This is a genomic window from Paenibacillus paeoniae, assembly GCF_003388735.1.
GTDB classification, from domain to species: domain Bacteria; phylum Bacillota; class Bacilli; order Paenibacillales; family Paenibacillaceae; genus Pristimantibacillus; species Pristimantibacillus paeoniae.
Window position 1 is genome coordinate 1,958,653 of sequence record NZ_QUBQ01000001.1, and the last position, 461,373, is coordinate 2,420,025.

Below are 461,373 nucleotides of genomic sequence, written 5' to 3' on the forward strand. Positions count from 1 at the left end.
GTGCGTTGCGAATCATATCCGCCAACCCTTGCAAATCAGTTGCGCTTCCATCAATATCCATGGTCCGATCCACAGGCTGGATATGTCGCAGGAATATAGGCTCCTCCCGATGAACAGCCTCTAGCGCTTCCGCTTGCTCCAGCGCGCAATTCATCAGGAACACTTCTCCTGCTGCAAGCAGCGTAAAGCTTGCTCCCGGAATAATTCTTCGCAGCTCCTCCATTGCATAAGGAGCATAAGTTTGATTCGCTGTTCCGATCCATTGACTCACGATGGCTAAGCCTCTTTCATTATGATGTAATAGTATGCCGAATTAAGGTCATGATCGGCGTGATGCCGCCAACACTTCGTCCAGCAGCTGCTGAGGCATAGGCCCCCCGTACAACAGGACATCTTCCGGCAAATACTCCGCCAAATGATGATACATTTGCTGTTTTCCCGGTGCGCTGGACGTGTGCAAGTAGATACGGCGAGGGAATTTTCGATTCTCAATCAGATGGCGTACGACTTCGTAGCCTGTAGGCTGTCCCCAACCCAGATCATAGTCCAGCGACAAAATATCAATGGCCTCGTCGTCTATAAGCAGCTTGCATTCTTCCGCTGTTTTGGCAAGTACGAATCCGTGCGGACAATTGCGGAAGTCATCCAAATAAACATGAATCATCGGGGACCCTCCATCCGTTGTTCTCTCCAATGTGCTGTTACTCGCAGTTTTCCTGACAGGCCGTGCACGCGAATGATTTTCGGTTGCCGGCTGTTATTTTCTGAATGGTACCGCCGCAGCGAGAGCATGCTTCACCATCACGTCTATAAACCTGGAGGCGCTCCGCAAAGCCGCCCGTCAAAATATCTCCCTCAAAAAACGGCTTATCCCCTGCCCCGCCATGCGAGATGGAGTCGCGCAATACGCTGCCCATCGCATGATACAGACTCTCCCAAGCATCATCGTCCAATGAAGCAAGCTTCGCATCTGGCCTGATGCGGGCGGCAAAGGCGATCTCATCCGCATAGACGACGCCAATACCGGACAACAGTCCTTCATCCATTAATGCTGTTTTGAGCGTACTTCTTTTCTTGGCGAACCGGTTCACAAAGCGGGCTAACGTCAGTCTTTTATCCAGCGGATCGATGCCGCGTCCCTTCATGTAAGCCTCCAGGCCTTTCACCGACATCAGCTTCAGATCGTCCCTTTGCAAGCCATAGAACGTCAAATAACGTTCCCCAAAACGAAACGTTACAGATGCCGTGGCATCGGGCTCTTCTTCCCCATATCCGCAATAAGCATGAGCTTCGTTCGGTACGTATGCAAGCAGCCGCTTCCCGTTGTCCAGATGGAATACGAGATGCTGTGCTCTGCGTTCGACGAACCAAATGGTTGTTCCAACTACATGTTCGCCAAGTTCAATTTTAACGGCTTCATCCATCTCTTGCTGATGAATGGTCATTGCTGTAATAAGGGCTCCCGCATAGCGTTCAGCTAACATAGCCCGGTAAATGTCCAACTCCGGCAATTCCTGCATCTAGGCTCTAATCCTCCCTGCACATGCTGTTTACAATTCAAGACTGCTATAAATGGCTTGCCATTTCATCTCTTAAGTCTTCCAACGTGACGCATATCCGATCCGGCTTGCAGCCGGCCGTATTCGTGTAATGATCCAGATTATCCGCATTAGTAAGTCCTGTCAATACAAGCACAGTCTCGCAACCCGCAGCTTTGCCTGCCGCAATATCTGTTGCGATATTATCTCCGACGACCCATGTTTCTTCAGAGGGCACGCCGAGTCGCTGGAGCGAATAATTCATAAGTATAGATGACGGTTTGCCTATAATAATCGGCTCCCGTCCGCTCGCTGCTTGCAGCATCGCGCCAATGGAACCCGCGCCTGGAATGAAACCTTCCGTTGTGGGGAGCAGCAAATCTGGATTCGTCATGATATAAACGGCACCAGCCCTTATGTAGCGGACAGCCTTGGCCATTCGTTCATAGGTCATGGAACGGTCTATTCCTTGAACAACAAACGCCGGTTGTTCATCCTCTGTTAATTGACAGCCAGCCTCCTGCATAGCGACTCGCAAGCCACTCTCGCCAATCACATAGACCGAGGCGCCCGGAGCAAGCTCAGCGACATAGCTGGCAGCGGCCTGTGCTGACGTACACACATCCGAAGCCTTTGCAGGTATGCCCATCCCCGTTAGTCGCTCGGCTACTTCCTCTGCTGTCGATGTCGAGTTATTCGTCACGTATTGATAAGGCAATTTCATTTCATTCACATATGCGATAAGGCGATCCGCCCCATCTATTCGACTGGAGCCGTGATACAGCGTTCCGTCCAGATCGATAAGCAATCCGCCTAAGCGAATTCGCGTTTCGGTCATCGTACCATCCCTCTTCTGTCTAGCTTGCGCCGCAGCCTGGACACGCGATTACGAATGCTGTCCTGCTCCGCCCTATGCTTGTGATCACGACCTCCATAGAGATTCAATTGCTCTATGCAAGCCATAGCTTGGAGTGCAAATGCGAGCGCAGATTCCACTTGTTTTGTACGATGCTCATGATACATAGCAAGCTCAATACAAGCCTCCAGCTTATCCTTATGGGAGCGCTCTCCAGCTTGCACAATGGCTTTCTGCCACAATAACACAGCCCGCTCCCAATTTCCAGCTTTCTTATCGCTAGCCGCCAGCTTAAGCAAAGATGACGAAGCGGCATGATTGTTGTTCATGGCACGGTTGAACAGCACCTCCGGAAGGACGCTTCCGCCCATACGATTCAGCCATAAGCCGGTTCGCACAAGCTCCTCCGCTTCCTCCGGATAAGGAATGCGCTCAAAGATTTGCTCCTGCAGCAGCCAGCCGAACCGGATAGACAAGCAAGCGAGCGACAAGAGATCACTTTCATTATGACGAAATACCCCTTCCAGAGGAGCTGGGTCCCCTTCTGCCAAGTATTGAAAATAGAGCTGAGGAGCAAGAGAACCCGGCACATCATCCAATCTAGTAATGCCTAGCCGCTCTTCTTCAATATGGCTCAGCTTGCAGGAAGTCAGCGTATTTCTCCAAACCGAACGTGACGGATGCAAGAAATCAAGATGAAGCGGCGTCCATTCCGCAAGCCTTAGCGCATTCATGATCATGCGGTTCTGCACAAGCGGCCAATCGAATGTCTTACCATTATATGTAGCCAGATACGTATAATTGCGAAGCTTTTTCTGTAAATCATATAGCATGGCGAACTCTTCGGCGGGATGCCGGATCAGCGTCTGCTCCACAACAAAGGAATTCCCGCTCATATACCCTATCCCGATCATAAAAGGTACGTTCCCAGTGCCGACGCCAAGACCGGTCGTCTCCAGATCGAGGTACAAGATGGATTCAGGCGTCGGCTCTCCGGCTTCCGGATGGAAAGCGGACAGTCCTGACGACGCTCCGATTAATTCCCCGACTGCATGTGTGCCATGGCGATGATCCAGCGGATAAACGCTTCTCCTCACAAGATACGAGCCCGATTCATTGCGCCGAAGCTCTACGCCAAACGTTGACCATCCAGGATGAAGAGACTCATCGCCATCCGAATCTTCCATTGTGACCGGATGGACGGCTTGACGGCCCTCCTTTTCCTTATCTGGATCTGGAGGATGCACTTCTCCTGTTGTTGCCCTTAACCGGTTCATTCTGTCACGCAAGCCGCTCATCGAGCACCCGCTTCCTGCAGCAGCTCTAACGCCTGCTGCTTGCCAAGCAGCCCTACCTCTTCGATTGGGCCGACACATGCAGGGCAGCCGCTTAGGCAGCTGCAAGATGTAATCATCGACTTCGCATGAGCAATCAACTCGTCATGGACTTCGAACAATCGCTCGCTTAAGCCGACCCCGCCGGGATAACGGTCATAGAAATAAATCGTTGGTCGCTGCGTATGTACGGCTTTGACCTGCGGCACGACTCGAATATCGAAGGGATCGCACATCAGATAGAGCGGCGCGATATGTACGAGTACATTGGCAATGCCAAGCAAGGCGAATTGCATTTCGTTTTTGCTCTTGCGAGCTGCCGCTTCCTCGCTGAACGAGAACCAATAGCCGCAAGTATGCAGCTCTTCCTCCGGCAGATGGATTGGACCGGAGCCGATATTTTCATGAGAGCGCAGGCGGATTTTTTTGAAAATAGTGGCCTTCGCATTCACCGTAACCTCGCCGTATTGCCTGAGCAGATCGCCAGTTAGCTTCTCCTTGTCGACATGCAGCACCTTCAGTTCCACTGCCAGGTTGGCATCCGTATAGTAATCGACATCCACTTGCCTCACATAAGCTTTTTTCTCGGGGTAATCCAGCTTCTCTACCTGAAACTGGATCCCTTCATGGATATAAATGGCCTCTTCGTGAATCAGCGTCGGTGCGCTGAAACGATCCACTTCACCAAGAACACGATTATCATGAGTCATATCGACGATAATGAAATTTTCTTGAGCGGCGGAGCGCAGCGAGATATTGTGTGCCGGGAACGATTGCTCCATCCAGAACCAGCGGTCGCCCGCTTTGTGAAGCACCTTCTCCTCCACCAAAAACTCCATCATATCCTCAAGCGACTCCGAGCCGAACCTCTCTCCCGCCCGAAAAGGAAGCTCGTATGCCGCACACTTCACATGATCAATGAGGACGAGCAAATTGTCCGGATGAATAAGGGCTCGTTCAGGCGGATGGCCGAAGAAAAAGTCCGGATTCTGGATCATATATTGGTCCAGCGGGTTGCTGCTCGCTACGAGAAATGTAACCGAGCTCTCCATCCGTCGACCGGCTCTTCCCGATTGCTGCCAGGTGCTGGCGATTGTACCCGGATAGCCATTCAGTACACAGGCTTGAAGCTGACCGATATCGATGCCAAGCTCCAGCGCATTCGTACTGACTACACCACGAATCTCACCGGTGCGAAGTCCCTTCTCAATCTCGCGGCGCAGCTTCGGCAAGTATCCGCCCCGGTAGCCTCTTATCGTCTTGCCATCCAGCTTGTCCCGGATCAACTCCTGCAAATAAGTGAGCAGCAGCTCGACACGCACACGGCTCCTCGCGAACACAATCGTCTGCACGCCTTGCTTCAGCAGCATTGCGGCCAGCTTCTGCGTCTCCAGCACGCTGCTGCGGCGAATGCCAAGCTGCTTGTTAACGACAGGCGGGTTGTATAGCACAAAATGTTTTTCGCCCATCGGTGCGCCATTGTTGTCAACAAGCTCTACCTTCTCGCCGATCAGACGTTCCGCGTGCTCTCTGGGATTATCAATCGTTGCGGATGCGCATATGAACTGCGGATTAGAACCGTAAAACCGGCAAATTCGCTTCAGGCGCCGAATGACGTTTGCGACGTGGCTGCCGAATATCCCCCGATAGGCATGCACTTCATCTATGACAATGTATTTTATATTTTCGAACAGCTTAACCCACTTTGTATGATGAGGAAGAATAGCGGAATGCAGCATGTCCGGGTTCGTCACAACGATATGACCGCTATTGCGGATAGCGTTTCGCACCGTTGGCGGCGTATCGCCGTCATAGGTATGAGTCTTGATGCCGCTGTCCATCAAATCGGCCAGCACTTGCAATTCCGCCACCTGATCCTGAGCCAGCGCTTTGGTAGGGAACAAGTAGAGTGCCCGCCCCTCCTCTTGAAGAAGCATGCTTTGAACGACCGGCAGGTTGTAGCATAATGTCTTCCCTGAAGCGGTTGGTGTCACAGCTACAACATGACTGCCTCTCCTTACAGCTTCATACGCAGCAGCTTGGTGCGAATAGAGCTTTTCAATTCCACGTTTGCGAAGAGCATCGCGCCAAGCGGGATGAAGATCCTTCGGCAACGGAGCAAAACTGGCCTCGCGCGGAGGCAAAGTACGCCAATGCGTAACATTTTCCATAACCGACTCATTCGCCTTCAATTGGCCGAGCCATTCCTCCAGATTCTCCGCTCTCCCCGTCCAGCGATTCATTGCGCTCACTCCTCCCCCTAGCCTAGCTGTACTACTATGTAAAAATAAGCTTATATCTAATGAATCACAGATTCGATCTTTATTGTACAGAATACATGTTCGCTCGGCAATGTCATTTTCAGGAGCTTATTTCGTCCTGTCCCGCCCTGCGCTCATGCACTCGATCAATTTTCACCATACTCAAATCCGTTGCGGCGATTGCATGGGGGAATACGGCAGTCGCTTCAGCCACTAGCTGCGACAGCTCATCGTTGCTGTATCTTCCACTAAAGTGTGTCAGTGCAACTTGCTTCGCTCCAGCTAGCTGCGCGGTACGAGCTGCTTCTATGGTTGTACTATGACCAAATTCATGCGCCTTCTCTTCCAGTCCTGCCGCAAAGGTGGCCTCATGAACGATGAGATCTGCGTTTTTGCCAAGAAGCACCGCCATCTCGCACGGGCTGGTATCGCCAAGTACAGTTACGATCCGCCCTCTAAGCACGCCATCTGTCACGGATTCAGGCGTAATGACCGTTCCGTCCTCCAGCGTAACCGCTTCCCCGGCCTTGAGCTTGCCGAACAAAGGGCCTGATCGTACACCGAGCGCGCGTGCCTTATCCGCCAGTAGCGGTCCCGTTGTATCGCTTTCCTCCACTCGATAGCCAAAGCAAGGCACCCGATGTACAAGCGGACCCGCTTCCACTCGAAGTCGCCCATCTTCATAGATGATACCTTGTTTTTCTTCTTCCAGCTCATGAATGACGATCTCGTAATCCAAAGCCGTTTCGGTTAGGGAGAATACAGTATCTATATAGGCTTTCAGTCCAATGGGGCCATACACGGCTAGCGGTGTTACGCCGCCATCAAACGATCTGCTGCTTAGCAATCCCGGCAATCCGTATAGATGGTCGCCGTGAAGATGGGTAATGAAGATCTTCTCCAGCTTGCTCAGCTTCAGCGGCACATACATCAGTTGATGCTGCGTTGCTTCCCCGCAATCGAACAGCCACCATCCCGTCTCCGGCTCCGGCAGTTGAAGGGCGATAGCCGTCACATTGCGATGTTTATTCGGCCGTCCTGCTCCCGTACCCAAAAACCACATTTTCATAGTCAGCACCTCGCTCTTTATAACTTCCTAGCACAGCCATCTCGAATGAGAAAGGAGCCCTTCGTATTCGGCATATGAGATCCAAATACGAAAGGCTCTTACACAATGGGATTATACTTTCTCGACGTTGAAGTATTGCGCTTCCGGATGGGCGAATACCATCGCTGATACGGATGCCTCCGGCTCCATCATAAAACCGTCAGTCAGCTCAACGCCAATATCTTCAGGATTCAACAGCTCGAACAATGGGCCCTGATCCTCCAGATTCGGACAAGCCGGGTAGCCGAAGGAAACACGGATGCCTTGATAGCGAGCTCCAAGACGCTGCTTCATCGTCATCTCTGCCGGATCAGGGTAGCCGCACAAGTCGCGCATCCGATGGTGAACGCGCTCTGCGAGCCCTTCCGCAACTTCCAGCGCCACCGATTGAAGGGCGTGGGACCGCAAGTAGTCGCCCCTGTCCTTCCAATCATTAGCCAGATCACGAATGCCTTGCCCCGCCGTTACGACAAGGAAACCGACATAGTCCATCACTCCGCTGTCCACCGATTTCAGGAAGTCTGCCAAACAGAGATACGGCTCTACTTGCTGACGCGGAAACGTGAATCGCTTGATTTCCTTGCCTGGCTGCTCAGGGTCATAAATGATGACGTCATTGCCCGATGATTGAGCCGGGAAGAAGCGATACATCGCGTTAGCTCTCAAATATCCCTCCGCCGTGCCTTCCTTCAATATCTCTTCTACCGTTTCCTTTAGTTGAATCGCCTTTTCGTTGCCTTCAGCAAGCAGCTTCTCGACCGTCCCTTTCAGACCGAGATGATGACCGAGCAGCATCTGCATATTGACGTATGGCACGATATGCGGGACAGGCACATCTCTCAAAATGTGGCGTTCCACATCTGGCGGAGCAAATACAGGAGCATTAGGATCAATCTTGGACCGGACAGCGCGCGTAAGCTGCGGCATCGGCTTTGCTTCCTCTTCCAGGCCCGCTCCAGCGGCTTTGTACGCTGCAAGCTCTTCCTCCAGCCTTACACGATGCTCTTGATCCATCAGCTTATTGGCAATGTCCAGACCGTCCATCGCATCCTTTGCATAGAGGACCAGACCGTCATACTCCGGACCAATTCTTGTTTTCGTGAACTTCCGGGTAAGCGCGGCGCCGCCAACCATAATAGGGGCATCAATGCCCGCATTGCGCAAGTCTTGTGCTGTTATGACCATCTGCTGAGCCGACTTTACAAGCAAGCCAGACAAGCCGATGGCATCCGCCTTTTCGTTGCGGTATGCTTCGATCAATTGCTCAGGCGGTACTTTAATCCCGAGATTAATAATTTTATATCCGTTGTTGGAGAGGATAATCTCCACCAGGTTTTTGCCGATATCATGCACGTCGCCTTTGACGGTTGCAAGTATGATCTTGCCCTTGACCGACGATTCTGACTTCTCCATGAATTGTTCCAGATGGGTAACGGATGCCTTCATGACCTCCGCGCTTTGCAGCACCTCTGCTACGATCAGCTCGTTGTTGTTAAACAAGCGGCCGACCTCTTCCATCCCTCTCATCAGCGGGCCGTTAATAATCTCAAGCGGGGCATACTTCTTACGCGCCTCATCCAAGTCAGGAACCAGGCCTTCCTTCGTACCTTCCACGACATAAGAAGCTAGCCGCTCCTCCAGCGTAAGGTTCGAAATCTTTTCCTTCTTCTCAACCTTCTTGTTGCGGAATGCTGCGACAAATGCTGCAAGCGTATCGTCATTCGTATTGTAGATCAGCTCTTCCGCCAGCCTGCGCTCTTCCTCTGGAATAGAAGCGTATCTCTCCAGCTTCTCCGTATTGACGATTGCGTAATCCAATCCCGCTTTTGTAGCGTGGTACAAGTAGACGGAATTGAGTACCTCGCGGCCTGCATCCGGCAAGCCAAAGGAAATATTACTGAGGCCAAGAATCGTCTTTGTTCTCGGATACTTTTCCTTAATCATGCGAATGCCTTCCAGCGTCTCCACCGCCGACCCGATATACTGCGGATCGCCGGAGCCCACCGGGAACATATTAGGGTCAAATATAATATCTGACGGATTAAGGCCGTACTTCTCCACGAGAAGCTTGTACGAGCGGTCGGCGACTTCCAGCTTCGCCTCACGAGACACAGCTTGTCCACGTTCATCTATAAGAATCATGACGACCGCAGCGCCATAGCGGTGGATCAGCGGCACGATTTGTTCGAATTTGGATTCTCCATCCTCCAAGTTGATGGAGTTGATAATCGCTTTTCCTTGCGAATATTTGAGTCCCAGCTCAATAATATGATCGTAAGTGGAATCGAGCATGATGGGCGCTTTAATCTTCTTTACGACCTGTGGAAGGAAGCTGTGAACGGCGAATGCCTCGTCAATATCGGTATCTTGGAGGTTAATGTCAATGACATGAGCCCCGCCCTTTACCTGAGATCTGGCAATCTCTGACGCTTCGTCGAACTTCTCTTCCTTAATAAGCCGCTTGAACTTGCGCGAGCCGGAGATATTCGTTCTCTCGCCAATCATAATGGGACGATTCTCCGCTTCAATAAATACCGTATCAATGCCGGATACCGCGTCTGGATGTTCGCCAAGCTTTGTTCTTGGTGGAAACTTCGCCATGGTCTCCGCCATAGCGCGAATGTGTTCCGGCGTTGTTCCGCAGCAGCCGCCAGCAATGTTCAGCCATCCTTGCTCTGCAAACGCGGACATCTTCAGCGCAAGCGATTCCGGAGACTCATGATAGTTGCCGTTCTCATCCGGCAAGCCTGCGTTCGGATAGCAGCTAACCGCGGAATTCGCGATCTCGCTAAGCGTACGAATGTGGTCGCGCATAAATTCCGGGCCAGTCGCACAGTTAAGACCGATAGATATAGGCTTCAAGTGCTCCAGCGAAATATAAAAAGATTCGATCGTTTGGCCGGCTAGCGTCGTGCCCATCGGCTCAATCGTGCCGGAAATCATAATCGGCAGCTCTTTGCCCAGCGTATCGAATGCGTTGCGAATGCCAATGCTTCCAGCTTTCACGTTCAGCGTATCTTGGGATGTCTCCAGGAGGAGGGCGTCTACATCCGCTTCAATAAGAGCCAGCGCCTGCTCATAATAGCTCTCAACCAGTTCGTCGAACGTTACGCCGCCAGTTACAGATAACGTCTTGGTCGTTGGCCCTAGCGCACCCGCTACGAATCTTGGCCTATCGGGCGTACTGAATTTGTCCGCTGCTTCGCGTGCAAGCCGTGCAGCCGCGAGATTAATCTCACGCGCCTTCTCCGGAATATCATAGTCGGCCAGAACGACACTGGTAGCACCGAACGTATTAGTCTCCAAAATATCGGCCCCTGCTTCCAGGTATTGCTCATGTATCAATGAAATAACGTCGGGTCTCGTCAGCACAAGCATCTCGTTGCAGCCATCCAGCTCTGCGCCTCCAAAGTCCTCTTCCGTCAAATTGGCTTGCTGAATCATCGTGCCCATCGCGCCATCCAGGATGAGGATTCGCTCCTTGAGCAATTGTTCTAAGTTCTGTCTCGACAATGTGCTACACCCTTCCCAAAATCATTACCAAATAGTTTAACAGAATCGCCTAATACTGAAAAGGAACTTCCATCGACAATCCCACCGATTTGAATTATAATCATTATATCATTTAATTTCTATTGGAAAAGAGGGAATGGAATGGCTGAAATTCGCATTCGCAATACTGAGGAACGCATTAAAGGTGAAGAAAACGTCCGCGCTTTTCTGGAGGGCCAAGAGGTGCTATACGAGCATTGGGATCCTAGCAAGCTATCCGAGGAGCTACAAAATAAATTTGTGCTTTCCGATGAGGAAAAAGCTGAAATATTAAAAACGTATGAAGATGATATCAACGACTTGGCTGCTCGCCGCGGTTATAAAACATGGGACATCATCTCATTGTCCGATGCAACTCCGAATCTTGACGAGCTGCTGAAAAAATTCGAAAACGTCCATACACATACGGAAGATGAAGTCCGTGCCATTACAGCAGGACGAGGCATCTTTATTATAAAAGGAACAGACGATGTCGGTTACTTCGACGTTGAACTGGAAGCTGGCGACGTCATCTCCGTACCGGAGCATAAAGCGCATTTCTTCACACTTATGGAAAATCGTCAAATCGTAGCAGTCCGACTCTTCATCGAGACAGAAGGCTGGATCGCCCATCCGTTCGCAGACGCTACGTTCTCTAAGTAAGATCATAGGAGAAAGATACAAGCCCCTTCCGGCCGCCGTCTAAGCCGAGCAAGGGGCTTTCTATATGTTCCGCTAATGATTATTGCTCCAAAATCTGAAGCAGTTCTTCCAGGTTAGTTATTTCATAGGTCGGTACAATTTCATCATTACGCACCATGCCATGACGATTGACCCAGACAGATGTCATGCCAATCGTATTCGCACCTAATATGTCAGTCGTCAGCTTATCTCCCACCATGATGCCATGGTCGGCTTCCATACCGAGCTTCGTCAGCGCGTGTTTGAAAATCGAAGCAGCCGGCTTTCCTTCGCCGAATTGCCCCGAGATGATAATATGATCGAAGTAAGGAATAAGTGCAGGCACACCATCCAGCTTCTCCTTCTGCAGATCGGGAGAACCGTTCGTTAGCAGCAGAAGCTTGTATTTGCCCTTTAGCTTGTCAAGCACAGCGAAGGTCTCGTTGTACACAATCGGCCGTTTGCGTCTTTCTGCCGGGAATTGCTCTGCCAGCTTAGCCCCCAGCTCTGAATCATCAATGCCCAACGCTTTAAGCCCGCGTGTCCATGCTTCTCTCCGATAGCCCGGCGCAAGCTGCTGAAGCTTGCGGAACTCCTCTTGCTCGCCTTCTGCAAAGTTCGCCCACAATCCTTCAAAAGGGTTGATGCCGATCATTTTCGTGAACGGGAACGTCTCGTACGATTCGTACAATTCCCGAGCTTCCTTGCGAACGGCTGCTTCCAGCTCCACCTTGTCTACGCCTGCCGCTTCCGCGCCTGCTATGCAAGTCGCTTCGAAAGCTTCCTTTACGCTGCGGTCATCCCACAATAGCGTGTCATCCAAATCGAATAATACCGCCTGTTTGGCCATGATGGTCTCTACTCCCCAATGCTTGTATTATTTTTCGTCAAACGAAATGCCATGCGTACTTGCGAACGTTCTAAGCTTTGCCGCCATTTCATCCGTCTTGAACCGATTCAGCAGTCGCGAATACGTCCAGCTGGCCCCTTTTTGTGGCATAATCGTCACGTAACCGTCTTGAACGCGGATTCCTTTAATATTGGCAACTTCCAGACGCTTGTCCCCTGTGAAGCGGCGCGATTGCACATAGTCCTTACCAACCGTCAAATAAGGCTTGCGGAAGAAGAACAAGGTCGCTAGCACGATATAACAGCCTACCGTCACCCAATACATCGTACTGGTCTCGAACGCGGGATCACCCTGCATCACAAAGCTGTACAAACCTACAAAAATAAGCAGCAAGATCGGAAATACATAGTTCCTACCCGAATAACGATCCTTCTTCTCAGCGTTAAATACGACCGGCGATCCGCCACTCTTTTTGCGAACCTGATTAATCTTGCTCATGTTTTTTCGTACTTTGCGTTCCCATGACCGTGACAAGGCTTGTTCCCCCTAGTGCTTGATATTATTTTCTTCGTCTTCGACGTACTTGATTGTATCGAGCTGTTGTTTGAAGTTACTCTTGAAATTGTTCAAATAACGCTGTCTCAGCTCGTCACGCTCTTTCGTTTCCTCGTCCGTCAAACCGACTGTTTTGTTTTTACGGGAAAGCTCATTAATACGTGCGATCAATTTATCGATATCCACTTTCGTTTCAACTCCCCTCTAGCTGCAAACCTAACACCCACTACTTTGACATTACGTTACATTCGTTGTCAAGATAACGGGATTTGCTGTTTTGTACTCAACTCTACTAGTATAGCAGAAAATCCAACAAAAAAAGAGCGGTACAACCCCATAGGTTGCACCGCATATTGTATAATTTCAGGATCATTCAATTAAAAGTCCGGAATAATCAACTGCTGCCCCGGAACAATCAAGGTATCATTCAAATTGTTGCGATTCTTAATGGTATGTACAACATAGCGCACGTCGTCTCTCGGAGAAGCATAACGCCTTGCGATCGACCATAACGAATCGCCGCTCCCCACTATTACAACTTGCTCGTGTTCCGTTGGTTCCGCCGTACCCGATGCCTTGATCCCCATTAGCATAAAACTAGTAAAGAGCAGTAGAGCGAGCAGTAAAGTAACCGTAATACGCAGAACGTTCGACTTGGACCAATTCGCAATCGCCGTCATATATGTGATATTCCCTGATGTGTTAGGCTCCGAATGGATGGAACGGTATGAAGCAGGATTCATTATCATCATTTATCAGCACCCCAAACACTTGTTCTGTTTTGAGGTTAACACGAACAAACGTTCCAGTCAATACAAAAATGCGAACATTCGATCCTATACAATCAAGAAGTGATCCGCAATAACTAGCCACCTGAATAGGGGGTGCACAGGACGTACTCGGGGTTTGCTGAAAGGGCTCACTATCCCCTTTGCTCAGGAGTTTAGTTCCACTTTTAATTCAAAAGCTGCAAAGATCCTAAATCTCCGTTACTCGAAAGGCAGGTTAATTCTGAGCTGAGGGGATAGTGAGCCCAGCAGAAAGAAAAATAATTGTTCTACGATTATGACCGATAATTTCATTTTTTTCAATTTCTTGGATAATCTCTTGGAATAGTTAAACTAACTACAATTAAAAAGAGATCTATTGCGCCAGCATCAGCTGGACGTTATCCCAAAAATACGAACCTCTGTGCTTGAGAACTTATGTTTGTACGAACTGCGGTTCTGTGTTATAATTTGACACATTAATACGAATGGAGATGATGTACGTGTCGAAGCTGTCCAAACGGCAACATTCGATCCTTGAATTTATTAAGCAAGAAGTTCGGGAGAAGGGGTACCCGCCCTCCGTTCGGGAGATCGCAGAAGCTGTTGGCCTGCTGTCCAGTTCTACCGTTCACGGTCATCTGGATCGCCTGGAGAAGAAGGGCTTCATTCGCCGCGACCCTACCAAACCTCGCGCAATCGAGATTCTGAATCAAGACGACAATGACAACGTCATTCCGTTCCCAGTCGCGCAAGTGCCGATCGTAGGCAAGGTTACGGCAGGCATTCCGATTACGGCTACGGAGAACATAGAGGATTACTTCCCCCTTCCTTCCCATTATGTAGGGGATAGCAATGTTTTTATCCTTAACGTTATCGGCGAGAGCATGATCGAAGCAGGCATACATAATGGCGACTACGTCATCGTGCGCCAGCAGCAGACGGCGAATAACGGCGAGATTGTTGTTGCGATGACAGAGGATGACGAGGCAACTGTCAAAACGTTCTACAAGGAGAAGGATCATATCCGACTTCAACCGGAGAACGCGACAATGGAGCCGATCCGTCTGAAGAACGTAACGATTCTCGGCAAGGTTATCGGATTGTTCCGCGATATTCACTAATTGAAGCAAATCGAAGGCTGCTAACATGACATCGTCACGGGAGCAGCCTTTTTCATGGAAAAGCCATATGTCTAAACGATATATTCATCATTTCCCCTTACCTACCGATATAGCTTCTAGGAGGTGTACAACTTGGATATTGGCGCTTTATCGATTGCCTTAAGCCGATCAAAGCTGTCCCAATCCGTAGGCATCAAGATGCTAAGCATCGCCAAGGGACAAGCGGAGCAGCAAGGACAGCAATTAACAGAAATGATAAGCAAAAGTCTCGACCCTAATCTAGGTCAAAACCTTGATCTGCGTGCGTAATGACTCAACCCGCGATTTTTGCGGGTTTTTATTTTGTGTTGCTTCGATTTCTAAGCTTCCCTTACGGATCTGCAAATTTCGACATCCACCACATTGTCCGTAATGAAGATACGCAAAGCCTCTGCCAAGTAGCAATAAGCTTTGAACTGTTTGCCTTTCACCGAAATAACCCGTACATCACGAATCGTTACGTTTTTCTTCCTGTCGATATAGATCAATTGCACAATCTTGCCCATATAGATCTCCATGACAATCACCGCCTGAACGAATGTATGTTCTTATTATATACCAAACAAACGTTCGTGTTATACGGCGTTTTTAACCATTTTCAGCAGCGCAATACGTCTTGCTCTCGTGGCAAAAAAGAATCCTGCCAGCGGCTAAACGCCAAGCACCTGCTCCTCCCATTCTTTCGTATACCAGCCCGCTTGCTTACGAAACATGGCGGCATATTCACCATTCCGTAGCATTAATTCATCGTGACTTCCCTCTTCCGCCAGACGGCCATCCTTTAATACCAAAATACGATCTGCGAACCGACAGCTGCCTAAACGATGAGTAATAAACACCGATGTTTTGCCGCTTGTTAGCTTCATCAAATTCTCAAAGATCGACGCCTCGGTCATGGGATCCAGCGAAGCAGTAGGCTCGTCCAATACGATAAGCTCAAACTCCCGGTAAAACGCTCGATTCAACGCAATACGCTGCCATTGACCGTAGGACAGCTCATGTCCGCCATCGAATTGAACGCCAAGCACAGTATCCCAGCCTTGCGGCAGCTTTTGAATGAAAGAAGCGGTATTGGCTTCCTCACTGGATTTCTGAAGCTTGTCTCGGTTGCCTAGCTCGGAGATCCCCCCTAAACCGATGTTCTCCCATACCGGAAAGGGAAACTGGACAAAATCTTGGAAAATCGCACTCATGCGGCTCCTTAGACTGTCTGAGGAAAGGTGTGCATAATCTACGCCATCTACCGCAATGGTGCCTTCATTCGGCGCATACAACCCAAGCAGACATTTCGCCAGCGTACTCTTGCCTGCTCCATTATCTCCGACAATGGCGATCGTCTCACCCGCCCCAATTGTAAAACTAATGCCGTCGAGTGCGGGACCTGGAGCACCGTCATAATGAAAGGATAAATGCTCTACCTTTATGCCTTGCTTCATTGGTGACGGAAAAGCCTGGTCGCCTTCTTCCCCGTTCCCTTCAGGCAGATTCACAAATAAAATCATTTCATTTGCATGCAGCAAGCCTTGATGAATGTTGGAATAACCTTGCGCCAGGCCCTGAACAAGCGCTTGTGAGCTGAATAACGCCTGTGCCAAAGCAACATATTGACCGATCACCAGCCCGCCATTCGCTCCTGCATGCAAAGCGAACAACAGCATACCGCTCAGCAACGTCAACGTTAATAACTGTACGCCATAGGTAAGGGCAATCGTTTTTCGTTCCACAGCAAGCAGCCTTCCCACATTCCTCCATGCGATCTGCTTCCACTTGGCGATCAAATAGGAAGCCAACTCAAATACGCGAATTTCCTTCGCGCCCTCTCGGCTTTTGAGCAAATTGCTAATGTAGGAAGACATTCGCTCATCCGGCGTTTGATGAATGATCAGCTTGAAGACCGCTTTACTTTCGTACAAGTAAGACCACAGCATGGGCAACACAAGAAGCAGCATCCCAAGCGATAACAACCAATGAAATTGATAGAGCACAACGATAAAGCCAACCACTGTAATCATGTTCTGCAACATCGTCAGCAATGTAAAAATAACGCCCATACCTTGAAGCTGCATGCTAAAGGAGGTCCGTTGCAACCGGTCATAATTCAAATGGTTGTCAAAATACGATAGAGGAAGCCGGTTCACTTTCGTCGACAATAACTCATCGAAGTAGAGCGTGGCGCGCTGATTAAAGTATTGCTGCGTATATTTGAACACGCCGCCCATCACTGCCCCCGACAGGAGCAAAGCAAGCTGCAGCCCTACAAGCAGCTGCACATCACGCATGCCATTGTCGCTATTCCCTTGAAACAGCGACGCCGCTTCCTCCACCAGCCTGCTCGTAAGCGCAAGCTGTGCGATTGGTATTAACGCTTGAGCTAATGTAAGGGCAATGAGAATGACAAGCGCAGTCCCTGAAATTTTCCATAAAATAGGAATTAATAAAGCAAAGGTTCGCAGCTTCCCGAACGATTCGTTCATGCTCGCTCCGTGCGGGCTATATACAGAGGGTAATGCGCCAAAGTTTTACCATCGGCATCCGACATCACAAAGTGAAATACTCCCTCATCATGCACGACAAAGCGCGGCTGGAAAGCCATATCCATGCCGGACGGAGCTGGGGATATACGTTTATTGACTAAACCCTCACACTTTTTCTCCCACACGATCTGATCATCTTCATCATAAACCTTAATCCAGACTATCCCATGATCTATGCCATGAAAAAGCACCTTTACCCACAAATAAAAAAGCGTAACCGAAGGAAACGTATGCAAGTGTATGACATTGCGCACATTCTGTATGCAGTGGGCTCTCGCTTCATAATTGTCGGTCACTCGATCCGCGATAATAAGTTGACCGCTAATAGCTGTGTGCATATCAAATCTCCCCCTTTCGTATGGAATGATTACAACCTAGGTTCTGTTTTTTTGAATCCCGCTCTGCTCGTACAGATGACCGATATGCTGAATCGTAAAGCGCTGCGTCATTAAGCCCTTCTCCAGTAAGATGGCTGCCGGAGTTGCCTCCAGCCCAAATTTCGCTTTATAGATATTCTCCTCCATCGTATGGACGGCAAATGGATAGTCGTAATAACGAGCAAGCTCCTCATTCTCCTCCTGCAGCCCGCTGCTGACTAGCACTAGCAGACCGTCAAAGCGATCCGAAAATGAGCCTAGCTCGGGAAGCAGATCAATACAGCTGCTACAGGTTAAAGAAACGAAAAGAATGACAGCCTGCTCGGAATCCGCTAGCCTGGAATCCAATTCAAAGTCAGGGAACGGATCGCCAGGAATAAAGGGCTGCTCGCGGATATCGTCAGGCCGAGGAGCACTCACTTGCTCCCTCTCCAGCGTTTCCCGCTTAAACAAATCTCGAAAGCTAAGCTTGCTCATCGTAACTCCTCCTTCATCGCAAATGCTGCCTGCGGCTCCAAGAACCTTTTGAATGGAAACAGGAGCTTTTCCAAATACTCCATGCTTCCGGCATGTTCAATCGTAATGATTTGTCCTTCCGCATTTAAACCAAATGCCCACGGATAACCGCGAGTCTTCAATTCGCCGAACATCACGTCATCTGATGCGTGGTAGAGCCGGGCCGATGGGTGGAAAACCTGTGTTGCTTGCTCGAATGTTTCTTCCTCTGTATCAATAAAAATAATCAGATTCATCGTTGGATAACGCTCAATTAAAGCGTCAATGGCCTCCATAGCAGGAAGACAAGGTGCGCAGGTCGTGCTAATCGTAGCCACCAGAAGGTAATCTGTAATCAAGTCATATAATTGTAAGGAATCATAATTAGGAATACGTATATTGGGCATATAATCACCGATTTGCAATCCTTCTTCTACCTTCAGAAATGACGGTAACTGTTTATCCATTCCATTCATCTCTATTCCCCCTTTTTCCATAACCGAATAACAGAAAGAGAATCTCTCAAGCAAACGGAGAGATTCTCTTTTAAACTTAAGTTTTACCAGCAATCACAAGGCCCGTTAACGCTACAGTTCTCGGAAGGGCATACAAGTACTCTTCTTCTTGTGTGACTATTCGCCCCAGGACAATAAGTAGTGCAATACGTAACCCATACTGTGGATCTACATCCGTTTGGACATGCCATTATGTTTCACCTCCTTTCGTTAGGTGGGTTATCGGCCAAGATTATGTATGATCTCAAGTTTGATTATGATATTTTTTGGTATCAGATTCTTCTATAGTTAACAATATATAACCTCATTCTATTAATGTAAACGGTTTCAACTTTATCTAACAAAACCTTACAATATTCGACAAAATAGACTGAAACAATCTTATCTTCATCCGATTGGAATGTTGTTTCGATAAAGTATTGACATAAGTACAGCGAGAACCTCATTAGCGAGTAGGAGAAGGCGACTAGCCTCCGTCTGCTAAATCCACCATAGATGAGTGTCACACTACGTAAGAAGACAGGAATAAGCTTACTAGGAAAAATGGAGATGCTAGGATAACATCCTGAGCATCTCCATTTCTAATGTTGAGACTTTATTAATCAGTAGAACTACTTTTCACCGTGTTTCGCTCTCCAAATCGAGAACAAATTTATTACCGCAATAATTTTCAGTAAAGCCTCTGGAGATTCCATTAATTCAATCCAAAAACTATAATTCGTTATCTCTCGATCTATAAAAAACGTAGCTATATCGACTAAAAATAACTGCATGACAATTCCATAAAGAACACTGAAAATGAATAACACAAGAGAAATTTTTAGCTTATTTAGAAATTTCGACTTTGATTTATTTAATGTAATTAATAAATAAATTAATAGAATAACAAAGATACAATTAAAGACTATGGTCATGTTGATCTCCTTTAATTGCTAATGATATTTTGTACCGAAATGTGATTAGTAGACCTGGATCGTCCCCCACTTTGCTCCGCCTTCTCCTGCACCCGACCTCGCGCTTCCTTTAAAAGCATCTGCAAATGCTTTCAGCATTGTGGTATGAGTACGAAATGCAATCATAGGAACATTAGTAAATGTTACTGTTGTTGAATCTAACTGAACAGAATCTACGCCCAACCCAAGTGAACATACGGCTGAAGCAATGGTTTCACTTCTTAATAATTGATTTGTAACTGAAACGTAGATAATGGCTTCAAGACTATAAGAATTATAAGAGGTATCACCAGTACAAGTTACACCTGCATTGACCGATACTTCATTAAACTTAAAAGTAGCCATCTGATTTACTACTGGTAACACTTGAACTCCATTCTCTGCCGATGCTGAACCTGTAAACAATAAAGGTTGCGCGAACACAAATGCTCGATTAGCTCTATGTCCATGACTATATGAAGAAGTCATTCCTGCTGTTAAACCTGTAGTCGAATTTGTTCCGTAATCACTGATTGTCCATGTTTTATTGATGGTGAGATCTTAACTATACAGATCATTTGACCTCTCAAACTTTTGGTTTGCAGTTACTTCCGGATTTAATTCTGATTTATCTTCTGTGTAACGTAATTTCAGTAGACTTTCTGTTTTTTGTTTTAATACTACTAAACGATGATCTAGCTCTTTTTCAATAACAGTTCTTGATGTATTCTCTATATTTTTATTCGTGTATAGCTTTTCTAAGGATATATAATGTTTATCTTGTTCTATATACTGTTGGAGCAAGTCTCCAAAATCTTTCTTATAGTCAGCATTGAGATTAAGCTCCCGAACTTCAACGTTGCTAAGATCAACAATTATTTCATTATTTTTTCTAGATATTCTCCTGAAGTTATTTGTTCTGATCCATAAACAGACACACTTAATGTAAAAAGAAGAATAACACTAATCATTTTAATAAATACTTTTTCCTATATAATCCCTCCAAAATGTTTTTTTCACTCAACCTCCTTATTTATTCATAGTACTAATAAAATTTACCACAGATAATTATGGTCCTCAATGAAAATCAGACTAATTAGGACCACCATCATCATCTTTAATACTATTGCACCAACCTGCATACAAAATTCGACAGGAGTGAATCGTTTAGAATGAACGAAATGTATATCATCTACTTCCAAATGTAAGAGTTTCAACAAATTCAGAGCACAACTATACGGTATGGTTGAGGAAGCAATTAAGGTTAGAAAAAAATAAACCTTAGCCCTGAGAAGTAGGGAACTAAGGTTTAACAGTTGGAACATGATCCGAGATACGAATTACATCTATACAAAGCAGTGGGGATCTAATCTGAGAGCAAGGTATTCCTTGACCTCAGATTGATCCCCCCGACTTCCCCTATTACAGCACTTCGCCGCTTAGTAATGCGTCAAATACTGATCGCGTTCCCATTGGTGAACTTGGGTGCGGTACATGTCCCATTCGATTTCCTTCAGCTCGAAGAAGTGAGCCAAAGCGTGGTCGCCGAGCGCTTCGCAGACGATATCGCTCTTCAGCATTTCGTCCAGCGCCTCTCTCAGGTTGACCGGAAGGCTTGGTATACCTTCGTCCACCCGCTCTTCTTCCGTCATGATGTAGATGTTGCGATCAATTGGCGCTGGGAGCTGCGTTTTGTTGCGAATGCCGTCCAGACCGGCTTTCAGCATAACGGCAAGCGCCAAGTATGGATTAGCTGCCGGGTCCGGGTTGCGCACTTCGACGCGAGTCGAGAGGCCGCGCGATGCCGGAATACGGATCATCGGCGAGCGGTTGCTTGCCGACCAAGCAACGTAACAAGGTGCTTCATAACCAGGTACCAGACGTTTGTAGGAGTTGACCGTCGGATTCGTAATCGCTGCCATAGCCCGAGCATGCTTCAGTACGCCTGCCATGTAATAACGGGCCGTCTCGCTAAGACCAAGCTTGTCCTTCTCGTCATAGAAAGCATTCGTATTGCCTTGGAATAACGACTGGTGACAGTGCATGCCCGAGCCGTTAACACCGAATAGCGGCTTCGGCATAAATGTCGCATGCAGGCCGTGAACACGAGCAATCGTTTTAACAACGAGCTTAAAGGTTTGGATTTGATCCGCCGCTTTGATTGCGTCGGCATATTTGAAGTCGATCTCATGCTGCCCTGGAGCCACTTCATGGTGGGAAGCCTCGATCTCGAAGCCCATCTCCTCAAGCGTAAGCACGATCTCGCGGCGACAGTTCTCGCCCAGATCCATTGGAGCAAGGTCGAAGTAGCCGCCTTGGTCGTTAAGCTCCGTTGTCGGTTCACCGCGCTCGTCGGTCTTGAACAGGAAGAATTCCGGCTCTGGACCCACGTTCATCGCTGTATAGCCCATCTCTTCCGCTTCGATCAGAGCGCGCTTCAGAATACCGCGCGGATCTCCAGCGAAAGGTGTGCCGTCCGGCATGTAGATGTCGCAAATCAGTCTTGCAACACGATCTTGCGCGACCCATGGGAAGACAACCCAAGTATCCAGATCAGGGTATAAGTACATGTCAGATTCTTCAATACGAACATAGCCTTCGATGGAAGAACCGTCGAACATCATTTTATTGTCAAGAGCCTTGTCCAGTTGGCTTACCGGTATTTCGACGTTTTTAATCGTGCCGAGCAAATCGGTAAATTGAAGTCGGATAAACCGTACGTTCTGCTCTTCTGCGATACGCTTAATATCTTCTTTCGTGTAGCTCACTAGATCATCTCCTCTTGTCGATTTCACTAACGTTTATTCAAGAATCGGGTCAGCTGTCCCTGAATCATGGAAGCTTGCCCCGGTCTCTTCTCAAGAAGCTGCTGCTTCAGCAGGCGATGCAGCTGCTGGTCCGACAGCTCGCGGCGCTTCACCTCGGACTGCTCGCTGACAATCGTCACATCTTCCGATTCCTTGGATACCGGATTCATGACCTGCTTAATGCCTGCAATATTAACGCCCTTCTCGATTAGAGATTTGATTTCAAGCAGCCGTTCTACGTCATTGAACGAGAATAGCCGCTGATTGCCGGCCGTGCGCGCTGGCACGATCAGCTCATGCTGCTCATAATAACGGATTTGCCTGGCCGTTAGATCCGTCAGCTTCATAACGATGCCTATTGGAAATAAGGCCATATTTCTGCGAATTTCATCAGCCATGTCGCATCAACCTTCCAGTCGCTCATTTATAGCTTCATTGTATCGTTGAGCCACAAATGTGTCAAGTTGTGTGAGGTTTAATCACAACCAGACCCTTCTGGACCAGCTTAGTTAACGCAATTAATACACCGTATTTCGCATGGGCATAGGTCAGGCCGCCTTGCATATATGCAATGTAAGGATCGCGAATCGGAGCATCGGCCGACAGTTCCAGACTGCCGCCTTGTATGAAGGTGCCTGCTGCCATAATGACAGGACTCTCGTAGCCGGGCATGTCCCACGGTTCGGGAACGACATGAGCATCTACAGCTGCCGCTTGCTGAATCCCTTGTACGAACGCGATAAGGTGATCGGCTTGACCGAAGCGGACAGCCTGGATCAAGTCGGTTCGCGGCTCCTTCCAATGAGGCTTGCTCTCGAAGCCTAGACGCTCGAACATGGCCGCAGCGAAGACACTGCCCTTCAAGGCTTGTCCCACAAGATGCGGAGAGAGGAAGAAACCCTGATACATAGAGCGTACCGTTCCCAGCATGGCGCCTACTTCCCCGCCAATCCCAGGAGCGGTCAGGCGGTAGGAAGCCGCCTCCACCGCCTTCTGCGTTCCTGCGACATAGCCGCCAGTCTCTGCAAGGCCGCCACCCGGATTTTTAATCAATGAACCTGCAATAAGGTCCGCTCCGACCTGAGTCGGCTCCAGCAGCTCCGTAAACTCGCCATAACAATTGTCCACAAATACTTGAACATCGGGCTTCAACGCTTTGACACGCTGAATCATCTCTCCTATCTGTTGTACAGTAAAGCTGGACCGCCAATCATACCCGCGGGAGCGTTGAATGCCTATCACTTTAGTCTTCTCGGTAATAGATGATTCGATGCCGTCCCAATCCAGGCCTCCGTCCGCAAGCAGCGCGACTTCCTGATAACCCACTCCCCAATCCTGAAGGGAGCCTTTGCCGTCTCCAGGCTTGCCAATCACCTTATGCAGCGTATCGTACGGTTTCCCTGTAATATAGAGCAGCTCGTCTCCAGGACGAAGCAGACCGAACAGGGCACAGCTAATCGTATGCGTACCGGATGCAAAATGCGGTCTGACCAACGCCGCTTCCGCCCCGAATACATCGGCATAGACCAGATCCAATATTTCACGGCCCCTGTCGTTATAGCCATAACCCGTCGAACCTGCAAAATGATAATCGCTTACCTGATGACGCTTGAACGCCTCAATGACCTTCCACTGATTGCGCTCTGCTGTTCGTTCAATGCTGCGGAAAGCCTCGTGTACACGATCTTCCTCTTCTTCTGCCATAAGGAGCAGGTTCTCCCACAGCTCCTCGTTCTCTTGTTGAATCGTACTCATGCTTCTGTTTCTCCCTTATTCAATCTTCAGCCGAATGTCATTTATATTTTCAAATCTTCTGGTCGGATCGACATCAGTTCGCCTTTGCCGGGCACGGAGTTGGAATACTGTCCAATCAATCGGACAGCTTGATGCCGGATCGACTTCTCGATCGTGTTGCGCACGAATCTCGCATTGCTGAACGAGAACATATCGTTTTGTTTCTCCTGCATCAACAGCTGTCTAAGCTTGAAGACCGTCTGCGGCATCAACACATAATCCCGTTCCTTCACCATCAGATCTCCGATTTGGAGCAGTTGATCTACGGAATAATCGGGAAACTCGATCTGGATCGGGAAGCGTGAAGGCAAGCCGGGATTCGTCAGCAGAAACTGGTCGATCTCCAGCGGATAACCCGCCAAGATCAACACAAATTGACTCCGATGATCCTCCATTGCCTTTACCAGCGTATCGATTGCCTCCTTGCCAAAATCCTTTTCTCCGCCTCTTGCAAGACTGTACGCCTCATCCACAAACAAGACACCGCCAAGTGCCTTACGCACCAGCTCTCTTGTCTTCTGTGCCGTATGTCCAATATATTCGCCGACCAGGTCGGCCCTTTCCACTTCAATGAGATGGCCTTTTGTCAGAACGCCCATCTTCTGAAAAAGCTTCGCGACAATTCTTGCGATCGTCGTTTTCCCCGTGCCGGGATTGCCCTTGAATATCATATGATAAACTTGAGAGCCGCCGTACAGGCCTGCCTCTGTCCGCATTCGGCTAATATAGAGCAGCGCATAAATCTCGTAGACCAGCGCCTTTACATTATCCATACCGACCATGGGCTCCAGTTCCTTCTGAATCTCGGCAAAATGGTCCACCGCAGGCAACGGCTTTACAGCCGGCAGCGGCTCCGCTTCCAGCGCATGGGCTGATGCACTGCTGCCGATTGTCTCATGGCTGCGCAATACGACATTAATCTGGCGGGAAGGTCTACTTGTTCCGTTGCCTGGTCCCGATATGACGTGTCCGCTCATCTGACGCATCACCTATCCTTTTCAGAAGCTGCTCGCAATACAAGAGGTTGTTCAAAAAGTCCACTTTTGATCACGAAGGGGATCAGGAAGCCTACTCGGCATCGAACATTGAATTCAGCCGCAACTTCCGGTGCTCACGTAGTTTCCACTACGATCCGCTCCTTATTTCCTAGCTTCATCCCATCTTCTGCGGCGTTTTGAAAAAACGCATCTTCGGAAGCATAAGCTCATGTGCTGAAAACCGGACTTTTTGAACACGCACTACAAGTGTATTCTATCTCGCAACAGCATATTAGCAGATTCAAAGCATGGATTCAGGCGAGCGAATACCGGCGGACAACATAAGCCAGTCCAGCTTCCACTTCGTAAAGGCCAGAACTTCTCTGGAGTTATTATAGAACTCGTTCAGGACGCGCGACTTCACGCCTCCTACACCAACGGAATCTATCCTCGCGTATTTCGCAATTTCACCTGCGCGCGCTGCATGGTAATCATGGGTAATGACCAGAAATGTGTCATAGCCCTTCTCTTCACCCAACATACTGCTAAACACCAAATTTTGATAGGTGCTCCTTGACTCCGTCTCTAGCAACAGCTTGTCTTCTGGAACGCCCTTCTCCACCAAATAGTTCCTCATGCCCTCAGCCTCAGACAGCGTCGATGCTCGTCCCCCGTGACCGCCGGAGAGAATTAAGGTCTTCACCGTTCCGTTCTCCAGCAGCGTTCGCGCATATTCCAGCCTCTCTCTAAGAGCAGGGCTTGGACGGTCATTCCATAGGGCTGCGCCCAGTACGATGCCCGCATCGGCCTTCGGGTACGTTTCCTTGGAGCTGTAACCGTTAATCAGCCATAGCATATAACCGCTCCATAGCACACCTACCGCTATTCCCCACATGATGAAACGAAACAAGAGCAGCCACGGGCGAAATGAACGCTTCCGTCTCCGCGGTCTGCTCTTCTTTTGAACTGCTACCTTCATGATTCGCTTAATTCCCCCGTCCGCTCCGCCAGCGTCTTGCGATGCTTGAGACTTAGCGTAAAATAACGGAACCTGCCATTGCGAATGCTGGACAAAAGCCTTCCAGCCGTCTTGCGAGCCAACGCGGCATCTCTTCCGCTTACGTCGCCTTGCCGCAATGCGTCCTCGAGCTCATCCTCATCCATCAAATAAACTTCGCCGCTAGGCAGTACCACAACATCCAAATACAAATCATCAAACCAGGGCACCTGCTGATCCGTTAATCCTTGCGTCTTGCATACGTCAATATACCATTGCACCACACGGCCTTTATCATCGAACATCGTCGTCACGACAAAATGCTCGCCCTTCGGAAAGTGCTGCATCCACATATAACCACGATCGGCCAGACAGAGTCTCCGTCCGTCATATTCCTTCCATAGCGGCTCCCTCAACTCATGAATCCGATAAAAGGTAACCAGACCACGGAACTCGTCGCCGTCAAGCGCCAGGCAGGAGTAGCTTCTCCGCAAGATGCGGCGCCAATTCGCCCGGTCAGAAAATTTTCTCTTCATACGGAACGTACCTTTCCGTTCATATTGGTGACCCTATAGAGAAAGATTACCATATCTTAACGTCCATCTCCAGCCGACGGAGAAAATAAACAACTATCGCCTGTCCCAGCGGGGTTTTGAAGCTTACGCCTCATGAGCAAAAAAAGCGCCCCGCCGACTATACGTTCAGTCGACGGAAGCGCTCTCTGGCTATGCCGCCTCGATTGTAATCGATTCGATCACAATATCCTCGATCGGCGATCCATTCTGAACCTCGCTCGATGCAATGTGCCGGACAGTATCCAATCCGCTTACAACCTTGCCGAAAATCGTATAGTTCGGCTGCCGATTCAGATTGGATGCCTCCGGGCCCGTGCAAATAAAAAATTGGCTGCTGCCGGAGTTCGGCGAGCCCGTATTGAACATCGCTACCGTACCTTCCTCATAGATGAACTCCGAATTCAATTCATCGGGAATCCGATAACCGGCGTTGCCTGTGCCGTTTCCCTTCGGATCGCCCGTCTGGATCATAAAGGATTCGATCACAGAATGAAACTTCAGCCCCTCGTAGAAGCCTTCATTCGAAAGAAAGACAAAGTTGTTCACCGTCACCGGAGCTGCTTTTGCGTGCAGCTCCACGACGAACTCGCCTTTGTTTGTTTTGATGTTCGCCTTGTACTGCTTGTCCAGGTCAATCGACATTTGCGGCATTCGGTCCCAGCTTATCGTCTTGTCCGGGTCAGAGTCTGGCTTGCCGCCAGGCACCGACACCGCACTGTCCTTAGAACCGCAACCGGCAATCAAAAGCATCAAAGCTATGAGTACAAGTACGTGACGATATGTTCTCGAGCTTCGTATCGACATGTCCAATCACCTATCCCTGCTATATGCTTAGAATCCGCCTACAGATACTCCGTCCGTTGAATTACCGGCCGAAGGCGGAGGCGGATCTATCAGACCGCTTTCTCCCTCTCCTCCAGGAACACCTGTATCACCTGGCGTCTCCGGTGTACCAGGATCGGTGCCTTCTCCGTCTCCGCCGTTCTCGCCACCCTCATTGCCATCGCCAGGTGGGGTTACAGGAGGCGTAGGAGTGTCTGTCTCTCCTGGAACTTCCGGAATACCGATATCAATCTCCGGTATGACGACCGATATGACATTCGAAGGCGTGCTGCGCTGATTGCTGGCAGCATCATAGGCCACGACATAATAGTCGTAAGTCATGCCCGGGAATACGCTCATATCTTCAATTTGCGGATTTAACGTATCCACGAAGCGAATATAGTCGCTTGCACCGCTTTCCTTGCGGTACACCTCATACGTTATTTCTTTTTCGTCCAATGGATCCCAGCTTAAAAACACTCTTCCTTCCACTTCCGAGAACTGCGCCTTGAAGTTCTTAATCGTAATCGGCGGCTTGTCTTCCTTCACGTTGCTCGGACGTTTGAAACTGTCCTTCGCAACACCTTTCAGCGCAGGACGCATCACCTTGGCGAACAAAGCAGCCGACTGGCCCCCGCCTTTCGTAAGCAAATGATTCACGTCCGTCTTATCGTAGCCCATCCAGACAGCGGCTGTCCATTCCGGCGTGTAGCCGACGAACCAGGCATCCTTGATACCATTGCCCCTGTAGCCTGGAATTCCGGCTTGCGTTGTGCCTGTCTTGCCTGCTACCGGACGATCGATCGCGGCTCTCGCGCCTGTACCGCCCTTCTCGACGACCGATTGCATCATTTCCGTCAAATACCATGCCGTATCCGGGGACATGAGCTGCTGGGATGGCGGCTCTTTATATTCCCAATTCTTCCTCCCGGAAATCTTAGTAATCGTATGCGGATCGACCGACTTGCCGCCATTCGCCATGACACTGTAGGCCGTCGCCATCTGCAGCGGAGAAGCTCCGCGCGTCAGACCGCCAAGCGCCATCGCCAAGTTACGGTCGTCCGGCTCCAGCGTGAGACCAAGCTTCTCGGCAAAGGCCGCCCCCTGCTTGACGCCGACTTCATTCAGCATCCAGACCGCAGCGAGGTTTCGCGAATCCTTAATCGCTTGCGTCATCGAGACGGCAACAGCGCCCCATCTGTCTTGCGGACAATAATTGGAGAAGCACTTCTGGTCATTCTTCAGCGTCGACCACGGGAAATACTTGCCCGACTCAAGCGCAGGACCGTATGCCACAATCGGCTTGATCGCCGAGCCTGGCTGGCGCTTCTTGTCCACGCGGTTCCAGCCGCGCGACGAGTAATCGCGTCCGCCGGCGATTGCCTTAATCTGGCCGTTCCGGTGGTCAATGATAATCATCGAGCCTTGTACAATTTGATCGTCCTTGCTTTCCTCGAAGTTGGAGGCATCGGCGAACTCCTTGTCCACCGCATCCTGGGCTTGCGGGTCAAGCGATGTATAGATATGCAGGCCGCCGACACGCAGCTCTTCCTCGGACAAGCCGGTAACCTTCATCGCCTCATTCAGCACGAAGTCGGCATATGCATGGTACTTGCCGGTCTTCATATCATTCTGATTCGGCGGAACCTCGTAGACAACCGCTTGGGCTTCCTTCATCTCCGTTTCCGTAATGTAGTTCTGTTCATACATAAGACGCAGCACGACAGCTCTGCGGTTCATGGACTCATCCGGATTGATTAGCGGATTGAACCGGTTAGGCGCCTTCGGCATAGCAGCCAGCGTCGCGGCTTGCCATAGCTTCATGTCTTCCAGCTCGACACCAAAATAATACTCGGCTGCCGCTTTCACGCCATGAATGCCTTTTCCGAAGTAAATCCGGTTCAGGTACATCGTCAATATCTCATCCTTTGTCAGCTCCTGCTCAAGCGCAACGGCTATGGAAGCCTCCGTCGCTTTGCGGAAAAAGGTTTTGTCTGCCGACAGGAAGACGTTTTTGGCGAGCTGTTGCGTAATCGTACTGCCGCCCTCGACTGCGCTTCGCGCAATGACGTCCTTCACGAGCGCACGTCCGATTGCCCAGAAATCCAAGCCGGAGTGCTCACGGAAGCGCTGGTCTTCCGTAGCGACAATCGCATTTCTCATAAACTCCGGAATTTCGGAAAACTCCGCAACTTCGCGATGGTCCAATACATCGTATAATCTGGATATTTCATTGCCATTCACATCATAAATAATGGAAGCCTCTCCGAATTCCAGCTTGCTCCCATGCTCCTGAAGCAGCCGTTCACCGTTAAGAACAATTAATAAATAACCAATGATGCCGCACACGATTCCGATTACGATCGTAAAAAATATACCGTAGAACCATCCCTTGCCCGACATCCACTTCTTTTTCTTTTTCTTTGTTTTTGGTTTCGTAGTAGTAGTGGTTCTTCTCCTAGGTTGCTCAGTCATGATGACTCCCCTCCTGCTCCTTGCTTCGTTTTATCTAGCATTGCCGCAAATAGGCAAGGGCAACCCAGCTCAGAGCGGGTTGCCCTTGCATGCCGCTATCTAGTTAAACGAATCCCTCTATAAGAAAGTTTCACAATGATCGCTAAACTAGCCCTCAGACGGGTTTTGTTCCTGCTGCATCAAAGAAACGTTCCGTTGCGGTACGAAGGTGGAGATTGCGTGCTTGTACACCATCTGCTGACGGCCCTCGCTGTCAATGATAATCGTGAAATTATCAAAGGCTTTAATTACGCCCCGAATTTGAAAACCATTCATCAAAAAAACGGTAACCGGAATGTTATCCTTTCGCAACTGGTTCAGGAACGTATCTTGAATATTGATTGATTTGTTCATTGGACGTTACCCCCGTCTAAAAAAGATTGATTAGAAGTATATTCAAGATGATCTTGAAACTTTCCTGCTATTATAGCATGAATCGAACGCAAATTGTTGTGAAAATTTTCCCCCATATCGAACCAGTGAATATCTCCCATATGCCGGAACCACGACAATTGCCGCTTGGCAAATCTTCTGGTATCCCGCTTCAGCAGCTCAACAGCCGCTTCATAGCTGCATTCCCCCCGCAAGTAACGGGCCAATTCCTTATATCCCAGCGCCTGCATAGGCACAGCATGGGGCGGCAAGTTTCGGGCGAGCAGCCGCTCCACTTCCTCGACCAGTCCATCCCTCAGCATCTCATCGATCCGATGCTCAATACGGCGGTACAGCTCCGCGCGATCCATCGTCAGACCGATCAGAATCAAGTTGTAAGGCGATTCTTTCTTCTGCCCCGCTTGCTGTTCGGTGAATGACTGTCCCGTCGTATGCTGCACTTCAAGCGCGCGGATCACGCGACGGATATCGTTGGGATGCAGCCGCTCGGCGGCCGCCGGGTCCACTTCCGCCAGCTTCCGATGGAGCGCCTCCGCCCCTTGACGCTCGGCATAGGCTTCCATCTCGGCGCGAAAGGCATCGTCCGAGCCTTTATCAGCAAATTGATAATTATAGCAAAGCGATTCAACATACAGCCCTGTTCCGCCTACCACGAATGGCAGCTTTCCTCTAGAGGCGATGTCAGAGATTGCGCCGGCAGCCTCCGCTTGAAAGTCGGCAGCGGAATAAGCCTCCTCCGGCTCCCGTATATCGATAAGATGATGAGGTACGCCTTGACGCTCATCCTCTATAATTTTCGCAGTTCCAATATCCATCGTTCGGTACACTTGCATGGAATCGCCCGATATAATTTCCGCGTTCCATGTCTTGGCTATGCTCAGACTAAGCGCTGTCTTGCCAACAGCTGTCGGGCCGATCAGGACGAGCAGCGGCTGCTTGCCCGCAGCGGTGTCTCCCGCTCGGTCCCCCGTTACTCCCGTTTGATCAATCAATGGTAATCACTCCGTATGCAATTTTCGATGAGTTGAACTGGGTGCGTGTAAAGCCGAGACGCAAAAATTCGTCACTCACGCCGGTTTCCTTCATGATGACCGTTTTCCTCGCGACGCGTTTCGCATGCTCGACGACTTCATGGCTAAGCTCGTCCATATTGGCGAGCGAACGGAACGCGCCTATGGCCGTCGATTCCATAATCGGCTGCCGAAACATCGGGTCGAAGTAGACGATATCCACGCTATTGTCCGGCTGGGAGGCCAGGTAGTCGGCATGATTGCCGTCAAACATCCGAATCCGCCGCATCGCCTCGTTTACTTCCGGCAGGCCGGTATCGTAATGCTGGAGCCCTTGTTTCACTAACGAACATAGGACCGGCTCACTCTCTATGGCGACGACCTCGCCCGTCTCTCCTGCCGCATAGGAGAATACCAAGGCGTCCGCCGCCATACCGGCTGTACAATCGATAATGCGGTCGCCAGGTTCGCAGCGCGACAGCGCAATTAACGGATCGCTCTCTCCCTTGCGCAGACGCTTCACCCGTATAAAAGCCATGCTGGGATGGAAGAACAGCGGCGGCTCTTCCGCATGATCATAATATCTCGTCTCCGTATCCGTAACGATGATCACACGATTGTCACCGCTAAGCTCCAACAGCTTGCGCACAGACATCCTTCTGCGCGGTTTCACAGCTGCCCGAAGCTCTTCAGCCAGCCGACTTGCCTGCTGCATCGATTTTGGCGTCGGCTTAGGGGCCGTTGTAATAATCATGACATCACCCGTTTAAACATTTTTTCGAGCTGATAGGTGGACAAATGAACGATAATCGGCCGGCCGTGCGGACAAGTATAAGGCTGCAAGCAACGAGATAGACGTGCCAGAAGCGCGTCGCCTTCTTCTCTTGTCATTCGGTCGTTGGCTTTGATGGACGCTTTGCAAGCGCACATAATCGCTGCCTTCTCCCTCAGCTTAGTTACATTGATCGATTTGCGTTCCTCGATCAGAAGCTCCGCCATCTCCTCAATAAGCGATTGTTCTTCCCCTTGCGGCATCCACTCCGGATACGCACGGACCAGGAAAGTTTGCGCCCCGAATGGTTCGATCTCGACGCCCGCTTCGCGGAATAGATCCATCATATCCCGCAGCTGCGTCGCATCGCCCGGTGTAAACTCCAAAGTCAGTGGAACAAGCAGACCTTGGCTTGCAGCAACAGGATTCCCAAATTTATGAAGGTAATACTCATAATTGATCCTCTCATGCGCGGCATGCTGGTCAATCAGATAAAGCCCGTCATCCGCCTGAGCAACAATATAGGTACCATGATGCTGACCGATCCAATGCAGCTCAGGAAAGCTTGGGCCCGCATTCGGCGGCTGGTCGGTTGAGCTAACGCCGGATTTGGCGTCGGCATTCTCCAGTGTTGACGCCGGCCCTTCCTCTATCGAGCTCGATGAATCGATAGCCCCTCCTGCCTTATCAGAAGCCGACGGCTCATTATCGATGCGAGCGGAATCCGGCGGCATTGGCCGAGACGATCCCGCACCCTCTACAGTTCCTCCGTTATTACTCTCGCTCCCATATGACTCCTGTGCCGGTTCCCGCCATGCCCAGTCGCCTTCGCGCGGATCAGACGACGATCCGGACGGTGCGTATAGTCTCTCTGTAGCATCCCGCGGCACCTGCTCCCGGTAGAGGGACTCTGTCACCCGGGATGATCGATCAGAGCGGCCACCTTGTGGGGCTGAACTGCCTCCTTGCTGGACTGAACGACGCTCATCTTTGCCGTTTGCTGACCAGTCCTCACTTCTGGCAGAGGTTGAATCAGGCGCTGCCGCTCCTCCACTTGGCGAGCGAACCGCACCATCAAAGCGCGAAGACCCTCTCGACTCTTCCTGAAGAGGAGCTGACGATCGCTCGATACGGGGATGGGCATCGGTTCGATCGGCGCCTCTATGAACGGTCGCTTCCGAAGCAGCTGCCGCTTCGGAACGAGCCGAAGGCAGAGAGACGGCATCAACTGCTCCAGATGCCGCCGGATCTGCAGATGCGCTTCCTTGTACAGATTCACCTATGCGGTCCGCGATATGGAATGAAATAGCATCCTGCACATATTGCAGCTTAGAACGGCTGCTCCCCGTCGATGCTCCAGGTATGTAACGATGGGCACCAAGCGCCGCCTTCACCGTTCGCTCGATCAATGCTCGCAGTTCCATCTCTTTGCTGAATCGCACCTCCATCTTCGAAGGATGTACGTTCACATCCAGCAGTCCGGGATGCATGCCTAACTCCAGTACCACAAGCGGGAACCGGTTGATAGGGAGCAGCGTGTGATAGGCTTGCAGCAGCGATTGGTTGATAGCATGGCTGCGGATATATCGACCGTTCACGACAGCCGTAATACCGTTGCGATTAGCCCGAGTCAGATCCGGCTTCGACAGGAATCCGGTCAATTCATAATCGGCATCCGAGCCGTCTACGGGAAGCATGGCTTTGGCTGCGCTTGTCCCGTAGATGGCGGCAATGACCTGCAGTCGATCACCGGTACCCATCGTGCGGAGCAATACGTTGCTGTTATGTTTGAGCGTAAAAGCAATACCGGGATGAGCTAGCGCCAGCCGATTAATATAATCGGAGATGTGGCCCAGCTCCGTCTGGATCGATTTCATATATTTGAGCCTTGCAGGCGTATTGTAGAATAGGTCGCGCACACTCATATTCGTGCCTCGCGGGGCATTGGCCGGCTCGTCGGCTGTCACCTTCCCGGCTTCGATCACCAGCTTGCGCGCAAGTCCGCTGTCCGTATTGGAGGAGATGCATGTCAGTCTTGAGACCGCCGCGATACTCGGCAGCGCCTCGCCTCTGAAGCCCAAGCTCGCGATCCGGAACAGATCGCTGCTTGTCGAGATTTTGCTCGTCGCATGACGCTGGAAGGCGGTGGCAATATCTTCAGGATCGATACCGCCTCCGTTATCGGACACCCGGATCAACGTCAGACCGCCCTCTTCAATGACGATATCAACCTCCGTACTGCCAGCGTCAATCGCATTTTCGACAAGTTCCTTGACGACAGAGGAGGGCCTCTCCACCACTTCGCCGGCCGCAATCTGATTCGCCAGCTGCTCATCCAACACTTTAATTTTCGACATCTCGTCACGCTCCTTCCGTAATGGACGGCTTTACTCTCTCAATTTTGCTTTATTGTCATTCAGCCACTGCATCGCCATCATTGGCGTCATATTAAACAGATCCAGATTGCGAAGCTCTTCCGCCAGCTGCTCCGCTTTTGGCGACGCTTTGCGCGCCTTCGGCAACTCAGCAGCCGCCGCCGCTTCCCCGAACATGGACAGTTGAACGACAGGTCCTGCCTTGCTAGTATCAGACTCTGCTACGATTGCCGGTTCCTTGGTCGCAGGGAGACTGTAAGGGGCAGAAGCCCTGTTCTCCACTTGAGGAGTCGAATTTGCGTCTTGAGTTGTCTGCCGCCCAGTTATGCCACTATCCGTCTCATCCAGCAGCTCATATGCCCTGCTGATAATCGAATTCGGCAGTCCAGCCAACTGAGCGCAATAGATGCCATAGCTGGTGCTTGCCGCGCCTGGTATCAGCTTACGCAGGAACGTCACGTCATCTCCACTTTCCTCTACAGCCATACGGACGTTCGAGAGCGAAGCCAGTGAATCTTCCAGATGCGCGAGCTCATGGAAATGCGTCGATACAAGCGCTTTACAGCCAATGTGGTGATGGACATATTCGATGACGGCCTGAGCAATCGCCATGCCTTCGCCTGTTGAGGTGCCTCTGCCAAGTTCATCAATAATGACCAGGCTCGCGGATGTCGCTTTCTCGGTCATCGTTTGAATATCCTTCATCTCGACCATGAATGTGCTCTGGCCGCCGATCAGATCATCTGCTGCGCCGATCCGTGTGAAAATCCTATCAACAAGTGGAAGCACTGCCGACTTCGCAGGAACGAAGCAGCCGATCTGCGCCATAACGCTTATAAGCGCCGCTTGTCGCATATAGGTGCTTTTGCCCGCCATGTTCGGGCCCGTAATGAGCAGAATACGCTGTTCCTCCGCGCTTAATCGTGTATCGTTGGCGATGAATGATTCTCCGTCCATCATCGCTTCCACAACGGGATGTCGTCCCTCGGCAACGGCAACCTCGAACCCTTCCGTCATACTAGGTCTTATATATCTGCGCTCGGCGCTGACCGTTGCGAACGACTGGTACACATCCAGTTCCGCAATCATCGTCGCTGCCTGCTGCAAGCGATGAAGATGCAGGGCGATATGGTCGCGCAGCTCCAGGAATCTCGCATGCTCCAAATCAACCATCTTGTCCTCTGCTTCGAGGATGAGGCGTTCCTTCTCCTTCAGTTCCGGCGTGACGAATCGCTCGGCATTGGCCAGCGTCTGCTTCCGCTCGTAACGGCCTTCCGGCAGCATCGACAGATTGGTCTTGGACACTTCGAGGTAGTAACCGAACACTTTGTTGTAGCCGATCTTCAGCGATTTAATGCCCGTCGACTCGCGCTCCGTTCTCTCCAGCTCGGCCAGCCACTTCTTGCCGTTTGTGCTCGCTTCGCGTAGCTGGTCCAGATAGTCGTCATAGCCTGCACGAATCAGTCCGCCTTCCCGGATGGATACGGGAGGTTCTTCGACGATAACCGTCTCAATCATATCTGCCAAGTCGGCGCAATCGTCCGCGTCCCGCACCAGTTCTTGCAGCACGGCAGATCCCGATGCAGCGCATAAGGCCGTTAGTGACGGGATACGGCGCAGCGAGCTCTTGAGCGCGTTCAGATCACGTCCGTTCGCATTGCCGAACGCGACCCGGCCTACAAGCCGCTCCAAGTCGTAAATCGGAGACAGCTCGGCGCGAACATCCTCCCGCAGAATGAGATCGCGGTACAGCGTCTCTACCGCATCAAGGCGGCGATCGATCGCGCTGCGGCTGAGCAACGGCTTGTCGATCCAGCGACGCAGCAGCCTGGCTCCCATAGAGGTGCCTGTCCGGTCCAGCAGCCAGAGCAACGAGCCCTTTTTGCTGCGGTCCCGTACGGTCTCGGTCAGCTCCAGATTGCGCCTTGTATAGTGATCCAGAATCATAAATTGATTCGGTTCATAGGATTTGATCGTCGTCACATGGCCAAGGGAGCGCTTCTGCGTCTCCTCCAAGTAACCCGTCAGGACGCTGACCGCCTTAAATCTGGCCTCCGGCAAGCCTGCGAGCTGCTCCTCCCCGAATTGCGCAGCCACGCGCTCACGAGATACGGCGCTGCGCTCTGTCAGCGGAATCTGGCGGCTCCACGCTGCGTTGCCGGACAGTACCTGAATGAGTCCGTCGTCCCCAACAACCTCAGATGGAGCATACACGTTCAGCTCATCCATCATTGAAGCCGCAGAATCCGGGAATGAGGTAACATAAAGCTCTCCCGTCGACAAATCACAAGCAGCAACGCCCAGCATCCCGCCTGCCGATGCAACCGAAGCGATAAAGTTGTTCGACTTGCCCTCCAGTGACTTGGCCTCCATAACCGTGCCCGGTGTCACGATGCGGACAATTTCCCGGCGCACGACGCCCTTAGCGACTGATGGATCTTCCACCTGCTCGCAGATCGCCACTTTATAGCCCTTCTCAATCAGGCGGTTAATATAGTTTTCCGCGGAATGATAGGGAACTCCGCACATCGGAATTTTGCCGTTGCCGCCGCCCTCCCTGCCCGTAAGCGTAATCTCCAGCTCGCGCGAAGCGTTAATGGCATCATCAAAAAACATTTCATAGAAATCGCCCAATCGGAAAAACAGGAATGCGTCCTTCGCTTCCTCCTTCACGGACAAATATTGCTGAATCATCGGAGTATAACCGGCCATTTCTTCGTTCCTCCCGATATGTACTTGATCATAACTAACGTGTATGCATGAAGAACCGCCGCTCTACTATTGAAGCGGCTTGTCCTATAAAGCGGTCTGATCAGATAGGGCTGTCCGAACGGCGCAGCATCCAGCCCTGGCGCATCTCTGCGCAGTAGCTGAATCTCCCGTTCAGTATCAAGCCATCTCTTCATTATACCAACCGAAAGGAGTCTAGGCTATAACCTGAACAGAGGATATCGGGATTAACGGCGATGCTCTGTTGTATCCATAAGCTTAATCTGTCGGAAAAGGAATACGCCATTTCGTCCGTATATCCTTGCTTTCGTCCCATGTCTTTCCTTGCCGCGCCGACTCGAACAGGGGCTCGATGTAGCGAGCCAGCGGCGCGTAGCTATCAGTCGCGGAGACGGCCTCGGCGACCGCATCCAGACAGCCGGCCAGTTCCCTGCGGTCGCCGGTGTAGTAAGCTTCCGCGAAGCGCTCCTCCTGCGCCGGCATGCGCGGCATGCGCAGCGCCTCCCGCGCGCAGAGCAGCGCAAGCGCGAACGCGGCCTTCGCCGCTGCCGGCGACACGAGCCAGCTCGGCAGCGTGCGATACTCGAACCCGCCATGCGGCTGCGGGCGGAAGTCCCCGAGCGCGCCATAGCGGGGACGGCGCCCCCGCCCGGCGGGGTCCTCCACCAGCGCGAGCGGATATGCCGCGCAGCAGTCCAGCAGGCGGAGCAATCGGCCGGTAAGCGGCGCTCCGCTAATATGGATGTGCCCGCCGAGCGCCAGCCCCGGCAAGGGCATCGCCCCGGCGACCCAGCGCAGCTCAGGGTCGCCGATCCGGGCAGCGGCGCGCGCGAGCAGCCGCCGCACATTCGCGGCAAGCGCGGCGGGCGTCTCCGCCGGCTCGGGCCGCAGCTCGGCGACGGGATAGAGCAGCCGTCGCCCGATATACATCGCGTCGGCGCCGGCTGCGCCCCTGGCGCCCTCGCCGAAAAACCGCGACGCCGGGACCAGCTTGCCCGCCGGCGTCAACAGCGCGAACTCGGGATCAGCGCCAATGAGCAGCCGCCTCCCCTGCATCCCTGCTATAGCGGCGGCATACCTCGCCGCAAACAGCCGCGCCAGCTCCGCGCCTTGCAGCGTATCCGCCGCAAGCGGCCACGCCGCCACAATGGCGGCGCGCCCCTCGTCGCTCAGCGCTACCTCGGCTTCGCCGATCTCCAGCCCGAGTGCATACAACGCCCGCACTGCAACTCTGGCCACCCGACGCAGCGGCGGGGCATCCGGCCATCCCTCAGCGGCGAGCGACAGTGAGCGGCCGCCTGCAAGCCGGTGGATCGCGTACGGCTCCAGATTGACGACCGTCACTCGATATACCCTTGCGTCCGTTCCTGCATCTTCCTTGCAGCTAAGTCCTGCCCGCTTCCATATCCGGTATCGCTGCTCCGCATTCATGCTTGCAGCTTGGGGAGCGCCAGCGTTCACAACCCACATTCCGTCGAAAGCGTCGACCGCAATCGCGGTTCGCAGCGACGAGACGATAACCGCATCTCCCGTCTGTGCCTTTGCTCCTGTCGCTACAGTACCACTGTCCGCAGAATGCTTCTCTTGAGGCTCTGCAGGCAATACGAAGGCCAGATCCCTGTCATCCCCTCGCCAAAGCCAAGTCGATGCCATCGCCAACCGCCTCTTTCCCGTCAAACTACTTGTGATGCCTTCCATTTGCATTCGCAATTGTTGCTCCATCGCACTCTGCCTGCCAGGTCATCCGCCTAAATAGGGCAATGGTCAAAAAAAAGGAGGGCTTTCGCCCTCGAATTTGCCGAACAATCGGCATATACTGCGTTATCCGCTCCAATCGCGGAAGAGTTCATTCCCTTACAGCTCGTCGTCCAGCAGGTCGGCGTCCAGATCCTCATAGTCACCGTCGTCATCGCCGAGACTGAAATCCAGATCCTTGTCGTCCAGGTCGTCGCAACCGCCTGGAATTACCGCTACGCATACCTTCGTCTCGGCGATCATCTCCACCGCGAACTCGCGCTCCACCCGAACGATGACGCTTGCTCCGTTAGAAGAGATATTCGCTTCGATACAGTTAGGCTCCTGGAGCACTTCCGCAGACACTTCCTCCGTGGAAACCCTATGTTTAGGATCTACATACGAGAGCGGCACATTTTCGACGAATTGTACGGATTCTTTGGCTACATCTGTTTGCGAGTTTTTGTTGTACGAATACCAAATGTTGATATCGTAAGTACCGATCACCTCAATACCGTCGCCCGAACGAACCGCTTCATACTGATGGTTGATGATCCATGCGCCCAGTATACTGGTCGGATGGTGAGGCGGTGTAACGGTATGGGTTACAGTGGAAAACTTACGACCTTTGCCGCAGACAGCTTTAGTAATAATTTCTCTGCACTGTAGCTGTTTATCTGCAATAGTCATTGATTTAACCTCCTCCATACAATCATTCAATTAAAGTGTATGCAGGTCATAGGCGTTTGTTGATTAAACGAGTCTAATCAACGAAATTTATTTTACATGCCTCCTGCGGCAAAGCGCCATTCCCCGCAGGAAACGAATGCAAGGCCGTCGGTAACATTCTTTCTGTACATATATATTCATACGCAGCCGAAAATATGAAATAAAGCAGCTCAAATTGCGCCGCTGCTCCTTCTTTCCGCTCCAGCACGATCGTTTTTCTTCTTCATGCGCTTCGCCACCGCCAAATAACGGTCCACCTCATGAAGCAGCGTAAGCAGCGCCGCGCGAATCTCGAACTCTTCCCGCGTCTTCGGCAGCTCCATCGCCCGGAAAGAACGCATGAGCTCGAATACCATGCCCTCCGCTTTTCCTTGATAGACTTCCGATTTGACGTCACCAGCAAGCCTCTCCAGAAGCTCGGCGATCAGCTCACCCTGCGGCCACTTTTCGTAGACGAGCGAAAGCTCCGCCAGCATTTGCTGAATCGAATAGAGCTGCTGTCTGCGCATCTCGAAGTAGCCGGACCAATAGGAGGAAGATTCCTGATACCATAAACGGTTCTCCGAATTGCGGATAGATCGTTTCGTTCCCTCGTCTATAATACGGTGCGCATCCAACAGCTCCGAGCCGTTCCACAGACGGGACGGATCACGCAGCGTTGCAGCCATCTCGCAAAAGATCGTGCTAAGCGAGTTCTCCAGTTGTGAGCGCACAGCCAGCAATTCCTTCCCGTCTTTGGGCATATAGATAAAGTTAATCGCCGTCGCCCAGCCCAGACCTACGAACAGAAGCAGGATCTCATTGCCCAAAAAAGAAGGCGTAACTTGTCCGTGCGTAAACAAATGAAAGACGATAACGGCGCTCGTAATAATGCCGTCCTTCAGATGAAACCTGGAGAGAATCGGGAACGAAACCATGATGTAGATGGCCACCGCCCAATAGTGGAATCCGAATACCGTAAAAATAAGCGAAGCGAAAAAAAGACCCAGCACCGAGGCGACGAAACGGGCAAAAGCGCTCTTCAGCCCCTTCATCCGCGTCACCTCAACGCCGAGTATGGCCAGCATGCCAGCCGACAATGCCGGCTCCAATCCCAAATAATATGCCGTATAAATCGCAGCAATAGCCGCAATGGCTGTCTTAATTACCCGTATACCCATCCTGATGCCCTCAAATCCGGTAGAATATTGTACTTCCATCATCCTACCGCTCCCGCCAGCCCTCCGTCAACCGCTTCTCCAGCGCCGCGACCAACTGATACATGATCGTGGCCACCATTCCGATAACGACAAGGCTGGAGAGGACAAGCGTAAAGTTGAATACTTGAAAGCCATATATAATTTGATAACCAAGACCCACTCTTGCCACAAGAAACTCCCCTACAATGACGCCGACCCAAGCGAGTCCCACATTCACCTTCAATGTCGCAATAATGACGGGAAACGAACCGGGCAAAATGACAAGCCGGAATAACTGCAACCGCGTCGCGCCAAATAAACGTACGACCTTTATAAAGCCGGAATCAATCTCCCTGAACCGATTGTAAATATTGATCGTCGTAATAATAACCGTAACCGACAGCGTGATCGCTACAATCGACATGAACCCCGGACCCAAACCTACAATGAATATAGGACCCAACGCGACTTTGGGCATGCTGTTCAAAACGACCAGATAGGGGTCCAGCACGCGTGACAGGAAGGGGAACCACCAAAGAAGCGCGGCAATGACCGTTCCCAGAATGGTGCCAAGCGCGAAGCCCACTACCGTCTCCGAAACCGTCGCTCCCACATGCGGCCATATCGAGCCATTCGCAGCTGTCCTGACAATCTGCTCAAGCAGCTTGCTGGGGTAGCTGAACAACAGCGGATCGATCCACTTATTCCGACCTGCCGCTTCCCACAAACCTAAGAACAAAACGAGCAGTGCAAGCTGCGTCGTGCCAACCGCCCAGGACAGCGATCTGGATTTGCGTTTATGCGTCATGTACAGAGAATCCATTAAGGCTGCACGATCATCCTTAATTCCGGACAATCTTAACCGATGATCCGCTTCCTCATGGTTCGGTATTTCTTTATTCGAATCTCCATTATTTATCGCTCTCACCTCCGCCTGCGTCGACTGTATCGAGCTCCGACCACAGCTCCTCGAATAGCAATTGGAAGCCCGTCAGCTTGCGAGCTGTCATAGGGTCCGCATCTCTGATCTCAGCCGGAACTACGATTTCCTTGCGAATATGCCCCGGGTTGCGGCCCAGCACAATGACCCGATCACTCATCGCTGCGGCCTCCGCAAGGTCATGGGTGACGAGAACGGCGGTTTTGCCCAGCTTTCTGAGCGTTTGCACGACCAAGTCCTCAAGCTGGAGCTTAATGTGTAGATCTAGCGCCGAAAATGGCTCATCCAGCAACAGCACATTCGGTTCCGTAACCAGCGTCCTAGCAAGTGCCACTCTCTGACGCATGCCGCCAGACAGCTCATGCGGATATCGGTGTCCGGACTCGCCAAGTCCCAGCTCCGCCAGCCACCAGTCCACCGCTTCCATCGTCTTCCGATTTTTCAATCGGTTAATTTCCAGTCCGATTGCTGCATTATCTCTGATGGTACGCCACGGAAACAGAAAATCTTGCTGCAGCATATACCCAACCTTAGGTGTTGGCCCGCTTACCGCTTCCCCGCCAAGCAGCACCTTTCCCTTCGTGGGCGGGAATAGTCCCGCCAGTAAGCTGAGCAGCGTTGTCTTGCCGCAGCCGCTGGGTCCGACAAGGCTGACGAACTCCCCTTGCGCCACAGAGAGATCAATATCCTCGACGGCCAGCGACGCTCCTTTGTCATTCACATACACATGAGAGAGCCGCTGCAGCGCCAGCGCCGGAGTATCCTTCATTCCATCGCCCCCTCGCATTTGGAATCCGCTATTGCTTTACCGCAGCGATAGCTTCCTTAGCAAACTCGGTATTTACCAAGACACCATGCTCCGGCCGCTTATCGAGCTCCCCTGCGGACGTGATGACATCAATCAGATTGTTCCATTCCGCTTCATCCACAATCGGATCCGTTGCGAATGAACCTTGCTGCTTGTAGCGGTCTATGGAGCTGACAAGAATGTCGCGGTCGACGTTCTCGAAGTACGGCAGCACAACATCGGCAATCTCATCTGCGCTATGGGCCGCAACCCAGTTCTGCGCTTTATAGACGGCATTGGTGAACGCCTGAACGTCTTTCTTATTCTTCTTGATAAAGCTTTCTTTCGTCATAAATACGGTATAGGGCAGATGTCCGCTCTCTGTACCGAAAGACGCAACGACATGTCCTCTGCCTTCCTTCTCGAAGATCGAGGCTGTCGGCTCGAACAATTGCACGTAATCGCCCGTCCCTGACGAGAACGCTGCCGGAATATTGGCGAAGTCAACATTCTGGATCAATTCCAGATCATGATGCGGATCGATGCCATTTTTCTTCATGGCAAATTCTCCGGCCATCTGCGGCATGCCGCCCACTCTTTGACCCAGGAAGACGCTGCCCTTAAGCGAGTTCCAATCGAAGTTGTCGATCTTCTCTCTTGCAACAAGGAATGTGCCGTCCGTTTGCGTCAGCTGCGCAAAATTAATGACCGGATCATCTGCGCCTTGCTGATACACATAGATCGATGTCTCCGAACCAACAAGCGCCACATCGATGACATTCGAGAGTAGCGCCGTCATCGTCTTGTCGCCGCCGGGCGTTGTCGTCAATTCAATCTTCAGCCCTTCTTCTTCAAAGAAGCCTTTCTCAATCGCTACGTATTGCGGCGCGTAGAACAACGACCGCGTCACCTCTCCGATCCGGATGAGCTTCTTGTCCGAATCTCCCCCTCCGCAGCCTGCAAGGGCCGCGGTTGCCGCCAGCATAAACGCAAGCAGCAGCGTGCCATATGCACGTTTGCTCATAACCATACCTCCCGCCAATAGGCAAAAATAGATGTACCACAGCCTATGCGGGATCCCTTGACACGGTGATAGCAAGGTTGACATGATCACAAAAACTGGCTGACCTTCTAATAGGAAAGGCCAACCAGATAGAATATGCTGGCTGGCCTTTCCTAAAAAAAGCCGGTTCGCGCTCGTCTCTCGACGGCTGCGAACCGGCTTTCTTCTATTATATGCAAACCGTTACAGCTTATAGATATCCGTATATTTCTTCGTCAAGTAATCGACCAGATATTGGGGATCCAGCGCCTTGCCCGTAACGGATTGCACCAGCTCGGATGGCGTACGGAGTTTGCCGTACTTGTAGATACGCTCAGCCAGCCAATCCTTGATCGGATGCAGATCACCATTGCCGACCAACGACCACATACCAGCAAGCTCCCGCTCCATCGTGTCTGCGAACTGAGCGGCATACATATTGCCAAGCGAATAGGATGGGAAGTAGCCGAATGCGCCGCCCGACCAATGAACGTCCTGGAGTACGCCCTCTGCGTCATTAGGAGGCGTGATGCCGAGGTATTCCTTATACTTGTCGTTCCACAAGGCAGGCAGATCAGCCGCTCTCGCTCCGCCATTGAAGATCAGCTTCTCCATCTCATAACGGATAATGATATGAAGGTTATACGTCAGCTCATCGGCTTCAATACGGATCAGCGACGGCTGAACGATATTGTTGCCTCGATAGAACTGATCCACAGATACGTCTAGCTGACCGGGGAATTGCTTCTGCAAATTGCCAAAGTAACGTTCCCAGAACGGACGGCTGCGGCCAATCACATTTTCCCAGAAGCGTGACTGCGATTCGTGTATGCCCATCGAAGTACCTGTGCACAACGTCGTATTCGTCAGCTCCGGCATAATATTCTGCTCATAGAGCGCGTGACCGCCTTCATGAATGGTGCCGAACAATGCGCTCGTCACGTCATTCTCCAAGTACCTGGTCGTAATGCGCACATCACCCGGGTTAAGGCCCGTCGCGAATGGATGCGCACTTTCGTCAAGACGACCCGCCTCGAAGTTGTAGCCCATCTGCTGAAGAATAAATAGACTGAATTCCTTCTGGGCGGACTTATCGAACGATTGACGCAGGAAAGCGGTATCTGGCTGGTGCGGCGAAGCTGCGATTGCAGCGGATAGCGGCACCAGCTTGTCGCGCAAGCCGCCGAATATGCTGTCTAGCTGCGCTACCGTCATGCCGGGCTCATATTGGTCGAGCAGCACATCATAACGGGTATCCTTCACGCCCCAGAGATCAATGAATTGGTTCGTAGAAGTTATCACTTTGTCCAGGTAGGGCTGGAAGCCGGCGTAGTCGTTATTCTCCTTCGCTTCCTCCCACTTGTTCTCCGTCTGCGCAGTCAGCACAACATATTCCTGGTACAGCTTCGGCGGGATCTTCACGCTGCGGTCGTAATCCTTGCGCGTCTCGGTGACAAGACGGCGATCAATCTCCGACAACTCTTCATTCGCGCCCTTCTCTTCCAGCGCGGACAGCAGCTCGCCAAGTTCCGGCGATGTCGATACTTTAAACATATCTGCTGATAGAATGCCGATAGATTCCGATCGCGTATCCATTCCCTTGCGCGGCGCCCCTGTGCGCAAATCCCAGTAGAGCAAGCCTAGCGCTTCCTCATAGCTTTTAATTTTATGTACGGTATCTCTGAATTGGCTCAATACGGTTCCGTTTGCTTCCGTCATTTGTCCTATCCGCCTCTCTAACCGGCAATTCAATCGCTCGGTATGCTTGATCTTGGAGTATTCACTCCTTATAATCATCTTAAACCTGCATGGTCGGCATTCGCAACATGAGAAGGAGAGATTTTTGATGCATATTACATTTTCCCAGTCAGCTGCAAGCCGATTGGCTCCATTATTGGAAGACGGTTCGGCAAAGCTTAAGCTGCTTCACGATACGGAAGGCTGCGGCTGCGTCATGAGCGGCGTTCCGGCACTTCAGCTCGTACGCGAAGCAACGGTTGACGATAAGGAAGCGACGGGCGATCCGTTCCCTTTCCTCTACGAACCACGGCATGAGGTGTTCTACGAACCGCAATTGAAGGTCGACTTCAATCCGGCAACCAACAGCTTCTCCTTGCGCAGCGACAATCAGACCTATACGACGCAGCTGCGTTTAATTTCTTTGTCATCATCCAATCACTAGGAGGAGTACCACGTGGGCAAGATCGACGATATTCTGACCTATAATGAACAGTTTGTCTCCACCAAAGCCTATGAACAATACGCCACAAGCAAATTTCCCGACAAACGAATGGTCATCCTCACCTGCATGGACACCAGGCTAACCGAGCTGCTGCCCAAGTCGATGAACCTCAAAAACGGTGATGCCAAAATTATTAAAACAGCGGGAGGCATCATTACCCAGCCCTTCGGAAGCGTTATGCGAAGCGTGCTGGTTGCCCTCTACGAGCTTCAAGCCGACGAAGTATTCGTCGTGGGCCATCACAATTGCGGCATGACGGGACTTAATCCACAAGAAATCATTCAGCATATGACAGAGCGCGGCGTGCCGGAATCCACCATCGAGACATTAAAGAATTCCGGTGTCAATCTGCTCCGCTGGCTGAGAGGCTTCGACAACGTGCGGGACAGCGTCGTGAACAGCGTCAGCATCATTCGCAATCATCCCCTGCTTCCCGCGGACATTCTCGTTCACGGCTTGATCATTGATCCCGATACGGGCGAGTTGGAGTTGGTTGACAAGGGCGAATAAAAGCGCCATGCAAGATCGGTTGTCCAAGAAGAGGGTGCTAGCCAATGGCTGCTCCCTCTTCTTCTGGCTATCTGGCAGTTCTCATCAGTCAGCTTCCTAAACCCTTTACCGTTTACGATTCAACCGTTCGTTATCCAGTTGCTTAAGCAGGTTTGTTTTCGTACTGGGAGGTGAGCACAGGCGTCAGAATAAACAAGGCATCTCTAGGCTCCTGAATCGGAATGATCACAACGGGACACCGGCTTCCCGTAAGCTGAAGACTGACGTGCTCAGTTCCAATACATCGTATAATTTCCGTTAAAAACAACCCATTCAGCGCTATCGCAAAATGCTCACCATGCGCATATTGCAGCTCTACCTCGTCTACGACCTCTCCGATCTCTGCCGTCTTCGAAAACAGCTTCAAACGGTCATTCTCTAAGGTCAGCCTGATGATCGAGCTATTCGCTAATACGGATACACGTTCCACAGCTCTTAACAAAGCTTCGCTTTTCAGCCGAATTTCCGTTTGGAACGAAGCTGGCACCAGCTTAGTCATGACTGGCATACTGCCCTCCAGCAGAGCGGATAACAGTTGCAGTCTCCCATTTCTAAAAAGAATAGATTTGGCATTCGCTTCAATATGTATCCGTTCATCCTCTTCCCCGATCAACTTATAAAGTTCAGATAACGTTTTGCTCGGAATGACGATACTTTCGCTCGATACCCTCCCCGACAACGGAATAACGCGATGGGCCAGTTGAACGCCGTCTGTCGCCATAAGCTCAAGCGAATGGTCACGAAATGTCGCAGAAACGCCAGTGAATACAGACCTTGTCTCCGATGCCGACGTTGCAATCAGAACTTGCCGGATAGCGGCTCGGAAGGGGACAGCGGGAACATCAAAGCTTGTGCTGCCTGAATCCCGGATCGACGGGATAATCGGGAATGAACCGGGATCAACTCCCTGAAGCCGGAATCGGGAATGTCCAGACGTAATGACGATTCTATTGTGATCATCACTTTCCATCGTCAACCAACCCGGATCCAACCGTTGAATAATATTTTGCAATATTTTCGCCGGTACAACTAAAGCTCCAGTCTGCCCCACAGCAAGATCGGACTGTGGATCATTCTGAATGCTAACCTCAATCGTCATTGCCATATTGCTTGCCGTCAGCCTTACCTCCTCAGCTTGCACACTTATATGTAGGCCTGTGAGCAATGGAATTACAGGATGGGCTGATACAGCCTTCCCCGTCTGCCTCAGCGCTTGAAGCATCGCTTCTCTTGTTATTCGGATCCACATTCCGATTCACCCCAATCTCCGCTTAATGGGAATCAGCATAATAGGTTTCGATTATAAGCCGCATCATCTCCGAACGAGATAGCCGATTCTCCTCTCGATCATTCTCCAACCGATCCCATAGCTCCTGAGGCAGTGTCACCGATACCTTCTTTGTCACGCCTATAGCCTTGCGGCCCGCCCCTTCCCGAAGACCGCCTCTCGTAAACGAAAAACCGAGCTGCCCTTCTTTGTTGGATAAGACGACCTTTACTTCTTTATCGCTCATGGTATCAATCGCCTCTCTTATGATTAAGGTTACTTTAATCATTATTCACTAGTTAAAGTGTATCATACCGAAGATATTCTTACAATAGTTGGCGGATAATCGGTGGTATGTTAGACGACAGCAGACGGTGAATCTTTAAAGAAAAGCAAAAAAAGACAGATCCGAAGATCTGTCCCCAGAGTGTCGATAAAGTCCTTTGGACTATTCGGCTATTTTTATGCGGTGGCTCGGCTCATAGGAGAAAAATTGATTCAAATCGCTCCAAGAACTAAGATTATTACTCATTTTGTTTTTCTGTCATTTGTTTTAGAAGCAACGGATATCTCATCTGACTGAAGGCGTTGAGACCGACTTAAGGCTGACTCGGAGTGGCCATCATGGCATTAGGGCGGTGAAACCGACTTAAAGCGGACTCGAAGCGGCCATCATGGACATTAGGGCGGTGAAACCGACTTAAAGCGGACTCGAAGCGGCCTTCGTGGACATTAGGGCGGTGAGAACGTCTTAGAGCGGACTCGGAGCGATCTTCATGGACATTAGCCGACTAAAACATCTATGATCAGCATCAGCGCCCACCTTCTATGGGCGGCAGTGACAATGTGTAGCTGCCAGACAGCTTTCAACTCTTAGAGGGGGTTACTTATAGGTATTCTCAGCCTGTTGAGACTTTCTCAACAGGCTGAAGACAGATCCGAAGATCTGTCCCGCTGTTGTGTAATTGTGAATAGTTGACAACTGGCCATCCACGGACCCGCCCGTTCATGCCATCCCCATTGTTCTGTTACGAGAGCCTGTCAGCGCGCTTCTGCCGCAAAGCTTCCTCCCGTGCGGCAACGACCATCGATCGGTCACGAAGAAGATGACGATCAATAATCTCTTGATCCCCCATCGGACTGGCACTCCCCCACACCAACCCGCGTGCTTGGCAAGCCTGCCTGCATAATCGAGCCAGTTCTTCGTCCTGCAGCTTGAACTCTATATCTCGGAACATTGTTCCGTTTTCAACTGCCAGTCGTCGCTCTGCAAGCTGTACTAGAAGCTCCCCGCTATCCAAGCCTAACTGCTCTAGTTGATCGACTGCAAGCTTTCGTTCCGCGCTTTCATACATTTTGGCAGCGCCCCGCCTATTGCCGCGCCGTTCATGATATTGCCCCACCGCAATCTGGATCAGTCCGACCCATGTGTCGGCCAGCCCGTCATGTGGATGCTCCTTCCAATATTCCTCCAATTGCTCATGACACTCGAAGTAGTCGCGCGTTGCATGAAATTCTACCAGATACGCAATATAAGCATCAGGGTATTTGCCCATAAAGAGCTGCCTCCTGTCTATTTCAAAAAAATTTTAAAAAAATGAAACCTTCGTTCATCTTATCCGTATTTCAGGATGATAGCAATATATGCACATCACCAAGCAGGAGGAGAAAGATCATAATGAAAAAAGGAATTCTCGTAATGCTGGCTCTTACTTTGTTCTTGAGCTTCGGTTTCGGACAAGTAGCAGACGCCAAACGCGGCGGCGGCATGAAATCGCCGAAACAAAGCTTCACCCAAACGCCTAAGAAAACGGACAACGTCAATCAGTCCAATCCAGGCACAAAAGCAGGTGCAACACCAGGCGCAACGGCGGGTGCTGCCAAATCCGGCGGTTTGTTCGGCGGCAGCGGCTTGATGAAGGGTCTTATGCTCGGCGGTCTAGCCGGCATGTTGTTCGGAGGATTGTTCGGCGGCATGGGCGCATTTGGCGAGATTTTGGGACTATTGATCAACGTGATGGCAATCTTTGCGGTCATTCTGCTTATTCGCGTTGCTTGGGTCTACCTTCGCAACAACAAGAATAAGAACAACAACGGTACGCCTGATCAACGGAGACCTTACTAATCGTGAGAATCTATACCGATGAGATTATAAATGCGGTGTGCCTTAACTATGCCGAGCGCAGAGGTGTGCAGCCTTCCGAGATTGAGGTGCAGCTCTCCTGGGATGAGGAATACGGCTACACCGCAGAGCTTTGGGTTTCCGGCCGCAGTCAATATTTGATCGAATCCAACTTGCTGGAATCGATCGAGCAATACATGCATTCTCATTACAATCGAAGAGTTTTCCGCTCTGATATCAAGCTGGATATTGACGAGGATGCAGGGGAATTTTTTGCAGATATTGCAGATCAATAGCTATCAAGCTTTAAAGGAAGAAGCAGTGCTTTCGGGCGTTGCTTCTTTTCTTTGCCCTCCCCTGTTCACTTCGTCATGCCGGCTCTAAGATTGCCACTATTTTCATCTCGTTGTTATAGCAACTCCCTCCCCCTATCTTGCGTCTAATAGAGTAGATTGCGAGAGGAGAGTGGTACTAATACGTAACACAAAACGAATAAGCATGGTGGTGGCGCTCATGTTGCTGCTTCAGTCGTTCATGACGCCTGGGGCGAATATAGCAGATGCGGCGCAAGCTACCAAGTTTCGGGTCTACCAGTATGACAAGGCACTCAAGGAATTTGCGAAGGAAGCCGATGCCATCCGGTATGCTCAAAGCTTCAACTACAGTCATGTCGAGCAGATTGCGGACCGCAAGTGGCTATGGAACAATTTCCCGAGGTATAAAGTGTACCAGCGCGGCGAATCCAACACTAGGCTGGAATTCCGTACGTATCAGGAAGCGTTGAATGTAGCCAAAACCTTGAAGGATGTACATATCCGTGATTTGCAAAATGTTGGCTGGGTGTACGACTCCTACCCACGATACCAACTTTACCAGGGTGATAAAACATTGCCGAATTGGTCCTTCCAAACGCTGGATGATGCCAAAAAAGAAGCTGTAAAATGGGGCAATGCGCATATTATCGATCTGTCCACGAACAAATGGATTTGGGATAATCTGACCGCTGCTCAGGTGAGCGCGCAAAGCGCAGGAACAGCCCTCTACCAACTGGTGGTGGACGGCGAACCTGTTGCGGACAGCAAGCTGTATTCCTTCCTGAAAAACGCGATAGCAGATTCTGCCGCCATCGCAAACAGTCAGGTTGTTCATACCGCTCGGAATGAAGTCGTGCATTCCAACGTTCCATCCTTTGAGGTAAGACAGAACAGCAAGCTCATCAGAACGTATATCGGTCTTGACGATGCGGTCAAATACGCCAAGACGCTGGCGAATGCGGAAGTATTGCAAAGCGGTAAGGCACTCTGGTCCAGCTATCCGTATCTGGAAGTGTTCCAGGGCGACCAGAAGATCAAGACGTTCCATCTCTTGGATTCTGCGCTGTCATACGCTAAGGATTATGCCAATACCACCATCCGTACGTTGGATGGACGCATATTGTGGAGCAATATCAAGACGCTTCAGATTTTGGGATGGAACGGCAGCAGCGCAAGCTCTACCATTCTGAGCCATGTTGCCAACACGCAAGGCTTGTCGATTGACTCGCCTACTTGGTTCGAGCTGACAGCGGCCGACGGCACATTAAAAGATTCTTCGGATGGGGCTGTAGTAAAGGCGCTCAAGGAGAAGGGCATACTAGTAACGCCACTCATCCACAACGGCTTTAATCGGAAGATGACAACGGAGTTTTTGAAAAGTGCTGCTGCACAGCAAAAATTCATTGACGCACTTGTGAAGCGTTCCGCCGAGCTTGGCGTTCATGGCATCAACCTCGACTTCGAAGAAGTGGCCGGCGCCGATCGTGCGGCTTACACCGCTTTCGTGAAGCAACTGACAGCTGCGGCGCATGCCAAAGGGCTGAAAGTATCCATCGACCTGCCGCGCGGCAGCGTTAGCTGGAATCATCTTACCGCTTACGATCACGCGGCAATCGGCGCTATTGTAGACACCGTCATCATCATGGCTTATGACGAGCATTGGAAAGGCAGCGACAAACCCGGCTCCGTCGCCGGGCTGAAGTGGGTCGAAGATGGCGTCAAGCAATATCTCGACTACGGCATTCCCCGCAGCAAGCTCATGCTTGGCATGCCATTCTATGTCAGAGAGTGGCGGATCGCGCCTGACGGCAAGCTCGTTGACAATCGCGCCATCTTCATGAAGGAGATTCCTAAGCTCATCGTCGACACAGGAGCCAAAGGCGAATTCGACGCTGTCTCCGGCCAGTGGAAGTATACGTACAGCAAAGACGGCTTTACGCATGTCTTCTGGGCTGAGACGCATGATACGGTCCTCGCCAGAATTGCCATTGCCAAGAAATACGATCTCGCTGGCGTAGCTGCATGGCGACTTGGCTACGAGGATGCTGAGCTCTGGACGAAAATTCTAAGAGCGAAATAATTAAACGCAAGAAACTATATGCTGATGCAAAAAGTAAGGGGCCGTCTCAAACGTATATTCATTTACGTGAAAGATGGTTCAGCTGAGCGATATAGTTGCAATTATGATTAATGGCGATGCACAGGATCTCATTCCTGTCATCGCCATTTTTTGCTTTCAGTCGGTTGCCGTCCCATAAGTTGCGCGCCATTTCTCCAATGATCCCAATTGTTCTCACTTCAAGTAGGCGCAGTTTTCTCCCCGTCATTTCCTGCATCACGAAGACGATTACGAGCAACTTTTCGAGAAGCTGCTTCGACTTTCCCCAAATGTCGTTTAGCCTAATTAGCTGTGTGAGACCATCCGTTTTCGCTGTCTGCTGGGCAAATTATTTAATAGTGGCGACTAGCTCTAACGATTTCATGGCTATTCTGGATGGGCAAGCTTGGCCATATCGAGATTATCCACGATTTTCTTCTCGTATCCCTTCTGGACAATATGAATCATGGACAATCCCAATTCCTTCAGCGTTGTGACATGACGCGGGATCAGCTTGCGCAGCATCGGATACAGCAAACCCAGCACCTTGTAGTAGGCATGCGAATGGCTAAGTCCCTCCGTTGGATGAATATAGCCGGGACGAAACATATAGGCATCCTTGAACGGGAGGCGAAGCAAAGCATTTTCCGTTCTGCCCTTAACCCTGGCCCACATGCTCCTGCCTTGCTCGCTACTGTCGGTACCTCCACCAGTGACATAGCAGAATACCATCTCCGGGTTTTGATCGGCTAAGATTCCGGCTACATGAAGCGTCAAATCATAGGTTACTCTCGTATATTCCGCTTCGCTCTTGCCGATTGAAGATACGCCGAGGCAGAAGAAACAGGCATCGTATCCCGCAAGCTCCCCCGCAAATGTCTCCAGATGCAGAAGATCATCATGAATTACTTCTTTAATCTTGTCGTGAACGACACCGCTCGGCCTCCTGCTTAGAAGCAGAATCTCCTTCACATCCGGATGAAGAAGGCATTCATGCATGACCCCTTCTCCGACCATGCCGGTTGCCCCTGTAATGATTACTTTCATCGTCCGCACCGCCCTATCCCTTTAATTGAATCATAGGTTTTCATTGAGCTCTGATATGAGTATAATCTTATCTATTCCTATGCTTCAACCAAGGAGGAACAACAACATGGATTCGGCACTTCAGCCTATAAAACAAGATTCGTATTATGCGGTCATTTTCACCAGTACCCGTACAGATGGAGATAACGGCTATGGGCTTATGGCAGATCGAATGGCTGAGCTTGCTTCCCGTCAGCCCGGGTATATCGGAGTGGACAGCGCAAGAGACACCTCCGGTGTCGGCATTACGGTCTCTTATTGGGAAAGCCTTGAAGCCATTCGCAACTGGAAGGCGAATGAGGCTCATTTAATCGCACAAGAGAAGGGTAAGCAGGACTGGTATAAGCAATATTCGGTCAAAATCTGCAAAGTTGAGCGGGAGTATGGTTCAGTCGAACGATAGTCCTGCCTTCCAATACGAGTTGAGAATTTATGCATGGAATGAACAAAAAAACCGTCCTGTCGGAAATGGTGCATCAGGGGCCGTCCCTCTCGCTTCCATTTGACTTAGGGACGGTTTCTTTTCCCTCCACAACCTTATTTCATGATCGCAACAAACTCGCCCTCTTCCGCTCCAATATTGACATTATCCTGCGCTGGCACACTCTGCGAGCCTCCCCCAAAAACAATATTCCTTGACAGGAATATTCCTATCGAGGTATATTGTAATCACAAATAGATCACGCTAGTTCTGGTAGAGAGGTGAGTGAAGTCGGACTATGGATACGACGACGTTCAGCGCACTGGCCGAGCCGAACCGCCTGCAGATTGTAGAGCTGTTGATGGGCGGCCCTCTGTCCGTGGGCGATATAGCGGAGCAATTATCGCTTAAGCAGCCGCAAGCATCCAAGCATCTGCGAGTATTGCTGGAGGCGGGTCTCGTCGAGGTGCAGGCGGAAGCTAATCGCAGACATTATGGACTGCGGATGGAACCGCTTCGCGAGATGGATGAATGGCTCGATTCTTACCGCCGGATATGGAATGAGCGTTACGACAACTTGGACCGATACTTGGCATTTCTTCAATCTGATCCAAAAGACAACCATTAACTAGGAGGCCTTGCACATGGCAAACAAAATGACAACAAAAGTTGACGGTAATGTATTAACGGTCGAGCGCGAGTTCAATGCACCGCGCAGTCTCGTATTCCAAGTCTACTCCGACGCGGAGCATCTAAAGCAATGGTGGGGTCCTCGCGGCTGGGAAGTGACCGTATGCAAGATAGATTTCCGTCCGGGCGGCGTATGGCATTATTGCATGAAGTGCAACGACCGCAACCAAGGCGACTTCTACGGCATGGAATCATGGGGAAAAGGCATTTACAACCATATTGTACAAAACGAGAAAATCGAATATACAGATTACTTCTCCGATGCGGAAGGCAATGTGCCGGAGGATATGCCCGCTTCGGATATTACACTGATCTTCGAGGAGCATGACGGACGCACGAAGCTGACCAATATTGCGCGTTATGTCTCCGCTGAGGCGCTGCAAGCCGTGCTGGATATGGGTATGGAGCAAGGCTTCTCCGAAACGCTGGACCGTCTGGAAGAGCATCTGGAGAAAGTCAAAGCCTAGTCACAAATATGAAAGCCGTTCGCAGAGTGCGAACGGCTTTTTGTCTGTATAGGGACTACTCCCCATAGATGGTATGAATGTTGCCCTCCGGATCGGAGAAAAAGGCCGTTGTATGCCCCCAAGGCATAATAGCAGGGTCTTTGACCGCGCCGGCGCCGCAGGACAGGAGATGGTCGTAAGCAGCCCGGACCAATTCTGCCGATTCCAGCCTGAAGCATAGCTCCACCGCTTGACCGGAGAGTGGAACGGAGTAAGACGGATATCCTCCGCTCTGCTTCGCCATCAGCTCTCTTGAGCTTAAAGAAAACCTCGTCCCTTCGTTTTCCAGCTCGGCATAATGCTCGGTATCGACCGCTAGGTGGAATCCCAGCGCCTCGCGGTAGAATCGAGCCATGCCCGCTACATCGCTAGTGATCAGTGTCACCACAGTTAGCTGTGCCTTCATACGGCCTCTCCTCTTGCCGTCTTCGGTGCATTGTCGGCTGCGTGGAGAAGCGCGACCCCGCCGACGATTAGCGCAAAACCGGACAAGGTAAGCAAATTGAATGGATCATTCCATACGATAACACCAATCAGCGCCGTCAAAGCCGTACCCACTCCTGACCAAATCGCGTACGCCATACTAAGCGGAATCGTTCTTAGACAAATCGACAGACTGTAGAATGCGACGCCAAAGCCAATCACAACGCCAATAGCGGGCAACAGCTCAGTGAAACCATGCGACAGCTTCAGCATCGTCGTTCCGAACACTTCAAATAAAATCGATACGGATAATGCCCAGTAACCTTTATTCATTACATATCCCTCCCTAGCCCATATCCGCAGACAGCTTCATCACGATTACGCCACCAATAATCAACACAATAGCCAGCGCCTTCTTCACATTTATCGTTTCCTTCCATAACACAACGCCTACAACTGCCGTCAAGGCCGTACCAACGCCAGACCATATAGCATAAGCAATGCCAAGGGGCAGTTCCTTAAGCGTTTGAGACAAAAAGAAAAAGGCGGAGCCCATCCCCAGCACCACCCCGATACTAGGCAGCCACTTCGAAAATCCTTTGGACAACTTAAGCATTGAGCTCCCGAATACCTCGCTCAAGATTGCGAACATTAGCAGCATGTATGGATTCATAGGTCTTCTCCCTTGTCTGTCAGCTTCAAAAGTCTGTCGAATACGGCATCCAACGCCGCATCGTCCAACGGTTCAATCTTGTACATAGCGGAATAATACAATCCGTCAATGGCAAGACGAATCAAGTTCACGCTAACGGGATCAAGACCATCTTCATTCATTTTCCTGAACCAGTAATTGTAGCTATTGTTAATGCTATCAACAAATGCCTGCTCCAGCAGCGCCGATGACATGACCCCTGTGCTCAGGGTGCCGTTATGCTTCAAATCATGCTTGGAAGCTTGTATATAAGCTCTGCACCACTTGCCCTGATTGCGGGTTTCCTGCTCCGCATAGGAATGGAACAATTCGGTAAACTGATCAAAGCTATACACCGTCATCCCTTGCAGAAGCGCATCTTTGCTTGGAAAATGATACAACAGGCCGCCCTTGCTGACGCCCGCTTCCTTCGCTACGGCATCCAGTGTCAACGCTCTGAAGTCTACTGTTAAAATAAGCCCCATCGCGGATTTCAATATATGTTCCCGTTTGGAATTGGCCTTGGCGCTCATCCTATCCCTCCCTGTTTGGTATGTACATTTGAACCGATCAGCGATGATTACTATACCGTCCGGACGGTTTTTTGTCAAGAAAACCGATTCCCCTCTTCATTATGATAGAATAGGAAATTGGAGGGGAATTCACTATGATAACGACGGACAACTCATTAACGTCCTTTATGAAAGCATATACGGAGCAATATCCATTCAGCGGCAATATTCTTGTCGCGTTGCACGGCAAACCTGTATACAGCCAATCCTTTGGCTATGCAAGCGTGGAGCATGACGTACCTATACAAGAAGATACGAAATTCGGAATTTGGTCGATTACCAAATCGTTCACTGCCATGGCGGTCGCCATGCTGGTCGAAGATGGTCAGCTGCGGTTTGATGATCCCGTCAGCGATTACATCCCTTCATTCAAGGCTTACGAACAGATGACCATTCGTTACTTGCTGCAGCACCGTTCTGGACTGCCTAACTTTACCCATGTGGCCGAATATAATGGGAACATGAACAAATGGCCGCTCCAATTGGACCAGATGTTGGCTTTACTGAAGGACAAGCCGCTTGACTTCACGCCAGGCGATTCATTCTCCTATAACAACACAGGTTATTTCGTGCTTGGTCTTATTATCGAAAAGGTGTCGGGTCTATCCTTCGAATCCTTTATCGCAGCGCGTATACTGAAGCCTCTTGGCTTGAACGACACAGGCGTAAACAACGGACGAAGCGTTATTCCGAACTTGGCTTCAGCCTATTCCTCCAGCGGAAGAGAGCTCGCACCGGCGGAATATATCGATATGAGCACCGTTACTACGGCCGGGGGCATGTATGCCACCGCCGCTGATTTGCTCCAGTGGGATCAATCGTTGTACAACAATAGACTGATTAGCCCGGAATTGGCTGCTCAACTATTCGACTTTTCGGAAGACGGATATGAGCTGGGCTGGTTTTTGGACAAAAAACAAGGTCGAAGAAGAATTTCACATAGCGGAGCTTACCGCGGCTACAGAAGCGAGCTGCATCGTTACCCGGATGATGGAGTGACGGTTATTTTGCTCACCAATTACGAGTTTGTGCCGTCGACGAAGCTAGCTCAATCCTTGGCGGATCTGATGCTGGGAGAAGAAGCGTCTGTGTCTGAACAGCCTCCTCGCTATTCCATGAAGCCGGAAGAGTTTAATGTGCTGAAAGGTGTGTATGAAGGTTTCGGCTGCGTGGCCGAGATAGGTCTGGATACGGATGGTTACTATCTGATCTGGAACAAGCGGGAGAAGCACGAGCTGTATCCGGTGTCGCAGACGGAGTTCCGGCATAGCTGGCATGATCAGTCCTATTCCTTCAAGCAAAAGGAATCCGGTGACTGGAGCTTCCTTGGCATGAAGAAACACAGCCTATAATCACCTCCATACCCGGGTCATAGATTGTTCACAAGTGCCCGGTTTAGGCCCGATTCAATCTTGCTATAATAAGGCCATACGACAGTACGGGAGAGAACCATCATGAACGTCACGAGCATACAGCAACAACTTTTGGAGCAAGCGTCGGCTTTTATCCGGCAATGCTACGCGGAGCTAGGCAAGTCTGAACCAGACATTAGGCAACGTCTGGATGAGATCTCATCCCAGGTTCAGCAGCACGGTCACTACACACATACTGCGGAGGAGTTAACACACGGCGCCAAGCTGGCATGGCGCAATAGCAATCGATGCATCGGACGATTGTTCTGGGACAATCTGTCTGTCCTTGACGCCCGGCATGTCGAGACGACCGATGCGATGGCCGAGACGATCTGGCAGCATATCGACGCCGCGACGAACGGCGGGAAGATCAGACCGTTCATTACCGTCTTCCCTGCTTCAAACGGCCATACGGCGCATTCTCCGCGTATCTGGAACCATCAGCTGATTCGATATGCAGGATATGAATCGAATGATGGCACGATAATCGGAGACCCTGCGTCTGTCTCCTTCACGAGGCTCTGCCAGGAGCTCGGATGGCAAGGCGCGGGTACGTCCCACGACATCCTTCCGCTTGTACTAAGCATAGGCAGCAGTGAGAAAAAATGGTATGCTATACCGAAAGAGCTTGCGCTTGAAGTCCCACTTGCTCATCCTGATTTTCCAACTTTCGAAGAGCTTGGATTGCGCTGGTATGCCGTTCCTTTCGTATCGGACATGCTGTTGGAGATTGGCGGCATTCGTTACACTGCAGCTCCCTTTAACGGCTGGTATATGGGCACGGAGATCGGCGCGCGCAATCTTGCCGACAAGGATCGCTATAACAAGCTACCCGAAGTAGCCCGTGTAATGGGCCTTGATACATCCAGCAATGCCTCTCTATGGAAGGACAAGGCACTGGTCGAGCTGAACGTAGCTGTCCTGCATTCCTATAAAATACACGGCGTAACGATCGTCGACCATCATACTGCGGCCCAGCAGTTCATGCGCTTCGAGCGCAATGAACGAGAAAGCAGCCGGGATGTGACAGGCCGCTGGTCATGGCTTGTTCCTCCGCTATCCCCTGCCACAACGCACATTTTCCATCAACGTTACGACGATCGTGTCGTTTCACCGCAATTTATGTACCAGAATAACTCATAAGGCCCGCTGCTGGGCCTCTCTTTTTGGACAAGTCTTGATACAAATATTAGTAAATTTACACATTTTGCAAGAAATACTCGTATTATTGAAATTAAACCTCATTAAAAATGCTGCAATAGGGGGAAAATTTGATTAAAATAATAATTCCCCTCCACAATCTCCGATTATTCCCCTATACTAGACACATCTTCAACAATTCCTTTACGTTTACCCGATGTACCGCTCCAAGTCCAATCATATGATTGCAAAAGCGTTTGCAATTCCTTCCATCTGAAATTGTTTCATTTCACTGCGCACCACAGGCAACTTCTATTGGCATCCCAACCCTTATTCCCCTCACCCTAGATTAACTAGCGGCTTCTTCACTTGCGTGTATAAGCTCTTCTTTGAGTTTATATAAAATGACGAGAGAAAGGAGATCACTCTATACATTCTCGTAATTTTTAGGTTATTTAGGTTTCCCTAAGTTTTACTGCTTTACCTTCAATGTCATCAACCAGAACCGCATAATTGGTCTAACCGCACTATTCTAACACTATTAGGAGGTTATCTACCAATGACACTGCTCCAAAACCCGCGTCAACTGTTCGTAAAAGCTTTGCTCGCTAGCGGCTTCGCTCTTGTCCTGCTGGCTATCATGACGGTCATGGCTGACAGAGTATCCGCACACGGTTATGTTGAATCACCTGCAAGCCGGGCTATACTTTGCAAAGACGGAGTAAATACGGATTGTGGCTCAATCATTTACGAACCACAAAGCTTGGAAGCGCCAAAAGGCTTCCCGGCGGCAGGTCCTGCCGATGGCAAAATCGCTAGCGCAGGCGGCGCATTCCCTAAGCTTGACGAGCAATCCAGCACACGTTGGAGCAAAGTAGCCCTCTCCGGCGGTCAACAAACATTCACTTGGAAATTTACGGCGAACCATGCGACTACAAGCTTCCGTTATTTCATTACCAAAGCAAACTGGAATCCAAATACCCCGCTGACTCGCGCTCAATTCGAGTCCACTCCGTTCTGTACGGTCAACTACGGTGGCGCTCAGCCTCCAATGAGCTATTCCCATACTTGTAACGTTCCGACTGACCGCTCCGGCTACCATGTCATTCTGGCCGTTTGGGATATTGACAATACCGTAAACGCTTTCTACAATGCGATTGACGTTCAATTGAGCGGAACAAGCAACGGTGACCAAACACCGCCTACTGTTCCAGGCAATCTTAACGTAACGAATGTAACAGCGACTAGCGCTGCTGTGTCCTGGTCTGCATCGACCGACAACGTTGGAGTAGCAGGCTACCGCATTTTCAATGGCGCGACTCAAATCGGATCCACGACGGGAGCGCTCTCGTATAACTTATCGAGTCTCTCCGCCAATACAACCTATAATATTACCGTTAGAGCTTACGATGCCGCAGGCAATGTTTCCGGTGCAAGCAGTATCGTGTCATTCACAACCTCTAATATCTCTGGGCCGGATACCATTGCGCCTACTGCTCCAGGCGGACTGCATGTCATGGGCAGCGCAACACAAAATTCCGTGCCACTGATGTGGAGCGCGTCAACAGATAATGTTGGCGTAACCGGCTATCAAATATTCCGCGGCACAACGCTCGTTACAACAGTATCTGGATCTTCTCTTGAATATCTGGTAACTGGCCTGTCCGCTAACACAACGTATACATTCACGGTCAGAGCAATCGACGCTGCCGGCAACGTATCCGCTGCCAGCAACGCAATCACCGTAACAACTCCTTCCGCTCCTACAACATACCCGGCTTGGAGCTCCACTCAAGTCTATTTTGGCGGCAACAAAGTAACCTATAACGGCGTCAACTATGAAGCAAAATGGTGGACGCTTGGCAACATCCCTGGAACTCCTGCAGGCGATGTATGGAAAGTCATTCCTTAAGCCCCGCAATAACGTAATAACTAGTTCGCAAAGCTCACAACAAGCTGGTGCCGATGACTATCGGTATCAGCTTGTTTTTTGTCGTCCGCCCCATTACCCTACCTATTAAGCAGACTATAGTCCCAAAAAATCGTTTACAATTGCCAAAATGTACAGTAAAATTCTTAATAGAGAACAATCGCATTCTCTATATTGATCTAAGGGGTGGCACTAGTTGAAAACCTTACAGCGGATCATCGCATGCGTCACGCTCCTCACCTTGCTTGCATTCCCGACTGCCGCATTTGCCTCTGGCAAATCATCCAACTACGAAGAAGATCGAAAAAAAGGATTGCTTGCAACCATCTCCTCCCTCTTCTCGACCCTTGGCAGCTCCTCTGGCAAGGACAAGAAGGAAGATAAATACGATTACAACAAGCATTACAATGACAAGAAGGGTAGCATATGGGACTGGCTGAACGGCCACGGCTGGTGGAAGGACTTCAATTGGTGGAAAGAACACGAAGGTGATTCAAGGAAAATTTGGGAGAAGTACTATTGCTATTGAACCACAAGGGCTGGCCTGCGATTCATCGCAAGCCAGCCCTTGTCCATTTTATTTGGCGTTAGACGCCAGCAACGGTACCGGCAATCACTTTTGTAACGTTGTACATCTTCACACTGGAGTCTAGGATATAGCTGGGAGGAGCATCATTGCGCTTCTCGCGATGTCCGGCAAGATGGACGGGACTCTTCTCCCAGTTTTTCCAAGCTTCCTCGGATTCCCAGCGGATCATGGAGATGACTTCTTCCGACTCCCTATTTTTCCGGCTGACCATAACCGTTCGGTCGATCAGACCCGGCATCTCATCAATTACTCCGGCAACAGCGTAGCTCTCCGCTAATTGCTCCGCATGACCAGACTCCACAACAATCGTTCTCAATTGGATGAACATAGACTCACCTTCGTTAAAGTTTTTTTTGAAGAAAAAACACATACGAATTATCCTGTCCGCATAGAAATCGTTCAGGAAAACCTGTTATTCTTTACCATCATATCGATAACGATTATCAATGTCAACCTCTTATTCGTAGCTCTTAAGTCTATAGCGGTAACCGCAAAACGAACATTTGAACATTAGGCTGTCCTCTCCAATTATAAAGCTGAAGCGATCATCATCCTCAAGCTCGATAAACTCCCTGCCATGCTCGTCCCGATCACCCGTTGCGAACAAATTGGTACGATTGCCGCACTCGCACTCCAAATGCATCATAAGTTAAACCCCTCTCTTCTGCCGCAAAGCCCCCGCCAGCAGCATGATTCCCGAAATAATGACCAGTCCCGCGCTGTAACCGGCGAGTACGTCCGATATGTAATGAACATGAAAATAAATCCGGCTTGCGCCAATTAGCAGGATGAACAAGGACGGTATAACGACAATGACTGATTTGATCCCGACGCTCCACTTGCCCTCCTTTAGCAGAATGATCATCAGCATGCCGAACATGACTATACTAAGCATGGAATGACCGCTCGGAAAGCTCAAGCCGTCGGCCGTTATGCTCCACACTGTGTCGGGACGCACTCGATCGAAAGTCATTTTCAATAATAGATTTGAGGAAATTGCGATCAGTACACTGCCAATCATCATTCCCGAATACCGCCATCCGTAGCGGTAGCCAAACCAGCCAGCCGAAATCAACGTTATCCCAATAATCCAAATGGTAGATCCAAGCATTGTCATGAGTTTAAAAGCAATTGTAAGTCCCTCGCTGCGCCAATCAGTCAAGACTTGATGCGCCCACTTATCAAAGGAGTGTCCTCCGTTCTCCGGCAATGTAATGGCTGCAATAACAAATCCTATCATGCCAATCGCAAGCATGTATATCCAAAAGCTCCGTTCCTTGCGAATAAATACCGCCTCCATAGGTAAGATTCATTGCTTAGTTTTCCCTGCTTCGTTATAATAAGCGATGATATAATATGTGACAAGACTAGAGTCAAGGAAGGAAAGACGAACGATGTATGTAGCAGATAAATGGACCGACTATGAAGTCATTGATACAGGAGACGGAGATAAGCTGGAGAGATGGGGAGCCTACGTTCTCCGCCGACCTGACCCGCAGATCATCTGGCCGATCGCGGACGAATCAGGCCCTTGGGAGAAAATGGACGGGCATTACCACCGAAGCTCTTCAGGAGGCGGCCAATGGCAGATGTCCTCGACCCTTCCGGAGAGATGGACGATCTCTTATGGAGAACTTTCCTTTCATATAAAGCCTACCAACTTCAAGCATACCGGATTGTTTCCCGAGCAAGCTGTCAATTGGAGCTGGATGATGGACAAGATCCGTCAGGCCGATCGTCCGATTCGCGTGCTGAACCTGTTCGCCTACTCGGGCGGCGCTACAGTAGCCGCAGCCAAAGCCGGCGCTGAAGTATGCCATGTCGATGCTGCCAAAGGAATGGTGCAATGGGCCAAGGAAAATGCTCAACTGTCAGGACTTGAATCAGCGCCGATCCGCTATATTACGGACGATGTATTCAAGTTCGTACAGCGCGAGCAGCGTCGTGGACGCCAGTATGACGCCATCATAATGGATCCGCCTTCTTATGGACGCGGACCGAACGGCGAAACCTGGAAGCTGGAGGAGAATCTCTATCCGTTTCTTCAATCTTGCACGACGATTCTATCAGACAATCCATTGTTCATGCTTATCAATTCCTACACAACAGGATTATCCCCATCCGTCCTTCATAACATGCTTCATATGACGATGAAGCCCAAGTATGGCGGGACAATCAACTGTGGCGAAATTGGTTTGCCCATTACGAGATCCGGCCTTAATCTGCCTTGCGGCATTCTAGGGCGCTGGGAATCCAACTAATGCGTATTCCCGTATTATATGAAGACAATCATCTTCTCGCGGTCGTGAAGCCTCCGGGTGTGCCCTCCCAAGAGGACGAAACCGGTGATCCGGATATGCTCACGCTGCTGAAAACGGATTTGAAGGAGAGACATGGCAAGCCCGGCAATGTGTTTCTTGGCTTGGTCCATCGTCTGGACCGCCCCGTCGGCGGCGCCATGATCTTCGCCAAGACGTCCAAGGCTGCCTCCAGGCTGTCCGAAGCTGTTCGCAGCCGTTCCTTCGGCAAAACCTATATGTGCGTCGTACAAGGCGCTCCAGCGTCTTCTAATGGCACATTGAAGCATTACCTGTGGAAGGATCAGAAGCGCAATCAGGTTACAGTATTCAATAAGCCTGAGTCGGACGCCAAAGAAGCGATACTGGAGTATAGAGTTGCGGCGGCGCATGAACGATTCAGTCTGGTTGCAGTCCGGCTCCATACTGGCCGTTCCCATCAAATTCGCGCACAGATGGCCCATATCGGCTGTCCGATAGTCGGAGATTTGAAGTACGGCGCAGCTCGGCAGCCCCATATATCCAATCTTGCATTATGGTCTACCTCCGTATCCCTTCCACATCCGATCTCCAAGGAAGAGGTCGCTTTTTACTCCTTGCCTGAGGTCGCAGCTCCTTGGAGCTGGTGGGAAGCGGATCAGTTGGAATACGCAGCCAAACTTTATATCTAGTTCATCAATGGGAAGTGCAGGCTCAGCCGGCTTCCCATTGATTATGAGAGGACGAGTATAAACCTTATGCGTCGAAAGATCGTCTTAATTCCCACAGTCATTCTTTTAAGCCTGATTGCAATTATGATCCTTTTTCTGTTCGCCCAAACCATATGGGACAAAAGCGGCGCAAATTCACTAGGACAGCATGATCTGATATCTGCCGCTCCTTCGGAAGCAGCCGTGACTCCCCCTCCTCCGTCTCCAACGCCAGAGCCCACTCCTGTCGAGCCGGTGTTCACAGAGGCGGTCTGGGTAGGCGTCGGCGACATTATGAGCCATTCTCCTCAGCTGCCCGGCGCTTACGATGCCAATACGGGCGTATACGATTTCAATCCTTTCTTCGAGGAAGTGAAGGATATATTAGGCCAAGGGGATTGGATCATGGCGAATCTGGAGACCCCGATAGGCGGCGCGAACTTCGGCTATACTGGCTATCCGAGCTTCAATGCGCCTTTTGAGCTTGCAGAGGCGTTGAAAAATGCCGGCTTCAACCTCCTGTCTACAGCGAACAATCATTCCCTTGACAAAGGCGAGCGTGGTTTATTGAAGACACTTGAGCATCTAAAGGAACTGGATCTGCAAGCCATCGGCACCGCATCCTCGCAGGAAGAAGCCGATGCGCTGATCATCGCGGAGCAACATGGCATCCGAATGGGTCTTCTCGCTTACACCTACGGCACCAACGGCATACCGATCCCGACAGGCAAGCCCTATCTGGTTAATCTGATCGACGAAGAAAAGATCAGGGCTGATATTGCCCGATTGAAGCAAAATGGAGCGGATCTCGTCACCGTTGCCCTTCACTTCGGCAACGAATACCAGACGACGCCTTCAGAGAGCCAGAAGACGCTCGCTCGGGCACTTGTGGCGGCAGGAGCGGACATCATTGCAGGCTCGCACCCCCACGTCATTCAACCTTACGAGGTCATTGAGGGCTATGATGACATGGGCAATGAAAAACGATCGTTAATTATTTATTCCATGGGCAACTTCATCTCCAACCAACGGGGAGATTCCAAGGATTATGGGGTTATCTTTAAAGTGGGCGTCCGCAAAAACGTAACCGAAAACCTGACTACGCTGACCGACATCGAAGCGATACCGACCTGGGTTCATCGCTACAAGCCCGACCGCTCCTTCCGCTACCGTATCCTTCCGGTGGAAGAAACACTTGCTGCAAAGGACGACAGCCTGCTGAAAGCCGGCGATTATCATCAGCTTCAAAAGGATTTCGATATGCTTATCCAGCGTCTTGACTCCATGAAATAACGAATAGGGCCGCTTCCCGTCCAGGAAGCGGCCCTATCTGTTATGAATTGGCGACCTTGCCTAACAAATAGACAAGAAGCTGCTGATTATGCGCGGAGATGCGATCAAGCGAATGCTCGATCATACCATTGCGTATGCCCCGCCCCCGCTCGGCTTCCGAAAGCCCTTTCTCCGTCACCGATATCCATACGATGCGACGGTCGTTCTCATCTCTGGTTCGAGCGATAAGTCCGCCTCGCTCCATACGGTCCAGCAATGTGGTAATGGCAGCAGGCGTTGTAGACAAGTATTGAATAAGATCAGACGGTTTCATCGGCTGAGACTCCAGCAGCAGCTCCAGTACATTCAGCTGACCTTCTGTGAGCGGAGCAAGTGTCTGCTCCAGATTGATCTTCCACTCGCGTGACAGTTTTGTCCATACCCGAGTAAAATCTTCAGAAATCAAACTTCCCACCCGCTTTCTGTCCTATTAACCTCTTATATGTCTATTATACCAATTGCTCATGTCGAATAAAAGGTTAACCCAATTAATAGTTTGCGCCATTAATCGCTATAATAGTGAACCGTTTGACAGCAGATGACATATAATGTGGCGACCGCCCAGCTGTACGGGCGAAATTCCTCTATCGCTGACGACAATGAAGGAGCGTGATTGCATTGAACACCAGAAAGGCAGAAGTCATGGAGCGCATACGCGCATACGGCATCATAAAAGACCCGCATTGGCTTAATCGCCCGGATGAGCTTGTGCCAATGTGGGTCATGCTTGAAGCCCTCCTGGAAATCATAGAACGGCTAGATCCGCCTAATCGGCCTTTTGATTAATCTCCAGCACATTGCGTACAAAAGCTGTGACGATGCTGTCATTCTTCTCCACTGGCAGCAATCCTTTGCCAACTGACTTCCGTTCATCAATCGGCGCCTTTTCGGAATCGAGCGTCAGCTTCGCGCCTCCGGATGTAAGCGCCACAATTTCGATCCGCTGCCTGCAATAGTAAGCAGCTGCAAGCTTATCGCCATTGGAACGTACGCGCTTCCCTTCCTTGAATTCGAACGTCTGAACACCGCGTCCGCCTCTTCCCTGGATAGGGTAGTCGAGGAGCAGCGTACGTTTTGCATACCCGATATCGGATATTACGAGGATCTCTCCTTCATCGTCCGACACCCACAGAGCCGAAACCAGTTCATCGTCATCCTTCAACTGCATGCCTCTTACGCCGGCCGCCACGCGGCCCATTGAGTTGACTTCCGTCTCCAGGAAACGAATGCTCATACCGTTGCGGGAGACGAGCAATAGCTGCTTCTGGCTGTCGCTGACAGATACGCTGATAATCTCATCGCCCTCAGCGACTTTGCAAGCTGCAACGGCCGTTGAACGCGTCGTCGCATACTCCTTCAATTCCGTTCGCTTCACCTGTCCGCGCTTCGTCACAAATACGAGCGACAAGCCCGCTTCTCCAATATCCTTGACCGGAATAACACTTATAATGGAATCGTCCTTGGGCAGCGGTATGATATTGACGACAGCCGTGCCGGTATCCTTCCATTTGAAATCCGGAATTTGATGAACAGGCAGCAAGTAGTATTGTCCCTTGCGTGTGAACAGCAGCAAGTTGTCAATCGTGTTTACTTGCAGCAAGTCTCGAATGACGTCGCCATCCTTCACTCCAGCGCTGTCAAGCTCGCCGCCCGAACGGGTAAAGGACAACATGCTTGTCCGCTTCATATAGCCGTCTTGGCTAAGCGTCACCAGAACATCCTCAGGCGTAACCAGAACTTCCAAGTTCACCTTCAGCTCTTCCACTTCGCCTTGAATATCCGATCTGCGGTCAATGCCGTATTTGTCGCGGATTTCAATCAATTCATCTTTGATAACCCCGATCAGCTTCTTCTCGCTGTCCAGTATCGATCGCAGGTAAGCAATCTTCTTCTGCGCTTCCTTAAGCTCCTTTTCCAGAGACGTAATCTCCAGATTCGTTAGCCGGTAGAGCTGCAAGGTTAGTATGGCGTCCGCCTGGCGCTCCGTAAAGCCGAATTTCGCGATCAGGTTATCCTGAGCGTCCCCGCGGTTTTTGGACGCTTTGATCGTATCGATGACCTCATCCAAAATATTAAGCGCTTTGACAAGCCCCTCGACGACATGCGCACGGTCTTCCGCCTTCTCCAGCTCATACTTCGTGCGATGAGTAACCACTTCTTTTTGATGATCCACATAAGCGGCAAGCATCGGCAGCAGTCCAAGCTGTTGCGGAGCTTTATTGACAATCGCCACCATATTAAAGTTATAGGTGACCTGAAGATCCGTTTTCTTGAGCAAATAAGCCAATATGCCGTTCGCATCTGCTTCTTTCTTCAGCTCTACGACAATACGAAGGCCATTGCGTCCGCTCTCGTCGCGCACCTCTGCGATGCCTTCGACCTTCTTCTCCAGACGAATCGTCTCCATAGCAGTAACAAGGCGGGACTTCACGACCTGATACGGGATTTCCGTAATCACGATCTGCTGCTTGCCGCCTCTCATATCTTCAATGGCGGTTTTCGACCGAAGATAGATTCGTCCTTTGCCCGTAGAATACGCTTCGCGGATGCCTTCTTCGCCCATGATGAGGCCGCCCGTCGGGAAGTCCGGTCCCTTCACAATCGTCATCAGCTCTTCCAGCGTCGAGCCCGGCTTGTTCATATACATGATGCAAGCATCAATAACCTCGCGCAGATTGTGAGGCGGAATTTCGGTTGCGAAGCCTGAGGAGATGCCGCTTACGCCGTTGACCAGCAAGTTCGGATAACGGGATGGCAGCACCACAGGCTCCTTTGTTGTATTATCGAAGTTATCTTTGAACTGGACCGTACGCTTATCGATATCGCGAAGAAGCTCCATCGCGATCTTGGACAAGCGCGCTTCCGTATAACGCATAGCTGCTGCCGGATCGTCATCCTGCGAGCCCCAGTTGCCATGGCCGTCCACAAGCGGATGACCCATCTTCCAAGGCTGTGCCATTCTGACCATGCCCTCATAAATCGAGGAGTCGCCGTGCGGGTGGTAGTTGCCCATCACATCGCCGACCGTTTTTGCCGATTTGCGGTATGGCTTGTCCGGCGTATTGCCCGCATCGTACATCGCGTACAGAATTCGGCGCTGCACCGGCTTTAGGCCGTCTCGTACATCGGGGATCGCTCGATCCTGTATGATATATTTCGAATAGCGTCCGAAGCGGTCACCTACAACCTCCTCGAGAAACGCCGGCAGGAATTGTTCCAGGATACTCATGCTTGCTCCCCCCTATTCTTCATATTCCGTAAAGTCTACATTTTCAATAATCCAGCGTTTGCGCGGGTCTACCTTATCCCCCATAAGCGTGGATACGCGTCGCTCTGCTTTGGCGGCATCTTCAATCTGAACCTGCAGCAGCGTTCTGGATTCCGGATTCATCGTCGTCTCCCATAGCTGATCCGGATTCATCTCGCCAAGACCCTTGTACCGCTGAAGCTCGTAGCCTTTGCCGTATTCCTTCAAATAATTTTGCAGCTGCTCATCCGTCCAGGCATAGCGTATCGTCTCCAGCTTGCCCGATTTTCTTGTAATCTTATAAAGAGGAGGCTGAGCGATATAAATTCTTCCGGTGTCGATGAGCGGTTTCATATAGCGGTAGAAGAACGTCAGGAGCAATACTTGAATATGCGCACCGTCCGTATCCGCATCCGTCATAATAATAATTTTATTGTAATTGCTTTCCTCGGCTTCGAATTCCGGTCCTACGCCCGCTCCAATCGCCGCAATGATCGCTTTATACTCATCATTTTTCAAAATATCGACCAGCTTCGCCTTCTCCGGGTTCATTGGCTTGCCCTTAAGCGGCAAAATCGCCTGATGCTTGGAGTCGCGGCCTTGCTTCGCGGAGCCGCCGGCGGAATCGCCTTCGACGATGAACAGCTCGTTGCGCGTGTAATCCTTCGACTGCGCAGGCGTCAGCTTGCCGCCAAGATTAGAGCTTTCGCTCTTCTTCTTGCCGCTGCGAATTTCCTCACGCGCCTTGCGGGCCGCTTCGCGTGCCCTGGACGCCTGCACGGCTTTCTTAAGCAGTGATTGTGCGATCTGCGGATTCTCTTCCAGGAAGACTTGCATCTTCTCGGTTACGACTGCGTCAACTGCGCTTCTTGCTGAAGCGCTTCCGAGTTGATCTTTGGTCTGGCCGACAAATTCCACTTCGGACATCTTAATATTGATGACCGCCATCATGCCTTCGCGGAGATCATTGCCCTCCAGATTTTTGTCCTTTTCCTTCAGCAGCGCAGCTTTACGAGCGTAATCGTTCATGACGCGCGTATAAGCGGTCTTGAAGCCCGTCTCGTGGGTGCCGCCGCCTCTGGTTGGTATAGAGTTAACGAACGAAGCGATCGTCTCTGTATAGCCGTCATTGTATTGCAACGCAACCTCAACCTCGATTTCATCGCGCTCGCCTGCAAAATGAACGACCTCATGCAGCACATTTTTGTTTTCGTTCAAAAATTGAACGAACTGGCTCGCACCGCCCTCGTAATGAAAGGCGTCAACTTTACCGCTGCGGTCATCCTTAATGGTGACCCTAAGCCCTGAATTCAGAAACGCGATCTCCTGCAGTCTCTCGGCAAGCGTATCGTAGTTGAAGGAAGTTCCATTCTGGAACACCCGTCCGTCTGGCTTAAACGTAACTTTCGTTCCCGTCCGGTTCGTATTGCCAATAACGTCAAGTCCTGTTACCGGTTCTCCGACATGCTCCTTGCCCTTGTCGTCAACCCAATATTCAAATCGCATTTTATGTATTTTGCCATCACGGTAAATCTCCACTTCAAGCCATTCCGACAACGCATTCGTCACGGAAGCGCCCACGCCATGTAGACCACCGGACTTCTTGTATCCTCCGCCGCCGAACTTTCCGCCCGCATGCAAAATGGTATAGACGACTTGCGGCGTAGGAATGCCGGTCTTATGCATGCCGGTCGGAATCCCGCGCCCGTTGTCGTGGACAGTGATGGAGCCGTTCTTGTGCAGCGTTACTTCGATCGCCGAGCAGTATCTGGCCAAATGCTCGTCCACCGCATTATCGACGATCTCCCATACTAGATGATGCAGGCCGGAAGTGCTGGTGCTGCCGATGTACATGCCCGGCCGCTTGCGTACAGCAGTCAAGCCTTCTAATACCTGTATATCATCGGCCTCATAATTTCGGTTTGCGGCCGCTGTGCCTGCGAATGTATTTATTTGCTCAGCCATGAGCTTCCCCCAATCCGTATCTGCTTTAACACTCGTACTCATATCTTCAAGCTATTTTAATTCAAGATGTCCCCTTTCGTAAAGACGCGAAACGAAACGAACAGCCCTGCCGCTCCCCACATCGCCAAGATGATCAACGAAAAAGGAAGCGTCATTCCCTCAATTGGCGGCGGTGTTCCTTCCAAATATCCGGTCAACCCCAGATTGACTGAAAATAAATATTTCGCGCTCCTCCACGAGGAGGACATGGAGGACAAAATCGTGCCGGCAATGATTGCCGACATCATCGTCACAAGGCTGGCCGCCGTGCTGCGAATCAGCACGCTGACCATAAGTCCCAGCACCGCAACGATCATGGCGGAAAACCAGCAAAGTCCAGCCTGCATGAGCAGAAATCGCCACTGCGGGACTGTGTGGACCGACGAGCTGTCAATGACAGCTCCCTCCATTCGGAATCCGGTCAAAACCGGAGTGATCCAGCCTCCGTATCCAAAAACAAAGCCGGATATAAGGTAACACAATATAACCGTTACCGCAATGGTTAATGAGACATAAAGCGTGAGGGCGCACAGTTTGCTCAATAGGATCTTCCACCGTTTGACCGGTCTGGTAAGCAGCATCTTGATCGTACCGGTCGTTCTCTCACCCGAGACGATATCCGATCCCATAGCCAGTACAAGCATCGGAATAAAGAGCGTAATCGAGTTGCTTAGAAATTCTCTCGAAAATTGTACGCCGCTCGGCTCGCTGGGATTGATATCATGATTCAAGTAGTATTGAAGCTGCTGGACCGCGACACGCCTGCTGCGCTTCCATTCCTCCGGTATCCGGTCGCTTGAGAGCGTATTCTCCAAATCGGCAATTTGCTGCAGGATCTGATTGCGCCAATCCGCGAAGTGCTCCCTGTGATTGCTTACCACTTTATGCTCGGCATAAGTGAAGATCGGAATGAGAATGAACAGAATAAGGACGATAACGACAAAACGTTTCTTCAGCCACAGCTTAAGCACCTCATTCTGGACTAGTGCCGGCAGCTTACGCATGTACTTCACTTCCCGTCAGCGTCAGAAACAGCTCCTCCAGCGTTGGCTCCGCCTGACAAACGGCCAGGATGCCGATTCCTCTGGACGATAGCCGCGCAATTGTATCTGCGATAATAGCCTCCGGCATAGCGACCACAATGGTATCCGTGGGCAAGATATCGCGGGCAGGTCCGTTTCGCAGTATGATCCGCGGGTCCCTGCACAGCTCAGCAACGCCTTTATCCATTTCCTGAAACCGCCAATTCACGTAACCGGCTGCCTCTTTCATCAGATCTTCGATTTTGCCGATTGCGATGATTTTGCCGCGGTCCATAATGGCGACCCTTCCGCACAGCATCTGAACCTCGCTTAACATATGACTGGAGATCAGAAGGCTTATTCCTTCGTCCGCAAGGCTATGCACAAATGCCCGCAGCTCCTTCATTCCTTTCGGATCCAATCCATTCGTTGGTTCATCGAGGATAAGCAGCTTGGGCTTGCCGAGCAGAGCTTGAGCAATACCAAGCCGCTGACGCATGCCCAGCGAATACGTCTTCACCTTGTCATGAATCCGATCCTCCAGTTTGACGATCTCCGTTACTTCACGAATACGCTCTTCATCCACCCCGTCCATCATACGAGCGAATTGTTCAAGGTTTTGCCAGCCGCTCATGTAGTTGTAGACTTCCGGATTTTCAACTATACAGCCAACATGCTTAAGCGCCCGCTCCGGATTGCGCTGAACGTTATGACCGCATATTTCGACGGTGCCGCCAGTAGGCTTAATCAGATCGACGAGCATCCGAATGGTCGTTGTTTTCCCGGCTCCATTAGGGCCGAGAAACCCGAATATTTCCCCGCTATGGATGTCAAAGCTCAATTTATCTACGATCATATGGCGCTGAATGGATTTGTGAAGGTCTTTTACGCGAAGAACAGGTGCATGGCTTGCTTTCATCTCAAATGATCTCCTTTCGTCAATCCAGCGCTTCCAGCATGCGGCCAGCAATCCGCTTATAACCTTCATGGTTGGGATGAAAATGATCTGAGGATAAGTACTCCCCGATACGCCCTTCGAACAAATCAAAGGTTGGCACCATCATCATGTTGGGATAGGGATGAATCACTGCATAGGCTTCTTTATTCCATTGTTGCATGTTTAAACTGGCTATTCGCAAGTTGTCCAGATCATAGAAGGGATTATAGAGCCCCATATACACGATCTTCGCAGAAGGGTTAAGCTCATACAATTGATCTATGATGCTGCGAAAGCGGCCAAGCGTCTCCTCCATATCTTGTTCAAGCTCGTCCATGCCAAGCATCGCCCATTCCTTCTTCTCCATTCTGGCGCGAGCAGATAGGAAGAGATCATTGCCGCCAATGCTGAACAGAATCAAATTAGCGCTCTTGACGGCATATTGGTATCCTGAATCGTTGGACAAACGCTCTCCAAGCTGGGATGTCTGCATGCCGTTCAGTGCCAAATTGTTCAAGAGCTGAACCGGCTTATCGAATTCTTTTTTCAACCCATCGACTACTTGCCGGACGTATCCCTTGCCTGTAGCATCGCCAGTACCTTTCGTCAACGAATCGCCCAATGCGACGATCCTTATCTCCTTGAAGTTCCCGAGGGAGACTCTCTCCTCAGAGGTTGTCTCTGAAGGCGCAGACGGCGACGGCTTAGTCTCCGAGACGGCGGGCACAGCCTTCAAGTCGTTCAGTACCATGCCTAGTCCGGTAAGAAGTACAACTGTTGATAAAAGAGAGCAGGCGGCCAGCCAATACCACAGCCATCGAGTCGTTTTCATGTTGGCCCCCTTCCCCTTTCTCTGCTGGACTTTCGTCAGACACGGTACTTTGGAAATATCGTGTCAGATGTTACCATGGTTTGCATTTCTGCCGCGCCTTATGCCGCCGAACGAAAAAAAAGATGCGCTATGCGCATCCGAGACGAACCAATAAACTTGAAAAGAGAAGCCGCGAACTGCACCCCTTATTGAGTGATGGCTACTACTATGATGCTGGATGCTGCGTCATAAATTCGACCGTATTGGTCAAGAGGGAGCGGATTAACGCCTTGGCCCAGCTCGATCGTAAAGCCTGGCCTGCGCCAATCCTGAATGAACCAGTCCTTGTAGCCTGCCGTGCTGTCCGCATTGCGGACAGCTTCATATCCGCTCGCCTCCGCAAATGCCGTCGCCAAAGATTCTGATTCTGGCGGTTCCAATCCTTCAAAACCCCAGAACAACACTTCTCCTTGCGTATGAAAGGCCAATACGCGCTGGAACGAACGACTGCGGGTCAGTTCCGCAAGCGCCTGGGCTTCGGGTTCTGTCAGCGGCGCTACACCCGAGTAGTCGCGCGGAGCCGGCGCTTGCGGTCCAGCAACCGCATCCCGCTCCCATAAGGCCGGAAATTGTTTGTTTAGATCGACTCCCCGAATATTAGCCTTCCAGCCGCTAAAGTCCATGCTGCCGCCATTGATTGCTGCAACATCACTGTGGAATGGCTCTCCCGTCGGCGGACCGTCGATCACCAGATCGACACCGTCTGGATTCATCATTGGAACCACAGACAAGGTTACAGCCAGATAGGGGCCATACGCGGATGTACCGCGCAAGTCCGAGCTGTTCGTTACAGCCATCGCGTATTCATTCAAAAACTGGATCAGCACAGGGGTCGTAATCCATTCGTTCGCGTGTATCGAGCCGTTCGCATGTATGATTCGGTCGCCGCTGCCAATTCGTATTTCCGTTATCGGCTTGCCCATGACGCTATTGCCGATAGAGGAGCGCCTCAGGAACGGGTAGGCAGCAACCAGCCGGCCGATGTCCTCTTCCAGCGCCGCAACATTATAGTTGCGCTGCGGATTCGTCACCAGCTCTGTGATGCGTCTCGGGATGCGTATCTTTTCACCCACCTGCAAATTATTGCTGTGCAGTCCCGGATTAGTCTGCAGCAGCAGCTCTGCCGATATGCCGTTGCGCGATGCGATGCGCCATAGCGAATCTCCGCTGACGATAAGGTGCTCCGTCCACTGGAATCCCGGAACTTGAACGGTCTGACCGATATACAATGCTTCCGGTACAATCCCAGGATTGGAATCCACGATTAGACGATAGGGTACACCGAAGAGGATACTATACTTCCAGAACGAATCTCCGTTTCTTACCGTCACCTGCATGCGGTCTATTCCTCCTTTAACCCTTCCAGCCATCTTTAGAATAAAGTATGGGCTGCTGCCCGGATTGGTGCCTGCCTTGACCGTATCGCGATATTTATCTCCAAATAAAACAAAGCCTCCCGGCTATAATCCGGAAGGCTATCGATCTTATTTATATTTGCTCCAGTTGTTGTCGCTGTTCTCCAGCAAATAAGAGAAATCATTTTCCAATCGCTTCTTCTCTTGCTTCTTTGCCTCTTCCTCCTGCAAGCGCTGCTTCTCCTTGCGATCAGCCTCTGCACTCTTCAGCTCATCTGCTTGCGCCTTCAGCTTCTGCAGCGTATCCGCGCCCAGCAGTTCCTTCAGCGTAGCGCCAGTCGCCGTTTGCTCCTGCTCACTGCTGCGCTTCGGCTGTGATTGCCTTTGTTTCCCCTTCTTCGCCATATGTGTATCACCTACTCATTATCGTATTGAATATGCAGCGATTCTGCCGCTCTGCGTGCCAGCGCTCGTGCCGACTCCGTATCGGATGCCGTGCTGAGAGCTACTGCCATACGCCGGCCAGCCTTTGTCTCCGGTTTGCCGAATAGACGAACTTGCGTGTTCGGTACGGCAAGCGCATCCTCCAGTCCGCCAATGCGGAATGATTGCGACTCACGATCCGCCTTGAGCGTATGCGAAGCGCCTGGCGACAGAAGCCGTATCGCCGGGATCGGATAGCCCAGGATCGCCCGGATATGCAGGGCGAACTCCGAGGAATCTTGCGTCGCCATCGTGACCATTCCCGTATCATGCGGACGCGGCGACACCTCGCTGAAGAGAACCCCGTCCTTCGTCAGAAACAGCTCAACACCGTACAGCCCGTAGCCGCCCAGCTCTTCCGTAATGCGATAAGCGATCTCTTCCGCTTGGCGAATCTGTACATCTGTCATCTCGTGAGGTTGCCAAGATTCGATATAGTCTCCATCCTTCTGTACATGTCCGATCGGCGCACAGTAGCTTGTGCCATTCACCGAACGGATCGTCAGAAGCGTAATTTCCGACTCAAAGGTAACAAAGCCTTCCACAATAATACGGCTCTTCTTGGCACGGCCGCCCTCCATCGCATAGTTCCAGCAGCTCTCCAGCTCAGCTTCGGATCGGCAAACGCTTTGACCTTTGCCTGAGGAGCTCATAATCGGCTTGATCACACAAGGATAACCAAGCACGTCAGCCGCTTCTCTCAGTTCATCCAGTGTATCGGCAAATTGGTACGGCGCTGTAGGCAGGCCCAGTGTTTCAGCTGCCAGTCTGCGGATGCCCTCGCGGTCCATCGTCAGGCGAGCAGCTCGCGCCGTCGGAATGACGCGATGTCCCTCGCTCTCCAGCTCAAGCAGCGTCTCCGTCGCAATCGCCTCAATTTCCGGTATGATAAAATCCGGCTTCTCCTCCTCAATAATTCGGCGGATGCCTTCTCCATCCAGCATATCAACCACATAGCTGCGATGTGCAACCTGCATCGCAGGCGCATTCGCGTAGCGGTCCACTGCTATTGTTTCAACACCAAGCCGCTGAGCTTCAAGAACAACTTCCTTACCCAATTCTCCCGATCCTAATAAAAGCACTTTACGAGCATTCGAAGTTAAAGGCGAGCCATACATATAAAAAAGAACCTCCTGGAACATGTTCGTCCGCTTCTCTCGTTCATGCGAAAGAGAGAGCAGACAAAAATGGTTTTCTTCCATTGTGGAGGTTCTTTCGCGAAAAATCAATATAAAGGAGAAGATAAGTGCTCAATCGTTCGGATTTTGGAGCTATAAATAGCGATATTGCGCTTCAATCAAGCCATGATATACGCCTTTTGTCGACATTAGCGTCTCATGATTGCCTTGCTCCACAATTTTACCGTGATCCAGTACGATAATATCGTCTGCATGGCGAATGGTGGACAAGCGATGGGCAATCATGAAGGAGGTGCGTCCAGCAAGCAGTATCTTCAATGCTTCCTGAATCTTCAGCTCGGTCTCCGTATCGATGCTTGCCGTCGCTTCGTCGAGAATCAATATTTGCGGATTGGCCAGCAATGCTCTAGCGAACGACAGCAGCTGACGCTGTCCCATCGACAGCACGTTGCCCCGTTCCTCCACCTCTGTCTCATAACCGTCAGGCAGCGACATGATGAAATCATGGGCATGAACCGCTTTGGCCGCATCCTCCGTCTCCGCATCAGTCGCATCCAATCGGCCGTACCGGATATTGTCGCGAATCGTACCCGCGAAGATAAAGGTATCCTGCAGCACGATGCCGACTTGTGAACGAAGACTCTCGATGGAGACATCACGAATGTCCGTACCGTCGATAAGCACTCGGCCTTGAACGGGATCATAGAATCGGCATAGCAGATTGATAATCGTACTTTTGCCTGAACCGGTATGTCCGACTAGAGCAATCGACTGCCCCGCCTTTACATCGATACTGATGCCTTTCAGAGCAGGCCGATCTTTCTCATATTCGAAAATAATGTTATCGAATTTGACATCGCCCTTGATCGCAGGAAGCGGCTTTGCGTCCTTGCGCTCGCCTACCGTCGTCTCTTCATCGATAAATTCGAAGATTCGCTCGGAGGAAGCCATGGCGATCAGCAACTGCGAATACATTTGGCCCAACCGGTTGATTGGCTCCCAGAAGTTGCCGATGTAGTTAGCGAAAGCGAACAAAAGACCAATCGTAATGACCTGGGTCTGGATAAGGTGAGTACCATACCAGAACAGAATACATGTACCAATCGCAGCCGTAACTTCTATTACGGGCCCAAAGCCTTGGTTCAGCGCAGATGCTTTGTTCCATGACTTGATGTTGTCCGTGTTCATATGATTGAAGAAAGCCATGTTGTCCTTCTCTTGAACGTATGCTTGCGTTACTTTCATCCCTTGAATGCTTTCGTTCAAATGGGCGTTAATTCGCGATTGCTTCATCCGAACATCCTGCCAGGCGAAACGGATACGTTTGCGTAGTGAAGTCGATACGATGAACATAATCGGAACGGTAATCATAACAGCCAGACCCAGCTTGACGTTCAGCGCCAGCAAAATAATGACGATGCCCACAAGTTGGATGCAGTCCATCAGCAGGTTGACAACACCGTTCGTGAACAAGTCTTGTAGGGCGTTGACATCATTCGTGACACGAACGAGGACCGAACCCGCAGGACGCTTATCGTAAAAGCGGAAGGACAACTTCTGAATATGTTGGAATAGATGATTCCTCAAGTCGTAAATAACCTTTTGCCCGATAATGCTCGTATACTTGATGCGGTACCGGTTGGACGCCCATTGTATAATGTAGAGCGCCAGCATCATCCCGCCGATTGCCGCCAGCATACCTGTGCTTTGGGAACCTTTGTCGGCATCCAATATGCTGTCGATCACATAGAGCATAAGGAAAGGAATCGCAAGTCTGGTCAGCGTGCCGATGATCATCATGACGATGACTGGCATCAGCTCTCGCTTGTAAGGCATCATATACGTATATAGACGGCGCAGTTGCTCCCAGTTAAACGGCTTTTCAATCGCCTCGTCGTCCTGGTAGACGAAACGCTCGTTACGGCTTCGCCCTTTGGCGGATGCTTTTGCACTCATTTGGCGTTGCTCCTTCTCCGGTCATGAATATCAATCACGGCATAATCGTTTTCGTCGTCGCTGACATAATCCGCGTATTGAATCTTGTACGTATCGCGGTAAGGCCCCTTTTGCGCGATTAGATCAGCATGCTTGCCGCGCTGCACAATATGCCCTTTGTCCAGCACGATGATCTCATCAGCATGACGCAGGGAAGAGATACGATGCGCGATAATGAACGTGGTGCGTCCCGCCATCAGCTCCTTGAAGCCTGCTTGTATCTCATGCTCGGTCTCCATGTCTACCGCGCTTGTCGCATCGTCCAGAATAAGGATGCGCGGATTTTTGATCAGGGCGCGCGCAATGGCGATACGCTGCTTCTGCCCGCCGGACAGACCCATGCCCCGCTCTCCGACAATTGTATCGTAGCCAAGCGGCAGCTCCATAATGAAATCATGCGCCTTGGACAGCTTCGCCGCATGTTCGATTTGCTCCTGCGTTACATCACGAATGCCGTACGCGATATTGTCGCGAATAGAAGCCGAGAACAGGAAGGTCTCCTGGAAGACAGGCGCAATCTGGCGTCTAAGCGATTCTACGTCCACATTTTTAATATCCATGCCATCCAGCATAATTCGCCCGTTCTTCACGTTATAGGCACGCATTAGAAGCTGAATAATGGTAGATTTACCCGAGCCTGTGCCGCCCAGGAAGCCGATCACCGAACCCGCTGGCGCATCAATGTCGATCGCCGTTAATGCAGCGGATTTATCCGGATAATTGAACGTAACGTTTTCGAAGCGTACATGTCCTCTTACGTTGCTGGAGTCAAGCTCCACAGCATCCTTCACATTTTTCACATGCACATGCTCGTTCAGCAGACCCAATACACGCTCGCCAGATGCTTTGAACTGCGTATAGTTGTTAATATGGAAGCCCAGTCCCCACATCGGACCGATAATGTACCAGATCAAGCTGAAGAAAGCTACGAATTCACCAAGCAGCAGCGAACCGTTGATGACCATGATCCCGCCTGCAATCAACAGAATTACGGCACTGAAGTTGGCGACAAGCTCCATGACCGGGAAGTATTTCGCCCATATTTTCGCCGCACCAATCTGGTTCGTCTGGTAGGCTTCGCTGCGTACAGAGAACTTCGTCACTTCATGCTTCTCGCGAGCGAACGACTTGACCGTACGAACGCCGGTAATGTTCTCCTGAACAGCCGTCGTCAGATTGCTCATCGCTTGACGCATTTCGCGGAATGCCGGGTGGATCAGCTTCTCGAACCGTAGCGCCAGAATCGCCAAGATCGGGATGGGAACCAGCGTGATTAGCGTCAGCTGCCAATTCAAGTACAGCATCATGGCTCCGCCAAAGACGATCATAAGCACCATATTCAGAATTTGTGCGAAGCCAAATCCGATAAAGTTGCGGATGGCCTCCAAGTCGGCCGTAAGCCGCGACATGAGGTCGCCTGTCTTTGCTTTGTCGTAATATTGAAAGGATAAGGTCTGAAGCTTATCGTACAAGGCGTTGCGCAAACGAAATGCAACTCTGTTGCCCAGTCTTCCGCCGAAAAAGCCATGCAGAAATTGATTGAGCGCTTTCAAAGAAATGACAACCACTACAATAAGCGCGAGCCATGGAACAAGCTCGAATTTTTGGGGTGCAATCACATCATCGATCAGATAGCGCAATAGATTCGGGTAGATAAGCCCCAAGGCTGTTGCAACCATCAAAAAAAAGATCGATGCAATTAAATACTTTCTCTCCGGCATATAGAACGCCTTTAATTGCCTCAGTACGTCCAACGAAATTCATCTCCCCATCTCTATTATGTAAGCATGAATGAATCTTATCAGCATCGCTTTAGAGGAGCAAATTCGATAATTTTGCGAATTTTTATGTAGAAGCGCTTAAACTCCCGCTAGCTGAATTGGAAACGGTTAAACCTCCCAAATCGTCCCGAATCGATACCATAATGTGCGTATTACTCCGTTTTTGCATAATTTCACACAACATAGCCTAATTTTTTTTCCAGTTTAAATCACGATTCGAGAAAAAAACCATGCTTCCCCGGAAACGAATTTCCGAGAAAGCATGGTTAAATGGGATGAATGGTTGCTGACAGCCTTTAAGCCTGAAGCGAGACAAGCTCGGCGTGCAGCTGCTTTAATTCCTCCAGCTTGCCGCTGTCCGTAAGCGTTGCTTGCTTACCGTCGGCAAAGGCGGTCATATCTTGCTTCAAGTATCGCCCTGCCTCATCGATCGATGCTTGCCAGACACGCTCGTAATGAACGGTCCAATCAGCTATAACGTCCTCCATCCAGCGCTGGAGCTCTGGAGCGATTCGTGTCTCCAATTCTTTGCGCAGATGGGTCTTTCCGTCTCCCTCGAAAAACTGGCGAGGCGACTTGAAACGACTCCACAGCCACTTCGCGTCCATGCCATCCGCTTCCCAGTCCTTTGCCTGCTCGGGAGCCTGCACGCTCTCAGCGGGATAAGGAGCCGGTGGGTAATCGGCAAGCGATGCGGCCAGTTCTTCGCTGCAGCGGTCATATTGCTTCTTGAGCGCGACATGAAGGGCACGCTCCATTCGAAGCGTTGTCGCCAGCAGCTCTTGCGATAGCTCGCGTTGCATAAGTCTCTGCAGCTCCAGCCATGATGTCCATACCATGCGGCGCAAATCTCGGCCATCATCCTGCAGTGATGCCGGATTGAACGCCAGATGATAGAACTCTCCGAATCGGTATTGAAGTCTTTGGATGACGTAATAAAGCAGTTCGTTAATCTCTTGCTTCAATCCAAGCGGAATTTCGCTTGCGGCCATCGTATCGATTAGCGCGGCAGATTGTTGGCCCGCTTGGGACAAGCGACGCAGCTCGGCTTCACGTTGCGATGCGTCGCCTTCGGCCCCCCTTACCCAGCCGCCAACCGTACCAGCGGTACGAGCCAGCTCCTGATAAGCGGATTCCACGGCAAGTCGGCCAAGATCATTCGTTATAAAGGACAGAAAAGCGGATTCCAACTTCGGCATCCGCGACTGCTGAAGCACCTGCTCGTCGCGGTCCATCTTGCCGTCAAGCGCTTCGATGCTGGATACCGGGAATAATCTCGGGGAACGAATCGCATGCTGCAGCAAATTGCTCTCCACATGCGCCAGTACGCCCTCTAATTCCTCCTCATCTGCAGCCAAATCTGATGCATTGACGACAAAAAACATTTTATCCAGCTCGAACTGGTCCTTCACTCGTCCTAGCTGATCGAGAAACTGGCGATCCGCTTGGGAGAAGGCATGATTGTAATAGGTGACGAACAAAACAGCATCCGCATTTTTAATATAATTGAAGGCCACGCCTGTATGACGCGCATTAACGGAGTCCGCTCCTGGCGTATCGACGAGTACAATGCCTTCGGCTGTTAATGTACATTCATAATGGAAGTCAATCTCGCTGACGAAGCAAGAACGGGATTCCTCCGCGACATACCTGGCATACTCCGCGCGATCGGTCTTCAGCTCTTGCCCTAGCAGCGACTCATGCCGTTCCCAGCCCTGCCGTGCTGCGCGCAGGAAGCTATAATGCGGTCTACCGCCAGCCCCGATAGATTTCGGCGTCAACTTGTCAATCGCCTTCAAGATAGAAGCCGCATCCGGCATATGAGCTTCGGATGCCTGCTCTCCGAGCAGCGCAAGAGAGTAGCGCAAATCGGCCAACACGGCTTCCCTGCTCTTCATAACCACGCGCGCTTCACCATGCTCGTATTCCGAGGTTGGCGGCATCAGACGGTTAATAGCCGCAGTCGTCGGATTCGGAGACACCGGCAAGACTGCATCGCCGATTAGCGCGTTCGCTAGCGACGACTTGCCAGCGCTGAATGCGCCGAACAGGGCAACAGTAAATCGGCTGCTCTGCAAGCGTGCAGCCTTCTCCTTCATGGCTAAGGCAGCGGAGCGAAGCGCCGCTTGCGACGAAATAAGATCAGCCGCCTGAATGAGCTTGTCGGCAGCTTCTCCCTGCTTGGACCGAACCGCTGCCTCTCGCGCTCCCGGCTTCGCTTCACTGCGAGGTCCACTCGTCACTGCCACTTGGCTTGCTGGCAGCTTCTGGTCAGGATGCAAGGCTCTATCTTTCTTCACGGCTGCAGTACCCGCTGACTGGAGTGCAGTCTCACTGCGACCCAGCTCAGACGCTGCTGGCTTAGGCAGCGCAGGCGCTGCGATCGGCTCAGGCAGCATCCTGCGCATGCCTGCTGCATCCTGCTCCAGCTTCTGGACTAAGTTCTCCAGCTCATGAATGGCGCTGGCTTGGCTTTGAACATCCTCCAGACGCGTCTCCGCTGATGCGCGCTCCGCTTCGCTTGACGCAGATGCGCTGGCGGCTAGATCGTCAATAACGGCTAGCGCCCGCTGGCGGTAGACGCTCTTGATGTCCGCGGCCATGTCCTTGCTGAAGATCATCGTATATTCGTTGCCCATGACTGCTCCGGCTTTCACTCGTCCGGTCAGCCAATTGCCGTCAGGCGTCCATGACAGCTCTGCCGCCAGACCTGCCTCAAGCTGCTCTTGGCTGTAGCCCGCCGACTCCGCGGCTTTGCGCAGCAATTGCTTGACATGCCACTCGATTGATGCGCTTATGAGGCTGGACAGCTCCGAACGGAAGGCTTCCAGCCTTCTCTCCTGCTCAGCTGCCGTCTTCGCGCCCGAGAACAGCAATCCTGTCTTAAAGCCCGGCTTGCGGCTCTCCAGAAACGAATGGGCCAAGTCGCGCAGCGCGGCCGGCGTGATGTTCGCATTATCCAGCAACGATTGAAGCTCTTGACGAAGCTTCGTCCGGTACACTTCTTGCTGAGCAACTAAGGTGTCAATCCGCGCTCGAAGCTCCTGCAGCTCATCAGATACGGCTGCCATCGCTTCTTCACCGCCAGCTTCTACTATAAGACGCTCGCGCTCAGGCTCCTGACGTTCTTCGCGCCACTTCAGATGAGTCTCCGCCAAGTGTCTCAGCGAAGCATCCACGCTATAAGCGCACAGCTCCTCGCGCTGCTCGGCCAGCTTGGCGAACAGGTCAATAAGCTTATGCCACTCATGATGAGGATGCTCCGGCTTTCTGAGCGACAAATACAAAATCCCCGCTGGCTCCAAATGCCAAGCCTGGAACGCTTCCTCTACGCTATTGCGATAATCGGAGAAGCTAAGCTCTCTGTCGCGGTGCTTATCAATCTGATTAACTATAAAATATAAGGGCTTGCCCCAATCCTTCAATTCCTTAGCAAATGCAAAGTTAATTTCCGATTGGACATGATTGTAATCCATGACATAAAACACGACATCCGCCAAATGAAGCGCAGATTCCGTAGACATACGGTGCGCATCGTCCGTAGAGTCAATGCCCGGCGTGTCAAGAAGCACCGTATCGCCACCCAATAATTCACTAGGATAGACAATCGACACGGACGTATATTGCTCACCGTCCACACAATATTGATCGAGCTCGTCAATCGGTACTTCCGCATGAATTTTATTGCCGTCTTCCGTTACCTTCTCTACTTCCGCATAAGCTCGCTCGCCGCCTCGAATCGAAACGACATTAGCGCTGGTCGGAATCGGACTGGAAGGGAGCAACTGAGCTCCGCACAGCCGATTGACGAGCGTTGATTTACCTGCCGAGAAATGTCCGCATAACGCAACAGTAAGCCGACCTTCGGTCAGCTTACTTGTTAGCTCACGCGCCTGCCGCGCGCGTATATGGTCTCCTGACTCGGTCATTGCGGAGCTTGCGGCCCGAAGTGCCTCTGCTATGCCTTGTACCGTCATCACTGTCATCCTCAGAAGAACCTAGACGGCTTCCTCTTCGTCGGCTGGCAGGCAAATTTCGAATACATTGCCATGTTGGAGAATCATAATATTGCGCTCTCTCTCCTTCATAACAACAACCTCTGGCTTCGTACGCATACGTTCGATATATTGATCAGGCACATCGCCTGAACCGCTTACCGTAATACCATCGATAACAATATCTTCATTTTCTTGTGGTGGGGACTCAAGCACTTGCTCGTAAATATCGGAAAAAAGCTCAAAGTTGTTCGTATACACGGAAATGCATTTCATCATTCATCATCCTTCATTCGCTATTTTGGTTTTTTTACTCCTATTTTTGGTCTTAACCGCTGGCTTCATACGCACTTTTCCTTCTTTGCATATATCCAGCAACGGACATACGGGACATTGCGGATTTTGCGCCTTGCAGTGATATCGTCCGAAAAAAATGAGACGGTGATGGGTAATCGTCCATTCCTCTTTCGGAACAAGCTTGTTCAGCTTCTGCTCGACGACAAGAACCGAATCATCAGGCTTGGCAACGGCCAGCCGTTTCGACACACGTTCGACATGCGTATCGACCGCAATAGCAGGTACACCGAATGCATTGGACATCACGACATTGGCCGTCTTGCGTCCAACACCGGGAAGCTCGGTTAATCCTTCGTGACTGGTGGGAACTTCACCCTCATACTTATCGATCAGAATGCGGCACAACTTCTGAATATTGGAAGCTTTGCTTCTGAACAACCCGATTCGGCGAATATCGCCTTCCAGCTCCTCCAGAGGCACGCTCAAGTAATCCTCGGGCGTCTTGTACTTCTGGAACAATCCTGCTGTAACCTTGTTGACGGTCTCGTCTGTACATTGAGCCGAGAGCAATACGGCAATGGTCAGCTCGAACGGATTGTCATGATGAAGCTCGCAATGCGCGTCCGGGAACATCTCCGCTATTGTATCCAATATGTGACGCATCTTCTGCTTCGCACTCATGATATGCCTCCAGTTTAACACTATCGTTCAAAGTGTAACGAAATTTGACACGGCACGCAACTATAAATACGCATTATTCCATAAAAAAACTGCCCCTAAGGGCAGTTTTTTTCACAAAACGTTCCTGCTTTTATAGGAATTATGGCTTAAGCGCCTATTTTCCTAGCCGTTGGAAGTTGTTGTGACGCTTTGCAGCTTCTCTATCATCGAACCAACATAGGTAGCATTAATCTTGTCGCCAGCCTTGAATTGGCTGAACGCGCCTTTTGTACCATCGGCCTTGAAGAGATCAATTGTAGCCGTAGACAGGTCGAATGCCGCTTCTGTTCCCGTTTTCACTCTCAATTTCTTGTTCACGGAATCTACGGATACAATCTCGTATTGGACATTTTGATGAATCTTGATTTGATAGATTTGGAATCGATCATATTCCATATCCAGCGTGATGGTTGAACCTTTCACCAGATCACTCACGTTAGCAGACGGCTTGTCCTTCAAATCCACTGAAGATTTAATATAAGGAGCCGTAACGATATCACCGTTGCTAAGTTTGATAGTCACCTGCTGATCGGTTTCATTAACTGTCACAAGCTCGCCTTCATACTTATCGACAAACTCAAGAATAATAATGTTCGTGTGCGAATAGCTGACAATGATATTTTTGAATTGGTTCATCAGCTTCTCGCCCGCATCACGAGTCAATGTATCGCCACGATGAACGTATTTGGTTGCATCCGTAATATAAAGCGCTTGTGCGTTTTTGCCATTGGAATCTACGATAGTCAACAATTTGTTGTCCTGAGCAACGTTAATAATTTGCGCAGCGGAGATTCTGTTCATTTGGCGATTCTGCACTTTAATGGAGACAACTTGCTCGCTCGCATTAATCGTCAGCTCCACAACGTCCACCTTCGCGATCAAATCACTGGTCGATGTTTTTGGCAAGCCTTCTATTTGAACCGTTACACTCTTGTCAAGGAATTTGGACACCAGATTTTTGCCGTCTTGCAGAATCGTAATCGACTCTCTGTCCAGATTCTGCACCATACCGCTAATGGTCGTCGTGTTCGGCGCCAAAGCTGTAGTCAGCTTCAAGGTACGCGGCTCTTTACGGAAGTTGTCTTGTACGATTGTTACTTTCGCATCACGTCTGATCGTATCAATGGCCACCGTCTTGCCCTCTGCATCCTCAACAGCTAAAGATTGATCATAACTGAATAGCTGAGCTTTATTATCAATCCAGACATAGAATGTTTTGTCCGTCGCATTAAAGCGATCGAACGTTCCCGTGATCTGTTTCGTATGCTGCGTATCGCTCTCAACTTCAACATACAGCGCCTTGCCGTCTTTTCCGATTACCGTTACATCTCCATACTGGAGCAATTGATCCTTTGTAATTGGCTTCTCGGAATTGTAATGGAAGTATACCGTATTGGAATCAAGCGAATAATTTGTTTCTTTCCCATCATCATAAACCGTCAATCCTGTGCTCGTGAGCTCGGACACAACACCCGATTGCTGTCCTGCATAACCAACGGGATAGCTGGATTGCGCTCTGCTGAACAGGGTGGCCAAGCTTGCACGAGTAATGGTTTTGGCTGGCTCGAAGGTTGTCTCTGTCATTCCTTTGACCAGGCCAAGCTGGAATGCTGCGTTTACATATCCTTTATAACGGTTATTAATGGATGAGGCATCTTGGAAAGGCGATCCCGCATTTTGCAATTGGCTTGCTACAGCTTGCTGCTTAATCGCCTTTACGATCAATTTTGTAACCCATTCGCGGCTTGCAGGCTTGGAGCCCCAGGCAATTTCAGTGTCCGCTTTGGCCAGCCCATATTCTTCCTCACGATCCAGCAATCCTTCCGTGAAGGCAAGCTCAATGTACGATTTGAAAAACTCGCTTACAACAAACGATTGATCAAAAATAATCAATGAGTTGGTAGGCGCTTTGTCAATCAGACCAGCAAAACGCAGGGCCATCAATACCGCTTCTTGTTGGGATACGCTTTTCTCCGGCTTGAACGTCGCGGTTCCGTCCGCCGTATTTTTATAACCATCAATAATGCCTTGGAAATATAGCTTCGCTATATGTTTTTCGGCCCAGTGGCCGGCATTCACATCAAGAAACGGCGTTGAAGCCGTAATCGCAGCGGCATGCACAGCGACAGGTGTTGATAAAACGGCAGAACCGCTTCCCGTTACGAGTGTAAGGGCAAGCGCGCCGGTCATTATTTTTTTCCATGACAATTCGATTGGCATTGGGTTTGTCTCCTTTATCGATTAAAAGTAATATAAGCTGCTCAGCGGTTAGCGAAGAATGGGATGATCCAGATCGACATGGCCCATTAAACTCTCCACTGCTTCCCCTACGACAAGAATATCAATCCCCTCTACGAAAGAGAATTGAAACAGGGTGCTCTTGAGCGTTTCGATCATCTGCAGCTCCCCAGGCGCGCCTAATCTGGCTTCGTCCGGAATGTGAATATCGACGGTTACGATTCCGTCCTTCACTTCAGCGGACAATATATGTACGTCCCCCCACAGCGAAATACTGCCGTCTCCGGCATCCTTTTGCAGCTCCGCTAGTGTGGACTTGATGAGATCAGCTTCACCCGCATTCGGAATCGCCACTTTTCTCTCCAATGTTTTCTCCAGATCGGCATCTGTCGCATAGATCGTAACTTCCCTCTGGTCCACAGTTGGACTGGAAGGAACCGGAGTGGGCTCATTCCCGCCCTCTTCCGGTTCGTTCGTTGGTCCGTCGCTCGATTCAATAGCTGTAGGGGATGCTCCGACGCCGCCTTGCGTGTCCACGTTATTCTTCTCTTGAGCACCGCAGCCCGAAAGCGCGGCAATAACAACAAATGAAGCGATCAACACTCGAAAGGCATGTCCGGTCTTATGCATCAGCCAGAACCTCCGCTCTTATTTCAAATCCAAATATGCTTTTATTCCCTTGGCGACTTCCGCACCGAATTTGCTTTGAACGGAATCTGAGAACAGCGCTTTCGCATCGCCATCATTAGATAAGTATCCAGCTTCGATCAGAACGGCTGGCATCGTCGTCTCCTTGATAACCTTGAATGCCGCTTTCTTCACATAGCGGTTGTTCAAGCCGGTGCCTGCAAGTACGTATGGATGAAGAAAATCCGCAAATGCCTTGCTATTATCGCGGTAATAGTAAGTCTCGGAGCCGTTGACGCTTGTTTTGTCAAAGCTATTGGCATGAATCGAAATAAACAGATCCGCTTTATGATCCTGCGCAAACTTAATCCGATCCGCGAGTTCAATGAACGTATCGTCCGAACGTGTCATCAGAACGTTAATACGCTTGTCCTTCTCCAGCTCGGCCTTCAGCTTCAGTGCAGCGTTCAGGTTGAATTCCTTCTCCCAGCGGTTCATCGACTTGCTGTATGCTCCCGGGTCCTTGGCGCCATGTCCAGCATCAAGCACAACGGTGAACTTCGCTCCATTGTTGCCTGTAGGAGGTGTTGTCACCGGCGGTTCCGGATCAACAGGCGGTTCTGGGTCAGTCGGTAGTTCGGCGGTCGGCATCAACGCAATATGAATCGCGTGATCAGACTCCGACACTACGTATCCCGTATCGTCGCCAATGTTGATGACCAGTCTTGCTGTAAGCGGGTTCAACTGGAACTGAGCATATCGGTAGCCCGACAGCAACGGATTGTCAGCCACTTCTACCCGGTTCTCCCCGTTGAAGAAAGGCTCGAACGTCGTGTTTTTGAAATCAAAAGCAAGACGCTTAGGGTTGTCCAGCACAAGAGGCTTACCAGGCTTCTGGACATCCGTGTGCAAAATCGTAATGACGGACTGCTCGTCCATCGATACCCCTGTTATGTACCCGATCGGCAAGGGCAGCTCTGGCTCTGTAGGTTCAGGATCTACAGGCGTTTCCGGCTGAATACGGAACATATGTACTTCCCGTTCGGCGGCTTTCCACTCAAACTCCAGGCCAAGCAGCTCGCCAACTGCTCTTACCGGCACCATCGTCCTTTGATTCATCAGCTGCGGCTTGGCGGCTATGTCCATTATGACGTCGTTTACCTTCACCATGGCTTCGCCGATAATCAGCTCGATGACAGTTCTGTCGTTTTTGACGGTCACTTTCTTCATGACGGGCTCCCATTCCACCCCATAGCCCAGCCCTTCGGACAGAATGGCCAGCGGAACGAGCGTTGAACCGTTCTCAATCTTCGGATCCACATCCGACATTAACTGCTTGCCCTCCAGAAACAGCTTTGGAGGCACGCTGGCAGCATGTCCGACGGACGCAAATAATGTGAACAGCAACGACATCAACAACATAATGGATACAGACTTTTTCATTTCCCACCTCGATGACTGAATTTCCTTCATCGAATGTGATCATTCGACATACAAGGACACTTGTATAGACGCACAGTGTCAGAAAAAGTTGCGAATAGAGGAAAAAAGAGGACAACCTCCTTCTTCAGTCGGTATGTCCTCTTTGGTTGTATCTATTATCCCAGACGAGCGGCGTGCTTTTGCTCGTAAGCTGAGATTTTGTCCTCATGTTGAAGCGTAAGCCCGATGTCATCCAGACCTTGCAGCAAGAACTGGCGACGATGCTCGTCAAGCTCGAATGAGAGGTCTAAACCGTAATCATCCGTCAGCTTCTTGTTCTCCAGATCAACATTCAGCTTGTAGCCATCATGCTTCGCTGTGCGCTGGAACAGATCCTCCACTTGCTCTTCGCTAAGCTTGATCGGCAGAATGCTGTTTTTGAAGCAGTTATTATAGAAGATATCTGCGTAAGAAGGTGCGATAATGACCTTGAAGCCATAATCCAGAATCGCCCAAGGCGCATGCTCACGGGACGAGCCGCAGCCGAAGTTCGCTCTGGAGATCAGAACGGAAGCGTCCTGGTAACGAGGCTTGTTGGGCTCGAATTCGGCATTTACTTCGCCGGATTCGTGAAAACGCCATTCGAAGAACAGAAATTGGCCGAAGCCGCTGCGTTCGATGCGTTTCAAAAATTGTTTGGGAATAATAGCGTCTGTATCTACATTGACCCGGTCAACCGGAGCAACAATTCCTGTCAATTGTTTAAATGGTTCCATGGATGATAATCCCCTCTCCTGCGCTTAGTTCAGCACTTCCGTCTTGATTTCCCAATCGCGAACGTCAGTGAAACGACCGTTGACCGCTGCAGCTACTGCCATTGCAGGCGATAATAGATGCGTTCTTCCGCCGCGGCCTTGACGGCCCTCGAAGTTACGGTTGGACGTGGATGCGCAGCGCTGGCCTGGCTTCAGTACGTCCGGGTTCATCGCAAGGCACATGGAACAGCCTGCGTCGCGCCATTCAAATCCCGCTTCTGTGAAAACTTTATCCAATCCTTCCTTCTCCGCTTGAATCTTAACGCGGCCGGAGCCTGGAACAACGATAGCTGTTACACGGTTGCTTACTTTGTAGCCTCTTGCAATCTCAGCAGCTGCACGAAGGTCCTCGATACGGCCGTTTGTACAAGATCCGATAAATACATAATCGATTTCGATCTCGGACATTGGCGTGCCTGGTTTCAGATCCATATACTCCAATGCTTTCTCTGCTGCTTTACGCTCGTTCTCCGTTGGAAGATCAGCCGGATTCGGAACGCTGGACGTGATGTCCGTACCCATGCCAGGGCTTGTGCCCCAAGTTACTTGCGGAATAAGCGAATCTACGTCGAACTCGACTACAGTATCATATACTGCGCCTTCGTCCGTTGTAAGCTGCTTCCATGCTGCAACCGCCTCGTCATAGCTCGCTGGCGCGTACTCGCGACCACGCAAGTAATTAAATGTAGTCTCATCCGGTGCGATCAGACCTGCGCGAGCGCCGCCCTCGATGGACATGTTGCACACGGTCATACGCTCTTCCATCGTCAACGATCTGATGGATTCGCCTGTATATTCCAGAACATAGCCAGTTGCGAAATCCGTTCCGTATTTGGCAATAACGCCAAGAATCATATCCTTCGCCGTTACACCCGGCTTGCGGTTGCCGATGAAGCGAACTTCCATCGTCTTCGCTTTGGATTGCTGCAGACACTGAGTCGCCATAACATGCTCAACCTCAGATGTGCCGATACCGAATGCCAGGGCGCCGAATGCACCATGCGTAGACGTATGGCTGTCGCCGCAGACGATTGTTTTACCAGGATGAGTCAGACCAAGCTCAGGGCCCATAACGTGAACGACACCTTGGTCAATGCTGTCCAGATCGAACAGCTTAACGCCGAAGTCCTTACAGTTCTGAGTCAGCGTGTCCACTTGCTGCTTGGAGATCGGATCGGTAATATTGAAGCGATCCTTGGTCGGTACGTTGTGATCCATTGTTGCAAACGTCAGATCCGGACGGCGCACCTTGCGGCCCGACAGGCGCAAGCCTTCGAACGCTTGCGGAGACGTTACTTCGTGAACGAGTTGCAAATCGATGTAAATAACGCTTGGCTTGCCTTCTTCTTGATGAATGACGTGATTGTCCCAAATCTTCTCAAACATTGTCTTTTTCGCCATTATGCTCACCCCATGATTTCATTATTGCTTGCCGCAATAACCTGCTTAATAAATTACTCCTATCATACCATGTCTTTCTTCATTGATCTAAGATATAATATCTATAAGGACTATAGTTAATAACTATAACTCGCCCTTTTCGTTTTGTATAGATCGATTTTGAATTGGAGGTCCTTCTGGATGGAATTGCGTCAATTGAATTACGTCATCCAAATTGCCAATGAGAAAAACTTCTCACGGGCTGCGGACAAGCTTCATATTGCACAGCCTTCACTAAGCCAACAGCTGTCCAAGCTAGAGCAAGAGCTCGGCGTACTGTTGTTTCGTCGGACTACCAACTCGGTAGAGCTTACTCAGGCAGGTAAGGTATTTGTAGAAAAGTCACAGACGATCCTGGATACTGTGGAGCAGTTGAAGCAGGAGATGGACGATATGGCACAGATGCGCAGAGGTCGTCTGGTCGTAGGCACGCTGCCGATTACGGGCTCGCACGTTCTTCCGCTTGTGCTTCCGGTCTTCGGGGCTCAATATCCGCAGATCGAGGTTGTGCTTGTAGAGGAAACAACGACCAAGCTGGAGCAATTGACTGCAAGCGGCGGAACCGATCTCAGCCTGCTCTCCCTGCCGCTCATTGACAGCTCGCTTAACTGCGAGCCTTATCTGGAAGAAGAGATATGGCTGGCCGTTCCGCCGCAGCATAAGCTGGCGTCCCGGCATGAACCGATCGAGATCAGCGAATTGACCTCGGAACCCTTTATCGGTTTGAAGCGCGGTCAAGGCTTCCGGCAAATTACGGTTGAGCTATGCGAAGCGGTAGGCTTCACACCGCAAATCGTATTCGAGAGCAGCAATATAGAGACGGTGCAGTCACTGGTGGCCGGCGGCATGGGCATCGCTTTCGTCCCGCGAATGCTGACTAGAACGGGCGGTGACTTTGCCCCGGTCTATTTGAAGCTCTCGTCCCGCCCCACTCGCACACTTGTCGTAGCCAGCCGCAAGGGACGCTATCTATCCAAAGCTGCCCAGGCGTTCATCTCTACCCTGAATGAAACAATTAGTGTATATCGAAATCCTTAAGATTTGAATTTTTGACGGGTGAGCATGATGGCTGTTCAAATTTGTGCCCTATCAAAAAACGCATTCCAGCACTGTTAAACAGTGCATGGGAATGCGTTTTTCTTCTATTCGAATTTTCCCGAAGAGTCCAGGTTAATTCGTTGTATAATGCTGTGGTCTCCGGTCTTCGAATACCGGAATGCGGCCCCGCACCTCGCCTACAAGATCCAAATCGATATCTGCCCACAGAATGGTCTCTTCCTCGCCCGCTTCCGCAACAATTTCGCCCCATGGATCAATGACCAGGGAGTGACCGAAGAAAGTGGTATCGCCGCTCGTCCCCATACGGTTGCATGCTATCACATACATTTGGTTCTCGATCGCTCGCGCCGTCAGCAACGTGCGCCAGTGATGCAGACGCGGATTCGGCCATTCGGCAGGAACGAAGAGCAGCTTGGCTCCGTCCAGCGCCAACGTGCGCGCAAGCTCCGGGAAGCGGATGTCATAACAGATCATCATGCCGGCCTGTTCGCCTTCGATGACGAGCTGACCAAGCTTCTCCCCTGCCTGCAAATATTTCTCCTCTTCCATTAAACGGAACAAATGAATTTTGGAGTAATCGCCAATGCGGTTGCCCTCTCTATCAAAGGCATAAATCGTATTGTAGACGCCCCCATCCCTAGCTTCCGCAATGGAGCCGCCTATGATATAAATACCATGCTGCTTGCTGAATGCTGACAAAAACGCAATCGTAGCTTCACCATTCACATCCGCCAACTGGTGGATTTCCGTCAATGCATAACCGGTATTCCACATCTCGGGGAACATCACGACATCCGGTTTCTCTTCCGCCTGAATCGCCTGCTCCAGCAAGCTCTTGAGCTTAGCCAGATTGTTCTCCGGATATCCCGCTTTTATATTCATTTGCAGCAATGCAAGCCGCAATTTCTTCGTCATAATGGTGATGCCTCCCAATCCTGTTCTTATTCCCTAATGATACCTTCTCATGGTTCTCTGTCAAGATGGGCATCGTAACGAGGAAGCTCGAATGATGAGACTACACTTAAAGGAGTTTTTCTATATGAAGATTATTCGTTTCCATCGATTGCTGCTGATGGCGCTTGGCGCCCTGATGATGTTCGGTTATGCTGTTCCATTTGCATCGGCTGCTTTTTCCGAATCCGCTTCGCTTTCTGCGGACAACCCGGATGCAGCTCTTCGTCCCGTTCAAGTGTTCGATGTTGCGGCAGGCCGAGTCGTAAGTACTCTTCCTAATGATAAGAAGTTTCAAAAAATGGCCGACTCCTGGATTGATTCCATTACGGGAGTCGCTCCACAAATGACGGCTGGCCAAAATTGCAGCTACGTCTATCGCGTGCCGCTCGCCAAGCCTGCGACTGTCGCTTCCGGTGAGATCAAGCTGACCACAAGCGATATTTTCTTGTTCCATTGCAAGGACGAGCCTCCCATGCTGCTCGTATTCGACGAGCAACGCAAGCCATATCTCTTTTTGTTCAAAGCCGACATCGATCCGTTCATTAAAAAGGTAGGGCTTCCTGCTTCATAAAAAATATGTTCGCAGCGCTCCTCCATGCTTCAATTCTCCCTCCATTCATGCTACATTAATGCTAATGTCTTCTCGGCAACGACTGACAAAAACGTTATAGCAACAATTTCGGAGTGTGATGAGATGGAAGCAGGAGTAGAAAAACGGCGTATTCGGCCCGCTGCCCGAATGGAAGGTTTGCCGACCCAATTTTTCGCCAAGCTGGTAGGCAAGGCGAATGCACAGATTGCAAAAGGCAAAGATGTCATTAATTTGGGCCAAGGCAATCCCGATCAGCCGACGCCGCCACATATCGTAGCCAAGCTGCAAGAAGCGGCAACTAACCCGTTGTACCATAAATACCCGCCATTCAGCGGATATCCGTTCCTGAAGCAAGCAGTCGCAAAGCGCTATAGCGAGGATTATGGCGTAGAACTTGATCCAAATACGGAAGTCGCTATTCTGTTCGGCGGCAAAACGGGACTTGTGGAAATTAGTCAGTGTCTGCTTAATCCGGGGGATGTCTGTCTCGTTCCTGATCCCGGCTATCCTGACTATTGGTCCGGCGTTGCGCTTGCAGGCGCGGAGATGTCCTTTATGCCGCTCCTTGAGGAAAACGGATACTTGCCTGACCTAAATGCGATTGCTGGGGATACCTCCCAGCGTGCACGCTTAATGTTCATGAACTATCCGAACAATCCTACAGGCGCCGTTGCGACTCCACAGTTTTATGCCGATGTCGTCAAGTTTGCGGAAGCAAATGACATCGTCGTGGCCAGCGACTTCGCCTATGGAGCGATCGGCTTTGACGGAGAGAAGCCCGTCAGCTTCCTTCAGACACCTGGAGCGAAAGAAGTTGGCGTAGAGTTTTACACCCTGTCCAAGACGTATAACATGGCCGGCTGGCGAGTTGGATTCGCGCTTGGCAATGCTGACGTTATCTCCATGATTAACCTGATTCAGGATCACTACTATTGCAGCCTGTTCGGTGGCATTCAGGAGGCGGCTGCGCTTGCGCTCACCGGTCCTCAGGACTGTGTAACCGAGCTGGCTGCAACGTATGAGCGTAGAAGAGATGCTCTGTTCGAAGCGCTTGATCGCATCGGCTGGAAAGCCGCTCGTCCCGGCGGTTCCTTCTTCTGCTGGCTGCCCGTGCCGGAAGGCTATACGTCGGAGGCATTTGCAGACAAACTGCTGCTGGAAGCGGATGTTGTTGTCGCACCAGGCGTTGGATTCGGATCGCATGGCGAGGGCTATGTACGACTCGGATTATTGTCCGATGAAGCCCGTCTGACCGAGGCCGTGGAGCGAATCGGCAAGCTAGGTATTTTTAACCCTTAACGGTTCCGGATAGGTAAAATGCCTTTCTTTACAGGGGCATGGGATCGTGTTATCCTTAATTTAATTGAAACTAGAAACGTGATGACGGGACCAGTAAGCAGATCAGGCCTTGCCCAGAGAGTAAATTCCACCGGCTGCGAGAATTTACCATAGGCCCTCTGCCGAACCTACCTCCGAACGGCCGGCGACAAGCCGGACAGAGCCTCCTGTTACGAGGCATGAAGATGGACGGTTGCCAGGCCATGAGGCAGGATCGTCAACGAAGGTGGTACCGCGGAAGTGAAGACTTTCGTCCTTTAGGGGATGAAAGTCTTTTTTGTTGTCAGAAATTCAGTATAGGATGGGATGAACATGTCGGAGAGAATCGTGGTGAAGATAGGCAGCAGCTCCCTTACATCGGAGGAAGGCGGCCTTAACCGGGAAAGCATATCCTTCTTCGCGTCAGAGCTTGCCTCGCGCCATCGCCAAGGGGATGCGGTAATGCTTGTAACTTCTGGAGCGGTCGCCGCAGGCTTCCGTCAAATCGGCTATACAGCAAGACCCAAAATTGTCCATGAAAAGCAAGCGGCTGCCGCTGTGGGGCAAGCCTTGCTTATGCAAGCTTATCAGGAGGCCCTCTCCGGATATGGCATCGTTGCAGCGCAAATCTTGCTGACAAGAGCGGATTTCTCCAATCGCCGCCGAATCCAAAACGCGCTTATGACGATCGAGGAGCTGCTGAAACAGCGCATAATCCCTATTATTAATGAAAATGACACCGTTGCGACTGACGAGCTTGTGCTGAAGTTTGGCGATAATGACAATTTGTCCGCGCTAGTAGCAGCAATGACCAAAGCCGCCAAGCTCGTCATCATTACGGATATGGACGGCTTGTATACCGAGGACCCTCGCAAAAATCCTCAAGCGACCAAGATCGAACGGGTTGAGCAAATATCGGAAGACATTATGAAGCTTGCCGGGGGCGCCGGCTCTTCCGTCGGAACTGGCGGCATGCGCTCCAAGATTGAAGCGGCAAGGGTGGCGATGCGCGGCGGGGTTGGTGCCTTTATCGGCAAAGTCCAATTGGACGGCGATCTCACCCGCGCCGTTGACGGCAGCGGTCGAGGTACCTATTTCGATACGAAGCTGCACAGCCTCCCGATGAAAAAGCAATGGCTCGGATTCCATTCCGTGCCGCAAGGACGTATTACTGTGGACGACGGTGCCGTGACCGCACTGCTGGTGGGCGGCAAGAGCCTTCTCCCTGCCGGTGTGACAGCCACTGAAGGAGACTTCCATCCAGGTGATGTCGTCGAGGTCGTCAATAGCCAGAACGAAGTGCTGGGCCGAGGCGTAGTCAATTACGCGACATGGCAGCTTCAAGCGGCCGCCGGATTAAGCTCGGAGGAAGTCACACGCCGAGTGGACGTTACTCGTATTGAAGTTGTTCATCGGGATGAATGGATTACATTGAAATGATATCGAATGCTCATATGAACTGGGAGGGGAACTGGAATGATAAGTGAAGTGAGAGAAAAAGCAACATTGGCGCAAGACGCGGCAGCCCTGATGAACAAGCTGACGACAGAACAGAAAAATGCCGCATTGTCGGCAATGGCAGATGCGTTGATCGCTAGACAAGCAGAGATTATCGAAGCGAATGCCGAAGACCTGCAGCGCGGCCGAGATAACGGCACAAGCGAATCTCTGCTCGACCGGCTTGCGCTGAACAGCGATCGCGTGACAGAAATTGCTCAAGGATTGCGGCAAATTGTGGAGCTTCCCGATCCAGTTGGCGAGCTGTTAGAATCCTTCCAGCGGCCGAACGGCATGAAGGTAGAGAAGCACCGTGTACCGCTAGGCGTCATTGGCATGATCTATGAGGCGCGCCCGAACGTAACGGTCGATGCTGCAGGCCTTTGCTTGAAAACCGGCAATTGTGTCGTGCTTCGAGGCGGCTCCGCAGCTCTGTCCTCCAACCGTAAAATCATTGAGATTCTAAAAGATACGCTGCAAACAACGGCCTTGCCTTCGGATGCGATTCAGCTTATCGAAGACAGCGATCGTGCATCTGTAAACGAAATGCTAAAGCTGAACGGACTGCTCGACGTTGTTATCCCGCGCGGCGGCGCAGCCCTTATTCGCAATGTGGTCGAAAATGCGACCGTTCCTGTCATCGAAACTGGCGCCGGCATCTGTCATGTGTTCGTGGACGATACGGCGAATATAGAGATGGCTTCCGCCATTGCCTTTAATGCGAAAGTACAGCGCCCTTCTGTATGCAACTCGATCGAGACGCTGCTCGTACATCAAAACATTGCTGCGGCGCAATTGGCGACGCTGGTCGAGCCTATGCTTCAAGCAAATGTGGAGTTAAGAGGCTGCGAGCAAGCACAAGCTATACTTGGCGGCATTCAAGCTGCAACTTCGGAAGATTTCAGCACGGAATACAATGACTATATTATAAATGTTAAAATAGTAGCTGGGCTTGATGAAGCATTGAACCACATCCGCACATATGGCACCAAACATTCTGAATGCATCGTAACCGAGACCGCACATCATGCGGATCGCTTCCTGCAAGAAGTGGACGCAGCAGCGGTATATCATAACGTGTCTACCCGTTTTACAGACGGCTTCGAATTCGGATTCGGCGCAGAGATTGGTATTAGCACGCAGAAGCTTCACGCGCGCGGTCCGATGGGCTTGCCCGCTCTTACGTCAACCAAATATCGCATTACGGGCAGTGGCCAAATTAGAGGTTAGGAGAAATGACTATGATGACCGAAAACATGGAGCGTGGCATCACTACGATGCGAATCTGCTTCTACGGCGCAGGTTCCATGGCAGAAGCGATTGCCCGTGGCTTAATTCATAATAAGCTTGTTGAGCCTGGACAAATCTCGATGCTCAATCGCAGCAATGAACAGCGCCTGACAGAGCTTCATGACCGCTATGGCGTTCAAACCGTTCTGCAAGGCACGAACAATGATACGTATTTGAAGGAAGCTGACATTATATTTTTAGCCATGAAGCCGAAGGATGCGGCGGAAGCCATTGCGGCTATCGCCCCCCTTCTCCATTCCAAGCAATTGATTGTATCCGTCATCGCCGGACTTTCGATTGCTTCCATGGAGCGGCTGCTTGGCGAGGAGCAGCCTATCGTCCGAACTATGCCCAATACATCCAGCACAATCGGTCTTGGAGCAACGGGCATCAGCTACTCATCGAAAGTTACGTCTTCTCAGCGCTTGATCAGCGAAGCGATGTTCCAATCCATTGGCATTAACGCGGTTGTCGAAGAATCGCTTCAAGACTCCGTAGTTGGCGTCTCTGGCAGCGGCCCTGCGTATGTATACCTAGTGATGGAAGCGATGTTGACAGCTGCCGAGAAGCTTGGCTTTGATCCGGATACAGCAAAAGAGCTGGTCGTTCAGACTGTGCTCGGCGCTGCCCAGATGGTGAAGCAGACCGGTGAAAGCCCGGAACAATTGCGACGCAAAGTAACGTCGCCGAATGGAACAACACAAGCCGCTATCGAGACGATGACAGAAGCCGGTTTGCCGGAGGCCATTGTGAAAGGCATGCTGCGCTCCTCCGAGCGCGCCGCCGAGATCGGGACTGTTATTGAAAGGAGTATTGCAGAATGAGCCAAGTATGTATTGCGACTTATCGCTCTTATGATGATAGAGCTGATTTTCATAAAAAGGCGCTTTCGATCGCCGTTGGATTAACCGTTGGCAGCTGGACGGAACTGCCGGAAGCCAAAAAAGCAGAAATGGAAAAGCATCTCGGCAAGGTACTTTCCGTTGAGGTGCATGAACCCGCGAATGGAGCTGCCGGAGAGCGCTATGCCGATATTCGGATTGCGTACCCCGATATTAACTTCAGTCAGGATATTCCTGCCCTGCTCGTTACCGTATTTGGGAAGCTGTCTATGGATGGCCGAATCAAGCTGATTGACTTGGACGTGTCCGAAAATTTCGCCTCGGCCTTCCCTGGCCCACGTTTCGGCCTGCAAGGCGTACGTGACTTGCTAGACGTCCATGACCGTCCGCTCTTGATGAGTATCTTCAAATCCGTTGTAGGCCATGATCTTGCCAATCTGCAGGAGCAGTTCTACAAGCAGGCGCTTGGCGGCGTCGATTTGATCAAAGATGATGAGATTCTGTTCGAGAACCCGCTTACTCCGTTGGAGAAACGGGTAGAAATTTGTATGGAAGCCGCTCGAAAGGCACAAGAAGAGACTGGACAGAAGCTGCTTTATGCCGTTAATCTGACCGGTCCTACTTCCCAGCTTGCGGCGAATGCGCGAAAAGCGGTTGCGGCAGGCGCTAACGCCCTATTGTTCAACGTGCTGTCGTACGGGTATGATGTCATGCATGAGCTTAGCAAAGATCCGGAGATCAACGTGCCGATCGCAGCGCATCCAGCGCTTGCAGGCGCATTCTACCCTTCGCCTCATTATGGCATTGGGGCTTCTCTGCTGCTAGGCAAGCTGATGAGACTGGCCGGCGCTGATCTGGTGCTGTTCCCATCCCCGTACGGCTCGGTCGTTATGCCGAAGGAAGAAAATCTGGCAGTGAAGGATGCCTTGCTTAGCCCGCTTCATCAACTGCGTACAAGCTTCCCGGTTCCGTCCGCTGGCATCCACCCTGGTCTGGTTCCGCTTATTCTGAAAGACTTCGGAACCGATGTCGTCGTGAATGCCGGAGGCGGCATCCATGGGCATCCAATGGGCACAGCCGCAGGCGGACATGCGTTCCGCCAAGCGATTCAAGCTGCGCTCAGCGGCACTCCGCTGCTTGAGGCCGCTGCTGCTGAAGGCAACGAGGCGCTGCAAGCCGCAATAACTGCATGGGGGATTAAAGAAGCATGACGCAATCCACAACAACTAAGAAACGCATCATTTTTTGCGATTTCGACGGCACAATTACAGTGAATGACAACATTATTGCGATTATTAAACATTTTAATCCCGAGGGCTGGGAAGATCTGGCCAAGCGTACGATCTCGACGGAGCTATCGATTAAGGAAGGAGTTGGCGCCCTGTTCCGCCTCCTCCCCACTTCTATGCAGGAAGAGGTCGTATCCTTCGGCATCAACAATGTGCGTATTCGGGAAGGCTTTGCCGAATTTCTGGCTTATTGCCGGGAGCATCATATCGACTTTTACGTCACGAGCGGCGGCATCGATTTTTTCGTCTTCCCCGTTCTGGAACCATTCGATATTGCACGTGATCATATTTATTGCAATGGCAGCGACTTCTCGGGCGAGCATATCGAAATCTTATGGCCGCATCCTTGTGACGGGAATTGCAACAATAAATGCGGCATGTGTAAAACAACGATTATGCGGCAATTCCCGGAAGGCGAGTATGAACGGATTATTATCGGGGACAGTGTAACTGACTTTGAAGGCGCCAAATTAGCCGATGTGGTCTACTCCCGCTCCCATCTGACCACCAAGTGCAGAGAGCTTGGCATATCGCATACCGAATTCGATACCTTTCATGACATTATCGCTGCCATGAACGAAGAAAGGAAGTTTTCATCATGAGTTTTGATCAAATCCGTACAGAAGACAAACAGCGTGCATTAGGCGAACTGCGTGAAGTGAAGGAGCTATTCGCGTCGAGAGGCTGGTTTCCTGGCACTAGCGGCAACTTGTCCGTTCGTGTAGGCGACTATTCGCCCCAACAATTCCAATTCGCCATTACGGCAAGCGGCAAGGACAAGACCGTCCATACGCCTGAGGATTATTTGTTTGTAGACCAAACGGGCAAGGCATGTGAAGCAACATCGCTAAAGCCGTCGGCAGAAACGCTGATTCATTGCGAGATTTATCGATTGACCGGCGCCGGCGCTATCTTCCATATCCATTCCGTGTTCAATAACGTCATCTCCGAGCAATTCTGGGACCGGAAGTCTGTTCCAGTTGATGGCGTCGAGCTGATCAAAGGATTCAACATCTGGGAAGAAGAGAAGCATATCGATATTCCGATTGTGTCGAACTTCGCCCATATCCCTTCCATCGTGCCTGAAATAACGGAGCGTATCGACCGCGAAATTCCAGGCATCTTGCTTCGCAAGCATGGCATTTACGCTTGGGGCGCCAATGCTTTCGAAGCCAAGCGTCACCTCGAAGCATTTGAATTTATTTTCGAATACGTCTATCGCTTGGAGCTGTTGAAGCGCGGCGTATAAGCATTGAGGTTAAACGCCGTTCAACTAGTTGAAAAAGCTGCCCTAGGGGGTTCAACAATCCCTTTTGGCAGCTTTTTTTCGTAGAATATGAATCTATGTGTTGCGCTTGACTTTGCCGCTGCGTCAACGTTCATAATGAAGAGATGATCATGTTCGGTGTACAGGAGGAATTCACTAGTTATGAAAGTGCACGAAGCAGCCACCATGGTAGGCGTTACCCCCAGAACCCTTCGTTTCTATGAGGAAAAGAAACTTGTGACCCCTCACAAAACGAATGATAATGGCTACCGCAGCTACTCGGAGGACGATATTATGCGTTTACGCTGGATCGTTTCCTTGCGCGAGCTGGGAATGTCCATAGCCCAAATTGCAGAGACTCTGCCGCTTATCGATCAGCCGGAACGTCTTATTCGCAAAGTCGACCAAGCACGGGTCAGACTCCATGAGGAGTTGACCAGCGCGCTGGATGCGCTCCGGGCCTTCGATGAGACCATTGCCGGTTGGCAGCACGAAGGTTCGCCCATTCTAGAAGATGCCGAACGTGCGGCTGCTCGTATTCGACATAATCGAGCGCTGCGCACCTCCTGGAGCGACGAGTGGAATTATGATGGGCTTGCTTTGCAATACGGCTATGAAGCCCCTCTCATCGCGCTGGCTGGCGTAATCGGACAGCAGCAGTATCAGCAAGCGATTCGACGCACGATGGAGTGGCTCGATCCTGCTGCACATGAGACAGGCTTGGAGGTAGGTGCTGGCGGCGGCAATTTGACAGCCTTGCTATGCGCTACTGGTGCCAAGATGTCCGCCGTGGAACAGTCGAGCGAAATGCTAGCCTTATTGAGAGAGCGTCTGCCCCAGGTGGATGCGAGGCAAGGCAATCTGCTTTCTCTGCCTCTTACGCAATTATTTGATTTTGTCGCATGCAGCTTCACCCTTCAACATCTTGGAACCTCTGCTCAACTGCTCGCGCTGGGCGAGATGGATCGTTCCCTCAAGTCTGGCGGACGGCTTGTCATAACCGGCATGATGAATGATGCGTATAATCATGAATGCACCTCTTCTGATCTGCAAGCTCGGCAAGAAGCGGATGCTATGCGGATGGCCGGACTGGTTCCTTCTATGTTGCCAGAGCTCATCCCATGGTTCCAGCAACGCGGCTACTCCATTGTTACGGAACAGTTGGGAACCCATGTGTCCATCCTGTATGCAGCAAAACCATAGCTTCCTGAAATCCTGCAGGTTACTCTTTAGCATATAAATAGCCTTCGCTGCCAATTGGCGGCGAAGGCTATCATTCATTTCCTCTAATGGTAGACAAGCGCTTATGCCCTGCCTCCGTGAAACTTACCCGCATGCGCTCTGGCTTCATCCGCATTCGTAATTCGATTGCGGCTCCATTCAATCAGGATGCGGTCAATATACTTCAAACTAATTTTCCCTGCGAATACAGCTTCCTTCAAAGCGAACAGGACAATTTCCTCGGAATAACGGTCCTTGTCCAGCCAGCTGACAATCGTCTCGCATTCCATGGGCGACAGCAGCCTGCCAAATTCCTGCTCGAAGACTGAAAATAAACTGGATGCAGGAGCGCTCTTCTCCATAGCAATGGGTTGCTTGTCCGTTTTTTTGGATTGACGCTTCGATTTCGCTCGCCATTCGGATGCTTTCATGAGCCAGCCGCTCCAGTTGTAGCGTTCGCTGTGCAAGCCTGTCACATCGTCGATGTAATCGTCAATGGAGAGAAATTCGTCCTTCATTAAACGGCCCAGCATCACGCCAATTTGGCGGACATTTACACCCATTCTCTCTGCCAATTCTTCCGGCGTGGGGAAGTCATTCCGCTCAGCTTGTCCATAAAGCATAATTTGCAGCAACAGCATCGCCTCCGAGTCGGAGAGCCCTACTCTGCTGTAGCTTTGAAGGAGGAGGCTGGGGATATGGACGCCCCCTTCGCCAATTGCGGCGGCAATGCCATGCGTATAGGCTTTCCATAGTTCGTCGTTCATGCCCAGCCTCTCCTCTCAAGCAATCGTGTTGTAAAGGAAACAGATTTACGACGATTAATGGTTGTTAATTCTGTAGCTCTTTTACAATCGTATTTGTATCGCGTGCAATAAGCAGCTCCTCGTTTGTTGGAACGACAAGTACCTTGATTCGCGAATTAGGCGTAGATATTTCTCTTGCTTCCTTGCTTCTAATGCGATTTTTTTCTTTATCCAGCTCAATGCCCAGGAACGTAATGCCTTCGCATACCGCCTCGCGTACATCCGGCGAATTCTCGCCGACGCCCGCTGTGAAGACAAGAACGTCAATGCCGTTCATGGCCGCAGCGTAGGCGCCAATATACTTGCGTAATCTATACGTGTACATATCGAAAGCCAGCTTTGCGTTTTTGTCGCCTTCATGCATCGCTTCCGTTACTTCGCGCATATCGCTGCTTATTCCGGAGATAGCCAGCATGCCGCTATGTTTGTTCAACATGGAATTGGCTTCATTAAGCGTAAGCTCTTCTTTATTCATAACGAATGGCACAATCGCTGGGTCAATGTCACCGCTGCGTGTGCCCATCATCAATCCTTCAAGCGGCGTCATGCCCATGCTCGTATCGAATGACTTCCCGTCGAGAATGGCCGCGCAGCTTGCTCCGTTGCCAATATGGCAGGTTACCATCTTCAGCGACTGAAGCGGTTTGTTCAAGTAACGAGCCGCCTTATCGCTCACATATGCATGGGAAGTACCATGGAATCCGTATCTGCGAATCTTGTGCCTGCGATACAGAACAGTAGGAACCGGATACAGATACGAAGTGTTAGGCATCGTCTGATGGAACGCCGTATCGAACACGACCACTTGCGGCACTTCAGGCATAACAGCTTCAACAGCTGTAATCCCCATCATATGGGCAGGATTATGCAGAGGCGCAAGATCAAACAGACGGCGAATTTCCAGCTTCACTTCCTGTGTTACAAGAACAGAACCCTTGAACACTTCGCCCCCGTGCACGATGCGATGACCCACTGCGTCAATCTCCGACATCGAGCCGATAACGCCATACTCCTTGTGCGTAATCATATCAATAACACGTTTGACAGCCGTTACATGATCCAGAATCTCGCTTACATCGCGTACTTCCGGCTTATCTGCCGGCTCATGCGTAACAATGGACGAATCCATGCCAATGCGCTCTACGCGTCCGCTTGCCAGGACATTTTCATTCAACATCTCGTATAGCTGGTATTTCAGCGAGGAGCTGCCAGCATTAATCACCAATACTTTCATCAGATTCGATCCCCATCCTTATCGTATTGGAAGAAGCCGACGCCTGTCTTGGCTCCAAGATGTCTGGCACGCACCATCTTTTTAAGAACGATGGATGGACGGTATTTCAATTCTCCATATTCGCGGAACATGCGCTCAAGCGCTGCCAGAACAGAATCTAGACCGAAACGATCTGCCATCTCGAACGGGCCATGCTGGAAGGAATAGCCGACACGCATCGCATTATCGATATCTTCTGCCGATGCTACACCTTCCTCCAGTACATGCAATGCCTCGTTGATGAACAGACAGATCAAGCGAGACGTCACAAAGCCTGGAGACTCAAATACCATGATGCCTTGCATCTGAAGAACTTCTTCTGCAAAATGCTTCGTGCGGGCGAACGTATCATCAGACGTCTTTAAGCCCAGGACGATTTCAACCAGATCGATTTTAGATACAGGGTATATAAAATGAAGGCCGATGACGCGATTCGGCACCTTGGTTACGCTGGCAAGCTCTGTCAAGCTGAGCGTCGACGTATTGCTGGCCAGAATCGCATTCTCTCCGCAGATCGCGTCGAGCTTTTTGAATACTTCTTTTTTGGCATCCAAATCTTCCGATATCGTCTCAATGACAAGCTCGCAGCATGCAAGCTCGTCGTAGGATGATGCCGATTGTATTCTGGATAGGATAAGCTTCTTCTCCGCTCCTGTTAGAGCCCATTTCTCGATTTGCTTATCCAAGCTGATTTCAATCATGTGCAACCCGTATGCGAGTCGTTCTTTTGTTTGCTCGATCACGATAACGTCAAGTCCTTTTGCGGCCAACATCTCCGCAATACCCTGGCCCATCGTGCCCAAGCCGATAACTCCAACCTTTTTAATCATTGATGCAATTGCTCCCTCTTGATAGTTTCCCCTTTATTATAACGTAATTCGACCAAAAAAGAAGGCAGACACAAAGTCCGCCTTAAAATTGTAATATTGTAGACAATTTTATCAATTTAAGCTGCAGTTGTTTTGGCCAGCAAGGCTCTAAAGCCGTCGCCGTCCAACGATTCCTCTTTAAGCAGTGTTGCAAGCGAGTCCGTAAACACTTGTCGATGCTCTTCAAGCTGCCGTCTCGTTTTCTCCATCAGCTCATCCAAGATGCTCTTCGTCACATCAGCCCATTTGTCAGGCGTCATCATGGAAGCGTCGATAATGCCAAGCGACGTCAAGCCCGACTCGACCAGTGTCTTCACAATACTGACAGCCTGATCGAAATCACCGCGCGAGCCCGTGCTGCGTTCCCCGTAAAACATCTCTTCAGCAGCAGCGCCTCCAAGCGTAATCATAATTTGACCGTGAAGAAATGGTGTCGTATACAAGTATTGGTCCTTCTGAGGTTGGTGACGCACATAACCAAGCGCACCGCCGCGCGGGGATAGCGCTACTTGCGATACGCTTCCCGGACGGACAATCTCCGCCATAATGGCATGTCCAAGCTCATGCAGCGCAACTCGCTCGCGTTCTTCCTGCGACGTCTCCCGATCTGTCTTCTCTCCTAGCATTACCTTGTCGATCGCCATCGTGAGATGACGCTCTCCAATCGTCGCATGATCTTCGCGCATGGCGTAGATCGCCGCTTCGTTCATAACCGCTTCCAGTTGAGCGCCAGAGAAGCTGTACGTTTGCTCGGCTATGCTCTCCATATTAATGTCGTCCTCCAGCGGCTTGTTGCCCGCATGAATGTTCAGAATATGAAGCCTGCCCTTCTTGTCCGGCAGTTCTACGCCGATATGACGGTCGAATCTGCCCGGGCGAAGCAACGCGCTGTCGAGCATTTCTTTCCGGTTGGTTGCGGCAATCATCAGAATGCGCGGCGATTCATTGGCATGAATGCCGTCCATCTCTGTCAATAGCTGATTCAGCGTCTGGTCATATTCACGCTGCTGTCCCCCATCACGCTTGCCGCCAATAACTTCGATCTCATCAATAAAAATAACTGCGCTGCTTTTTCCATCTTTTTTCGCCTTTGTGCGTGCTTCCTTGAAGAGATCGCGGATGCGACCTGCACCCACACCTACGTACATTTCAACAAACTCACTGCCCGAAGCAGCCAAATAGACGGAATCGGTATATTGAGCCGCTGCTTTGGCAAGCAGGGTCTTGCCCGTCCCAGGCGGTCCCGCCATGAGTATGCCTTTCAGAGGTCTGATGCCCAGCTTCGCAATCTGTTCTTTTTTGACCAGAAAGTCAAGCGCCTCAATAAGCTCACTTTTTGCACGTTCCTGTCCGCCAATATCCTCAAAGGTAAACGACGGAGACTTTACTTCGCTTCTTGACTTGCCATTCGATAGTGCGGTCAGCTTGCCGCGGCCTCTTGCCATAAAAAACAGAGCAACTCCGACAGCCGCCAACATTAAAAAAGGCAATACGTTAACGCCTAGAAATAACAAAAACAAAAAGAGTACCGGTATGAATCCTACAGCCAGCTCCAATCCGTATTTACGCATTTGGCCACACCCCCATATGATTAGGCGTTCTAGGCAATACGATATATTTGGCACCCTCTCCGTTTCTCAAAGTCACATATACGTTGGACTCATCCATCTCGGTTACGGTAACAACATCCTTATGCTCGGAAGCGACACGCTCCATTGTTTTCGGAATATCGGAATAGGACTTGGTTTCCATCGCTTCGGCAATGTCGAATAATGCTGTTTGCCAAATGCTGTTCAATAACGCATCTTCCTCATTTTGAATGGCGATATCCAGATTGCGTTTGCCGGCAATAGCTTTGCCCTGCTTTGTTACAGATGCATAAACATCTTTCAGACTGGCCTCATCTGACAGCTCGACCGATAAGCGTACTTTATCTTGCTCAATAACAGGTTTCTCGGCTTTTACGATACCGGGTACTTGCGTAACAGCATCTGTCAACGGTGAAGCTACCGCAACTTGCTTGTACAGCATCCATCCGCCAAATAGTGCTGCAGCGGATATCACAACGGTTATAGCGATCGGCATCATACGAAGCTTTCTCATACCAATATCCCTCCAGTACTTTTGTTTATATGAATACATCACTTATCTATCACATTTGCTATACGTTAGTATATCACATAAATATATACGATGTGTCCTGTAAAAACAGGAAACGGGACCATCATGGTCCCGTTTTTGTCGGTAATGTATAAGTTTCAATTAAGGTCGCTTGCAGATTAAAGCTGTAGAATTGATATTTGTATCGTTCCTTATTGCCTTCCGGCTCCTTATAATACACTTCCCACACCGGCTGTTCACGGAATAAGCCGGGTGTTACACGAATCATGGATGCACCAGAATGCTCGTTTAACCATTTTGTTCTAAATTGATCTTCAGACAAGACCTCATCAGCTTTAATACGATGCAGTAAAGCTCCCTCATCATTCAAAAAGACGTAAAGCTCCGACTCTTCTTCCGTCGAACCCTGAGCAATCCATGTTGTAGCTTCCCAGACATGTTTGTACAGCTTCTCCAGAACAGCTATTTCCCCAGTAGCCATGACAGCGTCTCGCATGGCGGCTTCCTCGGACCACTTCGGCGTTTGCACCTCGCGGAAGTAAAAGCCAAACCATACTCCAAAAGCAATGATACAAGCGATAATCCCAAACAACCATCGCTTTGGCGTCATGAACGGCGGCCTTTTCCTTTCCACCGCTCTCATTAGCCGTTCAGTAACCGCTCGAAGCTTGCGGCTGCCTCATACCGGATTTTCTCTTCATCCAGAAGTGTACAGACACCGCTGCGTACAACCTGACGGCCATCGACCCATACATGCTTCACATCGCGGCCCGTCCCGGCATAGACCAGGTGAGAAACGATATCCGTTAGCGGATAGAAGTGCGGCTGATCCAGATCAATCGCAATAAAGTCTGCCTTGTAGCCGACTTTAAGCTTGCCGATGGAATCCCCCTGCCAGATCGCATCTGCTCCATAGGTAGTGCCAAGCTTAAGCGCCTCCCATGCAGGAATAGCTGTTGGATCACCCGATACACCTTTATGCAACAGAGCAGAATAACGAATTTCTTCGAACAAGTCCAAATTATTGTTGCTCGCTACGCTGTCTGTACCCAGAGATACTTTCACACCGGCCTTCATCATATCCGAAAGCCTTGCAATTCCGGAGGCAAGCTTCAAATTGCTTACCGGATTGTGTGAGACGGACACGCCTTTACTCGCAAGCAATGCAATCTCGTCGTCTGTCAGATGAACGGCATGTGCAACGAGGGATGGACGCGAGAAGAAACCTAAGCGATCCAAATGCTCAACTGGCCTTACGCCGTAGTCCCGTACATTCTGCTCCACTTCAGCAAGCGTCTCGGACATATGAGTATGGAGAGGCAGATCAAGCTCATGAGCCGCTTCTACAAATTTCTCAATGTATGAAGGAGGACATGTATACGGCGCATGCGGGGAAAGCATTGTCGTTATTCTTCCGTCGGCTTTGCCGTTCCATTCCTTGGCGAATGAAATCGCATCCTGCAGCTTAGCTCTCTGCTCTTCTTCAGAACATAAGCCAATGACACCGCGGGTTAAAATCCCTCTAATCCCCCCCTGCTCCGTCATCGTCGCCACTTGCTCCATTCGATCATACATATCGACAAATGCGGTCGTACCTGTACGCAGCATCTCGACGATAGCTAACGCGCTTCCGGCTTTCGTATCCGCATCTACATATTTGGCTTCCATCGGCCACATCTTCTGCTCCAGCCATACTTGCAGGTTCTGATCGTCAGAGTAACCTCTAAGCAGAGTCATCGCCGCATGACCGTGTGTATTTACCAATCCCGGCATAAAAGCAAGCCTGCTGCCGTCCAGTCTCTGGACATCAGGAGACAAGTCCGTTGGAGCTTCGGGTCCAACATATGTAATCAGGCCATCCGTCACAACCATATGTCCTTTTACTGTTTTTGCCGCGTCGTCCATCGTGACGAACAGGCCGTTCTCAATCCACAGCTGAGTCATCGCTTACGTCTCCTTCATGATTCAAATAATAAGCCAAGCTTAACAATTCCCTGGTGAAATCCGCATTATGGATACGTACTTCATCCGGCACGCGAAGGATAGCGGGAGCAAAATTCAATATTCCTTCTACACCTACGGTTATAAATTGATTCGCAACGTTCTGTGCTTCATGAGCCGGAACGGTAATGATGCCGATTCGAATCTTCTGTTCGGCAACAACCTTCTCCAGCTCACTCATCGGCTGTACGACCAGATTGTTGATATCTGTGCCGATCTTCTCAGGATGAACATCAAATACGGCCGTGATCTGCATGTTATCCTTGGAGTATTTATTATAATTGCATAATGCTCGTCCGAGATTGCCGGCGCCAACCAGCGCAACTTTGATCGTCTGATTTAATTTTAGAATCTGCCTGATCTTCTCAATCAAATACAGGACATCATAGCCTATGCCTTTACGGCCGAACTCGCCGAAGTAAGCCAAATCTTTGCGGATTTGAGCGGGATTCAGATCCAGCTTCACGCCCAGTTCCTGCGATGATACGGTCTGTATTTCCCTAATATGCAGTTCATTCAGCACTTGTAGATAAATCGGAAGTCGTCTGACGACCGCCTCGGATATTTTTGCAGACTTCATGGGTACCAACTCCTTCTAATCGGGGTTGTATGCGTGAAAACTTGATCAGCCTTCTGCCCTGTTCTGGGACAGCCATTCCTGCATGCGGGGAACCATCTGATTCGTATGCATGGTCTCGATCTTCGGTCCCGGCAATGAGTACAGGAAGTGCTTTCCATAATAAGTATCGATGATTCTTGTATCATAGATGATGACGATTCCTTTGTCATGCGCAGTTCGAACCAATCGGCCAAATCCTTGCTTAAAACGAATGACTGCTTGAGGAATGGACAACTTCATGAACGGATTTTGCTTCTGCCGCTGCAGAAGCTCCGACTTGGCTTCCACAAGCGGATGATTGGGAGGCTGGAACGGCAATCGGACAATCGCCAGACAGACAAGCCCTTCTCCTGGAATGTCCACCCCTTCCCAGAAGCTGCTCGTACCCAGCAATACAGACTCCGGCTGTTGAAGGAATCTGCGTGTCAGCTTTGTCCGATTGCTGCTGTCAATGCCTTGGCCCAACGTTTGAATTCCAGCTGCGTCAAGCCTCTGCTTCAGAGGATCATACACTTGCTTGAGCATTTTGTAGGACGTGAACAAAACGAGCATTCTGCCCTTTGTCTCTACGGCCGTATCAGCCAGCGATCCGACTAGCTTGTCCATATACGCTTCGTCTACCGAAGCCCCCTTCAACACCGGGAAATCCCTTGGAATGACGACTAGCGCCTGCTCTCTATAATTGAACGGAGACGGCAGCAATACGGTTTTCAGTTTTCCTTGTTTCTCATAACCTTCAAGACCGAGCTGCTCCTCCGCATATTGAAAGTTTTTTTGTACCGTCAAGGTTGCCGAAGTCATCACAATACTGTCCTTCGCATCAAAGAAATATTTTTGCAATTGACTGCTGACATCGACTGGCGCAGCGTAAAGCTGCATAGAACGTTGACGATAGGCTGTACTGGCTTCCAGCCAATAGACATACTGCTTATCTTCCAGCTTCGTAAACAATCTCAGCTCGTCTTTTACGCGGCTTAGATCGCGAAGCGCTCCGTTAAGATCGGTCAACGATGCTTGAATAGACAAGTCATCAACGCGATCCTTCACATCATTCATCATCTTCTCCGCTGTCTTGATTACCCTGGTCAGCTCAACATGAACATTGTTTTCAACGGCAATTACTTCATCCCAGCCTGTCGGCAGCTTGCCCGTACTAAGACGTTTCACTAAAGAGCCATTATCGCTAACGCTGTCTGATTCTGTGGATGCAAAGGCGTAAAACATTTCGAACAGCTTATCCCAATGCTCCTTCACTTCCTGGAAGATCGGAATGATCGTATCGATCGTCTCCGTCCAGGCCTGCACATGATCGTCGCCTTCCTGTTGAAGCCGGAGGCGAAGGGAAGGCAACAGACCTGATCGATTGTCGCGATACAAGCGAATCATCGCTTGCACGAGTGTGAAATAATGAACGTTCATGCCCAAATGCTTGCCGGCTACCTCTTCCACATGGTGAGCTTCATCAATAACAAGATGATTGTATGTAGGAAGCAGTCGGTGATCCGCCTGAACATCCGTAAACAACATGGAATGGTTCGTGATACATACATCTGCCAAATTTGATTCGTGCTTGGCGCGATGGTAATAGCAGCGTTTGAACCAAGGACATGCCCGATTCAGGCAAGAATCCGCATCGCTGGCTACAGTTGACCAAAAGTCGGCGCCGCGGCTGCCGAAATTCAGCTCCTCTTGATCACCGGTTTCCGTCTCGCCAAGCCAAACCACCATTTGTGCAGCCGTAATAGGATCTTCGATCGGAGCCACCATGTCTTGCGCGTTCAGCTTGCCCTCGAACTTGCGCAGACATAAATAATTGCCTCTGCCTTTGAATATGGAAGCCTTGAACGGAAAAGGAAGCACTTCTCCAAGCAAAGGCAAATCACGTTGACGGAGCTGCTCCTGCAAGTTGATTGTATGAGTGCTCACGACAATTTTGCTTTTGCTTTGAATGCTGTAATAAAGCGCCGGTATGAGATAACCAAGCGACTTTCCTGTGCCTGTACCCGCTTCGATCAGAAGATGTCTGCCCTGCGTAAGCGCTTCATACACTTCGCGGAACATCATCACTTGTGACTCGCGCTCTTCATACCGCTCGAACTTGTCCTGGAAACGAGATCTGACTTGCTCCAAATAATCATCAAAAGTAATGTTGTCAAGGACCCCTTCGCCAGCGGGATCATCTCCCCTTGGCGCCTTCTCCTCGCTCCATTCCTTCGCTTTCAATGCGAATTGACGATAAAAGTCGTAGTCACCCATATCGAAAACGGTATTTTGCTCGATTCTTTTTTCGTTTTGCTTGAGAAACCAATGCAAATCCTTGCTTTCATCAATTAACGCAGAGAGCCGCTGCGCGGTAAGCAGCGGCATGGAGCGCAATTTATTGACCATCTCGATGAAAATAAGGGCAGTCGCCATCGCATCGCTGTCAGCTTGGTGATGCTGATGATTGTCGATGCCGAATTGCTCGGCGACTGCGCCAAGCTGATAAGTCGTAATACTTGGATAAAAGATGCGCAACAGTTCAATCGTATCCAGCCTTCTGCCAGTGAAGGGCATATAGCCGCAACGATCAAGCGCATTGTTCAGAAATCCGGCATCGAATCCCACATTATGAGCAACGAGTACCGCATCATCCAATAGTGGAATAAGCTCCAGCAACACTTCGTTAAGCTCTGGAGCGTCTTTCACCATTTCTTCCGTTATGCCAGTCAGTCCCGTAATAAAAGCTGGAATCGGGATTCTCGGCTTTACAAACGCGCTATAGGTTTTGACGATGTCAAGCTCGTCGGAGACAATGACAAGGCCAACCTGCAGGATATCGTCTTCCGCGCTATGTCCAGTCGTCTCCAAATCCAGTACAGCATAATTCATTGATTCCCCGATCCTCTCACAAACAGCACAGCTCCGTGCTACCGAAATATAACGATAATTGTCCCGGCGTTTCCTGACAGGACTTTAAATTATTTAATGAGTCCGTAAAGCTTGGATACACTTCATAGGCCTTGAGAAACAGCTTCTCCGCCTGGGCAATATTCATGTGCACTGCGTGAATGCACCCAAGGGCATTATAGCCTAAAGCGAGCCACTTCGGAAAGTCCGACAGCACAATTAATAATTGAAATTGCCGCTGCGCCTCCTGCCAATTTTGCATATGCATCTGGCTCATGCCTAGAAAAAGCCTGGCTAAATTGCATTCCGGAGCAATCGATATCGCGTCTTGAAATAATCCTGCAGCATGCGAAAACATAAATAATTTATAATAGCCTTGGCCTCTGTTAATAATCAAGGCTGCTTCTTCGGGAATCGTGAGATCCGACATGTTGCAGGTCGATGACTCCACAGCCGAATAAACGGGTATTGGTCCCTCGATTGATTCCGATTCCTCTTCTAAAACAGTCTGAGCGATTGGGACTGACTGCCCTTCACCGAAGCTGTCATGAAAATCAGATACTTTTTCCTCAAAAATCAACCATTGCTCGATAAAGCTGTCGCTCATCTGTTTCAATTCGGTGATTTGCTTAAGGAACGCCATTTGCTCCTGATCGCTTGCTTGTGGATACTGCTTCGTGATCCCGTCAAGCAATTCGTTCATGGAACTGAACATATGCTGAAACATGCCGCATCCCGCCTTCGCTTAGAGTAAGGAGTGATACGCTCATTTTTTGTTTACAGCACTCTTTTCATACGGCGTACCAGTCGTTACATAAGTGAGGGATGTTGCGTTATCCAGCCATTAGATAATGGTGGCATGCAATTCCTCAGTCAAAACCTTGAGCGGCTTGTTCTCATCGTCAAGAATGGTAATAACCGGCTTATACGATTTGGCTTCTTCGCTTGTCATCATGCCATAAGAGATAATAATGACTTTATCCCCAGGCTGAACAAGTCTGGCTGCCGCACCGTTCAAACAGATCACACCTGAACCCCTGGCTCCAGTGATGACATACGTTTCGAATCTTGCTCCATTGTTATTGTTCACGATCTGCACTTTTTCATTTTCCAGCAAATCCGCCGCATCCATCAAATCTTCGTCGATTGTAATGCTGCCGACGTAATTCAAATTCGCTTCCGTTACGGTAGCGCGGTGCAGCTTGGATTTCATCATGGTTCTAAACATGTTAAACCCCTCCACTCGGATGGTACAGGCTATTATCAATCAAACGAGTCGTTCCAAATTTAACAGCCATCGCCAGCAGTACCGGCGCATCCAGCTTATACGTAAGTTCTTCTTCCTCCAGCGGCTCAAGCGAAGGATACCGAAGCAGTTCCACATAATCGATAATCGCATCCGGCGCCGATTCGATCCGCTCCTTCACTCGGGACTGGAGCAAGCCTGCCGTCATCGTATCCTCTTGAATCCAAATACGGGCCTGATCAAGCGATTGGGACAAGACCACAGCTTGCGCCCGATGTTCAGCGGACAAAAAAACATTGCGCGAGCTAAGCGCAAGACCGTCCGGCTCTCGTACTATCGCGCATGGCACAATGATGGTATCGAAATTCAAATCATGAACGATTTGCTCAATAACGGCAACTTGCTGCGCATCCTTCATTCCGAAGTAAGCGCGGTCCGGTTTCACCAGATGGAATAATTTGCTGACAACAAGACCGACTCCGTCAAAGTGTCCTGGTCTTGAAGCACCGCACAATCGATCTGTCAATCCGCCCACGATGACGCTGGTTTTGGAAGGCGTTGGATACATCTCATGTACCGTCGGTAAGAATACCACATCCATACCGCATTCATCGGCAAGCTTCAGATCGCGCTCTTCATCACGAGGGTAACGATCCAGATCTTCGTTTGGTCCGAACTGGGTCGGATTAACAAAGATGCTCAGTACGGAGACATCATTGTGCGCCTTCGCTTCCCGCATTAGGCTTGCATGTCCCTCATGAAGATACCCCATCGTCGGCACGTAGCCGATCGAACGCTTCCCGCCTTCGGATAATGCATATAAGTGCTCTTTCAACTCTACAATTGTGCGGCATACGATCATGCGAGCGGTACTTCCTTTCGCTGTCTCTCTTCTGCGTTCTTCCGCTGCTCTCCAGCGGTTCCTCCATACAGCGAAGTCGGTGAAGCGGAGCTTGGCTGGAACACATGCTCTTCAGCAGGAAACTGACGCGTTTTCACTTCATCTACAAAAGATTCCACTGCACTGCGTATAGTCGAGCCGATATCGGCGTATGTTTTCACGAATTTCTTCTCAAAGTATGGGGAGGAATACTGCAGAATGTCATGATAGACAAGAACCTGTCCATCACATCCTCTGCCCGCTCCTATGCCAATCGTCGGAATAGTAAGCGCCTCGCTGATCGCAGCCGCTACAGGCTCCGTCACGAGCTCCAGAACGATGCTGAACGCTCCTGCCTTCTCTAGTGCAAGCGCATCTTCCATCAGCTTCTGAGCATCCTTCTCCGTCTTCCCTTGCACCTTATAACCGCCAAGCTGATGCACGGATTGCGGCGTAAGTCCCAGATGGCCCATTACAGGAATGCCGGCTTGAACCAGCGCTTCCACATCGGATGCAATTTCCGCGCCCCCTTCAAGCTTCAGAGCCTGCGCTCCGCCTTGCTGCATGATCTTTGCAGCGTTAAGCAGTGTAGTTTCCCTGCTGGCTCCATAGGACAAAAACGGCATATCCGCAACGATAAATGTATTCGTCGCAGCTCTTGCAACCGATCTTGAATGATACACAATATCGTCAACTGTCACTGGTATCGTCGTCTCGTAACCCAATACGACATTTCCGAGCGAATCTCCTACCAAAATGACATCAATTCCCGCTTCTTCTGCAAGCTTTGCGGACGGATAATCGTAAGCCGTCAGCACGGAAATCGCATTGCGCCCCTGCTTCATTTTCAGCAGGTTGTGGATCGTCAGTCGTTTCCTCATCGCTTTCATCTCCTTTTGCACTTATGTGCTATTTTAAACACAAAAAAACCTTTTAGCCGATTGCTAAAAAGGTTCCGAACATAAAAAGGAAACGGTTGCTTGTTGTGCTTCCTTCTGTCTCGGTCCCTACGGCTCAGAGCAGAGTGTGCAACACCAATCATTGACACGGTTCAATCTGCGAGTTTACCAGTGCAGCTTCCTTGGAATACCGCCTGATATCTGTAGTGTACCAAAAAAAACAAACTTCGTAAACGTTCTGTATTGACCATCATGCCAGATGACTATGAACGGTTCAGCGGTTCACCCATTTCTGCTGAGAAGATCGTAACCAGCGAGCCGTCGGCGCGTTCTACTCGAATGGCTCCGCTCTCATCCAATCCTACCGGCGTGCCTTCAAGCTCGCCTTGTGGCGTAACGAGACGAACCTTCTGTCCGATGGACACGGACAACGACTCCCATAGCGCTGCAATCGCGTTGAAACCTTCCTGTAAGAAGAGATCATAAAGAGTCTCCCATTCCTGCATGAATTCAGCGACAATTGCACTTCGGCTGAATGGCTGCCCCGCTTCAATGCGAAGCGAAGTCGCCTTCGCGAGCAGCTCCTCCGGATAATCCCCTTCGGACAGATTGACGCTGATGCCCACGCCTGCAACGATATATTTAAGACGCTCATCCTCTGCTGCCGATTCCAGCAGGATGCCGCTAATTTTTTTACCTCGAATCAACAAATCATTCGGCCACTTGATGCCGATAGGCAGCTCCGTCAGACGCCTTAGACTTCTGCATAGTGCAACAGCAGTCAGCAGTGTGAGCTGCGGCGCACAATGAATGGGAACATGAGGACGCATCACCATGCTCATCCATATGCCTTTGCCTTGCGGAGATACCCAGCCGCGGCCCATTCTCCCGCGTCCGCCAGTCTGCTCCTCCGCCAGCACAAGCGTCCCTTCCGGCGCCCCGGACTCCGCTAGCGCTCTCGCCGAATCCTGAGTCGACTTCACCTGCTCAAAGTAGTGAATCGACTGGCCGAACCTGGCTGTAGAATGCGATTCCGCTAACCTTTCACTATTTATTTCGTCGGGAGAATACAACAACCGATACCCCAGCTTGGTCGAGGCTTCAATCTCATAGCCGGCTGTTTCGAGCTTGCGAATCTGCTTCCAGACCGCCGTGCGGCTCACATTGAGCTCCTGGCTCATCATAGCACCGGATACGTATTGATCCGGATGACGCTTCAGCAAATTCAGCAATTGATCATGGCTTTTCATAAGTACCCTCTTCATTCCATATTATGGATTGCTCAATCAGCTTGCCCTTCTCATTCACAATATCCCCGGAAGCAACCGCAATCAGCAGACGATTCAGCAGCCTGCTCATCCATGGACCTGCCCTTCGGGATAGGGCTTGTTGCAGCTCATTGCCTCCTATCGCCAGCTGCTTCAGCGATTTGGCAGGCATTTCCTTCATTATCGAGTATAAGCGATTCACGATTTCCTGGGATAGCTGGCCCCTTTGCGGTTTGAGTGCTTGTACCACATGCAGCCAATGTCCCGCTGCTTCTTCACCGTAACGAATGACAGCTTCCAGCCATGCGGCGCGAATGCGGGATTCATCGTCCTCATTCACGCGCACAGCCATCTCTGTATGAAGCCGCAAGATGGTCATAACCAGCCCTGCTCTTTTGTTGGGGAGTCTAAGGCTGACCAGCAGCTCTTGCGCGTCCTTCTCAGCGGCTCGCAACGACAATAAGATAGCCGCCCAGCGCTCGTCCAAATGTTCAAGCGAGCTTAAAGACGCCATTTCAACACCGTCATATTCCGCAGATTGTTGAATACGGGTCAATAATGCCGGAGATGCCGGCTCTTTGAATTCTCCCCACAGACCGCTGGCGCCAAGCCAAGCCAGCCCCCTCTCCGGGGCATCGCCCGACAGCATTTTATCCAGCTCCGCTTGTACGCGCTCCATCGCAATGTGGCGGAGCAATCCCTTGTACGACTTAAGACCCCGCCAAAGGGACGGCACCGGCCGAAGTCTGTATGTGCCGAGAAAGCGAATCGCTCTCAGCATACGCAGCGCATCCTCCTGCAGGCGATCATTCGCCTTCCCCACACAGCGGAGACGTGACTCACGCAAATCATGCTGACCGTTATAAGGGTCGTACACGTAGCCGCTTTGCCGTATCGCCATCGCATTCATAGTGAAATCACGACGCAGCAGGTCTTCGTCCAACTGAAGCACGAACGCAACGGATGAGGGCTTGCGGAATTGCTCATAGCTTGACTCCGTCCGATACGTCGTAACCTCGTATGTCTCGCCTTGCTGTACAACGGTAACTGTGCCATGCTGCAAACCGGTCGGTATGCATTTCGGGAACAAACCCATAACCTGCTCCGGCAACGCCGACGTTGCGATATCGATATCATGAACGGCTAATCCCAGTACTGCATCGCGAACGGCTCCGCCTACGAATACAGCCTCATATCCATCCGATTCAAGCTTTTCAATCAAAGGCATGGCTGCCTTCATCTCTGACGTAAGCTGCAGCTTCATATCCGCTCCTCCCTTCTTGCGCCTGCCGTCTCCACTACTTAATAAGACCGCTTATTCACACACCGTTACCGGTACTTCAACATCGATCCCAAGCACGCGATAATAAATGGACTCATATTGTTCCGTAATCGAATCATTACAGAAGTCATTTCTGGCGCGCTTCAAGCACGCTTCCCTGAACTTCGCATGAAGCGCCTCATCTGTCAGCAGCTTGATGGCGCCTTCCGCCATGTCCTCCACATTGCCCACATCCGACAAGAACCCCGTAATGCCGTGTGTAACCAGCTCCGGAATACCTCCTGCGTTGGAGCCGATCGTTGGCACACCGCATGCCATCGCTTCAAGCGACACCAGTCCGAAGCTTTCTTTCTCGGAGGGCAGCAATAACACGTCCGCCATCGAGATCACTTGTGCGACGTCTTCTTGCTTGCCAAGAAAATGGACACGGTCCTCAAGCCCCATATTTTTAATCTTGCATTGAATTTTGGTCAGCTCCGGCCCTTCTCCTACCAATAGAAGCTTGGACGGGACTCGCTTCGATACCCGCTCGAAAATTTCCACCACATCGCTTACGCGTTTCACGGGGCGGAAGTTCGAAATATGCATCAAAATTTTCTCGTCCGGCGCCGCAAAGTCGGAGCGCAGTGAAGCTACTTCCCGCGGATAATATACACGCTTATCGACAAAGTTGTAAGTCAGATCGATAGGGGTCAAAATGTCCAGCAAGTTTCTCGTTTCCTGAATCAGATCGTTGGATACCGCCGTGACGGCATCACTCTGATGGATCGCAAGTCTGATCAAATCCTTTAACGATTCGTCTTGTGCTAGTACGGTAATATCAGTGCCATGCAAAGTCGTAACCGTTTTAAGTCCGTTGCCCATCATCTGCTTGGCGAGATAGGCGCACACGGCATGCGGCACAGCATAATGCACATGCAGCAGATCAAGCTGTTGCATTTTGGCTACCTGAGCCATCTTGCTGGCAAGCGAAAGATCGTAAGGAGGATAACGGAATACGTAATAATCATTTACTTCTACTTCGTGGAAAAATATATTTTTATGAAACTTGCCTAACCGAAACGGTATGCTATGTGTAATAAAATGAATTTCGTGCCCACGTTCGGCAAGCAGCTTCCCTAATTCCGTAGCTACGACGCCTGATCCTCCCAGCGTCGGATAACATGTAATGCCGATTTTCAGCTTCCTAGCCATTCGTGATGCACCTCCCCCACTCATGTGGTATATCTATATCTATTCCCTACAGGCTGTACCTTTTGTCAAAATAATGCGACGCCGAATGGACGCTTGATGGCAAAGCCTTCGGCATACGTCCAGCCTTTGCTTTGACCAAGCAAGGAATCTCTGGCCTCGACCCGCTCTACATAACGGTTTGTAAGCGGCGTAGCAACCGAATCCGCGCTATGCGACCGATCGAACTGGGAACGGTAGGCGCGCAGCGCTTCCTGCTTCACGTCGTATGTCGATGAGACATCCACAATCAGCGATACAGCCTCGACATCATTAATATAATAATAAATAAGCTGCTCCACCTGAACAGGCGGCAGATGCGGCATATAATTGCGCAGCTTGGCATTAAAGACAGCTTCTTCAATGAGCTTGCTGCAAGCGATATGATCTGGATGACGGTCTACCCAATAAGGGGCAAACACGATACGCGGCTGCCAGCGTCTGATCTCGGCAACGATGACATCGATCTGTTCGCGGCTAGGCTGTAAGCCACGGTCAGGCAATTGCAGGTTCGTCCGTGCAGATAAACCAAGCACCGCAGAGGCAAAAGCGGCTTCTTGCCGCCTTAGCTCCACGGTGCCGTTAGAGGACATCTCTGCTTCGGTCAAATCGCAAATGCCAACTCGCTGTCCCGCCGCCGTATGCTTGGCAATCGTTCCGCCCATTCCAATCTCCGCGTCATCCGCGTGGGCTCCGAATACGAGAATATCCAGCTTGTCCATTATTCGCTCGCTCCCGGCTTATATTTATGCACCAGCTCGCGCCAAGCAAAGTCGCCGCGCTCTACCGCCTTGACCAACACCTCTGCCGTCGCGATATTCGTCGCGACCGGAATGCCTTGCACATCGCACAGGCGAAGCAAAGCGATAATATCCGGCTCATGAGGCTGCGCCATTAGCGGATCACGCAGGAAGACAATCAGATCCATCTCGTTCTGTGCTACCAGCGCGCCAATCTGCTGATCTCCTCCTAGCGGCCCCGACATGAAACGATGGATCGACAGGCTTGTCTGCTCCATAATGCGGGTACCGGTCGTTCCGGTAGAATAAAGATTGTGGGGCGTGAACACATGTTCATAGGCGATTACGAAATTTACAATCTCGTCCTTCTTGCGGTCATGCGCGATAAAAGCAATGTTCAGCATGCGATTCCCCTCTCCCGATGTCAAAATGGCGCCTTGTCGGCTAGTCCATAATATGTTCGAATCCATAGATCAAACCGCTGTACGTCATAACCTTTTTCACGGCTACATTGACTCCCGGCATATAGCCGGCGCGGTCGTACGAATCATGTCTTATCTTAAGCGTTTGACCATAGCCGCCGAAAATAACTTCCTGCTGCGCAAATACGCCTGGAAGTCTGACGCTATGTATGCGGAACCCATTGTAATATCCGCCGCGTGCGCCTTCAATCGTCTCTTCTTCCTTCGGATTGCCTTGACGCAGCTCCTCGCGAACCTGCGAGATTAGCTCGGCCGTCTTGATAGATGTTCCCGAAGGCGCATCCAGCTTCTGATCGCCGTGATATTCGATGATTTCCACGTGGGGCAAATATTTGGAAGCTTCGGCAGCAAATTTCATCATCAGAATGGCACCAATCGAGAAGTTAGGCGCGATCAGCCCGCCGATTCCTTTCTCCTTGCACAGCCCGTCCAATTCTTCGATTTGCTCAGGCGTAAAGCCCGTTGTCCCGATCACTGGACGAACACCGTATTCAATAGCCGTTCTCGTATTGCCGTATGCGGCTTGCGGAACCGTAAAGTCGACGAGCACGTCTGCTTTGGCTCCGCTCAACGCTTCGTCCAACGTCGCGCTTACTATAACGCCCGTATTGGAATGTCCGGCGAATATCCCTGCGTCGACCGGTCCGGAGGACGGATCAACAGCAGCTACCAGCTGCAGCGCCTCATCCTCCAGAACCATCTTGACTACCTCTCTGCCCATTCTTCCCCCAGCGCCTGTTACCGCGACTCTAATCCGTTCTACCGTCATCCCTATCACCTTTTCCTTATCGTCTTCTCATCGTGGAACGAATGCGTTCCATTCTCCGTTTGCGGCTTATATCCGAAAACAATCTGCGTGCCGCCGAGTGGTTCGGATCGAGCCTCAGCGCCTCCCTGGCGCACTCGATCGCCTCATCCAGCCCTCCGTTAGTCATACAGACCATCGCCAGCGTATAATACGCATCGAAGCTAAGAGGGTCAAGCATGACCGCATGCCGCAATAGCTCCGCCGATTCCTTCGTATCCGACTTCTCTCCGGCTATCAGCCCATTCGCTTCCGCCAGCAGAAGACGCGATTGTATGACCTGAGAATGATAACGGTACTCCTCATTATCCGGCTCCAGCTTCTCAGCCACATCAGCATAAATTTTCGCTTTGGGCCATTTATCGCTGCGCGCGCAGGATACGGCGCATTTATGATAATATCCGGCGTTATCCGGGTCGGCAGCTATCGCTTGCTCAAACCAATAGATCGCCTCTTCGAAATCGCTGTGAAAAATATATTCATACGCCTTCCTGATGCAGGATTCCCCATCCATCTGCCCATCCTCCTTGTACAGGGGTGATGGTACAGCATATGTAGGGGGCTTGCTTACAGTTCGTCGCTTTTCTTCGTCCAGCGATTTGCGTCACGCGTGTTGAACTTTTGCATGACCTTATCGTGCGCTTCTGTCAAATCGATGCCAAGCGAGTTGGCGAAGCAGGACAGCAGGAACAAGATATCTCCAAGTTCCATCTCGACGGTATTTTCCGCCTCGTCCGCCCTCTTCGGCTTTTCGCCGTAATAATGATTGATTTCGCGCGCCAGCTCGCCAACCTCTTCGGTCATTCTTGCCATAAGGGCAAGCGGGCTGAAATAGCCTTCCTTGAATTGCGAGATATACTCGTCCACCTCGCGCTGTACTTCAGCTAATGACTTCTCTGACATCTTCGCGGCTTCCTTTCATATATAGCTACACGTTACTATGTTACCGTATAGGTCCGTCTGAAATCAATGTTTTTCGCATGCATCATTTCGCCATACTATAGATAAGCGATCTTATAGAAAGTGGGCCTGCTTGTGAAAAGAATTTGGAATCAGCTGCGCCTCATCCCCCCCATTCTGCTCGGAACCGCTATCTATGCTTTTGGCTTGCACTATTTCATCATCCCGAATCAGCTGATGGAAGGCGGCTTAACCGGCATCGCCGTGCTGTTGAATTATGCAGTCGGTTGGAAGCTGTCGATCACAACACTGCTGCTTAACATCCCCCTGTTCCTGATCGGCTGGAGGGCACTCGGCAAATTCCAGATGCTCTATACCATTATTGGAACTGGATCGTTGTCGATATTTCTCGCGCTTATTGAATACCTCATCCACTCCGGCTGGCTCGTCCCGTTCCAAAGTTCGAATGATTATATGCTCGCAGCGCTGTATGCCGGAGCTACACTTGGCACGGGTCTGGGTATTGTATTCCGGTATGGCGGCACAACAGGCGGCATCGATATCATTGCGAGGATTCTGACCCGCTGGCGCAGCTTCAGCATGGGACAAGTTATATTGGCCTTTGATGCCATCATCATTGGCATCTCCATTCTCTATATCTCTTTAGAAAAAGTATTGTATACGCTTGTCGTTGTGTTTATTGCCTCTAAGATGATCGATTTCTTGCAAGAAGGAGCCTATTCCGCCAAGGCGTTCTCCATCATAACGGATCATGGCGAGAAAATCGCGATGGCCATTACTCATGAGCTGGAACGCGGCGTAACCTTGATGCCTGCCAAAGGCGCTTTCTCCGGACAGAAAAAAGAGATCGTCTATTGCGTTGTGGAAAGGGCCGAAAATCGCCGCCTCAAAACCATCATTCGCAATATCGATCCCCGAGCATTCATCGTCATAAGTGACGTTCATGACGTGCTTGGCGAAGGTTTTAAAGAAGAATAACGTTCAAGCTCTCTTCACTTGCCCGTCCGCAGGCATGACTATAGCTTCTTCACGCCATACGGCCTTGCCTTATATTTGCGCCAGCCTGTCCAGGTCAGAACGGCTGAAATCAACGTGCCAAGCATCAGTGTCCACTTCAGCGGCTGGCCAGACCCTGGCACCGCTACGGCTGGAACAGCCGATGTCTGCTTATCCTCCAGAAATACCCCGTTAACCGCCATACGAATCGCTTCCAGTGACTGGTCGACCTCCGTCTTCGCCACGGTTGATTGCTTTTCGTCAAGCAATCGGCCCGCGTAAGCGATTCGCTCCATTAATTCCTTCATCCGGATCGAATCGCCTGCGAACATCGCTGCCGTCTCAATTCTGGCCGCATGCTCCCTTAATCCTTGCATCGTAGCCCGAGCAGCCGCTACGGGATCACCGGCTTGTCTCTTCCAAGCCAGTTTGATGGCGTTCACATCATGGTTCAACAGTACTTTGTATTGATGCCATAAAGCTCCCTTGCCATTGATAAGCGCATCTGCGCCGATGCGCAATCGAACCGTATGCTCCAGCCACAGCGAATGCTTCACGCCGCTTGTCAACGCCCGTTCAATCGCAGCCGCATCATTTTCCATAGCTGACCAGCCATCTTCATTTCCGTAACTGCGAAGCATCTCATTGCCTAGCAGCTTATGGATTTTTTGCAATTCGGCAAATGCGGCCTGACGATTATTGGTATAGGCTGCCGTATATAAAGCTGTCGCCGTCTCATCCATTCGTTCCAGCTGATGATATGGACCTGACGAGAACAGGAATGCGTAGCTTCCTTCAGGACTCGCGCCGCCCCATGCCACTCCTGCCGTACCCATCGCCATCGCTAGACAGACGATAAACGGAATGATCATACGCGATTTCATGGACATCCCCCCATAGACCAATCTATGAGGGGATGTCCACTGTTATTCGTCTTTTCTAAAGCGCAATGCAAGCCATGCAGTCAGGAAGCTCGCAATCGACAATGCGAACGTGAAGGTGCGTACAGCATCCAGATCATCTTCAAGCTCGGCCGGAAGCCATGGATTAATGCCATACGTATAATCAATCGTATCATTAAGCAGCAGCCAGCCAAGGCCGATGGCAAGCGCCCCAGTCCTTGCTTTCATAAACCTGAAATACAGCAACGCCTCAGCAGCCATGCCCAAATGTGAAGCGATTAGCATGTAATGCTGCCAGTTCAGCACATCGCCTTGTGCCGCACCAGCGACAATCATAGCAACTGCCCATATGCCGTATTTGACCGAGCAGACGACAGCTAGTGCTTCGATAAGAACTCGCAAGCCATTTCCCAGTCTGGATAATTTCCGCGGCGGAAACATCAAGAATAACAGAGATAGAGTAAAAAAAAGGCTCGCCGTCGGCGAATCCGGTACAAAAGGCAGCATCCATGCAGGCTTGTTCTCTATCGTCCAGATCAGCTGGTTTTCATACCACATATAGCCATATATCGTGCCGACGAAATTAACGATGAATAAAAGCCAAAGCACATTGCGGTTCAGCAGGAAGCTTCGGCTCCAGAACAAACTCAGGTTCATGATCATGTTCCTTTCCAAAAAAAACCTGACCGAATAATTCGATCAGGTTTCTCTTCAATGGTTTAACTACTCTTGTGTTTGCTTAGTCAGCCAGACAGCCAACTGACCAATCTCTTCTGTAGAAAGCTTCGTACCGTATTCAGGCATTGCGCCACGACCGTTCGTGATCGTTTCCACGATCTCTTCCTTCGACAGATGATTGCCTACGCCAAGCAATGCAGGTCCATTGGCGCCGGACAAGTCATTCGCATGACAGCCCATGCATTGAGATTGAACGATCGACATTACCGGATCTTCAGGCTCGATGATAGCTGCTACAGGCGCTTTCTTCAACGGGTTAGGACGAGGCAGACCTCTCTCATGAGCCAGTCTCGCTTCTTCCGCGCGAACGTGGTGCTCAGGAGTTTGTCCATTCTTCTCCAGCATATGCTGGTAGTGATCCCATGATACAACCGTCAAGTATACGCAAGCCGCCAGTGATAGAATCATTAGCGACGAGGCGATTGGACGACGGTAGAAGCGACGCTCTTTGCCAGTATCCAGGAATGGAGCAAGCAGCAAGCCGCCGAACAAGATGCCCGGAATGCCGAGCGTGCCAAGCAGGATATAACCCTGAGACACATATGGGTATTTCAAAAATTGATACAGGAACAAGAAGTACCAGTCTGGCATCGGAATAAACGATGCATTCGTTGGATCAGCCGGATAGCCCAGTGGAGCAGGCTCAGCGATAACCCATACCAGGAAACCAACTAGTACGACACAGCCAACCATCCATTCCTTCAGAAGGAAGTTAGGGATGAAGGCTTCGGATTTGCCCGGATATGACGTATAGTCTGGCGGTGTCTGGAACCCGCCCGCTTTCTTAACGCGCGAGTCGCCTACATAGACGACCTTCTCGTTCGATTTATGACCATGAGCCATAAGTAGCCCTCCCTTCGCTTAAAGTGGTCCCGAAATGCCTTGTTTCCGAATCATCAGGAAGTGCGCTGCCAACATGGCGATCAAAGCGCCTGGCAAGAAGAATACGTGAATCGCGAAGAAGCGAGTCAGTGTCTGCGCCCCTACGATGTCGCCGCCATACAGGAAGTCAGCGATGTAGGATCCAATAACAGGAACGGAAGCCGCGATTTCTACACCTACTTTAGTTGCGTAGTAAGCTTTGTTGTCCCATGGAAGCAGGTAACCTGTAAATCCAAGGCCAAGCATGATGAAGAAAATCAGCATTCCGACTACCCAGTTCATCTCACGCGGAGCCTTGTAGGAGCCGGTGAAAAATACGCGAAGAGTATGTAGGAACATCATTACAATTACCAAGCTCGCACCGAAATGGTGCATGCCGCGAACGATCTGACCGAATGCGACTTGATGCTGCAGATAGTCAACGCTCGCGTAAGCGTTAATAATATCCGGCACGTAGTACAAGGTCAGGAACATTCCCGACAAAATCTGGATAATCGTAATAAAAAACGTCAAGCCACCGAAGCAATAGACAAATGCAGAGAAATGATGCGCCGGGTTAACGTGTTCAGGCACTTCATGGTCTGCTACATCTCTCCAAAGCGGCGTAATGTCAAGACGTTCATCGATCCAGTTGTATACATTTTTAAACATCTGCAGTACGCCCTCCTTTAGCTTCTTGTGTTCTTAACGAGCGGCCCCAAGTATACGATGCCGTTGTCTACGACGACTTCATATTCGTCGAGCGGTGAATTGGCTACTGCCAAGTTCTTGCCGTCTTTGGAATATCTCGCGTCATGGCACGGACAGTCATATTCGTTATGACCTTTCGTGTTCCAGAAAATCGTGCATCCCAAATGCTTGCAGACCGGAGACAGGGCAAATACTTTGCCGTCATTGCCTCTCGAGATCCAAGCTACGAGTTCAGGCTCGCTTTCATACCAACCGTCAATCTGATGAATCTTAAACTTGAATTCTTGCGGTTCCGCTGTAACTCTGCTCTCTTCAACTACCTTGACCAGATTGCCTTCGCCCTTCTTCGTTAGAAGTGGATCAACTGCAAACCTAACCATCGGCAATACCGCGCCGCCCATCATGAAGGCCGTTGTGCCGCCAAGCGTATATGACAAAAATTGACGCCGGGACATTTCTTTGCGCTGAACCGGACGATGCGCCGTCTCGTGTTGTTCATGATTACTCATCTTCTGTTCTAACCCCCTTTGCCAACCATATCTCGCGTCTTGCCGCACGGCAAAAACACATGACGAACTAGGACATAACTTATAATAGCCTAGGTGTTTGGGAGCGTCAAGAATATGGCCCGATATTTGCGTCATTATGGAAATGCCGTTCAATAATTTGTTATCATTTTGTCACATTTGACCTGCTCTGGCATTTGTTTTCCCCATAAATCGATCTAATTATACGAAGGATATCCATATTTAAGGAGAAATGGAGCTCCAGAGTTCTCTAATTTGTGACGACACCTCGCTCTGTGAAGGAAGCCCTCCGTCTGATTCCGGCTGCAGGATCAGATCGGCATTCCTCACCGTCAGCCCCGCTGCAGAAAACGCCGTCATCACAATCACATACTTAAACCCCGATTGCTTCAATCTGCCGCACCATTCGCCCAGCATGGCTTGAAACGCTTCATTCTCAGCTATGTAGTGGCATGCCGGATAAGTTACGACTCTGCCCTTGAACGGAATCTCTACCAGGTCCATCAAATCTCGCAGCCCCTCAAGCCGGGCTGTCGTTTCATAAGGCGACTCTCCGCCATCAAGCCCTGTAACGGGAAGCAAGCATGTGTCCAGATAGGGCTTTAGCTCGTCCCATTGTTCTTCTGTAATGTCGCTGAATTTCATCCGTTCTCCTCATTTCCCCGTTGTCTCTGCTCTTGCCTTTCCATTCTACAAAAGAAAGCCTCCGTGCGCTAGGGCAGGCATAACGCCGTCCAGGCAGGGAAGCTTCTTATCGTTAATGCTTCAGTTCATTGAGTTGCTTGACGAGTCGGTAGAACGTATCCTCGTCCCCGGACGCAAGTGCCTTGTCTATTGCGCTATTCAGCTTTTCAGTCTGGAATTTCAGCACAGCTTCGTCAAGTACAAGTTCAGCGACCAATCCCAACATCGCTTCATACGTTTCTTTCATTTTGTCCATAGGATACACCTCCACATCGGCGCTTACGAGATCCTATATTCGATTCCTTTCGTCACGTAGCTCTCCATCGTCCTTCTCATGCGCTGCAAATCATCCTCTGTCAACTCTCTTATGACTCTGGCGGGCGTTCCGATAGAAAGCGTATAGGATGGTATTTTTTTATTCTCTGTCACAATCGAACCGGCCCCTATTAAAGCATATTCACCAATGTCTGCGCCGTTAAGTACGATTGCCCCCATTCCAATTAATGTACCTCTGCCTATCGTGCAGCCGTGAATAATGGCACTATGGCCGATCGATACTTCGTCGGCCAGCAGAAGCGGCTGATCCGAATTCACATGACCTACGACCCCGTCCTGTATATTGCAGCTATGTCCGATTTTGATAGGAGCCAAATCACCGCGCAATACAGCATTAAACCACACGGTGCTTTTTTCGCCAATCGTCACGTCGCCGATCAGCTTTGCCCCTTCTGCAATGTAGCAGCTGTCGTGAACAGCGGGGATTACTTTGTTATATGGCAGCAACATGCATCCTCATCTCCCTTGTATGCGTGAATTGGGGAGATTCTACCAAGGCGAGTGGGGAAAGTCAATGTTGGCCGCAGCCCGAAGCTCATTCACCGCTGACCGTTCCTTCCAGAACCGCATTGCCCGCTTTCGTCATCCGTACAACCGTTCCATGCACTGGATCCTCGCCTATGCGTAGCAAGCCCAAATGCATCATCATCTTGAGAAGCCTGGCTTCCAGAATCGCGTGGGCATCGTCGTAATAATAGGTCTTAATGAAAGGTACGAATACGTCCTTTAACGACGCTATCGTCACCCAATCCGCTGCCAGCGCGTGAATCCAGTGGACTAGAGACAGCAGATTGACAACAGGAGTTTTGTACAGCTTCAACCAGTAACGGTAGAGATGAACTTGTTCCATGGCTGTGGCTGGCTTCTCTAGTCGTTCCTTCCCTGCATCCGTAATGGACAACCATCCATCCGCAGTCTCGCTTATGTACCCGGCACTGCGGCAATAGTCATACATCAAGGAGAAGCGATCTGGGTAGTGGTTAAAATGTCTTCCGTAGCCAAAGCGCCATGCGCCCTTGCTGGGCAACTCTTCCTGCACGCCCATCCGGTCGAGCATCTGCTGCAGGTTCCGTTTGTACATAGATCCGTCCGTAACGAGTTGGACTTCATTGTGATACACGTAATGAAGTAATTGCTTGATATCGCTCTGCAACAATCCCTGCTCATCCCGGTACATCGGCGGCTCATCCGTATAATGCAGCTGCTCGGCGAATTTGCGCCTGAGCGTCTCCCGGAATCTCGATTTCAAATCGTTCGGAACCTGGAACAGATATCTTCCCGGACCGCTGAATCCGTTAAAGAGCCAGCCTTGGTGCTTGAACTGGACTATAATATCTCTTGGGCTTGGCGGTTCAGGCGGCAAAGTCGGTTTTTTTTTGCTCTTTTTCGTTTTTTTGGCCGGCTCTTCCGTCGATGCCTGCTTTACCTCGCCGAATCGGCTCTGCTGGACCCTTGCGACAAGATCCTCCAGGCTATAGGATTGCCTGGATTCGAATAGAAGTGAATTGAGAAACCGCAGATCTTCCAGCCGCATAGAGCTGATTTGATTCTCGAGCACATCATGACGACTGATTTCCGACAGGATAGACTGAATCAGCTCGTTTTTGGAGTTCCCATTGCACTCGCAGCGATAAGCGCCTGCTATTTTGCTTAACTGACCGATATCCGCATAACTTAGCATGTCTGACAAGTTCATGGCCCTCCCCCTTTCTGCAGAACGCTGCTCCCTCGCAGGCTGCGCATCGATAGCGAAGGTTTTACTACCATTATTGGATAATTCGCACATTTCATACCCGTAAGTTGCAGTTGCCTCATGCCAAGAGACCGCCAACGCAAAAAAGCTATCCGGAATTAACCGGAAAGCTTGTCAGTTACTTGCTTATAAGGATAAGGCTACACTTTGATTTCTTCCAAGTGTCTGGTGCAATTATGAAGCAGAGGATGCCACCCGTCGCCTTGCCGCTCCAGAATGGAGTAGGACAGGTTGCCAAGTCGAGAATCCTCCAGATCGGCGCATAGCTCCTTCAATATCTGGGCGATGAAGCTGCCATGCGAGACGATTAAAACATGGAGTCCTTCCTCTCTCCCCATCAGATCCGAGACAGCCTCCACACCTCTGGCACGAACCTCGCTATCCAATTCCATACCCAGACCCTGCTCTCGCCAGTCTGCTCCCCAGCGCTCCAGTCTTTCTTGCTCTGTCGTACCTTCTATCTCACCGAAGTAACGCTCTCGAAACCGGATATCCGGCTCCAGCACAGGAATACCCAGCCGCTCAGCGATGATCGCAGCCGTATCTCTGGCTCGCTGCAAATCGCTCGAAATGACGGCATCCCATATCCGTTGTTCGTTGCTTAATCTGACTGCTAATGCATTCGCTTGGGCAATTCCTTCTTCATTAAGCGGAATATCCGTCTGTCCCTGTATGATGCCCTTTGCGTTCCAATTCGTCTTCCCATGCCGGACAAAGCCGATAAGCAATCCGATTACCCCTTTCGATATCTGCCGATTCTCAGTCGAACGTCAGTGTCGCGTTCTGGACAGCCAATTTAGGATCAATAAAGCCATTACAAGACCAAGCAGCGATAATGCAACATAATATTGAGGGAATGTCGGCACCACTTTCAGCACAATGGGATCGCTTATGCTGGCAACGGGAACCTCTGCATAGAACCCAGCCGTCAAAAACGCATTGTCCGTTGAAGCGTTGGCCGCCTCAATGAGTCCCGTCATTTTTTGCACTTCTGCCCCGGTAGGCGCCTCTCGGTAATCGAAGACAAATACGAAAAACGCGCAAGCGAACATGGCCATACAACCCGCAATAAGCAACGCTGTATTACGACGGAATGATTTGGAGAAGTGATAACTCTTGCTTGGAACCGGCAAATACCAGGATTCATCCAAGTAGATCCGCTCCATCACAGCTCGGTTCACATGCTCGGAAGGATCGGTTTCTACCGTTTCCTCAGCGCACAGACGGACGAGATTCTCACTCTCATCCCAGAAGCCGTACTGCGCGGAGCATTGCTCGCAATCGAGCAAATGAGCCTCCAATTCTATTCTCTCCTGATCGTCCTCGGACATATCCCAGTAGTCGGGAAATCTGAGCTGCACGTCCTCGCATTTCATCATGAATTCATCCTCTCGAAAGACTCCGCCGTCGGCATTGTTCCATAATAGGGTTCGAGCTGTGCTTTCACACTGGCTCTTGCCCGGAACAGCAATGATTTGACGGAACTGACCGACTGCCCCAGAATATTCGCGATCTCCTGATAGTCAAGTTGGTCATATTCCCGCAGAATTAGCGCGGACCGTTGCTTCTCCGGCAAATTGTTGATTGCCTCGCGAACCATAGCCATTCTTTCATTGCGCAAAAGCTGCTGCTCAGGAGCGGCTTCATGCGACGCGATCGGTTCGAAACCGGCGTCATCGAGCGATACATTATTCGCTTTGCCTTTTCTAAGCTCACTTAGAACGGTATTGCGCGCAATCGTATATAACCACGTAGAGAAAGAAGCATCCATCTCCCGGAAGGAATGAAGGCTGCGGTAAGCTTTATAAAATGTCTCCGAGCACAAATCCTCGGCAAGCAATTCCAATTTGGCGCTTTTCAGCATATGAAAGATGAACGCTAATATCTTGCGCTGATAACGCCGCATTAACTCGGAGTACAGCTCGACATTGCCATCCTTAATCTCTCGTATCAACTGGGAATCAGTCATGACAGGCGAACCTCCTCACCTGCAGATTATTCCCGGACCCTATGTATCATTGTACCGATCCGGGAACAAAAAGTTGCGGTCATTATCTCAACAAAAACAGATTCAATTGAGTAGAATAACAAATTCGATTCCGACGGGCAAAATCCTGCTTGATTCGACATTCGTTCTGAAATCTTCATTTTCCTAATAATATGAAAAAGGATAAAAAGAGACATCTTGCTCCATTCTGTTACTACTATATAAACTATGCTTCACACATCCCAAACCATAACAAACCCCGCAGCGGAATGCTGCAGGGTGTCGTGTGAGTTGACGTAATGATTGCTTAAATATCTCCCGTATGTTCTGGATCTGCACCGTATTTTTCTAGGATTTGCGCGTCTTTCGTCAGCTCTTCGCTACTAGCATCCACATCAGGAAAAATGCCATCCAGTTGAACCCCTTCAGATTTCGCAACACTTCCCAAAACTTATGAATCAATTGATTTACAATAATAATTGGGCAAAAAAATACCACTCCGAGGAGTGGTCTGCGTTCATGATGAACGCTGCAGTTATTGGATAGGAGTGGAGAGAAACCATACTGTAATTTCATTATATGTATACGCTTCCATTTTGTCAACAAGCGTTTTCATTTTCGTGACGAATCATGAAAATGAAAATCGCGGTACCCTCTCTACTGCTGAACGGAATAGCCATTCTTCTCAAGAAGCGCAATCGCTTGATCCAGATATTCCTGATTTCGGAACGACAATCGGAGTATACCCGGCACATCTTCTCTACTCTCGATAATTTGCAGATTGCTAAGGTTGATCCGATTATTGCCAAGCTCGCTTGCGATTTTGCCAATGATGCCAGGATGGTCCGGCACATCCACATAGCAATCGTAGACGGAATGGATCATGCCCTTGCGCCGCTCTGGCATACGATTGCGGAATTCACCAGCCGTCCGGAACGCTTCTTCAATCGCCGGTCCATCCATCTTCTCCAGCATATGCGCGAACGACTCCATTCCGGTATTCCAATCGCGAATGAGCCTCAGCAGTACCTGACGATTGTCGAGCAGAATATCCCGCCACAAATACGGATCCCCGGAAGCGATGCGCGTAATATCACGAAACCCTCCGGCAGCAAGCGATTGGTACAAATCATTGCGTTCATTGTAGCCGCGCACCTGATTCACCAGCGCAACAGCAATCAAATGGGGCAAATGGCTAATCGCTCCCACGATATCATCATGAGAGTCGGCGTCCACCTTCACAATATTAGCTCTCGTATGTGAAAGCAGCTCTGTCAACCGCTCTACCGCCTCTGGCGGCGTCGATGGCTCAGGCGTCAACACATAAAAGGCATTCTCCAACAAATGATAGGATGCCGCTTCTACGCCTGATCTCTCCGAGCCTGCCATCGGGTGACCGCCGATAAACGTCGCACGGCCCAGATCAATGGACCTGGCATAAGACGCCACGGACGACTTCGTACTGCCGACATCCGTAATGATACAGCCTTCCTTCAAATTGAAGGCGCTGATCTTCTCCATATACTCCTGCAAGTTGCCGACCGGCACGCACAGAAAAATAAAGTCCGCTTGCTCCGCGGCCTCTTGGATCGATGTCGTCCCGACATCGACCACACCGCGCTGAAGGTATTTCTGAACGGAGCTTTCCCGATTGGAGAATCCGATGACACGGATACCCGGCTTGCCCTTTAGGCACAGCGCAATCGAACCTCCAATAAGACCTACTCCAAAAATCGCTACATTCACCATATATTTAAATTTACACCGTCACTTCCTGTAAAACTTGCTCGAATGCCTCAATAAAGGCAGAATTCTGCTCAGAGGTACCAATAGAGACGCGAATATAAGTCGGGTAGTTCGCCCAACGCCCTTTCACGATTACACCTTTGCGCAGCAGCGCATCAAACACTTCCCCTGACGATCTCTTCGCATCTACAAGAATAAAGTTGCCATGCGCCGGGAAGTAAGTCAGGCCAAGACGGTCGAACTGCTCCGTGAAATAACGGATGCCTTCCAAATTATGCTTTTTGCACGAGGCCACAAACGCATCATCCTTCAAGGACCCTAGCGCTCCTGCTTGTGCAATTCGCGTCGTGTTGAACGGCTCGCGAATCTGATTCATATATTGAATCACTTCCGGACTGCCCACACCGTAACCGATACGATGTGCTGCCAGACCGTATACTTTCGAGAACGTTCTTAGCACGAGCAAGTTGGAATAGCTCTTCAACAGCTCAACGCCGTCGCTGTATTGTTCATCATCAACAAATTCCCGATAGGCTTCATCCAGCACAACGAGGACATGCGATGGCACTTCATTCAAAAATGCTCTTAGCTCAGCATCGGTCACTATTGTTCCCGTCGGATTATTCGGATTGCAAATCCAGACGATCTTCGTCTGATCCGTAATCTTAGCTAGCATCGCAGGCAAATCATGTTTGCCCTCCTTCAGAGGCACTTCGATGATGCGCGCATTCTCAATTTGGGCATTGTGCTTGTATTGGGAGAAGGTCTCATTGGCCATGATCGTCTCATCGCCAGGAGCAAGATATGCTCTCGCTGCCAGCACAATCACTTCACTGGAACCCGCGCCAAAAATAAGCTGATTTCTCTGAACTCCCAGCTTGGTTGCTAGCTCATTCGCAAGCAGAACGCTCGCTCCATCAGGATAGATACTGCTATTGGTAAGCTCTGCGAGCATAGCGTTTTGCGCTTCGTTCGAGAAACCGTACGGATTTTCATTCGACGCCAGCTTGATCACACGATCCAAGCCAAGCTCTCTTTTTACGTCTTCCACCGGCTTTCCCGGATTGTATGCAGACAGATGGACGACATTGGATTTGGGCTGCATGACTCTTCACCTCTTCTATGTATTGAAGTGTTACTGTCCCATTGTCTCATATCTGTATGCCGTTTTAAAGCTTTTTCGAAAAAACGAAAAACCGCTCCTTAAGCAACGCTGGCTGCTCAAGGGGCGGTGATTAAAAACAAGATTATCCTTTAAGCGAAGATACGAACTCACCAACTGCTGCAAGCCCTTCCGCTCTTGTCTCTTCCTTCTCCAGCAAAGGAAGCGCCTCTTCAATCTTCCTCACAATAGCGCTACCTACGATGACCGCATCGCATTGCCGCTCAAACCGCGCTACTTGCTCGCGACTGGAAATGCCGAAGCCGATTCCGATCGGCAAGTCAGTCGAAGCTCTCACTGTGTCCAAAAACTCATCGATGCCCGTGTGAAAGTCTGAGCGAACACCGGTAACGCCCAGTGAGGACACACAGTAGACGAAGCCGCGAGCCTTGCGGGAGATGCGTGCCACTCTATCATTGGAAGTCGGTGCGACCAAAGGGATAAGATGGATGTGATGCGCCTCCGATAAGGCGCGAACTTCCTCGTCTTCTTCAATCGGCAAATCTGGAATAATAAGTCCGCTAATGCCTTTGCTCTTCACAAGTTCGAAGAACGGCTCCAGGCCAAATTGGAATACTGGATTATAATAGGTGAATAAAATAAGCGGAATCTTCACGCCTTCCTCTCGCGCCTGTGCGGCAAGATCGATACAATCCAACAGCGTGATATGGCTTCGCAGCGCCCGCTCCGAAGCCCGCTGAATGACTGGACCGTCCGCCAGCGGGTCGGAATACGGTACGCCAAGCTCGATCATATCGGCGCCTGATTGTTCAAGCTGCTTAATGATAGCAAGCGTAGTAGGAAGATCGGGATCGCCGACAGTCAGGAATGGAATAAGCGCGGTGCGCCCCTCCTTCTTCAACCTGGCGAATGATTGGTCAATGAGATTCATTGGCTTTGACCTCCCAGATAACCCATAATAGCTTCCACGTCTTTATCGCCGCGTCCTGACAAGTTAACAACGACGATCTGGTCCTTGCCAAGCGTTGGCGCTAGCTTTAGAGTCTGAGCGATAGCATGTGCCGACTCCAGCGCCGGAATAATACCCTCTGTGCGGGACAGCAATTGTAGCGCCTCCAATGCCTCGGCATCTGTAATCGGCACGTAATCCGCTCTTCCCGAATCCTTCAAATAGGCGTGTTCAGGTCCGATGCCGGGATAATCCAGCCCTGCTGATATAGAATGTGCAGGCTGCACTTGCCCATGCTGATCTTGCAGCACGTAGCTCAGCGAGCCCTGGAATATTCCATGACGGCCCTTGGTCATCGTAGCGGCATGTTCCTCCGTCTCTACACCTTTGCCTGCAGCTTCAACGCCTAGCAATCGTACGCCCTCATCTTGAACGAAAGGATAGAAAATGCCCATTGCATTGCTTCCGCCGCCAACAGCAGCGACTACATAGTCAGGCAGTCTGCCTTCTTCCTTCAAGATCTGCTCGCGAGCCTCATCGCCGATAATGCGCTGGAAGTCGCGTACCATCATCGGATACGGATGCGGGCCTGTTACGGAACCCAGAATGTAGAACGTATCGTTCACATGACTAACCCAATAACGCAGAGTTTCGTTGCATGCATCTTTCAGCGTGCGTGTGCCGGAAGTGACCGGAACAACCTCGCTACCCAGTAGATTCATACGGAAAACGTTCAGTTGCTGACGCTTCATATCCTCTTCACCCATGAATACCTTGCACTCTAGCCCTAGCAACGCAGCAATGGTCGCCGATGCTACGCCATGCTGGCCTGCGCCGGTCTCGGCAATAATCTTCGTCTTGCCCATTCGTTTCGCAAGTACGCCTTGTCCGATTGTATTGTTGATTTTATGCGCACCGGTATGATTGAGGTCTTCGCGCTTCAGATATACTTTGGCGCCGCCCAGTTGCTCGCTCAAGCGCTTTGCATAGTATAAAGAAGTCGGACGACCTGAGTATTTATAAAGCAGCTCCCGCACTTCCGCTTGGAAGTCAGTGTCCTTGGAATAATGGGTATAAGCCTCCTCCAACTCAAGGAGTGCGTTCATTAGTGTCTCCGGCACATATCGGCCGCCGAACTTGCCGAATCTGCCGCTTGCGTCAGGTACTTGTATCATGCTTCTCTCACCCTTCTAACAAATAATCTGATCTTCTCGATATCTTTCTGTCCATCCGTCTCTACTCCGCTGGAGACATCTACTCCATGGGGCTTGTACTTGTGCAGCAGTTCCTGCACATTGTCTGCATGCAAGCCCCCGGCTACATATAGTGGCAAGCCAAAGGAGTCTGCCGAACGTTTATAAGCCTCGATAACCGACCAATTGAACGGCTGTCCCGTACCGCCGCCCGGCGCATCAATCAATAGGGCATCCACAACACCCGCATAGGGAGCCAATCGCTTCTCCGCCTCATCAGCCTCTGGAGAAGAGGAGTCAGCTTCCGGCTCAGGCCGAATAGAGAACACTCTCCAGATCGCCGTCCCCGGAAATCTTCTTCTCAGCTCGGCACAATATGCCGGCGTCTCTTGTCCATGCAATTGTACAACATCAAGCGGAGCGACGGCCAGAATAGCAGCCATCTCATCCAAACTTGCATTGACAAATACGCCAACCGCATCGGGACGAGCATCACGGTCATTACGTATTTGATGAATCGATTCGATTAGCAGAGAAGCCGTTTCTTTGCTCACCTGGCGTTTACTTGGGGCGAATAAGAGGCCCACCTCATCAATTGATAACCCATCCATTGCTTGTATGGTCGCTTGATCCCGCAAGCCGCATATTTTGACGCGCACACTCATGAATGAACCGCACCCATCAAATCGCGCACCGCTTCACTTACATCCTGCTGACGCATGAAGTGTTCTCCGATCAGCACGCCGTGAGCGCCTACTGATTGCAAGTAGTCCATATCTTTACGGCTTGCAATCCCGCTCTCGCTAATGATTGTCACATCTTGTGGGATCATGCCGATCAGCTTTTCCGTCGTGGCGAGATCAGTCACAAAGGATCTAAGATCGCGATTATTAATGCCGATCAAAGAAGCCCTGTCCATTTCCAGCACAGTGGTCAGCTCTGCCGCGTCATGGACCTCAACCAGCACGTCCATGCCAAGCGACTTGGCCAAGTCATGGAATTCTTCCAACTGCGCTTTCGTTAGAATGGCGGCAATGAGCAATATCGCATCCGCTCCAATGACACGGGCTTCATAAATTTGCCGAAAATCAATAATAAAATCTTTGCGAAGCAACGGAATGCCCACCGATTGTTTCACAAGTTTTAAATAATCGTTCGATCCCTGAAAATAATCCCGATCCGTCAGCACCGATATGCAGTCGGCACCGGCTGCTTCATAGGATTGTGCCAGTAATGACGGTTCAAAATCCGCACGAATAAGTCCTTTGGAAGGCGAAGCCTTCTTTACTTCCGCGATCAAGCCCATGCCGCGCTTGCGGCGGTTGCTCTGCAATGCCGCTTCAAAGCCGCGGCAAGCGGGCAGTTCATCAATGATGCCTTCATATTCGGACAAGTGGAAGGCTGCAGACAACGCTTCAACTTCCGCTTGTTTGGTAGCTACGATTTTATCAAGAAACATGTGCCAACTCTCCTGTCGTTTGAATAAGCTCTTCCAGCTTGGCTTGCGCTTTGCCAGAATCAATGACTTCTGCTGCCAATTCGACTCCTTCACGGTGCGTTGCGGAATGCCCGCCAATATAAATGCATGCCCCTGCATTAGCAAGGACGATATCCCGGTAGGCTCCACGCTCCTCGCCACGGAATATAGCACGTATCAGCTCGGCATTGACATGCGCTTCACCGCCTTGCACGTCTTCAATGGCATATCTCGTCAGACCCAAGTCCTCCGGTTCGATATGATAAGTCGACACGATACCCTCTCTCAGCTCCGAAATTTGGGTCGGGGCAGATATGCTGATCTCATCCAGCCCGTCATGGCTGCTGACAACAAGCGCACGTTTTAGACCAAGCTCACCCAGCACCTCTGCAATCGTCTCCGTGCGCGAACGGTCATACAGGCCAAGCAGCTGGCGATCGGCACCAGCCGGATTCGTCAGCGGGCCCAGCATATTGAAGATCGTTCGAATGCCCAGTTCCTTACGGGGGCCGGCGGAATGCTTCATGGACGGATGATAATGCTGCGCAAACATGAAGCAAATACCAATGTCATTCAGACAGGCTGCAGCCTGCTCGGGAGACAGTGCGATCTGGACGCCAAGCGCCTCCAGTACGTCTGCGCTGCCGGTCTTGCCGGACATGGCACGGTTGCCATGCTTGGCAACACGGATACCTGCTGCGGAGGCGATAATGGAAGATGCTGTAGAAATATTGAACTTATGAATGCCGGAGCCGCCTGTACCGCATGTATCCAGCAGTCCCTTCTGCTCTGTCTGAACTCTGCTGGAAAATTGACGCATCACCTGGGCGAAGCCTGTTATTTCATCTTTGCTTTCGCCTTTCATACGCAGCGCGGTTGCGATCGCCCCGATCTGCGAGCCCGTTGCCTCACCGCTCATAATGACCGACATTACCGCAGAAGCTTCTTCTTTGGTTAAGTGCTCACCGCCAATCACTTTGTTTAATGCCGCTTGCATCGTCATCATTCCGCTCATCGTCAGCCGCGCCCCTCTCCGGTATGAATTTCGTAATCCGTATTGATCGCTGTGCTTCTCGTCTGACTTGCTTCCGGCTTGCGGAAGCTCGCTTCCGCCGCTCTGATCGCCTTAAGCATGCCTTTGGCCTTATTCACCGTCTCCATATACTCGTTCTCCGGAACGGAATCCCATACGATGCCCGCCCCGCTCTGAACGTAAGCCTTGCCATGCTTGAATATAATGGTCCGAATCGTAATACAGGTATCCATCGATCCGCCGAAGCCCAGATAGCCGATTGCCCCTGCATAGGCGCCGCGAGCTTCATTCTCCAGCTCCGCAATAATTTGCATTGCTCTCAGCTTTGGTGCGCCGGATACCGTGCCTGCCGGCAGGCAGGATATAAAGGCGTCGAAAAAATCTTTGTCCTGCCGAAGCTTGCCCGATACGTTCGATACAATATGCATGACATGGGAGTATCGCTCAATCTCCATAAAGGAATCACAACGAACAGAGCCAAATTCCGATACGCGGCCGATATCGTTGCGGCCCAGATCGACAAGCATCAGATGCTCCGCTCTTTCCTTCTCATCCGCCAGAAGCTCCAGCTCCAACTCCTTATCCTGCTCGGGTGTGGCGCCTCTCGGTCTTGTGCCGGCAATTGGTCTAGTTTCTACCCGATCATTCGCTACCTTCACCAAAGCTTCCGGAGACGTACCTACTATCACTTCTTCCCCCATTTTCAAATAATACATATAAGGGGAAGGATTCATCGTGCGAAGCACACGATAGACGAGCAGCGGATTAATGTCAGTATCAATGCTGAAGCGCTGTGATAGAACAACCTGAAAGATATCTCCGGCTTTTATATATTCCTTCGCCTTGTCGACATTCGCTATAAATTGATCCTTCGTCAAATTCGACTGTACATCCCCAAGCTCAGGATCATGAGGTATAGGGGATACAGGCGACACACTATTTGGAACCGGCTGCTTCAAACGGTCGATCGTCGCATCCATTCTCGCCACTGTTGCATTGTAAGCCGTCTCGATCTGACCGTCTGTTGCGCCGGGCTCGATATGAACGTTGCCGATAATTTGCAGTTGCTGCTTGAAGTGATCGAATACAATAACCTGATCGCAGAACATGAACTGCATATCGTTCATTTGCAGATCGTCTATGCGGTGGGCTGGCAGCTTCTCGTAATATTGGAGCAGATCATATCCGAAGAAGCCGATCGCGCCTCCCGTGAAGGGAGGCAATTCACTTGATGACGGACTGCGGAAGGAACGAAGCTTCGCTTTGAGCAGCTCAATCGGTTTCTCTCGCAGAATCGTCTTCTCGCCTTTATGTTCCAGTACTAGCTCCCCATGCTTGCCGTACAGCTTCATGAATGGATCCGTTCCGATGAAAGAATATCTCGCCCACTTGGCCCCGCCCTCGACGCTCTCCAGCAGGAAGGCATGATCTTCCTCAGCAAAATGCTGGAACAGCCGGATCGGCGTCTCCGTATCCGCCATTTCATAACGTACAATCGGTATCAAATTATAGCTTCCAGCCAGCCCAATTACGCGTTTCAATTCATTCGTCATCTATAACGACCTCCATCAATAGTGTCGGCGAGAACCGTATAATCAAAAAAGCCCCTGCCGCAGCAGGAGCTTAGAATGTATCGATGATAGCGCGCTGTGCCCTATAGGTACCCACCAATCACATCGATGCGGTAAAGCGGAACAGCAAACGGGTACAAAAAGTTGTACCGAGTACATGCTCGACTTAACCAACAGCTATGATCTTATGGGGCTTGCCCTACGGCAACTCACTCAACTCTTCTCATCTCAACTCAGCTAAAAACCTACTCGACTATTCTCATCTATTGCATTAACTATATAATATCGGGGCCGAATGCGTCAACCCGTTATTTTGACTTCGACAAATCCGGTCGAAGCGCTTGCGCGCCACGCAGATAGACATGGCGAATGTCTGCTTGCGACTTCTCCGTATTGGCCAAAACCATGACGCGGATGCAGCGTTCCAGACTTCCCTTCACCGGAACTTCCAGCGCACACATAAGCGGCACCAGCTCCCATCCCTCCAGTTGTCTGATCGACTGAGCAGGGAACGTCTCGTTCAGATCATTCGTCACCGTAATCAAGACGCTGCAAATATCAGCAGGGTCCAATTCGTTCTGAGCAACAAGATCCTTCACCATCTCCAGCGTTGCGCTTGCAATCTGTTGTCCGTCGTTCGCCTCAACCGTTATCGCACCACGTATTCCGCGTACACTCATAGCTGTTCAACCTCCAATTTTAGTTCTTCTACAATTTCTCTCACCCAAGCTACCGGTACATCTGACTTAATCTCGACTTCTCCGATTGCACTCGGAACGATAAAGACCATCGTCCCTTCCGCAAATTTCTTATCATGCATCATCGCTTCCATAATCGCATCGACATCGAAGTGTTCCGGAAGCGCGGTTGGCAATTCGCATTTCGCCAGCACTCGTTTGGTCGTGGTGTACACTTCCTCGGGCGCTCCGTACCGGACGCCAAGCTTGGCTGAACCAACCATGCCAATCGCTATTGCTTCACCGTGCTGAAGTCCATTGTAGCCGCCAACCGCTTCAATCGCATGACCGATCGTATGCCCCAGGTTTAGAATAGCTCTCAGTCCATTTTCCCTTTCATCCTGTGAAACGACTGACGCCTTTACGCTGCATCCGTTGTGAAGCGCATAACCAAGGCTATCCGCATCAAGTGCAAGCAGCCTGTCAGCATGATCCTCGCACCACTGTACGAAAGAGGCATCCCAGATCAGTCCGTGCTTGACCACTTCGGACAGGCCGGAGCGAACCTCGCGCGGCGGAAGCGTCTGCAGCAGGTTCAAGTCGTATAATACAAATTCAGGCTGATGGAACGCGCCTATTATATTTTTGGCCTTCGGATGGTTGACTGCAACCTTGCCCCCAACGCTGCTGTCATGCGCCAGAATCGTAGTCGGGATCTGCACGAATTTGACACCGCGCATAAAGGAGGCCGCCACGAATCCTGCCAAATCGCCTACAACGCCTCCGCCAAGCGCTACAATCGTTGATTTTCGATCCAGTCCGGCATCCAGCGCTTTCGCAATTAGCTCTTCGAGCATAGACAGCGACTTGGAGCCCTCTCCCGACGGAACAACCGCGCTAAATGCTTTGAATCCGCCCCCTTGCAGCCTCTCCTCAAGAAAGGCAAGATGCAGCGGCGCAATATTCGTATCCGTAATAATGAGCAGTGGAGATTTATTGCTGATTCCGTGCTTGGAAAAATAAGTATCCGCCTCGTTCAAGAGGCCTTCGCCAATATAGATATGATAAGAACGTTCACCAAGGTCTACCGTAAGTTCCCGCATCGTCTAGTACCGCCCCTATTGTTTAAAATAGTTGTTACACTCCAGCGCGAGCTCGTACTCCCATACGCCCGCTGTAAGGTTAAGCCCGAAACATCTTTGCTCATTATAGTACAGCCCTGCTGGTTTGACAAGAAATCTCATCGCTCCAGAAAACCGATTAATGACCGTTAATACAGCAAAAGACCGGGTTCCCAATTCATAAGAATCAGGAGTCCCGGTCCCTTCGGCTGGCCTTGCTACTGGCTTTTGACAGCCGGCTGCTCAAGGCGATTGCTGCTATCATACAAGTGATTGGCATCATCCGCGATTTTGGCCGCTTGCCTGCTGTCTACGCCGATGATTTGCGCGCATTCCTGTATCGTTAGAAACCCGCGGCGATACGCTGCGATCACTTGGCGCTTGTCCATCTCCAGTCTCCTTCCAAACATCTATGCTAAGATTAGTATAGGAGAAGATGGAAACTGCTATACATCGTTACACGCGTCGATAGAAGAAAGTATCCGCCGTCTCGAACCCATATTGCGCGGGAGAGAAGATCTGTTCCGTACTGCCGACGAAGAGAATCCCACCTGGCTTCAGCGCTTCAGAGAACTTATGATACAAGCCATGTTTGGCTTCTTCGGTAAAATAGATCATGACATTCCGGCACACGATCAAATCATAACCGGAATCAAATCGATCATGCAGCAGGTTGCCCTGTTTGAACTGCACTGCCCTCTTCAGCTCATCCGCTATACGATAAGCCCCTTGATCCGGCTTGAAGTAACGGGTCCGTAAGGCTGCCGGCACATCTCTAAGCGACCGTTCCAGATAGATGCCTTCCTTCGCTTTCTCCAGAACGTTGTTATCCAGATCCGTTGCTGCAAGCGTCGTCTTGCTCATGGCGCCTAGCTCGGACAATATCATGGCAAGCGTGTATGGCTCCTCGCCTGTCGAACATGCAGCACTCCAAATTTTCATGCGGGAACTCGCATTCATCATCTCCGGAAGGAAACGCTCTCGAAGGACTTCCCATCTTGCAGGATTCCGCCAAAATTCGGATACGTTAATGGTCATCCGGTCCAAAAACTCGTTCAGCAGGGCACGGTTTTGTTCAATTGCCTCGTAATAAGCTTGAAAAGTCGTAAAACCGTTTTTCATCCGAAGCGTCGTCAGTCTTCGCTTCATTTGGACTTCCTTGTACTGCGAAAGATCAATATCTGTCTTGCGCTTAATGCGCGTTATAAATTGTGAAAAGTCTTGATCTTCAGACATAACGGCAGCCTCCATCGTTTGCGGCTGGCTTATACCCAGCGTTGAATCGTATGCTCGTAAGCCACAAGCTCCTCGGACCCGAAAAAGATGCCGATTTCCCGTTCCGCATTAGCCGCGGAGTCGGAGCCGTGAATCAGATTGAAGTTGGTGTGTACCGCAAAGTCGGAACGAATCGTTCCCGGCGCCGCGTCCAGCGCATCGGTCTTGCCGATTAGCGCCCGCGAAAGCGCGATAACATTGTCGCCGCTCCACACCATCGCGAATACAGGACCAGACGTAATGAACTCCAGCAGCGGCTCATAAAACGACTTGCCTTTATGTTCCGCATAATGAATTTCTGCGCGCTCACGTGTAATTTGCATAAATTTGGCCCCCGACAATTGAAGCCCTTTTCTTTCGAAGCGCGATACGATCTCACCAATTAATCCGCGTTGAACGCCATCAGGCTTAATCATCAGAAACGTTCTCTCCATGTTGCAAATCATCCCTTCCAGCACCAGAATAATGAATTAATAGTTTCGCTTCCCGACAAAATGCGCGATATCGGTAAGATTCTTTTTCGCCGTATAATCGGGTAATCCTTCTAATGCCTTCAAAGCTTTCTGTATGTAACGACTAGCCAGCTCGTCCGCCAGGTCTCCGCCTACGCTGTTGCGAATAATGGAGATAGCCCGCTTCGTATCCGGAAATCCTTCGTGTGCTCGAATGGCGCGAATTTCATGCAGCAGCGGCTCTCTTGCGCCGGGATCGCGCAGAGCCAGAATAACCGGCAGTGTAATATTGCCTTGTCGGATATCGGAGCCTGGCGGCTTGCCTATCTGCTTCTCCGTGCCGTACAGATCAAGAAGATCGTCGCGAATCTGGAAAGCCATTCCGATATTGTATCCGAATCTGTACAGTCGGTTGGCTGTCAGCCGGTCAGCGTTGGATGCAATCGCGCCAAGCTGACAACTAATGGCGATGAGCAGCGCTGTTTTTCTGCGAATCCGCAGCAAATAATTGCGAACCGTTTGTTCGGTATTGAAAAAATCTCTAATTTGCTCCATCTCTCCAATACACATCTCAACAAGCGCCTTGGACAGAATTTGATGAATGTGCGGATTCGGAAGCTGTGTCGCAATCGTCAGCGCCTTGCCATGAATGTAATCTCCCGTATACATCGCAATCCGATTATCCCACTTGGACTTTACGGTCAATTGACCGCGTCTTGTCTCTGCATCGTCAATAACGTCATCATGGACAAGCGATGCCATATGGATCAATTCCAGCGGCACGGCCACCCGCTTTAGCACATCCAAATTGTACTCGCCGAATTTTCCCGCCAGAAGCACGATGACGGGACGCAAGCGTTTGCCGCCAGCTTTAAGCAAGTGTGTCGAAGTGTCGCTAAGCAGAGCGTGATCATCCATCACACTCCGCTCCAGCTCTCTTTCGATTTGATTCAGATCGCCTTTCATTTTTGCGTACAGTTCTAATAGTTTCATTCCTTCACCCTTTGGGGAGATTGGTATTCATAAAATGTCAGCCGTGCCTCATGCGAGAGCAAGTTAAGCTCACGCGCATAACGGAAATAGAGGGATAACCCCGCTTGCAGCTTATCGCCAAAATCATATTGCAACGAACGGAAGTAAGTCTCCCAGTAAGAAGACTCTCCGCCAATAGTTGCGCACGCGCGCTCGATCAGCGGTCTTGTGTCATGCTGGTTATGCTTCTTGGCGGCTAACAACGCTTCATATACCGCTCGCAACTCGCCTTCATACTTCTCGACTGCAGACCGACGCGCAGCGACAACGGCATAGGCCATACCAAGCCCTGTCCAGTTATTCCATAACTCTCCCAGATCGAGCACATGCAGCCCCTCTGAATGCCAGGAAGCCGTTATCGCCGGATCACCGATCAGAAGCGCAGCATCGGAATCCTTCAGCATGGTCTTCAAATCAGGCTCGGCCCGAACATATTCGGGCTCAATCTCGAACCGCATTGCCATGATGATCTTAAGCAAATTTATCGTTGTCTCAGTAGTAGTCGTCACCGCAATCTTGCGCGGTTTGCACTTCTCCAGAGGTTCCTTCATAAACAATAGAAGCGAATGGACCCGACCAATGGAACCGACCGACAGGCCTGGCATCAGTACGTAATCGTCACAATACTGACCATATGAAAAGGACGAAATAGCCGAGATGTCCAATTCCCCGGCGCTCAGCAAGCGGTTCAGTTCCGAGGGTACACGCGCAATCATCTCATAGTCCAAACCATCTACCTGACGTTCGAAGCCCTTGAACAGGGGCCAAGCATTAGCATAGTCAATCTCCCCGATGGTGATCCGATGCAGGTTGCTCATTATGCTCATCTCCCCATCTTCTGTACAAATCATGCTCTATATCTACGTTGTCCAGTACTTTTCCTACCAGGAAATTAATCATTTCATCCATGGATTGTGGCTTGTAATAAAAACCCGGCATGGCGGGTACAATGCGTACGCCAAGTCTAGCAAGCGTAAGCATGTTCTCCAGATGAATCGCATGCAGAGGCGTCTCACGCGGCACAAGCAGCAACTTGCGGCCTTCCTTAAGCATAACGTCAGCTGCTCGCGCCATCAAGTTGTTGGAGGCACCATGTGCAATCGAGGATAGCGTTCCCATAGAGCATGGCATAATCAACATGCCCTCTACCCGGAACGAACCGCTTGCAATCGAAGCGCCGATGTTGGCATTAGGATGGTAGATCAGCTTGCCCCGCTTGGCATATTCTGCGAAGGCCCGATCGAGCGTCTCCGCCCTGCGGGCCGTCTCCCAGCCCAACTCTTCCTTCAATACACGCCAGCCCGCTTCAGTAACAATCAGATGGACCTCGAAGTCCTTTTCCAGCAGCTCTTCAACTAATCGGATACCATAGATGGCACCGCTGGCGCCGGTAATACCGACTACCCATCTTTTTCTTCGGACTTCTTTCACAGCTGTCTCTTGAGCGTCTACCATTGTCTAAGCACCACCAAATCTGCGATGGTGAAGACGAACAGCACGACGCTAAGCGTACCATTCATGCCAAAAAACGCGGTGGGCACACGAGACAAATCATGCGGCTTCACCATCCAATGCTGATAGAACAACAAAGCGATGGAGAGCAGCGCGCCGAATAGATACAGCCAGCTAAGCCCAGTCATCCAGAACAGGGTAACAAACCCCAAAGCGGTAACTGTATGCAGCGATCTCGCGATCCATAGAGAACCGGAGATGCCAAAACGCGCCGGAATGGAATGCAGGCCAGCGTCGCGATCATATTCATAATCCTGTGTCGCATAAATGATATCGAATCCCGCAATCCATAGCGCGACCGTACCATAGAGAAGCCATGCCGAGAGATCGAACTGTCCTGTCACGGCTACCCATCCCCCGAGCGGGGAGAGTGCGATGGTCAAGCCCAGCACGATGTGGCACAGCCAGGTAAACCGTTTGGTGTAGGAATAGATAACAAGGAAAAAGACCGCAATCGGCATCAGTTTCATGGAAATCGGCGCCAGATTAGCCGCTGCCCAGAACAGGAGGGCAAATGAAACGATAATAAACAGCAGCACTTCGACCGACTTCAGCAAGCCGGCTGGCAGCGCACGATCCTTTGTGCGCGGATTCCGAAGGTCTATCGCCTTGTCAATCAGACGATTAAGGCTCATAGCTGCACTGCGGGCTCCGAACATCGCCATCGAGATCCAGCCGATTTCACTCCAGGACGGAAGCCTCTGCTCCATTACAACCGCACCTAGCAAGGCTCCCATAAAAGCGAAGGGCAATGCGAATACGGTATGTTCAAACTTAATCATTTCCAGTATAATGCGTAGTTTGCGTGTCATTGCTGAACATCTCTTCCCTTCATACCTCTGTGCAAAGCGGCGATACCGCCGAAGAAAAGTCGCACATCCACTTCTTTCATATCCGCTTGGCGGTAGAGCTCTGTCAATTGTTTGGAATCAGGGAACAGCTTCAGCGAATCAGGAAGCCATTGGTATTCCTTGAATCTACCTGCAACCAACTTGCCAAACCATGGCATAATGCGTTCGAAATAAAAATAATAAATGCTCTTGAATGGTTGCCATGTCGGCTTGGACAGCTCCAAGCAGACAACTTGTCCGCCGGGTTTTACTACCCGTTTCATTTCTTTCAATACTTGCAAGTAGTCCGGTACATTGCGAAGGCCGAAGCCCACTGTTACATAATCAAAGCTGTTGTCCTCGAATGGCAGGCTCATCGCATTGCCTTGTACCAACTCGATCTGGTCATTCAAGCCCAGCTTTTTCACCTTTTTCTCCCCGACATCCAACATATTCTGGCTGAAATCGAGGCCCACAATACGCCCTGTTCCGCTGGCTTTGGCCAAATCGATGGTCCAATCGCAAGTACCGCAGCAGATGTCCAGTGCCGACTGTCCGTGCTGAACATTCATACGCTCCATCGTATACTTGCGCCAAGCCTTGTGTCTGCGGAAGCTAATAATATCATTCATTAAATCGTATTTGGGTGCTATGGTCTCGAATAAGCCATGCACATGGTTTTTTGAATTCGTGTTGTCCATATCCTTCACCTCGTCTCGTTAAGCGCGGGCATTGCGCCGGACAGCTTGTTAACCATGCCGTCTGCAATGGCAGACAGGTCAAGAGTCAACTCCTCCGAGTCCAGCTTCGCAGCTGCAGACTTCAGCGCTTCCGCTGATTGCCGCAGCTTGGCCGACAGCAATGCCCGAATGTCATACTTTTGAAGAAGCGCAGGAAGATCGCCAATCTCCAGGGTCTGCGAAGCCAGTCGATGTCGATCCTCTTCCGTTCCAACCTGAAGGACATGCCAATAAGCCCAGCTCTTCTCGAACTTATCCATGCTCTCGCTGCGTTCAAGCTCTTCCAGAGCCACTTCGCAGCGGCTGACCCCTTCCAGCAATTCAGGCCAAACACGGGCCGTAGCCCCCTCCAGCATGCCGGAGAAATGTTCGAACAGCTGGCTTCTAAGCTGTACAGCTTGCTTGAAATATTCTTCCGTAGTCATACGCAGGCTTCTCATACGCATATACAGGTTCACCTTAAGCCGATTTACCTCGCATACTGCGTTGCTGATTTTCGTTATCATCTCGATTTGACCTGCGTTGGCAAGCAGTTGATAGAATCTTGCACTGAAGAAATCTCCGGCCAATACCTTCAATTGCCTGGAGCGCATATCCGCTTCAGAGCGCTTCGTTGTCTCCGTGTCAATCAAATCATGGGTGTCCATACCAAGCTGAACAAGCGTTACAACCAACGTGTACAGCTCGCTTTGCTCCTTCACGGACCTCTGTTGACTAAGGAACGCATACAGCATCCGTGCCCGCGGCTCAGCCAGCGGAGGCAGCTCAGTATGCTTATCAATCATATCGTGCCTTGCATAAAGTCTTGTCTTCTCTGGAATGCGGTATCTAGTCATGATAGAAGCCTCCGAACAAATGTAGCAGCAAGTCTCCGCTCAATAATCTAAACTATTATATCACAACTTTACATGAGAGCATACGACTCCCCTTACATGTTCATCAATTTGCTATATCCGAAGACCTAGGCCCTATCGAGCGTGCCGAATACCCCTCTGGCTTGCCAAATCGATCCCACCATTCGGATGTGAAGCTGAGCCGAAGACGCTGTCTCCATAATTCATCATGCACCGGATCGGAGTGTCGCAGTTCCCCCCATTCGCTGGATAACCATGCATCTCCCCTGCGGACATCAACTGCGGCCAGAAGCCGTCTCCTATCCCCATCGCTCTGCACAATGCGAATGAGCAGCCGATTTACGTTGTCCAGTTGTTTATACGATACACCGATCAACGTCTCCACGTCATCGAACCACTGCTCGGGCCTGCCGCCCTCGCTTGGCACAACCAGTTCCAGTGTCAATACAGCGTTCATCCATTCCACATGACCCAATCGCTCACGAAGATCAACGCCAACAAGCGCGTCGACAATATTGCTATTGGTCAAATGCTCAATCGGCGCTCCGCGAAAAACGGCAACCTCGCCTCCGCTGTCCCTGGTCTTCATCATCGTATGAGGCAGCCACGCCCCTCCGATCGTAATGACCAACGTCACTGCACATGCTATGACAATCGACCTGTCGATGCGCAATACGGCACCTCCATTCCTTCGTATACGTATGCGGTCCTTATTCCAAGTCTGGTCATTATGAACCAGACTCATACGGATCAAGGCATACATTACATTGTACGAGAATGGAAGTTTGAATATTCGGCTTGTCAGATTCTCAACTGCCAAGCCCAAAACAAAAAGCAGGCTTCGCCTGCTTTGCGCCAATCTTATTGATCGGTTTCCACGGTCCCGTATTTCGTCATGACAATGGCTTTTCCCCGAATTTTAATAGCTGAAGTATGATCGGTAAACTGACAAATCAGCACTTCGTTTTTGTCCAGCTTTTCGGTATGGTGAAACCGCGTATCCTGGCCGCGTGTCAAGCCAATCACTTGTACGCCTTGATCCTTCGCCTTCACTACAATATAATCGCCAACCGTAGGCTCCATGGCAATCCCTCCGCAATTCATCATTCCGTGCTATCCATGTGAATTATAGTGGAAGTCGCGCCAATGTGCAATGCTGCGTCCCTTCTCTCCCTATGAAAAAACCTCTATCGAGGCCGTTCTAAGATGAGTGACCTACAGGTTTGCATAGCAAATTCGCCTCGTAAGCATAAGGCAGGTTTTATCGCCAACTAGCATTTTTATACCGATTCCCTCGGAAACCTTATCCTTTCTATAGGGATAAAAAAAACGCTCAAACGGTAGGTTCGAGCGCCCCTTCATGCATATACGTTAATTGGATACAAGGTCCTTAAGCGATTTGCCTGGTTTAAATGCCGGCATCTTGCTGGCAGCAATATCGATCTCTTCACCTGTTTGCGGGTTGCGTCCTTTGCGGGCTTGACGCTCACGGACTTCGAAGTTGCCGAAGCCTACAAGCTGTACTTTATCGCCGCTTTGCAGCGCGTCGGAGATTGCCTCGAAAACGGCATCAACCGCTTTTGTCGCATCCTTCTTGGACAGGTCCGTCAATTCAGCTACTTTCGCGATCAAATCAGTTTTATTCATGGTTTCACCTCCTTAAATTTTTTGAGGAGCAAAAACTTACTTCTTAAGCTTTGCGAAGCACAAGTTGTTGTCTCGTAAGCGTAAGCTATAACACTCATATTCCTCTTATTAACCGAAAACTTCAAATATATACCTTTTGACCGAACAAACCTATAGTAATACAGCAGAAATGCTTTTTCAAGTGGAAACGTTGATTTGGCGCGGAAAAGGAACGTTTTCTAATGAAGCCTGCGTATAAGCCCCGCTCCTCTCAGCAATGTACGAAGTCATTCCGCTTTTGAAGTGCTGAGAATAAAGTCTCATAACGAATGACAGGCTGCACCAAAGGTCCCCGTGACCTTTGGTGCAGCCTGCCCGTAGATGCTGTCGTTATAGAATGATAGCGATCAATCCGCCAGAGCCTTCATTGATAATGCGGCCTAACGTCTCCTGAAGCTTGTAGCGCGCATTGTCCGGCATCATGGCAATCTTGCCCTGGATGCCCTCTCTTACGATGGAATGCAGCGAGCGACCGAAGATATCCGACTCCCATATCTTGATCGGGTCGTTCTCGAAGTCCTGCATCAAGTAGCGGACCAGCTCTTCGCTTTGCTTCTCCGTACCTATAATCGGAGCAAATTCGGATTCGACATCTACCCTGATCATATGGATGGACGGAGCGGTCGCCTTCAGTCTTACGCCGAAACGTGAGCCCTGACGGATCAGTTCGGGCTCGTCGAGCGCCATCTCCGCAAGGGATGGAGCCGCAATGCCGTATCCGGTCGTCTTGACCATCTCAAGCGCTTCCGCGAATCGGTCATATTCCCGCTTGGCATGTGAGAAGTCCTGCATAAGCTGAAGCAGATGATCCTTGCCGCGAATTTCGACCCCGACTACCTCCATCAGAATACGGTCATACAATTCGTCAGGAGCATACAGATCGATCTCCGCTACGCCTTGACCCATATTCATGCCGCTGAGACCCGCTTTTGCAATAAAATCATAGTCCATGAATTGCGCCACAACCCGCTCTACGTCACGGAGACGGCGAATATCTTTTACGGTATCGCGTACCGAGTTTTCATAGTTTGTACGGAGCCAGTGGTTGTCACTCAGCACCATAACCCAGCTGGGCAGATTAACATTAACTTCGTGGACCGGGAATTCGTACAGCACTTCGCGCAAGACCGCTGTGCCTTCCTCTTCTCCCATGGTCGCTACGCTAAGAGCGATTACCGGAATATCGTATTTGGCTTGTAGTTCATTTCGAAGCTGTTGTGTCTCTTCGCTTTTCGGACGCGTCGAGTTGATAATCAACACAAAAGGCTTGCCTACTTCCTTCAACTCTTCTATTACGCGTTCTTCTGCGACAACGTAAGAGCTTCTCGGAATTTCAGCAATCGAACCGTCCGTCGTTACGACGACACCAAGCGTGGAATGCTCTTGAATGACTTTGCGCGTTCCAATCTCGGCTGCTTCCTGGAATGGAATTGGCTCGTCAAACCATGGCGTCGTAATCATGCGCGGGCCATTCTCGTCCTCGTAGCCCTTTGCCCCTTCCACAGCGTAGCCGACACAGTCTACCAATCTTACGTTCACTTCAAGCCCCTCGGCCACTTTTAGTTGAACCGCTTGGTTCGGCACGAATTTGGGCTCTGTTGTCATTATGGTTTTTCCTGCGGCGCTTTGAGGAAGTTCGTCCACGGCTCTGACCCGATCCGATTCATTCGCAATGTTGGGAAGTACGACCGTCTCCATGAATCGTTTAATAAAGGTTGATTTGCCCGTCCGGACCGCCCCAACTACACCGAGGTAAATATCCCCGCCGGTACGTTCGGCTATGTCCTTGAAAATGTCTACTTTCTCCACTGAATATCCCCTCCCAATTGATTTTCCGGTTCGCCGCCATCCACCGGACAAAAGGGCAGGCCAGCGACGCAACTCGTACATACTTTTTGGACTAGTAATAGCTTATGTCCCAACTGTCCAATTATGCCGATTCCTTCTACGAAAAACTTTTTTATTCACCGATTAAACCTGCTTCCCTTCCAAGATTGAAATATATGAGGAAGCGACTCCTTCTATGACGAGGCGCACAAAAAAACCTCCTCCGCTGTAATAGCGGAAGAGGTTCGTTCAATCAGTTACGGCAGCACAGCGACCGGTTCGCCCCCCACCAGCTTGTATGCCGGCGATTTCACAGGAACAAAGTCGGAGCCCCTTACTAGCAATTCTCTCAAATCGGCAACTTCGCTTGCTGCGGACTCACCGTTTTTCTGAATGTATTGCATGAGATCAATACCATAGTCAACATAGATATTTCCTTTGTCGTCCAGAATCGCATGTAAGCCCACTCCTGAAAACATGCTTCGGATATCCGGCGCTTTTTTGCCCATGCTCTCATAGTCGATCGTATAGAAACCGGGGTACATCTCATCCTTCTTCGGCAAGGCGCTGCGGCTGTCCCGATACTGCTTCACCCAGCTCTGCACGTCAATCAGCTTCTGGAACGTGGCGATATCCATGAGCTTGACGGTTGGATCGGTCTCTTCGTCAATAATAATAAAATAATAATTGCCGCCATTCTCGAATGCAGCGGACGGGATGTAGCTCAAGTAGCCCTTGGCTTGAAGCTTCTTATAATCGATCTTGTATTTCTCATACACGGGAACATCCTGCGAGCTTGTTACAATCGGCAGGAGTCCTTGCTCATCAAAATATTGGTCGATCGCAGCTTGCACGTTGCGCACGGCCTCTTTCGGCGGCGCACTCTGCTTCTCATCTTCCGGATAAAGGCAGCCTGATAACGATAATGTGATGACAGCCAGCAGTCCCATCATGGCTGCCGTACGCCATCTACGGCCTGCTGCAAGTATAGTACGAGTATTCATTGCCCATAATCCTCCATTTCCATCACCAGAGCTCATCGCTCTCTTCCTTCTGGCGCGCCAGCGCTTTGGCGACCGCTGCGCGCAGCGGATCCGGCGGAAGCTCCACTTCTACCTTGCCCGACACTCGTGTCTGGCAAGAAAGCCGGATATTTTTCTCCTCCAGGCCGGCAAGCTTGCGACGTTCCTCATCACCCATAGGAAGCAGCTCGCTTCCCGGCAGTACCGTAACCTTGCACATAAAGCATGCGGCCTTGCCGCCGCAGCGGGTTGCAATGGATACACCGGCTCTCCTCGATGCATCAAGCACAGACGTGCCCCGTTTGACTTTCACAGCGCGTCCGCTTGGCCAAAAAGTTATTTCAGCATCCACGTCTGATCCCCTCTCTGCGAACCCAGTATCCGCTTATGGACATCGATTACGATTTCGTCCGCCAAATCGTTGGCTGCCGCAATCGCTGCAAGCACAGGCTGATGGGCAAGAGGCTGCTTCCGCATCTCCGCCGTAATGGCCTTCACACGATCTTCCCGTTGCCTAAGCGTGTTGAACCAAAGCTCATGCGCAAGAGGGACGACCCGGACATAGACCGGTGCTCCATCCAGTCGCTCATGCAGCTCGATCGCGTCTCCATAAGGAAGCAACAGTTCTTTGACATTTACCTTATAGCAGCAGTCCATTGACCTGACGCGGAATCCTCCGACCAATTCCACATGGATAGGGCCGATACGGTAATGGCTAAGCGTCGAACGATAAATATCCGTCTCGCTGAAAGCAGGCTCATCTATCGCATAGTCTATCAGCGCGTTATGAATGACGCTGGCATCATCGTCATCGCAATACAAATCGATGTCTCGCGGCGGAGCGTCCAGCGGAAGCCCTCTAAGCAGTAAAGCAGAGCTCCCCCCGAGCACCCACGATGAATGACCGGCCAAGCGCACAATTGTTGACAGCGCTTCATGTACGCTTGTTGTTTCCATAATCATGCCGGCACTCCTTCTATGTTAGAAATACGTTTTGTTTGTGGCTACAATTGAGCCGGCGCCTTCCTTCACAACGGCCTGACAACCTAATCGGAAGCCCTCTTCGAACTCCTCCGGTTCCAGACGATCCCATTCTTCGTCCGTGATCTCCTCCAGAAATTCTCTTCCTTCGGATACGAGACAGCGGCATCGCGCGCAAGTGCCGCGCGTACAGGCGAAGCTCCAATCCACCTGATGTTTGATAGCATGGTCGAGGATCGTAAGACCCCCCTCCGATTCTACGGTAGCGGTTATCGTTTTTCCTTTAAGCTCAATCATGGTCTTTAAGTAACTCCTTTAATTATGAATTCGGGTATGTATCGCTATCCGTCACATGATGGAGAAAAATCCATAAATAAATCCGAAGATCAGTAGTACGAAAGCGATAAAAGATAATACGAATTTAAGTATGCCTTTTGTCTTGACTCGAGCAAAGGTAATTAAAAAAGCTGCGATCGCCATTAATCCAATGCCGAGAAAAGAAACCCACATTTTCGTCATTGCATCCATTCAGGTTCCGGTCTCCTCATCTGTATCGTTATTAGTTCTCAGGTTATTATAGCATTAGGCAAAAAAAAGGACAAAAGCGCAATCGCGAATTCGCCCGTAAAAATCCCGGGAGCGTCGCCCGCTTTTGTCCAATTTCGTTATCTCTTCGCCATCATCTTAACCAGCGCTTCCAAGTTTGACGGACTTACGCCGCTTGACTTGATCGCCTTCACAATATCATTCACGGTAGATTCCGGCACTTTCAATTTGGCCATATCCGCAACTTGCTTAATCAGCTTGCGCAATTCCGCTTCATTTTGCAGGGTTCCGGCATCTACGCCGCTGGCCAGCTTTTTAATCGCGTTTTCGGATATGTTTTTGCCGGTTTTTTTGTTGATTGTGCTTAGCACGTCCTTGGGAATCCCTTTAGACAACCTGTTTCACCCTCCTCAAATATGAGCTTCTAGCATCATATGAAGAGGGCAAGTTATTGGTGTAGGCGCATGGGATCAGCCTATAGGTTCAATCTCATGGGTCTTCAGTCTGCCCATTAAGCTCTCGACCGCTTCCTTAGGCGACTTGCCTTCGAAGAGAACAGCGTACAATTGGGCCGTAATCGGCATCTCCACTTCGAATTGCTTGGACAGCTCACGAGCGGCGCGCGTCGTACGTACGCCTTCCACCACCATGACCATCTTCTCCAGTACGACCTCAAGAGGCGTACCGTCGGCCAGCATGTATCCCGCTCTCCAGTTGCGGCTATGCTTGCTGGTGCCTGTCGCGACCAGATCGCCTACGCCCGCAAGTCCCGCGAAAGTCATCGGATTGGCGCCCATAACAGCCCCAAGCCTGCCAATCTCGGTGAGCCCGCGAGTGAGCAGAGCAGCTTTGGCGTTGTCGCCAAAACCAAGGCCATCGCTTAGTCCCGCACCCAAAGCAATAATGTTTTTGATTGCGCCTGCGACTTCAACGCCCACTACATCATTGTTCGTATAAACTCGGAAAGCGCCGTTGATAAGCGCATCTTGGGCTTGCTCCGCAGCGGCTAGCGATTCAGATGCCACTACAACAGTCGTAGGCTGCTTCCGAATTACTTCTTCCGCATGGCTTGGGCCGGATAATACGACGATGGACGATGCCGGACGTCCCAACTCTTCAGCCAGAACGGTCGACATCCGCTTGAGCGTATGTTCTTCAAAGCCTTTGGTTGCATGCACGCATAACGTCTCAGGAGCCAGGAAAGGAGCGGCAGCCTGGGCTACTTGCCTCATAGCTCCTGATGGAGCAACGAATAAGGCAATTTCCGCTCCCGATAACGCTTCAGCCAGATTGGTAGTTGCTATCACATTCTCCGGAAGGCTGTTATCTGGAAGATACTTGCTATTTTGATGTTTCGTATTGATTTCATTTGCTTGCTCTTCATTCCGGGTCCATAAGGATACCTGGAAACCATTGACCGCGAGCACGGACGCAAGCGCAGTGCCCCAACTGCCTGCTACCAGTACGGCAGCGCGGCGCAACTCGGATGTCTCATTCCCACTCATGCACGCTTACGCTCCTTTCTTAACGCCCAACTTGTTCTCCGTTCCCTGCAACAGCTTGACTATGTTGGAGCGATGTCTGACGAAGGCAAATACGGCCAAAACAAGCGTTCCGCACAGCAGAGGAAGCGAATAGTTGAACAAGGCAATGCTTATAGGCACCAATGCTGCAAATGCAAGCGATCCGAGCGATACATACCTCGTCAGCACAATCAATAGAATCGCAATAATGCCTGCATATAAAGAGGGCAGAAATGATAGGGTAGCTACTACGCCAACCATCGTCGAAATGCCCTTTCCGCCTTTGAACTTGAACCATACCGGCCAATTATGACCCGCAATAGCGGCCAAGCCGCACAATACTGGCAGCCATTCGCTGTCGCTTAGCGCATGACCCAAATAAACGGCAAAGATGCCTTTGGCGATATCCAGTACAAACACGGCGAACGCCGGTCCTTTTCCAAGCACTCGCAACGTATTGGTTGCTCCTGCATTGCCACTTCCGTGATGGCGGATATCAATACCCTTCACCCATTTTGCAATAACGATGCTGAATGATACCGCTCCAATTAAATAACTGACAACTATCGCGACAATGTTCAGTAACAAGCTGCTTCTCCCCTAGTCCTCGTCGGATTTGCGCCGCGTAAAGATGCGAATCGGCGTACCTTCAAAATCGAAAGCTGCGCGAATTTTATTTTCCAAATAACGCTCGTACGAGAAATGCATCAAATCCGGATCATTGACGAAACAAACGATCGTCGGAGGTTTGGTTGCCACTTGCGTGACGTAATTGATACGCAGGCGCTTGCCTTTGTCCGAAGGCGGAGGATTAATGGCCACCGCGTCAGACACAACATCGTTAAGGAGATGCGTCTGAATGCGCATTGAATGCTGCTCGGATACATGATTAACTACAGGCAGCAGCTTATGCAGACGTGATTTGGTTAGTGCGGATAAATACGTGACAGGCGCATAGGTCATAAACAGGAAATGATCGCGAATACTTTGCGTAAATTGCTGCATTGTCTTCTCGTCTTTCTCCACGACATCCCACTTGTTGACGACAAAGACGGAAGCCTTGCCCGCTTCATGGGCGTAACCAGCAATATGTTTATCCTGTTCGATAATACCTTCTTCGCCGTTAATAAGCACCAGCACGACGTCGGCGCGCTCAATGGCCTTCATGGCACGCATGACACTGTACTTCTCCGTGGACTCGTACACTTTGCCGCGCTTGCGCATTCCTGCCGTATCAATAAGCACGTATCGCTGTCCATCATGCTCGAACGGCGTATCGATCGCATCGCGTGTCGTACCCGCGACATTGCTTACAATTACGCGGTCTTCGCCGAGCAATGCATTGACTAGCGATGATTTGCCGACGTTCGGGCGGCCGATCAGCGCAACACGAATGACATCTTCGTCATAGCCGTCGTCTTCAAGTTCGGGAAGAAGCTCCGTCGCCGCATCCAGCAAATCGCCAATACCCAGTCCATGGGAACCGGAGATTGGAATCGGTTGGCCGAAGCCGAGACCGTAAAATTCATAAACTTCATCCATCCGGTTTTCGTTATCCACTTTGTTTACAGCGACAACGACCGGCTTGCGCGAGCGGAACAGCATCTGCGCAACTTCTTCGTCCGCATGCATTAATCCGATCTTCGCGTCTACCATAAAAATAATAACATCGGCTTCTTCGACGGCAAGCTCGGCTTGCATCCGAACCGACTTCATAATCTCATCTTCTCCGTCGATCTCGATTCCACCGGTATCAATAATGCTGAACGGCTTGCCGTTCCATTCGCCTGTGCCGTACAGACGGTCGCGGGTCACGCCCGGTTTATCCTCAACGATAGCCAGTCGGTCGCCGATTACTCGATTGAATATGGTGGATTTACCCACATTCGGACGGCCGACTATGGCGATTACGGGTCTTGCCATAATTGGTTTTTCACTCCTTCAACAATTCTCACGTTACCCATCATAGCAAAAAAGAACGCGCTTGGCTAACTTTTCATGTTAATGATGGTCCACGAGAATGATCGTGCCGTTCTTGAGGTCATGTGCGCTCGCATCCAATATTTTCTCTAAAAGAAAGGCGATTTCCTCCAACTTCTGCAGATCGGGCGCAATAAATATCGGCGCACCGCCCTTCACTTCGTTAGGATGAATGGACGCAACTGCAACGATATTAGCCAACATCCCCCGCCTCCTCTTTGTTCACTTTCGCTTCTGTTGGCATCCGAACAGCCGATTCCAAAATTTGCACAGCACGAATAATATCCCGTCCCTTATCTTCATCCCGCTCTTGAGGCAGCATGAAGATGGCCAGCCGTCCATCATTCATATCCAGCTTCGCCATCGGAATAAGCGCCGGCTCTCCTTCATCCCGATAGACGCCCAGAATGGTCGCCAGATCGTACAAGATCGCTTGACGTTGACCTATATTGCCCAGCGTTACTTTGCTATTAGGATTGGTTGGTGTCAGAATATAGCCCATGCCGCGCTTAGCGATAATCTCTTGGTTAGCCTTTAGACCTACATTCATGATGTATATATCCGACACGAACAGGTCGGGTCCATCGACAACAACTTTTGCGCTTTCGACATAAGCAATATGGGCAATTCTGTGACCTGATTTCAGCTTATTCACAATGAGCAGCGACAATAATCCCGCCCCTATGCCGAACCATAGGTTGATGACGATTGCGAACAAGCTGGTTAGCAGCGCCGACATAATGACCAAATAATTACGTCCTTCGAACACCATCGCAATTCCTTCAATATAAGTAGCTCCGCGGCTAACGAGTTCTAGACTATCAATCTTCGTCAGCGTCTCCCGCTCCATTTTCCGTACATCCCGGAATTGCTGAGCCGCCAGCGTCAGAAAGGTAATCGCCGTATAATCTTTGCCCATCAATGCGGGCACAGCTACAGCGCCCAATGCCGCTGCAATAACCCCTAGCGAAATATGAATAATCCGTCCATGCGGATAGGTTGGATACTGACGATAATCGGTTTTCAGCATAAGCAATCTGGCAATTACGCCGAATATGATCCCCAATATAACGCCGGCCAGATGATGATTATCCTTTAAGAAAGCAAGCATTATGAGGAACGCCCTCCCCTCAAGTAGAACCATGCTGCGCTGATTCTGCCCCCAACAGCGCGTCCGATCCGCAGCAGGATGGTTGCGGCAACTGCCGAGCAGAATGCGATCATGACACTGTCCCACCAGGCCAAGGAACCAATGCTGGCGTGAAGACTGCCGTCACGAAGCAGAGCTTCTACAAAATCGCCAAGCGCAGCTCCCCATGCAACAAGCACGAGCTGATTTCGGCCCTCTGATGTGAATGCACTGCATAAAATCCCACCCCATACTGGCATATCCCAGATGGGGTCCAGCCAATAAAACATCGTTTCATGCGAATACAGGCTTTTGGCGCTTCCCCACACAATGGCAAGCATAAGCGCGCATAGCATGAAATAGCCCATCCCTCCATCTCTTGCAGAACGCCAAAGCATAATGGAGCTTACTGCGAGCATCAGCACAGCTGAAGCATGAATCTGAATGTCTGGCTCGCTCGCGAGCGGCGAGAACCATATAGGAAACATAAGCATCACTGCTATCGCCAGCGTAACTGTAACAGCCCATCCTGTTCGTATATTTGGCGCAAGAAAGTCCCTCCAGCCTGTAGCCCATAATATGGAAACGATTAGCAGCAGCAGTACACTGATATAACCTGGTATCATTTGCATCACCTCATGTAACCCTATTATGCGCCAACAAAAAAAGGCTATCCCCACGCCGCTGGCGCAGGAATAGCCCTCTTGACTGCTTATTATTTCAATTTGCTAAGTTTGTCGCCAAAGCGCTCAGCCAATGAATAGCTCATGCTGGAGCTGTTCAAGCTAACGTTCGGATTATTGATTTCTTCCATCTTCGGAGCGCGCGGCGCACGTTCCGATCTTGGGGATGGAGTCGGTTGCTCAGGAGCTTCTTCCGTTTCCTTGATACTCAAAGATACGCGCTTCTCAGCAGAGTTGAAGTCCAATACTTTCGCTTGAACTTCTTGACCTTCATTCAGTACTTCATGAGGTGTAGCGATGTGACGGTGAGCGATTTGAGAGATATGAACCAAACCCTCTACGCCAGGAGCGATCTCGATGAACGCGCCGAATGTTACAATACGGCGAACCGTACCTGTTACAACATCGCCAACATTGAACTGGCTTGCAGCCGTATCCCAAGGACCCGGTAGAGCCGCTTTCACGCTCAAGCTGATCTTGCCAGCAGCAGGATCCACTTTCAGCACTTTCACGCGAACCGCTTGACCTTCAGCTACAACATCCTTCGGATGTGCAACATGCTGCCAGGAAAGCTCGGAGACGTGAACCAGACCATCGATACCGCCGATGTCAACAAATGCGCCGAATGGCGTCAGACGTTGAACTGTACCTTCAAGCTCTTGGCCAACTTCCAGAGAAGCCATCACTTTTAGTTTGTTTTGCTCGAACTCAGCGTCAAGCACTTCTTTTGCCGACAGGATTACTTTTTTGTTCTCCAAGTCAAGCTCTTTTACTTTTACGCGAAGCGTACGGCCTTTGTAATCGCTGAAATCTTCAACGAAATGACGCTCAACCATGGATGCAGGAATGAATCCGCGTACGCCAACGTCAGCGACCAAGCCGCCTTTTACTACGTCAGCTACAACAACTTCGAATACTTCGCCGGATTCGAAGCGTGCTTGCAGTTCTTCCCATGCTTTCTCGCCGTCTACAAGACGTTTCGAGAGAACCAGGCTCTCTTTGTTGTCGTCGATGCTAACGACTTTAAGTTCAACCTCTTGGCCGACCTCTACCGCATCCGTCGCATTCTCAAGCTGTACAGAGGACAGCTCGCGAATCGGAATGACACCGTCATATTTATATCCAAGGCTTACGTAAGCTTGGTTATCTTCGATTTTGACGATAGTACCTTTTACGGAGTCGCCTTTCTTCAAAGAAACGAAATTGTCTAGCGCGTCCTGGCTAACTTCCTCCGAGACGGATTCTTGCACATTGATTTCTTCTGACATTGAAATTACCTCCTCAGTTCATACCCCAACTTTATTTAAACCCGCCTAGCGATGCGCTGTACGGTATTTAAAACAATATTATTGATTTTCCTTAACCAGTTCCGCAATACGGGACATCATAACTTCCGTTACTTGCTCCAAAACATCAGACGATGATTCATCGATAATTTCAGTAAGAATAATAGGTTTGCCATAACATACCTTGGTCTTTCTGAAGAGCTTGTAACCGCCAACGATAGCTACAGGGACAATCGTCGCACCGCTTCGCACTGCGATCATGGCTGCGCCTTTCTTGGCCGCTCCTGCGTTGCTGCGGGAGCCTTCAGGGAAGATGCCCATCACGTTGCCTTCCTTCAGCAGCGTAATACCGGATTTAATGGCGTCCTTGCTTACACCGCCCCGTTTGACCGGGAATGCCCCGAAAGAACGAATAAGCGGACCCAGTACAGGAACCTTAAACAATTCTTCCTTCGCCATGAAATACACTTTTCGCGGCACCTTGACTCCAATTGTAGGCGGATCCAGATTGCTAATATGATTGGATGCCAATACAACAGGACCTTCTACAGGAATATGATGTACGCCTCTGGCCTCCAGGCGGAAAAGCACCGTATAACTTACTCTCAGCAAAAACCTAAATATGACGTATAACATAGTCTACTTCGCCTCCGCCAATTTGGTTCTGCTTAATTTCACGATCGCCGCAACAACTTCATCAATTGACATGTCGCTGCTGTCCAATTCGATCGCATCCCTCGCTTGAATAAGCGGAGATATGTCTCTCTGCTCGTCCAATCGGTCTCTCTCGGCAATTTCGCCCTCCAACTGCTCGAGCGACACTCCTTGATCGGATGGCAGTTCCTTAAATCTGCGGAGCGCTCTCTCTTGCACCGATGCCGTCAGGAAAATCTTCAATTCCGCATCGGGAAGCACATGCGTTCCAATATCCCGCCCGTCCATCACAACGCCCTTCTGAAGGGCGAGTTCGCGCTGCATGGTGCTGAGCACCTCACGCACGACGCCGCTTGCGGCGAAGTAGGACACTTGACGTGTTACTTCCCTGGACCTGATCAATCCCGTTACATCTTCGTCATTCACGAAAATTGATTGTCCCCTCTCCCCCGGCTCCAGCCGGATTCGAAGCGCAGGAAGCAGATCCGATAGCCTTGCGTCTTGCTCAGCTGTAATCGACAAGCGCTGTGCGCTCAAGGTTACAGCTCTGTACATCGCGCCTGTATCGATGTACACGTACCCCAAATGACCCGCGACCATTCTCGCGACCGTGCTCTTGCCGGCACCTGCCGGCCCGTCGATCGCAATATTGATTTGGTCGCTGTCACCATCTTGCAACGCCACGTACAGTCAACCCCCTTTAAATCAAGACGACCTCTTTCTCAATGAAATAGGCATCCTGCCATTCCAAAGAAAAAGCAGGCATTGCCTGCGAACGTGAAAATTATACCACACTATGACCCCGGATGCAAAAGACAAGCGCTAGTTCAAGCGGGTACCTTCCCACTGATCCGCGCTCGTCAACAAGCCTCTTATGATGTCATTCTGCATTCCAAGCTGGAAAAGCACAAGCAGAAGAAACAGCGCAATGATGGACTTCAGCAGCAATCCGCTGATTTGATCCGACAACCGGATCCAATCGCTTCTGCCTCGCCATTTTCGAAATAAGCGAATCATGGGGATGCCTCCTTTGAGAGGATAGCATTCCGATTTATCCTCTAAGCTATGCATGCCGTTTTCCTAATGTTACCGATTTCTGAATTCCAGCTGCTTCTCAAAGCAATACCGGATTATTTTCCCTCTTTCCGAATCGCTAATGCTTACGAATTTGATCATGCATTGCTTACGGCCAGACTCCAAGAGATTAACCCGAACAATCTCCGCCTGGAACGAGACATGCTCAATCGATCCATTCTTATAAGGAACAAGCAGCCAGCAATCCAGCAGACCGCCGGATTGAAGCGCCCACTTGCCGTCGCTTACGAATGAAATTCCGCCGCCCCCGACATCATCCGTATGACAGACGAATCGTTCATGCTCCGTAAGCTTTACTGCAAGCTCCAGCTCGGCAGGCACGCGGAGAAAGCTTCTTCGCTGTACTTTGGTCATTCGCTCAGGATCCGGCTTTACAATCTTGACCAGCCTGATGGCATCTTCTTTGAATCCGATCACATGTGAATCGAAGTAATGCTTCACTCCATCCCCCGATAGGAAATAGACCGACAGTTCATCTCCCAGAAACAGCCGCTTCATTCTTCCCGTCTGTTCGTGAATCGGATATTCAATATGTAACGATTCCTCTTCCTCATCTGCGATTCTGGAACGATATTCGATCGCCGCCTCGGCCTCGTCGGAAGAAGCGATGTGGTAATACAGCATTTGATTAACCGTTGGCAACAAAATAGCTCCCCCCCATATACCTGACATTATAGCATGTCGAATGGAGGCGAGCTATATCGTTCTTTGCTTCTTTTATTTCGCAATGTCCCGTATCTCTTACGAGTTAGCTGCTGCCTTGCGGTCCTCTGCGCTCATTTTCTCCACCTTCTCTTCCACACCGGATTCCGCATTGATGTAGATTCGGTAGATCGTTCCGTTCATGCTCCCTGTGTATTCGTAGCAGAGCACTTCTTCGCCCATGTCGCCATCGATGAGCGCCAATTGCTCCTTCGTCACTTTCAAACCCGGATTAATCGTTTTCTTAGCCTCTTCCTTGGACATGATGGGAGTTGGCAACTCGCGATCCCGATGCTCGTATACGTAATCATTTGCTTGCAGACCCACTGTCTCGCCATTATCCAGCGCTACTTTCACGGTCAGCTTGTCCGGGTAGATGAGCACTCCGTTCTGCGAGCTGACATAAGTGAAGGTTCCAGCATTTTGATACCTATCGTAAGTAACGGCTCTCATGTCCTTGAATCCATGTTTCTCCAAAAATTGGTCTGCGGATGCCTTCGCCTTCTCGAAGCTGATTTTATGGTCCGCAAGCTCTCTTGTCTTCATAAGGGAGGTAATCACCCCTTGGGGAGTGAAATCCAGCTGTACTTTGCGGCTATCATCATCCTGGAATGCAACGGCGGTATATGATTCGTAATCCGTTCCTTTTCCGTTATCTTGAACGGTAACGCCAGAATGGCTGATGCCAAGCAGCTCCGCAGCTTTCTTCTGTATTTCCTCCGAACTTACCTTGTTGCCGCTAAGCATCTTCATCGTACGCTTCTGATATAAGCTGCTTACAGACGGGCCCCAGTCCATATCCGGATAACCGTCAACCTTTCCCTCTACCGATCGCAGCCCATCCACAATGGTATTGCCCCCAGCTTTGGCGTCTGAAGCAATCGCAACCTCAACATCCATCCAACGCAAATTGTTTTTCAGCACATCCTGCTGCATCCGGTGCAAATCTTTGGCGATTTCGTCAGACTTCTCATAAAGGGTTTGGAGCGTCTTGAACTCACCGTCCGTCAGAGGCTGCTTTGTCAAATCTCGAACAGAGGTTTTGTAAGCAAAATTGGAAATGTGGGAGAGGAAGTCTTCTGCTTCCGTAAACGGCAAGTAGCTGAGCGGAAGCTGACTAACCTCGTTCTGCGCCTGGCCGGTGAGCTTCCACACGTTCACAAGCGCCTTACGGTGAGAGCCCGTCGAAGCGGTATGAACGGCAAGTGTATTGCCAAGCTGGTCGTGCAGCTTCTCTACATGGAAGGTCAGGTCATGGAACGCCCGCTGATATTGATTTTCCGCTTTAATTAAAATCGCGTTTTTGTCCTGATGCTCCTGATAGCCCCAATATACGGCGCCAATCAGCAGCACGGCAACAAGTGGAAACATAATCGAGCTAAGTCTACGATACATACAAAAAGCTCCTTTCGAATGCCAAACCTGGTGTTAGTTTGGATTGCGGAAAGGAGCTTTATGCATATTCTGTATTCTTTTGCGTGAACGGACGCGGCATTAGATGGAATGCTCTTCAATGTCCAGATCGTTGCTATTATTGCAAATGCATTGCTTGAAGCCAGTATCGATCGAACCTTTGTCCCGTCTACCCCTAAGCACGAACTTCTCACCGCATAAATTGCAGCGAATTGTTACCTTTACACGTGCCTCTTCCATAAATACCTCCTGAATCGCGATATACGGTCCAGTATAGACGGAAGCTCTACAATTTAATCTCATCCTCATGCTGACTGCCGAATCGGAATGGCGATCTTGCATTGGCCCGGTTCATCTTGTGCAGGCCCCACATCCACAGCAACACCATAAAAGGAACAATGAACCACATCCAATCATGCTTCGTCGCTATGATGATCCAGTCATACAAGCCGTGCAGCATAATCGGAAGCAACAGGGATATGGCCAAAAAAAACTTCGTTTTGGACTTGACGGCGAACTTGGCTTTCCCCAAATAATAACCCATCATGACGCCAAACAAGGCATGACCGGAAACGGGAAGCAGCGCACGCATAATCTGCGTCCCAAAAGAAGAAGGCGTGAATATGGCATACAGCACATTCTCCATCGTCGCAAAACCCAATGAGATGGAAGCGGCATATACGATGCCGTCATACGGCTCATCAAACTCCGTATGATTATAGATAACATGATACAGAACGAACCATTTCAGAAATTCCTCTACAAATGCCGACTGCACAAAAGCGGCGGCAATCGGACCGTCGCCCAGCCATATCTGAAAGCCGCGCTGGAGGACCATAATCGGCACCACAACGAGTATGCCCAGCACAAACATGCGAAGCACCATATGAATGGGCTCGGCGTCATAGCGGTCTCTCAAGTATAAATAAGTAAGCAGCGACACGCCGGGAGCAATCGCCGCCGTCAATACTGAAAACAAAAGCATGTGTGACCTGCTTTCCTACACCCACCCGCGAAATCTGACAGCTTCAGCCATCTTTCGGACGCCCGCCATATAGGCTGCGAGGCGCATGTCAACCTTGCGGGTCAGATGTATATCGTATACGTTCTCGAAGCCGCGTATCATCATTTGCCGGAGCTTATGATCAACCTCGTCCTCATCCCAGTAGTAGCCTTGATTGTTCTGCACCCACTCAAAGTAGGAAACAATGACGCCGCCAGCACTGGCGAGAACGTCTGGGATCAGCAGCAAGCCCCGATCTGTAATCATACGGGTCGCTTCCAAGGTGGTCGGCCCATTGGCCGCCTCCACGATGATGGAAGCGCGGATACGATCCGCATTGACTTCCGTAATCTGATTCTCGATAGCTGCGGGGACGAGCACATCGCAATCAAGCTCAAGCAATTGGTCATTACCGATTGTGTTCGGGAACAAATTCGTCACATTACCGAAGGAATCTCTCCGATCGAGCAAATGCGGAATATCGAGTCCCTCTTCATTATACAACGCTCCGTTCACATCGGAAATACCAATTACAAGCGCACCAGCCTCATGCATAAATTTGGCAAGATAGCTGCCTGCATTGCCGAAGCCCTGAATGACAATTCTGGCTCCTTTAATCTCTATCTGCTTAAGCCTCAACGCCTCATGAATCATGATGACGACACCGCGGGCTGTTGCTGTCTCACGGCCTTTGGAGCCGCCCAGCACAATAGGCTTGCCCGTAATGAAACCAGGCGAATCAAATTCCCTGATACGACTGTACTCGTCCATCATCCAGGCCATGATCTGCGAGTTCGTCATGACATCCGGCGCGGGAATATCCTTGCTGGGTCCCACCAGCTGGCTGATCGCCCTCACATAACCCCGGCTAAGACGCTCCAGCTCACGAAAGGACATCTTGCGCGGATCGCATACAATTCCTCCCTTGCCGCCTCCGTACGGAAGATCGGCAATGCCGCATTTCAAGCTCATCCATATGGATAGCGCCTTGACTTCCTTCTCCGTCACATCGGGATGAAACCGCACTCCGCCCTTTGTAGGGCCTACTGCATCATTATGTTGGGAGCGATAACCCGTAAAGACGCGTGTCGTTCCATCATCCATTCGAACTGGAATGCGCACAGTGAGCAGCCGCATGGGCTCCTTCAACAGCTCGATCATCTCGTCTCCAAATCCCAATCTTCTAAGCGCTTGCTCAATTACGACTTGAGTAGATTGCAACACATCATTCGTCATCTCATTCATCCTGTCCTTCCGCCTCTTCTACAACTAATATGAACTCCGTTCCCTTCCCGTATTCGGGCTCCATATCCGGTTCACATAAGCAAGGATGAAAAAAGAACATCATCAGGCTTGGCCGTCGGATGTTCCTAACTGATCATACGTTCTTTTAAAAAAGAAAATGATTGCAAATTTCTCTAATCGCATGTTCTGGCATAATGACTTTTCCGTATTCCTCCAGCATGGCATGTGCTACGGAAGTAGCTTCTCCATACTCCGCAAGCAAGGCGATAACGGCTTGATGTTTCGAAGCGTCAACCTGATTCGGCTCCAGCACGAGTATCCATTTGTCATTGTAGGAGTATAACCTTCCACTGTCTGTCAACTTCGACGATTGCAATTGCTTGGCGGCCGATATGACATCCTCGAAATCGCGAAATGCGTACATCACGATATCTGTCTGCTCCATCGTCACTTCCATATCATATATATCGTCTTCCATATCTTCATCTTCTCTCGAATGCTCATCCCCTGCCCCGCCGGACTTGCCTCGGGTTACAATAATGACCATGCCCTGAGCAGGCATTGCCAGTACTTCTACTGCGAGCGGACCGCTGGCGTCAAAGCCAAGCTCCGTATATGCCTGTTCCATCATCTCCAGAAACAACTCGTGAAGTTTTGGCGGCTCGCGCCACATATCATCCTTCTGGATCCCTCGTTCCAATAAGTCGTCGAACGTCAGGAAAATCCGTATTCTATCCTGGCTTAGTCGCTCGATTTTCATGACAGGATCCTCCTTTGCAGCATCTGTCGTATTAGCGTATGAATCAATCTCCATCATGTGAATAAAATGGACTCATACCGATATGTAACTACTTTATCATGTCTCACGGATGAATGCACTATCTTCAAATGAAAAAAGAATCGACCAGAGGGCATACCGAATAGATAAGCGCCTGATCGACTCTTGCAACCCAGTAATGAACGTCAATGAGACATGACAGACGATTCCGCTTTAATTTTATTCGCCTCGCGTTTGAGGGAAGGATCGCTCTCTAGAATAGCTTCAATCTGTTCCCAGGCGGCTGCGGATTTTTCGGCGGTATCGTCTGAGTGCTTTGGGGAAAGCCCGAGACCCTCCTTCTTCCAATCCGCGTTCATAAACTTTGCAACGGTTTTGCGCGCCATTCCGGAACACACCTCAGACATAGCTCCGGCTGCCCATGCCACTGCTGCAGGTTTTTTCCGCGCTACATACATAGTCGCAGCGGCGCCAATAATTCCGCCAAACAATAATCCGCTTAATTTCATACCCTACACCTCTTTCGTGCTCTGTTTTCATCAGTAGTGTAGCCGTATGCCTGCAGCGTCATTCTGTATAAAATAAGGAAAGACATCCCCGACTCGCCATAAAGTTATGGTAGAATAAATAACATATCGACATGATTCGCGCATCCTGCAGGAGGAGACTACTATGACTATCAAAAAACAACTAACCATCGCCTGTCTGTTTGCTGCTCTGCTCGCCGGCTGCGCCAGTACGGCCGACAATACCGACGATAACGCTTTCCCAGCTCTTATAGACCCTGCGACAGCTCCGCCCTCCTCGGCCTCTGCGATGACTTCGACGCCTGAGCCAACAAACGCTCCAACAACTGCGCCGGTAGCCGAAGCAAAGCCTTTATATCGAATGAACGGCGTCTACCGCTTCGTTCCTCTTGACGAGACGACAACCAAGAAAGCAGTCCTGCTTACCTTCGATGACGGGCCCAAGGACGAGAAGCTGATTACGAGCTTATTCGACACGCTCGACATGTATCATGCCAAAGCGATTTTCTTCGTCAATGGTTATCGTATAAAAGCTAATCCCGAATTGCTGGAGCTCATCTACGAGCGAGGCGGTACGATTGGCAATCATTCTTATGACCATATTAACTTGAAGAACGAAAAAGAGGATGTTGTTGAAGAGCAGCTGTCCAGCGTACAGCAAATGGTTGAGAAGTTGACGGGCACAAAGCCGAAATTTTTTCGTCCTCCGTTCGGTTCAGGGGGCGACACCGTTAAAGAAATAGCAAAAAACCACGACATGCTGTACATGACGTGGTCGAATGGTTCTCTGGATTGGGACAGCTCGGCGCGAGACAAACCGGAAGTTGTCATCCGCAATGTAATGGACCAGCTCCATCCAGGCGCTAATATATTGATGCATGAGCTGCCATGGACGGCGGAAGCATTGGATGAGCTTCTCGGGAAAATAGAAGCCGAAGGTTATTCGTTCATCGATCCCGCTACGATTGAGCTTACGAACTAAACGTGTTGCCATACCAAAACAAAAACGCGACGAGACAAAGAAATAGAAAAAATAATAGATTGTAATACCATTTGTTCACTTTGTGGAGACTTGAAGGAAACTTTTTGCGCCTTGGAGGCAGCTTTAGCGGCTCACCTTCCTGCGCAGCCGCGGCATTCGTTATGTCACCTGCCTCCTCTGGTTGATGGGATCTAGATGTACGGCTATGTCTTTGTTTCCTGCTCATGGCTCCCTCCTGAATCGAATAATTAAACCCATTATAAAATCAATGACAAAATGTGCGACGATGGGTGCCCATAACGTGTCGCTCTGAATATAGATCCAGCCGAGGCCGTAGCTGATAGAAAATACTAGCCCGGTCGGTATCCAGTGACGCAAGTATCGGACGTGGATCGCGGCAAAGATAATGCTTGTCCAATAAGGACCGAATGCATGCTGGATAGCACCTCTGAATAGCAGCTCTTCGCATACAGCGACGACAAATGAAATAAGCGCAATATGCCATATGGGACGGTTGCGGAAGATCCGATCGTTGACTCCGCCATCATCTGCCGCTTCCTCAGGTACCCAGCGGGAAATGAGCAGATCAACTGCGATAACGGCGGCGGCAAGCCCGACTCCCCATGCGAGAAATTCCCACTGATTTGGAATGTCCAAAACATGCAGTGAATTTTGACGCTGAAATAAAATCCATATGATACCGATAATAAGAGTAAACGCCTGAGTGGCGTACAAATTAATAAGTAGCATACGATCATCAATCTCGTCAATGTTAACCTTGCGCACACGAATATTGCGAATATCGAATTTTTTCATTGCTGCGCGCCTCGCTCTCGGGGTAATAGTTAAGCTTACATAAGTGATTACATAATTGATACATAAGAAGGAGATTTGTTATGGAAAAACGATTAACGACCACAGCCATGTTATTCAGCGTAGGATTTGTATTTATGCTGGTATTTGCAGTAGGAGCTTTCTTCTACGGCATTCAGATTGGCAAAGAGAAAGCCGAGGCCAAATATACGGCCAAATCGGAAACCGTGAACGCAAGCGAAGCCACTGTACCTTATCAACAGCAAGAACTGGTATCCTTCTATCTTACCGTATTTTCTCCTTACCGTGAATTTCAAACGGAATGGTTCGCTGCATCAGACAAGTTGTTCCGTGGCGGCAATATTGATGCCGCATCCGCATTCAAAAAGCTGGCCAAGCTGGCCGATCAGAAAGCGGAGGAAGCAAGCTCATTCAACATGCAGCAATCACCACTACTTGGCGAAGCACAAGTAGCCTATGTTAGAAGCCTGAAATACTTCAAAGATGCCGCAGCCAAGGCTGCATCCAATAAGTCAGATGATCCAGGCAAGCTGCTTGAGCAAATCCAGAGCGACAAAAACTACAAATCTGCCGTACAGGAGTCACTGGCTGCACAAAGGTCTTATTATGAAGCGATGCAGAAATGGGCCGCATCCGTTGATCCGGCCATTCCGGCAACCCACAAGCCAGTTGAGCCGATGAGCGATGATCAATGGGATAAGCTCTCTCTTATCGTCAAAAACATAATCGTTGTCTCCTACTTGAGTGAGCGCGGCGAGCTGTTCAGCTTTCTGCCGCAAGATTTGACGAGCCGCGTCGACGAATTTATTCGATCGGGACAAGCATCAAACATGAAGCTGAAAACTATCGGAGGCATTGTCGATCTGCTGCTGAACACAAGAGCTGTCGACTCAGGAGATTTCAGCGCGAATAAAGCCAGATTCTATCAATCCGAGACGCTTCCGCAGCTGCCATTCTTCTACTCGGAATGACAGGATTCCCTCTCGTTGTGCTTGAATCATAACGAAAATTTCACAAATGAGCAAGTTTCAGCATTGCAATTGACCGCGCTAATGCTATAAAATAGTAAAGTCCAACTCGTTCGTAGATTGAACTCTCGACCCGATGCTCTTGAGCGGTGCGGGCCGAGGGTTTTTCTGTTCATAATTATAGCGCAGCCGCGTGCTGCGCCAATTCTAGGAGGCCTGTTTTACATGTACAAAGTGCTAGTATCCGATCCCATAAGTGATCTTGGGATCCAACAGCTTGTCGAAGCAACTGACATTATCGTCGACAAGAATCCTGGTTTAACAGAAGACGAATTAGTAGCAATCATTGGCGATTACGATGCTTTGCTCGTCAGAAGCCAGACGCGAGTAACTGCAAAAATTATGGAAGCCGGCAAAAAGCTTAAAGTCGTTGGACGAGCTGGCGTTGGTGTCGACAACATCGATCTGGGTGCAGCTACTGAGCGCGGCATTATCGTCATCAATGCGCCGGACGGGAACACCATTACAACCTGTGAGCACACATTTGCTATGATGATGGCTGTTGCACGCCATATTCCACAAGCATACATGAAAACCGTCAACGGCACATGGGACCGCAAATCTTTCCTTGGCGTTGAGCTTCGCAACAAAACGCTGGGCGTACTTGGCATGGGCCGTATAGGCAGTGAAGTAGCCAAGCGCGCCAAGGCATTCGGCATGTCCATTATGGGGTATGACCCGTTCATGACTGAAGAGCGCGCTGAAAAACTCGGCATTAAGCTAGCCAGCGTAGACGAGATCATCCGTGCGGCTGACTTTATGACCGTCCATACACCTCTTACACCAGAAACGCGCCATATGATTGGCAAAGATCAATTTGCTGTGATGAAACCAGGCATGCGGATCGTCAACTGTGCACGCGGCGGAATTATCGATGAGATTGCACTTGTTGATGCGATTGACCAAGGTATCGTTGCCGGTGCAGCTTTCGACGTATTTGAAGTGGAGCCTCCAACCGAGGATCATCCTTTCCTGAAGCATCCGAAAATTATTGTAACGCCGCATCTTGGCGCATCTACAATCGAAGCACAAGAAAACGTGGCAATCGATGTATCGGAGCAAGTTCTTCATATCTTGCGCAATGAGCCGTTCATGAATGCTGTGAACATGCCTCCGATTCCTGCGAATCTTCAAAGCAAGCTGCAGCCTTACTTCACGCTTGGCGAGAAGCTTGGCAGCTTTATTGCTCAATCGACGGAAGGCGCCGTGCAAGAAATTGTCGTCAGCTACTCCGGAGAGCTTGCAGAAGTCGATACTCAGCCGCTTACGCGCTATATTGTTCGCGGAGTCTTGTCTCATCATCTTGGACAAGAGCAAGTTAACGTGGTCAACTCCATGCACCTTGCAAAAATTCGTGACGTTAATATCGTCATCCAGAAATCGCATGCATCCAAAGACTTTACTAACCTGGTGACAGTAGCTCTTCGCACAAAGAAAGAAGAGCATGTCGTTGCCGGCACATTGCTGACAGGCTACGGCCCTCGTATCGTTCAGATCGACAAGTATCCTGTTGATGTTACGCCGGAAGGCAATCTGATCCTGATCTCGCATAACGATAAACCGGGCATTATCGGCCGTGTTGGTACGCTGCTTGGCAGCAATGATGTCAACATCGCTACGATGCAGGTTGGTCGTCTGCTTGAGGGCGGATCCGCAATCATGGTTCTGCGTGTAGACAAAGGTACGCCGAAAGAAGTTCTGTTGCAGCTCACAAGCATGCCAGAGCTGAATACGGCGAAAGAAATCATTCTGCCGTAATTGTTTCACGAACAACAAGATTAATCGTTTTCCTTCAACAAAAAAAGCGTTCCAGCGATGGAACGCTTTTTTCTATATTCCCTTTGAATAGACAGTTCTCATGCATCCCTGACAATTATTCTTTCCCTTCGACAGGAAGAAGAATCGTAAATGTCGTACCCGTCGCTGCAGTACTATCCACTTGAATTTTGCCATGATGAAGTTCAATCAAATTTTTGACGATAGCCAGTCCCAGGCCCGTACCGCCTGTTCGCTTCCTCGCCTTATCCGCCTTGTAGAATCTCTCAAAGATATATGGGACATCCTCAGGGGGAATTCCTACCCCTTCATCGCTTATTTTGAGCTGGATATAAGGCTCCCCGCTTACAAGCAGATTCTCGGCTGCAATCGTAATGGACTTCCCTGCCGGAGTATGGCGCAGCGCATTATCCATCAGATTCGTGAGCACCTGCTCCAGACGATCCTCATCCGCTTGCATCAAGGTCAGCAGTTTGTCCTCAGGGGCTTTGACATGAAGGGCTACTTCGCGCTCCTTGGCATAGACCTGGAACTTGCGATGAACTCTGCGAACGACAAGCCCTAGCTCAATCTCCTGGAAGTTCATCTCGACATGCCCCGCTTCCATCCGGGCAATATCAAGAAAGTCATTCACTAGTCTTCCCATCCTTAACGATTCGTCATGGATCACTTGGACCAGCTCTCTTCTTTCTTCCGGAGAAGCAACAATATCATCAAGCAGCGCTTCGCTATAGCCTTGCAGCATGGATAACGGCGTGCGAATTTCATGTGAGATATTGGCCACGAAGTCGCGCCTTAGCTTATCCAGCTTGTGCTCTTCCGTCACATTCCGGATGACGGCTACCGCTCCCCGAATGACGTTGCCGGACTGCAAAGGTGCCATCACGACAGACCATACGCTGCTATGCACATGTACCTTTTCGGTCAAGTCTTTGCCATCCTTCATCACATGCTGGAACAGCTGTCTCAATGGCATCGGAACGCCAGGAAAGAACGGGACATCCTCCATCGGCTCCTGCTCCCAAGCCGACTCCAGCGATGACCAGCCGCTAATGAGCAATTGGCCGCTTGGATTCGTCAAGATCACTTGGCCTTCTGAATCGAAAGTAATGACTGAGTCGCCCATACTCCGTAAAATACTGGACAGATGATTCTTCTCATGATTCAACGCATGAATAAGCTTATCCAGCTGCTCCGTCATATTATTGAACGTGATGGCCAACTGGCCGATCTCGTCAGAGGAGCTGATGTGTATACGGGTGCTGTAATCGCCTTGAGAGACGGAATCGGCGGCATTTTTCAGCTGAAGGAGCGGCTGTTGGATTTTGGCCGAGAGGAAAAAAGCAAAAAACGTAGACAATAGAAATCCGATAATGGCCGTAATGATAAACAGCACTTTAATAGCATGCGACGAATTCTCATCGAACCATATATCGATGTACTGGAGCAAAAAAACGCCGAGGATAAGAAGCACAACGGCGACCAACAACATGATGGTCGCCCACAGCTTGCCCACGACGCTATGCCATAGCAAACGCGCCAATCGATTCCAGAGCTTCATTTATTTCGGTACCTCTAGCTTATAGCCTACGCCCCATACGGTCGTAATCATAGCCGCCGCCTCCGAGGACACTTTGTTCAGCTTCTCGCGCAGTCTCTTCACATGCGTATCTACTGTACGCAGATCACCGAAAAACTCATAGTTCCATACATCTTTCAGCAGCTCTTCACGCGAGAACACTTTATCCGGCGACACGGCTAAATAATGCAGCAATTCATATTCTTTCGGCGTCAGGCTGACCTCGTGTCCGCCAGCTGTGACGCGGTGTGCATCATGCTCAATGACGAGATGAGGAAATACAATATTATTGCTTGTATTCAGCTCCTTCGTCAGGAAAGCGGTCGCGGATGAGCGTCTGAGAATCGCCTTTACCCGGTAGATGACTTCACGCGGACTGAACGGCTTAACGACATAATCATCGGCACCCACTTCGAAGCCCTGAACGCGATTCATCTCTTCTCCCTTTGCAGTCAGCATAATAACAGGCGTCGCTTTTACTTGGCGCAGACGAGAGCATACTTCCACGCCGTCAATACCCGGCAGCATGACATCCAGTAAGATTAGCGCATAGTCGGTATTGGATGCCAGCCTTAAAGCGGTCTCCCCGTCTTCGGCTTCATCGATGACATAGCCTTCTTTCTCCAAATACATTTTCAGAAGACGGCGGATACGCTCCTCGTCGTCTACGACCAATATGCGATTTCCGTAGTCGGACATGTCAAGCAACTCCTTTCAATAGCTCCATTATACTCCGGAATAAGAATGCAAGCCTGCAATAATGAGGTTAACCCCAATAAGAGTGAACAAAACAATTACGAAGCCAATAACCGCAAGCCATGCGGAACGCAGACCCTGCCAGCCTCTCGATAATCGGAAGTGAAGATACGCACTGTAGAACAACCAGGTAATAAGCGCCCATACTTCCTTCGGATCCCATCCCCAGAACCTGCCCCAGGCAATCTCTGCCCAGATCATCGCAAAGATAAGCCCGCCAAGTGTAAAGATTGGGAAGCCGATTGCAATAGCCCGGTAGCTGATTTCGTCCAGATCATCCGCATCGATGCCTTCCATAACGGGATGAATGGCCGCGCCAAGACGCTTGCGGAGGATCAGGCGCAGAACGCCATATAGCAATGTTCCGGCGATAATGGACCATACAACTGTGTTGAGCTTGCGTCCTGCATTGACGCCATTCATCCAATAAGGTGCTTCGAATAACGGCTTGTCCATGCCAAGGAATGATTGAAACTCTACAATTTGACTGTTATACGGCTGCACAATCGGAGGCAAATAATAGTTGACCGTATCCACAATCGTGGAGTCCTGGCCCTTATTGTCGATTAGCACTTTCTCTTGCGTGAACGACGCTTCATAGCCAGCAAAGCGGAAGCCGAAGACAGCGATGATAAAGCCAACAATGACGATAATCGAATAAAGGGTGAATTCAACCCAAAATTGTGCTCGTCTCGCTTGCTTCGTCTTGTCCGTGAAGTTGATGACACGAAGCAGATACATGAGGCCGGCAGCAAAGCCGACTGCAAAAAATGCTTCCCCAAGCGCTGCCGTCGTCACGTGAACTTTCAACCACACGGAGTTCAGAGCCGGAATGAGCGGCTGAACCTCCTGCGGGAATACTGACGCATACGCAACAATAATAATGGTAAGCGGAATGGCGAACATGCCTAGCAACGGCTTGCGATACATCGCATAGACAATCGTATAGGCAATCATGATCGCCATACCCAGGAAAGTCATAAACTCGTACATGTTGCTTGTCGGAATCTGCTTGCCTCCGATCCAGCGTGTAAAGAAGAAAGTGAGATGAGCGACCAAACCAGCGGTCGACACGATAAAGGCAATTCTTCCCCAGCGCTTCTCATGCTGCTTGGGATCGCGGTTGCTCCACTTCTTGCCCGCTATGGCAATGACATAGAATAAGAAAGCAAAGCAATATAGAAAAAAGGCAACCATAAACGCATCACTGCTAAAGTCTAGTAAACTCACGCGTTTTTCCCTCCGTTATCTAGCGTCTTCGGATCAATCTCAATTCCAACCTTCTTCAAGGCGTGGGCAACGTCCGAACGCATGCCAAACCAGTTTTTGTTCGTATGGGCGCCAAGCACCAACTGCCCGTCATCGATGCGAAGCCAGATGCGGCGATGCTGCCAATACGAACCCATAATTAAGCCAAGCATAGAGAACACCGCACCTATCCATAGATATGGAAGCGCCTTGTCCACACGTACGTTCAAATGAGTTGTCGCCTCAGAGAAGTCTACGTTTTCCATGCCGTCTACCCGAATCTGGATTTTGTCGGCGATTTCGCGATTTATCGTATCCTGCGCGAACTTCACCTTATCCTTCTGCATCGGGAAGTAGATGTATGGCTCTCCTTCTGGCTTAAGCCCTGGTCCCTTAACTGTAAACACAAAAGCTGGCGCATTCGGCTCCCGCGAAAGCGTTGTTGGCTTGCCTTCGCTATTGAGCGCAAATTCCATATAATTGGCGTACAGATCAAGCGTGAACGGTCCAAGCTTATGCTGGAGCGCCGAATCCTTCATAGGCAGATAGAACGGGCCATACTTCTCGCCCGACTGCTTGTCCTCCAAAATCGGGTTAACCGCGTTAAGTCTCGGTTTCAAGTCGAAGTCGAACTGGTAGAGCTTAAGTCCATCATAGACGAGCGGATGGTTCACAATAATATTGTGACGCTTCACTTCCTCCAGAACCGGTTCCTTGAGCGGATCATTACAAACGCTCACACAAGCGTACAAGACAGCTTGCGTCTCATAGTTTTTAGCTCGCGCTTTTCCTTGAAGCTGCTCCGGAAGCTCGTCATCGGTATAGAACTCGATGATAAACTTCTCGCTCTTGATGTAGTAGTTCGTTCCTGCAATTTTGACCGTATCGCCATCGGGTACGCTTACATAAGCATCCATCTGCCAGCCCGGAATGCTTCGTGCCAGTATCGCTAGCAAGAACAGGATCAGACCAATATGGTTAATGTAAGGACCCCAGCGGCTGAATCTGTTTTTCTCCGCAAGGAGCGCCGTCCCTTGGCCTTCCTCTTGATGAACCTTGTAGCCTCTGCGCTTTAACTGCGTACCGAAGTTGGTCATCCATTCTTTCGGATCGCCTCCAATATCGGCGGCAAACACCGTTTTCTGACGCGATATAAATTGGTGATGCTTGCGAATCTGCTGCTTATTAAGCGCGCGATACAGCGGCAACACCCGATCCAAGCTGCAAATAACTAGTGAAGTTCCGATCATGACGAGCAGACCGATAAACCACCAGCTTTCATATGTATGGGACAAGCCCAGCATATAGTAAAGCTTGCCCGGCAGACCATATGTCTGCTCATAATACGTAGACGGATCGAAATTATTAATGAACGTGCTCTCCTGCGGATAGATCGTACCCAGCATAGCTGTCAAGAACGTAATGACAATTAAGTAGATTGCAATCTTGACCGAAGAAAAGAAGCTCCAAATTTTATCAATCACCGTCTGATTGCTTTTCTGCGATCTGCGGGCCACCCCGTCATAACGCATCTCCAGCGGGGTATCGGATTGCTGCAGGTCCTTCAGGAGCGGCTTGCCGCATGACTCACACAGCACGGTACCGACCGCATTCTGATGACCGCACTCGCATTTTGTATTTTCTACCGTTAACACGTGATGACCTCCTACAACTGCAACAATCTTTCCACTCGTTCTTCGATATCCTTCTCGAGCATGCCTCCGACCTTCACTTCCATCAGGGTCCCGTCAGGTTTAATGAAGAATGTAGTCGGATATTGCCGCAGCCCATAGCTGCGCTCCGTCTGACGATTCACATCCCGGAGGATAGGGTAGGACAGATTGAAACGGTTCACGAAATTGTTGACGGTGAGCGTATCCTCGCTCAAGTTAATCGCCAAAATGACTAAGTTGTGATCCTTCCACTTCTCATACTGCCTCTCGAATTCCGGCATCTCTCTGACGCATGGCTCGCAGAAGGTTCCCCAGAAATTGACGACGACCGGCTTTCCTTTGAATTCAGCCAAGCTTCGGACGCTTCCATCGAGATCCGCAAGTGTAAACTCAGGCGGCTCGGCACCTACTTTAAGAAATCCTGTTCGGTCCTTCCCGAAAAACGTAGAGCCTATGGCATAACCGCCCAATATAAGCACAGCGAGCAAGATCACGATCTGTATCTTCTTGCGCGACTTACCCATTTATGTATTCACCACCCGTTCTAATGACGCAACTGCCCTAGTTTCATTATAACGAAAAGTCGACGGCAATAACTGCCGCCGCCGATTACTTTTTATGAACTTTATGTGTCTTGGTTGCCGCAGCCAGAAGCTCTTTAACCTCTTGCGGCGTGAGATGCCGGAATTTGCCTCTGCCTAATTGCTGAAGTCCAAGTTCCCCGAATTTGATTCGTTTCAGACGGATAACTTTATGTTGAATCGCTTCAAACATACGGCGAACCTGACGATTGCGACCTTCATAAATCGTAATGGATATGGTTGCTTCATTCTTTTCGGTATCTACGTCATGGTACTCTACCTCAGCAGGCGAAGTCATGCCATCCTCCAGCTTAATCCCCTTCTGCAGCTGCTCTAGCGCCGAGCCGTGCGGTACGCCCTTCACGGTAGCATGATAAGTCTTCGGCACATGATGGCTTGGATGCGTCAGCATGTTCGCGAATTCCCCATCGTTAGTCAGCAACAGCAATCCTTCGGTATCGTAATCGAGCCGGCCAACCGGGTAGACTCTTTCCTTGATGCCCGGCAAGAAATCGGTAACGGTCTTGCGCCCTTGCGGGTCCTTGGCGCTAGTAATAACGCCCTTCATTTTGTTCATCATCACGTAAATCTTCTTCTCGCCTCTGATCGGCTTTCCGTTAACGGAAATCGTATCAACCGCTACGTCTGCTTTCACACCGAGCGTTGTTACTTTCTCGCCGTTAACCTCTACGGCGCCTGACAGGATAAGTTCCTCGCACTTTCGTCTGGATGCAATTCCTGCCTGAGCCAAAATCTTCTGTAAACGTTCCACTGCTCTTTCACCTCACTCTCCATCATAACGATATCGAGAGTAAAGCACAAGCTCCGTTACCTAAATATGTACAGACAAATCGCGATTGCAGCAAAAAAACCGACAATATCCGAAAATAAACCAACTTTGAGCGCATAACGCGTACGCCTTACCGCAATGGCTCCGAAGTAAACCGTCAAGACATACAGCGTTGTATCCGTGCTGCCTTGGATAGTTGAAGCAATACGCCCAATCATCGAATCTGGTCCATAGGTTCCGATCAAGTCCGCTGTAAAGGCTAGAGAACCCGCTCCTGTAAGCGGTCGAAGAATGCCAAGTGGCAGCACTTCGCTTGGTATGCCCATCCAGTCAAACGCCGGCTTGACGGCAGAGAGCATCAAATCCATCGCACCTGAAGCGCGAAACATGCTGATTGCGACCATCATTCCCACCAAAGGAGGAATAATCGATATCGCGGTTCCAAAACCGTCTTTCGCCCCTTCTACGAACGTCTCATAGACCGGTATTCGTCTTCGCATGGCCGCATACAAAGGGATAAATACGATAATCGCGGGAATCATCCATGATGACAGCTTGGTGAATAGCTCATACAACTTCGCCACCTCCAGACGGCTTGGTCAAAGGCGGTCTTGGTGTAATCGGCGGCGGCTGTGATCGGCTGCGGTACCAGCGATCTGCCAGAATGGCAGCGGCGGTTGCCACAATAGTTGCGGCCAGCGTCGTCCCAATTATTTCAGCCGGATTAGCTGATCCGTAGTTCATTCGAATCGCAATTAAGGTCGTGGGGACGATCGTAATACTTGATGTATTCAGCGCCAATAAAGTGCACATAGCTGGAGTAGCCGTATCCTTGTCTGGATTCAGTTTTTGTAGCTCCTGCATCGCTTTAATGCCCATAGGGGTAGCGGCATTGCCAAGACCGAACAGATTGGCGCTCAGATTGCTCATAATATAGCCAATGGCAGGATGGTCCTTCGGAATATCGGGAAAAAGCCAGCGCACGAGCGGCCGAAGCAGTCGGGCAAGCTTGGTGAGCAGCCCGGCATCTTCGGCAATGCGCATCATGCCAAGCCAAAAGACCATAATGCTAATGAGACCAAAGCTGACGGTTACGCCGGATTTGGCGCCGTCAAAGGCCGCTTGCGTCACCATATCCATTTTGCCGTTTATGGCTGCGACCACTACACTTATGACAATAAAAAACAACCAAATCCAGTTTACCATTATTGACTTCCTCCCCCACATCCCGAAACTAATGGTTATCCGGTTCCCCGTCCGGCTACTAATGTTCGAGCAATCTAGGATTGCCAGGCTCGTATATAGGTATGACACCGATACGCTGCCCGTTCAAGAACAATTCCAGACGCCCGCGTTCCCCAAGCGCATAAGCGGTTGTTGTCATTTCCATGACACTTAACTTGGATGAAACAGTCTGCTGCTCGTCCGATTCCAGAGGATAATAGAAGCTCCCGCCAGCCAGATAAGGATATCCCTCTATTTCATTGCCCTTCTGAATTAATTGAACCAGCGGATAATGCTGGAATCCCCAATCCAGCATATGCCGATGGTCAGCCCAATCGTCCCCATCATTTATCGTCACCGCTGCTAGCTGTTGTCCATTCCTGGTTGCGGAGCTGACCAGACATCGGAACGCCTTTTTGGTATAACCAGTCTTAACGCCATCCGCCCCTTCGTACATAGCAAGCATTTTATTTTTGTTTTGCCACTGATAATCCCAGCTGTCTATCGGATTAGGCGCACGCTTCTCTTTTGTTTTCACGATCTCTGCGAACACTTTATTTCTAAGCGCATAAGCCGTAAGTTTCGCCAGATCGTTTGCAGTAGAATAATGGCCTTCTTCATCCAAACCATGCGGGTTTCTGAATTGGGAGTGGAGGAGTCCGATTTCCTCCGCCTTCTTATTCATCAGATGTACGAAGCCCTCTTCTGAGCCGCCCACATGTTCTGCAATAGCAGTAGCGGCATCGTTGCCGGATCGCATCATTAATCCATACAACATATTCGATAGGCTCATCTCTTCACCCAAACGCAAATAAATGGACGAGCCTTCCCTGCCGAACGCCCGCTTGGAGGTTTTCACCATATCGTCCAGGTTCCCATGCTCAATTGCCACAATCGCTGTCATAATTTTGGTCAGGCTGGCGATTCGCATCGGCGTGTCTCCGTCATGACTGTAGAGCAGTCTCCCGGATTGTACATCAATTAACGCCGATGCCCTTGCTTTTGTACCGATTGGCGCTGGAGCGGCCATAGCGCTGCTCGGCAAAACGGACCAACAGATTAACGATCCGATCATCCACAACGCGATGAGACGCAAAGAAATGCGTTGCTTTCCGATACTCATGCTGTCCATACTCCTCTCGATGCATTGGTTATAGCTGATTTCTAAGCTCTTGCCTTAGTATATGCTTGTACCGTGCAGGGTAGACGAGGCGATTCATTCTAATAAATGAAAAACTGCCCTTTCGGGCAGTTAAGGTAAAGCTATATTAGCCGTTTAGCCTTGACGCTCGACCTCGTCATCCGCTACATGCCCATCAATGATGGTTGTAGTCGTTTCTACATAATCACTGCCGGAATGATTGCGCATCATCGTCTGCAGTTTATCAAATACCTTCGGAGCAGAATCGATAACTTTTTCCATTAGATGGGTTTGATTGTCAAGCGGGACGATTTTGACTCCTTGGGTGCCTACAACAAGGAACGCAATCGGTGTAATGGATACACCGCCGCCACTGCCGCCGCCGAATGGCAACGATACCGATGCATGATGCGCATCTCCCGTCCCATTGCTGTTATGCTTATGCTCGCCGTCTGTACGAATGTCGCTGCCGCCGGCAACAAAACCGAAGCCGACTTTCGAAATGGGCATAATTACGCTGCCGTCCGGTGTTTGGACCGGATCGCCAACGATCGTATTGACGTCCACCATTTCCTTAATATTCTCCATTGCCGTTTGCATTAAGCCTTGGATAGGATGGTCTGCCATTGTTATTCCTCCTCAGTGCGATATAGATAAGGGCTTACCTACGCTTTCTGTATTGTGCGCACTGTGAGGTTGAAGTATGTACAAGATCAATGTTGAAGTTGAATCATTGTACCTATGAGGATTGGCAACGTTTTTCCGAGCTTTTGCAAATATCATACCTTGCCCATCTGTCTTAAGCTCTGAATAGGATGTTCTTCCATGTTTTAGCGCCTTTTTTCCATTTCTTCATACGAGCTAAAAGCTGCAGTGCTGCCAGAATGGCATATCCGAAGCGGATTTGTGCTACGCACGACCATTCGGTCTTGAAGGACGACCGCTGAAAATCAGGATTGACCTCCATAATCGGTCCATTCTTGACGTGTACCATTTGCGACAGCAATCCGATGATACCGGTCTTGACAGACCACACCGCTCCCGTTGCCATAGCTGTCCACATGGCGTCGCCTGTCCCTACAGTAGTCGACCAGCGCCAATCGGTCAGATCAACTCTGGTTAACGTATCCCTGACCCATCCCTTCAAATCTCTGGTGAGATGCAGAATATGCTTGTACTTCTCGATCGCACTGACCACTTTGTCCGAATCGATCTCGTCATTGTATTCCTTCCAACTATTTATGCCCGCACTGCTTTTGCTTACTTGCTCATCGACTTTCAAGGACATGCCGTTCATGCTCATGAACGGCACTTTGTAACGGTATCGAATAAGACCGAACAACGCTTTGACGCTTAGCTCTGCATCGTCATTATTGCCTATCCTTCTCACAAAGCCGCTCACCACAACAGGAGAAGCCAGAAGGACGATGAGGGCAAAAAGCACAAAAAAGCCGCCGGCCCATATCCAACCGAAAGGGTGACCGAGCATGTTCATGCTTCCTCCGTTTCCCTAATACAGGTTGAAATTAGTATGGCCTGGCGGCTAATTCTCATTCTTTTAATTCATCAATTGTCATTTGTCGTCCATCCAGCCGATCAAAAAGCATCTGAGTCTGCTCGTCAAGCGCATCGTCTACATCAACATGCTTAGGCTCAGGCAGTTCCCGAATGGAGGCTAATCCGAAATAATCAAGGAATGATTTCGTTGTTCCGTACAAGATGGGTCTGCCGATCGCTTCTGCACGGCCTACCTCTTCAATCAAATCTTTTGATACAAGCGATTGAATCGCCCGATCAGTCTTCACGCCGCGAATTTCTTCAATATCAATACGGGTGATAGGCTGCCTGTAAGCAACGATAGACAATGTCTCAAGCGCCGCTTGCGACAATTGGGCTCTAGTTGGCGTATAGGCCATCCGTTCGAAATAAGGTGCATGCTCCGCATGTGTCGTCATTCGGTATGCAGATGCCACTTCCGTAATCTGAACGCCACGTTCCTCGCGCTGCAAATCCCTTTGCAAATCATATACAAGCTCAGAGGCGAAGTCGGCATCCAGCTCCAGTATATCGGCCAACTGGCGCTTCGTTAACCCTTCATCCCCTGCCATAAATAGAAGTCCCTCAATAATCGTCTTCAGCTTCTGATAGTCCATCTTCTTCAGTTTCCCCTCTCCAATGAATCACGATATCTTCAAAGAGCGAATGCTGGAAGCAACGAATATGCTTCATCTTCATTAGCTCCAATATCGCAAGGAACGTCACCACGACCTCATGTCGATCCATATTCTCGCGGATCAGTTTGGAGAACCTGATTGTCTCAAACTGCTTGAGCACATCCATAATATCTCTAATCCGGTCTTTGACCGAAATCTCATCCCGCTGAACTGTCGCAATGATATTCCGCCTTGCGGCTCTGCGCAGCGCCTTCTGGAATGCAGCGACCAAATCGGAGACATGCAGCCCTTCAACTGGATTAACTTTCTCTTCCTTCAGGAAGGGAGTCATATCTTCCGGCTCACGGGAAAATACGAGACTACGCTCGAATTCCTTCTCTCGAAGCTGCTCTGCAATTTGCTTGAACTTACGGTATTCCACCAGCTTCTGAATAAGCTCATCACGAGGATCAAGCCCGTCATCCTCCCATTCCTCGTAATGGTCTTCGAAGATGGGAGGTTTCGGCAAGAGCTGCTTACTCTTAATAGCCAGCAATGTCGCCGCCATAACGAGAAATTCGCTGGTCACATCCAGCTCCAGCTCCTTCATGGCATCCAGGTATTCCATATATTGAACCGTAATTTCGCTAATGGATACCTCATGGATATCAATCTCAGCCTTGTCGATCAAATGGAGCAGAAGGTCCAGCGGACCTTCGAATGCTTCCAGCTTATAAAGCACAGACACTCTTGCAACCTCCCGCGTAATGCAGCTAGCAGGTTATCCTTGCAGCTGCTTCGTCAAATTCGCCATTTCAATCGCGGTAACTGCCGCTTCGTAGCCTTTATTTCCTGCTTTTGTACCTGCACGCTCAATCGCCTGCTCGATGGAATCGACCGTCAATACGCCGAATATCGTTGGTACGCCTGTTTTGAGCGCAACTGCGGACACGCCTTTAGCCGCTTCATTGCACACATAGTCAAAGTGAGGCGTTGCGCCTCTGATCACTGCACCTAGTGTAATAACCGCGTCGTATTTGCCGCTCTCCGCCATTTTTTGCGCGATTAGCGGAATTTCGAAGGCGCCTGGAACCCAAGCGACTTCCACGTCCGTTTCAGAAGCGCCATGGCGCTTGAATGCATCCAGCGCTCCGCCAAGCAGCTTGCCGCTAATAAACTCGTTGAATCTTCCAACCACTACGCCATATTTTAACCCTTCTGATACTAAATGTCCCTCATAAATTTTCGTCATTCTATAAACTTCCTCTCAAATTTGATTTTTAAGTTGCTTTTATTGTTCCTGCTGGGGCACCGCATCCGGCTCCAGACCTTCCATTCGCAGCATATGGCCTAACTTCGCTTGCTTGGTGCGCAAATAATTCCGGTTGCTCTCGTTCGCCTCCATCTGGATCGGAACGCGCTCCACAACTTCAAGACCGTAACCTTCAAGTCCTTTAATTTTGCGAGGATTGTTCGTAAGCAATCTCATCTGGGTGACGCCAAGATCTTTCAAAATCTGAGCTCCTATCCCATATTCCCGCAAATCCGGAGCAAAGCCTAGCTTAATATTCGCCTCAACCGTGTCGAATCCCTGCTCCTGAAGCTCATAAGCCTTCAATTTATTGATTAGCCCAATCCCCCGGCCTTCCTGTCTCATATAGAGAAGCACGCCGCTGCCCGCTTCATCTATCTGCTTCAGTGCCGCAGCAAGCTGAGGCCCGCAATCACAACGGTGCGAATGGAACACATCGCCGGTCAAGCATTCGGAATGAACGCGAACTAATGTCGGTATGCCAGAATCAATCTCGCCCTTAACGAGAGCAACATGTTCCTTCTGGTCAACTTGGTTGGTATAAGCGATTGCTCTGAACTGGCCGAAGTCGGTTGGCATCTTCACGTCCACCGCTCTCTCCACCAGCTTTTCCTTTTCATTGCGGTAACGGATAAGCTCTTGAATCGTAATTAGCTTCAGGTCATGCTTCGCTTTGAACTCCACCAAATCCGGCAATCTGGCCATCGATCCGTCTTCTTTAATAATTTCGCAGATGACGGCTGCAGGCTTGGAGCCGCTAAGCTTTGCCAGGTCAATTGCAGCTTCCGTATGGCCTGCACGACGAAGCACGCCGCCTTCTTTTGCAATCAAAGGGAAGATATGGCCCGGTCTGCGGAAATCGCCTGCTTGGGCATCGGGATCAATCAACGCTTTAATCGTTAACGAGCGCTCATGCGCCGAAATGCCCGTCGTCGTAGAGATATGATCGATCGATACGGTAAACGCCGTACCATGATAATCCGTATTATGCGTAACCATCGGCGGCAAGTCCAACGCCTCGGCACGTTCCTGCGTAATTGGCGCGCAGACAAGACCCCTTGCTTCTGTAATCATAAAGTTGATCACTTCCGGCGATGCGCCATCAGCAAGTGCGATTAGATCGCCTTCATTCTCGCGATCCTCATCGTCCACAACAATGACTGGACGGCCTTGCTTCAGATCGTTTATTGCAGCTTCAACCGTATCAAATACATCCAGCTCTTCTGCTTGACTCATTATGGTTTCCTCCCTGACCTTATTTCTCTCTTATAGAAATCCGTGTTCCGCCAAATAAGCGGTAGACAGCTTGGATGACTCGTTTTTCTTATGGCTATCTTGCCCTTTGAAGTGCAGCAGATGATCCACGTATTTTCCGATAATATCCGTCTCGATATTGACAATCGATCCCGGCTGCCTGTACTGCAGGGCAGTCTCGGCAAGCGTATGCGGGATAATAGATACGATAAATCCATCTTCCGTCGTATCGACAACCGTCAAGCTGATCCCGTCGATCGTAACCGAGCCTTTTGCAATAATATGGCGCAGCTGCACCGGATCGTCCAGACGGATATGGAACACGACTGCATTGGCGTCAGCCTTGCGCGAGACGACGCGCCCGGTACCGTCAACATGTCCCTGTACAATATGGCCGCCGAATCTGGCCCCTGCCTGCATCGCCCGCTCCAGGTTGACAGGTTCTCCTGGCTCCAGCAGATGAAGTCCGGATCGACGATACGTTTCCGGCATAACATCAACCGCAAAAGATTGCCGGTCAAATGAGGTGACCGTTAGACACACGCCATTGACAGAAATACTGTCTCCCAGCTTGACGCCCTCAGTCACCACTTTCGCCCCAACCGTCAGAATCATCGCTTCCCCTTGCTTTTTGACGGTCTTCATTCGTCCTATTTCTTCTACCAAGCCTGTAAACATGAGTCCTGACCTCCTTCCCGTCCCTAAAAACCGCATCAACGTATCAGTCCGCTGTGTACCGGGGATATCCGGTCACGCATATATCTTCCCCGGCCATCTCAACTTGGACCCCATCCAGCGAGATCGCCTCCGACATGAACGTTCGGCCGCGGAGCGCGATATTTTGAGGAGCTTGTGCGCCGCCGATAAATTTGGTCGCGTAATACAGCACAACCTTATCGATCAATTCGTGATCTAACATCGCTCCGCTCAGCTTGCCTCCGCCCTCCAGCAAAATCGAGCTTATTTCCCGCCGCCCAAGCTCGGCAAGCGCATAGGTCAAATCCACCTCTGGCCCGCTGCCGCAAGCAATGACATCGACGCCGGCTTGGAGCAGCAACTCTTTCTTCGCTTGATCAGCCTGGTCCGTAGTTAATAGAATGGTAGGCGCCGACTTGTCAACGACAACGCGAGCATCAAGCGGAAGACTCAGCTTGGAGTCAACGATAATACGTACCGGATGGATAGCCGGGACTGCCGCTCGGGTTGTCAGCATAGGATCGTCTGCCAGAGCCGTCCCAATGCCAACCATGATGGCTGTATGTTGATGACGCAACGTATGCGTCTGCTCCCTGGCAACAGGTCCTGTCACCCACTTGCTGTCTCCCTGCTCTGTCGCAATCTTGCCGTCCAGCGTACTCGCTGTCTTAAGCGTAACGAAGGGGAGCCGGCTCGTAATGTATTTGTTGAATTTTTCATTCAAAGCTCGGGACTTGCTCTCCATTAGTCCAACGCTTACGTCTATTCCATGCTCCCTCAAGCGCTGGATTCCTCTGCCGGAGACAACCGGATTAGGATCTGCAGCGGCTACGACTACCCTTGCGGCCCCAGATGCGATAATCAGTTCGCAGCAAGGCGGCGTCTTCCCGTGATGGCTGCAAGGCTCCAGCGTTACGTAGACCGTCGCTCCCTTGGCCTCGTCTCCCGCCATAGCCAGCGCATGTACTTCGGCATGTCCTTCTCCTCGTTTTAGATGAGTGCCGATGCCGAGAATTCGTCCTTCTTTCACGACAACGCAGCCAACGACAGGATTGATGCCAGTCTGTCCGGAAGCTTTCGCCGCCATGTTTAACGCCAATGACATGTAATATTCATCATTCAGTATATCGATCAATACGCAAAAACCCCCCATACCGGCAAGCTGGCCGACAGGGGGGTGAGATAGTGAGAACTACGGCATGAACATAAAGATATGCGCGAAAACAAACAAGGCAGACCCGCTAGTCAGCTATTGATAGCTGTCTACACGGCGTGTCCAAGCCAAAATCCGTTCGCAAATAGACCGCTAGTGACGGTCCAAGCATCTCTTGCCCGCAAAGACAACAAATAAACACTCTCCCGCCTATGTGAAAATAAGCACAAGAAAGAGGGTTATACATGCTGAACTGCAGTGCCGAAGCTTCTCCTTCTCCCATCCAGACTATACTGTCGGTCCCGGATTTGCACCAGGTCCACCGTTCCAATGTCACTCACAAGCTATTGCCCTTATGAGCTCATCAGCCCGGGTCACGGACTAACGGATCACGCAGCACATGCGGTTGCCCGCTCTGCACTGCGCTCCGATCACCGCCGGTTGGGAATCTCACCCTACCCCGAAGGAAAGCTAATTACTATTTTATAGTACTCATCGTACCATTATTTTTCGGAAACTTCAACTGTCTCCATTTTGTCTCCGCCTTTAAGAGCGTCAACAAATTCCATACCTTTTGTTACTTTGCCGAATACCGTATGTCCACCATCCAGATGCGGCTGCGGCTGGTAGCAGATATAGAACTGGCTTCCGCCTGTGTTGCGTCCTGCATGAGCCATCGCAAGTGTACCGCGCTCGTGCTTGTTCGGGTTAATCTCGCAATTGATGGTGTAGCCTGGTCCACCGGCTCCACTGCCATTCGGGCATCCGCCCTGCGCTACGAAACCTGGAATAACACGGTGGAACGTTAGACCGTTATAGAAACCTTCATTCGCCAGCTTCTCGAAGTTCCCTACTGTATTAGGTGCGTCTTGGTCGAATAGGTCCAAATGAACTTCTCCGCCGCTCGCCAGTTTGATTTTTGCTTGTTTTGCCATTATTGCATCTACCTTTCTTTATCCGAATAAGACTACGTTACCAATTCTGCCCTTACTTCGCAAGGGTAGATTTCTGCAGTCTTGCCGGAATTACGTCATTGCATACGATATTATCCAGCGATTCGCGCTTTACAACGAGATCCGCTTGGCCATCTTTCACGAACACAACAGCCGGACGGCGGATACGGTTGTAGTTGCTTGCCATCGCATAGTTGTATGCGCCTGTGCAGAATACGGCCAGCAGATCGCCGTTATCCGCCTTCGGCAATTCCAGATCCCAGATCAGCATATCGCCGCTCTCGCAGCATTTGCCCGCAATAGATACGGTCTCTTCAGCGGCTTCATTCGCACGGTTCGCCAGAACCGCTTCATATCTGGATTGATATAGAGCTGGACGCGGATTGTCGGTCATGCCGCCGTCAACAGCGATATATTTGCGAACGCCCGGGATGTTTTTGCTTGTCCCAACCGTGTACAATGTTGTTCCTGCGTCGCCAACCATGCTCCGGCCTGGCTCAACCCAAATTTCCGGAAGCGGGAATTCCGCATTGGCGAAATTGGCTTTGATCGCATCGGTAATCGCACCGACATATTCGCTAACTGGCAGCGGCGTATCGCCTTCCACATAACGAATGCCGAAGCCTCCGCCAAGGTTGATTACTTTGAATGTCAAGCCTAGCTCAGCGCGAATGGAAACGGCGAACTGGGCTACTTTGTCTACCGCCATACGGAACCCTTCGACTTCGAAAATTTGCGAGCCGATGTGGGAGTGAACGCCGAGAATGACCAGATTGTCCAATTTCATCGCTTCTTCAATGGCTTGCTTGGCAGCGCCGTTGCCGAGGTCGAATCCGAACTTGGAATCTTGCTGGCCTGTGGAAATATAGTCATGCGTATGTGCTTCTACGCCAGGCGTAATGCGAAGCAAAACGTTAACTTTTTTGCCCTTGTCGCCGGCAAGCGCGTTAAGCAGCGCCAACTCGTCGAAGTTGTCCACGACGAAGCAGCCAATGCCCGCGTCCAGCGCCATGTTGATCTCATCCGGAGTCTTGTTGTTGCCGTGGAAGTGGATGCGTTCCACAGGAAAGCCTGCTTGCAGCGCTGTGAACAGCTCGCCGTCGGACACAACGTCCAGCGACAATCCCTCTTGCTCGGCAATGACGCACATAGCCATTACGCTAAATGCCTTGCTCGCGTAAGCAACCTGGAATTTCAAACCGGAAGCCTTGAATGCTTCGACATATTCTCTGGCGCGCTGGCGCACAAGAGACTCGTCGACAATATATAACGGCGTGCCAAACTCCTTCGCCAAGTCGGTGACGTCGTTTCCGCCTATTTCCAAATGTCCATTTGCATTAATTTTACTCGTACCGTGCAGATACATTGCTACCCCTCGCTTCTTCGACGCTTCAAACTAGAAGCGTTACTGATATATTTTGCATATATAGAATCAGTATAACGCAAGAGAAGCACAACCGGTATGGATAATTTCGCATTTCATTTGCATTTTTATGCGTATCAGCTCGTCTCCGGCATCTTGTCCCTTTGCTGCGGCTTCAAAATATTCGGTCTTGTCCGGTTATAGAGAAGCGGCTGACGTATGACAATGCTGAGCAGCGCCTTGGCGTCAAAAGGAATAATCGGCCACATATAAGGCCGGTTCATGGATCGCTCATTTACCAGGAAAATCACGATAACGGTTGTCGCGATGACAAGTCCCGGTACGTTGAAAGCTGCTACTGCCATAAGCAGCACCAGCCGCACAATCCGATTGGCCAAGCCCAGCTCATAGCTCGGCGTAGCGAACATCCCAATGGCTGCGATGGCCATATACAAAATAACTTCGTTGACGAACAGCCCGGTCTTCACGGCAATATCGCCAATCAGAATCGCAGCAACCAGCGACATCGCTGTAGCCAGCGTGGTCGGCGTATGAACCGAGGCCATTCGCAATAGATCGACGCCAATCTCAACTAAAATGAACTGTACAAAAATCGGGATCTTCCCCGTCTTGCTTGGCCCCAGAAACTCCAGTACCGGCGGCTTAAACTCCGGATGCATGACAAAGAGGAGCCATAGCGGCAGCATGAACAGCGACGCGAATATGCCGATGAATCTGACCCAGCGCAAATAAGTGCCGATAAACGGCGTCTGCCTGTTCTCCTCCGCATGCTGAACCAGGTCGGTATACGTCGTTGGCAGCGTCATGACGCTCGGAGACGTATCTACGAAGACGGCGACTGCGCCTTCCAGCAAGTGCGCAGCTACCGTATCCGGCCGCTCCGAATAGCGCACCAGCGGGAACGGGCTCCATCCCCGCTTGATCGTCGCTTCCTCCAGCTGCTTGTCCGCCAGCGGCAAGCCGTCTACTTTCACCATGGATATTTTATCCTTGATCGACTTCAACAGTTCCCTGTCGACGATATCATCTATATAAGCAATGCAGACATCTGTTTTGGTGCGTTCCCCAACCATCACAAGCTCGTAACGAAGCTTCGGATCGCGCAGCCGTCTGCGCACGAGAGAAATATTGACCATCAAGGTCTCGTTAAAGCCGTCCCGAGCTCCACGCACGACCTTCTCAAGCGACGGCTCCTCCATGCCGCGTGCCGGGAAGTTTTTGGCATCAATCTTCAGGGCAGTGCTTTCTCCATCGATGAACAGCGCGCTGCCGCCTGCCAATACGAACGTGATCAGCATGTCCCAATTCTCTTCCTTATCAACCTGCGCTGCCGGCACATAGAAGTCTAGAAATGAATGAAGCGCATCGCTGCTTAAGTCGCCCGGCTCCAGAAAGGTAAGCCTCATCAGCACTTCTGTCAATACTTCTTCTTTCACTAGTCCGTTGAGGCAAAATAACGCCGTCCGCTTCTCGCCGAACGTCATCTCTCTTACGACTACGTCGAAGCTTGTTTTGTAGCCCATTTCCTCCAGCTTTTTGAGTACATCGTTCAGATTGGCTGGAATCCGTTTATTCTGCTTCTCCTTCCTCTTCTCATTGCCATGACTAACATGCGCCACGTCTACAGCGTCAGTCTCTTCTTCCCCGCGTCCGCTGCCTGGCTCCTCTTGCATCTGATCCTCCGACAACAACGGAGGCTTGATATCTCCGTCCCTGCTTACTTCCTCATTCTCTCTCTGCCAGTCACTCATAAACGGCCCACCTCATTTTGAATTTGCTTCCTCTACCACTGGAATACAAGCCAATCGAACAAGGAACCGAACGTTTTGCCCAGCACCATCGCCATAACCAGACCTACGATATAGCGCGACAGCTGCAGCCGCTTCGCCAGTATCGGCAATACATTCATCACTTCTGTAAGCGCCGCCGCCAGCATGCCGACAAAGATCCCGTCGAACAATCCCGCTCCGCTGAGGACGATGGGCATAGACACCGACAGGCGCCAGTCCATGAAATCGGCGAACGTCCAGTACAACGCTCCGCTAATAATGGCTGTCTCGAACCAGATCGACAGCCGGAACGCGTTCGTCAGCTGCGCCAATCGAGGGATCAGGTCGAATACGATAAGCAGCGCCACAAGACCGCTTCCAACCGCGAGACCTCCGCCGATGCCCAATATCGCTATAAACAGATTCGCCAATACATCAATCATGGGAACCATCGCCATGGAGCTGATCGTAATTGGCCTGCTTCCTCATCTCATCCGCAATCACATAGTCATTAATATTTTCCTGGTACATAAACAGCTCGACCTCCAGCGGATTGGGCTCCTCATTGAACCGCTTGCGGAAAATATGGTTGAAGAAAAGCACCATGCCCAGGCCTACACCGAATGAATACGGAATTTGGAACCAAAGCGGATGCTCCGTCTTTTTCCCTGTAATCAGCTCTACAATACGGATATGAACTTCCTTCATGCTGACATCCGTATGGAAATTCATAATCGCCAGCCCCGCTCCAAAAAAGAGCAGCAGCCACGCCAGTACAAGCAGGGCGTACCTTGGCTTGACCGGCTTGTCCGCGACCATCAGCAGCACTTGCGGATCGCCGTATGCTTCAATCGTCACCTCGGGGTGCAACAATCGGATCGACCTGACGATCTGGAGCATATCAATGACGACGCGGTTGCCGTCCTGCTTGCGATGCTCATAGAGCTTGAGCGCCTTCAAGCTTACCTCCAACCCGTCATCATCCGTCATCAGTCTGGCCACTTGTCCAAGCGTGACTAAGTGCAGGGGCCGGATATAGATTCTTTTTTTCAATCGCAGATAGAGGACTCCATGGCTGGAATTGCCCATATATCATCATCCCTTCTGCCCTTTCTTGGCGATTCGTTTCTAGGTTAGTATGAGACAAGGAGGATAAGGATACTCAGCCAAAATCATGAAGGGGACAAAAAAAGAACCAAACCGCTATTGAGCGATTTGGTCCCTGATCGATTGCAATATTTTTTTCTCCAAACGCGATACCTGCACTTGCGATATACCCAGCCTGGCAGCCACTTCGGATTGCGTCTTATCGCGGTAATAGCGTAAGTACACGATTAGTCGTTCCCGCTCGCTCAGTCCTTCTATCGCTTCAACAAGCGCCAGCTTATCGAACCAGCGTTCCTGCGACTCGTCCGCAATTTGATCCATCAGCGTGATGGGATCGCCATCGTTCTCGAATACCGTCTCGTGAATCGAAGTAGGCGGCTTATTCGCCTCCTGGGCGAATACGACGTCCTCGGGCGTAATGCCAAGACGCTCCGCTACTTCCGAGATCGTCGGCAGACGGCCTAGCGTCTTGGACAGCTCATCCTTCATCTTGCGCACCTTGTTCGCCGTCTCCTTAAGCGACCGGCTCACTTTGAGCGTCCCGTCATCGCGGAGAAACCGCTGGATCTCTCCGATAATCATTGGCACTGCATATGTCGAGAACTTCACGTCATACGACAAGTCAAACTTGTCAACGGACTTTAGCAGTCCGATGCAGCCAATTTGGAACAGATCCTCGGGCTCGTAGCCCCTATTGATGAAGCGCTGCACAACGGACCATACAAGCCTTATATTGCAGTTGACCAGTGTATCACGCGCGACGGTATCCCCAGATTGGCTGAGAGCGATCAGACGTTTCACTTCCGCGTCATCCAAATAAGGCTGGGCTGTTTGCTTCAAATCGACATCCATGAGGCTCAACCCCTATGCTCTAATTGTAGAGCGCTTTTTTTGACTCGATTCTCTTCTGCATATCTACCCGGGTTCCGCCGCCTGCCGAGCTGGAAACCTCGAAGCGGTCCATAAAGTTTTCCATGATCGTAAAACCCATTCCGGAGCGCTCCAGCTCCGGCTTCGACGTATAGAGCGGCTGGCGAGCCAGCTCCACGTCCTCAATACCAAGACCCCGATCCGACACAACGATAGAGACCATATCCCCATCAATAATCGCCTCGATGTCTACCAGCTTTGTGTCGTCGCTCTCATAACCGTGTATGATCGCGTTGGTCACTGCCTCCGAGACGGCCGTTTTCAAATCGTTTAGCTCCTCCAGCGTCGGATCAAGCTGGGATACGAAAGCCGCGACCGCGATGCGAGCAAAGGCTTCATTCTCTGAACGGGCGCTGAACGAAAGCTTCAATTCGTTGCGGCTTGTCATGACACCACCTCCAAACTCGTAATCGCGCTGCGCTCATTGTCGTGAATGGCAATGATTTTAAACAGTCCCGACAGTTCGAACAACCTGCGTACGGCCGGATTGACATCACAGACTACCATTTTGCCACCTTTGGCCTTCACTTGCTTGTAGCGGCCCAGTATAACTCCGAGTCCCGAGCTGTCCATAAACCCAAGATCCCTCAGGCTCAGAATGACATGGGAGACGCTGTCGCGCAGCAAGGCATCCTCCATCTTATACCGAACGATATCGGCCGTGTGATGGTCAAGCTCGCCACGCAATCGCACAATCAGCACCTTGCGGTAATGCTCCAATTCGATTTGCAGACTCATTCGCGCTGTTCATCTCCTTCAGGGTAATGGATACTCTTGCCGAGATAGAACTAGCAATTCTCTAATTGCACCCCTGATTCCTGCACACCGACAAAACTAGAAGCATACCGCTACGAGCTGACAAAAGCTGCATGGAGCTGGCGATTATCGGAACAAGCCGCCAGCGGCGCGTCCCAGAAGCTTCCACCAGCTCGCCTTGTCGATCCCCTTCGGTGCAGCCACGTCGAATTCCTTAAGGGTCTGGTCGCCCTGGTAGACGATCAGCTTGCCAATCGATTGTCCCTGCTGAATTGGCGCCTTCAGCTTGTCGTCCAGCTTCAGCTCATGATGGATATCCCCTGTTGGAGTACCTTTCTTCAGCAAAATGCTATAGGGCTTCTCTGCGATCAATTGCAGCTCGGACTGCATGCCTTTTTCGATTCTTGCCGTACCGATCGGTTCACCTTCCCCAACAATCGAATAATTCATATATTGAGCGAACGCATAATCGAACATCTGAGATACTTCGTTGTTTCGGTGTTTGGTCGTAGGCTCGCCCATTACAACCGCAATGACCCGCAGATCGTCCCGCTTCGCTGTTGCGGACAGACAATATTTCGCCTCACTCGTAAATCCGGTTTTCAATCCGTCCGCTCCGCTGTAGAATCGGACAAGCTTATTCGTATTAACGAGCCAAAATGGCTTCTGGGACGACTTTCTCAAGTAATCCTGATATAATCCCGTATACTTGGTCACTTCAGAGTGCTTCAGCAGCTCTCTGGACATTACGGCAATATCATGGGCGGAGGAATAATGTCCTTCAACCGGCAGGCCATTCGGATTGACAAAATGCGTGTCGTTCATGCCAAGCTCCTTCGCCTTCTCATTCATCATGACGACGAACTGGTTCTCCGTTCCCGCAAGCTTCTCGGCCATAGCCACGGACGCATCATTGCCCGACGCAAGCGCAATGCCTTTGATCATATCCTCAACAGACATCTCTTCTCCTTGCTCCAGGAAAATTTGAGATCCGCCCATCGATGCAGCATATTCGCTAGTCCGCACCATATCAGTCAACTTGAGAGTCCCTTCGTCCAATGCTTCCATCACGAGCAGCAACGTCATAATTTTTGTAATGCTGGCAGGCGGGAGCCTATCGTGACTGTTCTTCTCATAAATAATCGTTCCCGTATCAGCATCCATAAGAATGGAAGACCTTGCGGATGGCGCCAGATCATTAGTTCCCGCGGCGGACTGCGGCGGTGCTTTCTCTTCTGCATGCGCAATCGCCGGCAGCATAAGCATACATGTCATAACTATTGCGGTTAATGAAGCTACTGATTTCTTCAACGAAATGTCCCTCCTGATAGATAGATGTGCAATTCGGTACTATTGTCCTTTCCAGTGTTGACGCTATTGCTGGAAATTATTCCTTGATAGTAGATTTCAACCGAATCGCGCAAGGACAAGCTTAGCAGCGAGCGACCTTGCAACTTCATGATTGTGTGTCGACTTAAGGCCGCTTGGGAGTACCATTCGCCCAGCGTCCGACCATGCAAAAAAAGCCGGCGCCACAGCGCCAGCCTTTCTATCATTCAAAATAATTTAATGTCCCTCTTCAGGGGATAAGCCAATTGCTCTAAAACCGGGTAATGCCCTCCGCTGTTACGACGGATAGCAATAGTGGTCTTGTCGCAGGCTTGGCATTTTCAATTGTATAAGCTTCGAGCACACGCTCACCGACTTTAGCCGCCGATTCATTTTGCTCCCTCACATGCAAGAGAGCCAGCGTATCGCCTTGCTTCACTTCATCGCCGACTTTCTTCCGAAGCGTCACTCCGACAGCATAATCGATGACCGAGTCTTTTGTCTCACGTCCCGCGCCCAGCATCATCGCTGCTAGACCTAGCTGCTCCGCCTCGATGGCATTCACATAACCGGATTGATTGGACTGAACCTCTATCGTGAAAGGCGCCTTCGGCAGAAGCTCCGGCTGATCGGCAATACGGCCATCGCCACCCTGAGCTTCAATGAATAACCGGAACTTGTCTAAGGCTTCCCCGCTTGCCAGCTTTCCTCGAAGAAGCTCCTTCGCCTCATCAAAAGTGGCTGCATTACCGCCGAGAACGACCATATGGGCGCCAAGCGCAAGGCAGAGCTCTGTCAAATCTTCTGGTCCATTACCCTTCAACGTAGCGAGCGCTTCTTCCACTTCAAGCGCATTGCCGATTGCGAATCCTAGCGGCTGATCCATATCGCTAATGACTGCCGCAGTCTGCCGCCCGACTTCAGAGCCGATCGCCACCATTGCATTCGCAAGCTCTTCAGCATCTTGCACCGTCTTCATGAAAGCTCCGCTTCCGGTCTTTACATCCAGAACGATGGCATCTGCTCCTGCTGCGATCTTCTTGCTCATCACGGAACTGGCTATGAGCGGAATCGATTCTACCGTACCCGTAACGTCTCTTAACGCATACAGTTTCTTGTCGGCAGGGGCCAGATTGCCGCTTTGCCCGATGACTGACAACCCAATATCATTGACTTGCTTAATGAAATCATCACGAGACAACTCCGTATGGAAGCCCTCAATAGACTCCAGCTTGTCGATCGTTCCGCCGGTATGTCCAAGGCCTCGGCCGGACATCTTCGCTACAGGCACGCCTGCGGAAGCAACAAGGGGACCTATAATCAAGGTCGTTTTATCGCCAACGCCACCCGTACTGTGCTTGTCTACCTTTATGCCATGAATCGGCGACAAGTCTACTTGATCGCCTGAACCAGCCATTGCAAGCGTCAATGCCGCCGTCTCCGCAGAGGTCATACCGCGGAATAAAACCGCCATAGCCCAAGCGGACATCTGATAATCCGGAATATCACCGCGGCTGTAGCCTGTAACCAGAACGCCAATCTCTTCTGCCGTTAGCTCGCCACCGTCACGTTTTTTGTGTATAACATCAACAACCCGCATGTCTGCTCCCTCCAAGTAAGAAGCAGGCGCAATTATGTCGTACGAGCGAGCAAACGCCGTTCAGATTGAACCTGCACAATAATCTCGTCGAGTGACTGGCTAAGTACAAGCACATCTCGGTGCAGCAAATTTTTCTCCGAAATTGCCGTCTCAACCATTTCATTGCGCAGCTGCTCCAGCTGCAAAAGTAACTGCTTGTCCATTTCACGTCCACTCCATCTTTCTTTGATCATGGACATTATACGACGATTCCCGTTTGGAAAACTGTCATATTGAGTCGAGCCAAATGTTACAATTGTGTTACAAACACTGTTACATTTTGGAAATTAATGCTGTAACAAGACCCAGGAACTGGGACTTGACAAGCTCCGTCGTTTCCATAACTTCTTCATGCGACAAAGGTTGATCCAATATTCCGGATGCCATGTTGCTAATACAGGAAATTCCGACTACTTCGATACCGGAATGACGTGCCGCAATAACTTCCGCAACGGTCGACATTCCGACAGCATCCGCACCTAATGTGCGAAGCATGCGAATTTCGGCGGGAGTTTCGTACGTTGGGCCCAGTAAACCAGCGTATACGCCTTCCTGTACGGTGATGTCTTGACTCTTCGCTATATCAAGCGCAACGGCGCGCAGACGCTTGCTATAGGCTTCCGACATATCAGGGAAGCGCACGCCCAGCTCATTGTCATTGGGTCCGATAAGCGGGTTTGTACCCGTCAAGTTAAGATGATCCGAGATCAGCATCAGATTACCGGAAGCGAAGCTCAGATTAATGCCGCCAGCCGCATTCGTCACAAGCAGTGACTGCACGCCAAGCGCCTTCATAACGCGAACCGGGAAAGCCGTCAATTCAGGGCCATAGCCTTCATACATATGGAAACGTCCGCGCATCAGGATGACGGATCGTCCTGAAAGCGAGCCAATCAACAATTCGCCTGCATGTCCTTCCACGGTCGATACCGGGAAATGAGGGATATCATGATATTGAATAACGGTTGCGTTCTCGATGTAATCGCCAAGCACGCCAAGCCCGGAGCCCATAATAAGACCGATCTCCGGCGTGATGTCTGTGTTTTGTTGGATATATGCTGCTGCTTCTTTAATGTGTACTGATGTCAATTGAGTCATGGTTTAGTCCTCCTAAAAAGTTTTACGAAGTAAAACTTTACTTCGTAAGCGTTGGCTTAAAGTTTTACGAAGTAAAACTTAACTTCGTAAGCGTTGGCTTAAAGTTTTACGAAGTAAAACTTAACTTCGTAAGCGTTGACTTAGAGTTTTACGAAGTAAAACTTAACTTCGTAAGCGTTGGCTTAAAGTTTTACGAAGTAAAACTTAATTCGCCTCAAGTAAATTCAAAAAGCTGGTGCCGTTTGGCGGGGACTGAACGCCGAAATTGTCGGCGATCGTCGCTCCCAGGTCGGAGAACGTCTCGCGGACGGATAGCTCGCCCGGTTGCTTGAAGGCAGGACTATATAGCAGCACCGGCACATACTCGCGGGTATGATCTGTACCCGGATGTGTCGGATCATTGCCATGATCCGCTGTCACAATAAGCAAATCCTTCTCGCCAATAACCGCTTCCAAATGAGGCAGTGCGCGGTCGAATTCTTCCAGGGCCCGGGCGTAACCCTCAGGATCCCGGCGATGACCGTACAGGGAGTCGAAGTCGACCAGATTTGTAAACAACAAGCCGCGGAACGGCTCCTTCAATCGGTCTATCGTGCGCTGGATACCGTCAGCGTTGCTTTTGGTCGGCGTGGATTCCGTGATTCCCTCGCCATCAAAGATATCATTGATCTTGCCGATTGCGATCGTATCGAAACCTCCGTTCTTCAATGCATCCAGGACGGTAGGCTGCGGCGGCTTCACCGCATAATCATGGCGGTTCGGCGTACGCTTGAAGCTCCCCGGCTCGCCCACATACGGCCTGGCAATGACGCGCCCCAACGTAAAGCGTTCGTCCATCGTCAGCTCTCTGGCAATCTCGCAAGCGCGATATAATTCCTCAAGCGGTATAATATCCTCATGCGCGGCGATCTGGAAGACGCTGTCGGCCGACGTATAGACGATCCAAGCTCCAGTCTTCATCTGCTCTTCGCCAAGCTCGTCCAATATTTCTGTTCCGCTTGCCGATTTATTCCCGATGACCTTACGGCCTGTCCGCTCCTCGAACGGGCCAATCAGCTCAGGAGGGAATCCGTCAGGGAAAGTCTGGAAGGGAACGGTAAGCTTCAATCCCATCAGCTCCCAATGTCCTGTCATCGTATCCTTTCCTACAGACACCTCGGCCATTTTCCCGAAATAAGCATCCGTTGTTTCGCCTTCGGGCTTCCAATTGCCGATTGGGGCAATCCGATCAAGTCCCCAGCGTCTCAAATGCGGCAGCTCCAGACTGCTTACACGCTCCGCGATATGTCCAAGCGTATGGGAGCCTATATCTCCGAATTGTTTTGCATCCGGCAGCTCGCCAATTCCTACACTGTCCAGCACAACAACGGCAATACGTTCAAATTTCATAAGTTGTCTACCCCGCTCTCTGACTATGTTCTCTTATGTATGACTGACTCTCCGAACGGGACAAAAGCTCCTACGCTCTCGGATGCGCGCCAGCATATGCATCTTTCAACCTGACTTTCGAAATCTGCGTATATTTGAGGGTTGTAGCAATATCCGCATGGCCCAGCAGCTCTTGTACAGAGCGGATATCCGCTCCATTCTCCAGCAGGTGGGCAGCTACGGAATGACGAAGCGTATGAGGTGTGATCTCCGCGCCAATTCCTGCTTCCTTCGAATACTTTTTGAGCATCTTCCAGAACCCTTGTCTCGTCATTCTCGTTCCCAGATGATTCAGGAACAGGGCCGAATCCGATTCTCGTCCGGTAATCAGACATTCGCGTCCAAACTCCAGGTAATCGATTATAGCGTCCTTAGCATGGCTCCCGAATGGAACGATTCGCTCCTTCATACCATAGCCGATACACTGGATATAACCCAAATTCAAATGGAGATGCTCGACGTTAAGCGATACAAGCTCTGTCACTCGAATTCCGGTCGCATACAGCAGCTCCAGCATCGCTTTGTCGCGTTTGCCAATAGCGGTAGCCGTATTCGGCGTCTCCAACAGTGCGCTGGTCGTAGCAACGGTAAGGACAAGCGGAGGCTTCTTCTCCTGCTTCGGCGATTCCATATGGATCGATGGATCGGAAACGATAACGCCTCTGAGCACCAAATAATGAAAGAAGGCGCGGACCGAAACGATATGACGCGATATCGTAGCCGCCTTCCTTCCTTGCTCCTTCAGCAGCATCATATATTTCGAAAGATGATGGCGGTGGACGCTAGCCCATTCCCCGATACCTTCATCCTGCACATACCGAATAAACCGATTCAAATCGCGCTCATACGAAACGAGCGAATTGGGAGACAGCTTTCGTTCCAATTGCAGATGAGACATATAAAGAATCAATTGAGCTTTCAATTGCAACTTCCTCTCGGGGATATCGCCAATAGTACTGGATGGACCTCCATCATGATTCAACATTCGACATGAAAAATCCTGCTTTTTTATCGAATATTGTGCCGCTTGTCGCGATTACTCCCCGTACCAATAGAACCATCTTAAACGATCCGCTCCATACCCCGCTTCCGGAGACTCCGGGTCCGTCACGAACACCTTCATGGCTGCGCCCTTTGGCTTCTGAAAAGGATGGATCGGCGACGCAACCTCTACCAGCCATTGATACCCTCCGGCAGCAAAAAACAGAAGTACAGCAAATACAATTAGGAACCATACCCGATTAAGCCAACCCCGGAATGAAAACACCATGCCAATCAGCCCCTTGTCTTCACACAAGCGTGAATAGTCTGTCCCTATCACAGTATGAGAAAGCTGCCTGGATTATGTTAGCGCCCATTGGGCCTCTATGGCTCCAGCGAGTCATACGCAATACTCTCAAGCCCCTTCATCAGCGGGGTAAAGGGATAGCCCGATGCCGCGGCTACCGCTTCATTCGTGACCATTCCGGCATACGTATTGACGCCGCGCTGGAGCGGAAGGCTCTTGCGTACTGCCGCCAGACCATGCGTCGCCAGCTCCAGCGCATACGTCATCGTCACATTGGTAAGTGCAAAAGTTGACGTGCGGGGAACAGCTCCCGGAATATTGGCAACAGCATAATGCACAACGCCGTGCTTCATATAGACCGGGTCCTTATGAGTCGTCGGCCGATCCACCGTGGCGATCGAGCCGCCTTGATCGACAGCAACGTCCACAATAACAGCGCCCTTCTTCATCCGCTCAACCATCGCCTCCGTCACCAATTGCGGCGCTCTGGCTCCCGGAATGAGCACAGCGCCGATAACTAGATCGGCATGGCTCACCGCTTCCGCAATATGAAGCGGGCTGGACATTAAGGTGCGAATTCTTCCTTCGAACACTTCGTCCAAATAACGCATCCGCTCAGCGCTCCGTTCAATGACAACCACATTGGCCCCTAGGCCAAGTGCCATTCTCGCGGCATTCGTCCCTACTATCCCGCCGCCTATGACGACGACTTCAGCAGGTGGAACTCCGGGTACGCCGCCCAGCAGGACGCCTCTGCCGCCGTTGAAGGCCTCCAGAAACTGTGCGCCAACCTGAACGGCCATTCGACCTGCCACCTCGCTCATCGGCGTAAGCAGCGGAAGACTGCCGTTATCCAATTGAATCGTTTCATAGGCAATGCCAGTAACGCCGCTCTCCACCAGCGCCTTCACCAGTTCAGGTGCGGCAGCGAGGTGCAAATACGTAAACAAGAGCAGCCCCCTTCGAAAATACCCGTATTCGGAAGGCAGCGGTTCCTTCACTTTCATGATCATATCCGCCTCCGCCCATACGTCGGCAACAGCTTCGCGCATCGTTGCGCCTTCTCTGACGTAATCCTCATCCTGAAAGCCGCTGCCGTCTCCCGCTCCGGATTCCACGACTACGGCATGGCCTGCCGCCGTCAGCATCGTCACTCCTGCTGGGGTCAAGGCTACCCGGTATTCGCTCTGTTTGATCTCCTTTGGCACACCAATAATCATTTGCCACGCCTCCTAATGGATTATCACTAAGCGTACCTTATCCAGCATTGGCTTAAATTATGTGTATGCCAGTTGGGGGCGGAATGGAATCTAGGTCAGTGAGTCCTATAGACGGCAAAACGGCCCTGCTCTCTACATCCGATGGATGGATCGCATAGCCGTTATAATGGGCTTGAATGATCGTTTTTCTCCCTGCAGCGTACGCATACGCCTTGGAAGTCCAGCCTGTGGTCAACTACAAAAAATCCATATTCCTTCTCCAGCCTCTCTTCAAGCGGCAGAAGCCAATCATCCTTAATCTCTTCCATCGTCCCGCATTGCACACAGATAAGATGATGATGGTGATGCTTATTGCTATCAGTACGAAGGTCGTATCTTGCTACGCCGTCTCCGAAGTTCATTTTCTCAACGACATGCATCTCGCTCAGAAGCTCAAGCGTACGATATACGGTCGCAAGGCCGATCTCAGGGGCTTTATCCTTCACCAGCATGAACACATCTTCCGCGCTCAAGTGGTCCTCTTCATTCTCGAGTAGCACGCGTACGGTAGCTTCACGTTGCGGGGTCAGCTTATAACCCTGTGACTGCAATTGCTGTTTAATCTTATCAATCCGGGCTTCCATGATCTCCCCCCTACCACATGTCCGCGCCTCATACATGAAACGTTTCCTTTTATTATAGGGGCTAACTAGCGAGAAAGTCAAACCATTTGATGTCAAATCATGCCGTTTTGAGCCGAAAGATAGGGGGCTGCCCAGCCAATAACAGAAGGGGAGATAAAAGCTTCAACCAATGCCGCTCCCGCGAACAATACCAGCATGATCATGGCCGTCGATGTCAGCGAGCCGAGCTGCGGCAGAAGTGCTCCCGACTGCTGCAGCAGCCTGTTTTTCACCATATATACGCCAAAGGAAATGGAGGCAACACTCGTTATCATTAACGCGGGTACGGCAATGGCATTTTGCGGAGCCAAAGTAAGGAACGAGAAGAAGACGCCCTTCCATTCATATTGTTGAATGAGAATCCCAATTGAAAAGCCGATCAGCGCCCCCTTCAAAAAGTTCAGTACCAGAATGCCAGGAATGCCGACCACTGTTACACCGAGCAGCCAGATCAGCACCAACCACTTCAAATGAAAGAAGAATCGCTCCCAAAATATATCTTCAGCTGCAGCTCCCAATCCGATCTTCATGCTCTGCACATACTGACCTACTTCCGATGCGAGTTCTTGCTGCTGCTCCAGCGTCAACGCATTGACAAGAAGCGCGCCGAATATGCCCCCGACTACGAACAATACCGCAACGAACAAATAAAGGTTAAATTGAGCCCTCACAACGCAAAGCCCCCTTGCTAACCGCAGAATGAGTAAAAATGTCACTCTCCCGCAGGAGAGGTTGTCCATTTCATTCTATGTAAGCAAGGGGGCGTATATGACGCCAAGAGTATTAGATCGTTCCGGTCACGAGGTATAGCTTCCATGCATAGACAGCCACTATTGTCTTGGCGTCGCTAATGCGGCCTTCGGCTATATAAGCATCGGCCTGCTCCATCGTAATGGCTTCAACGCGCAGGTCCTCGTCTTCGTCCAGTTGCTGCTCCCCCGCTTCCAGTTGATCCGAGAAATAGAGATACAGCTTCTCATCCGCAAACCCTGGCGATGTGTAAAAAGCGCTGACAAGCTTCAAATTGTTCGCCCGATAGCCGGTCTCTTCCTCCAGCTCTCGCGCCGCGGCCTCCATCGGATCCTCTCCAGCATCAAGCTTGCCGGCCGGAATTTCGATCTGGAACTTGTCCATCGGCTTTCTGTACTGGTCCACCACAAGCAGCTTGCCGTCCAGCAGCGCCACTACCGCCGACGCGCCAGGATGACGCACGATCTCACGTGTCGCTTGTTTCCCGTCGGGCAAGGCAACGGTATCGACTTGCAGCGATATGACTCTGCCCTGGAAGATCTGCTCCGTATGTATCGTCTCTTCGCGCCAGATCGGCCCTTTGTCCCCTGTTTCCATCCAGATCCTATCCTCCCATTATCGGCCTGTCCAGACAGGCATAACTTGTCCTCCAATCGCATACCTATCCAGTAACAAATGACTCGGTTAGGAGCGATGGATCATGAAACAATATATCGCATCAAATCATTTAAGACTGATCGGGAAAGGCTGGGAAATCCGTCACCAGCTGCAGAAGCTCGCTGCCGCTGGCGACAATGTTTCCTTAAGCCGATTCACGAGTGAACTTCCGCCGCTGAAGGTAACGCTCGGAGGTCTCGCAACACCTAGAATTCAATACGTTAGGGTACAGACGACTACTGGCTAGAATTAGCTTGCTTAATAATTTCAACGACAAGCTCAGCTGTTTTCGCAAGATCGTCCGTTTTGATTTGTTCTTTGGTCGTATGAATATATTCATAGCCGACAGCCAGGTTCACTGTTGGAACGCCTAAGCCGTTGAAAATATTGGCGTCGCTGCCGCCGCCAGAATGGAAAGTTGTTGGCGTTGCTCCGATCGCTACTATCGCTTTTTTGGCAAGCTCTACAACCGCGTCTCCGTCCTGGTATAGATAAGCCGGATATATAATGTCGCTTTCGAACTCGGCACGCGCTCCATATTCCTGAGCTGCGCTTTCCACTGCTGCTTTCATAGCCGCCAATTGATCGTCCAGCTTCGACTGGACAAGACTTCTTGCCTCCGCATCCAGCTTCACGTAGTCGCATATGATGTTCGTTGCGCCGCCGCCTTCGAACTTGCCGATATTGGCAGTGGTCTCGGAATCAATGCGTCCAAGCGGCATACGGGCAATGGCTTTCGCTGCAACCTGAATGGCGCTAATGCCGTCTTCCGGATTAACACCGGCATGCGCCGACTTCCCGAAGAGTTTGATCGTCACTTTCGCTTGTGTAGGCGCCGCAACGGCTATATCGCCGATCTCTCCGTTGGAATCCAACGCATAGCCGAATTTGGCTTCAAGCTTGGATGCATCCAGTGCACGCGCCCCAAGCAGGCCGGATTCTTCACCTACCGTAATAACAAATTGAATGCGACCGTGCGGAATGTCCTGTTCCTTCAATACGCGAATCGCTTCGAACATAGCCGCAAGTCCCGCTTTATCGTCCGCTCCAAGAATGGTCGTACCGTCGCTGCGAATATAGCCGTCAGCATCCAACTGCGGCTTAATGCCATTGCCCGGTGTTACCGTATCCATGTGGCTCGTGAAGAAGATCGTCGGTGCATGCGCAGCCCCGCCATTGCTGCTCTCCAGCATCGCAAACAGATTGTTCGCTCCATGCCCCGTTTTGGCTGCGGCATCGTCTTCTGTAATCGTCAATCCTAGCGCCGCAAATTTCTCCTTAAGCACTTTGCTAATTTCGCCCTCATGCTTCGTTTCGCTGTCTACCTGTACAAGCTCCATAAATTCCTGAATCAATCGATCTTTTTTTATCATTCTGTTTCCTCCATCCATCTCTATCGTTTACAATAGAATATAGTGTACTATGTTATTATTTTCGTTCGGAAAGGAGAACTGTCTTATGCGTCAGCAAAAAATGATACGTATTGTCGCCATCGTCCTTGTAGCCGCGCTTGTTGTTACTACGTTATTCGCGGGTCTCGGTTCGTTCTTCCTCGGTTAAGGCATCAGTCGAGAGCTGGAGCCCAAATTGCTCCGTAAAGAAAGGAAGCAATTCGCGAGCCGCAGCCTCCACTGTCATATCCAATCCCGTCAGATCGCCCAAGGAGGTTACGCCGTATTGTTGAATGCCGCATGGTACAATACCAGCAAATCCTTCTGATGCGATGCCTGACTTTATATTGAGCGCAAACCCGTGACTCGTAATAAAGCCCCTCCGACGACGGGCTTTATTAAATTTGACGCCAATCGCCGCAATTTTCTCGTCACCGACCCATACTCCTGTATATTCCGGCTTACGTCCCGCTTCTATACCATAAGACCCAAGCCAATTAATAATGACTTGCTCCAGACTTCTCAGATAAGCATGGAGATCCAGTCCAATCGCATCCAAATACAGCAGTGGATAGCCTACCAGCTGCCCCGGTCCATGATAAGTAATATCGCCTCCGCGATCGATCTCGAAAAACGTTATACCCTGTTGCTTCAGCTCTTCCTCGTCCAGCAGCAAATGCTCAGGATGGCGATCGGATCCCATCGTATAGGTCGGCGGATGCTGAAGAAGGAGCAGCGTCTCCGGACGCTCCTCCCGATCAATCTCCTTCACATATGCCTTCTGCAACTCCCATGCTTGCGCATAGGGAACCGTTCCGATGTATCCGGCAGCCAACGGTCTGGAACCAGACCCTTGCTCTGTTTCCTTCATGATGGATACCCCTTCTCTTAATACAGTTTGCTATCAAGCGTGAAGCTTTCCAGATTGTCCTTCACTCGTTGCAGGAATCGTCCGCAAATCACGCCATCCAGAATACGATGATCGAGCGACAGACAGAGATTCGCCATCGACCGTACAGCTATCATGTCATTAATGACAACCGGACGCTTAACGATGGATTCGAAAGTAAGTATAGCAGCCTGCGGATAATTAATGATCGGGTACGACAGGATGGAACCAAACGATCCTGTATTGTTAACCGTGAACGTACCGCCCTGCATATCCGATAGCGTCAGCTTACCTTCGCGCGTTTTCCTTGCAAGCTCGTCAATTTCTTTCGCAAGGCCTGCTACGTTTTTATGATCGGCGTTTTTGATTACAGGCGTCAGAACCGAATCTTCCGTGCCGACAGCCAAAGAAATGTTAATATCACGCTTCACAATAATTTTGTCCACAGCCCATGTGGAATTCATGATCGGGTAATCCTTGATCGCATTGACGACTGCTTTGAGCAGGAAAGCCAAGTAGGTCAAGTTAATGCCTTCCCGCTTCATGAACTCATCTTTCAGCTTGTTGCGCAGAACGACCAGATTCGTAACGTCAACCTCAATCATGGTCCATGCATGCGGAATTTCGCTGACACTCTGCCTCATATTGCGGGCAATCGCATTGCGCATCGGCGTTACGTCGATGAACGTTTCACCGCGACCTGGCGTGCTGCTCTCGATTTCGATCTTCGGAATACGCGGCGTCTCGGACAGATGCATGCCGGAGGAACGCACCTGCGCTTTTGGATCAATGGATATAGATGCGGCCGGTGACGCTGAAGCGCCAGCCGAGTGCTTGCTCGAAGCGACATACGCTAGTACGTCTTTGCGCGTAATGCGGCCGCCAAGTCCCGTACCGCTAACATCGCTTAACCGAACGCCATGTTCGGCAGCCAACTGCTGTACCGCCGGCGAGAAGCGATTACGCATCGGCGCATCGTCATCTGTAGCAATAGCCGCCAGTCCTGCTGTTGTCGCCGCTGGCTCCGTTGATGCCGGCTGCACAGCCGGTTCGGCTGCATCACCCGTCGCTTCCGTTTCGATTATACAAACAGGCGTACCAACCGGAACCGTCTCTCCGTTGCCCACCAATATTTTAACCAGCTTGCCTGACACCGTGGACGGAAGCTCCGCATTTACTTTATCGGTTAATATTTCGCAGATCGGCTCGTAAATATCAACCCAATCACCCGGCTGCTTCAGCCACTTATCTATCGTGGCGTTCACAAGCGACTCCGCTAGCTGCGGCACGACGATTTCCGTCAAAGTTTTCATTCAACCAGCTCCTAACTGTCCAAGCCTCAATGGGCCCGCAATCCTTAATATAATGCTAGATGTTTCATTGCCTCTTTCACTTTATCCTTATTCAGAAGGAAAAACTTCTCTCCAGGCGGATTGATCGGCATAGCCGGCACATCCGGTCCGCATAGACGCATAATCGGCGCATCCAGCTCGTAGAGCAGCTCTTCCGCAATAATGGCAGCTACTTCGGCTCCGACTCCGCCCGTTTTGTTGTCTTCATGCACAATCAACACTTTGCCTGTCTTGCGAACTGCCTCCAGAATCGCTTCTTTATCAAGCGGCTGAATCGTACGCAAATCCAGAATATGTGCGCTGATCCCTTCCTGCTGCAGCTCTTCGGCAGCCTGCTCCACGAATCGAAGCGGCATGCTGTACCCGATTACGGTAATATCATCGCCTTCACGCAAGACATTGGCAACTCCGATCGGCACGATATAATCCTCTTCCGGTACTTCGCCGTTAACCAGCTTGTAGCACTTCTTGTTCTCGAAGAAGATGACCGGGTCTTCGTCGCGTACAGCCGCCTTCAGCAGCCCCTTCGCATCGTAAGGACGGTATGGCGCTACAATCTTAAGTCCCGGTGTTCCAAAAAACACCGATTCCGGACATTGCGAATGGTACAAACCTCCAAATACACCGCCGCCAATTGGCGCACGTATAACAATCGGACAAGTCCAGTCGTTATTGGAGCGGTAACGAATCTTGGCCGCTTCGCTAATAATTTGGTTGGTCGCTGGAAACATAAAGTCCGAATATTGCATCTCAGCAATCGGCTTCATGCCATACATAGCTGCGCCAATCGCTACGCCTGCAATTGCAGATTCCGCCAAAGGCGTATCCATAGCCCGCAGTTCGCCGAACTGCTCATGCAATCCTTTGGTCGTCGTAAAGACGCCGCCTTTCACGCCGACGTCCTCTCCGAGCACGAATACATCCTCATCGCGCTCCATCTCTTCCTTCATCGCAAGTCTGATTGCATCAATATAATCCATGACGGCCATTAGCGCAGCCCTCCTTGCTTGTCATCATCCGCGTAGACATGCAACAGCGTTGACTCCGGTGTCGGGAACGGCGCTTTGTCGCCATATTCCGTCGCATCATCAAGCTCTTTGCGTATCTCAGCTTGCATCACAGCCTCCAGCTCATCGTTCCAGATGCCGCAATCCGTCAAGTATTGCTTGAACAGCGGTAAGCCATCCTTCGCACGATTCTCATCAACCTCTTCCTTCGTGCGGTAAGCCAAATCGTTATCCGATGTAGAGTGAGGAGATAGACGGTACATCATCGCTTCAATCAAAGTTGGCCCTTCGCCTGCTATCGCACGCTCACGAGCTTCCTTCACCACACGATACACTTCGAGCGCATCATTGCCATCTACACGGAAACCCGGGAATCCGTAGCCTAGCGCCCGGTCCGATACTTTGCCGCCCAATTGCTTGTGAACAGGGACAGAAATGGCATATTGGTTGTTCTCACACATCAGAATAACAGGCAGCTTATGCACGCCCGCGAAGTTGCAGCCCTCATGGAAGTCACCCTGGTTGCTAGAGCCTTCACCGAAGGTAACGAAGCTGACCAGCTGTTTTTTCTTCATCTTCGCAGCTAGCGCGATGCCTACTGCATGAGGCACTTGTGTCGTTACCGGACTGGAGCCCGTCACAATGCGCAGCTTCTTATGACCGAAGTGACCCGGCATCTGGCGTCCGCCGCTGTTAGGGTCCTCCGCTTTCGCGAATACCGACAGAAGCAACTCACGCAGCGTCATCCCGACTGACAATACAAAGCCATAGTCACGATAATACGGCAGGAAATAATCCTCCTCGCGATTCAGCGCGTATGCCGCCGCTACCTGCGCGACCTCTTGGCCAATACCCGATACGTGAAAGTTTATTTTGCCTGCACGCTGCAGAAGCAGCATTCGCTCATCAAATTTTCTTGCCTTAACCATTGTCGTATACATATCGATAGCTTGCTCATCGCTTAAACCCAATTCCAAATGGCGAGCCTTTTTACTTGCTGAAGATATTCCGGCCATTCAGGCATTCCTCCTTGTTTGCCAGCTATTATAACCTGGTACTAAGACCTTGTCATACTTATTATAACCGCTTTATGAGCAAAAAGAAATCCGTCTTCTTTAAAAGGCAATAGCCTTCCCATCAACAGCCAGCATCGCTTCCCCTAAAGCCTCTGCTAACGTGGGATGCGGATGTACCATTGCGCCCACTTCCCAAGGCGCAGCATTCATCCAGCCGGCAAGAGAAGCTTCCGATATCAAATCAGTCGCATGCGGTCCAATCATATGAACGCCCAGAATATCATCGGTCTTCCGGTCCGCGATTACCTTCACAAAACCTTCGGCCTCTCCCATTACAATGGCCTTGCCGATCGCTTGGAACGGAATCTTGCCAATCTTGATATCATGTCCTCTTGTCCGTGCGCCGTCTTCCGTCAATCCATAGGAAGCGATCTCGGGACTAGCATAAATACATCTAGGAATCAAATGATGTGGCAGCGGAGCCGGCTTTCCTCCGCAAATATGATCGACGGCGTTCAGTCCTTCGTGAGATGCAGCATGAGCAAGCTGCACGCCCCCGACTACATCTCCGATTGCATAGATATGAGGCTCTGTCGTCTGTCCAAATTCATTAACTTCAATAAAACCGTCTTTCGTTCGAATATCCGTATTCTGAAGCCCGATACCTTCCACATTCGCAATGCGGCCTACAGACAAGAGAAGCTTGTCCGCAGTAAGCTCGACTTCTCCATCCTGAGTCAAGGCTTTTATCGAAATACCTTCGCTACCTGAATGGTAGGTCGAGGTATCAAGCTGTACGCTGGTCAATATTCGTACGCCTCGGCGACGTAGCGCCCGGGAAAGCTCTGCGGACACTTCCGCATCCTCGCCTGGCAACAGTCTCGCTCCCGCCTCGATTAGCGTCACGCTTACGCCAAAGTCTTGTAGCATCGATGCCCACTCGACACCGATCACGCCTCCGCCAACGATTAGTATGGACGTAGGCAGAGCATCCAATTGAAGCGCGTCGTCGCTAGTTAAAATATGTTCGCCATCCGGCGTCAAACCCGGCAATGAACGAGGTCTGGAGCCCGTTGCGATAATAAGGTTCGTCGAGACGACTGATTCCATCTCTCCATCCGCCAATTCCACAGCAAGCGAACCGCTCTTCGGAGAGAAGATGGAAGGCCCTATCACCCTGCCTTTGCCTTTAAGAATTTCAATGCCGTGTTTCTTCATCAGGCTCTGCAGCCCTCGGAACAGTTGATCCACTGTCGATGATTTGCGAAGCTGAACCTTGCCAAAGTCAAGCGATACCGCACCTTCGGCTACGTCAATGCCAAATTGAGCGGACCCCAGCAGCGTCCGATATACTTCTGCGCTCCGAAGCAAAGATTTGCTTGGGATGCATCCTTTATGCAGGCAAGTTCCGCCCAGCTTGTCCATCTCAATAATCGCTACCTTCTTGCCCGCCTGCGCGGCCCGTATCGCCGCCGTATATCCGCCTGGACCTCCGCCTAGTACGGCTACATCTACTGTAATCGCCATTCCAGTCCCTCCAATTACTCTTCTTCTATGATATGTCTGCCTCTATTATTCATGCTTAAGTATAGCCAAAACGTGGGGATTAACAGTACCATTGTACCGCTTTTTCAAATTCATTTCACTGACTTGGAGTAAAATAGACACCTCGCGCAGAAAAAGGTATGATAGATGAGGTTAAGCTGTTCTGCGACCGTACTTAAGTCAAGGAGATATCGAACATATGAGAGTAGTACTTATCCGTTTTATCGCAGTCATCATGCTTGTTATACCCGGAATACTTGCGTGCTTCGGATTTCTGAAGATGAAGGACTCCCTGTTCATCTTTTACTCCGACTTTGGCAATGAAGCCGTGACGCCAAGCTTTGATTGGCTCACATTCCTGCTCGGCCTGGTCATGTTTGCCGCTGGTGTCGGCTTTATCGGCGGTTGGATCTTTTTCCGAGATCGCAAACGCAATTATGTAGCAACAAGATTTAAAGAGAAGCGCCCTCGTCCGCCCAAGCCACAGGCTTAGCGTCGATGGCGCTTCTTTATTTTACAATGCGATGACGAACCCGTCCAATCTTTACATAGTTGCTGAGCGGGATTGATTCATCTCTAACGTTAACAGCATACACTGGATACATCGAGCAAAGAAGCGAGGTGAATCCATATGAACATCGTATTCGACGTCCTGGTAGACGGCAAGAAACAAGAGACTTTGCGACCGAATAAGCAAAAACTGAAAGACATTAGACTTTTCATCAAAGCAGAAGCTGCCCATCTCATTCGCAAATACGGCCGAAACGTTTATTTAAATCGCAGATTTGAATATTAATTCAAACTGCGATTTTTTTATGGGCTGAGTACCGGCACCTTCTCATTGGAGCACACTTGATTTCTACCGCCAGCTTTTGCCCTGTACAACGCTTCATCGGCTTGCTCCATCAGTTGCTCGCGGCTTGTATAAGGAAAGGTTGCAACCCCGATCGACACTGTAATGTGCAGGCTCGTCCCGTCCGTTAGCTCAAACCGATGGCGTTTTACAGCCTGTCGCATTTTCTCGGCAATCGTAAGAGCATGCTCATGCGGTGTATCGTAGAGCAATACGGAGAATTCCTCCCCGCCATTGCGGGACACCGTATCGAAAGTTCGCGCCGTTTCCCTCAGAATAATTCCCAGTTGCTTCAACACTAAATCGCCGTTCACATGTCCGTAAGTATCATTAACCTTCTTGAAGAAGTCAATATCGATAAGTGCAATGGAGAGACATTCGCCCTTGGCCGCTGCGGTCTGAAGCAAGGTCTGATAGGTCGCATCAAATCTTCTATTATTGCTAAGACCGGTCAAGAAATCCACTGTCGCTTCCTTTTCGTTTTTCTTGAATTGGATATTCGCCTTATTCAAGAAATCGACCAGATAAGCAGTCAGCAAGCCGCCAATAGTCATCATCACCACATAAGCCGCAATCGGAATAACCGCTTTTTCTCCTACATTTATTGTAAATACGAAAGCCGTAAGCACATTGCAAATGACAATGGAATAGATCCACTTCTTCCAATACGAAAAAGCTTGATAGCACACCACTCCTACTGCAAGCGCAATGATAATCGTATTGCCCGCAGCAATGATTGTGGACACGGTAACCTCACCGAAAGCAAACAGCCGTGTAGCAAAGATGAGGACAGCTGCAATCAAAGAGGAATAGATCCCTCCATACATAACGGCTATAATGACGGCTAGTTGCCGGAAGTCCAGCAGTGTTCCATTCATATGGACTGTGAAAGCCATTAGAATAATACCGAGACCTCCTGCTATTAAACCCACCTTCCATGTCATTATACATGAAAGCTTGTCCCCCAATTCGACCTTCTTCAAAACGAGCTGATTAGCCAAAAAGAGATACGCCGTTACGATGGCTAAGTTGGCTACCATATCTTCGATAGTATCTAGCAAAGTCAAATCTGCCTACACCTTTCTGCGTATGAGATATCTGTACGATTATAGCATAGATTCTCGATGAAGGATTATTTTAGAAGAGGAGGCGCAGGTACATACACGGAGAAAATGCAACTTCTTCAACGGTTGCATCGTTAAAAAACGATAAAAAATACCGCATAGGTATCAGTTGTAAATAACCGATACCTATGCGGTACTCATCGAATAACTAAACCCATAGTTCTCTTACTTTCACGAAACTTTATGCTCAATTCTCAGCTTGTCCGCCACCATCGCAATGAACTCGCTATTCGTTGGCTTCGACTTACTGATGTTAATTGTATATCCGAACAGATGACTGATGGAGTCAATGTTGCCGCGTGTCCAAGCCACTTCGATTGCATGGCGGATAGCGCGTTCAACGCGTGAAGGCGTTGTTTTAAATTTTTCGGCGATAGCGGGATAAAGCGTCTTCGTAATGGCACCCAGAATTTCAATATTGTTGTACACCATCGTAATGGCTTCACGCAAGTACTGATAACCCTTAATGTGTGCAGGCACGCCGATTTCATGAATGATGCTGGTAATGTTGGCATCCAGGTTTTTGCCTTTCGCAAGCGGCACAACGTTCGACTTGATTGTAGCAGAGCCGACGCTGTAATTAGCAGAGGACGAGAATGCGGTATTGCCTACCAATTGACGGATACGGTTTGCAAGGATATCCATATCAAATGGCTTCAGTATGTAATATGAAGCTCCCAATTGAACGGCTTTTTGCGTAATGTTTTCTTGGCCGAACGCCGTAAGCATAATAATTTTCGGCATGGGTGATAAATTCATTTCTCTCAATCTTTCCAGTACACCTAGGCCATCCAAGTGCGGCATTATAATATCAAGAATAAGTATATCCGGCACATCCCTGGACTGCTCCAAGTGACGAATAACCTCTTCTCCATTATACGCTACACCACTTACATGCATATCACTTTGTTCGGATATGTATTCCGATAACAAGTTAGTAAACTCTCTGTTGTCATCTGCTAACAATACTTCGATCTTATGCAAAGTCTAATCCTCCCTTAAATGATATTTATGTGTTGGGACATTCGCTGTCTGAGTTTAAGTTTTCGACATACATAATGGAATTCCTTCTGTCGAAAATCTTTTTTCTTTATTTTTTTAGAAGAGTTCGATATAATAAATAATTTATTGCATGAAACGAACAATTTCGGGATGCTTCGACACATACTTGTCGAAATGGAATATGAAGAAACGCCTTCCGCGAACTTCCATTCGCAGAAGGCGTTTTGTCATTAAGCCGCTTTATCGTCATGGCCTCTTGAAGATTTCATCAAAACACCTGCGTCTTGAAGCATCCATTCAATGAAACATCCGTATCCGGATGACGGGTCATTGACAAATACATGGGTTACCGCGCCAACTAGCTTACCATCTTGAATGATAGGACTGCCGGACATGCCTTGCACGATGCCGCCTGTCTTACTGAGCAGTCGCTTGTCCGTAATCTTGATCACCATACCTTTGGTCGCTGGGCTGGATTGCTTGGATACATGCATGATTTCAATGTTGAAGCGTTCCACCTTCTGATCGTTGACAACCGTTAAAATTTGCGCCGGCCCCTCCTTCACATCCTCAGCAAATGCCACAGGCAATGTCTTGCCGCTATAACTATGAGTAGGAGCCTCGTTCATCTTACCGAAAATGCCGAATGGAGTGTTCCGCTCAATATTGCCCAGAACTTTGCTTTCCTTCACAAAATGGGCACGCTTCTCACCAGGCTCGCCTGTCTGGCTCTTATTAATGGACGTGACGCTGGATTGCAGGATTTGTCCTTCTCCCACTTCAATCGGTGTTTGCGTGTCCATATCCGTAATTACATGTCCCAACGCTCCGTATACGCCTTGATCAGGAGCATAAAAGGTAAGTGTGCCCACACCCGCAGCAGAGTCTCGAATATACAGCCCCAAACGCCATGCTTTGTCATCTTCGTCATAGACAGGACTAAGCTTCGTGTTGCTCAGCTGTCCTCCGCGCTTATACGTAACTTCAAGCGGTTGCTTGTCATCGCCGTACCGTGCACATAATAAGCCCACTTTGTGAACCTCATTTACAGGGGTACCGTTAATGCTCATGATCAAATCGCCCAGCTTCAAACCGGCAGTCTCGCCCGGAGACTGCTTCGCCCCATTGCGGTCCACCACTTGATGATGACCGACGACGAGAATGCCAGCCGATTTCACTTTTACGCCAATCGTCTGTCCGCCCGGAATGACGCGAAGATCCGGCACTACATTTACTTTGATCGTTTTGAAAGGAATTTTACCAAATAATTTCACTTTCATGTTGGTCTGACCGCTTTGGCTCGGTTGCAGTGATAGCGGCTCGCTTAATTTAACGGATGTAGAATGTCTGGACATGCCGTTAACTTGAAGCATCTGGGGATCGACCGTGACCTCCGCATGAACGGGAACTCCAACTTGCAATCGTTTCATTTGGCCAGAGAATAAACGAAGTTCATTCGGAAGTGCCGCGAATTGTTGAAACGGGGTGGAGAAACCGATCAGGCAGACGAAGGACACGAGGATCAACCCAAACCATCGTTTCCGAGGATTGGAGTTCAATGATTTCACGCTCCCTGTCATTCCATCGCATGACGAAAAAGGTTATTTCGCCATTGGCGTACCTTTAAGTTACCCTGCACCCCAGCTTTTATGTCCGCAAAAACATTCCCTGAAACCCTTCCATTACGCCCCTTTTAAAGTGATAGCCAAATCAAGCATTTCTTGTGCATGATGTCTTGTTTTTTCCGTTACTTCCACGCCGCCCAACATACGCGCAAGCTCCTGAATGCGCTCAGGATGAAGAAGTTCCGACACCGAAGTAGACGTACGATTATGCTGGACTTGCTTCCGAATTTCATAATGATGGTCCGACATGCAAGCCACTTGAGGCAAATGTGTAATAGAAAACACCTGGCACTTCGCCGCGAGCGCGGACATCTTCTCCGCAATAGCTTGCGCTGCTCTGCCGCTTACACCCGTATCCACCTCGTCGAAAATAAGTGTCGGGATTTGATCAATCTCCGCGAAGATGCTCTTAAGCGCAAGCATAATACGCGACATCTCGCCGCCAGAGGCAATTTTGTTGAGCGGCTTCAACGGTTCGCCTGGATTAGTCGTTAACATAAATACGGCTTCGTCCATGCCCGTTGCATTCAGCTTAATGCGATCATCCAATTCATCTTCAGCTGAACGATCCAGCTTAACCTGAAACTTAGCAGCAGGCATCTGAAGCTGTTTCAGCTCGCCTTCAATGGCATAGGATAACCTCTCTGCGGCATGTTGACGCAATTGAGACAATTCTTTTGCAAGCTTGACTGCTTGTGTCACTAAGGCTTGTTCTTGCCTTTTTAAATCCTCAAGCAGCTCATCCCGATTTTCAATCTTGTCGCGTTCGACAATCGTTTGTTCCAAATAAGCCAATATATCTGGTATAGTCTCACCATATTTGCGTTTTAGTCCGTTAATCATATCCAGTCGATCTTCCACCATGGCAAGTGCTTCCGGGTCGGATTCAATACTGTCACGATAGTCTCTAAGCTGGAATGCCGCATCCTCTGCTTGATAAAAAGCTGATTGCAGTTGCTCGATCAATGGATTCATGACAGACTGGTCGTAGCTTTGAATATCATTAAGCTTCGTAATGGCCCGGCTCAACGCATCAAGCCCTTTGCCCGCATAAAGAAGCGAATATGCTTCGGAGACGGCATCCATGCGTTTGCCCGCATATTGCAGCTTACGCCGCTCCTCTTCTAATGACTCGTCCTCGGAAGGCTTTAAATTTGCGCTGGAAATCTCCTCGATCTGGAACCGATACAAATCAAGCATCTGTACGTTCTGTCTGGAGTGGTCCTCTACATCGCGCAATGCTTGACGAACACCCACTAGCTCGCGGTATACGGCACTATACTGTACTTTTCGATCAAGCAGCAGATCGCCGCCGAATAAATCAAGCCATTCCAGATGCTTGTCCGTCCGCAGCAAGGACTGATGCTCATGCTGTCCATGAATATTGACCAGATGCTCTCCAATATCTCTCAGCATCGTAATGGTAACCAATTGCCCGTTAACTCGGCTGCTGCTCTTCCCGTGCGATGACAGCTCTCTGCGGATTACCAGCATCTCCTGAGGATCATACTGGACGCCAAGATGATTAAGCTGCTTCCAGACAGGGTGCTGCTGCGGGAGATCGAACATAGCTTCCATCTCTGCCTTGTCGCAGCCATATCGCACCATATCAGCAGAGCCTCGCCCACCGACGATTAAACTTAAAGCGTCGATCAGTATGGATTTCCCGGCGCCTGTCTCGCCCGTCAACACATGGAATCCATGATGAAAAGTCACGTTAACCTCTTCAATAACAGCTAAATTCCTAATCGATAACTCGCGCAGCATGGTTTGATATCCTCCCTGAATGTTTTTCTGATTCATTCATTCATAATTGTTAATTCATAATAGCCAGCAGCTGTTCTACAATATACACGCTCTGTTCTTTCGTGCGGCAAATAATCAAAATCGTATCGTCACCGCAAATCGTGCCCATCACTTCTGGCCATTCCATGTTGTCAATCATGCCGCCAATCGCATTCGCCGTACCTGGAAGACATTTCAGTACAACTAAATTGTCTGTATGATCGATATGCGTAAAGTGGTCCAACATGGCTCTTTTGAGCTTATGCACCGGGTTCTGGCGCTGCTGTTCCATAGGCATTGAATATTTGTATCTGCCTTCATTTAGCGGTACCTTAACCAGCATCAATTCCTTGATATCTCTGGATATGGTCGCTTGCGTAACCTGCATGCCGGATGACCGAAGCGCTTCTACAAGCTCTTCCTGCGTCTCGATTTCTCCATTCGTAATGATTTCTCTAATTTTAAATTGCCGCATACTCTTCATATGTAATAGCAACCTCCGTCAATGTTAGTCGGCTATATGAAATACAATTTTGCTTATTTTCTTTTCCTTCAGATCGACATACAGTACGCCTGCGCAATGGGGCAACAGCAAGGCATACATAAGCAGTCTGTCTCTAAGTCCGCTCGCCGACCAATCCATCGGCATTCGCTCCCGGGCCGTCTTCACAATGTAAGTAAGATGGTCCATCTCCGCAATATAGTCAATGTAGATTCTTGTTCCCTTGCCAAGCAAGGCATCGTCCAATTCCACGGGAATGGGGATGACATGCTTACCGGATACGACCAGATAGCCGTGTTGTTCAAGCAACTGCACATGCTCGTCGTTATCAGCGATAGCTCCGCCTTTGCCCAGCTTGACCTTATTCATTGTAGCCGGAGCATGCAGCCAGCGGTAAAAAGTCCTGTAAAGCCAAATAACTGCAAGCACCCCTGCAACTGCCATAATAATCCAATCGCCATACTTGTCCATCGTCGCTATACACCTCTTTGCATCGGTATCCATTAAGCGAACGTTTGTTTGTATTAGTGTATCAAATAACTGGCATCCCTGTAAAGCAAAAAGATGCCCAAACAGTTGAAAACTGATCGGCATCCTTCCTGGCTGCAAGTTATTTATTTGTTCAGCTTGAACGTAGCGTTCGCTTCCTTGACTACTTGTCTGAGGGAATCTGCATCGATCACTTCTCTATCGGATGCTCCGTCCCATGTCCAGTATGCCAGAAACTCAATATTGCCCTCTCCCCCTGTAATCGGGGAGAACGTCAAATCATGCAGCTTATAGCCAATGGAGGAGGCGTATCCAAGCACCGTCTCCAATACATCTTGATGAACCCCCGCATCCCTTACAACGCCAGACTTGCCAACCTTCTCCCGGCCGGCCTCGAATTGCGGTTTAATGAGCGCTACAATGCCTGCTCCCTCCGAGATAAGCGTCGATAATGTCGGCAAAATAAGCTTCAACGATATAAAGGATACATCAATGCTTGCAAAAGTAGGCGGAGGACCTTCAAGCTGCTCCGGCTGCAAATACCGGAAATTGGTTTTCTCCATTACTTTAACTTGCTCATGGCTTCTAAGCGACCAATCCAATTGATTCGTCCCTACATCTATTGCATAGACATAGGATGCCCCGTGTTGGAGCGCACAATCAGTGAATCCGCCTGTAGATGCGCCGATATCGAGCATGACGCGCTCCTTCAGATCAAGATTGAAGGAGCGTATCGCCTTCTCCAGCTTGAGCCCGCCGCGACTGACATAGGGATGAAGCGCTCCTTTCACCTTAATGTCGGCCGTTCGCAGCACTTTCATGCCGCTCTTATCAAGAGGTTCGTTATCCACTAGAACCAGACCCGCCATCAAGGCTTTCTTAGCTTTCTCCCTGCTGTCATAAAAGCCACGCTCTACAAGCAAGACATCTATCCGTTCTTTCCCTGTGTTCGTCATAAATCTCCCTAATCGACTCTAAGTCTGTCCGGTTACCCGTTTAATTCTGCGCGGAAGCATGGAACGCAGCTCTGCTGCGACATGATCGGCCGTAAGACCTACTTCCTCGCGCTGTTGCTCAATTGAACCGTGCTCAACGAAAATATCGGGAACTCCGATAATTTTGACCGGAACATCATAGATGCCATTGATTGAATAAAACTCCAAAATCGAGCTGCCAAAGCCGCCTTGCCGAGTCCCTTCCTCCAGAACAAGCAATCGTTTGCCGGATTCCGCAAAAGACAGCAGCATACGCTCATCGAGCGGCTTTATGAATCTGGCATTGACGACACCTGCATTAATCCCTTCGCGTTTCAACAACTCCGCCGCTTGCTCAGCTACTGCGATCATAGGTCCAAGCGCCAATATTTCGAACGCGTCTCCTTCTCGAAGCGACTCCCAGCTTCCGATCGGAATTGGAGCCGGATCAGCATCAAGCGCAACACCTAAGCCGTTAATACGCGGGTAGCGGAGGGCAATCGGTCCTTCATCGTAAAGAATCGCTGTCTTCATCATGCGCCTAAGCTCATTTTCGTCCTTGGGCATCATAATAACCAGATTAGGGACATGCCTCAGAAAAGCGATATCGTATACGCCGTGATGAGTCTCGCCATCAGGACCTACGAAACCAGCACGATCAATTGCGAAGATGACATTCAGGTTTTGGCGGCAAATATCATGAACAACCTGATCGTATGCACGCTGCAAGAACGTGGAATATACCGCATATACGGGCTTAAGTCCCTCCATAGCCATGGCAGCCGATAATGTAGCAGCATGCTGTTCCGCTATGCCTACATCAATCATACGGTTCGGAAACTTCTCTGCGAACTCCATCAGTCCGGAACCGCCAGGCATAGCAGGTGTAATGGCTACGATACGTTCATCCTCGCTCGCTAGTTGGATCAGCATATCGCCGAATACTTTCGTATACATCTGATGCCCTACAGCTTTCACCATTTGACCAGATTCGATCTTGTAAGGCGAAGCCCCGTGCCATTTGTGCGAATCCGCTTCAGCTGGCTTATAGCCCTTTCCTTTAACCGTAAGCACATGAACGAGAACCGGCCCAGGCATGGAATCCGCTTGCTTCATAATTTCCATCAGCCCGTGAAGATCATGACCATCCACCGGTCCCAAATAAGTCAACCCGAATTGTTCGAACAAAATACCACTGACAAGCAAATACTTCAAACTATCCTTGAAGCGCTCTGCAGTCTTCGCCAGTTTGCCGCCTATCGCCGGTATTTTGTTCAACAGCGTCTGAAGCTCTTCCTTTGCCTTCTGATAATGACGGTCGGTACGGATTTTACCCAAATAATGATGGAGTGCGCCAACGTTAGGAGCAATCGACATCTCGTTATCGTTCAGAATAACCATCATATTGCGTTTCTCATGTCCGATATGGTTGAGCGCTTCAAGAGCCATGCCGCCTGTCAACGCCCCGTCTCCAATAACTGCGACGACACGATTGGTACCGCCTCTCAGATCGCGGCCAAGCGCCATCCCCATTGCAGCGGACAGCGAAGTGCTGCTATGTCCCGCTTCCCATACGTCATGCTCGCTCTCTGAGCGCTTGACAAAGCCGCACAGCCCCTTGTACTTGCGGAGCGTGTCGAACTGGTCCTTGCGGCCAGTTATAATTTTATGAACGTAAGACTGGTGCCCAACGTCGAATATAAATTTGTCATCTGGACTATTGAACAAATAATGCATAGCCAGAGTCAGCTCTACGACACCCAGATTTGGCGCCAGGTGACCTCCAGTAACGGAGAGCTTCCCAATTAGAAACTGTCTGATTTCCTCAGCTAGCTCAGCCAATTGAGCAACTGTCAAAGCCTTCAAATCTTGAGGTCCGTTAATTCGATCCAGCAGCACGTTGCTTTCCTCGCTTTCGAAGACAGCAGTTAAGCCGTCCTATAAACGTCTACATTTTACTCATTATAACATATGCCCAATTTGATTCAATCTTTCGCCATAATCCGCGATCAATGATCTCTCTGAACCAGATAGTCGGCAATTTGCAGCAAAAGAGAAGGATTGGCCAGTTCAGCGCGCCGTACAGCGGATTTCGCTTCCTCCGTAAGGCGATCTACAATCGCCTTGCTCTCCTCCATGCCAACGAGATAAGGATAGGTTACTTTCTGCTGATTAACATCGCTGTTCGTTTTTTTGCCCAATTTGCTTTCATCGCCGATCAGATCCAGAATGTCATCTTGAATTTGAAAAGCAAGGCCAATATTGCGGGCATAAAGAGTCAGCTGCTCCAATTGAAACTCTGTTGCGCCTCCAATGCGGGCGCCCGACCTGACTGAAAAAACAACCAAGTCGCTCGTTTTATGCAAGTGGATATATTCCAGTTGCTCTACTGTCGTTAGCCCTTGCTCGCCCAGCATATCGGCTACTTGCCCGCCGACCATACCGGAAGCGCCTGCCAAAGTGGAGAGATCCTCCACAATAGCAAGTGCCGCATCAATCGGCACGCCTTGACGAACGGATCGCGGAATTAAGCTAAACGCATGAGTAAGCAGTGCATCACCGGCCAGTATCGCCATCGCCTCGCCGAACACTTTATGATTCGTCAGCTTGCCCCTGCGATAATCGTCGTTATCCATTGCAGGCAGATCGTCGTGAATGAGTGAATAGGTATGTATATATTCGACAGCGCAGGCAACTGGAAGTGCCGCGCCGCGAGTCTCAGAAGAACCTTGAATCGCTTCTGACACGGTCATGACAAGCGCAGGTCGAATACGCTTTCCGCCTGCTTCCAGAGAATACGTCATAGCCTCTCGAAGCGTTGCCGGAATATCCCACTCCTGTGGCAGAGAAACTTGCAAAGCGGACTCCACTTCAGTTGCGCATTGCTTCAAGTATGCTCGAATATCTACGCTAACGTTCAAGTTTATTCCCCTTTATCTTCGTTTGCCGCTACAAACGTTTTTTTCTGGAAGCCTTGCTCCGACTCCACAAGCAACTCAATCTTGCTCTCCACTTGCTCAAGCTTGCCGCCGCATAACTGGGACAGCCTCATGCCTTCCTGAAACAAATCGATTGCCGTCTCAAGCGGCACATCGCCGCTTTCAAGCTTGGCAACGATTGCTTCCAAACGCTGCATCGCTTCTTCAAAGCTCAGCTCATCCTGTTTATCAGCCTTCACCGTTAACGCCTCCTTCAATCGATTCCACACGGCACAAGAGCCGGCCATTCATCAATTTAACCTGTACGGCATCGCCATTCTTCGTCTCGTCGACTGATTTGATCAACCGCCCCGATTCACTATCATAAACAAGGCTATATCCTCTCGCCATTACTTTCAGAGGGCTCAGAGCGTCCAGTTGTCCGATAGCACCATGCAGTCGCAGTCTGTGCTCCTTCAACATCGAGGCTACCGACATCTCCAAGCCGCGCGTTACAGTTGCAAGTCGCTTGGCTGATTGTTGAAGGGCTTCACCCGGATGACGAGCTGCCAGCTTTGCTTGAAGCTGAGATAATCTCGCATCTTCCTTCGATAATCGCTTATGCATACGCTGCTCCAACTGCTCCTGCATGCGATCCAGACGCTGCGCCTGATCCAACATATAACGACGAGGATGCAGGAAGAACGGAGAACGCCGAATACGGGAGAGCCGTTCCTTCTCGCCGGTGATTGACTTATTCATAGCGGCAATGAGCCGCTGATTCATCCGTTCGCGCTGTTGTCTGATCTCTGCGATGTACGGCACGGCCAGTTCCGCTGCGGCCGTAGGAGTCGCTGCTCGCATATCGGCTACAAAGTCGGCGATGGTAAAATCCGTCTCATGACCGACAGCACTAATGACTGGAATTCCGGAGTTTGCAATCGCACGAGCTACCGTCTCCTCATTAAAAGCCCAAAGCTCTTCAAGTGATCCTCCACCCCGGCCAACAATTAATACGTCGCATTCGCCAAAACGATTCATCGCATCAATCGCGTCGACAATGGCAGGCGCAGCACCCTTGCCTTGTACAAGAACAGGATACACATAAACCGGAATGAAGGGATATCTTCGTTGTATCGTCGTAATAATATCTCGTACCGCCGCACCAGTGGGAGACGTAATGACGCCGACAGCTTTTGGAAAAGGTGGCAGTTCCCGCTTTCGGGCATTCGAAAACAGCCCTTCGCTCTCCAGCCGCCCCTTCAATTGCTCGAAGGCAAGGTATAAGCTGCCGATCCCGTCGGGCTGCATCGCCATAACATAAAATTGATAGTTCCCATCCCGCTCAAAGACGGATATATTGCCGCGCGCCATCACCTTGGCGCCTTCCTTCGGTTTGAAAGGAAGACGCACATTATGGGAGGCGAACATGACACACTTTAACCGACTGTCGCTATCCTTCAGCGTAAAGTACATATGCCCGCTGGAATGATGCGTAAAGTTTGAAATTTCGCCACGCAGCCAGACATCGCCCAGTACAAGATCAGTCTCCAGCTTCATACGAATATATTTGTTAATTTCTTTGATGGAATAAACTTTGGGGTCTCTACCCATCGCTTACACCCCGATTCCGTTAGCCCTTTTCGCAGCATTGATCGTATTTTTCATAAGCATCGTAATAGTCATTGGACCAACGCCGCCAGGCACAGGAGTAATAAAACCAGCTGAATCCAGGCAATCGTCAAAGTCGACATCCCCAGCAAGCTTGCCGTCAGGAAGACGATTGATGCCTACATCAATTACGACAGCTCCTGGTTTCACATATTGGCTGTCAATGGCCTTTGCTTTACCGATAGCCACGACGAGAATATCAGCTTGCTTCGCCAATTGTTCCATGTTTGCTGTTCTGGAATGACAGATGGTTACTGTTGCATTCTCGCGCAGCAGCAGCATAGCGACCGGCTTGCCGACGATATTGCTTCGTCCGATTACAACCGCATGCTTGCCTGAAATTTCAATGCCGCTTCGCTTGATCAACTCAATAACGCCAGCCGGCGTACACGGCAGCAAGCTGTCATCGCCTATAGTCAAATTGCCGACACTCTCTGGGTGGAACCCATCTACGTCCTTGTCCACACTGATCGCATCGATAATCGCTTTTTCGTTAATATGTTTCGGAAGGGGCAACTGAACCAAAATACCGTTAATAGATGCCTGTCCGTTCAATTGTTCAATAAGATGGAGCAGCTCTGCTTCCGATGTGTCTTCAGCAAGCCGATGAACCTCCGAATAGATGCCCAACTGTTGACATGCTTTTTCTTTGGAACCGACATATACTTTGGATGCCGGAGCTTCTCCTACGAGAACGACTGCAAGTCCAGGAATGACATTCTGTTTTGTCAGAGCGGCAACTTCTTCTACCATCTCTACTCGCAACTGGTCTGAAACTGTTTTGCCGGCAATAATTTGAGCGCTCATAATTGTGATCGTCCCCTTCATCTTTATCGTGTCTGATAGAATGAATTACGGAATGCCGCAGGCCTCTCCCTTATCTATGCCTTCAACTCATCGACGCTTTGCAGCAGCTTGCCAAGTACGCCATTGACGAACTTGCCCGACTCGTCGGTACCAAAATGCTTAGCCAGATCAATCGCCTCGTTAATGGCCGCTTTAGGCGGAACATCATCGCGGAATACCATCTCGTAGCAGGCCAAACGCAACACTTGACGGTCAACCCTGGACAGCCTGTCCACTTGCCAGCCCGTCAGAAATTGCTGCAGCATGCCGTCAATCGCTTGCTTTCTCTCCAATACGCCATATACCAGCTCACGAGCAAATTCATCTGTGCTTCCAGCTTCCTTCGGATCCGCACCTATTTCATTTTCTTCACGGAGCTCTTCCATCAACATCTCGACAGCCTCTGCTGCCGTCACTTCATTCATTTCCATCTGATATAAACTCGAAATTGCAATTTCCCTAGCCAACCTACGTTTCATGTGACCTCCACATCCGTTCATGCCAAATATAATTTGCATAAAAAACTATGATCTCCTCCCTGCCCCGAATTAGCGGCTGTCCGAAATCCGGAATACGGAGGAGACCACAGAATCAACGAAACGGGCGGAATCTCTCAAGCAGCGCATACCATAATCGCTGCCAAGGAATAACCGGACCGTCCGAAAGCTCTTTCTGCTTGCCAAACCAATAACCGATAAATACAAGTAATGCTACAAAAAGCATATCCCAAAAACCGAAAGCTAAGTAGATAATACCGAAAAACAATCCGACAGCCGCGCCGATCAAACGTTTCCAGTAGATTCCCCAAATATCCCTCCACATCGGTACGTCACCTCTATTCTACACGGCTCTTGAATGTATTCGCCTGAATCACGTTAGCGACAAACACAGCGACGTTGATAACTGGAATGCCAGTAATATCTTCAATGTGAGTTTTTACCGCCCGTTGAATTTCTTCCGTTAATGCCGGGATGGAATGTTCTCCGTCAATTACGGCTCTGAGCACAATTTCAAGACCTGCGTCCGAAGCACGTACACGAGCACGCAAATCTTTGACGCCACGCTGTTTGGAAGCAGCCTTCAGGGACAGATTCTCAATCGTCTCAATCGAAATCCGAATATCGCCAAATTCAGTACGCTGATCAATCGATTGCGAGGAGGAAGAACCTCTGGCAAGCGATACGAAAAAGAAGCGCAAGCTAAGCAAAAAGAGGACCACGCCGACTACGCCAACCGTAATCGAGACGGAATTATACCGATAGAAATCGGTCAACATATCAGACAACAATTCGCGTGAAATCCAGCCAAAAGCCAAGCTCGCCACAAATACGGACACGGCTCCGACGACGATGCTGTACAAAAACAATAGTAGCTTGTCCACAACTTTTATCAAGTCAGCCATACCTCCCGGGGGACCGAATGAAAACCCCCTTGCGCCGAGCGGCATGCCCAATCACGAGGGGGTTGTACAAATTAAAACTTGTATTAATTATTATTTGACACGCAGCTGGGAATCTTCATCATCAATCTTCTCTGCTGGTTTGAAGTATACGTCATGGATATGAACGTTCACTTCTACGACATGTAGACCGGTCATCATCTCAATGGATCGCTTGACGTTTTGTTGGATCTGGGAAGCGATCTCTGGAATTTTGTTTCCGTATTGAATAATGATGGACACGTCTACTGCAGCTTCTCTTTGACCAACCTCGACTTTAACGCCTTTGGACAAATTTTTACGACCTAGCAGCTCCGCGATACCGCCTGCGAATCCGCCGCTCATCCCTGCTACGCCTTCCACTTCAACCGTCGCGAGACCAGCAATGACCTCAATGACTTCAGGTGCAATCTGAATCGTACCGATGTCTGTTTTCTCGAATTCAGCTATCGTACTCATGTTCGTTGTACACCTCCCTAATGTCGCGTAGCCCGGCCCAAGGCCAAGCCATGTTCCGCATCTTATTTCTATACTATAACATTCAGCCTGATTTATGACAAACGATTTGGACTCCTTTTACTCGGTGCGAAGAGCCGCCGCCGGAGCATTAATATCATGCTCTTCAAGAAACTTGATATCGAAATCGCCCTTCACGAACGTAGGGTGATTCAGAAGCTTCAAGTGGAACGGAATCGTCGTCCGGATGCCTTCGATCGCGAATTCGGACAATGCCCTCTTCATACGGGCAATCGCTTCTTCGCGAGTGGCACCCCATACAATCAGCTTGGCGATCATGGAGTCATAGTGAGGGGATATGGTATATCCCGGATATACTGCGCTGTCAACACGCACGCCCGCGCCGCCCGGCGCCAGGTAGAACGGAATGTTGCCCGCCGATGGCATGAAGTTGCGCTCGGAATCCTCTGCGTTAATACGGCATTCAATCGCCCAGCCATTAATACTGAGGTCCTCCTGTGCGAACGAAAGAGGATTACCTTCCGAAACTCTGATCATTTCTTTGATCAGATCGACGTTCGTAATCATCTCCGTAACAGGATGCTCAACCTGGATACGTGTGTTCATCTCCATGAAATAGAAATTGCCGTCAGGACCAAGCAGGAATTCAAGCGTACCTGCGCCCGAATAGCGAACTGCAAGCGCCGCGCGAACCGCAGCTTGTCCCATCCGCTCCCGAAGCTCTGGAGACAAGACCGGACACGGCGCCTCTTCAACCAGCTTCTGTCGTCTGCGCTGAACAGAGCAATCTCTCTCGAACAAATGCACGGCGTTGCCATGCTTGTCCGCCATGATCTGAATTTCGACGTGTTTCATGCCGGTCAAATATTTCTCCAAATAAACACCAGCGTTGCCGAATGCCTTCTGGGCCTCTTGCTGTGCTGTTGTAATCTGGCTAATTAGCGTTTCTTCGTTATCGGCAACACGGATGCCTTTGCCTCCGCCGCCTGCCGTAGCCTTAATGATAACCGGATATCCGATCTCACGAGCGACTTGAATGGCTTCATCCATGCTGTCAATCAAACCGTCTGAACCTGGAATAATAGGAACATTAGCTGTCTTCATCGTTAACTTGGCAACAGCCTTGTCACCCATTTTGCTAATCGCTTCAGGGGAAGGACCGATAAAGGTAATATTGCACGACTCGCAAATTTCTGCAAAGTCGGCATTCTCGGCTAAAAAGCCATACCCCGGATGAATGGCGTCGCATTCTGTAATGGTAGCGACACTCATAATATTGGTTAAATTCAAATAGCTATCCTTTGATGGAGTCGGTCCGATGCAATACGCTTCGTCCGCCAATCGAACATGAAGCGAATCGCGGTCCGATTCCGAATATACCGCTACCGTGCTAATTCCCAGCTCTCGGCAAGCGCGAATGATACGTACCGCGATTTCTCCGCGGTTCGCGATTAATATTTTTTGGAATTTCACGTAGGAACCCCTTTCAGACGTCAGTTACCCATTCCGGGCATTCGTTAGTCCGCTTTCACCAGGAACAGCGGCTGGCCGTACTCCACCAACTGACCGTTGGAAACCAGAACTTCCACGATCTCACCATTCACTTCGGCTTCCAATTCGTTCATCAGCTTCATCGCTTCCAAAATACATACAACCGATTTCTCATGAACGCGATCACCTGATTTCACAAATACACTCGCTTCTGGTGAAGGTGCGCTGTAGAACGTTCCCACCATCGGCGATACGATTTGGTGCAATTCTACCGCAGGTGCCTTGGCAGGCGCAGAATCCGCAACTGCTTGCTGAGCGCTAGTTTGAACTACAGGCTGCGGCTGAGCTACCGCTATAGCAGGCTGTGAATATGTATGCGTAATTGGAGCCGCTTGCACATTCACCACTTCAGTTTTGCCTGGTTTACGGATGTGCAGACGCGCGCCTTCGTTTTCAATTTCTAGCTCCTGAACGGATGTTTGATCGACCAGCTTGATCAATTCTTTAATCTCGCTCAACTTGAACATGAACGTAATCACTCCTCTTCTTCACATAACGTTTAGTATTATACCATAAAAAGGCGTGAACAAGAATCATTTTTTGGACAAGCCGATTTTCCCCTGCCCGGATCAAAAAAACTCCGCACGCCTACGGCACTAGCCGAAGACGAACGGAGCTTGTTGCCTGGCTGCCGTGCCTATGTTATGGCTCCGACACATATTGTACGGATACTTGAGTTGGGCTGACCTCCATCACGGTCATCACTTGATCGATAATGCTGGCTGCATCTTTTTTCTCCAACTTCTCGCTGGTTACAACTACTTTATAGCGATCATTCTCTTCTGAGACAATGGCAATATCATATTGTTTCATCAGTTCCGATTCCAGCGCCGTGATGCGTGAATTTTTATCCTCAAGCTGGTCAAGCTGAGTTGCCGCTGCCGCGGAATCTTCTGAGCTTATGTTGCTTACATCGGCGAGCACGCTCCAGATGCGGTCTGTTTCTTGGGAATATTGCTGCTCTCTCTTCGACAGTAATTCGCTGAATATGCTGCCCTGCGTGTAGCCTTCTCGGGCAAGCTGATCCAGAATTTTTTGATTCGCTACGCTGATGCCTTCGTCATCGCCTGGCTTCACTTCATCGACGACGACCTGCCCTTTATTACCTCCAGCTACTTCCGTTACATTCTCGCCCGGCTTCTCCGAAGACAGCTTGTCGGCATCGTTCAGATCCTGCGTGAACAGATAATAAGCGGAGAGCACCACCATCAAGCTGAGCATGGAAACGAGCCAAATCGTTTGTCTTTTTGTATTCATTTTGATTCCTCCTAAAAGTTTTGTGTTTATATTCAGCGGCTAGCTGAATGGAGCAAAACTACTTCGTAAGCATGTTCTAAGTTTTCTGGTCAAATCAGCGATTAGCTAATTGGAGCAAAACTTCTTCGTAAGCGTAAGTCTTTGTTACTTGCTTTTCGCTATTGCTTGCTCGGAACGACCGAGATACGGTTGACCGGAACACTCAGCCCCTTTTCGACAGCGCTTGATATGAGGCGTCTGACCGTTGCGTTTTCTGCCCCTTTCGCTACGATAAGAACACCTCGTATTCGGGGATTAATCGTTTTCGTAATAATCGGTTTCTGTTCCCCCGATACTTCATACAAGACGACTTGACCATCCTTGCTGATCGACGTAATATGCCTCACCCCCCCGTTCCGATCGTTCTCATCGGTAATCGACTGATTTTCTGTCTTGTTCCGTTCGACTACAATCTCTTCTGTAGAATCGACTGTAACCATTACATCCACAGACCCGACCCCCACAATCTTCTCCAATATTTCTTTGAGCCTAGTCTCCAGCGTGCCTTCGACCACCTCAAAGGGAGAACCCGGAGCAGCATTTCGGTTCCATGCTTCCGAGGTTTCCGGGGGAGGATTGGGGTCCTGGGCAGAAGGCCCGATATCCTTGAACGGCAAAAATGAGTTGAGCAGCATCAGCACAGCTCCAATTCCGCCAATAATGAGCAAGATCCGCAACGTTCTGACGCGTTTCGGTCCGCTAGGTCCGCCGCCCACTGCAGATTCCAATCCTTCCAGCCATTTCGCCATATTAACTCCCCCCTTTCTCCCTATTGCTTCGCAGTTGAGCCGCTGGCAGCCCGGATTCGAATTTCGACTTTGTCAGACTGTATGCCCCAGCCTCTCGCCAAAACGCTTTGCACTGCCGCTGCTTCCTGCTTGTTGGGCGGGATAAAACCGTTTTTTTCAGGAAGGGCTGTATTCAACTTGCTTTCATTCTCTCCAATCGTTATATCAACGGGTGCAACTACTTCGATTTCAATCGACTTATCATGCTTGCCTGGCTCCGGACTTGCCATACCGGTGTTTTCTTTCAACGTTACCTTTACGGCTGCAATCTCCGGCGCTTCTCCTTCCTTTGGATGCTTACTCCAGGCAAAGGAAACGCTCACCCGTTCCACCTGCGCTCCTGTCTCCGTCGTAATCGCCTTCTTCATCGATACCTCCAAAGTAGCTGCCATCAAGCGTGCGGCTTCTTCATTCCGCTTGGACTGAATGTCCTCTGCCCTGATCTGAATTTCCTCCAGAGTTGGCATTGCCACCTTTTTGTGCATGGACCTTTCATTCCACATCTCCATTCCGGCATCCAGCCTATTGTTCATATCTGTTTGAAGGAGTCGCAGAATCGGCGACAGAATGGTAAGCAGAATAAACAATCCCACTACGAGTCTGGCATAACGCTGCATGGCTTTGTTCGGAAGGAGCAGCTCGACGAGAACGGCTAGCAAAATGACCGCAATGATATCCCTCAGCCAGTCGCTCAACCAACCCATCACATTAAGCTCACCTCCTAAAAAGTTTTGCGGAGCAAAACTTACTTCGTAAGCATCAATATTGCGTAGCAAAACTTACTTCGTAAGCACCGATATTGCGGAGCAAAACTTACTTCGTAAGCACCGATATTGCGGAGCAAAACTTACTTCGCAAGCCTGCGCTACCTTACCATCAGCGCCGCATTGCCTGCGGTTAAGATGATCGTAACCGCCAGGAAAAACATCAGGCTTACCGCAGCCAAAGCGGCGAATACAAAAATCATCGTTTTGCCGATGGTTTGTAGGCAGGTTACGATAGGCGAATCGCCAAGCGGCTGCATGACAGCTGCCGATACATTGTAGATGAGCGCCAGCGTAAATATTTTCAGCGCCGGGAATGCACTCAGGAACAACAGGACGATGACGCCTGCGAGACCGACGGCGTTTTTCGCAAGCAGCGACGCGGATATGACCGTATCCGCAGCGTCGGAGAACATCCGGCCGACGACGGGTACAAAGTTGCCTGTTACGAACTTGGCGGCACGAAGCGTTACACCATCCGTCACAGCCCCCGTCGCTCCTTGGACAGATATGACGCCCAGAAATATCGTCACCAGGACGCCCAATGAACCAACCGCTACAGTTCGAAGTAAGTTTGCCAGATGCGTTACTTTGAACTTCTCAGTCAATGCGCTTGCGATATGCAGCACCGCAGAGAAAAAGAGCAGCGGGAACACGAAGCTGTAAATAACTGTTCCCACGATATGGATCATGAAAATGATGAGCGGATGCAGGACCGATACCGTCACGACACTTCCCATCGATGCCAACAGAGTGAGCAAGAGCGGGACCATCGCCAGCATGAACGAGATCATACTTTCAATGGCATCCTTGGCGTAACCAATAGCCACATGAAAGCTGTTCACCGCGATGATGACGAGTACCATGTAAGTAACGGAGTAAGCCGCTTTACTTATCGAATTGCGTTCGAACGCATTTTGCAGCGTTTCCAGCACCATGCTGAACACAGTGAGCAATACGATTGTGACAAGCAGCTTGCCATTGTAGAGCACCTCATGCCAGAAGTATCGAAGCAAGCCTTGCAGGACGTCTGCCAGTTTCAATCCTCCGCCAGACAACAGCATCTCGCTGAAGCTCGGCACTTTCTGATCCGGAAAGAAACCGCCATACTGCTCGCGAAGCTTATTCCAGTAATCTTCGACATGTTCGGTCTCCATTAGGCCAGCCTGTTCCTTCATCATTTGATTTACATCAGAACTTGCTGCTTCCGGTGCTGCAATGGAGCTCCCGCTTGTGCTTGTTTCTGCTTGTACGCCAATGGGCATTAGCGTCATGAAGAGGAGAAAGAACCATACGAGCAGTTGAAGCTTTGCAGCTCCTCCGGCACGCGCTTGCGCCATCACGATCAGCTCCCCGCCGGCAGCAATCCGATGACGGTCTCGACAATGACGCTAATGATCGGGATTGCCATGACGAGTATGAACACTTTGCCGGCAAATTCTATTTTCGATGCGATACCCTCTTGGCCCGCATCCCTGACAATCTGAGCGCCGAATTCGGCGATATAAGCAATTCCGATTATTTTCAGAACAGTCTTCAAGTAAATGGACGGAATGCCCGATCGATTCCCTAAATCCTCCAGCACCTTAATAACGGCTTCTATCTTGCCGATCACATACAGGAAGATGAACAATCCCGTAAATGCCGCCAGAAGAAAAGCGAACATCGGTTTCTGCTCTTTCACGACCAGGATCAGCACGGTCGTCATTAGACCGATACCGACGATTTGTATCATCTCCACCGCGTTCACCTACTGGAACAGAAAGATCGTTTTTATTTCCTGGAACAATTCATTCAGCAGCCGTACTACCATAAACAACACAACAACAAATCCAATTACGGTTACCCAATGCGCCATGTCTTCCTTCCCCATCTGCTTAAGAACGGAATGAATCATTGCGATAATGATGCCGATTCCAGCGATTTGAAATATGGCGCTCACATCCATATTCATAAGTAGCGCACCCTCTTACACCATCAAAATGATGATCAGCACAGCGAGCAATGCTCCGAGACTTTTCCACATCTTCTCATATCGCCCTTGATCGTCCCTTGCCGCGTCTTCTTCCGATTTCAATTGCAATAACGCAAGTCGCAGGTGCTTCATCTGATCTTCCTTGTCACTTATGCCAAGCGTTGATCCGAGCCGAAGCATGACGCCTCTCTCGCTGGCTTTCATCGAAGTTTCAATCCAGATGACCTGAACGGATCGCTCCCAGCACTCCTGAAAAGACCATCCTTGCTCACTCTTCAATTCCTCCGCTGTCCTGCGAAATAGTGAGGCAATCGGCTCTGCTGTTGCAGCAGCGGTTCGATTCAGCGCTTCGGGCAATGGCGTGTGTCCGTAACCTATCTCTGTTTCGAGCCGTTGCAGCGCGTGGGCGAGCTGTCTCAATTGTCTGGGACGTTCTGCAAATCTTGCGGCCTGCTGGAACCCGATTAACGTGCCGGCTACCAATATAAGCACCGCGCCCAGCAGCTTAATCATTCTTCCGTCCGGAAACGTCCGACTCCGGCCCCAGCAAGACTTACGGCTGCGAGCTGCTCCTTGCTCTTGGCGTTTGATGCTTGCTGCAGTGCATTCGCACTGATGATCCGGTGCATAATGCCGTCATGTGATCGCTTCAGCTCCACAATGTGGAGAAATGCTCCTTCTTGGATGAGCCTGTACAATTCCGGCCTGCCCTTCGCATCTTGCACATCAAAGGCATGAGCAGTTGCAACTACGCTTACACCGGCATGGCTTGCTTCGCGGATCGCTTCGACATCTTCAGGACGTCCGATTTCATCGACAATCAGCACTTCAGGCGACATGGATCTTAGCAGCATCATCATGCCTTCCGCCTTGGGACACGCATCCATAACATCTGTGCGGGGACCGACATCGAAGGTCGGTATGCCTCTGACGCATGCGGCAATCTCGGAGCGCTCATCGACAATCCCAACCTTTTTGCCGGCAATCGTGCCTCTCTCCATACCAGACGGGGCTCCATAGCTAAGCGACCTTGCCATATCTCTGACCAGCGTCGTTTTGCCTTGCTGCGGCGGCGCCAATATGAGCGTTGACCCGATCGTACCGCGAACTCGATCCATCAGCTTCGGTAGAAGATGCGCAGCCGCTCCGATTACTTCTCTGGCGATCCGGATATTGAATCCGCCAATATCTCTGATCCCGCGGACGCTTCCCCCATCCAGAATGGTGCGGCCGGCCAGTCCGATTCGATGTCCGCCCGATACGGTAATGTAGCCTCTTCTCAATTCTTCTTCCATGGCATAAAGCGAATAATTCGTGATGCGTTCCAGAAGCTTGCGGCATTGTTCGGCCGTCGGCTTGACGGAGCCTTCTGCTTGTTGCTTCAGACTACCGTCAGGCGCCAAAAACCTGAAGCCTCCGCGATAAGAGATCTCCAGTGGACGATTCTCCCGTATGCGTATTTCCTCAAGCGATCCTTTCACTTCCGCCGGCAGGCCCTCGAGCAGCTTCTTCAGATCCAGCGGCAACAAATGGGATACATGGGACAGCATGCTTCCTTCACTCCCCGATGTTTGTCTTATGTCGTTACATGTGTATGCTTGTCTGATGAGATTATGTATACATTTGCTAGATTCGCATTCTACTATTTCTTTAATATGCCGATCATCAGGCAGATCACCCCTACAGCGACCCAAACAAACTTCGAGGCCGACAGCTTGTCGGATAGACCGACCAGGCCGATCGTCGTCGTCGCGATCAGAATGATCGGGCCTACTAACGCCAGAGATGAATTGACGACAAGCGCCTTGTCGATCTGATTGAGCCTAAGCATGACCAAAGCTGCGCAAATCTCAATGCTGCCAGATAATAGTCGGAGCATCGCCATACTTAGAACAATTTTATTAAGCAAAGGAAGGACCTCCTTTCGTTCCATAAGCTTTTTATATGTATATGCGTGCTTGTCTCTATTTCATACCGGGCACCTGCCCAGCTCCAGCCGCATATAGTGGTGGAAGAATATTCAGGCGAGGAGAACTGAGAAGATGAGAAGTGCTGTACTAGACAACTGGCATCAGCTCTTAAGAGACCCTAGCGGCTGCAGAACTGCCGATCGGAGGAAGGGTCTTGGTACTACGATGGTGATTGACAAAGGGATGGGCCTGAACGCCTTTTCCGATTTCATCGAGACCGCCGGACCATTCATTGAGATCGTCAAGTTCGGCTTCGGAACCGCCGTTCTATACGATCAGGAGCTTCTGCGCAACAAACTGTCGCTTGCTGCGGGCAGCAACATGATCGCTATGCCTGGCGGAACACTATTAGAGGTCGCGATCGCGCAAAAAGCGGTAGGGTCGTTTCTCGACAAAATCTGCTCGCTCGGTTTCACGGGTGTCGAGATTTCTGACGGAACCATTGAGCTTGCCCGTATCCGCAGAACTTCACTTATAAAGGAATGCATAAAACGGGGACTGACGGTTATGACGGAGTACGGCAAGAAAACAGCTGGTTCCGGCATTGATCCGGAGGAACTTGCCTTCACCGCGCACTGCGACTGGGAAGCCGGAGCAGAACTCGTTACAATCGAGGCAAGAGAATCAGGTCTGAATGTCGGTCTATTCGACGAGCAAGGGCGCTGCAAGGAACACGTGCTCATGGAAGTGCTGGGCAAAGTCGACCATGAGGGCAGATTGATGTGGGAAGCGCCCTTGAAGAGTCAGCAGGCCGAGCTGCTGCTGCAATTCGGCGCATCGGTTCATCTGGGCAACATCGCTCCGACTGAAGCCCTATCGCTCGAAGCCATGCGACGGGGGCTTCGCTCGGATACTTTCGGGTTTGGCCAACGACAGGCCGATGCTGATTATATGATTTAATAGAAAGAAGGATCTAACATGCACGTCCAAGTAATATCCAGCGTGAACGAAGCCTGTTCAGCTAACTTCCATCACAAAACAGCAATCGTGATCGATGTGCTGAGGGCTACGAGTACGATTGTCACCGCTTTAGCCGCTGGTGCTGCCAGCATTGTGCCGGCGGAGACGGTGATGGATGCCAAGTCGCTTCAGTGGCCGGAAGACCTGCTAGGCGGCGAACGATTCTGCCGCAAAATTGCTGGATTTGATCTTGGAAACTCGCCTAAGGAGTATAGCGAGAATACGGTGCGAGGTCGACGGATTATAGTAACGACTACCAACGGTACCCGGGCCATCCATAAATCGACGAAGGCGGATCATGTCATTGCCGCTTCGCTGCTCAATGGTGAAGCAGCGGCCAAATATGCTCTTGAATTGCGGAGGGATGTTGTTTTGCTATGCGCCGGCAGCCATGATGAGTTTGCAATCGAAGACGGCTTGTGCGCGGGGTTGTTAATTGAAGAATTGATCAAACAACACCATGATACAGTAGAAGTCGACGACTTCGGGCAAGCGATGCATGCTCTGTACCGTGACCGTTCGCCCTGGATCTTGAGGACGCTGCTTCAAAGTCAATCTGGCAAGAGGCTCGTAAAGCTGGGATTGAAGGAAGATGTTGAGGACTGTGCGCATATGAACACATTAGACGCTGTCCCATTCCTGCTGGGTGAACGGCTCATCCTCCGATAAAAAAAGCAAGACCTATTCTCAAGCACCGGCAGCAGCTGGAAGAATAGGTCTTGCAAGTTGGTGTGTTCAGACACGGAGCTGTAGTTTACGTTTATCGTGTATAAGAAAAAGGGAAGCCCTTAAGTCATTGCAGACTTTAGGACAACCCTTAAGTTGAAAGGCTTGTTAAAGTGGCTAGATTTGCCACACAACGCTATTTCACTCGGTTCCATGAGGAGAAGATTTTTTGTTATAAACTTAAACATTATAGCTAATCAAAATCTAGTCTGTGGCCCAACTACTTTATGGACAAAACATTAGCCGGTTTATGTTCAACTAGAGAATAGTAGTGCGATTAACGACGGTCTGACGGACCGCCGACGAATGCCTGCTCGGATGTATCCAGTCCATACGCAGTATGCAACGTGCGGACAACATCATTCAGTTGATCTGCCGCAATGACGCAAGAGCATTTAATTTCGGATGTGCTGACCATCTTAATGCTTACTCCAAGCGTGGAGATCGCGGAGAACATTTGAGCAGCCACGCCAGGATTACTCACCATTCCCGCTCCGACAATAGACACTTTCACCAAGCCGGATTCCGATGTGGTCTCTCTGTAAGGAACAGCGGAGCGAATGCCTTCAATCACTTCAATTGCTTTCTCCCTGTCATCGCCGGACAGCGTGAACGAGAAGTCGGCTTTACCGTCTTGTACGCCACTCTGAACGATAATATCTACATCGATAACGTTTTGCGCGAGAGCGCCGAATACGTTGGCTAGAACGCCTGGCACATCCTCTACGCCCATAATACTGATTCTAGCTACGTTTTTATCAAAAGCGATTCCGCGAACGACCACGCCTTGTTCCATGACCGCATCCTCCTTCACACTGGTGCCTTCATTCTGCGTAAAGCTCGAACGAACAACCAGCTTCACATTGTTATGCTTTGCATATTCAACGGCACGCGGATGCAACACCGCCGCGCCCAAATTCGCCAGCTCCAGCATTTCATCATACGATATTTCGTTCAGCTTGCGTGCGTTCTTCACGACACGCGGATCGGTCGAATAGACGCCATCCACATCCGTATAAATTTCGCATACATCCGCCTTAACCGCTGCTGCAAGCGCAACTGCTGTTGTATCGGAGCCGCCGCGTCCAAGCGTCGTAATTTCGCCATCTTCGCTCATGCCCTGGAACCCGGCAACAACGGCTACATTCCCCGCTTCAAGAGCCTTGAATATTCGGCTTGGATCAATATCGGTTATTTTCGCTTTTCCATGTACCTCGTTCGTCTTCATACCGGCTTGCCAGCCGGTGAACGACTTCGCATTGCCGCCCAATTGATGAATCGTCATCGATAGCAAGGCAATCGAAATCTGTTCGCCCACAGTCATAAGCATATCCATCTCGCGAGCGGGCGGATTCGGGTTCAGCCCCTTCGACTGATCGATCAAATCGTCCGTCGTATCACCCATGGCAGACACAACGACAACGATATTGTTGCCCTCTTGCTGCCTATCCAATATACGTTTTGCTACACGCTGCATTCTCTCCGGCGTACCCACGGAGCTGCCGCCAAACTTCATCACGATCAAAGACAAAGCTGTTTCACTCCCAACCTTGACATCTACATACAAGTTCATATTATATCACAAGAGCCCTACCTATGGGTAGGGTTCTTCCTAAATAACATTCCCGCCCTACCGCGTTATCGTAGGATAGCGTTCGACCATGTCAAATGATAACTTTTTGACAAAAAAAGCCGTCTCCCGGCCAACTATGGACCTTGGAGACGACCTATTATACCTCCAGCTTACAATTAAGCTCTGGAGATATATTTGCCTTCGCGCGTATCGATCAGAAGGACATCGCCTTCATTGATGAACAAAGGAACTTGAACAGTCAAACCTGTCTCAACCGTTGCGTTTTTCGTAGCGCCTTGAGCCGTGTTGCCTTTAACGCCTGGCTCCGTTTCGGTTACTTTCAGATCCACGCTGTTCGGCATTTGAATACCGAGGATTTCGCCTTGGTAGCTCGTAATGTTAACCGTCATGTTTTCTTTCAGGAAGTTAATCTCCCACTCAAGCTGTTTCTTGTCCAGGTTGAACTGGTCGAACGTCTCATTGTCCATGAATGTATATTCAGAACCGGAGTTGTACAGGTATTGAACAGCTCTGTTCTCGATTTGAGCACGGCCGATCGTTTCGCCTGCGCGGAATGTTTTCTCAACAACGTTGCCATTGCGAAGGTTTTTCAGCTTGGAGCGTACGAATGCGGCGCCTTTGCCCGGTTTTACGTGCTGGAAGTCCAGAACGGTGAAGATATCATTGTCTACTTGTACGGTCAAACCTGTCTTAAAATCGTTTACTGAAATCATTGCTGATTCCCTCCTGAATGAATAGTCCCTATCCCAGGCAGATGAGCTCTTTCGGAGATGAGGTTAATATTTTAATACCGGATTCCGTAATGACGATATCGTCCTCGATGCGTACGCCGCCAAAGCCTGGGACGTAGATGCCGGGTTCTACCGTAACGGTCATGCCGGGGGTTAAAATCGTATCGCTAAGTCGGGAAAGTCTAGGCGCTTCATGGATTTCCATGCCGAGGCCATGTCCTGTGCCATGTCCGAAGTTGTCGCCGTAGCCATACTTCGTAATGATATCGCGGCAAAGCGCGTCCGCCTCCATGCCGGTCATGCCCGGACGGATATTGGCAAGCGCATGCAATTGAGCTTCAAGCACGATATTGTATATCTCATTATGTTTGTCGCTTGGCTTGCCGATGACTACTGTACGGGTCAAATCGGAGCAATAGCCGTTATAGTAGGCGCCAAAGTCCAGCTTCACGAACTCGTTCGTGCCGATGATGCGGTCGCTCGCAACGCCGTGCGGCAAAGCGGAACGCTCTCCGGATGCCACAATCGTGTCGAAAGAGGAGCTTGTTGCGCCATTGCTGCGCATAAAGACCTCCATCTCAAGCGCAATATCGGACTCGCGAATGCCGGTTGCCAGAACGCCAAGAATATGCTTGAACGTACGGTCAGCCAGATCAGCAGCATCCTGCATCACTTGCAGTTCAGCATCGTCTTTGGTCATGCGAAGCTTCTCCACAAGACCTGCTGCCGGCTTCAACGCGATTCCATTCAGCGTCTTGCCCCACTGGAGGTATTCGCCGTAACTGACATGCTCCTGCTCGAATCCGAGCGAGGCAATACCCGCCTTCTCCAAAATCCCGCGAATGTCGTCGATCGGGCTAGTTCCATGCTCGATGATAGTGAATCCTTGCACTTGCTTCGCCGCTTGCTCGCGATAGCGGAAATCTGTAAGAAAATAATTGTCGCCGGATGTAAGCAGCACAAAGCCTGCTGAACCCGTAAAGCCGCTTATGTAACGTCTGTTGTATGGACTTGCAATTAGCAGCGCATCCAGGCTGTTCTCTTCCAGCAGCTTGCGCAGCCGTTCAACTCTTGTTGTTGTCATATCGCTCTCCCTCTCATTCCTAGCTGCTCTCGCTCTGAAGTGTGCGAACCAGCGCGTCCAGAGCCATCACATACCCTGCCGCTCCAAAACCCGCTATCTGTCCCAGGGCAACCGGGGCTACCACCGACACATGCCGGAACGCTTCTCTCTTGTGAATGTTGGATAGATGCACTTCCACCACCGGTATCGAGACCGCGCTTAGCGCATCCCTTATCGCGTAGCTATAGTGGGTCCATGCACCCGGGTTAATCATAATGCCGTCCTCACTGCCGTATGCGCTATGTATGCGGTCGATCATATCGCCCTCGTGATTCGTTTGGAAAAATGAAAGCTGAACGCCCAGCTCATCTCCCTTGCTCTTCACTTGAGCCTCGATCGCAGATAGCGATTCGCTGCCATATACGCCAGGCTCGCGAATGCCGAGCATATTCAGGTTAGGACCGTTAAGCACTGCGATTCTGAGCATGCCTGCACCTCCTGGGCGAACGATTGATCACTTCGTCGAAGATCACAAGACATTTTACCACAAATGTCCGCCCCTTGAGAAGTAACAACTCAGTTCTTCGCTCCCATCGGCTCTCGCGACACCTCATCCGTAAATTCAAATGCGATAGAATACCCGATAAAAACGCCCCAAAGCGTCGAGATGCACAGCTCTGTATAGATCGTATTCCAGCCAATCTGTGTCAGCCAGCCCATAATGCCAATCAGAGGGCCAATGCCTCCGAACAGAATGGCCCATACTGCCAATCCATAGAAAATGCCGGGCCATGGGCCTTTCAGCTTGCCCAGCACCACCTTATAGAGAATTGCCATTACGATGGAAAACACAATGTAACCGGCTATGCCAATAACATAACCCCATGCTGTCTCCAGAAAGGAATGCCGGAAAAACGAATCCAGCATATATCCCGGCAGCAATATCGTAAATTTCATCTCATAGCATATCCACCGAAGGATGCCGAAAAACAATCCGGCGAAGAAGCCGAGTTGAATGGAATACAGCCAAGGATTCGTTCGATGGCGATCTTCATTGTTCCTTCTTTGATGATGATGTGAGTTGGCCATAGCAATAACCCCTTTACCTTATATGCATAACAAGCCCCATTCCCGCTATATCTTAGTATGCAACAAAGAATGGACATGTAATCGCCATTTCACTCATCTCAGTCCCTTTCGACCGGCTCGATGCGACTCGCAATTAAACGTAAGATCAAGTACAATAGATGCAAGACTATTTTGATGAGAAATCGAGGAAGGTGACACGCTTTTGTCTCAGGACCCACGTAATATTTATGGCGGACAAGCCGTCATTGAAGGCGTCATGTTCCAAGGCAAGCATGTGAACGTGACAGCCGTAAGACGCAAGAACGACGAAATCGTGTTTTTCGAAGTACCAAGAACGACACAGCGATCGCTTCAATTGCTGAAGAAGATTCCTATTGTACGAGGCGTTGTCGGAATTTTGGAATCAAGCGTCAAGGGATCCCAGCATTTGAACTTTTCGATGGAAGCCTACGCTGAAGATGAATCTGAAGACGATGCAGCGAAGAAAGAAGTCAAGAAGGAAGCTCCTCCAGCAGAGAAGAAAAGCGGCTTTGGCGTTGGGATGGTCATTAGCGTTGCCGCCGCCGCAATCCTTTCCTTTATCGCAGGGAAAGTTATCTTTACGGGCGTGCCCGCCGCGCTAGAAGAATTATTGTTCAGCGGGTTATTCGAAAGCTCCGTCGGTCATAATTTATTAGAAGGACTTATTAAAATTATTTTGTTGCTCGCCTACCTGTACTTTATATCTATGACTCCGCTCATTAAGCGATTATTTCAATACCATGGAGCAGAGCATAAGGTTATCAGCGCTTACGAGGCTGGCGAGGAGCTTACGATTCAGAACGTACAAAAGTATAGCAGACTCCATTATCGCTGCGGCTCCAGCTTTATGGTATTCACGATCATCGTCGGCGTAATCATTTACTCGCTGCCTATATTTGAATGGCAAGGTCTGTGGGATCGCATTGTTATTCGTCTCGCATTGCTGCCTCTTGTGCTTGGCGTCTCTTACGAAGTACTAAGAGTGACGAACGCCGTGCGCGATCTGCCGATCCTGCGATTCCTTGGCTTCCCGGGACTGTGGCTTCAGCTGCTAACTACGAAGGAACCAAAAGACGAGCAGGTTGCGGTATCGATTGCTTCCTTCAATCGGATGCGCGAGCTCGACCAGCAAATGTCTAAATCTTAAATAAAGGCGTGATGAAGATGTACAATCGAGGAAAAAGATGGAACCCCATTACCATTATCTTATTTGCCTTGCTGTTAATCGGCATTGTCGTGGGTATTGCGCGATTCGCTATTTCCCTGATTTTGCCCATCGTCATCATTGGCGGCATCTTTCTACTCTACAAATATCCGCCATCCTTCCTCGGCGGTCGGCGCGGCGGAAGCCAATCACGTACGCATGTGACGCAGAGCCAAACTTCGGCTAAACCGAGACGTGATCGTCCGCGTTCCAAGACTGTCCCCTTCCGAGTTATTGAAGGCGGCAAGGATGATGACGACATTCCGAAATATCATTAATGAATGTTGGATGCAAAAGAAGGTCAGCGGAATGAATTCCGCTGACCTTCTTCTTTGGCTATGTATTATTCGGTATCCATCTCGGAACGCAAAGCCCTCAAATCTGCCAATCTGGATTCATCCCTGCGGAAATATTCCACCAGCGTCTCAATGCAAGTAATGGAATCCCAGCTCAGATGATGTTCAATACCTTCCACATCTTTATAGATATTATCGTCCTGCACGCCGATAATCGTCAAAAATGATTCCAGCAGCTGGTGACGGTCAACCAGCCGTTTCCCCATCTTTTTCCCTTTGTTGGTGAGGACCAGACCGCGATACTTCTCGTATATGAGATAATTGTCCTTATCCAGCTTCTGAATCATCTTCGTTACGGAAGATGGATGGACCTCCAGCCCCTCGGCTATATCCGATACGCGCGCGTAGCCCTTCTCATCGATGAGCTTATAGATTCGTTCCAAGTAGTCTTCCATGCTCGGAGTCGGCACCCAAGAACCTCCTTACCTTGCTTCTTTACCCAATTGCTCGGCATTACTCTATGTATCATACACTGTTCGATAGATCGTCTGCAACCCGTCCGACAAATTTGGACGGCAATCTCAACAGATGGTGATCTTACCTGTTTACCTTGCGGCAAGTTACGGAAAACTAGCGCATAAAGAAAAATGCTACTGTATTCCCGATTGTTTATTCCTTGAACAGGAGGCATCATCATGACCCAGCAATCGCTACCACGCCCTCCAAGAGTCGACCGCTCCACCCTGTCCTTTGTGCCGGAGCTTGTCTATTTTGAGCCGGCAGCGCTGGACTACCCCAAGGGCAAGCGGATCTTTGAATGGGTGCAAAAAGAGGGCATTCCATACCGCATGACGACTTCGCATAACCGCATCACCAACCTGCCCGGCAACTCCGAGCTGGAGCAATACAAGATTGCCAAGCGTACGCTTGTTGTCGGTCTGCGCAAGACGCTCAAATTCGACACGTCCAAGCCTTCCGCCGAATATGCCATCCCGATCGCAACAGGCTGTATGGCTCATTGCCATTATTGTTATTTGCAGACGACGCTTGGCGCCAAGCCCTACATCCGCGTATATGTCAACATCGACGATATCTTGGAAGCAGCACAGGGCTATATCAATGAGCGCGCTCCCGAAATTACACGTTTCGAAGCGGCCTGTACATCCGATCCCGTCGGCTTGGAGCCGATCACCGGCAGCCTTCGCGAGCTGATCGAATACATGGGCCAGCAGCCGCTAGCCAGGTTGCGCTTCGTCACCAAGTTCCACCATGTGGACTCCCTGCTTGATGCCAAGCATAACGGTCATACACGAATCCGGTTCAGCGTGAACAGCAAGCATGTCATCAAGCACTTCGAGCCCTCCACCTCCCGCTTCGAGCAGCGGATCGAAGCCGCCGCCAAGGCAGCCAAAGCTGGTTATCCCATCGGCTTCATCATTGCCCCAATTATATGGCATGACGGCTGGGAGGAAGGCTATGGAGAGCTGCTGGCAGCGCTGGATGATGCCTTGCCTCAAGACGTCAGAGGAGACCTGACGTTCGAACTCATCCAGCATCGATTCACGAAGACAGCAAAAGGTGTCATCGAAAAACGATACCCCAAAACAAAGCTGGAGATGGATATTGAGAAGCGCAAATATAAGTGGGGCCGATGGGGTCAAGGCAAATATGTTTATCCCGATGAACAAGCAGACGCGCTCCGCTTATTCATATCGGAGCGCGTCTTTGAACATTTCCCGGATTCGAAGATTGAATATTTTACTTAAAACTTCAGAAATTCCGGTGTTATCAGATTCAGCCATACGGTAATTCTAGTCATTTGATCCGTAAACAGCAGTACGCCCATCAGAATCATAACGCCGCCGCCAATTTTCATGACAGTGCTGGAATACTTCAAGATCCAGCGTGCCGTACCAAGGAAAAAGGCCAGAATGAAAAACGGAATGGCAAAGCCTAATGCATAAGCGGAGGTCAGTTTGAACCAGGTTCCCGGTTCTGCTGCAGCCAGCCCCAAAATAGCAGTTAACGCAGGACCTGTGCATGGCGTCCAGCCAGCCGAGAAACCGATGCCGAAGATAAACGAACTTAAATAGTTGACTTTCTTCGGCAACAGGTTCATTCTGCGTTCCTTCATCAGCAGTCTTGGCTGGAAGATGCCCAACAAGAACAAGCCCATCAATATAATTAGAATAGCGGATAATTGCCGAATCAGTTGGTTATATTCACTGAAAAACTCACTGAATACATTCGTGCCGTAGCCGAGCGTGTAATAAACCGTGCAAAAACCAAGTACAAAAAACAGCGTATGCGTCATCATGAGCATCCGTTTTTTGTTCGTTAGCTGCGCGTCTTTCAGTTCAGATACGGAGATGCCGGTTATGTACGACAGATAGGACGGATAAAGCGGCAAGCAGCATGGCGAAATAAACGAAGCGAAGCCCGCTCCGAGCGCCAGCCAAATGTTGATGTCTGACAAGAAATGCACCTCTTTCGCAATACCTAATGACTGTTGCTAACCGCCAAGTCTAAGGCTGCGCCGGAACGTCAGCAGCAGGAGCAGAATGGCAATAAGAAGCAATACGACCGTTCCGCCTGGCGCCAGATTCCATACGCCGGCAATCATCAGACCTCCGATAACAGCCAATTCGCCGATCACCACGACAGCTACGATGCTCTGCTTGAAGCTGCGGGCGATAATGAGACTGCACGCAGCCGGAATCGTCAGCAAGGCAGATACCAACAGCGCGCCTACAATTTTAATAGCAACGCTAATGACTAGTGCGGTAAGCACGCTAATCATAACATTATAGAATCGCACGGGCAAGCCGCTCACCGATGCCGCTTCCTCATCAAATGACAGGAGGAACAGCTCCTTGGCTTGCAAGCCAACAACAAGCAGCACAACAAGCGTGACCGCGCCAATTGTATACAAATCAGTTCCGTCGAGCGTATAGATGCTGCCGAACAGATAGCTGTTCACATCCATGAAGCTGCGGCCCATCGTGAACAGCAAGGACGCTAATGCGATCCCGCCGGACATAATAATGGCCAGCGACAGCTCCGCATACGTCTTATAAGCTTTACGAAGCTTCTCTATCGCGAAGGAAGCGGCTATAGCGAATACAAGTCCCGCCGCGATGGGATAGACGCCGATAAGATATCCCAGCGCAACACCCGCAATGGCCACGTGAGACAAGGTATCTCCTATCATCGAAAGTCTCCTCAGAACAAGAAACAGACCCATAAGCGGGGCGGTAATGCCGATCAGTACGCCGCCAATGAGCGCTCTCTGAAAAAACTCGCTAGTTACGATCTCCAACGCCAACAACCTCTCTTCCACTTTCCAATTGCTCCCGAAGTCCTCGCAAGCTATGCGCCAGATTATGCTCTACGCAGTCTTGCGTGTCATGCGAATGTCGGATATAAAAATTCAGCTTTCCCGAATTGGACGCGGGCTCTTGGCCCAAATAAGCCCGAATCATATCCATGTCATGCGATACCATCAGAAACGTCATATTGTGATGCTGATGCATATGCTTGATCATATGGAAAAAGCTTTGCTGCGTCTCAGCATCAATGCCTACCGTCGGTTCGTCCAGAATAAGCAACGAAGGATTGTTAATCAGCGCCCTCGCCAAAAAAACACGTTGCTGCTGTCCGCCGGACAATTGCCCGATCCGCTTCTCGGTCAGATCAGATATCCCCATCGCCTCCAGCGCATCCGCAGCTTTAATATGGTCGGCCTTGCCGACCAGCCGGAACAAGCGCTTGCGTCCATATAATCCGGATAGGACCACTTCCCGCACCGTTGCCGGAAATTGAGGATTTAGTGATTTTTTTTGCGGCACGTAGCCAATCCGGTCCCAATCCTTGAACTTCTCCACTGGGACGCCGAACAGCCGAATTTGCCCTTCTGTTGGCCGAAGGAGGCCGACGATCATTCTTAAAAGGGTCGTTTTACCCGCACCATTCGTACCGATGAGTCCGATGAAATCCCGTTCCTTGACACCGAACGATACATTCGTCATCACCGACTTATGCTGATAGGAGAACGATACGCCGTCCACGCCGATCACTTCACGATGACAGCCTTGCGTACTCTCGATTTTTCCATTTGATAGAAGCATATTACCTCTCCTTAGCGCAAAAAGGGAGCCATCGGGGCTCCGTTTTCGCCAACCTGAATCTATTCTATTGTAATGCCTTCGTCAAGTTTTGCAAGTTGCTTTCCATCAGAGTCAGATAGGTTGCCCCGCTTTTCTCCTGTTCCTTCGTCAATCCTTCCAGCGGATTAAGCACCATGGTCTCTACGCCGGCTTCGTTTGCCAACGTCTTTGCCAGTCGGTCCGACACCAATTCCTCGAAGAAGATATACTTAACACCGTTGTCCTTCACATACTTGGCAATTTTCAGAATGTCCTGCGCTCTCGGCTCCGCATCCGGGCTCAACCCCATGATCGCCGTCTGCGTAAGCCCGTAGTCTCTCGCCAAATACCCGAAGGCCTGATGCGATACGACCAAGTTTTTTTGCGGCGCTTTCTCAAGCGTCTCTGTATATTTCTGGTCCAATTGAACCAGCTCGTTCTTCACAGTCTCAAAACGCTCATTATAATAATCTTCATGTACAGGGTCCCTCTCAATCAGGCTATACTTCACGTTCTCTGCCAGTATAATAGCCGATTTCGGGCTTACCCAAGTATGGGGATCGATATCATGCGAATGCGAGTGGCCTTCTTCCGCGTCATGATCATGGTCATCGCTATCATGATCGTGATCGTGGTCATCGCTGTCATGGTCATGCTCATCGTTATCATCACCGCTAATTAGCGCAATGCCTGCACTCATTTCCTTCGTTACTACTTTGCTGTCCTTCGAGAGGCCTTTCCGAAACTGTTCAATCCATAGCTCAAGACCTGCTCCATGATACAGCAGCAGCTGCGCATTCGATGCCGTGCTAAGATCCTTGCTCTTCGGTGTCCAGTCATGCGGCTCTACGCCGGCTGCAATCAAATTGACAACTTCTACATGCTCTCCGCCAATTTCTCTTGCCAAATAATAGAGGGGGTAAAAACTCGTCACGACACGCAGCTTGGATTGCGAATTTCCTTCTCCGTTGCCTGCGGTCTGAGAAGGCTCCCCTGACGGGCTTGCCCCTGGATTGCTGGAGTTGCTTTTCCCGCATGCACTTATGATAAGAACGACCGACATCAACAATACGAACATATTCAACCATTTAACGCGTTTTCTTTTCAGCATGTGTTTACTCTCCGATTCTCTTTATAGTAATCGTTATGATTACGTTTAATATTATACGTCCGCCTATTTACTCTGTCAACCAACTTTTCAGGCACAGGGCAAGCAAACCCCTTCTACTTACAAGCCATACGCCAAAAAAAGTCATTCCATACCTCCCATTTGGGAGGAGGAACGACTTTTTCTCATTCTATATGCTGCTATTTCACAACGGCGCCATTGGGCATATCGTCCGGCACTGTAGCAAGCGTAAGCTGCTCGCCATGGGAAGCTGCCAAAATCATGCCTTGCGACATCTCTCCGCGCAGCTTCACCGGCTTCAGATTCGTCACACAGATGACCTTGCGTCCTACAAGCTCCTCCGGCTTATAATACTTGGCGATGCCAGATACGACCTGACGTTGCTCATAACCAAGATCCAATTGAAGCTTCAGCAGCTTATCCGCCTTCGGCACAGGCTCCGCAGCCAGCACCTGGGCTACACGAAGCTCCACCTTAGCGAAATCGTCGATACCAATCTCTTCCTTGTCTGATGGCTCTGGTCCTCCGCTGCTTGCAGACGTCGCTGCCGGCGCCTCCGCCTGATTTGCAGCGGGCACACCCCCACTCATCGAAGAGGCGATAAATGCGGCTTCTTCTTCGGTCTCCAGACGCGGGAAGATCGGCGTGCCTTTGCTGACCGTCGTACCGCCCGGAATACTTCCGAACGCACGCATGCTGTCCCAAGTGGTCAACTCGCCTTCCGAGAGACCCAACTGACGCCACATTTCGCGAGGGGCATTCGTCAGGAACGGCTGCAGCATAATCGCGATAAGGCGAAGCGATTCAGCCAGGTGATGCATGACGGAAGCCAGCTCGGCAGATTGGGCTTCATCCTTCGCAAGCGCCCACGGCTGCGTCTCGTCGATATATTTGTTCGTTCTGCTGACGAATTGCCATAGCGACGTAAGCGCTACAGAAAACTCCATCCGCTCCATCGCATTTTCAACAGACGTAATCGTCTCACTGGCAAGCTGCTGCAAGCTGGAGTCGAACGGAGTCACCGATCCGGCGAACGGAGGAACATGGCCTTCGAAGTACTTGCCGATCATGGCAACTGTACGGTTCAGCAAGTTGCCAAGGTCGTTCGCGAGATCGAAATTAATGCGCTCGACGAAATTTTCCGGCGTGAATGCGCCGTCAGAGCCAAATGGCACTTCGCGCAGCAGGTAGTAACGCAGCGCATCCAGACCATAGCGATCGATTAGGACAACCGGATCGACGACCGTACCTTTGGACTTGGACATCTTGCCTTCCTTCGTTAGAAGCCAACCATGCGCAAATACCTTCTTCGGCAGCGGCAGCTCAAGCGCCATCAGCATGATCGGCCAGTAGATTGTATGGAAACGAACAATCTCCTTGCCTACCAGATGAACGTCAGCCGGCCAGAACTGATTGTATTTCGCGTCCTTCCCTTCTTCGCCGTAGCCAAGAGCAGTAATATAGTTGGACAAGGCGTCGATCCATACATAAATGACATGTTTAGGGTCACCCGGAACCTTGATGCCCCAGTCGAAGGTTGTACGGGAAACAGCCAAATCCTCAAGGCCTGGCTTGATGAAATTGTTGATCATCTCGTTCTTGCGGGATTCCGGCTGAATGAAGTCCGGATTATCCTCATAATGCTTCAGCAGACGATCTGCGTATTTGCTCATACGGAAGAAATAGCTTTCTTCCTTCACCAGCTCCACCGCTCTGCCGCAGTCCGGGCAATTGCCGCCTACCAGCTGGCGTTCCAGGAAAAACGATTCGCAAGGTGTACAGTACCAACCTTCATATTCGCCCTTGTAAATGTCATCCTGCTCCAGCAGCTGCTTGAAGATGCGCTCGACAACGACCTTGTGACGGTCTTCAGTCGTGCGAATGAAATCATCGTTCGAAATTTCCAGCTTCTCCCACAGTTCCTTTATGCCCACTACAATATCGTCGACGAACTGCTGCGGCGTCTGATCCTTTTCCTTCGCTTTGCGTTCGATCTTCTGGCCATGCTCATCCGTACCGGTCAGATACCAAACATCATAACCGCGAAGACGTTTGTAACGGGCCATAGCGTCACCGGCAACTGTTGTATAGGCGTGGCCGATATGCAACTTATCGCTCGGGTAATAAATGGGTGTCGTAATGTAAAATGATTTTTTGTCAGACATCTTCATATTCCTCCTGTCGCTTTCTGGCGATTGTTCTGGAAAAACGCAAAAAACTCCCGTCCAACATGGGACGAGAGTTATACTCACGTGGTACCACCCAAATTCCGGCTGCGCATTCTTCCGCTTGCCGCACAACCGTTCAAGGTTGACACACACAAGCCACGCTGCCGCTTCGTAGGCCGTCTGCCGACGGCAATGCCCTTAACGCGGGCGTTACGCCGCTCCCTTACCGATTCTACGGCTCGAAAGCAGTGCCTCCCGGACCATCTTCCAGCTTCGCTCCTTGCCGGCTTGCACCATAACGCCCGGCTCTCTGCATAGGAATCCTCCACTGTACTCATCCATTCATTGGCATGAAACTATTTTATAAAATATACCGAATCCGATCCCTGCCTGTCAAGGCAGCATCCAACCAGCCCCAAGCTCACTTCCCATTCCGGTCGCCCGAAGAAGACAGCTTCTCCGGAACAGGATCGAATCCTCCCGGATGGAAGGGATGGCATCTGCCGATCCGCTTAGCCGCCAGCCAAGCTCCCTTGGCTGCTCCATGCACTTCGATCGCTTCCAGCGCATAGGCGGAGCAGGTCGGGTAGAACCGGCAACTCGGCGGCTTGAGCGGCGAAATATACTTGCGGTAGACATGGATAGGCGCTTGCAGCGCACGCCGCATGATCCGCTTCTCCGACTTCATGCCTCGTTCGCCGCCGCTTCTTCCTGCTCGCATGATTTGCAATAGCCGAACACCTCGAATTTATGCTTAACTACGCGGAAGTCCTGAGGAACTGCGGTCTGCTCCATCGGACAGAACGTAATGGGATACGTATGTCCGCATTGGAGGCAAATCAAATGATGATGGTGGTGCTCTTCCCTGCAATGCAGCTTGAACTTCACGCCGTCCTCGAATACGACCTGCTCCAGAACGCCAAGCTCCTCCATCACGCGCAGGTTCCGATAGACGGTATCAAAGCTGAGGCCGGAATAGGTTTTTCCCATATATTCATAGACATCTTTTGGCGATAGATAGCCAGGCGTATCTGCGAACAACTTGGCCAGCGTCTTTCGTTGATCCGTTACCCGCAGCCCGCGGCTCGACATTCGCCCGACGATTTCTTCCATTGTATGCATAGACGAACCTCCGAATTTGACAGTTTCTATCTTCCATAATGCCGAAAAAAAGAGCTCTCGTCAATGAGAGCCCTTTCATCCGTTCACCTTCATATTGATGACAAAGCTGGCACACATCGCAATAAACGTTACCATGCTGATGATGGCCATGAACGTCCGCCGGCGTTTCAGCGTCCCGATTCGCTCTGCTCCCGCGCCTTGCAATTGACTCTGGGTTACAAACCGATGCATAAATAAAAACGTGATAATCGATGCCACAAACAGCATATTTGTGATAAACCAAACTGCAGTCCAGTACAATTCCATACCCCCGGTTCTTCGTCTTAAGCTTGTCCGACGCTAGACATACCATCGATTCAGCACGTACATGAACACGCTGAAGCTGACGATTGCGCCCGCAAAACAAAACCATCCGTACTTGAACCGTTGCTGGAACATGCGGAGAATACCCAGACTAAGAAGACCGAATACAAGCAATATAAAGACGACTCCCAATATGAATAACGAAGGAGACACGCTGCTTACATCAACTAACGACACGACGACACTCCCTTTACGGTACAATATGTATATTCCAATTCAATATTATAAGGGATAGCCCGTTCATTAGCCAGCAGGTAGATTCGCCAAAAAGAAACTATTTCGTGACAAAATAATAACGCAGGCTCCCGTCAGAGCCGCTTCCCGCTCCGGTTCACCTGCGCTGCTATGGCCAATAGATCGAATGCTCATGATAAGTCCGGCTGATCGGCCGCTTCCGCAGCTTCACATGCAGGGTCCCATCCCTTACGGTTGCCTGGCATATTCTCGGCTTAACAAGCTTCGGCAGCTTCACCACCTCATGCCCTCCGCCCGGTAAACCGTCAATGCGCAGCACATCCTCCTTCACCCGCAATCGCAGCAAATTCTTATCGCTTCCAGATGGCAGCTTGAACTTGACGCCAATGTACAACTTCGATTCCGAGGTCTGCGCCGCTTTCGTTCCCGTCATATGTCCTGCGACATCCGGCAGCGCCTTCGTCATCATCCGCCTTACGAATTTCTCAACCCAATCAGGTTCACGCAGTACCTCGAAGCCGCGGGGCAGCTGCTGCCCTTCCATCCACCGCTCCAGATCGTCCCAGTTCGAAGCCACAGGGTATCCCTCCCTCCCCATTCCGTATACCATATGCTATCGCCCAGCAGCAGGATACTTGATTCCCATTCACCTCTAGGCGGATGCCGTCATAAGATACGATATACAAGAAGATTGCGGGGAGTGAAGCTCATGCCAGCTGTTGTCGGATTTGTCAAAATCGTAAGCGTCGGTTCTGCTTCCATTGTCCAATTCGGAGATACGCTGCAAGTTACACCATCGAGCAACACCAAGACCTATGCCGGCTCAGGCTCCTTCCTAACGGGCAGCCTGACGAATTCCAACAACGCCGTCAGCTCTACCAACACGTTAGATCCCGATATTCAAGACAACACCAACGTTCCGAATGGAGCGAACCTGGTATGAGCTGGACCATTAATCAGACGATAACCATCCACCAGATTCGCGTAGACAGCGTATCTAACAGTTCCGTTCTTCAGATCGGCAGCGCGGGGGCGATTCGCTCCCTCTCTCAGCTGTACAATACAGGCGGATTCACGGGGCCGGCTCCGATGCTGGAGGAAAATCCTCTCTCCTTTGTACCGCTGCCCAATCCCGCTTAACTGCCTTAAGCACGCCATAAGATGAGAGGAGATGGATCGGATGAAAGATGAAAGCCAGCCCTCTCCGTGGCAGGCATGGTCCTTCGAGGTCATGAAGAAGCTTAAATTTCAGCAGGAGCGGATCGAACGGCTGGAATGCACGGTTGACGATTTGTGCAAACAGTTGAAGCAGCTCGAATCCAAGCCGGCTTATACCATTGAGAACATCCAATACCACTTCGATCAGCTTAAAGTCGAGAAGCTGGAAGGGACGCTTAACATTGGCATGTCTCTGCCTGACGCCGACTCGTTCGGAAGCCAAGCTGGTAATGGAAGCAACGGAAGCACTAACGGCAATAGCGGGAACGGTGGTGCTGGCGGTGCTGGCAATATCGATCAATTTTCTGTCGGGCAAGGCAGCGGCAATGTCTTTCCGGCAGCAAGCCCCGCTATTACGCCACCGCCTCAGCCTTACAATGATATCTATCGGCGCTTAACCCGATATCTGGATACAGAAGCTCATCAGACTTTGCTGAAGTGTGAGGAGGAGCTGGAGCTGCCGCTTGACCCTTATCATCGGCGGATTATTTTGGAGGATGTCCGGAAGCAGATGCCTACGCGCATTCAATTTTATTGGCAGATGCAGACAAAGGATGGCACAGATACAGCTTCGCTTTATCCCGATCTTATTGCGGATCGCGTCTTCGATAAGACAAAGCGTGATGCGGAGGCCGCTATCGATACCTATATGAGAAGTCTAAAAGCTGGAAATCCAATGAACGGAGGCGATTAATTATGCTGCATTTTCATGTGACGAATCATTCGCTTGCCGTCGGACAGATCGACGTGCTCGGCATATCCAGCTCCTCGATGCTGCAAGTAGGCGATACGGATTGTGTGGCGCTGTATTCCATGTTCGATACACCTCCCGAATCGGTTGTTATCGGGCCGCTGGCACCTCTACCGGAGCCTGAGGGCGCAAGAGAAGCAATGGGCGAATCAAATGTCCATGAGCCATAATCATTCGGTGAGCGAAGGAGTCAGCTGTATACACCACCCGACTCGTACATCTCAGATCGGAGCAATCTGTATCATTAGCGCCTCCTCCTCCACCGCTATCCAATTCGGCGACCGCTGCAGAACGGATGCGCGTCTGATGGCGCTTGCCGTCCAGCGGAAGGAGGATCACGCCAAGTCCGGCGATGTTTACTTCGAATCATACCGCATCTTCTCTAGGCCTAACCCCATCCTGATCGATCCCGAGTTCGACGAGGGGCGCGTTATCCGAACGACCCGCACCAACTGTGATCCCTGCATCCGAGTTGGCTTTATTCGCGTCATTGCAGCAGGCAATTCCTCCAGTATCCATATTGGGAATGGGCAGTGTGTCAGCGGCCAAGCTCGCGTCAAGCATATCCGGCAATATCCAAAGGAAAAAATGACTCAGCCTATCATCTCTAGTCACAATCAACCGGCCATGGCATCGCCATAGCCGGTTGATTCATGTCCTTGGCACTAACCGGATAGCCTGCGATACTTCTCTGCATACTTGCACACGCTTTGCACGAGTGTCGCATGGGACCAGGTAAGCGGCGCAACAGACAACGGTGTTCCGTCATACGGATTCAGCTGCTCCGGCAGCATGCCACTTGAGAGGGCATGTCTGGCGACCCACTCCAGCGTCTTCCGCGGCTCCTCCAGATCCTCCAGCGAATTCGCGGCATCAATCTCGAAATTCGCTACCCAAAGCGTACAGATAATCCACGGATTACCCGGCACTTTATCAATATCGCCTGACTGCTGGAAGTAATAGTCGTTCGTATACCGGGCGATGCCGCCTACTTCCGTCTTCACGCGCAGGTCATGTTTGATGGCATTCATTGTCCCGATGACGCGGTAATCATCCACCGGCAGCACGCCAAATTCGAATACGCCGAACAAGCTGCTCTCCAGCGTCATATCTTTGACCCAACGGTTATCCTTCTGGATCAGTCCGCGAGCGAATCTGCCCGTCTCTTCATCCCACAGATGCGTCAGAATGCCGTGCTTGATACTCTGCGCCGTGCTCTTGTAATGATCGCTCCGCTCATAATCGCCGAACAGATCGGTGAAGAACGAAGCCGCCATTAACCCTCCATAGACGGAGGCTGCCGTATAAGTCCATATCCCGTACCGCTCTTCCCACAGATCATAGCTCGGCCTCGGCAGCGACAGCGAATGCTCGATATATTCGCTCAGGAAAGTAGCCGACTTGCGGATCAAGCTGCTGTAGAGCGCCTGGGGAAGCTCGATGACGCCGTTGCGTGAGTAGTCCTTCCAGAGCGCGAACAGGACAAGCGCCGTCTCGTCTTCCTGAATTGGAATCCGCTTGCTTCCCTGAACGATATAGGGATGCCAGCTGGAGCCCACTGTTCCGTCCGGATTATACTTGTGGTATAAATAGCCGTCCGGCGCCAGCGCAGTGGCGCAGAAGTGGAAGAACGGAGCGATTACGCTCTGATAGCCCGCCATCGACATCGCATCCGCAATAAGGGCGCCGTCCCTTGGCCACATATAGCTGTAGTGGTCACGGTTGTACTGAAGAATATCGGTATCATTGGCCGCGAGAATGGCCCCTCGCTCATCCACTTGGGTACGGACGAGCAGCAGGCTCTGCTTGAACATCTTGACAACTTGCGACGGGAGATCGCCGAATTCCGTTTCCGATCTGCGCAGCCAATGATTCCAGTACACGACCATCCGGCTGAGCAGCTTCTCGGGATGGTTCTCGTGTACATATTGGTTAAGCTCTTTCACTTCCTCCAGATTCCGTCCGATCGACATCCAATAATAGAACGTCTTTTCCGAATGTCCTTCTATACGCGAACGAAAGCTGATCGTGCTGTCCACGGAGCCCTGTGCAATCGTATTGCCCATTAGCACGCCATCCTCCGCATCGCGCCACGTGCCCTCCGCCGACTGGAACCGCTTGATGCCGGTCGAATATTGCATCATGCCGCCTTCATCGGAGAATCCGTTGAACATGAAATAGTTGGAGCGCTTGTAATGATAGAGTGTATGGTTGTCAGGATAATAGACGGCGGTATCGCCTACCTCTGACCCTTCAATCATCAGGTCTTGATGGAAAAACAATCTCACTTCCCTGGCATCGTCGCGCTTATTGCGTACCAATACACGCTTAATATAGATACATTCGCGCTGATGAATGCCATCATTCATATGGAGCTCTACGCCCAATCCTTCGTTTTTGGCCGTAATATTCGTCACGAGCGAATCCTCGATATAATCCAGATCAAAGCTCCATTCCGGCTCATCCAGCCACGAGAACACACCTTCCACCCAAATGCCCAGGCGGCAGTAATGTCCTCCGACATGGTTCAACTGACCGACATAAGGATAATAGATATCGCGAATAAAGCAGTGCTGGTCCAAATTCAAAAGCAGCTTTCCGTTGCCGATTACAAGATGACGGGCCATGGTTCGTTCTCCTTTCGCTCAGTCAACAATTGCGCATACAAATTGGCATAGGCCTTTGCGGAGCTGTCCCAGCTGTAATCCATTCGGGCACCATTGTCCACAATGCGCTTCCAGACTTCCTCCTGACGGTACAACGCCAGCGCCCTCCTAGCCGTATGCAAAAAATCATGCGCATTATAATTGGCAAAGCTAAAGCCATTGCCTTCACCAGTATATTCGTTGTAAGCCTGGACGGTATCCTTAAGCCCGCCCGTTTCCCTTACGATGGGGACTGAGCGGTACCTAAGCGCAATCAATTGGCTTAGTCCGCAAGGCTCGAATTTAGATGGCATCGCGTACAGATCGGAGCCCGCATAGATGCGCCGGGCCATCCGGTCACTATAGCCATGCCAGAATACCGCCTTGTCCGGATAGGTGCGAGCAGCATCTCGGAACAGCTCTTCGTAGCGCCAGTCGCCGGAGCCCAGCACCACCAGCTGCACATCTTCCTGAAGCAGCTCGTCTAGTGTAGCTGCTATCAGATCGAAACCCTTCTGCTCAACCAGCCTGGATACGATGCCGATTAACGGCGTATCTCCCGACTGGGGAAGACCTAGCTCGTGCTGGAGATCGAGTTTGTTCTTGCGCTTGCGCGACAGAGAGTTTCGATAGGGTGTATGCAGGACAGAATCGTTCATAGGATCAAACAACTCTACATCAATGCCATTGACGATGCCCGTCAAATCCCCGCTTCGATAGCGGAGCAGCTCCTCCAGCCCTTCCCCGTAGTAGGCGGTCTGAATTTCCGAGGCGTATGATTCGCTGACGGTCGTCAATCGGTCGCTGTAGACCAAGCCGCCCTTCATGCAACTGGCTGCACCGTGAAATTCCAAGCCCTCCGCCACGAACATATCATCTCCGGCCCCTGTCAGTTCCTTGATCAGATCAATGCCGAACAAGCCCTGATACTTCAAATTATGAATCGTAAACACCGATTTCACATAAGCCCATGCGGGATCAAAGGCGTATCTCGTCCTCAGGAGGAACGGGATTAGACCCGTCTGCCAATCATGGCCATGCACGATGTGCGGTTTGAAGTCCATATAGCGGACTGCTTCCATCACGGCATAACAGAAAAACACGAACCGCTCTGCGTCGTCATCATACCCGTAAAGACCCCTGCGTCTGAAATAATAATCGTTATCCACCAAATAATACACGACCCCGTCAATGGCGGCGGTCAGCAGGCCGCAATATTGATTGCGCCAGCCGAAGGTGACCTGGAATGCTGACACAAATGTAAATTGAGACAAATACGCTTCCGGTATTTCCTCATACTTCGGCATGATAACTCTGACATCCAACCCTCGCTCGTTAAGCGCTTTGGGCAGCGCGCCGGCTACATCCGCCAGCCCGCCGGTTTTGGCGAGCGGCACAGCCTCCGATGTCGCAAACAGCACATTCATCCGATTGAACGCCTCCTATCCGGGCAACGCGTGTTCGGAGCATCTCTCCGAACCCTCCGCAGCCATGCTATATCACACGTTTCTTTCCGGCGAGAAAGGGAGTTCCTTCCGTACCGCGCAAATCGCGATTTCCTTCCACCTGCACATCTTTGTCCAATATACAGTTGGAGACAAAGCTGTTCTCCCCTACTTTACCGTTCTGCATGATAATACTGTCCTTGATGAGCGCGCCCTTCTCCACATGCACGCCCCTGAACAATATGCTGTTCAGCACGGTACCTTCAATTCTGCATCCGTTGGCGATCAGCGAATTGGATACGTGGGAACCAGACGTGTAGCGAGCAGGCGGCTCATCTTTAACCTTCGTATAGATGGGTCCGGGTTGGTAGAACAGCTCCTTCCATACCTCCGGCTGCAGCAGCGACATGCTGTGATCGTAATAGCTGGTCAGCGTATTAACCACACCCAAATAACCTTCGTACATATAGCCGTGCACCTTTAATTGACCCAGTCTGGAGAAGATCGCATGCCGCACCAGATGATCCTGTCCCTGCGCAAGCGAAGTTTCGACCAGCTCCATAAGCAATTCCTTGCGCATGACATACATCTCCATCGAGACGATATCACTGAGCATGCGTCCATAATGATCCTGAATGGACGTAATTCGTCCGTCATCCTCCATCTTCACCTTGCGCGCCTTCCCCGGTGACGGCTGAGTCTCTCGTTTGCAAACAACGGTGATATCGGCCTCTTGCTCCAGATGATGGTTAATGACCGCTTCAAAGTCGACATTGCACACCATATGGCTACGCGTTATAACAACGTACTCCCACGTGGAACGCTCGAAGTAATCCCGGTGCTGGTAGAAGTGGTACAGGTCTCCCCTGCTGATTTCTTGAATATCATCCGTTGCAGGCGGAAGGATGAACAGCCCGCTCTGCCGATGCTGAAGATCCCAATGCTTGCCGGAGCCCAGATGGTCCATCAGCGAGCGAAATTTGGTATGAGCGAATACGGCCACTTGGCTAATACCGGAATTGACCATGCTGGACAGAACAAAGTCGATCAGCCGGTATCTCGCTCCGAATGGGACGGTAGCCAGGCAGCGGCTTTGCGTCAGCCGTTCCAACTCGTCCGTCTCATGAATCAGATTAACTACACCAAGCACCTTATGCTTCATGACGGCTCCACCTCCAACAGTTCATGATCGACTGCGACATACTGATCCACCGCAACAACTGTAATCGCATCATCCAGCGGATCGCCAATGATTACTCCAGCTTGAATAACGGCTCCCTCACCAATAATAGCCCGATGAATTCGCGCCCCTTCTCCTATTCGCACATTAGGCATAATGACGGATTCCGAGATATAACTGCCCTTCTCCGCATTCACACCGAAAAACAACACCGAGCGGTCGACCGTCCCCTCCAATATGCAGCCCTCTGTAACGAAAGAGGAAGTGACCTGCGCCGTTTCCGTCGTTAATTGTGCCGGCATGTTCGGGTTTACCGAATAGATGCGCCACTTCGGGTCATAGAGGCTTAATTCCGGCTCATCGGCGATCAGGTCCATATTCGCCTCCCACAACGATTCAATCGTTCCGACGTCCTTCCAATAGCCCTTATACGAATAGCAATGCAGACGCAGTCCATCCCGCATCATAGCCGGTATAACATCCTTGCCGAAGTCATGGCTGGAGCCGCGGCTAGCTTCATCGTAGATCAAATACTTTTGGAGCGCCTTCCATGAAAAAATATAGACGCCCATCGACGCGATATTGCTAGTGGGATTCTTCGGCTTCTCTTCGAAAGCCGTAATACGATCTTCGTCATCCACATGCATCACGCCGAAGCGGCTGGCTTCCTTCCAGTCCACAGCTATTCCCGCTATCGTGACATCCGCCTCGCACCGTTTATGATGCTGAAGCATCAGCTCATAGTCCATTTTGTAAATGTGGTCGCCCGAAATGACAAGCACATACTCCGGGTTGTATCGTTCGATAAAGGCCATGTTCTGATAAATGGCATTCGCCGTGCCTTTATACCATACCCCGCCCTTTTGCTTCATGTACGGCGGCAGGATGGTCATGCCTCCGTCTCTGCGGTCCAGTCCCCATGGACTGCCGATGCCCAAATAACGATTCAGCTCAAGCGGCTGATACTGGGTAAGCACTCCTACAGTGTCAATGCCTGAATGGGCGCAATTACTGAGCGTAAAATCGATAATGCGGTATTTGCCGCCAAAATAGACAGCAGGCTTGGCCAAATCTTTGGTCAGCACGCCCAGCCTCTTTCCTTCGCCTCCTGCAAGCAGCATAGCGATCATTTCCTTACGGCCCATGGACACCAACTCCTTTGGTTAAAATGTGTCCCCCTCGCGAGGTGCAAGCAGCATGAACGTATAGGGGGGAAGATGAAGTGAGATGCTCTGATCGTAGCCATGCCAGCTCGCGCCCTCCGTACGATAGCCGTCTGGCGGCTTCGATTCCGGTGCGCAGAACGCATTATTCCCGCTCTGGATGCGAATCTCGTACAGGCCGAGCTCAGGCACGCCGACCCGGTAATCGCCATAATCGCGGTTCGAGAAATTGGCAATGACGACAGAGAAGCTTGATCGGCCGCGACGGATAAAGGATATGACAGATTGCTGCGCATTATGAACGTCGATCCACTGGAAGCCTTCCGGCTCCGCATCCTTCTCCCATAACGAGGGAAGCGAGCGGTATTCATGATTGAGGGCCCGCACATAGCCGAGCATATCTCTATGGCTGTCATAATCCAGCAGCATCCAGTCCAGCATATCGCCGTCCTTCCACTCGTCGAATTGTCCCCATTCACCTCCCATGAAGAGTAGTTTTTTGCCAGGGTGAGTCATCCAATAGCCGTAGAACAGCCGAAGCTGAGCGAATTTTTCTTCGTAACTGCCCGGCATTTTGTTCAGAAGCGAACGTTTGCCATGAACGACTTCATCATGCGAGAGCGGCAATACATAATTTTCGGAAAAAGCGTAGCATAAGGAGAAAGTAATCAGACCATGATGATGCGGCCGTTCATCGGGGTGGAGCGACATATAGCGAAGCATGTCATTCATCCAGCCCATGTTCCATTTGAAGTTGAAGCCGAGTCCTCCTTTATAGGTCGGAGAAGTCACAGCAGGCCATGCGGAGGAGTCTTCCGCAATCATCAGAGCGTCGGGGTAATAGTGAAATACCATTTCATTTAATCGTTTGAGGAAGCGAAGAGCATCTAGGTTGTCTCTTCCGCCTATATCGTTGTAGGTGTGCATGTGAGGCGGCTTATCCATATGCAAGTTCAGCATATTGGCAACTGCGTCTACGCGCAAGCCGTCGATGTGGTAGAGGTCCATCCAGTAGAGCGCATTGGAGATCAGGAAGCTGACCACTTCCCTGCGCGAGAAATCGAATGCCAGCGTGCCCCATAACGGAAGCTCCGCTCGGTTTGCGTCATAGCCTTCATAGAGCGGAGATCCGTCAAACATCCGCAAGCCATGGTCATCCTTGCAGAAGTGCCCAGGCACCCAATCCAGAATGACCCCAAGACCGTGCTGATGACAGGCATCCACAAAGCGCATCAATCCCTTGGGGCTGCCGTAACGGCTTGTCGCGCTGTAGAAGCCGGTAACTTGATAACCCCAGGACTGATCAAGCGGATGCTCGGCAAGCGGCATTAGCTCAATATGCGAGTAGCCTAGTTCTGAGACATAAGGAACCAGCTCATCGGCCAGTTCCTCATAGGTATAAAAGATTTCTTTCCCTTTCACCTTCCACGAACCAGCATGAGCCTCATAGATAAGAAGTGGGTTGGCATATGGCGTATGGCTATTCTTATGCCGAATCCAACCACTGTCATTCCATGCGTAACCGGCAAGATCCGTCACGATAGACGCAGTTCCTGGGCGGCGTTCGGCGTGGAAGGCATACGGGTCCGCTTTCCTGATCGGGGTTCCGTCCCCTTTGACCAATTCGTACTTGTACACTTCCCCCTCCGTCAAGTAAGGGATGAACAGCGCATGGACGCCCGTCGTTCCGACTTGGCGCATCACATGCCCGCTCCCGTCCCAGCTATTAAAGCTGCCTATGACCCGGGCCTCCTTGGCGTTAGGAGCCCATACCGCAAACCTAACACCGTGCATACCGTTCACTACTGCAGGATGAGCGCCCATAAATCGGTAACTGTGATAAGAAGAGCCCTGATTGAACAAATATACATCTTCCTCGGACAAGCCAACAAGCGTCGCTTCTGTCATAAGCAGCTTCACCTCCTCCGGAAAAAGGATTTACGCTCATTATACATGCTTCCGTGAAAATAAAACAGTCCGTTTTCATAAAACATAACCAAAAAGAGAAGGTATATGTCACAATACCTCACTTTTCGACGTGATTTTAATGAAATCTTTACATTACACCAAATTCATTACTCGTTGGATGTAGTAGTGTTTCGAACAATATCCTTTCGAAACCGCTTCTTCTTCACATTTGACCCACTTGCATTCGATAGTTTTCTTCACACGACGAGGTCTAACCATGTTAGGATCGCCGTGTCTTAACATCCGTTGATGATGCATGGCGCAAAGCCCTTTCGCTTTCACCGGTTTTATACAATCTCCCATGCTGCAGCTATTCACTCGATGTTCCCCCTTGTTGTATCCAATGCTTTATATGCGAAATCGCTGCTTAGCGGTTCGAAATTAATATTAGCTGGAAATACGTGCATAATAAAGCTGACTGTAGGCTCATTATGGTGAACTAAGACAAGCCAAAACACCTCATGCTGCCCGTAAGCCCCGTTTCGGCGATGAAGTTTAAAAAATTAAACATATTGTAACTCTGTTGGTTTGTCTTGCCTGTGTCAACCTTGTGAACGATTAGGTGTTATCATATACTTTAGTTCAATTATATACTTGAGTTTACCATTTTGAGGGGGGTCTTATTTGTCTATTCATCAACAACTTTTTCAATTATTGAATCAACCTATGCTCATCTTGAAGGAGCTGGATGGCATTGTACAAGTAGAAGATGCCAATGAAGCATTAATGAAACTGACAGGATTCCCACTTTCCCATATTCTCGCTACGGAGAGCCGCTACCTTCAAGAACATTATCGCATCGATCTGCGAAAAAGAATCTTAAGACGAGAAATCAAGATGCCGACCAAACGAAGGAACGATTTGTACGTCCAGATTGAGCAGATCCCGCTGCCCGGCCAACCGGATGACCCCTGGATCAGAGCCTTTCTCATCTTCGAGGACTTAACCGCGTATAATTGGATCAACCGGCAGCTTGAGAAAGGCAAAGTACTAATAAGCGGCATTGTAGACCAGCACTTGCATATTCGCTCGCTGCACGATAATATGGCCTCGCTCCTGTTTGAACCTGATTCTATCATGGAAGACGAGACTCTTCTGCAATTCATTGCAGAGCATGAACGACCGCGCATGATGAAGATACTCCAGGAGACATCACGACTGAACAAAGAACAAAATGTAACGATTCAGACAAGCAAATTAAACGGTATTGAACTGGATATGGAGCTTTCCTATTTTCCTGTTCTGAACGGGCATGGTCAGTGCAGCGAGCTGGCTTTTGTCGTCTGGGATCTCCGCCCAACCGATGAGCAGACCGTCGATTCTTCCATGAAACTGAAAATATGGATGGCCAAGCGCGACATGTCTGCCGGGCAGCTGGCAGCCTCGACCGGCATTTCTTTACAGACGATATCAAAGCTGAGAAATGGAAAAATCGAAAAGCCCCAGAGGCTTACAGCTGAGCTGATCGCCTCGGAGCTCCGTGTCGATGTTCATCAGATATGGTCTTCCATTCGCAAGTAACGGAGAACTACTTCTGCAGGAAAGGAGTCAATTCCCCGGCATAATAGAGATGCAGCTCATGCATAGCGCGCGTGCACGCTGTATAGAACAGCTTCCTCTCGCTTTCGCGCGAATAGGCTTCCTCTGATGCGTCGCTAATAATAACGCTATCGAACTCCACGCCTTTCGCCAGATACGACGGGATAATGACATTGCCTTTTTCGAAGGTCACCGTTTCCTTCTCGATTAGCCGAAGCCCAGCATAGATCGGTGCTAATTGCTCACTGATTTGCTTGGCTTCCGCAGCAGTCTTGCAAATTATCGCTATGGACTCGTAGCCCGCTTTCTCCAGCATGCGCAGCCTCTCGGCAATACTAGCAGGCAAGTCTTCCTTCGAAGCTGCCTGAGTCAAAGTTGGCTCCGTTCCGTTCCGATTGAACGGCTCGATTCGCTCTCCGTCTTGGATGATTCGGCTGGCAAACTCTACAATTTGTCTGGTCGAACGGTAGCTGCGATACAGAGTGATACGCTCAGACTCGCCTTGATCGAACAGCATGCTTAGCGTATGGAACACTTCTCCTGTACCCGAATGGGCGAAAATCGATTGATTAAAATCGCCAAGCAGCGTAAATTTGCTATTCGGGAACAGGCGTTTCAAGTAGCGATACTGGAATTCCGAATAATCCTGTGCTTCGTCGATGAATAAATGCCTCACTGTCGTATGCGTGTGGAAGCCCTCCAGCTTCTCCTTTAAGTAAGCATACGGAGTAGCATCCTCGTAAGGTATCGTACCTTCTAGGAGCTGTTCAAGCGTAATTTCTCGAATAAGCTCCCATTGATCGGACACATTTGAATGACCTTGTATCGTTCCAGCGGATTGGTAGAACAACTTGTAAATAGCCGGAACATTAAGGAATTTGCCTCGCTTCACGCTACGGCGCAGCTTCTTGAACTTCTCCTGTACGACCTTCGCCGCCAAGTAATTGCGCTCCGAGTCAAAATCATCATAGGATTGCTCCGTGAATCTCTTTTTCCCACTAAGCTCTTGGTAAGCTTGCGCATAGCTTTCATTATCAAGAAGCTCAATAGCTTCGTCCACCCATTTCTTCTTTTGCTCCAGCTTGGCAAGCCCGGTCAGTTCCTTGAGCAGCCATAGGCTGAGCGAACGCAGCCTGTTCGGAATGGTAACCGTGTGATCCATCTCATAAAACTTCTCTGCCATCGCTTTGCCGCTAATCAGCTTACGTCCCCGGAAGACAATTGACTTAAACACGAGGCCGGATTCGCCCAATGTCGATACGTATTCGTCAATCCTTTCCATAAACTCCGCCCGCGATTTCAACCTGATGCCGTCCATACGAGCCTCATAATTCTTTTCACTCATGCCGGTCAAAGAGTATTCCATTTGAGTAAAGGGATCTTCCAGTGTAAAGTCTCTTCCGATCCGATGCTCCAAATATTGTTGATAGGTCGTCTGATTCATATTCTGTTCGCCCAGCTCCGGCAAAACTGTCGATACATAACTGTTGAACATAGGATTGGGCGAGAACAATACAATTTGATCAGCGCTCAGCACGCCCCTGTATCGGTACAGCAAATACGCGACGCGCTGCAGTGCTGCCGATGTTTTACCGCTGCCGGCCGCTCCTTGCACAATAAGCAGCTTCGCCCGTTCATTGCGAATGATGGCGTTTTGCTCCTGCTGAATCGTTGCGACGATCGTCTTCATTACGGCATCAGAGCCTTTGCCCAACACCTCCTGCAGCAGCTCATCGCCGATGGTTACACCTGTATCGAACATGCTTCGGATTTGGCCATTGCGAATCATATATTGGCGTTTCAGCGTCATCTCGCCGCGTATCGTGCCGGCTGGCGTCTCATACGCTACCGGTCCTGGACCATAATCATAATATACACTGGATACCGGAGCCCTCCAGTCATAGATCAAATACTCCTCTCCGGAATCATCCAGCAACGATCCTACTCCCAGATAAATCACATCCGGCTTCGCATCCGGATCAGCTTCATCTATAAGATCAATACGGCCGAAATAAGGAGAGGTCTTAAGCCGCTCCAGCGTAGCAAGCTGCTCCTTCATATGCCGATGGCTTCTTTCCCGCTCCGACAGAAGCTCTGCTTGTTGCTTCATGCTGGCAAAGGTTTCAGCCGATTCGGCGGAATCCTCAAAGTTCACCGTGACGTCATCCCAGAAATCACGCCGGATATCTACGATCTCTCCCCGTATGCCCCCTGTTTTTTCTCTGAGCGTTTCGATCCTGTTTATAATCAATCCCGTCAGGCTTTCTACACGAGCTTGTTCTTCCTTACGGTCATTATCGATATTCGACATAGGAACCTCCTCTAGGCAAAAATCCGATATCGTCCAGCATTACCTTGCCGCGTTCGCTCTGAAAGCGGAACTGTATGCCGCTGATCTCCTGCGGGGTAAGTGGTTCGGCCTCTTCTTCGGTTTCTCCGTTCGACATGCCAAACAGTTCGATTGGAATAATAAACGTTTGATAGACGGCTTCTACCGGATTTCGATACTTGTTGTTTTTTATTTTGTCTTCCAGAAAACCCATCTTTAAAAATGAAGTGTATGCAGGTTCCGGCACACTCATGAATTGTTCAAGTTCAACCGACAGCTCTTCACCGGAGTCAGTCGTGAGTACGATCTCTATGCTTGGCAACGGCGGCAGCTCCGGCTCGCTAGTCTCAGCCCGCGGTTCCTCGCCATCAAGCGCCGTATCTGCAGCTATTTCTTCGTCTTCCTGCTTCATCGTCACCATATCCCACTCCAGGTTGGAGAGCGAGAATACAAGGCTGCCCTCTTCGATCTTCTCCAGTTCTCGGGCCGCAACAGCAGACAGCTCCAGCTCATAGACGGCTCCCGGCTCTTCCCATTGGAGCGACATGCCGGATGTTCCTTTCGTATTGCCATCCCGATCCTTAGGCTTCTCCTTCTCTCCGGCTACCATCCCTTCATATGCAGTATGATTAATGAACCGGTTGTAGGTGTCAAAGTGGACGATCCGAACGAAATCAGCCCCTTCGTAACGACTGACATAGTCAGTCGGAGGCAGCCACTGAAGCCCTGAACGATAATCTTGAAACAGCGCCTTATACTCCACTCGGTCAAGCAAGGTCGCCTCCAGAAAGGCTGAAATAAACACTTTCGCGATTTCCCGCTGATCTTCGGGATTTAGCAAATCTTCACGGTTCAGCAGCAATCCCCCCGGCAGCCGCTCATCCATCGTCCCCCAGTCGGTATTGAACTGACTGTGGTTGGCATGCGAGAGATACAATGAAGCTTTGAACCGGTCTGATTCACCGCTGAACGCCACACGACTATATTGACGCTCTCCGTAGAAATTGTTCACATCCGCGTCTTTGGCGCCTTGAATCGTGAAGTAATTGGTATCGAGCAGCGCCGCAGACTTGTCATCTATCCGCTTGTCTGTCGGCGCAATGGCGACAACGGACTGGATATGAACGTTATGAATACTGCTGAGCGATACATCATCTCTGAACCAGCGATCCCAATCGGCCGCAATGGCAACAGCCTGACCACCGCGGGAATGACCAATCAATCCTATCTTGTCCCAGTCTACCTTGCCGGCAAAGGGCGAATCCTGTCCCTCGGACAACGTCTGAATTTGCTGCAGATGCTTCAGAAGCAGCCATCCGCGTATTTTCATATCATCATTAGGCAAGCTCGACCAAACGGAATAGTTCATATAATTCGCATCAACAGATACCGCAATCATGCCTCGACTTGCCAGCAGCTCACCCAGGTAGCCATATCCTCCATCAGAGAAATACTCCATCAAATGATTGCCATGCACAATAAGGACAAGCGGAAACTCCCCCTCGCCCTCCGGCATCCATACGCGGCCATTAAGAGGAAGACTGTGCTCGTCAAAGCCCCAGAACAGCGTCTTAAGCTTCGACCAGCTTGTAATATAGTCCGAGGCATCAATCGTCTCTGTTACAACGTCAACACCCTTGCCGAATATATCGCGGTGTTTGTCTTGACCGCTGCCATAGCTGAACGTCTTAACGCTGTAATTGCCTTGCTCAGCTGGATTACCTGCTTCAATCCGGCTCGGTGCAACCAGAGGCTCCGCATAGTCCTGCGAAGCTGCATCGACACGTTCCGGCTGCTTGGCCGGAGCAGGCCAGCCAGCATAGAGCGGTATTGAGATGATCAGCACGGCAGACGCGACAGCCAGCGCCGCCTTGGCGGTGCGAGGAACCTCCAGACTCAGCAAAAAACCAAATAATAGTCCGATCAATAATGCTGCCAAAGCATAAGTCACGCTAAGCAGGATAGAGATTACTGTACCTAGCTCTGTGAAATAAAGAATGACCGTGCTTTGAGCGGCCGTGTACACCACATATGCCGTCAGCTTACGCGGAAGCGGTATATACATATATGACAAAAGCAACGACAAAACATATCCAACTACGAACATAAGCAAAGCATTGGCCGTCAGAAAGATAAACATATCTATCCATACACCAAGTCCTGTCGGCATTCCCAGCACGGCGAGAGACATGGATACAGCGCTGAACAGCATACACAAGCCTGCGGCAAACCGTGTAACGAAACCTTCCCGCTTCAGCCGAAGGGCATGACGCTTCTTGAACCAGTTCGCCGCCTTGCGGCTACGCGAACGCGGCTCTGTTATATGTTCCATGCATCCCCCTTAACAGATAACCAATATCTTCCGTAACGATTCTCGATATGAACCGGTACATCAAAGAATGTTCCCATCCGATCGGAAGTCATCAAGCTTTCCGTTGCCTCCGATGCGTAGACTTGCCCTTTTTTAAGCAACAGCGTTTTTGTAAAACAAGGCAATATTTCTTCTACATGATGAGTAACGTAGATGAGCGTCGGCGCATCCTTTCCCTTGGCAATCGCGTCAATCATCGACAGCAGGCTCTCTCTAGCGAAAATATCAAGGCCTGTACACGGCTCGTCCAGAATTAGCAGCTTTGGCGAGTTCATCAGCGCTCTCGCTATGAGCACCCGCTGGCGTTCACCTTGAGACAACGTATCATAAGTGCGTTCCACGAAGGACGAGCAGCCGAGCGAATCCATAAGGGCTCGTGCCCGCTCCATATCTTCTTCCTCCAGCTTATCGTACACGCCAATGGTAGAAAATTTCCCGCTTAGCACGATTTGCAAAGCTTTTTCGCTTCCATATAGCTTCTGTTGAAGAGAGGTACTCACCCACCCGATGCTTTTGCGAAGCTCCCGCAAGTCGTATTCTCCGAATGTATGGCCCAAAACGCTAATTTTCCCGCTAGTCGGCCATATGTATCCATTTATCATATTGAGCAGCGTCGTCTTACCCGAGCCGTTAAGTCCCAATAAACAACAATGCTCTCGTTCGCCAACCTGCCAGCTCACATCATCCAGGATAATGTCTTCTCCGCGCTCCCACGTCACATGGGATATATCGATGATCATCGTTTTTCCCCCTCCACTTGCTCTATATCAATCGTGGATATCTATTCTATCAATATCATACACCGTTTTCCAGCTGACGTAAAAGATAGGCCCCTCCGATTCGGAGGAGCCTTGCCTTGTCTTTATGCGCTTTAAGTTAAAGCATAATAAAATGGAACGATGACCAGATTAAGCACGACTGCGATAAGACCGAGCGACATGGACCATACACCAAGCGCTCTTGCGCCTTGACGATAAGCAATAAAGCCAAGAATGGCTGAAGTCGCCCCCATCAGTACCGGCCAGATGAACCAGGATGCGATAGCGAATACAAGCGATACCCAGCCAAGCGCATATCCTTTCGATTCGGTTACGACTTCCTGGCCCGCCTGCTCGGGACGGCTCGCTATTCGCTCCGTATGCGTCACCGGCATGCCATAAGCAAAGTCGGCACCCATTTCTTCATTGACGTTCACCATCTGAGTGGGGTAGCCACTGTTGGTGGGCGCGAAATTAGCTTCAGTTTCCGGTTCGGAAGACCTTCGGTATTCCACTTCGTTGTCTCTGTTCCGATCCATCCCAATCACTCCTTTGGTTTAAAGGTGTGGCAGCAAGTGGCAGCGGACTCCGCTGCTTGGTCTTGATGGAACAGACCCAGCTCATCTCCGGCAAATTCCAAGTCAAACGATCCTTTGGCATGTTGGTCAATATCGATCATAATTTCTTTTGCGCCGCAATTATTGCCCTCTTCCCAGAAGCTGCAATTCGCGACGCTGCAGGATACGCCCTTCGGCATAAAAAATCACCTCCGCTACACATTGTTCCTCGCGCGGAAGTGATTCATTCTGCCTTATTTTGAGCCTTGCATGCGGCGCTGCGTCATATAGTCGCTTTCATAATACGCCAGATCGTCGCGGAGCTCTTCGAACACCTTGGATACGCCGAGTACAACGTTGCGTGCTTCGCGTACAGGCTTAAACCTGAAACGGATTGCATCTTGACCTGTGTAAGCGTAACGTCCGTCTTCGGAATAACATTCATTTTTCGGATAGAAGAACGCATTGACACAGTGATGATATGCTTCATACAGCGCGCGCTCACCAAACTCATGGTCCAAATTAGGTCTTCTGAGCAATACGCCCAGTTTTTCTACCGAAACTTCAGAATATACGAGCAAATGACGCAGGTCGGAAAGCAGTCCTTTATAGAAGATCGTCGCATCTTCTCCGCTTTCTTCACCTGTCAGCTGGGTTAAGGAGTGGTCATTGAGGAACGGTTCCAGCTGCGCAACAGCTCCTTTTAATTTTTCGCGTGTAGATTCAGCTAGCGCTTTAACATTAGTCGATGGCATGGTGGTAGATCCCCTTTCCAAATTCCAAACAAAAAAAAACTATATCAACACACATCGTACCACAAATTCCATCGAAACGGTACTGGCGTTTCACGAATTGACCGCATAATTTGTTCCCTTCATTCGGAATCTAAGACGAAGATGTTATGAACCATTTTGGATGGATGGAGGACTCCGTATGCGAAAATCTTGGATAGCCGCTTTCACCCTTATCGCGTTAGCCGCGCTGCTTATTCCCGCAACGCCATTCTACGCTCCTGCTAAAAAAAATGAGGAGCCGCCACCCCAGCCTGCGCCGCTTTCCGCACATCACGAGCAAAAGCATAAGCTGGCCGCCTTGCAAAATGACATGAATGCAACAGCCCTGCTCGTTGCAACAGAGACCAAAAAGGATTTCCGCAATATTTTGAACGCTGGAGGCGAGTCGCAAGCGAAGGCTCTCCAGACGATGGAAACCCTGTTGAATGAGCATTCCCATATTGGGTATTTGGACTGGATCTCTAAAGGCCAGTCGCACCAACGGGGGCAGCTGCCGCCAACGAAAACCAATGAATCTGGCTCCTACACCCGTGAAGCCGTTTCTCATGTTGCCAAAGGCTCACCTTATGAATCGCCTCCGTTCGAGGGCACAGACGGCAGCCGTTATATCGTGCTTGGTGAACCGGATGAGCAACACCATGGAAACGGCGTCGTTGGCGTCGTCAAGCAAGATATTCTCAAGCAGGTGGAGATGCATCAGAAGCGAAACTTGCGGCTTATCCCCTACCCGTCTGAGGGCAACTACCGCATTGAATCCGTAAAGCCCAACTCGACTGTCGATACGACCGTACGCACAGGCGAAGATAACGGCAATGCAAGCCATTATCATATTCGCGATGTCGTCGTTCACTTCAATCGCGACTTGAGCGAAGCGGATATGAAACGTATTCGCAAAGATATCCATTTTGAATCCATGCAGCAAATTGGCGACACCTTTGTCTTCCGCTCGAAATCACTGGAAACCAAAGCGCTTATGCAATATTTCAAGCAGAAATGGAACCCTCGATATACGGAGCCTCATTATCTGTACTTGACGAACGAAAATGCTGGGGCAGCAGGGGATCCCATCATTCCCAATGACGCACTCTATTCCAAATATCAATGGAACTTGCCTTCTATTGAAACGGAAAAGGGCTGGAACGTATCGAAAGGCGATGAAGGAGTCGTTATCGCCATTCTGGATACAGGTGTGCAGAGCAACCATCCCGATCTGCAAGGCAAGCTGCTTAGCGGCAAAAACATCGTCGATCAGAAAAAAGCACCCGATGACGATGTTGGACACGGCACGCACGTCGCCGGCATTATTGGAGCCTCCGTCAATAACGGAGAAGGCGTAGCAGGCATTTCCTGGTACAACAAAATGTTGCCCGTCAAAGTACTCGATAACAGCGGAGCAGGCTCTACGTATTCCGTCGCGCAAGGCATTATCTGGGCTGTCGACAATGGTGCAAAAGTGATCAATATGAGCCTTGGCAACTATGCTCAGGCAGACTTCCTGCACGACGCGATCAAATACGCCTATGAGCGGGACGTTGTTCTCATTGCAGCGAGCGGCAATGACAATACGGAACGCCCCGGTTATCCGGCAGCTTATCCTGAAGTGTTCGCTGTTGCCGCAACCAATAACAATAAAGAGAAAGCTTCCTTCTCCAACTACGGCGATTACATTGACGTTGCCGCGCCTGGCGACAGCATAGCCAGTACGTATCCAGGCAGCCAGTATGCGGCCTTGTCAGGAACATCCATGGCCAGTCCTCACGTCGCTGCGCTGGCTGGCTTAATCCGCTCAGCCAATCCGGCGTTGACGAATGTGGAAGTGATGGAAATCATGCGAAGCTCGGCTCGCGATCTGGGAACCAGCGGCAAAGATATCTATTTCGGCTACGGCGAGATCGATATCGTGAAGGCGCTGAATGCTGCCACCAGCTACAGCGGCACCCTGCAGACTTATCCCAAGCAAGTAAAACGCCGTCTTGACTCCATCGTCAAATAGTAAAAAACAAACAAAAAAGCCGTCTGTCATGCGACAGGCGGCTTCTTGTACATATGAATTCAATTAGGATTCCGTGCGGAAAGTTTGCCGTAAGCCGGGTTCTGTACTTCTAGTGGTGTAAACGGGAACGACCCTCCCACTGTGAAGCGACAATCATCTATCTAGGCCATACATTGCTGCATGGCTCCAGCAACCAACCCGGACGCGCCTCGGGCTAAGGCTGCAGCTTCGAAAGCTGCCGCGTCCTCTCGGTCTTGCTCCAGATGGGGTTTACCAGGAACGTAGTCACCTGCGCTCCTCGTGGTCTCTTACACCACGGTTCCACCCTTGCCTGTGCTGCCTTACGGCAGCCATCGGCGGTCCATTTCTGTGGCACTATCCTTCAACTCGCGCTGACTGGACGTTATCCAGCATCCTGCCCTGTGGAGCCCGGACTTTCCTCTCGCAGCCAAGCTGCCAGCGATTGTCTGTCAAACTTTCCGATGCACGATTTAGTATACAAGGTTTGCGGCGAAAGCTCAACCCTGATTTATGATCAGCTTACATAAAGATGAATGGTTCTGTCGAAAGAATGGAAGCAACGGCTACAGATTCCGACTTATTCTCCTTCAGCTTGCCATTCAACCAATCCGCTACTTGTTGTTTCATCACTTTCTCGATGTTGTGGCCAGCATCAATGATTGTCATGCCTGCGGCGAGCGCATCATGAGCCGTATGGTAATCAATGTCCCCCGTTACCAACACATCAGCGCCTGCAAAAATAGCATGGCGTACATAACGAGCCCCTGAACCGCCCAATACCGCAGCCTTGCGGATTGGCCGGTCCGCAGAGCCTACAACCCGCAGCATCGGAACGTCGAACGACTCCTTGAGCCTCAGGGCCAATTCGGCAAGAGTGGCCGGCTCTACAAGTTTGCCTGCTCGGCCAAGTCCAAATGATCTGCCCTTCAGATCAACCGGATACAAATCATAAGCCACTTCCTCATAAGGATGGACTTTCAGCATTGCGCTCACCGTCTTGCGGTGGATACTGTACGGAACGATGACTTCGATCCGCACTTCATCGACCCGCTCCAGCTTCCCTTCACTTCCGATAAATGGCTGCGTCCCTTCACCCGGCTTGAACGTTCCCGTTCCTTTGCTGTTGAAGCTGCAACAACCGTAATTACCGATTTCTCCCGCTCCGGAGCGCCAGATCGCCTCAAGCACAACCTCATGATGACTCTCCGGGACGAATACAACAAGCTTATAGAGCTTATCGGTATGAATTTCTTCCAAGCATGTACGCCCTTCCGTCTCCATGCCGATTTGATCGGCCAGCCAATCGTTTACGCCTCCGTGGGCCACATCCAGATTCGTATGAGAGATATATACGGCTATGTCATTTTTAATCAACTTTTCATATAGCTTGCCTGCTGGAGTTGATGTGTCCAGCTTGGCCAGCGGGCGATAGATAATGGCGTGATGAGCAATAATGAGATTTGCACCAATTGCGATCGCTTCCTCCACTACCTCATCTGTCACATCAAGGGCAATGAGCGCTTTGGACACTGTTTTGTTGAGTGTGCCCAGCTGCAAGCCAATTTTGTCATTCTCGACCGCATAATGTTTGGGAGCCAGCTGCTCCATATACTGTATTATGGTTGCGCCGTTTGCAAACATTGAAGCACCTCCTCAATCCGTTTAATATCCCCTTGGAATTGTGCTCTTTTCAGAGCTGATTCCGGCAGTTCCGATCCGCTTAATTGCTTACATATCCGCTCCAGCTTTTCGATTTCCAGCTTCCATTTATCCAATAATACCGAGGTCGGTTTGCGAAGCAAATGGGGACCCATTCGCACAAGAAGCCCCTTCAACTCTCCCTTGTCCCACTCCAGCGGCAAGAAAGAGCCATCGTATAGCTGTTCGTTGATTTTTGCCGCATCTGCCGATCTTTTGGCATGCAGAACCTCATATATCTTGCCGTCTTCCTCCAATATAGACTCGTCCAACAGCTGCCACCCTTTGCCTAGCAGCCACAGTCGCACATCGTCCTCCCCCACATTGGGCTGAAGCACAAGCTCTGTTACCCCTTCCAGCTTCCCAGCCTTATCTCCTGCTTCCAGAATCATGCTCATTAAGCTGCCGCCCATGCCGGCAATCGTAACACTGTCCGCTTCGCCGCCTTGAAGAACGGACAATCCGTCTCCTCTGCGCACTTCCAGCTTTTGCAGCAAACCCGCATCGGCAGCGCCTTTTCTGGCCGCTTTATACGGGCCTTCATTAAGCTCTCCGGCAATCGCCGCAGGGCATCTTCCGCTTTGTAGCAAATAAATAGGAAGAAGAGCATGATCGGAGCCAATATCAGCTACCCGATTGCCTGCTGTTATGTAATCTGCAATTCGTTGCAAACGTCTTGATAATTTAATCATTATGCTACCCACACCATCCATTGCTTGCGCAAAGCGAAGAGCAGTCCTCCGCCAATTGCGATTTTAATAAGCAGCTGCAATTGCAGCCACGCTGAATCATCTAATACAACGAGCGTATACAGCTCTGGCATAAACCAAGCTAGTGCACAAGTTACGAACAAGATGGCTGATACAGGTTTTGTCCAGCGATGGAAAAACCAGCAACTCCATCCGAACAATATGGCAAGCGGCAGCCAGTACAGCTGGACTTCGTACCATACAGGAGCTCCAGTGAACCGGGAGAGCAGCCAGCCGTAGACGAGCAGTGCCGCAAGCCAGCCACACAGATGTAAGCCGTGAATGCGCGCTTTAATGCCATATATAATCCAGAATACAGAACAGAGCGATACCATTCCCATCTTCCAGCCCCAATGCGTCAATTCATGGAGACTCAGCATATGCAAGCCGCCTCCAAGCAGCGTAAGCATGGCAATGCTGGTCAATGTCAATCCAACCGCTTCATGACGGGCTCTCAATCGGCTTCCCACCCATAGAAAACCAATGACGGTACCAATTACAACGCCAATTTGCATTGCGGGATGAAAACGGCTAAAATAAAGCACAACGAAGGAAATAAAGGTAAAAGAACCAAATGTAAGCAACCATTGCTTGCCTGTTGCCTTCTGAACAGCTGCAATTGCCTTGCCTACCGTATGAGTAGAAGCTCTTGCCTTTGGCTGATCCTCATCTGGATCGGCATACAAGTTCAGCAGAAAATCACAATATTGATCGGGAAGAAGTTTGCTTCTTCGCCAATGATCGATTTCCCTTACAATCATTTGCCTGCGTTCTTGGTTCATTTCTCGAATTCCTCTCCATCAGAATACATCGCTCATTGGAAAAAAGACCTCGCTGCAAATAGCAGAAAGGTCATTAGAACTTTTATTCAAGGAAATCTTTTAATCGTTTGCTACGGCTAGGATGGCGAAGCTTGCGAAGCGCTTTTGCTTCGATCTGTCTGATCCGCTCGCGCGTAACGCCGAACACTTTGCCAACTTCCTCCAAAGTACGGGTACGGCCGTCGTCCAGTCCGAATCGAAGACGGAGAACGTTCTCCTCGCGTTCGGTCAACGTATCCAGCACATCCTCAAGCTGCTCCTTCAGAAGCTCATACGCAGCTGCGTCAGCAGGAGCAAGCGCCTCTTGATCCTCGATAAAATCGCCCAAATGCGAATCGTCTTCTTCACCGATTGGTGTCTCCAGCGATACCGGCTCTTGTGCAATCTTCATAATTTCCCGAACTTTTTCCGTGCTAAGCTCCATCTCCACCGCAATTTCTTCCGGTGTCGGTTCGCGCCCCAGCTCTTGAAGAAGCTGTCTGGATACGCGGATCAGTTTATTGATGGTTTCGACCATATGCACAGGTATACGAATCGTGCGCGCTTGGTCAGCAATGGCACGAGTAATAGCCTGCCTGATCCACCATGTCGCGTACGTACTGAATTTGAACCCTTTTTGGTGATCGAATTTCTCAACGGCTTTAATTAGACCCATGTTTCCTTCTTGAATAAGATCAAGAAACAACATGCCTCTACCTACATAACGCTTGGCAATACTGACAACGAGACGCAGGTTCGCCTCAGCCAGTCTGCGCTTCGCTTCTTCGTCGCCGTTCTCGATCCGGATAGCCAATTCAATCTCATCGTCGGCGGACAAGAGCGGTACCCGGCCAATTTCCTTCAAATACATCCGTACCGGATCGTTAATCTTAATCCCCGGCGGAAGAGCCAGATCGTCATCAAAGTTGAAGTCGTCTCCTTCGCGTTCGCGCTCACCTTCCTCGCTAGCAGCCCGAAGTGGATTTTCCTCATCGTTTTCGTTCAATACTTCAATGCCCAAGTCGTCAAGCTGTTCGAAAAATTCGTCAATCTGCTCTGGGTCTTGATCAAAGGGAGACAACTTCTCCATAATTTCTTTATACGTTAAGGAGGATCTCTTTTTGCCAACCTCAATCAGCTGATCCTTGACGTGGTCCAGCTTTTGTTCAGTATCTAATTCAGTATGTTGATCGTTCGCCATTTCCGACTCCCTCCTCCCTAGAAGCAATCATGAAGTCAACCTTTAAGCTGTCTCTCTAGGGTTATAATCTCAAGACCTAATCGCGCTGCCATCAAGGCATCGCCAGCACGCTCGGCGCGTACCATCTCTTCCTTCTTGCCGTCTATCTCACGGAGCTTCGGAACTTTCAGCACCGTCTCGATATAAGCATCCATTACTGTCTCGTCGAAGGGGAAGTCTCCGTCCATCATAAGAATGGAAGAAGCTGTCTCCTCCAGCCGATCATCATGCAGGGACTCGATAAATCGAGCAGCATCCGGTTCATAGCCACCCGCATAATAAGCGTATAAATAAGCAGCAAGCGCTGCGTGATCCTCTACATTAAAGGAATCGCCAATCCGGTCATGTACGGCTCCAGCTACATCACGATCGCGCATCATAACATGCAGCAAGCGCCGCTCAGCGTATGTGTAAGCTGGCAGAAGCTTAGGCGTCCTAGACGTACGGCGCTTTTCATTCCTACCATTATTCCACGAATTGTCGTTATTATCCCCTGGGGGTTTCTTTTTTTGCTGTTCCATCCGAATGCTGTGGCAATCTTGCTTGAGCGCATCCAGCGAAATATCGAACTCCCGGGATAATTCCTTCAAATACACTTCGCGCTCTGTAGAGGAGTCAAGCCCGGCCACAATTTCTACCGCTTCCATCAGATAGTTTTTTCGACCCTCTTCTTTTAGCAGTATATGGTTTTTCCTTGAATATATAAGCTTAAATTTTGTAACGGAGACAGGCTCGTCCACGATATCACGCATATAAGCTTCCGGTCCGTATTCACCTATATATTCATCCGGATCCTTGCCCTTCGGCAATAGTGCTATCTCTACCTTCAGTCCAGCCGCCTCAAGCATCGGAATGGACTTGTAAGCGGCCGCCTGTCCAGCGTCGTCGCCGTCGTAGCAAAGCAAAACCTCCTCGGCATGTCGCCTCAAAATGGAGCAATGCTCTTCCGTTAATGCCGTCCCCATCGTCGCGACGCCATTTTTGACGCCCGCGCTCCATGACTTAATGACATCCATGTAGCCTTCAAACACGACAACTTGCTTGCTTTTCCGAACAGCGGGTTTCGCATAGTGCAAGTTGTACAGCGTTTTGCTTTTCGTGAACAGCATCGTCTCGGGAGAATTGAGATACTTCGGCGAACCGTCGTTAATGATACGTGCAGCAAAAGCCGTTGCTTTGCCGTTGCCATCCCATACCGGAAACATAATCCGTCCTCGGAATCGGTCAACATAACCGCTGCCGTCATTTTTCGCCGATAACAATCCGCCCTTCTCCATTAACGCGGGGTCGAAGCCTCTGCCCGTGAGAAAACGGGTTAGCACGTCCCACTCATCAGGCGCAAACCCGATCATAAAGTGATCTATCAGCCGATCCGACATGCCTCGATCACGCAAATATTGCTTGGCCCGGTCGCCCTGCTTCGTGTTGTTCAGCAGGTAATGATAAAATTTGATGGCCAGCTCATGCGCTTCTACGATTTTTTGCCGATTCGGATCCTGGGTCTGTGCTCTGCCGCTCTCAGAGATCCAAGTAACGGGAATGTCCGCTTCCTCCGCAAGTATCCGGACCGCCTCAGGGAAAGAGTAGCTCTCGATCTCCTCAACGAACCGAATGACATTGCCGCTTTTGCCGCAGCCGTAGCAATGAAAAATCTGCAACTCCGGCGTAACGGTGAATGAAGGGGTTTTCTCCGAATGAAACGGACATAACCCCTTCATGTATTTGCCCTGCTTCGTAAGATGAACGTATTTCCCGACCGTTTCCACGATGTCATGACGCTTGCGAACCGCGTCTATGACTTCCTCCGGTATTTTACCGTATGTCATCGTTCATCACACCTTCATCCAGCAAGAGAACGCTATAGACTTTAGTAGGTCCTAAATAATATTCGCTAAACGTCATGGTTCTCCTGCTCGATTATCAAAAGTTTTGTCAACTTTTGTTGAAACGCATCTCGATCCTCTTGAGACATCGCCCTCGGCCCCTTCGTGCGGCCTCCGCCGCGTCTCCATTTGGCGCTTTCATGTCTGCGTTCCATCAAATAGTCGATGTTTTCATTTGTATATTGTTCCCCTCGGGGCGACAGGACAATGGTTCCTTTGCCAAGGACCATACAGGCAAGTCCAAAGTCCTGTGTGACGACAATATCTCCAGCCGAGACATGGTTCACAATATACAGATCAACAGACTGGCTGCTCCGGTCGACTTGTACCACCTTAATGCCCGGGCCTGGCTCCATCCGATGATCGTGCGAAGCGACCATCCAAACCGGAATGTCAAAGGCTCTTGCCACAGCGGTTATTTCAGACTTGACCGGGCAAGCGTCTGCGTCTACTACTATTGTCGGTTTTTCTTTGACTGTCATAGATCACCGCTCAATCTGCATGTTGCCTGCCTATCCTTATTATATACGGCAGCTGTGGGGAAAAATCCTGCTGACACCACTGTGCTACTGGCTGCGAATATATTCCATAATGAGGCTGGCTGTCTCCTCGACGGCTCGGTGCGAGACGTCAATAACAACACATCCAAGCTTGCTCATAATATCTTCCGCATATTGGAGCTCCTTCTCAATCCGGTCTGTCGTTGCATAGGCCGCCGTATTCGGCAAGCCCAGCGCCTTCAGTCGTTCCTTCCGTATAACGTTCAAATAGGAAGTATTAATCGTAAGTCCAACAATTTTTTGCTTAGGCAGCTTGAATAGTTCGTCGGGCGGCTTCAGCTCCGGAACAAGCGGGACGTTTGCGACCTTATATTTCTGGTGAGCAAGGTACATCGACAACGGCGTCTTCGACGTTCTTGACACCCCTACCAATACGATATCCGCCTTTAGTACGCCGGACGTATCTCTGGCATCATCATATTTGACTGCAAACTCCACCGCTTCTACCTTGCGGAAGTAATCGGCATCAAGCACATGGTTTAGGCCAGGCTCTTGTCTGGACTTTTTGCCTGTCCGCTGCTCAAGCGTCTCAATAAACGGACCGAGCAAATCAATCGCGGCAATGCCGCTTTCTTCCGCCAGCCTCTTCATGCCCTCCCGAAGCTGCGGCATCACCAGCGTATAGAGGACGATCGCCTGCGCAAGCTTTGCTTGCTCTGTTATGCGTTGCAGGGCTGATTCGTCCGTAATGAAAGGGGTTCTTCGAATCTCCGCATGGATGGGATGGAATTGTGCGATTGCGGCTCGCACGACCAGCTCTCCGGTATCGCCCGCCGCATCGGATACGACATAGACGATAACTTCCGGCCTAAGACTTGCTTCCGTCATCTTCCTTCATCCTTCCCTTTGGTAATAGGTGTCGCCAAACTACCAAACCAGCTTGGAGAAATCGGCAACGGCCGCGATATCGCCAGCAATGCCCCTCAGTGTCGCCAAGCGATTGTCACGAACCTTCTCATCCTGTGCCATAACCATTACACTGTCGAAGTAAGCTTGAATTACAGGCTTCAGCGAAGCCAGCGATTGGAGAGCTTCATCCACTTTCCGGTTGCTGATTGCTTCCTGGAAAGTCTCTTTCTGACCCATCCAAGCATCATACAAGTTACCCTCTGCGCTTTCGGCGAACAGGGACGGATCAACGGATACACTTGCTGCTTTGGATGCAAGGTTGCTTACCCGGTTGAATTGCTCAACGATCAGTTTGAAGTCGGCTTTCGCTTCTTCAGTCGTCCAAGCGGCAACAGCGGATGCGCGATTGGCTGTCTGAACCAGGTCGTCGATACCTGCTGTCATTACAGCATCTACAATATCGTAACGGTAGCCCTGCTCCGTCAGCCAGTTTTTAACCCGCAGCGCGAAGAAATCGTTTAATTCTTTACGTACATCGGCTTCGGAACGTTTCAATCCTCTTTGCTTATGCACATCTAGCGCAATGTCATACAGCTCGGAGAGTTGAAGCTTAAAATCGAACGCCAGCAAAATATTGACGATGCCCGCAGCCTGTCTGCGCAGAGCGTATGGATCCTGTGAGCCTGTTGGAATAATGCCGATTGAGAAGCAGCCAACGATCGTATCGATTTTATCCGCAAGGCTGACAATTGCACCCGTCATTTCGGATGGAACCGCATCACCGGAGTATCTCGGTTGATAATGCTCATTAATAGCCTTGGCTACTTGCTCGCTCTCGCCAAGCTTGCGCGCGTAATCTTCGCCCATGATGCCTTGCAGCTCTGGGAATTCATACACCATTTGGGACACAAGATCGAACTTGCATACCGCTGCTGCGCGGGAGATATGAACCGCAGCCGATTGATCAATATCAAGTTTGCTCGCGATCGTCTCCGAGACAGCCGTAATGCGGCGTACCTTGTCGGCAACCGTACCAAGCTCCTCATGATATACGATCGATTCCAGCTTGCCGTTGGCACGCTCTATGGACAGCTTATGATCTTCCTCATAGAAGAACTTTGCATCGGACAACCTAGCTCGCAGTACCTTTTCATTGCCTTTCGCAACTAGCTCGATAGAGCGGAGATCGCCGTTGCGCACCGTAACGAAATAAGGAAGCAGCTTGCCCTGCTCATCCAGAACCGGGAAGTAGCGCTGATGCTCACGCATCGACGTAACAAGTACTTCTTGCGGGATTTGAAGGAACGAAGGATCGAATGTGCCGAACAGAGCATTCGGATATTCCACCAGGAACAATACTTCTTCCAGCAGATCCTCCTTGACTGCAATGGTCCAGCCCTTCTCCGTCTTCAATTCGTCAAGCTGTTTAAGAATAAGAGCTTCGCGTTCCTTTACGTCTACAATGACTTGCTGCTGACGCAGCGCTTCACGGTATTGGCCAGGCTCCCCAATAACAGCATCTTCTCCGAGGAAGCGATGACCGCGTGAAGTATGGCCTGTAGCTACGCCGGTAATCTCAAACGGTATAACATCTTCTCCGAACAAAGCGACCATCCAGCGAATCGGACGAACGAACCGAAGCTCATTGTTGCCCCAACGCATGTTTTTCGGGAAAGACATGGATGTTATGAGCTGGCTTAAACCTTCTGGCAGCAAGCCGGATGTCTCAGCGCCAATACTGCTTTTTCGAGCATAGACATACTCTACGCCTGCTAGTTCCTGGAAGTAGAACTGTTCCGGATCAACGCCTTGGCTTCTGGCAAAGCCAAGCGCTGCTTTGCTCCAGTTGCCAGCTTCGTCTTGCGCGATTTTACGAGAAGGGCCTTTCGCTTCTTCATTGCTGTCTGATTGCTTCTCAGCCACTTCTCTTACTAGCACCGCAAGCCTTCTGGGCGTAGCGAATACCTCAACCTCACCGTGCTGAATGCGGGAGTCCGCCAGCCACTTCTCGGTCTTGTCTTTCAGTTGATTCATAGCGGCGCGCACGAATCGTGCCGGCACCTCTTCCAATCCGATTTCTAGCAATAAGTCTTTAGCCATGTTATTCCGCTCCTTTCTTCAGCAGTGGGAATCCAAGACGCTCGCGCTCTTCCAGATAGGTTGCAGCGCATTGTCTTGCCAGGTTCCGGACTCTTGTAATATAACCTGTTCTCTCCGTTACGCTGATTGCGCCGCGCGCATCCAGCAGGTTGAACGTATGGGAGCATTTCAGCACATAATCGTATGCCGGGAACACCAAGTGATGCTCCATTGTTTTCTTCGCTTCTTCCTCGTACATGTTGAACAACGTGAACAACATCGCTGTATCCGAAGTTTCGAACGTGTATTTGGAATGCTCGAATTCTGGTTGCAGGAATACGTCACCGTACGTGACACCGTTCACCCATTCCAGATCGAATACATTTTCTTTCTCTTGAATGTAAGAAGCAAGGCGCTCCATACCATACGTAATTTCTACAGCAACCGGATTTGCGTCAATGCCGCCTACTTGCTGGAAATAAGTGAATTGCGTAATTTCCATACCGTCGAGCCAGACTTCCCAGCCTAATCCCCACGCGCCAAGTGTAGGCGATTCCCAGTTGTCTTCAACAAAGCGGATATCATGATCCTTCGCATCAATACCCAGACGTTTCAAGCTCTCCAGATAAAGCTCCTGAATGTTGTCCGGGGACGGCTTCAGAATCACCTGAAATTGATGATGCTGATAGAGACGGTTCGGGTTTTCGCCGTAACGCCCGTCAGCCGGACGGCGGGACGGCTCCACATAAGCTACATTCCACGGCTCGGGACCAATAGACCTCAGGAAGGTCATTGGATTCATCGTGCCCGCGCCTTTCTCTACGTCATAAGGCTGGACTAATATACAATTCTGTTCTGCCCAAAACTGCTGAAGCGTCAAAATCATACCTTGAAAATTCATTCCGCTCGACTCCTTTTTCATGAAAATTGCGTCCCCTCAAAGGACACTTGAGCAACTATGTATCGGCTGCGGCATACAAAAAACTCCCGGCCTCTACGTCTGCTCACAGACGTAGGGACGAGAGTTGATTCCCGCGGTTCCACCCTACTTGGCTATCCTGCTCGCGCAAGACAACCCGCTTTTGTTCGCTAGGACTCCGGAGCGCCTTTCGTCATGAACGTCCAACCGGGCTCCCACTATTCCCGATTCGCTGAATTTGTCGACTACTCACAACTACTTTCTCCATCATTGTCCACTATTCATAATGTTATATTCTATTCATCTCGATGTCAAAAGTCAAACTAATTTATCGAGCTGATCCAGGAAATTTCGAGATTTCAGCTGCAAGCCAAGCTGGATGTCCATGAGAAGACGCATGACCCGCTTCAACTCCTGCTTTGTCTCCGGCTTTACTGCAATGGAGCCTAGTCTGCGCATGTCCAGTCCTTTGAACAAACGGAGCAGCTTATAGGCACCCTCGCCCAACACTGGAGCAGACGGATCGCGATTGACGCATCGCCCGCACAGTATGCCGCCGCCTTGAGCCGATAACCGGAAAGGTCCAACCCGGTTGCCGCAGGATATACATTCCTCCAACTCCGGCGCATAACCGGCAAGCGTTAGAATTCTCATCTCATACAAATGAATAACGATTTGCGGATCCTTCCCCTCATCCAGCGCAGACAGACAGGCCTTCAATTGCTCAAAGTGAAACACGGTCGGCTCGTCGTCATGTAAGATACGGTCAGTCAGCTCCGCTGCGTACGATGCATAAGCAGATAGATCCAATTGCATACGCAAATCATGGTGAGATTCAATAATCTCACCATGATTAAGCGTGCCGAGGCCTTGGCTTCGGAAGTATTGATATTCACCATAGGTGAAGGGCTGCGCCAGAGAAGAATGACGACTCTTCACTTTTTTGGCTCCCCTGACCAGCACGCCGGCCTTGCCGTTCGTCTTCGTCAGCAATGTAACAATCTTGTTGCTTTCCCCATAATCCATGCTGCGGATTACAATTCCTTCTACCCGATGAAGCATGTAGTCGTCTCCCCCATGAAACGAGCCTCCAATGACCGCCTAAGCTGCCACGTGCTTATTCCGGTTCCTCACCCAATCCCAGCTCTTCCTCATAACCTTCCAAAGCATGGGGATGGACTGACGATCCGTACTGATCCATTTCCTTATAAAGCATGAAGGATTCGACATCCCCGGTCAACGTAAAATACTTCCACGAAAAATCTCGCATTCGTATTCATCCCTTTCGCCTCGGAAACTGTTCCAGACCATTATAGGATGTGATAGTTGGCGGTCCTGTATCCTTAGCAAAAAACGTCAGTCGTTACGGAAGCCGAGATCCTTCAGCACGCGATCCTGGTTGCGCCAATCCTTCTTCACTTTCACCCATAATTCCAGGAATGTCCGGGAGCCCAGCAACGCCTCTATATCCTTACGAGCTTGTTTGCCTACTTCCTTCAGGAATTCGCCGCGCTTTCCGATAATTATGCCCTTCTGCGAATCCCGCTCTACAAATATAACAGCGCCGATATAAACAACTCCGTTTTCTTGTACACGCATATCTTCAATGGTTACTGCTATGGAGTGAGGAATCTCCTCTCTCGACATATGAAGAATCTTCTCCCGAATCAGCTCCGCGCACACGAATTGCTCCGGATGATCCGTAATTTGATCCGCTGGATAATACTGCGGGCCTTCAGGCAAGTAGCGGCTGATCTGCTCCAGCAGCGTACTTACGTTGTTGCCGTTCAAGGCTGAGATCGGTACGATCTCAGCAAACTCGTACAGCTCATTATATTGAGTAATCATAGGCAGCAGCTGTTCAGGACCTACCTTGTCGATTTTGTTCATGACCAAAAACACCGGCGTTTTAACTTTTTTAAGCTGCTCGATAATGAATCGATCGCCTCCGCCAATTCCTTCAGACGCGTCGACCAGGAATAATGCGGCTTCCACTTCTCTCAAAGCGCTTTCTGCGGTCTGCATCATATAGTTGCCTAGCTTGGACTGTGGCTTATGAATACCTGGCGTATCCAAAAATACGATTTGAATATCATCCGTTGTATAGACGCCATGAATTTTGTTCCGCGTTGTTTGCGGCTTGTCGGACATAATCGCAATCTTCTGTCCGATCAGATGGTTCATAAGCGTCGACTTGCCTACATTAGGTCTTCCGATAATAGCGACAAACCCGGAGCGGAACTTACCTCCGCCTTGCTCTTTATTCGTTGGTTGATTCATTGATCCTTATGTTCCTCCTTGTGAAGCGATGATGGCGTAAACGCCCCTGGCAATAGCTCTGATACCGTAGCGATCGTCCAGTCGCCCCTTCTATTTCCCATAATAACTGGCATGTCCGGTTGACACAGCTCAATCAAAACTTGACGGCAAATGCCGCAAGGCGATATAGGTCCTTCCGTATCCCCGATAACCGCAATAGCTTGAAACGTCCCCGCTTGCTTCCCGTCGGCAATGGCCCGGAACAAGGCGGTTCTCTCAGCACAGTTGGTCGGTCCGTAAGCGGCGTTCTCGACATTGCAGCCTTCGTGTATATGGCCGTCCCTATCCAGCAAAGCCGCGCCAACCTGAAATCCTGAATAAGGCACATAAGCGCGCCGCATAACTTCACTGGCGGCGCGCATTAATGTTGTATAAGATTCCGATAGACCCTTATATTCCATTCCTATTCTCCCCTCTTATAAAGCGAACAACAGCCGCCACAAGGGCGGCCCGATAATAATAACACCGATAGCTATCGCACCAAACGTTGCTGCAAGCACGGCACCGGCAGCCGTATCTTTGGCTGCCTTGGCAATGGGATGGCGCTCGGGGCTTGCAAGGTCTACCGCTTGCTCAATCGCCGTATTTACCAGCTCTAGACTAATCACAAGAGCAACAGCGAATACTAGAATCGCCCACTCCACAAAGCTTAAGGAGAGCATCAATCCCAGTCCAATGACCAGAATAGCAGCAACACAGTGAATTTGCATATGACGCTGAGTTCGTATGGCAAAGCGGATTCCTGATAACGCTACGGCCACGCTTCTCAAGAACTTGCCCATTACCTGGTCAAACCCGCCCTCTGCAGGACAGCCTCTTGCTTAGCCGTCATGACAGCCTCAGATTCATCATCCTGATGATCGTATCCGATCAGATGAAGAAATCCGTGTACAAACAGAAAACCAATCTCCCGCTCCAATGAATGGCCGTATTCCTCGCTTTGCGCTACTGCACGCTCCACAGAAATAATAATATCGCCCAGCATACCCGAGATTGGGTCCGGTTCATCTTCGCTTTCTACTTCGAAGATAATATCCAGCTCTTCCGTACCGTCATCCTGCATCGCAAAGGAAAGCACGTCCGTCGGACGGTCAATACCCCTATAATCACGATTTAGGGCATGAATGCCCTCATCATCGATAAACGTTAGCGTTACTTCACCTTCCGTCATTCCTTCTGCTTCACCAGCAAGCTGCAGCAGTTCAGTAAGAATGCCGCTCCATTCCTCCGGAATGTCGATTTTATCTTGCTCATTGCTGTAATCGAGTTGTAAATTCATGTTAATTCGTCCCCTCCTTCGCCTTCGCGTCATCCGGATATTCAATTCGGGAATGGAATATCCCGATAATACTCTCCTTCAAGGACTGAGCAACCTTGTCCAATTCTTTCAGCGTTAGGTCGCATTCATTATATTGATTGTCATCCAATCTGCTCTTTATAATTTTGTTAATCATCGCTTCGACATGCTCTACCGTTGGATTGCGCAAGCTTCGGACCGCGGCCTCGATGCAGTCTGCAATGCCGACAATGGCGGCTTCCTTGGATTGCGCTTTAGGACCCGGATAACGGAAGTCATTCTCCGTAAAATTCGGCTCGATGCCCTGCTCCTCCGCTTGCTTAAGCGCTTTGTGGTAGAAGTACTTTAATGAGGTTGTCCCATGATGCTGCTCGGCAATATCCCGAATTGGCTTCGGTATATTATGCGCCTTCAGCATCTCTGATCCGTCCCTGGCATGAGCAACGATAATCGATTTGCTTAGCTTTGGATCAATCGTATCATGCGGATTTTCCATGTTGCTCTGATTCTCGATGAAATAATTCGGACGTTTGGTCTTCCCTATATCATGATAATACGAGCCCACTCTGCATAACAATCCGTCAGCGCCGATCGTTTCGGCCGCAGCCTCCGCCAAATTGCCAACCATCACGCTATGGTGGTAAGTGCCAGGCGTCTCCGTCAGGAGCTTGCGAAGCAAGGGATGGTTCGGGTTCGACAGCTCCACCAGCTTAAGCGCAGACAGAATACCGAACGTAACTTCAAAAAATGGCATAAGACCAATGACGAGAACTGCTGTCAGCAATCCGCTGGCAAATGCAAAAGAAACGGAATAGATTAAAGGCATGCGGTCAAGCTGCTCTGACATTAACAGCATAGCCAAAACAGCAATCGATCCGAACAAGCTGACCATAATGCCAGCCTTCAATATGGCCGATCGCTGGCTGGCGCGATGAATGGCGAATACGGCTGCCAAAGATACGACCATAATGAAAAATCCGTATCTGAAATCAAAGAGTTGACTGGAGTGCGTATTCAGAATGATGCTGCCCATGATTGCAAATATAAAGGAGCTGATGATCGCCAAATGCATATCCAGCAGAAGCGTAATGAGCATCGCTCCTAACGCGGCTGGCGCCAAAAAACCTACATACGAGGCAGTATCAGTCTGTGTAAAGCCCATAATCTGAATCGTAATCGTATTGATCAGATAAATTAACCATAACATAAGCAATTGGGCATTGCCGTAACGCGGCTTTAATCCGTTAATTCCGCCCGATTGATGCAGATACACGTAGATGGCGATTATAAACATGAAGGAAAGAATAAGCAATCCCATCTGCGGCCAATAATGTTTCTTGTCCTGCAGCAAGTTGGAATCCGACAACAGCTTGTACAGCTCCGGCGTGATCGTCTGTCCTCGTTTTACGAATATGTCGCCTTCCTTGATGACGACCGGCGGCGTATTCTGCTTCGCTAGCACACGCGCTTCTTCGGTCGCTTCCTTATCCAGAAACTTGTTCGGCATAATCGTGAACCGCGCCAGCTCCTGAACAATTTCCCTCGCTGTCCGGTTGGACAACGAGCTCGCGTTGACCAGTTCCGCTACTTGAGTCCGGGCTGTCTCTGCTTCCCTGAGCTGCTCAATTGTCAGTTTCTTCACGATGTTCATAGCAACCTTGCGCATATCGTTCAACTGTTCCATCGTCAGCTGCGGCATCTTGTAGAACGTCTCTTCCGGAATGACATACTTTTGTTCCTTGGCGACTCTGGACATTTCCTCCAGCAGCGTATCGGAATATGTACCTTTTCCTATGTTCATTTTCACAAATGTATCGATATGCTCGGTATAGCGACCGGGAATTTCAGTACGGTAAATATCGATTTTGTTCTGGTTTGTAACCTGATCGTCCATATTAAGCTGCTCGATCCGGAATAATATCTGCTCTACAAGAAATTCGTTTTTCATCGGAACGATTTTGTAGCTATCCTCGATCCGGTTGGCCGCCTCTTCCTCCGCCTGCCGGGTGGCCTTATCATCCCTGATTTGAAACGGGGCCTTAATATCCTTCTCACTGACCGAACCTTCTGCAATATCGTATGTCTCCGGTATGACATGCGGCGCAAGACTAATATAGAATAGCAGCACGAACATAGCCATGAGCGTCCATCTGACGGCAGGACTTTGTCTCCAGCCTTGTATCTTGGCTGTTTTTACGGTCGCCTGCTTGCTTGTCCCGTTCTGGTTCATGCGGCTATCCATCCTCTCTAGGATTTATTCTCGGCATGCACATCATACGCCATAATAATCTTCTGCACCAAGGAGTGACGCACAACATCGCCTTCCGTAAAAAAGATCAGCCCAATCTCTTCAATGTTTTTCAAAATGCGCTGAGCTTCGATGAGACCGGATGTCTTGCCCCTCGGCAAGTCAATTTGCGTCACGTCGCCGGTAATGACCATTTTGGAGCCGAAGCCAAGACGCGTTAGAAACATCTTCATCTGCTCCGGCGTCGTGTTCTGAGCTTCATCCAGAATAATGAATGAATCTTCGAGCGTTCTGCCGCGCATATAAGCCAGAGGAGCAATTTCAATCAAACCCCGTTCCATCGCTTTCACCGTCTGATCTGGACCCAGCACGTCATGGAGCGCATCATAGAGAGGTCTCAGATAAGGGTCTACCTTCTCTTGCAGATCTCCTGGCAAAAACCCTAGATTCTCGCCCGCTTCAACCGCAGGACGCGTCAATACGATACGCTTGACTGCCCCTTCCTTCAGAGCAACGACTGCCAGTACAACAGCGAGGTAGGTTTTGCCCGTACCAGCAGGACCTATGCCGAATACGATATCTTTCTTGCGGATCGTCTTTACATAATGGCGTTGACCAATCGTTTTGACCATTATTTTTTTGCCGCGGAAGGTCGACGCGACCTCTTTCTTGAAGAGGTCCAGCAGTTCTTCTGCCTGCATCGTCCGTGCCAGCTCCAGCGCGTATGCAATATCGCGCTCCGTCGGGTTGTAGCCGCCGCGAACAAGCTGCAGCAGAACGCGGTACAATTGTTCCAGCGAGTCCCTTTCCTTATCCGGACCGGTTATGACAATCTCCGCTTCGCGCGTAGCAATTGTCGATTCAACGCTTTCTTGCACTAATCTCAAAAACTTATCCTGCGGCCCGAAAAGCGCTAAACCTTCAGCAGCATTCTCAAGCGGAACTTTTACTGTAGACCATTCATTTTGCAACAATACTCAGTCTCCCTGCATCTGGACTAATGGCATTTCTGTGACTAATGATTGCTCCACTTCAAAAAGAACTTTCATATAAACTTTACCATTGTCAGCCTCTTCATGCAAAACAATTTCATCAACGACGACAGCATCACGCCCCGCTTTTTCAAGGACATCCGCTTTCGCCTGCAGCAATCCGACGCTTTTCGCTTCCTCAACGGTGAGCGATCGCTCCTGGAGCTCCGTCTCCATCACCGTTTCTTTCATCCGGCCAATCGGCAACGACCATTGCCTCCATGAAATCCGCTCTTCCTTCGTTAGCGTCTCTGATTGTCCGAATTCTTCCTTTCCAAAACCGCTCACCTGAAGCGCTCTGGAGCCCAGCACTGCGTACCACTTTGTTTTTTTCTCGCCCGTATACACTTTGACCTGCTGGGTGAGCGGGACTTCAACCTTGAATTCGTACCATACAAGCCCGCGTACGATTCCTTTGGCTACGACCACCTTGGAATTCGCCTCTGATCCGATCAAGCCGGAAATCAATGTTTGTCCCTTTTTGACGCGCGTGTTTTTCCGAACGACAGCTTTGCCCGCCTCTGCAATGATTTGGGTAACGACACCATCGGCGGAAGCGACCAAATGCCGAGGATTTTGAAGCGACGGCGTCTCCGGCAGCGTCATCTCGACTACTTGAATCCGGACCTTTGTTCCCTTCTTCTCAACACCGACCCACGTCGTACCCGGAAGCGAGTTGACTAGTTTTTTGGAAATGACGTCCGTATCCTGCAGCCGGAAGGACCATTGCATCGGGTAGAGCCCTTCTTGCTTCGCCGCCTGCAATATTTGCTCCTCCGACAGCTTTACGTTGCCATCAACGTCAACACTCCAAACGAGCGAGGAAAGCATAAAAATAATAGCAAAAAACAGCACTAGCCCTCCGGCGAACGCTATTCGTTTCTCTGCTTTCACGAGCCAAAACGGCAATCCTCTCCGCTCCGTCACATGCACCCGACAGCCTGTCTCCTTTAAATACGGACGAAGACGAAAAAAGTCTCCAACGGATAGTTCAAATTGCAGCAAACCTTTGCTTGTCCAACGAATGGCAGACAGGCCGAGCCCGCCCCCTATCGCCTTATTAACAAGATCCTCGGGCGAACCGCCTCGCGCTTCTACAACAACGACACCCTTCAACCATGAAACCCCTTTTTCTTTCACTCCGTTCTCCCCCTATTCATTATGGAAGCAACTGTATATTGGAAATTTCGCCTTCGATGAACACTTCTTCTGTCCAGATTGTACGAATGACTAAAGCGCTTCCGGTAACCTCTAACTGTCCTTTGCTTAAGGCAAGTCTTAACCGCTCGCTGGAGAAATGGACAACTCCCCGGTGATTCTCAATATATAGCTGCCGATCACCAATCATCGTAAGCCGTGGAAGGTCATATACGACATCCTGAGGCATATCGAGCAGCTCGGCCGTCAGCTTATGAAATTTTCTTTTTAGATGTCGCATGGGATGAATGAGCCCTCCTCAAAGGTTTGCGGAGCAAACCTCGCATCGTAAGCATAATCTTAGGTTTGCGGAGCAAACCTCGCATCGTAAGCATTTGATGGTTGCAGAACGTCGAAAGCACAGCTATGACGTTATAGATGTGCTATACCAAATTATGCTAAGAGCAGCTCGAATATGTGGTCTTCAAGAAAAACGGGGAGGCAGTGGGTTTAAGCTGCTAACGCGGCGGACCTGGGGACCTGTCCTAAAACTAAATCATTCACTTGATGGACGGTTCTGCTAATCGACTCCCTTTCAAAAAAAGATGGCGATGCTCAGAGGGTTGCTCTGGCACCGCCATCTTCGGTTTTCGTTTAGGTAGTCTTATAACAGAAGAAGTCCTCCATCAGTCGTCTGCGACTGGGGGAGGACTTCTTTGGTTTATGGTCTGCGGTATGGCCGCCTAGCTTTTGGCGCGCCAAGCACCTCTGACCATATAAATGCTTTTCGAAGATCGCTTTTGGTCAAACCAGCTCCAGGATTGGCTATCGTCTCGCTTTCGGATCGGTTGTCTGTACTTCTCTGAGCCGACGCCCGGCCCCGTCGCCCCCCAGACGATCCATAATCAGCGCTACGAGACCGATCATCGATACCTACTAACGGATAGGAGCCAGGGAAGCTATCGTCGCTCTGGCCATCCTGTGCGTTCATACGTGTACGGTAGACACTCTCTGGACGTGTCTGCACCACCGCGGGCTGAGCCTGCTGGAAGTCAGGCTGCCCCTCCTGGTTGCCGTCCTGAGACGGGTCGCCGCCGAAAGTCGGCATGGTTTGGGGTGGTTTACGTTTATTTCCAGAGTTACTGAACATTCTCGCCACAAAAAACAATGCAATCAATATAAAATAAAAATACTTCGTCAAAAATTCGATGATATCCATTAAGCGTCACCTCCATGTGACAGTCTCGCCCGAGGAAGCTCGGGCGACACTATCGGCAGCTTTAACGTCCGTCTTTGTCGTCGGTCGGACCATCCGTCTCGCCAATGGAGGACCTCATTTTCGTATCCGCCTCAATGTTTTTCATGTTCATATAGTCCATCACGCCAAGCTTGCCGCTCTTGAGCGCTTCAGCCATGGCAAGCGGCACCTGAGATTCGGACTCCACCACTCTTGCTTCCATCTCGACAACTTTGGCTTTGTTTTCTTGCTCCTGCGCAACAGCCATCGCTCTGCGCTCTTCGGCTTTCGCCTGAGCGATTTTTTTGTCGGCTTCGGCCTGTTCTGTTTGCAAGTGAGCGCCAATGTTTTTGCCTACGTCTATGTCCGCGATATCGATGGACAAAATTTCAAATGCCGTACCTGCATCAAGGCCCTTGCCAAGCACTGTACGCGAGATAAGGTCCGGATTTTCCAATACATCTTTGTGCGAGTTGGATGAACCAACCGTTGTAACGATACCTTCGCCGACACGGGCAATAATCGTTTCCTCACCCGCACCGCCGACGAGGCGGTCGATGTTGGCACGTACGGTTACGCGAGCTTTTACTTTAACTTCAATACCGTCTTTGGCGACTGCCGCAACAACAGGCGTCTCGATGACACGCGGATTAACGCTCATCTGTACGGCTTGCAATACATCTCGACCTGCAAGATCAATGGCAGCCGCACGCTCGAATTGCAGCGGAATATTAGCACGTTGAGCAGCAATTAGCGCATTGACGACTCGGTCAACATTACCCCCTGCGAGAAAGTGACTTTCCAACTGGTTAATGTTAAGTCCAAGGCCGGCTTTGGTCGCTTTAATAAGCGGGTTGACGATTCGGCTCGGAACGACCCTACGCAATCTCATGGCAACCAGTGTAATAATGCTTATGCGAACACCGGACGCAAGCGCGGATATCCAGAGCATAACCGGGAAAAAGCTTAGAAATACCGAAAGCAAAATAATAATCAATACGGCAATAATCATAAACGATACAACGGGTTCTAATCCAAACATATCGATAACCTCCATTTCCCCTTTACAGCAGGGGGTGTATATTACTCACTTTTAACTTCTTTTACAACAATCCACGTACCTTCCGCCTTAGTCACTACAACAGGTTTTCCTGCCTCAATGAATTCACCCGTCGTAACGACGTCAACCCGGCTTTCTCCAATCTGTACCGTTCCTGAGGGACGCAGCGTTGTCAACGCTACTCCTTTCTCACCTATCAGCGTGTTACGGTCGTCGGCAGACAAATAACCATCTTCCGTACTCAGCTTGTCTCTCAATATAAATTTGTTCCAGATGCCGCGGCCTCTATTCGTTCTGGCGAACAATGCTACGATAACCGCAGCAGCTGCAACTGCAACGCCGAGTGATATGAATCCGCTCTTCGGATTAGGCGCCGACATAACGACCGCGGCTATAAGTGATGTGCTGCCGAGCAACCCCAGTATTCCGAAGCTTGGCACAAAGAGCTCGATAATCAATAAGATGATCCCAATTATGAACAGAGCTACGGACTCCATACCCGCCAGGCCCGATACATAAGAACCAAAGAAGAATAGTCCAAAAGACAGTAATCCTACGATACCTGGAGCTCCAAATCCCGGAACGAGAAGTTCAATCGCAACCCCTGCAATTCCCAAAATAAGCAATATGGTTGTGACAACGGGACTAACGAGGAAACGAGCTACTTCCTCCGCAATCGATGGCTGTATCTCGATCAGGGCACGATTATCCAGCTCCAGCCATTTCACAACGTCCTCTACTTTGTTCGCCGTGAGATCGGAATAACCGACCTTCTCTGCGTCAGACGCGGATAACGACAATATATCTCCCTGCTTCTTCACACGACCGATTGTATCGGTCATATCGACAGTCACAGACTTGTCCACCATCGCCGCTGCGATATTGGGATCTCTACCTTGCAGCTTTGCCGCTTCTGTCATCTGTTCAACCCAGAACGATATGATTTTGGGATCTTCATTGAGCGTTCCGCTTCCGTCTACAACGGCTGCAGCACCGATCGTACTGCCTGGCTGCATAGCGATGTGATTGGCATTGAGCGCAATATACGTACCGGCCGACACGGCCTTGCCCTCTACAAAAGCGGTTGTCGGAATTGGACTCGTACGTATGAGTTCTCCAATTTTGCTTGCGCTATCCACGCGACCACCCAGCGTGTTCACGACGAGCACAATATGCTCGGCTCTGGCCTCCTGCGCTTCCTTGAAAGCTCTCTCCAGGAAGGAATGCAGACTTGGCTCAACGGTCTGCTTCACAGGTATGACAACTACGGCAGGTCCTGCTTCCGCTGTTGCGGCCGTACCCTTGGATGAAGCGAGCGCTTCAGGCAGCATGATGGACGTTAAGGAAACCGTAATCAAGGCTATTAACAACAAAGGAAGCATTAATTTATTCATGCGAAGCCATATTCGTCGATGTTTTACCATTGGCGTCCTCCTTTTTTTACGTGCTAGTATTCCCTGTAATACGTAACAACGTTCGTATTGTTTCAACAAATATAAAAAAACACCCCAAAGAAGGGGTGTTTTGTGTCCGCATCGTATGCTATTGCAGAAATTGCATAACTGCTTGATTTACTAGTTTACCGTCTGCGCGTCCCTTTGTTTTAGGCATGAGGGCGCCCATCACTTTCCCCATATCGGCTTTTGAAGAAGCACCGAGTTCATGGATGGTCTGCCTTACTATCTCTTGAATCTCTTCTTCAGTCAGCTGCTCGGGAAGGTATTGACTAATAATTTCAATTTCTGCTGCAAGACCTGTTACCAGATCATCGCGGCCGGCTTTTTTAAATTCTTGGAGGGAATCTTTACGTATTTTGATTTCACGACTCAATATATCAAGCACTTCATTATCTTCCAGGGGTCGTTTTAAATCAATCTCCAAGTTTTTCACTGCGGCACGCATCATACGAATAGTGCTCAGCTTGAACTTGTCCTGACTCTTCATGGCTTGCTTCATATCGTCGGTCAATCGTTCGCTCAGGTTCATTATGCAAGGCTCCTCCTAAAACTTTCTCTTACGCGCAGCCTCGGACTTCTTCTTGCGCTTAACACTTGGCTTTTCATAATGCTTGCGTTTTTTCACCTCAGCGAGCACACCGTCTTTAGCGATGGAACGTTTAAAGCGGCGAAGCGCAGCATCAATAGTTTCGTTTTTGCGAACTTTAGTTTCAGACACCAGTTTTCCCTCCCTCCGAAACAGACCGTCCAGAGCTATAACACGGTTTATCAAACTTCATTATAAAGTAAACTAAAACCCAGTGTCAACTTCCGTTAGGTTGCAATTAATGCGCCGAGCTTCTTGCCGCCCAGCAAGTGGATATGCAGGTGGTAGACGATTTGCCCCCCATCCTCGTTCACGTTGTTGACCAGACGGTAACCCGCCTCCGCGATACCTTGCTCTTGGGCGATCTGGCGCGCTACGGCGAATAGCTCTCCGATCAGTTCATTATCCTCATCTGCAACATCATTCATAGTTGGAATATGTTTCTTCGGGATAATCAATATATGTACGGGAGCCGCTGGCTGAATATCTTGGAAAGCCAACACGCGATCGTTTTCGAACACTTTTTTCGACGGAATGGCACCATCAACGATTTTACAGAAAATGCAGTCCATACTTCTTCTACCTCCTCACCATTTCCTACCTACTATCATACAAAAAAAATGAGCGCTAGTCCAATGCTCAAACGCCGAACATGGGTTTTCCCATGTTCGGCGCGAATCAAACGGTTAGAACTAGATAAAAAATGGCAATAAAGACAAGGCAAGCAGTCCGCCGAGCGGAAATCCTCTGCGGTAAAAGCGCCTGCGCGGGTAGTACCCTCCGTAGCCGTAACCGCCATAAGGGAAAAACGCTCTTTCATCCCCCGGACAGTGAGGAATTGCCAAATATACATTTTCGTCATCTACGCTCTCCACGATTCCATCGTGATATTGACCATCGTTTGTTTGGATCACCACATAACGATTCATATGCTTCTCACATACACTTTTATTTTGGGTCAAGTGCGGATTGACGTTGCTCATTGCTATCAGCCTCCTGTTACACCATCTTATGCAACGGTAGGCTAATGGCTACTAAACAAACGGTGATCATTACTAAGCTCCCGTGTATTCGCGAAGCTCCTTATGCAGCTCTTCCGCGATATCAATCCAATCATGTCCGCCTGTTAGGCGAATCATTGAATTGCGGTCACCTTCCATACCAAAATGAAATGCGGACAAAAGCTCTGTCAGTTTCACAAAGGAGGACTGCACTTCGCCCAGCGATTGCCGTTCCGTCTCCGTCAATCCGCCGCTCCCGGTACCGACGCTTCTAAGCGTCCCTTCCAGCTTTTGCTCGTAGGCGGCATAGCTATCCGCCGCCTGCCCCAAGTTAGCAGAATCGATCATTCCCGCATGCTCCATCAGGACAGCCAAACCTGCATGCTCCCTGGCGACTCCGTCTGCCATATGAACAGCCGTCAGGCGGGCTAACGACGGCTCCGATTCCGCCCTCGATAGTACCTCTTCCAAATACGCACTCCAGTGCGCTAGCTGCTCCTGGCCCTCTTTAAAACCTTGAAAAATCGACTCCCCGGTCTGCACAGTATTGCCTCTCGTATGTTCGATATGCTTGGTATACAACAGAATGTTGCCCATTGAGCTAAAGACAAGCAGAACTAATGTAATAGGCAGCGCCCAAGAACGCTTAACGTTTTGTTGCTGTTCCACGATTCTCCCTCCCGATTCATCGTTAATCATGACGGCGTTGCTCCTATAGCTTAATAAGCTTTGAACCGTCGAAGAAATACAAATAAAGCTCATCGACCTTCCGCTTCAGCACTGCCTCGGTCGCTTCGGCATAAAGCTCCAACTGAAACCTGTGGCGTTCCGCCGCCTGCTCCCAATTGCTCATATAGATGCGATCCGTCTTGTAATCCAGCAGTGTAATGCCATTCTTGTCCTCGAACAGGCAATCGATAACGCCCTGAATAAGAATCGACTCATCATCCAGTCCCGCATCTCTCTTCCCATAGACGCGGCTAGCGGGAAACATACAACTGAACGGAACTTCTCTTCTCACCCAGTCTGCCAAGGCAAGACGCCGGCCAATCTCACTGGTATAGAAAGCCAGAATGGCCGTTACATCGATAACGCTAGCCTGTCTCTCGGTTAATAAACGTTTGACTACCATAGCCGAGAGCGTTTCTTCAATAACCCCTTTATCAATGGTGCCAGTTACCGGAACATGCTGCATCAGCAAATGGTGTACGGAGCCTTTCTCAGCAGCTGTCAGCGACTTTTCCTCCATAAAGGACGGCCTGCGCAGCCGAAGCGTATAGGCGCCCGAGCTGCTGCCGCCTTCCGTTGGTTCGGCTTCAACAGGCTCAGTCAGCCCGTAAGCCGCTTCTTGAATAGTCTCAAGACTATTGGCATCTCCCATTGGTTCAGCGTTAAGACGCTTCATCTCCGTTACGGAGGTTTTAGCTGCAACTCTCTCCGCGGCCACATAAGGATACGTCCATTCCAGTCGGGCTCGAAGCTCTGAATCCTCCGGCACTTCCTCGATTAAGGCAAGCGATTCAATCGCATCCGCCCTGAGCTGTTTAACAGCAGAGTCTTCATCGATTGCTTCTTCCATGCCAGCCGCAGCTTCGCTGCCGAGCAGCATAGCCGGTACAATACCGGCTTCCCATCGTTCAGGTCTGTCATCAGCCGACATTTCATTCCAATCCGAGTCCTTCTCTTCTTGGAGGGCCAATCGCTGTACAGAAAGTGGACCCAACCAGTCCAAGTAAGAGCGGGCGGAGGCCACATGATAATCCGTAACCTCTCCGGAATCATCCAGCGCGGCTAACCAGCGATTCATCGCTTTGGCCGAATCGGCTACCGTTCCAACTAGAAACATTTTTTCTTTTGGTCTGGTCAAGGCTACATACAAGATTCGCATTTCTTCGGCCAGCAGTTCCATTTTAAGTTTTTTTCGAATGGCAAGGAACGGCAATGTTGGGTAGCTGATTCGAAGATCGGGATCCACATAACGAGGACCGAAGCCAAGCTCCTTATGTTTCAAAAATGATGTTCTTGTATCCTGCTGATTGAACAGCTTGCCCATGCCTGCGACGAAGACCACCGGAAATTCCAATCCCTTACTCTTGTGAATAGACATAATTCTGACGACATTCTCGCCTTCGCTTGCTGCCCTTGCAGTCCCCAGATCGCCGCCGCTCTCCCGCATGCGTTCGATGAACCTCAGAAACCGGAACAACCCTCGGAACGATGTCGCTTCATACTGCCTGGCACGGTCATGAAGAGCTCTTAAATTCGCCTGTCGCTGCACGCCGCCAGGCAAGCCGCCAACAAAATCGTAATAGCCTGTATCCCGATAGATGCGCCATAGCAAGTCTGCAAGCGATCCCCCTCTGGCTTCCGATCTCCAACCCTCCAGCTGATCCAGGAATTGTGCCAGCTTGAGTCTTATGCTCTCCGCCATGCTCTCACTGCCAGCAGCCTGAATCAGCGCATCAAAATAGCTTGAATTGGCCGACTGAATCCGAATGCGAGCAAGTTCCTCGGCTGTCATTGCAAAAATAGGAGAACGAAGCGCAGCCGCAAGCGGAATATCCTGATGCGGATTATCGATGACTCGCAAGATCGACAGCATAGTCTCGACCTCTGTGGCTTCAAAATATCCGCTGCTCAGCTCCGCATAGGCCGGAATTCCTTTGGCCTGCAGCTCCTCAATCAGAATAGGAGACCACTGCTTGGTGGCACGCAGCAGAATAACGATATCTCTCCACTCCATGGGGCGGTATCCGCCACCCTTGCCGTCATAGACCTCAAAATCGCCGCTTACAAGATCGTTGATCTGACTTGCGATCCACCTTGCTTCAAGCTGCGCGACGTTCAGCTCTGCAAGTTCCTCTGCTCGCGATTGAGCATCGTCCTGCTCTTCTCCGAATGACTCATCTTCCCCCTGCTCTGCATCGTCGCCCCCGCTTGTCCCGCGATCCAGAATAGCAAATTGTATACTGCAGCTGCCGGGCTTGACCGGTGCAGGGTAGGATGCCCCGCATACAAGCTCCGCTCTAGCGTCGTAATCCATCTCTGCGACGTTCTCCCTCATGATGCCGCGAAACACGCCATTGACCCCTTCTACCACTTCACGGCGGCTTCGGAAGTTCCGGGCAAGATCGATTCGCTGACCGATAGACGATGCAGAATCGTGACCTTCCTCTGCTTGCGTGCGGTAAGCTTTATATTTGGCCAGAAACAAATTAGGCTCTGCCAATCGAAAACGATAGATGCTCTGTTTTACGTCTCCTACCATGAACCTGTTTCCATTGCCGGCACGCTCGATTAAGGAGACAATCGCCTCCTGCACCATATTCGTATCTTGATATTCGTCGAGCAAAATTTCATCGAACAGATTTTGATAGTCTAGTGCTGCAGCAGATGGGACAATCTGCTCCGGAGTGGACGAAGCATCCCGTAAAATGCGAAGACAATAATGCTCCAGATCGCCGAAGTCGAGTAATCCCTTCCCCCTCTTGGCCGCTTCGTACCGTCTGCCGAATTCAATGACCAAGTCGGAAAGCGTTCGCATCAGAGGAGCGAGCGCTGCCAGCTCCGTCAGAAACTGGTCGGCATCCCGTCCGAATAGCTCATTCGCCAAGCTGCCAACCAGCTTCTTCGCATGATCCCGCAATTCCTTTACCTGCTCCTGGAGAGACTTGTCATAGTCATCGCCTCGCAGCGCCTTCAGCTTCCCGAATGCCGCCTCTCTGAACGGTACAGCCCAATGGCGCCATGAAGTGGACTGCACGGTATCCAGCAGCCCCTCAATGAGCCTAACATCTTCTTCAAGCGCGCTTGCATAGGGCGCAGGACCAGACGGCATATGAGACAGGTCAAGTGCCTTCCGCAGTTGGGCGAGCGCTCCCTGGAGTCCAAGCAAAGCATCTCCTCGCAAGCTTGCTATCCAATCGCTTTGCTCCAATTCGTCCAGCGATGCTACCTCAAAGGCGCTCGCCGTATGGCTAAGCCATACCTCAGGCCATGGATGGCTCTGTGCGAAGTCATACAGACCTTGAACAAGTTGGTACAGCGGCTCGTCCCCGCGTTCCCCGCCATACCGATCAGCCAGCGTCAGGAAGTCCCCGCTCCCTTCTGCCTCGCCGCTATAACGAAGCTCAAACAACTCATCCAGCACATCCAGCCGCATCAGCTCGCTCTCCGTTTCATTGGCGATACGGAAGCCCGGGTCAAGTCCGATAAGCGGGTAATAGCGGCGGATCACATCGAGACAAAAGGAGTGGAGCGTTGTAATTGAGGCACGGCCCATGAGAGCGAGCTGTCGGCGCAAATGCTCGTTATCCGGGTCGGATGACAGCCTCTTCTCCAGCGCCAGCCTTATCCGATCCTTCATTTCGGCGGCAGCCGCTTTCGTAAATGTAGCGACCAGCAACCGATCGACATCGGTGTTCATCGATATTTTTCGAATGATGCGCTCCACGAGTACGGCCGTTTTACCCGACCCTGCAGCAGCCGCGACGAGCACATTTCTCCCCCCGGTTACAATCGCTTCCCACTGATCATCCGTCCAGGTGCTGTCCACCGGCTTCGGCTCACGAATCGTTGCCATCGTCTCACACTCCTTCCAACTGCCGCCATGCGTCCTCCTTGGACGACTTGGTTAACTTCTTATACTCGTTGCCTTCGAATAGCGGATCGAATTGACAGACGGCCTTGTAATCGCAAAATTGGCAAGGCGACTTCGCCCCCAACCGGTAAGGCTCAATGGATACCTCACCCTCCATAATCGTACCGCCGATCCTGCTGATCATGCCTCTAACTGATCGTCTCAAGGTGGTCCATTGATCCGATGTGACAACCGACGAACTGCTGTAAAAACTTCCATCCCGCTTCAAAGCAACCGGAAGCAAGTCCGAATGGCCCGTATCAAGTTCACCGTCCATCAGCCTGGTAACCTCGGCATCCGCCGTAAGCAATCCTCTCGTCTTATAGCGCTTGAGGAGCTTATCCGACACTTCCTCCGCCGACAGGCCATTCGAGAGGGCAAGCAGCGGATTATGCACATGGAAATACAATACGCCTGCTGGAGATGCAGCTTCTCCAAGCCAACCTTCGGAATGCGTAATGAGAACATCCAGATAAGTCAGCATTTGCAGCGATAGTCCATGTACAACCTCCTCCAGCTTGAGCGATGTTGCGCTTGATTTGTAGTCCAATACGCGAAGCAGAAGGCCCTCCTCCGTCTTGGCGGCATCCACTCGATCAATGCGACCGACAACCTCCATCTCCCCTCCACTTGGCAATGGAAGCACCAAAGCAGGCAAGGTGCCCCCAGGACCGAAGTCCAGCTCCGTAGCGAGGGGCTGGAAGTGAGCGCGCTTGGCATGCTCGCCAAGAATAACGGCAGCCTGGGCAACGATTTCCTTCAGCTTGCGAGCAATAAATTGGAATCTGCCGCTGCTCAACAAGATTTGGGATTGCAGCTTGGGCGCAATCTCATCAACCGTCTTCGAAGCCTCTTCCTTCACTTCTTCCCGAGTGAGCTTGCCCCAACGACCGCTCAGCGATCCTGCCAGCTTGCTAAGCGCGGCATGAAAGAGCTGCCCGACGTCAGGCGCTTCCAGACGATAGAGCTTACGCTCCCGCAGCTTGAGTCCGTGTATGGCAAAATGCTGGAATGGACAAGAGACGAAACGTTCCATCCGCGAGACGCTGACCGTCATTCGCTCACCGTACAACTCTCTGGCGAGGGACATTGGCAGACGGCTTTCCCGGTTATGATAGGTTAGCGATCCCGTCAGCAACTGAAGCTTCGACTGCCACTCGGGCCGGGCAACATACCAGTTGTACATATCCCACCAGAACGGCGCGATAGGACTGCCTTGCTGCCAGCGCCTAAGCGCTGCGATAAGATGGGTCAATGTGCGGTCGGGATGCTGGGCATATTCCCGCTGCGCATCAACTGACATGCTTTCCGACGGCTCAGCCCCCGATTCATAGGTTGGCAATCCCGGGAACAGGCCGCGAATGCTCCGAATGATCTCGGAAGGCAACAGACTCTTCCCCTCTTCATCAGCCTCAGCCCAACTGATCCAAAGCAGGTCGCTTGGTGTCGTAAGCGCGTTATAAATCATAAACCGCTCGTCCAGCAGCCTTCTGCGAACGCTAGGCGCCATCTCAACGCCTTCAGCAACAAGCGTATCTCGTTCGGCTTCAGTCAATATACCGTCCTCTTTGACACGCATAGGCATAATTCCGTCATTGGCTCCCAGAACATAGCAAGCCCGAATGCGTCCCGATCTGGTCCGGTCCATGGAACCGACCAATACTTGATCAAGAGCTGGCGGCACAGCTGCCAGCTTCAAACCCTCCAGCCCTGACTCCACGATACCTGCGAACAACTCTGGAGAGACGAATTCGTCTCCTGCCAGCTCCACAAGCTGATCGAGCAAGCTCATCACGCTGTCCCATAGTTGCCTATGCGCTCGTCCTCGCTGCGCTTCGCCGCGCTCCATGTCCTCACGGCTCCAACGCTCCAGCCGGTCCGCTGCATCTGAATGATCCAGAAGCTTATAAAGCGCTTCGCACATCTCCCGAATGTTGCTTGCCTTGCCGATTGCATCCTCAAATTTCTTGAGCAACGGAACTACCGCTTCTCTGGCCGCCATAGCAATATCAAATTCTCGCTGTGCTTTTGCCGATATGACGGTCTCCATCGTATCATCTTCCTCAAGCGAGAGAGGCGCTATCGGTCTCCAGCTCCTCCGGTCGAGCCACTTCCATCCGTCAATTCCTGCGGCAAGCGCGTAATTCTCCAGACGATCGAACCAATCCCTTGGCAGACTGCCGTCCATTGGAAAAAGCATTTCCGTCTTGATGCAGCGAAACACGGCATCATAATGCCAGCCGTTCAGAATCGTTTCCAAGGCAGAACGAATAAATTCGACCAACGGGTGGTGAAGCGCCTTTTCCTTCTGATCGACAAAATGCGGGATGCCGTAATCGTCAAGAATAAGAGACAGATAGTCTGCGTAATCTTCCGTATTGCGGGTTAGAATGGCAATGTCTCTCCAGCGCAAGCCCCCATTGCGAGCTCGCGCCCTGATATCACGAGCTACCGCCTCAACCTCCGCCCTTCTGCCGGAAGCGGATTGAAGTCTAATTCCGTGACTCATGGCCTCGTTCCGACTACCCAGCAGCATCGGCACACGCTTGTCATAATGCTTCTCCAAATGTTCCAGCATGGGACTGGCGCTGAATCTGTGCGGAAATTCGGCGACTGCATTCAAATTCAACGTCGGCAGAACCTCGATTCCGTGTGCTTCAGCCAATTCCGATAGTCTGATACATGTTTCCGCTGTCGGGTGGAACAGTTCAAGCTCATGCGGACGATCTCCCGATGCATAGAAGCGGTCCAGCGTAAGCGTGATATTGACTTGCTTCGCTTCCTTCATAATCGATCCCAGCGCTTCGTACTCAGTAGGCGTGAATCCATGGAAGCCGTCCACCCAAATCTGAGCGTCCTGCATCGAAGGCGCGGCCGAATAGCTGCTCTTCAGAAAGTCCAAGTAGTCTTCCGCATCGATGTATTGACCCGCAAGGCTTGATTCCATCTCCTCATAGATCAGGGATAAGTCATGCAGCTTCCGATCCAGCAGTCCTTCGAGACGCTCGCCGGAGTTCAGGCGAGCATCCAGCTTCCGCAAGCCCTCCGCATTTACTCCGTAACGCTTCCACTCCGTAAGAAGCTCTGACAGCCGCTCAATAAACCCCGCTTGCTCCGCTCCGCTCTGGAAAAGCGCAAGCCTGGAGGACAGCCGATGGACGATTTTATAAAGGAGCATGGATTTTCCCGTATCTCCTATCGGTACTAACGCTGTGCCCCCGGTTTCTTGCATAACTCGAAAAGCAAGCCTGCGGAAGCTAAGCGCCTGCGCCCTCAGCGAGCCGCGCAGCTCGCCGCGGTGAAGAAGAGTATACTCGCTCTGGAATGTCGCTTGCTCGGGAACAAGCATAATAAGCGGGGGACCATCCGGCTCGCGCTGAAGCTGCTTGCGGATCTCGTCCTGACAATAGGTCGTCTTCCCGGAACCTGCGCGTCCAATGATTAATCTCAGCGGCATAAGCTCACCTCCCCAGGTCTTGTCTTACAGGGCTAAATGCCCGTTCTACTTCGATGTTGATCTGCTTCTCACTTCAAATATCGCAAACTTCAAGTAATGTCCTTCGTTTACGCCAAGCAATTGCGGATGATCTTTCCCCGCCGCCCGCCATTCCACTAGACGAAGCATCTTGCCTGCGTCAATCGCCGCCTCCTGAATCGTCTCCAGGAACAAGTCAGGACGCATATGGTACGAGCAGCTCGCCGTAACCAAATATCCGCCCTCGTTCACCAACTTCAAGCCCTGCAAGTTAATGTCCTTATAGCCTCTGCAAGCTCCGGCGACCGCGTTTCTCGTCTTGGCGAAAGCCGGCGGATCAAGAATGACGACATCCCACGTGCGGCCAGTCTGCTCCAGCTTCTTCGACGTGTCTCCACCGCCAGCTGCGCGCAGCTTCCGCTCATCCAAACCCTTGACTTGCTCTCTCAAATACTGGAATGCGTCCGCTACGACAAATTCGACCCGATCGGAAAATTCGTTCCGTTCTACATTGCGCTTCGCTGTATCGATCGCATGCTGGGATACATCCAAGCAAGTTACTTTTTTCGCTCCGTATTTGCAGGCATGCAGTGTGAAGCTTCCGGTATGGGCAAAACACTCCAGTACCGTTGCGCCATCCCAGTAAGGGAAGGTAACGATTTTGCCATTGGCGTTCATAGGCACAAGGGTATTCCCCCCGTCTGGATCTTCCATAAGCTTGATTCCGCTTTTAGCGCCCCAGCCCTGCATAAGCGGTGCGATGGATGCGCGATTCTCCCTCTGATCGAAGAAGTAGCCCGTCTTCTGGCCTTCTACAATATCCACTTCCAGCTTCAAGCCATTTTCTTGAATCTCGATAATAGATGGGCACTCCCCGTGCAAGACGCCTGTTCTTTCTTCCAGTCCTTCCAGACCGCGAACGCTGACATCGCTCCGTTCATAGATGCCCTTTGGCTGAAATACGGCTATAAGCGCGGCGACGAGCTGATCCCTTGCCGCATCCATTCCAAGCGTCAGCAACTGGACGACAAGGACATCGCCGAACCGGTCGACGATCAAGCCAGGCAAAAGATCCGCTTCACCGTATACAAGCCTGCAATCGTGATCAGCGACGAACCGGTTCCGATGTTCCTTGCATCGTTGCAATCTCTCCTCAAAGAAAGATTGATCCATTGCTCCGAGCGGATCATAGGACACAATCCGTACCGTAATTTGTGAGCTTGGATTCCAATATCCCGTAGCCAAATAACGGCCTTGATGAGTTACGACATCAACCAATCCGCCGGATTGCGCCTCTCCCTCCACTCTGTCAATTTCGCTTGCGAATACCCAGGGATGGCCTTGCTCGATTCTTTTTTTGCGCGCTTTATTGAGCACGATTCTAGCTTGCTCGTTCACCGTTCAGTCTTCCTCTCTATGTATAAGGCTTGTCATGCTCGTCCCCCCGCAAGCATAACCATTAGTATATGGCATCTTCAGCATGACGAAGGGGAGCTTGGATATGATACATTCCATTGTCGTACCAATGACGCTCGGCTTTTCCGTATTTCTATGCGGCATGAAGCTGATGGAGCTGGCCCTGCATCGACTTGCGGGACCCTATCTCTCTCAAGCGCTCCAGCGCGCGACCAAAACACCGCTGCACGGACTGGCTGTCGGTACGGTCTCTACCGCATTTTTGCAGAGCAGCACAGCCGTTACCGTCATCTCTATCGGCCTAGTTAACGCAGGACTGCTTTCATTTCCGCGTACGCTAGGCATCATTTTGGGCACCAATATCGGCACATGCTTGACTACCGAGCTAATCGGATTAAATATCCAAGCATTGTCTACGCCGCTTCTGACCTCTTCCTTTGCCGTATGGCTGCTCACTGCCCTGCTGAATGAAGCGCGGATATGGCCCCGACTGGGCACACCGCGATGGCTGGAGCCGCTTCGGTCTGCCTCTGTTGCAGTCTGTGGATTTGGCCTGCTGCTGGCAGGCTTGTCGCTCATGCAATCGATCGGACCGGCCGTTCAGGAAAGCGCTATGTTCGACTGGTTCATCGAAAAAGCCGCAACCGGCATTTGGTGGGGGCTTGCAGCAGGCGCCGTCTTGACTGCAGCTGTCCATAGCAGCGCTGCCGTCATCGGGCTGGTTATGGGTTTCGTAACCATTGGAGCCATGCCGCCGGAGCTTGGTGTAGCGCTAGTGCTGGGAGCCAATATCGGCACTTGCGTAACCGCTCTGCTCGCCTCCATTGGCGGAGCGAAGGCAGGGCAATTTGTAGCTTATGCCCACACGGTTCTGAACATTGGCGGAGCGCTTCTGTTCCTGCCGCTTATCGGAGAGCTGACTGCTGCATCCAGCTGGCTGTCCCATTCACCCGCTTCACAAATTGCGCATGCCCAGACTATCTTCAATATTGCCTGCTCCATTCTGGCACTTCCATTATGCTATATGAAAGCCTGGCGGCGTTTGGATACCATTGAACTTCGTTAGAATGAATCAGGTTACAGGCAACCCCAACAATTGTAGAGCGCCTGCCACAATTCGATGATTATTATCGTACCCGGATTGCTTCTGACGGCGCCAAGCTTCGAGCGGCTCAAACCAATCCACGCCGCGAATCTCTTCCACTTGCGCTTGATGCTTGCCGCCAACAGCTTCCACAAGATAGTAGTGAACTTCCTTGTTCACCGTTCCGTATTCGGCATGCTCATATTGATACTTGATCTGGTCGATCGGGGCGACGATTTTGCCTTCCAGCCCAGTCTCCTCGGCAATCTCGCGGAGAGCGGTCTGCTCTACCGTCTCCCCCGCTTCCATCTTGCCCTTCGGAAGCGACACTTTGCCATAGCGATCCTGAATGAGCTGAATTTGAAGCTGTCCGTGCTCATTATGGCGGAACACGACTCCACCCGCTGAAATTTCCAACATGTCTATTCCCCCCAGCAACATTTACGCATTAGTATATGCAGCAAAGGATTCCTTCATCTTTTCACCCTCTAACGTAAAAAGAATAGGGAATCCCGCTTTAATCTCATCGTTAAGCTCGCAAAGCTTCCGGACGCTCATACACGAATGTTTCCGCATCCGTGTCTTCCGCTGGCAATCCGGAATCCATAACGCGTAAGAACTGGCCGCGGCATTCATTCACGCCCGCTTCCGTTATTTTCACACGGCACAACTGGCCAATCATCTCCTCTGTTCCATCGAAGACGACCTGCAAATAGTTATCGGTGTATCCCATAACGAGGCCTTCACCAGGTGCGCCCTTGTATTCGCGCTCCGGAATAACGTCGAGCACAGCGCCCACATATTGCTCCGCATATTCCAGCTGCATCTTCTCAGACAGATCGATCAGCTTATGCACACGTTCGTTTTTGACTTCTTCGTCCACCTGGTCTTCCATCCGAGCCGCAGGCGTACCTGTTCTCTTGGAGTACGGGAACACGTGCATCTCCGCAAATTTCAGCTCTTCCATGAAACGGAAGCCCTCCTCGAACATCTCGTCCGTCTCTCCCGGGAAGCCGACGATTACATCCGTCGTAATTGCGACGCCAGGCATGGCCTCGTGAAGACGCTTGATCTTCGCCGCGAACTCCTCCGTCGTATATTTGCGGCGCATCCGCTTAAGCACAGAAGTTTCGCCGGCTTGAAGCGGAATATGAAGATGGCGGCACATTTTGCTGGACCGATTCAGCACTTCAATCATCGCATCGTCAATCTGGCTTGCTTCAATAGAGCTGATGCGAATACGCTCCAGACCTTCCACCTTATCCAAGTCCCAGAGCAGACTGGTCAAGTTGTAATTCTCCATATCGTCACCGTATCCGCCAGTATGAATGCCTGTCAGTACGATCTCCTTATAGCCTGCGGCAACTAGCGCCCTCGCTTGCTCCAGTACGCTTTGCGGCTCACGGCTGCGCGACAAGCCGCGCGACCAAGGAATGATGCAGAAGGTGCAGAAGTTGTTGCATCCTTCTTGAATCTTTAAGAAAGCACGCGTGCGTTCCGCGAAATCCGGTACATCCAGCTCCTCGAAACTGCGAGTCTTCATAATGTTCCGAACGGCATTAACCGGCTTGCGGTCATCCTGTATTTGCTTCACAAAGGACATAATCTTCTCACGGTCTTGCGTACCGATAACAAGATCGACTCCCTCGATCGCCATAATCTCAGCTGGGGAGGTCTGCGCATAGCAGCCCGTTACTGCAATAATGGCGTCCGGATTCCGTCTGATGGCGCGACGAATAATTTGGCGGCTTTTTTTGTCCCCCGTATTCGTAACGGTACAGGTATTGATCAAATAAACATCTGCAGTCGTTGTTTCGAAATCAACCTGCTCATATCCTTCATTTTTAAATAACTGCCAAATCGCTTCCGTATCATAGAAGTTTACTTTGCAGCCAAGTGTATAAAACGCGACGGTTGGCATAATGCTCACGCTCCTCCCATTTCTCCAGATTCATATAGTAGACAGGTCAAGCCAACAAGACCTGCCGTCTCCGTCCTTAATATACGCTTGCCCAGCCCGGCCAATCTTGCACCGGCGGTCTGTGCTTCCTGCGCTTCGCGCTCGGTAAAACCGCCTTCAGACCCTACAATCAGCAGAATGTTGGGTTGAACATCCGACGCGCTATCCGCTTCAATCCCGTGTTCCTTCTTCCATCCGCGCACTACATCCCCGATACCCAGCCCGTGTGCCCGATCGCCCTCGCGCTCATAGCAAAACAGTGCCAAATCATAATCCGGGATGACGGCAAGCAGTCTCTTCCAGCTTGCTAGCGAATGAATGGACGGGATACGGTGACGATGCGACTGCTCGGCAGCTTCCTTCGCAATCTTGCTCCAGCGTTCCAGCCGCTTCGCTTCTTTTTTCGCATCATATTGGACGACCATCCGTTCCGACTCGAACGGAAGAAATGCCGTCACCCCGATTTCCGTTCCTTTTTGAATGACAAGCTCCATCTTATCGCCCTTCGGCAAGCTTTGGGCAATCGTGACCCTCCATGCTGGCTCGCTGTCTGCATCGAGCAGCTCCAGCACGTCAGCCTTCACTTCCTGGGCCGACACTTCACGCACAACCGCAAGCGCCGAACGCCCGGCGCCGTCGCTTGCGATCAATTGGTCATCCGCTTTCATGCGCATGACCCGTGCGGCATGATGGGCATCCTCGCCCGTTATCGTAATGACGCCGTCTCTGAATTGGTCCGGCGCTACAAAATATCGTTGCATATACGTAAATCCATCCTTCATCTTAGCATGTTTTGACCACTGAAATCCATTGCAATGTCGTACCAGTTAAGCGGCGAGAAGATGCTGTCAAAGAAATTAATGAGTCCCAAGAAAATCGGCCCCTGCAGGCTCAAAATCGGATCGAGCGTCACTGCGCGCAGCGGCGGTATGAAAACAAACAGCAAAAAGATGATCATCGCCCAATGCATATTTTGTTCGATCTTGTAACGAATCCGCAGCGGCAGCAGCTCGGCTACAATTCGGTAGCCGTCAAGCGGAGGCAGGGGAATAAAGTTAAAGACGAACAAAAGCAAATTAATAATAATCAAATACCAAAAGAAATGGACAAGCGCCATATAAACACCATGCGAAGCGGAGTACAGCACGCCTGTTTCATGCAAAATGTAGAAAATCAACATCCCGACAAAGGCCATCAACAAATTGCTCAGCGGACCAACTGCCGAAACGATGATGCTCATCAAACGGCGATTCTTGAACTTGCTTGTGTTCACTGGCACCGGCTTGGCCCAGCCGAATCCTGCTACCAGAAGCAAGATCGAGCCTAGCAAGTCCAAGTGAACCATCGGGTTAAGTGACACTCGGCCTTCCCTGTAAGCCGTATCGTCTCCGAATTTGTATGCACTGTAAGCATGCGCGAACTCATGCACCGTAAACACGATCATCAGCACAATTACAATAAACGGAAGATCCTCTAACGGAAACCATAGAAATCGGTCCATTTAGCCCTCCTGTGGTTTTCTCGCAACAAATGCGATCCAATCCTCGTCACGACGTTTCTCGATGATCTGGAAGCCGTATGCGACAAGTCCATTTTCTACATCGGATTCTTTATTCTTATATACACCCGAAGCGATGTATATGCCACCCGGCTTCAGGGATTGATAGACATCGTCGACAAAGAGCAGAATAACTTCTGCCAGAATATTCGCTACGACCAGATCAACAGGAACCGTAACCGAAAAGGCATTCCGATTCTCCGCCGCCGGCTGCTCTTCACGAAGGACACCCAGCAAATCGCTAAGCTTGACTTCTATTTGCTGGGACAGGCCGTTCAGATTTACGTTATCTATTGCGCTGGATACCGCTACCGGATCCAGGTCAAGCGCAAGCACACCTTTCACTCCAAGCCGGCACGCTCCAATTGCCAGAATGCCGGAACCGGTGCCGACATCGATCATCTCTTCTCCGCCCTTGACAACCGATTCCAGTGTCTGCAGACAGAGTGCTGTCGTCGGGTGTGTCCCGGTGCCGAATGCCATGCCAGGGTCAAGTTCTATGATGCGCTCTCCTTCGCTTGCTTCATACTCTTCCCATGTTGGCTTGATCGTCAGCGTATCGGATACGCGAACCGGCTTGAAGTATTGCTTCCATGCCGTAGCCCAGTCGTCATCGTCAACTTCGATGACCTCGTAAGTTACAAGGCCTGTATCAATATCAAATTCCTTCAACTCTTCAACTCTAGGTTTCAGCGCTGCAATAAGTTCCTCTGTATCTGTACCTTCAGGAAAATAACCTTTTATGACAGCTTGCCCTTCCGGTATATCATTAAGCGGAAGCTCGTACCATTCCCCGAATGAAGTATCGCGCGGCTTATTCAGCGTGCCAGACTCCTCGATCGATACGCCGCCCGCCCCCATCTCATGCAGGAAGTTGGAGATCATCTCCGTCGCTTCTTCCGTTGTCCCTATTGTGATTTCGTGCCATTTCATATGTAATGCCTCCCAAATATCAAAAATGCCTATCCTCTATTGTACACCAACCTCAGGGGCCAGTCCAAAAAAATAGCGCAAAAAGCTTCACGCTTCTTGCGCTATCGTTGTGCTCTGTCTCAATAAAGCTCTGACGTGATGCTGCCGCCAATCCCTTCAATCAGCCTCATCGCCCGGTCAGCCACGGCTTCATCGATCGTGGCAGTAAGTATGCCGTTTTCATGGAAGCCGCTTACATCAACCACCCTAAGCGCCTGCAACTTATGCAACGCTTCTGTCGCAGCTTGCTCGTCCGGAAACAAGGCGTTAATTTCAACTGTCGACATGCCTACTCCCCTTGCTCTCTGGCATCAGCTTCATTCGCGCGTTGCTGAGCCTTACGATCCCCTTCGTCCGCCAATTCCTCGGAGTACTCCACATCTTCATTTTTACCGATGGGCAATTGTCCGAAATTCACATTATCCAACTCGGTTTGTTCGTTCGATTCGTTTGTCATCTGAACCCCTCCTTCGCTGCATGGCAGAGCCATTTTTTCACCGCTTTAGAATGCGTGTTTGCAAAGGAATTTATTCACAAAAGAAAAAACGTTCCGCGCTATTCGCCGCGGAACGCCTTTTTCATTTTATCGAAAATCGATTCATGATGATCGTTTTGCTCATTTGTGGATTCACCGGACAAACCTGCGAATTGGCGAAGCAAATCCTTCTGCTCGTCATTTAAGCTGGTTGGCGTAACAATGGTAACCTTGACATGTTGATCGCCAGTCCCATATCCGCGAAGCTTCGGAACACCCTTGCCCTTCAATCGGAAATACGTACCTGTCTGAGTTCCTGCAGGAATCTTGAGCTTTACCTTCTCCGTCAACGTAGGGATTTCAATCTCGTCCCCAAGCGCTGCCTGGACAAATGTAAGCGGCACTTCGCAATAAATGTCATCGCCTTCACGCTCGAAAAATTCATGCGACTTCACACGAATCACGATGTACAGGTCACCCGCAGGTCCGCCTCTTAGGCCGCCTTCGCCTTCGCCGGACATCCGGATTTGTGCGCCATCGTCAACGCCAGCCGGAATATTGATCTTGATTCGGCGTTGTTTTTTGACTTTGCCTGCGCCATGACAAGTTCCGCATTTCTCGCGGATGATTCGTCCCGTACCGGAACAATTTGTACATGCACGGCGATTGACCATACGACCGAAAGGCGTGTTTTGTACAACCTCTTGCTGCCCGCTTCCCCGGCAGGTGGAGCAAGTATCAGGCTTCGTGCCGGGTTTGGCACCCGAGCCGTGACAATGATCACAAGATTCCGTTCTCGGAATCGTAATTTCCGCTTCTTTTCCGAAGACAGCTTCCTTAAACTCGACCGTCATCGTATATTGAAGGTCGTTGCCGCGCTGCGGCGCATTGGGATCGCGGCGTCCGCCTCCCCCGCCGAAGAACATATCGAAGATATCGCCCATGCCGCCAAAATCAGCTCCGCCTGCTCCGCCCATGCCCTGATTGGGATCGACGTGACCGTACTGATCATAAGTCGACCGTTTGCCGTCGTCGCTTAGCACGTCGTACGCTTCCTTGACTTCCTTGAACTTCGTCTCTGCATCATCCGCTTTGTTCACATCCGGATGATACTGTCTGGCAAGCTTGCGGTACGATTTCTTAATATCTTCCGCGGAGGCATCCTTGCCGACACCCAGCACATCATAAAAATCCCGTTTGTTAGCCATCCGATCTCACCCCCGCTACCTATTGTTGTATTGACGCACGAAAGGAGGTCAAAGACAGGGCAAGCCCCACTTTGACCCCTCGCCAGTTGTCCTTACTTCTTGTTATCGTCGACAACTTCGTAGTCGGCGTCAACTACATTGTCCTTGCCTCTAGTACCTGCCGCTTCGCCTTCAGCTCCGCCTTGAGCTGCTTCAGCTTCCTGGGAAGCTTGCTCATACAGCTTCACGGACAGCTGCTGCACGATCTCGGTCAATTCAGCTGTTGCTGCATTGATTTGCTCCAAATCGTCTGTTACAAGCGCAGCTGTTACTTTTTCTTTTGCCGCATTCGCTTTTTCGATCTCGGAAGCGTCTACTTTATCGCCAAGATCCTTGATCGTTTTATCTGTGGAATATACGAGTTGGTCAGCTGCATTTTTTGCTTCTACCAGCTCTTTGCGCTTGCGGTCTTCTTCCGCATTCAACTCGGCATCCTTCATCATTTGCTCGATTTCTGCATCGCTCAAGCCGCTGGAAGAAGTGATCGTAATCTTTTGGCTTTTGCCTGTGCCTTTATCCAGCGCAGATACGTTTACGATGCCGTTCGCATCGATATCGAACGTAACCTCGATTTGAGGTACGCCGCGCGGTGCCGGCGGAATGTCGCTCAACGTGAAGCGTCCAAGCGTTTTGTTGCCTGCCGCCATAGCGCGTTCGCCTTGCAGAACGTGAATTTCAACGCCCGGCTGGTTATCCGCATAAGTGGAGAACACTTGCGATTTGCTTGTAGGAATTGTCGTATTGCGTTCAATCATCTTCGTAAAGACAGCACCAGCTGTTTCGATACCAAGAGATAGAGGCGTTACGTCAAGCAGGACTACGTCCTTCACGTCGCCTGTCAATACGCCAGCTTGAACCGCTGCGCCAAGGGCAACGACTTCATCCGGGTTAACACCCTTGTGAGGGTCTTTGCCTGTAAGCTTCTTCACCGCTTCTTGAACTGCAGGAATACGAGTAGAACCGCCAACAAGAACGATTTTATCGATATCGCCTGCTGACATTCCGGCATCACTCAGTGCTTGACGAGTTGGACCTAGCGTGCGTTCTACAAGCGTTGCGGACAGCTCTTCGAATTTCGCGCGTGACAGGTTCGTCTCCAAATGCTGAGGCACTCCGTCAACCATTGTGATGAACGGCAAAGAAATCGTGGAAGTCATAACGCCGGAAAGCTCTTTTTTCGCTTTCTCCGCTGCATCCTTCAAACGTTGAACTGCCGCTTTATCTTTGGACAAGTCAATGCCTTGTTCCTTCTTGAATTCGGATACCAGGTAATCAATAACTACTTGGTCGAAGTCATCGCCGCCCAGTTTATTGTCGCCGCTAGTTGCTTTAACTTCAAAGAAGCCATCGCCCAGCTCCAAGATGGAGACGTCGAACGTACCTCCGCCAAGGTCATAGACAAGAATCGTTTGGTCTTCGGATTTCTCCATACCATATGCAAGCGCTGCTGCTGTTGGTTCGTTGACAATACGCAGTACTTCAAGACCAGCGATTTTGCCCGCATCTTTTGTCGCTTGGCGCTGGCTGTCGTTGAAGTAAGCCGGAACGGTAATAACAGCTTGCGTTACCGTTTGGCCCAAGTATGCTTCTGCGTCGGACTTTAGCTTTTGCAGGATGATAGCCGAAATTTCTTGTGGAGTAAATTCTTTATCGTCGATTTTCTCCTTGTGGCTCGTGCCAATATGGCGTTTAATGGAGCTGATCGTACGATCTGGATTCGTAATGGCTTGACGTTTTGCTGTTTCGCCGACTACGCGCTCCCCGTCTTTCTTGAAACCAACAACGGATGGCGTTGTACGATTGCCTTCCGGATTCGGAATAACGACTGCTTCGCCGCCTTCCATAACGGCTACGCAAGAGTTCGTTGTACCAAGGTCAATACCGATAACTTTGCTCATGGTTTATCCTCCTAAAAAGTTTTGTGATTAGAACCGCGATTAGCGGTTTGAAGCAAAACTTGCTTCGTAAGCATCATCTTAAAGTTTTGTGATTTAGAACCGCGATTAGCGGTTTGAAGCAAAACTTGCTTCGTAAGCATCATCTTAAAGTTTTGTGATTTAGAACCGCGATTAGCGGTTTGAAGCAAAACTTGCCCGTAAGCATCAAAATTCATCTATATGTCGCAGCATGATTAGCCGCTAACTTTAACCATCGCAGGACGAAGAACTTTTTCTTTCAGCATGTAGCCCTTCTGAACTTCTTCTACGACGATGCCTTCTTCATATTCATCGCTTTCCACCTGCATAATCGCTTGATGGAACTCCGGATTAAACGGCTCGCCTACAGCAACAATCGGCTTCAAGCCTTCCGCATCCAGCGTCTGGCTCATCAAACGGAAAATCATGTCCACGCCTTTGGCCATAGATTCAAAATCGTTATTGGAGCTGGAAGCAGCAATTGCACGCTCGAAATTGTCAACAACCGGGAGCAGTTGGTTGATTAGTTTCATGGATGCGTATTGCGCCAATTCTTCCTTCTCTTTCACCGTGCGACGTCGGAAGTTGTCGAAATCCGCTTGTGCGCGCAAGTATCGCTGCTGCGCTTCCTCAGCTTGCTTCACCAACTCGACATAACGCGCGCTTTCCGTTGTTTCCTCTTCCGTCTGAGCGCTTTCCTCGGCCCCATTCTGCTCTTGGGCAGCCTCATCTAATACGGTATCCAATGTGTCGTTTTGTGTTTCTTTTGCACTCATCTCTTTCACCTCCTCATAAATTTGCCGCCAAGTAGGGAAGCAAACTCATTGCGCAAGTCCATATCCATTATCTATACCAACGGCTAAGCAGGACACTCATATCTTTGGATATCAAGTCCAGCATACTGATGACTTTGCCGTATTCCATACGTGTCGGACCCAAAATGCCGATCGTACCCAACGATTCGCCGTCTATGGAATAAGTGGCCGTAATCAAGCTGCAATTGCTAATGGCCTTATGGTCATTTTCTGTTCCAATCCTCACTTGTATTCCAGATGGAAGGGAAGAGAACATTTTCATAATGGTGGGCGTTTCATCCAGCAGATCCAGAATCGTCTTCACCTTGTCGACGTCCTTAAATTCAGGTTGAGTCAACATGTTTGTCGCACCGCTCATGAATACACGCTGCTCATCATCATTCTGAAGCGCACTGTCCAATACGCTGATCAAGCCTTCATAATGATCAACATGACGTTCCAGTTCCTGACCGATCTCACTATACAACTTCGCCTTTAAACGAATCAGGGGCACTCCTACCAGCTTGGTGTTCAAAATATGGACGATCTTCTGCATATCGTCCATATTCAGATCGGGCGGAATCGTAATTGTCCGATTTTCCACATGGCCTGTATTAGTTACGATGATCGCTACGGCGGAAGTCGCATTGAGCGGAACTAGGCCAAAGTGCTTCAGTGACGTATTAAACAGCTCCGGTCCAAGCAAAATCGACGTGTAGTTCGTTAAACTCGACAGAGCTGTCGCAGCTTGCTGGATAACCTGTTCCATCTGACTCATCTTCTCCGTGACGAATGATCGCACGAAGCCAAGATCTTCTTCTTTCATTTCCTTTAGTTCAATCAAATGATCAACATAATAACGATACCCTTTAGTAGATGGCACTCGACCAGCGGACGTATGGGGCTGCTCCAGGAAACCCAGCTCCTCCAAATCCGCCATCTCGTTGCGAATCGTTGCCGGACTGAACGCGACGTCACCACGCTTGGAGATGCTCCGTGAACCAACTGGCTCAGCCGAACGAATATAATCATCTACGATGGCGTGCAATATCATACGTTGTCGATCCGTCAGCATTCCAATCCCCCCATGTCCTAATTAGCTATCGTTAGCGATCAAATAACCCTTCGTTAGCACTCAACTCCAATGAGTGCTAATCACTAATACAAAAATACCAAACCAGCTTCGTCATTGTCAAGTCGGTTCGTTATTTTTCAACTAACATTTTCGATTGAATCGCAGTGAGCTCCATAAATATAAAAAGCCTTGTTGCAGATCCAGAGGTTCTGCAACAAGGCCTAATCTATTATGACGAATTAATCCAGTTCTATCAGCACTGCAATTTCATCGCAAGCATGCTGCTTCGGGCAGTTGACACAGTCTCTCCAGACCTTCTCCGGAAAGATCTCCTTCTCTACCACTTTAAAGCCGTTTCGCTCAAAAAAAGGAACAGCGTACGTAAGCGCCATAACCTTGGTAATTCCTTGTTCCTTGGCTTGTTCGAGCAGTTTGATGACGAGCTTGCTTCCAATTCCCAAGCTTTTATAGCCGTCGGTAATACCTAGCGATCTGATCTCTACCAAGTTGTCGCCAAGCTTGGTTAGCGCTCCGCAGCCGACGACCTCCTTGCCGATTTCCGCTACCACAAACGTATCTATTAAATGGGCCAGTACTTCACGCGAGCGAGGCAGCATAACGCCTTTTTCGGCATAACCCTGAATTAATTGAAATAACGTCTCCACATCATCTGTTGTCGCTGTTCTGCACAACACTTCCACTGCTTGCATAACTGCCTCCACCCCCGCATGTTCCCGATTCCATGTTCGTTTTGAATATGAATAAATATACATCAAAACGTATTAATACACAAGCGGAATTTATCCCTCTACGGTAATAAAGGCACCAAATACTTCGTTGCCAAGCAGAACGCCCTGATCCGTTAGCCTATACACGGTATCGCCATCCATCTCCAAGCGTTCCAGCAGCTTGTCACCTAACAGCTTTTCGATAATTGGACCAAAGTGCTCCTCTAAGCGATGTCCTGGGAATTGCTCGGAAAAGCTTGAAGCTCGCACGCCATCCAGCAGTCTCAAGCCGACCATCATAAAGTCTTCCATCGCCTCTGTCTGCGAGATATCGTAAGCTTCAAGTCGCGGCAACCGATCGCGGTTCGCGTCAATATACGGTTGAACGCCCTTTATATTGACATGACGTGTTCCCTTTGCATAGCCATGTGCCCCAGCCCCAAGTCCATAATAAGGCTCATTGCGCCAATACGTGGAGTTGTGGCGGCTCTCATAGCCCGGCTTTGCAAAGTTGCTGATCTCATAATGACGATAGCCGTTCTCCTTCAGCTTCTTCATTAATAGAAGAAACATATTGAACTCCTCTTCCTCAGGAGGCAGCGGGAGCTCATTGCGCTCGTACAGCTTGTGGAACAGCGTATTCTCCTCCACCTTCAAGCTGTATAGAGAATAATGGGGCAGGCCAAGCGCCATCGCACGGTCGACGCTGTCGGATAGATGCTCCAGCGTCTGTCCCGGCAAGCCGAACATTAGATCGATAGATAAATTGTCAAATCCGGCCTTGCGCGCATTGCTTAGGCTGTTATAGACGTCATCGACATTATGAATTCTGCCGATTCGCTCCAGCAACCCGTTATCGAACGATTGAACGCCGAAGCTGATGCGATTTACGCCTCCGCTGCGCATCGCATGAAGCTTATCGAGATCCGTCGTTCCCGGGTTCGCCTCCATCGTCACTTCTGCATCATCCGCAATTGGAAAATGATGAAACACTGACTTCAAAAACCGCTCCATCTGCGGAGGGGTTAGCACGGTTGGTGTGCCGCCTCCCACGAAAACCGTCTCAATGCGTTCTGGCGGAAGCGAAGTGACGGTTCGCTTCATCTCTTCCTCAAGCGCATCCAGATACTGATCCACGGGTTGCCCCTTCAACACGTAAGAGGTAAAGTCGCAATAATGACATTTGTTCGTACAGAAAGGAATGTGTATATAAAGCGCCTTCGGAGCCGCTTGCATTCTGTTCATCCTGCTCTCTCCTTCCGCTACAAAAAACGAAGGAGAGCGTTCGCTCTCCCTCGTGAACGTATCGTTTAATCTTCGTCGATCTTCAGAACCGCCATAAATGCTTCTTGCGGTACCTCGACGCTGCCAACTTGCTTCATTCGTTTCTTGCCTTCCTTTTGCTTCTCAAGAAGTTTGCGCTTCCGGCTGATGTCGCCGCCGTAACACTTCGCAAGAACGTTTTTGCGCATGGCCTTAACGGTCTCGCGTGCGATAACCTTTGTACCGATGGAAGCCTGTACCGGCACCTCGAACATCTGGCGCGGGATAAGCTCCTTCATCTTCTCGCAAATCAGGCGTCCGCGATGATAAGCCTTGTCGCGGTGAACGATGACGGACAAGGCATCGACCTGCTCGCCATTCAACATAATATCCATCTTCACGAGACTCGACTTCCGGTAACCCGATAGTTCGTAGTCGAACGAGGCATAACCCTTTGTTCTGGATTTCAACTGGTCGAAGAAGTCGTATACGATCTCCGACAACGGCATATCGTACGTAATGGTAACACGGTTCGCGTCCAGGTACTCCATATTGATGAAGTCGCCGCGTTTGCCCTGACAAAGCTCCATAATGGTGCCCACATAATCGTTCGGCACAATGATGGAAGCTTTCACATAAGGCTCTTCTACAAAATCAAGCTTGCCAGACTCCGGATAATTGGATGGATTATCGATGTTCATCGTATCCCCATTCGTCAGCGTTACTTTGTATATAACGCTTGGCGCGGTTGTGATCAGCGGAATGTTGAACTCCCGCTCGATACGCTCTTGAATGATTTCCATATGCAGCAAACCAAGGAATCCACAGCGGAAGCCAAAGCCGAGAGCTGTCGATGATTCCGGCTCGTAGCGAAGGGAGGCATCATTCAGCTCAAGCTTCTCCAAGGCATCGCGAAGATCATTATAATCCTGTGTCTCAATCGGATACAGACCGCAGTATACCATTGGGTTAATCCGACGGTAACCAGAAAGCGGCTCTGGAGCCGGTCTTTTCGCATCGGTGACTGTATCGCCCACGCGCGTATCCTTTACGTTCTTGATGCCCGCTACAACAAAACCGACATCCCCTACAGACAACTCGTCTACGATCGACATTCTCGGTTTGAACGCGCCAACCTCGATGACTTCAAACTCAGCTCCGGTTGCCATAAATCTGATTTTCTTGCCTGCACGAATGTTGCCGTCGATCACTCGCACATAGACAATAACGCCTTTGTAAGCATCGTAGTGGGAATCGAAGATAAGTGCTTTAAGCGGCTCATCGGGATCGCCATTCGGTGCAGGAATTTTAGATACAACCTGCTCCAATATTTCTTTAATGCCGATGCCAGCTTTGGCGGATGCGTGAACCGCATCGCTGGCGTCCAGCCCAATCACATCTTCAATCTCTTGCTTTACCCGATCCGGCTCGGCGCTCGGAAGGTCGATTTTATTAATGACAGGCAATACTTCAAGATTGTTGTCCAGCGCCAGGTATACGTTAGCCAGCGTCTGGGCTTCGATTCCTTGTGCAGCGTCAACTACTAGAAGCGCGCCTTCGCATGCAGCCATGCTTCGTGACACTTCGTATGTAAAGTCGACATGCCCTGGTGTATCAATTAAATTGAGCAAATATTCCTCGCCATCGTCAGCACGGTAGCTAAGGCGAACAGCCTGAAGCTTAATCGTAATGCCGCGCTCGCGCTCCAGATCCATTTGATCCAGAACCTGTGCTTGCATTTCCCTGGAGCTGAGTGCTCCGGTATATTCCAATATCCGATCCGCAAGCGTTGATTTGCCATGGTCAATATGAGCGATAATGGAAAAATTTCTTATTTTCTTCTGCCGGTCACGAACGTCAGTCATGCTTGAGCCCCCACACATTCCAATAATTCTAATCATTCCTCCTATTATACCAGTTCGAAGGAATGTCAGCAATGAAGGTTTAGTTCATCCAGCCATCGAACAAGCCAACAACGAAGCGAATGCTCTTGCTGGATGCTGTTTGGAGCAGGCCTGAAGTAGAATCGGCAAGCTTATTGACAGCCGGTTGATCATTCTGGAGCGGCATGCCCGGCAGTCGTGCACCCTCTCCCTCATATCCGTTACCGTATGCGATGCGCCTAATCTCCTCCAGTTCGCGCTCCAGCTCAGTGATTCGTTTGTCAGTCTCACTGACATACCCACTGTTGCCTGTTCCGACTGTATATTCAGATCCATCTATCGGACCGTAAATTCGTTCAATACCTGTCGTCGACATCTCTAGACCAAACATGACCAATAGGGCAATCGCGCCTCCGATGGCAAGCCACTTCCAAGCGTTTCCTCTCATCGCTGTCTACTCCTTTCCTGATACTTTCTCTGCTTCCCAATAAATCGAAGAGATGACTTCCGCTAGAGCATCCGCTGTGCGATAGCATTCTTCAAGCGTGTTTTCGATGCCGCCTATTTCGATTAATGCGCTTTCTGGCGCAAGAGATTGATTATATTCCGCATTTCCAGTAGTTTTCCCCCATATCCCTCTGGAAATACCGGGATACTTTTTCTCCAAGGCATTATGAATTTTTGTCGCAAACGCTTCGTTTTCTTTCCAAGCCGGATTTTTATTCCCGATTACAAAATAAACTTGCGCATAGCTTTCTCCGTCAATCTCGATTGTCGTATATTTGCGTTTTTGAGAATCACGATGCAGATCGAAAAACAGTTTCAGATCGCTGGTGCTGGCCATTGCTTCTTTCACTGTTTTTTTCGAATACTTGTAGCTGTAGGCATAATTGAAGTCTTTTATTGTGGATGGATAATCCGTATCGGAATGCATTGCGCCTATTCCTTCATCTTCAAGCTTCTCTGCCAGCCGTTTGCCCACCAGCGTAATATTTTTCGTCGTGGAACTGGCATCCTTCGATTCCTTGTCCAGCTCGGGCAGCCATGATTCACGATTATGGGTATGATAGATAAAAGCTACTTTGCTCTTTCCGGTATCAGGCTTGTCCGATGGAGCTGGCGGTGTAGGCTGGGTTGATTGCTCAGGTTGCGGTGTTGTCTCTTCTCGATCAGGTCCATCCGTCGCATAAGGCAGGTCATCGTCTTCATGCGCTCCGCTTGGAGGATGAGTGATCGGAAGATGATCTTGCGGCCCGTTGTTCGTGTCGGTACCTACCCCTTTGCGAATAAGAAAAGAATCATTCTGCATGCCCGGCAGCTCTGCGGAAAGCAAACCCGAAGGATCGTTCGGATTAATACTGGTCAGTGTGCGTATCAAAAACGTGCTAATCTCTTTGTTCGTGAATGACTCCGATTCTAGTCCGCTATGAAATGAAGGCATCTCCATCTGCAGCATATCTCCAAAAAAACCGCTCGAAACCGCAGCCGAGAACCCTCTCATCGAATGGATCGGCAAACTCGTCGACTGCTGATGCAAACTACCCGCTGCGCCCAGCACAATAAAAAAAATCATAGAGCTTAGCGATAATAGTGAAAAAGCTCTACCCGTCATCAACAAATGCTTCACTTTCGTCCCATCTCTCATCGTATTCAGCCACGCAGGCCTGCTATTCATCATTCTGTGTACCTCCTGTTATCCGCTAGCGCAATAGTGTGCTGCCGCTTGTTACTATCACTCTATGAGACGGAGAAGGTTCATAGAACCAGTAGATTCCCTTTTTTGCTAGTTGGTAGAATCGAGCTGATAGAAAGTATCGTCCATTCGCAAATGGATAAGCTTGGTAGGGAGCTGTCTACTAGCAGATCTGCTTACCAGACGAAGCAGCTCGTTTCATGAATGAGCAGCATAAAGAAATGGCGGTGGCAGAGAGAACACTCCCTGTACTGCCACTTGCCGATCCTGGTAAATTTTCGTCTGATTAAACCGTTCAATTGCCCATTTTCGAGAAATTTGCGGATGAATAATCGTCCCCTGACCTTGCAGCTACATTCGACTGTCCTCATCGCCTATCGCGTGAACCTGTCGGCGTGAGCAGTTGTGTGTAGCAACGCTATTTCACTCGAAGAGACTACTTTTTTCATGCCAATGACCTCCTGCATTCTCGCCAATGTAATGGCCGATCATCGAATGCAGGAGGTTGGGAAAACACATAATCGTTAGTGAGTATAAGCTGCCACGTTGCTGCTATCGACGGCATCATGAAGCGATGCATTTAATCCGCTCGCAATAATATTGGCAATATCCTCGATAAATTGATCCACTTCCTTCGGCGTCACGAGCAAATCATGCCCAATCGGGCTTAACACTTCACGCACAAGCTGCAGCCGCTCGTTTTCTTCCATCCCATTCATCAAGCCAAAAATCTGATTAGTATCGCCATTTTGCTTCTCCAGATGCGACTTCATCAATTCGAATGTATTGTTCACAATGGTAGAAGCGTAGACAACGGTAGGGACACCGATTGCAATGACAGGCACCCCCAATATATCCTGCGTAAGCCCTTTGCGCTTATTGCCGATGCCCGAGCCCGGATGAATGCCCGTATCGGCGATTTGAATCGTCGTATTTACGCGCTCAATCGCTTTGGAAGCCAGAGCGTCAACTGCAATAATTAAATCCGGTTTGGAGCGGTCTACGATTCCCTGCACGATCTCGCTGGATTCGATTCCGGTGATGCCAAGGACACCGGGAGCGACCGCGCTGACGGAACGATACCCGGGGGCTACCTGGTCGGGCATTAATTCGAAAAAATGCCGGGTGACCATTACATTCTCAACAACGAGCGGCCCAAGCGCATCAGGCGTTACATTCCAGTTGCCTAATCCAACGATAAGGACACGAGCGTTTTTGGAAATTTGAAGGCGCTGCAGGAAAGTCTCGAAATGGGTGGCGAAATGGGTGGCTACCCGATCCTGCAGCTTCGTGTCGCCTTCACGCAGGCCCGGCACTTCAATGGTAATGTATTGCCCCATCATCTTGCCAATAGCTTGCGAGCCTTGCTCATTCTCCACATGCAGCATCGTAATCGTAATGCCGTCATCCTCTGTCGTCTCGGAATGAATGCCAGGGATCGGTCCAGAACCAGGTCGTTCCGCCAATTCCTTGGCTTCCAGTGCCAAATCTGTCCTTACATTAAATTTCTGCAAATCAAGTTCTTTCTCCACAGCCACTTTTCTCCCTTCGTACGTACAATCTTCCGTTATTGTTCGCAGCTGTCCTGATTTCATACTCCGAAGGGCTGTGTTAATCCTTGATACGCCTCACATACAGACATATTGGTTACTATTGCTTTTTAGACAGTCGCATGATAATATATTTTAAGTTGTGTTGTTGTACTGCACAGAACTATGTAGGAGGTGAAATCCATGCCAAACATTAAATCCGCGATTAAACGCGTAAAAACAAGCGAGAAACGCCGCGCTTTGAACGCATCCCAAAAATCCGCACTTCGTTCGGCCGTAAAAACTGCTGACCAAGCGATCGCTGGCACTGATGTAGATGCTGCTAAAGCGGCTCTGATCACAGCTTCGAAAAAATTGGACAAAGCAGTAACGAAAGGCCTGATCCATAAAAATGCGGCTGCCCGCAAAAAATCCCGTCTTGCAAAACGCCTGAACGTATTGTCGGCTCAAGCGTAAGTTATACCAACAAGACAACAATAGGCTTCGCCTTCATCTGAAGGCGAAGCCTATTTGCATATTCGCATTGCAAACGAATACCGCCATCAACCAAACTCGGTCACTTACGGACAAGGGACTAAGCCCCCTTATCTACGCTAAGAGACAGCAGGTACATCTCCAGACCGAACGTTTTGTCAATCGTTCCCGTTTTCATACCGTAATCCAGATCAGCTAGTGACGACAGAAGTTGTCCCAGCTTGGCTGTGTTGAATTTACGGCTTTTTTCGGCTGCCAGTTTGACTGCATAGGGATGCAGGCCAAGCTGCCCTGCCATTTGCTGAGGCGAATAATGATGCTGCTCCAATTCCTTGATCTGCAGCATAATACGGAGCTGTCTGGCGATCAAAGCGGCTATCTTGATCGGCTCTTCCCGGCGTACTAGCAATTGACGATATAGCTCAATTGCCTTGCTAATACGAAGTTCTGCAATCGCATCAACAAGTGCAAATACATCTTCTTCTACAGTAGCTGCGGTAAGCATCGCGGCTGTCTCTCTTTCGATCACGCCACCTTCTCCGGCATGAAGACACAACTTGTCCACCTCTTGGGCCAGCTGACCCATATTGACACCTACCCGCGACAATAGAAGCTCTGCCGCTCCTTCCGTTAGTTGACGTTGCTGCTCCGATGCCCTGCGCATCATCCAGCGTGTCAGCTCCGGCATGTCCAGCTCCGGAAAAGCAATCATCGCTTTGCGGTCTTTTAACGTCTTGACCAGCTTGCGCCGCTCATCGAGCTTGTCCGCATATACGGCAAAAACGATAACCGTCGTCTCCAGCGGAAATTCCATATATCGAAGCAACGATTCAGGACGATGCTCCAGCTTGGCATTTTCCTTGCCGCCGGCAGCCATAACCGAGGCATCACGTACAAGTACTAGCTTGCGCTCCAAGAAAAAGGGGGGCGATTCTGCCTCAATTACGGCCTCCTCAAGCGGCGTCTCTGATGTATCGTACTTCATGACACCCATTTCTCTCTCTTCGCTTTGGAACATCTCTCCTGTGAGCATTCCGATGAATTGCTCCATCCGATACCTATCCTTGCCATACAAGACATAGACTGGCCTGAACTTGCCAGATTTAATTTCTTTGACAGCTTCCTTTACATCCATGCGCTTGCCACTCTCCATTCCATCGACGTAATGAACGGCAACAAAGGGATGAGCCTCTAAGTGGCCATCCCTTTGTCTTTATATTAACACTCGTCGGCAGCTCCATGGCGCTGCCTGAACGAATGGTCTAACGACGTCACGGAAACGTCGCAGACTAAGCTCTCGCTATATCATACTGCGGATCACGACTGGATGTGCGCGATTCGCCAATTAATGCGTTGCTTTTTTTTCTTTCCAATTCGATGTTTCGATCACGTACTTCTCGGCGGCGCCACGATCCAACTGCACTTCGTACGTAAGCTGGCTGCTATCTTCTGACCATGCAACCTGACCATGCTGTCCGTTCTTGCGGGATGTCTGCTTGACAGTCTTCCCGTTGTCTGCGGACACAATTGCAATCGTATGCTGTTCCAACAGTGCAATAAAGCGCCCGTCTGGTGAAGCAAACTCTTTGACCGAAGTAATACCCATGCCAGGGTGATCTTCCTTAGAAACATCTGATTCGCCAGGCTTCTCGACCGTAGAACCGTATTGATCTTTTACAATACCCGTCACGTTACCCTGTTCCGAAGAATTGTTGCTCGTTCCTTTAATGCTCACATCTCCACCGGCTTCTGGATTAGAATTAGCATCCCCGCCAGCCGATGAGCCTTCCGCCGTTCTCTTATCAAAAGACTTCGTCTCCAAGTCCGATTGCCCGGATGTCGGGGTCATCTGTCTGAAGAGATTCGCCGTGGATGTATCTTCCACTTCAGGCAAGGAGTGTTCCATGGAGTAACTCATCTTATCCGCTAAGCTATTCTTCAGAGCGGAAGGATCATTCACAATAAACAGTCCGGCAACAAGACCAGCAGCAACAACACTGCCTATAGCGCTCCAGGTCGCCCATCGTCTCTTGCGCGGCATACGGCGCGGCTCGGATACAGCTTTCGCCGTTATGCCAGTATCCGACTCTATAGCAGACGACGTATGGGAAGCAAGACGATCCAGTCTCTCCAGTTCAGGCAGAATCGCGTCTACTAGGCTATAGGTTGGCGTTACTTTGGGCAAGGCAGTTAGCTCCGCGGATAACCTCTTCATCCGCTCAAGCATTGCTGCACAGTCCGGACATTGTCTTGTATGGTTCATCAAGACCTCCAGCTCGGCGTCGCTGAGATCGTCGTCTAGCTGTCTTTGCATGAGTTCCATCACCTCTTGACAATTCATCCCCGGACACCACCTTTCTGATAATCATGGAGTAAAGATTGCAGCTGTTGCCTAGCCCTGAACAAATAAGACTTCACCGTATTAAGCGGCAGGTCAAGCGAATCCGCAATTTCGTTATACGAAAAATCTTGCAAGTAGCGAAGCACTACTACCGTACGGTGATGCTCTGGAAGCTTGTCGATCGCACTTCGTATATCCTGTAGAGCGTACGCGGACAGCACTTCGTCCTCCACGTTCTGCTTCTCTCGGAATACCATCTCATGCTCATCGATAGATACCGTAGGCTTGCTTCTTCTGAACTTGTCGATACATATGTTGGTTACTATGCGCTGTATCCATGTCTTGAACTGCGCCTTCTCTTCATAAGAGCCAATCTTCGTATAGATGCGGATTAACGCTTCCTGTGATGCATCCATCGCGTCTTGCTCATTATTCAATATATAATAGGCTGTCCGATATACATGGGTTTCAATCTCACGCAACAGAGTAATTAAAGCGTCTCGATCTCCCGATTGGGCGGCTTTGATAAGGCCGGGCTCAACCACGAAGGATCCTCCTCTCTTGCAACCTTACTGACGGACGGGTTGCGTTAAATGTTGCAGGCTTTTTAAGCGATTTTTTTATTTTTTATTAAAAATCATTGATTTATATCATTTTGTCTATTTTTGCGGAAAAGGGCGACAAACTCTCATCCTCTTAATAAATTAGAGAACTCCACATTAAAGAATACCAAATTAAAAGATATCCGTATAGTGATTCATTTTTGGAGAACCGATATTCCTTGGCTATTCACCCGGAATTTGGCTTCTCCGCCGGTGTCCGTTCTCCATAATGCGACGCCAGCCTTATTCAGGCGTCCCACCGCGTCAGGATGTGGATGACCGTATGTATTGGTGGCTCCGACAGAAGCTACAGCCCCAATCGGACGCCAGTAAGCCAGCCATTCATTGCTCGTTGAATGACGGCTCCCATGATGGGCGACTTTCATAATATCAACTCGCTCCTGCGCTGCATTCATCCGCTCTCTTGTTGTACGCACGATTGCCCCTTCCGTGGGGATCGAGATGTCGCCCGTGAATAAAAACCGGCTGTCGTAGAGCTGAACGGCGACGACCAGACTTACCTCGTTTTGATCCTTGATTACAGCAACCTCATTCTTTCGATCGTTCGGCCACAATACATCCAGATGTGTATCCTTGTCCAGAGTCCAGCGCTCTCCTGCAACCGGAGCATACAGAGGAATATCGGCGCTAAGCGCCGCTTCCATTAGCTTTGTGGAGTCATCGGTCGCTCTCAGGGAACCGTTCCACCATATGCGTTTAACGGGAATTTCCCCAATAACCGCAATCAATCCCTTAATGTGATCGCTATCCATGTGCGAAATGATTAGCAGATCGATGCGGTGCACTCCCCTGTCTCTTAACAATGGCACCAATACTTTGCTTCCGACCTCAAAGGGATCGCTGCGATCCCTCCACTCTTCGCCTGGCTTACGGAACGAAATCGCGCCGCCTCCGTCAATAAGAATGTGTTTGCCGCTTGCTGTGCGGATTAGTGCGGCATCGCCCTGTCCTACATCTAAAAAGCTGACGGTCGCCGATCGATCGAATGCGTCTGGCACATAGGCGTAGCCAAGCAGCAGCAGCGCAATAAACGAAAGAATAAGCAAATGCTTGCGCAGACTCGATCCTTTGTTCGCTCCAGTCACGGCAGGATCATATGCCGTATTCTCCTTTGCTTGCAAAGGAATTGTTTGTTCGTCATGGAGAGACGTTTCACTCTCGATGTGTTTCGGCTGTTCCTGTGAAACAGGCTCCATAGCAGCCCTAGCATTGCTGCTGCCAATCTTGCGGAATGCCAAACCCATAAGCAATAACCAAACAACAACCCACCAGAGCGGCGGCGTTCCCCATACTTGTCTGAACAGGGATTGATCAGCCAGCCATTCGATAATTGCAAACGATCCGTCGTTGGCAATGATGGAGAGATTCGCAATCATTTTGGCGCCCCACGGCCATACGATGGACAAGACAAGGGCAGCAGCACCAGCCGGCATAACGATCATACTAATGAAAGGAACCAGCGCAAAGTTCGCAAGCAGCGACAATAAATTAAACTGGTTGAAATAATAGATGGTAACGGGAAAAGATATTAGCTGGGCTACGATCGTGACGGCCGCGAGATCCAGTATCCAGCCTCCTCGCCGCCATTTCGGCATGGCACGCCGGAACGGCGGCACTCCGATAATGAGACCCAGCGTTACGATGAATGACAGCTGGAAGCTGACATCGTTCAAAAAGTAGGGATTGAACAATAGGAGCGCAACCGCTGCAGCCGCGATCAGATGCAAGCCGTCCTTCAGCTTGCCCATCCGGGCGGCCACGAGGCCGAGCATTGCCATTAAGCCAGCACGCAGCACAGAGGGGGATGCTCCTGTCAGCAGCACATAGAATGGAACGGCAGTCATCAAAGTGAGCAATATCCGCTCACGCGACATTCGCAGCATCTTGAGCACGCTGGTCAAGGCGTACATGAACACGCCGACATGCAGCCCCGATATAGCTAATATATGCGTCAAGCCAAGCCGCGCGAATTGATTGAATTGTTCGGGGTCCAGGTCCTCGCGTATACCGAGGACAAGCCCTTTCATGTAGCCGGCTTGTTCCGCCGGGTACAGGTAATCCAGCCGCGCGCCCAGCCATGCGCGCGCGGTGTCGACGCGGCCATATAGCGAGGCCGCGGAGAAGACCTCTGCCGCCCCAGCCTCTACGGCGAGGGCGGCAGCGCCTTTGCTCTTCAGCAGCCAGTGGATGCCCTGGCTGCGGAGGTAGCGGCGATAGTCGAAGCCGCCGCTATTGGTTGCCATCGCCGGCAGCGACAGCTCGCCGTCGATGCGCACTTGATCGCCGCGCTGCCAAGCCGCGGCGATCTCTTGCTCCGGCTGCACTGCGAGCCGGAGCTGAACCATAAGCCGCTCGCTACGTACTACGAGCGGCTCTTCATCTTCTACTTGAACAGCGACAGCCTCTATGCGAAATTGCGCGCGGTCTCCATCTACCTCGACCGCCGAGATGATCGTGCCGCTTACACGAACGTTGTATGCTGCTCTCAGTCCATCCGACTCCGCAATTGCCAGCAGCGTCTGCAGCTCCGTCACATTGCGAGAATCCGCCCATAGCCTCTGGCCTGCCGCCACGCCAAATCCGATCAGACATATGATGACAAGCCCCCTGCTTGCCCCTCCCCCAAGAACGGCAGCAACAGCCAGCAGGAACACTGCACCCGCCATACATAACGTACCGTGCCAACCTAGACCGGCTGCCGCACAACTGCCGATTACAAATATTAAAGCAAACCATACTAGCGGCCTTCTATTCATAGCCATCCTACTCCAAACCCCCTGCGCCGAAAATAAAAAAAAGAACCTCCAGTCGCAAAACTTCATGCGACTGGAGGTTCCTCCCCACGATACAACTTCATATGGATGCTCGATGCAAAGTCAGCATCAGCCATATTCCTTATTGCGTAACTTCCATCCCCGCCTGAGCGGGTGGCGTATAATGCTCCACCTGCCGGAACGCGATGCCCTGTTGAGCCATTAACGCGTACACCTTTTCACTATCCTTCGAGTATCCGCGATGATAGACAATTTCTTCTACTCCGCTGTTCGCCAGCATGTTAGCGCATGTCCAGCAAGGCTGATCGGTAACATAGACAACGGACCCTTCGCGATCAGCCCTGTCCGTGAAGAGCAACAAGTTCTGCTCTGCATGAATGGTACGAATGCAGCGCTGCTTCCGAACGACCTGCTCTTCTCCGTTCTGGATCTTCACCTCAACCTCTTCCGAGATCATACAGCCTGCCTCCAGGCAATCATGAGCGCCCATCGGAGCTCCGTTATACGCAGTCCCCAGCAGCTTCTTGCCTTGCACCAGCACCGCTCCGACATGTCTGCGCGGACAACGGGATCGCGTCGATACCATATAGGCGATATCCATGAAATAAGTGTCCCAATCCTTGCGGATGGCATCTTTTGTTGCTAAGGTCATCGTTTCCTCCCAATCTCTGGCTGTTACCGTATTCTAGGATGTGGTCAAGCCCGCTACCCATTAATCATTTTCACTCTATTGTAATCGCAAGCGTGCCTCAACGCCAGTCTTATAGCCGTATTAACCCTGTTGGCTTGCTGTAATAGCTTGCTCAAGGTCAGCCAAAATATCGCGAATGCCTTCCGTGCCGACCGACAAGCGCACCATGCCCGGTGCAACGCCTGCCGCTGCTTGCTCATCCGCAGACAACTGCTGATGAGTCGTACTCGCTGGATGAATAATGAGAGACTTGGAATCGCCCACGTTCGCCAAATGCGAGAACAGCTTAACTGCATTAATCAGCTTTTTGCCCGCTTCCACGCCGCCTTTAATACTGAAAGTCAGTATAGCGCCGCTGCCGTCCGGCAAATACTTCTGAGCCAGCTCATACGACGAATGGCTCTTCAGTCCAGGGTAGTTAACCCATTCTACCGCTTCATGACCTTCCAAAAACTCGGCAACCGCAAGCGCGTTCGAGCTATGACGCTCCATACGCAAATGCAGCGTCTCCAGACCTTGCAGCAACAAGAAGGAATTGAAAGGCGATAATGCCGCTCCCATGTCACGCAGCAATTGAACGCGCGCTTTAATAATATAAGCGATTGGACCAACCGCATCGGTATAGACAACGCCATGATAGCTTGGATCTGGCTCCGTCAGCCCAGGGAATCGGCCGCTCGCTTTCCAGTCGAACTTGCCGCCGTCCACGATCACGCCGCCAATGGAGGTGCCGTGTCCGCCAATAAATTTGGTCGCCGAATGAACGACAATATCAGCGCCGTGTTCAATCGGACGGCATAGATAAGGGCTCGGGAACGTATTGTCGACAATGAAAGGCACACCGTTCTCATGAGCGATAGCCGCAACAGCCTCAAGGTCGATAACGTCTCCCTTCGGATTGCCAATCGTTTCTGCGAACACCGCTTTGGTCTTGTCTGTAATGGCAGCGCGGAAGTTCTCCGGGTTCGATGGATCAACGAACTTCACCTTAATGCCCAGCTTCGGCAACGTTGTGGAGAACAGGTTGTATGTGCCTCCGTATAGACTTGTTGCCGAGACGATCTCGTCGCCGGAGCCTGCGATATTCAAGATGGCATAGGTGATGGCTGCTTGTCCGGAAGCTACTGCCAATGCGGCAGGGGCGCCTTCCAGCTCTGCTACGCGCTTCTCCAGCACGTCGGATGTCGGATTCATAATACGTGTATAGATATTGCCGAATTCCTGCAGCGAGAACAGGTTAGCTGCATGATCCGTATCTTTGAATCCGTACGAAGTCGTCTGGTAAATCGGCACGGCGCGTGAAAGCGTCGTTGGATCGATCGATTGGCCTCCGTGGACGGATAGCGTGTCTAGTGAGAGTTTTTTTTGTTCTGTCATCTTCTAAAATCCTCCTTGATTGTTTTAGAAATCTAGTAAAATATGACTCTATCGCTTCCATTCTCTCACATTCATGGACGGGCGACAACGCTTTCTTTGATCCCGCCCAAAAGCTTCTCACCGATCCCCTTAACCCGGATCAAATCGTCTACATTTGCAAATTTACCGTTTCGCTCACGATCCTCCGCAATCGCCCTTGCCTTTGACGGTCCAATCCCTTTCAGATCAAGCAATTCGTCCGCCGTTGCACGGTTCAGATCCAGCCTTCCCTGCTCGTCTCTACTCGTCAAAGCTGGTATGACAGCTGGCGTCGGCGCCACCGCAGAAGCACCACTTTCCTCTTCAAGAATTCCATGATCGGAGCCCTCCCGCAGCCCTTCTGATCCATTCGGCTGTTGAATCGTTTGTTCAACTTTATGCATGATTGATTCCGGCGATTTGTCCGGAATGCCGGTTCCGTTCAAAGCATCAAGCGAAGATTGAACGGCAGCATTCAGAGGCACCCACTCCTCTGTCGTTTTAGGTGCGCCATTGATCAGGCCTGCCGCGATAAGCAGTATAGCCCCTGCCCCGCAAGCTGCTGCCAATAACTTGTTTGCCCGAGCTTTCCGTCCAGTGCTGTGAATCGTCATATCCATTTCTCCTTCCCGTAATCAAAATGGTAATTCATGACATAAAGAACAAGTCTTGCGGAATAGGTTATAAGAACATACATTACGCGTAATCGATATAGGAGGGCTAAGCATGAATGTAGGATTTATCGGAACGGGCTCGATGGGAACCTTGCTGATCGAAGCGCTGGTCGCTTCCGGCGCCCTGGCGCCTGCTGAGATCGCTATCAGCAATCGCACGTATGCCAAAGCGCAGGCGATAGCCGACCGGTATCCCGGCATGAGAGCCGAATATACGAACGCGGAAACGGCTCGCGGCAGCGACATCCTATTCCTGTGCGTCAAACCTCATGAATTCATCCATGTCGTGGGCGACATTAAATCCGTCATCCAGCCTCAACAGATTGTCGTGTCCATTACCAGTCCTGTTCTCGTCTCCCATCTGGAGGGTGAGCTGAACTGTAAAGTAGCCAAAATTATTCCCAGTATCACGAATATGGTATGGAGCGGTGCCTCTCTATGCATTTATGGCGAAACGATGAGCGAAAAGGATAAAAAGCGGCTGGAGTCGCTGTTCGCCCATATTAGCGAGCCGCTGCGCATCGAAGAGGACTACACGCGCATCGTGTCCGACCTGTCCAGCTGCGGTCCCGCGTTCATGGCTTTTCTGCTGCAGCAGTTTGTCGATGCTGCCGTAGAGGAGACGGGCATCCCTCGCAATGAAGCTCTACAGGTTGCTGCCAATATGCTGCTCGGCACCGGACTTCTGCTGACGGAAGGTCGCATGAGTCCAGAAGAAATTCAAGAACGCGTCGCTGTGCCAGGAGGAATAACGGCCAAGGCGCTGCAACTGCTGCGCAGGGAAACAGACGGTGTTTTCAATAGTCTCATCCGGACGACCCATGCGAAGTTCAACGAAGATCTCGTTAAAGTTTCTACTGCATTTTACGGCGAAGAGGTGAACGGACAATAGCTGTTCTTCAGCTAAAGCCCGCTCACCTCTTCGGATTGCGAGACAGATTCGATTAATTGGCTACAATGTTGACAAGCTTGCCTTTGACCGCGATAACCTTGCGGACGGTCTTGCCTGCAATCAGCTCCTGTACTTTCTCCAGGCCTTTCGCAAGCGACTCCATATCTGCTTCGTTCGTATCGGCAGCAATCGAGAGACGCTCTGCGATTTTACCGTTCACCTGCACCACGATCTCCACTTCCTGATCGACCGTCCATGCTTCATCATAGGTCGGCCAAGCCGCATAGGAGATTGTGCCTTCCTGCCCAAGCTTCTCCCACAGCTCTTCTGCAATATGCGGCGCAATTGGAGACAGCAACTGTACGAACTGCGCCATCGCTTCACGCGGCAGAATGTCCGTCTTATACGCTTCGTTCACAAAAATCATCAGTTGGCTGATTACAGTATTGAAACGCAGGTTTTCGTAATCATCTGTCATTTTCTTAATGGAACGATGCCATGTGCGCTTGAACACATCGGTTGTTTCACCATCGCCAATTTTGGAGCTGATCGTTCCGTCTTCATTCACGAACAGACGCCATACGCGAGCCAAGAAGCGGTAAGTGCCCTCCACGCCGTTCGTATTCCAAGGCTTCGTCGCCTCAAGTGGTCCCATGAACATCTCGTACATCCGCAGCGTATCCGCTCCGAACTCGTTCACGATATCGTCCGGATTGATAACATTGCCGCGCGATTTGGACATCTTCTCGTTGTTCATCCCAAGAATCATGCCTTGGTTCACCAGCTTCTGGAACGGCTCCTTCGTATGAACAACACCCAGATCATACAATACTTTATGCCAGAAGCGCGCGTACAGAAGATGAAGCACCGCATGCTCCGCGCCGCCGATGTACAAGTCTACCGGCAGCCATTCCTTCTGCTTCTCCGGCGAACAGATCTCCTTGTCGTTCTTCGGATCGATGAAGCGCAAGTAGTACCAGCAGCTTCCCGCCCATTGCGGCATCGTGTTCGTCTCGCGGCGGGCCTTCATGCCCGTCTCAGGATCAACCGTGTTCACCCACTCCGTCACGTTCGCCAGCGGCGACTCTCCTGTCCCAGAAGGCTTGATCGCATCCACATCCGGCAGCAGCAACGGCAATTGATCTTCCGGCACCGGCTTCATTGTGCCGTCTTCCAGATGCAGAATCGGAATCGGCTCACCCCAGTAGCGTTGGCGGCTGAACAGCCAGTCACGCAGTCGGTAAGTGACCTTCGCCTTGCCTTTGCCCGTTTCTTCCAGACGTCCGATCATCGCTTTGATCGCTTCTTCATTACTCAGTCCGTTCAGGAAGTCCGAGTTCACATGCTTTCCGTCACCCGAATAAGCCTCTTGGGATACATCTCCGCCTGACACAACCTCAATGATCGGCAGATCGAATTGCTTTGCAAACTCCCAGTCTCTTGCATCATGGCCCGGAACTGCCATAATAGCGCCTGTTCCGTAGCCGGCCAGCACATAATCAGCTATCCAGATTGGCGTCTTAGCGCCGTTGACGGGATTGATCGCATAAGCGCCAGTAAAAACGCCCGTCTTGTCCTTCGCCAAATCCGTACGCTCCAGATCGCTCTTGTGGGAAGCCACTTCCTGATAAGCCTCTATCGCCGCTCTCTGCTCGTCGGTCGTAATTAGTGCTACCAGCTCATGCTCAGGAGCAAGCACGCAGTATGTCGCGCCGAACAGCGTGTCCGGACGTGTCGTAAAGACAACCAGCGCGCTGTCATGTCCGTCGATATCGAACGTCACTTCCGCTCCTGTCGACTTGCCGATCCAGTTGCGCTGCATATCCTTAATGCTCTCCGACCAATCCAGCTCTTCCAGATCATCCAGCAACCGATCAGCATATTCCGTAATTTTCAGAATCCATTGGCGCATCGGCTTGCGGATGACGGGATGACCGCCGCGCTCGCTCTTGCCGTCGATAACCTCTTCATTCGCCAGCACTGTGCCAAGGGCCGGACACCAATTGACAGGCACTTCAGCTACATAAGCCAAGCCGCGTTTGTACAACTGAATGAAAATCCATTGCGTCCATTTATAGTAGTCTGGGTCCGTCGTACTGAATTCGCGATCCCAGTCATATGAGAAGCCCAACGATTTGATCTGACGACGGAAGTTGTCGATATTTTTGAATGTAATATCTCTTGGATGCTGCCCTGTGTCCAGCGCATGCTGCTCAGCCGGCAGGCCAAATGCATCCCAGCCCATCGGATGCAGTACGTTGTAGCCTTTCATACGCTTATAGCGCGACACGATATCGGTAGCGGTATAGCCTTCCGGATGTCCTACATGCAGACCTGCTCCCGAAGGATAAGGAAACATATCCAGGGCGTAGAACTTCGGTTTCCCCGCTTCTTCCTTCGTTTCGAACGTTTTGTTTGCGTCCCAGTATTGCTGCCATTTCGGCTCAATCGCAAGCGGATTATAGCCGTGTCGTTGTTGTTCCTGAGTCATTCGTACTTCCTCCTAATCGTCATAAAAACATAAAAACCTCCCGCCCCCAGCGGATTAACGCTAGGGACGAGAGGATATTCTCCCGTGGTACCACCCTAGTTAGCATCAGGCATGCCCTGCCCTAGCTCACTTGACGTCCGTAACGCGGACGATTCGGAACGATTTCTCTTCTGCTTCCCAAGATTGGCCGTTCGGCTCCGAGGCGAGCTTCCCTGCGTACATGGTCCGGCTTCCACCAACCGCCGGCTCTCTAATCCGATGCAACGCCTGTACTGTTCCTCTTCAACGCCATGATATAAGTCAAACAATTACTAACGATTATATAAGTCCTGACTCTTGCATGTCAAGCAACATTGAACTTGCGGTTGCTAATTTCATGATGTCAAGCTACCTCTCTGACCAGGCTGTTTCTGGAAAATACAAAAGTTAAGCATACGATTGCCATCAACGCGCCATGTATAATGATTCCCATGATAGCCGTATATCCGCTCGCTATAAAGCCCAACAGCCACAACCCAAATGGTGGAACCTGGAAAAGGAAAATCGCTGCCAGTGTCACGATAAGCAAGCCGTCATTGGCTGCATCCTTCATGAGGCGACGAGATAACAGCAAGCCCAGCAGAGAAATACCAGCTACTATAGAACAGATGCCCCAAAAACGGACGGTCTGTCGTTCCGAGCCCGCTTCCATCCCCAGAAAGTCAGCACCGAGCCATGTTGTCCCGATGTAAGCCAAACCTGCAATAATCGATACCCATCCGGCTAATGCAATAAATGTTCGTTTCATATGTATACTCCTTTATTTCAAAATACTCATGAATTCGTCGCTTCAGCGCTGGCTGCCCTTGTCTTGCTTTCACCGTTTTCCATGCTCACCCATCCGCTTCAATCTTCCAGACGTTGTCATCTCGCTGTAGGTTGCACTCACGCGCCATAATCCATTCCAAATCTCTGCAAGCCTTATCCATAAATCCACTTCAAACTAAAAAACTTCCCGAAGGAAGTATTTTTTCGTGCACTCATCAGTACCGCACATGTATCATATCTTGCGATCGGCTCCTGCCGATAAGCCCAGTAGGCCGTATACCACCGATATGACGAGAATAAGCATCAACGGTACGTTCCAGTTGCCTGTCCAATCATGAATGAGACCGAATAGCAGTGGTCCGGTCGCGGCCAGCAAATATCCGATCGCTTGCGCCATGCCGGACAGCTCCGCTGCTTGTTCTGTTGAGCTGGATCTCAGCGCAAAAAACATTAAGGCCAGGCCAAAGCCTCCGCCTACACCAAGCCCTAGTACGATCATACTGACGAACGCCCAAGATGCGCTGCCAAGCAGTAAAATCAAATATCCGACAACAAACAAGCTGGAGGTCAATATGGCAAGACCCCGCTGACTCGCTCTCTTACCCGCCAAAATCGGAATAATAAAAGTCGAAGGCATGCCGATCAACTGCATGACCGACAACAGCCAGCCCGCGTCCGCGTGGCTGATGCCCTTGTCCACTAGAATAAGCGGAAGCCAAGTGACATTCACATAAAAACAAAAGGATTGCAGCGCCAAAAACAGCGACACGGTCCAAGCAAGCGGTGACGACCAGAGCTTGCGGCGAAGCGATGAATGCGACGCCCTCTCCGAGGATAGGTCTGCTTTGCCGCGTTTCGGCCCCGAGCTATTGCGACGAAGCAGCGGCAGCCATACAACAGCCGACAAGAAGGCAACCAGCGCAGTAACAGCCAGCGTAGCTTGCCAGCTGAAGCCAAGTCCTTCCGTCAATGGCACGCTGATGCCGGAACCGATCGCAGCTCCAAGGTTCATCGCTACGGTATAGACTCCAGTCATAAGCCCCACCTTGTCTGGATAATCCCGCTTGACCAGACTAGGCAGCAAAACATTGCCGAAAGCAATAGCCGCACCAAGCAATGCCGTGCCAAGGAACAAGGCATAGACAGAAGGCAATGAACGGACGGCAATGGCTGCCGTCAATAATGCTGCAGCGTAGAACAAAGCCCGCTCCATCCCGATGCAGGCAGCTATTCTCGGAGCTAACGGCGAAATAAAGGCGAATGCAAGCAAAGGCAACGTAGTAAGCAATCCCGTCATGGCGCCAGATAAGCCCATTGACACACGGATTTGCTCAATGATCGGTCCAACCGAAGTAATCGGAGCCCGCAATACAAGCGCTACAAGAATAATGCTAAGTACGAGCAGCCATGCCTGTCCTTTGGGCTTCCCCAAAGTTGTCAAACTGCCCATGCGCTTATTCTCGACTGACTGACTATCGCTGTTAAGCATGCTTCTTACTTCCCTTCCACTATTTCTTCACACGGTACCAATAGTCATAACGTGTTGTAAAGCCAAACTTGTCGTAAAGCCGGTTGGCCGCCGCATTATTTTTCACAACAAGCAAATAGGCCGTCCTGACACCCTGGTCCTTGGCCCATCCCAGCAACCCACGAGTAAGCGCTGCCCCATAACCGCGTCCGCGTTCACTTGCGTCTGTTACAATATCGTACAATCCGGCATAGCCATCCTCCAGTACGATCATACCGGCGGCGACAGCGACATCTCCACGCTTGTACAGGCCAAACGCTCTGCGCAAGGGCTGTCCTGTCAGCATGTGCCGCGTCGTTTCCTTTTGATTGTCGCTAAGACCCTGCATTCGAGCAACGGCATCCAGCCACTCGTCCGTTAATTCCCTGTAATATTGAAACCTGTCCCCGTGCTGAGGTTCATCGAGATCAACAATTGAAGCCGTCTTCACAAGCGTATGGTCGATTCGTTCATAGCCAAGCTCCTCCAGCCTGGCGTCCAAACAGGATGGTTCCACGAAGGGAGTGATTTTGAATACCGTATGCTGGCCTTGCTCACGATACAGCTCTTCACAGCGATTAATCTTCTCAATCAGATCGCCGTTATGTCCATAAATCGCCTGCACAGAATTGGATCTCTTGGTGTATCCGTCGGCAAAACGCAGCAGCCAGCCATCGAACAGCACTGTCCTCAGAGCCGGCCATCCGTTCAAGCTTAATTCCTCTATTCGTTTATCAATCAGCATTCTCTCTCCCAAATACAGCCATCTCCCTCCGAATCAATGGTTAGGGTTGAATGTTGAATCGCTCCAACTGGTCGTAAAGCTTCTCTTTCAACAAGATCTCAGCTTGCTTATATCCCAGCAGATCAAAATGAGGGTACTCCGCCCTCTTATGTATATACCTTGGATTCAATCCGTTCTCCCGGCACCAAAGAGCCAGCTTGTCCAGATCGGAGCAGCCTACCTTCGTAACGGTTCGGATGCCTGGAAAGCGATCATCCAGCCAATAATGCGTCAGGAAAGCAATCTCGCCTCGCAATACGCTCGCCTTCCAAGCTTTCATCTCCTCGCGGGTAATGCCGAATGCCATAAAGCCGCTTCCTCCTTGCGGTCCGTTTTAAACGGTTGCCTTCGCCAGCACATAACGTCTTACGATAAAATCTCTTTGACGCGGCCTACTTGACCGTCTTGCAGCCTTACTTTTATGCCATGTGGATGCTGTGGGGAATTGGTCAAAATATCCTTCACAATCCCTCTCGTAAGCTCCCCTGTGCGCTGATCCTTCTTCAGTACAATATTCACTTCTAGTCCCTGCTTGATCATGGACCGGTTCGTTCCCGCTTTCAGCATGCTCTCATTCCTCTTCTTAATGTTGGCTATAAGCATAGCATATGCATTTCGAAGATGCACTTGTTCGCCGCAACTGTTATACTTAGCTTCATATGACATGAAATGAGGAAATTATCGCATGGCTAACGCATTCCAAGCACTCGGCGTATCCCGGGAGCTGAACGATTTATTGAAACAGGCTGGCATCAACGATCCTACCCCTGTACAGAAACAAACTATACCGCTGCTTATGAACGGCAAAGATGTAATCGCCCAGGCACAGACAGGCACGGGCAAGACACTGGCATTCGCCTTGCCTATTCTAGAGCGCATCAATGTTAATAAAGAGCAAGTTCAAGCACTTATTCTAACTCCCACCCGGGAATTGGCTATTCAGATTACGGCGGAAATGAAGAAGCTGGCGCCAGCGATAGGCGCCAACGTTCTTGCCGCTTACGGCGGACAAGATGTCGACGCGCAAATCCGCAAGCTTCAGAACTCGCCTCATATTGTCGTCGCTACGCCGGGACGTCTGATCGATCATATGACGCGCGGAACCGTCAACCTGGGCAAGCTGACCATGCTTGTGCTCGACGAGGCTGATCAAATGCTGCATATGGGATTCCTTCCCGAAGTTGAGAGCATAGTTACACAGACGCCAAGAGCCCGTCAGACGATGCTGTTCTCCGCTACGATGCCGGATGCCATACGCAAACTCGCCGCGGAATATATGAATGCCCCGCAGGATGTGCAAATTCGCAGTGCCAACGTAACGCTTGACAGCATCAAGCAGCTGGTTGTGGATACAACCGACCGTGGAAAGCAGCGTGCGCTTGTCCATCTGCTGGAGCAGCATCAGCCGTATCTGGCAGTGATCTTCTGCAGAACGAAGGTTCGCGCCAAAAAACTAAACCAAGAGCTCCAGGATGCAGGCATTATATCGGACGAGCTGCATGGCGATTTGACGCAAGCCAAGCGTGAACAAGTCATGAAGAGATTCCGCGATGCTCGCCTGCAAGTGCTCGTAGCGACTGACGTTGCTGCCCGCGGACTCGATGTAGAGGGTGTCACGCATGTCTACAACTACGACATGCCGCTTGATGGCGAGAGCTACATTCATCGCATCGGCAGAACCGGCCGCGCCGGACATAAGGGCATGGCGGTCACGCTTGCGACGCCATACGATGTCCACAAATTAACGGCAATTGAAAAGAGCATCGGCGCTCGTCTCGAACGTCGCGCAATCGATCGGGAAGGCGAATTGTCCTCTGCTCGCGTAGCCGAACGAGGCGGCGACAAAGACTCTAGAAGTAAAGAAGGCAGGAGCAAGGATTCCGGCAGATCGTCAGGCCGAAACGGTGGACGCAGCAGCGACCGAAACGGTGAACGCGGCAGCGACCGAAACGGTGGACGCGGCAGCGACCGAAACGGTGGACGCGGCAGCGACCGAAACGGCGGACGCGGCAGCGACCGAAACGATCAGCGTGAAGGTCGTCGCGGTTCCCAGAATCCGAATCCACGAAACAGCAAGCCCGCAGCGGCTCCAACCGACGGCAACCCATGGGCGACAGCAGACGATTCTGCGGGTAAACGCAGCCCCCGCCGGGAAGATGGACGTTCTTCCCAGCACGGCTCAAGACGGTCGAGCGATTCAAGCTCCAAGGGACCGCGCACCCAACAAAGTGGCGGACGTTCCGGTGGACGAAACAGCGGTCGACAAGGCGGACAAAGTGGTCATGGCAAGCCAAATAGCGGCGGACGCAACAGCGGACGCGGCAAAAGATAAATGAAAAAACCCAGTCTGATCTTCCATCGGACTGGGTTTCTTGTATCTAGTCAACCTGCTGAATTCACTTCGCTAGCTCTTGTAAAATGTGAGACGAGTTGTTCCGGTGTCGTGAAATAATGATCAGGACGACCGTCCTCCAGCAATTCGCGTTCGCCTTCTCCCCATAGCGCAGCGCCGCTCGTCATACCGGCAGCCGAGGCCGCTCGAATATCCGTAACCTGATCGCCTATGTAGATACAAGCTTCAATGGGTACCCCCATCTTTTCCACGGCAAGCAACAATGGAGTTGGCTTCGGCTTATGCTCCTCCGTATCCTCCTGACCCACTATGCAATCAAAGAACGAAAGGAGTCCGCTTGCCTTTAGCTCTCTTACAACATACCCTTTCCGCTTCGAAGAAACGATCCCCATCGGATATCCCGCTTCCATCAATCGTTCCAGCATATCCCTCACACCATCGTACAAAGCAATAGATTCACAGTTGGCATCATAATACCGAACGGAATGTTCGAAGATTTGCAAGCCATGCTCCGGATAGAGGATGCCAATCACTTTTGCGACTGGTTTGCCTTTCAGTTGATTTAGCTCCTCCTCCGTTGCTTCACGTTTCAAGACAGAACGGAATCCGACCCGCTGCGCTTCCATAGCCAGCTTCTCGCTATCTTGTAATGTACCGTCCAAATCGAACAGAATGCACGACACAGCGCCCATATCTGATCCCCCCGTCTTGATCCCTCTATCAATTAACTTGCGGCAATTCGATCCCGGCCTCAAGCGCTTCTCGAACCTCCAGCTTCGCGCCAAGCGAGCGGAAGGAATCAACAATGTTCTCATAACCACGTTCAAAATGATAAACACCCGTTATGCGCGTCGTGCCTTCGGCTGCCAATCCAGCAAGCAGCAAACAGATGCCAGCTCTAATATCGGATGCATGAACCAAATTTCCGCGCAGCGGCAAGCCTCCCTTAATAAAAGCAGAGCCCGCACGAAGCTCGATATCAGCCCCCATCCGTTTCAACTGTTGTACATGTGCGAATCGCTTCGGATAGATTTTGTCCGTCACGATGCTTTTGCCAGATACTTGCGCCATAAGCGCGGTCAGCGGCTGCTGAAGATCGGTAGGAAATCCGGGATACATCCCCGTTCTCACTCGAGTCGCTCTCAGCGGTCCTTCTCCATAAGCCGTAATCGAATCGCTATTCGTCTCAATCTGAAGCCCGATTTCTCTCAGCTTGGCAAGCGTGGAGCCCAGATGCTCCGGAATGACATCTTCAACTGTAATCGTGCCGCCCGTTACGCCTGCTGCGATCAGAAAGGAGCCCGCAATAAGCCGATCCGGTACTGCCGTATAAGAGCAGCCTTGCAAGTAGCGAACGCCTTCAATTCGAATCGTATCTGTTCCGGCTCCCGTAATTCGTGCGCCCATGGCGATGAGCAATTGAGCTGTATCGACCACCTCAGGATCCCTGGCCGCATTGCGCAGCACCGTAGAACCGATGGCCCGCACCGCAGCCAGCATCGCGTTAATAGTTGCTCCGGACGTAATCGTATCGAAGTAGATATCAGCGCCATTCAACTGGCGCGCGCTTGTTTCGTAATGCTTTTCATGAAAGGTAAGCTCGGCTCCGAGCGCCTTCAGTGCTTTGATATGCTGATCAATCGGACGATCCCCGAAATTGTCGCCGCCAGGATATCCGACAGATACGGTACCACAGCGGCTCAGCAGTGCGCCTACGAAATAATAAGCTGTTCTGAACGTTGCGGATTTCACCGGATCAATATGGGCATGCCGAATACCGGCAGGAATGATCACAACCGTTCCCGGTTCGTCCACCCTCATCGTAATGCCAAGCTCATCCGCAATCTCACGAATGACGCGGAAGTCCGCGATATCAGGAATATTGTTCAGAACCACTGTCTCGTCTGATAAGCAAGCAGCTGCCAGCAAAGCGAGTGAGCTGTTTTTGGAGCCTGGAATTTTGACCGAACCGCGCAATCCAGGAGAGCGTTCCACTTGAATAAAGTTCATAAATGTTCTTACCTCCGCAATAAGTAGATGAATGTATATTAAATCGAACGTGAATTATGTCTGATTGATTATGCCACCCGACTCTTTGGTCGACGGCAAACACGCGGACTAGTTCAATGTCCTATGGTATCCTTTCAATCTTATTCATTTTGTTTCATGATTGTCAATCAATCGTTGCGGTTTTCTTCATGAACTTTTTTTCATTATTTTCCGGTGGCAAAAATACAAACCGTCAGGACAGTCGTCCACGCCAATCCCTACAAATTGCATAGGATATCGTATACCGATTGAGGGGAACCCCCTCCCAAGCGCCTGCAGGCCCGCCTATCGGTAACTACAGTCTAGGAGGAATTGGCATGTCCGGTGTGTATGGAGGCTACACGACGACAGGTGTAATCCTGGTTCTGTTTATTCTGCTCGTCATCATTACGAGAGTATTCCTGTAATAAACGAACCTGGCACCAATGAAGACGAAGGAGCGGATCGTGTCGCAACCCAAGCTTGCTGCATATCGCACTCTCCATATGTCATAGCATGAGAAAAAGGACGATTCGGCTTTTGACCGAGTCGTCCTTTTTCTCACTGCCATCCCATACTTGTCAGCTCTGCTTCCAGACATACTCCCGGATCGCTGCCGCGACTCCTCCTTCATTGTTGGAGCCGGCAATCCGATCCGCTGCTCTCTTTACAGATTCCGGAGAATTACTCATTGCGATGCCGAGACCGGCATATTGAAGCATCGATATATCATTATAATAATTGCCGATGGCTAAGATGTTCTCTCTAGCAATGCCCTTGACTTCAGCCAATTGCTTCAGCGCAATCCCCTTGCTGGAGCTGGGGCTTTGCACATCGATAAAAAAATCGCCGCTGCGGATAAACTGCAGGCTCGACGCCTTATGTTCCCAATACGTCTGCGTTTGATCCATCAGTTCCTTCGACCCGAATAAAGTAACTTTAACTAAGCCATCCGGCAATCGCACGTCAAATGTGTCCATAATCGGCTCCACTTGATGATGCTCATACATTTTCTGTACTTCTTCTGACACGGACTCTACATACATATCAAACACAGTATTCAAGTCAAAATGAATACGATGCTCCCTGCAGTAGTCGAGGAACTCTGTTAGCTCTCTGCTATCCATGTCGTATTGAAACAAGACCTCATGATTCTCTGACCGAATCGTCGCCGCTCCGTTATGCGTAATCAGAATGCCGCTAAGCTCGAGCTCCGACAGTACAGGGAAGGTACCCATAGGCCCCCTGCCTGTGCATAATACGATAGTAGCACCGGCTTGTTCCGCCTCACGAACAGCGTCCTTAACCTCTTCCAGCAACCTGTGATCATCCGTAAGCAGCGTTCCATCCACATCAAGCGCGATCAATTCGTAACCCAGTTTCATTTCGTCCTCGCTCCCATCCTGTAGTTTCTCTATCTATCGAGTGCATAACGAAGAGCCCGTTATTTGCCGCTCCCGCGATGAGCCTTCAATTGATGAACTTCCTCTTCCGTCAGCTCCCGGTAATGACCTTCAGGCAGATATTCATCCAGCGTCAAAGGGCCCATTGACAACCGTTTCAACGTAACCACTTTTTTGCCGACCGCTTCGAACATCCGTTTAACCTGATGAAATTTGCCTTCATGAATCGTCAGATGGATAAGCGAATGAACAGGAGGAAGTGAGTCCCCCTCTTGCTCAGCAGATGAAGCATCCGACTGGCGCGGCAACGATCGATTCATCAGTTGCAGCTGAGCGGGCAATGTTACATATCCGTCATCCAGCGTAACGCCCTCCTGAAAAGCCTTTACATCATCCTCATTCACATTGCCCTGCACCAGCGCTTCATAGGTCTTGTCCACATGCTTGCGCGGTGAAAGCAGTTCATGAGCCAGTCCCCCGTCATTGGTCAGCAGCAGTAATCCTACCGTATCCTTATCCAGCCGTCCAACAGGGAACGGCTTCAACAGACAGTCCTCAGAAGCAAGCAAATCGATGACAGTCCGCTCTCTTCCGTCTTCCGTCGCTGAGATGACTCCTTGAGGCTTGTTGAGCATCAAATAAATCACATCCCGATAGGCGACCTTCTCCCCGTCGAAGGTAACGGTCTGTTCAGCCGGAACAACGATTAATCCGCTATCCTTTACGACCTTGCCGTCAACCGCCACTTTGCCTATCTTGACCGCCCGTTTAATCTCGCTTCGCGTTCCGAAGCCCATATGAGCAAGCAGCTTGTCTATCCGTAATTTATCTGCCATTCTATATCTGCCTCCAACCAGACGACAACTCGTTCTTGAGCATGCCGTCCACATATTTCCCCCAGCCTAACGGATATCCGTCCACGCAGACCAGTACATAACCTTTGGCGGCTGCTCCCTGTGCGATGTCCATCTCTTCCGGCCGTACGAACAGCGTCTCGCCCTTCAAGTAACGCTGAATCTCTTCTGACTCGGCGTTCCAGCTAATAGAGCGTTTGGATTCTGCTCGCTTAAGTCCCATCGCAAGCGCCTGTGAAGGAACAAATCTCCCCTTCTTTGCTTCGCCGACATACCAGCCCGGACGAACGACACGAAGCCGATCAAGCGAAGGTAGCTGCACAGACGGCACATAGACGATAGAGCCATAATGGATGGCCTCCGCACTTTCATCCAATTGAAGCTCTTCCGCTGCGAATTTCCGCCATGCAGAAATGGGATCGTCTTCGCTTACAGCGGACTTGCCTCCGCGCGCGTGCCTCGCCTCCTCGGTACGCTTCTTGTCTTTCTTGCGCTTGACCGCAGGGGTTACTATTTCCTTCTGTGTCTCCTCATAAATAGCAAGCGATGCTCTGGGGGAATCCGTTTCTCCCGACTTACGCAGCACGGCAGCGTAATGGCCTTCACCTTCCAGAAGATGCGGCCAGAGCCTGACGGTACCCGCTAGGCTCGCCGTCGTATCGGCCCCTAGCTCCCGAGACGCTGCCGCGTCGATCCATTCCGGTCTGCCCGGAGAGATTCCTCCTGGCGGTCGAACCTCCTCAACTCGGAATTCGGGATGACGGAGGAGAAAGTCCGCGATTTGCGATTCATTCTCCTCCGGCGAAAACGTACAAGTGGAGTAGACTAGCAGCCCGCCGGGAGCTAGCATCGCTGACGCATTCTCCAGAATGTCGCGCTGCATAATCGTACAGCGCTCGACAGAATGCTTCTCCCAGCTCGCCGCCATCCCTTCATCCTTGCGGAACATCCCTTCACCAGAGCAAGGTGCGTCGACGAGTATGCGGTCGAACCATTCGCGAAACGCAGGCACAAGCGCCGGCGGCTCCTCGTTTAATACGGCTGCGTTGCGCACGCCAGACAGCTCGATATTTTTCGCCAGCGCTTTTGTTCGCTCTGCCGCATTGTCATTGCTGACTATAACACCTTCACCTTTAAGCTTGCCGGCGATCTGCGTCGTCTTGCCTCCAGGTGCGGCGCACAAATCAAGTACGCGGTGGCCTGGACGCACATCCAGCAGCTCAACAGGCAGCATGGCGCTCGGTTCCTGTATATAATACAAGCCTGCATGATAATGCGGATGCTTGCCCGGACGTTCGTCCTCCTTATAATAATAGCCTTCCGTCGCCCAAGGAACAGGTCGGACGTTTTCCCCCATAGGCGATAGCTGCTTCCATTGATCCGCATCAATCTTTAGCGGGTTCAATCGCAATCCGTAGACTCTTGGCCACTCATAGGAAGACATAAAATTGTCATATTCCGCTTGGAGCAGATTTTTCATTTTTGCTAGAAACTTTGCCGGTATATTGCCCATTCTGCGCCTTTCCTCCCGCTTGGTCCAATAGGATATCATGCATGTACAAAGCTACTCCGCTTTGGTATATAATGAAAAGTAAGTGAGGCATGTACGACCTGCAAAAATCATGACCATCACAACGAAAGCGGAGGTAAAAACGATGAAGAAGAAAACAAAGAAATTTAGTATGATTTATGTTTACATCGGCATCATCATTATTTTATTCGGTTCTATTTTTGTATTAGGCAATATGGAGAAAGACAATACGCTTTATGGTATGCCCGCTTCCGAACTGAATCCTGCTACTCGCTCGCTTCTAGACAATCCTAACTATCAGAATATCATATTGCCTGACGAAATGGACAATAAGATTGAAGGCAAGGAAGACTTCTTTGTTTACGTCTTTTCCTCAACCTGCCGGTATTGCTTGAACACTACGCCTCAAATCATGCCCCTCGTGAACGACATGGGCATCGATCTCCCGATGTTCAACCTGCTGGAATTCAACCAATACGGCTCCAAGCTGCGGGTCGAATCCACGCCATCGCTGCTTTACTATAAAGACGGTGTAGAAGTAGACAGACTTGAGGGCGGCCTTCGCGAGGAAGGTACGACTCAAGGGCATACGCTGGATGATTTCAAGGCCTTTTTCACCAAACACGCGGGAGCTGATGCGCAGTGATGAGAAGGAGCGAAGTTCAATCTTCCGAACCTAATGAAGCAGGCAGCCCGGACCAAGGCCATCATACCGCAAGATCCGTCATGTATGCTTTGCTATTAGGATTTGCTCTCATAACACTGCTTGCCGCTTGCGGCACCAGCGATGACAAAGGCAAGGCGCATCTCCATGGATCAGAGATGTGGGAGACTACTTCATCCGTCACAACGCTGCCTGGTTTTCTGAAGGATCACACAAGGCTTACGAAGGACCTCTATTCCGAGGTTCACAGCCACATGCATATGCTAAGCGGCATCCCTTGTTATTGCGGCTGCATGCAAGGAACCGAATTTGATGAGCCCCATGATTCATTGCTGCGATGTTATTGGGCGGAGCATCCCGCAGATGACGGCAGCGTAACATGGACGGACCACAGTACAACCTGCGGTATCTGCAAGAAAGAGATGGAGGAAGTAATTGCCCTAAGCAAGCAAGGCAAGACGGCCGAGGAAATACTGACGTATATCAACGAGAACTATCAGCCGAAAAAATCCTCGAGCTAGTTTTGCCCGCCTTATGTCTAGTCCCTCCCTTACTATCGCTAGCGAACAATAAACCTCCGGCGAAGCTGCCTAATGCAGCTTCACCGGAGGTTTATTTGTTGCTTCTTAATCGCTTGCGCTGCTCTTCTTCGCCTTTGTAATGGACATGCTGATGTCCCCGGCCAATGCTGACAGCCCGGCGTAATCTTCTTGCTCGAAGAGCTCATTAAATTTCATCTGGAACTGGGCAGCCTCACGAATGCGATGATAGAAGTACAAATCCTGAATGCCGCTTAACACACGCGATACGACATTGGATTGCTCTTCGAATTCCGTCTGCGCGTCGAGTATCTCCTTGCGGATGCTCGTCATCTCGGTATCGAGCTGGAATGCGGCCTCTGCTGCTTTCTTGAGGCGGATACGCACTTCGTCGGGCAAGCTTTCCTTAAATTTATAATGAAGGGAATGCTCAATCGTCGCCCAGAAATTCATCGCGAGCGTCCGTATCTGGATTTCCGCCAGTACGTCCATCGAACCAAGCGCAGTCTGCACCGGGTATTTCACGATCATGTGGTAGCTCCGATAACCGCTATCCTTGAAATTCGTAATATAATCTTTTTCGTATACCAATTGAAGGTCTTTGCGATTGCGGATTAGTTCCGCTACGCGGCGAATATCATCTACGAATTGACACATAATCCGTATGCCTGCAATATCCTCGATTCCGGTATCAAGCTGATCAGACGCTACGCCAAGCCGTCTGGCCTTCTCCAAAATACTGGACACGCGCTTGACTCGTCCTGTTACAAATTCGATCGGCGCATAAGCTTCTCTCAGCTTAAGCTCCGCCCGCATCGTCTTGAATTTGACTTTCAATTCCTCTACTGCTTGTTCGTAAGGCTGTAAAAATAGACTCCAGTCTCGTCCGTCCATCCGGCCGCCTCCTGTTTCTAACGATGATCTGCGCCCACTGCTTCGGCAATATGACGGTAGCCGTCCTTGCGCAAACATTCCCTCAGTCCGTTTGTCAGCTCTCTCAACAAACCAGGACCCTTATAGATTAATGCTGTATAAATCTCTACCAGCGAAGCTCCTGCGCGAATTTTATCGTATGCGTCCTGAGCAGTAAAAATGCCGCCGGAACCAATAATCGGCAGTTGCCCACCCGTCTGGCGATAAACAGAACGTATGACTTCCGTCGAACGCTCCTTCAGCGGCAAGCCGCTAAGACCGCCAGTTTCCCTCGCATGGCTATGAGTGAGCCCTTCACGGGACAACGTGGTATTCGTCGCAATGATACCTGCAACCTTGCTTTCTATGATCGATGCAACCGTATGCGTGAGCTGATCCTCCGACATATCCGGCGCAATCTTCACCAACACGCTCTTCGGTTTCCCTCCGCGAGCGACAGCCTGCGTATTCATCTCGTCCATAACGGCGGCCAGGAGCTTCTTCAGCTCGTCGCCGTGCTGCAAGTCGCGCAAGCCTTGCGTATTCGGCGAGCTGATATTGACGACGAAGAAATCGCCATAGTCATACAGAGTCCGAATACAAGATTGATAGTCCTCATGCGCCAGCTCGTTAGGCGTCACCTTATTCTTGCCGATATTGACAGCGATCGGAACCCGGTGGATTTTACGCTTCGCCAAGGATTCCGCCATCGCCGCCGCGCCTTCGTTGTTAAAGCCCATCCGATTGATTAATGCTTCATCAGGCGGCAGACGGAACAGTCTTGGCTGATCATTGCCGGCTTGTCCCTTAGGCGTCACGGTGCCTACTTCCGCAAAGCCGAATCCGATGCTGGAGAAGCCGTCTGGCGCTTTACCGTTCTTGTCCAGTCCTGCTGCAAGACCAACCGGATGCGGAAAACGAAGCCCGAACAGCTCTGTGCTCAGCTCAGGAGATTCCGATACGCCGTACATGGCATTCATAATGCCGGTCATACCTGGAATCTTGCTCCCTGTAGCCAAGCCGTCGATGACCAGGTGGTGAGCCTTCTCCGGGTCCATTTTGAAGAAAATAGGTTTAAGTATAGATGAATAAAGCAATGCTTTCACTCCGTTCCGCTATGTATGCTCTAACGAACAGTTTATCCCTTTTAGAGCAAAAAGAAAAGAGCTCGCGTAAGGAGACGCAAGCTTCAATTAGCTGAGTTGTATTGCGGCTTTGGACGAAAACGATTACAATATATGCATATGAAGCAACAAAGAAATCCGATAAAGAAAGGTTGATTGAGATGGGCGCAGCCAAAAGAAAGCCAGCCACATTGAAAGCAAAACCGAAGGAAGAAGGAAACAAGAAGGCGTTGATCTGGATCGCATCCATCGTAGGAGTCGTATTCGTTGCGGTCGCGGCTCTTCTTGTTGTCACTTCGTAAGCTTTGCTTACGTCAACCATTGATACACTTTAGCGGGATTGGTCTCGTTCTGCCGCGGCTCCAGCTTGAATCGTTCAGCTGATGGCTTCGCGTCTGACGGGAGCGTCCCGTTTTTAATTTTCACTGCCGTTCCAAGCGGCACCATATCGAAGAGCTCCTCTACATCGCCCTTCTTCATCCGTATGCAGCCAAGCGATTTGTCCTTGCCGATGCTGTCCGGATCATCCGTTCCGTGAATGGCGTACAACGTCCCCGATAACGTCATGCCTCTGCTGCCGAACATACCGTCATCCGTGCCGTTGGGATCTCGTACTTTCTCACTAATATAAAAATTACCTTCCGGCGTCCTCTCTCCTCCCAGCCCAACCTCGTAGCTGCGAATGACCATTTTGTCCTGTACAACGGCAAGACGATAATTAGAGACATCGATTACAATCTCCAGCGGCTTGCCCCACTCTGCCTGATAGATGCCATTGGTTCCGATAGCGGCCTCTTTCTGAATGTCTTTCTTCCCTATGCCTTGGCTATCATCGCCCGATTCTGACTTTCCATTTAAAACCTGCCTATCCACTAGTTTTGCCAGAACATAAGGGAACCATTCTTTCATACCCTCGCCTTCTCCTGACAATACATTATGCGGATAAGGACGGATCAGATCATCCAACTTCTGCGGCCACTTCCCGTAGAGCCGATAATAATGATGAATACCGCTTGCCAGCGTCCAGTGCATCTCTTGGGTTTCACGCCATTCTCCGAACTGCTTTTTTACGCCGCTAGTTTCACCAGGCTCGCACAGGCATGAATCCCGATCCAGCATGGACAAGGCAGAGCGACCTCCTCCTTCTTTGGTCGAGGACAAGAGAAATCGGGAATGACCGTTCCACTGCCTCCAGCCTTCCTTCTCTTCCAGCCGTACAGCCAGCGACTGCTTGGGAGCCTCTCCTCCTGCAGCTATAATGGCATTCATCGCATAGCCGATAGGCTTGCTCTCCTTCTGGGGCACAAATACGACGCCAAGTTCTGGCGCGTGCCTGTTCGCAGAATCAGTGGGTGAATCTTGCGGCGGCTTATGCCAATAAGTGTTGAGAGGCAGCAGCAACGCAATCAGGAGCAACGGAATCGCCGCCAGCACGATTTTCCATACCAGCCGCTTTTTCTTCTGCTGCTTGTTCCATTCCTTGAGTTCTTCTAGCTGCTGCTCGGCAAGTGGATGTGTCTCCTGCTCGAACGCTTCATAGATGTCGCCCGCCTGTATAAAACAATAATTAGCCTTGCTTTCCTTGCCCGCTTGCAAATAATGCTTCCCGAGCAAGTACCATCCCATCTTGTTGTCAGGATGCTGCTTTACGAATTGCTTCAGATAAATGATATCCTCCAGCTTATCCATCCTAATCCCTCCGCTTGCTCTACTCTATCAAGTATATCGGCAGAGGATTGGCTTTCTTCGATATCAATCTGGAGAAAGGTTGCAGGATGGCATCAAAAAAAGCTCCCTCGATCCGTCCGCGCGGTCATGAGAGAGCTTGCTGTTACTATATTCGTGCAAAGATTAGCCCGGAGCGTTGAACGGCTCGTCGGCAATCTTGATGGAATCGGTAGGACATCCGTCGCAAGCATCTTGCAGGTCATCGTACATGTCTTCCGGAATTTCAGTGTTGCCCGTATTGCAATCATTCTGGAAGATAACTTCCGCAATGCCCTCGTCGTCGTAATCATAAATATCAGGTGCTGTCGCTCCACATGCGCCGCAAGCGATGCAAGTGTCTTTCTCTACCCATGTAAACTTAGCCATGGTATTAATTCCCTCCTTATAATATACGGAATGAATCCGTTCGCTTTCTGTTTGTATAATGCCTTAAAGCGTGGTTCCTCACTCATCAATATATAACAAACTATCGTCTTTTTGCAAGGACGTGCCTCGAATTCTCTTATTTCGGATCAGGGTAGACGGATCATCACCCAGCATGCCAGCAGTTAATACCGCATCTTCTCCGAATCTGTCGCGAAGGGCGTCCATCGCTTTCGTCAAGGCCTCCTTTCGGGGCTGTTCCTCGTAATTGAACAGGTCCAGTTGAACCGCAGTTTCGTCAGCCGGTGCCAGATTTTGCAGCGTAACGCCAAGCAAGCGAATAGGATCGCCAAACTTCCAATGTCGCAGAAACAGCTTGCGCGCTTCCATATTGATCTCTTCCGTCGACTGCGTTGGAGCTCCTAGCGTAAAGGATCTAGTAATAGTCGTCATATCCGGACGACGGATCGTAATTTGAACAGTGGACGCAACAAGCTTCTGACGCCTGAGTCTTCTTGCGGTCTGATCAGACAAATTGAGCAATACTCGAAAAACGTCGTCCTGTTCTGTCAAATCATTCGGAAGTGTTGTGGTATGACCGATTGACTTGCTCTGTTCGCGGTTCGGATTGACGGGCGAATGATCAATGCCGTGAGCGGCAGACTTCATCCAGGCGCCCATAACTCCGAATTGCTTAATCAGCAGCGCTTCATCCGTATTGGCCAACTGACCGATGGTTCCTATATTCATCTTCGAGAGCTTGTCGGCGGTTTTCCCCCCAATGCCAAACAGGTTGCTGCACGGCTTATCCCATAATAAGTTCGGTACATCCCGTAAGCGGAGGACGGTCAGTCCCATAGGCTTCTTCATATCCGATCCCATCTTGGCGAGAAGTTTGTTAGGCGCAAGACCGATGGAGCAAGGCAGCTGCCACTCCGACTTGATCCTTCTTTGCAGAGATTCCGCGATATCCATAGGTGTCCCAAGCAGCTTAGATCCTGTAATATCCATATAGCACTCGTCGATCGACACCGGCTCCACGAGCGGAGTAAACTGCCTTGCGATACTCATGAATCCCTGCGAATACTTCCGGTACAGATTAAAGTCTGGCTTGATGAGCAGAAGCTCCGGACATATGCGAGTAGCCTGCCTAACATTCATCCCCGTCTTGATGCCCCTCTTCCTGGCCGCATAAGAGCAGGTTACGATGATCCCCTTGCGCTGTTCCACGCTGCCGGATACAGCAGTAGGCTTATCCTTATAATATTCCGGCTCTTCTGCTTCATGCACAGAACAATAAAACGCGTTCATATCCAAATGAATAATAACCCGACCTTTAGCCGGATAATGATCCTTCACATCGCTCATGGCTCTCTACCTCACCTGAATTTCAAAAATGCGTATATCCGTTCCCCTTTTAACCAGCATATAATTGATAATGAGCCAAGTCAATGCGAAGAAGTTCCGTGAAAAATATAACATTCCCCCTCCACTTTAAATAGATAAAGTGTTATAATAATAAATTATGATTTGTATTGGCTATCAGTGAAGGAGGCGTCATCCAGAAATGTCCGCTAACATCTCAATCTTTGACACGACGCTGCGTGACGGAACACAAGGAGAAGGCATCAGCCTGTCCGCAGACGACAAATTGAAAATTGCCCTGAAGCTGGACGCTTTGGGCGTTCATTATATTGAAGGCGGGAATCCGGGCAGCAACAGCAAGGATATCGAGTTTTTCCAACGCGTCAAGTCGCTTAACCTGAATGCGCGCATTACGGCTTTCGGCAGCACGCGCCGCAAGCATTCCGTCGCGGAACATGATGCGAGCCTGCTGCGTATCGTGGAATCCGGTGTGCCGGCAGCGACACTTGTCGGCAAGGCTTGGGATTTTCACGTACACACCGCGCTGCAGACTACGCTTGAAGAAAATCTCGCCATGATTTATGATTCCTTTGCATTTCTGAAGCAGAACGGCATGGAGGCGATGTATGACGCCGAACATTTCTTCGACGGCTACAAGCACAATCCAGAGTATGCGCTAGCGGCACTTCGCAAAGCTCAAGATGCCGGAGCAGACTGGCTCGTTCTTTGTGATACGAACGGCGGTACGCTGCCGAGCGAAATTCATGAGATCGTCTCCCGGGTTAGATCGGAGCTCACCGCCTCCATCGGCATTCACACCCACAACGACTGCGAGCTTGCCGTTGCCAACACGCTGTCCGCAGTACAGGCTGGGGCACGTCAGGTACAGGGCACTATTAACGGCTATGGCGAGCGTTGCGGCAACGCAAATCTATGCTCCATCATTCCGAATCTGCAGATCAAGATGGGCTACAACTGCCTGCCTGAAGAGCAGCTGCGCACGCTGACTAACACGGCACGCTATGTAAGCGAGATCGCGAATGTCCATATGCCTGTCGGTCAGGCTTATGTCGGCAATGCTGCGTTCGCCCATAAGGGCGGCATCCATGTATCGGCTATTATGAAGGATTCCAAAACGTACGAGCATATCCAGCCTGAGCTGGTAGGCAACAAGCAGCGGATTCTTGTCTCGGAGCTTGCCGGTCAAAGCAACATCATCTCCAAAGCTCATGAGCTTGGTCTTGATGTCAATACAAATAACGAGAAGACGAAGCAAATTATGGAGCAGATCAAAGAGCTGGAGCATCAAGGCTACCAATTCGAAGGAGCGGATGCTTCTCTTGAGCTTTTGCTTCGCGAAGCCTTCACCGATTTGAAGGAAATCTTTACGGTGGAATCGTTTAAAATGCATATGGAAAAATCGAACGGCGTGATGATCTCCGAAGCGATCGTCAAGATCAATGTGGACGGTCAGCAAGTGTATACGGCAGCTGAAGGAAACGGTCCAGTCAATGCGCTCGACAATGCACTGCGCAAAGCGCTCGTTCAATTTTATCCAAAGATTGAGCAGGTCCATCTGTCCGATTACAAGGTACGCGTCATTGACGAGAAGGACGCAACGGCGGCCAAGGTGCGCGTACTGGTTGAATCAACAGGACTGGACAATACATGGAGTACAGTCGGCGTCTCCAGCAACGTAATCGAGGCCAGCTGGGAGGCCTTGCTTGGAAGCATCCGGTATGCGCTGCTAAGCATGGACAAAGTGGGTAACGGACTTCCCGACACCCACGAGCGACTCGGTCTAATCAACCATTAAGCAACCAAAAAAGCTGTCTCTCCGGATGCCATTCGGCAGCGGGAGAGACAGCTTTTTTATATCCATTTCTGAATCAGTCGTTCCCATTCCTCATAGGTAATGACTCCGTTAATTCGTTCACGAATGACACCGTCGGCATCGATCAAGAAGCTTGTCGGGAACGTCGTCACCTTATATTGCTTCGTTACATCTCCGGGACGGTCCATCAGAATCGGAAACGTAAATTCATGATCATCCACAAACTTGCGCGCCGCGCGCTCCTTGTCATACTTCGTAGCGTTCACTCCGTACAACACCATACGATCACCATAATTCTCATGAAGTTTCTGGAGATCAGGCGCTTCCAATTCGCATGGGCCGCACCATGACGCCCAGAAGTTGACGAAAATTAGCTTGTCGCTTTTGCCCCCAATTTCAATGGGCTCATCCTCCAGATCGGGCAGTTCGAACGCTTCTGCGACAAAGCCGGCTTTGGGCTTGAAATCAGGTGAAGACAAAGCTTCAGAGGCATCGTCTTGATTATATTGATACACGGCCAGGCCAGCGAAAAATATGGCGATAATCGTTAATGCTGCAATTTTTCTCATGTGGGTTCCCTTCGCTTCCTCTTCATTGGTAATGGCATAATGCCTTCATCGTATCATGCGTCGTATGGAAGCTCAATACAGTGGGCAAATTAGCCATAAATCCGTCACCATTCCTGAAATCCCGGAGGTTAACTATGGCTCAGCCCAAATGGCTGCAATACGCGGCATTCGCAAGCGTACCGCTCGTACTCGTACTGGGCAACTCTATGCTAGTCCCCATCCTGCCGGATATGGCCAAAGCCATGAATATAAGCGAGCTGCAATCCAGCCTCGTTATTACCCTATTTTCGGTATCTGCGGGGCTGTTCATACCTGTTATCGGGTATTTATCTGATCGGATGAAACGAAAGGCCGTTATTCTCCCTTCTCTCGCCGTCTACGGCGCAGCCGGAATTCTTGCAGGACTCGGAGCCGTATGGCATTCTTATCCGACACTTGTCGTCGCTAGGATCATTCAGGGTATGGCTGCGGCGGGCACAGCCCCCATCGCCATGGCACTCGTAGGAGATCTGTACAAGGATGGTGAAGAAAGTGAAGCGCTTGGGCTGATTGAAGCATCCAACGGTTTTGGCAAAGTCATTAGTCCCATCCTGGGCTCCCTGCTTGGCCTCTGGACTTGGTATGCGCCTTTCTTCGCTTTCCCGTTCTTCTGCGCTGCTGCCTTCGCGGCAGTCTTGTGGCTAATCCGAGAGCCTGAACAAAACAAGAAAAGTATACCGCTTAGGCAATATCTGCAGGGTATGGGCAAGATTTTTCGAAGCCATGGCAAATGGCTCATCACGGCCTATTTATCGGGATCGCTTGGCCTGTTTATCCTGTTCGGCATGTTGTTCTATCTGTCGGATATGATGGAGAAACCTCCGCTGTCAATTGATGGGGTTGCCAAAGGAGGAGTCCTCGCTATTCCGCTTCTCGGGCTAGTCATCTCCGCTTATACAACAGGCCGCTTGATCAAGCAAAATAAAGAGCTTATGCGTAAAGTGATGTTGACCGGACTGTCTGTTGTCGTCGTATCGCTAGTAGCCGCATCGATCTGGCATGCCCTATTCTATGTATTGATCAGCTTTATTACGTTATGCAGCATCGGCACAGGCTTATTGCTTCCGTGCCTCAATACGCTCATTACAGGAGCTGTGGACCAGTCACATCGCGGCATGATCACATCCTTATACAATTGTTTACGATTTCTCGGCGTGGCAGCAGGGCCCCCTCTTATAAGCTGGGCTGCAGACCGCTCTGTTACATGGCTGTTTATCGCCCTTACCATTCTCAGCTCAGTTGTCCTGTTTGGCATCGTCCGCTATATTCGCCCTGGGGAGACGAAGACAAGATCAGTTTCATCTCCATGATTCTCTAATCTGTTCGGTATGATACAATAGGTAAAATCCTTGCAACCGGAGGTTAGGCAGCCAAGGTGATTCTAATGGCAGAAACTTCACTTAACAATATTCAAATGACGATAAAAGCTTATGAGGAGCTGCTAGCGATATGCGCACGCCTATACCCCCATGAGGCATGCGGCGTACTCGCACAAAGCGAATTCAGCGAATCGGTTGATCTGGTCCTGCCGATTCAAAACGTGCATGACCATCCGGAGAACTTCTTTTCCTTCCATCCCCGTGAATGGACTCATACGTTTTTTGGCATGCAAAAAAACCGACAACAGCTTGCCGGCTTCTTTCATTCACATCCCCATTCAGAGGCACTGCCATCCCTAAGTGACTACGACGGATTTGTTCCCCTGACGGGCATGACCTACTGGATCGTTTCCTTGCAAGAAGCGGATTCCCCTTCTGTCCAGCCCTATCAAATGAGGGACGGCCAATTGAAATCTTTACCTTTAGTGCTTGCTTAAATAAGCATACATATCACCTAATGTTACGATATTCCGCTCGACAATACGCCGCAGATAGACATGCCATAGCTGTGCAGTCATGAGTGAATCTTCCAGGGCATGATGCCGCTCTGTTATGGGAATGCCGTGCTTCATCAGCAGGTCGTCCAGGCTGTAGTTCTCAAGACCCGGCTCCAGCCATTTGGCGATCATCATGGTATCCAGCACCCGATGATTCAAATTCACCTTGGATGTGCGCCACAATGCCGCATTCAAAAACTGCTTGTCATGTCCGGACGCATGCGCAACAAGCAGCCGTCTCCCGACAAAAGCCATAAAATCATGCAGAACCTTCATCAGATCAGGCGCCTCCCGCACCATCTCATTTGTAATACCTGTCAGCTCGACGATAGCCTTCGGAATCACCCGCTTCGGATTGACCAAGCTATAGAAGCTTTCGTCCTCTATAATTTCCCCTCCACGGACGACAACAGCGCCGAAAGAAATAATTTCGTCGCCGTTGTTCGGATTAAATCCCGTCGTCTCCAGATCAAATACAACAATCTCTAGCTCCTTCAGTGGAATATCGAGCATAGATTGCTTGCGCTGCTCCCGATTCGCATTGCGAATAAAAGCCATTTGCTGCGCATTCGGCGACCCGAGCATTGATGCGATAGCCGGCGTTACGCCGCCCATCTTGTATAGGCTCCACATTCGGCCAACGCCTTTTTGTTCTTTCATCTTCATGCACCGCCTTACTCTTACATAAGCCTGCCCATTGTCCCTTTATACACCGCTTTTTGCAATCTTTTGCCTTGTCTAAGACTGCTCTTAAGCTCATCGGCCATCTCTCTGGACAATTTACCCCTTGGCAGCTTGCCGTTATTGACGTATAGCCCATTCTCCATCTGTTCTGTCGTCATAAGACGAAGTCTAAGAATGAAGCGGAAGGCTTGTTCATAGCTCTCACCGTCTTCACTGGACAAAGTCCCCTTCTCCACCAACCTCCGAATGCGTTCAAGTGTCGAAGTCTCCCGAAGATTCGCTCCAATTGCAAGCAGGCGAATGGAATTCACCATAGGAATATAAGCGCCATACTTAATATCCAGGCTTCCCGCATCTTCGCCATAGCGCTCCTTCAGCAATTGGCCGAAGATACCGACAAGCACTTTGTGCCGCATCGTATTTTCGGTCATTCTCTTGATAATAACGGGATGATTGAGCGTATCGGTAAAAAACATGTCTTTCAGCGAATCTACCAACGCAGGATCTCCGTACACGCAGCGCCCATCTGCAATAATAAGCAAATATCGCACCACCTCCCACTCCGGCTCCATGAACCAGCCGCTTAACTTCTCTTCCCATTCACTAAGCGAGTGGCACCATTCCGGATTGTCGCTCAATACGTTCCCTTCGCATGGAGGATATCCGATAGTTATTAAATTTTTGACGATAAGCGTACATAACTCTGTAAAATAAACCTTGATTCCTTCTCTATTCGTATCGGAATCCTGATACACAACCCCGCTGTCCTGATCGCTGGACAACGTCTGTTCCTTCCGTCCACCGCTGCCGAACAATAGATATGCATAAGGCACGGGGGGAGACCCTTTCCCCTTCCGTGCCATTTCTGCTTCCGAGATCGCAATCGCCCTGCTTATAAGGGCATCATGCGACTCGTTCAACCCTTCATTCAATTGTTCTACCGGCCGCGATGGGAGAAGAGCTTCCATCCCTTCATGCAATTGGTCGCGCAAGCAGCGAAGACCGTCAATTTGATCAGCGGAAGCTATCTTCTTGGCGTACTGCGATCGCGTCGGATCACTCATGCGCCGCCCTCCCTTTCGGTCAGTCCGCAAGTCATTTTATTTAGCCTTGAATGCCTTGACCCGGTTTTTTCAATTGCTCAGGATAACCATAAGCGCCATGCTCGCTCAGGTCAAGACCGATAATTTCTTGCTCTTCCGTAACGCGGAAGCCAATGATCTTTTTCATAATGCCGAGTACGATGAAGGATGCAACGAATACGAATACCCCTGCGAATACAACGGACTGCAGTTGTACCCACATCTGCTTCCAACTGCCAGTGTCGATCAAGCCGCCTGTGCCTACGCCAACTTTATCCGCCAGCTCTTGCGTTGCGAAGATACCGTTCGCAAGCGTACCCCAGATGCCGGCCATGCCGTGAACCGACAGGGCATAGATCGGATCGTCAACTTTCAGTTTTTCGAACATCTTCACGCTATAGAATACAAGTACGCCGGACACAAGACCGATCACAACTGCCGCCCAAGGGTCAACAAACGCACAGGATGCCGTGATAGCAACAAGTCCGCCAAGCGTGCCGTTCAGCATCGCCGTAATGTCCGCTTTGCCTGTTACCGCCCAAGAAATTAGCAGCGCAGCGACACCGCCTGCACCTGCGCCAAGCATTGTCGTGAATGCTACATAAGTAAAGAATCCGTCGCCGATAGCAACTGTTGAGCCGGCATTGAAGCCGAACCAGCCAACCCACAGCAGGAGTACGGACAATGCCGTAAATACTTGGTTATGGCCCAATATTTCGTTCGCAGAGCCATCTTTGTTGAATTTGCCGATACGCGGCTTCAGCAGTATGGTAGCAACAAACGCCGCAACCGCACCGGACAAGTGAACGACAGTGGAGCCTGCGAAGTCTTGTGCCCCGTGATCAGCCAGCCAGCCGCCGCCCCAGATCCAGTGTGCAACTACTGGATAGATAATGGCGATGTAGAAGAGTGTAAATACGACATAAGAGGAGAGTTTGGCGCGTTCTGCGAAGCCACCCCATGCGATAGATAAGGAAATCGCTGCAAAGGCTAGTTGGAACAGGAAGAATACGGCGCTTGGATAACTTTCCGAGGCAGGATCGCCGGAAGTACCCGGATTGACGAAGAAATCGCCCCAACCGATAAATTTGCTAATGGCGCTCTCGGCATTGGCTCCGCCGAAGGCTATGCCATAACCAACTGCCCAATAGATGAGTGCCGCAAGACCTACTGTGAAAATCGTTTTGCCGGCTACGTGGCCTGCATTTTTCATACGAGTGGAGCCGGCTTCCAGAAGAATGAATCCGCCTTGCATCAATAATACGAGAATAAATGCAAGCATGACCCACAGGGAGTTCAATCCCATATCAAGCATTGCGCCGGACGGATCCGCTGCGAATGCGACAATCGGGAATACGATTGTCATTAATCCTAACGCGAGAAAAGTCTTCTTAACCAATACGACCACTCCTTTAATGTTATGTTTCCTTACACATGACGAAAGACTTAATGTCATTATAGTCAGAATAGCTTACTTTGACAATATGCATTTTCTATTTTTACAAAAAAAATCTAACGTTCGGCAATAAACCTAACACGAACGTTAGTCTTTTCTCGATAAACCTCCATATAATAGAGGAAACGCCAGGCCATCTTTCGCGTTTAGGCCTCTTTTGGGGCTAATGGGACATGAATGAACGGAATTGCACGAAAACTGCAAGTTGTCGAGTCGTTCACATGTCAGACGTTTGACTGTATGGTTGCTTACTATTATCATTAACTATAATGAAGAACGATCAAAGGCGGTGATAGGATGGATGCTATCCAATTATATCGGATCGGGGAATTGTCCAGGCTGTCCAGAGTCAGCGCAAGAACAATCGATTATTATACCTCAATGGGGCTTATTGAGCCTGCAAAGCGATCCGACAAAAACTACAGATTATATTCTCACGAAACTTTGCAGCGGCTGGAACGTATTGAGGATATGAAAAAGGACAAATATACGTTAGATGAGATTAAAGCCAGTCTGGATAGCTGGAGCAAAGTTACGCCGGAGGAGCAAATCTCCCTTAAGCTGACGGAGATCCAACAGCATCTGACGAAGCTGGAGCGCGAGGTTAAGGAACTTGAGCCCGTCATCAAACAGCTTAAGCCGCGTCAAGCGCATCGCTTCTACACGACGCTTACGCCTCAGACAGCCGCGTGTATCGAGGCTCTGATGCTATTAATGAACAAGAGCTCGCTCATGTAACGGTGTCCTACACCATAGTTTGGAGGAATGAATCATGATCATCCTGATAATTGCAGCCTTCGCTTTGACGGTCTGGGCACAGTTCCGAGTCAAGGGAACCTTCAAAAAATGGGCACAAGTACCGGCAAACAGCGGCCTCACAGGTTATCAAGCCGCCAGAAGAATGCTGGACAACAACGGCCTGCACGATGTACCTATTGAACCAGTTCAAGGCGCACTGACCGACCATTACGATCCGATCCACCGTGTTGTACGGTTATCGGAACCCGTATATTACGAGAATTCCATCTCGGCTATATCGGTCGCATGCCACGAGGTTGGACACGCAATCCAGCATTCCGTGTCTTATCCATTCTTGGTTGCCCGACACAAAATTTTCCCAGTCGTAAACTTCGCTTCCGGCATTGCGCCTTTCTTATTGCTTGCCGGGTTCCTATTCAGTCAATTCAGTCTGATCGGCATCGGAATTATCTTCTTCTCCGTTGCCGTCGTCTTCCAGCTCATTACGCTGCCTGTTGAATTCAATGCCAGCAGCAGAGCCCGTGACCTGATGATTTCCGAAGGATTTATTACGAACGACGAAGAAAGCGGCGTAGCCAAAGTATTGAATTCAGCCGCCCTAACTTATGTAGCAGCAGCCCTGCTATCCTTGCTGGAGCTCATTCGCTACATCTTGATTTTCACACAGAACCGCAACTAACATCACAAATAGAGAAGAGCCCTCTGACGGCCGTCATGCCGTCAGAGGGCTCTTCTCTTTGCACCCCTTAACTTCCCCCTGTCTCATGCTAATCGCGCTTGAAATACCGCAGCAGAAACCCGTGAAACAACTTCGCCACAAGTGGCAGCTTCTCGTTGCTCCGATGAACCAATCCGATCGTCCTCGTAACAGCAGGCTTCGAGATGCGAACCTTGGTAGGCTGCAATTGTCCGGATTGATAAAGCGCCAGCTCCGGCAGCAGACTCACTCCCATACCAGCTGCGACAAGTCCTCTAATCGTATCCGTCTCCTCGCCCTCGAAGCCGATCTTCGGTTCGAATCCAGCCTCCAGGCATGCCTCCCATACGATAGGTCTAAGCGAATAGCCCTCGCTGAATATGACGAACGTCTCGTCTTTCAACTGAACCAGCTCGATCTCCTCCTCGTCTGATAACGGATGCCCGGGCGGTAGAATCGCATACAACTCCTCTGTCAGCATCACTTCACCGCATACCTGCTCATGCTCCTTGGGGAACGGCGATATAAAGGCAAGATCGATTTCTCCCTTAACAAGATCCCGAATTAGCGAAGGATACATCCCTTGCTTGAAGCGAAATTTCACGTTCGGATGAAGCTTCCGGAACGCCGCAACAACTTGCGGAATAAGCCTGTTGCCCAGACTATGCGGAAAGCCAAGCCTGATCTCGCCTTTCTCCGGATCCAGAAATTCATGAACCTCGATAACGGCCCGCTCCAGATCGGACAATATCACTTCGGCCCTCTTCAAAAACAGCGCTCCCGCTGGCGTCAATTGCAGATTTCTCCCTTTCTGAACGAACAGCTTGACGCCAAGCTCCTCCTCCAGTTGGTGGATCTGACGACTAACTGCCGATTGCGCCACATGAAGCTCTTCCGCTGCTTGCGTGACATGTTCCTTCCGTGCGACTTTTACGAAATAATAAAGCTGTCGAAGTTCCATATGCCCTCTATCTCTCTCCCGTAATCAACCTGTATGTTGACCTTAAGTTTATTCACGCCATATATTGGACAAGCATAATTCATTACGATTATAATGATCACGTATCGCACAAACCCATTCCGAGGAGGAAACATGTAATGACACAACCACAAGAACGCGCAGGCGTTGCCACTTTCAAGGGCAACCCACTTACATTGATTGGCCCAGAATTGAAAGCAGGCGACAAGGCTCCGGACTTCTCCCTTAACAAATCCCTGGTAGAATCCGTTAGCCTGAGCGACTATGCAGGCAAAGTCAAACTCATTTCCGTCGTTCCATCCATCGATACAGGTGTATGTGACGCGCAAACACGCCGTTTCAACGAAGCTGCAGCCGCTCTTGGCGACAATGTCGCTGTTCTGACTGTAAGCGTGGATCTGCCTTTCGCACAAGCTCGCTGGTGCGGCGCAGCAGGCGTAGACAAGGTCGTCTTGCTCTCCGACTATAAGAACAATAGCTTTGGTGAAGCTTATGGCGTATTTATTAAAGAATTTGCTCTGGATATGCGCTCCATCTTCATCATCGATGGCGACAACATCATTCGTTATGTTGAATATCTCCCAGAGATGACAGAGCATCCAAACTACGAGCAAGCGATTGAAGCTGCCAAAGCGTTGATCTAATCCATTCAAACGGCTGACTGCAAACAAAGCGAGTGAAGGACACCCCTTCCTCGCTTTGTTTATGTATTAGCTATTTACCTTGAAAGCTCCAAGTTTCTTGTCCAAGACACGATAAATTTCCAATATGACGCGATAGTTGGAGCCGAGATCCCCTAAGGAGCCCCGGGAAGCGGAATAGACATCAACCGCAGATGTTAGCGGATTCACACTTATGACTGAAACGGTAATGTCCATCGTTCGACCCGACATCGTACGTTTCTCCATCACAATCTCTCCGACGGATTGCACTTCATGTAATACCTTGTAGCCTTGCATCTTCTTCAGAGTAGATATCACTTCTTCCCACGCCTTGTCCTTCGAAAGCTTGTAGAAGTGCGATTTCAGCAATGGATCCTTCGCTTTGTCGCCTGTCTGTTCATGACTGCGCAGCAGCCCGATTAAGGTCCGCTTCAACAACAAGAATCTCCCCCTCTAGCGTCTATATACATTACTTCTAATCATAACATGTTTTGGGATATGAAAAAAGAGCTTTCGTCGGATTTAACCAACTAATCGCTCTCATTGTCTTAGAAAACCCGCCTATGCCGTCCGACCCACATGTTTCTGAACCCGCTCTCGCAGGTGGGTGTCCGCAGCTTCGCTTTTGAGATCCCCTTTCGAGGGCATGTCAGCTACAAAGCAATATAGGTCTCCCGTGAAACAGCCATTGGTTCAAAACAACGAAGAGCCGTTACGAACATCGCAGGATGTATAGCTATTATAGACCGAACTTCACAAAAAGTAAACGCAGACGCCCCAATTATTTATTGGAATCATTCGGGTTGTCCTTGAGCAGCTCCTCGCGATTAAGCTCAGCCGCCTCTTCCGCCGCTTCTTCTTCAGACTGCTTCAATTTGTCAGCCTGTTCCTGCAGCTTGATGTAGATCAGATTGAAGTTCCAGAACGCCACAAACGCCACAAGGCTGCCCATAAAGAACGGAATGAGGAACGTCAGTTGGAACAAACTGATATAAATGATGATACCGCACATCATAACCGTCGACAGAGAACGAATCGGCTTGCCAATCGTAATCAATATCGCATTTTTAATCACTTGAAACGTTTTCATATGGTAATGCACAAGCATGGAGAAATAATTAAACAAGGAAGCAAACAGCAGTGCCAGGAACGCCAGGAAAATATACGATGCGATTGCCATTTGATCTCTATAGAAGAAATAATTCACGACCATCAATACAATCAGGATGGTATAGATGAACCCACCAATCATGCTTTGCTTGTAGTTCTCCTTATAACCCCGGAAGTACGTCTTAAACAAGGCCACATCAGACTCCCCCGTCACCCATTTTCGGGCGACAGTAAACATTGCTGCCGTTGCAGGGAATAAAGTGAGCGGAGCAACTACAGAAGTCACAATAATTGGCCACATCAGATAAGGCAGGACGCCACTTTCATTAAGCATCTCTTCCGTTATCCCTTGCGGATAAACAAAAACTAACGAAAAGACTAAAAATACAAACGGCAGCGAGCAAATAATCCACAAAAGATTAATGACCGCCAACCTCATGATCCATTCGGAGATTCGGTAGAATCCCCCCATAAGTCCTCTTGGTTCCATCAGATCTGCCTCCACAGTAAGTGAATGTCTTGCCGTTGCTGACAGGGGTCATTGGACCGCCCATTTTTGGAGGCGCTAGGCCCCCGTCTAATCCACTTGGACGTATTAGCATAGGATATTAGTGTTAACCCATTCAGATGATTAAAAGGAGGTTGCTACAATGGGCAACGTTGGTCCTGGTTATGCAGGTGGCTATGGCGGTTTTAATTCCGTAGGTGCCATTCTCGTCTTGTTTATCCTTTTGGTTATCATCACCAAAACAATCCTATGCTACTAAGCACTAAGCCCAGATAAAAAGAACGGGGAAGTCTGAGATGCCCGTAAGGCATCACGGACTTCCCCCGCTTTTTGTCGCGTATTAGTTGTCCTCGGACGAGCTCTTCGGACGACGGTAATCACTACGGCCTTCGCTGCTGCGCTTGCTGTAGCTTCCGCCACCGCTGCGGTTTTCGCTGCTGCTGCCACCGCGATAGCTGGATCCACTGCCGCTGCCGCTGCGTCTGTCATCGCGCCCGCGGTATCCACCGCCGCCGTTGCTGCCACTGCTGCGGTTGCCGCCATAAGAGGAGCCGCCGCCGCTGCTGCGGTTGAATGGACGACCGTTGGAACGGATATCCGGTCTGCGTTTCTTAGCGCGAAGCGGCTCTTCTGGAGTAAGCTCGATTTCAACATTTTTCTTCTCGCCTGTGAGCAGCTTTACAGCCGCTGCAAGAAGATGAACGGAATCATATTGCTCCAGCAATTGAATCGCAATCGCTTTGTATTCGTTGAACTCTTCGTTCTGTACCAATTCAAGCACGCGCTCTGCCGTTACGCGCTGCTTGCCTTCAATTGCTTCCGCCAAGCTAGGAAGCGGTTTGCGGCTCATACGTTGGCGCGTAATGCGCTCGATGAAATGCAGATGATCGATTTCACGCGGCGTAACGAACGACCACGCTGTACCTTCTTTGCCTGCGCGTCCTGTACGGCCGATACGGTGAACGTAGCTCTCCGGATCTTGCGGCAAGTCAAAGTTGATAACATGAGTAACGCCCGATACGTCGAGACCGCGAGCCGCAACGTCAGTCGCTACAAGCACTTCGATGCTGCCATCGCGGAATTTGCGCATAACGTTATCACGTTGATTCTGCGACAAGTCGCCATGCAGACCGTCAGCAGAGTATCCGCGCTTCTGGAGCGCTTCGCTAAGCTCGTCTACGCGGCGCTTCGTCCGTCCGAAGATGATCGCAAGATCAGGGGATTCCATATCCAGCAAACGGCTAAGTGCTTCGAACTTCTGGCGCTCATGCACTTCAATGTACGATTGCTCAATGGAAGGTGCAGTAATCTGCTTCGGAATAACTGATACATGCTCAGGGTCCTTCAGGAATTGCTGAGCAAGCTTCTGGATGTTGACCGGCATTGTAGCGGAGAACAACATCGTTTGGCGCTCTTCAGGGACAAGCTTCAAGATGGATTGGATATCTTCCATGAAGCCCATGTCCAGCATTTCGTCCGCTTCGTCCAATACGACAGTCTGAACGTCTTCCAAACGAATCGTCTTGCGGTTAATGTGGTCAAGCAAACGACCTGGTGTTCCGATAATAATTTGCGGCCGTTTCTTCAGCGCGCGAATCTGACGGCCAATCTCTTGACCACCATAGATTGGCAGCGAACGTAAGCCTTTGTATCGAGTAAGCTTCCCGATCTCTTCTGCCACCTGAATAGCGAGTTCACGGGTCGGCGTCATAATCAATGCGACAATGCGATCCTCACTTGTCGGAATTTTGTTAATAAGCGGGATTCCGAACGCCGCTGTCTTTCCTGTACCGGTCTGGGCTTGGCCAATCAAATCTCGGCCTGTCATAGCCACTGGGATGGATTTAGACTGAATCGGGGTCGATTCCTCGAATCCAAGTTCCGTAATTGCTTGCAACACTTTAGGTTCCAAGCCAAATTCAGCAAATGTTTTCAAACTTTTCTCATACTCCTTCTATCTACAGCCTTCTTAGAGAATATCCAAATCATTATAGCACAACTTAGAAGATGAATACCAGTTAACATTGGAAAGCCATACTAAACCGACAAATATTACGGTTTGGAGTGATGGCATTGAATCATTACAAACGGCGCTATTTGCTGACCCTGCCCATGATGACACTCGGCTCTTTGCTCGTAGCAACAGGCTTCAATTTGTTTCTGATCCCCCATCAATTGCTGAGCGGCGGCTTGTCCGGCATATCCATGATGATCGGTTATATTACAGGCGGCAATATTGCCTGGCTGTATCTGCTGCTGAACTTGCCTGTTTTAATCTGGGGCTGGTTCGCACTTGGCAGACGGTTCGTATTATGGAGCATCTACTCCGTCATCATGGCCACCTTGTTTCTCCAGCTTGTACCCCTTACACTCGTCGCGGATGATATTCTGCTTGGCGCCGTCTTTGGGGGCATTATCGTTGGCTTCGGAAGCGGGCTTGCGCTTCGTTACGGGGGTTCCTCCGGCGGTTTTGACATTGTCGCATCCATCGTCACCCGCAAGCGAGACTTGCCCATTGGCATGATCATTTTTCTGCTTAACGGCCTGGTCATTGCCATTCTCATTTTGTTTCTAGGGGATTGGGACCTCGCTTTGTACTCCTTGTTCGCTATCTTCACAGCCGGCAAAATAATTGATCTGATTCACGTCAAGCACCTGAAAGTGACCGCTTTTATTGTCACAACCAAAACAGAAGAAATATTAGCCCAATTGCTTCCCCATCCCCGCGGCATAACCATCCTGCGGACAAGGGGCGCCTATTCTTCAAATGAAAAAGACTTGCTGATGACCGTACGCACCAAATTCGAGCTTGCCGAGTTATGTAAAACCATTGTGACCATCGATCCACACGCTTTTATCAATATTGTAGAAACAGCCGGCGTTGTGGGTGACTTCAGACGGCACGAGTCCAATTAATCTACGCATGTATGGATTTTCCTGTCAGCAACTATGTTTTTGAAAATGTTCCTGTTATAATGGAAATATCCCGCAGCTTAATGCGGGTATTCGACTAACAACGGGAATGACCATGTTGCTCGAATACCCCAAAAGTTTCATGCCATAGTTTTCCCCTGTCGCTTTCTAGTTCATCACAATTAGGATGAAAGGGTGAGGCTAAGATGGATATGGAAACGGTCAAATTGTCACAGATTGTAGAAAGACTCGCCCCGGAGCTCAGTCCTTTTCTAACTTCCCGCGAGCTGGACCTCACAATCGTGCTTAGGGATGGTCTGGAAGTGCTGGAACCCGCTGATGCTATGGAGATTGTGCAGCACAGCATATGCACTGGGCAGAAACAAACTTTGATACAATGACAGTTTAGTTCGGGAAGTACGTTTTGAACCTGCAAGCCAGCCGACTTATGTCTCGGCTGGCTTTTTTGTTCGCTTCTCAATCAGAAAAGTTTACGATTCATCCGCAAGTGGTAAAAAAGGGGGATGACCCGGACAACAACTCTGGCTTATACTTTGGATAAGATGCTTTTCATCAGATCAGACCGCAAGGAGAGAGCTTAATGGACATAATCGTTACGGCCTTCATGTTATTGTATAGTTTGCTTACAGGATCAGGTGAAGACAGCGCAAATGTTCAGAAGCTTGCCGTAGCCTATCTGAACGCCGCGGCTGGGGAAACGATCGTGCAGCCAGATTCCTCCGGCCTGCCTGGGGGCAAGCCAAGCGATCCGAATGGCGCGATAGTCAAGAAGGATCCGCAGCCGGACACGCCTCCTATAAGAGGCATCTACGTCACGGCTCACAGCGCCGGCGGCTCGCGCATGGAGTCCCTATTGAAACTCCTCGACGAAACCGATCTCAACAGTATGGTTATTGATATCAAAGACGATAACGGCTATATTACTTACCCGACTACGACGCCCGAGCTGCTTGAAGTCGGCACAGCCAAAAAATTTATCGGCAACATCGAGGAATTGATGACCACGCTGAAGACGCATGATATCTATCCGATCGCCAGAATCGTCGTTTTCAAGGATACGGTTCTATCTATCAAACGTCCTGACCTATCGTTCCTCCAGCCAGACGGAACCATCTGGAAGAACGGCCGAGGCGAGAGCTTTGTCAATCCCTATCGCCAGGAAGTGTGGGATTACAACATTGCGCTCGCGAAGGAAGCCGCCAAGCTTGGCTTCAAGGAGATCCAATTCGATTACGTCAGATTTCCTGAAGGATTCGAGAATCGGGCGGATACGCTCACATTCAATAAAACAGAGCTGTCCCGGGTCGATGCTGTGGCAGGCTTCGTGAAATATGCACGGGAGCAATTGGAGCCTCTAGGCGTGCGCATCTCCATCGATATATTCGGTTATGCGGCTTCCGTCCCGTCAGCTGAAGGGATTGGCCAAGACTTCGTCAAAATCTCGAACGACGTTCATGTCATCTCGCCGATGATTTATCCGAGCCATTACAGCACCGGATGGTTCAAGCAGAAAGCGCCTGACCTTAGTCCTTACGAGACGATCACAGGCGCCATGAACGATACGCATGACAAGTTGAAGGATACGGGCGAGCTGAAGCCGATTATCCGACCCTGGATACAGGACTTCACAGCAAGCTGGCTGGGCAAAGGGAATTACATGAAGTACGGAAAGACAGAAGTTGAAGCCCAGATCAAGGCGCTTCATGACTCCGGGGTAACCGAGTACCTGCTCTGGAATGCAGGCAACAAATATTCGCCGGGCGTCGATTATAAGTAAATGGAATCATAACGCAAAAAGGCGCACCCGATTGCTTAATCAATCGGATGCGCCTTTTGTATTGTCTATCGTTGAGATAAGCCGCCTGCCTCTATTATTGCGAAAGGCGAAGCGCCAGGTCATACATATTCATATCGAAAGGTTTCTTCGAATTCACAACTTCTTCGATATCTGTTGTAACAAGCTCGCCCTTCACGACGCCGCAAGATTTCCCGGAGTTGCCTTCAATCAGCTGTCTCACAGCGAAATCGCCCAGTCTGCTTGCCAGAATACGGTCAGCAGCTGTCGGTGTGCCACCGCGCTGAATGTGGCCCAGCACCGTCACTCTTGCTTCGATGCCGCTGATTTCAGTAATTTTTTGCGATACATCCTCGCCCTTTGCCGCGCCCTCAGCTACAACAATTATGCTGTGACGTTTGCCGTTCGCGAAGTTGGTTTTCATCCGTTCTGCCACTTCATTCAGATCGAATGGCACTTCCGGTACAAGAATCGTCTCCGCACCGCTGGCAAGCCCAGCATAAAGAGCGATGTCGCCGCAATGACGCCCCATTACTTCGACGATCGAAGAGCGCTCATGGGAAGACATCGTATCGCGAATTTTGTTGATCGCATCCACGACGATGCTAACAGCGGTATCGAAGCCGATCGTTACATCTGTGAACGGGATATCATTGTCAATTGTACCCGGCAGAGCCATCGTCTTGATACCCAGCTTGCTTAGCTTGTTCGCGCCTTGGTAAGAACCGTCGCCACCGATGACGACCAATCCTTCGATGCCGCGCGCACGCAAAATATCCGCACCATGCTGCTGGCCTTCCGGCGTCAGAAATTCCTTGCAGCGCGCTGTTTGCAAAATCGTACCTCCGCGCTGAATGATATCACCTACGCTGCGCAGGTCCATGGGACGCAAATCATCGTTCAACAGGCCCTGATAACCGCGTTGTACGCCGTATACCTCCAACCCGTGAAACAATGCGCTGCGAACGACGGCCCGTACAGCTGCGTTCATTCCTTGCGAGTCTCCCCCGCTCGTCAATACTGCGATCGATTTAACTGCAGTCATGATTAACTCCTCCACATTTACATAGTATTAAGCTTCTTGCTTGCGTATCCAAATGCTATTGATGAGGAAAAACAGCCGTGTGAGCGGACTGTTCTTCATCAGCTGCTTTGACACATCCTTTACTTCCGCCTGGTCCCGAACCTTCGGATCAGACAGATACAGCGCCAGCAGCCCTTCAATAATCAACTGGTGGAAGCGGGACGCAGGAAGTGACTTGACATCCTCCCTTGCCCTGCCTACGATTAGGCCGATACGCTCGACCATGAGGCTTTTATCCTCGTAATAGTTGCAAAAGTTTAGATCGCCGCCAATATGGTCTTCTTCTTGATCGATCAAATAATCAAGCATGATATGTAGACCGCATACATGCGGGAAATAAATATGCCGGATGGTTTCGGCATCCTTGGCAGACAAGCGCTCCTCGCTTGCGGCGAGAAACAGCATGAACATGCCCAGCGTCGAACCAGTTGCCGCAGCGAACTCGTTCCATCTGAGATGAGGATACTTGTGCTGATGCAGCTCCCACCAGGCCAGCAATTGAGGCTCGCGCAGATCCTTGCGGATATGCTTGTACACCTGCAAATCGCCGTACAGCCCTACCAACTCGGACACATGAATGCGCACATTCTCGTAGGAAGGAAGCAACGCTACATTATGCTGACATGTACGAACCAAATGATGCAGATATCCTCCATCATCCCGTTCGTCGCGAAGTGCATAATAGTCCTTCAGCTCTGCGTCCGGGTTGACGGCATCCAGCATCGATTGATGCAGCAGCCGAAAATCGTCTGCATCCAGCGATGTGCTGCGATCGCACAGATTGTCCAAATAATCGCTAATGGTCTGCAACGCCACAATAAGCGGAATGAGGACATCGCGATACTCCAAATTCGCCGCCGCATACACGCCGCCTCCTTGGCAATGGAACTTCTTGTCGTGCATGCTGCTCAGCGCTTGCGTCCGCAGCTCTTCATTCGGAATAGCTTCGGCGAGCGCCTTCAACTTGTCGAGTTCGGCACCAACGCCGGGCAATACATATTTATATACGCGATGCATTAGCTTAATGGGACCTTTGGGCGCTCTTCCGCCCGATATAGTCGTAAGTCTCACTTCGCACCCCCTTGCGAGAAAGTCCAGTCATGAATGCCGGCGCGATTCCAATTCCTGATTCATCCGATACCATATCAGCAAATCGTTGATACGGCTTGCCTGTTCTGCAATCTCATAATTGAGCACGCATGAACGCTTGAAATCCTCTTCTTCGTAAAGCTCTGATTGTTTGCCGTTGATCGTATGCTCCAGTTCCATGATTAGATCAGGAATACGGCCGCGGATCAACTCCCATCTCTCAATCATATGGGACTGCTCTTCTTCGCTGTACTGATTCCATTCCTTCTCTAGTGAAGGCAGATGTATGCGAAGCCGGTCATTCCACACAAAATTGTATCCCGCCATTGTAAACCTCCACTCATAAATGTACCATTTTGCAGGGTAATAATCCAGCCACAATTGGAAGGGCAGCCATGCTATACTGAATGATAATCTTTTTACAATTCAGAGACGGAGTGAATCTGCTGCCATGAATTCATCTGACACCGCTGCTGGCGGAATTTCGGCAACCGCCAAAAAGGAAACGCTTGCGTTGCGTGCGTTCAGCTTCTCTACCTATTCCACTCAAGCACTCATTATGTCCTTTATTCCCTTATACTTTCTATCCAAGGGATTTTCAGAAAGCCAGATCGGCATTATCTATTCTTCCGGCCTGTTCGTATCGATCTTCGCTAATATCATCACTGGACTTGCCAGCGATAAGTTCCAAACGATTCGAAAAATACTGATTGTACTGCTCTTCGGACAGCTTGCGATGATCGCTCTGTTGTTCCCTCTCGACAACTTTGCAATGGTCTGCATCGTCATGGCCGCCTTTTATTTCTTTCAAACGCCGATGAACCCGCAGAGTGACAGCCTTATTCTGCTCTCCAGCCAGTATACGGGGACGCCTTATGCTTTGATTCGGATTTTTGGCTCGCTCGGATTTGCGCTTAGCGCATATGGATTTGGCCTGCTGCTGAAAGCTATCGGCTCGGAATGGACCATTTTGGTGGCGTTATGTACCGTATCTATCTCGATCGTGTTGAGCCTGTTTATTAAAGACTACCGGGGCAGTTCGCGGAAGATTCAATTTGCCGGTTTCTTTAAGTTGCTAGGCCAGCGCAATGTCATGCTGTTCTTTTTGCTGATTTTGCTTATATCGACCGCGCATCGCATGTACGAGAGCTTTCTGGCTGTCACGATGCGCCAGCTGGGCGCAAGCGACTCGCTCATCGGGCTTGCGCTGCTTATCTCAGCCTGCAGCGAGATTCCGATCCTGTTCCTGCTCGGCAAGTACGGACATAAATTCAAGGAGCTGCCGCTGCTCATCTTCGCTTCGATCATGTACGGGGTTCGCATGTGGCTCCTCAGCGAGATCGAAGATCCGCGCTGGGTTGTCGCCACGCAAGCGATGCACAGCGTAACGTTCGGCGTCTACTTCTCCACGGCGCTGCGCTATATCTCGCAGCTAATCCCGGACGAATTCCGCGCCTCCGGCCAAGCCGTCTACACGGTCATCTGGACCGGTGTCGCCGGCCTCATCAGCGGCGTACTTGGCGGCCTCGTCTACGAGCAATTCGGCCGCGTCGCGTTCTACCATATCGCCACCGGCGTCGCTTGCTCCGCCGCACTTGGCTTCCTGCTCTACTTCTTCAGCAAGTATGGGAAGGGATGAGCGGTCGGGGGAGACTTAGGTAGTTATGATGCAAGAGGTTAGTTATAGTCACCTGTATGAACTCGTCTGAGTGGAGCAGCTGTAGTGGAGGCGCAGGTTACATATCAATTAAGTCGGTTTGAACGTCTTATTCCTGCTCTCTCAGCTGCTTCCATACTCTTAAGTCGATGTGAACGTCTTATTCCCCAAAAACCAGCTTTACTCTGCTTTTAAGTCGGTTTGAACGACCTACTCCTACTCTCTCAGCTGCTTCCATACTCTTAAGTCGATGTGAACGTCTTATTCCCCAATAACCGGCTTCACTCTGCTTTTAAGTCGGTTTGAACGACCTATTCCTGCTCTCTCAGCCGCTTCCATACTCTTAAGTCGATATGAACGTCTTATTCCCCAAAAACCAGCTTTACTCTGCTTTTAAGTCGGTTTGAACGTCTTACTCCTGCTCTCTCAGCCACCGCCTTACTCTTAAGTCGATGTGAGCGACTTAATCCCAAAAAAAACCGGCTTCACTCTGCTTTTAAGTCGGTTTGAGCGTCTTATTCCTGCTCTCTCAGCCACCGCCTTACTCTTAAGTCGATGTGAACGTCTTATTCCCCAATAATCGGCTTCACTCTGCTTTTAAGTCGGTTTGAACGTCTTATTCCTATCCTCTCAGCCGCTGCATTCATTTTAGTCGCTCTCACCGTCTTATCTCACGTCTCAAATTGTATGTTCGCATTAAGGTTCCTCGATCACTGTTAACTCTCTCTCAAAGGAGCCCGCTTTACCTGATCAAAGCACTGAGCAATTTTGAACGCTCTTCCCCTGCCGGCACCAATTCAAAATACAATTCTGTATAAATGACCCACTCTCACCATAATTACCTTATCCATTGCACCAAAAAATAACCTTGACTCTACGCTAACGTATTTGCTGCAATGCCCCTTCACAAAGGACATACTCATGATTTCTTTGTTTTAAAGGGCGCACAGGTTGTATAAGTTGCTTTTCTATCAGAGCAGTAATTGATCTCTTGCTAAAATCACGTTTCTTCCCCAAACAATCGCAGATATCCTTCAGTCGAAAGGGTCTGTTCAAACGTGCGACGTATCGAATAATCTCACACTCATAAAGTGTAATTGCATTGCCGCTGCTGCTGTATCTCCCAAGTAATTCATAAACATAACTTCTGCAAATTGCCGACTTTTTATCGAGTTCATCCCAGCTAAACGGAGCATAAACGTAACCCTTCAACAACATTGTCCGTACCCGACTCTTTTCAAAATTAAATCGATCCCTGGTTATCAACTCAACATGAGCACTATATCCATCACACTCAAACGCGATACGATACGGTTTGTAAAACGCATCAATAAACATACTCACACCGTTCGAACTCTTCATCTCATATTCAAGCTCGAAACCATCGAAGCTTCGAAAAATCGGCCAGATTACCTCCCGAAGCAACTTGACCGTACCTGTCAAATCACGTTCCAACATCTCTAGCCTTCTGGGGCTTGCCTTGCTTTTTTGTTCTACTAAGAACGCTTCAAACTGCTTTTCGAACAATGTATCCATCCACCATTGCCTCCTTAACATACTCTCAACGCAAAAATGCGCTGTCAGCCTCTTATGAGACGAACAGCGCATTCTTTACGCGGATGTATTTATTTGCTTCGATTGTACATGAGTTGCCGGAAGCATTCAATGTTAAGTTTCTCGCGAGTTTCTCGCGCACTAATCTGTAGGTGCTTATCTCTATGTGCTTCAAAAAAAGGATTCTACCCATTCCCAAACGAATTAATCCAGAAAGTGCTTCACTAGCTTATTAAGTTGCTCCACTCAAATGTTCAAAATAGCAGCCAATAAAGTCATCGCAAAATAATCGACGAAAATAGGACAACGATCGGAGTGATCAAGTATAGCATCACACACTGGAACGAGTGCAAAAATGTATAACGCTAGGCCCACTCTCCAAAATCGCACGAATCATTTTATATCAAGCATCCAACTACCATCTTACCTATACTGGAGGTCAGCTCACTGTGATTAGACATTGGTCAAAACTGTTTCTGCTACTCACCATACTCAGCTTATTCTCCGCATGCAGTCATTCTAAACCCAACACTCCTATTCAGTCAGAAAAACAGCTCTATCCATTCTATCCCGGCGACTTGAGTAAGGCCGACGAAATTCGGATTCGCAGCGGCTCGACAGGAGAACTGCACACATATACGGATCAGAACCAAGTCCAACTGTGGCTGGAGAGCATCCGAGATATTCCCTTCTTCGCTGCACCTGACCGGGAAGACAGCGTCGGGTACTTATATCATGTGTATATTCTAGAGCAAGGGGAAGAAACGCTTTCCTTCTATACGGCCTCCATAGGCAACCATTACTTTACTGATTCCGAGGAACTTCGCTCCAAAATTGAACAATTATTGTTGCTTCCAGCCACCTCAATCGCAATATGACCTGCCCCATAAACATAACAAAGGCTCCCTGATCACAGGGAGCCTTCTTCATACGATTAACTTGTTGCTTGCATCCGACCGATAAACCTATAGTTTATGGACGTTGGCCGCTTGAGCGCCGCGGTTTCCTTCTGTTACATCGAATTCGACCGCCTGGCCTTCCTCCAGTGATTTAAAGCCTTCGCTTTGAATCGCGGAGAAATGTACAAACACATCTTCCCCGTCCTCCACTTGGATGAAACCGTAGCCTTTTTCTGCATTAAACCATTTTACTGTACCTTTCAACGTTCATGACCTCCTAAATGTTCCGCTGATTGCATCAGCGTGAGATCATTATACCGAGTTGAAAATAAAATTGCAATTTCAGTAAAAAATGGTTCGTTTATGCCTTCTTTGTAATGGTAATCATACGATCGGAACCTGGAATGAACGGCAATCCCGATTCGAGGATTTCCGGCGTTCCTCCGGCTTGCCGCACAGCCTCCATTAATTCCTCCAGCTTCGCATACGGCTCCCATTTTAGCGATAGTAATGGATATACACGAATGATGCCACCAGGTCTGCATACACGCATCAGCTCGCGAATCGACGCTTTATGGAAGTCATACCCGAACTGCTCCACGTACAAAAAAAGAAAATGACTGCATAACACTAACGAAAAACGATTATCATCAAATGGCAACTCCGGCAACGATCCGCCGATATAGCGGTGTCCCCCTTCAGTTGATGCCACATGTTCCTCAAATAACTTTAGCGACTTTTCTCTGCCGCTGCGATGGTTCTCTATGGAACCGTAATAACTCCAGTCAAACCGTTCCTTGAGTCCATCCAGTTTGGCCGTAGACACCGCGATCTCCTCGCGTGCCTCTTCAACCCATGCTCCTATATCTCCTGAATAACGGGGATCGGCAGCCATCGCTTCATATCCTTTTTTTCTGGCCTCTGCCGTAAAAGATGAACCGCCGCCTGCAACATCCAAGATAGGTCCTGCCGCAAGCTCTTCTTTCTTCAATTGAAACATGGCCTGATACTCTGCGAATCCTCTGCACGTCATGGCGACGCCTACTTGCTCATAAAACGTTTTTGACATGTCCATCTCTCCTCATCTCTGCTCGTCTCAACTCGTCTCATCCTAGCGCAAACTTGTGCTGGAATGTTGCCATCTCAGCCGCTTCTTATTGCTTAGCGTCTTCATAATGGCTATCATGGTAACTATACCATAATTAACTTAGGTGAAGGTGGAAAATTTTATGTTTAAAAAACATCAAATCTACAAACAAGACAATTACAATATGTTGACTGTAGAGGTTCAGGGCAAAACGCTGATCATTCGTGAAATATCCGATCAATGGGGCGAGGAATGTCATACTTTTATCAGCCGTCCAGAAATGATGCATTGGGCTGAAAATCGCTTCCGTGCGGAAAAATTCGAAGGTAGAGAAGAAGAACTGCAAGCCATCATGGACGCTTTCCGTGAGGTATAGAGCCTTTTTACGACATTCCGTTCTGGTATCCCCCTGCAAATAAAAGGGATTGACCGCTGCGGCAGCGAACATAACGATACACCTGTACGCATAGAAACGTTAGGAGGCAATCAGATCAACATGGATCCAATGACATCTTCCGTTATCTTTATTATTGCGGCATTTTCCCTCGGAGCCGTCATCGTCATGAAACGAGATACCTTGCCGCCCAAGTTGCGCCGCGGAATGGCGATCATCTCGATCGCTATGATTGCGTTCGCTTTTTTCCTCATTGTGTACAGCTTGTTCACGATGGGCTCGGACGCAACTTAGTTTTTCGAAAAAATGGCATAACTTTCAACTCGACAGGGCATAGTATGGGCAAACTGTGTCTTGCGAGGTGATCTTTACATGAAATGGATACCCCTAGTGCTTGCGCTATCCTTAACTCAAGGCGCGGCAGCCCAGCCGGCAATTCCTCAGGAAACCGGCCATAAGCAATCCATCCCATCTATATCGAGGAGGAATACGATGAATCACGTACCGAAACGTTCCGAAACTGCGGTCGAAAACCGCTGGAAGCTGGAAGATTTGTTCGCTAATCAATCATCTTGGGACCAAGAATATGCCAAGGCTAAGGAATTGATCAAAAAAGCTGACCAGTTCCAAGGCAAGCTGAGCGATCCTGCCCAGCTTCAGGCTTGTTTCGAGCTGGAAGACGAGCTATCCCTCCACGTTGAGAGACTTTATGTATATGCTAATATGCGCCATCACGAAGATACTGCAGAACCTGTTAATCAGGCTCTTTCCGACAAATCAAAAAAACTCAGCGTGGAGACCGGCGAAGCGTTGTCGTTCGTAACACCTGAGGTGCTAAGCCTCTCCGACAGCGAGCTGGATGCGATGATCAACAATGAATCGCTTGCAAAATACCGCCATACGCTCGAAGAGATGAGACGGCAGAAAGCTCATATTTTGTCCAAAAACGAAGAAGCGCTTATGGCTCAGGTCGGCAATATCAGCTCTGCTCCCGGCACGATCTTCGGCATGCTGAACAATGCGGATTTGAAATTCCCTAAAGTGAAAAACGAAGCTGGTGAAGAAGTCGAGCTGTCACATGGGCGCTACATTCAGTTTCTGGAAAGCAAAAACCGCGATGTGCGCCGCGAAGCGTTCAAAGCGATGTACGATACATACGGCAGGCTGAAAAACACGATGGCCTCCACTTTGAACGCCAACGTGAACAAAAACGTATTTTATGCCAAGGCGCGCAAATACGACTCTGTGCTCGGCATGTCCCTCTACGGTGACAACATTCCGAAGGAAGTGTATACGAATCTAGTCGATACGATTCATAAGCATCTTCCACTCATGCACCGTTATATGGAGCTTCGCAAACGTCTGCTTGGACTAGATGAGCTGCATATGTACGACTTGTTCGCTCCGCTTGTAGACGAGTTTGATATGGAAATCAGCTTCGAGGAAGCGAAGAAAACGATCAGCGAAAGTTTGAAGCCGCTGGGCCAAGACTATCTGAACGTGTTGCAAGAGGGCTTTGATCAAGGCTGGATTGATGTTTATGAGAATGAAGGCAAACGCAGCGGCGCATACAGCTGGGGCGCATTCGGCACACATCCTTACGTGCTGTTGAACCACAAAGACAACTTGAACAGCATGTTTACGCTAACGCATGAGATGGGCCATGCTCTACACTCGTACTACTCCGATACGACTCAAAACTATCGGGACGCGCAATATACGATTTTCTTGGCAGAGGTGGCATCTACGCTGAATGAAGCGTTGCTGATGGATTATTTGCTCGGGAAGTCAACCGATGCGAAGGAAAAAATGTATCTGCTCACGTATTACGCAGACCAATTCCGTACGACAGTGTTCCGCCAGACGATGTTCGCAGAGTTTGAAAAGATTGTTCATGAGCGTTCGGAAGCGGGCGAATCGCTGACGCCTCAAGAATTGAGCAAAATCTATTACGACCTGAACAAGCTATATTATGGCCCTGGCATGGTTGTGGACCAGGATATCGAAATGGAATGGGCGCGTATCCCTCACTTCTACACCAGCTTCTATGTGTACAAATACGCGACTGGCTTCTCTGCGGCTACCAGCTTCTCAAAGCAGATTTTGGACGAGGGCGCTCCAGCTGTTGAACGCTACCTCGGTTTCTTGAAGAGCGGCGGCAGCGACTTCTCGATCAACATCCTGAAAAAAGCCGGCGTCGACATGTCCTCTCCTGAGCCAATCGAGCAGGCGATGAGCGTGTTCGAAGAGCTAATTGCGCAAATGGAGCAGCTTACGAGCAACAAAGCGAAGTAACACTCTGCGCGCCTAGAAGCGGCTTGCCTAGTTAGGTGGTCGTCGATGGGTTCGCTGAGGAAGGCCTTCACTATCCGCATATGTGGAAGTGAGGGTCTTTTTGTATGGAGTTTTGTACAAGAGGTAGAGCCGGACCATCTTTGGTTTGGTAGTAGCTCAATGAGAAAAAGTACATGGGAAAGGACTGTTGTTGTTATAGTTAGTTTCTGCTCAAACTTTTCATAAGCTTGTGGTCGTTTCGGCTTCCATAGAGGGCGTATGTTACACAATAATAGTTTGGCTGATAGCAAGCATAAACGGACACCACTGACCTCTGCACATCACTCTCACCAAGCAAAAAAGCAACTTCTACACGCTGGCGAATCACTCCCGCCAAGCAGAAAAACGGCTTCTCCACGCCGGCACATGAAGCATGTGCCAGCGGGAGAAGCCGCTTGTGTTTAGAGAAGCTGGCCAATGGCGAAGGCCAGCAGGCCAGCGATGAGCGACGACAGGAGGTTCACCCTGTCGTTGTCCAGCGCGGCGAAGCCGCGTATGTGCCGGGTCGGGCTGCCGCAATGCCCGGCCCTCTCCGTCTCGCTGCCGCATACCTGGCAGCGATACATGGCCTGGCCCGTCGCGCCGAGCAGCGAATCGGCGAAGGCGCCGGCCAGGCCAGCCGCGGCTGCTACGGCGATCAGTCCCGCCGCAGCATAGCCGCCTCCCCCCGCAGCCGCTTCGCCAGGCTGCGGGACAATCAGCAGCAGCGCTGCCACGGCGCCGATGAATGCGGCGCCGCCAAGCGCTGCTGCGCTGCCGAGCGGCGTAACTCCGCCGCTCGTGCCGGTCACTACCCGCTTGCCGCTCACGATCGATCGCGGCACCGAGCGGCTGAGCGCGCCGATCTCGGTCGCCCATGTATCGGCGTTGACCGAAGCCATGACGCCTATGTAGGCGAGCAGCCAGCCGTCATGGGGAAACAAGGCATGAAGAACGCACAGCACAAGGCCTGCGCCGCCGTTGGCCCATACTTGTCCGGCATCGCGGCGTCCGCCTTTGGCGTACTTCGCCTCGGCATCCCGTTTGGACCTTGCATGGCGCTTCCACTTCGACCAAAACGTAGACGAAATAAAAAAAGCGATCAGCACACCGAACCATACCGGCTCGCCAAAGGCAACAAATCCCGTCCCCATCGCCAGCGCAGACCAAGCTCCCGATCCCGACAATGCGCGGGCGCGGTAGGCTGCTGCGGCAGCGAGACCGCTGCCCAGCAGACCGATAAGCAGCCTCAGCCACCATTCATCGATAAATCCGACCATGTGCATCCCTTCATTCTACTTATTCGGCTTAAATCCGAACCACTTTTTCGGACCTTCCAGCATTCGTTTGCCCAATGGTCTTATTCCGGATTCCGATACCGTCTCCCGCCAGCGGTCAGGATAGTTCGTACAGATGAGAAGATCGGGATCAAGCGCCGCCACATTGCGCATATTGCGTTTGTCATTTACCGTCCATGCCATCGTCTGAATGCCCGCTTCGTTCAGCAGCGCCATTCTGGCGGGATTCAGCTTGGCATACCCGATGGACAAAAAATCAGACTTAAGCTCACGAAGCTCATGAAGAAGCGTATTCCGCCAGCCATCCAAAATAAGTCCGATCCGAACCCCATCCGACAGCTTGCGAAGCCGCTGAAGCGTGCCGAGATGGAAGGAGGTAAGAACCACATCATCCATCTTGCCATGTTCGTAAATGCTCTCCAGCACCTTCTCCGCGATATGAGGATAACGTATGCCATCCGTCTTCAGCTCAATATTCAGCTTGACACGGCCCGCCGACTCACGCAGCACATCGTCCAGCGTAGGTATCGATTCTCCCTTGAACTCCGGAGAAAACCAGCCCCCCGCATCCAGCGAAGCCAGCTCCGCCGCTGTCCAGTCGCGAACCTCTCCTCGGCCATTCGTCGTTCGTCTCAGCTTGTAATCATGAATGACGACAGGCACGGCGTCCCTGCTTAACTGAACGTCAAGCTCGATCCAATCCACATCCGGCGCTTCAAACGCCATGCGGAACGCCGCCATCGTATTTTCCGGCGCACGGCCGGACCAGCCCCGATGCGCAACGCACGGGTTATTCATGCAAGTCCCTTCCTTTCTCCGTTATCCATCTTATGGTGCCTTCACCGCAGTCTCTCGTTGGATGACGGAGCCTTCAGAATCCAATGTGACTCCGAACGAAATTGAAGACAATCGCTGGAGCAGTTGCTGCTTTTCCTCGCCTTCAAGCGGCGTCGGTTGCGACTGGATGACGTTCATCGGGTTGAATTTAAGCGAGCATTCGCCTGCTTTGTTGCACACGGCATCCAAGACGCCAGTATCCCCTTGCGGACTTTTTGGATTGGTAGCATAAACGAAATTGCCCAGACTGTACGCAATCCATTTCCCTTTATACTTCTCAAAGCCTTGAAGTACATGCGGATGGCTGCCAACAACGATGTCAGCCCCTGCATCTATATACTCTTTGGCATTATTCCGATGAAGATTTTTCGGCTTATCGGCCGCATCCTCGCCCCAATGCACCATAACGATAACAAGATCAGCCTCTTCCTTTGCACTTGCAATCGCCGCCACCGCTCTTGTAGTATCATAGGTCTCTGCAATTCCGGGAGTGTTGCGGTCTGCCTTCAGATGCGTAAACGGGATCACACCGCTAACGCCAATATACGCAACCTTAAAACCTTTTCGTTCCACGATATAGGGGGCGAACGCCTCCACATCGTTATTGCCGACACCCATATACCCTATGCCAGCTTCTTGCAGGTGCTTCATCGTATCATGCATGCCCTCAAGCCCCTGATCCAGCGCATGATTGTTCGCCAGGCTCAGCACGTCGAATCCCGCGTCACGAAGAGGCGGCAGCGCCTCGGGCGAGCCCTTATGCACGTATGGCGTGCCTTCAATCGGCGTCCCTCTTGTTGTAATCGGAAGCTCCAGATTGCCCGCCATAATGTCAGGCTCGGTCAGATAAAGCAGTACTTTCTGATATGGAAAATCATAGCCTTTGTCCAGCAAAATACGGTTAATATATTCGCCCGGCATCAAATCTCCAACAAACGATAGGCTAATATGCTCGCTAGTCCCTGCAATTCCTTCCTCCGCTGGCGGGCTGGCATCAGGCTCTTCATGTCCATTCTCATCCGGGGTTAATTCACTATCAGGCTGAACAGAAGGTTCCGGGCTGGCAGCACCGTCCTCATCCTTGCCAGGATCTTGAACAATCACTTTCTCATTGCCGCCGCCAGGCCAGGACAACCAATCCGGCAAGCCAGCCTTCGTGCCCAAAGTCAAGCCGAGGGCAGCTACAACTAACAAAGTTCCTATTAAAACAACAGATATACGGAGCGTTCTCCGCCGTTTTTTTTCGCGCTGCGCTTTCTCTCTTTGGCGCGATTCCGATCTGGATAATGTCATAAAATGCTCCTTATTCGATAGATCTATTTGCTGGATAGTAGATTTCCTCATTATACCTTTTACCCGTAAGGAAGCGAATAGAATCTATCAAAAAATGAGCATCAAGTCCTGCTTTTTAATTGGAAGCGCTGTATAGCTCGGCTGCCGCTTCTTTGCCTTGACGAATGCAATCGGGCAAGCCTACACCGTCGAAAGCTGCTCCCGTTACCCATACGCCGGGCAATTCCATCTTCAAACGACTGCGCAGCGACTGCATTTTTTCGACATGGCCCACCGGATATTGCGGCATCGAATGGTTCAACCTCGTAATTTCCGCAAATATCGGCTCTGCCGTTATGCCCATCGTCTCCCGAATGTCTTGGCGCACGGCTGCGACCAGTTGGTCATCCGGCAGCTTGACGCTTTCCTGATCCTCGGAATGTCCGACATAACAGCGCAGCAGCACCTTGTCATCCGGACTGGTGTGCAGCCACTTGCTCGAGGTCCATGTGCAGGCTGTAATATGAAGCCCTTCCGATCGTGGAACAACAAAGCCGGAGCCGTCAAAGTCGAGTCCAAATGTCTTTTTGTCAAAAGCCATTACGACGTTGGCTACCGACACATAGCGAATATCACTTAGTTCCATACACTCCACCAGCGGCTCCAACAGCTTGGCCGCGGCGAAAGCAGGCGCAGTCACGACAATTCGATCCGCCTCCAGCGTCTCTCCATCAGCGAGCGTCACCGTATAGCCGCTGCCGGACTTTGCAAGCTCCGTCGCTTTCACGCCGAGTCTGCGCTCCACTCCGCTAAGCGCTCCATCAAGCGCCCGAACAAGCGTGGACAATCCCCCCTTGAACGTCAGGAACGTCGTACCTTGTGCTTTTCCTTTTGCAGCGGCAATCGTAGCCTTCCGGTTATGCATCATCCCTTTAATCAAGCTTCCGTGCTTCCGCTCCGAATCGCCGAATTGCGGGAAAGTAGCCTTCAAGCTCAACTTTTTCAAGTCCCCCGCATAAATGCCGGCAAGCAGCGGCTCTGCAATTCTCCGCATCACTTGCGTGCCGACCCGTCTTTCCAGAAAACCGCCCAGCGACTCGTCGCCCGATGCCGGCTTCGCTGGCATGAACAGGTCCATTACCGCCCTGAGTTTGCCGCCCAGCGACAGCAGACTGGTCTTCATAAACGGACCGATTTCTGTCGGAATGCCCAGCACCAAGCCTGGCGGCATGGCGTGCAGCTTCCGTTTATGCAAAATGTATGTTTTTTTGGCTGCCGGATTGGTCGCGGTCAATTCATTCTCCAGACCAAGCTCCTTCGCCAGATCAATGATGGCATGCTTGCGCGCGAGAAAGGAATCCGGTCCCTTCTCGATGACAAAGCCGTCACGTTGCAGCGTATTGATTTTCCCTCCAAGGACTGGAGCTTCTTCTACGATCGTAAGATGAAGCTTCCGTCCTTGTCGCTCCGCTTCCCGCTGCAAATAAAAAGCGGAGCTCAGTCCGCTGATCCCCCCGCCAATAATGACAATTCGATCAATCGCTTCTGCACTCCGCATTCTATTCATTCCTTTCCGTTCTAAAGCGCAGCGGCTTGCACCGACTCCGCTAATGTCTCCATATAAAGCGGATCACGATTCAGCATCGCAATGCGCTCCAGCTTAATGCCGATCTTCTCCGCCTCCGCCTTCGCTTCAATATCCAGATCGTACAACACTTCAAGATGATCCGATACGAAGCCGACAGGCGCTACGAGCACCGCTTCCACGCCTTCACCTGCGATCGTATCCAGCGTCTCCAGGATATCGGGTCCAAGCCACGGATCGCGAGTACGGCCGGCGCTTTGCCATGTGAACTGCCAATCCTGTACCCCCGCAGCTTCAGCAACAGCGGCGGATGTCTCCAGCAATTGCTTCTCGTACGGATCGCCCAGCTCTCTGATCTTCTCCGGCAAGCTGTGTGCGCTGAACAGTACCTTCGTCTTGGCATCGGCGCCTGCTGACTTCGCCAGAACAGCCAATCCGTTTGCCACACGCTCGGTCAACGCTTTGATCAGCTTCGGATGCAAGTGATACTGCTCGACAAAGGACATCTCGATGCCAAGCTCGTCCGCTTTTTCCTTCGCTCTCTTGATGTAGCTTCCTACGCTCATGGTCGAAAAATGTGGAGCTAACACGATGCCGACAGCACGACGAATACCGTCCTTGGCCATCTCTTCTACGCCATCTTCGATATAGGGACGGGCATGCTTCAACCCTTGATAACAAACATATTGTCCCGGCGCGGTAGAATCCAGCTTGTCCTGCAAGCCAGCGACCTGACCGTTCGTATTTTCGCGGAGCGGGAATACGCCTCCGACAATTGCCTCGTAACGATCTGTAAGCTCCTTCAATTGCTCCTCCGTGGGCGGATGTCCGCGACGAATATGCGTGTAGTACGCTTCAACATCGTCCATCGATTCCGGCGTGCCGTACGACATGACAAGAACGCCGATTTTGTGTTCGCTGCTAGACATGGCGGGCCTCCCCTTTGTTCTGAGCCGCAATCGCTTTTTCGGAATACGAGTGGATAAACGCCGTTAATTCAGCCAGCTTCTCCAGCGACGCTTCCGGGAACAATCCATGGCCCAGATTGAATATAAAGCCAGGCTCCTGAATACCTTGATCGATGATTTCAGCCGCATAAGACTCAATAACGCTCATAGGCGCAGTCAAAATCGTAGGGTCGAGATTACCTTGCACGGCATATTGATGATTCAACCTGCGACGTCCTTCTTCGATCGATACACGCCAATCGAGACCGATCACGTCCGCCTGTACGTTACGAAGCTCCGGCAACAGTTCGCCCGAGCTTACGCCAGGGAAATAGATTTTCGGCTGCTGCAAGTCGCTAAGCTCGCTAAAGATACGTTCAATCGTAGGCAGGACAAACTTGCGGAAATCCGCAGGCGACAGGGCGCCTACCCAACTGTCGAACAATTGAAATGCTTTGCCGCCGTTAGCCACATGGGCACGCAAATAAGCAATGACCATATCACCAAGCTTTTGCATAAGCGAATGCCATACGGCCGGCTCGCTATACATGAGCTCTTTTGTGCGAAGATAGTTTTTCGACGGGCGTCCCTCGATCAGATAACTTGCAATCGTAAATGGCGCACCCGCAAACGTAATAAGAGGAACCTCCAATTCGCGGTCCAAAATGCGGATCGTCTCCAGCACATGACCCAGATCGCCCTCTACATCAATCGGTTTCAGACGTTCTACGTCGGCGGCAGAACGAATCGGATTATGTATTACAGGACCAATGTTCGCTACGATATCGAAATCTATGCCGATAGACGCAACCGGATTCATAATATCCGAATAAAGAATAGCCGCATCAACGCCGAGCTTGCGAATCGGCATGAGCGTTACTTCGGCAGCCAGCTCAGGCTGCTTGCATATTTCAAGCAATGAATACTTCTCTTTAATTTTACGATAGTCGGGATCATATCTCCCTGCTTGCCTCATGTACCATACTGGTACGCGATCTACAAGTTCCTTCCGGCTTGCCCGAATGAAACGGTCGTTATAAGACATTCCCGTTCCCCATTTCTATGTAGTTTCTTCTGCTTCTCATTATGCCCTTTTTCCCGTACCCTAACAACCGCTGTAGCTTTGCTTCCTATGACAATAGTATGACAATCGGAGGAAAGTTGCATGAAGATGGCTTGAAATATCATTCTTCTAGCCCAGGCGATCCTATTATGCCTGCTGGTCAATATGTAAACCCAATCCATCTCAATTCAGCAAGCTACGTCTCGCAACTACGCAACGATTAGAACAGAACGATTATGATATACTAACGCTATGGAACAGTGGAAAAAGAATTTGATTGTGCTTTGGTTCGGACAGTTTCTCGTCATGGGCGGTATGACGATGATTATTCCGTTCCTTACTCTCTATTTGCAATTCGAGCTTGGCCTCTCCGATCCACATGAAATCGGGGTATGGGCAGGCTTTATCTTTGCAGGCAACTTTGTAACCGCGTTTATTTTTCAGCCGATCTGGGGCAAGCTCGCCGACCGTTACGGCCGCAAAATGATGCTGCTCCGCTCAGGGTTCGGCATGGCGATTGTCATGGTCATGATGGGATTCGCAACAAGTCCCTGGCATCTTCTGCTGCTGCGTATGCTTAATGGCACGATATCCGGGTTCAACCCCGCCTCCATCTCGCTTATTTCGGCAACGACGCCGAAGGAACGGATGGGATTTGCCATGGGCACCATCCAATCCGGCGCGATGGCAGGCACGATTCTGGGGCCGTTAATGGGCGGACTCCTGGCTGATGCGGTGGGCTACCGGCCAATCTTCTATATTACGGGAGCGCTTCTGTTTGCGGCTTCCTTATTGGCGCTATTCATCGTAAAAGAATCCTTCGATTTGGCAAAAGCTGCAACCCGTGTCCAAGCATCCGTCCTAGACGGACTGAAGCGAATCAGCCGCATACCACAGCTCATGTCGCTGTACGGTGTCACGTTCCTCATTCAATTTGCGATGATGAGCCCCATGACGCTGATTCCCCTATTCGTGCAGGAGTTGCATGGCTCGCTGGAGAATATTGCGTTCCTCGCGGGATTCGTCGGGTCGGTGACCGGAATCTCGAACATGATCGCCTCGCCGCTCCTCGGCAAGCTGAGCGACCGTATTGGAGCGGAGAAAATACTTGCCGTCTCGCTCATTGGCGCGGCACTCGCCTTCATCCCGCAAGCGCTGGCCGATTCTGTATTTATGCTGCTGCTGGCAAGATTCGGACTGGGATTGTTTCTGGGCGGACTTATTCCAGCCGTCAATTCACTCATTCGCGTCTATACGCCTGACGGTATGGAGAGCCGGGCATACAGCTTCAACAGCAGCACGATGAGCCTTGGCAACATGATTGGTCCCATCACCGGCGGCGCACTCTCCGGCTACATCGGCATTCAGGGACTGTTCGTCATGTCAGCCGTCCTGATGCTGCTTAACGGTGTTTGGGTATGGTTCTCATTGCTGAGCAAACGTTCAGCAGGACGTGGAACAGCGTCATAATACCAGTTGTAGAACTTTTGATAACTGCTGCTGTTCTGTCTCCAAATCGCCTCAACAAAAAGCAGTCCAACGATCATCCATGATCACTGGACTGCTTTTGTTTTATACGGAATTATGCCAATTGCAGCCTTCTTCTATCCTATAACTCTTGCAATCGCGAGACCGTCGTAACCGGGAAGGATCGTGCTCTCCAATCTCGGATCGGTTGCCACTTGCTCATTGAAGCCTCGTACAGCTTGAACGGCAGGTCCTTGTTTATCCATATTTGTCGTCCTGCCGCGCAGCAATATATTGTCAGCTACGATGACAGCCCCGGGTCTAGCCAGCGCGATAGCATAGTCGAGATAGATCGGATAACCTTCTTTATCCGCGTCGATAAAGAAAAAGTCAAACGTTCGGCCCTCTTCCTTAAGCTGAGCCAAGCTTGCTTTTGCATCGCCGATCCGATAGTCTACCTGATTGCCGTAACCCGCTTCTTCGAGATGAGTGCGGGCAACATCCGCATAATGAGGCAGAAGCTCTAGTGAGAGCAGCGTCCCCCCTTCCCTCAGCCCTCTCGCCAGACAAACTCCGCTATATCCGCCCAAAGCTCCAATCTCCAATATGTCTTTTGCTCCGGACATGCCGACCAGCATGGTCAGCAGTCTTCCATATCCGTCTGATACTGAGATGTCCGGCATTCCGTGCCGGGCGATCCCTTCCTTCACACGCTCCAATTGCTCATCTTTTCTATATAATGAATCCACATATTGCTCATCATTCGACATTGCTTTATTCTCCCCGTATGTTTGATTTGTAAAAGCGTAGCTGTTTGACCTATACTTAATTGTATGTTTTTATAGGAAACGTAGCAAGAAATGAACCATTATTAACGTTATGGAAATGAGAGTGCAAGATGGAACAACTACAATTAATCGCCACATCACCGATGGGGCTTGAAGCTGTCGTCGCCAGAGAATTAAGAGAACTCGGCTATCATGACCTTCAAGTGGAGAATGGCCGCGTCAATTTCAAGGGTGGACCCCAGGACATATGCAGAACGAATCTATGGCTTCGTACCGCTGGCCGGATTCTAATTAATATGGGTACATTTAAAGCAACGACATTCGACGAGCTTTTCGAAGGAACTAAGGCGCTCAACTGGCCGGACTGGATTCCGGAAAACGGAGAATTCCCGGTTGAAGGACGTTCCCACAAGTCTCAGCTATCCAGCGTGCCTGCATGCCAGAAAATCGTCAAAAAAGCAGCTGTCGAAAAAATGAAAGAACGCTACGGCACGGATTGGTTCGATGAAAACGGCGCCAGATATGTCATCGAGGTGTCCTTACTCAATGACGAAGCCTTGCTGACGCTCGATACCTCCGGCGCAGGCCTACATAAGCGCGGATACCGCCTCGTATCCAACGAAGCTCCGATTCGTGAATCGATGGCGGCGGCACTCATTCTGCTAAGTCGCTGGCGCCCGGAACGCCCGTTCTACGATCCGTTTTGCGGATCGGGCACCTTCTTGGTGGAAGCAGCTATGATTGGCTGGAATATCGCGCCCGGCTTGCGTCGCAGCTTCAACAGCGAGCAATGGGATCGGATTCCGGCAGAGCTTTGGAGCGCAGCACGTGAAGAAGCGTTCGATGCGGTCAAGGACGACATCCCTTTGCAAATTACCGGTTCTGACATCGATCCGCGCTCCATTGAAATATCGGAGACCGCAATTAAACGCGCCGGTTTTGCAAAAGACATTAAAGTAAGTGTTCTTCCTGTCTCCAAGGCGAAGCCTGTCGGTGATTACGGTGTAATCATTACGAACCCGCCTTATGGAGAGAGACTCGGCGACGACATTGAAGCGGAGGCAGCGCTGCGCCAATTCGGATTAATGACGCTTCATTATCCGACATGGTCCGTCTTTGCCATCAGTCCGTCTGAACAGGTCGAACACTATATGGGTCGTCCCGCAGATAAGAAACGCAAGCTGTTCAATGGTCGTATTCAAACCGACTACTACCAGTTCTTTGGACCGCTGCCTCCTAGGGAGAAGCGTTAATGAATCATTTGCCGGCCGAAAGCTCTGGGCCAATAGTCAATCCATCATGGTTTCGCCGTGCGCTTGGGCTCTCTTTGCGCATTCTTGACCGTTCGGTAGCGCTGGACTTCATCTTTTTTGCTGCCGCAATGCTGCTTAAACTCTATTGGTTCAATAAGTTGTTATCTGTCGCCTATATGGATATGACGAAAACAGACGCGATTATCGAGACTGGCGCGATTCTGCTTGCGTCCTTCTGGACGCTGCTTCTGCCTACACGCGGAAGATTGATTGCTTTGATCGCACTCAACTTGATCCTTTCGTTTATTCTATATGCCGACGTCATCTACTATCGCTACTTCCAGGATTTAATAACGGTACCTGTACTGATGCAATTAGGACAAGTGGAATCGCTTGGCGGGAGCATCCACACGTTGATGAAGCTGGAGGATTTCCGGCTGCTCTGGGATGCTGTAATTATCATTCCCTACGCCGTATATGTGTTGTGGAGAGGCCGCGCGGATCTGAAAGCGAAAGCAGCTTCCAACACTGGGACCGTTCGCTTGCGGAAAATTTCCATTCGCATCGGCTGCACCATTGCTGCTTTTATGCTGGGCTTCTCGCTATTTTTCACGAACTTGAACCATGCGACAGACACATGGGCCAAAGGTTTGTTCGAGAAAAACTGGTGGAATCTATCGATCTACAACGTTGCTGGCGCGCTTGGCTTCCATGGCTACGACATCTACCGTTATGCCAAAATTAATTGGCTTGATGTGGAGCCTGTATCGGCCGAGCATCGTTCAGACACGCAACGCTTTATGGAGAATCGCGCCGCAGCCAGATCCGAGCTTGAGCGTACCGACGCGTTGTTCGGAGCTTACGAGGGCAGTAACGTGCTTATGGTTCAAGTGGAGTCGCTGCAAACCTTTATGCTCGGTCAATCCATCGGCGGGAAAGAAATAACGCCTGTCCTGAATCAGTTACTGAAGGAGAGCGCCTATTTCTCGACATTTTACCATCAGACGGCCCAAGGACGTACATCCGACGCCGACTTCGCTGTGAATTGCTCCTTGCAGCCAATGAAAAGCGGTTCTGTCTTCATCCAGTATGCTTCACATGAATTTGGATGTCTGCCTACACAATTAAAGAGCGAAGGTTATAGCACCAATGTGTTTCATCCTTATCAAGGCGGCTTCTGGAATCGCAATGTCATGTACAAGAATATGAAATACGATCAGTTCTACAGCATGAAGCATTACGAGCTGGATGAGCGGCTTGGCTGGTCCCTTGGCGACAAATCGTTTTACCGTCAATCGATGGACGTTATCGCGAGCTTGCCTCAGCCATTCCATTCCTTCCTTATTTCGCTTACCAGCCATCATCCGTACAAGCTTCCGGCGGCGGAGAAGCTGTTGGATACGGAGGAACTGACCGATACCATCATGGGCGATTATTTGCAGGTCATCCATTATGCGGATGCTGCGCTTGGCGAATTAATTGACCGTATGAAGGCTGAGGGACTGTGGGACAACACGATATTCGTTCTTTATGGGGACCACGATAATTCCATTCAGAATTGGGACCTGTACCCAAGATTTATGAAGGATACCACTAATGCAGCGGAACGGGAGCAAGTCATAAAAAGTGTACCTATGCTCATTCACCTTCCCGATGGCGCTCATGCGGGAACGTATAACAAAGCAAGCGGTCAACTGGATATGACACCGACTATTATGTACTTGCTGGGACTGTCTACCTCTGAGCCGAAGTGGCTGGGCGCGCCTTTGCTCACGGAGCAGCGAGAGGAAACCCGATTAGTGACGCAGCGGAACGGATCATGGACGGATGGACACCGTTACTACATCCCTTCAGCAGACGGCTTGTCCGCGAATGGCAAGTGTTACGCCGTAGACACTGGAGAGCTGCTTGCTTCGGACGCTTGTATGCCTATGACGGATTGGGCCGATGCCGAGCTGACCATGTCAGACCGGATCGTTATGGGCAACCTGCTTCGTACGTTCAAGAACAACGGCGCAGTTGAAGCAGTCGGAAAAACAGCCAGTTGATACGACACTCTTCAACAGGTTAAGTCCAAATGCATGAACTCGTTAAATAATAAAAGGAGCTCTCCATACCACTGTAAAAGTGGAACGAGGGCTCCTTTTCCATATCCGGTCCCCATGCGCGCTTAATTACCGCTTCAGTAGGGCTGCTGCACATGCCGGGTCAGAACAGATGGGTGTGACCGTCGAAGATCATCGCCAGGTCCCCCTATTCGCTGACCATGTGATTCGTAAGCGCGCCCAGCTTGTCAATGGATACGGTGACGATATCTCCATCCTTCAAGTAGACACGCTTCTCAGGCGGGTAGCCCAGCACCACGCCCTCCGGCGTTCCTGTCAGAATAATGTCTCCTGGCTTGAGCGTCATGCAATGGGAAACGTAGCTGATGATTTGCTTGCAGTTAAAGATCATATCCGATGTATTGGAGTTTTGGCGAAGCTCGCCGTTCACTGTGCAGCTAATCGCAAGCGCATTAGGATCGCCCACTTCGTCCGCGGATACAAGGTAAGGACCGATCGGCGAGAAGCCGTCGCAGGATTTGCCCGCCAGCCACTGGCTGGTGCGCCTTTGCAAATCACGTGCCGATAGATCATTCGCCGTACAATAGCCGAATACGTAATCCAGCGCTTCCTCTTCGCTGACATACTTCGCCGTACGGCCGATGACAATACCAAGCTCCGCTTCGTAATCCACTTCGTTCGACGTCCTCGGCAGCGGAACGACGCTGCCATGCCCGTTCAGCGTGTTGTTGAACTTATTGAACAGAATCGGGTATGCCGGGATTGGCATGTTGGACTCCTCCGCATGCTTCCGATAGTTAAGCCCAATGCAGATCAGCTTCTCGGGATCGGTGACGCATGGGCCGATGGAGAGCTCTTCTTCGTGATTCAGATTAGCGCGGTATTGCTCCGGGCTGTCTATTTTCAATTGGGCGATGAACGCCTCCACTGTTTCACGGGCGCTCTCCCCGCCTGCAATCACTTCTCTGACGGTGGTCGGAAGCGACTCACCAGAAGCGCTGTTCTGCACGGCTGCTGCCAGATCAAGGACTCCCTCTTCTGTTTTTATGCCTGTCCTGTATACCCCATCCTTCATAAAAGTCATCAGTTTCATCGCTGTACCCTCTCCTTTTCTTTTACGGTATGGTTGTTTGTAAACGAGTCTGATAGAGTAACGGCTATCTATCTTGAATATTCCTGGATTCATGGTTGTGAGGTTGTCATTGCGCCTTAATGATGAAGCCTTATTCATTGGCGGCCTCTTGTTCCATCACATCGCATGTCACATGGACCGCCTTACCGCCCGATGCCTTGATTTCATCCGCAGCTTGCTGCCCCCTTAGGCGAGCCATATCCGCAATGACGACAGCCGCTCCTTCCGAAGCGAAGAGCAGCGCCGAGCTTCTCCCCATGCCAGAGCCGGAGCCTGTAATGATGGCCACTTGTCCCTCAAGCACATAACCAGTACCTTCTTGTTGTTAAGGCACGAATCGTCGGGAAGGCGTCCCCGTCACGCCCGGCTTCGTCATAAATACACCGCCCGCATGGGGATATAAGGTATGCTCATCTTCCGACAGGGTGACTCTCGCCGTCGTAATATATAATTCATCAAGGCGTTCGCCGCCAAATACGCATGATGTGACATAAAGCGCAGGCACTTCAATCTCCGCCAGCCGTTTGCCGGTATCGGGATCAAAGCGCGATACTTTGCCGCCGCCCCAATGCGCAATCCAGAGCATGCCTTCGCTGTCTATCGTCATGCCGTCGGGATACCCTTCCTTCGACGGCCATTCTATTATCGTTTCTCGTCCGCTGATTTCGCCGGTTCCGCTATCATAGTGGAACCGGTCCACAGCCAGCTTGGGAGTATCGATATAATACATGCAATTCTTGCTCTCATCCCAAGCGAGGCCATTCGAGCAGCCTACGCCAGTTACGACACGCACAGGCTCGCCGTCTCGCTCCAACCTATATAGGCTGCCTTGATCCTTGGCGTTGCCTGTGCCCATCGTCCCCGCCCATAGCCTTCCCGCAGAATCGCACTTGGCATCATTAAATCGGTTGTCCGGCATATCCGCTTCGATATGCGCAATCACTTCCAGCTCCCCGGAATGAGGATGATACCTGTATATCCCATCGTCCAGCGTCACTATGAGCGATCCATCCTTCGACGGAACGACAGAGCTGACACGCTTCTCGAAGCGGTGAATCTCATGGCCATTCGTGACTGTATGATATACATGCACCGATTTTCCTTCAATATCTACAAAATATAATTGCTTTGACTCCTCATCCCAATGAGGACCTTCGCCTAATAAAGCTTTTGCATCCAATACTAGTTTCACGTTTATCGCCATCCTGTCCATCTCCCCTGTTCATGCTGTCCACTGATTGCCGGCCAACCAAACAAGATAGATAGTCGGCTTTGCGGCTACATGATAATTCGCTGCCGTTCATCAAATGTCCTCCATCTACTCGCAAGCAAAAAAACCGCTCAAGCCTCTGCACTTGGGCGGTTCTATGACTGAGTTAGCGTTCGGACATGCTGGAGGGCTGTCCGCTTTTCCGATTACCCGCTCCCAGCTCCTGCAGTTTGCCACTGAGCTCGGAGGCGTCGATCATATTCGACCCGTATTCCTTCAGCCATTTGGTAATCTTCCTGAGATCCTTCATCGGTATGCCTAGATCGCTGTGATAGACGAAGGATGGCTGCCACTCCCTGAACATAGCGTACCTGGACGGAAGCCTGAGTACACCATCTATGGAGCGGCTGGCAGAATCCTTACGCGCTGAAATACTCACGGTCTTATCCCGAATCATGCCCGGCGCTTCCTCCGAGGAGAGGAATTCGACAAAACGGCGGGCCGCCTCCTTCACCTAAATTCGATGACGAATGGCATCTTGGACATGCTTCGTGATCAATAGACGACTTTTTAAACCATCCCTCATAAGGTGATCATTTTCCTGGAGCTTCATTTTTATGCTCCTTCAGCCATTCCAGCACTTCATCTATGTTGTCCACCGCAACAATCCTCAGCTCAGGCGCGGCGCTTCTGGCTGCTTGCTCACCCGCCTTGGGGACAAAAAACACGTCGGCATCCGTTCGGCTTACCGCATAGGCCTTCTGGGGAATGCCGCCGACCATGCCGACCGACCCGTCCGGCTCAATTGTACCTGTCCCTGCTACCCGAATACCTCCCGTGACGCCTCCTTCAACCAACTGATCGATAAAGGCAAGCGTAAGCATCGCGCCATGCGAAGGTCCGCCGACATGCGCCATATACTCATGGAAAGCAATTGATCTCGGCGTATCGAGCTTCGGCTCCGTCTGTACTGATACGCCGAATACCGCACGCGTTGCGTCTTGATTCGATGGAACTGTATGAACGGTGACGGTGACAGGGGCTCCTGCTCTCCTAATGGTTAGACTTACTTCATCGCCTGGCTTCACGGCTTCCGTCATATAGGCGATCATTTTCTCGACCTCGCGCACTTCTTGTCCATTTACAACATCTATAATATCTCCCGCATTCAGCACGCCATCTGCAGGACTGTCCTTTACGATAGCTACAATTCGCACACCATCCGGAACGATTCCTTTGCCAATGCCGGCCTTCTGCATCGCAATCGCCGCCGCTACCCGATTGGCATCTGTTTTCATAGCAGCAACTTGCGCATAAGTCTCAAGCAACGGGGGCTCATCTTCCGGAATCGGCAGGAAGTCATATTGAGGGAACAGCCATCCGTACAGCCTGTCTGCCAATACAGCAGGGCGGTCGAATACAAGCACGCCCTGAATGTCACCGCCTTCGGCTCCTCCTTGGACATGCGCATAGCGGTTCATGTTCAGCGTCATACCGGGATAGGTGACACTATACCTTGTCGGAATCAGCAGCAGGCTAAGCGTTGCTGCCATAACGGCTATTGAGACGACCGTTCTCCAAGGAACACGGCCTCGAACTATGCTGCCGCTGACAAGCAGATCCGTAATGACCAGCGCTGCTGCTGCGACCAGTATGACCAGCATTGTAAGGATCGAGGTTTGCGCGATAAGCAATCCCGCCAGCACCAGATTGAACACGATAATAGCGATTCTGAGACTGCGAATGATAAGCCGTGGGGATAGGAGGAGCATCCGGCCCGCTCCCAGTGCCCAGCTAAACGGAATAAGGGCGAGAACATAATAAAGCCAGTTGATCATTTCAATCCACAGTACGCCCCCTCCCGTTCTTAGCGGTGCGGGGATCCATATCAATTCTGCTGCAATCAAGCTGCAGATAGCCATAATAAATCCGGTGTAATAAAACCGTCTGCCTGTAAGATAACCCTTTTTCACCCTGAAGCCTCCCGATCACGATGTTTTCCTTGCTTGTCCTCTCCACAAAAAAAGACAAGCGGGACGTGTAGAAAGCTGCCGCATGTCCCCTTGTCTTCCCTTATGTCCGCACCGCTCACTGGCTGCCACGAGCTGCTTCTACTTGCTCTGCAAGTAATGGCGGCTCTGCTCTTCTCCGATGCCGCGGTCCATCGCTTCGCCTTGCTCGATGTCTACGATGCGTTGTATCCACATGGAAGGCGTATGTCCGGCGCGCTTGGCCCGATCGATTAGCGCCGCATAATGGGTGCACGACTCATATCCGCCTAATCTGCGAATAACTTTGATGTATTCAACTACCAACTCGCGGGCGGCCAATGGCTCGTAATTCCACCCTCGCACCAGTGCCTCGGCTATGCCCCGCTCATACGCGCTTAATCTCACTCTCGTCCCTGGCGTCGCCATACAGCCACCTTCCTCTCGTATATATATAATAACCCAATAAGACCAGATGTGACTCCCACCGCTCGGAACCGAATACGACCTGATTGCCCAGCTTCAAGGCGTCAAGCTTGCGCCCCTTTTGGGAGCGGGTGATCTGATCATAGAACCAATGATCATCTTTCTTTAATTGTACGCCTTTATGTACGATTTTTCCAGTGTCATTGTCCGCCATCGGACCAATAATGATGTCTGGATGTACGGCGCACGGATCTTCGCCTTTCGCATTCTGCTTTCTGTGGCTATAGACGAATGATGCCCAAGCAGGGGAATCCGACAGAAATAACAGCGGCTCGATATCGGCAGGGATGCTGGACAACTCCACGACCAGCACGCAAGGCTTGCCTCCATCCCATGCTTCCTTGGCCATCTTATGCGCCCATCTTCGTGCCTGCCCGATGGATATCGTCGTATAGAAGCCTTCCCCGAAGTCTTTGCCCGGCCGCCAGTAGGCCGATTGAAGCAGCTTGCTGCGGAATGACTCTACGGTAGAGCCTGTCGTCCCATGATACAGCAGCTGCGGTGTCTTAATATCCATCCTATGCTCCTTCCCTGTTCATTGCGATCAATAAAAAACCCAACAGCGTCTAAGTTGTTGGGTTCATCGTTGGTTTGTTGTATGGAATAAACATTATGACTTCAAATAGGTCAGCGCCTTCTCGATGGCTTCATCCTCTGTTGTACCCTTCACATACCGTCCGTTAATGAACACGAAGGCATAGCGGGCGCAAGGCCCGCAATAGGATTTACAAGTGACTTGGCTGATCTCCGCCTGTGGAGCAAGCTTCTCCAGCTTGGCGAGCGTAGTCTTCATCTTCATATGCTTGCACTTTTCACATACTTTAATGTCATTGGTAGCCATTATGATTTATCGTCCCATTCCCCATCGCCTGCAAAGCGGTGCTTAATGATCTCCGTGATTGCCTTTGGCTGGATTCGTAATCGCGAAGCCCTCTTCCGGCACGTAGAAGTAGTCTATGCGGATCCCATCGAGAAAATCATTATCCTTCTCCAGAATCACATCGATATCCTTATCCGTCGATACTACGACGTCCTTATCCGTTGGCGCGTCGATGCCCATACCGTAATGCGCGTGGTCGCCATGCGCGTGTGTTACATAGACGCGTAGCAGCTTGCCTTCATTTTCTTCTTTGTCCAGCTCAAGTTTTATCATTTTCGCCGCATTGCGGGAAATTTTGCATTTCATGCTTACCCAGCTCCCTCAAAGTTGCCTGCTCGGCAACAAGTTCTTTATCCATTAATCTATATTATACTTCGTCCCCATTCTCCGGGCAAACCATTCCGCAACAATCATCGTAAATGCAATATCGTCAATCGGAATAAGCGGCAGCACATCCGGCACAATCCAATAGACAATGACGGGCACAAGGAACAGCAGCTTGTCCCGAATGAGCACATCCCTCGATTTCAGCAATCGGAAAATAAGGGCAAAGGTTCTCTGCCAATGCTTCAGCGAAAGCAGCTTGCGCATATACTCGTTCACCCCTGAGAATCCCGATTTTACAGCCTTATCTTATATCCTTCCCCTTTTCTCCTGACGGGCCGTCCCATCACACTTTTCCATCTCATGGAACGACCCAATTGTTGCATCCTTGCCCTCTACAGCCTCAGTGATTCCAGCAGCAGCGGCCGAAGCTCCGCGTAGATCGTATCGAAGGCGCTCACCGGGAGCGGATTCTCCCCGTAGCCAGCCTCTACCGTAAAGCCCGGACGGCGGTAACGGTGTATGAACCAGTCCTTGTAGCCCGCATCGCTGCCGCTCAGCTTGATGGGCGCATAACCGCTCGCCGCTCCTAGCCGATCCGCCAGATTCTCGGCATGAGGCGGCTCGAAGTCCCGGTAATTCCAATATATTTCTTTGCCTTGGGTATGAAGCGATACAACGGCATGAAATCCAAGACGATCCGTCAGCTCCGCCAATGCCCCTGCCTCGGGTTCGCAGAGCGGATGAGCACCCGGGTAATCACGAGGGGCCGGAGACACCACATTCCTGCGCTTGCACTCCTCTTCCCAGAAAGCAGGGAATTGATCATTCAAATCTACGCCGCGGATGTTCGCTTTCCAGCCGCTGAAGTCCTCCACTCCTCCATTCCACGCCAGCAGTGTCCGATAATGCGGATGGGAATGGGGAAATCTCCCCTGAACGAGTTCTACCCCGTCCGGGTTCACCATCGGCGCCGCCCATAACGTCACCGTATCAAGCAACACTCCAATATCTTCTCCGCCTAGACGCTGTCCCGCTGTATAAGCGCCGGACAGTTCCGTCATGAATCGCATCAGCAATGCAGATGTAATCCATTCATTCGCATGGCAGGACGCATTCACATGCACCAGTCGCGAGCCGCGTCCGCAGCATAATGCCACAAGCGGGCGGCCAAATACGCTTTGTCCATATTGGTGTACACCCACAAACGGATTAATGGCCTTCAAGTCTTGAATCTCGCGCATCATATCGTCGAAGCCGTAATCTGCATTCACGAGCTTATCTTCCCTCCGCCCTCGCCAGGATTCGTTTATTTCATCCTATGCGCAAGGAAGCCTGTCCTATCAATGAATCGTGCCAAAGAAAAAGCCGTCTCCTTCCGGAGACGACTGCCTGTTTCTTTATGGGCGCTGCGTAGATAGGTTTATACGATATTCGGAATTTGCCAGACGACCGGCGTCAGCTCAATCTGTTCGCCGAGCCATTGCTGCGCAATCAGCTTGAACATTCCGGGATCTCCGCTGCAGAAAAACTGATGCACAGGCACCTGATCGTTCCTGGCTAGCTTGCGCTTGTCTTGCAGAATCGTACTGATCTCTCTCGCCGTCTCGTCAGCGGAGCTGATCAGATTCACTTCGCCACCCATCACTTCGGAGATCGTATCCGTCAGGAACGGATAATGCGTACATCCCAGAATGAGTGTATCGATCGGATAGGTGCGCATATGGGAAATGGAATCCCGCACCACGTCATACGTCTCGATCGAACGGAAGTTGCCCTGCTCAACCAACGGTACGAACTTCGGACATGCCTCGCTGACGACCTGCACATGAGGCGACAGCTCCCGCAGCGCTTGCTCGTAGGCACCGCTCTTGATCGTGCCTTCCGTGCCAATGACGCCTACGCAGCCCGTTTTGGTTCTCCCGACAGCAGCCCGGGCACCAGGATTAATAACGCCTACGACCGGAATAGCGACTCTGGAGCGAATGTCAGCGAGCGCCACCGCTGTAGCGGTGTTGCAGGCAATGACAATCATTTTCGGATGAAACTGTATCAAATAATCGACGATTTCTCTAGTAAAACGTGTCACTTCTTCAGGGGTTCTCGGACCATACGGGGTACGCGCCGTATCTCCGAAATAAATGATCTTCTCGCGCGGCAATTGGCGCATCACTTCCTTAACAACCGTAAGGCCGCCCACGCCAGAATCTAGTATCGCTATCGGTTGCTGCACAAACACACCGCTTTCTTAAACAAGATGATGGTATCCGACTCCGAGACAGAATAGCATATGATTTCGGCATCGAAAACGTACCTACATCTTAACGCAAATATGGACAAGGTTCAAGAAGCTCTGAGCAAGACAAAGAGCCGAGCGCTTGCCGCCCGCGCCGGCTCTTCGTTATGTGCCTCCATCGTCTTACAGTTGATCGGAAGATGCTTCTTCCTCCACCGCTTCTGCAGAAACATCACACGCTTCTTCCACAAATTCCTCGGACGAGAACTCAGTAGAGACCCCCGAAATCGTCGCAATTTCTGAGGCATCCGAGGACTTGCGCAAGCCTTTTACACTGCTTACGACATTACCGGCAATCGAGGATGCCTGATCCCCAATTTCCCGCACAATACGGCCCGTCGTCTCGCCAACTTTATTCGCTGCCTTAATTGTCGAGTCCCCTACCTTCTGGGCTCCTATGGAAATATTCTGACGCAGCTCCTTGCCTGCTTTCGGCGCGAATAGCAAAGCTGTAATGGAACCGATAACTCCTCCAGCTATCGCACCCAGCAAAAATCCTTTAGTATCTTTACGTGTTGACATCGATAATCGCTCCCTTCGTCATTAGAGTACCCTTCGTCTCGGCTTGTTGATTCAGCCATTCGGGCGAGAATCGTGATGGGTATCCGTTTTGCTTCTCGATTGCCACAACTGCCAGGCCGTCAGCCCAAGCTCCGCCCACTGTGCCGCCTCATTCAGATGGCGGCTTGCCGCAATGCGCTCTGCGTGCTTGACAGCTGAGGAGGACAAGGTGGTCGCGACGTGCTCGACAGCCGATGACGTTCTCTCGACCGTGCCGCTTACTTGACGAACCGCCTGCACTAGTCCCCCTGCCGCTTCCAGACTCTGCTGCACGCCCCTGGCCGTCTGCTCCACCGGCTGAAGCACCGCTCCAATTTCCATCGATAGCCGGTGCAGATCGGCTTGCATCGCTTCCACAGACGCTTGCGCTTGCCCAAGCCTGCGCAGCATCATGCGAAGTCCAATCAACAATCCCGCCACTAAAACGACGAATGCTGCCGCTGCTGCCACCGCACTCCATTCCGCCATGCCGAACGCCTCCTCTCCAGCCGTCATCGCAGCCCCTGCGCTTGCCTTGGAGCCTTGCGGCTAGACGAATGCCTACTTCGTAATGACAGTATAAGCAGCATGGGCTCGTCTTGACACAACGCCATATGTATTTCTGTTCGCGGGATTCCGACTGCGTCGACAACTCAATTTCCAGCACCTGAAAGTGTGCAGTTCGCGAGTGGCGCTTCAAACGCCAACAGACTATTTTCTGATAAAAAATAAGCAGCCACCACAGAAATAACCTGTGATCGCTGCTCGTATATTACTGGATTTGATGCTTCCGCACGGCCGATACCGTCCACTCGGACAGCTCGGTAATCTTCATTTTTTTCATCTCGCGCAAATACGTGTCAAGCACGTCTCCGATCGGATCGGTCCATTTGCTGTCGATGGAGGAAAGTCCATTCATAATGCCCAGCGCCGTGACGATTTGCGCTGCATTACAATCGACGTCTTGTCCAGCCATTGCAATGATATGCAGCGTCTCATCGAAATCGCCATTGCCATACCATAGCGCCACCACTTCCGCCATCGCGTTCGGGTAAGCGTGAATCCAGTTGTATTCTTTGAATCTTTCCTCGCACAACTTCCAGGTTTCACGCCAGTCATTATGCTGACGGCACCACTGAACGGCTGTCGATACGATTTCGTAATATTCGCTATCCGTCGGAATTGCGTCTACAGACAATTCAACGATTTTCCGAATATCCTTTTCAACGAAAGCGAGCGATACGAATACCGCGTTGAAAATTTCTCCCAGCACTCCGTTGTTCGCATGCGATACGACCGCATCCTTCCAGGCTAGCTTTGCCGCTTCCATGGGGTTGCCGGGAGCAACCATCCCGCAGATCGCGCCGCGCATCTGAGCGCCGATCCATTCCTGGAACGGATTGTTCAAATAGCCACTCTCCGGTGGATAGATTCCGCTCCGGATATTTTTCAGGGCGATATCTTCGGCCGACCAGCCGCTCGGCACAAGCGCCACCCATTCCTCGGCGATCGTCACAGACGAAACCTCATATCCAAATTTATCGAACGCGTTCAAGAAAGCGATTTCGAACGTAATGTCATCGTTATACGTGTTCGGCTTACGCACATAACCACGAATTTCCCCGAACTTCTCCAGCAGCTTCTGGGACGTATAACCTTCGATCGCAGTCCCGAGGGCACCGCCGACGATCTGAGCTACCCATCCTGCGTATATACGCGATGCGAATTGTTCCGCATGTACATTGTACGGCTCATAGACTGGAAATTTTGCTTTCGCCTCGTACTCTTCCCATGTCTCATAAGCCTGATAACGCCAATACTGGGATTCTTCGTTCTTAGGTAAACGAGACAGCTCGTTCATCAGCCGCGCGGTTATCCGCTGAAGCTCTGGCATGTCATTTTTCTCGTAGGCCGCTGTTCCCTCCTCAAGCAGATGAAGGAGATGATCCGTCTGATAGCCCATATTATGCATCGACTGCACAGCCGCAACAGCCAGTATCTCCGGTGCTCCAGAGCCTGGAACATTGCTATGCCAGAATAGCTTCAAGGTCATATCATAAAATTGTTCCACCTGGGTCATGGCCAGCCAAGTCTGTTCTTCCTCGTCCAGTATGACCGGATCCGCGTTTTGCATCAATTGGTATGCTTTCTCCCATGCTTTCATATCGTAATTCCTCCCCGTTAATGTAATTCGCGAAAGTAGCTTCAATCTCAGGAAAAGTTCACTTAATCAATAGTATCTCCCCGTCATTGCCGAACTCTTATGCGCATTGTTGTGCAAGCACCTGACCAATAGTGAAGCTGCCTGTATCTAAACGAGCCTACACTACCCGACTCAGAAAATGGGCAAGGAATCGATCCGCGTCCACCTCAAGACAAACCTCTATACTTGGACGCTCGTTCGGCAGGGCGTTGCGGTCGGCATAGGTTCGACCAACAGTATGCATCCCCTCCGTATCAACTCTCACCGGCAGCGATTCTGTCCGGCAAAACGTTGGGTCAATGACGATGCCTACCGCTAGTGGATCGTGCAGAGCACAGCCGCCGATGCCGGGGCTGAACGTTTCGTATGCATCGATATAAAAATCTGTCGCGTCCGCCAGGAAATGAGACAGCTTGCTGCCCTGATCACGCCACTCCTGCAATCGGGTACGAGGCAGCAGCGTCTTCATCGTTACGTCTAGCCCGACCAGCTTAATCGGCAGCCCCGAACCGAACACAAACTCAGCGGCTTCCGGGTCGCTATGAATATTGGCTTCCGCATACGGTGTAACGTTCCCCGGTACTGTGACAGCTCCCCCCATGATGATCACTTGACCGACCACCCGCACGAATTCGGGATCTGAACGAATAGCCTTCGCCAGATTGGTCATTGGACCAACGGAAATGATCGTTAATTGACCGGGCATGCTTCTCGCCTGTTCCACCATAAATTGCGGAGCAGTAAGCGATGCAGCTTGACCTTTAGGAAGAGCATCGCGCATCGCGCCGCCTAAGCCGTCTTCGCCATGCACATGCTTGGCGTACGCATCCTTATTCCCGGACAATGGCTCCTCCGCGCCAGCGTACACCGGCACATCCTCGCGTCCCAGCAGTTCAAGCACATAGAGGGAGTTGCGGGTCGCTTCCTCTACGGTTACATTTCCGAATAACGTCGTCACTCCGATCAGCTTCACCTCTGGAGAATGAGCAGCATAAGCGATCGCCATCATATCATCAATACCCGTATCCACATCCAGAATAATTGGTTTCAAGCAGTTCACCTCGCTGTTAAGCAACTAGGTCGCTTTGGAATATTTCGTCAAAGTCTCAATCATCAATTCCCAAAACTTGTCCTGATCGAGATCTAACGCCACGTTCACATTCGGTTCCTTGCCCGTTACGCCGAGCATATCGATTACCGTCATTCCATAGCTGTATTCGCCTTTTGTCTCGATGTCCACATGCAGCTTGCGGTAGGTAAATATAGATGGATCGATACAATATGCAACACAGCATGCATCATGGATCGGTGCGCCCTCAAAACCGAACACTTCCTTGTACGTTTGCATGAAAAATTGCAACAGCTCCACCACAAAATCCGATACCGAATGGTTGATCCGTTTGATCCGCTCCTGAATTTCGGGTGTTGCTTGCGCCTTATGCGTCAAATCAAGCCCGAACATCGTCAGCGGCACACCGCTCTCGAAGACGACCTTGGCCGCCTCGGCGTCTACGAAAATGTTGAATTCCGCCGCAGGTGTCCAATTCCCTAATGTGCCTCCGCCCATTAGGACAATTTCACGGATTTTTGGAATGATCGCAGGTTCTTTGCGCATCGCCATAGCTATGTTCGTCAACGGACCAGTTGGAACGAGTGTAATGTCTCCGTCCGAAGCTAGCAGCTCTCGAATGATGAAGTCGACTGCATGCTCATCTGCTATTGCCTTTGTTGGCATCGGAAGCAATGGACCATCCATTCCGCTATCTCCATGGATATCAGCTGCAGTCTCCCGCTTGCGCACAAGCGGCAGTGACGCTCCTTTAGCAACAGGCGTGTCCATCAGCCCTGCGATTTCACATACTTTTAACGCATTAACGGTCGTTTTATCGACTTCCGCATTGCCCGCTACCGTTGTTATACCTATCAAATCCACTCTCGGATCCGCTCCTGCAAGCAATATCGCAATAGCGTCGTCATGTCCTGGGTCGCAATCAATGATAATCTTTTTAACCTCTGCCTTACCCATCGTATCTTGTCCCCTTTAGGTTATAGTAGCGAGTTTCCTCTTCTGTCGAACAGCGAAAAATACGAGTGCGGCAATCGTTACAACATAGGGAACCATCTGAATGAATTGGCTTGGGATCGGCGCATCCGGAACGGTCTGCACAATCGTCGCCAGCGCACTAGCGAGACCGAAGATCAGCGAGCCAAATAAAATACCGATCGGGTTGCGGTTACCAAGCAGTACAACAGCTAGAGCAAGGAAACCGGCACCTCCGGTCATATCCTTTACGAACATATTGGTAAGTCCATTAGACATGAAGGCACCCGCTAGTCCAGCGAAAACACCGCTCCATGCCAGCGCGGAATATTGAATCCGCGTAACTGGAATACCTAGCGACTGTGCAGCTTGAGGCGCTTCGCCAACAGAACGGAGATGAACACCGTAAGGTGTCCGATAGATCAGAACCATACAGAATACAACGGATAAAATGGCGATCCAAACCATGAGATTGTGCCCGCTGAGCAGCTTGCCCAGCAGGGGTACGTCTTCAATAAACGGGATATGCACGGTCGGTATCGGCGCAGCCTTGCTTGGGGAATAGTTCCCGGTCACACCGAAAATCTTACTCATCAGGAAAATGGTAAAGCCCGAGCCGAAGATATTGACTGCGAATCCTGTTATGATGATATCTACCTTCATCTTGAGCGAGAAGAATCCCATTCCGTAGCTGATGAGTACAGATACCCCTACTCCCGCCAGCACGCCAAGCGCCCAGTTTCCTGTGGTGGATCCCACCGCGATTGAAGTAAACGCCGACATCAGCATTAGTCCTTCAAGGCCGATGTTGATGGCACCGCCGATATCCGAGATAAGTCCGCCCAAAGCAGCCAATAGGATCGGCGTCATTACACGCAGCAGCACAGCAATCAGCGATAGATCTATAATCTGGCTCCAAATGGTTTGCCACACCATCTTATTTCACCGCCTTTTGCTCGTTTTTGGCACACCTTTGTTTAAGAAAGGTAAAAATCGCCTGTGCCGTCACGAGCAGCACGAGCATGACTTGAATAATGACCGCAACCTCTCTGGGCATATCGCTCCCATATTGCATCGTCTGAGCTCCCACTTGAATATACGCATAGAATAATCCGGCGATGAGCACACCCACTGGATGATTGCGAGCGAGCAATGCAATAATGATGCCATCAAAACCAAGACCCGCAGAGAAGTTTTGTTTGAAGGTCCCTTGAATCCCCAGTATTTCCACGATTCCCGCCAGCGCGGCCAGCGCACCGCTAATCATAACGCTGATGACTATAATTCTACGCGTTGCGATACCGCCATACCGGGCAAAATGTCCATTCTTCCCGACCAACCGCAGTTCGTAACCGAGCGAGGTTTTGTAAAGAAGCAAATATACAATGACAACAGCCGCCAGTGCGATCAGAATGCCGGCATGGGCGCTCGTTCCGGGAATAATCTTGGCGAGCAAAATGTCCTTATTAATATTTTCCATTTTCGCATAGCCGCCGCCCTGAGCCTTAAACTGATTATTTACAAAATAGGAGGTTAGCAAAATAGCCACAAAATTAAGCATCAATGTCGTGACGATCTCGTTAGCGTTCATGTAGGCTTTCAGTATCCCAGGAATCGCCCCAAAAATAGCTCCCCCGATGAGCGCGGCTAACAATACCAGCGGCAGATGAATCCATGGACTTAAGCCTGGCAAGTACACCGCGGTGAGTGCTCCTAGAAAGCTGCCCATGTACAATTGGCCCTCGGCACCCATACTGAATACGCCTGTTTGGAGTACGACCGAAACAGCGAGACCCGTTAAAATCAAGGGGACAGCTTTGTTTAGTATCGTTCCAACATTAAACCAACTGGATAACGGGTCAAGGAACAGAGCACTAATGGCCGTAAAGGGTTCGCTGCTGGTTAGAAAAATAACGACAAAGCCGCACAGCAGCGCAGTTACAACCGCCATCAGAATTCCGCTAACTTCCAGCACCAACATTTTGGACGGTTTCATCTTACCTCCTCCTGTTCCTGTTTCTTGATGCCTAGCATGTAATAGCCGATTTCTTGTTCCGTCAGATCAGGAGTGTTGTCCAGAAGCGCAACGATTTCGCCATTGTAGAGTACGGCAATTCGGTCGCTCAACGCCATAACTTCCGACAACTCGGCCGAGACCACCATAACCGCTGCGCCACCGTCCCTACGCTTAATAAATTCCCTATGGAGAAACTCAATGGCTCCAATATCGACCCCACGTGTCGGCTGAGAGGCGATGAGCAGCTTTGGATTTTTCGACAGCTCGCGAGCTACGACGACCTTTTGAAGATTGCCTCCCGATAGTGCGCCTGCCATAATTTCTTCGTTTTGCGCACGTACGTCATACGTTTGCATCATGATTTGAGTAAACTGCTTGATTTTCTTCTTATTTAGAAAAATCCCCCGTTTAAACTCAGGATTCCGATAGTGGTCAAGCATCAAGTTTTCCGCAATCGTAGAGGTCAAGCTGGCTCCTGAGGTTTGCCGATCTTCGGGAATAATCCCCACTTTCATCTTGCGAATCTCTGCGACACTCGCTTCGAGCAGCTCTTTGCCCTGATAGCGGATATGGCCTGCAGTCGCTTTGCGAAGCCCCGTAATCGCTTCCACAAGCTCGGTTTGGCCATTGCCTTCCACACCTGCAATGCCAAGCACTTCGCCACTGCGAATATCAAAGGAAATACCATTCAACGCCTTAGTCCCCTTGTCATCCAACGCTTCAAGATTACGGACAGCCAGTACTACATCCTTAGGCTCGGCTGGTACTTTATTCACACGGAAGAGAACTTCACGCCCAACCATCAGACGAGAAATCTCTTCCTGGTTCGTGTCCTTCGTCTGCAAAGTTGCAATCGATTTGCCGGCCCGCAGCACAGTAATTCGATTGGAAATGCGCATGACCTCGCGCAGCTTATGCGTGATGAAAATAATGGTGTGGCCTTCGGTAATGAGCGCTTGGATTGAATCGAACAGCTCGTCCGTCTCTTGCGGAGTCAACACTGCTGTCGGCTCGTCCAGAATGATCAACTTCGCGCCCTGATACAGCACTTTCAGTATCTCCACTCGTTGCTTCTGCCCAACCGGAATCGTCTCGACCTTTGCCTGCAAGTTTACCTGCAAGCCATATGTCGCAACCAATTGTTCGACTTCTCGATATTCCCTCGCTCGATCACGAAAGATCGAAAACGGGCCCCTCTTCGGCTCGTTGCCAAGCACGATATTTTCCGACACCGTCAAGGATGGCGACAACATGAAATGCTGATGCACCATGCCCATGCCTTGCTGAATGGCATCCCTAGGCCCGTGAAAGTTGATCGGTTGCCCCTTGTATTCAATTGTTCCGCTCGTAGGAGATTCCAGGCCGAACAAAATTTTCATCAAGGTCGACTTGCCGGCTCCATTCTCTCCCACAAGCGCGTGTATTTCTCCTTCATGCACGGTCAAATGAACGCCCCTGTTAGCGGCAGTTCCGTTAGGATACACTTTATGAATATCCTTCATCTCTAGTAAAATCGGCATCGCTATTCCCCCAGCCAAAAAATGACTTCACTCGTATTCAGGGCCCTCGTGAAATGAAGGAGGGATGAGGTTAACCTTCCCCCTCCTTCAACTTCTCTTATAACGAAGATTTTACAGTGATCTCGCCTTTAGCAAGCTTGTCTTCAATCTCTGTCATCTTATCTCTAATGGCTTGCGGCACATATTTCTCATAGAGCTCGTCCTTAGCTATACCGACGCCACCTTCCTTGATGCCCAGCACTTCGCCCTTACCGAGAGGCAAATCGCCTTTGGACAGCATTTCCAAAGCGCGGAAGACCGATTGGTCAACGTTTTTCAGCATGGAAGTCAGTACGCTTCCCGGGTAAAGCGGATTTTGGTTAGCGTCAACACCAATTGAGTAGACGCCTTTTTCGTTAGCGCCTTCCAACGTACCGAGACCTGCTGCGGATGCTACACCGAATACGATATCCGCTTTTTGCGAATCGATTTGCGCTAATGCCAATTCTTTGCCCTTTGGAGCGTTAACGAAATCTCCTACATAAGAAGTGACAACCTTCACGTCTTTGTCCACGTACGCTGCACCTTGCTCATAGCCCGATTTAAAATCATTAATAATCGGAATGTCCATGCCGCCTACGAATCCAATGACTTTATCCGGATTTGCGCCTTTTAATTCTGTGCTGGTGGTTACCAATGCCGCGAACGCCCCAGCGAGGAAGGAGCCTTCACTTTGAGAGTAAAGCATCGAGTAGACATTCGGAACGCCTTCAATTAAATCATCGAAGAAGATAAATTTAATATCTGGGTAGCGTTCTGCCAAATCCTTCGTTACATCAATCATTTGGCTCGTCCCAACGACAACAACGTCATACTTTTTGCTAGCCACTACTGCTTCCAAACCCGATGCCCAGTCCGCGGAATTAGCGCCGCCTTCAACCGTCTTGGCTTTAATTCCGAGTTCCTTGACCGCTCTATCTATACCCGCTTGCGCTGAATCGAAGAAACTCTTGTCGCCAAGTGTGCTGTTTACATAGTAGAGAACATTCATCTCTGTACCGGAGTTCGATGGAGATTCGCTTGGTTTACCAGGCGTGCTGCTCTTTGTTCCACATGCTGCCAAAATTAATGCAATGGTAAGAAACATTACGCCGATCGTGCTGAGTTTTTTCATGTTCATCATGGTTGACTCCCCCTGATCACTGGTTGTGTGCTGCTTCTTTAATAAATTGTTCAGCTTCCTTTAGCCTTGGCATGGAAACTTGAGCCCCCATGCTCGTCGCTGTAATCGCACCGATGGCGGAGGCGAATTTGGCAGTTGCCCAAATGTCCTTGCCACTTACAAGGGCTGCTCCTACCGCACCGGCAAACGCATCGCCTGCCGCTGTGGAATCGACAGCATTGACTTTGTAAGGCTCCATGAAGAAGGTTCGGTTCGCGCTTACGACTACGACACCTTTTTCCCCCAACTTCGCAAATACGGTCGACACGCCCCTATTAATTAACTCGATAGCCGCAAGCTTAGCCGACAATGGGTCGGAAACCTCAACACCGGTCAATTGAGCAATTTCCTTCTCATTAGGAAGAATGTAGTCTACCATTGCGAGCATGTCTTCCGGAAGCTCTTGCGCTGGCGCAGGATCAAGCAGAACAGGAACCTGATGCCGCTTCGCAAGCATAATTGCTTCCTTCACTGTCTCTAGCGGAATTTCAAGCTGTACCATCAGCAGCTTGCTTTGCTTGATCAGCTCCTCCCGCTTTCGCACATCTTCGGGCGTTAGCCGGAGATTGGCACCTGGCGCCACGACAATACTATTGTTACCATGCGGGTTCAATGTGATGAACGCTACACCTGTCGCTTCCTCAGGTATCTTCTCAATCGCACTGCAGTCGACCCCGACCTGCTCCAGATTGGCAAGCAATTGATCGGCGAACAAGTCATTGCCTACCTTGCCAATCATAGCGACATCAGCCCCGAGCTTGCAGGCCGCGACCGCCTGATTAGCCCCTTTGCCGCCGGCATTCATAAAGAAATTTTTCCCCAATACGGTTTCCCCCCAATCCGGGCGACGGTTCAAGCTGACCACCATGTCCATATTCAGGCTTCCTACAACTACAATGCTAGCACTCATTTCCGGTTCACCCCGATACACGATTCTCTGTGCATAAGCTTGTGTTCCAAAATCACGTTTTTCGAACCCGCCCTCACCCCCTTCATGCGATCATCCAACAGCTGTACCGCAGTTACTCCGATCTGATAAGCAGGTATCGATATTGTACTCATCAACGGTCGCGACATGGCACTGAACGCGATGTCATCGCAGCCGAAGATAGAAATATCCTCCGGCACTCGCATTCCCCGTCGATAGATCTCATGCATGGCTCCAAGCGCCATAAGATCGTTCGCTGCGAATATAGCCGTCGGTTTATAGGCATGAATCAAATCCCCCGTCTGGTGCACCCCCGATTCGTAGCTGAAGGTGCCCACACTGACGAACGGCTCAAGATTTGCCGCAAGCATGGCGTCTACATAACCTGCTCTTCGGCTTACCGCCGATTGAATATTTTTAGGACCTGCAAGATGTGCAATTCGGGTGTGTCCCTGTCCAATCAAATATTGGACTGCTTCCTGGGCTGCTCTATAGTTGTCGATCGACACGGCGTCAAACGGTTTATTCTCGATTAGTCGGTCACAAAGTATGATAGGCGTTTGCAAACTCGTCAGGTCGTTGACCGCCTTCTCATCGAGCGTCGACGAAATGAGTACGATTCCTCCAACTTGTTGCTCCACCATTTTGTGAATAATATCCTGCTCTAGCTTCGGATCATTATCCGTATTGCTGATAAAGATCGTATATCCAAGCCTGTGAGCAGCATCCTCGATTCCGCGGGCCAGCACTGGAAAGTAAGGGTTCGTAATATCGGGCAGAATCAATCCAATTGTATTGGTCTGGTTAGTTGCCAAATTTCTTGCGATTGTACTCGGACGATAATTGAGCTCCTTGATCGCGCGAAGAACACGCTCCTTGATCTCCCCCTTTACTTGTGGATTGTTGTTAAGCACTCGCGACACTGTCGCTTTTGATACTTGCGCTCGTTCTGCAACATGTTGAATATTGGGTTTCATTAGAACGTTCACCATCATTTCCTTCAAATCATTCTTAATCGCGAAACCGGTTACAAAATTTCTTGAACAATAGAAAGCGGTTTCTGTGCCAATAATATATCACCTCTTTATTCTTTATGCAACCGCTTTCATTTTATTTTTTACTTGAAATATATTCCTGTTAGAAATGCATCGGTAGTACATTTTGCTGTCGCAAAAAAAAGCTTGGCTGCTGGGCCAAGCTTCATTCTATAGTCATTCCATTTTAAGTTAATTTCGGTTTATAAGCTCGCCTTACCATCAATGGAGTAGCTGCAGCGGCCGCCGCCCTTCGCCAGGCATTCCGTGCGCTCCACTGGCACTTCCAGCAAGCTGCGGAACAAAGCGAGCTCGCAGCTGCAAGCCTGTTCGTACTTCCCTGCCACTCCCGTAATGGGGCAATTGTACTCATGCAGCGTGAACCGATTCTCGCTGTCTCGCTCAACCTGCGCCATATAGCCGCCTTCGTTCTGGATGGCTGCTAGCGCTTGAACGCGCTCCTCCAGATCCAATCCTTGCATTCGGGGCAAGAAGCGATCACGAAGCTTGCGCATTCTCCCCTCGAACATGCGGTCGATCAACCCAGCCGTCTCGGGATCTTCATCCAGCTCCGTCAGCAAATCCAGCGCCAGCGCATGGTAATTTTTCGGAAACAATTCGTCTGCGACGGCCGTCAGCTCGAACTTATGCAGCGGCCTGCCCATCGGCTGGCGCACCGCTACCGTCTGAACGCTGCCCGCATGCTCCAGCTCGTACATATGACGCCTAATCGCCATTTCCGTCAGCTTCAATTCAGCGGCAAGCTCGCTTGCGCTCACCCTGCCTCGCGTCTTCATCAGCAGAAGAATGCGTTCTCGGGTCGAAGAAGCGGACTTCGGCTCACGTCCATCTTGCCTGTCGCTATCCATTCGTTTCACGACTCCACCTCCGCCCATTCGATCTGCCTTCCGGCTGCGATAGCGTGCTCCAGGTCCTAAAGCCTCAAGCTTCTTGAGACTCTAAAGTCTACAAACTCAGCTCCTGCTTCAAATAACGCTCGACCGAATCCCGGAATGCCGTCAGCTTTGCAGGTAACTCTACTGTAAATGGATGCAGCTCGCTTCGCGGCCAGTCATAATAATCCTGTACAAGCGGCTTCCGCAGCTTAACAAGCTCTGTCAGCACATTTTGCAACTCGGCGGAGTACACCCCTTCGCCGCCTACAATTTCAATAATATCCTCGTAGCTGCTTGCGTCCCTCATAATGAAGCCGTCGATCAGATAGCTGCCTACGTCCGTTACGGTCTCGATGGCAAGATGAAGCGCGCGCTCCTGTGCCAGTCCTTGCAGCAAGTCGCCTCTCCAGTCGGAGGCCAGCGCGTTCATCGCCTCTGCCAGCTCCGGTATCGCGTCCAGGCGGACAGCGATCTGCTCCTGATTCACGTAATACATCGCATTCCCTGCTTTCGGTTAACTTCTTTATTTCTTGCGCTTTGCTCTCCGTTTCAACCAAGCGACCATAATAATACTGCTAAAAATGATGACCAGCAAATAAGTCAGCATTTCGTATACGTCTCTCATCTCCTGCATGATCTCGGATACCCCTTAGCTTTCAAAGTCAACGCTTACAGAAGCTTCGCGTACTTGTGTCATATGCTCGATTACTTTTTTGTGCACAGGATGAACCTGATAAACCTCCAGAGCAGCCATCGAATCGAATTTTGTAATTAGAGCGATATCGTATGAACGCTCCGAGTGGAGCACGTCAATACCCACTTCAATATGCTTCAGTTCGTCGATCTTGCCCTCCATATCGCGAAGCACTCCTGCCGTGCGCTCCACGCTTTCTGCGCTGTTATCCTTTAGTTTGAAGAAAACGATATGTGTAATCATGATCATAGCCTCCTGGAATCATCGTTTATTAGAGTTGCCCTGCGCTTTCGGCATGAGTTTCGTCCTTTTGTCACATAATAACCTATGGGATCGCATTACGGCAATCTTTAGTTAAAGGAGATCAATTCGTATGCGCTACACCGTTACGATCATCGCTACCCTGATCGCTGTTGCGATCTGCGCTTTTAATTACACGGGCTACGACCCGCATAACATGGTTTTTTTCATGCTTAGCATTCCGGCATGGTTTACTGATTTTTTCGTCGATATTCATGAAGTAAGCGTCCTGCTCATGTACGCGCTCACGATTATTAGCTGGGCCGTCATCGGCTACATCACAGACGTCCTCATCGCTCGCGACCGCAGAAGAAGCCGTTCCGCCGCTTAACCTCGGAACATCAGATTAATGGGAAAAAGGAGCCTCTCGGCTCCTTTTCTTCTTTCTTGCTCATTACGCTGCCTCGATGATAAGCTTCGCTTTCATCGTTGTATGTCCGGCGCCGCAAGGAACCGAACAATATATTTCATATTCGCCCGGCTCAGTGAATTCCAGTTCTGTCTCCGGCGTCTTGTTATCCAGTGCTACTTGCAGTTCGTCAATATGAATGCCGTGAACGCCGCTCTTGTTCTGCAACTTCATAATAACTTTGTCTCCAACTTTCGCCGTGAATACTTCCTGGTTGAACGTAAAATCGCTGTATGCCTCGATCTTCATAAGCGATACGCCTTCAGGCAATTGGGCAGACTCGTCAACCGGCTTCTCAGGCAGGTTGAAAGTAAGAAGATAAATACCCAGCACTGCTGCCGCGGTGAAGACGACGAACATAATCCATTTGTGCATTGCTACGTGCTCCCCTTTACGATCATAATGTCTACCTCTTATATTACATAAGATCGTCCGAAGTTCTCAACCTTAAACTGCGTAAAGTGGAAAAGTTTTTTTCTTTTTTGACAAATCCATGAACAATTCGGACATCATTTGGACAAATATTGCTTCAGCATACGCTCCGACTCCGCCTTCACAAAGCCCCACAGCATATAAAACTCATGATGATAGCCGCGGCATACATACTTGGCAAGCAATCCATCCTTCTCCTGCTTCTCTTCATAAATCTTAATTCCGCGGCTGCGGAACCCTCTGCGCAAGTCGGCCAAATCCAGCAGCACCCGATCCTGAATGCCCCGAAGCAGCGATTCGTAGAAGCGCGGCAGCTTCATGCCCGACGAATCGACAACCCGTATATCATGATCCAATACGCGCGTTACAATACCAAGCAGTACGCATCGCTTCACAAGCGCAAGCTCGTCTTCGGTCTGTATAGGCGGCGCAGCCACAAAAGCAGCTGTCCCACGCTCCTCTATTCCATTAGCGGCCATAGCCACCCCTCCATCGCATTGCTTTTAACGAATAAGAACACCTGTTCTCATTATATGCGAATCACGTAATTCCATGCAAGCGAAAAAAACCTCCGCGGCATGTGAGAGGCCCGCGCCTGGAGGTTTTTAGGAAACTGCAGTTAACGAGCCTTGCCTTACTTTTCCTTCAGCACCGCAATTAATTTGCGAATTTTCTCGGGCAAAGGCAGTCCCATTCTTCCGTAATTTTCCGTTATTGAAATCAGCTCGTTTGCAATATAGAAATAGATGGCGGCTCCCATCGTCACGTTGCTGGTTTCAAGCAGTATATCCACTCTGTGGGCAAGCAAAATGACAAGCAGCATTAATCCTTTACGGGCAAGTCCCCAAGCTCCGAATGAACTGCTTAACCCTTTTCCTTCCTTAATTGACGCGGCGACACCACTTACGTAATCGATTCCCATCGCGACAACGAGAACGGTAAGCGACTCCGCCCAGTTGCCAAACGCAAACGTAATAATAGACCCCACTATGCCTGTCAGGGAACAAGTCCAGATTAACGGCATGTCCTGCACCTCTTTTCATTTCAATGTATGAGATACTATATGCGGGGTGTGGTCAGCCTGTCTGTTAACTTGTCCCTATCCAAGGATTCGGGCTGTATAAAAAGGCAACAGCCGTTCGGGTAAAACAGGCAAAGATCGGTTTCCGCAGAACAGCGAGTTTGGCAGACGCAAAAAAACGGCCGTCCCGAAGGATGACCGTTTTATAGGAAGAATAAGATTACAGGTTCTAGGTCGATTCACCGTGCAAGTAGTTGAAGAATGGCACGTCTACCCAGAATTTATACGGTGTAATAACAGCATCCGGATCAATGGCCTTGAAGCCCTTTACCACCGCTTCGGAGTTCTCATTAAGCGAGAATGGATGCACCGTATACGGGCTCTCCGGATCCGTGATCAGGTTGTTCGTGATCACTTCATAATCTGCAAGCTCCGTTGCGGAATAATAAAGCGGCTGCCACCATGAGGAGGCGATAAGGCCGGTTTGGTCAGCTGAATTTTTCTTCGCATAGGCGAGAATGATCGCTTGGAACGCTTCTTTGTCCTTTTTTGTAGCGAATTCGAATTCCAGGTCATACTCCTTGGCATAAGCAATATAATTGCCGTTGGCAATTTTCACAACGTTCGGTCCTGGATCGCCCCACTCTAGCAGATGGACGAAAGCGGATGTTTTTGGCTCGAATTGCACCTTCGCGTCCAGCCCTTCGCTGCGCAGCAAGCCGATCAGCTGAATCGCGTGCTTGAGATTCGAATGTCCGTAAGTGAGCGCGAGCTCATCCACGAAGTTGGATTCGAAACGCGAGTCTTTCAAATTGTAGCCGGTAATCAGCTCTTGCTCCAGTGCCGTATTAACCAGCTTCTGCAGCTTCGGAGCCTGGATGATGTCCGATGTCGCATACGCTTGGTTCAGCTTAGTAATAATGTCGGCATCGCTAATGTAGCCGATGTAATTTTTGTACAGGCCTTTAGTCTCCAGCACCTTGCCTAGCAGCACGTTTATGAACGCTTCGTTCGCTGTCGCTCTAGGAGAGAAGCCTTGGCGGTACTCCGCAGGAATGAAGCCCGTATCAACTGCAGCCGCAAGCTCTTGTGAAACATGCTTGCCTAGACCCGCAGCGGAGATGCCAAGCTCACCCAATGCTTTGTCTACTTTGGCAGTTGGGTATGTATAAGCCAGCTCCTTAAGATCTGCTGCTCTAATCGCAATGGATACAGCTACCGCGTTCGTCAGCGGCAGCTCGCCGCCAATAGCAGGTCCTTGCAGAATTCCTTTGCCGTAGAGTGCAGCAGCAGCGTCGTATAGATCGTCCGAAGAGGACAGATCGGAGAACACGGCTTTGTCTTTTGGCGCTTCGATGTTCAGTACATCAGCTACAGCCCTGATGAAGTTTCCTTTGCTTATCTTGCCTTCCAGAGAGACGTCGAATTTGTCCTCCAGGAACAGCTTGTACTCGGCAGCCCCGTCCAAGGCATGCTGGGATGCCGTTAGTGGCGCGGCATGCGAAGCTGTTGCCGTGAACAGAATAGCGAACGCTGCCAGCAGCGCGACTGTCCATTGGCTGAATCTTACTCTAGTTGTAGTCATGGGTAGTGCCTCCTTATAAAAATGATCTATAATTCCCATATAACCTATCGGAATTAATGTCTTTGATGAATTATAGCAACCTCTCCGCGAAGCTGTCAACCTATTCTTCTTGAAATGTTTCATCTATCTCCCGATAGCCCGCTTCGTCCGCAATGCTCTGAATATCGTCGGATGTAATCGAAATATACTGATAACCGTCGGCATGCGCTTTTTTCATCGCCTTTTCCTTCATATACCTCGGGCTTCCCTCGCCTGCGTCCTCATCATAGACTAGAATAATGCCATCCGTCTTGCGAAGCAGCAGCTCGTCCCGTGCCGTGAATTGCCAAGCACCCTCATAGGGTCCCTTCGAAATCGAAGCACAATAATCGACGCCGGGGACAAGACTCTGGTAATACGTTTTTTTGTCTTCCTTCCAACCCTCCTCCGGATTGGCATAGGCTGTAATGATGGAAAGCTTCAGCCCCGGGTACTGACGCTTCAATTCGATGACCGCTTCACAGGCCCATAGATCTACACCGTATTGTCCCGGCGTAATGACCCATTCGAGTCCTTCTTCCACGAGAGGACGCAGCTTGCCCACAATCGCCTGCTGGATGTACTTGATGCCTTTATGCTTCTGACTGAATATGTTCAGCTCATGCGCGCGGTAGCCGGTGATGAGCACATTCTTCATATAATAACAACGCCTTTGCGGTTTAATAGAGTTGCTGCGCTATGTTGCTCGCGAACAACTCATACATCGTAGCACAAACCAGCTCATTACGCGGCACTTTAATGACTTAGATCAGCCAAAATAAAAAACGCCCCGTCAGCCTCGAAGCTGATGGCGCTCCGGGCGGGCGAGACGTTTTTTGGAACACAACCGTACCACGAATTGCAATCTGTTATCGGTTGTCCACCTTTTCAGGGTACAGATCATGGTTCATCAGACGATGTTCAGCGATCGCCTCATATTTGGTGCCGGGACGGCCCCAGTTGCAATATGGATCAATCGAGATGCCGCCGCGCGGCGTAAACTTGCCCCATACCTCAATATAGCGCGGATTCATCAGCGCAATCAGATCGTTCATCATAATATTCATACAATCCTCGTGGAAATCGCCATGGTTGCGGAAGCTGAACAGATACAGCTTCAATGATTTGCTCTCCACCATTTTCACATCGGGAATGTAAGAAATATAGATCGTCGCAAAATCCGGCTGGCCCGTAATCGGACATAAGCTCGTAAATTCGGGACAGTTGAATTTGACGAAATAATCGCGGCCGGGATGCTTGTTATCGAATGATTCCAGCACCTCCGGCGCGTAGGTGAACGGATACTTCGTCCCCTGGTTGCCCAGATGTGTAATGCCTCCCTGTACCAACTCTTCCTGGTTTCTTCCTGCCATAAGATGTTCACTTCCTATTCTATGATAAACGTCGCTCCCGGCAATCCGGTCGACTTGTTGTGTCCATTCGCTGCCACTATACGCCCTTCTTGTTGCCCCATACCCAGGTATGAAGCTGCGGAAGCACATGCACGCCCCGCAATTCGTCATCTGCCATCGCAAGCTCGATCAGCCACTCATACCGCTCTACGAGATATGGCAGCATCAGGTGCGGCTCCGACTCCGTCAAATTGCCGTTGCCGGCCTGGAGATAGAACGGCACATCCGCGTATCGTTTGTGCACAGACTTCCCATAGGCCAAGTCTGTTTCGTCGAATACAACGACTTTCAAACAGAAGTCGCTCCCCTGATTCAGCAGTCTCTCCACGATATCGTCCAGCACCGCCCAATCCGTCGTCATGCCGGAGCTTGGCGGCTTGGGAGACAGCGTTAGATCGTCAATATCGGTGAACCAGGGCTGCCACCGGCTGCCTTGCGTCTCCAGCGCGGCTTTGATACCCCGCTCATGCAAGCCGACGATCAACTCCCCGAGTTGCGGGAGCAGCGCCGGATTGCCGCCGGATAGGGTGACATGATCGAAGGAAGAACCTCCAATTCGCTCCAGCTCCTGGATCACCTCGCCTGCGGACAGCAGCCGAATCTCATCTTTGCCGGTGCCGTCCCACGTGAAGGCCGAGTCGCACCAAGCGCATTGGTAGTCGCAGCCTGCCGTACGGACGAACATCGTCTTGCGGCCTATGACCATGCCCTCTCCCTGTACGGTCGGACCGAATACCTCCATTACCGGTATGCGTCTCGGATTACTCATGGGAAGCCGCCTTTCGCTTCGGACGGTAGATGCAATAGCTGGTCGGAGTCTCTCTCAAATAAACCTGGAGGCAAACCGGCTTGTTCGGCATGCCGTCCAAATAACGCTGCACCAGCTCCCAGATCGTCCGAGCGACCACCTCGGTCGTCGGGAAGCGATCCGGGTTCGCGGCATCGAAGCTCTCCCCATCGTCGTTAAGCAGCGTATGGTCGAACCGGCCATGGATCAGCCCCTTAATCGCAGCGAAATTAACGAGAAAGCCGGACTCATCCAGAGCGTCCCCGACAACGGTCACATTGGCGTAATACGTATGACCGTGAATCCGCTGACACTTGCCTGCCGCTTCGGCTGGCACGAAGTGGGCTGCGTCGAATTGAAAGTCCTTATTCAGCTCGTATAGATAAAAATGCGGCACAGACGGATAGATTTGCTGAAGCATCATAATCCCGCTCCCCGCGTCTCGCGCGACGCTACATATTCCTCTAATCCTCTGCGGCGCAACCCGCAAGCCGGGCAATCGCCGCAGCCGTCAGCTATGATGCCGTTGTAACAGGTCAGCGTGCGCTCCCTTACGAAGTCGAACGCGCCGAGTTCGTCCGCGAGCGCCCATGTCTCCGCTTTATTCAGCCACATCAGCGGCGTATCGATTACAAAGTTATAGTCCATGGACAAGTTAAGCGTTACGTTAAGCGACTTGATGAATACGTCGCGGCAATCGGGATAGCCGCTAAAGTCTGTCTCGCATACGCCTGTGACGATATGCCTCGCGCCAATGCCCTTCGCCAGCACCGCCGCAAACGACAGGAACAGCAAATTGCGCCCGTCGACGAACGTCGTCGGCAGCTCGCCATCCTTCTGCTCAATAGCGATATCATCCCGCGTCAGCGCATTCGGCGCAAGCTGGTTCAGCAGAGACATATCCAAGATATGATGCTTAACCCCAAGCTCAACGGCGATTTCCGCCGCGCAATCCAGCTCCAGCTTATGGCGCTGCCCGTAGTTAAACGTTATCGCCTCCACCTCGGCGAATTGCTCCAATGCCCAAAACAGGCAGGTCGTACTGTCTTGCCCTCCGCTGAATACAACAACGGCCCCTTCATTCTTCAACATAAGATGTCTCCTCCCAAATTGAGAAGAGGCGGAACTCCGCCCGAATCCCTACGGACTCGGTGCATAGAAATAAGAAACGGCGCCTCGCTCACCCCGAACAGAAGGGGAAACACGAATGCGCCGAACACAAAAACGACGATGCCTGGACAGAAGGCTACCGCTTTTCGTTTTTAGTTTTTTATAGAGGGAGTTCGCGAACCTCTCCCGGCACCACTAAGCCTGCTGGCTTGCGGTTGAACCGGATTTTCTCTTCAATTGTTCACTCGTACTATAGCATAGAGCTAAGGGTTGAAAATAGCAACTATTTCACGCCAGCGCCTCCAGCGTGCGGACAGCATGCTCAATCAGCTCCGGGATATCGTCCATCTGCTCCTCTCCGATCCGGCGGCGGAAGCGGAGCTCTACCTGATTGCGATAGCGTTCGCTCTCCTCCCCGAACACTCGGCTAAGCGTCTGAACGGGACCTTCCTCCGGCATCCAAATATCGACGATGCACCGTTCGATCTCCCGGCAGCGCACTTCAAGGTCATTCGCCTCCACCAGGGTATGAAATCGAATAGCCAGGCCGCAAGCAGCCTTTTCCCCCTTCAGCTCCAAAATCTCCGCCGACAGGTCACGCAGAGAGGTATCCAGCATAAGCTCGGCCGTCACGCCGTCGCCGCTTCCCGCAAGTCGGAACGACAAGGAGAACTCACGGGACATGACAGCCATGTCCAGCATATCCCTGCGGCCTGTAATATCAATCATCCGATCCAGATTGTCCAGATCGTATAATTCATTCTCGAAGGCTACCTTTAAATTATCGAATATAGTTGGGTCGAACAAGCTATACTCACCTCTTCCAATCATCTTGATCGATATAAAATACGCCCGCGCGGGGCAAACTTCCTCCCATTGTACCATGCCGGGTAAAAATATAGACGTTCTAGGTTTGCTTTGACCTTCCCTTTTTCCGTATACTTGTATATAGCAGATTGCTAGATCTCCTAATTCAATAGAGGTGACAGAGTGGACGATTTGAAGCAAGCCTACAAGGTATTGGGACTTAAGGAGCATGCGCCGAAGGAAGAAGTGGAAAAGCGCTATTCGACGCTGGTCAGGCGGGAGAAAGCTCGATCCAAGTCGGGAGACAGGGCTGGAGACGAAGAATTCGGGCAGATGACGAACGCATACAAGCTCATTCTCGCCAGCGAGGACGAGAAGTTTACGCAAGCGTTCAACGAAAAGGAATACGGCAAATACAAGAACATGGCAGGCAAAGCGCAGAAGCTGGATCACTTCTGGCGATACTACAAGTTTCATACGCTCGGCGCCATCGCGCTGATCGGGGTTATTATCTATGGCATTATGAGCTATATCGATCATAAGGAGCATGAACGATATTTGGCCAGCCTTCCGCCAATGGATCTGGAGGTCACCTTCATGGGAACCTTTATGGAAGAGAGTGGACAAGATAAGAACCTTGTAGTAGAGAGTTTAATGGAACCGTTCCCAGAGTGGAAAAGAGTGGAGTACTCTACCATCTTTGTGCCTCAGGATGATATGGGCAGATACGCATACTTGCAGAAGGCGCTCGTTACGCTCATGGCCGAAGTTCCGGATCTGTACCTGATGGACAAATACATGTTCGAATGGCTTGGGCCGCAGGGAGCGCTCCTGCCGCTGGACACCCGCTCCGAGCTTGCCGCATACGGGGACAGCCCCGCCGCGCTTTCGTTGCAAACGGATGACGATCCCGAAGGGTCCGTCTATGGTATCGATCTGAGCAAATCGCAATTGTTCAAGGATTTGCCGATGATGAAGATCGAGCTGATCGCCGGCGTACGCGCCAACGCGAAGCATCCGGACAACGCTGTGAAATTTATTGAGCACTACGTGAAAACCATCCCCTAGCCGTAAGGGGATACAACCAGAGAGGGCAGGTCCAATGCAGCGCTGCATTGGACCTGCCCTTCTTTCTTTTATATGCTCCATTAGGATTACCCCGGCTTACAGGCATCTTAACGTCACTTCAATATCCTGATTGTAATTGCCAAAGTCCTTGCCGAACAGCGTAACGCCCCCGCAATTTTTGGCCGAGGCACTGCAGGCAATCCGGAACAAAATCTCCTTGTCATAGGATAAAGAAAGTCCTTCGATCGTCACATCGGACACCTTGACGCCGTCAATGAACGAGCCTTGGCGCGTTACGCGGATCGTCTTCATGAGCCCGTAATGGATGTTTTTATACCACCAGTCCGGTGTATAGATGCCGCGTGCTCCTCCGAAGTCGCCCGGATATGTCCAGGTCCCTACCTCCGTCCCGTTCACCGAAAATACGATGTCTGAAGGGAGATGATTGACTGTGCAAGGCGTCTCCGAGCAAATCTCCAGCGATATCTCCAACGAGTCCGGCTTTTCATTGCTTACCATATAGTTCGGAATGCGGTATTCGACGTAGCCTGATCCGAACCAGATTACCCGTGCATGCACATGCTCCGGGTCAGCGAAATATCGGGGATCGTCGCACATGCCGATCATCCTCTCGGCAGAGGCCAGACCGCAAGTCGGCTTCACCTCATAGGAGGCGTAGGCACCGACTGGCAAAGACACGAAATACCGGCTCCTATCCTCCAATCTCGGCGCCCCCTTGAACATCAAGTTGACATGGCCCAGATGAAGATGGCACAACTTCTGCATCCCCCTTTTCCCGGCAATCATCTCGCTGCGGACGATTCCCGCTTCCTCCAGCATATGTATATGTCTGGTGACGATCGGAGACTTTATAGCTAGCGCTTCCGACAAGCTCTTTATATTCATTGGCCTCTCGCCCAGCAACTCAATGATTTTAACCCGTGTAGGAGAAGAGAAGCACTCCAAAAAACCCATATTGCGACTGCTGACTTCAATATCCATCTCGATAACCCTTTCCGTGTCGTTCCTCGACTTGTCTTCACATTATATAACTTAAAAGTTAACCTAACAACAGGGCTATCTCAACTTGACAACCCTCACTCTATTCAATAAAATGAAATCCGCAAGCCCATATTAAACTATTAAGTTAACTTAAAAGTTAATCTTTAAAAGGAGGCTCGCCATGAATCCGTTTCAATTTCACAATCCTACGCGCATCGTATTCGGCGAAGGAGCAGCCGACCGAATCGGAGAGTTAACCTCTTCCTTCGGAGGGAAAGCTCTTCTCGTATACGGCGGAGGCAGCATAAAGAGCATCGGCTTATACGAACGGGCCGTGAAGCAATTGAAAGACGCAGGCGTTGCGATCTACGAGCTCGCCGGCATAGAGCCGAATCCGCGGCTAACGACCGTGAAGAAAGGCATACATCTATGTCGGGAGCACAGCATAGATATCGTTCTGGCAATAGGCGGCGGCAGCGTAATCGACGCATCCAAGGCGATAGCTGCAGGTGCTCTGTATGACGGCGACGTATGGGATTTCTTCACGCGCAAAGCTGCTATTCAACAGGCGCTGCCGCTTGGCACGGTCCTGACGCTTGCGGCTACCGGCTCGGAGATGAACGGCAACACGGTTATCTCCAACTGGGAGGAGAAGCTGAAGCGCGCTAGCGGCAGCTCTCATCTGTATCCTAAGTTTTCAATTCTTGATCCGACACTGACCTATTCCGTACCGGGCAATCATACCGTATACGGCTCCATCGATATCATGTCCCATGTATTCGAGCAATACTTTAGCCAAACGACCGACACGCCGCTGCAAGAGAGATTCTGTGAATCCATCCTGCAGACGGTCATTGAGAATGTAGAACCGGCTCTCGCCAATCCGGCGGACGCTGCCGCTAGAGCGAACCTCATGTGGTGCGGCACGATGGCGCTGAACGGCGGACAGATTAGCCTTGGTATGGTGAATGACTGGGCCTCCCATGGCATTGAGCATGAAGTGAGCGCCATCTACGATATTCCGCATGGCGCCGGCCTTGCCGTCATCTTCCCCAACTGGATGCGCTATGTGTACCAAGAGCGGATCGACCGTTTCGTCCAGTATGCGGTGCGCGTATGGGGCGTTGACCCTGCAGGCAAATCGGACGACGAGATCGCCCTCGCCGGCATTCAGGCTACCCGCGATTTCTTCACGCGTATTGGCGCGGAATCCAGACTCGCGGACTTCGGCATCGGCGAGGAGCAGCTCGACCGTATGGCGGAGGAAGCGGTTCGCTACGGCGATCTGGGTTCGTTCAAGCGTCTCGGGAAAGACGATATACGCGAAATTCTGCGCATGTCCCTATAAAGAAAAGAATCCCTATTAACGAGAGGAGCAATCTAAAATGACAAGAGCGTTGACAGAAAGCTATACGTTAAGCAATGGCGTTGACATGCCGAAGTTCGGTCTCGGCGTATGGAAAGTAGCGGACGACGTAGCCGCATCTACCGTGCAAGCGGCGATTGAAGCGGGATACCGCCACATCGACACGGCGGCAGCCTATCAGAACGAAGTCGGCACAGGCGCAGGCGTTCGCGCCAGCGGCGTAGCGCGCGATCAACTATTCGTCACAACAAAGATTTGGAATGCCGAGCAAGGCTACGACACCACGCTTGCAGCGTTCCAAGCCAGCCTGGACAAGCTTCAATTGGACTATGTCGATCTGATCCTTATTCACTGGCCGGTCAAAGGCAAGTACAAGGACACTTGGAGAGCGCTTGAGAAAATATACAGCGAAGGCAAAGCTCGCGCCATCGGCGTAAGCAACTTCCAAATCCATCATCTGCAGGACCTTATCGAAGCGAGCGAAATCGTTCCAATGGTCAATCAGGTAGAGTACCATCCGCTGCTGACGCAAGTCGAGCTGCAATCGTTCTGTCAAGAGCATAACATCCGTCTGACGGCTTGGAGTCCGCTTATGCAAGGCAACCTGGATATTCCTTTGCTCGCCGAGATTGGAGCGAAGTACAGCAAGTCTCCGGCGCAGGTTGTATTGCGCTGGGATCTTCAGCAAGGCGTCGTGACCATTCCAAAAACGACAACGCCTTCCCGCTTGGTCGAAAACGCCGACGTATTCGACTTTGAATTGACCGAAGAGGAAGTCGCGCAAATTTCTGCGCTGAATCGCAACCAGCGCTTTGGTCCGGACCCTGACAATTTTAACTTCTAAATTTCCCATTAACTACGCGGCGCCGAAGCCCATGCTTCGGCGCCGTTGCTGTATTCGTACAGGCAGGCGGACAGGACTAGCGGTTCTATCAAAGCGATTTACTTTTGACTTTGCGCAAGTAGCGATGAATATAGTAACCTAGTAGGAATAGATATCATATATAGAGAGATTTCATTCCGCCTGATTTTGCCGGACGAGTTACTTAAATATTGTGGTGGGATCAGAACGAATCACCCGTCTCTCATGAAAAAAATAGTGCTAAAGTTCTACTCTATTCCGAAAGTCATGCCTTTTTATCACAAAAAGACCAATTAACCTGTAAATAATTCACAGAAACCCCTTATGGTTCAGAGGAAAAGTGCAAACGTTTGTCGAATGTTTGCTAGGAGCAATTCGCGAAGGAGGAGCGCTGGTGGATATGAAGTCAAAAGCCCGTATCTCGGGCCTGTTAGAATTCCCCGAATGGACAAAAGAAATGGAGGCCTATCGTACGATATTGGAGCGGGAGACCCATCAGCCCTTACCGAACGAAATGTTCCTCGACTATGCCAAACAGCTCTCCGACAAGGAGAAACTTACGATAGCACTCACGCTGGAATTCCCATTTGCCAGACGCGAGCTGCGCAAGTGGCCGGATATGCTGTTTGTAAAGCTGCTTAGGACCTATGTGCAGCAATCTTCAGGCAATATCGCCTTGAAGCGCAGATTGATGCTGACCATCCTTCAGCGGCTTCGATACAAGGGAGATGAAGAATGGCCAGCACTTGCCGACCTTCTGGACGAGCAGGAGGAAAGGCTGGAGGCCGAAGGATATTGGCCCCATTATTGGACCATGTACTTCCATCCCGCCAAGTCCGACGAACATGATCTCTGGCTGCTGGAAATGAAGAAGCTGGAGGAGCGCTGGCTGCAGAACGGCGACTCAAGTTCGGAAGGAGAAGAAATTGCGGAGGTCGAATCACCAGAAGAGGAACAGGCTGACAACAGCAAGCTTGACAAAAAAATTAAAATACTGGGCGATTTATATAAAAAAGAAAGCTCCACAAGACAACGGCTTGAGCATGATCTGGTTCAGAAGAACAAGCTGCTCAGAATGAAATCAAAGGAAATGGAGCTGCTTGATGAAGAAATTGAGCGCTTAAAAGATGATGCGGAGCAAGCTGCCGCCATGATTGCCCAGCAGCAACGCACGCAGGCCGAGCGGGATCGCCATTGGAAGCAGGAGCAGGCTGATTGGCTGGAGGAGCGCCACCACTTCATGGAGCAGATTCGCGCGCTTAATCAGCAGACCAAGAGATTGGATCGCACGATCGAGGAGCACAAGAAGGAGCTTGACTACCAGGAGAAGGACAAAGCGAATTTACGGCAAGCGATCTCCGACGCGCGGAATCAGCTGAACAGCCCTGAATCGATTGCTAGACTGCTGTCGCACAGCATTGAGATTGAGCTTGCTTCAGTCGCGCAGTCCATACCCGCATCGCGCAATGACTCTTCCAGGCAAGCCGCTCAGGCCTCCCGGGCTCGCATACGCAAGGGGCTGGATCTGCTGGATGCGCTGGACCACTATCTCCTGCTGGATACCCTTCCTACGGAAGAGGAGCAGCCGGATCGGGCCAAGCAAACCGCAGTGCCAATCGACTACGAGGAGCAGGAGCCGCTCACGGAAGAGGATAACGCCCTGCCGCCGGTGCATGTTCAGCCTTCGGCCAATTCGCTGTACGGTACCTTCTTCCGCCGCGACCATGGCGGGTTTATTCGGCTTGATAACGGAGAATCGTTCAACATTACCGAATCGCTCGTTCAGCAGCACGAGCTGCAGCACGAGGCCGAGCTGCTGTGCACACCGGTCAAACAAGACGGCAAATCGCTATATTACGACTTGCAGCTTCTCTTTCAAGGAGATGATGCGTTCTCGCCGATCCAGCAATTGGACGGTTATATCGAAACGGGCGAAGGCCATCTCTGGTTCTGCGTCGATATGAACGATCCGTCCAGCCGATATCAAATTCATTACAAAGACATTGAAATTCAGAAACCTTCGCATGGGGATCCTTGCTCCTTCAACGTAGCGGAGGGCAGTCATATCGCGCGCTTGACCAAGCTGTATCGGCTGCAGGGCGAAGCGTTGGTTCTGGACGCAGGCAAGGCAAAGCCCATGCATCCGGCACAAGCGGAGCAATCCGGATCGAAGAAGAGCAAAGAGAAGAAAAAGCAGCTCCAATCCAAAGAGCAGCCGGCGCCTTTCCTGCAGGACTGCCTCATTACCATTGTCGGAGGCGTCCGCAAATGGTTCGAGCATGTCGTTCACGAAAGCGGCGCCGAGCTGGCACATGACACCGGAGACCATCCGGAGCGCTTGGCGGCGGAATTGCGTCGTTCGCAAGCGCTGTTCCTGCTTATCACCTCCACGTCGCACCGAGCGACATGGGATGGAATCGACATTGCTAAGATGTACGGCATCCCGCACTTTATTATTCAAGGCTCCAAATCCAATCTGCGCTCTTTGCTTTGGGACAATCGTGAAATCATCAGCAAAGCCAACCGTTAGGCGAATAGCCGCATGAAGCGACTATTTTCCTAGCGGGAGCCAGCTCAGGAACTGCTTAATTTGCTCGTCCCAATAGGACCAGTCATGACCGCCCGGCCCCTCACTATAGGTCAATTCGTAATCCGTCTTCTGGCATGCATCGCGGAAGGCCGTATTGCTTTTATATAAGAAGTCCTCCGTTCCGCAGCTTTGATACAGAAGCGGTTTTATTCCGTCATGTTGCACGTTGGGCTGATTCAGCAAAGCAAGCAGATCATTGTCCGTTCCCCTAATATCCTTGTCTCCGAAAATTAACTTGAACGTGCGGTCAAACGCCTCGATCTCCTTCGCGCGCGCAGCAATATCAAGCGCCCCGGAGAAGCTTCCTGCGGCCGCAAACCGCTCCGGATGACGCAGCGCCCACTTAAAAGCGCCATAGCCGCCCATCGATAAGCCAGCTACAAAGTTATCCTCCCGAGCTTCCGACAACGGGAAGAACGAGCGCGCCACAGCCGGCAGCTCTTCCGTTAGAAACGTCCAGTAAGCCTCCCCGTATTCCATATCCGTATAGAAGCTGCGATGCAAGTTGGGCATGATAACAGCGAATCCCAGCTCAGCCACATACCGTTCAATTGAAGTCCTTCTTGCCCAGATTGTATCGTCATCCGATAATCCATGCAGCAAAAACAACGTCTTGTGCTTCCCGGACGAAGCGGCATTGTTTAGCCCGATCTGCGACCTGGTAGCTTGGGGCAAAATGACGGTCATAGATGTACTCATGCCCAATGTTTCCGAATAAAATCGACAAGAAAGAAGTGCCATATGTATCCCCCTAGGAAGTGATGTCAGTCAAGCTATCCGTAATGTAACATATCATTAATATTTTTTCATGTTTTTCTCATAAACGCTCATAATGTCCGAACGACGCTGGAGTATCATTCTCATACAGGAAAATCAGCCCTGTTTCACTATGATATAGTGTGGATACAACACGAAACAAGAAGGGATAATCTGAACAACATGAGAAACAGCAACTTGCTTAAAACCATCGTAAAAATCGGGACATGCGGAGCCATCGCTTGGTCTGCCCTCACTTTTGGAACAGCTGGAGACAAGGCTCATGCAGCTACGCCCGCTTCAACTGAACTAATCGCATCCAGCAAGGAATTCATAGGAACCCCTTATCAATTCGGAGCCAAAGCCGGAAGCACCGCTTCCTTCGACTGCTCCTCCTTTACACAATACATATTCAAAAACATGGATGTCTGGCTGCCGCGTACTTCCGCCGCTCAAGCCAGTATGGGTACCAAAGTAGACAAAGGCTCCCTCAGTATGGGCGACCTGGTCTTCTACAAAACAAATGGCAAATCCATCAGCCACGTCGCGATTTACGCAGGCAATCAAAAGATTATCCACAGCTCTAGCAGCCAGGGAGTGACGATTAGCGATATGAACTCCAGCTACTGGAAAGGAAAATATGTTACAGCAAGACGTGTGCTGTCCTAATTGAAAAAGAGTCTTCTTCTGGTTTGCGCCAATCGGAAGAAGACTCTTTTGTATATAAGGCTTATCTCCTATCGATTCGAAGCCAACTGTCGCTTCTACCCTCAATATAACGACTATATTTATGCTTCCCGGCAATTCCTTCCCATCCCAGCTTCCTAGCCGCTTCATATACGGCGATGCCATCCCGCTCCCAATGCTTCATTTTGACATAGTGATGATTGTCCTCCAGCAGAGTCTCAAGCAGATTTCTGCGGCTTATGAGCGGCAGATCACGTAGATCAAGGCCGTTGTACATCAAAATATCGAAAACAAAATAAACGATCGGCAGCGTCTTTCTGGCTTCCCGAATCCGAGCGGTGCCTTTCATGCGGAACCGCTCTTGCAGACTGTCGAAATCCGTGCGGCCCGTTTCCGGGTTCAGACAGGCTGCCTCGCCATCCAGCACGACGTCCGCTGGCTTTCGCAGCGGCACGTTATGTAGCTCCGGGTATTGTGCAGTGACATCGTTGCCGTGCCTAGTTAACAGCAAAGCTTTCCCTGTTGATAGATGGAGCTGGAGCCGCTGTCCGTCAACTAGTGGTTCGAACCAATAGCGGTCATCCTTGAACGGCTCGGCTTTTTCTGTCAACAGCATTGGTTGTATAAACATAACCTCGTCCTCCCGTATTCCCCATCTTATCATGAATGTATACATCGATTCGGCGGTAAATACAGGTGGGTTTAGCGAATAATCCTTTTTTGGCTGTCGCATAATAGGCTCAAGCGAATGCTTACGAAGTTTGTTTGGCTTCGCAAAAGGATTGAAGGAGGCTGATTAAGATGGCAAACCAAAACAGCAGCAACAATTTGGTCGTTCCCCAGGCTCGCGCAGCGCTGGAGCAAATGAAATATGAAGTAGCACAGGAGCTGGGCATCCAACTTCCGCAAGACGGCTACTACGGCAATATGACAACCCGCGATATGGGCTCCATCGGCGGCTACATTACACGCCGTCTCGTCCAAATGGCCGAGCAGCAGCTCGCAGGCCGTAACTAAAGCGGATCGCCGTTCGGCGCAATCTGTACACGCCGCTCACAAGGCGGACTCATCCGGTAGAGCGTCTACATATAAGACCAGTATCCGATCAACCGCATACTCTCTTATAGTTGCCAGGAACAGAGAGCGCCGCTGCGCTCTCTTTTTTCTTTTCTCCTTTCCTTTGCGTGCAAAAATCGGTAAAATGGGATAGAGTTGTCCTAGCTACATATGATCCTTGTTATTTTATTAAAGAAAGGAATATCCCAATATGATTATTCAACCGAAAACACGCGGCTTTATTTGCACAACAGCGCACCCGCAAGGCTGTGCTGCCCAAGTTCAGCGTCAAATCGAATATGTAAAGGGCAAACCATCCATTGAAGGCCCTCGCAATGTGCTTGTCGTAGGCGCATCTACCGGCTATGGACTGGCTTCCCGTATCGTAGCTGCTTTTGGCTCCGGCGCGAACACCGTTGGCGTATACTTTGACAAAGCAGCGGAAGGCGTCCGTACAGCAAGCGCAGGCTGGTACAATTCCGCAGCATTCGAAGAAGCTGCAAGTAAGCACGGAACGAAGTCATACAGCATCGTTGGCGACGCATTCTCCGATGAGATTAAAGCGAAAACGATCGACCTGATCCGCACAGAGCTGGGCAAGATCGACCTGGTTATCTACAGTGTCGCATCTCCGCGCCGCACGCATCCCAAGACAGGAGAGGTATTCTCCTCCGTCATTAAGCCTCTGGGTGAGACATATACGAACAAAACCGTCAACTTCCACAGCGGCGAGGTTTCGCAAGCAACGATCGAACCGGCTACAGAAGACGAGCTGCGCCAGACGATTGCCGTTATGGGCGGAGAAGACTGGCAGATGTGGATTGATGAGCTGCAAGCAGCAGGCGCACTAGCAGACGATGCTACAACTGTTGCCTATTCTTACATCGGACCTGAAATTACACATGCTGTCTACCGCGAAGGAACGATCGGCGCTGCGAAAAACGATCTGGAACTGACAGCGCATAACTTGAACAAGCAGCTTGGCGAGTCCGGCGGACGCGCTTTCGTATCCGTAAACAAGGCGCTTGTGACACAGTCCAGCTCTGCCATCCCTGTTGTCCCGTTGTACATCTCCGCATTGTACAAAGTGATGAAAGAAAAAGGACTGCATGAAGGCTGTATCGAGCAAATGTACCGCCTGTTCTCCGAGAGATTGTACGGCGAAGGCCAAACACTTGTCGACGACAAAGGTCTTATTCGCATTGACGATTGGGAGATGCGTCCGGAGATTCAACAGGAAGTGGCCAAGCTATGGACCGATCTGACTACAGAAAATGTATATGAACTGTCCAATCTTGAAGGCTACCGCCGCGAGTTTTTCCAGCTGTTCGGCTTCGAGACAGACGGCATCGACTACGAGGCGGATGTCAATCCGGATGTAGCCGTTCCCAACTTGAGATAGAACATAACAGCGAAGGCGCTGAGAGCGGAACCGTATGGTCCGCGCTCAGCGCTTTGATCTGAATGATTAATTGGAGGACAAAATGTTGAAGAACATCAAAATTTTCTCGGGTTCATCCAACCCAGAGCTAGCGAGCAAAGTATGCGAGCAATTGGATCTGCCGCTTGGAAAATCCGCCATTTCTCGGCTGCAAAGCGGAGAAATTCATGTTTCTTATGAGGAGTCGCTGCGCAACCATCACGTATTCCTCATTCAATCCCTTTCTCATCCCGTCAATGAGAATCTCGTCGAGCTGCTTGTTATGATTGACGCAGCCAAGCGCGCTTCCGCGAAATCAATCAATATCGTCATGCCGTATTACGGCTATGCGCGTCAAGAACGGAAATCCGCTCCGCGTGAGCCGATCTCTGCCAAAATGGTTGCCGATGTACTGACTACCGTAGGCGCTGACCGCATCATTACCGTAGATCTGCACGCCGACCCGATCCAGGGCTTCTTTAAGATCACCGTCGATCATCTGACCGCGCTGGATATGATTATCGATTATTTGCGTGAGAAATCAATTAAGAACCCTGTTGTCGTCTCCCCTGATGCGGGACGCGCGACAACAGCCGAGAAGCTGGCGGGCTTGCTCGATTGTCCATTCGCGATCATGATCAAAAACCGTCCTGCGCACAACCAATCCGAAATTACCCATATTATCGGTGAAGTTGAAGGCATGACGCCGATCATCATTGAAGACTTGATCGATACAGGCAGCACCATCGTCAACGTTGTTGAAGCGCTCAAAAAGCGCGGCGCCGAAGATGCGTTCATTTGCGCGACGCATGGCCTGTTCTCCGAGAATGCGGTCGACAAACTGAGCCACCCAAACATTCAGGAGGTTGTCATTACCGATACGATTGCGCTGGAACGTACTCGCCCGGACAACTTCGTCATCCTGCCGATGGCTCCCCTGCTGGGAACAGCTATTCGAATCATTACAGAGGGCGGCTCCATCGCCACGCTGTTCAAATCCGAATAAATGGAAAGAACCTTCATCGCCGAATGATAAACGCGGCATGAAGGTTCTTTTTTATTTAAACGGCGGAATCCTCTTTTAAATAAGGGTGTTTTCGCGCGAAAGCCACTTCTCGGCGCAATCCTTCCGCCAAGCTGATTTTCGGCGAATAACCGAGCAGCCGCTCCGCTTTCGAGATATCCGCCCACGTATGCATAGGCTCACCTACGAGACCGCCAGCATGAATGATTTGTGTCGGCTTCCCGGTCATCCATTCCAACATTTCAATAATGTCATTGATTGACGCCCGCTCCTTGCCTCCAATATTAATCGTTTCTCCAATGACGCCGCTCGCCTCTGCCACTGCGGCAGTCGCCTCTGCACAGTCTCCTACATACGTAAAGTCGCGCGACTGCGTCCCGTCCCCGTACAGGGTGATGGGCTGATTGTTCAAGATTTGGTAGATGAAACGATGGAAAGCCATATCCGACCGTTGGCGAGGGCCATACACCGTAAAGTAACGCAAAATAACGATAGGCACACCTTCATTACGCCAGTATACCCGGCACAAGTGTTCACCCGTCAGCTTGGATACACCGTATGGAGACAACGGCGAAGGCATGGCTTCCTCGGATACTTTACCCGTCACTTCTCCATAGACAGACGAGGTCGAGACATACACAAATTTTTTCAGCGGCTTTCCTTTGCATGCTTCCAGCAGTCGCTGTGTCAAATTAATATTGTTCGTCACATAATGGCCGAAATCGTCTCCCCAGCTGTTGCGCACACCTGGTATGCCGGCCAAATGATAGACGATATCTGCATCCTTCAATAGTTCATCCCAGTTAATATCCAGCAAATTTTCATTGTGGAATACAAACCTCGAATGCCCCATGATCGCATCCAGATTTCGGCTGCCGATTACCCGCAATTCATCGCGCAACATTGCGTCAATGCCGATGACCTCATTCCCTTCCCGTTCAAGTAGCGCTTCACATAGATGGGAACCAACGAAGCCAGCTGCACCTGTCACAATAATCTTCATGGGCGGCCAACTCCTACATAACGAAGTCCGGCACTTTCAATTGCCTTCCTGTTTAATACATTCCGGCCATCCATGACCACAGATCCCTTCATCCGCTTCGCGACTTCTTGCCAATCCGCTTGAACGAATTCTGCCCAGCCAGTTGCAATGACAAGGGCGTCTGCGCCTTCGACCGCTGCAAGAGCGCTCTCCTTCCAAGTTACACCTGCTATGGACGGTGCCGCAAGCGGATCGTATGCCGTCAGAGTACTTGCTCTCCTGGCCAAACTTTCCATAATGGCTACCGCCCGCGAATAGCGCAGATCATCCGTATTCTCTTTAAATGTCGCGCCCCATACCGCGATATGCTTGGTCTCGTCTAATCCGCCCAGAACATGCTCTAGCTTGCGTACATATGCGCCGAGCTGCGTATCATTCACTTCGGCAACTGCTTGGAGCAGCTTGAGTGGCTCATTTTTAGCCGCGGCAGCAGCCATGAGCGCTTGCACATCCTTAGGCAAGCATGACCCGCCGTAACCAATACCCGCCTGCAGAAACTTTTCTCCAATACGGCTATCCTTGCCGATTCCAATTGCCACATCCATAATATCCGCGCCATACGCCTCACATACCCGTGCCAGCTCATTAATAAAGGACAACTTCGTTGCCAAAAACGCATTGGAGCCGTACTTGATCAGCTCGGCCTCCGTCCTACCTGTAATAATAGTCTTTGCTTCAATACCGGCATACAACGATTGAACGACTTCTGCTGCCGCTTCATTATGAGTGCCGATGACAATTCGGTCCGGATGGAACGTATCGTAGATAGCGGTCCCCTCGCGCAAAAACTCCGGATTCGAAACCACTTCAAAATGTTCTTTAGCCACGCCCTCTTCGATCAAAAAAGATTCAGCCCAATCTCCCGTACCAGGGGGAACGGTACTTTTCATAATAATGATTTTGGAATCGCTCAGCGCGCTTGCTATCGATTTCAGCACGCTTCTGACAAACACCAGATCGGCTGCGCCATCAATTGCAGATGGCGTCCCTACTGCGATCATGATGATATCGTTTTGCCTCACCGTTTCTTCAACATCGTGACGAAAGATCAACCGATTGGCTGTACGGTGACGATCCACCAATTCATCCAAGCCCGGCTCATAGATCGGAATAACACCGTTGTTCAGCCGACTAATCTTCTCTTCGTCGCGATCCACGCAAGACACTGCATGCCCAAGCTCCGCCAATACGGCTGCCGTTGTCAGCCCAACATAACCGGCCCCGATAATTCCAATATTCATGAAGCTGCATCCTTTCTTCGCAACCTTAACTGTATAGTATCATGTGCATCGGGAGCTTCAAGAGAAACGGCGTTTAACAGGGCTGATTTACAAAACTTTTGGGAACTTGCTTTACTCAGACACTACACTGCATGCCACTCTTCCAAATACACACTGAACACCCCCCCATATACACCACTTATTTGCCATTCACAATTCTCATACACACCGCTGCACACCACTTACTCGCTACCTACTCACCATTCACTTGCTATTTGATCCTCCATACTTATCTACCCTGCAGCCCTTTTTGCTTGTACAAAGATACGCCGTTTGACCTCCACCCTCCCCAACACGTACAATAGGGGGTATTCCTGCAAATGAGGTGACGAAAAAACATGCGAAAAACAGCTTACAAATGGTTCGTGCTTGTGCTGCTCCCGGCCTTGCTGCTAGCTGGCTGCGGTTCATCCACACAAGGTTCGAACAACATAGATCCTTCCCCTGGACAAACAGACCCTAGCCCGACTAGTCATACAGAAATCCCGAGCAACGTTCCGTCTGACGGATCAGAAACTCCCCCTACACCTGATTCGCAGCCGGATGTTATTCAGGAGCAAATAAATCAAATGAGTATAGATGAAAAAATCGGACAGCTCGTCATCGTCGGCCTGGATGGCACCGAGATGAACGGATTTGCCAAAAAAATGATCCAAGACTATAAAGTCGGAGGATTCATTCTCTTTAAAAACAATATCAACAGCGCACAACAAACGCTTGCGCTTCTGAATCAACTCAAGCAAGCTAATGAAAGCAACGACATTCCATTATGGTTAAGTGTCGACCAGGAAGGCGGAAGAGTAAGCCGTCTTTCCTCCGAGTTCGTGAAAATTCCGGCAGCGGGCCAAGTTGCGGGTGCCAATAGCTTGTCGTATACGAACGGAATAGGTAAAGCGTTAGGTACTGAATTAAAGGCACTAGGATTCAATTTGGACTTTGCTCCCGTCCTTGACATTAATAGCAACCCCAAAAACCCTGTCATCGGTGATCGTTCATACGGCTCGACCCCAGACAAGGTGACCGCTCATGGGCTAGAGGCTTTGAACGGTATCACATCGGAAGGGGTAGCCGCAGTCGTCAAGCATTTTCCGGGGCATGGCGATACGTCCGTAGACTCCCATTACGATTTGCCCCTAGTTCATAAAACGTTGGAGGAACTGGATAAATTCGAGCTGATTCCTTTCAAAGAGGCGATTGAGCAAGATGTTGACGCCATAATGGTCGCTCATCTACTCATGATGGATTTAGACGCCGATCATCCCGCTTCCATATCCGATGCGGTCATCAACGGCTTGCTTCGCGAGAAGCTGGGCTATGAAGGAGTCGTTATTACGGATGATATGACTATGGGTGGTCTCCTAAATGGCAACAAGATTGGGGACGCATCCGTAACCGCAATCAATGCCGGCGCGGACATCGTGCTCGTAAGTCATGAAGAGAAACTCCGAAGCGAAGCGCTTGATACACTAAGACAAGCCGTCCACTCTGGCGAAATATCGGAGAAACGTCTGAACGAAAGCGTCTACCGTGTGCTCAGCTTAAAGAAAAAGTATAAGCTTTCCGACAACTCAACCCCTCAAATAGACGTCCCTGCAGTCAACGAAGTCATCAACAACGCACTACAAGCCCGGCCATAACGGCCCGGGCTTTTTCTTTTATGCTCTTTATGCTCGCTCTTTAAACTCGCTCTTTATGCTCCTTACTAAATCAACCTACGGACCCTATCACAAAATAACGTCACCGAATTACCACTAATCAACATCGATGCCCAACATACAACATATCCCTTCTCTCAACCCTGCTCACTATCCCCTCAACTCAGGACAATAGACGCAAAACGACAACATCTCATCTTTTATAATCGAAATGACCATATCTTGAAAATGGGTTATTGATTTATGAAACGAAGATTTATGAAACGAATACACACTCCAACCCTCTATGACTTTAAAGATTTCTTCGAGACTCTGAAGATATTTAAAGCTTAAATCAAAAAATCTTGAGACTCCGGAGTTTCGGGAGGGGGGCTTTGGGGCTTTGGGGCTTTGGAGTTTTCGGGCTTTCGGGCTTGGGAACTTTGAAACTTTGAAACTTTGAAACTTTGGAGCTTTGGAACTTTGAAACTTTGAAACTTTGAAACTTTGGAGCTTTGGAACTTTGGAGCTTTGATTCTGAAACTCTTGAGTTTGAGCTCTTAAGTTCCTGAATTATTAAGTTCTTGATCTGGGAATGGAGACTTCAGAACTCCGTTTTGGAGGGAATAAAAAACTTGCAGCTAATTATTATCGATCTCGATAATAAAGGTACTTAAAAATATCAATCATACGTGAACAGTGTGAGATTAAATGTGAGATGTGAGATGTGAGATGTGAGATGTGTAAAATGATATGAATTCAACTACCATTTTACAATGGTCGTAAGGAGAGTCTCGTTACATGTTCAAATGCGCACTTAATAACGCCTGTAGAGGCATTCCATCTTAAGCAATATTCGTCCATATAGCTCTGGGCATATTTATCACCAACCCCATGGAACTTGTCCTTCATCCAATTAAACGCATCGATAGCGATTTCAGATAGCGGGTGACGAGTTAATTGACCAAAAACAACACGCTCCTCTGTCAGGTTGCGTTTTAGAAATTGTTGAAATCTTGGGTTCACATGAACAGAAGGATGCTTATCCAAATTTAATTGTTTGCGTAACTCCGTTTGTTCTTGAGGAATAAGATTGTCCCTTGCTACTCCTTTCCTGCTTAACAGATAAAAAGAAACAAAGCTGCACTGAGCATGAACAGATTTTATAATTGCGACCGATCGCTCCTTTACCAGTCTAGCCTCAGTCGGAATACTCTGCTGATTAAAAACTTCATGCTTAATTTCCACGTGATTGCCCCAGTGTTGCTCAGAATCGCCAGACAACAGCGAACGTATCTTATTCAGCATGCTCCATGCCGTCTTATAGGTAATATTAATGAGTTCAGATAACTGCACGGCATTAACACTATGTTCCGACTTGCCAACCAAATAAAAAACAAATAACCATTTTCTCAGAGAGGTGCGGCTCTTGTGCATAATCGTATGGGAGGTAAGCGACTGTTGATACCTGCACTTCCTGCATTCGTAAAGCGGGACGCTACGCGTAATAATCTTATAGGCAGACCTATGGCCGCAACCATTGCAACTAAAGCCTGTAGGCCATTTCATTCTCTCTAAAAAAGGAACACAGTCCTCATCAGACTTATAGCGACTCCTAAATTCCTGCCAAATTTCTTGATACATTAAACGCTCACCCCCCCACAATACAGAACATATGTTCTTAATTATTATAACAAAATACTCATTCCACTGCAACATGCAATCGAATGAGTCCAATTATTTTTAATGTGTTATTCGGATACTGCGCGCGGTAGGGCGACACGTGTTGGCGATCAATCAGAATTTAATTGACACGGACTAACAATTACATAACGCATACCAACATACCATATTCGATCCTGAGCAGATGGGAGAGTGAGCCCTTTATTCAAACCCACTACTCTACTCTGTAAACTCCCCCTCAAAAAACAACTGAAAACGAATACTCAGATACCCAGCCTTGACGAAAAATCAACTATCCCCAAATGTTCTCTCGAAATGAGTGATGTCACTATTTTTTGATAAGGACGATTGTATCCCTCTCGTAAATTTTTCGTCTACAAGAGATGATACAACCAAGTTATTGTCTTGTCTGCGAATTGCCATGACGCTGTAGTCGAATTCGTCTCAAAAACCTAAAATTATTAGCGTTTTTCGGCTAAAGTATGCGCGTAGCACGGTTAATTATGATTCCTTGTTCACTACAATCCGTTCATGCAAATAATCGACGATATGCATCGCCTCCATCTTGAACGGAGGCTTATGCTTCTCAATGCCCAGCTTCATCTGCAACAAGCAACCCGGGTTGCTCGTTAGCATGTAACGCGCATTCGTATTGGCCGCATGCTCCATCTTGTGTTCAAGCAGTTGTCCAGCCATCTCTGGCTGGGTCACATTGTAAATGCCAGCGGAACCGCAACAACGGTCCGACTCCTTCATCTCCACGAAACATGAACCTTCTACACTGCGCATGAGCTGACGCGGTGCACCAGAACTCTTCATGACATTCCGAAGATGGCAGGAATCCTGGTACGTGACAGTAACTTGATTCTGTTCGTTTATCCGCTCCGCAAACTTAGGAATTCTGCCCTTCTCAACGACAAGCTTGCTGACATCGATAACACGCTCTGCAAACCACTTTGCGTCCTCACAAACTTGTGGATCGCTGTCCTCGTGCATGAGATGATCGTACTCGACGAGCAATGCTCCACAGCCTCCCGCGTTGGATACAACGTAATCAATACCCGCTTCCTTAAATACGGTAATATTGACTTTTGCCAGTGATCTCGCCTGGTCCATTTCACCGCTATGTGCATGGAGCGCTCCGCAGCAAACCTGCTCCTTCGGAATAACAATTTCAAAGCCGGCTTCCGACAACAGCTCCACGGTATTTACATTAGTACCTGCGAACATAACATCCATAATACAACCGCGGAACAAGGCGACGCGGGCAATGGCCTTCCCTTTGGCCGGATAAAATGTGCCGATCTGCTCAATAACGCCTTTCGAAGTCGCATCCGGCAGAATGGATTCCATTTCGCGAAGAGGTTCTGGGAACATGCGCATAATGCCCGTTCCTCTAGCCAGTTTGCGAAGGCCCGACTTCTGATAGAAGGCGAGTGAACCGCCAAGCAGCTTTAAGCTGCCTCTGTTCGGGAAGACACCTTTAAACATCAGTTTACGTAGTCCTTTGACCGGAATGCTATGCGATGCATGATCCTCGATCGCATCTCGCGCCTGCTCGATTAATTGACCGTACTTCACATCTGCTGGGCAGACCGGCTCGCAAGCTCTGCAGCCCAAACAATGATTCATCTGATCCTGGAACATCTGATCGGGATCCATGAGCCCGTCTGCTACCGCCTTCATAAGGGCAATCCTGCCGCGCGGCGACTCCGGCTCCACTCCTGTCTCACGGAACGTAGGACATGCCGGAAGACAGAATCCGCAACGCATACAATTGGTAAGCTGATCGTAATCCAGCTTATTCAATAGCGTTTGCGCCAACGGGTTGGTATGCTTGATATCCGGTTTTTTCATCACGTTAGTCTCACCCATGCTGCAGGACCACCCTTTTCCTTGATTCTTTGGCGAAAACCTTGCCCGGGTTAAGCAAGTTATGCGGATCGAAGGCCGCTTTAATGCCCCGCATCACTTCAATTCCGGGTGCACCAACCTTCCACTCCAGATAAGGTGCCTTCACCATGCCTACACCATGCTCGCCCGTAATGGTGCCGCCAAGTTCGATCGACGCCTCGAATATTTCCGCGAACGCTTCTTCGACGCGATGCACCTCTTCCTTGTCCCGGGCATCCGTCGTTGCAGTAGGATGCAAGTTTCCGTCTCCTGCATGGCCGAATGTTGCGATGGTGACGTTGTACTTCTTGGCGATCTCGTTAATGCGAAGCACCATATCGGCAATCTTCGAACGGGGCACGGTCGCATCCTCCAGCATTGTTGTAGGACGAAGCCGCGCAAGCGCAGTGAATGCACTTCGGCGCGCGGTCAGCAGCCGATCAGCTTCCTCGCGGCTCTCCGCCACTTCCAAACGATCGGCCTTCTCCAATACGCAAATCTCCCGAATACGGGCGATGTCGCGCTCGACTGTCTCAGGATCACCATCCTGCTCAATTAGCAATACCGCTTCCATATCTAGCGGGAGCCCCAGCTTTGCAAAGTCGTCTACCACTCTTATTGTAGGGTTATCCATGAATTCAAGCGTAGCTGGGATGATCTTGGATTCAATGATTTTGGAAACAGTGCGTGCTGCCCCGTATATATCTTTGTACATCGCCAGCATCGTTTTTTTCGCCTTCGGCGGCGGAATGAGCTTTAAGATCGCTTCCGTAATAATCGCTAGCGTGCCCTCAGATCCGACAAGCAGCTTAGTGAGATCATAACCCGCTACGTCCTTCATCAGCTTGCCGCCCGTTCGTATAATGCTGCCGTTCGCAAGTACAGCCTCCAGCCCAATCACATAGTCTTTGGTTGTGCCATACTTGAGACCGCGAAGTCCACCTGAACATTCGGCAATATTGCCGCCGATTGTACTTATCTTCATGCTGCTGGGATCTGGCGGATAAAACAAGCCCAGACCTTCGATATGGTCGATCATTTCCGCTGTAATGAGTCCAGGCTGCACCGTAGCGGTCAGATTTTCCATATCCACCTCTAAAATTCGGTTCATCCTGTGCATAACCATAACTATGCCGCCCTCAGAAGGAACCGTCCCCCCGCAGAGGTTCGATCCCGACCCTCTGCTAACAAGCGGAATCCGGTATTCGCTCAGCACCTTCATAATTTGAGACACTTCTTCGGTAGATGCCGGATAAATAACGCCGTCCGGCAACGATTGCAGCATTGGCGTGCCATCATAAGAGTGTGCGACCAACGCCTCCTGATCATCGCGGTAATATTTCTCGCCTACGATGGCGCGAAGATTGGCTGTAATTTCAAATTTTAGCATATGAACCTCCTGATTTAAGTTCAACATAATAATTGATCAGGTCATCTGATGACTTTTCTTTCATTATAGCTTATGCTTAGATAGAAATATAGTCAATGTCGCAATATTTCATGGAGGCTTCGGGAATGCGTAATATGAAGATTGAAACAGCGAAAGGTCATGAGATCGTCAGTCGTCTCATCCTAGAAAGAATCTCGAGCGGCGAGTGGGAACCAGGCGCAAAGCTGCCCTCAGTCGTAGAATTGTCTCAGCAGTTCGGCGTAGGCCGCTCCACGCTTCGCGAGGCGCTGAGCGCGCTCAAAGCTACAGGGTGGCTCGACATAAAACATGGCGGCGGAACATTTGTGAAGAAAATATTGCCCAGCGACAATGCGGGAGGAAACTCGTTGTTCCAGGAAGCCAACTCCATTCTGGAAATACTAGAGGTACGCAAGCTGCTAGAAGCCGGCACTTCTTCCTACGCAGCCGAGCGCCGTACCGATGAGGATCTGGTTAATCTGCAAATAATATTGAATAAGATGGAGCATGCTCTTCTTCAGGGTGACACCGTTGAGGGCGAAAAAGCCGACGTTGAATTCCATACCGCAATAGCATCCGCTTCCCGCAATTCCCTGCTCATTCAGCTTATGGAATCTCTGACGCAGCGGCTAAGTGAGACCATCGGCAAAACGCGGGAGCTTTGGTTTTATCAGGAGAAATCAACAGCTGAGCGTCTGCTTGACGAGCATCGCTCTATCTTTGAAGCTATTAAGTCCGGTAATGCACATTTGGCAAACCAACTGATCGGCGAGCATCTGACAAAAGTAGAAACCGTACTAAAAGCAAACATTCAAAACACCAAATCATAACAAAAGCCGCTGCAAGAGTCAGTTGCCTGATCTCCTGCAGCGGCTCTTATGCCGTTATACGCAATCCATTATTCAGCCTGCTCTTCTAGAGCGCTGGGATCCATGTACATAACTTCCCACATATGTCCGTCTAGATCTTGGAAGCTAGCTTGATACATGAAGCCGTGGTCAACAGGATCGATACTTGGCGTTGCCCCAGCAGCGAACGCCCGATCGACGATAGCCTGCACTTCTTCCTTGCTGTCTGCTAACAGACCAACCAGCACCTCAGTCGTGACAGCCGCATTCGCAACGTCCTTATTGGTGAATCCCTTGAAAAATTCCTCTTGAAGCAGCATAACGAAAATATTCTCCCCAACAACCATACAAGCCGCTTTTTCATCTGTAAAATTCAGATTGAATTCGAAACCTATGTTGCCAAAAAACGTTTTCGATGCTTCCAGGTCTTTCACCGGTAAATTTACGAAAATTTGCTTAGATACTAGCGCCATTTGCAATCACCCCGTATATTAGTGGCAAATCCATTACTCTAAGCTCATTATAACCTGAAATAGCTTCTCTCATTTCTTATAGATTGCGATTTTCACTTATGTTGAGGGAGAGTGAGCGCCAATGCCTGCTTCAAATGGACAAATACTCCTTGGTTCAATCCTTGAGTTAATGCCGTTGGTCCCAAGCACCAACCAAATGAGACATCAGCTTCATCGTCTGCTCCATAGCATCAGAGGTATCCGGCAGCTCCGCCATTCGAAGCGCAGATTCATTCAAGCCACCAGAGATGAAGGAAGCAAGCGACTCTACAGCTGCATCTTTAAACATACCTTGCTCCTGCATCAATGTCAGCTGCTCGCGCAAATGGCTCATGGAATTTTTCTCATCCAGCACACGCCACGTATCCCAACCCAATACGGCAGGACCGTCAATCAACATGATCCGTTTATTCCCCGGCTCTACAGCTGAAACCAAAAATGCTCGGCAGCCAAGCAGTAGTTGCTCCCGTAGATCATCGCTGCGAGAAGCTTCCTGCTCTACCCGTTCTCCCACCTCTTGCTGAACCGACTCCAACACAGAGAGAAACAATCCGTGTTTATTGCGAAAATGGTGATACAGCGCACCGCGGGTCACTTCCGCTTCAGCCGCGATGGCCTCCAACGCCGCACCTGCGTAACCATGCTCAGCGAAGTGTCTTTTCGCGACCCCGATCAGCCTCCGCAGCGTTTCGTTCGCGTCCTCCTTTGTTCTTCTCATAACCCGGTTCAAACCCTTTCCTTACCACACCTGCTCCTGATAGAAGCCGCTTTGCTCTTCAGAAGGCGGGATAATCTTAATGATATCTATTAGAATACCATTGGGATCGCTGATGATAAAATGTCTTTGTCCAAAAACCTCATCCCGAAGCTCGCGTTCGAGAGGCAATTTTCCCTCCACAACAAGGCGCTCATATTCACGATCTACATCATCTACTTCAAAATTCAAGACCATGCCTGCTGCCGAGCGCCGAAACCCTGCAGGAATAGTCTCGTGCGAATAATCCAGGAGCGCCAGCTCAAATGGCAAGCTGCTCTCCGCCAACTTCAAACTGGCGTACCATTCCGACTCAAAGATGATTTGAAACCCAAAATAATGATGGTAAAAACGGATGCTCTCCTGTAGTTTTTCGGTTTGAATAACGGAATACAGACTGTTAACACGCATAAATGGCCACGCTCCTTATTTGTTGTAGTAACTATACTCTATTCGAAATTTAACATACATACAGTATGTATGTAAATGTCGTAGAACAATTATTTTTCTTTCTACTGGGCTCACTATCCCCTCAGCTCAGGATTAACCAGCCTTTCGAGCAAGGGGGATATGGTATCGGTGTATGATCAACCGAGATTTAGGATTAATGGAGGTTAGGAGCTCCGGAGGCTAGGAACACCGGAAGTTAGGAGTTCCGGAGCTAGGAGCTCCAGAGGGCGGAGTTCCGGAGGGCGGAGTTCCGGAGGGCGGAGTTCCGGAGGGCGGAGTTCCGGAGGGCGGAGTTCCGGAGGGCGGAGTTCCGGAGGGCGGAGTTCCGGAGGGCAGAGTTCCGGAGGGCGGAGTTCCGGAGGGCGGAGTTCCGGAGGGCAGAGTTCCGGAGGGCGGAGTTCCGGAGGGCGGAGTTCCGGAGGGCGGAGTTCCGGAGGGCGGAGTTCCGGAGGGCGGAGTTCCGGAGGGCGGAGTTCCGGAGGGCGGAGTTCCGGAGGTAGGAGTTCCGGAGGTAGGAGCGCAGGAGAATAGAAGCAATGAGGATTAGGAGCTTGGAAGCTAGAAATAAGAGTGGGGTTAAATTCCTGAGTAAAGGGGATAGTGAGCCCTTTGAGCAAACCCCGAGTACGTCAAGGGCCCCACTATACAGGTGGTGGCTAATTATTGCGGAGTAGATGCACGTGTCATGAGCATGCTTATGGTAGGACAATATGGTAAAGCGATATGGCGAGGCGATATGGCAGAGCGGGAACGCGATATGATAGCAGCAGTATGCTTGCAGCGACAGACTGTCCTGTGATCCCCCTATTCTATTACAAAACAAGGCCCCAAACCTCTCGAGTGCTATGGCATTGATGAGGCCATAGCACTACTTGAAAGGTTGGAGCAGACATGTTGTAGTTTATCGTTTCCTGGTGTATCGGTTCCAGATTGATCATGGATGAGCAGCTACAGCAGCTATAACAGCTCCCTCAGATATCGGCCGGTATATGAGCGGCTGCATTCTGCTACCTGCTCAGGGGTGCCTTCGGCAACGAGCTCTCCGCCGCCTTCGCCGCCTTCGGGACCGATGTCGATAATCCAATCGGATTCGCTGACCAGCTCCAGATTATGCTCTACGACGATCACGGTATTGCCTGCATCCACCAGTTTGTTCAGCAGTACTTTCAACTGCTGAACATCTCCCGGATGCAGTCCGGTAGATGGCTCATCCAACAAGTAGACCGTATGCTGCGCGGTCTTTTTGCTCAGCTGCTTTGCCAGCTTGATGCGTTGGCCTTCGCCGCCAGACAAGGTGCTGAGAGACTGGCCCCATTGCAAGTAGCCAAGTCCTACTTCGCATAGGAGTTGAAGCGTTTCTTTAATTTTTTTCTGGCTGCCGAGCAAAGGCAAGCTCTGTTCAATCGACATATCCAGCAGGTCTGAGATGCTGTAACCTTCGTATGTGACCGCCAATACCTCGTCCTTGAATCGTCTGCCTCGGCATGATGGACAGCGTACCTCAATTTCAGGCAAGAAGTGCATATGGATCGGCACAACGCCAAGTCCCTGGCATTCTTCGCAGCGGCCACCGGCCGTATTAAAGGAGAAGTGTTTGGCGGTAAGACCCGCCGCCTTCGCTTCAGGAAAGCTGGCATACCAATTGCGCAGATGTGTATACACGTCCGTGTATGTTGCAATATTGGAGCGCTGCATACGAGACAACGGAGATTGATCGACCATTATGAGCGAGCCCGCATCTTCCCAGCCTGTAATACGGTCACAGCCATCCGGTGTTGGCTGATCCGGTCCTGATGCGGCAAGCAAGTCGAACAACAATGTAGATTTGCCCGAGCCGGAGACGCCTGTAACGGATATGAGACAGCCCAGCGGGAACGAGGCTGTGAAGCCTTTCAGGTTGCGCAGATATGCATGATGGATCGTTAGCTGATGACCGTTGCCGCTGCGTCTTTTGGATCGCGCCGCACGTTCGTTTCTTTCTCGGAAGATAGCGCCTGTTATGGAATTCGGCTGGCCGATCAATTCCTGCAGGCTGCCTTGCCCCACGACCTGCCCGCCTTGCGTCCCCGCACCTGGACCAATATCGATGATATGGTCAGCTGCCTTCATTACATCCTCGTCATGCTCGATGATCAGCACGGTATTGCCCAAATCGCGCAGCTGCTTCATTACTTCGATCAAGCCGCTTGTATCCCGGGCATGGAGGCCAGCTGTTGGCTCGTCCAAAATATAGAGCACGCCGGTCAGGCCTGAACCGAGGATGGAAGCTAGACGAAGTCGCTGCGCCTCACCACCGGATAACGTCACGATTGGACGATCCAGAGACATGTACGTAAGTCCCGTATCGATGATTCGTTTCAAGCGAATAGACATATCGTAGACAAGCGGACCCACCAATTGCTCCTCATCCTGCGACAGGCCTGTCTTTACCGACTCAAGCCAGTCCAGCGTTTCGCCAAGCGCTCGCGCGGACGCTTCGTGAATGGCCATTCCATTCACAGTAACCTGTCGGCTTTCCTTCCTCAGCTTTGCGCCGTGACAGCTGCCGCAGCTATTTTGCCGGAAGAGGGCCGCTTCTCCAGATTCTCCGCCCTTCTCGTTATAGCGTCTCCATATACCGGTTACGACGCCTTCGAATTTGCCTTGTGTAACAGACTTGGGCGGCTTTACATCCGGCATCCGGCTCGTGAATGCCTCGCTTTCCGCACCATAATAAAGCAGGTCCAGCATTGCCGGATCATAGCTTTCAAGAGGGGCGTTTTCCTCGAATGGCAGCCGGTAATGGGCGGCTGCGGCTTTCAGGATACTGAGGTTGTAATCCATATACATCCCCGACCAAAATCGAACCCCGCCGTCCCGCACGCTCTTCTCCAGGTTGAACACGGCATTCATATTCAATGTCGCAACATGACCAAGTCCGCTGCATTCCTCGCAAGCTCCTTCAGGCTTGTTGAAGGAGAAGTGGGACATCGTCAGCATATTCAGCTGATGTCCGCATGAAGGACATACCACCTTCTCGTTATACCCCGTATCTTCCTCGTCCGACACAAGCTTGGCAGGTTCCTCTCCCGCAGTGTGACCTACTGTCGCCCCGCATGCCGGGCAAGACCGCTCGCCCAGCTTGGCGTACAAAATCCGCATTAACGTATAAATATCGGTCACCGTTCCAATCGTGGAGCGCGGATTACGGTTTGTCAGATGCTGACCTACGCTGATGGAGGGAGACAATCCTTGAATGGAATCCACTTTGGGCTTGCTTACGCTATCCGATACCATTCCCATCGATTCCATATACTGGCGCTGGCATTCCCGCTGAAGTGTATCCATCGCAAGCGTAGATTTTCCGGAGCCTGACGGCCCCGTTACCACAACCAGCTTATGCTTTGGAATGTTGAGTGAAATGTTCTTCAGATTGTTCTCCCTGGCGCCGCGAATTTGAATCATTCCGTTCATTGTATTACCCCTCTCCGAGCTTTCTTCTAGCTAATCCCCTCCATTCTACAACATTGATGCAAGTCTAAGAGTTGAAACAAACCATGCCGATTTTAACAAGATTAACCCTATCATGGTGCTTTAAGCTTTCACGCGAAACTCGCCAATCCGTTTCAACAGTCCTGATACGACTAGATCCATTGCAGCTCTCTTGCTTTCGTAATAGCCTGCACTCTGTTCTTCACATTCAGCTTCTGATAGATATGATGACTGTAACGTTTGACCGTGCCCGGTGACAGGAACAAGATAGTTGCTATCTCCGAATTGGTACATCCATTGGCCATACATTTCAAGATATCGAGCTCGCGCGGGGTAAGCTTATCCACTTCAGTGCTCATGTCAGTACGATTCTCCGCCGAGCGCATTCCTATCTCCGCCTCAAATGCATCCAGCAGCTTCCTCACATACTGGCGAATGCTGCTTTCTAGACCAGTCGCCATGCGGTCCAGCAGCAATCTGCGTACCGCTTGCCCCTCATCCAAGAAAAGTCGAACATAACCTTCCGGCTCAGCAAGCCGCAGAACCTGGTCCAGTGCTTCAGTTGAGCTGGACTTCTTGCCTTGGCGGTCATAAGCGGAGGCCAGCAGCAAGCCGATCTCAATCCGGCTTCCTAGCCGATCTGCGCGAAACGCTGCCTTCTCGACTTGTCTAAGCTTGCGAATCGCTATATCCGTCTTCCCCTGCATGAGCCAAATTCGGGCGAGTGTCACATGCACATATTCCCGATCAACTGACGCTGATTCATGCGTGAGCATCGGGTAACGCGCTGCCCAGTCTTCTCCTTCGTTTGTCTTGCTTTGCATAAGCTTCAGCCTAACAAGCCGCGCCTCCAGCAGCATGCGCCAATGCGGCGTTTGCAGCTGATCAAGCTCCTTCATCGCATCATGAAGGCAGTCTCCCGCTCCCTTCCGATCCCCGCTGGCTTCCAGCAATTTGGACAGCAAAATAATTGCAGGAACCCATACGCCGAGCCCGGAAGGCGTCGCTTGCGCTGACAATGCCATCTCCAGCAGCGGCTTTACATTGTCCAACGCATTTCTTTCGTAATACAGATCAGCCAGAAACACAAGGCCATGTCCCTGCAGTGCGTGATGAATCGCTTCTCTTCGCCCCTCTGATTCCGCTACCTTAGCGGAGAGAGCTGCCATCTTATTCAGCCTGCCGCCGAAACCGATCGGTCCGCGATACAGCAGCGCTTCTCCCAAATTTACAACCTTTACAATCGAAGGAAACAATCTCAACCCTTCGCGATTCCGGTCCAGCAGCTCTACGAAAGCTTCGATGTCGCCCCTGTAAAAGGCAATTGACGCCCGGTACATCCCCATACGCATCGTCAACTCGCGAGACGCTTCGTCAGACAAAACTCGTTGTTGCTCTCCAAGCACCACGAGTGCATCATTCAAGAGCGAATCCGCCTCTTGAACCCGGCCGGTCAACGCCAGCGTTCCTGCCTGGTAGTAGAACAAATCGGATCGCGGAACCATATGGGCAAGCGGAATTTGCGTCAGCCAAACCATCAACTCCAATTCGTGTCCGTTCTTGACGAGCATGGACAGATGGCGCTCGATTCGCTCTGCCGCCCAATCATAATCGCCCGCCTGCAAAGCATGGCGAATAGCTTCATCATATGCCTGGTTTTGGTCAAACCAGCGGGATGCGCGACGTTGGTACTCGCGTATCGTTCCTGCATCTTTCTTAACTTGCAAGCGGCTTCTTAATGCATCCACAAATAAGTGATGGTATCTGTACCACACACGACTATCGTCCAGAGGTATAAGAAAGAGATGGCTCTTCTCCAATCTATCCAGAAGCGCATGCGCATCTTGATTCGCTGTGATTGCATTGGCCAGTTCGGCAGTAAACCGATCGGCAATGGAGGTTAAAAGCAGGAAGTGAAGCAGCTGCTCATCCAGTCTGCCTAAGACCTCATCAGCCAAATAATCGAAAATATATCGATGGCTGCCGGAAAAAGCCTGAATGTAACCGCCGACATCCTGACGGTCTTGAAACGACATAAAGGCAAGAAGAAGTCCCGCAGCCCAACCCTCCGTTTTCTCTTCTAATAAGGCAAGCTCCTCCGCCGTAAGCGGATTCATAAGCATCATTCGTTGAAGCTCTTCGGCTTCCTCCATCGTGAAGCGCAACTCTTCGGTGTTAAGCTGGGACAATTGTCTGCTCACACGCAGACGGGATAAGGGAAACGGCGGAATGTTCCGACTAATTAGGATGACACGCAAAGAGGAAGGCACATGCTCCAGGAAGGCGGACATACTGTTATGAACAAGAGGATTGGAGACGCGATGATAATCGTCCATGACGAGTACGCAGGAATCAGAAAGCTTGGACACAAGCTCCAAAACGGCCGAGAGAAGGGAATCAATGCCGGAATCTCCCGGCGACATGCGAAGATCCATCGTCTCCCTCATGGCCGGATACTCCGCAAGCAGGGCGGCTGCGACCGTCCTCCAGAAGAGACTCGCACTCCTCTCACCCGTATCTAACGAGATCCAGACAGCCTTTTTGCCGCGAGTATGAATCCAGGTACGGACAAGCGTGGATTTGCCATACCCCGCCGGAGCGGAAATAAGCGTCAGCTTACGGCTGACGCTTTCATCCAGGCGCTCAAGCAATCGCTCCCGAATGATATCATTCGGGGAAGCAGGCGGAACGATAATGTTCGCCTTCGGGACGATAGGCGAAGTTTGCGTATATTCCATATCGGATTGGGTAGGTTTCTTATGCATCAAATCACTTCTTATGTCGAATTTGTTATCTTCAACATAAGAATGATTCGGGCATATGTCAATACTTTGGCTATATAAAAGCGTGTCCATCTCCATGCTAAACCGGGTTTCATGCCGCTGACGGCAACTTAATCGAGATAACCGCACCGCCTGCCTTGCCATTGCCTGCCGCAATGGAGCCGCCGCAGCGCTCAACAATAGCTCGGGCTATGGCAAGTCCTAGCCCGGTATCTCCATCCTTTCCCCTTACGAATCGGTGGAAGAGCTGTGGAATTAAAGATTCTGCAATGCCGCTGCCGTCATCCTCTACACTAATCCGAATTTGCCCCTCCACGACGCCTACCTTGATGCGAATTTCAGTCCGAGCATGGCGAGCCGCATTGGACACGACGTTCAGAAGCGCCTGCAGAAGCTTATCCTTGTCGGCCAGAATCCTAAGTCCGGCAATCTTATCCTCTGCATAGTCAACCTGCAGCTTGATATCTTGGGCCAGCAGCAGCGGATTGATGCGCTCGACCGTCTCCGTCACGATCTCCTCCACCGTCACCGGCTCTGCCTTGAAGATATCCTCTTCGCTGTCCAGCTTCGCCAGCAGCGTCATCTCCGTCACGATCTTCGACAGTCTTCCGCTTTCGCTTATAATAACTTCCAGCCCCTTGCGCGCTCCTTCGCCCTCGAACACGCCGTCCTTTATTCCCTCCGCATAACCTGCGATCGACATTAGCGGCGTTTTGAGCTCATGCGACGCATTTTGGATAAATTGCTTCTGCACGCGGTTATAGCGGTCGAGCTCCACTGCCAATTCATGGACCGTCTCCGCCACAACGCCAATTTCGCCTCCGGCTTTGATCAGCTGGACATCGGCGAACTGGCGGCTTTTGACCTTTTTCAGCTCACTCTTCAGCTTAATAAGAGGAGTAATCAGCTTTTTGGTAATGATCAGGCTTGCCACATAAACCAAGATGCCAGCCGCGCATAACACGATCAGAAACCGCTCCAGCAGCGCTCGCTCGATCTCCTTGATTTGGCTCATCGGGGTAATCAGCGTAAGCTTGCCTTGAGGAATCGGTTGAATATCGACCAGGTAACGGCTGTCGCTGCCGTTCCATATCTCCTTCAAACTTGTCGCCTCGGTAAAGCTCCCTGCCTCCACTAACTGAGTTTTCCCTGCCGTATGGACAGGGGTATACTCTGACAACACATTTCCGTCCGCATCGGAAATAATCGCTTCAACGCCATTCACAGGTATAGCTACGCCAGCAGTTATCTTTAAGTCTGCTGGAAGGGTAACTGGAGGCGCTACGGTCATCCTTTGCTGAATCGCTGCGCCAATCGCTGTCATGTCATCCCTCTGCTTGCCTACAAAATGATCCATCAACACATAGTGAATAATCACACCTGTAAGCGATAGTACAATTAGAAGCAATGCTCCAAAAGCAAGGTTAATTTGATGAATGAGCCTCATCCCCGCTCGCCTCCTTCATGTCTTAACCTATAGCCATGACCCCATACGGCTTCGATGGGCAATTGCATTATTTTTTTGCGTATACGCTTCACCAGATGGTCTACCGCCCTGTCGCTGCCAAAATAATCGTCGCCCCACACAATAGCAAGCAGATCATCCCTTGAGAATGCACGATTAGGATGCTGGGACAACGTGTGAAGCAAAGCAAATTCCTTCAGCGTTATCTCCACCTCCGATCCATCCCAAAAAACGCGTCTCTCTTCTATAGAAAGCTTCAACTCGCCAATTGTGATATCGCTCGATGCAGGAGCATTCACAACTCCTTCATCACCTATTCTAACCTTGTACCATCGGTGGATCTGCCGCTTGACTCTAGCCACAAGCTCCCTTGGACTGAATGGTTTGACCATATAGTCATCACCGCCAAGCTCCAGCCCCATAATTTTGTCTACTTCATTATCCCTTGCTGAGATCATAATGATAGGCACATCGGCCTCACGCCGAACCGTACGGCAGAACTCGTACCCATCCATCCCCGGAAGCATAATATCGAGCACCCACATATCCGGCGGATCATTCCTCCACAGCTCCAACGCTTCCTCAGCAGTGGCCAGCCCGATTGTCTCGAAGTCTTCACGCACCAGGTACGCTTCCACCAAATTTCTTATATGAAGGTCGTCATCTACGACAGCAATTCGATATGAACTCATTTCTTTTCCTCCCAGCATCGTCTTCCATCATTATAGCAAGGTGGACGAGTTGTTAGGGGGTTGCCATCGTTTTTCCACAATTCCACCAATGAACTGCCATCTCTCGCCTATAGACTAGGACATGTAAGACAAACAAACAACCAAGGAGAGTGTTACCATGAACAAAATGAAACTATTCAAGAGCGTTGCCGCTTCCACCCTGCTGCTATCCGCATTTGCGAGCACATCGGTATTTGCAAATCCGAAGACGGTTCATATGCTCTCACACGGTTCCACGGTAAAAGTCGAAGGCAAAGCCATTAAGACAGATGGTGTCGCCGCACTGCAAGCTGTCATCCTCCCTGACCCGCTGGAGTTGGCTCGCCAGTATGCACCGGGTACGGTTGAAGATTGGGAAGCTACTATGAAGCAATATCATGAGCTTCTGAAAGATAAATTCAACATTTCGGCCGCAAGCGCTGACCAAGTAACTTTTTTAGAAGCTGTTCCAGTGGATGTCGCGAAGCTTTCCAAAGAAGCTGAAATCGGTACGTTTGAAGTGAAGGAAACGAAAATAGACTTAACCAGCGTCTCCGGTGTAACTGCTGCCGGCAAGACGGGCAGCTTCGTGGCGAGTGACATTAAGCTGGATGCGGGCAAGCCAATTGCGGAGGGCGAATTCGTCGCAACGAGTGCTGCAGTCAAGCCGTCCCCATTGTTCGAGATCCAACTTAAACTTGGCAAAGCTGTGGAGGATAAAGATGGGGCAGCTATTCGTGAAACGCTCACCGATTTGCTGAAACAGTACAAAGAAGAAATTAAACAACTGCAAGCTGAAGAAAAAGAATAAAGAAAGCCCTATAGAGAGAAAACAATAGGCAGGTTAGAACCGGACTATAAGGAAAGCATGGCGCCAATGCGCCATGCTTTCCTTTTTAACATGCGGGTTAATTTCAGTCAGTTAGCGTCCTGCAGCAGACCGACACCGGCAATTTCCGGTTGTACTGGAACTGCATAACGCTCGATCTCAAAGCCCAAGTCTTCGATCATCCCATGATCGACTTCAACATCTTGACCTTCGGTTGTCAAATAATCACCAACAAAGAGCGAGTTGACCGCATACAGCGCCAACGGCTGAAGCGAACGCAGCCGAAGCTCCCGCCCTCCCGCTGCCCGTAATTCTTTCGCGGGGCAGAGCAAACGGAACAAGGCGAGCGTCTTGAGCGCCTTAAGCGGAGATATAGGCTTCGCGTGCTCCAGCGGCGTTCCCGGTATCGCATTCAGAAAGTTGATCGGAATGGAATCCGCATCAAGCTCGCGAAGCGTCATCGCCATCTCCACAATTTCCTCGTCGCTCTC

479 protein-coding genes, 2 other RNA genes, 1 pseudogene, 2 riboswitches and 1 other annotated feature (2 of these 485 cut by a window edge) are annotated in these 461,373 nt (G+C 50.4%); of the genes and pseudogenes, 89 read left to right on the forward strand and 393 right to left on the reverse strand.

Features of this window, described 5'->3' with window-relative positions:
- The 8 genes from DX130_RS08970 to metH all read right to left on the reverse strand — a co-directional run.
- Positions 1–271: the 5' portion of an SAM-dependent methyltransferase gene (locus DX130_RS08970; protein ID WP_206098780.1), read on the reverse strand. Its footprint begins 749 nt before the window's first position; the window shows 271 of its 1,020 coding nt (coding positions 1–271); the start codon lies at positions 269–271; its stop codon lies off the left edge, out of view.
- Between the two features lie 48 nt (positions 272–319).
- On the reverse strand, positions 320–664 hold the full coding sequence (locus DX130_RS08975) for a cyclic-phosphate processing receiver domain-containing protein (protein WP_116044515.1): 345 nt from the start codon (positions 662–664) through the stop codon (positions 320–322).
- 37 nt (positions 665–701) lie between these two features.
- Positions 702–1,520, reverse strand: coding sequence for an Fpg/Nei family DNA glycosylase (locus DX130_RS08980; RefSeq protein WP_116044517.1), 819 nt, complete (start codon positions 1,518–1,520; stop codon positions 702–704).
- Positions 1,521–1,566: 46 nt separating this feature from the next.
- A complete protein-coding gene (locus DX130_RS08985; RefSeq protein WP_116044519.1) occupies positions 1,567–2,376 on the reverse strand; it encodes a TIGR01457 family HAD-type hydrolase in 810 nt (269 codons plus the stop codon).
- Entirely contained in the window at positions 2,373–3,692 is a 1,320-nt protein-coding gene (locus tag DX130_RS08990; protein ID WP_116044521.1) for a ribonuclease H-like domain-containing protein, read from the reverse strand. Before DX130_RS08990 ends, DX130_RS08985 begins: the two co-directional genes overlap by 4 nt.
- Positions 3,689–5,971: a DEAD/DEAH box helicase gene (locus DX130_RS08995; RefSeq protein WP_116044523.1), complete on the reverse strand. Its 2,283-nt coding sequence runs from the start codon at positions 5,969–5,971 to the stop codon at positions 3,689–3,691. The genes DX130_RS08990 and DX130_RS08995 overlap by 4 nt, the downstream gene beginning before the upstream one ends.
- Positions 5,972–6,089: 118 nt before the next feature.
- The gene (gene rnz / locus DX130_RS09000) at positions 6,090–7,058 is read right to left on the reverse strand and encodes a ribonuclease Z (protein ID WP_116044524.1); all 969 of its coding nucleotides are present in this window, start codon (positions 7,056–7,058) and stop codon (positions 6,090–6,092) included.
- Positions 7,059–7,169: 111 nt separating this feature from the next.
- Positions 7,170–10,550: a methionine synthase gene (gene metH, locus DX130_RS09005; RefSeq protein WP_420818515.1), complete on the reverse strand. Its 3,381-nt coding sequence runs from the start codon at positions 10,548–10,550 to the stop codon at positions 7,170–7,172.
- A gap of 201 nt (positions 10,551–10,751) precedes the next feature.
- Between metH and DX130_RS09010 the strand changes: the two genes are divergently transcribed.
- Positions 10,752–11,291: a 1,2-dihydroxy-3-keto-5-methylthiopentene dioxygenase gene (locus DX130_RS09010; protein ID WP_116044529.1), complete on the forward strand. Its 540-nt coding sequence runs from the start codon at positions 10,752–10,754 to the stop codon at positions 11,289–11,291.
- A gap of 79 nt (positions 11,292–11,370) precedes the next feature.
- Here the strand turns inward: DX130_RS09010 and DX130_RS09015 are convergent, their stop codons facing one another.
- The 4 genes from DX130_RS09015 to DX130_RS26925 form a co-directional block, all read right to left on the reverse strand.
- The gene (locus DX130_RS09015) at positions 11,371–12,159 is read right to left on the reverse strand and encodes an HAD family hydrolase (RefSeq protein WP_116044530.1); all 789 of its coding nucleotides are present in this window, start codon (positions 12,157–12,159) and stop codon (positions 11,371–11,373) included.
- Between the two features lie 27 nt (positions 12,160–12,186).
- Positions 12,187–12,693, reverse strand: a complete 507-nt coding sequence (locus DX130_RS09020; protein ID WP_116044532.1) for a hypothetical protein — start codon at positions 12,691–12,693, stop codon at positions 12,187–12,189.
- 12 nt (positions 12,694–12,705) lie between these two features.
- Positions 12,706–12,900 (reverse strand): DUF896 domain-containing protein, encoded by a 195-nt coding sequence (locus DX130_RS09025; protein WP_116044534.1) that lies wholly within the window; start codon positions 12,898–12,900, stop codon positions 12,706–12,708.
- A 191-nt stretch (positions 12,901–13,091) separates the two neighbouring features.
- Positions 13,092–13,466 (reverse strand): LysM peptidoglycan-binding domain-containing protein, encoded by a 375-nt coding sequence (locus DX130_RS26925; protein WP_116044535.1) that lies wholly within the window; start codon positions 13,464–13,466, stop codon positions 13,092–13,094.
- Between the two features lie 518 nt (positions 13,467–13,984).
- On the opposite strand from DX130_RS26925, the gene lexA reads away from it, so the two are divergent.
- Positions 13,985–14,605, forward strand: coding sequence for a transcriptional repressor LexA (gene lexA / locus DX130_RS09035; RefSeq protein WP_116044537.1), 621 nt, complete (start codon positions 13,985–13,987; stop codon positions 14,603–14,605).
- Between the two features lie 132 nt (positions 14,606–14,737).
- Positions 14,738–14,914: a YjfB family protein gene (locus DX130_RS09040; RefSeq protein WP_116044539.1), complete on the forward strand. Its 177-nt coding sequence runs from the start codon at positions 14,738–14,740 to the stop codon at positions 14,912–14,914.
- A 50-nt stretch (positions 14,915–14,964) separates the two neighbouring features.
- On the opposite strand, the gene DX130_RS09045 is transcribed toward DX130_RS09040, so the two are convergent.
- The 21 genes from DX130_RS09045 to DX130_RS26400 form a co-directional block, all read right to left on the reverse strand.
- Positions 14,965–15,162 (reverse strand): hypothetical protein, encoded by a 198-nt coding sequence (locus tag DX130_RS09045; protein WP_116044540.1) that lies wholly within the window; start codon positions 15,160–15,162, stop codon positions 14,965–14,967.
- 132 nt (positions 15,163–15,294) lie between these two features.
- Positions 15,295–17,118, reverse strand: coding sequence for an ABC transporter ATP-binding protein (locus DX130_RS09050; RefSeq protein ID WP_116044542.1), 1,824 nt, complete (start codon positions 17,116–17,118; stop codon positions 15,295–15,297).
- Complete coding sequence (locus DX130_RS09055) at positions 17,115–17,516, reverse strand: hypothetical protein (RefSeq protein ID WP_116044544.1); 402 nt, start codon at positions 17,514–17,516, stop codon at positions 17,115–17,117. The genes DX130_RS09050 and DX130_RS09055 overlap by 4 nt, the downstream gene beginning before the upstream one ends.
- 36 nt (positions 17,517–17,552) lie before the next feature.
- A complete protein-coding gene (locus DX130_RS09060) occupies positions 17,553–18,032 on the reverse strand; it encodes a TlpA family protein disulfide reductase (RefSeq protein WP_116044545.1) in 480 nt (159 codons plus the stop codon).
- On the reverse strand, positions 18,029–18,526 hold the full coding sequence (locus DX130_RS09065) for a TlpA family protein disulfide reductase (protein ID WP_116044548.1): 498 nt from the start codon (positions 18,524–18,526) through the stop codon (positions 18,029–18,031). The genes DX130_RS09060 and DX130_RS09065 overlap by 4 nt, the downstream gene beginning before the upstream one ends.
- 998 nt (positions 18,527–19,524) lie before the next feature.
- Positions 19,525–19,986 (reverse strand): hypothetical protein, encoded by a 462-nt coding sequence (locus DX130_RS26185; protein ID WP_133297909.1) that lies wholly within the window; start codon positions 19,984–19,986, stop codon positions 19,525–19,527.
- Between the two features lie 950 nt (positions 19,987–20,936).
- Entirely contained in the window at positions 20,937–22,265 is a 1,329-nt protein-coding gene (gene glnA, locus DX130_RS09075; RefSeq protein WP_116044552.1) for a type I glutamate--ammonia ligase, read from the reverse strand.
- A gap of 26 nt (positions 22,266–22,291) precedes the next feature.
- Positions 22,292–22,702: a MerR family transcriptional regulator gene (locus DX130_RS09080; RefSeq protein WP_116044554.1), complete on the reverse strand. Its 411-nt coding sequence runs from the start codon at positions 22,700–22,702 to the stop codon at positions 22,292–22,294.
- 61 nt (positions 22,703–22,763) lie between these two features.
- On the reverse strand, positions 22,764–24,008 hold the full coding sequence (locus DX130_RS09085; protein ID WP_420818516.1) for a methionine gamma-lyase family protein: 1,245 nt from the start codon (positions 24,006–24,008) through the stop codon (positions 22,764–22,766).
- Positions 24,009–24,100: 92 nt separating this feature from the next.
- The gene (locus DX130_RS09090) at positions 24,101–25,075 is read right to left on the reverse strand and encodes an AAA family ATPase (RefSeq protein WP_116045859.1); all 975 of its coding nucleotides are present in this window, start codon (positions 25,073–25,075) and stop codon (positions 24,101–24,103) included.
- 301 nt (positions 25,076–25,376) lie between these two features.
- Complete coding sequence (locus DX130_RS09095) at positions 25,377–26,054, reverse strand: YdcF family protein (RefSeq protein WP_116044558.1); 678 nt, start codon at positions 26,052–26,054, stop codon at positions 25,377–25,379.
- Positions 26,051–26,608 carry a ribonuclease FAU-1 family protein gene (locus DX130_RS09100; RefSeq protein WP_116044560.1) on the reverse strand — a complete coding sequence of 186 codons (558 nt, stop codon included), beginning with the start codon at positions 26,606–26,608 and terminating at the stop codon, positions 26,051–26,053. Before DX130_RS09100 ends, DX130_RS09095 begins: the two co-directional genes overlap by 4 nt.
- A gap of 189 nt (positions 26,609–26,797) precedes the next feature.
- On the reverse strand, positions 26,798–27,451 hold the full coding sequence (locus tag DX130_RS09105) for a peptidylprolyl isomerase (protein WP_116044562.1): 654 nt from the start codon (positions 27,449–27,451) through the stop codon (positions 26,798–26,800).
- A 27-nt stretch (positions 27,452–27,478) separates the two neighbouring features.
- Positions 27,479–29,944, reverse strand: coding sequence for a transglycosylase domain-containing protein (locus DX130_RS09110; RefSeq protein ID WP_116044564.1), 2,466 nt, complete (start codon positions 29,942–29,944; stop codon positions 27,479–27,481).
- A gap of 147 nt (positions 29,945–30,091) precedes the next feature.
- Entirely contained in the window at positions 30,092–30,337 is a 246-nt protein-coding gene (gene hfq, locus DX130_RS09115) for an RNA chaperone Hfq (RefSeq protein WP_116044566.1), read from the reverse strand.
- Complete coding sequence (gene miaA / locus DX130_RS09120) at positions 30,334–31,365, reverse strand: tRNA (adenosine(37)-N6)-dimethylallyltransferase MiaA (protein WP_206098811.1); 1,032 nt, start codon at positions 31,363–31,365, stop codon at positions 30,334–30,336. The genes hfq and miaA overlap by 4 nt, the downstream gene beginning before the upstream one ends.
- Entirely contained in the window at positions 31,361–32,140 is a 780-nt protein-coding gene (locus tag DX130_RS09125) for a class I SAM-dependent methyltransferase (protein WP_116044568.1), read from the reverse strand. The genes miaA and DX130_RS09125 overlap by 5 nt, the downstream gene beginning before the upstream one ends.
- Positions 32,137–34,515 carry a DNA mismatch repair endonuclease MutL gene (gene mutL, locus DX130_RS09130; protein ID WP_116044569.1) on the reverse strand — a complete coding sequence of 793 codons (2,379 nt, stop codon included), beginning with the start codon at positions 34,513–34,515 and terminating at the stop codon, positions 32,137–32,139. The genes DX130_RS09125 and mutL overlap by 4 nt, the downstream gene beginning before the upstream one ends.
- Positions 34,516–34,545: 30 nt before the next feature.
- Complete coding sequence (gene mutS / locus DX130_RS09135; protein WP_116044571.1) at positions 34,546–37,245, reverse strand: DNA mismatch repair protein MutS; 2,700 nt, start codon at positions 37,243–37,245, stop codon at positions 34,546–34,548.
- On the reverse strand, positions 37,224–37,439 hold the full coding sequence (locus DX130_RS26190; RefSeq protein WP_133297910.1) for a hypothetical protein: 216 nt from the start codon (positions 37,437–37,439) through the stop codon (positions 37,224–37,226). Before DX130_RS26190 ends, mutS begins: the two co-directional genes overlap by 22 nt.
- An 82-nt stretch (positions 37,440–37,521) precedes the next feature.
- A complete protein-coding gene (locus DX130_RS26400; protein ID WP_165861205.1) occupies positions 37,522–38,319 on the reverse strand; it encodes a putative amidoligase domain-containing protein in 798 nt (265 codons plus the stop codon).
- Between DX130_RS26400 and DX130_RS26405 the strand changes: the two genes are divergently transcribed.
- Positions 38,297–38,851 (forward strand): hypothetical protein, encoded by a 555-nt coding sequence (locus DX130_RS26405; protein WP_165861206.1) that lies wholly within the window; start codon positions 38,297–38,299, stop codon positions 38,849–38,851. The genes DX130_RS26400 and DX130_RS26405 overlap by 23 nt on opposite strands.
- Positions 38,852–39,117: 266 nt before the next feature.
- On the opposite strand, the gene DX130_RS09145 is transcribed toward DX130_RS26405, so the two are convergent.
- The 6 genes from DX130_RS09145 to DX130_RS09170 form a co-directional block, all read right to left on the reverse strand.
- The gene (locus DX130_RS09145) at positions 39,118–39,687 is read right to left on the reverse strand and encodes an outer spore coat protein CotE (RefSeq protein WP_116044575.1); all 570 of its coding nucleotides are present in this window, start codon (positions 39,685–39,687) and stop codon (positions 39,118–39,120) included.
- A 209-nt stretch (positions 39,688–39,896) separates the two neighbouring features.
- The gene (locus DX130_RS09150) at positions 39,897–40,928 is read right to left on the reverse strand and encodes an aromatic acid exporter family protein (RefSeq protein WP_240644369.1); all 1,032 of its coding nucleotides are present in this window, start codon (positions 40,926–40,928) and stop codon (positions 39,897–39,899) included.
- 1 nt (position 40,929) lies between these two features.
- Positions 40,930–41,712 (reverse strand): ABC transporter permease, encoded by a 783-nt coding sequence (locus tag DX130_RS09155; protein WP_240644473.1) that lies wholly within the window; start codon positions 41,710–41,712, stop codon positions 40,930–40,932.
- Between the two features lie 103 nt (positions 41,713–41,815).
- Positions 41,816–42,613, reverse strand: a complete 798-nt coding sequence (locus DX130_RS09160; protein ID WP_116044577.1) for an ABC transporter ATP-binding protein — start codon at positions 42,611–42,613, stop codon at positions 41,816–41,818.
- Positions 42,614–42,641: 28 nt separating this feature from the next.
- Positions 42,642–43,655, reverse strand: coding sequence for an ABC transporter substrate-binding protein (locus DX130_RS09165; protein ID WP_116044579.1), 1,014 nt, complete (start codon positions 43,653–43,655; stop codon positions 42,642–42,644).
- Positions 43,656–43,877: 222 nt separating this feature from the next.
- A complete protein-coding gene (locus tag DX130_RS09170; protein ID WP_116044580.1) occupies positions 43,878–45,392 on the reverse strand; it encodes a carboxypeptidase M32 in 1,515 nt (504 codons plus the stop codon).
- A gap of 127 nt (positions 45,393–45,519) precedes the next feature.
- On the opposite strand from DX130_RS09170, the gene DX130_RS09175 reads away from it, so the two are divergent.
- Entirely contained in the window at positions 45,520–45,855 is a 336-nt protein-coding gene (locus DX130_RS09175) for an iron-sulfur cluster biosynthesis family protein (RefSeq protein WP_116044582.1), read from the forward strand.
- Between the two features lie 12 nt (positions 45,856–45,867).
- The gene (locus DX130_RS09180; protein ID WP_116044583.1) at positions 45,868–46,425 is read left to right on the forward strand and encodes a beta-class carbonic anhydrase; all 558 of its coding nucleotides are present in this window, start codon (positions 45,868–45,870) and stop codon (positions 46,423–46,425) included.
- Positions 46,426–46,567: 142 nt separating this feature from the next.
- Here the strand turns inward: DX130_RS09180 and dnaN are convergent, their stop codons facing one another.
- From dnaN to DX130_RS09195, 3 genes are all read right to left on the reverse strand, one after another.
- A complete protein-coding gene (dnaN, locus tag DX130_RS09185) occupies positions 46,568–47,713 on the reverse strand; it encodes a DNA polymerase III subunit beta (RefSeq protein WP_116044584.1) in 1,146 nt (381 codons plus the stop codon).
- 22 nt (positions 47,714–47,735) lie between these two features.
- The gene (locus tag DX130_RS09190; RefSeq protein ID WP_116044585.1) at positions 47,736–47,978 is read right to left on the reverse strand and encodes a ribbon-helix-helix domain-containing protein; all 243 of its coding nucleotides are present in this window, start codon (positions 47,976–47,978) and stop codon (positions 47,736–47,738) included.
- A 781-nt stretch (positions 47,979–48,759) separates the two neighbouring features.
- On the reverse strand, positions 48,760–49,287 hold the full coding sequence (locus DX130_RS09195) for a DUF309 domain-containing protein (RefSeq protein ID WP_116044586.1): 528 nt from the start codon (positions 49,285–49,287) through the stop codon (positions 48,760–48,762).
- 122 nt (positions 49,288–49,409) lie between these two features.
- On the opposite strand from DX130_RS09195, the gene DX130_RS09200 reads away from it, so the two are divergent.
- The 3 genes from DX130_RS09200 (at position 49,410) to DX130_RS09210 (ending at position 52,247) form a co-directional block, all read left to right on the forward strand.
- Positions 49,410–49,856 (forward strand): hypothetical protein, encoded by a 447-nt coding sequence (locus tag DX130_RS09200; RefSeq protein ID WP_116044588.1) that lies wholly within the window; start codon positions 49,410–49,412, stop codon positions 49,854–49,856.
- Positions 49,856–50,149, forward strand: a complete 294-nt coding sequence (locus DX130_RS09205) for a YxcD family protein (protein ID WP_116044589.1) — start codon at positions 49,856–49,858, stop codon at positions 50,147–50,149. Before DX130_RS09200 ends, DX130_RS09205 begins: the two co-directional genes overlap by 1 nt.
- 217 nt (positions 50,150–50,366) lie before the next feature.
- Positions 50,367–52,247, forward strand: a complete 1,881-nt coding sequence (locus tag DX130_RS09210) for a glycosyl hydrolase family 18 protein (protein ID WP_240644370.1) — start codon at positions 50,367–50,369, stop codon at positions 52,245–52,247.
- Between the two features lie 405 nt (positions 52,248–52,652).
- Here DX130_RS09210 and DX130_RS09220 read toward each other — a convergent pair whose 3' ends face one another.
- On the reverse strand, positions 52,653–53,312 hold the full coding sequence (locus DX130_RS09220; RefSeq protein ID WP_116044593.1) for an NAD-dependent epimerase/dehydratase family protein: 660 nt from the start codon (positions 53,310–53,312) through the stop codon (positions 52,653–52,655).
- A 106-nt stretch (positions 53,313–53,418) separates the two neighbouring features.
- On the opposite strand from DX130_RS09220, the gene DX130_RS09225 reads away from it, so the two are divergent.
- From DX130_RS09225 to DX130_RS09235, 3 genes are all read left to right on the forward strand, one after another.
- Positions 53,419–53,754 (forward strand): antibiotic biosynthesis monooxygenase family protein, encoded by a 336-nt coding sequence (locus tag DX130_RS09225; RefSeq protein ID WP_116044594.1) that lies wholly within the window; start codon positions 53,419–53,421, stop codon positions 53,752–53,754.
- Positions 53,755–54,070: 316 nt separating this feature from the next.
- The gene (locus DX130_RS09230; protein ID WP_116044595.1) at positions 54,071–54,400 is read left to right on the forward strand and encodes an ArsR/SmtB family transcription factor; all 330 of its coding nucleotides are present in this window, start codon (positions 54,071–54,073) and stop codon (positions 54,398–54,400) included.
- Between the two features lie 16 nt (positions 54,401–54,416).
- On the forward strand, positions 54,417–54,929 hold the full coding sequence (locus tag DX130_RS09235) for an SRPBCC family protein (protein ID WP_116044597.1): 513 nt from the start codon (positions 54,417–54,419) through the stop codon (positions 54,927–54,929).
- 55 nt (positions 54,930–54,984) lie between these two features.
- Here DX130_RS09235 and DX130_RS09240 read toward each other — a convergent pair whose 3' ends face one another.
- The 4 genes from DX130_RS09240 to DX130_RS09255 are packed head-to-tail and all read right to left on the reverse strand — an operon-like array spanning position 54,985 to position 56,615.
- A complete protein-coding gene (locus tag DX130_RS09240; RefSeq protein ID WP_116044599.1) occupies positions 54,985–55,374 on the reverse strand; it encodes a VOC family protein in 390 nt (129 codons plus the stop codon).
- Complete coding sequence (locus DX130_RS09245) at positions 55,371–55,724, reverse strand: DMT family transporter (RefSeq protein WP_116044600.1); 354 nt, start codon at positions 55,722–55,724, stop codon at positions 55,371–55,373. The genes DX130_RS09240 and DX130_RS09245 overlap by 4 nt, the downstream gene beginning before the upstream one ends.
- A gap of 13 nt (positions 55,725–55,737) precedes the next feature.
- Positions 55,738–56,064 (reverse strand): DMT family transporter, encoded by a 327-nt coding sequence (locus tag DX130_RS09250; RefSeq protein WP_116044602.1) that lies wholly within the window; start codon positions 56,062–56,064, stop codon positions 55,738–55,740.
- Entirely contained in the window at positions 56,061–56,615 is a 555-nt protein-coding gene (locus DX130_RS09255) for a TetR/AcrR family transcriptional regulator (protein ID WP_116044604.1), read from the reverse strand. The genes DX130_RS09250 and DX130_RS09255 overlap by 4 nt, the downstream gene beginning before the upstream one ends.
- 134 nt (positions 56,616–56,749) lie before the next feature.
- On the opposite strand from DX130_RS09255, the gene DX130_RS09260 reads away from it, so the two are divergent.
- The 4 genes from DX130_RS09260 to DX130_RS09275 all read left to right on the forward strand — a co-directional run bounded on the left by DX130_RS09260 (position 56,750) and on the right by DX130_RS09275 (position 61,665).
- Complete coding sequence (locus DX130_RS09260; RefSeq protein WP_116044605.1) at positions 56,750–58,006, forward strand: serine hydrolase domain-containing protein; 1,257 nt, start codon at positions 56,750–56,752, stop codon at positions 58,004–58,006.
- 102 nt (positions 58,007–58,108) lie between these two features.
- Complete coding sequence (locus tag DX130_RS09265; RefSeq protein WP_116044607.1) at positions 58,109–59,209, forward strand: nitric oxide synthase oxygenase; 1,101 nt, start codon at positions 58,109–58,111, stop codon at positions 59,207–59,209.
- Between the two features lie 556 nt (positions 59,210–59,765).
- A complete protein-coding gene (locus DX130_RS09270) occupies positions 59,766–61,118 on the forward strand; it encodes a lytic polysaccharide monooxygenase (protein WP_116044608.1) in 1,353 nt (450 codons plus the stop codon).
- A gap of 214 nt (positions 61,119–61,332) precedes the next feature.
- Positions 61,333–61,665, forward strand: coding sequence for a hypothetical protein (locus DX130_RS09275; protein ID WP_116044609.1), 333 nt, complete (start codon positions 61,333–61,335; stop codon positions 61,663–61,665).
- 58 nt (positions 61,666–61,723) lie between these two features.
- Here DX130_RS09275 and DX130_RS09280 read toward each other — a convergent pair whose 3' ends face one another.
- From DX130_RS09280 to DX130_RS09290, 3 genes are all read right to left on the reverse strand, one after another.
- A complete protein-coding gene (locus DX130_RS09280; protein WP_116044610.1) occupies positions 61,724–62,053 on the reverse strand; it encodes an antibiotic biosynthesis monooxygenase family protein in 330 nt (109 codons plus the stop codon).
- A gap of 129 nt (positions 62,054–62,182) precedes the next feature.
- Entirely contained in the window at positions 62,183–62,371 is a 189-nt protein-coding gene (locus tag DX130_RS09285) for a hypothetical protein (RefSeq protein WP_116044612.1), read from the reverse strand.
- A 3-nt stretch (positions 62,372–62,374) separates the two neighbouring features.
- A complete protein-coding gene (locus DX130_RS09290; RefSeq protein ID WP_116044614.1) occupies positions 62,375–63,025 on the reverse strand; it encodes a phosphatase PAP2 family protein in 651 nt (216 codons plus the stop codon).
- Positions 63,026–63,119: 94 nt separating this feature from the next.
- Here DX130_RS09290 and DX130_RS09295 point away from each other — a divergent pair, with 94 nt between their 5' ends.
- From DX130_RS09295 to DX130_RS09305, 3 genes are all read left to right on the forward strand, one after another.
- Positions 63,120–63,986: a class I SAM-dependent methyltransferase gene (locus tag DX130_RS09295; RefSeq protein WP_116044616.1), complete on the forward strand. Its 867-nt coding sequence runs from the start codon at positions 63,120–63,122 to the stop codon at positions 63,984–63,986.
- Entirely contained in the window at positions 63,986–64,693 is a 708-nt protein-coding gene (locus DX130_RS09300; protein WP_116044619.1) for an RluA family pseudouridine synthase, read from the forward strand. The genes DX130_RS09295 and DX130_RS09300 overlap by 1 nt, the downstream gene beginning before the upstream one ends.
- A 66-nt stretch (positions 64,694–64,759) precedes the next feature.
- Positions 64,760–66,004 carry a CapA family protein gene (locus DX130_RS09305; RefSeq protein ID WP_116044620.1) on the forward strand — a complete coding sequence of 415 codons (1,245 nt, stop codon included), beginning with the start codon at positions 64,760–64,762 and terminating at the stop codon, positions 66,002–66,004.
- Positions 66,005–66,044: 40 nt separating this feature from the next.
- On the opposite strand, the gene DX130_RS09310 is transcribed toward DX130_RS09305, so the two are convergent.
- Positions 66,045–66,449, reverse strand: a complete 405-nt coding sequence (locus DX130_RS09310; RefSeq protein WP_116044622.1) for a MarR family winged helix-turn-helix transcriptional regulator — start codon at positions 66,447–66,449, stop codon at positions 66,045–66,047.
- Positions 66,450–66,661: 212 nt separating this feature from the next.
- On the opposite strand from DX130_RS09310, the gene DX130_RS26410 reads away from it, so the two are divergent.
- Complete coding sequence (locus DX130_RS26410) at positions 66,662–66,829, forward strand: hypothetical protein (protein ID WP_165861208.1); 168 nt, start codon at positions 66,662–66,664, stop codon at positions 66,827–66,829.
- Here DX130_RS26410 and parC read toward each other — a convergent pair.
- The 18 genes from parC to leuC form a co-directional block, all read right to left on the reverse strand.
- Complete coding sequence (gene parC, locus DX130_RS09315) at positions 66,810–69,272, reverse strand: DNA topoisomerase IV subunit A (protein ID WP_116044623.1); 2,463 nt, start codon at positions 69,270–69,272, stop codon at positions 66,810–66,812. The genes DX130_RS26410 and parC overlap by 20 nt on opposite strands.
- A gap of 12 nt (positions 69,273–69,284) precedes the next feature.
- A complete protein-coding gene (gene parE / locus DX130_RS09320; RefSeq protein WP_116044624.1) occupies positions 69,285–71,255 on the reverse strand; it encodes a DNA topoisomerase IV subunit B in 1,971 nt (656 codons plus the stop codon).
- A gap of 56 nt (positions 71,256–71,311) precedes the next feature.
- Positions 71,312–72,298 (reverse strand): ABC transporter permease, encoded by a 987-nt coding sequence (locus tag DX130_RS09325; RefSeq protein ID WP_116044626.1) that lies wholly within the window; start codon positions 72,296–72,298, stop codon positions 71,312–71,314.
- Entirely contained in the window at positions 72,291–73,235 is a 945-nt protein-coding gene (locus DX130_RS09330; RefSeq protein WP_116044628.1) for an ABC transporter ATP-binding protein, read from the reverse strand. The genes DX130_RS09325 and DX130_RS09330 overlap by 8 nt, the downstream gene beginning before the upstream one ends.
- A 19-nt stretch (positions 73,236–73,254) precedes the next feature.
- Positions 73,255–74,085, reverse strand: a complete 831-nt coding sequence (locus DX130_RS09335; protein WP_116044629.1) for a GDSL-type esterase/lipase family protein — start codon at positions 74,083–74,085, stop codon at positions 73,255–73,257.
- A gap of 185 nt (positions 74,086–74,270) precedes the next feature.
- Entirely contained in the window at positions 74,271–75,461 is a 1,191-nt protein-coding gene (locus DX130_RS09340; RefSeq protein WP_116044631.1) for a M14 family metallopeptidase, read from the reverse strand.
- Positions 75,462–75,608: 147 nt separating this feature from the next.
- Complete coding sequence (locus DX130_RS09345) at positions 75,609–75,884, reverse strand: YqkE family protein (RefSeq protein WP_116044633.1); 276 nt, start codon at positions 75,882–75,884, stop codon at positions 75,609–75,611.
- A gap of 11 nt (positions 75,885–75,895) precedes the next feature.
- Positions 75,896–77,080: a formate-dependent phosphoribosylglycinamide formyltransferase gene (gene purT, locus DX130_RS09350; RefSeq protein WP_116044635.1), complete on the reverse strand. Its 1,185-nt coding sequence runs from the start codon at positions 77,078–77,080 to the stop codon at positions 75,896–75,898.
- A 153-nt stretch (positions 77,081–77,233) separates the two neighbouring features.
- Positions 77,234–79,057 carry an ABC transporter ATP-binding protein gene (locus tag DX130_RS09355; RefSeq protein WP_116044637.1) on the reverse strand — a complete coding sequence of 608 codons (1,824 nt, stop codon included), beginning with the start codon at positions 79,055–79,057 and terminating at the stop codon, positions 77,234–77,236.
- On the reverse strand, positions 79,054–80,850 hold the full coding sequence (locus tag DX130_RS09360; protein WP_116044639.1) for an ABC transporter ATP-binding protein: 1,797 nt from the start codon (positions 80,848–80,850) through the stop codon (positions 79,054–79,056). The genes DX130_RS09355 and DX130_RS09360 overlap by 4 nt, the downstream gene beginning before the upstream one ends.
- Before the next feature lie 323 nt (positions 80,851–81,173).
- Entirely contained in the window at positions 81,174–84,854 is a 3,681-nt protein-coding gene (locus DX130_RS09365) for a dynamin family protein (protein WP_240644371.1), read from the reverse strand.
- 21 nt (positions 84,855–84,875) lie between these two features.
- The gene (locus DX130_RS09370) at positions 84,876–85,148 is read right to left on the reverse strand and encodes an NAD/NADP transhydrogenase alpha subunit (protein ID WP_116044643.1); all 273 of its coding nucleotides are present in this window, start codon (positions 85,146–85,148) and stop codon (positions 84,876–84,878) included.
- A 6-nt stretch (positions 85,149–85,154) separates the two neighbouring features.
- Positions 85,155–85,850: an endonuclease III gene (nth, locus tag DX130_RS09375; protein WP_116044645.1), complete on the reverse strand. Its 696-nt coding sequence runs from the start codon at positions 85,848–85,850 to the stop codon at positions 85,155–85,157.
- Between the two features lie 162 nt (positions 85,851–86,012).
- Positions 86,013–88,109 (reverse strand): S-layer homology domain-containing protein, encoded by a 2,097-nt coding sequence (locus DX130_RS09380; RefSeq protein ID WP_116044647.1) that lies wholly within the window; start codon positions 88,107–88,109, stop codon positions 86,013–86,015.
- A gap of 48 nt (positions 88,110–88,157) precedes the next feature.
- A complete protein-coding gene (locus DX130_RS09385) occupies positions 88,158–88,757 on the reverse strand; it encodes a GerMN domain-containing protein (protein ID WP_116044648.1) in 600 nt (199 codons plus the stop codon).
- Positions 88,758–88,775: 18 nt separating this feature from the next.
- The gene (locus DX130_RS09390; RefSeq protein ID WP_165861209.1) at positions 88,776–90,197 is read right to left on the reverse strand and encodes an N-acetylmuramoyl-L-alanine amidase; all 1,422 of its coding nucleotides are present in this window, start codon (positions 90,195–90,197) and stop codon (positions 88,776–88,778) included.
- Positions 90,198–90,352: 155 nt separating this feature from the next.
- The gene (leuD, locus tag DX130_RS09395) at positions 90,353–90,952 is read right to left on the reverse strand and encodes a 3-isopropylmalate dehydratase small subunit (protein WP_116044652.1); all 600 of its coding nucleotides are present in this window, start codon (positions 90,950–90,952) and stop codon (positions 90,353–90,355) included.
- 24 nt (positions 90,953–90,976) lie between these two features.
- A complete protein-coding gene (leuC, locus tag DX130_RS09400) occupies positions 90,977–92,392 on the reverse strand; it encodes a 3-isopropylmalate dehydratase large subunit (protein WP_116044654.1) in 1,416 nt (471 codons plus the stop codon).
- Between the two features lie 180 nt (positions 92,393–92,572).
- Between leuC and DX130_RS09405 the strand changes: the two genes are divergently transcribed.
- The gene (locus DX130_RS09405) at positions 92,573–93,469 is read left to right on the forward strand and encodes a LysR family transcriptional regulator (protein WP_116044655.1); all 897 of its coding nucleotides are present in this window, start codon (positions 92,573–92,575) and stop codon (positions 93,467–93,469) included.
- Between the two features lie 132 nt (positions 93,470–93,601).
- Here the strand turns inward: DX130_RS09405 and DX130_RS09410 are convergent, their stop codons facing one another.
- On the reverse strand, positions 93,602–94,405 hold the full coding sequence (locus DX130_RS09410) for a carbon-nitrogen family hydrolase (RefSeq protein ID WP_206098781.1): 804 nt from the start codon (positions 94,403–94,405) through the stop codon (positions 93,602–93,604).
- Positions 94,406–94,529: 124 nt separating this feature from the next.
- Between DX130_RS09410 and DX130_RS09415 the strand changes: the two genes are divergently transcribed.
- The 9 genes from DX130_RS09415 (at position 94,530) to DX130_RS09455 (ending at position 103,741) form a co-directional block, all read left to right on the forward strand.
- The gene (locus DX130_RS09415; RefSeq protein WP_165861210.1) at positions 94,530–95,015 is read left to right on the forward strand and encodes a hypothetical protein; all 486 of its coding nucleotides are present in this window, start codon (positions 94,530–94,532) and stop codon (positions 95,013–95,015) included.
- Positions 95,016–95,138: 123 nt separating this feature from the next.
- Positions 95,139–96,335, forward strand: coding sequence for a pyridoxal phosphate-dependent aminotransferase (locus tag DX130_RS09420; RefSeq protein ID WP_116044657.1), 1,197 nt, complete (start codon positions 95,139–95,141; stop codon positions 96,333–96,335).
- A gap of 351 nt (positions 96,336–96,686) precedes the next feature.
- Complete coding sequence (gene proB, locus DX130_RS09425; RefSeq protein WP_116044659.1) at positions 96,687–97,793, forward strand: glutamate 5-kinase; 1,107 nt, start codon at positions 96,687–96,689, stop codon at positions 97,791–97,793.
- Between the two features lie 36 nt (positions 97,794–97,829).
- Positions 97,830–99,080 carry a glutamate-5-semialdehyde dehydrogenase gene (locus DX130_RS09430; RefSeq protein WP_206098782.1) on the forward strand — a complete coding sequence of 417 codons (1,251 nt, stop codon included), beginning with the start codon at positions 97,830–97,832 and terminating at the stop codon, positions 99,078–99,080.
- Between the two features lie 11 nt (positions 99,081–99,091).
- Positions 99,092–99,964, forward strand: a complete 873-nt coding sequence (gene proC / locus DX130_RS09435) for a pyrroline-5-carboxylate reductase (protein ID WP_240644374.1) — start codon at positions 99,092–99,094, stop codon at positions 99,962–99,964.
- Positions 99,961–101,193, forward strand: a complete 1,233-nt coding sequence (locus tag DX130_RS09440) for a 2,3-diketo-5-methylthiopentyl-1-phosphate enolase (protein WP_116044661.1) — start codon at positions 99,961–99,963, stop codon at positions 101,191–101,193. Before proC ends, DX130_RS09440 begins: the two co-directional genes overlap by 4 nt.
- The gene (locus tag DX130_RS09445) at positions 101,190–101,873 is read left to right on the forward strand and encodes a 2-hydroxy-3-keto-5-methylthiopentenyl-1-phosphate phosphatase (protein ID WP_116044662.1); all 684 of its coding nucleotides are present in this window, start codon (positions 101,190–101,192) and stop codon (positions 101,871–101,873) included. The genes DX130_RS09440 and DX130_RS09445 overlap by 4 nt, the downstream gene beginning before the upstream one ends.
- Positions 101,870–102,520 carry a methylthioribulose 1-phosphate dehydratase gene (gene mtnB / locus DX130_RS09450; RefSeq protein ID WP_116044664.1) on the forward strand — a complete coding sequence of 217 codons (651 nt, stop codon included), beginning with the start codon at positions 101,870–101,872 and terminating at the stop codon, positions 102,518–102,520. Before DX130_RS09445 ends, mtnB begins: the two co-directional genes overlap by 4 nt.
- A 180-nt stretch (positions 102,521–102,700) precedes the next feature.
- On the forward strand, positions 102,701–103,741 hold the full coding sequence (locus DX130_RS09455; RefSeq protein ID WP_116044666.1) for a MerR family transcriptional regulator: 1,041 nt from the start codon (positions 102,701–102,703) through the stop codon (positions 103,739–103,741).
- Between the two features lie 101 nt (positions 103,742–103,842).
- On the opposite strand, the gene DX130_RS09460 is transcribed toward DX130_RS09455, so the two are convergent.
- The 21 genes from DX130_RS09460 to DX130_RS09560 all read right to left on the reverse strand — a co-directional run bounded on the left by DX130_RS09460 (position 103,843) and on the right by DX130_RS09560 (position 124,072).
- Entirely contained in the window at positions 103,843–104,526 is a 684-nt protein-coding gene (locus tag DX130_RS09460) for a DnaD domain protein (RefSeq protein WP_116044668.1), read from the reverse strand.
- 64 nt (positions 104,527–104,590) lie between these two features.
- Positions 104,591–105,799: an acetate kinase gene (locus tag DX130_RS09465; RefSeq protein ID WP_116044669.1), complete on the reverse strand. Its 1,209-nt coding sequence runs from the start codon at positions 105,797–105,799 to the stop codon at positions 104,591–104,593.
- Positions 105,799–106,668 carry a 3-hydroxyacyl-CoA dehydrogenase family protein gene (locus DX130_RS09470; RefSeq protein ID WP_116044671.1) on the reverse strand — a complete coding sequence of 290 codons (870 nt, stop codon included), beginning with the start codon at positions 106,666–106,668 and terminating at the stop codon, positions 105,799–105,801. The genes DX130_RS09465 and DX130_RS09470 overlap by 1 nt, the downstream gene beginning before the upstream one ends.
- Positions 106,669–106,784: 116 nt before the next feature.
- Positions 106,785–108,278, reverse strand: a complete 1,494-nt coding sequence (locus tag DX130_RS09475; protein WP_116044673.1) for an AAA family ATPase — start codon at positions 108,276–108,278, stop codon at positions 106,785–106,787.
- Entirely contained in the window at positions 108,271–108,810 is a 540-nt protein-coding gene (locus DX130_RS09480) for a hypothetical protein (protein ID WP_116044675.1), read from the reverse strand. The genes DX130_RS09475 and DX130_RS09480 overlap by 8 nt, the downstream gene beginning before the upstream one ends.
- Before the next feature lie 121 nt (positions 108,811–108,931).
- Complete coding sequence (locus DX130_RS09485) at positions 108,932–109,438, reverse strand: hypothetical protein (protein WP_133297911.1); 507 nt, start codon at positions 109,436–109,438, stop codon at positions 108,932–108,934.
- Positions 109,439–109,470: 32 nt separating this feature from the next.
- Positions 109,471–110,772, reverse strand: a complete 1,302-nt coding sequence (locus tag DX130_RS09490; RefSeq protein ID WP_116044679.1) for an amidohydrolase — start codon at positions 110,770–110,772, stop codon at positions 109,471–109,473.
- Positions 110,753–111,409, reverse strand: coding sequence for a redox-sensing transcriptional repressor Rex (locus DX130_RS09495; RefSeq protein ID WP_116044681.1), 657 nt, complete (start codon positions 111,407–111,409; stop codon positions 110,753–110,755). Before DX130_RS09495 ends, DX130_RS09490 begins: the two co-directional genes overlap by 20 nt.
- A 45-nt stretch (positions 111,410–111,454) precedes the next feature.
- Positions 111,455–114,319 (reverse strand): ATP-dependent DNA helicase DinG, encoded by a 2,865-nt coding sequence (dinG, locus tag DX130_RS09500; protein ID WP_116044683.1) that lies wholly within the window; start codon positions 114,317–114,319, stop codon positions 111,455–111,457.
- Positions 114,320–114,335: 16 nt separating this feature from the next.
- The gene (locus tag DX130_RS09505) at positions 114,336–115,064 is read right to left on the reverse strand and encodes a tetratricopeptide repeat protein (protein ID WP_116044685.1); all 729 of its coding nucleotides are present in this window, start codon (positions 115,062–115,064) and stop codon (positions 114,336–114,338) included.
- A 117-nt stretch (positions 115,065–115,181) separates the two neighbouring features.
- Positions 115,182–115,565 (reverse strand): aspartate 1-decarboxylase, encoded by a 384-nt coding sequence (gene panD / locus DX130_RS09510; RefSeq protein ID WP_116044687.1) that lies wholly within the window; start codon positions 115,563–115,565, stop codon positions 115,182–115,184.
- A 1-nt stretch (position 115,566) separates the two neighbouring features.
- Positions 115,567–116,445: a pantoate--beta-alanine ligase gene (gene panC / locus DX130_RS09515; RefSeq protein WP_116044689.1), complete on the reverse strand. Its 879-nt coding sequence runs from the start codon at positions 116,443–116,445 to the stop codon at positions 115,567–115,569.
- Entirely contained in the window at positions 116,442–117,344 is a 903-nt protein-coding gene (gene panB, locus DX130_RS09520; RefSeq protein ID WP_116044691.1) for a 3-methyl-2-oxobutanoate hydroxymethyltransferase, read from the reverse strand. Before panB ends, panC begins: the two co-directional genes overlap by 4 nt.
- Before the next feature lie 281 nt (positions 117,345–117,625).
- A complete protein-coding gene (locus DX130_RS09525) occupies positions 117,626–118,612 on the reverse strand; it encodes a biotin--[acetyl-CoA-carboxylase] ligase (protein ID WP_116044693.1) in 987 nt (328 codons plus the stop codon).
- On the reverse strand, positions 118,599–119,894 hold the full coding sequence (locus DX130_RS09530; protein ID WP_116044695.1) for a CCA tRNA nucleotidyltransferase: 1,296 nt from the start codon (positions 119,892–119,894) through the stop codon (positions 118,599–118,601). Before DX130_RS09530 ends, DX130_RS09525 begins: the two co-directional genes overlap by 14 nt.
- Positions 119,895–119,945: 51 nt before the next feature.
- Positions 119,946–121,106, reverse strand: coding sequence for an N-acetyl-alpha-D-glucosaminyl L-malate synthase BshA (bshA, locus tag DX130_RS09535; protein WP_116044696.1), 1,161 nt, complete (start codon positions 121,104–121,106; stop codon positions 119,946–119,948).
- 65 nt (positions 121,107–121,171) lie between these two features.
- Positions 121,172–121,867 carry a bacillithiol biosynthesis deacetylase BshB1 gene (gene bshB1 / locus DX130_RS09540; RefSeq protein ID WP_116044698.1) on the reverse strand — a complete coding sequence of 232 codons (696 nt, stop codon included), beginning with the start codon at positions 121,865–121,867 and terminating at the stop codon, positions 121,172–121,174.
- Positions 121,864–122,286 carry a methylglyoxal synthase gene (locus DX130_RS09545; RefSeq protein ID WP_116044699.1) on the reverse strand — a complete coding sequence of 141 codons (423 nt, stop codon included), beginning with the start codon at positions 122,284–122,286 and terminating at the stop codon, positions 121,864–121,866. Before DX130_RS09545 ends, bshB1 begins: the two co-directional genes overlap by 4 nt.
- A 40-nt stretch (positions 122,287–122,326) precedes the next feature.
- A complete protein-coding gene (dapB, locus tag DX130_RS09550) occupies positions 122,327–123,133 on the reverse strand; it encodes a 4-hydroxy-tetrahydrodipicolinate reductase (RefSeq protein WP_116044701.1) in 807 nt (268 codons plus the stop codon).
- A 16-nt stretch (positions 123,134–123,149) separates the two neighbouring features.
- Complete coding sequence (locus tag DX130_RS09555; protein ID WP_116044703.1) at positions 123,150–123,683, reverse strand: tetratricopeptide repeat protein; 534 nt, start codon at positions 123,681–123,683, stop codon at positions 123,150–123,152.
- A gap of 53 nt (positions 123,684–123,736) precedes the next feature.
- Positions 123,737–124,072 (reverse strand): nucleotide pyrophosphohydrolase, encoded by a 336-nt coding sequence (locus DX130_RS09560; protein WP_116044704.1) that lies wholly within the window; start codon positions 124,070–124,072, stop codon positions 123,737–123,739.
- A 126-nt stretch (positions 124,073–124,198) separates the two neighbouring features.
- On the opposite strand from DX130_RS09560, the gene DX130_RS09565 reads away from it, so the two are divergent.
- Positions 124,199–125,068, forward strand: coding sequence for a YitT family protein (locus DX130_RS09565; RefSeq protein ID WP_116045874.1), 870 nt, complete (start codon positions 124,199–124,201; stop codon positions 125,066–125,068).
- 38 nt (positions 125,069–125,106) lie between these two features.
- Here DX130_RS09565 and DX130_RS09570 read toward each other — a convergent pair whose 3' ends face one another.
- The 58 genes from DX130_RS09570 to DX130_RS09845 form a co-directional block, all read right to left on the reverse strand.
- On the reverse strand, positions 125,107–125,970 hold the full coding sequence (locus DX130_RS09570; RefSeq protein ID WP_165861211.1) for a sporulation protein YpjB: 864 nt from the start codon (positions 125,968–125,970) through the stop codon (positions 125,107–125,109).
- Between the two features lie 42 nt (positions 125,971–126,012).
- Entirely contained in the window at positions 126,013–126,645 is a 633-nt protein-coding gene (locus DX130_RS09575; protein ID WP_116044708.1) for a DUF1405 domain-containing protein, read from the reverse strand.
- Between the two features lie 66 nt (positions 126,646–126,711).
- The gene (locus DX130_RS09580; protein ID WP_116044710.1) at positions 126,712–127,569 is read right to left on the reverse strand and encodes a menaquinol-cytochrome c reductase cytochrome b/c subunit; all 858 of its coding nucleotides are present in this window, start codon (positions 127,567–127,569) and stop codon (positions 126,712–126,714) included.
- An 18-nt stretch (positions 127,570–127,587) separates the two neighbouring features.
- Positions 127,588–128,259, reverse strand: a complete 672-nt coding sequence (gene qcrB, locus DX130_RS09585) for a menaquinol-cytochrome c reductase cytochrome b subunit (RefSeq protein WP_116044711.1) — start codon at positions 128,257–128,259, stop codon at positions 127,588–127,590.
- Positions 128,260–128,276: 17 nt separating this feature from the next.
- Entirely contained in the window at positions 128,277–128,807 is a 531-nt protein-coding gene (locus tag DX130_RS09590; protein ID WP_116044713.1) for a Rieske (2Fe-2S) protein, read from the reverse strand.
- Between the two features lie 240 nt (positions 128,808–129,047).
- Positions 129,048–129,470: a DUF2487 family protein gene (locus DX130_RS09595; RefSeq protein WP_116044715.1), complete on the reverse strand. Its 423-nt coding sequence runs from the start codon at positions 129,468–129,470 to the stop codon at positions 129,048–129,050.
- Between the two features lie 112 nt (positions 129,471–129,582).
- Positions 129,583–129,765 carry an IDEAL domain-containing protein gene (locus DX130_RS09600; RefSeq protein ID WP_116044717.1) on the reverse strand — a complete coding sequence of 61 codons (183 nt, stop codon included), beginning with the start codon at positions 129,763–129,765 and terminating at the stop codon, positions 129,583–129,585.
- A gap of 23 nt (positions 129,766–129,788) precedes the next feature.
- Positions 129,789–130,295, reverse strand: a complete 507-nt coding sequence (locus tag DX130_RS09605; protein WP_116044719.1) for a gamma carbonic anhydrase family protein — start codon at positions 130,293–130,295, stop codon at positions 129,789–129,791.
- 85 nt (positions 130,296–130,380) lie between these two features.
- A complete protein-coding gene (locus tag DX130_RS09610; protein WP_116044721.1) occupies positions 130,381–131,541 on the reverse strand; it encodes a hypothetical protein in 1,161 nt (386 codons plus the stop codon).
- 197 nt (positions 131,542–131,738) lie between these two features.
- Positions 131,739–132,326, reverse strand: a complete 588-nt coding sequence (locus DX130_RS09615) for a histidine phosphatase family protein (RefSeq protein ID WP_206098783.1) — start codon at positions 132,324–132,326, stop codon at positions 131,739–131,741.
- Between the two features lie 42 nt (positions 132,327–132,368).
- The gene (locus DX130_RS09620; protein ID WP_116044724.1) at positions 132,369–132,977 is read right to left on the reverse strand and encodes an anti-sigma factor family protein; all 609 of its coding nucleotides are present in this window, start codon (positions 132,975–132,977) and stop codon (positions 132,369–132,371) included.
- The gene (locus DX130_RS09625) at positions 132,974–133,567 is read right to left on the reverse strand and encodes an RNA polymerase sigma factor (protein ID WP_116044726.1); all 594 of its coding nucleotides are present in this window, start codon (positions 133,565–133,567) and stop codon (positions 132,974–132,976) included. Before DX130_RS09625 ends, DX130_RS09620 begins: the two co-directional genes overlap by 4 nt.
- A 675-nt stretch (positions 133,568–134,242) precedes the next feature.
- Positions 134,243–135,334, reverse strand: coding sequence for a prephenate dehydrogenase (locus tag DX130_RS09630; RefSeq protein ID WP_116044728.1), 1,092 nt, complete (start codon positions 135,332–135,334; stop codon positions 134,243–134,245).
- Between the two features lie 10 nt (positions 135,335–135,344).
- Positions 135,345–136,436, reverse strand: coding sequence for a histidinol-phosphate transaminase (gene hisC / locus DX130_RS09635; protein WP_116044729.1), 1,092 nt, complete (start codon positions 136,434–136,436; stop codon positions 135,345–135,347).
- Positions 136,437–136,578: 142 nt separating this feature from the next.
- Complete coding sequence (gene trpA / locus DX130_RS09640; RefSeq protein WP_116044731.1) at positions 136,579–137,385, reverse strand: tryptophan synthase subunit alpha; 807 nt, start codon at positions 137,383–137,385, stop codon at positions 136,579–136,581.
- On the reverse strand, positions 137,382–138,578 hold the full coding sequence (gene trpB / locus DX130_RS09645; RefSeq protein WP_116044734.1) for a tryptophan synthase subunit beta: 1,197 nt from the start codon (positions 138,576–138,578) through the stop codon (positions 137,382–137,384). Before trpB ends, trpA begins: the two co-directional genes overlap by 4 nt.
- The gene (locus tag DX130_RS09650; protein WP_116044736.1) at positions 138,575–139,261 is read right to left on the reverse strand and encodes a phosphoribosylanthranilate isomerase; all 687 of its coding nucleotides are present in this window, start codon (positions 139,259–139,261) and stop codon (positions 138,575–138,577) included. The genes trpB and DX130_RS09650 overlap by 4 nt, the downstream gene beginning before the upstream one ends.
- Positions 139,258–140,055 carry an indole-3-glycerol phosphate synthase TrpC gene (trpC, locus tag DX130_RS09655; RefSeq protein ID WP_116044737.1) on the reverse strand — a complete coding sequence of 266 codons (798 nt, stop codon included), beginning with the start codon at positions 140,053–140,055 and terminating at the stop codon, positions 139,258–139,260. The genes DX130_RS09650 and trpC overlap by 4 nt, the downstream gene beginning before the upstream one ends.
- Positions 140,045–141,088 (reverse strand): anthranilate phosphoribosyltransferase, encoded by a 1,044-nt coding sequence (gene trpD / locus DX130_RS09660; RefSeq protein ID WP_116044739.1) that lies wholly within the window; start codon positions 141,086–141,088, stop codon positions 140,045–140,047. Before trpD ends, trpC begins: the two co-directional genes overlap by 11 nt.
- A 2-nt stretch (positions 141,089–141,090) precedes the next feature.
- On the reverse strand, positions 141,091–142,659 hold the full coding sequence (gene trpE / locus DX130_RS09665) for an anthranilate synthase component I (protein ID WP_116044740.1): 1,569 nt from the start codon (positions 142,657–142,659) through the stop codon (positions 141,091–141,093).
- 326 nt (positions 142,660–142,985) lie between these two features.
- Positions 142,986–143,357, reverse strand: a complete 372-nt coding sequence (gene aroH / locus DX130_RS09670; protein WP_116044742.1) for a chorismate mutase — start codon at positions 143,355–143,357, stop codon at positions 142,986–142,988.
- Positions 143,354–144,457 carry a 3-dehydroquinate synthase gene (gene aroB / locus DX130_RS09675; protein WP_116044744.1) on the reverse strand — a complete coding sequence of 368 codons (1,104 nt, stop codon included), beginning with the start codon at positions 144,455–144,457 and terminating at the stop codon, positions 143,354–143,356. Before aroB ends, aroH begins: the two co-directional genes overlap by 4 nt.
- A gap of 236 nt (positions 144,458–144,693) precedes the next feature.
- On the reverse strand, positions 144,694–144,864 hold the full coding sequence (locus DX130_RS26415) for a hypothetical protein (protein ID WP_165861087.1): 171 nt from the start codon (positions 144,862–144,864) through the stop codon (positions 144,694–144,696).
- A gap of 67 nt (positions 144,865–144,931) precedes the next feature.
- Positions 144,932–145,711: a CheR family methyltransferase gene (locus tag DX130_RS09680; RefSeq protein WP_116044746.1), complete on the reverse strand. Its 780-nt coding sequence runs from the start codon at positions 145,709–145,711 to the stop codon at positions 144,932–144,934.
- Between the two features lie 29 nt (positions 145,712–145,740).
- Positions 145,741–146,184, reverse strand: coding sequence for a nucleoside-diphosphate kinase (ndk, locus tag DX130_RS09685; RefSeq protein ID WP_116044747.1), 444 nt, complete (start codon positions 146,182–146,184; stop codon positions 145,741–145,743).
- A gap of 36 nt (positions 146,185–146,220) precedes the next feature.
- Positions 146,221–147,195, reverse strand: a complete 975-nt coding sequence (locus tag DX130_RS09690) for a polyprenyl synthetase family protein (RefSeq protein WP_116044749.1) — start codon at positions 147,193–147,195, stop codon at positions 146,221–146,223.
- Complete coding sequence (locus DX130_RS09695) at positions 147,192–148,052, reverse strand: menaquinone biosynthesis protein (protein WP_240644378.1); 861 nt, start codon at positions 148,050–148,052, stop codon at positions 147,192–147,194. The genes DX130_RS09690 and DX130_RS09695 overlap by 4 nt, the downstream gene beginning before the upstream one ends.
- A complete protein-coding gene (locus tag DX130_RS09700) occupies positions 148,015–148,689 on the reverse strand; it encodes a UbiX family flavin prenyltransferase (RefSeq protein WP_206098784.1) in 675 nt (224 codons plus the stop codon). The genes DX130_RS09695 and DX130_RS09700 overlap by 38 nt, the downstream gene beginning before the upstream one ends.
- Positions 148,683–149,558: a UbiA-like polyprenyltransferase gene (locus DX130_RS09705; RefSeq protein ID WP_116044753.1), complete on the reverse strand. Its 876-nt coding sequence runs from the start codon at positions 149,556–149,558 to the stop codon at positions 148,683–148,685. Before DX130_RS09705 ends, DX130_RS09700 begins: the two co-directional genes overlap by 7 nt.
- Positions 149,555–150,277, reverse strand: coding sequence for a demethylmenaquinone methyltransferase (locus DX130_RS09710; protein WP_116044755.1), 723 nt, complete (start codon positions 150,275–150,277; stop codon positions 149,555–149,557). The genes DX130_RS09705 and DX130_RS09710 overlap by 4 nt, the downstream gene beginning before the upstream one ends.
- 5 nt (positions 150,278–150,282) lie before the next feature.
- Positions 150,283–151,152: a heptaprenyl diphosphate synthase component 1 gene (locus DX130_RS09715; RefSeq protein WP_116044756.1), complete on the reverse strand. Its 870-nt coding sequence runs from the start codon at positions 151,150–151,152 to the stop codon at positions 150,283–150,285.
- Positions 151,153–151,255: 103 nt separating this feature from the next.
- On the reverse strand, positions 151,256–151,843 hold the full coding sequence (locus DX130_RS09720; protein WP_116044758.1) for a hypothetical protein: 588 nt from the start codon (positions 151,841–151,843) through the stop codon (positions 151,256–151,258).
- 188 nt (positions 151,844–152,031) lie between these two features.
- Positions 152,032–152,253: a trp RNA-binding attenuation protein MtrB gene (mtrB, locus tag DX130_RS09725; RefSeq protein ID WP_116044760.1), complete on the reverse strand. Its 222-nt coding sequence runs from the start codon at positions 152,251–152,253 to the stop codon at positions 152,032–152,034.
- A gap of 288 nt (positions 152,254–152,541) precedes the next feature.
- Positions 152,542–152,817, reverse strand: coding sequence for an HU family DNA-binding protein (locus tag DX130_RS09730; RefSeq protein WP_116044761.1), 276 nt, complete (start codon positions 152,815–152,817; stop codon positions 152,542–152,544).
- Between the two features lie 369 nt (positions 152,818–153,186).
- On the reverse strand, positions 153,187–154,665 hold the full coding sequence (gene spoIVA, locus DX130_RS09735) for a stage IV sporulation protein A (RefSeq protein ID WP_116044763.1): 1,479 nt from the start codon (positions 154,663–154,665) through the stop codon (positions 153,187–153,189).
- Between the two features lie 275 nt (positions 154,666–154,940).
- Positions 154,941–155,687: a DUF3939 domain-containing protein gene (locus DX130_RS09740; protein ID WP_165861212.1), complete on the reverse strand. Its 747-nt coding sequence runs from the start codon at positions 155,685–155,687 to the stop codon at positions 154,941–154,943.
- Between the two features lie 22 nt (positions 155,688–155,709).
- The gene (locus DX130_RS09745) at positions 155,710–156,057 is read right to left on the reverse strand and encodes a 2Fe-2S iron-sulfur cluster-binding protein (RefSeq protein WP_116044766.1); all 348 of its coding nucleotides are present in this window, start codon (positions 156,055–156,057) and stop codon (positions 155,710–155,712) included.
- Positions 156,042–156,668, reverse strand: a complete 627-nt coding sequence (locus DX130_RS09750) for a hypothetical protein (RefSeq protein ID WP_116044767.1) — start codon at positions 156,666–156,668, stop codon at positions 156,042–156,044. The genes DX130_RS09745 and DX130_RS09750 overlap by 16 nt, the downstream gene beginning before the upstream one ends.
- Before the next feature lie 18 nt (positions 156,669–156,686).
- Positions 156,687–156,983 carry a 2Fe-2S iron-sulfur cluster-binding protein gene (locus DX130_RS09755; protein ID WP_116044769.1) on the reverse strand — a complete coding sequence of 99 codons (297 nt, stop codon included), beginning with the start codon at positions 156,981–156,983 and terminating at the stop codon, positions 156,687–156,689.
- 51 nt (positions 156,984–157,034) lie between these two features.
- Positions 157,035–157,214: a DUF2768 family protein gene (locus DX130_RS09760; RefSeq protein WP_116044770.1), complete on the reverse strand. Its 180-nt coding sequence runs from the start codon at positions 157,212–157,214 to the stop codon at positions 157,035–157,037.
- Between the two features lie 137 nt (positions 157,215–157,351).
- The gene (locus tag DX130_RS09765; RefSeq protein ID WP_116044772.1) at positions 157,352–157,627 is read right to left on the reverse strand and encodes a stage VI sporulation protein F; all 276 of its coding nucleotides are present in this window, start codon (positions 157,625–157,627) and stop codon (positions 157,352–157,354) included.
- A gap of 75 nt (positions 157,628–157,702) precedes the next feature.
- On the reverse strand, positions 157,703–158,737 hold the full coding sequence (locus DX130_RS09770; RefSeq protein ID WP_116044773.1) for an NAD(P)H-dependent glycerol-3-phosphate dehydrogenase: 1,035 nt from the start codon (positions 158,735–158,737) through the stop codon (positions 157,703–157,705).
- A gap of 6 nt (positions 158,738–158,743) precedes the next feature.
- Positions 158,744–159,343, reverse strand: a complete 600-nt coding sequence (gene plsY, locus DX130_RS09775; protein ID WP_116044775.1) for a glycerol-3-phosphate 1-O-acyltransferase PlsY — start codon at positions 159,341–159,343, stop codon at positions 158,744–158,746.
- Positions 159,344–159,355: 12 nt separating this feature from the next.
- The gene (gene der, locus DX130_RS09780; RefSeq protein ID WP_116044776.1) at positions 159,356–160,678 is read right to left on the reverse strand and encodes a ribosome biogenesis GTPase Der; all 1,323 of its coding nucleotides are present in this window, start codon (positions 160,676–160,678) and stop codon (positions 159,356–159,358) included.
- A 78-nt stretch (positions 160,679–160,756) separates the two neighbouring features.
- Positions 160,757–160,939, reverse strand: coding sequence for a capping complex subunit for YIEGIA (locus DX130_RS09785; RefSeq protein ID WP_240644379.1), 183 nt, complete (start codon positions 160,937–160,939; stop codon positions 160,757–160,759).
- Positions 160,929–161,846, reverse strand: a complete 918-nt coding sequence (locus DX130_RS09790) for a YIEGIA family protein (RefSeq protein WP_116044778.1) — start codon at positions 161,844–161,846, stop codon at positions 160,929–160,931. Before DX130_RS09790 ends, DX130_RS09785 begins: the two co-directional genes overlap by 11 nt.
- Positions 161,846–162,490, reverse strand: coding sequence for a YphA family membrane protein (locus DX130_RS09795; protein WP_116044780.1), 645 nt, complete (start codon positions 162,488–162,490; stop codon positions 161,846–161,848). The genes DX130_RS09790 and DX130_RS09795 overlap by 1 nt, the downstream gene beginning before the upstream one ends.
- A gap of 89 nt (positions 162,491–162,579) precedes the next feature.
- Positions 162,580–163,815, reverse strand: a complete 1,236-nt coding sequence (gene rpsA, locus DX130_RS09800; protein ID WP_116044781.1) for a 30S ribosomal protein S1 — start codon at positions 163,813–163,815, stop codon at positions 162,580–162,582.
- A gap of 78 nt (positions 163,816–163,893) precedes the next feature.
- Positions 163,894–164,469, reverse strand: a complete 576-nt coding sequence (locus tag DX130_RS09805; protein WP_116044783.1) for a lysophospholipid acyltransferase family protein — start codon at positions 164,467–164,469, stop codon at positions 163,894–163,896.
- Between the two features lie 3 nt (positions 164,470–164,472).
- Positions 164,473–165,177 carry a (d)CMP kinase gene (gene cmk, locus DX130_RS09810; RefSeq protein WP_116044784.1) on the reverse strand — a complete coding sequence of 235 codons (705 nt, stop codon included), beginning with the start codon at positions 165,175–165,177 and terminating at the stop codon, positions 164,473–164,475.
- 132 nt (positions 165,178–165,309) lie between these two features.
- On the reverse strand, positions 165,310–165,504 hold the full coding sequence (locus DX130_RS09815) for a hypothetical protein (protein WP_116044786.1): 195 nt from the start codon (positions 165,502–165,504) through the stop codon (positions 165,310–165,312).
- A gap of 69 nt (positions 165,505–165,573) precedes the next feature.
- Positions 165,574–166,227, reverse strand: coding sequence for a flagellar brake protein (locus tag DX130_RS09820; RefSeq protein WP_206098785.1), 654 nt, complete (start codon positions 166,225–166,227; stop codon positions 165,574–165,576).
- A 96-nt stretch (positions 166,228–166,323) separates the two neighbouring features.
- Positions 166,324–167,679 (reverse strand): germination protein YpeB, encoded by a 1,356-nt coding sequence (gene ypeB, locus DX130_RS09825; protein WP_116044789.1) that lies wholly within the window; start codon positions 167,677–167,679, stop codon positions 166,324–166,326.
- A 99-nt stretch (positions 167,680–167,778) separates the two neighbouring features.
- Positions 167,779–167,937, reverse strand: a complete 159-nt coding sequence (locus DX130_RS26420) for a hypothetical protein (protein ID WP_165861213.1) — start codon at positions 167,935–167,937, stop codon at positions 167,779–167,781.
- Positions 167,938–167,983: 46 nt separating this feature from the next.
- Positions 167,984–168,682, reverse strand: a complete 699-nt coding sequence (gene prsW / locus DX130_RS09830; protein ID WP_116044790.1) for a glutamic-type intramembrane protease PrsW — start codon at positions 168,680–168,682, stop codon at positions 167,984–167,986.
- Positions 168,683–168,697: 15 nt separating this feature from the next.
- Positions 168,698–169,945 (reverse strand): Glu/Leu/Phe/Val family dehydrogenase, encoded by a 1,248-nt coding sequence (locus tag DX130_RS09835; protein ID WP_116044792.1) that lies wholly within the window; start codon positions 169,943–169,945, stop codon positions 168,698–168,700.
- A 145-nt stretch (positions 169,946–170,090) separates the two neighbouring features.
- Positions 170,091–170,705: a genetic competence negative regulator gene (locus DX130_RS09840; RefSeq protein WP_116044793.1), complete on the reverse strand. Its 615-nt coding sequence runs from the start codon at positions 170,703–170,705 to the stop codon at positions 170,091–170,093.
- A 203-nt stretch (positions 170,706–170,908) separates the two neighbouring features.
- Positions 170,909–171,232 (reverse strand): hypothetical protein, encoded by a 324-nt coding sequence (locus DX130_RS09845; RefSeq protein ID WP_116044795.1) that lies wholly within the window; start codon positions 171,230–171,232, stop codon positions 170,909–170,911.
- A 163-nt stretch (positions 171,233–171,395) separates the two neighbouring features.
- Here DX130_RS09845 and DX130_RS09850 point away from each other — a divergent pair, with 163 nt between their 5' ends.
- On the forward strand, positions 171,396–172,232 hold the full coding sequence (locus DX130_RS09850; RefSeq protein ID WP_116044796.1) for a polysaccharide deacetylase family protein: 837 nt from the start codon (positions 171,396–171,398) through the stop codon (positions 172,230–172,232).
- On the opposite strand, the gene DX130_RS09855 is transcribed toward DX130_RS09850, so the two are convergent.
- Together DX130_RS09855 and DX130_RS09860 are read right to left on the reverse strand one after the other, a co-directional pair.
- Positions 172,222–172,458, reverse strand: a complete 237-nt coding sequence (locus DX130_RS09855; protein ID WP_116044798.1) for a hypothetical protein — start codon at positions 172,456–172,458, stop codon at positions 172,222–172,224. The genes DX130_RS09850 and DX130_RS09855 overlap by 11 nt on opposite strands.
- On the reverse strand, positions 172,455–173,048 hold the full coding sequence (locus DX130_RS09860) for a CPBP family intramembrane glutamic endopeptidase (protein WP_116044799.1): 594 nt from the start codon (positions 173,046–173,048) through the stop codon (positions 172,455–172,457). Before DX130_RS09860 ends, DX130_RS09855 begins: the two co-directional genes overlap by 4 nt.
- A gap of 80 nt (positions 173,049–173,128) precedes the next feature.
- Here DX130_RS09860 and DX130_RS09865 point away from each other — a divergent pair, with 80 nt between their 5' ends.
- On the forward strand, positions 173,129–174,037 hold the full coding sequence (locus DX130_RS09865) for a hypothetical protein (RefSeq protein WP_116044801.1): 909 nt from the start codon (positions 173,129–173,131) through the stop codon (positions 174,035–174,037).
- A 222-nt stretch (positions 174,038–174,259) separates the two neighbouring features.
- A complete protein-coding gene (serA, locus tag DX130_RS09870) occupies positions 174,260–175,852 on the forward strand; it encodes a phosphoglycerate dehydrogenase (RefSeq protein WP_116044802.1) in 1,593 nt (530 codons plus the stop codon).
- 115 nt (positions 175,853–175,967) lie between these two features.
- On the opposite strand, the gene DX130_RS09875 is transcribed toward serA, so the two are convergent.
- From DX130_RS09875 to DX130_RS10055, 36 genes are all read right to left on the reverse strand, one after another.
- Positions 175,968–177,431, reverse strand: a complete 1,464-nt coding sequence (locus tag DX130_RS09875; RefSeq protein ID WP_116044804.1) for a HAMP domain-containing sensor histidine kinase — start codon at positions 177,429–177,431, stop codon at positions 175,968–175,970.
- Positions 177,432–178,148, reverse strand: a complete 717-nt coding sequence (locus DX130_RS09880) for a response regulator transcription factor (protein ID WP_116044806.1) — start codon at positions 178,146–178,148, stop codon at positions 177,432–177,434.
- A 27-nt stretch (positions 178,149–178,175) separates the two neighbouring features.
- The gene (gene ccsA, locus DX130_RS09885) at positions 178,176–179,435 is read right to left on the reverse strand and encodes a cytochrome c biogenesis protein CcsA (protein WP_116044807.1); all 1,260 of its coding nucleotides are present in this window, start codon (positions 179,433–179,435) and stop codon (positions 178,176–178,178) included.
- Positions 179,432–181,108, reverse strand: a complete 1,677-nt coding sequence (gene resB / locus DX130_RS09890) for a cytochrome c biogenesis protein ResB (protein ID WP_116044809.1) — start codon at positions 181,106–181,108, stop codon at positions 179,432–179,434. Before resB ends, ccsA begins: the two co-directional genes overlap by 4 nt.
- Before the next feature lie 11 nt (positions 181,109–181,119).
- Positions 181,120–181,650, reverse strand: coding sequence for a redoxin domain-containing protein (locus tag DX130_RS09895; RefSeq protein WP_116044810.1), 531 nt, complete (start codon positions 181,648–181,650; stop codon positions 181,120–181,122).
- Between the two features lie 85 nt (positions 181,651–181,735).
- Complete coding sequence (locus tag DX130_RS09900) at positions 181,736–182,479, reverse strand: pseudouridine synthase (RefSeq protein ID WP_116044812.1); 744 nt, start codon at positions 182,477–182,479, stop codon at positions 181,736–181,738.
- Between the two features lie 56 nt (positions 182,480–182,535).
- Positions 182,536–183,072, reverse strand: coding sequence for a spore maturation protein (locus tag DX130_RS09905; protein WP_116044814.1), 537 nt, complete (start codon positions 183,070–183,072; stop codon positions 182,536–182,538).
- Entirely contained in the window at positions 183,065–183,703 is a 639-nt protein-coding gene (locus tag DX130_RS09910) for a nucleoside recognition domain-containing protein (protein ID WP_116044815.1), read from the reverse strand. Before DX130_RS09910 ends, DX130_RS09905 begins: the two co-directional genes overlap by 8 nt.
- 58 nt (positions 183,704–183,761) lie before the next feature.
- Complete coding sequence (locus DX130_RS09915) at positions 183,762–184,751, reverse strand: D-alanyl-D-alanine carboxypeptidase family protein (RefSeq protein WP_420818517.1); 990 nt, start codon at positions 184,749–184,751, stop codon at positions 183,762–183,764.
- A 246-nt stretch (positions 184,752–184,997) separates the two neighbouring features.
- The gene (gene ytfJ, locus DX130_RS09920; RefSeq protein WP_116044818.1) at positions 184,998–185,489 is read right to left on the reverse strand and encodes a GerW family sporulation protein; all 492 of its coding nucleotides are present in this window, start codon (positions 185,487–185,489) and stop codon (positions 184,998–185,000) included.
- Between the two features lie 172 nt (positions 185,490–185,661).
- A complete protein-coding gene (locus DX130_RS09925; RefSeq protein ID WP_165861214.1) occupies positions 185,662–186,351 on the reverse strand; it encodes a DUF2953 domain-containing protein in 690 nt (229 codons plus the stop codon).
- A 61-nt stretch (positions 186,352–186,412) separates the two neighbouring features.
- The gene (scpB, locus tag DX130_RS09930) at positions 186,413–187,015 is read right to left on the reverse strand and encodes an SMC-Scp complex subunit ScpB (RefSeq protein ID WP_116044821.1); all 603 of its coding nucleotides are present in this window, start codon (positions 187,013–187,015) and stop codon (positions 186,413–186,415) included.
- A complete protein-coding gene (locus DX130_RS09935) occupies positions 186,984–187,763 on the reverse strand; it encodes a segregation and condensation protein A (RefSeq protein ID WP_116044823.1) in 780 nt (259 codons plus the stop codon). Before DX130_RS09935 ends, scpB begins: the two co-directional genes overlap by 32 nt.
- A gap of 33 nt (positions 187,764–187,796) precedes the next feature.
- A complete protein-coding gene (gene ribH, locus DX130_RS09940; RefSeq protein WP_116044824.1) occupies positions 187,797–188,267 on the reverse strand; it encodes a 6,7-dimethyl-8-ribityllumazine synthase in 471 nt (156 codons plus the stop codon).
- A 39-nt stretch (positions 188,268–188,306) separates the two neighbouring features.
- On the reverse strand, positions 188,307–189,563 hold the full coding sequence (locus DX130_RS09945; RefSeq protein WP_116044826.1) for a bifunctional 3,4-dihydroxy-2-butanone-4-phosphate synthase/GTP cyclohydrolase II: 1,257 nt from the start codon (positions 189,561–189,563) through the stop codon (positions 188,307–188,309).
- Positions 189,564–189,593: 30 nt separating this feature from the next.
- Entirely contained in the window at positions 189,594–190,259 is a 666-nt protein-coding gene (gene ribE / locus DX130_RS09950; RefSeq protein WP_116044828.1) for a riboflavin synthase, read from the reverse strand.
- 43 nt (positions 190,260–190,302) lie between these two features.
- Entirely contained in the window at positions 190,303–191,409 is a 1,107-nt protein-coding gene (gene ribD / locus DX130_RS09955) for a bifunctional diaminohydroxyphosphoribosylaminopyrimidine deaminase/5-amino-6-(5-phosphoribosylamino)uracil reductase RibD (RefSeq protein WP_240644475.1), read from the reverse strand.
- 288 nt (positions 191,410–191,697) lie between these two features.
- A riboswitch (FMN riboswitch) is annotated at positions 191,698–191,902 on the reverse strand.
- 31 nt (positions 191,903–191,933) lie between these two features.
- Entirely contained in the window at positions 191,934–192,365 is a 432-nt protein-coding gene (locus DX130_RS09960; RefSeq protein ID WP_116044831.1) for a peptidylprolyl isomerase, read from the reverse strand.
- Positions 192,366–192,417: 52 nt separating this feature from the next.
- Positions 192,418–193,749 (reverse strand): diaminopimelate decarboxylase, encoded by a 1,332-nt coding sequence (gene lysA, locus DX130_RS09965; RefSeq protein WP_116044833.1) that lies wholly within the window; start codon positions 193,747–193,749, stop codon positions 192,418–192,420.
- 134 nt (positions 193,750–193,883) lie between these two features.
- A complete protein-coding gene (locus DX130_RS09970) occupies positions 193,884–195,518 on the reverse strand; it encodes a spore germination protein (RefSeq protein ID WP_116044834.1) in 1,635 nt (544 codons plus the stop codon).
- A 32-nt stretch (positions 195,519–195,550) separates the two neighbouring features.
- Complete coding sequence (locus DX130_RS09975) at positions 195,551–195,979, reverse strand: stage V sporulation protein AB (protein ID WP_116044836.1); 429 nt, start codon at positions 195,977–195,979, stop codon at positions 195,551–195,553.
- Positions 195,972–196,625 (reverse strand): stage V sporulation protein AA, encoded by a 654-nt coding sequence (locus DX130_RS09980; RefSeq protein WP_116044838.1) that lies wholly within the window; start codon positions 196,623–196,625, stop codon positions 195,972–195,974. Before DX130_RS09980 ends, DX130_RS09975 begins: the two co-directional genes overlap by 8 nt.
- Positions 196,626–196,739: 114 nt before the next feature.
- Positions 196,740–197,495, reverse strand: coding sequence for an RNA polymerase sporulation sigma factor SigF (gene sigF, locus DX130_RS09985; protein ID WP_116044839.1), 756 nt, complete (start codon positions 197,493–197,495; stop codon positions 196,740–196,742).
- A 19-nt stretch (positions 197,496–197,514) separates the two neighbouring features.
- Positions 197,515–197,961: an anti-sigma F factor gene (spoIIAB, locus tag DX130_RS09990; protein ID WP_116044841.1), complete on the reverse strand. Its 447-nt coding sequence runs from the start codon at positions 197,959–197,961 to the stop codon at positions 197,515–197,517.
- Positions 197,958–198,311: an anti-sigma F factor antagonist gene (spoIIAA, locus tag DX130_RS09995; protein WP_116044843.1), complete on the reverse strand. Its 354-nt coding sequence runs from the start codon at positions 198,309–198,311 to the stop codon at positions 197,958–197,960. Before spoIIAA ends, spoIIAB begins: the two co-directional genes overlap by 4 nt.
- Positions 198,312–198,455: 144 nt before the next feature.
- Entirely contained in the window at positions 198,456–199,640 is a 1,185-nt protein-coding gene (locus DX130_RS10000; RefSeq protein ID WP_240644381.1) for a D-alanyl-D-alanine carboxypeptidase family protein, read from the reverse strand.
- Positions 199,641–199,929: 289 nt separating this feature from the next.
- Entirely contained in the window at positions 199,930–201,258 is a 1,329-nt protein-coding gene (locus tag DX130_RS10010; protein WP_116044846.1) for a pyrimidine-nucleoside phosphorylase, read from the reverse strand.
- Positions 201,259–201,290: 32 nt separating this feature from the next.
- Positions 201,291–201,461, reverse strand: a complete 171-nt coding sequence (locus DX130_RS10015) for an aspartyl-phosphate phosphatase Spo0E family protein (protein WP_116044847.1) — start codon at positions 201,459–201,461, stop codon at positions 201,291–201,293.
- Between the two features lie 109 nt (positions 201,462–201,570).
- The gene (locus DX130_RS10020; RefSeq protein ID WP_206098787.1) at positions 201,571–202,395 is read right to left on the reverse strand and encodes a purine-nucleoside phosphorylase; all 825 of its coding nucleotides are present in this window, start codon (positions 202,393–202,395) and stop codon (positions 201,571–201,573) included.
- A gap of 204 nt (positions 202,396–202,599) precedes the next feature.
- Positions 202,600–203,784: a phosphopentomutase gene (deoB, locus tag DX130_RS10025; protein WP_116044849.1), complete on the reverse strand. Its 1,185-nt coding sequence runs from the start codon at positions 203,782–203,784 to the stop codon at positions 202,600–202,602.
- 70 nt (positions 203,785–203,854) lie between these two features.
- Entirely contained in the window at positions 203,855–204,745 is an 891-nt protein-coding gene (xerD, locus tag DX130_RS10030; protein ID WP_116045882.1) for a site-specific tyrosine recombinase XerD, read from the reverse strand.
- Between the two features lie 114 nt (positions 204,746–204,859).
- Entirely contained in the window at positions 204,860–205,093 is a 234-nt protein-coding gene (locus tag DX130_RS10035; RefSeq protein ID WP_116044850.1) for a DUF4227 family protein, read from the reverse strand.
- 95 nt (positions 205,094–205,188) lie between these two features.
- Complete coding sequence (gene ald, locus DX130_RS10040; protein WP_116044852.1) at positions 205,189–206,331, reverse strand: alanine dehydrogenase; 1,143 nt, start codon at positions 206,329–206,331, stop codon at positions 205,189–205,191.
- A gap of 161 nt (positions 206,332–206,492) precedes the next feature.
- Positions 206,493–206,954 (reverse strand): ferric iron uptake transcriptional regulator, encoded by a 462-nt coding sequence (gene fur / locus DX130_RS10045; RefSeq protein WP_116044854.1) that lies wholly within the window; start codon positions 206,952–206,954, stop codon positions 206,493–206,495.
- A gap of 92 nt (positions 206,955–207,046) precedes the next feature.
- A complete protein-coding gene (spoIIM, locus tag DX130_RS10050; protein ID WP_240644382.1) occupies positions 207,047–207,664 on the reverse strand; it encodes a stage II sporulation protein M in 618 nt (205 codons plus the stop codon).
- 112 nt (positions 207,665–207,776) lie between these two features.
- Positions 207,777–208,340 (reverse strand): NUDIX domain-containing protein, encoded by a 564-nt coding sequence (locus DX130_RS10055; protein WP_116044857.1) that lies wholly within the window; start codon positions 208,338–208,340, stop codon positions 207,777–207,779.
- 103 nt (positions 208,341–208,443) lie between these two features.
- Here DX130_RS10055 and mciZ point away from each other — a divergent pair, with 103 nt between their 5' ends.
- The gene (gene mciZ / locus DX130_RS27415) at positions 208,444–208,647 is read left to right on the forward strand and encodes a Z-ring formation inhibitor MciZ (protein WP_116044858.1); all 204 of its coding nucleotides are present in this window, start codon (positions 208,444–208,446) and stop codon (positions 208,645–208,647) included.
- Here the strand turns inward: mciZ and DX130_RS10065 are convergent.
- Complete coding sequence (locus DX130_RS10065) at positions 208,637–209,773, reverse strand: M20/M25/M40 family metallo-hydrolase (protein ID WP_116044860.1); 1,137 nt, start codon at positions 209,771–209,773, stop codon at positions 208,637–208,639. The genes mciZ and DX130_RS10065 overlap by 11 nt on opposite strands.
- A gap of 100 nt (positions 209,774–209,873) precedes the next feature.
- Here DX130_RS10065 and DX130_RS27420 point away from each other — a divergent pair, with 100 nt between their 5' ends.
- Positions 209,874–209,960, forward strand: a complete 87-nt coding sequence (locus DX130_RS27420; RefSeq protein ID WP_420818518.1) for a hypothetical protein — start codon at positions 209,874–209,876, stop codon at positions 209,958–209,960.
- On the opposite strand, the gene lipB is transcribed toward DX130_RS27420, so the two are convergent.
- From lipB to lpdA, 5 genes are all read right to left on the reverse strand, one after another.
- The gene (gene lipB, locus DX130_RS10070) at positions 209,925–210,662 is read right to left on the reverse strand and encodes a lipoyl(octanoyl) transferase LipB (protein WP_116044861.1); all 738 of its coding nucleotides are present in this window, start codon (positions 210,660–210,662) and stop codon (positions 209,925–209,927) included. The genes DX130_RS27420 and lipB overlap by 36 nt on opposite strands.
- Positions 210,663–210,679: 17 nt before the next feature.
- Positions 210,680–211,993 (reverse strand): dihydrolipoamide acetyltransferase family protein, encoded by a 1,314-nt coding sequence (locus tag DX130_RS10075; RefSeq protein WP_116044863.1) that lies wholly within the window; start codon positions 211,991–211,993, stop codon positions 210,680–210,682.
- A gap of 44 nt (positions 211,994–212,037) precedes the next feature.
- Positions 212,038–213,021: an alpha-ketoacid dehydrogenase subunit beta gene (locus tag DX130_RS10080; protein ID WP_116044865.1), complete on the reverse strand. Its 984-nt coding sequence runs from the start codon at positions 213,019–213,021 to the stop codon at positions 212,038–212,040.
- Complete coding sequence (locus DX130_RS10085) at positions 213,021–214,055, reverse strand: thiamine pyrophosphate-dependent dehydrogenase E1 component subunit alpha (protein ID WP_116044866.1); 1,035 nt, start codon at positions 214,053–214,055, stop codon at positions 213,021–213,023. Before DX130_RS10085 ends, DX130_RS10080 begins: the two co-directional genes overlap by 1 nt.
- Positions 214,056–214,154: 99 nt before the next feature.
- On the reverse strand, positions 214,155–215,582 hold the full coding sequence (gene lpdA / locus DX130_RS10090) for a dihydrolipoyl dehydrogenase (RefSeq protein WP_116044868.1): 1,428 nt from the start codon (positions 215,580–215,582) through the stop codon (positions 214,155–214,157).
- A 217-nt stretch (positions 215,583–215,799) separates the two neighbouring features.
- Between lpdA and DX130_RS10095 the strand changes: the two genes are divergently transcribed.
- A complete protein-coding gene (locus DX130_RS10095; RefSeq protein WP_116044869.1) occupies positions 215,800–216,093 on the forward strand; it encodes a DUF2627 domain-containing protein in 294 nt (97 codons plus the stop codon).
- A gap of 138 nt (positions 216,094–216,231) precedes the next feature.
- Positions 216,232–216,396, forward strand: a complete 165-nt coding sequence (locus DX130_RS26430; RefSeq protein ID WP_165861216.1) for a hypothetical protein — start codon at positions 216,232–216,234, stop codon at positions 216,394–216,396.
- A 17-nt stretch (positions 216,397–216,413) separates the two neighbouring features.
- Here DX130_RS26430 and DX130_RS10100 read toward each other — a convergent pair whose 3' ends face one another.
- The 27 genes from DX130_RS10100 to DX130_RS10230 form a co-directional block, all read right to left on the reverse strand.
- Positions 216,414–217,520 (reverse strand): GGDEF domain-containing protein, encoded by a 1,107-nt coding sequence (locus DX130_RS10100; protein WP_116044871.1) that lies wholly within the window; start codon positions 217,518–217,520, stop codon positions 216,414–216,416.
- A 228-nt stretch (positions 217,521–217,748) separates the two neighbouring features.
- A complete protein-coding gene (spo0A, locus tag DX130_RS10105; RefSeq protein WP_116044873.1) occupies positions 217,749–218,561 on the reverse strand; it encodes a sporulation transcription factor Spo0A in 813 nt (270 codons plus the stop codon).
- Positions 218,562–218,809: 248 nt separating this feature from the next.
- Positions 218,810–220,138: a SpoIVB peptidase gene (gene spoIVB, locus DX130_RS10110; protein WP_116044874.1), complete on the reverse strand. Its 1,329-nt coding sequence runs from the start codon at positions 220,136–220,138 to the stop codon at positions 218,810–218,812.
- Positions 220,139–220,261: 123 nt separating this feature from the next.
- The gene (gene recN / locus DX130_RS10115) at positions 220,262–221,971 is read right to left on the reverse strand and encodes a DNA repair protein RecN (protein ID WP_116044876.1); all 1,710 of its coding nucleotides are present in this window, start codon (positions 221,969–221,971) and stop codon (positions 220,262–220,264) included.
- Positions 221,972–222,020: 49 nt separating this feature from the next.
- Complete coding sequence (ahrC, locus tag DX130_RS10120) at positions 222,021–222,473, reverse strand: transcriptional regulator AhrC/ArgR (RefSeq protein WP_116044878.1); 453 nt, start codon at positions 222,471–222,473, stop codon at positions 222,021–222,023.
- A gap of 24 nt (positions 222,474–222,497) precedes the next feature.
- A complete protein-coding gene (locus DX130_RS10125; protein WP_116044879.1) occupies positions 222,498–222,962 on the reverse strand; it encodes a hypothetical protein in 465 nt (154 codons plus the stop codon).
- A 143-nt stretch (positions 222,963–223,105) separates the two neighbouring features.
- Positions 223,106–223,936, reverse strand: a complete 831-nt coding sequence (locus DX130_RS10130; RefSeq protein ID WP_116044880.1) for a TlyA family RNA methyltransferase — start codon at positions 223,934–223,936, stop codon at positions 223,106–223,108.
- Between the two features lie 18 nt (positions 223,937–223,954).
- The gene (dxs, locus tag DX130_RS10135) at positions 223,955–225,853 is read right to left on the reverse strand and encodes a 1-deoxy-D-xylulose-5-phosphate synthase (protein WP_116044882.1); all 1,899 of its coding nucleotides are present in this window, start codon (positions 225,851–225,853) and stop codon (positions 223,955–223,957) included.
- 110 nt (positions 225,854–225,963) lie between these two features.
- The gene (locus tag DX130_RS10140) at positions 225,964–226,875 is read right to left on the reverse strand and encodes a polyprenyl synthetase family protein (protein WP_420818506.1); all 912 of its coding nucleotides are present in this window, start codon (positions 226,873–226,875) and stop codon (positions 225,964–225,966) included.
- A gap of 2 nt (positions 226,876–226,877) precedes the next feature.
- Positions 226,878–227,132, reverse strand: a complete 255-nt coding sequence (gene xseB / locus DX130_RS10145) for an exodeoxyribonuclease VII small subunit (protein WP_420818507.1) — start codon at positions 227,130–227,132, stop codon at positions 226,878–226,880.
- The gene (gene xseA / locus DX130_RS10150; RefSeq protein WP_116044885.1) at positions 227,122–228,486 is read right to left on the reverse strand and encodes an exodeoxyribonuclease VII large subunit; all 1,365 of its coding nucleotides are present in this window, start codon (positions 228,484–228,486) and stop codon (positions 227,122–227,124) included. The genes xseB and xseA overlap by 11 nt, the downstream gene beginning before the upstream one ends.
- 3 nt (positions 228,487–228,489) lie before the next feature.
- Positions 228,490–229,350, reverse strand: a complete 861-nt coding sequence (gene folD, locus DX130_RS10155; protein WP_116044887.1) for a bifunctional methylenetetrahydrofolate dehydrogenase/methenyltetrahydrofolate cyclohydrolase FolD — start codon at positions 229,348–229,350, stop codon at positions 228,490–228,492.
- A 74-nt stretch (positions 229,351–229,424) separates the two neighbouring features.
- Positions 229,425–229,868, reverse strand: a complete 444-nt coding sequence (gene nusB, locus DX130_RS10160; protein ID WP_116045886.1) for a transcription antitermination factor NusB — start codon at positions 229,866–229,868, stop codon at positions 229,425–229,427.
- A 112-nt stretch (positions 229,869–229,980) separates the two neighbouring features.
- Positions 229,981–230,211 carry a DUF2273 domain-containing protein gene (locus DX130_RS10165; RefSeq protein WP_116044888.1) on the reverse strand — a complete coding sequence of 77 codons (231 nt, stop codon included), beginning with the start codon at positions 230,209–230,211 and terminating at the stop codon, positions 229,981–229,983.
- Positions 230,212–230,224: 13 nt separating this feature from the next.
- Positions 230,225–230,782, reverse strand: coding sequence for an alkaline shock response membrane anchor protein AmaP (gene amaP, locus DX130_RS10170; protein WP_116045888.1), 558 nt, complete (start codon positions 230,780–230,782; stop codon positions 230,225–230,227).
- Positions 230,783–230,881: 99 nt separating this feature from the next.
- Entirely contained in the window at positions 230,882–231,286 is a 405-nt protein-coding gene (locus DX130_RS10175) for an Asp23/Gls24 family envelope stress response protein (protein WP_116044890.1), read from the reverse strand.
- A 117-nt stretch (positions 231,287–231,403) separates the two neighbouring features.
- Positions 231,404–232,777: an acetyl-CoA carboxylase biotin carboxylase subunit gene (gene accC, locus DX130_RS10180; RefSeq protein ID WP_116044892.1), complete on the reverse strand. Its 1,374-nt coding sequence runs from the start codon at positions 232,775–232,777 to the stop codon at positions 231,404–231,406.
- Between the two features lie 44 nt (positions 232,778–232,821).
- Positions 232,822–233,322: an acetyl-CoA carboxylase biotin carboxyl carrier protein gene (gene accB, locus DX130_RS10185; RefSeq protein WP_116044893.1), complete on the reverse strand. Its 501-nt coding sequence runs from the start codon at positions 233,320–233,322 to the stop codon at positions 232,822–232,824.
- 175 nt (positions 233,323–233,497) lie between these two features.
- Positions 233,498–234,112 (reverse strand): SpoIIIAH-like family protein, encoded by a 615-nt coding sequence (locus DX130_RS10190; RefSeq protein WP_116044895.1) that lies wholly within the window; start codon positions 234,110–234,112, stop codon positions 233,498–233,500.
- A 158-nt stretch (positions 234,113–234,270) separates the two neighbouring features.
- On the reverse strand, positions 234,271–234,900 hold the full coding sequence (spoIIIAG, locus tag DX130_RS10195) for a stage III sporulation protein AG (RefSeq protein WP_116044896.1): 630 nt from the start codon (positions 234,898–234,900) through the stop codon (positions 234,271–234,273).
- A 20-nt stretch (positions 234,901–234,920) separates the two neighbouring features.
- On the reverse strand, positions 234,921–235,643 hold the full coding sequence (spoIIIAF, locus tag DX130_RS10200; RefSeq protein ID WP_116044898.1) for a stage III sporulation protein AF: 723 nt from the start codon (positions 235,641–235,643) through the stop codon (positions 234,921–234,923).
- A 161-nt stretch (positions 235,644–235,804) separates the two neighbouring features.
- Positions 235,805–237,043 (reverse strand): stage III sporulation protein AE, encoded by a 1,239-nt coding sequence (gene spoIIIAE, locus DX130_RS10205; RefSeq protein ID WP_116044899.1) that lies wholly within the window; start codon positions 237,041–237,043, stop codon positions 235,805–235,807.
- Positions 237,044–237,048: 5 nt separating this feature from the next.
- Positions 237,049–237,444: a stage III sporulation protein AD gene (gene spoIIIAD, locus DX130_RS10210; protein WP_116045889.1), complete on the reverse strand. Its 396-nt coding sequence runs from the start codon at positions 237,442–237,444 to the stop codon at positions 237,049–237,051.
- Between the two features lie 9 nt (positions 237,445–237,453).
- Positions 237,454–237,657: a stage III sporulation protein AC gene (gene spoIIIAC, locus DX130_RS10215; RefSeq protein ID WP_116044901.1), complete on the reverse strand. Its 204-nt coding sequence runs from the start codon at positions 237,655–237,657 to the stop codon at positions 237,454–237,456.
- Between the two features lie 15 nt (positions 237,658–237,672).
- A complete protein-coding gene (gene spoIIIAB / locus DX130_RS10220) occupies positions 237,673–238,191 on the reverse strand; it encodes a stage III sporulation protein SpoIIIAB (protein ID WP_116044902.1) in 519 nt (172 codons plus the stop codon).
- Entirely contained in the window at positions 238,188–239,228 is a 1,041-nt protein-coding gene (gene spoIIIAA / locus DX130_RS10225) for a stage III sporulation protein AA (protein ID WP_116044904.1), read from the reverse strand. Before spoIIIAA ends, spoIIIAB begins: the two co-directional genes overlap by 4 nt.
- A 92-nt stretch (positions 239,229–239,320) precedes the next feature.
- Positions 239,321–239,587: a YqhV family protein gene (locus DX130_RS10230; protein WP_206098788.1), complete on the reverse strand. Its 267-nt coding sequence runs from the start codon at positions 239,585–239,587 to the stop codon at positions 239,321–239,323.
- A 133-nt stretch (positions 239,588–239,720) separates the two neighbouring features.
- Here DX130_RS10230 and comA point away from each other — a divergent pair, with 133 nt between their 5' ends.
- Both comA and DX130_RS10240 read left to right on the forward strand, forming a co-directional pair.
- Positions 239,721–240,548, forward strand: coding sequence for a phosphosulfolactate synthase (gene comA / locus DX130_RS10235; RefSeq protein WP_116044907.1), 828 nt, complete (start codon positions 239,721–239,723; stop codon positions 240,546–240,548).
- An 18-nt stretch (positions 240,549–240,566) separates the two neighbouring features.
- Positions 240,567–241,277, forward strand: a complete 711-nt coding sequence (locus DX130_RS10240) for a 2-phosphosulfolactate phosphatase (protein WP_116044908.1) — start codon at positions 240,567–240,569, stop codon at positions 241,275–241,277.
- 334 nt (positions 241,278–241,611) lie between these two features.
- Here the strand turns inward: DX130_RS10240 and DX130_RS10245 are convergent, their stop codons facing one another.
- From DX130_RS10245 to DX130_RS10265, 5 genes are all read right to left on the reverse strand, one after another.
- Positions 241,612–242,865 carry an aspartate kinase gene (locus DX130_RS10245; RefSeq protein ID WP_116044910.1) on the reverse strand — a complete coding sequence of 418 codons (1,254 nt, stop codon included), beginning with the start codon at positions 242,863–242,865 and terminating at the stop codon, positions 241,612–241,614.
- A 218-nt stretch (positions 242,866–243,083) separates the two neighbouring features.
- Positions 243,084–243,641, reverse strand: a complete 558-nt coding sequence (gene efp / locus DX130_RS10250; protein ID WP_116044911.1) for an elongation factor P — start codon at positions 243,639–243,641, stop codon at positions 243,084–243,086.
- 28 nt (positions 243,642–243,669) lie between these two features.
- Positions 243,670–244,743 carry a M24 family metallopeptidase gene (locus DX130_RS10255; RefSeq protein ID WP_116044913.1) on the reverse strand — a complete coding sequence of 358 codons (1,074 nt, stop codon included), beginning with the start codon at positions 244,741–244,743 and terminating at the stop codon, positions 243,670–243,672.
- A gap of 19 nt (positions 244,744–244,762) precedes the next feature.
- Positions 244,763–245,209 carry a type II 3-dehydroquinate dehydratase gene (aroQ, locus tag DX130_RS10260; protein ID WP_116044914.1) on the reverse strand — a complete coding sequence of 149 codons (447 nt, stop codon included), beginning with the start codon at positions 245,207–245,209 and terminating at the stop codon, positions 244,763–244,765.
- Between the two features lie 89 nt (positions 245,210–245,298).
- Positions 245,299–245,811, reverse strand: a complete 513-nt coding sequence (locus DX130_RS10265) for a YqhR family membrane protein (RefSeq protein ID WP_116044916.1) — start codon at positions 245,809–245,811, stop codon at positions 245,299–245,301.
- Positions 245,812–246,067: 256 nt separating this feature from the next.
- Here DX130_RS10265 and DX130_RS10270 point away from each other — a divergent pair, with 256 nt between their 5' ends.
- Positions 246,068–246,979 (forward strand): DUF1385 domain-containing protein, encoded by a 912-nt coding sequence (locus tag DX130_RS10270; RefSeq protein ID WP_116045891.1) that lies wholly within the window; start codon positions 246,068–246,070, stop codon positions 246,977–246,979.
- A 17-nt stretch (positions 246,980–246,996) separates the two neighbouring features.
- Complete coding sequence (locus DX130_RS10275) at positions 246,997–247,314, forward strand: hypothetical protein (protein WP_116044917.1); 318 nt, start codon at positions 246,997–246,999, stop codon at positions 247,312–247,314.
- Between the two features lie 65 nt (positions 247,315–247,379).
- Here DX130_RS10275 and mntR read toward each other — a convergent pair whose 3' ends face one another.
- Positions 247,380–247,802: a transcriptional regulator MntR gene (mntR, locus tag DX130_RS10280; protein WP_116044919.1), complete on the reverse strand. Its 423-nt coding sequence runs from the start codon at positions 247,800–247,802 to the stop codon at positions 247,380–247,382.
- Between the two features lie 225 nt (positions 247,803–248,027).
- Here mntR and splB point away from each other — a divergent pair, with 225 nt between their 5' ends.
- Positions 248,028–249,098, forward strand: coding sequence for a spore photoproduct lyase (splB, locus tag DX130_RS10285; RefSeq protein WP_116044920.1), 1,071 nt, complete (start codon positions 248,028–248,030; stop codon positions 249,096–249,098).
- On the opposite strand, the gene DX130_RS10290 is transcribed toward splB, so the two are convergent.
- The 11 genes from DX130_RS10290 to DX130_RS10335 all read right to left on the reverse strand — a co-directional run bounded on the left by DX130_RS10290 (position 249,095) and on the right by DX130_RS10335 (position 257,031).
- Complete coding sequence (locus DX130_RS10290; RefSeq protein ID WP_116044922.1) at positions 249,095–249,808, reverse strand: cytochrome c biogenesis CcdA family protein; 714 nt, start codon at positions 249,806–249,808, stop codon at positions 249,095–249,097. The two genes, splB and DX130_RS10290, sit on opposite strands and share 4 nt — an antisense overlap.
- Before the next feature lie 36 nt (positions 249,809–249,844).
- On the reverse strand, positions 249,845–250,651 hold the full coding sequence (locus DX130_RS10295; protein ID WP_116044924.1) for a metal ABC transporter permease: 807 nt from the start codon (positions 250,649–250,651) through the stop codon (positions 249,845–249,847).
- Complete coding sequence (locus tag DX130_RS10300) at positions 250,635–251,459, reverse strand: metal ABC transporter ATP-binding protein (RefSeq protein ID WP_116044925.1); 825 nt, start codon at positions 251,457–251,459, stop codon at positions 250,635–250,637. Before DX130_RS10300 ends, DX130_RS10295 begins: the two co-directional genes overlap by 17 nt.
- Before the next feature lie 64 nt (positions 251,460–251,523).
- Positions 251,524–252,588 (reverse strand): metal ABC transporter solute-binding protein, Zn/Mn family, encoded by a 1,065-nt coding sequence (locus DX130_RS10305; RefSeq protein WP_116044927.1) that lies wholly within the window; start codon positions 252,586–252,588, stop codon positions 251,524–251,526.
- Between the two features lie 197 nt (positions 252,589–252,785).
- Complete coding sequence (gene metG / locus DX130_RS10310; RefSeq protein WP_116044929.1) at positions 252,786–254,771, reverse strand: methionine--tRNA ligase; 1,986 nt, start codon at positions 254,769–254,771, stop codon at positions 252,786–252,788.
- Between the two features lie 83 nt (positions 254,772–254,854).
- A complete protein-coding gene (locus DX130_RS26195) occupies positions 254,855–255,103 on the reverse strand; it encodes a hypothetical protein (protein ID WP_133297913.1) in 249 nt (82 codons plus the stop codon).
- A 92-nt stretch (positions 255,104–255,195) separates the two neighbouring features.
- Positions 255,196–255,441, reverse strand: a complete 246-nt coding sequence (gene yidD, locus DX130_RS10315) for a membrane protein insertion efficiency factor YidD (RefSeq protein ID WP_206098814.1) — start codon at positions 255,439–255,441, stop codon at positions 255,196–255,198.
- 17 nt (positions 255,442–255,458) lie between these two features.
- Positions 255,459–255,896: a Fur family transcriptional regulator gene (locus DX130_RS10320; RefSeq protein ID WP_116044932.1), complete on the reverse strand. Its 438-nt coding sequence runs from the start codon at positions 255,894–255,896 to the stop codon at positions 255,459–255,461.
- A gap of 75 nt (positions 255,897–255,971) precedes the next feature.
- Positions 255,972–256,202 carry a hypothetical protein gene (locus DX130_RS10325; RefSeq protein WP_116044934.1) on the reverse strand — a complete coding sequence of 77 codons (231 nt, stop codon included), beginning with the start codon at positions 256,200–256,202 and terminating at the stop codon, positions 255,972–255,974.
- 33 nt (positions 256,203–256,235) lie between these two features.
- Positions 256,236–256,436 carry a hypothetical protein gene (locus DX130_RS10330; protein WP_116044936.1) on the reverse strand — a complete coding sequence of 67 codons (201 nt, stop codon included), beginning with the start codon at positions 256,434–256,436 and terminating at the stop codon, positions 256,236–256,238.
- A gap of 166 nt (positions 256,437–256,602) precedes the next feature.
- Entirely contained in the window at positions 256,603–257,031 is a 429-nt protein-coding gene (locus DX130_RS10335; protein WP_116044937.1) for an Hsp20/alpha crystallin family protein, read from the reverse strand.
- A gap of 132 nt (positions 257,032–257,163) precedes the next feature.
- On the opposite strand from DX130_RS10335, the gene DX130_RS10340 reads away from it, so the two are divergent.
- The 5 genes from DX130_RS10340 to DX130_RS10360 are packed head-to-tail and all read left to right on the forward strand — an operon-like array spanning position 257,164 to position 259,065.
- Positions 257,164–257,397, forward strand: coding sequence for a spore germination protein (locus tag DX130_RS10340; protein ID WP_116044939.1), 234 nt, complete (start codon positions 257,164–257,166; stop codon positions 257,395–257,397).
- Entirely contained in the window at positions 257,394–257,594 is a 201-nt protein-coding gene (locus DX130_RS10345; RefSeq protein ID WP_116044940.1) for a spore germination protein GerPB, read from the forward strand. The genes DX130_RS10340 and DX130_RS10345 overlap by 4 nt, the downstream gene beginning before the upstream one ends.
- A 40-nt stretch (positions 257,595–257,634) precedes the next feature.
- Positions 257,635–258,366 (forward strand): spore germination protein GerPC, encoded by a 732-nt coding sequence (gene gerPC, locus DX130_RS26435; RefSeq protein WP_165861218.1) that lies wholly within the window; start codon positions 257,635–257,637, stop codon positions 258,364–258,366.
- Between the two features lie 2 nt (positions 258,367–258,368).
- Positions 258,369–258,593, forward strand: a complete 225-nt coding sequence (locus tag DX130_RS10355) for a hypothetical protein (RefSeq protein WP_338068629.1) — start codon at positions 258,369–258,371, stop codon at positions 258,591–258,593.
- Positions 258,583–259,065 (forward strand): spore germination protein GerPE, encoded by a 483-nt coding sequence (locus DX130_RS10360; protein WP_165861219.1) that lies wholly within the window; start codon positions 258,583–258,585, stop codon positions 259,063–259,065. Before DX130_RS10355 ends, DX130_RS10360 begins: the two co-directional genes overlap by 11 nt.
- 23 nt (positions 259,066–259,088) lie before the next feature.
- On the opposite strand, the gene DX130_RS10365 is transcribed toward DX130_RS10360, so the two are convergent.
- From DX130_RS10365 to glgB, 5 genes are all read right to left on the reverse strand, one after another.
- On the reverse strand, positions 259,089–261,050 hold the full coding sequence (locus DX130_RS10365) for a glycoside hydrolase family 15 protein (protein WP_116044945.1): 1,962 nt from the start codon (positions 261,048–261,050) through the stop codon (positions 259,089–259,091).
- Positions 261,032–262,495: a glycogen synthase GlgA gene (gene glgA, locus DX130_RS10370; RefSeq protein WP_116044947.1), complete on the reverse strand. Its 1,464-nt coding sequence runs from the start codon at positions 262,493–262,495 to the stop codon at positions 261,032–261,034. Before glgA ends, DX130_RS10365 begins: the two co-directional genes overlap by 19 nt.
- Before the next feature lie 67 nt (positions 262,496–262,562).
- The gene (gene glgD, locus DX130_RS10375) at positions 262,563–263,675 is read right to left on the reverse strand and encodes a glucose-1-phosphate adenylyltransferase subunit GlgD (protein ID WP_116044948.1); all 1,113 of its coding nucleotides are present in this window, start codon (positions 263,673–263,675) and stop codon (positions 262,563–262,565) included.
- Positions 263,672–264,838, reverse strand: coding sequence for a glucose-1-phosphate adenylyltransferase (locus DX130_RS10380; protein WP_116044950.1), 1,167 nt, complete (start codon positions 264,836–264,838; stop codon positions 263,672–263,674). Before DX130_RS10380 ends, glgD begins: the two co-directional genes overlap by 4 nt.
- Before the next feature lie 18 nt (positions 264,839–264,856).
- Entirely contained in the window at positions 264,857–266,764 is a 1,908-nt protein-coding gene (gene glgB / locus DX130_RS10385; RefSeq protein ID WP_116044951.1) for a 1,4-alpha-glucan branching protein GlgB, read from the reverse strand.
- A gap of 684 nt (positions 266,765–267,448) precedes the next feature.
- Between glgB and DX130_RS10395 the strand changes: the two genes are divergently transcribed.
- The gene (locus DX130_RS10395; RefSeq protein WP_116044955.1) at positions 267,449–268,345 is read left to right on the forward strand and encodes a helix-turn-helix domain-containing protein; all 897 of its coding nucleotides are present in this window, start codon (positions 267,449–267,451) and stop codon (positions 268,343–268,345) included.
- 7 nt (positions 268,346–268,352) lie between these two features.
- Here DX130_RS10395 and helD read toward each other — a convergent pair whose 3' ends face one another.
- The 6 genes from helD to DX130_RS10425 form a co-directional block, all read right to left on the reverse strand.
- Complete coding sequence (gene helD, locus DX130_RS10400; protein WP_116044956.1) at positions 268,353–270,674, reverse strand: RNA polymerase recycling motor HelD; 2,322 nt, start codon at positions 270,672–270,674, stop codon at positions 268,353–268,355.
- The gene (locus DX130_RS10405; RefSeq protein ID WP_116044958.1) at positions 270,658–273,024 is read right to left on the reverse strand and encodes an alpha/beta hydrolase family protein; all 2,367 of its coding nucleotides are present in this window, start codon (positions 273,022–273,024) and stop codon (positions 270,658–270,660) included. The genes helD and DX130_RS10405 overlap by 17 nt, the downstream gene beginning before the upstream one ends.
- Complete coding sequence (locus DX130_RS10410; RefSeq protein WP_116044959.1) at positions 273,012–273,803, reverse strand: ABC transporter ATP-binding protein; 792 nt, start codon at positions 273,801–273,803, stop codon at positions 273,012–273,014. Before DX130_RS10410 ends, DX130_RS10405 begins: the two co-directional genes overlap by 13 nt.
- 131 nt (positions 273,804–273,934) lie before the next feature.
- Positions 273,935–274,360, reverse strand: a complete 426-nt coding sequence (locus tag DX130_RS10415) for a hypothetical protein (protein ID WP_116044960.1) — start codon at positions 274,358–274,360, stop codon at positions 273,935–273,937.
- Positions 274,361–274,365: 5 nt separating this feature from the next.
- Positions 274,366–274,578: a DUF1540 domain-containing protein gene (locus tag DX130_RS10420; RefSeq protein ID WP_116044962.1), complete on the reverse strand. Its 213-nt coding sequence runs from the start codon at positions 274,576–274,578 to the stop codon at positions 274,366–274,368.
- A gap of 54 nt (positions 274,579–274,632) precedes the next feature.
- On the reverse strand, positions 274,633–275,133 hold the full coding sequence (locus DX130_RS10425; RefSeq protein WP_116044964.1) for a YpuI family protein: 501 nt from the start codon (positions 275,131–275,133) through the stop codon (positions 274,633–274,635).
- A gap of 178 nt (positions 275,134–275,311) precedes the next feature.
- On the opposite strand from DX130_RS10425, the gene DX130_RS10430 reads away from it, so the two are divergent.
- Positions 275,312–277,165 (forward strand): S8 family peptidase, encoded by a 1,854-nt coding sequence (locus DX130_RS10430; RefSeq protein WP_116044965.1) that lies wholly within the window; start codon positions 275,312–275,314, stop codon positions 277,163–277,165.
- A gap of 75 nt (positions 277,166–277,240) precedes the next feature.
- On the opposite strand, the gene rnpB is transcribed toward DX130_RS10430, so the two are convergent.
- From rnpB to DX130_RS10585, 31 genes are all read right to left on the reverse strand, one after another.
- Positions 277,241–277,644: RNase P RNA component class A (gene rnpB / locus DX130_RS10435), an RNA gene on the reverse strand.
- A gap of 61 nt (positions 277,645–277,705) precedes the next feature.
- Positions 277,706–278,827: a Nif3-like dinuclear metal center hexameric protein gene (locus tag DX130_RS10440; RefSeq protein ID WP_116044967.1), complete on the reverse strand. Its 1,122-nt coding sequence runs from the start codon at positions 278,825–278,827 to the stop codon at positions 277,706–277,708.
- Positions 278,803–279,576, reverse strand: a complete 774-nt coding sequence (locus DX130_RS10445; RefSeq protein ID WP_116044968.1) for a tRNA (adenine(22)-N(1))-methyltransferase — start codon at positions 279,574–279,576, stop codon at positions 278,803–278,805. Before DX130_RS10445 ends, DX130_RS10440 begins: the two co-directional genes overlap by 25 nt.
- A complete protein-coding gene (locus tag DX130_RS10450) occupies positions 279,576–280,415 on the reverse strand; it encodes a hypothetical protein (protein ID WP_116044970.1) in 840 nt (279 codons plus the stop codon). Before DX130_RS10450 ends, DX130_RS10445 begins: the two co-directional genes overlap by 1 nt.
- Before the next feature lie 82 nt (positions 280,416–280,497).
- On the reverse strand, positions 280,498–281,634 hold the full coding sequence (rpoD, locus tag DX130_RS10455; protein ID WP_116044972.1) for an RNA polymerase sigma factor RpoD: 1,137 nt from the start codon (positions 281,632–281,634) through the stop codon (positions 280,498–280,500).
- A 35-nt stretch (positions 281,635–281,669) separates the two neighbouring features.
- Positions 281,670–283,499 (reverse strand): DNA primase, encoded by a 1,830-nt coding sequence (dnaG, locus tag DX130_RS10460; protein WP_116044974.1) that lies wholly within the window; start codon positions 283,497–283,499, stop codon positions 281,670–281,672.
- A gap of 65 nt (positions 283,500–283,564) precedes the next feature.
- Positions 283,565–284,038: a YaiI/YqxD family protein gene (locus tag DX130_RS10465; RefSeq protein WP_116044976.1), complete on the reverse strand. Its 474-nt coding sequence runs from the start codon at positions 284,036–284,038 to the stop codon at positions 283,565–283,567.
- An 84-nt stretch (positions 284,039–284,122) separates the two neighbouring features.
- Positions 284,123–284,944, reverse strand: coding sequence for a pyruvate, water dikinase regulatory protein (locus DX130_RS10470; RefSeq protein WP_116044977.1), 822 nt, complete (start codon positions 284,942–284,944; stop codon positions 284,123–284,125).
- A gap of 39 nt (positions 284,945–284,983) precedes the next feature.
- A complete protein-coding gene (glyS, locus tag DX130_RS10475) occupies positions 284,984–287,065 on the reverse strand; it encodes a glycine--tRNA ligase subunit beta (protein ID WP_116044979.1) in 2,082 nt (693 codons plus the stop codon).
- A 1-nt stretch (position 287,066) separates the two neighbouring features.
- Positions 287,067–287,945 (reverse strand): glycine--tRNA ligase subunit alpha, encoded by an 879-nt coding sequence (gene glyQ / locus DX130_RS10480; protein WP_116045893.1) that lies wholly within the window; start codon positions 287,943–287,945, stop codon positions 287,067–287,069.
- 336 nt (positions 287,946–288,281) lie between these two features.
- On the reverse strand, positions 288,282–289,025 hold the full coding sequence (gene recO / locus DX130_RS10485) for a DNA repair protein RecO (protein WP_116044981.1): 744 nt from the start codon (positions 289,023–289,025) through the stop codon (positions 288,282–288,284).
- A 55-nt stretch (positions 289,026–289,080) separates the two neighbouring features.
- Positions 289,081–289,233 (reverse strand): YqzL family protein, encoded by a 153-nt coding sequence (locus DX130_RS10490; protein WP_116044982.1) that lies wholly within the window; start codon positions 289,231–289,233, stop codon positions 289,081–289,083.
- A gap of 86 nt (positions 289,234–289,319) precedes the next feature.
- On the reverse strand, positions 289,320–290,243 hold the full coding sequence (era, locus tag DX130_RS10495; protein WP_116044984.1) for a GTPase Era: 924 nt from the start codon (positions 290,241–290,243) through the stop codon (positions 289,320–289,322).
- The gene (locus DX130_RS10500) at positions 290,240–290,683 is read right to left on the reverse strand and encodes a cytidine deaminase (protein ID WP_116044986.1); all 444 of its coding nucleotides are present in this window, start codon (positions 290,681–290,683) and stop codon (positions 290,240–290,242) included. Before DX130_RS10500 ends, era begins: the two co-directional genes overlap by 4 nt.
- A gap of 15 nt (positions 290,684–290,698) precedes the next feature.
- Positions 290,699–291,064 (reverse strand): diacylglycerol kinase family protein, encoded by a 366-nt coding sequence (locus tag DX130_RS10505; RefSeq protein WP_116044988.1) that lies wholly within the window; start codon positions 291,062–291,064, stop codon positions 290,699–290,701.
- The gene (gene ybeY / locus DX130_RS10510) at positions 291,064–291,561 is read right to left on the reverse strand and encodes an rRNA maturation RNase YbeY (protein WP_116044990.1); all 498 of its coding nucleotides are present in this window, start codon (positions 291,559–291,561) and stop codon (positions 291,064–291,066) included. Before ybeY ends, DX130_RS10505 begins: the two co-directional genes overlap by 1 nt.
- Before the next feature lies 1 nt (position 291,562).
- On the reverse strand, positions 291,563–293,809 hold the full coding sequence (locus tag DX130_RS10515) for an HD family phosphohydrolase (protein ID WP_116044991.1): 2,247 nt from the start codon (positions 293,807–293,809) through the stop codon (positions 291,563–291,565).
- A 17-nt stretch (positions 293,810–293,826) separates the two neighbouring features.
- Positions 293,827–294,798: a PhoH family protein gene (locus DX130_RS10520; protein ID WP_116045894.1), complete on the reverse strand. Its 972-nt coding sequence runs from the start codon at positions 294,796–294,798 to the stop codon at positions 293,827–293,829.
- 6 nt (positions 294,799–294,804) lie between these two features.
- Positions 294,805–295,998 carry a sporulation protein YqfD gene (gene yqfD, locus DX130_RS10525; RefSeq protein WP_116044993.1) on the reverse strand — a complete coding sequence of 398 codons (1,194 nt, stop codon included), beginning with the start codon at positions 295,996–295,998 and terminating at the stop codon, positions 294,805–294,807.
- 19 nt (positions 295,999–296,017) lie between these two features.
- Positions 296,018–296,296 (reverse strand): sporulation protein YqfC, encoded by a 279-nt coding sequence (gene yqfC, locus DX130_RS10530; protein WP_116044995.1) that lies wholly within the window; start codon positions 296,294–296,296, stop codon positions 296,018–296,020.
- Between the two features lie 420 nt (positions 296,297–296,716).
- A complete protein-coding gene (locus DX130_RS10535; RefSeq protein WP_116044996.1) occupies positions 296,717–297,214 on the reverse strand; it encodes a hypothetical protein in 498 nt (165 codons plus the stop codon).
- Positions 297,215–297,275: 61 nt separating this feature from the next.
- Positions 297,276–298,274, reverse strand: coding sequence for a flotillin-like protein FloA (gene floA / locus DX130_RS10540; protein ID WP_165861220.1), 999 nt, complete (start codon positions 298,272–298,274; stop codon positions 297,276–297,278).
- Between the two features lie 41 nt (positions 298,275–298,315).
- A complete protein-coding gene (locus DX130_RS10545; RefSeq protein WP_240644387.1) occupies positions 298,316–299,716 on the reverse strand; it encodes an NfeD family protein in 1,401 nt (466 codons plus the stop codon).
- A gap of 118 nt (positions 299,717–299,834) precedes the next feature.
- The gene (locus DX130_RS10550) at positions 299,835–300,278 is read right to left on the reverse strand and encodes a GatB/YqeY domain-containing protein (protein WP_116044998.1); all 444 of its coding nucleotides are present in this window, start codon (positions 300,276–300,278) and stop codon (positions 299,835–299,837) included.
- Positions 300,279–300,293: 15 nt separating this feature from the next.
- A complete protein-coding gene (rpsU, locus tag DX130_RS10555) occupies positions 300,294–300,467 on the reverse strand; it encodes a 30S ribosomal protein S21 (RefSeq protein WP_005547957.1) in 174 nt (57 codons plus the stop codon).
- Positions 300,468–300,562: 95 nt separating this feature from the next.
- Positions 300,563–300,907: a histidine triad nucleotide-binding protein gene (locus tag DX130_RS10560; RefSeq protein ID WP_116045000.1), complete on the reverse strand. Its 345-nt coding sequence runs from the start codon at positions 300,905–300,907 to the stop codon at positions 300,563–300,565.
- Positions 300,908–301,027: 120 nt separating this feature from the next.
- Positions 301,028–301,318 carry a hypothetical protein gene (locus tag DX130_RS10565; protein WP_116045002.1) on the reverse strand — a complete coding sequence of 97 codons (291 nt, stop codon included), beginning with the start codon at positions 301,316–301,318 and terminating at the stop codon, positions 301,028–301,030.
- 72 nt (positions 301,319–301,390) lie between these two features.
- Positions 301,391–302,035 (reverse strand): hypothetical protein, encoded by a 645-nt coding sequence (locus DX130_RS10570; RefSeq protein WP_116045003.1) that lies wholly within the window; start codon positions 302,033–302,035, stop codon positions 301,391–301,393.
- 13 nt (positions 302,036–302,048) lie between these two features.
- Complete coding sequence (gene addA, locus DX130_RS10575; RefSeq protein WP_116045005.1) at positions 302,049–305,918, reverse strand: helicase-exonuclease AddAB subunit AddA; 3,870 nt, start codon at positions 305,916–305,918, stop codon at positions 302,049–302,051.
- 4 nt (positions 305,919–305,922) lie between these two features.
- Positions 305,923–309,432, reverse strand: a complete 3,510-nt coding sequence (gene addB / locus DX130_RS10580; protein WP_116045007.1) for a helicase-exonuclease AddAB subunit AddB — start codon at positions 309,430–309,432, stop codon at positions 305,923–305,925.
- 45 nt (positions 309,433–309,477) lie between these two features.
- Positions 309,478–310,848 (reverse strand): class I SAM-dependent rRNA methyltransferase, encoded by a 1,371-nt coding sequence (locus DX130_RS10585; RefSeq protein ID WP_116045008.1) that lies wholly within the window; start codon positions 310,846–310,848, stop codon positions 309,478–309,480.
- A 103-nt stretch (positions 310,849–310,951) separates the two neighbouring features.
- Here DX130_RS10585 and DX130_RS10590 point away from each other — a divergent pair, with 103 nt between their 5' ends.
- Positions 310,952–311,932 (forward strand): Na/Pi cotransporter family protein, encoded by a 981-nt coding sequence (locus tag DX130_RS10590; RefSeq protein ID WP_116045010.1) that lies wholly within the window; start codon positions 310,952–310,954, stop codon positions 311,930–311,932.
- A gap of 6 nt (positions 311,933–311,938) precedes the next feature.
- On the opposite strand, the gene DX130_RS10595 is transcribed toward DX130_RS10590, so the two are convergent.
- The 17 genes from DX130_RS10595 to gpr form a co-directional block, all read right to left on the reverse strand.
- Positions 311,939–312,370 (reverse strand): NUDIX hydrolase, encoded by a 432-nt coding sequence (locus DX130_RS10595; RefSeq protein WP_116045012.1) that lies wholly within the window; start codon positions 312,368–312,370, stop codon positions 311,939–311,941.
- A gap of 109 nt (positions 312,371–312,479) precedes the next feature.
- Positions 312,480–313,871, reverse strand: coding sequence for a tRNA (N(6)-L-threonylcarbamoyladenosine(37)-C(2))-methylthiotransferase MtaB (gene mtaB / locus DX130_RS10600; RefSeq protein WP_116045014.1), 1,392 nt, complete (start codon positions 313,869–313,871; stop codon positions 312,480–312,482).
- 5 nt (positions 313,872–313,876) lie between these two features.
- Complete coding sequence (locus DX130_RS10605) at positions 313,877–314,671, reverse strand: RsmE family RNA methyltransferase (protein WP_116045015.1); 795 nt, start codon at positions 314,669–314,671, stop codon at positions 313,877–313,879.
- A gap of 17 nt (positions 314,672–314,688) precedes the next feature.
- Positions 314,689–315,411 (reverse strand): site-2 protease family protein, encoded by a 723-nt coding sequence (locus DX130_RS10610; RefSeq protein ID WP_116045017.1) that lies wholly within the window; start codon positions 315,409–315,411, stop codon positions 314,689–314,691.
- The gene (prmA, locus tag DX130_RS10615; protein WP_116045019.1) at positions 315,412–316,401 is read right to left on the reverse strand and encodes a 50S ribosomal protein L11 methyltransferase; all 990 of its coding nucleotides are present in this window, start codon (positions 316,399–316,401) and stop codon (positions 315,412–315,414) included.
- A 119-nt stretch (positions 316,402–316,520) separates the two neighbouring features.
- Complete coding sequence (locus tag DX130_RS10620; RefSeq protein WP_116045021.1) at positions 316,521–316,727, reverse strand: hypothetical protein; 207 nt, start codon at positions 316,725–316,727, stop codon at positions 316,521–316,523.
- A 2-nt stretch (positions 316,728–316,729) separates the two neighbouring features.
- A complete protein-coding gene (locus DX130_RS10625; RefSeq protein WP_116045022.1) occupies positions 316,730–316,897 on the reverse strand; it encodes a YfhD family protein in 168 nt (55 codons plus the stop codon).
- A 98-nt stretch (positions 316,898–316,995) separates the two neighbouring features.
- On the reverse strand, positions 316,996–318,123 hold the full coding sequence (dnaJ, locus tag DX130_RS10630) for a molecular chaperone DnaJ (protein WP_116045024.1): 1,128 nt from the start codon (positions 318,121–318,123) through the stop codon (positions 316,996–316,998).
- A 92-nt stretch (positions 318,124–318,215) separates the two neighbouring features.
- Positions 318,216–320,060: a molecular chaperone DnaK gene (gene dnaK, locus DX130_RS10635; RefSeq protein WP_116045025.1), complete on the reverse strand. Its 1,845-nt coding sequence runs from the start codon at positions 320,058–320,060 to the stop codon at positions 318,216–318,218.
- A 233-nt stretch (positions 320,061–320,293) separates the two neighbouring features.
- The gene (gene grpE / locus DX130_RS10640) at positions 320,294–320,854 is read right to left on the reverse strand and encodes a nucleotide exchange factor GrpE (protein ID WP_116045027.1); all 561 of its coding nucleotides are present in this window, start codon (positions 320,852–320,854) and stop codon (positions 320,294–320,296) included.
- Positions 320,855–320,921: 67 nt separating this feature from the next.
- On the reverse strand, positions 320,922–321,947 hold the full coding sequence (gene hrcA, locus DX130_RS10645; protein ID WP_116045029.1) for a heat-inducible transcriptional repressor HrcA: 1,026 nt from the start codon (positions 321,945–321,947) through the stop codon (positions 320,922–320,924).
- 239 nt (positions 321,948–322,186) lie between these two features.
- Positions 322,187–322,657 (reverse strand): N-acetyltransferase, encoded by a 471-nt coding sequence (locus DX130_RS10650; RefSeq protein ID WP_116045030.1) that lies wholly within the window; start codon positions 322,655–322,657, stop codon positions 322,187–322,189.
- A 90-nt stretch (positions 322,658–322,747) separates the two neighbouring features.
- Positions 322,748–323,920 (reverse strand): radical SAM family heme chaperone HemW, encoded by a 1,173-nt coding sequence (gene hemW / locus DX130_RS10655; protein ID WP_116045032.1) that lies wholly within the window; start codon positions 323,918–323,920, stop codon positions 322,748–322,750.
- A 65-nt stretch (positions 323,921–323,985) separates the two neighbouring features.
- Positions 323,986–325,803 carry a translation elongation factor 4 gene (lepA, locus tag DX130_RS10660; protein ID WP_116045034.1) on the reverse strand — a complete coding sequence of 606 codons (1,818 nt, stop codon included), beginning with the start codon at positions 325,801–325,803 and terminating at the stop codon, positions 323,986–323,988.
- A gap of 79 nt (positions 325,804–325,882) precedes the next feature.
- Positions 325,883–326,269, reverse strand: coding sequence for a translation initiation factor 2 (locus tag DX130_RS10665; RefSeq protein ID WP_116045035.1), 387 nt, complete (start codon positions 326,267–326,269; stop codon positions 325,883–325,885).
- A gap of 6 nt (positions 326,270–326,275) precedes the next feature.
- Positions 326,276–327,499 carry a stage II sporulation protein P gene (gene spoIIP / locus DX130_RS10670; protein WP_338068630.1) on the reverse strand — a complete coding sequence of 408 codons (1,224 nt, stop codon included), beginning with the start codon at positions 327,497–327,499 and terminating at the stop codon, positions 326,276–326,278.
- Positions 327,500–328,038: 539 nt separating this feature from the next.
- A complete protein-coding gene (gene gpr, locus DX130_RS10675) occupies positions 328,039–329,046 on the reverse strand; it encodes a GPR endopeptidase (protein ID WP_240644392.1) in 1,008 nt (335 codons plus the stop codon).
- Positions 329,047–329,247: 201 nt separating this feature from the next.
- Between gpr and rpsT the strand changes: the two genes are divergently transcribed.
- On the forward strand, positions 329,248–329,520 hold the full coding sequence (rpsT, locus tag DX130_RS10680; RefSeq protein ID WP_116045037.1) for a 30S ribosomal protein S20: 273 nt from the start codon (positions 329,248–329,250) through the stop codon (positions 329,518–329,520).
- A 118-nt stretch (positions 329,521–329,638) separates the two neighbouring features.
- Here the strand turns inward: rpsT and holA are convergent, their stop codons facing one another.
- The 7 genes from holA to DX130_RS10715 all read right to left on the reverse strand — a co-directional run bounded on the left by holA (position 329,639) and on the right by DX130_RS10715 (position 337,976).
- The gene (gene holA / locus DX130_RS10685) at positions 329,639–330,673 is read right to left on the reverse strand and encodes a DNA polymerase III subunit delta (protein ID WP_116045039.1); all 1,035 of its coding nucleotides are present in this window, start codon (positions 330,671–330,673) and stop codon (positions 329,639–329,641) included.
- 210 nt (positions 330,674–330,883) lie between these two features.
- On the reverse strand, positions 330,884–331,879 hold the full coding sequence (locus tag DX130_RS10690) for an anti-sigma factor family protein (RefSeq protein ID WP_116045040.1): 996 nt from the start codon (positions 331,877–331,879) through the stop codon (positions 330,884–330,886).
- The gene (locus DX130_RS10695; RefSeq protein ID WP_116045041.1) at positions 331,876–332,424 is read right to left on the reverse strand and encodes an RNA polymerase sigma factor; all 549 of its coding nucleotides are present in this window, start codon (positions 332,422–332,424) and stop codon (positions 331,876–331,878) included. The genes DX130_RS10690 and DX130_RS10695 overlap by 4 nt, the downstream gene beginning before the upstream one ends.
- 212 nt (positions 332,425–332,636) lie before the next feature.
- Positions 332,637–335,264, reverse strand: a complete 2,628-nt coding sequence (locus DX130_RS10700) for a ComEC/Rec2 family competence protein (RefSeq protein WP_165861221.1) — start codon at positions 335,262–335,264, stop codon at positions 332,637–332,639.
- 133 nt (positions 335,265–335,397) lie between these two features.
- On the reverse strand, positions 335,398–335,928 hold the full coding sequence (locus tag DX130_RS10705) for a deoxycytidylate deaminase (protein ID WP_116045043.1): 531 nt from the start codon (positions 335,926–335,928) through the stop codon (positions 335,398–335,400).
- Between the two features lie 120 nt (positions 335,929–336,048).
- The gene (locus DX130_RS10710) at positions 336,049–337,344 is read right to left on the reverse strand and encodes a homocysteine synthase (protein ID WP_116045044.1); all 1,296 of its coding nucleotides are present in this window, start codon (positions 337,342–337,344) and stop codon (positions 336,049–336,051) included.
- A gap of 71 nt (positions 337,345–337,415) precedes the next feature.
- Positions 337,416–337,976 carry a ComEA family DNA-binding protein gene (locus tag DX130_RS10715; RefSeq protein ID WP_206098789.1) on the reverse strand — a complete coding sequence of 187 codons (561 nt, stop codon included), beginning with the start codon at positions 337,974–337,976 and terminating at the stop codon, positions 337,416–337,418.
- A gap of 112 nt (positions 337,977–338,088) precedes the next feature.
- Here DX130_RS10715 and comER point away from each other — a divergent pair, with 112 nt between their 5' ends.
- Positions 338,089–338,928, forward strand: coding sequence for a late competence protein ComER (comER, locus tag DX130_RS10720; RefSeq protein ID WP_116045046.1), 840 nt, complete (start codon positions 338,089–338,091; stop codon positions 338,926–338,928).
- A gap of 52 nt (positions 338,929–338,980) precedes the next feature.
- On the opposite strand, the gene leuS is transcribed toward comER, so the two are convergent.
- The 6 genes from leuS to DX130_RS10750 all read right to left on the reverse strand — a co-directional run bounded on the left by leuS (position 338,981) and on the right by DX130_RS10750 (position 345,084).
- Positions 338,981–341,419, reverse strand: a complete 2,439-nt coding sequence (gene leuS / locus DX130_RS10725; RefSeq protein ID WP_116045047.1) for a leucine--tRNA ligase — start codon at positions 341,417–341,419, stop codon at positions 338,981–338,983.
- Positions 341,420–341,478: 59 nt separating this feature from the next.
- Positions 341,479–341,714 (reverse strand) — a binding site (T-box leader).
- Between the two features lie 87 nt (positions 341,715–341,801).
- Positions 341,802–342,206 carry a hypothetical protein gene (locus DX130_RS10730; protein WP_116045048.1) on the reverse strand — a complete coding sequence of 135 codons (405 nt, stop codon included), beginning with the start codon at positions 342,204–342,206 and terminating at the stop codon, positions 341,802–341,804.
- A 252-nt stretch (positions 342,207–342,458) separates the two neighbouring features.
- Positions 342,459–343,715, reverse strand: coding sequence for a CynX/NimT family MFS transporter (locus DX130_RS10735; protein ID WP_240644394.1), 1,257 nt, complete (start codon positions 343,713–343,715; stop codon positions 342,459–342,461).
- A 19-nt stretch (positions 343,716–343,734) separates the two neighbouring features.
- A complete protein-coding gene (locus tag DX130_RS10740) occupies positions 343,735–344,490 on the reverse strand; it encodes a GNAT family N-acetyltransferase (RefSeq protein ID WP_116045049.1) in 756 nt (251 codons plus the stop codon).
- Between the two features lie 28 nt (positions 344,491–344,518).
- The gene (locus tag DX130_RS10745; protein ID WP_116045050.1) at positions 344,519–344,824 is read right to left on the reverse strand and encodes a hypothetical protein; all 306 of its coding nucleotides are present in this window, start codon (positions 344,822–344,824) and stop codon (positions 344,519–344,521) included.
- A gap of 59 nt (positions 344,825–344,883) precedes the next feature.
- Positions 344,884–345,084, reverse strand: a complete 201-nt coding sequence (locus tag DX130_RS10750; RefSeq protein ID WP_116045051.1) for a YwbE family protein — start codon at positions 345,082–345,084, stop codon at positions 344,884–344,886.
- A gap of 118 nt (positions 345,085–345,202) precedes the next feature.
- Here DX130_RS10750 and DX130_RS10755 point away from each other — a divergent pair, with 118 nt between their 5' ends.
- Positions 345,203–346,849, forward strand: coding sequence for a DEAD/DEAH box helicase (locus DX130_RS10755; protein WP_116045052.1), 1,647 nt, complete (start codon positions 345,203–345,205; stop codon positions 346,847–346,849).
- A 50-nt stretch (positions 346,850–346,899) separates the two neighbouring features.
- On the opposite strand, the gene DX130_RS10760 is transcribed toward DX130_RS10755, so the two are convergent.
- On the reverse strand, positions 346,900–347,562 hold the full coding sequence (locus DX130_RS10760; RefSeq protein ID WP_165861222.1) for an HAD family hydrolase: 663 nt from the start codon (positions 347,560–347,562) through the stop codon (positions 346,900–346,902).
- A 28-nt stretch (positions 347,563–347,590) separates the two neighbouring features.
- Entirely contained in the window at positions 347,591–348,880 is a 1,290-nt protein-coding gene (murA, locus tag DX130_RS10765) for a UDP-N-acetylglucosamine 1-carboxyvinyltransferase (RefSeq protein ID WP_116045055.1), read from the reverse strand.
- Positions 348,881–349,236: 356 nt separating this feature from the next.
- On the opposite strand from murA, the gene DX130_RS10770 reads away from it, so the two are divergent.
- Complete coding sequence (locus DX130_RS10770) at positions 349,237–349,326, forward strand: sporulation protein YjcZ (protein WP_116045057.1); 90 nt, start codon at positions 349,237–349,239, stop codon at positions 349,324–349,326.
- Between the two features lie 153 nt (positions 349,327–349,479).
- On the opposite strand, the gene DX130_RS10775 is transcribed toward DX130_RS10770, so the two are convergent.
- Genes DX130_RS10775 through DX130_RS10785 form a run of 3 tightly spaced genes read right to left on the reverse strand, consistent with a single transcriptional unit; the run spans position 349,480 to position 352,668 of the window.
- Positions 349,480–350,283, reverse strand: a complete 804-nt coding sequence (locus DX130_RS10775) for a Cof-type HAD-IIB family hydrolase (RefSeq protein ID WP_116045059.1) — start codon at positions 350,281–350,283, stop codon at positions 349,480–349,482.
- A gap of 59 nt (positions 350,284–350,342) precedes the next feature.
- Positions 350,343–351,137, reverse strand: a complete 795-nt coding sequence (locus DX130_RS10780) for a pseudouridine synthase (RefSeq protein ID WP_116045060.1) — start codon at positions 351,135–351,137, stop codon at positions 350,343–350,345.
- Between the two features lies 1 nt (position 351,138).
- Complete coding sequence (locus DX130_RS10785) at positions 351,139–352,668, reverse strand: RsmB/NOP family class I SAM-dependent RNA methyltransferase (RefSeq protein WP_116045062.1); 1,530 nt, start codon at positions 352,666–352,668, stop codon at positions 351,139–351,141.
- A 142-nt stretch (positions 352,669–352,810) separates the two neighbouring features.
- On the opposite strand from DX130_RS10785, the gene DX130_RS10790 reads away from it, so the two are divergent.
- Both DX130_RS10790 and DX130_RS10795 read left to right on the forward strand, forming a co-directional pair.
- Positions 352,811–353,332, forward strand: coding sequence for a thioredoxin family protein (locus DX130_RS10790; protein WP_116045064.1), 522 nt, complete (start codon positions 352,811–352,813; stop codon positions 353,330–353,332).
- The gene (locus tag DX130_RS10795) at positions 353,332–353,871 is read left to right on the forward strand and encodes a PCYCGC motif-containing (lipo)protein (protein WP_116045065.1); all 540 of its coding nucleotides are present in this window, start codon (positions 353,332–353,334) and stop codon (positions 353,869–353,871) included. The genes DX130_RS10790 and DX130_RS10795 overlap by 1 nt, the downstream gene beginning before the upstream one ends.
- A gap of 105 nt (positions 353,872–353,976) precedes the next feature.
- Here DX130_RS10795 and yjbM read toward each other — a convergent pair whose 3' ends face one another.
- Both yjbM and DX130_RS10805 read right to left on the reverse strand, forming a co-directional pair.
- Complete coding sequence (gene yjbM / locus DX130_RS10800; protein WP_116045067.1) at positions 353,977–354,783, reverse strand: GTP diphosphokinase; 807 nt, start codon at positions 354,781–354,783, stop codon at positions 353,977–353,979.
- Positions 354,784–354,800: 17 nt separating this feature from the next.
- Positions 354,801–355,898, reverse strand: a complete 1,098-nt coding sequence (locus tag DX130_RS10805; RefSeq protein WP_116045068.1) for a quinone-dependent dihydroorotate dehydrogenase — start codon at positions 355,896–355,898, stop codon at positions 354,801–354,803.
- 188 nt (positions 355,899–356,086) lie between these two features.
- On the opposite strand from DX130_RS10805, the gene DX130_RS26440 reads away from it, so the two are divergent.
- Complete coding sequence (locus tag DX130_RS26440; RefSeq protein ID WP_165861223.1) at positions 356,087–356,227, forward strand: hypothetical protein; 141 nt, start codon at positions 356,087–356,089, stop codon at positions 356,225–356,227.
- A gap of 7 nt (positions 356,228–356,234) precedes the next feature.
- Here DX130_RS26440 and DX130_RS10815 read toward each other — a convergent pair whose 3' ends face one another.
- The 3 genes from DX130_RS10815 to DX130_RS10825 all read right to left on the reverse strand — a co-directional run bounded on the left by DX130_RS10815 (position 356,235) and on the right by DX130_RS10825 (position 359,384).
- The gene (locus tag DX130_RS10815; RefSeq protein WP_116045072.1) at positions 356,235–357,614 is read right to left on the reverse strand and encodes a L,D-transpeptidase family protein; all 1,380 of its coding nucleotides are present in this window, start codon (positions 357,612–357,614) and stop codon (positions 356,235–356,237) included.
- A 162-nt stretch (positions 357,615–357,776) separates the two neighbouring features.
- A complete protein-coding gene (locus DX130_RS10820; protein WP_116045073.1) occupies positions 357,777–358,019 on the reverse strand; it encodes a ferredoxin in 243 nt (80 codons plus the stop codon).
- 78 nt (positions 358,020–358,097) lie between these two features.
- Entirely contained in the window at positions 358,098–359,384 is a 1,287-nt protein-coding gene (locus DX130_RS10825; protein WP_116045075.1) for a DNA polymerase IV, read from the reverse strand.
- A gap of 199 nt (positions 359,385–359,583) precedes the next feature.
- Here DX130_RS10825 and cimA point away from each other — a divergent pair, with 199 nt between their 5' ends.
- Entirely contained in the window at positions 359,584–361,197 is a 1,614-nt protein-coding gene (gene cimA, locus DX130_RS10830) for a citramalate synthase (RefSeq protein WP_116045076.1), read from the forward strand.
- A 56-nt stretch (positions 361,198–361,253) separates the two neighbouring features.
- Here cimA and DX130_RS10835 read toward each other — a convergent pair whose 3' ends face one another.
- A complete protein-coding gene (locus DX130_RS10835) occupies positions 361,254–361,784 on the reverse strand; it encodes a TlpA family protein disulfide reductase (protein ID WP_116045078.1) in 531 nt (176 codons plus the stop codon).
- Between the two features lie 134 nt (positions 361,785–361,918).
- Here DX130_RS10835 and DX130_RS10840 point away from each other — a divergent pair, with 134 nt between their 5' ends.
- Entirely contained in the window at positions 361,919–363,133 is a 1,215-nt protein-coding gene (locus tag DX130_RS10840) for an MFS transporter (RefSeq protein WP_116045079.1), read from the forward strand.
- A 74-nt stretch (positions 363,134–363,207) separates the two neighbouring features.
- Positions 363,208–363,639 carry a M67 family metallopeptidase gene (locus tag DX130_RS10845; RefSeq protein WP_116045081.1) on the forward strand — a complete coding sequence of 144 codons (432 nt, stop codon included), beginning with the start codon at positions 363,208–363,210 and terminating at the stop codon, positions 363,637–363,639.
- Here DX130_RS10845 and DX130_RS10850 read toward each other — a convergent pair.
- From DX130_RS10850 to DX130_RS10860, 3 genes are read right to left on the reverse strand one after another with little or no spacing between them, the layout of a single operon-like run.
- Positions 363,625–364,359: a 3'-5' exonuclease gene (locus DX130_RS10850; RefSeq protein ID WP_116045903.1), complete on the reverse strand. Its 735-nt coding sequence runs from the start codon at positions 364,357–364,359 to the stop codon at positions 363,625–363,627. The genes DX130_RS10845 and DX130_RS10850 overlap by 15 nt on opposite strands.
- 20 nt (positions 364,360–364,379) lie before the next feature.
- Positions 364,380–365,447: a DUF294 nucleotidyltransferase-like domain-containing protein gene (locus tag DX130_RS10855; protein ID WP_116045083.1), complete on the reverse strand. Its 1,068-nt coding sequence runs from the start codon at positions 365,445–365,447 to the stop codon at positions 364,380–364,382.
- A 40-nt stretch (positions 365,448–365,487) separates the two neighbouring features.
- Positions 365,488–366,864 carry an ammonium transporter gene (locus DX130_RS10860; RefSeq protein WP_116045085.1) on the reverse strand — a complete coding sequence of 459 codons (1,377 nt, stop codon included), beginning with the start codon at positions 366,862–366,864 and terminating at the stop codon, positions 365,488–365,490.
- Between the two features lie 354 nt (positions 366,865–367,218).
- Here DX130_RS10860 and DX130_RS10865 point away from each other — a divergent pair, with 354 nt between their 5' ends.
- Entirely contained in the window at positions 367,219–367,659 is a 441-nt protein-coding gene (locus DX130_RS10865) for a MerR family transcriptional regulator (protein ID WP_206098791.1), read from the forward strand.
- Between the two features lie 34 nt (positions 367,660–367,693).
- Entirely contained in the window at positions 367,694–368,359 is a 666-nt protein-coding gene (locus tag DX130_RS10870; RefSeq protein WP_116045086.1) for a zinc metallopeptidase, read from the forward strand.
- An 88-nt stretch (positions 368,360–368,447) separates the two neighbouring features.
- Here the strand turns inward: DX130_RS10870 and gltC are convergent, their stop codons facing one another.
- Complete coding sequence (gene gltC, locus DX130_RS10875) at positions 368,448–369,338, reverse strand: glutamate biosynthesis transcriptional regulator GltC (RefSeq protein ID WP_116045088.1); 891 nt, start codon at positions 369,336–369,338, stop codon at positions 368,448–368,450.
- Positions 369,339–369,475: 137 nt separating this feature from the next.
- Here gltC and tpx point away from each other — a divergent pair, with 137 nt between their 5' ends.
- Positions 369,476–370,000 (forward strand): thiol peroxidase, encoded by a 525-nt coding sequence (gene tpx / locus DX130_RS10880; protein ID WP_116045089.1) that lies wholly within the window; start codon positions 369,476–369,478, stop codon positions 369,998–370,000.
- Between the two features lie 66 nt (positions 370,001–370,066).
- On the opposite strand, the gene DX130_RS10885 is transcribed toward tpx, so the two are convergent.
- From DX130_RS10885 to DX130_RS10895, 3 genes are all read right to left on the reverse strand, one after another.
- Complete coding sequence (locus DX130_RS10885; RefSeq protein WP_116045091.1) at positions 370,067–370,456, reverse strand: DUF1499 domain-containing protein; 390 nt, start codon at positions 370,454–370,456, stop codon at positions 370,067–370,069.
- A gap of 112 nt (positions 370,457–370,568) precedes the next feature.
- A non-coding RNA gene (ssrS, locus tag DX130_RS10890) (6S RNA) lies at positions 370,569–370,751 on the reverse strand.
- Positions 370,752–370,799: 48 nt separating this feature from the next.
- The gene (locus tag DX130_RS10895; protein ID WP_116045092.1) at positions 370,800–371,618 is read right to left on the reverse strand and encodes a YesL family protein; all 819 of its coding nucleotides are present in this window, start codon (positions 371,616–371,618) and stop codon (positions 370,800–370,802) included.
- Between the two features lie 160 nt (positions 371,619–371,778).
- Here DX130_RS10895 and DX130_RS10900 point away from each other — a divergent pair, with 160 nt between their 5' ends.
- Positions 371,779–371,895: a sporulation protein YjcZ gene (locus DX130_RS10900; RefSeq protein WP_116045094.1), complete on the forward strand. Its 117-nt coding sequence runs from the start codon at positions 371,779–371,781 to the stop codon at positions 371,893–371,895.
- A gap of 81 nt (positions 371,896–371,976) precedes the next feature.
- On the opposite strand, the gene cshA is transcribed toward DX130_RS10900, so the two are convergent.
- Positions 371,977–373,572, reverse strand: a complete 1,596-nt coding sequence (cshA, locus tag DX130_RS10905; RefSeq protein WP_116045096.1) for a degradosome RNA helicase CshA — start codon at positions 373,570–373,572, stop codon at positions 371,977–371,979.
- 176 nt (positions 373,573–373,748) lie between these two features.
- Here cshA and DX130_RS10910 point away from each other — a divergent pair, with 176 nt between their 5' ends.
- The 3 genes from DX130_RS10910 (at position 373,749) to DX130_RS10920 (ending at position 376,347) form a co-directional block, all read left to right on the forward strand.
- Entirely contained in the window at positions 373,749–374,552 is an 804-nt protein-coding gene (locus DX130_RS10910) for a YitT family protein (RefSeq protein ID WP_240644479.1), read from the forward strand.
- Between the two features lie 203 nt (positions 374,553–374,755).
- Entirely contained in the window at positions 374,756–374,950 is a 195-nt protein-coding gene (locus tag DX130_RS10915; RefSeq protein ID WP_116045099.1) for a hypothetical protein, read from the forward strand.
- Positions 374,951–375,150: 200 nt separating this feature from the next.
- Entirely contained in the window at positions 375,151–376,347 is a 1,197-nt protein-coding gene (locus DX130_RS10920) for a putative glycoside hydrolase (RefSeq protein WP_116045101.1), read from the forward strand.
- Between the two features lie 94 nt (positions 376,348–376,441).
- Here the strand turns inward: DX130_RS10920 and pfkA are convergent, their stop codons facing one another.
- The 3 genes from pfkA to DX130_RS10935 form a co-directional block, all read right to left on the reverse strand.
- Positions 376,442–377,410, reverse strand: coding sequence for a 6-phosphofructokinase (gene pfkA / locus DX130_RS10925; RefSeq protein WP_116045103.1), 969 nt, complete (start codon positions 377,408–377,410; stop codon positions 376,442–376,444).
- Between the two features lie 27 nt (positions 377,411–377,437).
- Positions 377,438–378,466, reverse strand: coding sequence for a tetraprenyl-beta-curcumene synthase family protein (locus tag DX130_RS10930; RefSeq protein WP_116045906.1), 1,029 nt, complete (start codon positions 378,464–378,466; stop codon positions 377,438–377,440).
- Positions 378,467–378,547: 81 nt separating this feature from the next.
- Positions 378,548–378,865: a hypothetical protein gene (locus DX130_RS10935; protein WP_116045105.1), complete on the reverse strand. Its 318-nt coding sequence runs from the start codon at positions 378,863–378,865 to the stop codon at positions 378,548–378,550.
- 124 nt (positions 378,866–378,989) lie between these two features.
- Here DX130_RS10935 and DX130_RS10940 point away from each other — a divergent pair, with 124 nt between their 5' ends.
- Positions 378,990–380,177 (forward strand): MFS transporter, encoded by a 1,188-nt coding sequence (locus DX130_RS10940; protein ID WP_116045107.1) that lies wholly within the window; start codon positions 378,990–378,992, stop codon positions 380,175–380,177.
- 897 nt (positions 380,178–381,074) lie between these two features.
- On the opposite strand, the gene DX130_RS10945 is transcribed toward DX130_RS10940, so the two are convergent.
- The gene (locus tag DX130_RS10945; RefSeq protein WP_116045109.1) at positions 381,075–381,731 is read right to left on the reverse strand and encodes a hypothetical protein; all 657 of its coding nucleotides are present in this window, start codon (positions 381,729–381,731) and stop codon (positions 381,075–381,077) included.
- 467 nt (positions 381,732–382,198) lie between these two features.
- Between DX130_RS10945 and DX130_RS10950 the strand changes: the two genes are divergently transcribed.
- Positions 382,199–382,627, forward strand: coding sequence for a hypothetical protein (locus DX130_RS10950; protein WP_116045111.1), 429 nt, complete (start codon positions 382,199–382,201; stop codon positions 382,625–382,627).
- An 87-nt stretch (positions 382,628–382,714) separates the two neighbouring features.
- On the opposite strand, the gene DX130_RS10955 is transcribed toward DX130_RS10950, so the two are convergent.
- Positions 382,715–382,912, reverse strand: coding sequence for a cold-shock protein (locus DX130_RS10955; RefSeq protein WP_116045113.1), 198 nt, complete (start codon positions 382,910–382,912; stop codon positions 382,715–382,717).
- 97 nt (positions 382,913–383,009) lie between these two features.
- Complete coding sequence (locus DX130_RS10960; protein ID WP_116045114.1) at positions 383,010–383,717, reverse strand: methyltransferase domain-containing protein; 708 nt, start codon at positions 383,715–383,717, stop codon at positions 383,010–383,012.
- 160 nt (positions 383,718–383,877) lie between these two features.
- Here DX130_RS10960 and DX130_RS10965 point away from each other — a divergent pair, with 160 nt between their 5' ends.
- From DX130_RS10965 to pepF, 3 genes are all read left to right on the forward strand, one after another.
- Positions 383,878–384,111: a hypothetical protein gene (locus DX130_RS10965; RefSeq protein WP_116045116.1), complete on the forward strand. Its 234-nt coding sequence runs from the start codon at positions 383,878–383,880 to the stop codon at positions 384,109–384,111.
- 120 nt (positions 384,112–384,231) lie between these two features.
- Positions 384,232–384,423 (forward strand): hypothetical protein, encoded by a 192-nt coding sequence (locus DX130_RS10970; RefSeq protein ID WP_116045118.1) that lies wholly within the window; start codon positions 384,232–384,234, stop codon positions 384,421–384,423.
- Positions 384,424–384,621: 198 nt separating this feature from the next.
- Positions 384,622–386,424 carry an oligoendopeptidase F gene (pepF, locus tag DX130_RS10975; protein WP_240644480.1) on the forward strand — a complete coding sequence of 601 codons (1,803 nt, stop codon included), beginning with the start codon at positions 384,622–384,624 and terminating at the stop codon, positions 386,422–386,424.
- A 440-nt stretch (positions 386,425–386,864) separates the two neighbouring features.
- Here pepF and DX130_RS10980 read toward each other — a convergent pair whose 3' ends face one another.
- The 6 genes from DX130_RS10980 to hemE form a co-directional block, all read right to left on the reverse strand.
- Positions 386,865–387,722 carry a DUF92 domain-containing protein gene (locus tag DX130_RS10980; protein ID WP_116045122.1) on the reverse strand — a complete coding sequence of 286 codons (858 nt, stop codon included), beginning with the start codon at positions 387,720–387,722 and terminating at the stop codon, positions 386,865–386,867.
- A 15-nt stretch (positions 387,723–387,737) separates the two neighbouring features.
- Positions 387,738–388,538: a glycerophosphodiester phosphodiesterase gene (locus tag DX130_RS10985; RefSeq protein ID WP_116045124.1), complete on the reverse strand. Its 801-nt coding sequence runs from the start codon at positions 388,536–388,538 to the stop codon at positions 387,738–387,740.
- Between the two features lie 30 nt (positions 388,539–388,568).
- Entirely contained in the window at positions 388,569–389,870 is a 1,302-nt protein-coding gene (locus DX130_RS10990) for a CapA family protein (RefSeq protein ID WP_116045126.1), read from the reverse strand.
- Positions 389,871–389,985: 115 nt separating this feature from the next.
- Positions 389,986–391,407 carry a protoporphyrinogen oxidase gene (hemG, locus tag DX130_RS10995; protein ID WP_116045128.1) on the reverse strand — a complete coding sequence of 474 codons (1,422 nt, stop codon included), beginning with the start codon at positions 391,405–391,407 and terminating at the stop codon, positions 389,986–389,988.
- A gap of 20 nt (positions 391,408–391,427) precedes the next feature.
- The gene (gene hemH / locus DX130_RS11000; RefSeq protein WP_116045129.1) at positions 391,428–392,363 is read right to left on the reverse strand and encodes a ferrochelatase; all 936 of its coding nucleotides are present in this window, start codon (positions 392,361–392,363) and stop codon (positions 391,428–391,430) included.
- Positions 392,356–393,426: a uroporphyrinogen decarboxylase gene (gene hemE / locus DX130_RS11005; RefSeq protein ID WP_116045131.1), complete on the reverse strand. Its 1,071-nt coding sequence runs from the start codon at positions 393,424–393,426 to the stop codon at positions 392,356–392,358. Before hemE ends, hemH begins: the two co-directional genes overlap by 8 nt.
- A 270-nt stretch (positions 393,427–393,696) precedes the next feature.
- On the opposite strand from hemE, the gene DX130_RS11010 reads away from it, so the two are divergent.
- A complete protein-coding gene (locus tag DX130_RS11010; protein ID WP_116045133.1) occupies positions 393,697–394,914 on the forward strand; it encodes an MFS transporter in 1,218 nt (405 codons plus the stop codon).
- A 134-nt stretch (positions 394,915–395,048) separates the two neighbouring features.
- On the opposite strand, the gene DX130_RS11015 is transcribed toward DX130_RS11010, so the two are convergent.
- A complete protein-coding gene (locus DX130_RS11015) occupies positions 395,049–395,681 on the reverse strand; it encodes an O-methyltransferase (RefSeq protein WP_116045135.1) in 633 nt (210 codons plus the stop codon).
- A gap of 128 nt (positions 395,682–395,809) precedes the next feature.
- On the opposite strand from DX130_RS11015, the gene DX130_RS11020 reads away from it, so the two are divergent.
- A complete protein-coding gene (locus DX130_RS11020) occupies positions 395,810–396,952 on the forward strand; it encodes a THUMP domain-containing class I SAM-dependent RNA methyltransferase (RefSeq protein ID WP_116045136.1) in 1,143 nt (380 codons plus the stop codon).
- The gene (locus DX130_RS11025) at positions 396,952–399,000 is read left to right on the forward strand and encodes an LTA synthase family protein (protein WP_116045138.1); all 2,049 of its coding nucleotides are present in this window, start codon (positions 396,952–396,954) and stop codon (positions 398,998–399,000) included. The genes DX130_RS11020 and DX130_RS11025 overlap by 1 nt, the downstream gene beginning before the upstream one ends.
- Before the next feature lie 205 nt (positions 399,001–399,205).
- Here DX130_RS11025 and DX130_RS11030 read toward each other — a convergent pair whose 3' ends face one another.
- The 26 genes from DX130_RS11030 to DX130_RS11155 all read right to left on the reverse strand — a co-directional run bounded on the left by DX130_RS11030 (position 399,206) and on the right by DX130_RS11155 (position 420,651).
- The gene (locus tag DX130_RS11030; RefSeq protein ID WP_116045139.1) at positions 399,206–400,111 is read right to left on the reverse strand and encodes a fumarylacetoacetate hydrolase family protein; all 906 of its coding nucleotides are present in this window, start codon (positions 400,109–400,111) and stop codon (positions 399,206–399,208) included.
- Positions 400,112–400,241: 130 nt separating this feature from the next.
- Positions 400,242–400,454: an SDR family NAD(P)-dependent oxidoreductase gene (locus tag DX130_RS11035; RefSeq protein WP_116045141.1), complete on the reverse strand. Its 213-nt coding sequence runs from the start codon at positions 400,452–400,454 to the stop codon at positions 400,242–400,244.
- A 21-nt stretch (positions 400,455–400,475) separates the two neighbouring features.
- Positions 400,476–401,342 (reverse strand): SMP-30/gluconolactonase/LRE family protein, encoded by an 867-nt coding sequence (locus DX130_RS11040; protein WP_240644396.1) that lies wholly within the window; start codon positions 401,340–401,342, stop codon positions 400,476–400,478.
- Positions 401,343–401,526: 184 nt separating this feature from the next.
- Complete coding sequence (locus DX130_RS11045; RefSeq protein WP_116045144.1) at positions 401,527–401,817, reverse strand: hypothetical protein; 291 nt, start codon at positions 401,815–401,817, stop codon at positions 401,527–401,529.
- 136 nt (positions 401,818–401,953) lie between these two features.
- On the reverse strand, positions 401,954–403,333 hold the full coding sequence (locus tag DX130_RS11050; protein WP_116045145.1) for a PDZ domain-containing protein: 1,380 nt from the start codon (positions 403,331–403,333) through the stop codon (positions 401,954–401,956).
- 138 nt (positions 403,334–403,471) lie between these two features.
- Positions 403,472–403,777 (reverse strand): hypothetical protein, encoded by a 306-nt coding sequence (locus tag DX130_RS11055; RefSeq protein WP_116045147.1) that lies wholly within the window; start codon positions 403,775–403,777, stop codon positions 403,472–403,474.
- A complete protein-coding gene (locus DX130_RS11060; RefSeq protein WP_116045149.1) occupies positions 403,737–404,351 on the reverse strand; it encodes a DUF3990 domain-containing protein in 615 nt (204 codons plus the stop codon). Before DX130_RS11060 ends, DX130_RS11055 begins: the two co-directional genes overlap by 41 nt.
- 93 nt (positions 404,352–404,444) lie before the next feature.
- Positions 404,445–404,675 carry a YuzB family protein gene (locus tag DX130_RS11065; RefSeq protein ID WP_116045151.1) on the reverse strand — a complete coding sequence of 77 codons (231 nt, stop codon included), beginning with the start codon at positions 404,673–404,675 and terminating at the stop codon, positions 404,445–404,447.
- Between the two features lie 42 nt (positions 404,676–404,717).
- A complete protein-coding gene (locus tag DX130_RS11070; RefSeq protein ID WP_116045152.1) occupies positions 404,718–405,020 on the reverse strand; it encodes an iron-sulfur cluster assembly accessory protein in 303 nt (100 codons plus the stop codon).
- Between the two features lie 51 nt (positions 405,021–405,071).
- Positions 405,072–405,317, reverse strand: a complete 246-nt coding sequence (locus DX130_RS11075) for a hypothetical protein (protein WP_338068631.1) — start codon at positions 405,315–405,317, stop codon at positions 405,072–405,074.
- Positions 405,318–405,433: 116 nt separating this feature from the next.
- Positions 405,434–406,312: a M14 family metallopeptidase gene (locus DX130_RS11080; RefSeq protein ID WP_240644398.1), complete on the reverse strand. Its 879-nt coding sequence runs from the start codon at positions 406,310–406,312 to the stop codon at positions 405,434–405,436.
- Positions 406,313–406,461: 149 nt separating this feature from the next.
- Complete coding sequence (gene racE, locus DX130_RS11085) at positions 406,462–407,271, reverse strand: glutamate racemase (RefSeq protein ID WP_116045155.1); 810 nt, start codon at positions 407,269–407,271, stop codon at positions 406,462–406,464.
- 186 nt (positions 407,272–407,457) lie between these two features.
- Positions 407,458–407,856 carry a YtxH domain-containing protein gene (locus DX130_RS11090; protein WP_116045156.1) on the reverse strand — a complete coding sequence of 133 codons (399 nt, stop codon included), beginning with the start codon at positions 407,854–407,856 and terminating at the stop codon, positions 407,458–407,460.
- 51 nt (positions 407,857–407,907) lie between these two features.
- Positions 407,908–408,363 (reverse strand): DUF948 domain-containing protein, encoded by a 456-nt coding sequence (locus tag DX130_RS11095; protein ID WP_165861224.1) that lies wholly within the window; start codon positions 408,361–408,363, stop codon positions 407,908–407,910.
- 283 nt (positions 408,364–408,646) lie between these two features.
- On the reverse strand, positions 408,647–410,038 hold the full coding sequence (locus tag DX130_RS11100; RefSeq protein WP_116045160.1) for an ADP-ribosylglycohydrolase family protein: 1,392 nt from the start codon (positions 410,036–410,038) through the stop codon (positions 408,647–408,649).
- 157 nt (positions 410,039–410,195) lie between these two features.
- Positions 410,196–411,128 (reverse strand): nucleoside hydrolase, encoded by a 933-nt coding sequence (locus DX130_RS11105; RefSeq protein ID WP_116045162.1) that lies wholly within the window; start codon positions 411,126–411,128, stop codon positions 410,196–410,198.
- Positions 411,129–411,152: 24 nt separating this feature from the next.
- Positions 411,153–412,103: a nucleoside hydrolase gene (locus DX130_RS11110; protein ID WP_116045164.1), complete on the reverse strand. Its 951-nt coding sequence runs from the start codon at positions 412,101–412,103 to the stop codon at positions 411,153–411,155.
- Between the two features lie 15 nt (positions 412,104–412,118).
- Positions 412,119–413,054: an ABC transporter permease gene (locus DX130_RS11115; RefSeq protein WP_240644400.1), complete on the reverse strand. Its 936-nt coding sequence runs from the start codon at positions 413,052–413,054 to the stop codon at positions 412,119–412,121.
- Between the two features lies 1 nt (position 413,055).
- The gene (locus DX130_RS11120) at positions 413,056–414,114 is read right to left on the reverse strand and encodes an ABC transporter permease (protein WP_116045165.1); all 1,059 of its coding nucleotides are present in this window, start codon (positions 414,112–414,114) and stop codon (positions 413,056–413,058) included.
- Positions 414,111–415,655, reverse strand: a complete 1,545-nt coding sequence (locus tag DX130_RS11125; protein WP_116045167.1) for an ABC transporter ATP-binding protein — start codon at positions 415,653–415,655, stop codon at positions 414,111–414,113. The genes DX130_RS11120 and DX130_RS11125 overlap by 4 nt, the downstream gene beginning before the upstream one ends.
- Before the next feature lie 97 nt (positions 415,656–415,752).
- Positions 415,753–416,817 carry a BMP family ABC transporter substrate-binding protein gene (locus DX130_RS11130; RefSeq protein WP_116045168.1) on the reverse strand — a complete coding sequence of 355 codons (1,065 nt, stop codon included), beginning with the start codon at positions 416,815–416,817 and terminating at the stop codon, positions 415,753–415,755.
- Between the two features lie 16 nt (positions 416,818–416,833).
- Positions 416,834–417,766 carry a ribokinase gene (gene rbsK, locus DX130_RS11135; protein WP_116045169.1) on the reverse strand — a complete coding sequence of 311 codons (933 nt, stop codon included), beginning with the start codon at positions 417,764–417,766 and terminating at the stop codon, positions 416,834–416,836.
- Positions 417,763–418,761, reverse strand: a complete 999-nt coding sequence (locus DX130_RS11140; protein ID WP_165861225.1) for a LacI family DNA-binding transcriptional regulator — start codon at positions 418,759–418,761, stop codon at positions 417,763–417,765. Before DX130_RS11140 ends, rbsK begins: the two co-directional genes overlap by 4 nt.
- A gap of 260 nt (positions 418,762–419,021) precedes the next feature.
- Positions 419,022–419,687 carry a helix-turn-helix transcriptional regulator gene (locus DX130_RS11145; protein WP_116045912.1) on the reverse strand — a complete coding sequence of 222 codons (666 nt, stop codon included), beginning with the start codon at positions 419,685–419,687 and terminating at the stop codon, positions 419,022–419,024.
- A 97-nt stretch (positions 419,688–419,784) separates the two neighbouring features.
- On the reverse strand, positions 419,785–420,210 hold the full coding sequence (locus tag DX130_RS11150) for a DUF86 domain-containing protein (RefSeq protein ID WP_116045172.1): 426 nt from the start codon (positions 420,208–420,210) through the stop codon (positions 419,785–419,787).
- A 153-nt stretch (positions 420,211–420,363) separates the two neighbouring features.
- The gene (locus DX130_RS11155) at positions 420,364–420,651 is read right to left on the reverse strand and encodes a Dabb family protein (RefSeq protein WP_116045174.1); all 288 of its coding nucleotides are present in this window, start codon (positions 420,649–420,651) and stop codon (positions 420,364–420,366) included.
- 130 nt (positions 420,652–420,781) lie between these two features.
- Between DX130_RS11155 and DX130_RS11160 the strand changes: the two genes are divergently transcribed.
- The gene (locus tag DX130_RS11160; RefSeq protein WP_116045175.1) at positions 420,782–421,039 is read left to right on the forward strand and encodes a hypothetical protein; all 258 of its coding nucleotides are present in this window, start codon (positions 420,782–420,784) and stop codon (positions 421,037–421,039) included.
- A gap of 63 nt (positions 421,040–421,102) precedes the next feature.
- Here the strand turns inward: DX130_RS11160 and DX130_RS11165 are convergent, their stop codons facing one another.
- The 10 genes from DX130_RS11165 to DX130_RS11210 form a co-directional block, all read right to left on the reverse strand.
- Positions 421,103–421,492 (reverse strand): cupredoxin domain-containing protein, encoded by a 390-nt coding sequence (locus tag DX130_RS11165; RefSeq protein WP_116045177.1) that lies wholly within the window; start codon positions 421,490–421,492, stop codon positions 421,103–421,105.
- A 134-nt stretch (positions 421,493–421,626) separates the two neighbouring features.
- Positions 421,627–422,028 (reverse strand): YhjD family protein, encoded by a 402-nt coding sequence (locus DX130_RS11170; RefSeq protein WP_116045179.1) that lies wholly within the window; start codon positions 422,026–422,028, stop codon positions 421,627–421,629.
- 155 nt (positions 422,029–422,183) lie between these two features.
- Positions 422,184–422,573, reverse strand: coding sequence for a phage holin family protein (locus tag DX130_RS11175; protein ID WP_116045181.1), 390 nt, complete (start codon positions 422,571–422,573; stop codon positions 422,184–422,186).
- Positions 422,574–422,799: 226 nt separating this feature from the next.
- The gene (locus DX130_RS11180; protein ID WP_116045183.1) at positions 422,800–424,155 is read right to left on the reverse strand and encodes a hypothetical protein; all 1,356 of its coding nucleotides are present in this window, start codon (positions 424,153–424,155) and stop codon (positions 422,800–422,802) included.
- A gap of 100 nt (positions 424,156–424,255) precedes the next feature.
- Positions 424,256–424,831, reverse strand: a complete 576-nt coding sequence (locus tag DX130_RS11185) for an SLOG family protein (protein WP_116045185.1) — start codon at positions 424,829–424,831, stop codon at positions 424,256–424,258.
- 211 nt (positions 424,832–425,042) lie between these two features.
- Positions 425,043–425,546, reverse strand: coding sequence for a preQ(1) synthase (gene queF, locus DX130_RS11190; protein ID WP_116045187.1), 504 nt, complete (start codon positions 425,544–425,546; stop codon positions 425,043–425,045).
- 76 nt (positions 425,547–425,622) lie between these two features.
- On the reverse strand, positions 425,623–426,354 hold the full coding sequence (queE, locus tag DX130_RS11195; protein ID WP_116045188.1) for a 7-carboxy-7-deazaguanine synthase QueE: 732 nt from the start codon (positions 426,352–426,354) through the stop codon (positions 425,623–425,625).
- Positions 426,347–426,793, reverse strand: coding sequence for a 6-pyruvoyl trahydropterin synthase family protein (locus DX130_RS11200; RefSeq protein ID WP_116045914.1), 447 nt, complete (start codon positions 426,791–426,793; stop codon positions 426,347–426,349). The genes queE and DX130_RS11200 overlap by 8 nt, the downstream gene beginning before the upstream one ends.
- The gene (gene queC, locus DX130_RS11205) at positions 426,793–427,461 is read right to left on the reverse strand and encodes a 7-cyano-7-deazaguanine synthase QueC (protein WP_206098817.1); all 669 of its coding nucleotides are present in this window, start codon (positions 427,459–427,461) and stop codon (positions 426,793–426,795) included. The genes DX130_RS11200 and queC overlap by 1 nt, the downstream gene beginning before the upstream one ends.
- Before the next feature lie 167 nt (positions 427,462–427,628).
- Positions 427,629–427,672: riboswitch (PreQ1 riboswitch) on the reverse strand.
- A gap of 98 nt (positions 427,673–427,770) precedes the next feature.
- Positions 427,771–428,289 (reverse strand): hypothetical protein, encoded by a 519-nt coding sequence (locus tag DX130_RS11210; RefSeq protein ID WP_116045191.1) that lies wholly within the window; start codon positions 428,287–428,289, stop codon positions 427,771–427,773.
- Between the two features lie 183 nt (positions 428,290–428,472).
- Here DX130_RS11210 and DX130_RS11215 point away from each other — a divergent pair, with 183 nt between their 5' ends.
- Complete coding sequence (locus DX130_RS11215; RefSeq protein WP_116045193.1) at positions 428,473–429,357, forward strand: J domain-containing protein; 885 nt, start codon at positions 428,473–428,475, stop codon at positions 429,355–429,357.
- A 96-nt stretch (positions 429,358–429,453) separates the two neighbouring features.
- Here the strand turns inward: DX130_RS11215 and DX130_RS11220 are convergent, their stop codons facing one another.
- Positions 429,454–430,359, reverse strand: coding sequence for an ArsR/SmtB family transcription factor (locus DX130_RS11220; RefSeq protein WP_116045194.1), 906 nt, complete (start codon positions 430,357–430,359; stop codon positions 429,454–429,456).
- 181 nt (positions 430,360–430,540) lie between these two features.
- Between DX130_RS11220 and DX130_RS11225 the strand changes: the two genes are divergently transcribed.
- The 3 genes from DX130_RS11225 to DX130_RS11235 all read left to right on the forward strand — a co-directional run bounded on the left by DX130_RS11225 (position 430,541) and on the right by DX130_RS11235 (position 435,117).
- The gene (locus DX130_RS11225) at positions 430,541–431,707 is read left to right on the forward strand and encodes an iron-containing alcohol dehydrogenase (RefSeq protein WP_116045196.1); all 1,167 of its coding nucleotides are present in this window, start codon (positions 430,541–430,543) and stop codon (positions 431,705–431,707) included.
- A 37-nt stretch (positions 431,708–431,744) separates the two neighbouring features.
- Entirely contained in the window at positions 431,745–432,569 is an 825-nt protein-coding gene (locus tag DX130_RS11230) for an aldo/keto reductase (RefSeq protein ID WP_116045197.1), read from the forward strand.
- A 412-nt stretch (positions 432,570–432,981) separates the two neighbouring features.
- Positions 432,982–435,117 (forward strand): hypothetical protein, encoded by a 2,136-nt coding sequence (locus tag DX130_RS11235; protein ID WP_116045199.1) that lies wholly within the window; start codon positions 432,982–432,984, stop codon positions 435,115–435,117.
- A 21-nt stretch (positions 435,118–435,138) separates the two neighbouring features.
- On the opposite strand, the gene DX130_RS11240 is transcribed toward DX130_RS11235, so the two are convergent.
- Positions 435,139–435,918: an alpha/beta hydrolase gene (locus DX130_RS11240; RefSeq protein WP_116045201.1), complete on the reverse strand. Its 780-nt coding sequence runs from the start codon at positions 435,916–435,918 to the stop codon at positions 435,139–435,141.
- A gap of 198 nt (positions 435,919–436,116) precedes the next feature.
- On the opposite strand from DX130_RS11240, the gene DX130_RS11245 reads away from it, so the two are divergent.
- Positions 436,117–436,602 (forward strand): C40 family peptidase, encoded by a 486-nt coding sequence (locus tag DX130_RS11245; RefSeq protein WP_116045203.1) that lies wholly within the window; start codon positions 436,117–436,119, stop codon positions 436,600–436,602.
- A 61-nt stretch (positions 436,603–436,663) separates the two neighbouring features.
- Here DX130_RS11245 and DX130_RS11250 read toward each other — a convergent pair whose 3' ends face one another.
- Entirely contained in the window at positions 436,664–437,251 is a 588-nt protein-coding gene (locus DX130_RS11250; protein ID WP_165861226.1) for an ATP-dependent DNA ligase, read from the reverse strand.
- Between the two features lie 170 nt (positions 437,252–437,421).
- Here DX130_RS11250 and DX130_RS11255 point away from each other — a divergent pair, with 170 nt between their 5' ends.
- The 3 genes from DX130_RS11255 to DX130_RS11265 all read left to right on the forward strand — a co-directional run bounded on the left by DX130_RS11255 (position 437,422) and on the right by DX130_RS11265 (position 440,102).
- Positions 437,422–437,637: an alpha/beta-type small acid-soluble spore protein gene (locus DX130_RS11255; protein WP_116045207.1), complete on the forward strand. Its 216-nt coding sequence runs from the start codon at positions 437,422–437,424 to the stop codon at positions 437,635–437,637.
- A gap of 250 nt (positions 437,638–437,887) precedes the next feature.
- Positions 437,888–439,078, forward strand: coding sequence for an enoyl-ACP reductase FabV (fabV, locus tag DX130_RS11260; RefSeq protein ID WP_116045209.1), 1,191 nt, complete (start codon positions 437,888–437,890; stop codon positions 439,076–439,078).
- Between the two features lie 82 nt (positions 439,079–439,160).
- The gene (locus DX130_RS11265; RefSeq protein WP_116045211.1) at positions 439,161–440,102 is read left to right on the forward strand and encodes a ribose-phosphate diphosphokinase; all 942 of its coding nucleotides are present in this window, start codon (positions 439,161–439,163) and stop codon (positions 440,100–440,102) included.
- Between the two features lie 55 nt (positions 440,103–440,157).
- Here the strand turns inward: DX130_RS11265 and DX130_RS11270 are convergent, their stop codons facing one another.
- Both DX130_RS11270 and DX130_RS11275 read right to left on the reverse strand, forming a co-directional pair.
- Complete coding sequence (locus DX130_RS11270; protein ID WP_116045212.1) at positions 440,158–441,123, reverse strand: NAD-dependent epimerase/dehydratase family protein; 966 nt, start codon at positions 441,121–441,123, stop codon at positions 440,158–440,160.
- The gene (locus tag DX130_RS11275) at positions 441,120–442,403 is read right to left on the reverse strand and encodes a UDP-glucose dehydrogenase family protein (RefSeq protein WP_116045214.1); all 1,284 of its coding nucleotides are present in this window, start codon (positions 442,401–442,403) and stop codon (positions 441,120–441,122) included. Before DX130_RS11275 ends, DX130_RS11270 begins: the two co-directional genes overlap by 4 nt.
- A gap of 377 nt (positions 442,404–442,780) precedes the next feature.
- Between DX130_RS11275 and nagZ the strand changes: the two genes are divergently transcribed.
- Positions 442,781–444,079: a beta-N-acetylhexosaminidase gene (gene nagZ / locus DX130_RS11280; RefSeq protein WP_116045216.1), complete on the forward strand. Its 1,299-nt coding sequence runs from the start codon at positions 442,781–442,783 to the stop codon at positions 444,077–444,079.
- Between the two features lie 768 nt (positions 444,080–444,847).
- Here nagZ and DX130_RS11285 read toward each other — a convergent pair.
- The 3 genes from DX130_RS11285 to DX130_RS11295 form a co-directional block, all read right to left on the reverse strand.
- Positions 444,848–445,720 carry a transposase gene (locus DX130_RS11285; protein WP_165861227.1) on the reverse strand — a complete coding sequence of 291 codons (873 nt, stop codon included), beginning with the start codon at positions 445,718–445,720 and terminating at the stop codon, positions 444,848–444,850.
- 540 nt (positions 445,721–446,260) lie between these two features.
- A complete protein-coding gene (locus tag DX130_RS11290) occupies positions 446,261–447,634 on the reverse strand; it encodes a (Fe-S)-binding protein (RefSeq protein WP_116045220.1) in 1,374 nt (457 codons plus the stop codon).
- Positions 447,627–449,042, reverse strand: a complete 1,416-nt coding sequence (locus DX130_RS11295) for an FAD-linked oxidase C-terminal domain-containing protein (RefSeq protein ID WP_116045222.1) — start codon at positions 449,040–449,042, stop codon at positions 447,627–447,629. The genes DX130_RS11290 and DX130_RS11295 overlap by 8 nt, the downstream gene beginning before the upstream one ends.
- Before the next feature lie 125 nt (positions 449,043–449,167).
- Between DX130_RS11295 and DX130_RS11300 the strand changes: the two genes are divergently transcribed.
- Positions 449,168–449,890 carry a FadR/GntR family transcriptional regulator gene (locus DX130_RS11300; RefSeq protein ID WP_116045224.1) on the forward strand — a complete coding sequence of 241 codons (723 nt, stop codon included), beginning with the start codon at positions 449,168–449,170 and terminating at the stop codon, positions 449,888–449,890.
- 68 nt (positions 449,891–449,958) lie between these two features.
- Here the strand turns inward: DX130_RS11300 and DX130_RS11305 are convergent, their stop codons facing one another.
- The 3 genes from DX130_RS11305 to DX130_RS11315 all read right to left on the reverse strand — a co-directional run bounded on the left by DX130_RS11305 (position 449,959) and on the right by DX130_RS11315 (position 451,585).
- A complete protein-coding gene (locus DX130_RS11305) occupies positions 449,959–450,381 on the reverse strand; it encodes a VOC family protein (protein ID WP_116045226.1) in 423 nt (140 codons plus the stop codon).
- A gap of 166 nt (positions 450,382–450,547) precedes the next feature.
- Positions 450,548–451,138 carry a TetR/AcrR family transcriptional regulator gene (locus DX130_RS11310; RefSeq protein ID WP_116045227.1) on the reverse strand — a complete coding sequence of 197 codons (591 nt, stop codon included), beginning with the start codon at positions 451,136–451,138 and terminating at the stop codon, positions 450,548–450,550.
- Positions 451,139–451,159: 21 nt separating this feature from the next.
- On the reverse strand, positions 451,160–451,585 hold the full coding sequence (locus DX130_RS11315) for a VOC family protein (protein WP_116045229.1): 426 nt from the start codon (positions 451,583–451,585) through the stop codon (positions 451,160–451,162).
- A gap of 269 nt (positions 451,586–451,854) precedes the next feature.
- Between DX130_RS11315 and DX130_RS27425 the strand changes: the two are divergent.
- Positions 451,855–452,124: pseudogene (locus DX130_RS27425) on the forward strand (pentapeptide repeat-containing protein); the annotation flags it as partial.
- A gap of 457 nt (positions 452,125–452,581) precedes the next feature.
- On the opposite strand, the gene uvrA reads toward DX130_RS27425, so the two are convergent.
- The 4 genes from uvrA to DX130_RS11340 all read right to left on the reverse strand — a co-directional run bounded on the left by uvrA (position 452,582) and on the right by DX130_RS11340 (position 460,035).
- A complete protein-coding gene (gene uvrA / locus DX130_RS11325; protein WP_116045231.1) occupies positions 452,582–455,077 on the reverse strand; it encodes an excinuclease ABC subunit UvrA in 2,496 nt (831 codons plus the stop codon).
- Positions 455,078–455,247: 170 nt separating this feature from the next.
- Entirely contained in the window at positions 455,248–457,860 is a 2,613-nt protein-coding gene (locus tag DX130_RS11330; RefSeq protein ID WP_165861228.1) for a winged helix-turn-helix domain-containing protein, read from the reverse strand.
- A gap of 109 nt (positions 457,861–457,969) precedes the next feature.
- A complete protein-coding gene (locus DX130_RS11335) occupies positions 457,970–459,325 on the reverse strand; it encodes a sensor histidine kinase (protein ID WP_116045235.1) in 1,356 nt (451 codons plus the stop codon).
- Positions 459,322–460,035 (reverse strand): response regulator transcription factor, encoded by a 714-nt coding sequence (locus DX130_RS11340; RefSeq protein ID WP_116045237.1) that lies wholly within the window; start codon positions 460,033–460,035, stop codon positions 459,322–459,324. The genes DX130_RS11335 and DX130_RS11340 overlap by 4 nt, the downstream gene beginning before the upstream one ends.
- A 157-nt stretch (positions 460,036–460,192) precedes the next feature.
- Here DX130_RS11340 and DX130_RS11345 point away from each other — a divergent pair, with 157 nt between their 5' ends.
- A complete protein-coding gene (locus DX130_RS11345) occupies positions 460,193–460,864 on the forward strand; it encodes a hypothetical protein (RefSeq protein WP_116045239.1) in 672 nt (223 codons plus the stop codon).
- Between the two features lie 107 nt (positions 460,865–460,971).
- Here DX130_RS11345 and bioB read toward each other — a convergent pair whose 3' ends face one another.
- Positions 460,972–461,373, reverse strand: the end of a protein-coding gene (gene bioB / locus DX130_RS11350; RefSeq protein ID WP_116045241.1) for a biotin synthase BioB. It continues 633 nt past the right edge of the window; only the last 402 of its 1,035 coding nucleotides appear in the window; the start codon falls outside the window, past its right edge — the gene reads right to left on this strand; the stop codon is at positions 460,972–460,974.

Bases quoted from the DNA above. Each gene is read 5' to 3' on its own strand.
- proC (WP_240644374.1), top strand. From the start codon at position 99,092: ATGATGACCGAAAACATGGAGCGTGGCATCACTACGATGCGAATCTGC.
- DX130_RS10855 (WP_116045083.1), bottom strand. From the start codon at position 365,447: ATGAGTGATCCGACGCGATCGCAGTACGCCAAGAAGATAGCTTCCGCT.
- DX130_RS10365 (WP_116044945.1), bottom strand. From the start codon at position 261,050: ATGGCCCGTCATCTTGTAATCGGCAACGGAAAGCTGCTTTTGAATTTG.
- DX130_RS09705 (WP_116044753.1), bottom strand. From the start codon at position 149,558: ATGACACGCAAACTACGCATTATACTGGAAATGATTAAGTTTGAACAT.
- DX130_RS09860 (WP_116044799.1), bottom strand. From the start codon at position 173,048: ATGAAAAAATTCGATATTCGCAATATTCGTGTGCGCAAGGTTAACATT.
- DX130_RS10970 (WP_116045118.1), top strand. From the start codon at position 384,232: ATGGATCCAATGACATCTTCCGTTATCTTTATTATTGCGGCATTTTCC.
- DX130_RS10850 (WP_116045903.1), bottom strand. From the start codon at position 364,359: ATGAAAGAACAAAAAGGCGTTGGCCGAATGTGGAGCCTATACAAGATG.
- DX130_RS09305 (WP_116044620.1), top strand. From the start codon at position 64,760: ATGCGTCGAAAGATCGTCTTAATTCCCACAGTCATTCTTTTAAGCCTG.
- DX130_RS09570 (WP_165861211.1), bottom strand. From the start codon at position 125,970: ATGAAATCGCGTATGATCATTCCGTTTATCGTCTGTCTAGCGATGGCG.
- DX130_RS10535 (WP_116044996.1), bottom strand. From the start codon at position 297,214: ATGGATATCATCGAATTTTTGACGAAGTATTTTTATTTTATATTGATT.
- DX130_RS09260 (WP_116044605.1), top strand. From the start codon at position 56,750: ATGATAACGACGGACAACTCATTAACGTCCTTTATGAAAGCATATACG.
- DX130_RS09485 (WP_133297911.1), bottom strand. From the start codon at position 109,438: ATGACGCCAAAGCGATGGTTGTTTGGGATTATCGCTTGTATCATTGCT.
- DX130_RS10795 (WP_116045065.1), top strand. From the start codon at position 353,332: ATGAGAAGGAGCGAAGTTCAATCTTCCGAACCTAATGAAGCAGGCAGC.
- DX130_RS09345 (WP_116044633.1), bottom strand. From the start codon at position 75,884: ATGGCGAAGAAGGGGAAACAAAGGCAATCACAGCCGAAGCGCAGCAGT.
- hisC (WP_116044729.1), bottom strand. From the start codon at position 136,436: ATGCAGCCCAAATCCAATGTCGTCCATCTGTCTGCATACAATCCGGGA.
- rpsT (WP_116045037.1), top strand. From the start codon at position 329,248: ATGCCAAACATTAAATCCGCGATTAAACGCGTAAAAACAAGCGAGAAA.
- DX130_RS09795 (WP_116044780.1), bottom strand. From the start codon at position 162,490: ATGATACCAGGTTATATCAGTGTACTGCTGCTGCTAATCGTTTCCATA.
- proB (WP_116044659.1), top strand. From the start codon at position 96,687: ATGTCGGAGAGAATCGTGGTGAAGATAGGCAGCAGCTCCCTTACATCG.
- deoB (WP_116044849.1), bottom strand. From the start codon at position 203,784: ATGAAATTTGAACGTATTGCCGTTGTTGTGCTGGACAGTGTAGGAATT.
- panD (WP_116044687.1), bottom strand. From the start codon at position 115,565: ATGTTTAGAACCATGATGAAATCCAAGCTGCACCGCGCTACCGTAACG.
- DX130_RS10595 (WP_116045012.1), bottom strand. From the start codon at position 312,370: ATGTTGGAAATTTCAGCGGGTGGAGTCGTGTTCCGCCATAATGAGCAC.
- lysA (WP_116044833.1), bottom strand. From the start codon at position 193,749: ATGTATCTGCACGGTACGAGTAAAATTAATGCAAATGGACATTTGGAA.
- der (WP_116044776.1), bottom strand. From the start codon at position 160,678: ATGGCAAGACCCGTAATCGCCATAGTCGGCCGTCCGAATGTGGGTAAA.
- DX130_RS09460 (WP_116044668.1), bottom strand. From the start codon at position 104,526: ATGAACGACGAACTATGGAAAGCCTATACGCATGGCATTGCCGCCGCA.
- DX130_RS11265 (WP_116045211.1), top strand. From the start codon at position 439,161: ATGTTGAAGAACATCAAAATTTTCTCGGGTTCATCCAACCCAGAGCTA.
- DX130_RS10715 (WP_206098789.1), bottom strand. From the start codon at position 337,976: ATGACGATTCACAGCACTGGACGGAAAGCTCGGGCAAACAAGTTATTG.
- rnz (WP_116044524.1), bottom strand. From the start codon at position 7,058: ATGAAAATGTGGTTTTTGGGTACGGGAGCAGGACGGCCGAATAAACAT.
- DX130_RS10785 (WP_116045062.1), bottom strand. From the start codon at position 352,668: ATGGGCAATATACCGGCAAAGTTTCTAGCAAAAATGAAAAATCTGCTC.
- DX130_RS09380 (WP_116044647.1), bottom strand. From the start codon at position 88,109: ATGCCAATCGAATTGTCATGGAAAAAAATAATGACCGGCGCGCTTGCC.
- DX130_RS10345 (WP_116044940.1), top strand. From the start codon at position 257,394: ATGAGCTGGACCATTAATCAGACGATAACCATCCACCAGATTCGCGTA.
- hemW (WP_116045032.1), bottom strand. From the start codon at position 323,920: ATGAACAGAATGCAAGCGGCTCCGAAGGCGCTTTATATACACATTCCT.
- DX130_RS09080 (WP_116044554.1), bottom strand. From the start codon at position 22,702: ATGGCTGATGAAATTCGCAGAAATATGGCCTTATTTCCAATAGGCATC.
- DX130_RS10270 (WP_116045891.1), top strand. From the start codon at position 246,068: ATGTTCCAAGGCAAGCATGTGAACGTGACAGCCGTAAGACGCAAGAAC.
- DX130_RS09730 (WP_116044761.1), bottom strand. From the start codon at position 152,817: ATGAATAAAACTGATTTGATCGCGAAAGTAGCTGAATTGACGGACCTG.
- DX130_RS10240 (WP_116044908.1), top strand. From the start codon at position 240,567: ATGCACGTCCAAGTAATATCCAGCGTGAACGAAGCCTGTTCAGCTAAC.
- dnaJ (WP_116045024.1), bottom strand. From the start codon at position 318,123: ATGGCTAACAAACGGGATTTTTATGATGTGCTGGGTGTCGGCAAGGAT.
- DX130_RS09505 (WP_116044685.1), bottom strand. From the start codon at position 115,064: ATGTTTCAGCATATGTTCAGTTCCATGAACGAATTGCTTGACGGGATC.
- ribE (WP_116044828.1), bottom strand. From the start codon at position 190,259: ATGTTTACAGGCTTGGTAGAAGAAATAGGACGAATGAAGACCGTCAAA.
- glyQ (WP_116045893.1), bottom strand. From the start codon at position 287,945: ATGAATTTTCAAGGTATGATTTTGACGCTTCAGCAGTTTTGGGCAGAA.
- DX130_RS09650 (WP_116044736.1), bottom strand. From the start codon at position 139,261: ATGAGTGTGCGCGTCAAAATATGCGGCTTGCGGGATCAAGCGACCATA.
- dnaG (WP_116044974.1), bottom strand. From the start codon at position 283,499: ATGACATACGGTAAAATACCGGAGGAAGTCATAGACGCGGTTCGCAAG.
- DX130_RS09495 (WP_116044681.1), bottom strand. From the start codon at position 111,409: ATGAAGTCTGCAAAAATATCCGAGGCGGTCGTCAGACGACTTCCGATT.
- DX130_RS10410 (WP_116044959.1), bottom strand. From the start codon at position 273,803: ATGATCATCGATATATCCCATGTGACGTGGGAGCGCGGAGAAGACATT.
- DX130_RS09835 (WP_116044792.1), bottom strand. From the start codon at position 169,945: ATGAATGAGATGACGAATGATGTGTTGCAATCTACTCAAGTCGTAATT.
- mtaB (WP_116045014.1), bottom strand. From the start codon at position 313,871: ATGCCAACCGTCGCGTTTTATACACTTGGCTGCAAAGTAAACTTCTAT.
- DX130_RS11100 (WP_116045160.1), bottom strand. From the start codon at position 410,038: ATGAAAGCATGGGAGAAAGCATACCAATTGATGCAAAACGCGGATCCG.
- leuC (WP_116044654.1), bottom strand. From the start codon at position 92,392: ATGGCGAAAAAGACAATGTTTGAGAAGATTTGGGACAATCACGTCATT.
- DX130_RS10900 (WP_116045094.1), top strand. From the start codon at position 371,779: ATGGGCAACGTTGGTCCTGGTTATGCAGGTGGCTATGGCGGTTTTAAT.
- DX130_RS10960 (WP_116045114.1), bottom strand. From the start codon at position 383,717: ATGTCAAAAACGTTTTATGAGCAAGTAGGCGTCGCCATGACGTGCAGA.
- hrcA (WP_116045029.1), bottom strand. From the start codon at position 321,947: ATGCTGACGGATCGACAACGTATGATATTGCACGCCATCGTAGATGAT.
- DX130_RS11315 (WP_116045229.1), bottom strand. From the start codon at position 451,585: ATGCGTGTTAACAGTCTGTATTCCGTTATTCAAACCGAAAAACTACAG.
- yqfC (WP_116044995.1), bottom strand. From the start codon at position 296,296: ATGCGACATCTAAAAAGAAAATTTCATAAGCTGACGGCCGAGCTGCTC.
- mutL (WP_116044569.1), bottom strand. From the start codon at position 34,515: ATGTCGAAAATTAAAGTGTTGGATGAGCAGCTGGCGAATCAGATTGCG.
- DX130_RS11250 (WP_165861226.1), bottom strand. From the start codon at position 437,251: ATGTTTATACAACCAATGCTGTTGACAGAAAAAGCCGAGCCGTTCAAG.
- DX130_RS09225 (WP_116044594.1), top strand. From the start codon at position 53,419: ATGGATTCGGCACTTCAGCCTATAAAACAAGATTCGTATTATGCGGTC.
- DX130_RS26185 (WP_133297909.1), bottom strand. From the start codon at position 19,986: ATGACTTCTTCATATAGTCATGGACATAGAGCTAATCGAGCATTTGTG.
- DX130_RS09340 (WP_116044631.1), bottom strand. From the start codon at position 75,461: ATGCAGGTGACGGTAAGAAACGGAGATTCGTTCTGGAAGTATAGTATC.
- DX130_RS09490 (WP_116044679.1), bottom strand. From the start codon at position 110,772: ATGACTCAGCTGTGGATTGAGAACGGCCTGTTCGTCACGATGGACGAC.
- leuS (WP_116045047.1), bottom strand. From the start codon at position 341,419: ATGACTCAGGAACAACAACGACACGGCTATAATCCGCTTGCGATTGAG.
- gltC (WP_116045088.1), bottom strand. From the start codon at position 369,338: ATGGAACTTCGACAGCTTTATTATTTCGTAAAAGTCGCACGGAAGGAA.
- DX130_RS10075 (WP_116044863.1), bottom strand. From the start codon at position 211,993: ATGAAAACTTTGACGGAAATCGTCGTGCCGCAGCTAGCGGAGTCGCTT.
- DX130_RS09290 (WP_116044614.1), bottom strand. From the start codon at position 63,025: ATGGAGGCGGTATTTATTCGCAAGGAACGGAGCTTTTGGATATACATG.
- DX130_RS09175 (WP_116044582.1), top strand. From the start codon at position 45,520: ATGCATATTACATTTTCCCAGTCAGCTGCAAGCCGATTGGCTCCATTA.
- DX130_RS09265 (WP_116044607.1), top strand. From the start codon at position 58,109: ATGAACGTCACGAGCATACAGCAACAACTTTTGGAGCAAGCGTCGGCT.
- DX130_RS09480 (WP_116044675.1), bottom strand. From the start codon at position 108,810: ATGAGAAAGCTTCGTATGATGCCGATCGCTATAACCGTTGTGATATCC.
- DX130_RS10910 (WP_240644479.1), top strand. From the start codon at position 373,749: ATGATGACACTCGGCTCTTTGCTCGTAGCAACAGGCTTCAATTTGTTT.
- spoIIAB (WP_116044841.1), bottom strand. From the start codon at position 197,961: ATGACAAGCCGCAACGAATTGAAGCTTTCGTTCAGCGCCCGTTCAGAG.
- efp (WP_116044911.1), bottom strand. From the start codon at position 243,641: ATGATTTCAGTAAACGATTTTAAGACAGGTTTGACCGTACAAGTAGAC.
- DX130_RS09980 (WP_116044838.1), bottom strand. From the start codon at position 196,625: ATGGGCAATTCCAGCCATGGAGTCCTCTATCTGCGATTGAAAAAAAGA.
- DX130_RS26430 (WP_165861216.1), top strand. From the start codon at position 216,232: ATGAACATCGTATTCGACGTCCTGGTAGACGGCAAGAAACAAGAGACT.
- DX130_RS09700 (WP_206098784.1), bottom strand. From the start codon at position 148,689: ATGGTAGACGCTCAAGAGACAGCTGTGAAAGAAGTCCGAAGAAAAAGA.
- DX130_RS09330 (WP_116044628.1), bottom strand. From the start codon at position 73,235: ATGAAAGCAAGCCATGCACCTGTTCTTCGCGTAAAAGACCTTCACAAA.
- DX130_RS10760 (WP_165861222.1), bottom strand. From the start codon at position 347,562: ATGGGCGCTGTGTCGTGCATTCTGTTCGATTTGGACGGTACATTACAA.
- DX130_RS11295 (WP_116045222.1), bottom strand. From the start codon at position 449,042: ATGCTAAAATTTGAAATTACAGCCAATCTTCGCGCCATCGTAGGCGAG.
- DX130_RS09210 (WP_240644370.1), top strand. From the start codon at position 50,367: ATGTTGCTGCTTCAGTCGTTCATGACGCCTGGGGCGAATATAGCAGAT.
- DX130_RS10340 (WP_116044939.1), top strand. From the start codon at position 257,164: ATGCCAGCTGTTGTCGGATTTGTCAAAATCGTAAGCGTCGGTTCTGCT.
- DX130_RS09195 (WP_116044586.1), bottom strand. From the start codon at position 49,287: ATGGGCAAATACCCTGATGCTTATATTGCGTATCTGGTAGAATTTCAT.
- DX130_RS09250 (WP_116044602.1), bottom strand. From the start codon at position 56,064: ATGAATCCATACATGCTGCTAATGTTCGCAATCTTGAGCGAGGTATTC.
- DX130_RS10915 (WP_116045099.1), top strand. From the start codon at position 374,756: ATGGATATGGAAACGGTCAAATTGTCACAGATTGTAGAAAGACTCGCC.
- DX130_RS09165 (WP_116044579.1), bottom strand. From the start codon at position 43,655: ATGAGCAAACGTGCATATGGCACGCTGCTGCTTGCGTTTATGCTGGCG.
- dnaK (WP_116045025.1), bottom strand. From the start codon at position 320,060: ATGAGCAAAGTTATCGGTATTGACCTTGGTACAACGAACTCTTGCGTA.
- DX130_RS09050 (WP_116044542.1), bottom strand. From the start codon at position 17,118: ATGAACGAATCGTTCGGGAAGCTGCGAACCTTTGCTTTATTAATTCCT.
- DX130_RS11310 (WP_116045227.1), bottom strand. From the start codon at position 451,138: ATGAGAAGAACAAAGGAGGACGCGAACGAAACGCTGCGGAGGCTGATC.
- qcrB (WP_116044711.1), bottom strand. From the start codon at position 128,259: ATGTTTAAAAATGTATACAACTGGATCGATGAACGTCTTGACATTACG.
- DX130_RS09160 (WP_116044577.1), bottom strand. From the start codon at position 42,613: ATGAAGGATACTCCGGCGCTGGCGCTGCAGCGGCTCTCTCATGTGTAT.
- DX130_RS09910 (WP_116044815.1), bottom strand. From the start codon at position 183,703: ATGGTAAACTGGATTTGGTTGTTTTTTATTGTCATAAGTGTAGTGGTC.
- DX130_RS11030 (WP_116045139.1), bottom strand. From the start codon at position 400,111: ATGAAACTGATGACTTTTATGAAGGATGGGGTATACAGGACAGGCATA.
- folD (WP_116044887.1), bottom strand. From the start codon at position 229,350: ATGAGCGCTCAAATTATTGCCGGCAAAACAGTTTCAGACCAGTTGCGA.
- lepA (WP_116045034.1), bottom strand. From the start codon at position 325,803: ATGACTGACGTTCGTGACCGGCAGAAGAAAATAAGAAATTTTTCCATT.
- recO (WP_116044981.1), bottom strand. From the start codon at position 289,025: ATGCTTCATCGGGTAGAAGGAATTGTAATCCGCAGCATGGATTATGGG.
- DX130_RS11220 (WP_116045194.1), bottom strand. From the start codon at position 430,359: ATGGATATTGAAGTCAGCAGTCGCAATATGGGTTTTTTGGAGTGCTTC.
- DX130_RS10415 (WP_116044960.1), bottom strand. From the start codon at position 274,360: ATGGATCGGAACAGAGACAACGAAGTGGAATACCGAAGGTCTTCCGAA.
- DX130_RS10930 (WP_116045906.1), bottom strand. From the start codon at position 378,466: ATGCATCGCGTATATAAATATGTATTGCCCGGCGTTGGTGCCGAACTC.
- DX130_RS09690 (WP_116044749.1), bottom strand. From the start codon at position 147,195: ATGAAACTATTAGAACTGTACGCAAAAATGAAAGGCGATCTGAATCAA.
- DX130_RS10935 (WP_116045105.1), bottom strand. From the start codon at position 378,865: ATGGCGGGATACAATTTTGTGTGGAATGACCGGCTTCGCATACATCTG.
- DX130_RS09230 (WP_116044595.1), top strand. From the start codon at position 54,071: ATGGATACGACGACGTTCAGCGCACTGGCCGAGCCGAACCGCCTGCAG.
- rpoD (WP_116044972.1), bottom strand. From the start codon at position 281,634: ATGGCGAACGATCAACATACTGAATTAGATACTGAACAAAAGCTGGAC.
- DX130_RS10775 (WP_116045059.1), bottom strand. From the start codon at position 350,283: ATGAAACTGGGTTACGAATTGATCGCGCTTGATGTGGATGGAACGCTG.
- DX130_RS11200 (WP_116045914.1), bottom strand. From the start codon at position 426,793: ATGCTTCAGCAAATCTATCCGTCTGTGCCGCATTTTTATCTATACGAG.
- DX130_RS09850 (WP_116044796.1), top strand. From the start codon at position 171,396: ATGACTATCAAAAAACAACTAACCATCGCCTGTCTGTTTGCTGCTCTG.
- DX130_RS11245 (WP_116045203.1), top strand. From the start codon at position 436,117: ATGAGAAACAGCAACTTGCTTAAAACCATCGTAAAAATCGGGACATGC.
- DX130_RS10165 (WP_116044888.1), bottom strand. From the start codon at position 230,211: ATGTGGAGGGATATTTGGGGAATCTACTGGAAACGTTTGATCGGCGCG.
- DX130_RS09065 (WP_116044548.1), bottom strand. From the start codon at position 18,526: ATGAATGGAATGGATAAACAGTTACCGTCATTTCTGAAGGTAGAAGAA.
- DX130_RS09335 (WP_116044629.1), bottom strand. From the start codon at position 74,085: ATGAAAACGACTCGATGGCTGTGGTATTGGCTGGCCGCCTGCTCTCTT.
- DX130_RS11225 (WP_116045196.1), top strand. From the start codon at position 430,541: ATGAATCCGTTTCAATTTCACAATCCTACGCGCATCGTATTCGGCGAA.
- DX130_RS09300 (WP_116044619.1), top strand. From the start codon at position 63,986: ATGCGTATTCCCGTATTATATGAAGACAATCATCTTCTCGCGGTCGTG.
- DX130_RS09855 (WP_116044798.1), bottom strand. From the start codon at position 172,458: ATGAGCAGGAAACAAAGACATAGCCGTACATCTAGATCCCATCAACCA.
- DX130_RS11275 (WP_116045214.1), bottom strand. From the start codon at position 442,403: ATGAATATTGGAATTATCGGGGCCGGTTATGTTGGGCTGACAACGGCA.
- DX130_RS08990 (WP_116044521.1), bottom strand. From the start codon at position 3,692: ATGAGCGGCTTGCGTGACAGAATGAACCGGTTAAGGGCAACAACAGGA.
- lipB (WP_116044861.1), bottom strand. From the start codon at position 210,662: ATGAAGGAAACAGAGCAAGGGTCTGGTTCCAGACCGTTGGCTGCCGGA.
- pepF (WP_240644480.1), top strand. From the start codon at position 384,622: ATGAATCACGTACCGAAACGTTCCGAAACTGCGGTCGAAAACCGCTGG.
- DX130_RS10870 (WP_116045086.1), top strand. From the start codon at position 367,694: ATGATCATCCTGATAATTGCAGCCTTCGCTTTGACGGTCTGGGCACAG.
- spoIIAA (WP_116044843.1), bottom strand. From the start codon at position 198,311: ATGAGTCTGCAAATCGAATTGGAGCATTACCGCAAGGTGCTGATTGTG.
- spoIIIAG (WP_116044896.1), bottom strand. From the start codon at position 234,900: ATGGCGAAATGGCTGGAAGGATTGGAATCTGCAGTGGGCGGCGGACCT.
- purT (WP_116044635.1), bottom strand. From the start codon at position 77,080: ATGTATGGCTCGCCTTTAACTTCGAATGCTCGTAAAGTGCTTTTATTA.
- DX130_RS10755 (WP_116045052.1), top strand. From the start codon at position 345,203: ATGGCTAACGCATTCCAAGCACTCGGCGTATCCCGGGAGCTGAACGAT.
- DX130_RS10420 (WP_116044962.1), bottom strand. From the start codon at position 274,578: ATGCCGAAGGGCGTATCCTGCAGCGTCGCGAATTGCAGCTTCTGGGAA.
- DX130_RS11145 (WP_116045912.1), bottom strand. From the start codon at position 419,687: ATGGATAGCGACAGGCAAGATGGACGTGAGCCGAAGTCCGCTTCTTCG.
- DX130_RS09365 (WP_240644371.1), bottom strand. From the start codon at position 84,854: ATGACGGTACAAGGCATAGCAGAGGCACTTCGGGCCGCAAGCTCCGCA.
- spoIIIAA (WP_116044904.1), bottom strand. From the start codon at position 239,228: ATGCTGTCCCATGTATCCCATTTGTTGCCGCTGGATCTGAAGAAGCTG.
- DX130_RS26420 (WP_165861213.1), bottom strand. From the start codon at position 167,937: ATGGAAGAGGCACGTGTAAAGGTAACAATTCGCTGCAATTTATGCGGT.
- DX130_RS09370 (WP_116044643.1), bottom strand. From the start codon at position 85,148: ATGAAATGCATTTCCGTGTATACGAACAACTTTGAGCTTTTTTCCGAT.
- DX130_RS10705 (WP_116045043.1), bottom strand. From the start codon at position 335,928: ATGACCTTAGCAACAAAAGATGCCATCCGCAAGGATTGGGACACTTAT.
- uvrA (WP_116045231.1), bottom strand. From the start codon at position 455,077: ATGAACGGAATGATTCAAATTCGCGGCGCCAGGGAGAACAATCTGAAG.
- gerPC (WP_165861218.1), top strand. From the start codon at position 257,635: ATGAAAGATGAAAGCCAGCCCTCTCCGTGGCAGGCATGGTCCTTCGAG.
- DX130_RS10820 (WP_116045073.1), bottom strand. From the start codon at position 358,019: ATGGCTAAGTTTACATGGGTAGAGAAAGACACTTGCATCGCTTGCGGC.
- DX130_RS11095 (WP_165861224.1), bottom strand. From the start codon at position 408,363: ATGGCGGAATGGAGTGCGGTGGCAGCAGCGGCAGCATTCGTCGTTTTA.
- DX130_RS09110 (WP_116044564.1), bottom strand. From the start codon at position 29,944: ATGACTGAGCAACCTAGGAGAAGAACCACTACTACTACGAAACCAAAA.
- DX130_RS09880 (WP_116044806.1), bottom strand. From the start codon at position 178,148: ATGTCCGACTACGGAAATCGCATATTGGTCGTAGACGACGAGGAGCGT.
- parC (WP_116044623.1), bottom strand. From the start codon at position 69,272: ATGAGTATCCTGGAACAATTCCTGCCGGCGTTTCTCGAGGAGGTTGTA.
- DX130_RS10035 (WP_116044850.1), bottom strand. From the start codon at position 205,093: ATGGTGTTTTCATTCCGGGGTTGGCTTAATCGGGTATGGTTCCTAATT.
- DX130_RS26925 (WP_116044535.1), bottom strand. From the start codon at position 13,466: ATGATGATAATGAATCCTGCTTCATACCGTTCCATCCATTCGGAGCCT.
- DX130_RS09865 (WP_116044801.1), top strand. From the start codon at position 173,129: ATGGAAAAACGATTAACGACCACAGCCATGTTATTCAGCGTAGGATTT.
- DX130_RS10020 (WP_206098787.1), bottom strand. From the start codon at position 202,395: ATGACTCAATTGACATCAGTACACATTAAAGAAGCAGCAGCATATATC.
- DX130_RS10095 (WP_116044869.1), top strand. From the start codon at position 215,800: ATGAGAGTAGTACTTATCCGTTTTATCGCAGTCATCATGCTTGTTATA.
- DX130_RS11055 (WP_116045147.1), bottom strand. From the start codon at position 403,777: ATGGCGACGCCAGGGACGAGAGTGAGATTAAGCGCGTATGAGCGGGGC.
- DX130_RS10835 (WP_116045078.1), bottom strand. From the start codon at position 361,784: ATGAGAAAAATTGCAGCATTAACGATTATCGCCATATTTTTCGCTGGC.
- DX130_RS10445 (WP_116044968.1), bottom strand. From the start codon at position 279,576: ATGATTAAATTATCAAGACGTTTGCAACGAATTGCAGATTACATAACA.
- DX130_RS10985 (WP_116045124.1), bottom strand. From the start codon at position 388,538: ATGAATAACCCGTGCGTTGCGCATCGGGGCTGGTCCGGCCGTGCGCCG.
- DX130_RS09295 (WP_116044616.1), top strand. From the start codon at position 63,120: ATGTATGTAGCAGATAAATGGACCGACTATGAAGTCATTGATACAGGA.
- DX130_RS09875 (WP_116044804.1), bottom strand. From the start codon at position 177,431: ATGAAGCTCTGGAATCGATTGGCGCGTTTGCTATGGCATAGCGTCGTG.
- cimA (WP_116045076.1), top strand. From the start codon at position 359,584: ATGTCCGCTAACATCTCAATCTTTGACACGACGCTGCGTGACGGAACA.
- DX130_RS10610 (WP_116045017.1), bottom strand. From the start codon at position 315,411: ATGGACCGATTTCTATGGTTTCCGTTAGAGGATCTTCCGTTTATTGTA.
- DX130_RS10710 (WP_116045044.1), bottom strand. From the start codon at position 337,344: ATGACAGAACAAAAAAAACTCTCACTAGACACGCTATCCGTCCACGGA.
- DX130_RS10750 (WP_116045051.1), bottom strand. From the start codon at position 345,084: ATGCTGAAAGCGGGAACGAACCGGTCCATGATCAAGCAGGGACTAGAA.
- hemH (WP_116045129.1), bottom strand. From the start codon at position 392,363: ATGTCTAGCAGCGAACACAAAATCGGCGTTCTTGTCATGTCGTACGGC.
- DX130_RS10440 (WP_116044967.1), bottom strand. From the start codon at position 278,827: ATGTTTGCAAACGGCGCAACCATAATACAGTATATGGAGCAGCTGGCT.
- DX130_RS09770 (WP_116044773.1), bottom strand. From the start codon at position 158,737: ATGAGTGGGAATGAGACATCCGAGTTGCGCCGCGCTGCCGTACTGGTA.
- ribH (WP_116044824.1), bottom strand. From the start codon at position 188,267: ATGACGAAAATTTATGAGGGACATTTAGTATCAGAAGGGTTAAAATAT.
- DX130_RS11150 (WP_116045172.1), bottom strand. From the start codon at position 420,210: ATGTATTACGTGAATCAGGAGCAGATCGCTGTCCGCCTGGACGCGATA.
- spoIIP (WP_338068630.1), bottom strand. From the start codon at position 327,499: ATGATGAATAGCAGGCCTGCGTGGCTGAATACGATGAGAGATGGGACG.
- DX130_RS09785 (WP_240644379.1), bottom strand. From the start codon at position 160,939: ATGTTGGCTAATATCGTTGCAGTTGCGTCCATTCATCCTAACGAAGTG.
- DX130_RS11165 (WP_116045177.1), bottom strand. From the start codon at position 421,492: ATGCACAAATGGATTATGTTCGTCGTCTTCACCGCGGCAGCAGTGCTG.
- DX130_RS11185 (WP_116045185.1), bottom strand. From the start codon at position 424,831: ATGAAGAATGTGCTCATCACCGGCTACCGCGCGCATGAGCTGAACATA.
- DX130_RS26400 (WP_165861205.1), bottom strand. From the start codon at position 38,319: ATGCAGGGGAGGCGGCTGCTCATTGGCGCTGATCCCGAGTTCGCGCTG.
- DX130_RS11160 (WP_116045175.1), top strand. From the start codon at position 420,782: ATGCGCTACACCGTTACGATCATCGCTACCCTGATCGCTGTTGCGATC.
- DX130_RS09915 (WP_420818517.1), bottom strand. From the start codon at position 184,751: ATGGCCGCTCCAGCGCCAATCGGTACAAAAGCAAGGGCATCGGCGTTA.
- DX130_RS09355 (WP_116044637.1), bottom strand. From the start codon at position 79,057: ATGAGTGCAAAAGCATCCGCCAAAGGGCGAAGCCGTAACGAGCGTTTC.
- recN (WP_116044876.1), bottom strand. From the start codon at position 221,971: ATGCTGCGCGAGTTATCGATTAGGAATTTAGCTGTTATTGAAGAGGTT.
- DX130_RS10815 (WP_116045072.1), bottom strand. From the start codon at position 357,614: ATGGATAAGCTGGAGGATATCATTTATCTGAAGCAATTCGTAAAGCAG.
- DX130_RS09200 (WP_116044588.1), top strand. From the start codon at position 49,410: ATGAAAAAAGGAATTCTCGTAATGCTGGCTCTTACTTTGTTCTTGAGC.
- DX130_RS10275 (WP_116044917.1), top strand. From the start codon at position 246,997: ATGTACAATCGAGGAAAAAGATGGAACCCCATTACCATTATCTTATTT.
- DX130_RS10515 (WP_116044991.1), bottom strand. From the start codon at position 293,809: ATGAACCAGAACGGGACAAGCAAGCAGGCGACCGTAAAAACAGCCAAG.
- DX130_RS09560 (WP_116044704.1), bottom strand. From the start codon at position 124,072: ATGTCAGAGAAGTCATTAGCTGAAGTACAGCGCGAGGTGGACGAGTAT.
- prmA (WP_116045019.1), bottom strand. From the start codon at position 316,401: ATGAAATGGCACGAAATCACAATAGGGACAACGGAAGAAGCGACGGAG.
- leuD (WP_116044652.1), bottom strand. From the start codon at position 90,952: ATGGAACCATTTAAACAATTGACAGGAATTGTTGCTCCGGTTGACCGG.
- DX130_RS10945 (WP_116045109.1), bottom strand. From the start codon at position 381,731: ATGGATACATTGTTCGAAAAGCAGTTTGAAGCGTTCTTAGTAGAACAA.
- DX130_RS11010 (WP_116045133.1), top strand. From the start codon at position 393,697: ATGGAACAGTGGAAAAAGAATTTGATTGTGCTTTGGTTCGGACAGTTT.
- fur (WP_116044854.1), bottom strand. From the start codon at position 206,954: ATGGAAGCCCGGATTGATAAGATTAAACAGCAATTGCAGTCACAGGGT.
- comER (WP_116045046.1), top strand. From the start codon at position 338,089: ATGAATGTAGGATTTATCGGAACGGGCTCGATGGGAACCTTGCTGATC.
- DX130_RS10780 (WP_116045060.1), bottom strand. From the start codon at position 351,137: ATGGCAGATAAATTACGGATAGACAAGCTGCTTGCTCATATGGGCTTC.
- DX130_RS09010 (WP_116044529.1), top strand. From the start codon at position 10,752: ATGGCTGAAATTCGCATTCGCAATACTGAGGAACGCATTAAAGGTGAA.
- ypeB (WP_116044789.1), bottom strand. From the start codon at position 167,679: ATGTATCGTAGACTTAGCTCGATTATGTTTCCACTTGTTGCCGTGCTG.
- DX130_RS09055 (WP_116044544.1), bottom strand. From the start codon at position 17,516: ATGCACACAGCTATTAGCGGTCAACTTATTATCGCGGATCGAGTGACC.
- DX130_RS09255 (WP_116044604.1), bottom strand. From the start codon at position 56,615: ATGAGCGCCAAGGCCAATTCCAAACGGGAACATATATTGAAATCCGCG.
- DX130_RS11125 (WP_116045167.1), bottom strand. From the start codon at position 415,655: ATGCCGATTTTACTAGAGATGAAGGATATTCATAAAGTGTATCCTAAC.
- DX130_RS10175 (WP_116044890.1), bottom strand. From the start codon at position 231,286: ATGAGTACGATAGCTGAATTCGAGAAAACAGACATCGGTACGATTCAG.
- DX130_RS09710 (WP_116044755.1), bottom strand. From the start codon at position 150,277: ATGGACAACACGAATTCAAAAAACCATGTGCATGGCTTATTCGAGACC.
- DX130_RS08995 (WP_116044523.1), bottom strand. From the start codon at position 5,971: ATGAATCGCTGGACGGGGAGAGCGGAGAATCTGGAGGAATGGCTCGGC.
- DX130_RS10590 (WP_116045010.1), top strand. From the start codon at position 310,952: ATGATACATTCCATTGTCGTACCAATGACGCTCGGCTTTTCCGTATTT.
- DX130_RS09105 (WP_116044562.1), bottom strand. From the start codon at position 27,451: ATGTCGATACGAAGCTCGAGAACATATCGTCACGTACTTGTACTCATA.
- DX130_RS11110 (WP_116045164.1), bottom strand. From the start codon at position 412,103: ATGGGTAAGGCAGAGGTTAAAAAGATTATCATTGATTGCGACCCAGGA.
- DX130_RS09385 (WP_116044648.1), bottom strand. From the start codon at position 88,757: ATGCATAAGACCGGACATGCCTTTCGAGTGTTGATCGCTTCATTTGTT.
- DX130_RS08985 (WP_116044519.1), bottom strand. From the start codon at position 2,376: ATGACCGAAACGCGAATTCGCTTAGGCGGATTGCTTATCGATCTGGAC.
- DX130_RS09925 (WP_165861214.1), bottom strand. From the start codon at position 186,351: ATGCTCGGTCACCCTTTCGGTTGGATATGGGCCGGCGGCTTTTTTGTG.
- mutS (WP_116044571.1), bottom strand. From the start codon at position 37,245: ATGGCCGGTTATACTCCGATGATTCAGCAATATTTGTCCGTGAAGGAG.
- DX130_RS10125 (WP_116044879.1), bottom strand. From the start codon at position 222,962: ATGGACAAGTATGGCGATTGGATTATTATGGCAGTTGCAGGGGTGCTT.
- DX130_RS08975 (WP_116044515.1), bottom strand. From the start codon at position 664: ATGATTCATGTTTATTTGGATGACTTCCGCAATTGTCCGCACGGATTC.
- DX130_RS09445 (WP_116044662.1), top strand. From the start codon at position 101,190: ATGACGCAATCCACAACAACTAAGAAACGCATCATTTTTTGCGATTTC.
- DX130_RS11115 (WP_240644400.1), bottom strand. From the start codon at position 413,054: ATGGTGTGGCAAACCATTTGGAGCCAGATTATAGATCTATCGCTGATT.
- panC (WP_116044689.1), bottom strand. From the start codon at position 116,445: ATGATCGTATGCCGCACAATTGTAGAGTTGAAAGAGCACTTATATGCA.
- DX130_RS09015 (WP_116044530.1), bottom strand. From the start codon at position 12,159: ATGGCCAAACAGGCGGTATTATTCGATTTGGATGACACGCTATTGTGG.
- hemG (WP_116045128.1), bottom strand. From the start codon at position 391,407: ATGCGGAGTGCAGAAGCGATTGATCGAATTGTCATTATTGGCGGGGGG.
- DX130_RS10470 (WP_116044977.1), bottom strand. From the start codon at position 284,944: ATGACGGAAGCAAGTCTTAGGCCGGAAGTTATCGTCTATGTCGTATCC.
- DX130_RS09125 (WP_116044568.1), bottom strand. From the start codon at position 32,140: ATGATTATTACAACGGCCCCTAAGCCGACGCCAAAATCGATGCAGCAG.
- floA (WP_165861220.1), bottom strand. From the start codon at position 298,274: ATGTTTGGATTAGAACCCGTTGTATCGTTTATGATTATTGCCGTATTG.
- trpA (WP_116044731.1), bottom strand. From the start codon at position 137,385: ATGAATCTCATTGACCAATCATTCGCCAGGTTGAAGAAGGAGGGGCGC.
- DX130_RS11285 (WP_165861227.1), bottom strand. From the start codon at position 445,720: ATGTATCAAGAAATTTGGCAGGAATTTAGGAGTCGCTATAAGTCTGAT.
- spoIIIAC (WP_116044901.1), bottom strand. From the start codon at position 237,657: ATGAATATGGATGTGAGCGCCATATTTCAAATCGCTGGAATCGGCATC.
- DX130_RS09190 (WP_116044585.1), bottom strand. From the start codon at position 47,978: ATGAGCGATAAAGAAGTAAAGGTCGTCTTATCCAACAAAGAAGGGCAG.
- DX130_RS10865 (WP_206098791.1), top strand. From the start codon at position 367,219: ATGGATGCTATCCAATTATATCGGATCGGGGAATTGTCCAGGCTGTCC.
- mciZ (WP_116044858.1), top strand. From the start codon at position 208,444: ATGAAACAATATATCGCATCAAATCATTTAAGACTGATCGGGAAAGGC.
- DX130_RS11240 (WP_116045201.1), bottom strand. From the start codon at position 435,918: ATGGCACTTCTTTCTTGTCGATTTTATTCGGAAACATTGGGCATGAGT.
- DX130_RS10130 (WP_116044880.1), bottom strand. From the start codon at position 223,936: ATGACGAACACAGGGAAAGAACGGATAGATGTCTTGCTTGTAGAGCGT.
- aroQ (WP_116044914.1), bottom strand. From the start codon at position 245,209: ATGCTCAGAATCGCAGTGCTTAACGGTCCTAACCTGAATATGCTCGGC.
- fabV (WP_116045209.1), top strand. From the start codon at position 437,888: ATGATTATTCAACCGAAAACACGCGGCTTTATTTGCACAACAGCGCAC.
- rbsK (WP_116045169.1), bottom strand. From the start codon at position 417,766: ATGAGTGCTAGCATTGTAGTTGTAGGAAGCCTGAATATGGACATGGTG.
- DX130_RS11300 (WP_116045224.1), top strand. From the start codon at position 449,168: ATGCGTAATATGAAGATTGAAACAGCGAAAGGTCATGAGATCGTCAGT.
- DX130_RS10840 (WP_116045079.1), top strand. From the start codon at position 361,919: ATGGCTCAGCCCAAATGGCTGCAATACGCGGCATTCGCAAGCGTACCG.
- ytfJ (WP_116044818.1), bottom strand. From the start codon at position 185,489: ATGGCAGACCATCCTATCCAAGGCTTAATGCAAACGGCAATGGAGAAT.
- DX130_RS10570 (WP_116045003.1), bottom strand. From the start codon at position 302,035: ATGATTAACGATGAATCGGGAGGGAGAATCGTGGAACAGCAACAAAAC.
- DX130_RS09150 (WP_240644369.1), bottom strand. From the start codon at position 40,928: ATGATGGAAGTACAATATTCTACCGGATTTGAGGGCATCAGGATGGGT.
- DX130_RS09960 (WP_116044831.1), bottom strand. From the start codon at position 192,365: ATGGCAAAACAAGCAAAAATCAAACTGGCGAGCGGCGGAGAAGTTCAT.
- DX130_RS09680 (WP_116044746.1), bottom strand. From the start codon at position 145,711: ATGTCTGAAGATCAAGACTTTTCACAATTTATAACGCGCATTAAGCGC.
- DX130_RS09530 (WP_116044695.1), bottom strand. From the start codon at position 119,894: ATGAAGCTGCAGCTTACGTCAGAGATGAAGGCAGCCATGCCTTTGATT.
- DX130_RS10745 (WP_116045050.1), bottom strand. From the start codon at position 344,824: ATGGCATTCGGCATTACCCGCGAGGAGATGAAAGCTTGGAAGGCGAGC.
- DX130_RS09620 (WP_116044724.1), bottom strand. From the start codon at position 132,977: ATGATGAAATGCGAGGACGTGCAGCTCAGATTTCCCGACTACTGGGAT.
- DX130_RS09220 (WP_116044593.1), bottom strand. From the start codon at position 53,312: ATGAAAGTAATCATTACAGGGGCAACCGGCATGGTCGGAGAAGGGGTC.
- DX130_RS09575 (WP_116044708.1), bottom strand. From the start codon at position 126,645: ATGAACCTGAGTTTGTTCTGGAGCCGAAGCTTCCTGCTGAACCGCAAT.
- metH (WP_420818515.1), bottom strand. From the start codon at position 10,550: ATGGGCACGATGATTCAGCAAGCCAATTTGACGGAAGAGGACTTTGGA.
- DX130_RS11015 (WP_116045135.1), bottom strand. From the start codon at position 395,681: ATGTCGAATGATGAGCAATATGTGGATTCATTATATAGAAAAGATGAG.
- DX130_RS11130 (WP_116045168.1), bottom strand. From the start codon at position 416,817: ATGATGAACATGAAAAAACTCAGCACGATCGGCGTAATGTTTCTTACC.
- DX130_RS09590 (WP_116044713.1), bottom strand. From the start codon at position 128,807: ATGAGTAATCATGAACAACACGAGACGGCGCATCGTCCGGTTCAGCGC.
- DX130_RS10430 (WP_116044965.1), top strand. From the start codon at position 275,312: ATGCGAAAATCTTGGATAGCCGCTTTCACCCTTATCGCGTTAGCCGCG.
- queE (WP_116045188.1), bottom strand. From the start codon at position 426,354: ATGAGTAATCCGAGACGCATACCGGTAATGGAGGTATTCGGTCCGACC.
- DX130_RS09420 (WP_116044657.1), top strand. From the start codon at position 95,139: ATGGAAGCAGGAGTAGAAAAACGGCGTATTCGGCCCGCTGCCCGAATG.
- era (WP_116044984.1), bottom strand. From the start codon at position 290,243: ATGAATCAACCAACGAATAAAGAGCAAGGCGGAGGTAAGTTCCGCTCC.
- DX130_RS10500 (WP_116044986.1), bottom strand. From the start codon at position 290,683: ATGGAATATAAGGGTCTATCGGAATCTTATACAACATTAATGCGCGCC.
- dinG (WP_116044683.1), bottom strand. From the start codon at position 114,319: ATGAATTATGCTGTACTGGATTTGGAGACGACTGGACATAGCGCGGAA.
- DX130_RS10465 (WP_116044976.1), bottom strand. From the start codon at position 284,038: ATGACAGTCAAAGAAAAACCGACAATAGTAGTAGACGCAGACGCTTGC.
- DX130_RS09415 (WP_165861210.1), top strand. From the start codon at position 94,530: ATGAAGATTATTCGTTTCCATCGATTGCTGCTGATGGCGCTTGGCGCC.
- DX130_RS09280 (WP_116044610.1), bottom strand. From the start codon at position 62,053: ATGTTCATCCAATTGAGAACGATTGTTGTGGAGTCTGGTCATGCGGAG.
- DX130_RS09740 (WP_165861212.1), bottom strand. From the start codon at position 155,687: ATGAATACTCGTACTATACTTGCAGCAGGCCGTAGATGGCGTACGGCA.
- panB (WP_116044691.1), bottom strand. From the start codon at position 117,344: ATGAGGAAACGACTGACGATCCACAACCTGCTGAAAATGAAGCAGGGG.
- rpsA (WP_116044781.1), bottom strand. From the start codon at position 163,815: ATGTCAGAAGAAATCAATGTGCAAGAATCCGTCTCGGAGGAAGTTAGC.
- DX130_RS10300 (WP_116044925.1), bottom strand. From the start codon at position 251,459: ATGCTTCTATCAAATGGAAAAATCGAGAGTACGCAAGGCTGTCATCGT.
- DX130_RS09170 (WP_116044580.1), bottom strand. From the start codon at position 45,392: ATGACGGAAGCAAACGGAACCGTATTGAGCCAATTCAGAGATACCGTA.
- DX130_RS09240 (WP_116044599.1), bottom strand. From the start codon at position 55,374: ATGAAGGCACAGCTAACTGTGGTGACACTGATCACTAGCGATGTAGCG.
- DX130_RS10895 (WP_116045092.1), bottom strand. From the start codon at position 371,618: ATGGAACCAAGAGGACTTATGGGGGGATTCTACCGAATCTCCGAATGG.
- DX130_RS11045 (WP_116045144.1), bottom strand. From the start codon at position 401,817: ATGATTCGGGATAAGACCGTGAGTATTTCAGCGCGTAAGGATTCTGCC.
- DX130_RS10055 (WP_116044857.1), bottom strand. From the start codon at position 208,340: ATGGAAACAGGGGACAAAGGGCCGATCTGGCGCGAAGAGACGATACAT.
- DX130_RS09895 (WP_116044810.1), bottom strand. From the start codon at position 181,650: ATGGGTAAGTCGCGCAAGAAGATACAGATCGTGATCTTGCTCGCTGTG.
- aroH (WP_116044742.1), bottom strand. From the start codon at position 143,357: ATGAGTGTACGCGGAATACGTGGTGCGATAACGGTTGAGGCGAACGAC.
- DX130_RS09750 (WP_116044767.1), bottom strand. From the start codon at position 156,668: ATGATTATGGAAACAACAAGCGTACATGAAGCGCTGTCAACAATTGTG.
- ybeY (WP_116044990.1), bottom strand. From the start codon at position 291,561: ATGAATTTACAACTCGATTACAGCAATGAGCAAGATAAAATCGACATT.
- DX130_RS09605 (WP_116044719.1), bottom strand. From the start codon at position 130,295: ATGTTGCTGCCATATAACAAAGTAATCCCCGCTGTTCACGACAGCTGC.
- DX130_RS10965 (WP_116045116.1), top strand. From the start codon at position 383,878: ATGTTTAAAAAACATCAAATCTACAAACAAGACAATTACAATATGTTG.
- DX130_RS09555 (WP_116044703.1), bottom strand. From the start codon at position 123,683: ATGGATGGGGAATCCTGCATCAGGAAGGCGTATGAATATATTTTTCAC.
- DX130_RS09475 (WP_116044673.1), bottom strand. From the start codon at position 108,278: ATGCGTAAATACGGATTGGAGCTGGCTGTAGGATTCATACCGGTACTC.
- DX130_RS10650 (WP_116045030.1), bottom strand. From the start codon at position 322,657: ATGCAAGCAGTGGAAGTGTTGTGCAGAACAGCGACAACAGATGATGTG.
- mtnB (WP_116044664.1), top strand. From the start codon at position 101,870: ATGAGTTTTGATCAAATCCGTACAGAAGACAAACAGCGTGCATTAGGC.
- DX130_RS09045 (WP_116044540.1), bottom strand. From the start codon at position 15,162: ATGGAGATCTATATGGGCAAGATTGTGCAATTGATCTATATCGACAGG.
- spoIIIAE (WP_116044899.1), bottom strand. From the start codon at position 237,043: ATGGCGCAAGCGCGTGCCGGAGGAGCTGCAAAGCTTCAACTGCTCGTA.
- bshA (WP_116044696.1), bottom strand. From the start codon at position 121,106: ATGGCTAGGAAGCTGAAAATCGGCATTACATGTTATCCGACGCTGGGA.
- DX130_RS10080 (WP_116044865.1), bottom strand. From the start codon at position 213,021: ATGGCCGTCATGGATTATATTGATGCAATCAGACTTGCGATGAAGGAA.
- DX130_RS09270 (WP_116044608.1), top strand. From the start codon at position 59,766: ATGACACTGCTCCAAAACCCGCGTCAACTGTTCGTAAAAGCTTTGCTC.
- DX130_RS10305 (WP_116044927.1), bottom strand. From the start codon at position 252,588: ATGCTGAAAAGAAAACGCGTTAAATGGTTGAATATGTTCGTATTGTTG.
- DX130_RS09610 (WP_116044721.1), bottom strand. From the start codon at position 131,541: ATGAACTTGTCAGACATGCTAAGTTATGCGGATATCGGTCAGTTAAGC.
- DX130_RS11155 (WP_116045174.1), bottom strand. From the start codon at position 420,651: ATGATTACACATATCGTTTTCTTCAAACTAAAGGATAACAGCGCAGAA.
- DX130_RS10505 (WP_116044988.1), bottom strand. From the start codon at position 291,064: ATGGGCAAGTTCTTGAGAAGCGTGGCCGTAGCGTTATCAGGAATCCGC.
- hemE (WP_116045131.1), bottom strand. From the start codon at position 393,426: ATGTCTTATAACGACCGTTTCATTCGGGCAAGCCGGAAGGAACTTGTA.
- DX130_RS10620 (WP_116045021.1), bottom strand. From the start codon at position 316,727: ATGTCGACAGTTGAAATTAACGCCTTGTTTCCGGACGAGCAAGCTGCG.
- helD (WP_116044956.1), bottom strand. From the start codon at position 270,674: ATGTCGAATATCGATAATGACCGTAAGGAAGAACAAGCTCGTGTAGAA.
- DX130_RS09090 (WP_116045859.1), bottom strand. From the start codon at position 25,075: ATGAGCGGACACGTCATATCGGGACCAGGCAACGGAACAAGTAGACCT.
- spoIIIAB (WP_116044902.1), bottom strand. From the start codon at position 238,191: ATGATTAAGCTGCTGGGCGCGGTGCTTATATTGGTAGCCGGCACGTTA.
- DX130_RS11065 (WP_116045151.1), bottom strand. From the start codon at position 404,675: ATGGCTACCAATGACATTAAAGTATGTGAAAAGTGCAAGCATATGAAG.
- DX130_RS09840 (WP_116044793.1), bottom strand. From the start codon at position 170,705: ATGAAAATCGAGCGACTAAGCCAGGATAGAATACGGATTTTCCTGACG.
- dnaN (WP_116044584.1), bottom strand. From the start codon at position 47,713: ATGTGGATCCGAATAACAAGAGAAGCGATGCTTCAAGCGCTGAGGCAG.
- DX130_RS11090 (WP_116045156.1), bottom strand. From the start codon at position 407,856: ATGTCAACACGTAAAGATACTAAAGGATTTTTGCTGGGTGCGATAGCT.
- hfq (WP_116044566.1), bottom strand. From the start codon at position 30,337: ATGAACAAATCAATCAATATTCAAGATACGTTCCTGAACCAGTTGCGA.
- DX130_RS09410 (WP_206098781.1), bottom strand. From the start codon at position 94,405: ATGACGAAGAAATTGCGGCTTGCATTGCTGCAAATGAATATAAAAGCG.
- DX130_RS10015 (WP_116044847.1), bottom strand. From the start codon at position 201,461: ATGGACAAGCAGTTACTTTTGCAGCTGGAGCAGCTGCGCAATGAAATG.
- DX130_RS11340 (WP_116045237.1), bottom strand. From the start codon at position 460,035: ATGAGTTCATATCGAATTGCTGTCGTAGATGACGACCTTCATATAAGA.
- DX130_RS10940 (WP_116045107.1), top strand. From the start codon at position 378,990: ATGAATTCATCTGACACCGCTGCTGGCGGAATTTCGGCAACCGCCAAA.
- DX130_RS10980 (WP_116045122.1), bottom strand. From the start codon at position 387,722: ATGGTCGGATTTATCGATGAATGGTGGCTGAGGCTGCTTATCGGTCTG.
- DX130_RS09095 (WP_116044558.1), bottom strand. From the start codon at position 26,054: ATGAAGGTAGCAGTTCAAAAGAAGAGCAGACCGCGGAGACGGAAGCGT.
- DX130_RS09390 (WP_165861209.1), bottom strand. From the start codon at position 90,197: ATGAAAAAGTCTGTATCCATTATGTTGTTGATGTCGTTGCTGTTCACA.
- DX130_RS10790 (WP_116045064.1), top strand. From the start codon at position 352,811: ATGAAGAAGAAAACAAAGAAATTTAGTATGATTTATGTTTACATCGGC.
- sigF (WP_116044839.1), bottom strand. From the start codon at position 197,495: ATGGATGTCGATTTGAAGCAAACAGCCCAGCCTTATTTGGATGACGCG.
- DX130_RS11230 (WP_116045197.1), top strand. From the start codon at position 431,745: ATGACAAGAGCGTTGACAGAAAGCTATACGTTAAGCAATGGCGTTGAC.
- DX130_RS11020 (WP_116045136.1), top strand. From the start codon at position 395,810: ATGGAACAACTACAATTAATCGCCACATCACCGATGGGGCTTGAAGCT.
- DX130_RS09455 (WP_116044666.1), top strand. From the start codon at position 102,701: ATGAAAGTGCACGAAGCAGCCACCATGGTAGGCGTTACCCCCAGAACC.
- DX130_RS11175 (WP_116045181.1), bottom strand. From the start codon at position 422,573: ATGCCGTTAATCTGGACTTGTTCCCTGACAGGCATAGTGGGGTCTATT.
- scpB (WP_116044821.1), bottom strand. From the start codon at position 187,015: ATGGACTATCAGAAGCTGAAGACGATTATTGAGGGACTTCTATTTATG.
- accB (WP_116044893.1), bottom strand. From the start codon at position 233,322: ATGTTCAAGTTGAGCGAGATTAAAGAATTGATCAAGCTGGTCGATCAA.
- DX130_RS27420 (WP_420818518.1), top strand. From the start codon at position 209,874: ATGATACGTATTGTCGCCATCGTCCTTGTAGCCGCGCTTGTTGTTACT.
- DX130_RS26440 (WP_165861223.1), top strand. From the start codon at position 356,087: ATGGGCGCAGCCAAAAGAAAGCCAGCCACATTGAAAGCAAAACCGAAG.
- DX130_RS10265 (WP_116044916.1), bottom strand. From the start codon at position 245,811: ATGGCCAACTCACATCATCATCAAAGAAGGAACAATGAAGATCGCCAT.
- DX130_RS11290 (WP_116045220.1), bottom strand. From the start codon at position 447,634: ATGGGTGAGACTAACGTGATGAAAAAACCGGATATCAAGCATACCAAC.
- ndk (WP_116044747.1), bottom strand. From the start codon at position 146,184: ATGGAGAGAACGTTTCTGATGATTAAGCCTGATGGCGTTCAACGCGGA.
- ald (WP_116044852.1), bottom strand. From the start codon at position 206,331: ATGATTATTGGTGTGCCAAAGGAGATCAAACAGAGCGAATACCGGGTA.
- DX130_RS09695 (WP_240644378.1), bottom strand. From the start codon at position 148,052: ATGAGCAACCTGCATCGGATCACCATCGGGGAGATTGACTATGCTAAT.
- trpD (WP_116044739.1), bottom strand. From the start codon at position 141,088: ATGAGCGGAATGATGACGATGCAAGCGGCATTAAACAAAGTGATTGGC.
- DX130_RS09470 (WP_116044671.1), bottom strand. From the start codon at position 106,668: ATGATTAAAAAGGTTGGAGTTATCGGCTTGGGCACGATGGGCCAGGGT.
- queF (WP_116045187.1), bottom strand. From the start codon at position 425,546: ATGGCAGGAAGAAACCAGGAAGAGTTGGTACAGGGAGGCATTACACAT.
- DX130_RS09155 (WP_240644473.1), bottom strand. From the start codon at position 41,712: ATGACGCATAAACGCAAATCCAGATCGCTGTCCTGGGCGGTTGGCACG.
- DX130_RS11120 (WP_116045165.1), bottom strand. From the start codon at position 414,114: ATGAAACCGTCCAAAATGTTGGTGCTGGAAGTTAGCGGAATTCTGATG.
- DX130_RS10255 (WP_116044913.1), bottom strand. From the start codon at position 244,743: ATGACAACAACAAGAGTTGAACGGCTGCGCAAGCTGCTGGAAGAGAAC.
- DX130_RS10565 (WP_116045002.1), bottom strand. From the start codon at position 301,318: ATGAGCAACGTCAATCCGCACTTGACCCAAAATAAAAGTGTATGTGAG.
- nusB (WP_116045886.1), bottom strand. From the start codon at position 229,868: ATGAAACGTAGGTTGGCTAGGGAAATTGCAATTTCGAGTTTATATCAG.
- DX130_RS10845 (WP_116045081.1), top strand. From the start codon at position 363,208: ATGGCAGAAACTTCACTTAACAATATTCAAATGACGATAAAAGCTTAT.
- DX130_RS09815 (WP_116044786.1), bottom strand. From the start codon at position 165,504: ATGATTCGCTTATTTCGAAAATGGCGAGGCAGAAGCGATTGGATCCGG.
- DX130_RS10190 (WP_116044895.1), bottom strand. From the start codon at position 234,112: ATGAATACAAAAAGACAAACGATTTGGCTCGTTTCCATGCTCAGCTTG.
- DX130_RS11025 (WP_116045138.1), top strand. From the start codon at position 396,952: ATGAATCATTTGCCGGCCGAAAGCTCTGGGCCAATAGTCAATCCATCA.
- serA (WP_116044802.1), top strand. From the start codon at position 174,260: ATGTACAAAGTGCTAGTATCCGATCCCATAAGTGATCTTGGGATCCAA.
- nagZ (WP_116045216.1), top strand. From the start codon at position 442,781: ATGCGAAAAACAGCTTACAAATGGTTCGTGCTTGTGCTGCTCCCGGCC.
- metG (WP_116044929.1), bottom strand. From the start codon at position 254,771: ATGTCTGACAAAAAATCATTTTACATTACGACACCCATTTATTACCCG.
- DX130_RS09975 (WP_116044836.1), bottom strand. From the start codon at position 195,979: ATGATTGATGTATTGGCGAATCTGTTTATAGCGATATTGGGCATCGGC.
- DX130_RS26190 (WP_133297910.1), bottom strand. From the start codon at position 37,439: ATGAAGAGATGGCTTGATACTGAACGGGAGATTCAGCTACTGCGCAGA.
- yjbM (WP_116045067.1), bottom strand. From the start codon at position 354,783: ATGGACGGACGAGACTGGAGTCTATTTTTACAGCCTTACGAACAAGCA.
- DX130_RS11270 (WP_116045212.1), bottom strand. From the start codon at position 441,123: ATGAAGATTATTGTGACAGGTGCAGCTGGCTTCGTTGGTTCCCATCTA.
- dapB (WP_116044701.1), bottom strand. From the start codon at position 123,133: ATGACGGTAGAACGGATTAGAGTCGCGGTAACAGGCGCTGGGGGAAGA.
- DX130_RS09755 (WP_116044769.1), bottom strand. From the start codon at position 156,983: ATGATTGAGCTTAAAGGAAAAACGATAACCGCTACCGTAGAATCGGAG.
- DX130_RS09600 (WP_116044717.1), bottom strand. From the start codon at position 129,765: ATGGACAAAATGAAAGAAACGTATGAAGCGATGTTGGGATTGGTCGCT.
- DX130_RS09085 (WP_420818516.1), bottom strand. From the start codon at position 24,008: ATGGCAGAAGAAGAGGAAGATCGTGTACACGAGGCTTTCCGCAGCATT.
- nth (WP_116044645.1), bottom strand. From the start codon at position 85,850: ATGAGTGCGAAGCAGAAGATGCGTCACATATTGGATACAATAGCGGAG.
- DX130_RS09845 (WP_116044795.1), bottom strand. From the start codon at position 171,232: ATGAAATTAAGCGGATTATTGTTTGGCGGAATTATTGGCGCCGCTGCG.
- DX130_RS10325 (WP_116044934.1), bottom strand. From the start codon at position 256,202: ATGGAATTGTACTGGACTGCAGTTTGGTTTATCACAAATATGCTGTTT.
- DX130_RS09060 (WP_116044545.1), bottom strand. From the start codon at position 18,032: ATGAGCAAGCTTAGCTTTCGAGATTTGTTTAAGCGGGAAACGCTGGAG.
- trpC (WP_116044737.1), bottom strand. From the start codon at position 140,055: ATGTTTCTTGATAAAATCGTAGCTACCAAACAAGCGGAAGTTGAAGCG.
- DX130_RS10360 (WP_165861219.1), top strand. From the start codon at position 258,583: ATGAGCCATAATCATTCGGTGAGCGAAGGAGTCAGCTGTATACACCAC.
- trpE (WP_116044740.1), bottom strand. From the start codon at position 142,659: ATGACGAATGAATTGAAACGCGTAATTGGGCTGGCTGGAAGCTATAAT.
- DX130_RS10550 (WP_116044998.1), bottom strand. From the start codon at position 300,278: ATGAACCTGAGCGAACGATTGACCGACGATATGAAGCAAGCCATGAAG.
- DX130_RS10065 (WP_116044860.1), bottom strand. From the start codon at position 209,773: ATGATAAAAAAAGATCGATTGATTCAGGAATTTATGGAGCTTGTACAG.
- yidD (WP_206098814.1), bottom strand. From the start codon at position 255,441: ATGCGGCGTGCGCTGCAAGCGCCTATCCATGTCTACCGCAAGTATATT.
- DX130_RS26415 (WP_165861087.1), bottom strand. From the start codon at position 144,864: ATGGACAAGCGCCAAGTGATCGCAGCGTATCGCCGCGGGTTTCTAACG.
- glyS (WP_116044979.1), bottom strand. From the start codon at position 287,065: ATGGCTAAAGACTTATTGCTAGAAATCGGATTGGAAGAGGTGCCGGCA.
- DX130_RS10425 (WP_116044964.1), bottom strand. From the start codon at position 275,133: ATGCCATCGACTAATGTTAAAGCGCTAGCTGAATCTACACGCGAAAAA.
- DX130_RS09595 (WP_116044715.1), bottom strand. From the start codon at position 129,470: ATGAAATTCAGCGACATTACAGAAGAACAATGGGACGAGCTAAAGCCC.
- DX130_RS11255 (WP_116045207.1), top strand. From the start codon at position 437,422: ATGGCAAACCAAAACAGCAGCAACAATTTGGTCGTTCCCCAGGCTCGC.
- xseA (WP_116044885.1), bottom strand. From the start codon at position 228,486: ATGGGTAGAGACCCCAAAGTTTATTCCATCAAAGAAATTAACAAATAT.
- DX130_RS11070 (WP_116045152.1), bottom strand. From the start codon at position 405,020: ATGAAATGCAAAATTTCCCGCAATGCGGCGAAAATGATAAAACTTGAG.
- DX130_RS10690 (WP_116045040.1), bottom strand. From the start codon at position 331,879: ATGAATTGTCAAGAGGTGATGGAACTCATGCAAAGACAGCTAGACGAC.
- lpdA (WP_116044868.1), bottom strand. From the start codon at position 215,582: ATGGCGATTACAGTAGATGTAGCCGTACTAGGCGGAGGTCCAGGCGGA.
- comA (WP_116044907.1), top strand. From the start codon at position 239,721: ATGAGAAGTGCTGTACTAGACAACTGGCATCAGCTCTTAAGAGACCCT.
- mtrB (WP_116044760.1), bottom strand. From the start codon at position 152,253: ATGGAGCCTACGGTTGGCGATTATATTGTAGTGAAGGCGAAGGATCAA.
- DX130_RS11180 (WP_116045183.1), bottom strand. From the start codon at position 424,155: ATGACTACAACTAGAGTAAGATTCAGCCAATGGACAGTCGCGCTGCTG.
- DX130_RS08980 (WP_116044517.1), bottom strand. From the start codon at position 1,520: ATGCAGGAATTGCCGGAGTTGGACATTTACCGGGCTATGTTAGCTGAA.
- DX130_RS09440 (WP_116044661.1), top strand. From the start codon at position 99,961: ATGAGCCAAGTATGTATTGCGACTTATCGCTCTTATGATGATAGAGCT.
- DX130_RS09580 (WP_116044710.1), bottom strand. From the start codon at position 127,569: ATGGCTCATGGTCATAAATCGAACGAGAAGGTCGTCTATGTAGGCGAC.
- DX130_RS11305 (WP_116045226.1), bottom strand. From the start codon at position 450,381: ATGGCGCTAGTATCTAAGCAAATTTTCGTAAATTTACCGGTGAAAGAC.
- DX130_RS10355 (WP_338068629.1), top strand. From the start codon at position 258,369: ATGCTGCATTTTCATGTGACGAATCATTCGCTTGCCGTCGGACAGATC.
- DX130_RS10735 (WP_240644394.1), bottom strand. From the start codon at position 343,715: ATGCTTAACAGCGATAGTCAGTCAGTCGAGAATAAGCGCATGGGCAGT.
- DX130_RS11345 (WP_116045239.1), top strand. From the start codon at position 460,193: ATGAACAAAATGAAACTATTCAAGAGCGTTGCCGCTTCCACCCTGCTG.
- DX130_RS09465 (WP_116044669.1), bottom strand. From the start codon at position 105,799: ATGAAAGTATTGGTGATTAATGCTGGCAGCTCCTCGCTGAAATACCAG.
- DX130_RS10665 (WP_116045035.1), bottom strand. From the start codon at position 326,269: ATGAGAGGAAACGCTTGGAAGTGGCTTGCCATCGGAGGCGCGATTGCC.
- splB (WP_116044920.1), top strand. From the start codon at position 248,028: ATGACCCAGCAATCGCTACCACGCCCTCCAAGAGTCGACCGCTCCACC.
- DX130_RS09235 (WP_116044597.1), top strand. From the start codon at position 54,417: ATGGCAAACAAAATGACAACAAAAGTTGACGGTAATGTATTAACGGTC.
- DX130_RS10545 (WP_240644387.1), bottom strand. From the start codon at position 299,716: ATGGTAAAACATCGACGAATATGGCTTCGCATGAATAAATTAATGCTT.
- DX130_RS09430 (WP_206098782.1), top strand. From the start codon at position 97,830: ATGATAAGTGAAGTGAGAGAAAAAGCAACATTGGCGCAAGACGCGGCA.
- DX130_RS10920 (WP_116045101.1), top strand. From the start codon at position 375,151: ATGGACATAATCGTTACGGCCTTCATGTTATTGTATAGTTTGCTTACA.
- DX130_RS10085 (WP_116044866.1), bottom strand. From the start codon at position 214,055: ATGGCCGGAATATCTTCAGCAAGTAAAAAGGCTCGCCATTTGGAATTG.
- murA (WP_116045055.1), bottom strand. From the start codon at position 348,880: ATGAACTTTATTCAAGTGGAACGCTCTCCTGGATTGCGCGGTTCGGTC.
- DX130_RS09405 (WP_116044655.1), top strand. From the start codon at position 92,573: ATGGAATTGCGTCAATTGAATTACGTCATCCAAATTGCCAATGAGAAA.
- DX130_RS09325 (WP_116044626.1), bottom strand. From the start codon at position 72,298: ATGCGTAAGCTGCCGGCACTAGTCCAGAATGAGGTGCTTAAGCTGTGG.
- tpx (WP_116045089.1), top strand. From the start codon at position 369,476: ATGACACAACCACAAGAACGCGCAGGCGTTGCCACTTTCAAGGGCAAC.
- DX130_RS09145 (WP_116044575.1), bottom strand. From the start codon at position 39,687: ATGACTATTGCAGATAAACAGCTACAGTGCAGAGAAATTATTACTAAA.
- DX130_RS11335 (WP_116045235.1), bottom strand. From the start codon at position 459,325: ATGAGGCTCATTCATCAAATTAACCTTGCTTTTGGAGCATTGCTTCTA.
- DX130_RS10605 (WP_116045015.1), bottom strand. From the start codon at position 314,671: ATGCAACGATATTTTGTAGCGCCGGACCAATTCAGAGACGGCGTCATT.
- glgA (WP_116044947.1), bottom strand. From the start codon at position 262,495: ATGAATGTGCTGTTTGCGACATCGGAGGCTGTGCCGCTCGCCAAAACC.
- DX130_RS10010 (WP_116044846.1), bottom strand. From the start codon at position 201,258: ATGCGGGTTGTTGATGTTATACACAAAAAACGTGACGGTGGCGAGCTA.
- DX130_RS09525 (WP_116044693.1), bottom strand. From the start codon at position 118,612: ATGAAAAGCCATGATCAATTGCTGAATTTGCTGAAGCGTCATCCGGAT.
- DX130_RS10380 (WP_116044950.1), bottom strand. From the start codon at position 264,838: ATGGGCCGTAAGGAAATGATCGCTATGCTGCTTGCAGGAGGCGAAGGA.
- aroB (WP_116044744.1), bottom strand. From the start codon at position 144,457: ATGCGGGAACTTACGGTAGACCTTGGTGAACGTTCTTATCATATCTAT.
- DX130_RS09545 (WP_116044699.1), bottom strand. From the start codon at position 122,286: ATGCTGAACATTGCTTTTATCGCGCATGACCGCAAGAAGGACGAGATT.
- DX130_RS10730 (WP_116045048.1), bottom strand. From the start codon at position 342,206: ATGAAACGAACATTTATTGCATTAGCCGGATGGGTATCGATTATTGCA.
- trpB (WP_116044734.1), bottom strand. From the start codon at position 138,578: ATGATACAAGTACCTGACGCAAGCGGCAGATTCGGCAAGTTCGGCGGC.
- parE (WP_116044624.1), bottom strand. From the start codon at position 71,255: ATGGCTGAGCAAATAAATACATTCGCAGGCACAGCGGCCGCAAACCGA.
- prsW (WP_116044790.1), bottom strand. From the start codon at position 168,682: ATGCTTTTGTTTTCAGTATTGACGGCGGCGATTGCTCCCGGCGTGTCG.
- DX130_RS09970 (WP_116044834.1), bottom strand. From the start codon at position 195,518: ATGAGTGACTGGCAGAGAGAGAATGAGGAAGTAAGCAGGGACGGAGAT.
- DX130_RS11140 (WP_165861225.1), bottom strand. From the start codon at position 418,761: ATGAAACCCAATATTCAACATGTTGCAGAACGAGCGCAAGTATCAAAA.
- DX130_RS09100 (WP_116044560.1), bottom strand. From the start codon at position 26,608: ATGAAGAGAAAATTTTCTGACCGGGCGAATTGGCGCCGCATCTTGCGG.
- DX130_RS10625 (WP_116045022.1), bottom strand. From the start codon at position 316,897: ATGACAAACGAATCGAACGAACAAACCGAGTTGGATAATGTGAATTTC.
- DX130_RS10405 (WP_116044958.1), bottom strand. From the start codon at position 273,024: ATGGAACATATAACAGAGCCGCGTTCGCGTAGCCGCAAGGCGGCGAAC.
- DX130_RS09790 (WP_116044778.1), bottom strand. From the start codon at position 161,846: ATGCTTGCTTTCTTAAAGGATAATCATCATCTGGCCGGCGTTATATTG.
- DX130_RS09285 (WP_116044612.1), bottom strand. From the start codon at position 62,371: ATGATGCATTTGGAGTGCGAGTGCGGCAATCGTACCAATTTGTTCGCA.
- glgB (WP_116044951.1), bottom strand. From the start codon at position 266,764: ATGACAGAAGCGACGCTTGTTGGCTTGTCCGAGGAAGATGTATATTTG.
- DX130_RS10490 (WP_116044982.1), bottom strand. From the start codon at position 289,233: ATGCGAGATTTTTCGTGGAAGTATTTTACGTTGACCGGGGATGTCGAA.
- glgD (WP_116044948.1), bottom strand. From the start codon at position 263,675: ATGAAGCATAAGGTGCTTGGTGTAGTTAATCTGATTCATGAGACGGAC.
- DX130_RS09630 (WP_116044728.1), bottom strand. From the start codon at position 135,334: ATGGTGAATGTAGCGATTTTTGGAGTAGGTCTTATTGGAGGTTCGATT.
- holA (WP_116045039.1), bottom strand. From the start codon at position 330,673: ATGGATGTAAAGGAAGCTGTCAAAGAAATTAAATCTGGCAAGTTCAGG.
- addA (WP_116045005.1), bottom strand. From the start codon at position 305,918: ATGGCAACGATTCGTGAGCCGAAGCCGGTGGACAGCACCTGGACGGAT.
- DX130_RS10320 (WP_116044932.1), bottom strand. From the start codon at position 255,896: ATGCATACAATGGAAGAAATCGTCGGGCGAATGTCGAGCCGCGGGCTG.
- DX130_RS11330 (WP_165861228.1), bottom strand. From the start codon at position 457,860: ATGCATAAGAAACCTACCCAATCCGATATGGAATATACGCAAACTTCG.
- DX130_RS10825 (WP_116045075.1), bottom strand. From the start codon at position 359,384: ATGAGCGATGTGAAGGATCATTATCCGGCTAAAGGTCGGGTTATTATT.
- DX130_RS09945 (WP_116044826.1), bottom strand. From the start codon at position 189,563: ATGAGTCAAGCAGAAGAGCTGGATGTATTTGATACGGTTGAAGCTGCA.
- ahrC (WP_116044878.1), bottom strand. From the start codon at position 222,473: ATGAAGAGTATGCGGCAATTTAAAATTAGAGAAATCATTACGAATGGA.
- DX130_RS09760 (WP_116044770.1), bottom strand. From the start codon at position 157,214: ATGGATGCAATGACGAAAATGTGGGTTTCTTTTCTCGGCATTGGATTA.
- DX130_RS09625 (WP_116044726.1), bottom strand. From the start codon at position 133,567: ATGACTGATTCCCAGTTGATACGAGAGATTAAGGATGGCAATGTCGAG.
- DX130_RS10990 (WP_116045126.1), bottom strand. From the start codon at position 389,870: ATGACATTATCCAGATCGGAATCGCGCCAAAGAGAGAAAGCGCAGCGC.
- DX130_RS11170 (WP_116045179.1), bottom strand. From the start codon at position 422,028: ATGGCCGCTAATGGAATAGAGGAGCGTGGGACAGCTGCTTTTGTGGCT.
- DX130_RS11060 (WP_116045149.1), bottom strand. From the start codon at position 404,351: ATGGATATTAAGACACCGCAGCTGCTGTATCATGGGACGACAGGCTCT.
- DX130_RS09245 (WP_116044600.1), bottom strand. From the start codon at position 55,724: ATGAATAAAGGTTACTGGGCATTATCCGTATCGATTTTATTTGAAGTG.
- grpE (WP_116045027.1), bottom strand. From the start codon at position 320,854: ATGAGTGCAAAAGAAACACAAAACGACACATTGGATACCGTATTAGAT.
- DX130_RS10770 (WP_116045057.1), top strand. From the start codon at position 349,237: ATGTCCGGTGTGTATGGAGGCTACACGACGACAGGTGTAATCCTGGTT.
- DX130_RS26405 (WP_165861206.1), top strand. From the start codon at position 38,297: ATGAGCAGCCGCCTCCCCTGCATCCCTGCTATAGCGGCGGCATACCTC.
- DX130_RS10560 (WP_116045000.1), bottom strand. From the start codon at position 300,907: ATGGACTGCATTTTCTGTAAAATCGTTGATGGTGCCATTCCGTCGAAA.
- addB (WP_116045007.1), bottom strand. From the start codon at position 309,432: ATGCCGCTGAGATTAATCATTGGACGCGCAGGTTCCGGGAAGACGACC.
- DX130_RS10450 (WP_116044970.1), bottom strand. From the start codon at position 280,415: ATGAACCAAGAACGCAGGCAAATGATTGTAAGGGAAATCGATCATTGG.
- DX130_RS09805 (WP_116044783.1), bottom strand. From the start codon at position 164,469: ATGTTATACGTCATATTTAGGTTTTTGCTGAGAGTAAGTTATACGGTG.
- pfkA (WP_116045103.1), bottom strand. From the start codon at position 377,410: ATGACTGCAGTTAAATCGATCGCAGTATTGACGAGCGGGGGAGACTCG.
- spoIIIAF (WP_116044898.1), bottom strand. From the start codon at position 235,643: ATGGGTTGGTTGAGCGACTGGCTGAGGGATATCATTGCGGTCATTTTG.
- DX130_RS09715 (WP_116044756.1), bottom strand. From the start codon at position 151,152: ATGACTAGATACCGCATTCCAGAGAAGACAAGACTTTATGCAAGGCAC.
- DX130_RS10700 (WP_165861221.1), bottom strand. From the start codon at position 335,264: ATGGCTATGAATAGAAGGCCGCTAGTATGGTTTGCTTTAATATTTGTA.